Below are 461373 nucleotides of genomic sequence, written 5' to 3' on the forward strand. Positions count from 1 at the left end.
TGTCTGGCTTCCTCGCGGTCGCCGGACACCGTGACGAGCCGTCCCTCGGCCTTCGAAACAATCTTTGAGGTGACCGCGACGACATCGCCGTCGGCGAGTGTCGGGCCGTGCGTCCGGACGGCCGAGGCCACCAGGACGGCGAGATCGTCGCCGGGACGGACCTCGCCGATGCCGGTGAGCGGGAACACGCGCAGCGCCCGTTCCGCGCTGCGCTCAGACACCGGCGAGCTCCAGAGCCGCCCGGACGATCGCCACCGTGGCCTTCAGATCGGTCATCAACAGGGGTGTCGCGGCCACGGTCGCGCCGGGAACGGTCGCGCCGGCGTCGGCGGTGTCGACGAGCCAGCCGTCGAGCAGGCCGTCCGCCGTCCCGTCTCCCGGGCGCGGGGCCGTCCCGTGCCCGGTCGTGGCGGGCGCGGTGGCCGGCTCGGCGGTGCGCCCCCGGCCGCCGTAATGCACGCCTACCGCCTGGGCGGAGGTCTCGACGCCGATGGCGGCCAGGCAGGCGTCCGCCATCCCGCGCACGGCCGCGCCGCCGATGATCGGCGACACCCCGACCACCGGCGCCGCGGTCTCGTGCACGGCCGAGCGGATCCCGGGAACGGCGAGGATGGTGCCGATCGAGACGACCGGATTCGACGGGGGGAGCAGTACGACGTCCGCGTCGGCGATGGCGGCCAGGACGCCGGGCGCGGGCCTGGCCTTTTCCGCGTTTACCGGGATGATCGCCTGTGCCGGCACGGCGGCACGCAGCCGCAGCCACCATTCCTGGAAGTGCACCGCGCGCTGGCCGTCGGCGTCCGAGATCACCACGTGGGTCTCGACCCGCTCGTCCGACATCGGCAGCAGCCGTACCCCCGGCTTCCACCGCTCACACAGCGCCCGGACCACGTCCGAGAGGGAGTAGCCGGCGTCGAGCATCCGGGTGCGCACCAGGTGGGTGGCGAGGTCGCGGTCGCCGAGTCCGAACCAGGCCGGCCCGACGCCGTAGGCGGCGAGTTCCTCGGCCACGACGAACGACTCGCCCTCGCGCCCCCAGCCCCGTTCGGCCGAGATCCCGCCGCCCAGGGTGTACATGACGGTGTCGAGATCGGGGCAGATGCGCAGTCCGTGCAACGTGATGTCGTCGCCGGTGTTGCCGATTACCGTCACGTCGGCCTCCGGCAGCGCCGCGAGCACGCCGCGCAGGAACCGGGCGCCACCGATCCCGCCAGCCAGGGCTGTAACTCTCACACCGACCAATCCTGGCACCGCGCCCCGACGGATGGGGCACCGGTGGGCGGTGGTGGATCTCCCGGCCGGGGTGATAGCGGCCACCGCCGGGCCACGGACGGATTTCTCCGGACCGGGGCGGGCGCGCCGGTCGTGTTCCTGACCGAGCCTCGGTCGGGGTTCCTAACCGAGCCTCGGTCGGGCGAACAACGGCGTCATCCATCCGTGGAACTCCGGCTTCGCCGGTATCGGCGTGTCCGTGCAGAAGGCCGAGAGCAGAAAGTGCACGAGATGGCTGGTCGGCCGGGAGGGTGCAGGGTTGGCGAGCCCGCCCTCGATGGTGGCGACCACCGCGTCCGCCGCGAGCTCCCGATCGGGTTCGGGCACGAAGTCGTGCACCGCGGCGAGCGCGAGCCCGTGCAGCCAGTCGTGCAGCCGCTCGTGGTACTCCATGACCGGCGCGGCGTGCGGGGCGCGTTCGGCGACACAGGGATGCAGCGTGCGGCGCCGCTCGACCGAGTCCAGGGCAAGGAAGAGCTTCGCCGCCGGGTCTCCGGGTAACGCGGCGATCCGGTCGACCTCAACGTCGAGCAGTCGGTTCAGCACCGCCGCGAAGGCGTGGTCCTTCGACCGAAAATACCAGTAGACGGAGCCCGGTTCGATGCCGGCGGAACGGGCGATCTCCGCGATGGACGTCCCGGCGAACCCGCGGGCCAGGAACTGCTCCTCGGCGACGGTGAGCAACGCATCGATCCGTTCCTCGCGGGGAACCTCCTGGCGGTTGCGTGGCACCTGATCAGCGTAACGACTCCCATGGTGGGGCAGGAGAAAATCGATGCCCAGTAGTGGTAGCCCCCGTGCGGTACGCCGGCGCACGCCGGCGCCGTCCCGACGCCGGCATGATCGGAATCGTGTCCCGGTGTCGGTGGGTGCACTCCGGCCGGGCTCGGGTAGCGGGGTCCGGTGGACGTCTCGGGCGGATGTGTCCTGCTCACCGTCTTTCTCTTGATTCCGATTAGAGAGAGCTGTGAGAGTGAATCCCAGCTCTCTACGTTGCTGGAAGGACCGTCATGTCCGATATCAGAACCACCAAGAGCCTCGAAGCCCTGTCTGCCTCCCTTAATCGCGCGCTTGCTGGGGTCCGCGCCCCCCAGGTCGTGGCCGCCCGCCGGGCCCAGATGCGACAGACCACCGGTACGACGCCGGACGGGTCCGACGTCGCCGGCGCCGGCCGGCGAGCCGACCGGACGCAGGCTCTGGTCGAGACGCTGGCCTCGCGCCGGCGGACGAATATGTTGATCGGCACGCTCGACCGGCTGCGCAGACCCGCCACCGGGTGGCGTGCGGCCGGCCGCGTGACCCCCTGACTCCGGGCCGACCGGGTTTCCTCCCGAACCGCTCAGTACCGTTTCGACACCGCATCCCTTCGATCCCGATGGCCACCGACCGGACCGGTTCACCTGCCGGGCGCCGGGGGCGCCGCCGGAGAATCAGAGGAATTCATGATGAGTACGGCGGCGACATCCAGCGGTGCCGAATCCAGCGGTGCCGAATCCAGCGGTGCCGAATCCAGCGGTGCCGAATCCAGTTCCCCACCGTCCCCGTCGGCGCTACGCCGGGCGCTGCGCCGGGCCCGGGACGGCGCCACGCTCGACGTGGTAGAGGCCACCATTCTGCTGGCCGCGCGCGGCGATGACCTCGCGGACCTGTGCCGCTCGGCGGCCGGGGTCCGCGACGCGGGTCTGGCGTCGATCGGGCGGCCGGGTGTCGTCACCTACTCGCCGAAGGTGTTCATCCCGTTGACCCGGTTGTGCCGGGACCGCTGCCACTACTGCACCTTCGCCACCGTGCCGCACCGGTTGCCCGCCCCCTACCTCACGGTGGACGAGGTGCTCGGCATCGCCCGGGCGGGCGCCGCGGCGGGCTGCGCCGAGGCGCTGTTCACGCTTGGTGATCGTCCCGAGGATCGGTGGCCGGCGGCCCGGGAATGGCTCGACGCCCACGGCTACGACTCGACGCTGGGTTACCTGCGTGCCGTCGCGATCGCCGTGCTGGAGGAGACCGGTCTGCTTCCGCACCTCAACCCGGGTGTACTGAGCTGGGTGGAACTCGCCCGGCTCAAGCCGGTGGCCCCGTCGATGGGGATGATGCTGGAGACGACCGCGACCCGCCTGTGGTCGGAGCCGGGCGGGGCGCACTACGGATCACCCGACAAGGACCCGGCCGTCCGCCTGCGGGTCCTCACCGACGCCGGGCGGTTGTCGATCCCGTTCACGACCGGCCTGCTGCTCGGCATCGGGGAGACCCGGACGGAGCGGGCCGAGACGATCTTCGAGCTTCGAGGTCTGGCCCGCCGCTATGGGTCGATCCAGGAGGTGATCGTCCAGAATTTCCGCGCCAAGGACGACACCGCGATGCGCTCCGCGCCCGACGTCGGTGCCGAGGAGTTGGCCGCGGCCGTCGCGGTCACCCGGCTGGTGCTGGGCCCCACGATGCGGGTGCAGGCTCCGCCGAACCTCGTTGACACCGTGGAGTGCGCCCTGCTGCTTTCGGCCGGCATCGACGACTGGGGCGGCGTCTCCCCGGTCACCCCCGACCACGTCAACCCCGAGCGGCCCTGGCCGGACCTGGACGTCCTGGCGGCCGTGACGGCGCAGGCCGGGTTCACGCTGCGGCCCCGGCTCACCGTCTACCCCTCCCATCTCGGTGAACCGTGGATCGACCCGCGCCTGGCCGGACACGTCGGGGCGTTGGCCGGCGTGGACGGCCTGCTCGCCGACGGCGTGCTCCCGGTCGGCCGCCCCTGGCAGGAGCCCGACGGCGGACTCGCTGACACCGGCCGCACCGATCTGCACGCCGCGGTCGACACGGTCGGGCGCCGCAGCGAGAAACGGGCGGACTTCGACACGGTCTACGGTGACTGGGAGTCGCTTCGGGCACAGGTCAGCGCGGCCGGGACGGGGGTTGACGGAGTCGTCGGCACGGGCAGCCGGGCCATCGCGAGCCGGGCCGGCGCGGCTGCCGGTGCCGGTGCCATGCGGCGGATCGACCCCGACATGCTCGCCGCCCTGCGCCACGCCGGGTCCGATCCGGCCGGGATCACCGACGCCGAGGCGCTGACCCTGTTCGGCGCGGACGGCGCCGCCCTGGAGGAGCTCTGCGCGCTCGCGGACGGATTGCGCCGCGACGTCGTGGGCGAGGACGTCACCTACGTCGTCAACCGCAACATCAACTTCACCAATGTCTGCTACACCGGATGCCGGTTCTGCGCGTTCGCGCAACGCCGTGGGGACGCCGACGCCTACACGCTGTCCTTGGACGAGGTGGGCAGCCGGGCGGCGCAGGCCTGGGCGGTCGGCGCGACCGAGGTCTGCGTCCAGGGCGGGATCCATCCCGATCTACCGGGCGCCGCGTACTTCGATCTTGCCCGTGAGATCAAGCGGCAGGCGCCGGGGTTGCATCTGCACGCCTACTCGCCGATGGAGGTTCTCAACGGCGTCACCCGCACCGGCCTGTCGATCGGCGACTGGCTCACCGCGGCCCGTGAGGCCGGCGTCGACACGATCCCCGGCACCGCGGCGGAGATCCTCGACGACGATGTCCGTTGGGTGCTGACGAAGGGCAAGCTGCCCGCGGCGAGCTGGGTCGAGGTGGTGACCACCGCGCACCGGGTCGGCCTGCGCTCCTCGGCCACGATGATGTACGGGCACGTGGACACCCCCGCACACTGGGTGGCCCATCTGCGCCTGCTACGGCGCATCCAGGACTCCACCGGCGGCTTCACCGAGTTCGTGGCCCTCCCCTTCGTCCATCACAGCTCGCCGATCTACCTGGCCGGTGTCGCTCGTCCCGGCCCCACCCGCCAGGAGAACCGGGCTGTGCACGCGATGGCGCGCATTCTGCTGCACGGCTCGATCGACAACATCCAGTGCTCCTGGGTCAAGCTCGGGGTGGAGGGCTGTCGGGCCGTGCTCACCGGTGGGGCGAACGACATCGGCGGCACGCTGATGGAGGAGACGATCAGTCGGATGGCCGGCTCGCAGCACGGCTCGCGGCGCTCCGTGGCCGAACTCGAGGAGGTGGCCGCGGGGGCGGGTCGTCCCGCTCGGCAACGCACCACCACGTATGGCCGGATCCCTGACGAGCGCTTTCGCGCTGCCCGGGGCCGCACCGTCCGGGCCATGCTGCCGGTGGTGTCCTGACACCCGCCAAGTTCTGATCACCAAAAACTACTCTCCGTAGTCGAATAGGCTGGGGTTGCCGGGTCTGGCGGCTGATCGGTATGCGCCTGCGGCGGTTGCCCGAGCTCAGACCTGCCCTTTTAGGGGTTTATGCCCTTTAGATCTGGGCGGGATAATGCCGTTGCCGCGACCCGTCTGATCGCGCAGAGTGACGGAAGGGAGGGTTGCGTGGACCCTCGGCGACAGGCTGTAGTGACTGTGAGCTATGGTCTCATCGCTGGTTGTAGAAGATGTTGCGACGGTGGGGTTGACGCGATCGAGTCTGGAGCGTGTAATTACCGGCGTGTCATTCCCCCCGCTGGCGGGGTTCGTGCGGTAGTGCGTCGCCTGACCGGTGTGGAAACTAGTCACCTGCGCGCCGGCGCCCAGGGGTGGCCGACCGCACCGCGACGGGTCTGGAGGAGTCCACATGGAGCACGCCGACGCGGGCGTCCACACTGTCCTCGCGGACGTCGAGCGTCCCGCTGAGCATGACCCGTTCGCTGATCACCCTGAGCGGGTGCTCACCGAACGGCACACCCGGGCCACATCCGAAACGGTCCCGCGGGCGCGGGTGCCGGCCACGGCCGCTCCCGCCCTCCCCGAGTTGACCGGTCGGTCCGTCGCCGAGGGCACCGACCTCGTCGAGGACATCCAGGACGATTCCGTCGAGGACATCGACGATGTCGACGATGTCGACGAGGCTGACGAGGCTGACGAGGCTGACGAGGCTGACGAGGCTGACGAGGCCGAGACCGAGGACTTGGAGGATCTTGGTGGATCGGCCGGGAGGTCCGCCCTCGCCCAGGTGATCGATCTGGGGATGGGGGACCTTCTCGGCGAGGCGATGGAGTGGCAGGAACGCGCGCTGTGCGCGCAGACCGATCCCGAGGCGTTCTTCCCGGAGAAGGGCGGCTCGACCCGCGAGGCCAAGCGCATCTGCTCGGGCTGTGAGGTCCGGGCCGAGTGCCTGGAGTACGCGCTGGAGAACGACGAGCGGTTCGGGATCTGGGGCGGCATGTCCGAGCGGGAGAGGCGCAAGCAGCGACGCCGAGCGGTCTGATCCCGACCGGTGACCGGCGGTCGGCGCATGACGGGCGATCCGGGCAGGTCACAGGCGGCCACGGTCGCCGCGGTGACCGTGGCCGATGACGCGGGGCCGCCGGTCGTCGCGGTCTGCGTGCTCGGTCGAGGGGGTGGTGGACCCGACGTTGCCGCCCAGGTCCGGGCCGCCCTGCGTGCCCAGACCAGACCGCCGGACCGGGTCGTCGAGGTGCGGCTCGGTGGCGGGGGATGCGTTCCCCGGCAACGCGCGTCTCCCCTGGACGGGGAGGGTCGCCTCCCGTCCGCCGACCATCCCGTCGACCCGGGCACCGACGGCGCGGATGCTCAGGCCGGTGACCCGGTCGCCGAGCCCCTCGTCGTAGAGGTGCCGTCCGCCACACCGTTCGGCGCCGCCGTAGCCGTGGGGCTGGCTCGGCTGGGGAACCCACCGGAGCACGGATTCGTCTGGCTCCTCGACGACACCGCGATCCCCACCCCGGGCGCGTTGCACACCCTGCTGGCCTACGCCCGGCTGGACCGGGGCGCCGCCGTCCTCGGCCCCAAACTGCTCGCCCGCGCTCCGGAATCCGCCCCACCCGCCGAATTCGTCCCACCCGCCGGAGCGGGCGGTTCCGCTGGACCGGCAGGTGCGCGGTCCCGGCCGGTGACGAGACCCCGGGTGGTTGAAGCCGGGGTGAGCGTCGACCGGGCCGGGCGACGGCATCCCGGAATTCGCCCGGACTATGATGATCATGGACAGTGTGACGGGGTACGTGACGTCCTCGCCGTCGCGTGTTCGGGCATGCTCGTGCGGGCGGTGGTCTGGCGACTGCTGGGTGGACTCGACCCCGAGCTCGATGGTGGTCATGACATCGATCTCGGCTGGCGGGTGGCCCGTGCCGGCCTACGGGTCGTCGTCGTCCCGTCGGCCACGGTGACCGTGACCTCGGCCTCAGCCTTTTCCGGGGGGCCGGCCTTCCCCAGGGCATCGGCCGACCGCGCGGGGGTTCTACGGGTCCGGCTGGCGAACACGGCGACGGTGCTGTTTCCGGCGATGGTGGTCGCCCTGCTCGTCGGAACGGTCGTGCGCACCCTCGGCCTGCTCCTGCGCGGCCGACGCCGGGCGGCGCTCGCCGAGCTCACGCTCGCCGGTACCGTGCTGGGGCGGCCATGGCAGCTGCGCCGGATGCGTCGGCGCGCCGCCCGCACGTGGGCGGTGCCGCATCGGGCCGTCCGCCCGTTGTTCCCGGCCCGCCTGCCGTGGCGGCGCGGAGCCGGCGCCGATGATCTCCTTGATCGGGCCGGAGCCGCCGAAGACGTCGCCGACACCACCTTGATGGTCACCGGGCCCAGACCGGATGTGCACCCGCGCCGGCCGGCCTGGCCGCCGACGACCCTGGCGGCCCTGCTGGGTGCCGTCGGGCTCCTGGCCATGCGGGGGATGCCGGCGGACATGCTCGGCGGGGGCCTGCCGCTCCCGGCAGGCAGCCGGAACCTGTGGTCGGCCGTGTGGTCTGGATGGGCGGGGGCGCCCGATGGACCTCTGAGTGGTCCTAGGCCGGCACCCCCTTTCACCGCGCTGCTCGCCGCGGCAGCCACTCTGCTGGGGGGGAGGCCGGCGCCGGCCGCTTGGATCCTGCTGGCGGCCGGCCCGGCGCTCGCGGGCCTGAGCGTCTACCGGGCCCTCGCCCGGCTGGGACCACATCCGATCGCCCGGTTCGGGCTCGCCGCCGGCTACGGGTTGAACCCGGTGATGACCGGGTCGGTCCTCGCCGGCCGCACCGACACCGTGGGCGCGGTGATCGGCCTTCCCCTGGTGCTCGCCGCCGCCGACGCGGTCCTGCGGGACCGGCGGGACGGCTCCGGCTTTGGCGTCGGTGGGGCGCCGGGCCGGCCGGTGTGGACGCTCGCGATCTGTCTGGTCGGGTTCATCGCCTGCGCCCCGTCGACGCTGGCCATCGCCTGGGCGGGCCTGGTCGTCGTCGCGTTCCTGACCGCGCGGTCCAGGCTGCCCGGTATGATCGTCGCTCTGCTCGCGACGATCATACCGGTGCTTCCGGACCTGCGGGTGGATCCCGTCGCTGTCCTCACCGAATCGGCGATCACCCTGGCCCGGTTGCCCCAGTACTCCCTGGCCCTGCTGGCCGGTGCGGACAGCGGACCCAGGGCCGATGTGGCCGGCTTCGTCGGTGGATGTCTGGCCTGCTGGTTGTTCGGCCGCCTCGCGGGCCGGGAGCGGGGCCGCCGGCGGCGCACGGCCGTGCTGGTGGTCCTTCCCGTGACGCTGCTCCTCCTCGTCGGGCCGCTGATCCTTGCCGCCCGCTTCCTGGCCGTGGACGTGGCCCGGCCCGGCGACACCACAGGGGCGAACCCGGCCGGCGTCGAGGGGTCCGCCCTCGCCCACGCGGTCGCGGCCGTGACCCGCGCCGCCGGGCCGGGTGCCCGCGTCCTCGTCCTGCACCAACCGGCCTCGGCCAGAACGATCCGGTACACCCTGGCCTCCGCGTCCGGGCCGACGTTTCCCGAGGCCGGCGCCCGCACCCCGCGGCGGTCCGGCCGGTTCCTCGCCGACATGGTCGCGGACCTCGCCACCAACGGTGGCCGGGCAGCCGGCTGGCTCCCGCTTCTGGGCGTGACATCGGTCGCTGTACCTACGGTCGACTCGGCCTCTCAGCTCGTCGCCCGCCTGGACGCGACGCCGTCCTTGATCCGGGATCGTCCCCGCCCGGGGGCGATCCTCTGGCGCCCCGCCGTTGCGGCCCGTGGTGCGACGGCCTTGGGAGAGCCCGGTGGGGCCGGCGCGCCGCGACCGGACGCATCCGGGTGGGCGGGCGGACCCCTGGCCTGGGTGATGGAGTCCGATCGGGCCGATCGTCGTGAGCCGGTGGCGCGGCACTCCGCTCCCGCGGCGACGAGGCCGACAACCCGCCCGATCGGTACGGCGCCGGGTGTTCCTCCCCTCCTCTCGGCGCCGCTGCCGCCAGCGCCCTCCTCGGTACGTCGGTTGGCCTCCGGCGAGCGGTTGCCCGCCCTCGCAGCCCGGTCCGGCCCGGCACGCTGCCTGGTGCTCGCCGTGCCGGCGGATGCCGGATGGCACGCGTGGCTGGAAGGCCGGCCGCTGGCTCCGTTCCGGGCGTGGGGCTGGGCAGCCGGATTCCAACTGCCGCCCGACGGCGGTCGGCTCCGCATCGACCACGACCGGACTTCACCCCACCGGGCAGTGGTGGGCCAGGCTGCGGCACTCGCCGCGCTCGTCCTGCTGGGAATCCCGGTCATGCTGGGAATCCCGGTCATGCGGTCGCGGCGGATGGCTCCCCCGGCTGCGACGCAGCCGGGGCGGGTCGGGAAGGTCGAACGGCCGTCATACCAGCGGCCGTCGTGTCACGTCGTGGTCGTTTCGCGGACGGTCGTTTCGCGGACGGTGCTGCCGCTGGCGGTCCTCGGACTGCTCGGGCTGACCGGGGCGTTCCTCGCCGGCACCGGCACCGGCACCAGCACCAGCACCAGCACCAGCACCGGTGCCGGGAAGGGACGGATCTGGCCGCTGTCAGGCGCCATGCTGGCCTGCCCGGACCTGACGCTGGTGGCACCCGATCCGGACGGGCCGGGCGGGCGGGCCCGTTCGCTCGGCCTGGACGTGGCCGCCGGCGGTGGACCGACGGGCCGGGTGCGGGTGTCCACGGTGGGGTCCGAGGTTCCAACCAAAGGGCTTGGACTACGGATGGACGCCCGTGGTCGACGTCACCTGGACCTTCCGCGGCCCTCGGAGAGCAGCGCCGTCACCGGCGTGGCGGGCAGCCGCGGATCGATCCTGGTGACCGCCCAGGGTGCGTCCGCCGGGGGACTGTCGGCCACCGTGACGGCCCGGGACAAAGACGGCGTCGGGTCAATGGACGGCGTCGGGCCGATTCAGGCGCGTTGCGAGCCGTCCCGGGCCCGGGTCTGGTTCACCGGACCATCGACCGTGGCCGGTCGGGATCCGGTGGTGATCTGGTCGAATCTGGCAGATGAACCGGCCCTGATCAACGTGCGGGTGCTTTCCGACGGACCGGCGACGTCGCCGCAGGACATCACCGTGCCCCCGGAGCACGCGGTGATCCGGCGACTCGCCTCCCTCGCACCGGAGGCCACCGCGACCGCGCTCGACGTCCAGGTGCGCTCCGGCCGGGTTCTCACCTGGGTCGCGGACCGGCCCAGCGCGGGGCGTACGGACTCGGTGCCGGGGACGGACCGGGCGGGGCGTGCGGATCCGGTGAGCCTTGTCCCGAGCACCTCCGCCCCGGCCCGGCGTCTCCTGCTTGGCGGGGTCGTCGTCCCGGCGGGGTCAGCGTCCTCGACGGCGCACCTGGTGCTCGCCGCACCGTTGCGGGAGGCCACGGTGCGCATCACGGTCCTCACGGGTACGGGTCGGCACACGCCGATCGGCCTGGAGGCCGTCGTCGTGCCCGCCACGGGTGCGATCACCACGCCCGTGCCGCTGCCGGCGGGCGCCGCCTCGGCGGTCCTGGTCGAATCGGCCGATGACGCACCGGTGCTCGCCGGACTGGCCGCACCGTCGGGCCGGGCGGGAGAGCGGTCGACCGGCTCGGCCGGCGGATCCACCTGGGTCGGCGCCACCAGCCTTGATCCTCCGCTCGACCCGCGCGGGCTCGACGCGTACGGCCAGGCGGTCGGCCTCTCCGGGCCGACGGGGCTGGCCGCCGGGGCGGGATCCGCGCCGGACGCGGTCGTCTCCCTCCCACCGGTGCCGCCCGGCGCGACCGGCGTCGTCGTGCTCGCAGCTCCGGCGGGAGCGGTCACGGCGTGGATCGACGGCGAGCTGGTACGGGTACGGCCGGGCACCGTCGCGACTGCCCGCATGCCGATCGGACGGGCCGGTGGACGGCTTGTCGCGGTCGGCGGCCCGCTGGAGGCCACCGCCGTGATCGGCCCTCCCCCCGGTACGCCGGGGGAGGGCCGGGTATCCGGGGATCCGCCCCGTGGGCCTACCCCCTCCGGTTCCTCCGGCTCCACCGGCTCCGCGTCGTCGACCGCCGCGTCGTCGACCGCCGCGTCGTCGACCTTCGGGATGCCCAAGCCCGTGATGCCGCGGAGCATCTCCACCGTCGTTCCGTTGTGGGGGGCGTCGAGGCTCCTCGACGCTCCGGTCTCCATCGAGGATCCCACCGTCCTGTATCAGCGCGGCTAGGCCTGTGTCCGCCGACCTTCGACCTTCGCCTCGTGGCGGGCCGGGCACCGGTCGGCGTCCTCCCAGGACGTGCGGGAGGTTCGTGACGTTTCCGGTCTTCCGGGCCGTCAGCACCCCGCCCTGTCGGTGGCGTCGCCCGTCAGCGGCCGGAAGCGGCGAGAAAGACCCGACCGGTGCCGGTGAGGGTCAACGCGGCGGATCCGGCCAGCAGGGCGGACCGGCCCCCGCGCAACTCCACCGGGGCGACGGTCGTCCCGTCGTCGGCGGTGCCGGTCACCCGGACCGCACCCTCGATGGCCAGCAGCAGCATGGGCCGTCCCACGTCCAGGGCACCCCCGGTGCAGATCGCCTCGGTGAGGGCGAAGTCCCCGACGGGGACATCCCAGCCGCGGAGCAGACCACCGGAGGAGACCGCGAGGGTACGGGGCATGAGGATCGGTGCCGCGCTCGGAGTGGGATCGAGGATGCGTAGGAGCTCGTCGACATCGATGTGCTTGGGGGTGAGCCCGCCGCGCAGCACGTTGTCCGAGGCCGCCATGATCTCGATACCCAGGCCGGAGACGTAGGCGTGGAGCAGCCGCGCGGGCTGGAAGAGCCCCTCCCCGGGGCGCAGGGTGACGTCGTTCAGCAACAGGGCGGCCGCGATCCCGACGTCGCCCGGGTGCGCGGCCGCGAGCAGACCGATCAGATCGGCCGCCCGCGCGACGTCATCGGCTTCGGCGCCGTCCACCGCGGCCCCGTCCGTCGCCGTGTCGTCCGTTTCGGCGCTGGGCGGCCCCGGCGCCGTCGGCGCTGCCGCGCCGTACGGGCCGGCGGCGAGCCGGCGGGCCGTCGCTACGAGGCCGCGAACGAGGTCACGGGCGGGTTCGCGCGGCATGGTCAGCAGGGAGCGGAGCACCTGTGCGGCGCCGCCCGAGGGATCGTCGGCCAGTGGTCGGAAGGCGGCGGTGAGGGCCGGTGAGCCCAGCCGGGCGACGATGGCGAGGGTCCGGCCGGGATCACGCATGCCGGCGAGAGCCCGAAACGGGGACAGCGCGACGATCAGTTCGGGCTTGTGATTCCGGTCACGGTAACGTCGACGTGGATCGCCCAAGCCGAGACCGGCCGCGTCGTCCGCGTCGAAGCCGGCCCGGGCCTGCGCCAGGTCCGGGTGCACCTGCAGCGACAGCGCCTTCTCGGCGGCCAGCACCTTGAGCAGAAACGGCAGCTGACCGACGAGGTCGGTGGCCGGACGGCGGATGCCGTCGTCCTCGGCGAGGGCCGTCGCCACCGGATGGGTGCCGAGCCACAGCTCCGCGACCGGCTCACCGGTCGCGGCCGCCCCGAGCAGGTTCGGAATCGCGGTTGGGGACCCCCAGGCGTACGACTGCGCCTGACCGTGCAGTGGCAGGACCCGGGCGCCGGATGCCGTCGCCCGAGCGGGCTCGTTCCTGGTGGTCACGGTCTCCCTCGTGGTGGGTGTCCTGCGGCCGGCCAGCCACCGCGGCTCGGCTGTTCCTCGCTGTTGCTCGCTATTCCTCGTCGCCCCAGCCGTGGCCCTCCGGGTCGATCACGGCGGGGTCGACCCCCATCATCTCAGCCATCTCGTGGATGATCGCATCGAGGACGAGCTCGGCCAGGTCCTCGCTGTCGACGGCCCGCGCCTCGATCGGGCGGCGGTAGACGACGATGCGTCGCGGGGTTCCCGACCGACCCTTGCCGCCGGCCGGCTGGTAATGGGCGAGCGGGATCTCGTCATCGGTCACCGCCACCGGCGGTACGTCCTCGACGGCGAACTCGACGTCCGCGAGCTCAGTGGACCACCGGTGGTCGAGATGCTCGACGGCGTCCAAGACGAGATCGTCGAAGCGGTCGCCGCGGGTGGCGTAGGCGGGCACGTCCGGCGGAAGGAGAGTGCCCCGGATGCCACGGCCGCGCCGGTCGCGCCGGCGCCGTGGCGGGATCGGCCGGGCGACTGCCGGGAACCGCTCGGGCTCGGTCACCCTGTCAGCGTAGCGTTCAAGGATGGACGGTCGTCCGTCGATCGCGGTGAACTCCGCGCCGCTTCCGGCATCGCTCGGAGTGGTGCGCCGATCCGTGGGCGCGGCAACGACGGTTCCGGTCACATCCCTGCGCTCCATCCCCCATCGCTACCAGCTCGAGGACGGTCCATGATCTCAAAATCGCTCTGGATACGTGCTGAACGAGGGATATTGTATGCGGGCCGCGATGGCATGGTCGACGCCGCGTGACGATTAGTCGTCGCGCCACGCGACACGACCCGAGGTGGTGGCCGTCGTCCGTTCCGGGGGCTACCGTCCGGAACGTGAAGCCTCGGCGCTGCTCCCGCTCGGCCTGTTCCGCAGCCGCGGTCGCCACGCTCACGTACGCCTACGCGGAATCCACGGCGGTATTGGGCCCGCTCTCCCCGTACGTCGAACCACACTCCTACGATCTGTGCGGCACCCACGCGGATCGGCTCACCGTGCCGCTTGGCTGGGCTGTGGTCCGGCTCGAGGCCGAGGCACCCCGTGAGGGGGGTCGTGAGGTGGCCGGGGACGATCTGGAGGCCCTCGCGGACGCCGTGCGTGAGGCGTCCCGGCGGGGAGGGCCGGAGCCCCCGCAGGGTCCGCAGGCCCCACCCCCGGGTGGCCGGCGGGGTCACCTGCGGGCCGTTCCCAGCCCGTCCTGATCCGGAGCGCTCCCACCTCTTGGCCGTCCCGGTCAGGTGGTCGTCCCGATCTTCCGTTTGTCCTGGTACCGGTGGTTCGGCGAGTGGTTCGGCGCGAGTTCGCCCGGACGCGGTTCCAGCGGTGTCGGACCCGGCGGATAAGGTCAACCGAGCCGGTCGCAGTAGTGGCCGCGCGGCCGGGAGGCACCATTCACCCGGTGCCGGGGGACACCAGGGAGAAGGGTTGGAAGGGATGCGTGACCTCTCGCGGATCTTCAAGGCGTACGACGTGCGTGGCGTGGTGCCGGCGGAGTTCGACGCCGACGTCGCCCGAGCCACCGGAGCCGCCTTCGTGCGGCTGCTCGGCGCCCCGCGGATCGTGACCGCGCACGACATGCGGGAGTCGTCGGTCCCGCTCGCCGAGGCCTTCGCGGAAGGGGCGGCCAGCCAGGGCGCGGACGTGATCGCCGCCGGGCTGGGATCCACCGATCTGCTCTACTTCGCCGCCGGTTCGCTGAACATTCCGGGTGCGATGTTCACCGCGTCGCACAACCCGGCGAAGTACAACGGCATGAAGCTCTGCCGGGCCGGCGCGGCACCCATCGGCCAGGAGACCGGGCTCGCCGACATCCGCGCGATGATCGAGGCGGGCATTCCCGCCGGTCCCGGTCGTCGCGGCACCGTGGCTCGGCGGGACCTGCTGGACTCCTACGTGCGTCATCTGCGCACCTTGGTCGACTTGGCGCAGATCCGGCCGCTGACGGTCGCCGTGGACGCGGGCAACGGCATGGGCGGGCTGACCGTCCCGGCCACCTTCACCGGGCTGCCGCTGACAGTGATCCCGCTCTACTTCGAGCTGGACGGCTCCTTCCCGAACCACGAGGCGAACCCGATCGAGCCGGCGAACCTGCGGGACCTGCAGGCCGCCGTCCGCAGCTCCGGAGCCGACATCGGCCTGGCCTTCGACGGCGACGCCGACCGCTGCTTCGTCGTCGACGAGCGGGGGGAGATCGTCTCTCCGTCGACCATCACCGCCCTGGTGGCCGATCGCGAGCTGGCCCGGGAGCCGGGGGGCACGATCATCCACAACGTCATCGTCAGCCGGGCGGTCCCCGAGCTGGTCACCGAGCGCGGGGGGGTCCCGGTCCGGACCCGCGTGGGCCACTCGTTCATCAAGGCCGAGATGGCCCGTACCGGCGCGGTTTTCGGTGGCGAGCATTCCGGTCACTTCTACTTCCGCGACTTCTGGCGAGCGGACTCCGGCATGCTCGCCGCGCTCCATGTGCTCGCCGCGTTGGGCAGCCAGGACCGGCCGCTGTCCGAGCTGCTCGGGGGGTACGCCCGTTACAGCGCGTCCGGTGAGATCAATTCCGAGATCGCGGACGCCGCGGCGGCGATGAACGTGATCGAGAAGGCGTACGCGCCGGACGCTGCCGACGTGGACCACCTGGACGGGTTGACGATCTCCTTCTCGGACGGATCCTGGTTCAACCTCCGCCCGTCCAACACCGAGCCGCTGTTGCGGCTCAATGTGGAGGGGCCCGACGACGCCACGATGCACCGGCTGCGCGACGAGATCCTCGCTCGGATCCGGAGCGGAAGGGAAGCCTGATGAGTCTCGACCCGCTGCTGTTGGAGATCCTTGTCTGCCCGTGCAGCAAGCACGGTGAGCTGCGGCCCGACGAGCTGAGCGGCGCCCCCGTGCTGGTGTGCCTCGCCTGCGACCTGGCGTTCCCGGTGCGGGACGACATCCCGGTGATGCTGCTCGACGAGGCGATCCCGTTCTCCGGCGCGTCGGCGTCGAACTGACGCCGCGGCCTCGACGTGTATCTCGACGAGGCGATCCTCGACGACACCGCCCGGATCGACGCCGGTCACGCCGGCGGTCTCCTGCCGCACATCGCCTCCGCCGCCCGCCAGGTCCGTCGCGGTGCCACCCTCGCCCAGGAGGCCGGGGTCGGTCGCCTCGCCGCCGACGGACGGCCCCGGGCGGTCGTCGTGGTGGGTGTGGGCGGCGCGGCGCTGGCCGCCGAGGTGCTCGCCGCCGTCGCCGGGCCGGCCAGCCCGGTGCCCGTCATCGGTCACCACACCTACGGCCTTCCGGGCTGGGTGGGGGTGGCCGACATCGTCCTCGCGGTGTCGGCGTCCGGTGCCTCCGCGGAGACCTGTTCGGCGGTGGAGGAGGCGAACCGGCGCGGCGCGCGGGTGGCCGTGGTCGCCCCTGCCGACACCCCCCTGGCCTACCTGGCCGGGGTGGCCGGTGCGCCCCTCGTCGTGACTTCGGCGGAGCGGCCCGCTCGTGCCGTCCTGTGGTCGTTGTCGCTGCCACTGATCATCGTCGCCCGGGCCCTGGGTATCGCGCGGGTGGCGGACGAGGCGATCGAGGCGGCCGCCGTCCGCCTCGAGGACGTCGCGACCCGTTGCCGTTCGTCCAGCGAGTCGTTCGTCAATCCGGCGAAGACGCTCGCGCTCGAGCTGGCCGGTACGTTGCCGCTCATCTGGGGAACCTCACCGGTGACGAACGTGGTGGCCGAACGTGCCGTCACCCAGCTCGCGACGAGCGCGAAGTATCCGGCCATCGCCGGGGCGCTGCCGCATCCCGCCCGCCACCAGGTCGCGCTGTTCGACGGTGCCTTCGGGGCGGGTCTCGCGGCGGCTGGCGACCCGGCGCGCGACGACCTCGACGACTTCTTCCGCGACCGCGCCGAGGAGGACGAGTCGATCCGGCTCCGCCTGGTCCTGCTGCGCGATCCCGACGTCGAACGTCCGGATGTCGCCCGGCAGGCCGAGGCGGCGGTGGCGGTGGCGGCCGAGCGAGGCGTCGGCGTCACCGAACTGCGCGCCGACGGCGGCGGGCCGTTGGAACGGCTCGCCTCACTCATCGGCCTGTTCGACTACACGGCCGTTTATCTCGCCTTGGCGCTCGGGGTCGATCCCGTGCAGGTACCCGCCGCCCATGACCTCAGGCGCTGACAGACCTCAGGCGCTGACAGACCGCCGGAAGGCGGGCTAGTGGGCGGCAGGCTGATCCCCTCTGCCGGATCCCGGTTCGGCGCCGTTCTGGGGTTGCTGCGGCTGTCCCTGGTTCTGCCCGCTCTGGTCCGTGCCGGGCTGGCCGAGCGGGGTGCCGCCTCCCTGCGGCTGCCCGCCCGTGCCAGGGAAGATCTGCTGACCCAGGTTCTGCAACAGGTCGCCGAGGCCCTGACCGGGTGCCGGCGCTGGCGGGGTGTTCTGCAGACCTCCCTTGATGCCGCGCGCGACGGTCGGATCGGCACCGGGCAACGGGACTACCGGCTGGTTGGCTAGGGCGGCCCGCATCGACTTGCTCCAGATGATCGCGGGCAGGTCGCCGCCGAAGACACGGGGCCAGGTCCGGCCGTCGGCGACGACGCCCCGCAGCGGGTGGCTCTCCGCTCCCATGGGATCGCCGACGGCTACCGCTGCGGTGATCTGCGGGGTAAAGCCGACATACCAGGCGGCCGAGAACTCGTCGGTGGTGCCGGTCTTGCCCGCCGAGGGGCGGTCGATGGCCGCCTTGGTCCCGGTCCCGTGGAGCGGGACGCCGGCGAGCACGCTGGTCACGGTGTCGGCGACACCCTTGGCGAGTACCTGTTCGCACTGCGGCGGCTGGGCGATGTCGATCGGGTCGTGGCTGGAGTCGACGGCCCCGGTGGCGAAGCGGGGCGTGCAGCGCACCCCGCCGCCGGCGATCGTCGCGTAGGCGTCGGCCATCTGCAACGGGGAAACGTACATGTACTGGCCGCCACCGATGGCGGTGGCCCCGTCGGTGGAGCCGATCTTGTCCGCCTTCGGCGGTGTGACGCCCAGGCGTTTGGCCATCTCCAGGACCGCCGGGATGCCGGTCTTCTCCGCGAGCTGCACGTAGAAGGTGTTCACCGAGTCCCAGGTGCCCTTGGGGATGTCGTAGATGCCGGCCTCGGCGGGATCGGAGTTCGAGAAACCCCTGGGGCAGTCGCCCTCACCGCGGTCCAACGGGAACTTCTTGCTCTCGTAGCAGGCCGGGGAGTAGAAGGCCGTCGAGGTGCCGTAGCCCTGTTCGAGCGCGGCGGCGAGCACGAAGGTCTTGAACGTCGACCCGGGCTGGAAGGTGGCGTTGGTCGGCAGCGGCACCACCGTCTGGTTGGCTGCTGTGTTCGAGCCGTACACCCGGTTCACTGCCATGGCGAGGATGTTGCCGGTACCGGGCTGGATGACGACCTCGGTCGCCGACACCCGGTTGCTCGGCGATATGGTCGAGTTGACGGCGTCCTGCGCCGCCTGCTGCACCAGTGGGTCGAGAGTGGTCCTGATGACCAGGCCGCCCTCGTAGATGCGTCGGTTGCGTTCCTCCAGGGTGGAACCGAGCGCCGGGCTCGCCCGCAGCTGGGAGCGCACGTAGTCGCAGAAGAACGGCGCCGACGACGTCTCGCAGGAGTCCGCGGCTGGCGGCGGGGCTTTCACGACGTTCAGCGGCAGCTGCTTCGCCGCCTCCGCCTGGGTGGTAGAGACATACCCCTCGGCGGCCATCTTGTCCAGCACGGTGTTGCGCCGGGCCAGCGCGGCCTCCGGGTGAGCTGCGGGGTTGTACCGGGACGGACTCTGCACGAGCCCGGCTAGCAGCGCCGCCTGTTCGAGGGTGACCTGGGAGATGGGCACCCCGAAGTAGTGCTCGGCGGCGGTGCCGATCCCGTACGCGCCGTCACCGAAATACGCGATGTTGAGGTAGCGCTCCAGGATTTCGTCCTTGGAGAACCGCTTCTCGATGTCCAGGGCGTACCGGAGTTCCTGGATCTTGCGGTCCAGGGAGTCTCCGGCCACGACCTCTCGCTCCCGCGTGGTGCGGGCGTTCTGCAGCAGCACGTTCTTGACGTACTGCTGAGTCAGCGTCGAACCGCCCTGAGCGACTCCGCCGGCCTCGCTGTTGCGCAGCGCGGCGCGGAAGACGCCCTGTGGGTCGACGCCGCCGTGCTTGTAGAAGCGGGCGTCCTCGATCGAGACGATCGCCTCGCGCATGATCTTCGGGATCTCGTTGCCGGGCACGACGATGCGGTTCTCGGCGCCGCGCAACGTGGCAATCACTGATCCGTCGGCGGCCAGAATCGTCGAACTCTGCGGCAACGGAGGCGTGACGAGCTCGCCGGGCAGCCCGAGGAAGTGGTCCGCGCTTTCCTTGGCGAACAGGCCGACCGCACCGACGAACGGCAGGGACAACAACGCGACGACCAGCCCCAGAACGATCGCCGTCAGCCCCATCTTCTTCAGGACCCGACGCCGGTTCACGGGCGGACGGGGGTTGAGCGGCCTACCCGCTCCACCGGCCCCGGCCGCGCCGGCTGCGGCCGGACCGTCGCCCGTGCCGCCGGGGGAGCGACGCGCGGAAGCGCCGTCGTCCGCATAGGTGACGCCGCTCGCCACGTTGCCCGGCCTGGCGGATCGGGATGGCCTGGCGGATCGGGGCGATGCGGCGGATCGGGGCGATGCGGCGGATCGGGGCGATGCGGCGGATCGGGGCGGGGCGGGGGCACGTTCCGGCGCGACGGCGCGCGACGGGACACCCGGCCGGGCCGGCTTGCTCGGGTCGGCCGGCTTGCTCGCGCGCGGGGGCGGGGTGGCTTGAGATGGAGTGCTCGACTCCCGTCCGACAGACGTCAACGTCACCCCCTCCGTGGACCGGCGCAAGGGCCGGAGTCTTCCTGGGACCTGTCCAGCATGCGTGAGCCGGCACTTGGTCGCTCACCGGCATCACCGCCTCGAACCCGGTGCGACGTGGCAGCGGGTGCGCGCCGGGTTCGAGGCGGTTGGTGCGGACGGTCTGATTCCTAGGTAACGCTAGACGAGCGTTTCACCGGCGGACCAGCCGCCACGTCCGGTGTGTGCGGTACGCCCCACATTGTTTAGCAGACGTTAAGGAAGTGTGGATCTGATGGTGCGTGTCCCGGCTGGTCCGGGCGGGTGCGGCCGGATGATGGGCTGGCTGCCTGCCGGGGACCGGTGAGGGCGGCGGGGGTTACCGGCCCGGCGGGGGTTGCGGGGCCGTGGGGTAGGGGGGTGGCGGGGATTGGTCTTGGGCCGTCGGGTACTGGGCCGTCGGGTACTGGGCCGTCGGGTACTGGGCCGTCGGGTACTGGGCCGTCGGGTACTGGGCCGTCGGGTACTGGGCCGTCGGGTACTGGGCCGTCGGGTACGGGGAGAAGACGGGAGAGGGTATCGATCTCGGCCGGTTCGCCGTCAGCCGATGGTAGGCACGCCGGGTTCGCTCGGCCAACACGGCGGACAGGTAGGCCCAGCCCGGCGTGCCGGGCGGCGGCGGTGGTGTCACGACGGCCCGCACCTGCCGGACCAGCCCGCTGCCGAGGCGTTCGAGGGCTTGCGGGGACAGCTCGTGCGCCCGGCCGAGGAACTGGCGGGCACGCAGGGCCAGAGCATCATCCAACCCGGTGAGGTCGAGGGTGGCGGCCCAGCCGACGAGCTGGGGCGGGACGGACGGCGGCGCTCCGCCAGGGCGCGGCACGCTGGCCTGCAGGACGACCGTGCCGGCGAAGACGTCCCCCAGCCGCTTCGCGTGTTTCGACACCAGCATGCTGATCACCGCGGGCAGGCCCAGTAGCAGTCCGGGACGTTCGACGACCGCCCCGACCAGACCCCGGGCGAACGCGTGCCGGAAGTGGATGGGACCTCCGTCGTCGCGGACGACACGCAGCCCCATGGCCATCTTGCCGAGGGTCCGCCCGCGCGTCAGCGTCTCGCAGGTGACCGGATACCCGAGCACGACGCCGACGTAGACCAGCAGGAATACCGCGGCGATCAGGGCGTCGTTGTCGGGCCGCACGATCAGCAGGGCCGCGGCGCCGACCGCGTAGAGGATGTAGAGCTGGATGAGCAGGTCGAGCAGGCCGGCGATCAGACGGGAGCCCAGCCGAGCCACCCGCAGTTCGATGGTGATCGCTTCACCTGTGACGATCGCCTCACCCGTGAGGACACCCGTGCCGGCGAGACCGGCGGATCCCTTTCCCGTGACGACCTGGTTCATCTGGGCCCCCCGGGACCTCGATGGGTATCCGGACATCACCTTATGGCTTACGCCGCCCGGTTCGATCCTCCTCGCCGGGTGGTGCCGCCGACGGCGGTGAGGACGGTTCGGACGCGTGCGGCTCGAGGTCTGGGAGGATCTCGACGGGCTGGGAGGATGAGACCGCCATGGATCTCGATGCGTACGTCGCCGTGCACCGTCCGGAATGGGTCCGGCTTGGTCGGCTCGTCGACAAGGCCGGCCGGCCGCGGCGGATGGCACCGGACGAGCTCGACGAACTGGTCGAGTTGTACCAGCGCACGGCTACCCACCTCTCGGTCATCCGCAGCCGGTCGTACGACACGACCCTGGTCGACGATCTGACGAACCTGGTGGCGCGAGGCCGGGCGGCGGTGGGCGGCGCACCCGACCCCGGCTGGCATGTCGTCGGCCGTTTCTTCGCGGTGACGTTTCCGGTGGCCGTGTACGAACGCCGATGGTGGGCTGTCGCGACGGCGCTCGGTTCCCTGCTCGTCGCGCTGGCCGTCGGTCTGTGGGTCGTGCACGACGCCGAGGTGCAGGCGAACCTGCGTGCGCCGGACGCGGTCGCGGATCTGTGCCGCCACGACTTCGCGTCCTACTACACCGAGAATCCGGCCTCGTCCTTCGCCAGCCAGGTGTGGACGAACAACGCCTGGGTGGCCGCGCAGGCGGTGGTCTCCGGGGTGCTGCTGGGTCTCCCGACCCTGCTGGTCATGTTGCTGAACGCGCTGAATCTCGGCGTCGTCGGCGGATACATGTCCAGCTGTGGGGAGAGCGGGCAGTTCTTCGGCCTGATCCTCCCGCACGGCCTGCTGGAGCTCACGGTCGTGTTCGTCGCGGGCGGGGTCGGGCTGCGTCTCGGTTGGACGATCATTGCGCCGGGTCCGCGCAGGCGGGTGGAGGCCTTGGCCGCCGAGGGGCGCGCGGCGGTGGCCATCACGATGGGGATGGCGCTCGTGCTGGCCGCCTCCGGGCTGATCGAGGCGTTCGTGACCCCGTCGGGGTTGCCCACGGCGATCCGGATCGGGATCGGCGCGGTAGCGTTCGGCGGCTTCATCGCCTACGTCCGGCTGTATGGCGGCCGGGCGGCCGCGGCCGGAGAGACCGGTGACATCGACACCGGACGCGGCGGCGCCGACCTGCTCCCGGTGGCCTGAGCGCGGGTACACCGACTACCCGGCACCATCTCATGGGTGGCGAGCACCATCGGTTTTCAGAACGGGGGCTCCGGCCGTGGTTGAAAGCCACTGCTCGGTGATCCTCCTGAGCTCGCCGCTGGCGGTCAGTTCCGCCAGCGCGGCGTTGACGTTGCGCACCAGCGGATTACCCTTCTCGAACAGCAGGCCGAACTGCTCGGGCTCGCCGGTCGAGGGAAACTGACCGATGATGACGGAATTCTCGATCTCGGTGGCGGTCAGTTTGAACGCGGTGGGCAGGTCGACGACGATCCCGTCGATCGGGCCGTTCTCCAACGCGGTCTCGGCCTCGTTGGTGTCGTTGAAGACGGCCGGCTGCGCTGCCGGTTTCACCTGCTTGTTGATGGCGGTCAGACTCGTCGTGCCGATCGCGGCGCCGAGCTTGGCGTTCTTCAGCCCGGCGAGAGTCGTCACGTGCGCGATACGTGAGGATCTGAGCGCCACGACGGCCTGCGCGACGTCGTAGTAGCCGCTGCTGAAGTCGACTGCCTGCCGCCGTTCCGGCGTGATCGAGATCTCGTTGATGTCGAAGTCGAAGTTCTTCGCGCCGGGTGCGAACGAACTGTTGAACGGCACGTTCATCCAGTGCACCTGCGCCGCGGTGAAACCGAGTTTCGCGGCGACGGCGTAGGCGACTGCGCTCTCGAATCCCTGGCCGCTCTCCGGTCTGCCGTCGGCGAACCACGGCTCATATGCCGGTGAGCCGGTGGCGATGGTCAGCTGGCCGGGCTTGACCAGGTGAAGGGAGGCCGACCCGGTGGTGCCCGACGAGCCCGGGGTCGAACCACCCGACGACGCGCAGGACGCGAGTGCCAGTACCGCCGCGACCACCAGCGCGAGAGCGGCAGGCCGCCGTGGGCGTTGCATGGAAGACCTCCTGAGATGCCCCACCCTCGCGGATGGGCGCCGGAGCGCGGACTCTCGGGTCGCGCCGGCCTCGGGCCGGGCGGTGGGAGGGGCATGGTGTGCCTCGGCCGGCCAAGAACCGCGGAAACCGGCCTCCTGGACAAGGGCGCGACGCGGTCGGTGCGATGTCCCGTGACGCCGCCTTGGCAGCGGCCATCCCCGGACCATGCTGGTCAGAGTACCGTCTACCGCCACGGAACCATCCGGGGACACCGGCCGGCCCGGCCGGCACCTCGCGAAATCACCTTCGATGATTTCGCTGAGATAGTCGTCTAGAGCCGGCCGAGGGATTTCAAGGTGAGGTAGATGTCGGTGACGGCCGCCGCGTAGCCGCTCGGCGGTGCGTCCACCACCTCGACCCCGCGGCGGCGCAGCGTCTCGGTGAGCTCCCGTCGCCGCAGCAGAGTCTGTTCGGCCGCCGCGGCCGCGTACACCTCACGGACGTCACCTCGGCCGGTCGTCATCTCGTCCACGCGCGGGTCGCGCAGCGCCGCGACCACGACAGTGTGCCGCGCGGCCAGCGTCGGCAGAGCCGGGAGCAGCCCCTCCTCGATCACCGCTGGTACCAGGTCGGTGAACAGGACGACCAGGGACCGCCGCGAAGTCCCGCGCAGCACCGTCGACACGATTCCGCCATGATCGGCCTCGATCAGGGCCGGTTCCAGGATGGCCATCGCGTCGCTCATCCGGGCGAGCAACCCGTGATCGTGCCCGCCTGGCAGGGTGATCCGAGGAACGCTGTCGTGCGCCACGAGACCCACCTGGTCACCCGCGCGTAGCGCCACCGCGGTGAGCAGCAGCGCGGCGTCGAGCGCGTGGTCCAGTCGGGGGGTATCGCCGATTCGCCCGGCCGAGGTCCGACCCGTGTCGAGTACGCAGACGACCCTGCGGTCACGCTCCGGTCGGAAGGTACGGACGACGACGGTCCCGCGCCGGGCGGTACCCCGCCAGTCGATCAGCCGAACGTCGTCGCCGATCACATAGTCCCGCAGGCTGTCGAACTCGCAGCCGGCGCCCGCGCCGCGGATGGCGACCTCGCCCTCGACCTCCCGCAGCCGCGCGAGAGCGGCCGGCAGATGGCGGCGTGACGTGAACGGCGGCAGCACTCGGACCCGCCATGCGCAGTGATGCCGTCCCTGCCGGCCGGCGAGGCCGAGTGGCCCCAGCGAACGGATCGTGATGCGGAACGGCTCCCGGTCGCCGCGCCGGGTCGGATGCAGCGTCGTCTCCAGGAAGCGCCGCTCCCCCGCCGGAACGGTGACCCGGTGCTCCCGCGGCCGGGACCCCGAGGACGGCGGCCAGGCGTCGCGGATGTGGGCACGCACCGTGCGGGTGCCGCCGTTCGTGACGCCGAGCACCAGCGGAACGGGCTGACCCAGCCGCCCGGCGGTCGGTCCGGAGCGGCTGAACTCCAGCGTGCGGACCCCACCCGCCAGGGCGAGGTCGAGGGCGACCAAGCCCACCACCACCAGGTCGACCAGCACGAGGGTCAGGCCCGGGGCGGGGGACAGGACGACGACCAGCGCCCCGAACAGGGCCAGTGCGACGGTACGGCCGGTGATCGCCACCGTTTCCGCCTACCGGGGCACCGGAACGGTGGCGAGTACCTGTTCGAGCACGACATCGGCCGTCACGCCGTCCAGTTCGGCCTCCGGACGGAGGCTGATCCGGTGCCGCAGGGTTGCCCGGGCCAGCGCCTTGACATCGTCGGGGGTCGCATAGCCGCGTCCCGACAGCCACGCCCAGGCCCGGGCCGTCGCCAGCAGCGCGGTGGCGCCGCGGGGGGACACCCCGAGCTGTACCGACGGTGCCGCGCGGGTCGCCCGGGCCAGATCGACGATGTAGGCCAGCACCTCCGGGTGGACTGCGACGGTGAGCACCGCGGCGCGGGCCGCCGCGAGGTCCGCTGGTCCCGCGACCGGGTGGACCCCCGCGGCGGGCAGGTCGGAGGGGTCGAACCCGTCCGCATGGTGGGCGAGGACACGGACCTCGTCGTCGCGGGGCGGCAGTGGCAGCGTCACCTTCACCAGGAAGCGGTCGAGTTGCGCCTCGGGAAGCGGATAGGTGCCCTCGTGTTCGATCGGGTTCTGGGTGGCGAGGACTGCGAAGGGGGCCGGCAGCGGCCGCGGGACGCCCGCCACACTGACCTGACGCTCCTCCATCACCTCCAGCAGGGCGGCCTGCGTCTTCGGCGGAGTCCGGTTGATCTCGTCGGCCAGCAGGAGGTTGGTGAAGACCGGGCCCTCCCGGAAGGTGAACTCGGAACTGCGGTTGTCGTACACCAGCGAGCCGGTGACGTCGCCGGGCATGAGGTCCGGGGTGAACTGCAGGCGCTTGGTGTCCAGTGCCAACGCGGTCGCGAGCGTGCGGACCAGCAGCGTCTTCGCGACGCCGGGCACCCCCTCGAGCAGTGCGTGTCCCCGGCACAGCAGGGCGATGACGAGCCCGCTGACCGCCGCGTCCTGACCGATCACCGCCTTGGCCACCTCACCGCGCAGCGCGATCAGGGACCGGCGGGCCGTCTGCGCGTCCGGTGGTGCCGGCTGCTCTCCCGGACCCGGCGCCGCGGCGGACGACGATGCGGTCGAGGGCGGGGGGGCTGTCGTCGGCGCGTCGATGCGCGGGGATGTCACCGTATGCCTACCTGTCGATCGAGCTCGTCGAGCGCGTGGGCCAGCGCCAGCAGCGCCGCGTCCTGCGTATCGCGTCGAGGGGCGCCGACGCCGGCCCGGGGAACGCCGGCCCGGGGAACGCCCGCCGCGGCGGTCCGCTCGGATCCGCCGTCGCGATACCGTCCGGCCCCGCCGGATGCCGCCCGCTGTCCGTTCTCGGCCGGGTAGCGGCCTGACTGGTACCAGTCCCTGGCCCGCCCGAGGTGACCGGGCGGTCCGGCGGTCTGCGGCGGCATGCCCGAACCGTACAGGAGCGATCCGATCTCCGAGGGTGACCGTCCCGTCTGCTCGCTGGCAGTGGTCACCAGAGCGACGGGATCGGGGCTCAGGGAACCGGCGGGGGTCCAGATCAGGGGCAGGCCCATCCGTTCGGCCAGCCGGACGCGCGTCCCGGCCCGCAGCGCGTCGGCGGTCCTGTCCCGGGCGTGTGCCGCCGCGTACAGTCGCCCGCGTCCCTCGACCGTCTCGGCCGCCCGGACGACCACCGGAAGGGGCTCCGGCACCGGCGGCCCGAGCCGCCGGCCACGCCACAGCGCCAGCAGCGCCAGGACGACGACGATGTGCAGAAAGGTCCACCAGAAGGCGGACGGCAGCAGATCCATCATGCTTTTCGTGCCGACCCCGCCGGCCCCACCCGCGTCGGGTGTGATCCAGGACAGTACGGGTTGCCGGGCGAGCAGGCCGAGGGCCAGCGCCGCGTTCCCCGTGCGGCCGAGGTGTTCGTTGGTGAGGAACCCCGCCGAGCCGAGCAGTACCAGCCGCCCGCCACCGGCGCGTGGTGAGCCCGATCGGGTGGGGGTCAGCACGGCGAGGCGTGCCTCGCCGTGCGGGTCGCCGTAGCACAACGAGACCGCCATGTCGCCGAGACCGGCTCCGTCGCCCTGGCGGGTGAAGGTCTCGTCGGCGCCGATCGAGGTTGTTCCGGCCGTGGTCGCCTCGGGCAGGAGGCACCGTGGATCACTCTGCTCGCCGCTGGGCGCGGAGCCTGCTGTGACCACCCCGACATTTAGGGCACCGAGCACCGTGGCGTCCGGCGCCACGAGGACGACGTCGGCGCCCTGCCAGACCCGTCCGAGCAGGGCGATCAGCTCGTCATGGGTGAGCCGTCCCGGATGGACGACGACCAGCGTCGCCCTACCGCCCGCCCCGGCTGGACCGACCCCGCCGCCCAGACCACCGGGGTTCGGCCCCTGCTGCCGGCCGCCGGAAGGGTTGTCCGTGGCGGAGACGATGATCCCGCGTGCCCGCAGGATCTCGGCTAGGGCCCGGGTTCCTCCGGGCTCGGCGGAGGCCACGTCCAGGTAGGCCTGGCCGTCGGGCCGCCCGGCCAGCGCCGAGACGACCACGTAACAGAGGACCAGGACGCCGAGGACGGCCACCACGAGGATCCCGCGGCGCACCGCTGGAGGCCTGGGACCGCTGCGCAACGCGCTCGGCGACCCCCGCCCGGACCGGCCGCCGGCCGTCCCGCCGCCACCGAGATGGTCGCCGGTGATCGCCGGGGCGCCGGGGATGGTCATGCCGGGACCGCGAGGGTGCCGGTGCCGCCGGTGCCGCCGGTGCCGCCGGTGCCGTCTGTGCCGTCTGTGCCGTCTGCGCCGTCTGCGCCGCGACGCAGCTGGATCAGGGCGCGGTCGGCCTCGACCAGGACCCGGTAGCCGGCCGCGGACCCCGGGCGCCCGCCGTACCAGATCTCGCTGAAGACCTCGACCGCCGCGGCGAGCGCCGCGGCCGGCTCGAACGCCGTGCCGGGTCCATCGCCCGCCGCGCCCGTCGTCGCGCCCGGCCGGTCCGTTCCGCCCCGGGGTTGCCCGCCGTCGGGGGACGGCGCGATTCTCGCCACCTCCTCGACGAGTTCACCGGCCGTACGGCCGGGGCGCGGATCGAGCACGCCCTTCTCCTCCAGCATCCGCACGATGGCCCGTAGCCGGGACCGAACCGCCTCCGCATAGGCTCCGCCGGCGGCGTGGCCGTCAGCCTCGGCACGCAGCTGCGCCGCGGTTGACGAACTGGACAGGTCGTTATCCTCCCGCCTGGTACGCGCGCTGCGGCGCACCGGGCCGAGCCACCACCGCAGCGCCACCGCCACGACGACGAGTACGAGGACGAGCGCGAGGACCCCGAGACCACCCGACCCTCCGCCGAGGCCGTCTCCGCCGGGGAGCAGCCAGTGGACCAGATCCCCGATCCTGTCGTCGATCCACCGGACCGCCCGGCTCCACCAGCTGGGTTCGGAACTTCTGTAGAGGTGCCTGGAAAGTTCCCGCCGAGCCTCCTCCCGAGCTCCGTCCCGAGTGACAGGACCGCCGAGCGTCATCCGGAGGGCCGCAGGCCGGCGGTGCGGGCGCGGGCCGCCTCGGCGAGGGTCACGTCCAGACCCTCGCGTCTGATCCTGAGGTCGACGTAGAGCAGGACGACGGCTCCGGAGACGATCGGCGTGGAGATCGCGGTGGCGAGCAGACTGCCGATCGCCTGGACGATGTAGCCGGTGACGGTGAGATCACCCCTGATCGGGTCGCCGAACACCGACTCGGAGGAGGCCATCACGATGCTGGCGGCGATGGCGAAGATCGCACCGAGGAACCCCGCCACCAGCATGGCGAGCAGCAGAATACCGAACGTCCGCCACCATGATCCACGCACGATCGCGATCGACCGTCGCAGCGCGTCGCGCACGGTGCCGCCCTCGAGGACGTACGCGGGCGTGGCCAGCGCCAGGTAGACCCCGACGACGATCGCCCCGACCAGCAGCGCGATCAGCCCCAGTACCACCGACAGCGCCACGATGACCGTGAGGCCGAGCAGGCCGGGCAGCCGCGGCGCGACCCGTCGGACCGCGTCGATTGTGGTGATTCGGCTTCCCAGGATCGCCTCGCTCACCACGACGCTGAGCACCCCGGAAAGAAAGAGCCCGAGGATGAGATCGAGACCGAGCATCGCGACGGTGATGGCGGCCCTGGCGCCCGGCGACGCGTCCTCGCCGCTGATCGCGACGGTGGTGGACACCGTCTCCACCACCGCCGCGGCCGCCACCGTCACCCCGACGGTCGCGCCGGGATTCGTGCGGATCGTGGCGAACGTGCCGTCCAGGATCTCGCCCAGAGCGAGGGGGCGCAGCGGGATGATGCCCGGTTTCGGGACGGCCGGGCCCCACCGCCACTGTCCCCACGGGCCCTGCGGGGCGCCGGGCGGCGGGGTGCCGGGCGAGGCCCAACCGGGTCCGTCGGCCATCGGTGTGTCTCCACTCGTCGCGGTCGGTGTCGAGGTTCGGTGTCGAGGTTCGATGTGTCGAGGTAAGGATGCCGTGCTTGTGGTGGGCATGCCGCGGCCACTGTGAGGATTCTGTGCTCTCGGCCAGGATGGATGCTGGCGATGCCGGCGGAATTACGCGGTCTGGCCGGGATGTGCTGGCCGGGACGTGCCGGCCGGGACGTGCCGGCCAGACCGGCCCCACCTCGGCTGCGGGGCCGGTGGCCGACCGCGTCGCCCGGGATTGTCCACAGCCGCTTCGCGACTGCCGGGGGCGGTATCCACAGATCACCACTCGGGGCTGGTCGGCCCGCGGCCCGCGGCTGATCCTTCCTGTCATGCCTCGAGCCACGTTGTCCCTGCTCACCAGGAATCTTGCGATTCTCGCTGATCTGATCATGCCGCTTGCCTGCGCCGGATGCGGCGACTGGGGGGCGTCGGCGTGCCCGGCGTGTGTCGCCGAGCTTCGTGGTCCCGTGTTCCTCGCCGCCGCGGGCTCCCTGGCCACCCCGTGGCGGCGAGGGCTGCCGCCGTGCCTGGCCGCCGCCCGCTACGCCGACCGGGTCCGGGCGCTCCTTCTCGCCTACAAGGAGCGTGGCCGGCGCGACCTGGCCGGTCCGCTGGGCGGTGCGCTCGCCCGCGCGGTAGCGCGGGCGGTGTCGTCGGGCGCGGTGGGTGCCACCGACGTGCATCCCGGTCGCTGTCCTCGCGGGCGCGGTGTGGTGCTGGTCCCGGTGCCTTCGAACCGCGCCGCGCGGCGTCGGCGTGGTTTCGACCACCTCGAGCTGCTGTGTTCCGTGGCGGCCGCGGTCCTGCGCCGACGCGGGCACCGGGTCGGAATCGCTCCCGTGCTGCGGCCGGTGCGGCACACGGCGGACCAGGCCGGGCTGGGGGCGGCGGCACGGTTCGTCAACCTCACGGGCGCCTTCGGCCTGGTCGGTCCTGCCCGCACGGCCCGGCTGGTGCGGGCCGCCGACGATCTCTCGGACGGACCTCCCGCGGACCCGCGCATCGTCGTGGTCGACGACGTACTGACGACGGGAGCCACGGCGGGTGAGGCGGTACGGGCCCTACGAGCCGGCGCCCTGCGGGCGAGCGCCGTCGCGGTGGTGGCCGCTTCGGGCCCGACGCGCGGACGGGACCGCTTGCTCGCAATGACGGGGCCGTCGGGGTGAAACTACCAGTACGCACCGCCTGACCAGGCAGTCGGCGCAACGGCCGAGTGGCCCGACGGAGCGGGAGTGACCGCTTGTCGGTCGCAGTGCACTCGTCGTGCGGATACCGGGCCGGCGGACGGAGTAGCGCCGCCGCTGAAGGGAAGGGAGCCGAATGCGGGCAGCCAGCCGCAGAACGTTGGGAAGGTGCGACAACCGTAGATAGGGCGCCCGGGGGATCGTCTCGGCCCCGCGGAGACGGTTCCCTCCGGAAGTTCCGAGACACCGGCGCACGGTCGGCAGCCTTGGCGAGGGCCGTGGGCGTCGGACAGGCGAACAGGAGGTGGATCGCGTGGACATCGTGGTCAAGGGCAGGCACACCGCGGTTCCGGAACGGTTCCGCAATCATGTCCAGGCCAAGCTCGCCAAGTTGGAACGGCTGAATTCCAACATCATCCGGGTGGATGTCGAGCTGTCGAAGGAACGCAACCCCCGGCTGTCCGACGTCTGCGACCGGGTCGAGCTGACCGTGTACTCACGGGGTCCGGTGATCCGGGCCGAGGCCGCCGCGGCCGACTGCTACGCCGCCCTCGACCTGGCCGCCGGCAAACTGGCCGAGCGGCTGCGCCGGGCCGCCGACCGGCGGGTCCGCCACCACGCCAACCACGCTGGAGCCAAGCCGACCGGGATCACCTCGGTTCCGCTCGGCAGTCTCATGCCGTTGGAGGGCACGAAGCCGGCGGCTGCCCTACCGACCGGTGCCGAGGAGGCCGGTGCCGCCGGAAGGAGCGGCAGCGGCGGATCCAGGCCGGTCGTCGCCGCCCCGGCCGACGAATCCACCGCCAGGATCGGTGCGGGCGAGCAGAGCGAGCAGGCTCCGCTGATCGTCCGGGAGAAGACCCACGAGGCGGAGCCGATGTCGCTGGAGGAGGCCCTGTCCAACATGGAACTGGTGGGGCATGATTTCTATCTCTTCCTCGACGTCGATCTTGGCCTCCCCAGCGTCGTCTACCGGCGGGTCGGTTACGACTACGGTGTCATCCGGTTGTCCGGTTCGGCGGCGGCCGGCAGGTCGGGGCCGGCGGGCGCCGATCAGCGGGACGAGCGGCCGTCGCCAACCCGAGGCGCCTTCGTGAGCTCGGCCGCCGCCGTTTAGACGATCTGAAGGCCGCGTCCGCCGGCCGACGTGCGACCATTTGCCTCGGGTGTCGGAGTACACGGCGCACCGCCCCGCGTGGAGGCACGCGGGGCGGTGCGCCGCGGGCAGTGGTCCAGGGAGGTCAGATGACGGTGGAGGAGCAGCGCTCTGAGGAGATGCTGCCGACGCCATCGGAGGCGAACCCCATCCGGGTGCTGATCGTTGACGACCATGCGCTGTTCCGGCGTGGGCTGGAGATGGTGCTGGGGCAGGAGGTTGACATCGAGGTCGTCGGGGAGGCCGCGGACGGTGCCGAGGCGGTGACCATGGCTAAGGAGATGGCGCCGGACATCGTGCTCATGGATGTGCGGATGCCGCGCCGTGGCGGGATCGACGCCACGAGCGCCATCAAGGAGGCTGTCCCGAGCGCCAAGATCGTCATGCTGACCATCAGCGACGAGGAGGCCGACCTCTATGACGCGATTAAGGCGGGGGCCATGGGCTACCTGCTGAAGGAGATCTCTATCGACGAGGTCGCCGCGGACATCCGCGCCGTGTACGGGGGGCAGAGCCTCATCAGCCCGTCCATGGCGTCGAAGCTGCTCAGCGAGTTCGCAGCCATGATTAAGAACAAGGATGACCGTCCGCAGCTCCCTACCCCCCGGCTGACCGACCGGGAGATGGAGGTGCTGCGGCTCGTCGCCAAGGGCATGAACAACCGTGACATCGCCAAGCAGCTCTACATCAGTGAGAACACGGTCAAGAACCACATCCGCAACATCCTGGAGAAGCTCCAGCTGCACTCCAGGATGGAGGCGGTCGTGTACGCGGTCCGGGAGAAGCTGCTCGAGATCACCTGAGGCCCGGTCGGGGGGGCGTCACCGCGGCGCGGGATCGTCCGGTAGGAGCGATCCCACCCAGCAGTCCCTCCGGTTACCGTCGCCCAGCAGCAGGGCCCGGCGCAGGGTGCCCTCCACGGTGAAGCCGGCCTTCTCGGCCACGCGGCGAGACGCGAGGTTGCCCACCGCGGCCCGCCACTCGATCCGGGCCAGCCCCAGAGCTCCGAAACCCCAGCGGGTCAGCGCGGCAACGGCCTGGGAGGTCACTGCCCGCCCGCGCGCCGGCGCCGCGCACCAGTAACCAATCTTCGCGTCGCCGTCGCCGGAGAGATCCGTCAGTCCGACCGAGGCAAGGAGTTGCTCGGTCGTGGCATCCACCACCGCGAACAGCGCCCCGGTCCCGCTGGCCCAGCTCTGCGGCGACTGGCGTGAGACAAAGTCCACCGCGTGTTGGTACAGATACGGCGTCGGGACTCTCGTCCACCGGCTTATCTCCGGGTCCTGGCAGGCCAGGTGTACGGCGTCGGCGTCCCGGGGGTGCCAGGGGCGCAGATGCAGACGGCCCGCCGTGATCTCCGCCGGTTCGAGAGGTGCCATGCTCCAACCTTGCACCGGCCGCCACCGTTGCCGCCGATCCAGGGCACCCATCCGCGCTCCCGGTCGTTGGACAGTGCGGCGTGGCATGGGCGGACCATGCACGCCGTGTTGTCATCCCGTTCTGGTCGTTCCCGTCCGTACGACCCCTGGCCTCGCTCGCCGGCACCCCTTCCCGTCGCCCGCTCCTCACCGGTCCCAGCCGGAGGAACCGCGCGCGGATGGATGTTGTAGGCGGCTGTCGAAGGGCTAGCATCGTGGGGTCGGTGACCTCGCCGACGCGCCTGCCGGAGGAGTTTCGCCCGTGGTACTAGACAAGATCTTGCGTGCCGGCGAGGGCCGGATCCTGCGCAAGCTCAAGGCGATCGCCGAGCAGGTGAACCTGATCGAGGACGACTTCACCGGCCTGTCCGACGGTGAACTGCGAGGCATGACCGACGAGTTCCGCCAGCGGCTCGCGGACGGGAAGGAGACCCTCGACGACCTGCTGCCCGAGGCCTTCGCCGCCGTGCGCGAGGCGGCGCGGCGCACGCTGGGCCAGCGGCATTTCGATGTGCAGATCATGGGGGGCGCGGCCCTTCATCTCGGCAACATCGCCGAGATGAAGACCGGTGAGGGCAAGACGCTGGTCTCGACCCTGCCGACCTACCTCAACGCGCTGGCCGGTAAGGGTGTGCACGTCATCACCGTCAACGACTACCTCGCCCAGCGCGACGCCGAGAACATGGGCCGGGTCCATCGTTTCCTCGGCCTCACCGTGGGGGTGATCCATCCGCAGATGCCGCCGCCGGTCCGGCGGGCCCAGTACGCCTGCGACATCACCTACGGCACCAACAACGAGTTCGGGTTCGACTACCTCCGTGACAACATGGCCTGGAGTTCGGAGGAGCTCGTCCAGCGTGGCCACAACTTCGCGGTCGTCGACGAGGTGGACTCCATCCTCATCGACGAGGCCCGCACGCCGTTGATCATCAGCGGTCCAGCGGATCATCCGACCAGGTGGTACACGGAGTTTGCCCGGATCGCCCCGCTGCTCGAACGCGATGTCGATTACGAGGTCGAAGAGGGCAAGCGGACGGTGGCCATCACCGAGTCCGGGGTTGAGAAGGTCGAGGACCAGCTCGGCATCGAGAACCTCTACGAATCGGTGAATACCCCGCTCGTGGGCTACCTGAACAATTCGCTGAAGGCCAAGGAGCTCTACAAGCGGGACAAGGACTACATCGTTACCGACGGTGAGGTTCTCATCGTCGACGAGTTCACCGGCCGCGTGCTCCACGGTCGTCGCTACAGCGAGGGAATGCACCAGGCGATCGAGGCCAAGGAAAAGGTCGAGATCAAGCAGGAGAACCAGACCCTCGCGACGATCACGCTGCAGAACTACTTCCGGCTCTACGACAAGCTCTCCGGCATGACCGGTACCGCCATGACCGAGGCGGCCGAGTTCCACCAGATCTACTCGCTCGGGGTCGTCCCCATCCCGACGAACAAGCCGATGGTCCGGCTCGACCAGCCGGACGTCGTCTACAAGACCGAGATCGCGAAGTTCGACGCCGTGGTGGAGGACATCGCCGAGCGGCACGAGAAGGGCCAACCGGTCCTGGTCGGCACCACCAGCGTCGAGAAGTCCGAGTACCTCTCGAAGCAGCTTCGCAAGCGTGGTGTGCCGCACGAGGTGCTCAACGCCAAGCACCACGAGCGGGAGGCGGCCATCATCGCCGAGGCGGGCCGCAAGGGCGCCGTCACGGTGGCGACGAACATGGCCGGTCGTGGTACGGACATCATGCTCGGCGGTAACCCGGAGTTCATTGCCCAGGCCGAGCTGCGCCAGCGCGGCCTCTCGCCGATCGAGACCCCCGAGGACTATGAGGCGGCCTGGCAGGAGGCCCTGGAGAAGGCCAGGCAGTCGGTGAAGGCCGAGCACGAGGAGGTCGTCGACGCCGGCGGCCTGTACGTGCTCGGCACCGAGCGGCACGAGTCCCGGCGCATCGACAACCAGCTGCGTGGCCGGGCCGGCCGGCAGGGCGACCGCGGTGAGTCGCGCTTCTACCTCTCCCTCGGTGACGATCTCATGCGGTTGTTCAACGCGGCCGCGGTCGAGGGCATCATGGATCGGCTGAACATCCCCGAGGACGTCCCGATCGAATCGAAGATCGTGACTCGGGCGATCCGGTCGGCCCAGACCCAGGTCGAGGGGCAGAACTTCGAGATCCGCAAGAACGTCCTCAAGTACGACGAGGTCATGAACAAGCAGCGCACCGTGATCTATGAGGAGCGCCGCAAGGTTCTCGGCGGTGCCGATCTCCACGAGCAGGTGCGTCACTTCGTTGACGACACCGTCGAGGGATACGTGCGCGGCGCCACCGCCGACGGGTACCCGGAGGAGTGGGATCTCGACACGCTCTGGACGGCGCTCGGGCAGCTCTACCCGGTCGGTGTGGTGGCACCCGATGTCGATGATCGAGACGGGCTCACTGCCGATCACCTGCTCGAGGACATCCAGGTCGACGCGCAGGAGGCGTACGACCGGCGGGAACTCGACCTCGGCGACGGCCCCGACAGCGAACCGATCATGCGGGAGCTGGAGCGACGGGTCGTCCTCGCGGTCTTGGACCGCAAGTGGCGCGAGCACCTCTACGAGATGGACTACCTGCAGGAGGGCATCGGGCTGCGGGCGATGGGACAGCGGGACCCGCTGGTCGAGTACCAGCGTGAGGGTTTCGACATGTTCCAGACGATGATGGAGGGCATCAAGGAGGAGTCCGTCCGGCTGCTGTTCAACGTCGAGGTCCAGGTTGCGGGGCAGGAGGAGGCCGCCACGTCGGTGGGCGTCGAGCCGGCCGTGTCCGCTGCTCCCGCACCGCCGGCCGCAGCCGCGACCCTGCCCGCTCCGGCGGTGCCGACGATTCCGGACGGCGCCGGTCCCGTCGCGGACGCGCAGCCCGTTCGCCCCGCGGCGGCCCGTCAGACTCCGCCACCCCCTTCACCGGTTCCGTCCGCACCGCTGCCGGTCTTCGTCAAGGGGCTCGAGCCGCGGCGGCCGACCGGTGGCCTGCGCTACACCGCGCCGTCGGTCGACGGTGGATCCGGGCCGGTCACGACGGTGGATGGCAGGTCGGGACTGGGCCGCCCGGCTGGAGACGGTGCGCTCAGCGCCGCCCGCGGCGAGGCCGGCACGGCGCAGCCCGGTGCGGGCACGCGTCCCGCTCGCAATGCGCCCTGCCCGTGTGGGTCGGGCCGCAAGTACAAGCGCTGCCACGGCGACCCGGCGCGCCGCAACACCGAGTGATCCATCTCCGGGACCGGTGGCCGCACTAACCCACCTGCAGGGTCGTCACCCGCCAGCGTCCGCTGGACGACTCCATGCGCAGCGCGAGTGCGGCCACCCGGGCACCTCGGCTGATGACCGCCGAGACCTCGGCGACTCCGGGGCGCGGTTCGCTGACCCGTACGCTGCGGACCTGACCCCGCCTGCGATCCGTGGTCTGGGCGACGATGCGTTCGAGATCGTTCTGCAGGCGGGGCGTCGTCCATCCGGCGAGATGCGAGGCCGGGCGCACCCCGCCGAGCGTCTCGACGATCGCTCTGACGATGACCACCGCCGTTTCCCGGGGCGGTGGGTTCGTCCGGCTCCCGGCGGGGTGTCCCGGCCGCGGACCGGCTACCGGATCGAGACCCGGCACCGCGTGTGACGCCGCTGATCCCATGCCTGTGCCCGTGACCGTGCGCTCGGGCATGGCGAGGTGCCGAGGAGTCCGATCGACCGTCGTGCCACCGGGCTCGGTCTGGCCGTCCGCACCGCCACGGCCGCGTGGCGGCCCGCCGGGTCCCGACGGGCCGCCACGGCGGCGTCCGCCGCCTCCCGGGGCGGTCACGGGCCGGCCTGGACGATCGGCGGTGGTGCGTCCGGCCGGCCGCACCCGGGGTCGGGGCGGCCTTGTCGACGAGCCGGTCGGGGCGCCGGCCGACGAGGAGCCGGCCTCGTCGTCATAGGGCGGTTCGTGGGGGGTGATGGGAAGGCGGCGCATTCCGGGGGCCGGAACTGGACGCCGGGGCAGGGTCAGGGCGTAGGTGGCGGTCACGGCAGGCTCCGGAAGTGGTGGGCGGGGTCAGGGCCCGGGGGGTGGTTTCAGGCGTTGGCCGGGGAAGATCAGATTCGGGTCGTGGCCGATCAGGTCGGAGTTGGCGGCCCACCACCGTGGCCACTCGGCCGCGATCTGCTCCTGCGTCGCGTTCGGGCCGAGATGACGGGCCGCGATGGACCAGAGACTGTCGCCGCGGAGGACGACGATTTCCGCCGCCTCGACGCCGGGAGAGGTCCGGTCGGTACCCGGGAGGCTCATGGGCCTGCCCGTTCCACGAGGGGCCGGCGGCACGATCGGATCCCGGGCCGGTACCGATGCGATCGGAGCCGCCGGTCCGGACGATGTCGGGTTGGACGATGTCGGTCCGGACGATGTCGGGTTGAACGATGTCGGGTTGAACGGTGTCGGAGTGATGGCCGCGCCGGGCGCGGCCGGGCTGCTCGGGGAGGTGGTGGCGGGTCGGTCCAGGTCCGGCCAGCCGGCTGTGGTCGTGCGAGCCGTGGTGAGCCGAGTGAGGGCGCCGGGGTCAGGGGCGGTGTGCACCGGGTTTCCGCCGGCGGCGGAAACCGGGGCTGGGGGCGGCGTTGGCGAGCCGGCCGCCGAGGTGGTCTCGTGCAGGTCCACGACGGGGATCGCCTCACCGAGACCGGGAACCGAGATCGTTGGGGTGGGGCTGGTCGCCGGGACGGCACCGGCACCGGGTTCGGGAGAGGACGTGGAGCCGGCAGGGGAGACGGGGCCGGCAGGGGAGACGGGGCCGGTGGAGGAGACGGGGCCGGTGGAGGAGACGGGGGGTGTCGCGGGGGCGTGACCGGCGGAGGTGCCGGCCGGGGGGCGATCGAGGTCGGGGAAGCCGGCTATCGGGTTCGGGGGATGGCCGACGGTGGTGGGCCGGTCCAGATCGGGCAGTGCGGCGGTGGCGCCCGCACTGACACCGGTCCCCGCAGGTCCGGTGGCCGCGGAGGCCGGGACCGCGGCGATGATCGGCGCCACCCCGGTGACGAGTGTCACTCCGAGGCTGATCTCGAGCATCCGCCGGATCGTGCGGGGAACGATCCGGCGGGCCAGCGCCGCGCTGAGCCGGCCGACTCCGCCGGGGATAGCCGACAGCGCGCCGAGCAGAACCCCCAGGCACAGCCAGAGCAGGCACACCCAGGCGACGCCCCCGATGATCGTGGCCAGCGCCTGCTCGGGCGCGGCGGCGAACCATTCCGGGGCGGCCTCGACGCTCTCCGGCAGGTCGGCCAGCCGGGGGCCGAAAACGATCAATATGATCGCCGTGATTGCGGCCGCGGTCGCGCCGGCGAACCGCGCCAGCGTCTGTCGAGCCGCCCTCGCGATCATTGTGGGTGCTCCTGTCCGCCGGATGCTGTCGAACTCGTTCGTTTGCCTATGTTTGCTTGTGTAAACCCCTGAAATCTCGCTGTCAACCCTGCTTGTGTAGGGAGTGAGGGGCAACTGGGGGAAGTGGGCGAAATCTACCTTTATGGGAAGGGGTATCGATGCGATGGGAGGATCTGTTCGCCGACCTGGAGCTGCAGTGGGAGGCGAACGAGGCCGCCGAGCTCTCCGCCGAGCTCGCGGACCGCAGCCGACGGGAGGCTGCCTACCTGCGGTTGATCGATCGGATGCGACCCGTCGTCGGACACCCGACACGTTGCCGGGTGGTGGGTGGTCAGCGCGCTCCCGAGATCCTGCACGGCACCCTGGCGGCCCTCGGGATGGACTGGTTGCTCATCACCGAGCCCGGCGCGACGGAGGTTCTGGTACCGGTGCGGTCGCTGCTGGCCGTGGAGAACCTGCCGGTGGTCTCGGCCCAGCCGGGTCATGAGGGTCCGCTGGCGGCCAAGCTGGATCTGCGGTACGTCCTGCGCGGGCTCGTCCGGGACCGCTCGGCGTGCACGCTCATGCTGGTGGACGGGGTGACCCTGCACGGGACGCCGGTGCGGGTCGGCTCGGACTTCCTGGAGGTGGCCGAACACGCCGTCGGCGAGTTCGCCCGGCGCGGCCAGATCCGCTCCGGCTGGACCATCCCCCTCGACGCGATCGCCTACGTTCGTCGGATCCACTGACCTCGCCGCGCCTACTGTGCCTAGTCCTCGGGCGGAGCCTCGTTACGGCTCATCGGATTGGCTGCGACGAAGGCCCGGGTCTGTTCATAGGCGCGCTGGATGTACGCCTCCAGCTCGGTGCGCTCCACCCGCCACTGGCCCCTCCCCCCGATCTTGATGGCGGGGAGCTCGCCCGAGCGGACAAGCGCGTAGGTCTGACTGGAGGAGATGTTGAGGATGTCCGCCACATCGCTGAGTTGAAGGAAGCGGTCGTTCATCAAAGTCCTCCTTCTGAGGGCGGATGTCTCTCCTCATGTGTGTATCAGAGATACCACCGCTCATCGCGTCCGGATGCGTGTGCTTGTGGATAAGTGCACGCGGATACCGCCAAAAGCCCGTGCTCGCAGGTACTGGACTGGTCCGCCACCCGCGCCTGCATGGCCCAGATGTCGACGGATCCCGTTCGGTCCGCAGCCGATTCCTCGCTGGTTTGGCTGGGCTCAGGGCCGACGACCGCGTACGCTCTGCGACCGGAAGGTGCGAACATGTACCAATGGTCCGGCTAGGAGAAGAGGGAGGTCTCCCGGTGACCGAGCTCGCCGCGGCACCGGCCCGCCCGGAGGCGTCCCCGCCACCGACATCACCCCCGGCCCGTCGGTTGACCCGCCGACGGTGGCGCGACTCCCGGCTGCTCGTCGGGGTGTTGCTCGTGCTCGTCTCGGTGGTCGTCGGGGCGCGGCTGTTCGCCAGCGCGGACGCGACCCGCCAGTGGGTGGTCGCCAAGGTGGACCTGCCGGCCGGGCACATCATCGTTGCCGGGGATCTCGCCACGGTATCGGCCAGGCTCGACGAGAGGACCTCGGGTCATTACTACCCGGGAAGCCGTCTCGACGACCTGATCGGCGCCACCCTGGCGCGGCCGGTGGACACCGGCGAGCTGGTGAGCGGACCCGACTTCGCCGGCCAGAACACCCAGCCGACGCGGCTGGTGCCGATCATTGTGAAGGCCGGGCGGCTGCCGACCCTCGGACCGGGTGACCATGTGGACGTCTTCGTGTTCCAGAGCGGCGCCGCAGCGCCGAGCACTACCGGGGGCGATCAGCAGGCCGGCCGGAGCACACCGGCCGCGCCCGCGGGTGCGGGGGCCGAGGCGCTGGTCCTGCACGACGTCGAGTTCGTCAGCCTCGAGAAGCTGACCAGCGGGGACCGTTCGCTGACGCTGCGCGTGCCGGTGGACAACGCCATCCAGGCCGTCGCGGCCTCGCAGAGCGAGCGGGTCGACGTCGTGAAGCTTGAGCGCGACTCCCGCGGTGAGGTCGGCTCGACGGGACCGACCACTGTGCCGGGGTACGGCCGGTGAGCCTGCCGATCCTCACCGCTGTCACCGATGCGATGGTCGAGGCCGGCCTGGTCTCGGCCTTCGATCGTCGCGACCTCGGGGTTACGGTGGTGCGCCGCTGCGTCGACCTGCCGGACCTGCTGGCCGCGGCGACCACCGGCGCGGCCCGGGCCGCCCTGCTGTCCGCGGACCTGCGCCGGCTCGACCGGGATGCGCTGACCCGCCTGGCCATGGCGGGCATCGCGGTGGTCGGGCTGACCGCCCCCGGCGACGAGGACGGCGACCGGCGGCTGCGGCAACTCGGCGTGGCCGCGGTCATCCCCTCGGACGCCACCGCGGAGGTCATCGCGGGAGCGGTCGTCGAGGCATCCCGGGCGCTGGCGACGAACGCGGCCGCGCCGGCGACCTGGGCGTCCGGTTCGTACAGCGAACCACTCGTCGGGTTCGGGCCGCTCGCCCCGGCCATCGACGTCACCGACGGTGTGGGGCCGATCGAACCGGGCGACGGCCGGGTGGGCCGGGTGATTGCGGTATGGGGTCCGGCCGGCGCGCCGGGACGCACCACGATCGCGCTGTGCCTGGCCGCCGAACTCGCCGGGCTGGGGACCTCCACCCTGCTGGTGGACGCCGACTCCTACGGCGGCGCGGTCGGGCAGCTCGTCGGCCTGCTCGAGGAGGCCCCCGGTCTGGCCGCGGCGGCCCGGTCGGCCAACCAGGGGCTGCTGGACGTGCCCCGGCTCGCCGTACTGTGCCGGGATCTGGGCGGCGGCCTGCGAGTGCTGCCCGGCATCTCCCGCCCCTCGCGGTGGCCCGAGCTACGCCCGGCATCCGTTGAGACCGTGCTGTCGATGGCCCGGCGTCTGGCGTCCTTCGTCGTCGTGGACTGCGGGTTCTGCCTGGAGACGGACGAGGAACTGTCGTTCGACACCTCCGCGCCCCGGCGTAACGGAGCGACGCTAGCCGTGCTGGGCGCGGCCGACGTCGTGCTGGCGGTGGCGTCCGCCGAACCGGTCGGTCTGGTCCGGTTCGTGCGGGGACTGTCCGACCTGCGGGAGACCGTCCCCGCCGTCGACCCGCTTGTCGTGGTGAACCGGCTGCGCGCCTCGGTTGTGGGCGCGGACCCGGCCCGCGAGGTCAGTCGGGCGATTCTGCGCCACACCGGGACCGAGCCGGTGGCCCTGGTGCCCTACGACCTCGCCGGGCTGGACGCCGCCCAGGTGGCCGGACAGCTCCTGCGTGACATCGCTCCGACCTCCCCGGCCCGGCTGGCGATCAGGGAGCTGGCTGGCCGGCTGCTTGGCCGCCCGGCGGCTCCCCGCCGTCGGCGGGGGAGCCTGCGGCGCCAGGCCCGGTGATCTTGGTGGGCGGGTGGGCCGTCCCGACGTACGAGCCAGAGCCGCATCCCCTGCTGGGCCTGCCGCTGGGCCTGCTGCCGTTCGGCTGATCGCTCGCGCGGTGTCGGCAACTCACGGTTACGCCCTTGGCGTAACCGTGACATAAAGTATTCGCACCATCATTCCGGCGTAGTGGGAGCGGTTACGGCGAGCAATTTAGGGGCATCGCTATGTGGAGGGACTTCGGTCAAGTCGTGAGAGGGATCTTGCTGATAGCTTTCGATCTTATAAGATTTACTACATAGAGTAACTTTCTTAATTCATAGAGTCTGAGATGCGAGAGAAGTCGCACAAGAAAGTCGCGCAACGTAGCATCGTATATGTATCTGTGAGCGGTCTCTTTCGGCAACGTTACGTTAGTGGGAGCATGCCTCGCCAGCGCCACACGAGTCGTACCTTGATCTCCTATGGGCGCGACGAGAGGTACGTGATGCTCGTTCGAGACGGCTGGGGGTGTGTCGGGTGAGCCGAGAGTACGCGAAGGCCGTGGGCGCCCGGTTGCGGGCGATTCGGATACAGCAGGGTCTGTCGCTGCAGGGAGTGGAGCAGAAGTCGCGGGGGCGGTGGAAGACCGCTGCCGTTGGTTCCTATGAGCGCGGTGACCGCATGATCAGCGTGCATCAGCTCTCCGAACTCGCGGGATTCTACGGAGTCCCGGTCTCGGCGCTGTTGCCCAACGAGGATCAGCTGCCGCCGCGGGAGCGTCGCCCACGTACGGTGCTCAACCTGGAGAAGCTGAGCGAGGCTCCGCCGGACTCCTCTGCTCTCGTTCGTCGGTGGGTCGCCCAGATCCAGCGCCAACGGGACGACTACGCCGGCCGCGTGCTGTCCATCCGGGATGGCGACGTGCGTGCGCTCGCCCTGCTCCACGACACGACCCCCCAGGAGTTCGCCGAGCGGCTGCGGACCTGGGGAGTGCTGGAGACCAGTTTCCCCGAAGAGAGTAGCGAGGAGCCGCCGGAGTAGTCCGGTGGACTGCCCGGGCGCTTCGAGCGCCGAGAGCAGCAAGGTACGGTCAACGCGGACCGTGGACTGCTACTGGCCCATCCCCGGCCGTCCCGACGCGGCGGGCACGCCGTTCGTGGGCGGCCCGGCCCAGGTGCGACCGGGCGGCCCACATGGCAGCGAGCATGCCGGGCGGCGGGCATCCCAGCGCGATGCGTCTCCCTTCCCGGTCGCCGCGCCGGGAGGTGGACTATGACCAGGAAACGGGCCCCACGCAGAGGTCTGGTCCTGGGGGCCGGTGGAGTGCTCGGCTCCGCCTGGATGATCGGCGCGATGCGGGCGGTCGAGACCGCGACCGGCCGCGACCTGAGCGGAGCCGACCTGGTGGTCGGCACGTCCGCCGGCTCGGTGGTCGCGGCCCTGCTCGGTCTGGGGATCGGCATCGACGTGATGGCCAATTCCGAGCGGGGGATCTACGAGGCGGGTGATCCCGTTCTTGACTACCGCGACCTCGGTGCCTCCCTACCCCCGCGCCCCCGGATGCGCATGGGCTCACCGAGGCTGCTGACGGCCAGCGCCCGGCACCCCCGGCGGTCCTCGCCGATGGTCACGCTGGCGGCGATGCTTCCACAGGGCCGTGGGAAGATCTCCGCGGTCGGCGATCTGGTGACCGCGGCGATGGACCGCAAGGGCCTCGATCCGACCGAATGGCCGACCAGGCCCGCGCTGCGGGTGGTGGCCATGAACTTCGACACCGGTGAGCGCGTGCTGTTCGGCGTGGCCGATGCGCCTCGGGCGACCTTGTCCGAGGCGGTGATGGCGTCGTGTGCCATTCCCGGCTGGTACGCCCCGGTCACGGTGGACGGCCAGCGGTTCGTCGACGGCGGAACCCGATCGCCCGCATCAGTCGATCTTCTTGCCGACGCGGGCCTCGCGGAGATCCTGGTGCTCGCCCCGGCCTGCTCGTTCCAACTCGACCGACCCCGTGGCACGGTGGCCCGGGTCGAACGCCAGGTCCGCCGGGCCGCCACCCGCCGGCTGATGCGGGAGGTCGAGATGGTGGAGGCGGCGGGCACCCGGGTGACGGTGCTCTGCCCAGGTCCGGAGGACCTCGAGGTCATCGGCGGAAACGTGATGGATCTGACCCGGCGGGCCCAGGTGTTCGAGACGGCGCTGCGTACGACGGGCGAGGCCCTGCATGTCGCCGCCCGTTCCGCCCGTTCCGGCGTGGCCGGGGCCACCGACGACGGGGCCACCGACGACGCCGAGGCGAGGGGGGGCCGGCTCGGGCTCGGCCTGGCTGGCTGACCGGGTTCTCGTGGCTGACTGGGTTCTCGTGGCTGACTGGGTTCTCGTGGCTGACCGGGTCCTCGTGGCCGGCTCGCCCCGGTTGGTTGCACACTGAGCGGGTGCGCATCTATCTCCCGTCCACGCTGGCCGTCGCCCGATCGGTCTGGGAATCCGCGCGCATCCCCCCAGGCACCGGATTCGCGGTCACCCCCGCGACGCGTGAGTGGTACGCCCAGTCGGAGTCCGAGGAGGAGTTGGAGTACGCGGCGCTGCACGACGCCGGCCGGGCGAGCCTGCGACTGCTGGACGCCGACCCGTCCGCGCCGCGCCGGCGCGTGGTCTTCGTGGCCGATGTCGCGGACGGCGAGGTGCGGGTACGCGACGATCTTGAGCGGGGTGCCGTCGAGGTGGACTTCCCGGTGCCGTGGTCGGCCGCGCAGGCCATCCATGTCGACGACGGAGACGACGAGGAGGTCGTCGCGGCGGTCGCGGCGGCGGCGAAGTGCATCGTCGAGGCCGATCTCGGTGGGGATGACGCCGCCTTCACCGTGGACAGCGTCGAGGGCTTCGAACTGCTGTGGTTCGCGCCTCAGGAGCTTCCCGATCTTCTCTGACCCCGGCGGAGACGCGGATGTTGAGTGCGCGGGGGTGACCCCCGCGCGGTGGAGGTCACCCCCGCACGGGGGAGGAGACCACGCACGTTGACGGCTCGTTGGGGCATGCTGTCTGGACTGGTGACCAGCTGGCGTGAAATGTTCCCGACGGGCGGCCCTCGTGGTTGTCTTTCCAGGCTCCTCCCTGGGGTGCTGTTCGTCGTCTGACGTCCGTGAACGGTGATTTCCCACCCAGGGAGATCGACGTGGCCAACGGTTGAACCTCCCCGGGTGCGGCCGATGTCGGGCGTTGCGAATAATGCTGGGGAGCCTTGCGGCGGCGACCGGGTCACCACCTGGATGGCGCCGAGGGGGCTCCACTTTCCACAACCTTCGTACCGAGATGTCACCCCCGCTGGCAGGTGTGATCTCGACCGACCCACCGCGGTAAGGAGGCTGGCAGCCCATGCTGTACCTCGCCGGGCAGATCCTGGCGTACGTGCTGGTGGCGATGCTCATTGGTGCGGCGCTGGCATGGGTCTTCCTGATCGCGCCGCTGCGCCGGCAGGCCCGCAACGCCGACGCCGACGCCGCGCGAAATCGGGCGGGATCGGGGGAGACACCGGCCGGCACCGGACCGGACCTCGACGAATCCCGCCCCGGCGCGGTCCCGTCGGCCGATCGGGCGGCAGCCGCGAACGACGTGAACCGGGTAAACGCCGGGCCGGCGGGCACCGGCGACGCCGACACGGGTGTCCCCGATTCGGGCGCCCGCGGCACGGGCACAGGGCAGGCCGCCGAGCTGATCGCCCGGTTGCGCCGGCAGCGTGACGACGTCGCCCTGGAGAAGGCGGATCTAACTGCCCGGCTCGCTGTCGCCGAACAGCGTGCCGCGGAGTCCGAACGGCGAATCGCCGAGGCGGAGCGCCATGCTGTGATCGCAGGCGCCCGGGTCGAGGAGATCGAAACGGCGCTGCGGGCCCGGGCGTACGCCGTGACACCCGGCGCGGCCCAGGCCCTCCCGGCCGGTTCGGGTGCCGCCGGTTCGGGTGCCGCCGGTTCGGGTGCCGCCGGCCCGGTGCCGGCGGGCTCTCCGGGGGCGGGCGGTGATCCCGTCGGCCCCTCGGCTGCGCAGCTCGCCCATGAGGCCGAGCTGCTGCGCAGACAGCTCGTCGAGGCCGAGGGCCGGGCGGCCAAGTTCTCCTCCCGGCTGGCCATGGCCCGTACGGAGGCGGAGGACGCGCAACGCCAGGTGGCCACCATGACCACCCGGCTGGATCGGCACCAGGCCGAATGGGCGGCCGAACGGCTCAGTCTGCTGGGGCGGATCGCGAAATCCGAGGCGCTTCTGGGCCAGGCCTCCTCCGACGAGGAAGCCGGTGCCGAGCATCCCGAGGCCGCCCCCACTGCCGAGGCCGCCCCCACTGCCGAGGCCGCCCCCACTGCCGAGGCGGTCGGGGTTGCTGCCGCGGGCGGCGTGGTCCCGTCGAACCTCGCGGTCACCCCGAACGACGCGGGGCCGTCGAAGAGCGCGCTGCCCGCGCACGGCCTGGCCCTGTCGCCCGAGCCGAACGTCTCGGGGGCGACGGTCCAGGCGAGCGGCGTTGCCACGAAGAACCGGCCACCGGCCCTGGGCGGACCGCCGTCGAGTGGTCAGGGGAGTGGCGGCGGCGTGAAGAGCACCGGTGGCAGGAGCACCGGTGGAACGAACGGGGCCAGCGGCCAGCCGGGCACGGGTAGCCGGGTCGTGCTGGAACCCGCGCCGCGGTGGAACGGTCTCCTCGATCCCGTGCGGTCGGGCGGCGACAACCTCAAGGAGATTGTCGGCGTGGGCCCGGTGATCGAGGCCCGGCTGCGGGCGTTGGGCATCACAACCTTCAGCCAGCTGGCCGAAATGGGTGATACCGACGTCGAGCGGCTCGCTCACCGGCTGGATGGCTTCGGTGACCGCATCGTCTCCGACGATTGGGTCGGCCAGGCCCAGGATCTGCAGGCCCGGCACTACGGCGGCGTCTACTGACCGGACCGCCCTCCACCCCGCTCGGTCACAGTCCGGAGATGAGTCCCTCGATCTCAGCCTCCAGGATCCGGCGGTCGGTGACGTCGCAGTAGAGCCAGACATGGCCGCGGTAGCCGTCGGCCGCGGTCAGCGGGATGTGGCTACGCTCGAACACCCGTCCGTCGGCGAACATCACCGTCTCCCGGCGTAGCGTCCGCCGTCGGCGGAGCAGGATGTCCAGGCGCGTCGCGAATCCGGATGGATCGTCCACCAGCCCGGGCCGGGGACGCAGCTGCAGCCGGCAGTCCGTTCCGACCAGGTCGACGGGCAGGTCCGCCAGATCGAACAGATCGCAGTACACCTGGTTCACCGCCACCACACGCCCGTCCCGGTCGGCGATGAGCACGGCGGTCGTCAGTTCGGCGAGCAGGGTCGTCAGCCAGCGTTCCCGGTCCCGGCATGCCTCCTCGATCCGTCGGGCCTCGGAGAACAGGCAGCCACAGGTGTGGTTCGAGCCCCTGGCGCGTCCGAAGGGACGCAGGTCGTCGTTCTCGCTGCGATGCAGGGCCACGGCCGCGCGCCACTCCGCTCCAGGCGGGAGCGTCCCGCGGGGAAACCCGACCGTGGGCCGATCCTCGGTGGATTCACGGGATGTCGCCCGGCCTGGCGTCGGTTCGCCGGGAACCGGCCGGCGGGGAAGCGGAACAGACCATTCCCAGCCCCGATCGCCCCGATCGGACTGGTCCGGCAGATCACAGGGGTCCGGTCCGTCGAACGGGTCCGGTCCGTCGAACGGGTCCGGTCCGTCGAACACGCCGAACCTGTCGAGATCGCCCGCGGGCACCCCATCGGCGGCGAGGGCCTGGAGGCCGAGGAGATCATGACCGAGCAGGTGTCCGTCGAGGAGGTCGGGATCGAGAGCTGCGAGTTCGAAAGCCGCCTCGCGACGGTGAAGGCGGTCGAGTTCGGCCTGCTCGTCGTCAAGGTGTTCGAGATCGGCCGCTTCGTGAGGCGCCGGTTCGCGGGAGGCGACGTCGGGTTCGGCTCGTTCCCGGACAGCGACGTCGTCGGTATCGGGCTGGTCCGCGGACGATGGGCCGATCGGGGAGCGACGCCCCTGGACCCGCGGCGAGGACACTGGCACACCCTTCATCGGCACACCCGTCACCGGCCCGGCGGCGTTCTCGAACGCACTGGCCGACGGCACGGTGAGGGTGCCGACGATCCGTCGTCTACCGTCCCCTGCCGAGGTCACCACCGTCTGCATGACCGCGTCGCAGGGTGGTTCGCCCGGTCGGATCAACCGGACCTGGATCGAAAACCCGTCGCCGTGCGTGACGAGGTGCCGCCATCGGCTGCCGACGTTCGCTACGTCGCCGGGATGGACAATGCGTTGCCATCCCCGTCCGACCGCCTCGTCGCGGGTAACGCCGGTCAACTCGGACCACAGCCGGTTCACAAAGAGATACCGGCCTGCCGTATCGGTGGCGAATACCGCGACCGGGCAGTTTTCGACAATCCGCCAGAACATTTTCCAAGCGGTCGTGTCGAACATGTCTGACGATCGGGGATCCCGGGCGCCACTCATCGTGATGCCCCTTTCCCCCCCGGGGGATCGTGCCGGGGATGCGTCGGGGGCAACGCCGCCCTGGTGGCCGAATGAGGTTCTCGCGAGCGGCTGACGACCGCGCTGGTTGTTGGCTGACCGGACACGGAAGGGACCCCCGAGGCAGGCGTTGGTGGGACGCTGGATGAGACCGGCGGGGTGGGGGGGTTCCGCCTGTCGACCCAGCGATGCGATATCGACTACAGGGATGTTCGGGTTAGGGACCGCCGAAAGGCTATCGCCTCGGCGTCGTTTCGAGGGAGAAATCGCGCGGGCGTTTCCGGGGCGGTTGGTGCACCGTCGGTGCAGTCGATATGCGCGCAGAGCGAGGATGAATGTCCGGTCCGCGGCCGCTTTTTGACTGCGGAGAGTAGCAGTCTTGGTGGTCAAGGTGGGACCCTGTACGGGCTGTGGCCTACCTGAGTCCTACCCGCTCCACACCCTCGGTGGGGGTTGTGCGAACGTTGTTGCGTCTGCCCCCGACGTCGGGGGTTGCTTACCAGTGACCTTCTTTCTACGCTTCGTGGCAATTGTTGGGGCGGGAAGAGACGAAAGTCGGAGGAGCAGCGGTTTTCGTGGCGGTGGCACGCGGCAGTTGGCTGGACGCGACATCGTTCGTGGAGGACGAGGTCAGAGAGCTTGTCCGGCGGCGTTCTCTCGATCCCGTGCGGGACCCGGCGCAGGTGCGTCAGCTCGTTCACGAGGTGCTCGCCGACTATGAGGAACGGGCTCTCGTCAGCGACCTTCCCCCGGTCGTCGACCGGGACGTCACCGCCCGGCTGGTCTATGACGCGGTTGCCGGGTTCGGGCCGCTGCAACGCCACCTCGACGACCCGACTGTGGAGGAGGTCTGGATCAACGAGCCGGGCCGGGTATTCGTCGCCCGGGCCGGTCGCAGCGAGCTGACGACGACCATTCTGACCGCCGATCAGGTCCAGGACCTCGTCGAGCGGATGCTGAAGTCCTCGGGCCGGCGGGTGGACCTCTCGACCCCGTTCGTCGACGCCATGCTTCCGGATGGTTCCCGGCTGCACGTGGTCATCCCCGATGTCACCCGGGTGCACTGGTCGATCAACATCCGTAAGTTTGTGCTGTCCGCGTCGAGCCTGGACGAACTGGTCGGTCTTGGGACGATCACGCTGGCAGCGGCCGCCTTTCTGGACGCCGCGGTCGTCGCCGGCCTCAACATCATCGTTGCGGGCGGCACCCAGGCCGGCAAGACGACCATGCTCAACTGTCTCGGCTCGGCCATCCCGGCCCGGGAACGGGTGATCAGCTGCGAGGAGGTGTTCGAGCTGAAGCTGCGGGCCGCCGACTGGGTGGCGATGCAGACCCGGCAGGCCAACCTGGAGGGCAGCGGGGAAATCCGGCTGCGCCGGCTGGTCAAGGAGGCCCTGCGGATGCGCCCGGACCGGCTCCTGGTCGGCGAGGTTCGCCAAGAGGAGGCGCTCGACCTGCTGATCGCGCTCAACTCCGGGCTGCCCGGTATGTGCAGCCTGCACGCGAACTCGGCTCGCGAGGCCGTGACGAAGCTGTGCACCCTGCCCCTGCTCGCCGGCGAGAACGTCAGCCATGCCTTCGTGGTGCCCACCGTCGCCGCCAGCGTGGACCTCGTCGTCCATCTGGAGAAGGACGTCTCGGGCCGGCGCCGCGTCACCGAGGTCGTCGCGCTGCCCGGCCGGACGGAGGGGGATGTCATCGAGATTGCCCAGATCTACCGCTCGCGCGCGGACGGACTGGTCCGCGCCGACGGCTTCCCGCCACATCCCGAACGGTTCGCCCGCGCCGGCTACGACCTGCCCGCCCTGCTGGCCCAGAGCGACCATGATTACCATCATCATCGGCCCGGCGGGGGCTGGCCCGAGATCGCCGCGGAGCGCTGATGGGCATCTTCCTCGGCCTGCTGTTCGGTCTGGGTCTGTTCCTTATCGTCACCAGCGGCCGGCCGCGGTTCCCGGCCTGGTCGGCGACGGCGCGCTGGGAACGGTCGACGAGCGACCTGCTCGCCCAGGCGGGCATCCGCGGCGTGACCCCGCGCCAGTTCGTCATGATTAGCCTGGGTCTGGGCCTGTTGGTCGGCCTGGTCGTCCTGGCATTCACCGAGACCGTGTCGCTGGCCGGCGCCTTCGTCGTGTTTGCGAGTCTGCTGCCCCGAGCTCTCGTGGTCCGTCGGCGGCATGCCCGCAGGCATGATCTGCGGGAGCTGTGGCCGGACGTCGTCGACAACCTGTCCAGCGCGGTGCGGGCCGGGATGTCGCTGCCCGAGGGCCTGGCCGCGGTGGGGGTGCGGGGGCCGGTGCAGCTGCGACCGGCCTTCACCCGGTTCGGCGAGGACTACAGCGCCACCGGGTCGTTCTCGGCCTGCCTGGACCGCCTCGCCGACGAGCTCGCCGATCCGGTGGCCGACCGCATCATCGAGTCGCTGCGGATGGCCCGGGAGGTCGGCGGGACCGACCTCGGCCGGCTGTTGCGCACGCTGTCCACCTTCCTGCGGGAGGACGCCCGCACCCGCGCCGAGCTTGAGACGCGGCAGAGTTGGACGGTGAACGCCGCCCGACTCGCGCTCGCCGCCCCCTGGATCGTGCTGCTCCTGCTGGCCACCCGGGGGCAGAACGTGCGGGCCTACGACAGCCCGACCGGGGTCCTGGTGCTCGTGGTGGGCGGCGCCGTGTCGGCCCTCGCCTACCTGCTCATGAAGCGGATCGGCCGGTTGCCGGAGGAGGGCCGGGTGCTGCGCGGGGGAGCGGCAGCCGGCCGGGGGGCGGGATTGTGACCACGGTCGCCAGCGGTGCGCTGATCGGGTTCCTCGTCGGGCTGGGCCTGGTCATCATCGTTTACCGCTCCCCCCGGGCCCGGCGCATCCACCTCGCTGACCGAATCGATCCCTACCTGCGGGACACCCCCACACCCTCGAGGCTGCTCGACGACCGGCCGCGGGGGGTGCCGCGGCCGGGCCTCGCCGCGGTCGAGGCGCTCGCGCGCCCGTTACTCGCGGACGCCGCCGGTCGACTCGACCGTTTCCTGGGGGGCCGGGCCGCCCTGCAACGCCGGCTGACCCAGGCCGGCGGACGGACCAGCATCGAGGAGTTCCGCGTCCAGCAGGTCATCTGCGCGGCCAGCGGGGCGCTGATCGGCGCCTTCCTGCTGGCGCTGCGCGCGCTGCTCGGCGTCGGCCCGCCGGCCCTGGTCAGTGTCGCCTTGATCGTCGCTGGCACGGCCGGTGGGGTGGTGGCCCGGGACTACTGGCTGTCGCGGGCGATCTCCGAACGCGAGGACCGGATGCTGCTGGAGTTCCCGACGATCGCGGAGCTGCTGGCGCTCGCGGTGACCGCGGGGGAGTCGGCCATCGGGGCGCTGGAGCGGGTCAGCCGGTTGACCCACGGCGAGCTTGGGCGCGAGCTGCGGCTTGCGCTGGCCGACGCCCGCGCCGGGGCCACCCTCGTGCAGGCGTTGGAGGGCATCGCGGCGCGTACGGCGTTGGCGCCCCTAGTGCGGTTCGTCGACGGGATGGCGGTCGCGATCGAACGGGGGACGCCGCTGGCGGACATCCTGCGCGCGCAGGCCGTCGACGCGCGTGAGGCGGGCAAGCGGCAGCTGCTGGAGGCCGGTGGCCGCAAGGAGATCGCGATGATGATCCCGGTCGTGTTCCTCGTCCTGCCGACGACCGTGATTTTTGCCTTCTACCCGGCCCTGGTGAGTTTCACCGTGATCGCGCAGTGAGTGTCCGGGGGCGCGCAGGTGGCCGCCCGCGGGGTGGACGCGTCCGTCCGGCGAGGTCGGATCAGCCAGCCTGAAGGAGGAGACATGGGACGAACAGGGCAGGCCGTGAAAGCGAGATGGCGGGCCTGGCGGTCAGCCGTCGCATCGGGCAGCCGCCATGATCGCGACCGGGGGGACGTCCCCGGCTGGGTCATGATAACCGTCATGACGGCGGCGCTGGTGGTCGCGATCGCCACCCTGGCGACGCCCGCCCTGCAGAACCTGTTCACCTCGGCCATCAACTCGGTGTCGGGTATCGGCGGTGGCGGCTGAGCTCGCGGCCGCCGCGGGGCCGGACGGGATCGACGGCGGCCCCAGGGGAACCGGGCACCGACCGGACGCGGTCGAGGACGGCGTCGAGGACGCCTCGGACGCCTCGGACGCCTCGGACGCGGCTGACGCGGCTGACGGCGGATCGGCCGTCGTCGAGTTCATCCTGGTGGGGACGTTGTTGCTCTTCCTGATCCTGGGGATCATCCAGGTCGGCCTGGTGCTGCACATCCGCAACACGCTCGCGGCGGACGCCGCGGAGGGAGCCAGGCACGCGGCCAACCTCGGCGTACCGGCGAGCGAGGGCGGTCCCTACGCCCAGGCCCTCATCGCGCGGACCATCCCGGGACGGTCCGACGCCGTCTGCACCGGGGCGCAGGTCGATGGGCCGGGTGGCACGCCGCTCGCGGAGGTCACCTGCCGGGTTGCCGTGCCGCTCGTCCTGGTCCCACTGGGCGACGGCATCACGATCACGGTGAAGGGCCATGCGCTCAAGGAACTGCCGTGACGAGGGGTGGCGTGGCGGGAGATCGGGTCGCGCGGGCGATCCTGCACTCCCTGCCGCGGGCGATCATGATGATCAGGACAGGTTGTGTGGCTTTCGTGCGCCGCGTCGGTCGCATAGGCCGCGTTGTCGGGCCCGGACAGGAAGGCCGGGCGACCAGGGCCGACGACGGTTCGGCGATGATCGAATTCGTTGGATTGTCCGTCGTGCTGCTCATCCCGTTCGTCTACCTGTTCCTGTGCGTCTTCGCGGTGCAGCGCGCGGCGTTCGGGGTGACCCAGGCCGCCCGGGAGGCCGGGCGGGCGTTCGCCACCGCGGACAGTGAGACGCAGGGCATGGACCGGGCGCGGCTCGCCGCGCAGCTCGCCCTCGCCGACCAGGGCGTCCCCGGCGCGCCACAGGTCCGGTTCGCTCCCGAGGGCGCCGACTGTGGTGCGGGGGATCCCGGAGACGGCGCGGCAACCCTGGAGCCGGGCGCGTCGTTCGTCGTCTGTGTCCGTACGGTCGTGGCGCTGCCGGGAACCGGCGCCTTGTTCTCCGGCATTACCGATGTCACGGTTAACGGCCAGTTCACCGTAGTGATTGATCAGTTCCGCGCCGACAGGCGGGAAACCCAGCCCTAGCAGGGGTTTCGTACGTTCACGGGGTTACGCGGGATCGCAAGGTTTTACGGGGTCCGGTGGACTTTTTGGCGGCGAAGGACTTGTCCGGCTCGGGGAGCAACTCGGCTCGGCGCGCCAGGTCGGCGAATTTGGGGGAGCAGAGTCCGGTCTGCGGTCCCTGAAGCGTGACTGGCTCCCCAAAACTCGGCCGCCACGCGATGTACACCACGTCCGTGGACTCCACTGATGTCGATCCGCGCGGACACCTGGCCGTTCTTGCTGGGCTGGCTATCGGCGTCTGCCGGCCCACTGCTGTATGAGGGCTGCGGCGGCCTCGTGGTCGATGGTAACTCGGTTGCTGAGTACGGCGTGCGCGGCGGCGAGTTTCCTGACGAGCTTGTCGATGAATGCATGTGTGTCATCGCGGCTGAGGTTTCCTTCGGTGATGATTTTTGTGTAGCGGACGGTGTCGACGATGGCGGACTTCACCCGTTCGTGGGAGAGGTAGGTGTCGAGGTCTGACTGCCATCCCTCGGTGGCCGGACCGTTGACAACGGAGGTCCACCCATGGACGAGTGCGGCTGACTCGTCGGGCTGGTAGCTCATCTTGTGCAGGTGGACCGCAAGATCATAGACCGGATCGCCCCACAGGGCGAGTTCCCAGTCGAGGAAGTAGGCTTGGCCATCCGAGATGATGATGTTCTTGCGGTGGATGTCGGTATGGAGAAGGCGGAAAGGCCGCGGGTGCAGCGTCGTCCATCGACTGTTGATCTCGGTGAGCGCGTCGATGGGGATGCCGAACTCGGCGTACAGATCGCCGAAGTCGGGAAGGAACCGGGAATGCACGCCTGCGGTGACAGCGGACAGGCGGCGGGCGAAGTCGGCGGTCCGCCCGTCCGCCGGCCAGCCTGGCGGCGATTGCGGCAGGCGTTCGCGCGGGACGAGGCCGAGCTGCCCGAAGAGTTCCACGACGTCGCCGATGACGTGGTCGGGGACACGGGTGCCGCGTGGTGCGGTGTTGTCGAGGAGCTGACCGGGAAGGAATTCCACGATCTGATAGCGGGGCTGCATGCGGGCGTAGAGCAGACGGGGCGCGTGGGTCACGGTCCCGCGGATGGCGCGCAGCACGTCCCCTTCCGGCCAGATCATCAGGTCCATGATGTCGCTGCCCGGAATCGGGATACGAACAATCACGTCTCCGGCCGGCGTGTCCATCCGGATGTTGTGATTGTAGAAACCCGACGCGGCATCGGGGCGCCCGACCGCCTGCCGGTACAGTTCGTCGGGCCGCCACGTGTGCCCGTTGAGCAGGTCGGCGACGAAGTCCTCGACGCGGGCGTCAAGATCGGTAAGCGTGCCGAACGGCTGGATTCCTGCCCGTGCCCGGCTCGCGGCGGCGGTCACCTGCCCGTCATCGATGCCGAGGATGGACAGTGCGTGCGCCGAGCAGAGGATGATTGTCGGGTAGACGTCGGCTGCTTCCAGCTCGCGGACGCTCCACTGGAGCGAGGAAACCGCTTCGTCGAGCTGACCCCGGCGAGCATGGACCAGGGCGCGGTAGAACTCGGCGCGGGCTCGACCGGAGCGATACCCGACCCCATCGAGGGCGGCGCACGCGGACCGTAGGGAGGTCTCGGCCTCGTCGAGCTGACCGCATCGGAGCTGCCCGATGGCGAGAGCGGTATACGCCTTGCCGAGCTCGTGATGGGCGCCGATCTCGCGTTGGATCTCGATCGCCTGGCCTGCCTCGACGATGGCCTCGGCAGGGTGGGTATAGGCGAGGAGTTCGGCCCGGTTGGTCTGGATGTTGGCCAACCCGAGAACGCTATCGGCTGCGGCGTAGTGGGCGGCGGCCTCGTCGAGATAGCGGGCGGCGGCGTCGAACTCGAACGCGAACCGGTGGGCGAGGTGACGCATCCGGGCCACGTCTCCGTGAAACTCGGTGTCCTGCCCCGGAGCGGACGCACTCAGGTCGGTGGCGAGTGCTTCCGCGTCTCGGAACCGGCCCTGGGCCATGTGAAGGTCGGCGGCCCACAGGCCCGCGGTCAGCCGGGATGCCCCCGTGGCGTGGTCCCAGACCTGGGTGTAGGCGTCGAGCGCGGCCCGGGTCTCACCGGCGATGCGTCGACCATGTCCGGCGGCCACGGCGAGCCGCGCGCCGACCATTGTGTCGATGGCCAGAGCGGTGACCGGTTCGGGAACCAGCGCCGTGACCGTGGCCGCGTCGCCGAGGCGAATCGCCGCCTCAGCCTGCAGGCACCGCAGCGCTTCGGGCAGGTTGTCGTGGTCGGGTTGGTCGTTGAGCCGGGCGCGCAGGTCCTCGGTGATGCCTTGGGCTGCGCTGTGTCCCCCACGGCGAACCGCGTGGTCGGCATAGCCGAGGATGCTCTCGCCGCTGATCTGCCGACCCCGCAGGGCGTGATACGCGGCCTCCCGCAGGGCGCGGGCGGCATGAGCGCCGCTGTCCTGGCCGGTCGCCTGGTCGGCCCGGTTCTCCCACAGTCCCTGTAGCAGGGCGTGGATGTCGGTGGTAGTGCCCGGAGAAAGCCGTTCCCGCAGGGCTGCGGCCATGAGCTGATGAAACCGCAGCGCGGTGTTCGCCGGGTATACGAATGAATATGCGGTGAGGGATTCCCAGGCGATGCGATGTCCCGGGAGATGGAACGTGGCCGTCAGCATCCGAAAAATATCATAGTCGAAGATTCGCGCCGGGCTCAGGACCTCCAGTGATCGAATCTCTTCCGGGGCGACATGCTGAAGAAAGCGCGCCAAGATCTCCTGCTGGGACACGAGGGCACCGCTGACCCGCCCACCGGTCTGCAGGTGCGTGTCCACCGCCAGGTTCAGATAGAATGGGAGACCTGCGCTGGCGTCCGCAATTGTCTGGCGCTGGAACGGATCGGTGATCCCACCGGTGTCGAGGAGTTCCAGCCGGGCTTCCATGGGCAGGCCGCCGATGTCGCATATCTCGATGAGGCCGTCCCAGTCGGGATCCGTCAGTTCCCACCGCAACGGTTCCCGGCTGGCGATGACCACCAGGCCGCGGTCGAGCTGTGCCACGAGATCACGTAGCCAGGCATCCGCGAGTTGCGCCCGTCCGGTGCGTACCGGGCTCGGCACCAGTGCCTCGTGGCTGTCAAGGATGATCACATACTGTCTGTCCTGGCTGGCAGCCCGAAGGTCTTCAGCGAACAGAAACGTGACGGCGTCGGCGAGCTCACTGTTCGGCAGGTCGTCGAGTGTCGCCAGGGTGGGATCGCGCCGCACCCGCAGGCGGCGGCGTATGTCGCAGCCGCCACGCTCCAACAGCTTGATAAGGCCGCGGGCCGTACCGAAAATCGGAATTCCGGTCATCGTGTCGGCGATATCCGCGAGAATGGAACTCTCGTCGACGAATGCCAGTTCCGAACGGTTCAACCGCAGATGTGGGTGTAGCCGCTGCCACAGCACTGCGTAGGCGATGTCGAAGCGATCGAAGTGTACCCCTTGCGACCCCAGTTCGTTGCGTAGCACCGCCAGCGCGTCTTCCTGCTGGCGCAACGAGTGCACCTGCAGATCGAGTGATGCCGTTCGATACCGGGTTGCCGCCCGGTCCTTCAACTCGCGCAGTAGTCGTGACTTACCTATACCGCCCACGCCGATGGCGTTGAAGACCCGTGGACCGTCACCTAGATGGGTCAGCTCTTCGGCGAAAGCCGCCAGCACCGGTTCGCGGTCCACGAAACGCCGCTGCAGTGCGGCGACCCGATGAAACCGTGGCGCAGGCGCCATGTAAACCTCCGACCATCACAGACCGCGATACCGTCGAGGACGATGCAATCATAGTCGAGCTTGACGACGCACGATGGACCAGCACATCGTGCTGCGGCGCGATCCGATCCTTCCGACCCGCACCCGGGGGGCGAGCCCGGGTGCGGGACCGCGACCACGGTTCCGCACCCGGGTAGGCGTGCGCCGTGGGATCCGGTCGGCTAGTCGTTCTCGAGCGGAATCTCGTCGAGCGGGATGTTCAGGTAGGACGAGGAGCCGTCGGTGGACGAGATCTCGATTTTGCTGTTGGTGACGGTGGCGTCGCCGAAGAACCTGTCCTTGGTGTCCACGACCAGCTGTATCTGGTGGCCCGGCGTGATGCGGTAGTCGGCCGGCTGTAGGTGGATGTCGATCGTTTGCGTCTCTCCCTCGCGGTCGTTGAGCAGGGTGAAGGGCGCGCTGGTGATGATTTTTGCCTTACCGGTACCCGGGTCGACGTCGAACAGGTGCGCCACGAGCGTCGCGCTCTTCGCGGACGGGGTGACCGTGAGATGCGCCGAGACGGTTCCGGTGATCTGACTCGGTGCGGTGAGCGGTTCGGTCGACCACACCGCGGCGTCCTCGCGGGAGATCTCCGAGGTCTCGTACACGATCGGAGCCCCCAGTCTTTCGAGGACGCCGGTCTTTACCAGGGCCGGGGCTATCAGTGCTGGGGTGTCCGTGCCGGCCCGGAAGGTGTGGCTCCACCCGGAGTTGGGCTGAGGCGTCAGTGAGCCGTCCGATGTCCCCGGCAGCGGCGCGTTCAGGTAGTAGCGTCGCGGCGGCAGCGTGTACGAGTCCCAGTCGGCGAGCTTCTTGATCGTGAACAGGTTGTGCATGTACTCGGTGTGCACGTCGCCGTCGTTCTCCACGCCGTTCTCCTCGTCGGCAACGAAGCGGTCCAGCCAGCGGAAGGTCGTCGCTGTCGGACGACTGATGCCGCCGAGAAATCCCTTGATCTCGTCGCCGCCGTGATCTCCGATCAGTACCAGGAGACGTTTGGGACCGATCAATGCGTTGAAGAACTCCACCACCGCGGGTACCGAGAAGATGGTCTCGTGCCAGTAGGTGCCGAGGAAGATGGGGACCCTCCTGGCGTTGAGCTCGTTCAGATAGGTAACCGGTGAACGGACCGCGCTGAACTCCAGCAGCCGTTCGATATTCCGATTCGCCCGGAAGTCGTCGAAGATTTCCCTGACTTCGGCGGAGAGGTTCTCCTCGCCGAACAGCTTGGCGAGCTCCTCGAACGCCAGCAGGTGTCGTGTCTCGTTCTCGTACAGCGATCGGCCCAGATCGGCCCAGGCGCTCTGCGCGCACACGGCCCGCACCCGGTCGTCATGCGCCGCGATGATCAGGCTCTGGCCGGCGCCGTAGGACGACCCCGCGAACCCGATCCGATCCTGATCCGCGCGGTCGGGATAGGTGTTCAGTACCCAGTCGATCACGGCCGAGCCGTCCGCCCGGTCCCGCGGACCGGCGACGTCTATCTTCCCTGTGGAGTCGGCGATCCCACGCTCGCTGTACGCGACCGCCAGATATCCCTTGAGCGCGAAGTTCAGGAGCATCCCCGGATACGACTTCCATCCCGTCGGCGCCAGCGGAGCCGGCATGATGACAACCGGGTGCGGCCCCGGCTTGAGGGGGACCAGCACGCCGGCGTCGAGTTGGACGTCGGCATCGGCTCCGGGGATCCTGGTCGCCGTGAAGGTCCCCGCCCCCCGCAGTTCCCCGAACTTTGCCACGGTCGCCGGCGGGAGATTCTTGAAGTCGCCGCTCTCGAGATTCTCGAGAGCGGCGATCTCCGCGTCGAGCAGTGTTCTGTCATTGGGCGCGAAATCGAACACGTTCGTGGTCTTGGCAGCCGTGGTCACTTGGATGATCCCCTTCTGGGTATGGGAAAAGGAGCCTGCCGGCGAACCTGGCCGACGGACGCGCGATCGTCCGCGGCCGTGACGAGGTGAGATCCGGATATCGGATCCGTGGTGCGGAAGTCTCCCGGTGCACGGGTTCGGAGCCTAGAGGTGTACGCGATCGTCAGGGGTGAGGTGAGTACTTTGTCCGCGCGCCGTACGGCAAGATGGTTTTGACCCGCACGCGGCTGCTGGTTACGAGCGAAGCCCTGCAGCCAGGACAGCGAGAGTACGAACAGCGCCAGCACGCCCACAGCGGCGAGCCACCGCCCGAGGCCCGCGGGCGAGCGGAAGCCGATGGCGAAGGCCACGCCGAACACCAGCGCCGTCGAGACGAGATTGCGAGCACGCTCGCCACGACGTGTCCCACGATCAGTGCGCCGCCGTTGACGTCCATCGAGCGGAACCGGTCGATGACTCCGGTAGTAAGGCGGATCAGTGCCGCATGACCGTATTCTCCCGCAATGGGGCTGCTATTCTTCCACAATAGGGTTGCTAATAGGGTTGCTGGGGCAGTGGGTTTCCGGCCTCGCCTGTTCGGCCTTCCGGCAGGAGCGTCAGCAAGGAGAACGCGTGCCCGTGACCAAACATGTGCCTGTGACCAGCGGCGGGACGGGGTCGGCCGGAGCAACGGGGTCGGCCGGAGCAACGGGGTCGGCCGGAGCAACGGGGTCGGCCGGAGCAACGGGGTCGGCCGGAGTAACGGGGTCGGCCGGAGTAACGGGGTCGACCGGAGTAACGGGGTCGACCGGAACACCGGACGGAGTCGTCCGCCCGGACGGAGTCGTCCGCCCGGACGGAGTCGTCCGCCCGGACGGAGTCGTCCGCCCGGACGGAGTCGTCCGCCCGGACGGGACCAACCGCGCGGACGGCGGGACCATTCTCGTGCTGACGTTGGGGTATCTCATGGTCGCGGCGATGCTGGTGGTCGTTGTGACCGACGTGTCCGCCGTCTACCTCGCTCGTCGGTCGGTGGCCTCGGCCGCCGACGGCGCCGCGCTGGCCGCTGCCCAGCGCATCGACGAGAACGCGATCTACACCACCACCGACGCCTTCGAGCGCCTGCCCCTCGCCGACATCGCCACGACCGTCGATCAGTACCAGCGCCGGGCCGATCCGAGTGGCCGCACGATCCTCACCTCCACCCTCGTCGACGCGACGACGGTGGAGGTGGAGGGCACGCGTGTGGTCGACCTTCCGGTCGTCGGCTCCCTCGGGGTGGGTCCGGTCACGGTACGTGCCGGAGCGCAGGCACAGTCGGTGGTCCGCCAGCCCGCTGCACCATGACGCCGGCCGGCGCCGGAACGCCGAACCGCGCCGGTTGCGTGCGCGTCACCCGTTGGCTTTCCTCCGACCCCTGATGCAACCAGGTCGAGGTGGCGTCCATGAGATCGTCGAGACCGTGGCCGGTGCGGCGCTCGGCCAGATCCGACACGTCCCGGACCAGCCGGGCCACCCATTCGGCCGGCCGCCCGGCGGACAGCGCCACCGCCTGAGCGGCGTGCTGGGCTGCCTCGTCGCGATCCGGGACCTCCCGGGCCAGCGCGGCCCGGGCCTGCGCCATCCGCACCGAGACCACCATGCCCGTCTGGCCGCTGCCGGTGATCAACGTCGAGGCGCGTTCCAGGTGAGGCGTGGCCTCGTCGGCCGCGCCGACGGTGGTCAGGGCCTCGGCGCAGGCCAAGGCCAGATCCGCCGGGGAGTAAGTGTCGAGCGAGAAACCCGGCGAGCCGTGGGCGGTGTCGTCGAGCCGTTCCATCGTCTGCCAGGCTCTGGCGACGGCGTCCCGGACGCCTGCCCGGTCGCCGGTCGCCGCACAGGCGCTGGTGACGACCTTCCCGGCGATGAGGGCCCGGGTGGAGCTGTGCCCCGCGATCCGCGCCGCCGCCCCGGCGATCTGCAAGGACACCGCCGGGCTGTGTGGGCGGACCACCCGGGCGCGCAGGGCCAGGGCGCGGGCGGCGAGTGGCCCGTCCCCGGCCGCCCGGGCGAGCGCCGCGGCCCGGTCGGCCCGCGCAGCGGCGTCGGAGTGTTTGCCGCGGTCGTAGGCGGTGGCAGCAGCCACCGTCGTGACCGCCGCGTGCAGCCGCATCCACTCCAGCGCCGGCCGGCCGCGCAGCCGGTGCTCCCGGGGCACGGTCTGTGTCGTGCGCTCCAGCGAGACCAGGGCGGACGTGGTAGTGATCAGATCAGACGTCTCGTAGGCCCTGACCGTCGCGGTCAGGGCTGCCATGCAGGCTTCGTGCAGGCCGGACGCGTCGCCGCGCAGACTCACGGAGCCCACCGCCGCGAGGCCGGTGGCAACCAGGACAGAGCGTCGGTCTGCGACCTCCGGGACCTCCGACACGATGGGACCCTCCGTGCTCCTGCGGGAATGATCGCGGCCTTCCGCTGGCACGCGACGGGGCGGTGAGTCGCCGCCGCTAACGGCGTGATCCGATCGCTCGGACGACGGATCCGGTTATTCACGGCGGCCTTCCTCCTCTTCCCGTGGTAGTGGTCGGTTTCCCGTGGTAGGGGTCGGTCCTTGAGTCTTCGTCCCGTCCCGGCGACATCGACCGGTGCACACGCGCGCACCGGTCGATGCGTCCGAGCTCTCCGCATCCGGGCTCTCCATGGCCGACACCCATATGGTCGCGGGGCCGCACTGTCCCGACGAAACCCGGCGTTCACGTATTCGTGCGCGAAGCGCCGCCTTCGAAGGTATCGTTTGGGGGCCGCGGACGCGTCGAGTTGTGCGCACTCGGCGATGTGGTACGTGTCTCTTCAGGGATTGGTATCGGTTGTTGTCGGAGGTTGTTGTCGGACGGCTGAACCGCCTGACCGCCCGGGGCCGCCGTAACGATTGTCCGCAGTGCGGGCGTCGGTTGGCCGAAATGCTCGTGGCATCCCGCGAATGTTTCATCCTCGTGTCGTCGAGCCATTGCATGTTTCGCCACGATGATGTTTCCCGGTCGAGGCGTCGTCGGGATGCCGTCGGGATGCCGTCGGGAGGTCGCGGGGATGCCGTCGGGGCTCGGCGCGACGCCGATGCGAACTCGGCCGGCTCCCGTCCGGGCGGACAAGATCCGTTGTGGCGGTGGCCCCGGGCGCCGCCGGTAAGGTGAACAGCATGGCCGTCGACCTGTCCGAGGAGATCAAACAGCTGGATGCCACGTTGACCGGCATCGAGACGGTTCTCGACGTGGAGGGGTTGCGCCGTCGCGCCGAGGATCTGGAGCGTCAGGCCGCGGACCCCGACCTCTGGTCCGATCAGGACCGGGCCCAGGCTGTCACCCGCCGGTTGTCGTCGACGCGCGGGGACATCGCCAGGGTGGAGGGGCTGCGTCGCCGTCTTGACGACATCGCCGCCGCCGCGGACCTCGGCGATGAGGATCTGCTCGCCGAGGCCGCAGCCGATCTTCCCAGGCTGTCCAGTGACATCGCCGGTCTCGAGGTTCGGACCCTGCTGTCCGGCGAGTACGACGAGCGGGACGCGATCGTGCAGCTCTCGGCCGGGGCCGGCGGGGTGGACGCGGCCGACTGGACGGCGATGTTGCTTCGGATGTACCTGCGGTGGGCCGAGCGGCACGGCTACGCCACGGAGGTCTTCGACACCTCCGAGGCCGAGGAGGCGGGTCTGAAGTCGGCAACTTTCCAGGTCAAGGCGCCCTATGCGTACGGGACGCTGCGCAGTGAGCACGGGGTGCACCGGCTCGTCCGGATTTCGCCGTTCGACAACCAGAACCGGCGGCAGACCTCCTTCGCCGGGGTCGAGGTCACCCCGGTCGTCGAGCTGTCCGACCACGTCGACATCGACGACAAGGATCTGCGTATCGATATTTTCCGTTCGTCCGGTCCGGGTGGGCAGGGGGTCAACACCACCGACTCCGCGGTCCGCATCACGCATCTGCCCACGGGCATCGTGGTGACGTGTCAGAACGAGCGCAGCCAGCTCCAGAACAAGGCCGCCGCGATGATCGTGTTGCAGGCGAAGCTCCTGGAGCGGCGGCGGGCCGAGGAGGCGGCGGAGAAACAGCGCATCACCGGCGGGCCACAGGACGTCTCCTTCGGATCGCAGATCCGTAACTATGTCCTCCACCCGTACCAGATGGTGAAGGATCTGCGTACCGACACCGAGACCTCGAACACCAGCGGTGTTCTCGACGGCGAGCTCGATGATTTCATCGACGCGGAGATCCGGTGGCGGCGGTCGGTTGAGAACCAGGCGTGAGAGGGTTCTTCGGAGCTTTTGTCGACGCCTGGGATGTGTCTGGTTCCGGACTGAGCGGGCAAGCCTCGCCGCACCGTCCGGGCGCTCGTGGCCCGGCGAGACGATGAGCGCCCGGCGCCCGGCGCCCGGCGCCCGGCGCTCCGGTTCCGGAGGTTCGGAGTTCCGGAGGTTCGGAGTTCCGGGGGTTCGGGGGTCTGGAGATCCCCCGTTTCCGGGACGGCATCCGAATGTCGCCTGCCTCTCGGGGAACGGACGGTGAAAAGACAAAGATCCGGCCGTGGTGGGAACGTCGGTGTGACGTAGGCCCGGCCGGCGGCTCGGCCCGGCCCGGCGTCGGGGAAGGACTCCACCGGATCTCCTGACGCCATTGGCATGCCGGGTATACACGTGTAGAGTTCCGGGTAGTTCGCGGACCGTTCGATTTTTTAGTTTCGGTGTCTTGATCTGGTCCGCCTACTGCTTCACCCGATGGGATGTACGCCCGTGTCACCTGGTCGTTCACAATTGCGAACCGCTGTCGCGGAGGGAGTGCGGTCTGTGTCCCTGCACACGAATGCACGCATGTATATGTGTGGAAATAACGGTGCAAATCCGGGCAAGATGGCCAGTCTCGCCGGTACGGGAACGCCGTGACCTCCCTGGCGCCTGCGGCGTCCGGCGCCGCAGGCGGCGTGTTCGAGGGTGCGCCCACGATGCCCCTGCCCGTCCTTATGTACCACGGCGTCGGTGATTCGGTGAGTGCGGACTTCCGACGCTGGGAGGTCCCTCCCGGTGCCTTCGCCGAGCAGCTCGAGGCCCTCGTCGAAAGCGGCTACCACCTCACCGGTCTCACTGACGCGCTGGCACATCCCACCCGCCGCCAGGTGGTGATTACCTTTGAGAACGGCTTCGAGGACTTCGTCACCACCGCGGTGCCCGCTCTGCGGGCGATCGGGGCCAGCGCTACCCTGTATGTGCCGACCGCCTTCGTCGGCCGGCGCGCCACCTGGCTGGATGGCTACACCGAGCGCAACCTCCCCCTGTTGGACTGGTCCGACCTCGCCGCGCTCGCCGGGGAGGGCATCGAGCTTGGCTCGCACGGTCACCGTCATCTGGAGCTCGACGTGGTGCCGACCGCTCTGGCGCGGTACGACGTCACCGCCAGCCGGCGGCTGATCGAGGAGAGAACCGGCCGGCGTCCGGACAGCTTCTGCTACCCCTTCGGTTATCACTGTGCGGCGGTGCGCCATGTCGTCGCGGCCGCCGGGTTCGAATCAGCCTGTGAGGTCGGATACCGCATTCATCAACCGACGTTGTCCCGGTTCGCCATCAGCCGATTGATCGTCAATCGGGCCGCTGGGGCGGCCGACATCCTTCGGCTCGTTTCCCAGGGGCATCGCGACGCCCTGCTCAGCGTCCGGCGAGGACTGCAGTCGGGGTGGCGGACATATCGAGCGGCGCGCTGGCGGCTCGGCCGAGGCGCCTGACGACGGGGGCGCGGGAAACTGGAGTCCGGGGCCCGGCGGTTACCGCGTGCTCTCTCACACGACCGCGAGCCGATAGCCCCGCTTGATGACGGTCTCGACCGCGCAGCCGGCCGGTCCCAGCGCGGTGCGTAACCGGGCGACGGTCATCTCGACCGCGTGTTCGTCGGTCAGCCCGGCCGTGCCCGTCCGGCGCAGCAGCTCGGCTCGGGACAGCACCCGGCCGGGACGCTCGGTCAGCGCGTCGAGGACTGCCGCGGTCCTGGGTGCGAGCATCACCGGCTCGCCGTTGACGATCACTGCCCCGCCCTGGACCCGCAGCACGTGCCCCGCGGCCTCGACGGTCCGCACCCGGCGACGCGGGAGCTCGTCGGACAGCGTGCGCACGAGTGCTCCGAGCCGGAACCGGTCCGGGGTCACCGTCGCCACGCCCTGCCGTTCGAGGGGGGCGGCACAGACCGGACCCACGCACGCGGGCAGTACCTCGCCACGCAGCGCGGTCAGCAGTTCGTCGAACTGTCCCATCTCCCGGGCGATCCGTAGCAGGCTCACCACGGCGGGCGCGCTGGTGAAGGTGACCGCGGAGACCCCGCCGGTGACGATGAGCTCGACCATCCGGCGGACCGGCCGCAGATCGTCCGGTGGTTCCCACCGGTACACCGGTATCTCGACGACCTCGGCACCCGCCGCGCGCAGTCCCTCGACCATGTCTGGCAATGGCTCGCCGTGTAGCTGCACCGCGATGCGCAGCCCGGCCAGGTTCTCCGTGAGCAGATGGGCGACGAGCTCGGCGCCGGATTCCGAGCGGGGCGACCAGCACTCGGTCAGCCCCGCGGCCCGGACGGCGCCGGTGACCTTCGGCCCGCGGGTGAACAGCCGGGCGCCGTCCAGCCGGTCGCGCAGCCGCTCGCCGAGCCCCCAGCCCTCGGCGGCCTCCACCCAGCCGCGGAAGCCGATTGCCGTCGTGGCGATCACCGCGTCCAGCGGCCGGGTGAGGCACTCCCGGGTCGCGGCGAGCAGCAGGCTGTCGTCGGCAAGCGGCACTATGCGCAGGGCCGGGGCATGGACCACCCGGGCTCCGCGCCGTTCGAGGAGGTTCGCGAGCTCGTCGCGGCGACGCGCGGCCGTGACCCCGACGGTGAAGCCGAGCAGCGGTGGCAGCGCGGCGCTGACGGCCGGCTCCCTCGATGTCGCCGACGCCGGGAACATCCCGGGTGCGCTGGTGGTTTCGGGCGGGCTGGTGGTTTCGGGCGGGCTGGTGGTTTCGGGCGGGCTGGTGGTTTCGGGCGGGCTGGTGGTTTCGGGTGTTCCGGCGGTCCCGGGTGCGCCGGACCGGTCGCCAGCGTCGGGCCGCCCTGGACTACGGATTGTCACAAGGCTACCTCCTGGGCTGGGGTCCCGCGCCGATCCCCCGGTCACCGCAGGATCGGACACGGCCATGTCCACGCGCTTGCCGGTGTGCAACGCCGGTGTTAACCGGCACCGTTGCGTATTCACGACGTCCGCATCGAGCGTTCGTCGGGCATCTCACATCCCGTCGTGTCGTGGAGTGCATGCCTTGTAGCCGGACCGACCTGACTTCGAGTCAGCGTTGACATCCTGGGTTCGTACGGTTCTGGCCGTAGCGGGTGCCCGTTCGGACCGGCACCCATCGGTTCGGACGTGCGGGTGGTGCGCGGATGTCTTCTCGATCACTGGTGGTCGTCGGCCACGGCATGGTGGGGCATCGGTTGTTGGCGGCGCTGCGGGACCGCGACGTCGAGGGGCGATGGGATGTCACGGTCCTCGCGGAGGAACCTCGGCCCGCCTATGACCGGGTGGGCCTCTCGGCGTACTTCACCGGGGCCACCGCGGAGGACCTCAGCCTCGTCGAGGACGGATTCCTTGAGCACCCCCGGCTGCGAGTGCGTCTCGGTGAACCGGTCGTCGCCGTCGATCGGGCCGCCCGGACGGTGACCACCGGTGCCGGCCGCACCTACCGGTACGACGCGCTGGTGCTTGCGACCGGTTCCTACCCGTTCGTCCCACCGGTACCCGGCCGGGAGGCCACCGGCTGCCACGTCTACCGCACGATCGAGGACCTGGATGCGATCTCCGCCTCGGCGCGCGGCAGCCGGACCGGGACCGGTGTGGTCGTCGGTGGCGGCCTGCTCGGCCTGGAGGCGGCGAACGCGCTGCGTAGCCTGGGGTTGGCCACCCACGTCGTCGAGTTCGCGCCCCGGCTGATGCCGGCCCAGGTCGACGAGGCCGGCGGGCAGACACTGCGAGCCCACATCACCGGGCTCGGGATCGGCGTCCACACCGACACGGCCACCGAGCGGATCGAGGCCGATGCCGACGGGCGGGTCGCCCGAATGGTCTTCGCCCGTCACCCCGAGGGGCTGGCCGGCCTCGACACCGACGTCGTCGTGTTCTCGGCGGGGATCCGCCCGCGGGACGCTCTGGCCCGCGAGTGCGGACTCGACGTCGGGGATCGCGGTGGCATCGTCGTCGACGAGGGCTGCCGCACCAGCGACGAGCACATCTATGCCGTCGGCGAGTGCGCCCTGGCGGCCGGACGGGTGTACGGGCTGGTCGCGCCCGGATACGCGATGGCCGAGGTCGTCGCGGACCGTCTGCTTGGCGGCGACGCGACCTTCACCGGCGCCGACATGTCGACCAAGCTCAAGTTGCTCGGCGTCGATGTCGCGAGCTTCGGGGACGCCTTCGGGACGACTCCCGGTGCGCTGCCTATCACGTTCGCCGACCCGGTGGCCAAGGTCTACAAGAAGCTGGTGCTCTCCGACGACGCGCGTAGCGTCCTCGGTGGCATCCTTGTCGGCGACGCGGGGGAGTACGGAACGCTGCGGGCCATGGTCGGCTCCGCCGGGGTCGTGCCGGACGATCCCGCGCGGCTCATCCTGCCGGCCGGCGACGTCGCCGGGGCCGGCGGCTCCGGGGCCGGGGTGGCGCTCTCCGCCGGGGCGCAGATCTGCTCGTGCAACAACGTCACCCACGGTCAGATCTGCGCCGCGATCAGCGCGAATGGCCTTACCGACGTCGCTGGGATCAAGGGGTGCACCAACGCGGGCACGAGCTGTGGCAGCTGCGTGCCGATGCTCAGGACGATCCTCGGCCAGCAGCTCGCCGCCGCGGGCCTCGAAGTGTCGAAGGCGCTGTGCGAGCACTTCGACGTCAGCCGGGCCGAACTGTTCGAGATCGTCCGGGTGCGGGGGATCACGACGTTCTCGCAGCTGATCGCCGAGCACGGTCGGGGCCGGGGCTGCGAGGTCTGCCGGCCGGTGGTGGCCTCGATTCTTGCCTCCCTCTACAACGGGTACGTCCTAGTCGGCGAGCAGGCCGCCTTGCAGGACACCAACGACCACCTGCTCGCGAACATGCAGAAGGACGGCACGTACTCGGTCGTCCCCCGGCTGCCCGGCGGCGAGGTCACGCCCGAGACGCTCATCCTGATTGGCGAGGTGGCCCGGGACTTCAACCTCTATACGAAGATCACCGGCGGGCAGCGCATCGACCTCTTCGGCGCCCGGGCCGAGCAGCTGCCGAAGATCTGGAAGCGGCTGACCGACGCCGGACTCGAGTCCGGACACGCCTACGGCAAGGCGTTGCGGACGGTGAAGTCCTGCGTCGGGGAGACCTGGTGCCGCTACGGCGTACAGGACTCCACCACGTTGGCCGTCGACCTGGAGCTACGCTACCGCGGCCTGCGATCCCCTCACAAGATCAAAATGGCGGTCTCCGGCTGTGCCCGGGAATGCGCGGAGGCGCGGTCCAAGGACGTCGGGGTGATCGCCACCGAGCAGGGCTGGAACCTGTACCTGGGCGGCAACGGCGGTCATCGGCCCCGGCACGCGGAGCTGTTCGCCTCCGACCTCGACACCGAGACGCTCGTCCGCTACATCGACCGTTTTCTGATGTTCTATGTGCGCACCGCCGATCGCCTCCAGCGCACCGCGCCGTGGGTGGAGAGCCTCGACGGCGGCCTTGGGCATGTCCGCGAGGTCATCGTCGACGACTCGCTGGGCATCTGCGCCGAGCTTGACACGGCCATGGCTTACCACGTCGCGACCTATCAGGACGAGTGGAAGACGACGCTGGCCGATCCGGTCGCACTGCGCCGGTTCGCCTCGTTCGTCAACGCCCCCGAGGGGGCCGACCCCGACGTCATCCACGTCCTCGAACGCGGCCAGCCCCGGCCGGCCCGCCCGGCCGAGCGGGCGGCCCTCATCGCCGGTGCCACGCTACCCGTGGTGGCTGACCGTTTCCTTGCCTATCCAGGCTCCTTGCCTATCCAGAGGGACGAAACGGACACAAAAGCCTCTGGATAGGCAAGTAGGCGCATCACGGACGATTTGGAGGCCGCCATGATCTGGACCGACATCTGTGCCCTGGACGATCTGACTCCCGATCGCGGCGTGGCCGCGCTCGTCAACGGCGCCCAAGTGGCCATCTTCCGGCTGAGCGACGGTCCCGTGCTCGCCGTCGGCAACGCCGACCCGATCGGCCTGGCCAACGTGCTCTCCCGGGGTCTCGTCGGCTCCCGCGGAGACCGGGCCGTGGTCTTCTCGCCGTTGCACAAGCAGGCGTTCGACCTGGCGACGGGGGAGTGCCTCGATGCCGAGGGGGTGCGCATCCCCGTCTACCCGGTGCAGGTGCAGGACGGTCGGGTGCTGGTCGGCCCCGTCGCGGCGGCCCGGCCGGTCAGCTGAGGCGATCAGTCGGGCGATCAGCCGAAACGGTCGGCTACGGTGATCGGCCCCGAACGGGCTGGTCAGGCCGCACACTGGGAGAAAGCCGACGCGGGAGGGGACGAAGATGACCGGTGCGCAGACAGCCCCGGGCGGATGGGTGGCCCTTGTCGGTGGCGGTCCCGGGCGGGCGGATCTGATCACCGTACGCGGTCTACGGCTGCTCCAAGCTGCGGATGTCGTGGTGGTCGACCGGCTGGCTCCCCGTGAACTGCTGGACGAGGTGCGACCCGGTACCGAGATCATCGATGCGGGCAAGGCGCCGCACGGTCACAACCTGACCCAGGACGAGATCAACGCGGTGGTCGTCGATCGGGGACTGCGCGGGTTCGGTGTCGTCCGGCTCAAGGGCGGCGATCCGTTCGTCTTCGGTCGTGGCGGCGAGGAGGCTCTGGCCTGCGCCGCGGCCGGCCTGCCCTGCGAGATCGTCCCCGGGGTGACGAGCGCCGTCGCGGTCCCCGCGCTCGCCGGGATCCCGGTGACCCACCGGGGCATCACCCAGGACGTGGCCGTCGTCAGCGGCCACATCGATCCTTCGCATCCCGGTTCCACTGCCGACTGGGACGCGCTCGCTACCGGTCCGGGCACGGTCGTCGTGCTGATGGGCGTCGGGGCACTCTTTGAGATCAGTCACGAGCTGGTGAAGCGGGGCCGCCGGCCGGAGACTCCGACCGCGGTGATCCACGCTGGCGGGACAGCCGATGAGACGATTATCATCGGGCCCCTGGTGGATATCGCCCAGCTCGCGGCCGAAGCCGCGATCAGTTCTCCCGCGGTCATCGTAATCGGAGATGTGGTTACGCTACGTGATCGACTTGCAGGCGTGATAGGTACCGTCGGGGCGGTCCCAGCGTGGCCGGGCTCAGGAGACGTGACGGGCGGCGAGGACCGCCAGTAGCATCACGATTGCGATCAGTGCGACGATCACCTGCGGTGACATCTGGAAGAAGTTCTGGCGCAGATACTCGCGCGAGGCGCGGCAGGTGGGACACCGGCCTTCGACCACTAGTCCGGCGCAGCGCGCGCAGACGAGATCCTCGCTGCCCATGGCGCCTCCTTCCCACCCGTGACGGATGCCATGATCGGGCGATCGTCGCACTTCCCCGGGATGGGGGACAACACCCGGACGTTCCGGATGGAGCACGACCGCTGGCGACGCGCACGATCGACTTCCACGTTACGCCCGCGCACGGTGGCGTGCCGCTCCGTCAAAGGTCGATCGGGCGGGCGGCGACCCGTCCGGGCTGTTCCCGGAGATTCCGGTCGGGCGTAACCTGCGGTCCCCGACCTTCGTCACGCCCTACCATACGGCTACTGAAAGTCATAGGCGTGTGGGAAGGCGCAATGATTGTTTTGAGTTCCGTGAGCAAGCGGTACCCGAACGGCGACCGGCCGGCGCTGGTCGATGTCACCGCGGAGATCGGTGTCGGTGAGTTCGTCTTCCTCGTGGGTCCGTCCGGATCGGGTAAGACCACATTGCTGCGATTGCTGCTGCGGGAGGAACGAGCGACGTCCGGCCGGGTGCTGGTGGCTGGCCGTGACGTCGCGCGGATCCCGGACCGCGGGGTGCCCCAGTTGCGCCGGCTGGTCGGCTGTGTCTTCCAGGACTTTCGCCTGCTACCGAATCGGACCGTAACGGCGAACATCGCGTTCGCCCTCGACGTGGTCGGCCGTCCTCGGCATGTCGTGCGCAGCGTCGTGCCGGAGGCACTCGACCTGGTCGGCCTCGCGGAGAAGGCGGACCGGTATCCCGACGAACTCTCCGGAGGCGAACAGCAGCGGGTCGCGATCGCCCGGGCGTTCGTTGGCCGTCCACGGATCCTGCTGGCCGACGAGCCGACCGGCAACCTCGATCCGAACACCAGCATCGAGATCGTGAACCTGCTCGACACTGTTCATCAGGCCGGCACCACCGTCGTGATGGCCACCCACAACGCGTCGCTCGTCAACGCGATGCGCCGCCGGGTGCTCGAGCTGAGCGACGGCGCGCTGATCCGGGACGAGGCTCGCGGACGTTACAACCAGGATGATCTGGCGGTGCCGATGATTCCCCGGCCCCGGCCCAGGGTGCCGGCCGACCGGGTCCGCTGATGCGACCGGGTCTGCTGGCGTCGCTGCTGTGGACGGGCCTGCGCCGCAACCTGGCGATGACCTGTGCCATGATCATAACTGTCACGATCTGCCTGGCGTTGCTGGGGTCGGGCCTGCTCCTGCGGGCGCAGGTGCACACCATCGACGACTTCCTGCTCGACCAGATCGAGGTCGTCGTTGATCTCTCCGATGGCATCACCCCGGGCGAGCGGTCTGCCCTCGATGCCGAGATCGCGGCGGATCCACTGGTCGCCGACGTGCGGTACGAAAGCAAACAGCAGGTGTACGACCGTTTCCGCCGGGACTTCCGTGGATCGCCCGACGTCCTCGCCGGTGTCGGACCCGACGACCTGCCCGCGGCGCTACGACTCACGCTTACCGATCCGCGAGCGGCCCGCGACATCGTCGTCACCTACACCGGCCTCGACGGGGTGGAAGCTGTTCGCGACCAGCGCGGCCTGCTTGACCCGTTGTACCGGTTCCTCGACGCCTTCACAGCGGGCGCTTTCGCCCTCGCCGGCGTGCAGGCCCTGGCGTCCTTCGCCCTCATCTACACGATGATCCGGATCTCGGCGCACGCCCGGCGACGGGAGACTTCGATCATGAAGATGGTCGGTGCTTCCAACGGAACAATCCGGGCTCCGTTCGTCTTGGAGATCGCGGCGGTGGGGCTGGTTGGCGGGCTGCTCGCCACGGGCGTGCTTGCGTTGGCGAAGATCTACCTGGTGGACGGCCGGTTCGCGAAGCAGACGATGTTCCCCCTGTTCGGTTGGTCGGCGGTCTGGGAGACCGCGGCCGTCGTGCTGGGGGTCGGTGTGCTCGCCGCCGCCGTGATGGCTTCGGTGGCGCTCCGCCGTCATCTGCGGGTCTGAGGCGTCATCCGTCGCTCGGCCCCGGTTCGCTTCGATTCGAACTGGACATCATCCTCGATGAATACTTCCTTGAGATAATCTTCGGGTGACACCTCATATTGGCGTCCCTCCGGGCTCGTCCAGGTGAAATGTCCAGGCCTGGGCTGGCACACGGACCATCCCTTCTGCGTGGATTGATCGGGAGATGATGTGCCCGGCCGCCCCGGTCTTCTCGTAGCTCCTTGCTTGGCGTCACGCCTAGGCCGCTTTTCACCCGAGTGTTTCAGCCGGTGATGCCTCCGGCATTTTGGCCCGAGGTTCCGCTCGCTCGTCTGGCCACCTCGACGATGCGGCCTGGTATGATCAAGATCGCAGTGAATGGAAGGCTGCTCGCATCCCGGAAAGACACATGTAGGGTTTCGAGTTCGAACATGACGAGCCAGGGCGGCCGAGGGAAAGCGACGCCGGCTGACCTCCAGAACTCGTCCTTCCGGCGGATCCATCAGTATCCGCCGCCATGTGCATCGGGGGTTCTCGGCCATCTCGCGAACGAGTCCGGCCGGTATCGGGCCATAACCGGGAAGTTCCGCCGGCCGTTCCGACATACCCAGCAGACAGGAAGCCGACACGACCACCTGCATCTCGATACTGACACGGTCACGATCCCGCCCCATCAGCAGGTCGTAGAAAACGTCGGCCCGACGCTGCTCGAGCCCGCGACCGTCCTGCGCACCGCCCGCTCTCCTCGCCAGAAGGTCCACTCGTCGAAACGCCGCGAGCATGCGGTCCGCCGGAAGCGAGGCCGAGATGCGGCCCATACCATCCGGCTCGGCCCGCACTGTCACCCGACGCGCCTTCGTCGCCCTGCGGCGACGCTGTTCCGCGCCCTGAGGGTCTACCAGCACCACACGCCGTCGAACGGCGGCCGCGAACGCTGCGTGGCTCGGCCGCCCACCCCGGCGCAGAACCGTCTCCGCCACGTCCGCGGCCTGGTCGTCCGACAGGTTGGCCGTCAGTCGTTCCAGCACGGTCAGCCGCTGGGAATCTAGCTCACCATGTTCCAGAGCAGTCAGCGCTGCCGGCATGCGGCGGACGACGCCGACCGCGAAACCCAACTGTTTGTTTCCCGCCGCTGATGACATTCTCAGCTCGGCGGCCAGTTCGTCTCCCGCGAACTCGTGAAATCCCCTGGCAACCCCGCTCTCATCCTCTTCCGTGGGCGGCCGTAGCTGCGCGAACCTCGCTCTCACGAGCAGCCGTGCCGCCTCCCAGCGCGCGATCTCCCGACCGATCTCCACATCTGCCCGGAGGCATCCGTCCGCGTCGAGTTCAGCTACACGATGACCATAAACCATCGATGAGTCCAGATGACGGGAAAGAGAACCACGGTCGTCGACTCCGGTGTCGCGGGGGCCCAGGGCCTCTGCTTCCTCGCGCGGGCTGGACTCGCCTGAACTGGACTCGCCCGGACTGGACTGTGAGCCGGGCCGAAGCGATGAACCGGGTCTGGTCACTGGATGCATCATGCCGCCTGTCATGGGCGCGTAGAGGGAGCGGTTGGATCTGCCGGCAGGAATCGCCGCCGATCCGCCTGAACACTCTGGTCATCGAACGTGTGTTCGAGTATAGTACTCGCTGGCACCGTTCATCAAGTCCATCGTCATCAAGTCCATCGTCTCGACGGCCGAGCAAGCTCGACAGCCGAGCAAGGAGGTGGAAGGTGCTGAACGCCCAGGTCGCGCCGCCGCGGCGGCTCCTCCGCGGGGCGCGCTGACGGCGCTCGTCGCCCTACGGAGCGCTCGGCGACGTCACCCGGGCCACGTCGGCGACCGACGATGGCGCTCACATGATCGATACCATGGGTGTCCTCGCGGTGGAGCCGGCGTGTCACCGACGCGGGAGGCAGGACGTAGGTTCGGAGAAGATTTCGCGAACGGTGTGGGAAGAGGGACAGGACAGTGCCGAGGGAGACGGGGCGCAGACTGATCGCGCAGAACAAGCGCGCCCGGCATGACTACGACATCCTCGACACCTACGAGGCTGGGCTGGTGCTCCGTGGCACCGAGGTGAAGGCGCTGCGGGCCGGGCGGGCCTCGCTCGTCGACGGGTTCGCCCAGATCAGCGATGGTGAGATCTGGCTGCACAACGTGCACATCCCCGAGTACACCGAGGGGACCTGGACGAACCACGCTCCCCGCCGCAAGCGCAAGATGCTGCTGCACCGGGCGGAGATCGAAAAGCTGGTCGGTAAGACCCAGGAGGGTGGGCTCACGCTGGTCCCGCTCTCGCTCTACTGGAAGGACGGGCGGGCGAAGATCGAAATTGCGCTGGCGCGTGGCCGCAAGTCCTACGACAAACGGCACGCGATCGCGGAGCGGGACGCGGCCCGGGAGATCGGCCGGGCGATGGGCCGCCGAGCCAAGGGGCGCTACCTCTGATAGCCAGCCGTCCATGACACCGTCCGTGGTGCCGCCGATGTTCCTGTCGACGTTTCTGTCGATGTTCCCGTCGTCGTTATTTCGTCGTCGTGCCGCGGATTCGCCGGTTCCGGCAGCATCCGGGTCGCCGTGACCGCCTCCGACGGCGACCGGCTGGCGCAGTTCGAGGCCCTGCTGAGCGCCCAGGGTAAGGCGGTGCTGGCGGCGGCGGTCGCGGCATTTGCCGAGGATGAGCGTGCCGGTGGAGGCGCGGCCCGGGAACTGGCTGTCGGTGCCCGCCTGCGCGCCGAGGGCGTGTCCCCCGCGCTCCTCGCCGCCGCGTTCACTCAGGCGGAGCTGAGGCGGCGCGCGATGGTCAAGTTTGCTCGGGCCGATCGGATGTTCTTCACCCGAGCCGGGTTGGAACAAGCGTCCTCGCAGGCGGCGGCCGAGCATCGGGCCGCGCGGTTCGCCGGTCTGTGCCGGCTCGCCGACCTGTGCACGGGGATCGGCGGGGACGCGTTGGCCCTCGCGCGGGGCCGGGAGATCATGCTCGTCGACCGGGATCCGGTTCATCTGCGGATGGCCGCGCTCAACGTCGCCGTCCACGCGGTCGAGGGCACGACGGTGCTGCCCACGACGGTGCTGCCCACGACCGCGCCGCCCACGGGATCGACCGTGCCGACGGGATGCCTCGAGACGCGCCTGTCCGACGTGCGGGAGGTGGACCTCTCCGGATGCGACGCCGTGTTCGTCGATCCGGCCCGGCGTGCCGGCGACCGTCGGTTGGTGTCGCGGGCGAGCGAGCCGCCGCTGGCCTGGTGCTTCGGGCTTGCCGACAAGGTTGCGGCCGTCGCGGTGAAGGCCGCGCCAGGGCTGGCGACGGAGCTGGTTCCCCCCGGCTGGGAGATCGAGTTCGTGGCCGACGGACGGGATCTCAAGGAGGCCGTACTGTTTTCACCGGCCCTCGCGACCGCCCCGCGTCGCGCCACTGTGCTGCCCGGGCCGGGCGGCTCGGCGTCCCTGCGGGCCAGGGGAGCGCCGGTGAGCCTCACCGGGACCCCGGATCCAGTCGTCCCGGCGGATACAGGTCGGGCGGGTCGGGTGGGTCGGGTGGGTCGGGTCGGCGAGCTAGCCGGTCGGGTAGCGGCTCCGGGCCGGTTCCTCCACGATCCGAGCCCGGCGGTCACTCGGGCGGGCCTGATCGGCGAGCTCGGGCGGCGCCTCGGAGCCTGGCAGATTGATCCGATGATCGCCTTCCTGACCTCCGACGAGGCAGTGACGACCCCCTTCGCCCGCCTGCTGTGCATCGAGGCCGAGCTGCCCTTCGACGTGCGCCGGATCGCGGACCTGTTGCGGTCTCGTGAGATCGGGTCGCTGGACGTCCGGCGACGCGGTCTCGCCGGCGACGTCGAGGAGATCCGTCGCCGGTTGCTACCCCGCCGTCGTGATCTGATTCCCGGTGGACCGGCCGTCACCGTGGTGATGACGAGGCTGCGTGGAGCTCCCTGGGCCTTCGTCTGCACCCCGGTATCGGATGTCGGGGGTATCGGATGTCGGGGCGGTGGCGACCGACTCTCATGACCGACCGACTCTCATGACCGACCGATCCCGGTGGACGCCATCGGGGGCGAAACAGGAGTGACGTTCATGCGTGTTGCCTTCGTCGGACTGGGCACGATGGGATTTCCCATGGCCGGTCACCTGGTTCGGGCCGGGTTCTCCACCACCGCGTTCAATCGCACGGCCGCGACCGCGGCACGCTGGGCCGAGGAACATTCCGGCCGGATCGCGCCGTCGCCCGCCGCCGCGGCGACCGAGGTCGACGTCGTCTGCCTCTGCGTCGGTGCCGATGACGACGTCCGCGAGGTCGTCCTCGGTGCCGACGGGGTGCTGGGAGCGCTTCGGCCCGGTGCGATCATCGTCGATCACACGACGACCTCCGCGGAACTCGCGGAGGAGATCGCGGCGCGCACCGCCGAGGTCGGCGTCGGTTTCGTCGATGCCCCGGTCTCCGGCGGGGAGGCGGGTGCCATGGCCGGCCGGCTGAGCATCATGTGCGGTGGGGATCCTGAGACGATCGAGCGGGCCAGGCCGGTGCTCGCCGCCTACGGCGCGACCATCACGAGGATCGGGCCGGTCGGTAGCGGACAACTCACCAAGATGGTCAATCAGATTCTGGTGGCGGGAGCCGTCGAAGGGGCGGCCGAGGCCATCAACTTTGCTATTGCCGCCGGTCTGGACACCGATCTGGTGCTTTCCGCCGTGGCCGGCGGCGCCGCCAACTCGTGGTACCTGGCGAATCGTGGTCAGACCATGGTGCGCGACGAGTTCGATTTCGGGTTTGCGGTCGACTGGATGCGCAAGGATCTGCGGATCTGCCTTGCCGAGGCGGGCCGGCGTGGTATCCCGCTGCCGATGATCGAGCTGGCTGAGCGGGATCTCGCAGCTGCCCAGGCGGACGGCGAGGGCGGTCTCGACACGACGGTCGTCATCCGGCAGCGGCGCCGTGCGACCAGGCCGGGCGGCGCGGGTGGCGAAGTCTCTCCGGCTTCCTGATCATGGCGCCGCAACGGTGCCGGTCACGGTGGCGATCAGGCAGCCGGCGACGGTACCGGTCGCCAGGACGAGCGGGACGATCCGGCCGAGATGGAGCAGGCACAGGCCCCCGATCAGGGCTCCGGCGAACATGGCGACGGGGCCGGCGAACCGCCGCGTCCGCCGCGCCCCACCGCGGCCCGTTCCTCCGCCGAGCCGGGAGTCGATGATGATCCCGGTCAACGTGCTGGTCAGCACATTCGTCGGGATGTCCGGAACGGCCATCCGCCGAGCCGTCGCGTGCTGCAGGCCCATCGCGAGGGCCAGCGGGAGGATGACGGCATAGGGCCGGGCCCCGGGGATCTCGGGGATCTCGGGTTCCGTACCGAGTCCCTGGGTGACCAGCGTGGCGATCAGCGCGCCGGCCATCAGCCCGGTCTGCGCGGCCATCGCGATGATCAACCACGAGAAGCGGCGACCGCCGATTATGGTCACCGTGCCGATCCGTCCGGCGATGACGGCTCCGGCCAGGAAGCCAGCCAGGGCCAGCGCCGACAGGTCGGCGGACAGGCCCGGGGCCCCGGCCAGCGCAAAGGCCAGCAGGACGACGTTTCCGGTCATGTTGGCCACGAACACCCGGCCGAGTCCGAGAAAACTGACCGCGTCGACGAGACCGCTGAGGATCGCCAACGCCACCAGCAGAGTCGGCAGCCGCCGACGCTGGTCGGGGGACGGTCGCATGGGCACAGTTTCACCGAGCGACGGCCCGTGCGGCGGAAGGCGGGAACTCCCGGCGCCTCTGATTTCGGCGGCTCTGATCTGATCTTCTGATCTGATCAGAGCCGCAACGGACGGACCGGAGCCGCGGCGAGCGCGGGAGTGCTCCGCCAGTCGACCCCGGGAACGTCGATGTAGAGCTCGATCTCGTTGCCATCCGGGTCGAGGATGTACAAGCTGTGGGTGACCGTGTGATCCGACGCGCCGACGACGGTCACATCCGCGTCGTGCAGACGGGCGAGCACCGCGCGCAGCTCGTCGTCGCTGTCGCCAACCTTCAGCCCGAAGTGGTACAATCCCACCCGCCGGCCCTGGGGTATGGCCGCCGCGTCCTCGCCGACCTCGATGAGGAGCAGCTCGTGGTGGGTGCGTCCGGAGGAGAACGCGGCGGCGGGGGCCCGCAGTGGGTTGCCGTCCGCGCCCGCCGGGTCGGGAAAGATCTGCCGCCAGCCGAGTACGTCCCGGTAGAAGGCGCTGGAACGCTCGATGTCCCGGACGTAGAGGACGAGATGTCCCAGTTCCTTGATCTCCACGGTGATCTCCCGAGGCGCTGGTCGTCTGGTAGCCGTTATCCATACAACAACTCCGTACAACGACGTTGCCCGCGACGGCATGCCCACGGGGCCGGGCCGCTGTGACGCGCGGCCGCCACGCCCGCCACAGCCGCCACATCGGAAACCCGTTGGTACGCGGGGTGCCCGACGTGGGAACATGGAGCCGGCGTCCGAGCGTTGGACGCAGTGACGCGCGCGATGGGTCGGGTTGGCAGGAGCGTCTGTTGGCTGGTGCCGGCGTCTGCGTCTGCGTCTGCGGTACACTGAAACGTCGTAACTGATCAGAACTTGGGGGTGACCGGCTTCGACTCCGGACGTCGAGGCAGGGGAAGCGGGCCGAGGATGAGCGGTTATCTCGTTAACGATCCGTTCAGAACAACAGCTGCCAACAAGACGCAGCCCACTACCCCCACTTACGCGCTCGCCGCTTAAGAGGGACTAGGTAGTCGTCAGCCTGGGAGAGCCTCCGGCCCAGAATCTGACGTCGCTAGGAGGATCACCGGCTGACCTGGTCGCGGGGTCGGTCGGGACATCAAACAGCGACTGAGCCTATGTCGGCTTGCCTGCGTGTCCGACGAGGCTGAGAAACAAGTAGCAGGATGCGCCCGGAGAAGCCCTGTGTCGGGGCCGGAGGACGCGGGTTCGATTCCCGCCACCTCCACAAGCCGGCCCGTCGTGGTTGCCGACCTTTGGTCAGCCTCCCGGCGGGCCGCGATGTTTTCCGGGAGGGACCCCCGGACCCCCGTGCGACCGGCATGGATCTGGTGGGCGGCTGTTCGGTGGTGTCCGGGTGGGCCAAGGCCGGGGCCTCCTGGGGCGAGCCTCCGGGAACCCCGCGGGCGCGATCTGTTGGCGGTTCGGCCGCTGGTGCCGGGTGTGCCTCATGCCGCGGCGTTGCTCGGTGAGGGTTCCGAGGTGCTCGGTTTCGATGACGAGGTCTCCCCGGACCACGATTTCGGCCCTCGTGTGCAGTTGTTCGTCCCGCCGGGCTTTGACACCGAGCCGGTCAACGTCACGCTGGAGAGGCTGCCGGCTCGGTTCGAGGGTTTCCCGGTCATCTATCCGGACAGCGACCGACATGACGGCCGGCCGCACCACCAGGTGGAGGTGACGACCACGCGAGCGTTCTTCGTCGATCGACTCGGTGTCGACCCCGCCGACGGGATGGGTCTGGCGGACTGGCTGTTGGCGCCGACGCAGATCCTGGCGAGTCTCACGGGCGGCGTGGTTCTGCATGACCCGCTCGCTCTTCTTACCGCGCGGCGCCGGGCGCTGGCCTGGTATCCCGATGATGTCTGGCGCTATGTCCTGGCGGCCGGCTGGCTGCGGGTCAGCCAGGAGGAGCCGTTCGTCGGCCGCGCCGGCGGCCGGGACGACGATCTTGGCTCGCGCGTGCTTGCGGCCCGGGTGGCCCGTGACCTTGCCCGGATCGGGTTTCTGCTCGAATGCCGGTGGGCCCCGTACAACAAGTGGCTGATGACCGCGTTCGCGCAGCTGGCCCTCGGCGGCCAGGTCGGTCGGTACCTTCACCGTGCGCTGCGCGCGATGCGGTGGCGGGAGCGTGAGGCGGCGCTGTGTGCCGCGGCCAGTCACCTCGCCGACGTCACGAACCGGCTGGGTCTGGCTGAGCCTGTCGACCCTGCGCCGCGCCGCTTTCACACCCGGGACATCCAGATACTCGGCGCTGACCGCCTCACCCGTGCGTTGACCGATGCGATCAGCGATCCGCAGCTGCGAGCCCTCCTCACCGGTTTCGGACATCGACCTGACGGCCTACTCGGCCATCTCCCGGGCGCGTCGGGCCGCCTGGCGGCGTGGCTTATGACGGTCCACGCCGAATGAGCCGGCGGACGGACCGAAAGACGGGTAGCGTATCTCATCGGATACGTTTGGTGTCGTGATGGAGAGGACCGTAGCGGAGGGGGTCGCAGTGGAGGGGGCATGGCGGATTCGCTGACAGGCCGACTGATCGAATCCGCGCGGCTGGAGGCGGGCCTGTCCGGGGCTGAGCTCGCGCGGCGGGCGGGCACGTCACGGCCGACGTTGGCGGCCTATGAGCACGGGGTGAAGTCACCGACGTTGGAGACCGCGACGCGTCTGCTGGCGGCGGCGGGCTTCCGGCTCGACGCGGTGCCGGTGCCCTCGTTCGAGGTCGTGGTGGACGGGCGGGGGCGACCGTTCACCGTGCCGGATCGGCTGCCTCGGCTCCCGATACGGCAGGCGTTGGCACGGGTGCGCCTGCCTGTCCATCTGAACTGGTCCAACCCCGACCGGACCTACGACCTCGCCGACCGCCGACAGCGCCACAGGCTGTACGAGATCGTCCTGCGAGAGGGGACGGCGGATGACATCCTCGCCTACGTCGACGGGGCACTGCTCGCCGACGCCTGGCCGGAGCTCGTCCTTCCCGCCCCGATCCGGCGCGCCTGGGAACGGGTTGCCTTCAGATGATCACATCGTTGCAGCGGGCGGTTGCGCGGATCTTCTTCGGGCTGCCCGAGAGCGCGGGCTTCGCGGTCGCGGGCGGCGCCGCGCTCATCGTGCGTGATCTCGTCGACCGCGAAACCCGCGACGTCGATCTGTTCACCGCCCTCCCGCCCACGGCATCGATCCCCGACACGGCGGCGGCGTTCGAACGCGCAGCGGCTTCGCAGGGCTGGGCCGTTCGGCGGGTCCAGCTCACGGACAGCTTCGCCAGACTTGTCGTCGAGACAGATGGTGAGGTATTGATCGTGGATCTTGGCGTCGACAGCCCGCCGGACGAACCACCCACCCTCACCGAACTCGGCCCGACACTCAGCGCCCACGACCTGGCGGCCCGCAAGACCCTCGCTCTGTTCGGCCGAGCCGAGGCGCGTGATTTCACCGACGTGTACGACCTGGTGAACGTCTTCGCCAAGGAGGAGCTCGTCCACCTCGCCCAGGCCCAGGATGGCGGCTTCGACCTGCGGGTGTTCGCCGACATGATCGGAACCATCGGCCGGTTCACCGACGACGACCTGGGGCTGCCCGGCCCGGCCGCCGACCGGCTACGCCACTTCTTCTCCGCCTGGCGTCAGGAAATCACCGGCGGCTGAGTGACGACCGGTCCCCATCCGGATTCCAGCTCGACCGTGCCCATGATCGCGGTCACCAGACGGACCGCGGTGTCCGGACCCACCAGAGCCACGGAACACATGTTCGGCTCGGTGGATGATGTTGTCGGTCGGAGACTCACTGGGCATCGTCCCTGGTCAGGAGCCGCTTGGCGACTGGGCGGACAGTGATTTCGGGACCCTGCACCAAGATTGAACGGTGGCGGGGTCAAACGGTCGTAGCGACGGCCCTCGCCCAGCGTGGACGTGACCTCCTCATCGAAGCCCTCGTAGTCGTGGATGGCCCATTCCTCGGCCGCCTCGCCGTGCCGCCGGGCTGGTGAGGTCGCCAGGATGCGGGCAACGGCGCCCTCCAGGTCTTCGACATCATGGTCGGCGGCGATCCAGCGGCCGTGTAGCTCGCCGTTGGTGTAGTCGGCGAGGCTGGCCACGTAGACGCGGGGTCCGTCACCATGGGCGTCGTCCCCGTCAGCTTGCTCAGCCAGGGGCACGATCTCGCCGTCCCGCCAGAGGCCTGGTTGCGCCGGCTGGTAGCCGCCGTCTCCGACGACGGGGCACAGCGGTCCGCCGTCCTGGTGCGTCCAGGTGGACTCGTCAAGTCCGACCGAGTGTTCGATGATCTGCTCTTCGCACTCCGGGCAGGCGTAGCCGACCCGTTCGCACCGGTCGTCCTGCTCGTGTCGTTCGAGCTGGACAAGAGCGTCTTCGTAGCGTCGGTACTCCCGGAGGATGGCCTGCCACCGCTGGTCGAGGGCTTCACCGTCCTCCGTCTCCCAGACGTACCGAAAGCCCTGCTCGTCCTGGGAGATGATCGTGCCGCCGCCGGTGCCGTGGTCGACGATCAGGCCGAACCAGCCCAGCTCCTCGGCGCGGCCGATCTCCTCGTCCGGCGGTTCGCCGAACAGTTCGTTCAGTCGGTCTGGATGCAGGAAATGATCTTTCCTGGACGTCTCGTCGGCTTCGGCCAGTTCGGGGGCGACGGCGATCCCGCCGAGCATCCGCGTGCGCTCCCGCGTGGCCTCGATGCGGTCAAGGAGAGCGGCGTGCTCGGCCCAGCCGCTCACCGGACCCTTGTCGGGCCTGGCCTGGCAGTAGGTTCGCAGCGCTTCGACCCACGAGGCGACTTCCGGCGTCTGGGATTCGAGGTCTTCGTACAGCTCGTGGTAGACGGTGTCCTCGATAATGTTGCCGGTGCTGGCCAGGCTGTAGAGGGCGCTGACCTGACCACCGTGCAGCTGTCCGGCGATGTAGCGCGCGGTGCGGTCGTCGATGGGCCGCTCCTCCTGGGCGGCGGCCTCGATGCCTCGGTTGATCAGGCGCTCGTCGTGCGACTGCTCGGCGGGTGGGACGTCTCCCTGGTTGATGATCCTTTCGTGTGATGGTGCGTGTTCCATGGGTGTGGTTCCTGTTTAGTTGACCTTGCTGGTGCAGCAGAAAGCCCGGCCGCCACGAGGGCAGCCGGGCTTCCGCGGCCGGGTCAGGTTGCTGTTGGTGAGGTGCCGCCTCGTCGTACGCCCCGCTCGCGCAGCAGGACCTTCACGGAGGTCGGGCCGATCGAGAACTTCTCCGCGAGCGCTTGGGCGGTCGTGCCCGCCCGGTAGAGATCGATCAGGGACTCGATGTCAGCGGGGGACAGCCGCTCTGTGACCTTGCGCACGGTGGGACGACGCCCGCGGCCGGTGTTGCCCGGCAAGCCGGGCTGAGGGCCTTCGTCGACCTCGTCCAGGACGGTGCAGAGGGTCCGAAGATCGCGGAGGTACCCACAAGAGGGGTTGGAGTATCTCCGGAGGAGGTCCACAAGCTGGCCCGTCGTGGTTGCCGACCTTTGGTCGGCTTCCCGGCGGGCCGCGATGTTTTCCGGGGGGCGACCCCCCGAGCCCCCCGTCCGGCCGGCGTGGAGCTGGCCCGGGGTGGTCAGGTGGTGTAGCCGGGGCGTGGGTCTCCTGGGTGAGCCTCCGGGACCTTGCGGGCGCGATCCGGTGGCAGGGCGGTGGGATCATGGCGTCATCGGCGGTGGTGGCACGGTCTGGGAACTCCATCTGTCCGCGGCGCGCTACGTCCGGAGATCACCAAAGATTGCGATGACGTAGCGGAGCCGACTACGGAGCTGCTGACCCGCTACTGGCGGCTACGCGGCTGCCTGCCGGGCGACGATGGGAACCTGACCCCGGTCACACCGGCGACTTCATCCCGTCCTGCACCTCTGTAGCGATGCCGGTGTCCGCTTCGCCGCAGGCCACCGCCGCATCCTCGCGAGGTATACACTTGAAGTATATTCCTAGCGTACAGTGCCCTCGTGAGTGTTCCTTTGACCCTGCTGGGGCTGTTGGAGCGGGAGCCGAGTCACGGCTATGACCTCAAGCGCGTCTACGACGAGTTCTTCGGCCGAGGCAAGCCACTGCCGTTCGGGCAGGTGTACGCCACGCTCGGCCGGTTGGCGCGCGACGGCAAGGTCATGGTCGGCGAGGCGGAGCCCGGCGACGGGCCCGACCGCAAGCGCTACGTCATCACCGAGGCAGGGGCGACGGAGTTCGAGAGCTGGCTGACCGAGCCGGTGGCGCCCGAACCCTCCCTGCGGACGGTGCTGTTCACCAAGGTCGTGCTGGCGCTGATGCTCGGCCGCGACGCCCAGCAGTACCTCGACGCGCAGCGCGCTGCCCACCTGCGGCGGATGCGCGAGCTGACCGAGCTACGGCGTACCGGCCCGCTCGTCGACGCGTTGCTCGCCGACTACGGACTGTTCCATCTGGAAGCCGATCTGCGCTGGATCGACCTGACCACGGCTCGGCTGGGCGCGATCGCCGAGGTGGTGCGCTCATGACCGTCCTGATCGAGGCCCGCGATCTCGCGCTCACTTTCGGTGAGACCCCTGCCCTGCGTGGCGCCAGCCTGACCGTCGATGCCGGCGAGGTGCTCGCCATCATGGGCCCGAGCGGTTCCGGCAAGTCCACCTTGCTGCACTGTCTGGCCGGCATCCTCACCCCCGACTCGGGGGAGGTGCACTTCAACGGCCGACGAATCGACACCATGAACGAGGCCCGGCGCAGCGAACTGCGCCGGCGTACCTTCGGCTTCGTCTTCCAGTTTGGTCAGCTCGTCCCCGAGCTGACCGCCGAGGAGAACGTCGCTCTGCCATTGCTGTTCGGCGGCACCAGCCGGGCAGGAGCACTCGCCCAGGCCCGGCCCTGGTTCGCCCGGCTCGGCCTGGACGGCATGCAGCGGCGCCGTTCCGGCGAACTGTCGGGAGGCCAGGCGCAGCGCATCGCGCTCGCCCGTGGCCTGGTCGCCCGGCCCCAGGTGCTCTTCGCCGACGAGCCGACCGGCGCACTCGACTCGCTCACCGGCGAACAGGTGATGGAACTGTTGGTGGGTACGGCCCGCGAGCAGGGCACGACCGTCATCCTGGTCACCCACGAGCCCCGGGTCGCCGCCTACGCCGACCGGGAGGCCGTCGTCCGGGACGGCAGGGCCAGCACATTCGCGGCCGAACGGATCGCCCCGTGATCCCCTTCGCGTTCCGCCTCGCCGTCAGTGGCGGCCGCCACGCCCTCGCCCGGCTTGTGATGATCATCGCTGCCGTCGCCATCGGCGTGGGGCTGCTGCTGTCCACGCTCGCCAGCCTGGGCGCCGTCGACCGGTCGAACGCCCGGCAACTCTGGTACAACACCGGCGCTGCCAGCCGGACCGAGACGGCCTCGGTGGACCCTCTGTGGTGGCGGGCCCACCGCGACTTCTACGACGGCAGGTCGCTCATCGAGGTGGACGTCGCAGCCACCGGACCGACCTCACCCGTCCCGCCGGGTCTGCGCAGGCTTCCGGCCCCCGGCGAGTACTACGCCTCGCCGGCGCTTGCCACGCTGCTGCGCGAGACCCCGGCGGCCCAGCTGGGCGACCGCATCCCGGGCCGGATGGTCGGCAGGATCGGTAACGCCGCGCTTGCCTCTCCGGACTCGCTGGTGGCGGTCATCGGCCGCGCCCCGGCCGAGGTCAAGGCCGCGCCCGGGGCACGAGCGGTCACCACCATCGCCGGCACGCTGCCGCCCGCCTGCGACGATGCATGTCTCGGCGAGGGCGTGCGCGGTGACGCCATGACCCTCATCCTCTCGGTGGTGGCCGCCGCGCTGATCTTCCCGGTTCTGATCTTCGTCGGGACTGCGACCCGCCTGTCCGCCGCGACGCGGGAGCAGCGGTACGCCGCGATGCGACTTGTCGGCGCCACTCCCGGGCAGATCTCGTTGATCGCAGCGGTCGAGTCCGCACTGGCAGCCGCCGCTGGCACAGCCGCCGGCTTCGGCCTCTACCTCGCGCTGCGCCCGGTACTCGCCACCGTGCCGTTCACCGGCAGCCGCTTCTTCGCCGAGGATCTGACTCTCACCGCGTCCCAGACTCTGGGGGTCGCCCTGGGTGTCCCGGTGGCAGCGGCGATCGCGGCTCGTATCGCGCTGCGCCGGGTCATCATCTCCCCGCTGGGCGTGACCCGCCGGGTGACCCCACGTCCGCCCCGGGCCTGGCGGCCGGTCCCGTTGCTGGCCGGTCTCGGGGAACTTGCCTTCTTCGTCGATCGCCGCCCGGCGACCACCAACGGTCAGACAGCGGCCTACCTCGGCGGCTTCCTGCTGGTGATGCTGGGCCTGGTGGTCGGGGGGCCGTGGCTCACCATGGCCGCCGCCCGGGTAGTCGCACGGCGTACCAGCCGTCCGGCGACTCTGATCGCGGCGCGCCGGCTCGCGGACGACCCGAAGGCTGGTTTCCGTTCGGTCAGCGGACTGGTCCTGGCCCTGTTCGTCACCACGGCGACGGTCAGTGTCATCGGAACCATCAACCACAACCGCGGGGTGCTCAGCGGTGATCCGCAGACCCGGGTCGCGGTAGTGGACGGTGCGCAGCCCGGTGACCCGCCGATGACAGGCGCCGTGCCGGACCGGCTCCTCGCGGACATCCGGGCAGTCCCGGGCTTCCGGGGCCTCGGCATCGTCCACGCCAACCCCCACAGGATCGGAATGGACCCGGCGGATCCCCGGCCATGGGCGCCCGGCCTGGTGGTCTGCACCGACCTGGTGCAAATCCCGGTCATCGGCCGCTGCCCACCCGGGGTGGGCGTCGCGGCCGTCCCGCTCTTCACGTTCCTCGACGTCCAGTCGAACAACGTCAAGCAGTGGCCCTCCGCCGCGATCTCCCGGGAGCAGGCCGCCACGCTGCCCGTACAGATGCTCTACGTGACCACCGACGGGTCGACGGCGGCCATGGAGCAGACCCGGACCCTGCTGACCAGGACCTACCCGAACTACATGGCCCGGACGGTCAACGACTGGGGCTCCCACCAGCAACAGGAGTTGGCCAGCTGGCGCCAGCTGGCCAACGTGGTGCTGCTGACCACCCTGCCGATCGCGGGCGCCAGCCTCGCCGTCAGCATCGTCGCGGGCCTGTCCGAACGCAGGCGCCCCTTCGCGATCCTGCGGCTCACCGGCGCGCCCCTACGGCTGTTGCAACGAGTCATCGGCCTGGAAAGCGCGCTGCCGCTGCTGGCAGGAGCCGCCCTCGCGATCGGGACAGGCTTCGCGGCGGCGGCCATGTTCCTGAAATCCCAGATGAAATACGATCTGATCTTGCCAGGCGAGGCGTACTACACGCTCGTCGTCCTCGGTCTGGCCGCGGCGCTGGGAATCATCACCTCGACCCTTCCACTGCTCAGGCGGATCACAGGCTCGGAGACCGCGCGTAACAGCTGATGCTTCCCGCCACGCCCCCATCGCGACGGAGCCCAACTGTGGCCTGCCCTGTCTGTCGTCCGGATTCGGTGGATGAGCGACGCCTGGACCGTTCCCGCTTCGGTGGACACCCGGATTAGCTGTCCGATCCGTCGGGAGAGCGAGCGATGGGCGCGACACGCCGCAGATTCACCGAGGAGTACAAGGAGCACGCGGTCGTTGTACTCGGCCGGGTTGTGGACACCGTCCACATCCCCCAGCAGACGCCCGACGACCACCCGGTTCACCTCCGGGAACGCCTCCCAAGACGGCACGCTCGCCGGTGCTTCCTGGCTCTGGGGGGCACGGCAGCCTCTGCGGACACCACATACCTCCTTCGCCCACCTCGGCCCGGGCCTCACACAGTCGCCGCACGACCGTGACCACCGCCAACAGGCCGTCAACCCCTACGACAGGGGTAGCGCCCCGCGTCAGGCCCGCTGCCCCATGCCGGTGCGGACCTCTTCCCACCGGCTCCGCGCGGTGCTTGGCGTGAGCGGGGGTGTGGGCAGGCCCGCGCCCTCGCGCAGGCCGGTGAGGAAGCTGCCGATCGCGGCGCGGGCGTCGTGGCGGGGCGACCAGCCGAGCTCCGTCCGGGCCCGGGTGGTGTCCATGATCGGTAGATGCAGGACGGCGTCGAAGAGCTGCGGGGAGGCGGGCACCAGATGCAGGTGCCAGGCGGTAGCCAGAGCGCCCCGGGCCAGGCCGGCCGGCATCCGGATGATTCTCGCATTGAGGATGTCGGCGAGCAGGGGTACGTCGACCACCGGGTCGGCCGCGATGTTGAAGGCGCCGCGGGCCCCGGTCAGGGCCGCCAACCGGTAGGCGTCCGCGACGTCGGAGGAGTGCACCACCTGGAAGCGTAGCCCCGGCAGATCCGGCAGCACGGGGACCGTCGCGGGGTGCGTGGGCGCCGCTGCCGGCCGTACCACCCGGCCGGGTAGCAACGGCCCGGCGAGCAGGCGCCGTTGCTGGCTGGCGGCCTCCCGCTTGAAGATGAACCCGGGCCGCAGCCGTACCACCCGGATGCCCGGATAGTCACGTTCGAAGGTGTCGAGGACCCGCTCCAGATACGCCTTCTCCCGGGTGTAGGCGGCCTCGGGCCAGCCGTGGGTCGGCCATCCCTCGTCAACGATGCCTTCCCGGGCGGCGGGCGAGTAGGCGCCGACCGACGAGGCATGCACCAGCGCGGGCACGCCGGCTCGGGCAACGGCCTCGAACACGCGGATGGATCCCAGGACGTTGGTCCGCCATGTGGTCAAGGGGTTGTGGGTGGGTTGGAACAACCAGGCCAGGTGGATCACGACGTCGGCGCCCTGGAACAGCGGGGCGAGGTCGTCCGTGACGACATCGGCCTGTGCCCACCGGGTCTTCGGCGCCGTCCATGTCGGGGTGCGGCGGGACACCCCGACCAGGGAGCCGACCTCGGCCGACCGGCCGAGGGCTGCCAGCACGCTCGTGCCGACATTCCCCGTGGCTCCCACCACGACGATCTTCAGGTTGCTCGGGGTCGGCGTCACCTGATCCACCTCATCCACCTCCTGCGGTCGGCCGGGAATCCCCCGTCGGGGGAAGCGGTCTCCCTTCGGAGGAACGGATACCCGCCGACGGGCGTCCAGATGCAGCCCTCAGCTCTCGATGAGTTGCGGTGCGCCGTCCGTCACTCCGAGGCGGCCGCGAGGGAGGCGGCCGCGAGGGAGGCGGCCGCGAGGGAGGCGGCCGCGAGGGAGGCGGCCGGTCTTGCCGCGAGGTCGTCCATCACCGTGGGGGAGACCCATTCGGCGGCCGGCCGGCGCAGGTGGGTGAAGACGGCTGGTCCGCGCTCCGCCTCGGCCCGTTCTCCCGGTCCGTTCCGCGTTGACCGGTCATCTCTGTCACCGACCGCTATCGACACAATTCTTTCTGTCGTATCGTCGTCCGGTCCGCGTTGCGGATATGGATCGGCGGGGTAACCGCACCCGCCCTCCTTGCCGGTTCGTCTTTATTATTTTTACCTTAGTTCCGCGAAACGCTGGCGGGTCGCGTCCCTTCGTGGTCGCCTATCGTTAGTGGTCCACCGCGTCGCCCACCACTCGGCGGCAGGAACATCAATTCCGTTCGTCAGTACTATGTGAAGTGTGTGATAATATGAAGAAGGATCTTGACTTTTCCCTAGTCGACCGGGCTCTGTCGGACCCGGCCGGCGTACCCGGTGACGGTCTGATGCTGCGGTCGGCGATGTCCTCGAAGCCGCCGGCCACCCCACGGCAGCGTCCTGACCACGGCACCGAGGCGAGCTTGAACCGACCTCCGATGGCGCGACCCTACGCTGCGGCGGGTGTCCTGTTCTTCGATGAAGAAGACCGCATACTGCTCGTTGAACCGTCGTACAAGCCGGGCTGGGACATTCCGGGAGGCTTTGTCGAACCGGGGGAATCGCCCTACTCGGCGTGCGTACGGGAGGTCGCCGAGGAGCTCGGTATCGCCCCACCGATCGGTGGTCTGCTCGCGATCGACTGGGCGCCATGTCTTAACGACGGGTGGCTCGACAGCGAGATGCTGGCCTTCGTCTTCGACGGCGGTGTGCTGCCTGCCTCATGGCGGGAGCGCATCCGGCTGGACATGGACGAGATCATCAACTGCGCGTTCGTCTCCGTGGACGAGGTGGGCGGGTTGCTGCCGTCCCCGCACGCGCGACGGGTCCGTGCCGCCGCGGCCCTGCGGGGGGTGCCGCAGCGTAGCGGATATCTGGAGTTCGGTAATCAGATTCCCGAGTCCGTCGGTGGTTCGGTGAGCGTCGCGTCGCTCGGTGAACCGGATGCTCGGGGCGCGGGCGCGGCTCAGGTGCTCGCGGGGCCACCCGCATGTGGTGCGGTGATGATGTCCAGCTTGGCGAACGAGGTGATGGAGGCATGACCGCCGGCGTCTCGGTGAGGATCCGGCGCACCGCCGGTTTGGCGTGACGGTTGCGCACCCACGCCCCCAACCGGGCCCGGGCACAGGGGAACAACGTGCCCAGTACCGTCGCGGTCGCGCTCGTGGTTCCTTCGATGGCGACGAACGTGTCCTCGGCCGGCTCACCATCCTGGCCGATCCCGGCAGGCCAAGCGCCGCGGGGCGCCCGCCGGCCAGGCGGACGCCCCGCGGGCTGTCACTGTTCGGGTGGTCCCGCAGTGTTTCGGGTGGTCCCGTGAAGATCAGCGCATGGGCTCGCCGGTGCGTGAGCTCCGCTCCTCGCGGGCTGCCTGCCCGGGAAGCGGGCGGACCGGCCCCCCGGCCGCGGGACGGCCCGCGACGGCGTCCTCGGGCAGCGGGGTGTGCCGGATCTCCTCCAGATCCTCGGCGGACTCGACGGAGATCCGCGGCAGGACCCGGTCGAGCCAGGCCGGCACCCACCAGTTCGCCGTGCCGAAGATGTGCATCAGCGAGGGCACCAGCACGGTCCGGATGATGAAGGCGTCGATGAGGATCGCCGTCGAGAGCCCGAGGCCCATCAGCTTGATCACTCGTTCGTCACCGAGGATGAACGAGGCGAAGACCAGGATCATGATCGCGCCAGCCGCGGAGATGACCCGGCCGGTCTCGGCCTGGCCGAGCGAGACGGCGATCCGGTTGTCCCGGCGCGCGGTCCACTCCTCGTGCATCCGGCTGACCAGGAACACCTCGTAGTCCATGGACAGGCCGAACAGGATCGCGAAGAGGATCACCGGGATGAACGCCTCGACCGGGCCGCCGCTGATGCTGAACAGCGATGCGCCCCAGCCCCACTGGAACACCGCGACGACCACGCCGAAGGCCGCCCCGACCGCGAGCAGGTTCATCAGCGAGGCGGTCAACGGGACCAGCAGGCTGCGGAACACCGCTACCAGCAGCAGGAAGGCGAGGAGAACCACGATCCCGATGAACAGCGGCAGCTTGCCCGACAGCGTGCTGGAGAAGTCCTCGAAGGTGGCCGTGATGCCGCCGACGTAGATGCCGGTGCCGGCCTGGTTCGCCTGCGGGATCACGTGGTCGCGCAGCTGGTTGAGCAGCTTCGAGGTCGCCTCGGCCTGCGGGCTCGTCGTCGGGTACAGGGTGGCGATCGCCGCCTGCCCGTTTGGGCTCGGCCGCGGGGCCGAGACGGAGGCGACGCCTGGTGTCGCGCGGGCCGCCGCCACCACAGCGCGGAGGCTTGCCGTGTCCTGCGGCGAATGGATCTCGGCGACGATGCTGAACGGACCGTTGAACCCCGGTCCGAAGCCCTCGGCCAGCAGGTCGTAGCCGCGCTTGGTGGTCTTGGCGGTGTCGCCGTTGCCGAGGTCGGACGAGCCGAGCCGCAGCGAGAGGAACGGGATCGCGATGACGGCGATGACCACCGCGCTGACCACCGCGAACAACTGGGGCCGCCCCTCCAGCCGCTTCGCCCAGTGCCACCAGAAGCCCGAGGTGCTTTCGTGCACCGGGCCCTCCTCAGCCAGCCTGCGCCGGTCGCGCCGGTTGAGCACCTTCATGCCGTAGAAGCCGAGCAGGGCCGGCAGCAGGGTGACGGCCGCGGTCATCGTCATCGCCACGGCTACCGCCGCCGAGATCGCCACGCCGTAGAGGAAGCTCACGCCGAGCGCGAACATGCCGAGCAGCGCGATGCAGACGGTCATGCCGGCGAAGAGCACGGCGCGCCCGGAGGTGTTGACCGCGGTGACCGTGGCCTCCTCCGGGCTCTTGCCTGCGCGTAGGCCGATGCGGTGCCGGTTGACGATGAACAGGGCGTAGTCGATGCCGACGCCCAGTCCGATCAAGGTCGCGAGGACCGGGCTGAACTCGGCGATCGTGAGGACGTGGGAGAGCAGGATGATCAGGATGCTGCCGACCCCGAGGGCCATGATGGCGGTGATCAGGGGCAGAGTGACGGCCAGCAACGAGCCGAAGGCGACGAAGAGGATGATCGCCGCGGCGATGATGCCGATCAGCTCGCTGTAGCTTTGCTGCTGCTGCTCGATGATCGAGACGATCTGACCGGTCGCCTCCACCTGCAGGTCGTCGCCGCCGTAGCCTCGAGCGGTGTCGACGAACCGCTGGATGTCGTCCTTGGGCAGCTCGATGCCCTGCAGGTCGAAGTCGACGGTCGCGAAGGCCGTGTGCCCGTCCTTGCTGATCTGGGCGGCGCCCCGCGGCCCGTATGGGCTCGTGATCCCGGTGACGTGCGGGACCTTGGCGAGCTCGCCGAGCATCTCGCTGGCCCGATCGGAGATGGCACGGTTGGTGATACGAGTCTTGTCACTGTGCAGCACGATGGTGGCGCTGTCTCCCGACGCCGCCGGGAAGTCGCGTTGCAGGAGGTCGATGGCCTTCTGCGAATCGGTGCCGGGCAGGGAGAAGGCGTCCTTGTAACTACTTCCGGCCACCTGGCTGATGCCGCCGAGCCCGAGCAGCGCGACGATCCACAGGAACAGGACGAGCCGACGGTGCCGGAAGCACCAGCGGGCGAGCGAGGCCACGGTTTCCCCTCGGGCGTTGGTGATCGGTGGTGTCGCTACCTGCGACGTCATGCTGACGATTTGCTGCTGATTGCTACCGAGAAACTTACCGGTCGTTCAGTAGGTAGAGTTGAGGGTAACATCCGTCGCGGACTCGATCGGGGGGGTGTATGGCCGCCATGACCGAGCCGACATCGCCCGATCCGGCATCGCTCGATCCACGGGGCGATACCAGATCGCGGATCCTCGCCGCCGCCATGAGCCTCTTCAGCGAACAGGGGTATGCCGGCACCTCGGTGCGGGACATCTCCGAGCGGCTGGGAGTGACGAAGGCGGCGCTCTATTACCACTTTCCGTCGAAGGAGTCGATCCTCGACGCTCTGCTGGAGCCCTTCGTGTCCGAGTTGGGTCGACTTGTCGATCTCGTTCGGCAGTCCCCGCCGCCGCCCCCCCGGATCATCATCGAGCGATTCGTCGAGGCGCTGGCGGGCCCCGGTGGCGTGCTGCTCGTCTTCGCCGACGACCCTTCGGTGATTCACCGTAAGATCGGCAAGAGCGACATACTGTCCCTGCAGCAGGCCCTCGTGCACGGGCTCGCGGGGCCGGCTCCCACCCATCTCGGGTTGCTGCGCGCGTACTGCGCGGTCGGATCCCTGCGGGGGGGGATCATCGGGATGGCGATCGAACGTGCCCAGGCCGCCGCCAGGCAGTCCACCAGCGCCGACGAGGAGCGCCGCAGCGGCGCGGGCGAGGCGGTCACCTGCTCCGAGCGCATCCGGGTCCTTGTCTCGCAGGTATCGAGGACATTCACCCCGCTGGTCTCCGCCGCGGAGCAGGGGGAGATCGTGGCTGCCGCCCTCGCCGCTCTCGGTGACGATCCCGCCGACTCCGTCTCCGTCTCCGCCGCTGGTTCCGGCGGCTGCGGCGCGGTGGGTGATGAGGGGCATGAAAGTGACAGGTCTCCCTCCGGTGCTGACCTGACCGGGTCACGGGATGCTCCGGTCGCCGACGCGGGTCCGGTCGCCGACGCGGGTCCGGTCGCCGACGCGGGTCCGGTCGCCGACGCGGGTCCGGTCGAGACATCCTGCCCGGCGCACGAAGAACGTCCCGCGTGCCGGGAGGCCGCGGCGCCTCACCGGTCTCCCGCGCCGGACCTGGCCTCCGTCCGGCTCCACTGACGACTGTATGCGCCGGACCGTGAGCGATCCGGTGCATCACCCCTTCGTATCCACCCACCTTCGCGGTTCATGTGCCTCATCTCACTCTTCAGACGTTCGTAGATGGTGGTCCGTCTATTTGGTCGTGGCAAATGCCGCTTTCGCTCTTGTTTGTCTGGGGCGGTAGGGTGGTCGCGTGTGGAGGATGGATCAGCGTTTGGATGATGAGCCTTCCGCCTGTCCGGCGCACGCCGCGGACGGGTCGACACATCTGCCGCCGGAGGTAGGTCTCGGCGGCTTTGCCTCCGTCGCGGCCGGTGATCCTGTGGTGACCGGATCGGACTGACGGGAGGGTGTTGGCGTCGGAGCAGGCCGACCATGACCCTGACGCCGTGTACCGGCATCGAGTCGGCAAGGTGTCGTCGGCGCGTCCTTCCTCCGGAGGCAATGCGGTTGTAAATAGTCCGCAATACCCAGTCGTCGATGTGGAGCCAGTTCGAAGTCCCCGGAAGAAGGTCTCCGAGAGCAGATTCCGAATCGATCGGACCGCTGTCATATCGGGCGACGCCGGACGGTCGGGATGAGGGAGTGTGATAGGGAGTCCGGAGTCGCGCTAGGCCCCCGCCGTCCGATGTCGCCCATCTGACCATGGACGATCCGGCGACGGGACGGTGGAATGGTGGCAGTCGTGAGCCCGGTGGCGCGGAGTTACCAACGCGCCGCGGATCCGGAGCCCGGCGTTGATGAGATGAGCAGTGGCTGTTCGGATCGGTGCCGCCCGCCAGGGTGGCCGACGCAACGATCCGGCCGGCGAGTTCGTGCCAGCGGACCACACCGAATCACCTTCGGTCGGACCACCTCGCAACGCGGGGCGACGAGTAGGGAAAGTTGTAGGTGACGTGCAACCAGTGCCCGCGGGGGAGAACGGCGTGAGGGGAATGACCGGAAGCGGTGTGTCGTGAGCACCCGGTCTCGCCCCGCTTTCGGTAACGGAGTGTCTACATCTCTCACCGGGCTGGCCCTACGGGCCGGCTCGGTCGTCTCGACCTGGCCGCCCCGGACCGCCGTCATCACGGGAGCATCCAGCGGTATCGGCCGGGAGGCCGCGCTGCTGCTGGCCGCGGACCGATGCCGGTCGCTGCTGGTCGGTCGCAACGGGGCCGCGCTTGACGAGGTGGCCGCGGCGACCGAGGGGCACCGGATCGCGGTCGACCTGTCTAGTCCCGGCTCGGAACTGATGGTCTCCTCCCGGGCGACCGAGCTTCTCGGCGAGGTCGACCTGCTGGTGTGCTCGGCAGGCCTCGGGGCGGCGGGCCCGTTCGAGGTAATGTCCCCGGCCGCGATCGCGGAGCTGGTCACGGTCAACGTGCTGTCGCCGATGATGCTGGTCCGGGCCATGTTGCCGGCCATGCTCGACCGCGGCCAGGGGCGCATCCTGCTGGTGGGCAGCATCGCCGGCGCGCTGGGAGTGCGCGGTGAGGTCGCCTATTCCGCAACCAAGGCCGCTCTGCTCGGTTTCGCCGACGCGTTGCGGTCCGAGGTTGCCGGTCGCGGTGTGACGGTGACCCTGTGTCTACCTGGTGTCGTCGACACACCATTTTTCCACCGCCGTGGCGCGCCCTACGTCCGTCGCTGGCCCCGGCCCATACCGGCCGGGCTTGTCGCGCAGCGCATGCTGGCGGCCACCGGACGCGGCGACGCTGAGATCTGGGTGCCACGCTGGTTACTCGGCGCGGTGCGGGTCCACGGTGCGATCCCGTCGGTCTACCGCAGGCTGGCGGGTGTCTTCGGATGATCCGCGGCGTGGTCTACCCGGCCGCTTCCGGCTCTCCGACCGGCCCTGGGGGTGAGCGACACCGACGATGAGAGTGCCGCGGCCGACGGGCGGCCACCGGCCGCAGGCCGCCCAGGTGGTGCCGCCGGAGCATCATTCCGCCCACGGACCTGTGAGGACCAACCGAAGGGGGCCGGCCAGGCGGAGCTCATCCCGATACCGGCCCAGGGCCGGCCCATCTCCCGTACCGGCCCGCGCTGATCGTGCCCATGACCACCCGGTGCGATCCGCATCCTGATCGCCTCGGCGAGACCCGGGCAGCCACCCCCACCGCGGAGCCTTCCGAAGAGCCTTCCGAACCCGGGCTCTGCGGGTACGTCCGCGCCGGTCGTGGCATCCGGGGATGCGGGATCCGACCCGACCGCGTCCGTAGTGCAGACCGCCATCGAAGGAGAGGCGTATGACAGCCATCGACGCCCGAACCAGCCCATCACGCACGCCTGCCCAGCCGGCCGCGACGGGCCTGGCAACTCCCGCCGAGCAGCTGCTGCGCGCCGCCCCGGCGGAGAACTTCCCGGTCTCGCCGTTCGTTCTGCCCGCGGCGGTTCGTTTCCACTTCAACGCGTTGTACGCCTTCAGCCGGCTCGTCGACAACCTCGGCGACGAGGCGGCCGGCGACCGGCTCGCCCTGCTCGACCGGTTGTCGGCGGACCTCGAGGTGATCTGGACAGGTGGGCAGCCGGAGCTGCCGGTCCTGCGCCTGCTCGCGCGGACCGTGCGGGACTGTGACCTGCCCGCCGAACCGTTCCAGCGCCTCGTCGAGGCCAACCGGCAGGACCAGCGGGTCACCCGTTACGAGACCTTCGACGACCTGGTCCGCTACTGCACGCTCTCGGCCGATCCGATCGGACGGATGGTGCTGGGCGTCTTCGGGCTGGCGACCCCCGACCGGGTCGTGCTGTCGGACCGGGTGTGCACCGCCTTGCAGCTCGCCGAGCACTGGCAGGACGTGGCCGAGGACCTCGCCGCCGGCCGGATCTACCTGCCGCTGGAGGATCTGGACACCTTCGGGGTGACCGAGGCCGATCTGCGGGCTTCCGTCGCGAGTCCGGCCGTGCGCCATCTGATGGCCTTCGAGGTCGCTCGGGCCCGTACGGTGATCGACCAGGGCGCTCCCCTGGTGTCGATGGTGCCCGGGCGGCTGCGGCTGGCCCTGGCCGGTTTCGTGGGCGGGGGCCGGGCGGCGTTGGACGCGATCCGGCGCGCCGACTACGACGTGCTCGGTGGGCCACCGAAGGCGACGAAGCCACGGGTCGCCGAGTTCGCGCTGGCGGCGCTGGCCCGGTCGCTGGCTCCCGGAGCGTCGGCGGTGGCGCACACGGCGGCCGCCGTCGCCACCGCGACCAGCGCGGCCGGGGCCTGGCCGGGTTCCGGTTCCGGTTCCACAGCCCACGGCGGCACCGCCGCGACGAGTACCCAGGCCGGCGTCCCCGCAGCACAGTCCGTTCTTCCGGAGATGGGTGAGGTTCGATGAGTACCGCGGCGCAGTTCCCCGCGGGCCGGCCGACCGTGGCGGAGGCGTATGCCGCCTGCGAGGCCGTGACCAAGGAGGCGGCACGCAACTTCTCCTACGGCATTCGCCTGCTGCCGGCCGAGAAGCGGGGGGCGCTGAGCGCCGTCTACGCGCTCGCCCGCCGCCTCGACGACATCGGCGACGGCGATCTTCCCGAGGAGGCGAAGTTCGCCGGGCTGGCGCAGGTCCGCGCGGAGGTCGAGGAGCTGGGGACGAACAGCTCCGATGATCCGGTCTTCGTCGCCCTCGCCGACGCCGCCCGCCGGTTCCCGATCCCGTTGGAGGCGTTCATCGAACTCGCCGACGGGGTCGAGAGTGACGTGCGCGGCACCACCTACGACACGTTCGACGATCTCGTCGGCTACTGCCGCCTGGTCGCCGGGACGATCGGGCGTCTCTCGCTCGGCATCTTTGGCAGCGAGCGGGCCACCTCCCACCGCGACGCCTCGGGGGTCGCGGACGCCCTCGGGGTCGCACTCCAGCAGACGAACATCCTCCGGGACGTGCGCGAGGACCTGCTCGGCGGCCGGATCTACCTGCCGCGCCAGGAGCTGAAGGCCGCCGGCGTCGAACTCGAGGTGGACGCGACCGGTCGCCTCGGCGGCCCCCCCGACGCGCTCATCGCGTACCTGCGGACGTCGGCGCAGCGAGCGGAGGAGTGGTATGGGCGTGGGCTCGTCCTGCTCGACCTGCTCGACCGGCGCAGCGCGGCCTGTTGTGGGGCGATGGCCGGCATCTACCTGCGGCTCAACCGGCGGATCAAGACCGATCCGTCCGCGGTGCTCGATCGTCGGCTGGCGCTGCCCGGCTGGGAGAAGGCGGTCGTCGCCGCCCGCAGCCTCGCGGGGCGGCCCGAGATGAGGGCGGCATGACCACGGGTGCCGGTGCGGACGTCGCGCCGGCATGGGGGACGCGGCCCGCCGGGCGGACGGACGAACGCCCGCATCTCGCCGTCGTCGGCGGCGGGCTCGCGGGCATGGCCGCGGCGCTGCTGGCCGTGGACAGCGGGGCCCGCGTGACCCTGCTGGAGGCACGTCCCCGCCTCGGCGGGGCGACGACGTCGTTCCGGCGCGGGCAGCTGTGGATCGACACCGGCCAGCACGTGTTCATGCGGTGCTGCACGGCCTACCGTGGGCTGCTGCAGCGACTCGGCGTCGAACACCTGACCACCCTGCAGTCCCGGCTGGACGTGCCGGTGCTGCTCGGCGACTCGTTGACCCGGACCCGGCTGCGCCGGACGAGGGTCCCGCTGCCGGCGCCACTGCACCTGGCCCCGGCGTTGCTGGGGTACCAGGCGCTGCCGATCGCCGAACGGCTGCGGGCCGGGCTCGCGGCGTTTCAGCTCGGGCGGCTCGACCAGCGCTCCCCGGCGGTGGACGAGCAGTCGTTCGGCACCTGGTTGTCCACCCACGGCCAGGGCCCCGCGGCGACGAAGGCGTTGTGGGAACTGCTGACGGTCGCGACGCTGAACGTGCCCGCCGCCGACGCCTCCCTCGGCCTCGCAGCCAAGGTCGTGCGGACCGGTCTGCTGGAGGGCGCCGCCGCCGGGGACCTCGGCTGGGCCGAGGTCCCCCTGTCCCGACTGCACGGCGACGCGGCGATGGAGACGCTCACCGCGGCCGGCGCCGACGTGCGCACCGGGGTGAAGGTCCGGTCCATCACCGCCGCGGGCAGCGGATGGGAACTGGCCGTCACCGCGGGCGGGACCGGTCGCGGCGCGGCGGTGCCCGGCACCGACGACCGCGGCGTGCTGCGGGCGGACGCGGTCGTGCTCGCGGTGCCGCCGCCCGCCGCCGCGTCCCTTCTGCCAGCCGGCGCCGAACCCGAGGCGGCCCGGCTGCGTGAGCTCGGCGACTCGCCGATCATCAACGTGCACATGATCTATCCTCGACCGGTGATCGACGGCCCGTTCCTGGCCGTGGTCGACTCGCCCATTCAATGGATCTTCGATCGCACGGTCTCCTCCGGGCTCGCCGCTGCCGGCCCGCCCGGTGCCCAGTACCTGGCGCTGTCGCAGTCCGCGGCGGAGCCATGGGTCGATCGTCCGGCGAACGAGCTGCGGACCCTGTTCGTCGAGGAGATGGCCCGGCTGTTCCCGGCCGCGCGGGCGGCCGGGCCACTGGAGGTTTTCGTCACTCGGGAACGTACGGCGACCTTCCGGCAGGTGCCCGGTTCGCTCGCGTTGCGTCCGGGCGCGTCGACCGGCCTGACCGGCTTCGCCCTGGCCGGAACCTGGACCGACACCGGATGGCCGGCGACCATGGAGTCGGCCGTGCGTAGCGGACTCACTGCTGTCCGTGAGAACCTGGCCGGTATGGGGGTCGACGTCAACGAGCCACGCGGGCCGGGCCCGCAGGCCCGAAGGACGGACGGACGGCTCCCCGAGCAGGTGGGTGAGTCGGTACCGGTAGGCACTGAATCGGTGAGCGCACCGGGCGGCGGCGCCACGGCCGCGCAGGTGCGGGATCCACAGGATCCACGAGGGGACAACGCGGTTCCCGCCGGATCGGCGGCGGTCGTCCGGCCGCTTCCGTCCGGCCAGCCAAGGCACACATCCACAGGGGGATTCCCGGTATGACCATGACGGTTCCGGATGCGATCGAGCGTGGGCGGACCCTCACCGTGCCTGCCTTGCGCGCCACGGTGGATCGGCTCCACCCACGACTTCGTCACGTCGTCGCCTACCACCGCGGCTGGGTCGACGCCGAGGGCGCGCCACTGTCCGGCGGCGGGGGCAAGCTGGTACGCCCGGCGCTGGCGCTGCTGTCGGCGCAGGCCGCCGGCGCCCCGGCGGAGACCGGGCTGCCGGCAGCGGTCGCCGTCGAGCTGGTGCACGACTTCTCGCTGCTGCACGACGATCTTATGGACGGCGACACCGAGCGCCGCCACCGGCCCACGGCCTGGACGATCTTCGGTGCCGACGGCGCGATCCTCGCCGGGGACGCGCTGCTCGGCCTCGCGACCCAGGTCCTGCTGGAGGTCGAGGGGGAGCCCGGCCGTCGTGCGGCGCTGATCCTGGGCGCGGGCGTCCAGGACCTCGTCCGTGGCCAGGCCGAGGACCTGATGTTCGAGAAACGGTCGGACGTCAGCGTCGCCGAGACGCTGCACATGGAGGACGGCAAGACCGGCGCGCTGCTGGCCTGCTCGGCCTCCCTCGGCGCCGTGCTCGCCGGGGCCGGTGACGACATGGTCAACGCCCTCGCCGAGTACGGCTCCCGGCTCGGCACCGCGTTCCAGCTCATCGACGACCTGCTTGGTATCTGGGGTGATCCCTCGGTGACCGGCAAGCCGGTGTTGTCGGACCTGCGTTCCCGCAAGAAGTCGGTGCCGGTCGTGGTGGCCCTGGAGGCCGGCGGAGCCGCGGCCGAGGAGCTGCGGGCGTTCCTCACCGGCACCGGGGAGTCCACCGAGGCGGAGCTGACGCACATCGCGGACCTGATCGAGCGGGCCGGCGGGCGGGACTGGACCACCGCCGAGGCCGACGGCCAGCTGAAGGCCTGCGAGAACGTGCTCCGCTCGCTGTCGATGCCCGCCGAGATCGAGGCGGAACTGCTGGCCCTCGCGCGCTTCGTGACCGAACGAGACCGCTGAGGAGACGACGGGTGAGTGCAGTCGCCGTTCCCGCCCGGCCCGGCGATCAGCACGTTGATCGTCTTCATGACCATCGCATGTACGACGAGGGGAGTCGTCGATGAGCCTGACCTCGGACCCGTCCCCGGCTGCTCCAAAGGCCGCGAAGAGCTCGAAGCGCGTTAACATTCCCGCGCCCGCCACGCCCGACGCTTACGGGATCTCCCGGTCCTCGCCACCGCTGTCCGGCGGTGGTGTGTCCGGCGGTGGTGTGTCCGGCGGTGGCGCGGCGACCGCCGACGGCACCCCGCCCACGACGCAGACCTCGGTCGATCCGGACCTGGCCGCGGCGATGACCGCGGCCAACCAGGCTCGGGACCACCTCCTCGGGCTGCAGTCCGAGGAGGGCTGGTGGAAGGGCGACCTCGAGACGAACGTCACGATCGACGCCGAACACCTGTTCATGAAGCAGTTCCTCGGCATCCGCACCGAGGAGGAGACCGAGCCGATCGCCCGGTGGGTGCGGTCCCAGCAACTCGCGGACGGCGGCTGGGCCACGTACTACGGCGGACCGGCCGAGCTGTCCACCACGGTCGAGGCGTACATCGCCCTGCGTCTGGCCGGTGACGAGCCCGACGCCCCGCACATGGCGGCGGCGGCCGCGCTCATCCGCTCCCAGGGCGGGGTGGCGGCCGCCCGGGTGTTCACCCGCATCTGGCTGGCGACCTTCGGCGAGTGGTCCTGGGACGACGTGCCCGTCCTGCCGCCGGAACTGATCTTCCTGCCGTCCTGGTTCCCGCTGAACGTCTACGACTTCGGCTGTTGGGCCCGCCAGACGATCGTCGCGTTGACGATCGTCGGGTCGCTCCGGCCCGTGCGCGACCTCGGCTTCAGCATCGACGAGATCAAGGTCGCGGCACCCGTGACGCCGCCGAAGCCGGCCCCGCTGCACAGCTGGGAAGGCGCCTTCGAGCGGTTGGACGCGATCCTGCACCGCTATGAGCGCCGGCCGATCAAGGTGCTGCGCACCCTGGCGCTGCGCCGGGCCACCGAGTGGGTCGTCGCCCGCCAGGAGGCCGACGGGTGCTGGGGGGGCATCCAGCCGCCGTGGATCTACTCCGTCATGGCGCTGCATCTCATGGGATACCCCCTCAACCACCCGGTGATCGCCACGGCGTTCCGGGGAATGGAACGCTACATCATCCGGCGCGAGACCCCGGAGGGGCCGACCGCCCAGATCGAGGCATGCCAGTCGCCGGTCTGGGACACCGCGCTCGCGGTGGTCGCGCTCTCGGACGCCGGCGTCCCCGCCGACCATCCCGCGATGGTGCGGGCCGGCCGCTGGCTGGTCGACGAAGAGGTCAGGGTGGCCGGGGACTGGGCGGTCCGCCGTCCGGCGCTCGCCCCTGGCGGCTGGGCGTTCGAGTTCGACAACGACTTCTACCCGGATACCGACGACACCGCCGAGGTCGTGTTGGCGCTGCGTCGCCTGCTCGGTGGCAGCCATGTCACCCCGGGTGGCACCGTCACCCCGAGTGGCAGCGTCACCCCGGGCGGCACCGCCGAGCTCTCGCCGGCCGCGCGTGACCGCGCCTCCCGCGGCCTCGCGGCGGTCGACCCGCAGCTGGCCGGGGCGATGCGCGCGGCCGCGGCCCGTGGGGTCGACTGGAGCGTCGGCATGCGGTCGTCGGACGGGGCCTGGGGTGCCTTCGACGCCGACAACGTGCGGACGCTGACAGCGAAGATCCCGTTCTGCGACTTCGGCGAGGTTGTCGACCCGCCGTCGGCGGACGTCACCGCCCACATCGTGGAGATGCTGGCCGACCTCGGCCGTTCCGACCACCCGATCACCCGGCGGGCGGTGCAATGGCTGCTGGACAACCAGGAACCGGGCGGCTCCTGGTTCGGCCGGTGGGGGATCAACCACGTCTACGGCACCGGCGCCGTGGTTCCGGCGCTGATCGCCGCCGGCGTTCCCGCCGACCACCCGGCGATCACAGCCGCGGTGCGCTGGCTGCTGGAGCACCAGTCGCCCGACGGTGGATGGGGTGAGGACCCACGCTCCTACGACGATCCGGCCTGGATCGGTCGGGGTGAGCTCACCGCCTCGCAGACCGCCTGGGCCCTGCTCGCGCTGCTGGCTGTCGACCCGCACAGCAAGGCCGTCAAACGGGGAGTGCGCTGGCTGTGCGAGACCCAGCGGCCGGATGGGACCTGGGACGAGCCCCAGTTCACCGGAACCGGTTTCCCCGGTGACTTCTACCTCAACTACCACCTGTACCGGCTGGTCTTCCCGCTGACCGCGCTCGGTCGGTACGTGACCCTCACCGGGGTGGCCACGCCATGAACATCTTCGCATCCGCGGCCGGCGGCGACGGGAACGCCGGGGGCGCAGGGGACGTCGGGGACGGCGCGTCCGCCGGGGACGGCGCGTCCGCCGCCACGACGAGCGCGGCTCAGAGGGCCGTCGCCGCGGCCGCGGGTGCCGGGATCAGGACCGTTCCGGCCTCCCCCACCGAGATCCCGGCGCAGGAGTCGTCGTCGCCGTCCCTGCCGTCGGCCGCGCTCCCGGCGTCGGTCCACCGGCCGGCCGCGGCGGTCGTCCCGGAGCAGGAGCCAACCCCCGTGCGCGGTCGGGCGCGGCTGGTCGTCGCGGCGGCCCTGCGGGTCGAGGCAATGGCCGCCGGTCGGTCGGGCCTCAGCGCGGACACCGTCATCGTGCGCACCGGCATGGGTCCGGAACGGGCGCGCAAGGCCGCCCGGCTGGTGCGCGACACAGGCCCGGACGCCGTCGCCCTCGTCGGTCTCTCCGGGGGACTGGCGGCCGGGATCGAGCCCGGTGACGTCGTCGTGGCCAGCGAGATCCGCAACGCCGACGGCACCGTCGCCGGCCGTTGCGCGGCCGCGCCCCTGCTGGCCGGCGACCTGCGCCGGCTCGGGCTCACCGTGCACGTCGGCCCGATCGTCACCGTGCCGCGGCTCGTCGGCGGCACGGCCCGCGCGGAACTCGCCGCGACCGGGGCCCTTGCCGTCGACATGGAGTCCGCGGAGCTGGCGGCGGGAGTCGGCGACGTGCCGTTCGCCGCCGTCCGCGTCATCGTCGACACGGCGGCGCAGCCGCTGGGACGTATCGACCTGGCCCGCCGCGGAATCCGTGGTCTGCGCACGATGCGTCCGCTCGGGCGCCCCATCGAGGCGTGGGCCGCCGCGGTCGGCCGTCGCCAGGTTCTGCTCGCCGAGCCGCGGGCGTTCTGCGCCGGCGTCGAACGGGCGATCGAGGTCGTCGAGCGCGCCCTGGAGATCTACGGCGCGCCGGTCTACGTCCGTAAGCAGATCGTGCACAACGCCCACGTGGTAGCCGACCTGGCCAGCCGTGGAGCGATCTTCGTCGAGGAGCTCGACGAGGTGCCCGGCGGCTCGACGGTCGTCTTCTCCGCGCACGGAGTGGCCCCGGCCGTCTGGGACCAGGCGGGCGAGCGCGGCCTGTCCGTTATCGACGCCACCTGTCCGCTGGTGGAGAAGGTGCACACCGAGGCCCGCCGGTTCACCGCCCGCGGGGACACCGTGCTGCTCATCGGCCATTCCGGCCACGAGGAGGTGGACGGAACCCTCGGCGAGGCGCCCGGCCGCATCACGCTGGTCGAGTCCTCGGCCGACGTCGGCTCCCTCGACGTTCCCGATCCCGAGCGCGTTACCTACCTCATGCAGACCACGCTGGCCCTGGACGAGGCCGCGGAGGTCGTCGACGCGTTGACGGAGCGGTTCCCGGCGATCGTCGGGCCGGGCTCCACCGATATCTGCTACGCGACCTCGAACCGGCAGAACGCGGTCCGCAAGGTTGCCGAGGAGGCCCAGCTCGTCCTCGTCGTCGGCTCGGCCAACAGCGCGAACTCCGTGCGGCTCGTCGAGGTGAGCAGGCGCGACGGCGTCGAGGCGCATCTGGTCGGGGACGTCGGGGACGTGCATCTGTCCTGGCTTGCCGGCGTGGACACGATCGGCATCTCGGCCGGCGCCTCGGCCCCGCCGTCCCTCGTCAACGAGCTCCTGACCGCGTTGTCGGGTCTCGGCGCGACGGACGTCTCGGTGCGTTCCGTCGGCACCGAGACGCTCGCCTTCCACCTGCCCAAGGAACTGCGCCGACCGGCCCCGGCGCCCGTTCCAGGGCCATAGTGCGCCCGGCTCCCGGGCGGTCCCGAGGTGCGGCCCGGCGAGGGCGAAGCCGGTGGCGTCGCCCGGGCGACACGGTGGGGTTCGGTTCAGCCGGATGCGGCGCCGCGATCGGCCGCGGGCGGCCGGGTCGGTGCGGCGTGCCGCTCACCCCACCGGCGCAGGGCCAGCAGGACCGGTGCCAGGTCCCGGCCGGAGGACGTCAGCCGGTACTCGTGCCGGGACCGGGCGCCCGCCTCCTGGTACGGCTGACGCTCCAGCACCCCCGCGCGCTCCAGCGCCCGCAGCCGCTCGACCAGCACGGCTCGGGGCGCCCCGGTGCCGGCCCGGATGCCCTCGAAGCGGTGGACCCCCAGCGTGATCTCCCGGATGACCAGCAGGGACCAGCGCTCACCCACGACCTCCAGCGTCCGCGCGATCGGACAGGCCCGCGGGCCGTCGGACGATTCCTGCATCGGTGCATCCTATCGATACTGGGTACGTATCCTGAATGCAGCCAGTCTAGGCTGCGGGCATGACCACGACTGAGCCCGAATCCGCGCGGCCCGAATCCGCCTCAGGCCACCCGCACGACCCGGCTGCCTGGGGCGAGCCGCGGAGCAAGACGATCACCTGGCACGACCCGCTGCCGGTCGCCGCGGCGGCGGCGTCGCTGAGCGGGTTGGAGTTCCTGTCCGCGATGCGTGACGGGCGCATTCCGCCGCCCCCGATCTCCCGCCTGTTCGACTTCCGGCCGGTCGAGGTCGCGCCGGGAGACGTTGTCTTCACCTGTCTGCCGGACGAGTCGGCCTACAACCCGATCGGCCTCGTCCACGGTGGCCTGGTCTGCACGATCCTGGACACCGCGACTGCCTGCGCGGTGCACTCCACGCTGGCGGCCGCGGTGGCGTATACCTCCATCGAGATCAAGGTTAATTACCTGCGGCCGGTACGCGTCGTCGTCGGCCGGCCGAGCCGGCTCACCGCGCACGGCTGGGTGACCAGGCCGGGACGGCGGGTGGCTTTCGCTGAGGGAGACGTCCGGGATGACCAGGGCAAGGTCGTGGCCACCGCCAGCAGCACCTGTCTGATCATGGGTGAGACGGCCTGATCCCATGGCCTGATCCCATGGCCTGATTCCGCGGCCTGGCCGGAGACCCGACCCGACGCTCGGCCGGGCCGGATGCGACCACGGGCACGTCGTCGGGCTGCTGGCCCGACATCGTCCGTGGACTGTCCCGAACCCGTGTCCGCGCTGTCCCGGCCTTGTCTTCCCGGTGTCCGCAACTCGGCGGGGTCGGCTAACGGACACCCTTGTGGGGCAGTTCATCGGACGATCCACATGCAGTCTGTACGTACACGCTGTATGGTCAATGCAGAGATCATCGCTCATCCACTGGTGACCTAACGAGAGGGGGCCAGCCGTGGCGGTCGAGTGGCGGTACCAGCTCCGGATTGGGACCTACCTGGCGAAGCAGAAGCTGCTTCGTCGCAAGCACTTCCCGCTCGTACTGGAGCTGGAGCCGCTGTTTGCCTGCAACCTGTCCTGCACTGGATGTGGCAAGATCCAGCATCCGGCGTCCGTGCTCAAGCAGCGGATGAGCGTCGACGACGCCTTGGCCGCGGTGGAGGAATGCGGTGCTCCGGTGGTCGCGATCGCGGGCGGCGAGCCGCTGATGCACCCGCAGATCCACGAGATCGTGAACCAGCTGGTCAAGCGCAAGAAGTTCGTGATCCTCTGCACGAACGGGCTGCTGCTCCAGAAGAAGCTCAAGAACTTCACCCCGTCGCCGTACTTCACCTTCGTCCTGCACATCGACGGTCTGCGTGAGCGGCACGACGCGGTGGTGGAGAAGGAGGGCACGTTCGACGAGTGCGTCCGTGCCTTCCACGCGGCGAAGGCCGCGGGCTTCCGGGTCGGGTCCAACTCGACGTTCTTCAACAACGACAGCCCGCAGGACGTCATCGACATCCTGACGTTCCTCAACGACGACCTCAAGGTCGACCAGATCCAGCTCTCACCCGGCTATGCCTACGAGAAGGCGCCCGACCAGGAGCACTTCCTGGGGGTCCAGGAGACCCGCGAGATGTTCTCGAAGGTCTTCGCGGACGGCCGGCGCAAGAAGTTCCGGCTCAACCACTCGCCGGTCTTCCTGGACTTCCTGGAGGGTAAGAGGGAGCTCAGCTGCACCGCGTGGGGCATCCCGAGCTACTCGCTCTTCGGCTGGCAGAAGCCCTGCTACCTGATGAGTGACGGGTACGTCTCGTCCTACAAGGAGCTCGTCGAGACCACCGACTGGGACGCCTACGGTCGTGGCAAGGACCCGCGGTGCGCGAACTGCATGGCGCACTGCGGCTATGAGACCTCCGCGGTGCTGGCCACCATGGGTTCCCTCAAGGAGTCCATCCGAGCGGCCCGCAGCGTCTGAGCTGGCTCATCGTGGTCTGAGCCGGCTCACGGCGCCACCGTCACCGTCAGGTGACGTCGTCCGGCCGGCAGGTCGCCGCCCCGACCGGGTTCACCCGGTCGGGGCGGTCGTCGTCTGTGCCGCCCCGCCTCGCGTCGGCGGGAGCAGGGCCGGCGGGAGCAGGGTTTCGCTGGCGTTGACGACGCCAGCCGGCCTTAGCCGGCGGTCCCGCGGGAGCCGGCGCCGCCGTCGGCACTGACCGGCGGCTGCTCGGCGAGATCGCCACCGCGGCCGAGCCCGCGCAGCAGCCGGTCGAGCACGGTGCCGACCTCGAGGCGGGCGGTGTCCGGGTCCGCGGCGCCGGCGGTGTAGATGCTCGCCTCCGACAGCAGGGCGGCGACCAGCCTGGTCAGCGGGACCACTGGCAGCGGGTCGATGCGGTCCTCGGCCATCGCGCGCTCCAGCCACTCCGAGAGCAGCCGGTAGCCGTGCTTCTCAACGAGCGCATCCCAGGCGTCGTTGCCCAGCACGGCCGGACCGTCGACGAGGACAATGCGCTGGAAGTCGCTGTCCGCGGTGGAGATGTCGAGCAGGGACTGGAACCCGGACCGGAGCTGCGTCCAGGCGTCGCTGGGAAGCTCCGCGTCCCGGGCAAGTTCACCGGCGACGAGCTGTTCGGCCACCTCCGTCGCGACCTGTTCCATCACGGTGCGAAACAGTGCGGCCTTGTCGCGGAAGTGGTGATAAAGCGCGCCGCGGGTGACCTGCGCGTCGGCGACGATCTCCTCGGTGCCGGTGGAGGCGAACCCCTGTTCGGCGAACCGACGGCGGGCGGCGGAGATCAGGGCCTGACGGGTGTCAGCCGTCTGCTCGGTACGACGGCTTCGTGTCACCCCTTGATTATGGTGTAGCCGAGGCCGTTGTACCCACTACCGTCCCGGCACGAGCGGGCCTGGTCGTGACGAAGCTGCTCCGATGCACCCGCAACCGCCGACGGACGCCGATCCGTGGCTGTTGCCTCGCCCCCTGGTCGCGCCCTCGCCAGCCGTTCGTCGCGCATCGCCGATCACTTTTCGTTTTCAACTGGTTGCAGCCGGGTATCTCCGATCACCCCTGTCGATCATGAGGTTACGGGAGGTGCTCATTGTTGCCGCGGGGCGTGGTGGGCACCATCGTCGATGCTCATGTCGGCTACCCCGCCGCCGGCCGGAGGCCTGGGATTTCATGGTGGCGCGGCAGGAGAGTTTCGGGGGGGAGATCTCCATACCGGCTCGGCCAGACCGGGACGGAAGCCTTGTAACCCCGCATTACCCGGGGCGCCCGCACGCCCTTGAGGGGCCCGTGGCAGTATCACTTTCTGTGACAGTGCTGCTGTGGGTCGCCGTTGCCTCTCTGCTCGCCTGGCTCTACCTGACCGTCGGCCATGGGTTCTTCTGGCGGACCGATCAGCGCCTGCCATCCCGGCAGGCGCCGACCGCTTGGCCCAGTGTGGCGATCGTCGTGCCGGCTCGGGACGAGGCCGACGTGCTTCCCGTGACGCTTCCGACGCTGCTTGCCCAGGACTATCCCGGTCCTGTCCAGCTGATCCTGGTGGACGACGGTTCCACCGACGGGACCACGGAGGTTGCCCGGGACCTGGCGGAACAGGCCGCCACGCGTGGTGAGACCAACGTGACGCCGGCCATGACCACATCCACCGAACCCCCCACTGGCTGGACCGGGAAGCTGTGGGCGCTGCGGCGGGGCATCGAGTGCGCTGGCGACGTCGACTTCCTGCTCCTCACCGACGCGGACATCTCCCACCGCCCGGGATCGCTGACCGCGCTCGTCGAGTCGGCGACCTCCCAGAAGCTGGACATGGTGTCGCAGATGGCCGTGCTACGGGTGCAGACCGGCTGGGAGCGTCTGATCGTCCCGGCCTTCGTGCACTTCTTCGCGATGCTGTACCCGTTCCGGTGGTCGAACCGGCCGGGTTCGCGGGTGGCCGCCGCGGCCGGCGGATGCTCCCTGATCCGCCGGGAGGCCCTTGCGGCGGCCGGTGGACTGGCGGAGGTGCGCGGCGCCGTCATCGACGACGTGGCGATCGCGCGGATCATCAAGCGCTCGGGCGGGCGGACGTGGCTCGGACTCGCCGAGCAGGTCCACAGCCAGCGCCCGTATCCGCGGCTCGCGGATCTGTGGAAGATGGTGTCCCGCAGCGCCTATGCGCAGTTGCGGCACTCCCCGTCGCTGCTGGTCGGGACCGTGTTGGGACTGAGCCTGGTCTTCGTCATCCCAGTGGTCGCGACCATCGTGGGCATCGTGACCGGCGACGTCGCCACGGCTCTCGTCGGTGGGATCGCTTGGTTGATCATGACTGTCACCTATCTGCCGATGACCCGCTACTATTGTCAGCCGCTGCCGCTGGCCCTGCTGCTCCCCGGAGTGGCCGTGCTGTACCTCGCGATGACGGTGGACTCGGCGCGGCTCAAGCGGGCCGGGCGGGGAGCGGCCTGGAAGGGACGTACCTACCAGGATCACGGTGCCCCGGCCGCCGCCCCCGAGTATCCGAACGGCCCGGGTGAACGGCGTGAGGGTTCGGTGGCCGGGCCGCCCGACTCCGGCGGCTCATCGGCCTCCGCCGGCGGCTCATCGGCTTTGCCATCCGCCTCGTCCACGGTGCCCGCAACACCCCTGGTAATGGCGACATCCTCGGCGGTCCCCGCGCCGGCCGTGGCGCCGGCTTCCCCCACGCCTACGTCCATACCGACGCCCACTCCCACGCGGTGGCCCGCATCGTCATCGGCCTCGCCGCCGGTCCGGGGCGGATCGACCGATCAGCCCCGGACCTAGCCGGTGGTCCCGAGCTAGGACGGGGTGCCGTGGCCGAGTCGGTAGAGGGCGGTGGCTAGGAACGCTCCGTCGCGTGAGTGAGTCATCCATCCCGGCCGGGACAGTCGAACAGGACCGGCTGGCGGTCGGCCTCACCATCCGCGACAGGCAGATCGTCGCCCTGCTGGGTCGGCCTCCGGCTTGGACCGCGACAGTAACCGCCGGGCCCGCGCCGGACAGGCGGTCGCGCTGTTCTATCGGCTCTACGGCACCGCACCCGCGCCTGACTGCCCGTCCGAGTCAGACCGTGGCAGGAGCCGGCCCTTGTTCCAGACGACGTCGGAGAGTAACCGCATTCTCGGCAAGGGCGGAGATGAGATAACCCGGACCAGCCAGGGGAAGCAGCGCCACCCCGTCCGCGACGGCCGCTTGCGCGCCGGATTCCGCCCTCTTTGCCGGCACGGACTCCCGCCGGGCTGCCGGAGAGCCCACCGGATCGGGCCCCGCGACGAGGAGCGACCCGAGGGCACGAGCCGAGCCGAGGAGGGCTGGTCCGGTCAGGCCAGGTATCTCGGGACCGAGGACGAGATCCTGGCGCAGCAGGGGGGTCGGTTCGGATGGCGGATCCACCTCCGCATGGGCGTCCATGTCCACCCGCAGGGTGCTACGTATCGATCCGGTCGTCTCCCCGAATCGGCCCAGCACGATCTCCTCGCGCAGCCGTAGCCAGGCCGTGGTCGCCAAGTGCACATCGGTCACCAGGAGATGGTCCGAGCCCCGCGCCGCGACGGTCGGCTCCGGCGCGAAGTCCAGCGCGCCACCCGGGGCCACCCGTGCCGACACGGTGAAGCGGGACGGCCCGGGCCCGTGACCGGGCAGGGCCACCGTCGCGGCCACCGAACGCACCACCAGGCGCACCCCGCTGCCGACGGAGATGTCGAGTCCCAGATCATCACCCGCCAGCGGTCCGGCGGTCGCGTTGACCAGGTGAACCGTCGCGGTCGGCAGCGCGTCCGCGGATAGCGCGGGCACCGTAGACGGGGCCCTGGTCCGACCAGGGGATGCTCCGGTCTGGCGCAGGACGATCGGCACGTCGGAGCGCAACTCGATGAGCCTCGCCGTGCCGTCCGGAGCCGATTCGACCCGGATGACGGCCCGTGCCCGTACGGCCGTGCGGCCCGTTCGGGCGGCCGTGACGAGGGGGCCCTCCGGCCCGGCCGCGACCCCGCCCAGGATGACCCCCCGTCTCATGGCTGCCATGGTGCCAGCCGGGGGCGACGGGATCGGCCGGCGCCCGCGGGTCCACCCGGCGCCGCGCGATCGCGATCGGCCGAGTAGCCGACCATGCGAGTAGCCGACGGGCCGGGTCTGGGACCGATGACGACGAGTCGGCGGGCACCGGTCAGGATGTGAACATCCGTAGCGCCGTGGTGCGGTGCCGTTCGGCCAGGAGATCGAGGCGGATACCGGTGACGGCGGGCAGCAGCCGGGGCGGGCGTCGGGAAGCCTCCGCGCCGGCCAGCGCGATCGCCTCGACCTCGTCGGTGAGCCGGGCGAGCACGGCGGTGACGGCCAAGGGGTCCAGCCCCATCAGGCGGGTCGCGGCGGTCGCGGGTCCGGTGACCGTGGTGTGGGCGGCGACCAGGGCGGCGTCCGAGGGACGCAGGCCCGCGCCCGCGGCGACCATGCCTAGTGCGCACGGGTGGTGCGGTGCACGTGGACCGGGCGGCACGGGCCAGGCGGCCCGGCCCGCTCGCAGCAGCGTGCGCCCCTGAGCCCGGCTCGCGTCGCGTTGGGCGGGGGAGGGCATCCGGGCGTCGAGCTCGGCGTCCAAGGTGGCGATGGTGGTGGGTGTGACGATGGTGACGGGTGTGACGGATGCGGTGGGGACGTGGTCGGCGTGTGGCGCCCGCGTCGCGGGACCCGGCTGCGTGCCGGCCCGGCAGGCTGCGGCCGCGAAGGCCGCGGCGACCAGGCCGGTCGTGGTGAGCCGTCCGACGAGGAAGGCCGCCAGGTCGGACAGGTTCGCCAGACTCCCGTCCGTCACCGCTGCTTCAACACCGCCCGAGTGGGCGTGACCTCCCGTGGGCATCCGGCCGTCCGCGAGGACCAGCAGCGTCGCCCGCCGTCCGGATCGCCCGGTCGGACCAGCCACGTCCTCGGTCCCGCCGTCCCGTGCGGTATCGCCCTCAATCGTCACCGTAGCCGCTCCCGGCGTTAGTCAGTGTCCGAACCGCTGTGGCGTTTACATTCATCGGGCCCGGAAGATTCATCGGGCCCGGAAGCCTCTGGATACGCAGTGACAGCCGTGGTAAGAACCGTCAGAACACTCAGAATCAGAACATTCAGAACAGGAAGTAGCGCTGGGTCATCGGGAGTTCGCTCACCGGATCCGCCTCGATCGCCTCACCGTCCACCGTGACGGTGAACGTGTCGGGGTCCACCCGGATGTCCGGTGTCGCGGTGTTCTCGGGAAGATCCGCCTTGCCGCGGCGGCGCACATCCGCGACCGGCACCACCGGGGTGGCGAGCCCCAGCCGTCCGGGCAGCCCGTCCTCGATCGCCGCCGGGGCAACGAAGATCAACGACGACGCGGCGGCCGGACCACGGGCGGCTCCCCACATCGGCCGGGGCAGCACCGGCTGCGGGGTCGGGATGGAGGCGTTCGCATCGCCCATCGCGGCCCAGGCGATGAACCCGCCCTTGAGGACCAGCGACGGCCGCACCCCGAAGAACGCCGGGTCGTACAGCACCAGGTCGGCGAGCTTGCCGGGCTCCACCGAGCCGATCTCCGCGTCCAGGCCGTGCGCCACCGCCGGGCAGATCGTGTACTTGGCGATGTAGCGTCGGGCCCGGGTGTTGTCGGCCCGATCGTCGCCGGCCAGGGACCCGCGCCGGAGCTTCATCACATGCGCGGTCTGCCAGGTACGCAGGACGACCTCGCCGATCCGGCCCATCGCCTGCGAGTCCGAACCGATCATCGAGATCGCGCCCAGGTCGTGCAGGATGTCCTCGGCGGCGATCGTCGACGGCCGGATCCGGCTCTCGGCGAAGGCCAGGTCCTCGGGCACGCTGGGGTTGAGATGGTGACAGACCATCAGCATGTCGAGGTGCTCGTCGAGGGTGTTGACGGTGTGCGGGCGGGTCGGATTCGTCGATGACGGCAGCACGTTGCCGGCGGCCGCGACCGTGATGATGTCCGGGGCATGCCCGCCGCCGGCCCCCTCGGTGTGGTACGCATGGATCGCCCGGCCGGCGATGGCGGCCAGCGTGTCCTCGACGAAGCCGGCCTCGTTCAGGGTGTCGGAGTGCAGCGCAACCTGGACGCCGGCGGCGTCGGCGACCCGCAGGCAGGCGTCGATTGCGGCCGGCGTCGTCCCCCAGTCCTCGTGCAGCTTGAAGCCGGCCGCCCCGGCGCGCAGCTGTTCCCACATCGACTCGTCGCTGACCGTGTTGCCCTTGCCGAGCAGGACAACGTTGACCGGCCAGTCGTCCAGCGCGGACAGCATCCGCGCCAGGTTCCAGGATCCGGGCGTCACCGTCGTCGCCTTCGTGCCCTCGGCCGGGCCGGTGCCGCCGCCGATCAGCGTGGTGATGCCGGCGCCCAGCGCCTCCGGAACCTGCTGCGGGCAGATCAGATGGACGTGGCAGTCCACCGCGCCGGCGGTGAGGATCTTCCCGTTACCGGCGATGATCTCGGTGCCGGGCCCCATCACCAGCTCGGGATGGACGCCGTCCATTGTGTCCGGGTTGCCGGCCTTACCCAGCGCGACGATCCGGCCATCGCGGATCCCCACGTCGGCCTTGACCACACCCCAGTGGTCGAGAACGACGGCGCCGGTGATGACGAGGTCGGGCGCACCCTCGGCGCGGGTTGCCAGGGACTGCCCCATCGACTCACGGATGACCTTGCCGCCCCCGAAGACGGCCTCGTCACCGGTCCCGGTGCCCGCCGGCCCGCGGCTGCGGTCCTCCGTCACCTCGATGAACAGGTCGGTGTCCGCGAGCCGGATACGGTCGCCGACCGTGGGGCCGTACAGCGCCGCGTAGCGGGAGCGGTCGAGTCGGCTCACGAACCCTCTCCCTGAAAGCCCGATATATCCTCGATCGTCGCGGTGTCCGCAATCCGGGTGCCGCTCGCGGCGTCCAACGGGCCGGCCGATTCCGGCCGCAGGCCCGGCACGACCCGGGCGCCGGCCAGCGGCACCAGTTCGATCTCGCGTTCCACGCCGGGTTCGAAGCGGACCGCGGTGCCGGCGGGCACCGCGAGCCGGTGGCCCCAGGCACTCGCCCGGTCGAAGTCGAGAGCGGGGTTCGCCGCGGCGAAGTGGTAGTGCGAGCCGACCTGCACCGGCCGGTCGCCCATGTTACGGACCAGCACCGTGCGTACCGGGCGTCCGGCGTTGATCTCGACGGGATCGTCGCCGGTCAGGATCTCCCCGGGGATCACGGGATCGGCCGGTGGACGGTGACCAGCTTGGTGCCGTCCGGGAAGGTGGCTTCGACCTGCACCTCGCCGAGCATCTCCGGCACGCCCTCCATGACGTCGTCCCGGGTGAGCACGGTTCGCCCGGCGCTCATCAGGTCCGCGACGCCGCGACCGTCCCGCGCGCCCTCCAGCAGGAACGAGGTGATGATCGCGGTCGCTTCGGGATGGTTCAGCCGCAGCCCACGGGCTCGCCGTTCACGGGCGAGCCCGGCCGCCACATGGATCAGCAGTCGTTCCTGTTCATGGGGGCTCAGCAGCACGAATGCGAAGCCTAGCAGGTCGGGGAATGCCGCCGGCCTGGTTCGGTTCGGCGCGGTCCACGACATGCCGGCGACGCTCCGGCCCCGATGCTCGTCGGACATATCGGGGCGCAATGTGACGGTCAGGTGAACGGCGACGCTCTCGCAACCCAAGAAAAGTTTCGTCCAGGTTTCTGTCCCGACATTGCCGGGGACGCCGCGGGAGCGTGGTTCCGTCAACAGTAAGAATGGAGTTACTGGTAATTCACCCGGGCGCGATGGGACCGATACGCATCCTTTCTAGCGTCCGGGGAACCGCTCTGGCGTCCGGGGAACCGCTCGGGCCGGTCGGACCGACCGGCAGGTGGGGGTACGCCCGGAATGAGGCTGACAGGGGTTCGGTTGCTCACACTGGTCTTCGGGCGGGGCCGCGCCGCGGTCGGCATGATCGCCGGGATCGTCGTGTTCTTCCCGTCCCTGGTCAACATGGTGTTCCACCCGCGTTACCGGCTGGCTCCGGCGCATGGTGGGTAATGACACGTGGCAAACAACAATCACGCCATCGCCGCCCTCCCGGCGGGTGGTGCCGGTCCGCCGACTCCGGGGACACCCGGCTTGTCTTGGAGTAAAGGAAGTAATGGGGGTGATTTCGCCGTTGGTCATACGTGATCCCGTTCCGGGCGTGCCGCCATCGGATGCAGACTCGGTGCTGACCGGCAGACGAGAGGCCGCCATGAACGCCGAACGCTCCAGCCGGGGACCCCGACTGATGACGGTGTCCGGCGGAGCGTCCCAGCCGACCGTCTCCTCTGCCACGCCCCACCGATCGGCGACCCCGGCCCGCACGGCGGCGTCGGGCACGACCTCCACCACCGCTCCCGCGGTCGACCCGCGTGATCCGGCGGCGGCTCCTGGTCCGACCGGGCAGGCACCCGTGGTCGGCGCGGACCTGCTGCGTCCGTCCGAGGCACAGCTCGCTCGACTGCGTCGGGTGGCCGCGGGTGAGGAGGAAGCCGACCTCGTCATACGCGGTGGGCTTGTCGTCGCCGTCCACAGCGGTGCCGTGGCCGCGCGGGACATCCTGATCGTGGGGTGCTACATCGCCGCGGTCACGAAGCCGGGAACGTTGGCGGGTCGGCGCTCGCTCGACGCCGCCGGCAGATTCGTCCTGCCGGCCTATGTCGACGCCGGCCTGCGTGTCGAGGAGACGCTGCTCACTCCGGGGGAACTGGCTCGCCTGATCGTCCCGCGGGGAACCGTCACCCTGGTGACCGACCCGGCCGTCCTGGTCGCGCTGGGCGGTCTGCGCGGTGTGGATCTGGTGACGGGATCCTCGACCCCGTTGCGGGTGCTGGTCCGAGCGGGGCAGGTGCCCGGGAGGCAGGTCCCCGGGACCGGGGCGCCCGCAGCCCCGGTCGTCGAGGTGCCTCCGATACCGCCCGCCTCCGCGCTGACCGCGCTGTCCTCGGTAGGGGCGGCGCCCGTCAAGTCGTCCGCCACGGAGGCCGGCGGTCTGCTGTGGGCGGCCGGCAGCGGGGCCGAGCCGGTCCGGGGCAGGGCCAGATCGGTCGCGGAGCTTGCCACGGTCGGGCATCTCGATCACGACGTGCGACTCGCGGTCGGTCGGGGGATGGGCCAGATCGACGCCATCCGGCGGTTCTCCCTGCTCCCCGCCCGCAGGCACGATCTGGAACCCACCCTGGGGTCAATCGCGCCCACCCGCTTCGCTGATCTCCAGGTCGTCTCCTCCCTGGCCGGAACCGCGCCGCCCGACGTGGTGGTGGCGGGTGGCCGGATCGCCGCGGAATGCGGCCGACCCCTGTTCGACAACCTCGACATCTCGCCCGCCTGGGCCACCAGCCGGACACGACTCCCGGCGAACCTGCACGCCGGCTCCTTCACATCACTCGGCCTGCGACGGTCCCACCGGCAGGATGCCAGTGTGGTCGTGGTGAGCGTCGATCCCCCCCGCGACCCGGGGACGGCGCCGCCCGTCGGTGGACCAGCGCGGGCGTTGCGGATGACCGGGACGGGCCAGGTCTCCGGCCTCTCCCACCCGCGTGGACTCCGTACCGTGCGGGTGGAACCCACCCTGCGGGACGGCTGGGCGGTAGCCGATCCGTCTCGGGACCTTCTCAAGATCGCAATTTTCGGTCGGGACGGCTCCTCGGACGAGATCGACGTCGGGCTGCTCCGCGGGTGCGGGCTGACCCGGGGCGCGCTCGCGGTCACGACGGCGGAGCCGCCGGGGCATCTGATCGTCGTCGGGGCGCGGGACGACGACATGGTGACCGCCGCTCGGGCCCTCGAGGGCATGGGCGGGGGCTACGTGGTGGTCGACCAGGGCTGGGTGCGGGCGGCGTGCGCGCTGCCCCTGCTCGGGGTGATGAGTGACGCACCCTGGGAGGCGGTGCTGGGAGAGCTGGCCGCGGTGGACACGGCCGCAGCCGATCTCGGCTGCCGGCTGCCGTTCCCGCTGCGCACGCTGGCCGGATGGGGCTGCGCCCTCTACACCCGGCCCTGACCTCCACACCCGACCCTGACCGGCGTCGCTGGATCAGCGGGCGCTCCGGGGCCCAGGGCGGGGAGCGTGGTGCACTCACCCGAGGCCACGAAGCGCCAGCCGTGCCGCAGCGCCGGGTCGATAGACGGCGTGACATGTCCACCTCAAACCTGTCGCATCCCTCTCCACAGTTCGCGCCAGCATCGGTAAGGTAACACTGGGTAACGTTGGGGGTGTTGGTCTGGGTCGGTGCGAGTGGAAGCTGGCGATAACACGGGTGAGATAGCGCAGGTGAGGTGATGAACGCTGCCGCCAAGCAAGATCAGAACTACGTCACTGAGCGTCTGTCTTGATGAACATCCACGTAACCTTCCGCCGTTATGGTCGGTTCTTATGCAGCGTTCGTCCGCCTGCCTGACCCCCGGATCGCCGGCTGGCTTCCCGCGTCATCCCCTCCCGCGCTTCCTTCCACTGGTCGGACCATTGGTCGGATCGGGCGGGGGAGGCCGCTGTGACGACTAGCGGTGCGACGGCCGTCATGTTCCGTCCACGTACGGTAGGGGAGGCAGTGGAGATGCTGGCGACCGCCCATGACGCTGGCAGGGCGGTCGATCTGCTGGGCGGCGGCACCGATCTCGTCCCCGCCCTCCGGTCCGGCGAGCGTCGGCCGGGGGCGGTAGTCGCCCTGCGCCGGGTCCTGGAACTGCGGGTCCGCGGCGCCGGGGCGGATTCGCTCACCGTCGGTGCGGGCGTGACTTACACCGACCTCGCGGGCTGGTCACTGTCGCCCGGCCTCGCCCTCGCCGCCCGGGTGGTCGGTTCCGCGCAGATCCGCAACCTCGGCACGGTCGGTGGCGCGCTGGGCTCGGCACGTCCCACCGGTGACCTGCTCACCTTCCTCACCGCCGCGGACGCCGAGATCCTCGTGGCCTCGCCGCGCGGACCCGGCCGGATGACGCTGCCCGCGTTCCTCGCCGACGGGCTCGCCCCCGACGCCCTGGTCACCGCGGTAAGGCTGCCGCGGCCGGCCGGACCGCAGAGCTATCTCAAGATTGGGGGCAGGCAGGCCGCCTACCAGGCGTTGGTGTCGTGCGCCGTCCTCGTCGACCGGATGCGCCATCGACTGGCCTGCGCGATCGGGGGGGTGGGTCGGCTGCCGATCCGGATGACCGTCGCCGAGCGGTTCGCACACGACGCGGTGGACTGGTCCGCAGGGGCCGCGTCCTCGTCGGCGGCCCGCCGGTTCGGTGAGCTGGTAAGCGAGGCGGTCTCGCGGGTCGGGCCGGAGCTCGCGGCGGGTCCGCGGGTCTCCGCCGACTACCGCCGGCATGCTGCCGGCGTGCTGGCCGCCCGGGCGTTCACCCGATGCCTGGATGCCGCGGGGGCGCCGGTGGACCCCCGAGTCGAGCGGGACGTCCGGCCATGACCGCCCGTTTCGCGAGGGAAGTCCCGGCCGGACCGCCGGCCGGACCGCCGGCCGGGTCGTCCTGGCCGGACGACGGCGTCGTCGCGCCATATCACCTCCATGTCGACGGCTTCCTGCACACGGTGGCCGGCGCCTGGATCGGGGACTCCCTGCTCACCGTCCTGCGGGACGTCATCGGGGTGACCTCGGTGAAGGACGCGTGTGAGCAGGGGCGCTGCGGTGCCTGCTCCGTTCTCCTGGACGGCCGGTTGGTGGCGTCCTGCACGGTGCTCGCCGCGGACGCCAACGACGCCCAGGTGAGCACCGTTGCCGGTCTGAGGACGGCGGGACCCGCCAGGGCCGTGCGGGCGGCGTTCCTTGAGGAGGGTGCCGTGCAGTGCGGCTTCTGCACCCCCGGGTTCGTGGTCGCGGTGACGGACCTGCTCACCCGGCGGCCGGATGCGGACGAGGAGGAGATCAGGGAATCGCTGGCCGGCAACATCTGCCGGTGCACGGGTTACGGCCGGATACTCGCTGCCATCAGAACAGTGCAGGCTGAGCGGGGCACCCTACTTTCGGGGGATGCACCTGCTCCGCCCCACCGGGGGGTGGGGCGATGAGTCTGGGGATCGGTCGTCCGGTGCGTCGTCCGGATGGGCCGGACAAGGTGACCGGTAGCTTCTCCTACGTTGGTGATCTGCGTGTTCCGGGGATGGTGCACGCCCGCACCCTGCGATCGCCCCATGCCCGGGCGCGGATCCGGCGCGTCGACGTCGACGCCGCGCGCCGGCTGCCCGGCGTTGTGGGGATGGTGACCGCCGCCGACGTCCCCGGCATGGCCACCTACGGGCTGATCGTCGCCGACCAGCCGGTGTTCGCCGCGACCGAGATTCGGTACGCAGGGGAGCCGGTCGCCGCCGTGGCCGCGGTTGACGTCCGGACCGCGCGCCGGGCGCTCGCCGCGATCGAGGTGGACTACGAGCCGCTGGCACCTTCGACCGACCCCGACCGGGTATGGCAGCCGGATGCCGAGCCGCTGCATCCGGCGGGCAACCTGTACCGCGAGATCGAGCTGCGCCACGGGGATCCCGACGCGCTCGGCCCGGTGGTGGTCGAGGACCAGTACCTCGTCGGGATGCAGGACCAGGCGTTTCTTGCTCCCGAGGCGGCCCTGGCGATGCCGGCCGCCGATGGTGGGGTGGACCTGCGGGTGGCGACCCAGTGGCTGCATTCGGACCGGGAGCAGATCGCGGCCTGCCTCGGTCTCCCGGAGGAGCTCGTCCGTCTCACCCTGGCCGGTGTGGGGGGTGCCTTCGGCGGCCGGGAGGACGTCACCCTTCAGATCCACGGCGCCCTGCTCGCCCGGGCTACGGGGCTTCCGGTGCGGATCGCCTACGACCGGGTTGAGTCCTTCCTGGGCCATCCGCACCGGCATCCGGCCCGGATGTGGTTCCAGCACAGCGCCACCGCCGACGGAAACCTGGTCAGCGTGCGGGCACGGCTGGTGCTGGATGGCGGTGCCTACGCGTCGTCCTCGCCGGCGGTGCTGGCGAACGCGGTCACCCATGCCGCGGGTCCGTACCGGGTCCCGAACGCCCACCTGCACGGAGTCGTCGTGCGGACCAACAACCCCCCGTGCGGCGCCATGCGGGGGTTCGGGGTGCCGCAGGTGACCATCGGTCACGAGGCCCAGATGGACCGGCTGGCCGACGCCCTCGGCATGGATCCGGTGGACCTGCGCGTCCGCAATGCCGTCCGACCGGGGGATGTGCTGCCCACTGGTCAGGTGATGGGCGCACCGCTGCCGGCGCGGGAGGTCATCGAGGCGGTGGCCTCGCGTCCGCTCCCGCCGGCGATGCCGGCGAACGTCGCGGTGACCGCGTTGCCCGGCGGCCGACCGGCCGCGGCCGAACCGAGCCGGGTCCGTCGGGGGGTCGGCTACGCCCTGGCCTACAAGAACCTGCTCTTCTCGGAGGGCATGGACGACTCCTCCGTCGCCCGTGCCCGCCTGGAGCTGGCTGAGGACGGAACGGTACGGGTCCGGCTGCACAGCGCGTGCGCCGAGGTGGGCCAGGGGTTTGTGACGATCGCGGGGCAGATCGCCCGCACCGAGCTCGGCGTCGAACAGGTCGTGTTGGCGCCCGCGGACACCGCGGTCGGCAGTGCCGGATCGACCAGCGCGTCCCGGCAGACCTGGATGAGCGGAGGCGCCGTGCGCGGAGCCTGCGCCGCGGTCGCCGATCGCCTGCTCGCCCGGGTCGCCCGCACCGCGGGGCTGCCCGCGGAGGTCGTCGAGGCACCTCGACGGACGCTGACCGTCAACGCCGGGGAGATCGTCGGGGTGGAGGCCGGGTTGCGGGTTCCGCTCGCCGAGGCGCTGGCCGACGGGCCGATCGAAGCGGAGTACACCTTCCACCACCGGCGTACCTCCGCGCTGGACGCCGACGGACAGGGCGATCCGCACGTGGCCTTCGCCGCCGCGGCGCACCGCGCGGTTGTCGATGTCGATGTCGACCTCGGTCTCGTGCGGGTCGTGTCGATGGCGCTGGCCCAGGACTGCGGTACGGTGCTCAACCCCCTGGCGCTGCGTGGTCAGGTCGAGGGGGGAACTGCCCAGGGGCTGGGCCTCGCCGTCATGGAGGAGCTGGTCACGGTGGACGGGGTGGTGGTCAATCCCACGTTTCACGACTATCTGCTGCCGACCATCGCCGACGTCCCGGACCTCGATTTCGTCGCCGTCACCCATCCGCAGCCGGATGCGCCCTACGGGGTGAAGGGCGTGGGGGAGGCGCCTACCTGTACCGCGACCCCGGCGATCATCGCGGCGATCCGGGTCGCCGTCGGACGGGATCTGCGGCGCGTTCCGGTACGACCCGAGGACCTCGTCACCATCTCTCCGATGACCGCGCCTCCGACGACCGCGCCTCCGACGACGCCGGGACAAGGTGTTCCGGCGGCATGAACGAGCCCACCGCGGACGTTCTGCCGGAGCGGCCACAGGCGCTACGGTCACGGCGAGTCGTGCTGCCCGGGGGCGAGCGTCCGGCAGCCGTGCACGTCGCGGACGGCCGGATCGCCGCGATCACCGCCGCGGACGAGATCCCTCCCGGGACCCTGGTCACGGACCTCGGCGAGCTGGCTCTGCTTCCCGGCGTGGTCGACTCCCACGTGCACATCAACGAACCGGGGCGGACCGAGTGGGAGGGGTTCGCGACCGCGACCCGGGCCGCCGCGGCCGGTGGTGTCACCACGATCATCGACATGCCGCTGAATTCCGTTCCGCCGACGACCTCGCTCGCCGCCCTGGCCGCCAAACGTGCGGTGGCGGCCGGCCAGGTCGCCGTCGACGTCGGCTTCTGGGGCGGCATCATCGGCGCCGACGCCCGCAACCTCGATGATCTGGCCGCCCTGCACGGCGCCGGGGTCTTCGGATTCAAGGCCTTCCTGGCCCCGTCGGGGGTCGAGGAGTTCCCGCACGTCTCGATGGACGTCCTCGGGGCCGCCGCCCGGCGCACCGCCCGGATGGGGGCCCTCACCGTCGTGCACGCCGAGGCGCCCTCCGTTCTCGCCCTGGCACCTCCCACCGTGGGGCGGGCCTTCGCCAGCTGGTTGGCGTCGCGCCCGCCGGCCGCGGAGACCGAGGCCGTGGCCGCGCTGGCGGCGCTGTCCGCCGCCAGCGGTGCCCGCCTGCACGTGCTGCATCTGGCGGCGGCCGATGCCCTCGACGACGTGCTCGCGGCGCGGGACGCGGGGTTGCCGATGACGGTGGAGACGTGCCCGCACTACCTGACCTTCACGGCCGAGGAGGTCCCCGACGGAGCTACCGTCTTCAAGTGCGCACCTCCCATCCGGGACAGCAGGAATCTGGACCGGTTGTGGGACGGGGTGGCCCAGGGCCTGTTCGCCGGGATCGTCACTGATCATTCGCCGTCCACTCCCGCGTTGAAGCAGATCGACGCCGGTGATTTCGCGGCGGCGTGGGGTGGCATCGCGTCTGTCCAGATCGGGCTACCCGCGGTCTGGACTCAGGCCCGGGCGCGGGGGCACACCCTCACCGACGTCGTCGGTTGGATGTGTGCCGGACCGGCCGACCTGGTAGGACTGGCCGGCAAGGGGCGCATCGCGATCGGCGCTGACGCCGATCTGGTGATCTTCGACGCGGATGCGTCGTTCCTGGTGGAGCCCTCGATGCTGCGCCACCGCCACCCGCTCACCCCCTATGCCGGACGCGTGTTGAACGGGGTGGTGCTGGCGACCTATCTGCGGGGGCGGCGAGCGGACGGGGATCGTCCTCCGCGGGGGCGGCTATTAGAGAGGTAGGCATCACCCGGCCGGGCCGCGGGACCGTCCGGCGTACCGGAGCCCTCCCCACGGATGTGATCCGATGCACCCACCGACGCGGACCACTCCCGAGGGAGCAGGCCCGAAGTACGCTTTGCGCCCCGCTAACACGTCGTCCCGTCCTGACCTGATCCGGTCCGCACGGTGGTGACGGGCCGTGCGGCCACCCGACGACACGTGAACAGTCCGGTTTCGTACGGCTGGTTGACCCCGTGAAAGGACCCGATGAGCGACGCGCCCGACCTGACGAATCTTGTCGATCTCGCGGCGGCCCGCTTCGGCGGTACGGTCGTGGCCGTCAACGACGAGTTCTTCGCGTTCGCCGAACGGATGCTGCTGCCCGAACCGCCGATCGTGCGGCCGGGCGTGTTCACCGAACGGGGCCAGTGGACCGACGGTTGGGAGACCCGTCGGCGGCGGGATCTTCCCGGATCCGACTGGGCCATCATCCGGCTGGGCTCACCCGGCATCGCCCACGCGGTGACCGTGGACACCACCCACTTCACCGGCAACGCTCCCGGGGCCGTCGAGGTGCACGGCGCCACCCTGCCCGGGTATCCCTCCGCGGCGGAGGTCGCCGAGGAGTCCGTGGCCTGGGTCCCGCTGGTGCCGCGGACGCCGATCGTGCCGGACGCGGCCAACGTGTTGCCGGTGGCTGACCAGGGCCGGACCCGCATCACCCATCTGCGCCTGACCATCCACCCGGATGGCGGAGTCGCCCGGCTGCGCGTGCATGGCACGGTGGTGCCGGACCCCCGGATGTTCGACCGGGTGACCTCCGATCTCGCCGCCGCCTACCTGGGCGGTGTCGTGGTGGCCGCCAGCGACATGCACTACGGTGACCGCCATAACCTGAACGCCTCGGGTGAGGCCCGGGCGATGGGAGAGGGCTGGGAGACCCGCCGGCGCCGTGGGGACGGCCACGACTGGGCGGTGGTCCGGCTCGCGACGCAGGGCACGATCGTGCGGGCCGAGGTTGACACCCGGCACTTCCGCGGCAACGCGCCCCGGGCGGTGGCCCTCTGGGCGGCGGACAACCCCGACCTTCTCGACCCCGACGACGTCACCGCGATCACCGAGTGGTACCCGATGCTGCCGCGGACCCGGGTGCAGCCGAACACCCGTCACCTTTTCGATCTCGAGGTCCCGATCCAGGCCACCCACGTGCGGGTCGACGCGATACCCGACGGCGGGCTGGCGAGGCTGCGGCTCACCGGCGCTCCGACGCCCGTCGGGCGGGAGGCGCTCGCGATGCGCTGGTTCGACGCGTTGTCCCCGGACGCGGCTCGCGAGGAGCTGCTGGCCTGCTGCGAGTCCGAGGACTGGGCTGCGGCCGTGGCGGCCCGTCGGCCCTTCGGGACCCTCGCGGCCCTGCTGCCGGCAGCCGAGCAGGAATGGTGGAACCTGCCCGCATCGGCCTGGCTGGAGGCGTTCACCGCGCATCCCCGGATCGGGGAGCGCCCGGCCCACACGCCCGCCCCGCCCACCACGGCGAGGGCGACCGTGGTGTCCCTCGACGCCCCCCGACGGGAGCAGGCGGCGATGGACCAGGCGACGGCGGAAGTCAGGGCGGCCTTCGAGCAGGGAAACGCGGCCTACGAGGAGCGCTTCGGCTACATCTTCCTGGTCCGGGCGGCGGGCCGCGACGCGGAGGAGATGCTCGCTCTGCTGCGGGCACGGCTGGACAACGATCCCGCGGACGAGCTGCGCATCGCGGCCGGTCAGCAGGCTGAGATCACGGCCCTGCGCATCAGGCGCCTGATCACCGGCGCCTGATCACCGGCGCCTAGGTCGAACGACCGTGGCACAATACTGTTCATCTTTGCTGCCAGGCGGTGATGAGTTCGGCTGGGCCGTAGGATGCGGCGAGACCGGTGGCCGCAACTCCGCTGCGGCTGATGGCGACCAATGGCAGCGGAAGGTTCGTGAGCGCCGCCCGGTGTTTCCGCAGTGCCGCCAGGTCGTGGTCATCGAACGGTGCGCGTTCCAGCCATGTGACGGAGCCGAGGAAGTACAGCTCCTTGGCGACCGGTTCCCGGTCGGTGCCGACGACGTCGATCTCGACAGTGTTGGAGCGGTTCCAGTAGGCGCCGACAGCCGGGGGTACCGGCGTATCCACCACGGTCGACCAGGAGCGGTGTGGTGCGATGGTCAGCCCGGATGGTGGGATGGTCGAGGCCCGACCCGGGCCGCGGCGACGGAGGACGCGACCGAGGAGGCGTGGTGAGTCTGTCCACCCATGTCCTGGACACGGCCACGGGGCGGCCAGCCGCCGGGCTGCCGCTCCGGTTGGAACGGGCGGTGCGTACCCTTGACGGCACGACCACGGGCTGGATCGCGGTCACCGAGGCCGTCACCGACGACGACGGCCGGGTGGCGGATCTGCCGGCGACCATCCCAGGCCCCTGGCGGCTCGTCTTCGACACCGCGAGCCGCTCGGCGTTCTTTCCCGAGGTGACCATCGCGTTCGTGATCGAGGACCCGGCGGGTCATCATCACGTCCCGCTGCTGCTCGCTCCGTTCGGTTATTCGACCTATCGGGGGAGCTGACCCGCCCTGGATGGCGGGTGTCGTCAACCCGCGGCGACCGGTCTGCCGCCGAAGCGGTTGACCGTCACCCGGTCGAGACCAGCCGCGGTCAGGCTCGCGTCGTCCAGCAGGCCGGCGTCGAGCGCCCGCAGGACGTGCCCGGCGAGCGCGCGGCCGGTGGCCGGCTCGTCGGCGACCGCTCCCGGATGCCGGGCGGTGGCGTACGTGGTGGCGTACGCGGTGGCATAGGAGGAAAGCCGGCCCAGCGCCTCGTCGAGCCCGGCCAGCAGGCAGCCGGCCACCGCCGCGTGCCGGCTCACCAACTGACCCGGATGCAGATCCCAGCCCTGGTAGATGCCCCGGTACCAGGCGCGGCGCACCAGTTCGGCGTGCCGCCGCCAGGCCCGGTGGACACCTCGGCCCGCCGTGTCCTCGACAGTTGCGGTGCCCTCCGTAGTTGCGGTGCCCTCCGTAGTTGCGGTGCCCTCCGTAGTTGCGGTGCCCTCCGTCGCGTCCGTCGGGCTCTCGATCGGCAGCAGGTTCGAGGACCCGTCCGCGACCCGGATTCCGGTGCCGGCGGTGACGAGCTGCATCAGCGTGGTGGCGTACTCCACCGCCGGATGGTCGCTGGCCTGGTGCGCGGCGGTGATGCCGAGAGCCGCCGAGTAGTCGTAGGTGCCGACGTGCAGCCCGACGAGGCGTCCAGGGCCCAGTGCAAGACCGGTCTCGACCAGCGCCGGCAGGGCGAGAACCGCGGCCGGGGTCTCCACCTGCACCTCGAAGGGCACCGGGGCGATGTCGAGGCGTTGCTCTAGTTCGGCGAGCAGATCGGCGAAGACCGCGACCTGCGCGGCGGCGCTCACCTTGGGCAGGGTCAGCACCAACCCGGCGGGTGGGCCGTCGTCGCCGGCCAGCGCCGTGAGGAAGAGGTCCAGGCTGCGCAGTCCCCGGTCCCGGAGGGCCGGGTCCAGCGACTTCATCCGCAGGCCGTAGGACGCGGGCAGGGCGTCCGCCGCCGCGGCGGCGCGCAGGGCGACGGCCGCCGCGACGGCGTCGGCGTCCTCGGTGTCGTCCATCCGGACGCCGTAGCCGTCCTCCAGGTCGATCCGCAGATCCTGCACCGGTTCAACGGTCAGCGCGTGCAGCACGTGTGCGTGGACCGGCTCGGCGATGACCGGGTCCGGGTCGCCCCCGGTGGCGGCGGCGAGCCTGGCCGGGTCGGTGCCGCGGGCGGCCAGGAGCTCCCGGGCTGCCTCCCCCCAGGCCAGCACGATGTCCGGGCGCATCCGGTCGGCGGGCAGGTAGCAGGTGTGCACCGGCTGGCGGGTTCCCGGATCACCGGGATGACGAGCGATGACCGCCGTATCGATCGGTGCGAGCGCGGCGGTCAGACGGGCGACGACATCGGTCGGCAACGTCGGCATGCCCCCAGTGTCGGCCTCACGTACACCGCCGGATACCTCCCCCGGCGGGATGCCCCTGTCCGCTTCTACAGCTGCACGCCCACGCGGACGGCGAAGGCGCGCAGTTCATCCGGCCCGCGGCCGCCCTGGTCCTGGACCGGTCGAGGCCGCCGCCGGTGCGATGCGCACCGATCGGGGGGGTCGATACGCGGCACCGGCGGCGGCTGCTGGGGGGTGACGTCCCGGCGGGTGTCGCCGGAACGCCATCGCCGGGGCCGAACGGGTGACGTCGCCAACCGACCCGGACTGGCCCATTGCTTTGTATCAAACACCTCGCGGAGGTATCCCACCAGGGTCGGTCCCGTCGGCGTTCACCGGGCCCCGGCCGCCCTGGCTCCCGTCGTACCCGCGGCCCGCCCGGCGCCGGGAGCGGTTCCGGCATCAGCGATGCCGGCATCGTCAAAGGCTGCCTGCATGCCGGCGGCGAGCTCGCGGTGGCGGGCGAGCATCGCCGACAGGTCGGGATGCACCGGATGGCCGTCCAGGACGACCGCGCGACCCGCGACCACCGTGTGGCGGGCCGCGACCGGGCCGCAGCGCAGCCACGCCTCGACGGGATCGGACAGCGCCCCGGCGAAGCCGACCCCGTCGAGGGGCCATGCCACCAGATCGCCCACCGCCCCGACGGACAGCTCGCCGATCTTCCCGGCCCGGCCGAGGCAGCCGGCCCCGCCCCGACTGGCGATCTCCAGCGCGTCCCGGGCCGACATCGCCGCGGCGCCGTGCCGCAGCCGCCCGAGCAGCATCGCCGTGCGGGCCTCCAGCCACAGCGACGCCGAGTCCGCCGACGCCGAGCCGTCACAGCCCAGTCCCACCGGTACCCCCGCCGCACGCAGCTCCGCGACCGGGGCGAGCCCACCGCCGAGGATCATGTTGCTGCTCGGGCAGTGCGCGACCCCGGTGCCCCAGGCGCCCAGCCGGGCCACCTCGGCGGGGTTCGGGCGGATGCAGTGCGCCACCCAGGCCCGGTCGCCGCCCCAGCCGACCTCGGCGAACTGGTCGATGGGACGCCGGCCGAACCGCGCGAGGCAGTACTCGTCCTCCTCGGGGTCCTCGGCGAGATGCGTGTGCAGCCGCACGTCGAGCGACTCGGCGAGCTCCGCCGTGGCCCGCATCAGCTCCGGGCTGACCGAGAACGGTGAGCAGGGCGCCAGGGCGATCCGCACCATGGCGCCCGGCGAGGGGTCGTGATGGCGGGCCACCAGCCGGGCCGACTCGGCGAGGATCTCGTCGTCGTCCTGCACCACCGAGTCGGGCGGCAGTCCGCCGTCCTTCACCGACAGCGACATCGATCCGCGGCTGGGATGGAAGCGCATGCCCAGCGCCGTCGCCGCGGCGATCTCGGCGGAGACGAGGTCTCCGCCCCCGCGCGGATGCACATACAGGTGGTCCGTGGTCGTCGTGCAACCGCCGAGGGCGAGCTCGGTGAGCCCGACGTAGGCGGAGACGTGCACGGCCTCCTCGTCCAGCCGGGACCACAGCGGGTACAGGGTCGACAGCCAGGTGAACAGCGTGCCGTTCAGGGCCGGAGCGAACGCGCGGGTGAGGTTCTGGTACATGTGGTGATGCGTGTTCACCAGGCCGGGAGTGATCAGGCAGCCGTCCGCCCGCAACGTGCGCACGGCGGGAGGCGGTGGCTCGTCGGGACCGCCGAGGGCGCTGACCAGGCCGTTCGTCACTGCGATCCACCCGCCGCGGATCTCCCGGCGGTCGGCGTCCACCGTCGCGACCAGTTCGGCGCCGACGACGACCAGGTCGGCGGGAACGGGAACGGCGACGGGACGGGAGACGGCGGGCGTGGCGGACGTGGGCATGGCGGGCATGGCGGACGTCAGCGTGGGGGCCTTCTGCGGATCGGCCATGGCCGCTGATTCTGCGGCCGGCACGTTACGGTCGGGTGAAGCGTCCGTGCCCGGGAGGTCGTGGCGTGCCAGGTGACGTGAGCAGGTGTGCGGGGTCGGCTGGCGGGCCGGTCGGCGTGACGGTCGGCGTGACGGTCGTGGCCACCCCACCAGTCATCATGATCGACGATTCGGGTGATCCCCGGGTCGACGACTACATCTCGTTGACCGACGTCGCGCTGCGCCGTCGGCGGGAGCCGGCCGACGGGCTGTTCATCGCCGAGGGTGAACGAGTGATAACCAGGGCGCTGCGGGCCGGCTACCGGCCGCGCTCGGTCCTGGTCTCGCCGGCGCGCCTGGCGGCCGTGCCCGCGGACCTCGGCGTTGACGTCCCGGTGTACGTCGCGGGACCCGACGTGCTCGCGGCGATCACCGGCTTCGAGGTGCATCGGGGGGCGCTTGCGGCGATGGGCCGCCAGCCGCCCCGCGCCGCCGCCGACCTCCTGGTCGATGCCCGGCGGGTACTGGTGTGTGAGGACATCGTGAGCCACACCAACCTGGGGGCGATTTTCCGTTCGGCCGCGGGACTCGGGATGGACGCGGTGCTCCTGAGCCCGCGCTGCGCCGATCCGCTCTACCGGCGTTCCGTGCGGGTGTCGATGGGGGAGGTGTTCGCCGTCCCCTACGCCCGGCTCGAACCCTGGCCGGAGGCCCTTGGTCTGCTGCGGGATGCCGGGTTCACGCTGCTGGCGCTGACTCCGGCGGCGGACGCCGAGGATCTTGGCTCCTTCGCGGCCGGACTCACCCCCCGCGCCGCGCCCGCGCTTGCACCTGCGCCCGCACCTGCGCCCGCACCTGCGCCGGTGCCGGCGGCGGCCCGGGTCGCGCTGCTGCTGGGCACGGAGGGCGCCGGGCTGTCGGCGGCGGCACAGGCCGCGGCGACGGCCCGGGTCCGGATTCCGATGGCGCACGGGGTCGACTCGCTGAACGTCGCGGCGACCGCCGCCATCGCCTGCTACCTGCTGGGCCGCCGTTGAGCCGCCGGGTTCAGGATGCGAGCCAGCGGCAGCCGGGCAACGGCAGGTTCCGCAGCACCCAGAAGGCGATGATCAGTATCGGAACGGCGGGAAGCAGGCGGGCCGGTACCCGGGGCAACGGGTGGCGCCAGCCGGCCGCCCGCGCCACCGCCACGATCCAGCCGAACACCAGCATCGGGGCGGCGATGACGAAGTAGACGTTGTAGTCGGCCGCGGCCGCGAGGTGTCCGTGCAGGAGCTGGTGCAGGCCGCGGAGGGTGCCGCAACCAGGGCAGTCCAGGGACGTGGCCCACCGGAACGGGCACATAGGGTAGTGGCCCGGCTGGGCGGGGTCGACGAGGTACACCCGGCCGCAGACGCCGACGGCGGCTACACCGAGCACGGCGAAACCCGCCAACCGGGCCCGCGGTGACCAGACCCGGCCCGCGCCGATAATCGTCCCCGGGGTGCCCGGGGTGCCCGGGGTGCCCGGGGTGCCCGGGGTGCCCGGGGTGCCCGGGGTGCCCGGGGTGCGCAGAGCCATGGCCGCGCCGGTCGGTTCCGACGCCGTGGGTGCCGGGTGGTCTGGGTGCGGTGCCGCGACCTCCACCGGAGAAGCGTAACCGGGGCGCGGACCAGTGGGTGGCGGACCGGGGGTGGCGGACCGGGGGTGGCGGACCGTGGGACAGTGGAAGGGCCCGATCGGAGGGACGGATGACGGCACGAAACGGCGATCGTGAGCCGGGTCCGGACGCGCCCGGCTACGCGGGGCTCGCGACCTTCTGCGGACTGCCCTGGCTGCCCGGGACGGAGGCGCTGGCGGCCCGCCGGCCCGACGTTGCCGTCGTCGGTGCTCCGTTCGACATCTCGACGACCCACCGTCCCGGCGCCCGGTTCGGCCCTCGGGCGATGCGGGCCAACGCCTACAACCCCGGCACCTACCATCTCGACCTCGGTATCGAGATCTTCGACTGGCTCGACGTCGTTGACGCTGGCGACGCGCACTGTCCGCATGGGCTCACCGAGGCGTCCCATCGCAACATCCGGGCCAAGGTCGCGCGGATCGCCGGGCTCGGCACGATCCCGCTCGTCATCGGTGGCGACCATTCGATCACCTGGCCGGCCGCAACCGGCGTGGCCGACGCCGTGGGCTGGGGTGAACTCGGTCTGCTGCACTTCGACGCGCATGCCGACACCGCGGACGTCATCGACGGCAACCTCGCCTCGCACGGCACTCCGATGCGACGGCTCATCGAGTCCGGTGCCGTGCGTGGACGCAACTTTGTCCAGGTGGGGCTGCGCGGCTACTGGCCGCCGCCGGACGTTTTCGCCTGGATGCGCGAGCAGGAGATGACCTGGCATCTCATGCACGAGATCTGGGAGCGGGGCAGCCGTGACGTCGTCGTGGACGCGATCGCGCAGGCCACGGACGGGTGCCGGGCCATGTACCTGTCGGTCGACATCGACGTCCTGGATCCGGGGTTCGCGCCGGGCACCGGCACCCCGGAACCCGGGGGGATGACCCCGGCCGACCTGCTGCGGGCGGTCCGTCAGATCGCGCTCGACACGCCGCTTGTGGCCGCCGACATCGTCGAAGTCTCCCCGCCGTACGACCACGCGGAAACGACGGTCAACAGCGCCCATCGCGTCGCCATGGAGGTCTTCGCGGGACTTGCCTACCGCAGGCGGGAAGCCGCCGGTGGCGTTCCGGACCTGCCCGGGTCGGCCCCGGCCTGAGCCGCCCTCCGTGGTAACCGTCCGTGGCAACCGGGAGTCGGTTGGACCGTCGACCGAACCATCGGCGTTTCGTATTCCCGCGAGTGCTTCGTATTCCCGCGAGTACGCAGAGCGCCCTTATTCCAGGTGCAGTGCGCCCTCCTCAGCCGTGCGTGCATCCACGTCCGGCGTGACGATGCTGGGAATGGCGAAGTTCGCGTCGTAATCCTCCGCGAGGGTCGTCGTCCCCTCGCCGTACGCGTCCGCATCGAGAACAGCCCCGGACTCCCGCCGCTCGGCTTCCAGGTAGGGGTCGGCGTCCGGCGTTTCCGCGGCGAGTTGCCGATCGAAGGACGGCCCCGCACGCTCCTCACGCGGTGTGCTCGGATAGCGGACGCCGGCACTCGGTCTGTCGGGCGCGTCCCAACTGTCGTCCAATGGATCTCGGCCGGCATCCGTCGAGCCGAGATCGTCGCTGTCGAGCATCTCCGCGGGTTCCAGGGGAGCATCCTCGCGGTACCACGGCTGTTCGGAGTCGGCTGTGATGGAACCAGGGTCGAACTGCTCGGAACCCGAGGCTGGCTGCGCCATGGCTGTCTCCCTGACCGGCCCACGGACGCGGCGCGGCCTGCTTGGGACATCCCGCAACATTCCGCCCAGCAAAGCGAGTCCGGCCACTGTTGATATCGGTGCGTCCCGGGCCGCTCCCGGCACGCCTCGCCGCATGACCTTCCCGGCGACGGCCGGGCTAAGCCCGCCGCCGTGGTCCTTGCTCGCCGTGGCCCCATGGTTCGACCACCGTCTGGTTCTCGCGGATGATCCTCGTGGACGGCGTGTGCGGATGATCCCGGCGCCGGTCGCGGATCCGGCCGTGGATCCGCGCCACCTTCGCCCGGGCCTTCGTCCGCTTCACCGACCCTGCCGCGTGCGGGACAGCTCCCGCTGCGCCCGGGCGAGGCGCTGCCGGTCGCGGCGTGAACGACGTGGATCAGGCGACCGGGTGGGGGTGTGTGCCGCCGCGGACCGGGCGCCCGCCGAGAGTGGCATTGCGAGTGCCATCGGCAGCGGGACGGACACGGTTACCGCGTGGGGTGACCCCGCTTGTCGGCGAATAGGAGATGGCGTATACCGTCCCGCTTTGTGGCTACTGTTGCTGACCGGATACTCGACCAGCTTGCCAAAGTTCCCGCGGGTTTGGACGACGGCAGGTTGGCGGCGGCGATCGGGGCGAGCCGGGGCACGGTGAACCAGGTCTGCCGGAAGCTCGCGCAGGCGGGGCGGCTGGACCGGGGGCAGGGTCCCGACGGCCTGATTCTCAACCGTCTGACGCTCGCGGCGACCTCGCCGCCCGAGGAGTCGGAATCCGCCGATGTCGTCCCCTCGGCCGATGTCGTCCCCTCAGCGCTCGTCGAGGAGGTCACTTCTCCCGCCGTGGCCGAGCCTGTTCCCGATGCGTCCGCGTCGGTCGAGTTCCCGTCGGCCCAGCCTGTTCCCGACGTCTCCGCGTCGGTTGAACGTGCTTCTGCGGGGTCTGAGCCTGCCGTCGCCGCAGCCGAGGCGGTCACGGCCACAGGCGCCGATGAGCAGGCGGTCGATGGCGAGCCGGTGGACGTGCCCGCCGAGCCGGCCGCCGAGGTCGTCGAGGTCATTGAGGTCGTCGAGCCCGACCCGGTCGCCGAGGCGGGTGCGGCGCCGGCCGTGCCGGCCCCGGGGCGCGCCGAGGATCCGGTCACGGTGATCGGCCAGGCCCTGGCCGCCCTGGACGAGGCGATGTCCGTGTTGGGCAGCACGATCGTCCCGGCCTCACTCGATGCGGTAGGTGGTGCGTCGCATGCCTCTCCGTCGCCGGGCGGTACGGTAACCGAGCTTTCCGGGGAGCAGGGGGCTCCCACGGAGCGCGCCGAGGGCGTCGGGGGTGGCAGCCGGCCGGTAGTCGGTGCGCCCCTGCCCACAGGGACGGCCGCGAGCCGGGAGACCCACGAGCCGGCGAGCGGGGGTACCGCACGCCGGGAAGGCGGGGAAGACGGGGCCGGGGGGAGCACCCCGACTTTGGAGAAGGCACCGGCCGATCGCGCGAGCACCGCACCGGTGCGTCGAAGCTGGTGGCGCCGAATGTTTGTCCGTAACGCCCATTGATGTAACTAGCGGTACATAGTCGGCAGTGGGACCGGCTGTCGTCAGCTGAAGCGTCGACGATGTTGATCGGCAATAACGTTTCGAGCGTCACCGATCTACCAGGGGAGAGCATGTCCATGCGAGCGAGATCGCTCGTCGCCGCCGCCGCCATTGTGCTGTCGTCGCTGGCGCTCGTCGCCTGCGGCAGCCGGGCCAGTAGCAGCGGAACGACCTCGGCCGGCAACAAACCGGCCGGGGTGTCGAACAATACAGCTTCGGATATCGGCGTCACGCCGACCGAGATCAAGATCGGTACAATCGCTGGCCTGAGCAGCGGTTTCGGACCGGACACGTTCTCCGCCTCACTGTACGGGGCGCGGGCCTATTTCAAGGCGCTCAACGCCGCGGGCGGAGTAAACGGGCGCACCGTGAACCTCGTCGAGTGTGACGACAAGGGCAGCGGGGACGGAAATGCGAACTGCGCGCACAAGCTCGTCGACGACGAGAAGGTCTTCGCGCTCGCCGGGGTGACGGCGTTCGACTACACGGGTGCGCAGTACATCAACTCCAAGGGTGTTCCGGATATCGGCGGCCAGCCCGTGTCCGCCGCCTACGATCAGTATCCGCACCTGTACTCGATCTACGGCAGCTATTATCCGCGCACCGGCAGCCGTCCCGGCTACAACGGCACGCTCTACGCGGGGACCGAGATCTACCGCTGGTTCAAGCAGAATCTGAAGACCAACGTCGCCGGGGTTGTGTACTACAACGTCGCCCCGTCGGAGCGGTACGCCAAGTCGATCGCGGACGGCCTGCGCAAGGAGGGCTACACGGTCGTCGAGGAGCAGATCAATCTCGGCGCCCCGAGTTGGGACGCAACGGTCCTCGACCTCAAGCGGCGCGGCGTCCAGATCGTCTTCGACGCGATGGACGACGGCGGTAACGCTCAGCTGTGCAACGCCATCGAGTCCCAGAAACTGCCGATCACGGCGAAGGTGACCCCGCCGCAGGGCTGGGCCAACAACATCCGCCAGGTCTACAGCGCCTCCCCGAACTGCCGGAACACGATCTACTCCACCGGCGGCACCGCCAACTATGCGGACACTCAGATTCCCGCGGTCGCCACGTTCCAGAAGGATCTGCAGGCGGCCGCGCCCGATCGGGTGGCCAAGATGAACCTGTGGATGCTCGAGGGTTACGCCTCGGCCCAGTGGCTGACCGACGCGATCCGCTCCTGCGGCGCCGACGTCACCCGCGCCTGCGTCGAGGCGTACATGAACAGCGGCAAGGACTACGACGGTCACGGCCTGCTCATCCCGACCGGCCGGAACTTCAAGAAGTCGCCTGAACCGCCGTCGCAGGAGGAGAACTGCCTCAACGTCGCCCGTTGGCAGGACTCGGCGAACGGCAACCAGGGTGGCTGGGTGACCCAGGTCAAGGACATGAACACCAACTGCTTCACCGTCCCGGATCTGCCCTACCCGGCCGGCTGATCTCTCGCGGGACCGCCTGCGTGATCCCGGGCCCCGGTCGGGGCAACCCTCCACGGCACCGCGGAGGGAACCTCGACCGGGGCCTTTCACATCGGGGGGCCTTTCACCGAGGCCTTTCGCGGCCCTACGCTCGGAATTCCTCCGGCCCGCCCGCGAAGGACCGCTCGCCCCGGTGCAGGACGTAGACCAGGTCCGCCATCGCCAGGGCCTGCTCGGTGTACTGGTCGGCGAGCACGACGGTGGTGCCCGACGATGCGACCGTCGCAAGCCAGCCGAACAGGTCCGCGGCGACCTTCGGGGATAGTCCGAGCGACAGCTCGTCGACCATCAGGACCGAGGGGCGGGCCAGCAGGGCGCGGGCGAGTGCCAGCATTCGCCGCTCACCGCCCGACATCGATCCGGCCCGCTGCGTCAGCCGCTCCCGCAGCCGGGGGAACGACTCCAGCGCGGGGGTGATGTCGGGGTGCCCGCTGGCCTCCGCGATGATCTGCAGATTGTCCCGGACCGACAGGGTGGCGAAGACGGCCCGTTCGTCCGGCACGAGCATCAGTCCTCGGCGGGCCCGGTCGACGGTGGACACCTTGGTGATGTCCTCGCCGCGCCAGGTCAGACTGCCCGAACGCAGTGGGATCAGCCCGGCCAGCACCCGTAGGGTGGTGCTCTTGCCCGCGCCGTTGACCCCGAGCAGGGCGGTGACCTTGCCGGGGGGGATGGCAAGGTCCAGACCGTGCAGGACCTCCACGGTCCCGTAGCCGGCCCGTGCCCCGGTCAGTTCGAGTTCGGCCGTCGCCGTGGTCACCGTGCCTCCTGCGGCTGCTTCAGGACCGTTTCATCGTGGCGATGGGCAGCCTGGGCCAGGTACACCGACCGCACGGTCGGGTCGTCGCGGACGTGCCCGGGATCGCCGGACGCGACGACCCGACCGCCGACCATGGCGTACACCTGGTCGGCGACGGAGAAGACCAGGTCGACGTCGTGGTCGACGATCAGGATGCCGACCCCGTCGTCGGCGGTCCGGCGCAGCAGCTGCGAGAACCTGGCGGTCTCGTCGTTGTCCAGACCGCTGGCGGGCTCGTCGAGCAGCAGGATGTCCGGCTGGGCGCACAGCGCCCGCGCGAACTCGACCAGCCGCAGGGCACCGGTGGGCAGCGTGCCGGCGATGGTGTCCCGCAGGTCGGACAGGCCGAGGGAGCCGAGGGTTTCCTCGACGAGGCGGCTGACGTGTCCTCGGCCCTTGGACGCCAGGCCCAGCAGGCCGCCGGCATAGTCCCGGTGCCGGTTTTCCGCGCCGACAAGCAGGTTGTCCGCGACCGTGAGGGTGGGGAAGAGCGAGGGAACCTGGAAGGTCTGCACCAGACCACGCCGGGACCGGATGTCCGGCCGCATTTTTGTGATGTCGCTCTTGTCGAGCAGGACCTTGCCCTCGTCGGGCTGCTCGACCCCGGTCAGCAGGCTGAACAGCGTCGACTTCCCGGCACCGTTCGGGCCGATGAGGCCGGTGATCACGCCCTGGGGGGCGACAAGGTCGACGTGGTCGACCGCGGTCAGACCGCCGTAGCGGCGGACCAGGCCAACGGCCTGTAGCACGTGCCGACTCATACCCGACCTCCGTCCCGCAGGGAGGTCGCCGCCGCGGGTCCCGAACCCCCCTGCTCGTGGCCCACGTGACCTGGTGAGGTGGGGTAGACGTCGGCGGGCAGGCCACCGCGCTCGCCGCGGGGCGCGGGGGGCAGCAGCGGTGCGCCGCTCGACCGGGCCGCATACTCCTGCACCAGGGTCAGCAGGCTGGCCCCGAACGGGGTCGGCCGCGGCGAGCCCGGTGGCAGCACGGGCGAGGAGCGGCCCGGAGGCCAGCTCGCGGATGGCCCGGGCTGGGCGGCCCCCAGAGGCGCGCCGATCCCGCCGATCCCGGAGATCCCGGTGACGCCGGTGATGCCAGTGGTCGCTGGCAGGTATCCGACGGCGGAGATGCGCACCGGCACCGGACGCGGTGCCCGATGGTTGGGATCGACGAAGCCGTCCGCGAGGTGGAGGGCGAGCAGCCGCAGCAGACCCCGGACGGCCGAGGCCAGGCCGCCGGGCATCCAGCCGAGGGCGAGGGCGAGGATGCCGATGGCGAGGATCGAGGATCCGGCCGGCGCCAGTACGTCGATCGTGACGATGAACGCCGCGGCGACGATCGCGCCGGCCGCGCTGTCGGCGCCGAAGACGACCACGGCGGTGAACCACAGCAGGCTCTGCAACGGTGCGAAGTCGTCGGCGGAGAACGAGTAGCTGCTGTGCACCAGCAGCGCACCACCCAGCCCGGCGACGACGGAGGAGACGGTGAAGGCCAGCAGCTTGAGGTTGCGGACGTCAACCCCGACCGCCGCCGCACCCTCCGCATGGTCACGCACGGCGAGCAGCGCCCGACCGAGCCGACCGCGATGCAGATTACCCACGAAGAACAGGCCGAGGCCCAGGCAGACCAGTTCAAGGACGTAGAACGCCTCGTCGGGCAGCTCCCAGCCGAAGAACGTCAGCGGGTCGAGGTAGAGGCCGGTCGCGAAGGTGGGCTGTTCGAAGACGAAACGGCTGACCACGGCGCCGACCGCGAAGGTGGTCAGCGCCAGGGTGAGGCCGCGGCGGCGGATCGCTGGGTAGCCGGTGATCAGACCGATCGGGGCGACGAGCAGGGCGCCGATGAACATCGACGCGACGCCCGGCAGCTTCGGCAGTCCGAACAGGTCACCGTTGGCGAGCTTGAGTGACAGCAGCGCCCCGAGGCCCGCGTAGCCGGCCGAGCCCAGGGAGAGCTGGCCGCTGTAGCCGGTGACGATGACCACCGACAGGAAGATGAGGGCGAGCGCCGGGACCATGAACGCCGAACGCAGATCGGACGGGGCGAAGGTGAGCGGTGCGAGCAGCAGCGCGGCACCGCCGAGCTTGCCCAGGAAGTCGCGGCGGGCCTTGGTCTGGCTGGCCGGGCCCGACGGCGGTGCGCCGCGGCTGGAGAAGCTGGCGGTGGTCCCGGAGTCGCCGGTGCCGAGCTCGCGCAGCTTCGGCACCGCGAGCAGCAGGACCAGCAGGGCGACGATGAACAGGTTCGACTGCAGGACGGTGAGGATCTGGCCCGCGTTACCGTCGAGGGTGAACTGCTTGAGTTCGCTCTGCAGGACGGCGATGCCCAGGGCCGTGAGGACGGCCACCGGCATGCTCGACAGCCGGGCCGCCACCACCACCGCAAAGGTCTCCAGCACCAGCAGGGTCAGCCCGTACGGGGTGAGTTGAAAGCGGGGGGCGAGCAGGATGCCGGTGAGGCCGGCGAGCGTCGTCCCCGCCGCCCAGCCAGCCGCGGCGACCTGGTCCGCGGGAACACCGGACAGCTCGGCGAGCTGCCGGTCGTCGACGACCGCGCGGATCTGGCGGCCAAACACCGTGCGGGTGGCGATGACGCCGATGACCGCGCAGAACACCACGACCATCGCGAGCTCGGCCAGCGCGTCGACACCGATCCGGGTGTCACCGAACAGCTTCACCGACGAGTTCGGGAAGATGCTTGGTGCGTCACTACGCGAGCCCAGACCCCAGATGCCCGCCGTCATCCCGAGGGTGAGGACCAGCACACCGAGGCTGGCGACCAGGGATTCGGCCGCCGATGCGCGGCGACGGGCCAGCGGCCGGAAGACCAACCGCTCCAGCAGCAGGCCGATCCCGGGGGACACCACGGCGAGCGCGATGATGGCGGCCAGCCAGATCGGCAGCCCCCACACGACCACCATCTCGCGGAAGACGTACGCCACCAGCGTGGCGATGCCGCCCTGGGCCAGGTTGAGGACCCCGTTGGTGCGGTAGGTGACCAGCAGGCCGATACCGGACAGGGCGGCGATCGCCCCGAGGGAGATCCCCGCCAGTCCCAGGTCGATGCTGGTCACCGGGCACTCCCTGGGAGCCGGTCGTCGCCGTCCGCCGGGTCACATGTGATCACGGAACTGCTCGCCTTCCGCACCGTGGCATCGTTGGAAACGCAGGCTCTGTCAGGCGTGCTGGCCGGGTGTGGTGGCATTCGCGGCGGGTGCCTGGCCGCCCCCGGGGTCCGTCACAGCGAAGCGCGAGTTCTGCTGGTGCGTGGCCGTTGTCTGCTGGTACGAGCCGGTCTGCTGGTACGAGCCCTGGGGGCGGGTGGCCGGCTGACCGGCCTCGGGTGCGGCACCCGCGCCCGCCGCCGCGATGATCAGCGAGTGTAGGTCGTCGACCTGGCCGGCGGTGTGGGCCTGGGCGGCCTGAGCGGCGTCGAAGCGGTCGGCCACCAGCAGCGCACTTCCCACCAGAATGAGTGCTAGGCCCCCAAAACCGCCGGAAACCACGTAGGGTAGTTGGAAAGCGACGTCCGTCTCCTTGGAGACACCCAGGTAGCAGCCGAGCAGAAGTACGCCGCCGGCGGCCATCACCACCCATCCGCGCAGCGCGCGGACCACGTCGACCACCAGGCGCGATGTGGGCCGCGGGTTATCGGTCCCAGCGGTCTGCTCGTCCACTTTCGTCTCCCCCAAGGAGCATGTCGTCGTCGGTCATGCGGCGCGGTCGTGCGGGCGGCGCGGTCGTGCGGCGGAGCCTCCGCGTGGAGCCCGCCCCCGAGATGATCCGGGTCACGACAGGCGTCAGATTAGTGTGCGGAGATGAACAGGTGCTCCGTCGGGTGGCCCACGGCTGTTCCCGGCGAGCTCCGGCGGCACGGGAAGCTCCGTCGCATTAGGTATACGAGGATAAGCCGGCCGATGGAAGGCCTTGCGAAGTATGCCCGTCTGCAACCAGTCTGCTACTCTATGTCGGCTGGCGGCTGGCGGCTGGCGGCTGGCGGCTGGCGGCTGGCTGTCGGGCCAGGGGGAAGGGCCGGGAGGGATGCCAGCCGCAGCCTGCCGCACCGCGGGCCGATGCCTGCCGCATCGCGGGCCACCGCGGGGCCACCGCGGGGCCTCAGGTGATGCTCGGAGCGATCCGCTGGCGTGGCGGCAGGGCGGTGGCCCCGGCCGGTGCCGGCCCCCGGCCCCAGCGCCACGCGTCGGCGACGATGCGGTCGATGCTCGACGCCGGAGAGCTCCAGCCGAGATCGGCGCGGATCCGGGTGCTGTCACCGATCAGCGTCCTCGGTTCGGAGACCGGCGGACAGTGGACGCGGCGGACCGGGCGCCCGGCGACCCGGCCGACCGCGGCGAGCACGTCGGTGACACTCACCCCGACGCCGCTGCCCACGTTGAACACCGCGCAGTGCCCGGGGCGCGCGGCGACCAGCGCCGTCAGGTAGGCCGTCGCCATGTCCACGACGTGGACGTACTCCCGCAGCGCGAGGCCGTCCCCGTTGACCCGGAACACGTCCCGGCACCCGCTCGCCACGGCGATCGCCGCCGGGATGATCCGGCTGCCGTCGCGGTCGATGTGTCCCGCGACGGCACCCGCGACGTTGAAGGAACGTAGGATCACCGCGCCGAGCAGCCCGGTGCCGGCCTGGTGGGACAGCAGCCGCTCGGCGGCGAACTTGGAGGTTCCGTAGGGGTTCGCCGGGTCGGGTGGGCAGGTCTCCGGGATCCGGGCGAGGTCGACGTTGCCGTAGACCGCGCAGGTGGATCCGAAGACGAACGCGGGTGCGACCCCGGTGTGTTCGGCGCCCTCCTCCAGGGCGGCCAGCAGGTTGATGGTGCCGGTCAGGTTTGTCTGGAAGTAGCGCACGGGATCCAGCCGCGACTCCCGCACCCGGGTCAGGGCCGCGAGATGGCACACCCCCTCGAATCCCCGGCTGACCCCCGCCGCGGCCAGCTGGCGGGGATCGAGCAGGTCCGCGGCCACCACCTCGACATCGGGGGCGAACCGCGGCGTGGTCATCGGCTCGCGGACCATCGCCGTAACCTGGTGTCCGGCGGTGGCGAGCATGTCCGTGACCACTCCGCCGATGAAGCCGGCCGCGCCGGTGACAAGGACGCGCATGTCCGGGATCAGGATGCGGCCCGCATGCGCATCCCGAGGAGGGTCTCCCGGTGGCGCCAGGCGAGTTCCAGGCAGGCGGCGGCCGACGGGGCGATGGGCTCGGTGTCGACGAGACGGCGCAGCGCCGAGTGGGTGAACGGGATGCCCTCGGTCACCGACCGGTTCGGACCCGCGGTGACGACCGATCCCTCGGCATTGGTCTGGACCATGCTGCCGAAAAGCCGGTCGAAGGCGTCGGCGTCCACCACGACGACGGTGAGGATCTCGCCGAACAGAGTGAGCGCGTCCAGCCCGATCCCGAAGTACGACACCCGCATGGCGCCGGACCGACGCGCCTGCTCGAACGAACGGAACGGCTCGTCGGTGTCATAGTCGATCGGGCTGGACGAGCTGCCGTCGTGCTCCGGGTTGCCCAGCAGCTCCTCGCTCAGCTCACGCATGATGTTGCGCCACAGGTCGAAGTCGGCCTCATGGTGGAACGGGGTGATGCCCGACGGCTGGAAGACCCCGGCCGGGATGACGTGGTACACCCCGCCCGCGGTCGCGACCGAGCCCGCGCTGCGCCGGTGCAGGAAGAAGCTCGCCTGGCCGCCGCGATCGTGGCGGATCGTGAGCGTGTTGATGGACGGCAGGGCCGCCCGCCGGGTGAAGTCGAACGGATCTCCGATGCGCGCCCGGAAGGGCAGCGCGGGCCAGGACAGTCCGCTGCCGGCCATCGCGGCCGCCGTCTCGTGTGCGACGGTCTCGCAGACGTCGACGGCGTCGAAGTACGTCGTGTGGGCGAAGCTCAGCGACGGATGGTTGTCCGTTGACGGTCCCGCGGTCCCGTCACCGCCGATATCGAGCAGGCGAAAACTGAGCCGGTTCTCGAACAGGGTCGGCCGGTCGAGGTCCCGCATCGCCCGCGTGTAGCGCTGGTAGCGGTTCTGCTGACCGCCTCCACCGAGCAGGGGCCGGCTACCGGCCGTCTCGGGTTCGTCTCCCCTGATCGTGGGGGCCTCGGCGCTATCGTGCCACCCAAGGGTGACATCGTCGATGTCCACCGGGGTGTCCCACACCCAGCCGGGTCGGGCCAGTAGCCCGCTGCCGAGTCGGTCGGTTTCCGGGTAGAGCCGCACCGCCGCGCGGGCGAGGCTGATCCGATGGTGGTTGAGGTGATCGCGGGTGAGCCGCCACGCGCGTTGGCTCGCGGCGGCCTGCTCGGCCGCCGGACTGCGCGGCGCTGTCTCCCGGCGACGGTCCGTCATCGATCCCGGGGCCAGGCCGACGTCCTCGGGGGACAGCGCCAGATTGCGGGCGATGTGACGGAGCGTCGAGATGTCGTGGATAGCCCGCCGGCCGCTCTCCACCTTGGATACGTAGGACTGGTCGAAGCCCAGACGGTCGGCGAGCTGCTGCTGCGTGAGGCCGTGGGCCTGCCGGTACGCGCGTAGGAGTTGGCCCACACCAACGCTGGTGGGAGTAGAACGCGGCGGCGTCCATAGCCAAGTGTGACCGGTCACCCGCAACCCTCTCGTCCGACAATCGTGTTACGCGAAGTGAGCATAACGAGCCGGGCATCTAGGGGTGCAGTGACATAATTCGAACATCTCGTGTGGGTGTAATTTTGCGGCTTCCAGCAACATCCTCGGTGCCATGTGTTATGCGAGGGCGTTCCCGTCGAATGTATGTTCATTGGTTGGGAAGTCCGTCCGCGAGGTCGAGGACGATCACAATGATGATCAGGAGGAGTATCCAGCGGAAGAAGCCGATACGGCTCCAGACCTCGCGCGCGATGCCCCGGCCCGCCCGGCCGCCGAGCACCAGCAGTGCGAACAGCGCCCCGCCGACCGTGACGAGGAAGATCCCGGCATTGCTGTGGTCCACGGTCAAGACGATCGCACGCCGACCCCGGGGATCCCCGGGGATCCCCGGAGAGTGTTTCTGTTCGGGTCGCGACCGAAGGTGACCGACCGTTCTCGCGGTTATCCTCCCCGTGTTCGCCGTCGGGCCGGTCGGGGTTGCGCTGATCGGCCTGGTGCCGATCGTCCTAGCGCTGATCGGCCTAGCGCTGATCAACGTGGTCACGTCGAGGCTCTCTCATGTGCTACTGAAGGTCGATGGAACGTGTAGTGCATGCCGTGTTGGAATCGACGTTCACCCACTGTAAGATCAACGCACCCCGACGGGATGAACTCACTCCCTTTCCTCGCCCGCCAAATCGCCGGTCGGCGCGCATCGGAGCCTGCTCGTCCCTACCGTGTTCCGGATGTCGACGGCACTCCTGACCGATCACTATGAGTTGACCATGTTGCGCGCGGCGCTCCGGTCCGGCGCGGCGGATCGCCGTGTGGTCTTCGAAGTCTTCACCCGATCGTTGCCGCCGGGTCGCCGTTTTGGTGTGTTCGCCGGCACCGGTCGGCTGCTCGATGCGCTGGCGGACTTCCGGTTCGGGCCGCCCGAGCTAGCTGCTCTGCGGGCCGCCGATGTCATCGACGAGGCCACGGCACAGTGGCTGGCGGACTACCACTTCGGCGGCGACATCCATGGCTTCGCCGAGGGCGAGCCGTTCTTCGCCGAGACGCCCGTGCTCGCCGTCGAGGGCACCTTCGCTGAGACCGTGCTGCTCGAGACACTCGTGCTCGCCATCCTCAACCACGACAGCGCGATCGCGGCCGCTGGGGCCCGGATGGTTGGGGCGGCCGGGGACCGGCCCTGTCTCGAGATGGGATCTCGGCGCACCCATGAGGCCGCCGCCGTGGCCGCCGCCCGCGCGGCCTACCTCGTGGGTTTCGCGGCCACGTCGAACCTGGAGGCTGCCCGGACGTACGAGGTCCCCAGCGTCGGTACCAGCGCGCACGCCTTCACACTCGTTCATCCAAGCGAGGCCGAGGCGTTCGCCGCGCAGGTCGCAGCCCTCGGTGTCGGCACGACGCTGCTCGTCGACACGTACGACGTCCCTGCGGGGGTCGCAGCCGCCGTCGCGACGGCGGGCACCGAGCTTGGGGCCGTCCGGATCGACAGCGGGGACCTGGGTCGGGTCGCCGGCGCCGTCCGCGCGCAGCTTGACGGCCTCGGCGCGACCAGAACACGGATCATCGCGACCGGGGATCTGGACGAGCACGCCATAGCCCGGTTGGGCGACGCCCCAGTAGACGGCTACGGTGTCGGCACCAGCCTAGTCACCGGTGCGGGGGCGCCCACCGCGGGGTTCGTCTACAAGCTGGTCGAGGTCGACGGCGAACCCGTGGCGAAGAGGTCGGTCGGCAAGAGCACCCGTGGGGGGCGCAAGCGGGTCGTCCGCCGCCATGACCTCAACGGCCGGGCCGTCGCTGATGTCATCTTTCCGAGCCCGCCGGGCTCGCCGTCGGCCCCGGACCGCTTGTCCGGTCCGTCCGGCCCGGGGGTGGATCCCGCTGGCTCCGGCGACGCGCTCCCCGCGTCGCCGCGACCGCCCGACCCGGCCCGGGACCGGGACCTGTTGCGTCCGCTGGTGAAGGCCGGTGAGCCGGTCGGTGGCCTGACCGGGCCGGCCGGCACCCGGCGCGCCCGCGAGCACCATCGTCTGGCCCTCGCGGCCCTTCCCCCCACCGCTCGGGAGGTGGGCTACGGCCCGCCGTGCCTGCCCGTCGTCCACGCGGAGGGCCGTCCCTGAACCGTCCCGGGCCTCCCTGAGCCGTCCCGGGCCGTCGGGCGGCGTCGCCCACTGAGGTGCCGTTTCCGGCGGGAGGCCGAGGAGGGGCCCGTGTGTGCCGGCGCGGGGATGGCCAGACTGGAGGGGTGGCGCCCGCCTCTCCACCGAACCGGATCCGCGGTCCGTTGGACGGCGAGGGCGGGCGGCATGACGGTGACGCTGTCATGCCGCCCGCCCTCGCCGTCAGCGTGGACGTGGTTCTGCTGACCCTGCGCGCCGGTCGGCTCTGTGTCCTGGTCATCCGCCGGGACGATCCCCCGTTCGGCGGATGCTGGGCGCTGCCCGGTGGTTTCGTCGACCGCGACGAGGATCTCGACGCCTCGGCCCTGCGGCAGCTCGCGGCCGAGACGGGCGTCACGACGACCGGTCACCTCGAGCAGTTGCGGACCTACGGCGGCGCGCACCGCGACCCGCGTGTCCGGGTGGTCAGCGTGGCCTACCTGGCCCTGCTGCCGAATCTCCCGCAGCCGCAGCCACAGCCCGGCCGGGATGGACCGCGGGCCCGCTGGTGGCCGGTGGAGGACCTGGACTCGACCGACGGCCCGACGCTGGCCTTCGACCATCCGCGGATCGTGGGGGACGGCGTGGAGCGGGCCCGGGCCAAGTTGGAGTACACCCCGCTGGCCGCCGCCTTCTGCGAGGAGCAGTTCACCCTGGCCGACTTGCGCCGCGTCTACGAGGCCGCGTGGGGCGTCGCGTTGGATCCGCCGAACTTCCGCCGCAAGGTGCTGTCCACGCCGGGATTCGTCGTACCGCTGGGCCAGCGCACCTCCCCGCGCGGTGGCGGTCGGCCCGCCGAGCTGTATCGGCGTGGCTCGGCGGTCGCGCTGCACCCGCCGCTGCTGCGCCGGTCGGTCTGAGGAGATTCCTCCAGACCGGCCGCGCAGTTGTCGCCTGCCGCGGCCGACGGGTCCGGGTCGGCCGCGGCCAGCCACTCGACGATGCCCGCGACGGCGTCCCGACAGGTGCCGCATCCGGTCGTCGCCCGGGTACCGGTGACGATCGCCGGCAGGTCACGTGCCCCGTCCAACCAGCAGCGGGTGATCCCGCCCTTGGTCACGTTGTTGCACCGGCAGATGGTGACCCGGTCGGGCAGGGTCGCCGGACTGTCGGTGACGGTGACCTCGGTCCGGGTCGGGAACAGCAGGCTGCGCCGGTCGGCCGGCACCGGAGCCTGCCGGTCGAACAGCTGCGTCACGGTCCCCACCGTCGGGTTGTCACCGAGCATGATCGCGCCCACCAGTCGGTCCCCGCGGATCACCAGCTTCTTGAAGGTGCCCCGGGTGACATCGACGAACTGCAGCACCTCGGCGTCCTCGTCGAACTCGTCCACGTCGACCTCGCCCATGGTGGCGAGATCCACTCCCGACGCCTTGAGCCTGGTCACGGGTCGGGCGCCGCTGTAGCGCGCGGCGGGGTCGGCGGCGGTGACAACGTCGGCCACCACCCGGACCTGGTCCCACGCCGGCGCCACCAGCCCCTGCACCGTCCCGTCGTGCTGCGCGCAGTCACCGACCGCGAACACGGCCGGATCGGCGGGGGAGCGCATCTGATCGTCCACCACGATCCCGGCTTCGACCGGCAGGCCGGCCGCCGCGGCGAGGTCGGTCACCGCCACGACGCCGGTCGAGACCACCAGCAGATCGGCGTCGAGCACCTCGTCGCCGGCCAGCTCCACGCCGGCGAGCCGCTCGTCGCCATGGATCCGGACGACCCTGGCCTCGAGCCGGGACCGCACCCCGAGCCCGGCCAGCGTCCGGACCAGCACCTGTCCGGCCCGCCGGTCGAGCTGGCGGTTCATCAGGTGACCCGCAGCGTGCAGGACCGTCGTGTCCAGACCGCGGCGGACCAGGCCGCGGGCCGCCTCCAGGCCGAGTAGGCCGCCGCCGAGTACCACCGCGCGGGTGGCCCGTTCGGACTGGGTGAGGATGTGCCGGCAGTCGTCGAGGGTGCGGAACGCCGCCACTCCGGGTAGCAGCGTCCCATCCGGTCGGGTCAGTCCCTCGATTGGTGGCAGCCACGCCCGGCTCCCGGTGGCGAGGATGAGTACGTCGTAGGCGACGACGCTGCCGTCGTCGGCCGTGACGGTGCGACGCGTACGGTCGATGTGGTGCGCCACCACGCCGGCCCGGACGTCGACCAGGGCGCGCGGGGGCGTGCCGTCACCGCTGTCGCCGGACGCCGCATGGTCGACCAGGGTGATGTCGGCCAGATCCGCCTTTCCTGCCAGGACGTTCGACAGCAGGATGCGGTTGTAGGCGGGATGCGGCTCCTCCCCGAACACGGTGATGATCAGGTTGGGATCTCGGGAACGAAGCTCGCTGATCATCCGGGAGCCCGCCATCCCATGCCCCACGATGACTACGCGGCGCGGCCCGGAGGCCCCTGTGGAGTCCGACGCGGGCGCGGCGTCGTGCATCATGGTTCGGGGTCTTGCGGTCATCACCCTTGGTGCCTTCCGCTCGGTTGGCTGCGGCCCGTCAACATGGCTCGGACGGGTTCGGCAGCCCCGACCGTCGCGGTGGGGACGGACCCGGTGGCATGCCGATCGTCGTCCGGGTTGTCGTCCGGGTCGTCGATCGGCTCGACCGCGACCGCGCACACCTTGAACTCGGGCATCCGGGACGTCGGGTCGAGCGCGTCGTTGGTCAGGGAGTTCGCCCGTCCGGCCCCGGCCCAGTGGAAGGGCAGGAAGACGGTGTCGAATCGGAGGGTGTCGGTCAGCCTCGCCGGCACCTCGCAGGTGCCTCGTCGGCTCGTGACCCGCACCGGCGCCCCCTCAGCGATCCCGAGCCGTTCGGCGAGGTCGGGATGGATCTCGACGAAGGGTTCCGGCGCGGCGTCAACGAGGGGTCCGATCCGGCGGGTCTGCGCACCGCTCTGGTAATGAGCCAGCACCCGCCCGGTGGTCAGGTAGTAGGGGTACTCGGGGTCGATGTCCTCCGCCACCGGACGGTGCTCGACCGGCACGAGCCGGGCCCGTCCGTCCGGGGTGGCGAAGCGATCCAGGAACATCCGGGGGGTGCCCGGGTGCGTCTCGTCCGGGCAGGGCCAGAACACCCCGTCCGATGCGGTGATCCGCTCGTAGCTGATGCCCGCGTAGTCGGCGATCCCTCCGGCGCTGGCCCGGCGCAGCTCGTCGAAGACCGCCCGTGGTTCGCCGGGAAAGCGCTCGGCGTGGCCGAGTCGGGCGGCGAGCGCCGCGATGATCTCCAGGTCGGTGCGTACCCCGGCCGGAGGAGGCCGCAGCCGTTCCCGCCGCAGTACCCGACCCTCCAGGTTGGTCATCGTCCCCTCCTCCTCCGCCCACTGGGCGGTCGGCAGGACGATGTCGGCCATGGCCGCCGTCTCGCTGAGCACGAAGTCGGCGACGACGAGCAGGTCCAAGGCGGCCAGCCGCGAGGTGATCCGACCGGCCCGGGGGGCGGAGACGGCGATGTTGCTGCCGAGGATGAGGAGCGCCCTCGGGCCCTGCGGCGTGCCGAGCGCGTCCAGCATCTCGTAGGCGCTGCGGCCCGGACCGGGGATGGTCGTCGGGTCGACGCCCCAGATCCGACCGATGTGCTCCCGGGCCACCGGATCGATGATCTTGCGATAGCCGGGAAGCTGGTCGGCCTTCTGCCCGTGTTCCCGGCCGCCCTGCCCGTTGCCCTGGCCGGTGAGACAGCCGTAGCCCGACCCGGGGGTGCCGGGCAGCCCCAGTACGAGGGCGAGGTTGATGAGCGCCGTGACGGTGTCGGTGCCCTTGCTGTGTTGTTCGGCACCGCGGGCGCTGAGCACCATCGCCCGTTCGGCCTGGGCGAGCAGGTCCACGGCGGCGTACTGGTCTGCCACCGGCACTCCGGTGATGCGCTCCACCCGTTCGGGCCAGTAGGAGGCGAGTACTGCTCGCAGCTCGGCGAGGCCCGTCGTCCGAGCGGCGAGGAAGTCGCGGTTGGCGTACCCCTCCGTTAGGGCGATGTAGGCCAGCCCGTTGGCCAGGGCCAGGTCAGTTCCCGGGGTGATCTGCAGATGTAGGGCCGCGGCGCGGGCGGTGGCCGTCAGCCGCGGGTCGACGACCACGAGCGCCCCGCCGTTCTCCCGCTGGCGGGTCAGATACTGCATGAACGGGGGCATGGTCTCGGCCGCGTTGCTGCCGACCATGATGACGGCCCCGGCGTGCGCGATGTCCTCCAGTGGGAAGGGCAGGCCCCGGTCCAGCCCGAACGAGCGGATGCCCGCGGCGGCCGCCGACGACATGCAGAACCGGCCGTTGTAGTCGATCGCGGAGCTGCGCAGCGCCACCCGAGCGAACTTGCCTAGGGCGTAGGCCTTCTCGTTGGTCAACCCGCCGCCGCCGAAGACGCCGACCGCGTCCGGGCCGTGTTCGCGCTGGAGGCGGATGATCCCCTCGGTGATGCGGTCGAGTGCCCGTTCCCAGCTCACCGGCTCGAGGGGGGCGTCGCGTCGCGGCCGCATCAGCGGGGTGGTGAGCCGGTCCGCGGCGGTCAGCAGCTCGGCGGAGGTCCACCCCTTCTGGCACATCCGGCCCCGGTTGGTGGGGAACTCGCGGGCGAGCACGGTAACCGGCCCCGGAGACCTTCCACCTGCGGGTTCCGGGCCGTCGTCTTTTCCGGTGCCTTCCTTGGCGGCGCTCTCCGGGGTGGCGCGCAGCATCATTCCGCACTGCAGGGCGCAGTACGGGCAGTGTGTCGCAGCCTCGGCAAGGGGCGCGGCCGGCACCGGCATGGTCGTGGTCACGCACCGAGCGTGCGGCGAGGGGGTGTCTCGGCCGGGTCGGAGCCGTTTCGCGGCGGCAAAGTGGTTCTCATCCTGGCCGGCCCCCCGATGTGCGGCCCCCCGATGTGCGGCTGCGGCCCCGACGATGCCACCCTGCGGCGCTCGGTCGTCTCCCGGCGTTGGGCCGCCTGCTGAGAGGTGATTGCCGGCCACGGCACACGACCCGTCGAGGAGAACTGTCGTGGGAATGGCGTAACAATAGGCAGCGTGTCTGTCGCCGCCGTGTCGCCTCTCGATGTCGAGGAAGTCGACGAGACCCTCGATGACGATCGGCCGTGGGTCACCATTGTCTGGAACGACCCGATCAACCTGATGTCATACGTGACGTATGTCTTCCAGAAGCTCTTCGGCTACAGCAAGCCGAAGGCCACCAAGCTGATGCTCGACGTCCATCACAAGGGGCGGGCTTCGGTGGCCGTCGGCACCAGGGAGGAGATGGAAGCCGACGCCGAGCGCCTGCACGCCTACGGCCTGTGGGCGACGATCGCCCAGGACTGACCCGACCGGTGACCCGAGACCGGTGCCCGACCCGGGGCTCTTTCCGTCGCACCGGTGCCCTGCCGCCCGGAGCAGCCCGTGCGGCATGCCCTGGGTAGGCTGGCTGCGTCCGTGGTCGGACGGTTCAGACGGTCATGTGGGGCGGTCGTCCCGGGCGCACCGTCGCCGGGAGCGTGGGAGTGGGGGAACGGAGGGACGTGGCTGACGGCTTCCGCCGCACGCGTGCCGGGATCGAGCTGCGCCTTCCCCGGCTCGAGGCGGCGTTGCTGATCGAGCTCGTCGGCCAGATCGAGTCCCTGCTCGAACCGCCGCCGGTCGAGGACCCGCTGGAGGCGCTGGTGGGGTTGCGTGACACCGCGCCGCCGCCGCCGGACGATCCGGCGATCGCTCGTCTGCTTCCCGACCCCTACCCGGACGATCCGATGGCCTCCGGGGACTTCCGCCGCCGCCGGACGGACGATCTGCTCGCCCGCAAGCGTGACGCCGCTCGGCGGGTGCTGTCCGCTGTGCCGGCGCCTGGGAGGGCGCTCCTGCTCGATGAGGAGGCCGCTCAGGACTGGCTGACGACGCTGAACGACCTCCGGTTGGTGCTGGGAACCCGCCTCGGTCTCACCGACGACGACTCCACCGCGGAACTCGAACACCTCGACCCGGACGATTCCCGCCGCCCGCTCGTCGCGGTCTACGCGTTCCTGACCGAGCTGCTCGACGATCTGACCCGAGCTCTGGGGTAGTCGCGGGCGAAGGCCGACCCGAACCGCCCCTTCGGCGTCGTACGGTGGGCTCGTGCTGCGAATCGACCGTGCCTGCTATGAGGCGATCGTCGCCCATGCCCGTCGAGATCATCCCGACGAGGCCTGTGGCATCGTCGCCGGCTCCCTGGGGTCGGACCGGCCGAAGCGGTTCATCCCGATGGAGAACGCGGAGCGTTCGCCGACCTTTTACCGCTTCGACCCAATGGAGCAGCTCAAGGTGTGGCGGGAGATGGACGACCGGGACGAGGAGCCCGTCATCATCTACCACTCGCACACCGCAACCGAGGCGTACCCGTCCAGAACCGACGTGTCCCTCGCGGCCGAGCCGGGCGCGCACTACGTACTGGCCTCCACCCGGGAGCCGGACGTGACCGAGTTCCGGTCCTACCGGATCGTCGATGGCGTGGTCACCGAGGAGCCGGTGGAAATCGTCTGAGACGACCTGGTGTTGCAGATGACGCGGCGACGGACGATGACGCGGCGACGGACATGGTCCGGGAAGGGACATGGTCCGGGAAGATGGTGGACACGGTCCGGGAAGATGATGACTGCGGAGCCTTGGCACCCACGACTCGTCCGCTTGTCCGCCTGAGGTAGAACCCGCTGACGTGACACCCCGCCCATCCGGGCGGCGCCACCGCCGAGCCCGGCCGGTGGCACCCGCGAAAGGAGCACCATGGCAGTCCAGGTCCGTGTGCCGACGATCCTGCGTACCTACACGGGAGGTTCGAAGCTGGTCGAGGGCACGGGCGACACGGTCGCCGCGCTCTTCCTCGATCTCGACTCCCGGTACGCCGGGCTGCGGGGCCGGCTGGTGACCGGTGACAACGGTTCCGAGCTGCACCGCTTTGTCAACATCTACGTCAACGACGAGGACGTTCGTTTCCTCGGCGGTCTCGACGCCAAGCTCAGCGACGGCGACGAGGTCACCATCCTTCCCGCCGTCGCCGGCGGCTCCGTCGACGTCGGGGAGTTTCCGGGCAGCGCCGAAGTTCCGGGCAGCGAGGGGCTGGCCGTGCTGTCGCCTGGCATGTCGCCCGGGCGGCACTGACGCGAGCGACGGGTCCCGACTCATGCGCTTCTCCTCCCTGGCCGACTCCGTCGGCCGGACCCCGCTGGTCGGGCTTCCGCGACTGTCGCCGTCGCCGGATGCCCGGCTGTGGGCGAAGCTGGAACAGGACAACCCGACCGGTTCGATCAAGGACCGGGCGGCGCTGTGGATGATCGCCGACGGCGAGAAGCGCGGTCTGCTCACTCCGGGCGCGACCGTGCTCGAACCGACGTCCGGTAATACCGGGATCTCGCTGGCCATGGCCTGCCGTCAGCGGGGCTACCGGCTGATCTGTGTGATGCCGGAGAACACCTCGATCGAGCGCCGTCAGCTCCTGCAGATGTGGGGCGCCGAGATCAGGTTCTCGCCCGCCGCCGGCGGATCGAATGAGGCGGTCGCCGTCGCGAAGCGGCTGGCCGCTGAGAATCCCGACTGGGTGATGCTCTACCAGTACGGCAATCCGGCGAACGCCCAGGCGCACTATGAGACGACCGGGCCGGAGATTCTCGAGGACCTGCCCGAAATCACGCACTTCGTGGCGGGCCTCGGCACGACCGGAACCCTCATGGGAACCGGTCGTTACCTCAAGGAACGGGTGCCGGACATCTCGATCGTCGCGGCCGAACCGCGCTACGGCGAGCTGGTGTACGGGCTGCGCAACATCGACGAGGGGTTCGTTCCCGAACTGTACGACCCGTCGGTGCTCACCTCGCGATACTCGGTCGGTCCGCGGGAGGCGCTGCGCCGTACCCGCGAGCTGGTGCAGGAGGAGGGCATCTTCGCCGGGATCTCCACCGGGGCCATCCTGCACGCGGCGCTTGCGCAGGCCGAGCGGGCGGTCAAGGAGGGCAAGTCGGCCGATATAGTCCTGATCGTCTGTGACGGTGGCTGGAAGTATCTGTCCACCGGCGCCTACGCCGGCACCCTCGAAGAAGCCGAAGCCGCCCTGGAAGGGCAGCTGTGGGCCTAGCCCCGCATGGCGGCTTCGCCGCAATGCGGGGACCCCTGGCCTTGGGCGCCGTTCGGGGTTTCCGTCAGCTCGCCTTCGGCGAGCTTCCTGGGGGAGCCGTCGGGGGTGGTTGGCGGCTTCGCCGCAATGCGGGGACCCCTGGCCTTGGGCGCCGTTCGGGGTTTCCGTCAGCTCGCCTTCGGCGAGCTTCCTGGGGGAGCCGTCGGGGGTGGTTGGCGGCTTCGCCGCAATGCGGGGACCCCGGGGCTTCGCCGCGATGCGGCGGTTCAGTCGGTGGCGGGGGTGGGTGGGGCGGCGAGGACCTCGCCGAGGACCAGGGCCAGTTCGCCGAAGGCTCGGCCGCGGTGGCTGATCGCATCCTTCTCCGCCGCGGACAGTTCGGCGTTCGTCCGGGTCTGACCGTCGGCCAGGAACAGTGGGTCGTAGCCGAAGCCGCCCACGCCGCGAGGTTCGGTCAGCAGGGTGCCACGTAGCTCGCCGTGGGCGACCCGTTCGACGCCGTCCGGGGTGACCAGGGCCGCCGCGCAGACGAAGGCGGCGCCGCGCCGGTCGGCCGGGACGTCGTCAAGCTGCGCGAGCAGCAGGGTGTTGTTGGCGGTGTCCCGTTCGACCCGGGTGCCGTCGCGCCAGCCCGACCATCGAGCCGAGCGCACCCCCGGCATCCCGGCCAGCTCGTCGACGGCGAGCCCGGAGTCGTCGGCGACCGCGGGCAGCCCGGTCTCCGCGACCGCCGCCCGCGCCTTGATCAGAGCGTTCTCGGCGAAGGTCGTCCCGGTCTCGGGCACCTCCTCGCCTGGCGGCAGGCCCACCAGCTCCACGGCCAGGCCGCTGGCCGCCAGGATGCGGCGCAGCTCCGCGAGCTTCGCCTCGTTGCGACTGGCGAGGACCACCTTCGTCGTCCGGGCCGATCCGTGGTGTTCGGCGCTCATCGAGCACCTCCCGGGCGGGGAGGCCCCGCCGGGACCGGGCCGCGCAACGCCTCGGTCTGGATCGCGGTGAGCTGAGCGCATCCACGCACTGCGAGGTCGAGCAGGCTGTCGAGCATCGTCCGGTCGAACGGGGTGCCCTCGGCGGTGCCCTGGACCTCGACGAAACCGTCCGCCCCGGTGCACACCACGTTCATGTCGGTGTCCGCGGTGGAATCCTCGCTGTAGGCCAGGTCGAGCATCGCCTCACCCTTGACCACGCCGACGCTGACCGCACTGACGCTCGTGATGATCGCATCGGGCCGGCCGAGCCAGCGGGCGGCGTCGACCAGCGCGACGTAGGCGCCGGTGATCGCGGCGGTGCGCGTGCCGCCGTCGGCGAGCAGCACGTCGCAGTCGATCGCAATGGTGTTCTCGCCGAGGGCCTTCAGGTCGATGCAGGCACGCAGGCTGCGGCCAATCAGTCGGGAGATCTCATGGGTCCGCCCGGAGATGCGGCCGCGCACGGACTCGCGATCGTTACGGGTGTCGGTGGCCCGTGGAAGCATGGAGTACTCGGCGGTCACCCAGCCCAGGCCGCTGCCCTTGCGCCAGCGCGGGACCCCCGTGGTCACCGAGGCCGCGCACAGCACCCTGGTCCGGCCCGCACTGATCAGCGCGGATCCCTCCGCGTGCTCCTGCCATCCCCGCAGGATCGTCACCTGCCGGAGTTCGTCCGGTCTCCTGCCATCCGCTCGTATCACGTCGCGACACTATCGGCCCAGGGTGACCCGGCCGCGCGCCGAGGTGCGGAGGTGCGGTCCGTCAGAGCTCCCAGAGCTCTCAGAGTTCATAGACGGTGCCGGGGCTCGCGAGGGTCAGCGGGCCGTCGTAGACGCCAGCCGCCTCCTCCTCGGAACGGGCGGCGTTCCCCCACGGGACAAGATGCGTGAGCACGAGCTGACCCACGCCGGCTCGCCGGGCGTGCTCGCCGGCCTCCCGGCCGGTCAGATGCAGGTCAGGGGGGTTGTCCTCCTCATCGAGGAACGACGCCTCGCAGAGGAAGAGATCGCTGTCGGTAGCGAGGCGGACCAGCCGGTCACACGCCCCGGTGTCGCCCGAGTAGGTCAGTACCCGATCGTCGGCGGTGAGGCGGATGCCATAGGCCTCCACCGGATGGGCCACCCGGGTGAGATCGATCCGGAACGGCCCGATGTGCAGGCGGCCGGCGCCGATGGTCCGGAAGTCGTAGATGTCGGCCAGGCTGTCGTCCGGCCATTTCTCGAACGCTCCGCACAGCCGTTCCTGGGTGTTGATCGGGCCGTAGACCGGGAGCTTGGGCGGCATGCCCTCCGGGTGGTACCGCCGCGCGTAGGAGTTGGCCACCAGGTCCAGGCAGTGGTCGCCGTGCAGGTGGCTGAGCAGCACCGCGTCGATCTCACGCAGGTCGCAGTGCCGTTGCAGTTCGCCCATGGACCCGTTGCCCGCGTCGAGGACGAGCCGGAACCCGTCGTCCGACTCGACGAGGTAGGACGAACAGGCCGACGTCGGGCCGGGATACGTGCCTGAACAGCCGAGGATCGTCAGTTTCACCGTGGCACCACCGGGCTCTGCTGGGAGGAGGGTTCCTGGTCCGCCCCGGTTCGGGCGGCCCATGCGGCTGGAGGCGTGACTGTGGCCCGCGCGGCGGGAACGGGCGGGGACACCGCCGCGACGCCGACGAGTTCGGGGCCGAGGAACCTGCGTCCCACCCGGCTGAACAAGGTTGGATCACCCGTGGTGAGGAACCGGTGGGTGGGCGGCGGAAGGTCCGGATCGCGGAAGAGTCCATGCCGGACAAGTACCCGGTAGGTGTCCTTGGCCGTCTCCTCGGCACTACTCACCAGAGTGACGCCCTCTCCCATCACGAGGCCGATGACCCCCGTCAGCAGTGGGTAATGTGTACATCCGAGTATCACCGTGTCCACGTTGGCTTCCTGCAATGGTGCGAGGTACGCCTCGGTCAGACCGAGCAACTGCCGCCCGCAGGTGATACCCCGCTCAACGAAGTCCACGAACGCCGGGCAGGCCGCACCGGTCAACTCCACGCCCGCGGCGGCGGTGAACGCGTCGTCGTAGGCGCGGCTGGCAATCGTCGCCAGCGTGCCGATGACGCCTACCCGCCCGCTGCGGGTCGCCGCGGCCGCTCGGCGGGTCGCCGGCATGATCACTTCGATGACTGGTATGTCGTAACGCTCCCGGGCGTCGCGCAGACAGGCGGCACTTGCCGTGTTGCAGGCGATGACCAGCAGCTTCACGCCCTCGTCCACGAGCCGGTCGAGGGCATCGAGGGCGTAGCGACGCACCTCGGCGATCCGCCGCGGACCGTAGGGTGCCCGAGCGGTGTCCCCGAGATACATCAGGGGCTCATGCGGAAGCTGGTCCAAAATGGCGCGCGCCACAGTCAGACCGCCCACCCCGCTGTCGAACACCCCGATCGGCGCGCCGCTCATGAGCGATCAGACTAAGCCGGAAACCCGATGCTCACCCTGTGGCTGTTGTCACGGAACCATTGTCCGGTCCCGGACAGTCCTCGCGCGTCCGACATAGGACCATCTCGCCTCGCTGAGCTGGGCGCATCGCTGTGCGTCATACCTCGTTGTTTACCCAGGTGAAGGCGTCCGCGTGCCGCGAGGGGCCGAGGTGTGGCCGGCTCGACATCCGGGGATCGTCCCGGTCTGCTGGATCATCCGATGACCTTCGCCTGGTCCGGAACGCGATCTTTCATCGATGTATCGCGGGAAATGCGTGGTCCGTCTGTCGATCGTCCACGAGGAGCCGTGCCCGGGTGGGTATGCCATACGGGTACAGGCACGCCAAACGGAGTGTAGGCTAGAACTGCCTGTAATCGATCAGTGACTACTAGCTATCGAACAGGTATGTTGAGGACGCGGCTGAGGTGTCCGGGTCGTTCCCATCCGTCCCCGATTCGAGGCACCCCAGTCGCATCCTCGATGTCTCCGGGCGTCTTCCGGGCGTCTCCAGCCCGTCTCCAGTCCGCCTCCAGTCCGCCTCCAGTCCGTCTCCAGTCGTCTTCCAGGCCGCCTCCAGGCCGTCCCCGGGGTATCGACGCAACGTGGTTCCCGACGTCTCCCCGCGCTTCTACGATGACGTCACGCGGTGGTCTTGCCATCGTCCGGCCGTGCAGTCATCCAGGGAGATCAGGGGACGTCAGCACGTGACCACGCACGGAGGGTCGCGGTCGGGTGGCTCTTCGAGCAATCAAGATCGTCCCATGGCGTGAGGACGGACGGTGTAAGCGGGATACACGGCACCAAACTGTCCTCTGCCTTGTCGGGTTGACGTCGATCGGGGGCATCGCTGGCCGTACGGCGATAGGAACATGTCCATGGCCCGGCTCCTCGCGGCGATCTCCACGGGCGTCGCCCTCCTGGTGGGAGGGTTGACGGCGCTTGCCGTCATGCTGCCGCCCGAGTACGGCTATCTGGTTCCGATTGTCATTATCCTCGTTGTCGTGGGGGTCAACATCACTGCCTGGCTTGTGATCCCGCGTGTCGTCGGCCCGGCGTCGGCGTCGGCGTCGGCGTCCGTGCACCGCTCGATACCGGAGAATCGTCCGATGGGTGGCTCGTTCGTGTTCGGTCGTGGTGAGTTCGACTGGGCGCGTTCGGACGCATCCGATGCCTCCGTCGAGTCCTCGTCGGACAACTGGTCGTCGAGCTGGGACTACGCCGGCGGGGACGGTCCGGACGGCAGCGACGACGAGAGCGGTTTCGACGACGACCGCTGGTATGGCTCCGCGGTCCGCCGTGGCGCGGGTTTCCCGCCGCCCGCTCTTACCGGAGTATCCATGTCCGGCCTGCTGTCCGCCGACACCGGACAGCATCACCGGGCCACGCAGTCCGGCCCGGTGCCGGCGGAGCCAGAGAAGCACCACGACGACAGCCGCCAGCCGTAGCGATGCCCAGTGGGGACTGACCGGCCAGGGCGGCGTTCCTCCGGCCGGGCACATCCCGTCCGTGCTGTGCTCGGTACGGTCGTTGAGGTCGGTACGGTGCAGCGCGGTGCGGTGGCGGCCCGGCACCGTGGATCAGGCGAGCCCGGCGCGCCGGCGGGCCGTCTCGGTCACCGCGGCCCAGTCCTGGTCGGTCTGGCCATGCGCCAGCGCGTCGACGAAGGCGTCCCGCAGCACGCCGCCGAAGGGCAGCGGAACGTTCCGTTCCAGCCCTGAGGCCAGCGCGAGCTGGACGTCCTTCAACCCGAGCGGGAGACGGAAGTTGACGGGCTCGTAGTCCCGGTTTCCGATCATGCGGCCATAGCCGGTGAAGACCGGGCCGGTAAACAGGTTGTCGGTGAGCACTTCGATGAACGTGGCCGGGTTCATCCCGCCGGCCTCGATGACGGCGCTCGCCTCCGCCATCGCCTCGATGCTGCAGGCGATCAGATAGTTACCCAGGATCTTCACCAGGTTGGCGTGCTCCGGCGCATCGCCGACCGTCCAGGTTCGCCGGCCGAGGACGTCGAACAGGGGCTGAACCTCGGCGATCGTGTCCGGATCGCCGCTGGTCACGATGGTGAGGTTGCCGGCGCGGGCGGCGTCGGTCCGGCCGAAGACGGGAGCCGCGAGGTAGCGCAGCCCGTGCTCGGCGTGCTCACGCCGGGCCTGGATCGCCAGCGCGGTGCTGACGGTGGCCATATTCACATGCAGTGCTCCGGCCGGCGCGGCGGTCAGTACCCGCGGATCGAGCAGGCGGTCGGTGACGGCCTGGTCGTCCGCCAACATGCTGAGGACGATTCCGGTGGCGAACGCCTCGGAGATGCTGGCGGGCACCGCACCGGCGGCGGCCAGCTCGGTGACGGGATCCGGTGAGCGGTTCCAGGCCAGTACGGTGTGGCCGGCGTCGATCAGATTGCGCGCCATGGCGCTGCCCATTCCGCCAAGTCCGATGAAACCGATTTTCATGCGTCACCCTCCTGGCCTGGTCGGCGGACGGTCCGCCGACGCGGGTTTCCTGCCCGGCTGGGCTGGGCCAAGTGGCATCGGCCGCTCCAGCCCAGGGCGGGTGAAGAACGGACCGGCAGGTGCCGGGTCCTCAGGCGCCTGTCATCGTAGGAAGCCCGGTGCCCGAGGTCAGTGTGATGAACTCGATACGCGGGGGACCGGTGAGCAGATCCTGCCGCTCGGCGACGAAATGGTGGATGTGCGGCTGGTTCTCATGATCCTCGAACGCCTCGCGGTCGCGGTAGAGCTCGTAGAAGAGCCGGGCATTGTCGTCGCCGACCACCCGATGGGTAGTGTAGATCAAGGTCCCGGGTTCGTGGGCGGCGATCAGCGGCACCGTCTCGGCCACCAACGCGTCGAACGCGTCCGCCGTGTCCGGGCGTACCTCGAACCGCACCGTCAGACCGAACATGGATCTCCTCCTCAGGGTGTTGCGACAGGGACATGGCGGGGCGCTGTCGCTTCGCGACGTACTGTCACCGTATCCGGGAGATCACTCTAATGGTGGCCTGAGAGCCCGGCCACATCGATGCGGCCTGAGATCGGCCGCCTTGTGTAGTCCGGGACGGGCCATCCGGACCTTGAAGGCAGGAGGCCGATGTACAGCAGATTCTGTCGACCAAAGACGATATGGACGTCATGAACGGTACCCGATGGTATTCCTTCAAGGCTGGATCTGGTGGATGACGGGCATGGTCTCCCGGCCGGCCTAGCGATTCGCGGCCGGCGGGCCACAGCCTGATTTCTTCCATCGACTCGTGGTTCAAATTCGAGACGACTCGTGTTCACCGACCTGTGAATGGAAATCCCTTGACGGCTGGCCGCTGCACCGCACTCCGGCGGGATGTAGGCAAGGTCGGCGCCCTGTTGCTCTGATGATTCAGGAGACTTGCATGGTCTACGTCCAGCCGTATGCTGTCGACTCCGCCGGGCGTGGTCTCTTCGCGGTTCGATACGGCGTCGGACCGACAATGCGGAATCGAGGATGGCGCGGAGTGAAATCTCGTCTCACATGGTCCCGTTCGGCTGCGCTTGTGGCCGCGACAGCCCTGACCGTCGGGCTTGGCTACGGCCTTCCGGCGGTCGCGGATCCGGGTGGCGCGGCAGCCCAGTCGGGTGCGGCGGCCGTCCAGACGGCGAGCTCGGTGCGGGCGGCCACGGTCTCGCGGTGCTCGGGTCCCAACGCCCGTTCGAACAGCGCCAGTACCGCGGCAAACTGGTCTCGGGCACCCGCGGGATCCCCCGCCTCCCCGGTCCAGTGGGCGAGGTTGCGCTGGTCGAGCAACGTGTCCGGATGGTCGGGGCCGAGGACCCGCCGGTGGATCAGGAGCAGGGCGGCGTACTGGTCACGGGCCATCGCGGGGTCTCCCGCCTGACCCACCCAGTAGGCGAAGTTACCCCGGGCGACCAAGGTCGCGGGATGCTCGGGACCCGAGACCCGCTCACGGATCGGCAGTAACTGTGCGTACTGGTCGCGGGCGGCGGCCGGGTCACCCGCCTTGCCGGTCCACCAGGCGAGGTTGGTGCGGACCCACAGCGTGCCGTGATGCTCCGCGCCGGACACCCGCTCATGGACGGTGAGCAGCGCCGAGCACAGGTCGCGCGCGGCCGCGGGATCCCCGGCCTCCCCGATCCAACGGGCGTACTGGTCACGGGATTCGAGAACATCCGGGTGTTCCGGTCCCAGCACCCGTTCCCTGATCGGCAGAAACGCGGCGTAGTGAGCGCACGCGCCCGCCACGTCGCCGGCCTGCCCGGTCCAGAACCCGAGATTCGCCCAGACATACAGGGTCTCCGGATCATCCTCACCCGCGACGCGTCGCCACCGGGGCAGGATGGACAGGCACAGGTCGCGCGCGCCGGGCCAGTCGCCGGCCTGCCCGGTCCAGTCCGCGAGACGGGCCGCGACCAGCAGGGTCTGCCGGTCGTCGGCGCCCAGGGCTCGGTCGCAGACGGGCAGCAACGCCGCGAGCATGTCGCGCGCGCCTCCCGGATCCCCCGCCTCCCCGGTCCAGTTGGCGACGGCGGCACGCGTACGCAGAGCCGCGGGATGCTCGGCGCCCAGCCGTGCCACGGTGTCGTTGTGGACGTCCTCCTGCACGATCTTCGCCGTCCGGTAGTCACCACTGGCGTCGAGATACTCGAGCAGTTTCAGGACGCCGGGACGGTCCGGACGGAACACGATACGTGCGTGGGGGACCAGCATGGCGTAGACAGGCCACGTCCCGGACCGGTGGGGTTCATCCGGCAGTGCGGCCTCCACCAGGGCCACCACCACGCCGCGCAGGACGTCGCGACGTTCCTCGGGCAGCTGACCGGCGATGACTGCCCCGACGAGGCGGTGCAGCTGAATCGTGTTCCCGCTCCGGCGGGCCAGGGAGTAGGCCAGCGCGTCACCGACCACATCGTCGAGGTCGAGCCGGGGATGGGTACCGGCGCACGCCTGCGCCAACGGGCCGTCGAGAAGATCGGGATGGTCATCGAACAGGGCCAACGGGATCGGTTCGGGAGCCAGCAGCGCGCACAGCGTCAGCAGCTGCACGGTGGCCGGGGCGTCGGCCCGCAGCCGTTCCAGAGCCATGGACCAAGCGGTGGCGATGGTGCCGGCATAGAGGGGATCGCCCCCTTTGCCCAGCAGCGTCGTACGCCGGGTACGGAACTTCGCAAGGTAACTGGCCGGATCCGTCCGGGTCGTGGTGAGGTAGCCGGCGGCCTGCGCCAACGCCAGAGGCAGGTCACCCAACTCGGCAGCCAGCGCGTCGGCTACCGCCGCGTTCAGGCCGGGAAGACGGCGGGTCAGGAACGCCACCGCCTCAGCCCGTTCAAACACGTCCACGTCGACCGCAGCGGCGAGTGCCTCCCAGCCCGGATTCCGGGACGTGATCAGCACATGGCCCGGTCCGCTTGGCAGCCAGTCCCGCAAGGCGACGGGATCCTCGGCGTTGTCGAACACCACCAGCCACCCCACCCGACGGCCTAGGGCTGCGAGCACGATGGCCGCGATGTCGGATACCGCTCCATCGGTCGACAGACCCAGCGGGCCCGCGAGCGCGGCGAACTTCTCGCCGACCAGGAGGGTCTGTTCCGCGTCGATCCACCAGACCAATGTGTACTCGGCGGCGTGCCGATGGGCGTACTCGACGGCCAACTGGGTCTTGCCCACCCCGCCCATGCCGTGCAGGGTGGTCACCGCCACCGGCCCCGACCCCAGCTCGGTGCGGATCTGGTCGAGCTGGGACTGGCGGCCGGTGAAATGCCGGTTGCGACTCGGCACGTTCCACACATCGGGCAGCCGCCCGGGGAACGTCGGCTCCATCCCCGTCGCGGTGACCATCGGTTGGGCGGGCCCGCCGGGAAAGACCGGCTCCACCGCCGGCTTACTCCGCTCCCCACGTGCCGCGGCCACCAGCCGCCCGGCCGCGATGTCCCGGTCGAGGCCGAACAGGTCCACGCTGACCAGCTGACCCAGCAGCCCGGGCCGATCACATTCCTCCACTCGGAACACCAGCAGCTTGCGCGCCCGCCCGGACGGGTCGGCGGCCCAGGCGGCCTGCCACTCCGCCTCCGCGAACGCCGAGGACAGGTACGCCGTCGACAGCACCGCGATCGTGCGGGCCGCGACCTGTGCCGCCTGATGCATCTCGGTGACGAAATGACTACCCGCGTTGAAGTCCCAGGTCTGGATCCGCACCCGGTAGCCGGCGTCCTCCAACACCCAGGCGATCCACTCCGCCCATCCCTGATCGGCCCCGGTGTAGGAGACGAAGAAATCCACCCCCGACGATGGCGACCTTGCCGCACCCTGCACCGCGCCGCCGCCTGACGCCGGGACCCTCGTGCCCATAGCCGCACAGCCTGCCACAGTAGCCACGGATCGTCACAACCCAGGCGCGTACCGGACAGCCGAACGGGCTGACACCCGGGGTGTGTAAGAACAACGGTGTAACCCCGATCAAGGAGTGACACCTGATGACGATCACCACAGACGCAGCGGACACTGCTGTGGTGTCCCTGGAGGAGTCGGCCGCTGGACGGCCCCGCGCGTCGAAGGCGAAGGCTGCGCCAGCGGGGATCGATCCCGCGTTGGTCGCGCAGCTGGTGACCCAGGCCCGTGAGCAGGGGGTGCGGCTGTCCGGCGAGGGTGGCCTGCTCCAGCAGCTGACGAAGGTCGTGCTGGAGTCCGCCCTCGAGGGCGAGATCACCGGGCGGCCTCGTGAGTGCCGGCCGTCAGGGCAGCGTCCGGAAGGACGCTTCCGGCAGGTGGTTCTTCGTCGTCGACATCACCGCAGCGGGTGGGCCGCGTCGGCAGGCGAGACGGCGTGGGTTCGCGACCAAGAAGGCGGCACAGGCGGCGCTGACGGGGTTTCTCGGCAAGCTCGCGGCCGGCACGTACGTCGAGCCGTCCCGGCTGACCGTTCGGGAGTTCATCGAGACGCGCTGGCTCCCGGCAGTGGAAGGTGAGCTGCGGCCGTCGACCCTGGCGTCATGCCGGCGGAACCTGCGGCTGCATGTCCTGTCCCGGCTCGGCGGGGTGCGGCTCCAGCTCCTTGACACGGCTACCCTGCAAGCCCTCTAGGCCGAGTTGCTCCGGGCTGGCCGGGCTGACCATGCCCGGGGGCACGGACTGTCGCCGCGGACCGTGCTCTACATCCACACGATCCTTCGGGATGCGCTGAAGACGGCAGTCGAATGGGACCTGATCCCACGCAACCCGGCGGACCGGACCAAGCCGCCGCAGCGGAAGGCCCAGGCCGAGCGGCACACGAAGATCCGCACCTGGACGAACGCCGAACTCCGGACCTTCCTCGACGCCACCCGCGACGAACCGACCTACGCCCAGCGCCTCACCTCGCCACCACCGGCGTGCGGCGAGGTGAGGCGCTGGGGCTCGCCTGGTCGGCGGTGGATCTGGACGCGGGGCGCATCTCGATCCGCCGGACGCTCGTCAACGTCACCACGTCTGACACCGGCCGGGTGCCGGTGTTCAGCGACCCGAAGACCGTACGCGGCACGCGGGTCATCGCCCTGGACACGGCCACCGTAACGGCGCTGCGTGACCTGCGCGAGAGCAAGCTGAAGGAGCTGGCGTTGCTCGGCAGGGAGCCAGAGGCCGATCTTGTCTTCACCCACTGGGACGGCCGGGCCATGCACCCGGAACGGAACTCCCGCGCGTTCCTCCGGCGGGTGAGGCGCCTCGGCCTGCCGGTCATCCGGCTGCACAACCTGCGGCACACCTGGGCAACCCTCGCGCTCGCGAGCAACGTGCATCCCAAGGTCGTCTCCGAGCGGCTGGGGCACGCCAGCATCACGATCACCTGGAGATCTACAGCCACGTTCTGCCCGGCATGCACTCCGATGCCGCGGAAGTCGTCGCCGGGCTCATCCTCGGCACTGGCGGGCAGGCCGACGAGGACCAGGCGGACCGGCCCGACGGCGGTGGCGACGCGACCGACTCGGACGACTCCGATGGCCTGGGTGATGACGATGCGGAACCGGGTGCGCCTGCGTCAGACTGCCCGGCCACCGGCCCGCGGACTCCTCGTCCGTCCACTTCGGTCACGGCCCGGTCGTGACCAATCTGTGACCAAACGGGCCCAAACGATCAGAGGAGGAACGGTGGGCGAGCATCTGACCTGCGAGAACGCTGCCGTTCAACGGGTGCACCTCCTTGGGCGCTACTCGAACACGCCAGAGGTACTGACCGATCTTCAAACCGTCTGGGCCGTCGTAGCTGAAACCCCTGGTCAGGGGGAGACACAGGAGCTTCCGGGCCTCACAGGTTCCGGTCAGGTGCCCCGACGACACGCCATCGTTGACCGCCTCCCGGCCTCGGACATCGAGACCTTGATCAGCCTGTACCTGGCCGGCAGCACCGCTCGCGCCTTGGCGGCCAGGTACTCGATCAGTCTCACGGCGGTCAAGACGCTGCTGCGCAAGCGTGGCATCCGCCGCAACCGGCGATCAGCTGAACCCTCGTGACCGTGTCAGAAGACCGGCCGCCTTCCTGGTGGCCGGGCTTCTTGGTCATACCCATCAAGATTATGTAAGCAGGAACCATACCCATGGAACACGCACCATCTCACGAAAGGATCATCAACCAGGCAGACGTTCTACCCGCCGAGCTGTCGCACGACGAACGCCTGATCAAGCAAGGCATTGAGGCCGCCGCCCAAGAGGAGCGGCCCATCGACGACCGCACCGCGCGCTACATCGCCGGACAGCTGCACGGCGGTCAGGTCAGCGCCCTCTACAGTCTGGCCAGCACCGGCAACATCATCGAGGACACTGTCTACCACGAGCTGTACGAAGACCTCGAATCCCACACGCCGGAGGTCGCCTCCTGGGTCGAAGCGCTTCGGGCCTACTGCCAGGCTCGGCCGGACAAGGGACCAGTGAGAGGCTGGACCGAGCACGCCGCCATCCTGGACCGCATCGACGCCACCCGGGAACGGGCGCGCATGCTCGGCGGGATCGCCATCGCACCGGAACTGGCCGAAGCCAACGAGGCGCCCGGGAAAGATCATGCTCTAAACCCGGACCGGCTGGACGAACTGTTCGGCGAACCGCCGGACGAGGAGGTCGGCCGCGCAGATGAGCTGGGCTGGTTCGGCCTGATCGTCGATCACGGCACCGGCGGCGGCACGATCATCTCCCAGGACGAGCAGGGCTTCCGTTACGTCTGGGAGACGGCCAACGGCGAAGCACTCGACCAGCGGTGGCAGGCCATCCTCCGGGAGTACGGCACCTACGAAGACTCACTTGTTGACCTAGAACGACGTGGCCTGGATGCTCGCCATGAACGGGTCGGCTATGCCTGTCTGGCATGCGAAGAGCCGATCGTTGAGCAGGCAAACGGGCTCGATCGATCCACCTGGACGCACCAAGACGGCGAACCGCTCTGCCCTGTCGTCGATGGCACCGGCTACGAACCGGCCAAGCCGGGTGTCTGGCGGGACGGTGAGGTGGTGCCGCTGGCTGACGAGGCTGACGGCGACGACGCACACTGGCGACGGACCGCGAGTCTATGTGGCCAGCTTGGCTGACTACAGTAACGGCTACCTACACGGCCGCTGGGTCGCCGCCGATCGGGACACCGAAGATCTGCAAGCGGCCGTGGACCGTATCTTGGCAACCTCGCCGGCCCGGCAGCACGGTGAGGCGGCCGAAGAGTGGGCTATCCACGACTACGAGGGCTTCGAGGACGACGTCACGTCCACGCTGGGCGAGTGGCCGTCGCTGCAAGACCTGAGCAAGGTCGCCAAAGGTATCGCGGAACACGGCCTGGCGTTCGGCGCATGGGTGGCGCACCTGGGCCGGGCAGACGATGAGCTGGTGGATCGGTTCGAGGAATTCTACCGCGGTGAGTGGGGCTCGCTCACGGACTATGCCGAGGACTACCTGCAGAACATTGACTTCTACCGGTTCCTTGACGACCTGCCGGAAGACATACGGCACTATGTCAGTGTCGATGTGGAGCAGTACGCCGAGGACATAGCGTGCGATCTGCACGTTGCAGATACGCCGGAAGGTGGAGTGTGGGTGTTCAGCGTATCGTAGCGTGATCGACGGCTAAATTTAGCGCTGTCGACATGTACGTATTCGGAAATCCCGTTGGGGCATGATCGTGGGCGGCGTGACCGTGGGGCACTCCGCTGGGGTCTCGGGGGTCGGGGTCAGCCGGGAGGCTGTTGCCAGGTGGTGAGGTCCTCGGGGCTGGCGGCCCAGGGCAGGAACCGGTCGAGGTCGGCGCCGGTCGGCGGCTTGCCGCCGGCCCGGCCGCAGGCGTCGAGGTAGTTCTCCAGGTAGGTCAGCAGGTTCAGGTTGTGCATCGCGGCGGTCGCGGTGACCGTGAAGATCGTGGCGGCGTGGCGGGCGGTGTCCTCGGTGCGGGAGCCGCCGGCGTTGCGCCGGGTCACGACCGGGCCCCTGATCGCCCTTTCCGCCGGGTTGTTGTCCATGCCGATCATGGGGTAGTCGCGGTGGGCGACCAGCCCGTCCCATTCCCGGTCCAGGGTCGCGAGCGCCTTGCGCGCGGGTTCCTGCAGGCCGGGCGAGGCCGTCTGCTCGCGGCGAACCGTGTCGATCACGGTGATCGCGGTGTCCCAGCCGGCGTACGCGGCGGCGAGCCGCTTCTCGGTGGCCGGCGACGGGGCCGCGGCGGCGGTGTGCCAGGCGGCGGCGAGCTCGCCGTGCGCGGTGTAGAGCGCGCGGATCCGCTCGACCCACTGGCGGGCCCAGATCCCGAGCTGGGCGGGGTTCGCGTCGCCGGCCCGCACGAAGTACCGCCGCGCGTGCGCCCAGCAGTACAGGTTGACCAGGCCATCGGCGCGGCGGCCGGCGGAGACGTACACGGTGTAGAAGTCCGACGACAGCACGAGGCGGCGCGGTCCGCCGTCGGCGTCGTCGGTCAGCTGGCCGCTGTCCGGGTCGAGGCCGACGTGTTCGGCGAGCACCGCCGTCGAGCGGGTCGCGTCCATCACGAAACAGACGCTGTCCGGCCCCAGGAACACCCACAGCCACCAGCGGGCCGGCCCGCCGCCGCCGGTCGGGGTGAACACCCGCCAGGTCGTCTCGTCGGCGTGCAGGTGCCACGACCCCCGCGACCGCCCGACGATCTGCTCGGCGAGTGGGGCGAGCAGGCCCGCGACCTGGGCGCACGCCCCGGTCAGCGTCGCCGGCGAGAGCTGGGCGCCGTGCCGGGCCAACCCGGTGACCAGCGAGTTCTGCGAACGGCCCGCGACATAGCGCTCCACGATCAGCATCGCGAGGAACCGGTGCGTGAACAGGCCCTTCCCGATCGCCTTCGACGGTCCCGGCGCGGTCACCGTCAACGACCCGCCACAGCGGCAGCCCCGCCGATACCGGCGCCGCCTCGACACCCGAACCCGCACCGTCACCAGCCAGTCGAGCTGCTCGACGACATGCTCGCCCCACGGCGTGAACGGCTGCCCACACGACAGGCAGCCATAGCCCCCGCCCTCGAAGTCGCAGTCGACCTCGTCGCGGGACAGATGGTCGTAGCTCCGCCGGCCCGAGCGCGCGCCCGGCCCCCGCCGCCGGCCTGCCGACCCGGCGGCCTCGCCCCGCGCCCCGTCGCCACAACCGTCCCCGCCATCCGGCGAACCCACGGCCGGCGACCCGCCGCACTCCCGTTCCGACGACCGGCCGAACAGCATCCGCCGCAACGTCGCCAGCTCCGCCTGCAACGCCTCGAGCTGGAGACGCAGCTCCACCACCTCGGCCTCACGCGTCGCCTCCCGCGCGACCAGCCCGGCGATGTCCGTCAACAGCTCCGCGACCCGGGCCCGCAGCCAGGCGTTCTCCGCCAGCAGCGCCGCGCCCTCGGCAACCTCACCGCTCGCGGCAGCGCCCGCCCCCGACTCGACAACCGTCACGCACCGCAGCAAACCACCCCGACCGGCAGAACATCACCCACCACGACCATCAGGCCACACCCAGCCCCGAAGGCCGTCACCCCAAAAGATCAACAACGGGACTTCCGAATACGTACGTCGACATAGCGTACTAGAAAGAAACTGCACAGGCTGCTCGTTTAAGCGGGCGAGAGCAAACCGAGATTGATGAGGCGGAACTCCATTGCCTGCCGCGACACGTCAAAGGTTCTTGCAAGATGCTGCACGATAGCCGTGTCCGACCTTAGTCGACCGCTGGTGAGCTGGTCGAGTTGTTCGACTATCCGTTCGTCGGGCATGAGTAGCGCTGCCGCAAAGGCATTCGCCTCACGCTCTTGCCGATCTGTCGCTGTAGACGAGACTGCGTCCCGAAAGTTTACGCGCACGAGCCGGTCAAGAATGAGCCCCTTACCCTCATGCAACAGAAGGTGACCAATCTCGTGCGCGATTGTGAAACGTTGACGAACCGGGGCATTGACGCTGTTGACGCCAATAATAGCTGGCTGGCCATCTTGGCGTAGTAGTAGGCCGGAAATGTCGTCTGCCTCAAAGGGCTGGTAGCGAACCACCGCGCGGAGGGAGGCGGCTATGCGGTCTACCGGGACTGGAATATAATTTGCGTATCCGCAGTCTTTTAGAAGTTCGATCGCTCGGATCTCGCTCGACGTACGACGGATCGGCGGATTCACGACGTGTTTCCGTCATCGGCAACGTGGGCGGACACGTTATCGTCGCCAGGCATCGATGCGATCGAGGCAACCCATTCCCGGTAGGGGCCGGGCGCTTCTGGCGCCGCTGAAGGGGCCGGGCGTCCCGCGATGACCTCTGCGAGGAGTTCTGGCGCTCCAACGTTGAGCTGCTCAGCTAGGCGGACGAACGTCAGCAGTGTGATGCCTTGGGCACCGTGCTCGATGTTCGTGATCGTCGTCCGCGTCAACCCGAGTCGCTCGGCAAGGGCTGCCTGGCTCCATCCCCGCTGGCGGCGGTGCTTGCGCACTGACTGCGCCAGACCGCGCTGCAGTTCCACGTCCTGCACAGGCCGCAGTCTGCCCGGGAAGCGGTGTCGGTGTCAAACTCACTGTCATGTCAGTTTCACTGTCATTTTGTTGTTGCCAGTTGGGTTGACCATCTGGTGCTCCGAGGCTGACGATCGTCAGCGTCGCCTGGTCGGCGACATCGGCTAAGCGGTCGGCAACGCCGCGGACAGGAGAACTCCCATGAGTGGGACAGCAGCAGTCGAGGCCGGGGCTCAGACCAAGACGGTGGAGATCATCGTGAACGGCCGTCGGCGCACAGTGGTCAAAGGGGAGTTGAGCTTTGACGAGGTCGTGGCCCTGGCTTTCGATCCTGTGCCTGCTGGCGACAACGTCGACTTCACGATCACCTTCCGGCGGGGGCACGGCGACAAGCCCGAGGGGACCCTCCGTCCAGGCGGGACCGTCAAGATCAAGGAAGGAATGATCTTTGATGTCACAGCGACTGATCGTTCGTAGCGCGGACCTCGGGCGGCTGCGGGAGGAGGGCTACCACCTTGAGACACGTGGAAATGTGCTGCTCGTCCACGACGTGCCGTACGTCAACCCGAGTCGGGAGGTCCTACGCGGCACCTTGGTCACCGAACTGGAGCTCGCCGGTGACATGACGATCCAGCCGTCGAACCATGTCGCCCAGTTCATCGGCCAGACACCCTCGGACTCGGAAGGCCATCCGCTGTCGAAGCTGATCAACAGCGGTGCGGCGTCGTTGGTCGGCTCGGTTCACGTCAACTTCACGTTCTCGAAGAAGCCGATGGGTGGTGACCAGCGCTACCGGGACTATCACCACAAGGTAACAACCTATGTCGCCCTCCTCTTGATGCACGCCCAGGTGCTCGATCCAACCGTCGCGGCCACGACCTTCCCAGTGATCACGCCGGACGAGGACGACGACTCGCCGTTCGAGTACCTGGACACCGCATCCGTCCGAGCCGGCATCTCGGAGGTGACCAAAAAGCTCCGGCTAGGTCCGATAGCGATCATCGGCCTCGGCGGCACCGGTGCCTATACCCTCGATCTTGTAGCGAAGACGCCGGTCCGAGAGATCCATCTATTCGATGGTGACCGCTACCTCCAGCACAACGCCTTTCGATCGCCCGGGGCGCCGTCGATCGAGGAGCTGGCTACGGTGCCAAAGAAGGTTGACTACTTCGCAGCGCGTTACGCCAAGATGCGAAAGAAAATAGTGCCGCACGGCGACTTCGTCACTGAGGCGAATGTTGACGAGCTGCGCGGAATGACGTTTGTCTTCCTCGCGCTTGATGATGGTCCGGCGCGGAAGCTGATAGTTACTAAGCTAGAAGAGTACGGGATTGATTTCATCGATGTTGGAATCGGTGTCGAGCATGTCGACAACTCGTTGACCGGTTTAGTGCGCACGACTCTGAGCACCGTGGATTCGCGCAAGCATCTTGACGCCGACCACCGGCTGCCGTTCGGGAAAGCGAATGATGCCAACGACTACAACCGCAACATTCAGATTGCCGATCTGAACGCACTCAACGCCGCGCTGGCTGTGATCAAGTGGAAGAAGCTGGCCGGCTTCTACCTGGACCTGGAACGCGAGCACTACAGCGCTTATGCTGTGAACGGCAATACCTTGATCAATGAGGACCTGGGGTGACCAGGCTGGACGCAGTCCGGCATGAGTTCGTGGAGTGTATACCTGAGACCCTGATTCAGGGTGTTGTCTACGTGTCAATAGCCTATGCCACTGTGGCCCATAGTTGCTGCTGTGGATGCGGAAACGTGGCTTACACACCGCTGGCGCCTGGCCGGTGGGCGTTGACTTTCGATGGAAGATCGATCTCTTTGGACCCGTCGATCGGCAACTGGAGTTTCCCATGCCAGTCGCACTACTGGATAGAGCGCAACCGCGTCCACTGGCACGCGGCGTGGACGGCGGAGAAAATCCAGAAAGGCCGAGCGCGGACATTGCAAATGATCAACAAAGACATTGAACGAACCGATGGTGCGAAAAGCGCTACAACCGCAGTCCAAACGAGGTGGCGCGGCTGGTTTGCGCGGCTTCGCCGCCGGTTCAAGTAGGTCGCGCCCTCCTCCAGAAAGCATGCTTGCGGCGTCGATCGACGCCGCGACGGGCCAACGGAGGCGTAAGGTCTCAGATGTGAATAGTTTGGCGTCTGTATCGGTGATTTTTGGATCGCAGTAAACTCTCGCATAGATGCGAGACGGAGAGATGTAGGTGTGCAGTGGGCGAAGAGAAGGACGCCGTCGTTGCAGTCGAGACTGTCCTAGCGGCTGCAACAGTGGGCAGTGTGAAAGTAAGACTCCGAAGCTACTTTTCCTCGCACTACCTATACTCGGCGCAGTTCTTCAGCAGTGAGGCCGGCCGGATCGAGGTGGCAGCGAGAGAAAGAGGCGAATCGCCGCTGTTCGACCCACGCCATCGGGCCTTCGTTATCAGTTCTATTACCGCGTCCTGTGCGTTTCTGGAGGCGATGGTTAACGAGTTGCTGGAGGACATCGCGGACGGTTTCGCAGACGGAGTCTTCAGCGACTATGTTTCACCCCTCCCCGACAACACCAAGCGTGTTATTGCGGTGTTCTGGCGAAAAGAGAAGGCTGGCCGAGTCGAGACGGTACTTGAGAAGTCGGACGTCCTGACGAAGCTCGATATGATTCTGGCCACGGCTGGCTTGCCGCGGATCGACACCAGTCGGCGTCCCTGGCAAGAGGTCGACCTTGTCATCAAGATCCGGAACGCACTGACGCACTACAAACCTCAGTCGCTCGGAGACGATGACGTACATTATCTAACTAAGAAGCTGCAAGGTGGTGATCGATTCCAACTTAACCCGCTTGTGTCGTCGGGAAACCCGTACTTTCCGGACAAGGCGCTTGGGCATGGCTGTGCTGACTGGGCTTGGCGTTCCTGTAAGCAGTTGGCGGACGAGTTTAGTGACGCGCTCGGGATAATGCCGAACTACCGGCGAGCTGTGTTGTCGCCTGAAAGCCTGTCTCCTGATGCCTCGCGACTGTTGCCGTAGTGGTTACGTTAGCCGTCCGGCGAGATAGTGCGGCGCTGATTGAGCGGGCGGGATGGCGCTGGGAGATCATCCTGCGAAGCTTTGTCGGCCTTCGATGTGCAGTCCGCGCATTCTCAGAAGGGCGCGAACTGGCTCCGATCGAGTCAGAAGTGGGCCAACTCCCGGTCCAGGACCCAGCCGAACGCCACCCCGCTCTTCGGGAAGACCCATCCGTCGTAGCGGACGCCGACGGATGGCGAGCTGGTGCCCTTCGGGCCGCGGGTGATCCGTGTTGGCTGTGCTCCAGCGATGAAATCCAGGACGTTGACGTGCCGGATGCCGCAGTCTGCGTAGGTGAAGTCGATGTCGACACCCTTGCAGGGCGCGCCAAAGTCAAGGTAGAGCACGTGCCCGTGCTGCTGGACGAGGACGCGGTAGGTGTAGGCGATTTCGACCTCGTGGTCGGTGCCAGTCTGGGCGTCCAGCGTGACCGTAAAGGACTGGCCGCCGGAGCGCTTGCTCCGGCGGGTCGGCCGCGGCCGACCGTCGACGGTGAAGTCCAGTAGCTCGAAGACTCCGGGAGAGGCAGCGTCCAAGCCGGCGACGGGTTCGAAGTACCACGCCACCGCGTTCGTGGGATCGAGCAGCAGCTCCCGGTACTCGTCCGGGCTGGAGGTGCAAGCGAAACGGCGGGTGGTCTCGGCCAGCTCGGCGCGGTACTCCCGGCGGATCGTGGCCACGAACATGCTGCCGTGACCGGAGACCGGTCCCTTGTCCCACGGCGACAGGCTGACCGAGACGCGCATGTCGTGCCGCCGCTCGGTGGCGGTAGTGACCTGGTGCCGAAGATCGGCGTAGAGGTCGTCGGCCATGGCTTGGTCGCCGAGCTGGATGGCCAAGGTGTTGCGGACCACCCGGTCCAGCGTCTCCGGCGACGCTACGGCGGTCAGAGCGTCCGGCGCGAAGGCGAAACCGTCGATCACGGCATCGCGGATAGCTGGAGCCTCTTCCTTGAGCACCTTGCGAAGGCGTTCGTTGGCCCGTTCGTCGGCGTCGGCCTCGCTGATGTAGTTGAAGGCCACCACAATCAGGCCGCTACCGAAGAGGGTCGAGCCGATCTCGGAGAGCGGCAGCCACATCAGCCACGGGACGGCTGCGGAGAGGTCCGCCTGCCGGCTCGCGATCAGGAAGGCTGCGCCCAACCCCGTGAGGATCACGGCGAGCAAGGTGAGCTTCGTGCGGTAGAGACGTTGGAGCGGCGTCATAGGTTCAAGATCAGTTTATCATGAGTTGATCTTGTCCGCGTATGCAAACGGCACGGCGCTCCTGTCCGCTGGACTCGGAGCGCCGTGCCGCCGCGTGACGTAGGAACTCGGCTCAGCCGCCCGTACCCCCGCCGCCGCCTCCGTCACCACCGCTGCGAAGCGTCATCGGTCTCCACCTCCCTGGGACTCGCGTCATCGACGGCCGGGCCGGCAACTCTGGCGGCCCCGCCAATCCCGGCTGACGCCGGGACGAGACTCAGGCTAGATGCAAAGTCATGGGACGTATATGCATGGGACGTATGCGCTCTGGATGCAGACACGCTAGACGTATGGGCTTGGGGTCGTCATGGCGACCCCACCACTCTCAACGGCTGCGCAGACGTTCGGCGAACGGGTGCGTGCCCAGCGGCACGAGCTGGGCCTGAGCCAGGAGCAACTGGCCGACGAGTGCGGCTTGCACTGGACGTTCGTTGGCCAGGTGGAGCGGGGCCGGCGGAACATCAGCTTGCACAACATCCTCAAGTTGGCTGACGCGCTGAAGATCGATCCTGCGGAGTTGGTGCGTGGGTTGCAGGCGCCATCCAACGAGTAGACCCTCTTCGTGGTGGCGATCACGGCCCGGCGCTGGTCTCGCTTCGGGGTAGCGGCGGTATCTGCTGCAGAACGCCTATCATCTCTGCGGCCAGGCGGGCGTATTCCTGGGCGGAGGCGGTGGTCAATTGCACGAGCTGAGGTGCGTGGACTATCTCGTTCCGAAGGCGCCCAAGACCCTTAATAGCGTCGGCTGCTTCTCGATTGATAGCGCCAGCTTCCTGTAGGAGCTGGACACTGCCGAGGGGTGATCGTCGTCTACCTGACTGAACATTCGTCCGCTCTAGGGCTGCGACGATTTCCCGTTCAACAGCAGTCCATGCCAAAGGTATGGCGGCAGCCGGCGAAACTGCAGCTACCGCGTTGACTTCAGTCACGAGATCGGAAATCTCGTCCCCGACTTCCGGACTTGTGTCAGGTCTGGCCGCCTGCGCCTGCTCGTCAATCTCTGACAGCTCTTGCCGAAAGGCGAGTTCAAGATCCTTGTACTTTAGATTGGACAGCCTCGGCAGCAGCCTGAGAAGGGGTCGACGGACCACCAGCGCGATGACGCAGACAGCCATCGGCCAAGCCAATGACGAGATGACTGCCGCAACGAACTGTAAGGCGCTCACGCCGGTACCCCCGATTCACGCGAGCCCTCTTCCATCGGCGTCGCGCTGCTTGGGAGATCATAGGCGGCCGTGGAGCCCACCCTGCCAGCAGGGCCGTCCAGTGCGGCCGTCTACATACCGTCCGTCATCCACTCGGCCACGGTCCGGATCACGAACGCCTGCCACTCCTGGCTCTGCGGCTGGAGATACCGAGGATCGTCGTGCACGGCGAAGCCGTGCTGGGAGCCTTCGACCTCCACCAGGCGGGTCTTGGCGGCGAACTTTTCCAGGGCTGCGCGCGTCGACTCGATGGGCACCAGCGTGTCCTTCGTGCCGTGTACGAGCAGCGTAGGCGCGACGATCTCCCCGATGGCCTCGTCGGGCCGCAACCAGAAGACCTCGTTGAGCATCGGCCGGCCGTGCTTGAGCGTCGGCGTGAAGGTGATCGCGCCCTGCTCGTCCAGCGTCCGGGCGGCCTCGTCGTCGATGTGGTCGTCGTGCCAGTACGGCCGGCTGTCGATCGTGCGCCACTTGTAGTTGAACTGCGGGTTGAGCAGCACCAGCCGGGACACGTCCTCCGGTCGTTTGGCGGCGTAGTAGCCGCAGATGCCACCGCCGAAGCTCGCGCCGAGCAGGCTGACGTGGTCAACGTCCGTGGCGTCCCGCGCCTCGGCCAGGGCCACCCGGATGTCGTTGAGGATCGACGACAGCGTCAGCTCCTCCTGCCGCCCCTCGCTCTCCCCGTGGCCGCGGAGATCGAAGCGCAGCGATGCCACACCGGCCTCGGCCAGCCCCGCGGCCAGCCGAGTGAAGAAGCCGCCCTCCTCGCGGGTGACGCCGCCACCGTGGACGAGGACCGCGGCGCGTTCGGGAGCCACGTCCGGCGTCGCCAACGTGGCCGTCAGGTGCAACCCGTCCAGCGTGCGGAGCGAGATCACGGTCTCGTGCACGGGCATGGCACTCCTTCTGGCGTTACGGGCGTCGGCCACGGCCATCCTCTGGCGAACGGTCAGCCTTGGCCAGAGCTACAGCCTGGCAGCTATGACCGGAACCGATCACCGGGCGGGAGGTTCCAGTCCAGCGCCCGCAAGCCGTCGGCGACCCGTTGCAGCACGGCCAAATCGTCGAAGACCTCGATGGGCGCCGGTGGGTCGGCGGGCGCTCGCCGGCGAGGTAGTTCGGGAGCAGGCGAAGCGGTCGCCGTAACCATCGTCAAGGCGAAGCTGCACCACACGACCTTGCCGCCGGTGGCCGGACGATAGAAGGCCCAGCGGGTGCTCAAGGTCGACACCAGGAGAAGACCGCGTCCGCCTTCGGCGTCGAGGGCCGGTTCTCGATGGATGGGCGCGGAAGCGTCGGCGTCCCAGACTTCGATGATCAGGTCTGCGTCGGTGCGTGTCACGCGGGTGGCGATGACCGGCACCCGGCCAGCCGAAGCACGGCAGGCGTTCGTCACCAGCTCGGACGCGAGAAGGGTTGCCGTCTCGACCAGGTCCGCCAGGTTCCACGCTTGCAAGACCGCCGCGACATGCCGGCGAGCGAGGCCCGGCGCGGCGTGATCCGCCTCGAACTGCCGCACCATATGCACCGGCACCGCGGCGGCCGTCTCCCGGTCGGCCGCGGCCATCGCGCCGTTCACGTACGCGGACCGATGGAATGGGCGTCCGAGGCTTCCACCACGAGCACCGCGCCGCCAGCGTTGCCGATCTCCACCTCGATGGCCTTGCGGACCTGCGGGGAGGTGGAGAGGTGCTCCGCCGTGACGACCAGGACGCCGCTTCCCGGGGGGCGCTGGAGCCGCGCCAGCAGCTCGGTCAGGCCGGGGCGCATGATGCGGGCCGGCGGCATGTGCCGGTCCACGTACACGTCGGCCAGCTTCAAGCCCTCGGCTACGGCATGGGCTACGAGGAGATCGTGGAAGCGATCTTCTTCGGCTTCATCGTCATCTTCCAGTCGGATGTAACCGAACACGGTGGCGGACATACGTCCCCTCCATCCCGTCGAGGTGGCGACGTCCCGGACCGAGGAGTCGGCTCGACCCAGTCCGGGACGCCTCCGGCAACGGTGACCGCGGAGAGGGAGTGGGGCTATGCACCCGAGGTATGGGCAGCACGCGGACCAGGTGTGCGCGGTTCGGCAGCAGAACGACGACGCTCAGCGAGCGTCGAGAGTTCCCAAGCCCGCCCAGTCCGCCATCCCGGCTGTGATCAAGGACTTGACCTTGGCCTGGCCCTCCACGCGCACGACATCGGTGAAGCATGCGCACTCTGTCAGGGGGCTGTTCCGCGCCACGCACACCACGATGCCCGTCACCTGGAGCCCCCGGGCAGTGGCGATCAAGTTCTCACCGACCGCCGGCAGTGGCAGCCGCTTCACCAGCTCGGCCGCGAACTGCCGCTCGACGGAGGACCGATTTAGTAGCTCAAGCGTCCGGTCGGTGACCTCAACCAGCCCTTCACGGAGTCGGTCTTGCGCCTCCAGGATGGTCCGCGCCAGCTTGGCAAGGGCGCTACACCGGCGTCCTGACCAGTGACGAGTAAGCCGTTGCCACGTCTGGTCACTGACGTACTCGGTCGCGCGGCCGATGATGAGTTCCCGAAGATTGGGATCGGCGATCAGGCTGCCGAATGACTCCGCGGCGGAGCGTACCCGCAGCTCCTCAGCGTTCGGAGGCGGCGGCGCTGAACGGCCTGGCGCTGATGACGTGGTTCTTGGACCCGCTGGTGTGCGTGCCGTGCTGCGACGCGCACTGATCTGAACGAACGACCCCGACGGGTGATGCCGACAGTGCTGGCCGGCCTCCTTGACGGGATTTCTGCAACTCGTGCCGCGCCGGGTAGTCCCCCCGCACCTGAACCGGACCATGCAATGAGCGTCCGATCTGCCGCGCTACGTAAGCAATAGCCGAGTTGGCCATCCATTGTCTAAGCGAAGTAGTGCACCGCGACCTTCGGATTCGGCCCGTATGCGCTGTTGACCTGGAGTCGCCCACGAGGCTCACCCAGGTAGCAGGACGTGCGCTGCCTGTTACGCCAGCATCGCTTCGCGGAACTCTCGCGGCCCCGGCCGCGACCGCCACGGCGTCAAGCTCTGCGCCACGTCCGCCAGGATGGCCGAGGTGCGTCCGGAGTTGGTGGCACGCGCGATCTGCAAGGCATCGAGGGCGACGGAGGCAGCCTCGTCCGGGTGCCCGCTCAGCGCCAGCGCCGCTGCCCGCCGGGCGCTGAACAGCGCGGTGTCCCGCCGCGACAGCGCATCTCTGGCCAGTATGTCGGCGAAGATCCCAGCGGCCTGGTCGGGCACGCCAGCTTCGGTGTAGACCGCCGCATCCCGCAACTGGAGTGTGACGGAACTGAGACGGGACGCGGGAGCCTCGACCTCAGCATCAAGGGTCTGTCGAGCAATATCCAGCTTTCGCTCGATGACCGACAGCGCCCCTCCGTGCGTGGCCAGCGCCAGCGCTTCCTGCTGTACTTGCTCAGCCCGAAGCGCCGGCGGTGCGGTGGGACAGACCCGGCCCGCGGCCTCAGCCAGGTTCAACATGCGGGCCAGCTCGCGGCTGTCGTAGGCCATCTGCGACTTCTTGACCAGTACATACGCCTGCATCGGGACGTCTTGGGCTTCCTGCGCCCACTCCATCGCCCGGTCGTACCAGTAGCTGGCTGAGCCAGGGTCATGGAGGTCTCGATAGAGCCAGCCGGCGAACTCGGCGCCGTCCGCCCCGACCGCCAGCAGCTGACGACGGACGCCTGGTTGCACATCGCGGGCGTGCTGCTGAATGGCCCCAAGGACGCCGAGCACCAGCGGTAAGACGCGCAGCGGTCCCAGCTGACCGTCGTCGGTCTTGCACTGCTCGAACTGTCGGGCGAAGAAGCCGACCACCGAACCGTCCAGGTAGCGGCGGGCGTCCTCCAGGGCGGCGGCCATGTGTTGCAGCTCGTCCAAACCGGCGAACGGCAGCACGCGCACGGCCTGCCGTCCAACGGACGTGGCTTCAATCTTCCTCGTTCTGGAGGCCGCCACGTCGCCAAGCACGGCGTCGAGGCCATGCGCGGAAGCGGCTTCGGCATCGACCGGCAGCATGACCTCCCGGCCGGCCAGCAGAACGGGCAGCAAGACCGAAGGGCGATCGTCGGCGGCTGAGCGGGTCCGCGGCTCGCCGGGCAGGTCGAACCACAGCAACTCGGCCGGGATACCGAGGATCTGGCTGTAGCGGATCAGCTTGGTGAGCTCTTCGGGCGCCCGGCCGTTCTCGATGCGGCTGAGCTGGGCCTGGGTCATGCCGAGCCAGGTGCCGACCAGCTCCTGGGACAACGTTTGGCCGTGGAACGGATGCGTCCGGTAGGCGAAGAGCACCCGGCCCATGTGCCAGGTCGCCAGGGCATCCCTCATCTTGTCGAGCTGCCAGAAGTCCGGCGGCACGGTGGGCGGCCGGGTCTGAGCCTCCAAGTTGGCGCTCTGGCAGGGGCTGCACAGCTTCCGCGGGTTGTCGCCCGCCAGCCGGTGCCCGCAGCGCGAGCAGTGCCGGGGCTCGGTCATCGCTGGACGGCCTCCCGTTCCACGCGCGCGTTCACGACCAAGGTCAACCTACGACGCTAACACCCGCTGTAGCAGGGTCTATGCGCCGCGCGTATGTCGGTCACCTTTTGTCGGCGTGGTGCCAAACGCAGCTCGCGCTGACGCTGGGGACCGTTCCGCCGAAGCGGCGGCACTCCCCGTGCGAAAGGGGTTCGTCCGTGCCCCTCACCTTGGCTGTCTCCGTCTTCGGCCCGCCGGCCGCCGGCAAGACCACGCTCACCGTGGCGCTCGGCGCGCACCCCGGCGGGGCCGTCTTCCGTCTCCGCGAGCACGTGCCGCAGACCATCCTGGCGGCCACGGCGACCAGCGCCGAACGCCTGGGCTGGATCGACGACTTCACCGTGGTGACGGCGCTGCGTGGTTACCTCGACGCCACGGTCCGGGCCGGCGAGGCGCACACGCTGTTCTTCGACAACTTCCCCGGCAACGGCACCCAGGTGCGGCTGTTCCTACTCGCCCTGCGCCAGCACGCGCCGGAGTGTGTGGTTCGCGCCGTGGAGCTGGCGGCCGATACCACCACCTTGTACCGCCGGGCCACCCGGCGGCGGGTGTGTCACAGCTGCGAACGCGATCCGATCCGTGATCCCCGGCTGCCAGCCGAAGCCCGTGCCGACGACGCCCACGCCTGCGCCCGCTGCGGCGGCGTCCTGCACCCCCGCCGGGGCGATGCCCCGCGGCTGCTACGCGCCCGGCTCAACCGCTACCGCCAGACCGCCGATGGCATCCGCGGTGCCTTCCAGGAAGCCGGCGTGCCGGTCTTCCAGCTCAACGCTGCTAGCGGCGCCAGCCAGATCTTCGAGGACATCACCGCCCTACTGACGAGCAGGAGCACTCCGTGACGACCGTCCACCTTGATCCGCCACGCCTGCGGAGGGATGACGACTACGGCCACGCCCGGATGCCGCGCCGGGCCAGCCTGCCCGCCCCCGATCGGATCGAGCGCATCGCCTACGGCCGCTTCCGCAACGTGTACCTGTACATCACCGAGGCGTGCCAGCTCCGGTGCGAGCACTGCTACATGGGCGAACGGCTGGACCGGGCGCTCAAGCTGACCTTGCCGCAGATCCGGGACACCCTCGCCACGTGGCGCCGGATGGGCGGCAGCAAGCTGACCATCCTCGGCGGCGAGCCGACACTGCACCCCAATTACGTGGACGCCATCCGGCTCGGCCGGCAGCTCGGCTACGAGGACGTCATCACGACGACCAACGCCCAGAAGCCGGCGGCCCGCAAGTTCCGCCAGCTCGAACCGGAGGACTTCGCCTACGTCCAGGTCAGCCTCGACGGCGGCAGCGCCGAGACCCACGACCGGGTACGCGGTGCGGACACCTTCGCCACTGCGCTGGAGACGACGGCCGAGCTGACCGGCCGTGGCTTCGACACCCGGATCATCTGCACCGTCAACCAGGCCAACAAGCCCGACGCCCTGAAGTTGCTGGACATCGCCGACGAGATCGGCGTGTCCCTGGTGAAGTTCCACGTCTTCTCGACCATCGGCGTGGGGCACGGCAACGCCGACATGGCCATCGGACCCGCGGAGTGGGTGACGTTTTGCGACGACCTGAACGGAATTGCGCCGGCCTACCGGACGCGGGTCTGGTACCAGCCGACGTATGCCCGCCGCGACCAGATGGCCCGCTACGCCGCCGAGGGCTACCAGGGCTGCATCGGGCGGACGCTGGACCGGATCTCGATCTTTCCCGACGGCAGGTGCTACGTCTGCTCCTACCTGTTCGACACCGACCTGTACTTCGCCCGGATGCAGGACGGGCAGGTGGTGCTCAACCGCGGTGACAACGAGTTCGATCTCTTCACCCGGCCGCTGGTCACGAGCGCCTGTGGCGGCTGCAAGGCATCAGCCTGCCAGGGCGGCTGCCCGGCCGAGGAGATCGTCATGGGCGGCTCGTCCTGCGCTGCCGAGCCGGACATCGTGCCGGTGTGCCGGCTGTGGAAGTCCAGCGCCAAGCCCGAGGACTGAGGAGAAGATTCAGATGGAACATGTCATCGAGCCACTGCGCGGGCTGGACTGGAACGACATCGACGCCGTAGAGCACGCCACCCGCAAGGCGCTCACCCAGTTCGCCGACGACCCGGATCTGATCCGGGTCGCGCTCCTCGAACTACCGAACCGGCCGGAGCTGCTGGCCTTGTGCGAGCACTACGACATCCTGGACAAGATCGTGCTGTACCAGGATGACGCCGGCATCCGGGTGCGGCTGCATGTCTTCCTGCCCGGCTACTTCGACCGGCCGCACAACCACCGCTGGTCGTACGCCAGCCGCATCGTGCGCGGGGAGTACCGGCACTACCTCTTCGGCGACCTCGACGTGGACGCCGAACCGGAGCCGGGCTCCCTGACTGCGCTCCAAGTCCGGCAGGAGCAGATCGGCGACACCTACGCCCTGCACCACAGCATGGTGCACGCCGTAGTGGCCGAGCCATACACGGTGTCCCTGGTCATCCGCGGGCCGGCCGTGAAGGAGCGCTTCCTGGTCATGGACCGGGGGACCGGCGAGCGCTGGTGGCAGTACGGGGCCGAGCAGGAGACGGCCGGCGACGCGGCCCGTAAGCGGATGACCAGGGAACGGCTGGACGAGCTGACGGGGTTGCTGCGGGAGTGGGATCTCTTCTAGCGGACGGCCGCCGGTAGCTGATCCAGCGATTCACCGCACGCCAGCAGTTCCGTGAGATGCGGCAGCGGTTCGTGGTGGGCTCGCGCACACCGGAGCCCACCACTGGCCGAGGCCAGGGCCAAGCTGTCCCGCATCGGCCAGCCGTGGAGCAGGCCGTAGAGCAGCCCACCGGAGAACGCCGCGCCCGCGCAGTGGGTGTGGCGCACCGTGACCGGGACGGCCGGCACGGAAACAGTGACATCCGCCCCCACCGCGCACGCCCCGGCCGCCCCGGCGGTGACTACCACCCACGAAGCTCCGGTCTGGCCCAGCAGGGTGGCGGCTACGGCCGGGGCAGTTTCGTGCGCGTCGTCGTCGACGTTGGTCTGGATGATCAGATCCGGGCAGTCCCGGAGGACGGACGCCACCATCGGTGTGAGGACCGACCCTCCGAGGTTGACCAGCAGTGGCACGCTGGGCGTCCGCGCGGCCTGGATGGCCCGGATCGCGGCCGGTTCGATTACCTTGTAGCAGTCGACGTAGGCGTAGGAGGCCCTGGCCAGCGGTGCAAGGTCGACCGCGGTCAGGGCCTCGGCGACTCCTTGTAGGTACGGGAACCAGGTGCGCGTGCCGTCCTCGTCCGCCACGATCACGATCTGCGGCGTCGCCAGGCCGGGCACCGTCTCGACGGTGGTCAGCACACGGCCCCGGTGGAGCCAGGCTCTGACCTGGTCGCCCGGCGCATCGTCACCGATGTTGTTGCTGATCACGAGCGCTGGGATGTCGAGCGCGGCCAGGACGGCGGCGACCATCGGGCCATCGGCAGCGATGGAGGCTTCAGACCGCTGCACCTCGGCCCCGTGGTTGGCCTGCGGGAAGCGCTCGACGTTCCACAGTGACGCGGCGGCCAGGTAGCTGAAGCAAACCACCGGGCCGGAATCGGTGGCCACGGCTACCAGCCGTAGGTCGAGAAGGGCTGACCGGCGGCGATGTGCTCCAGGGCGGTGCGGCAGTAGGCGATCAGGTGGGTGGGCAGCTCGTCCAGCGGGAACCAGGCCAGCTCGCTGCACTTGTCGGGCTCGCGGTTGTCCGGCTCGCCGTCCCATTTGCGCACGGCGAAGAAGAAGGCCGCCCGGCCGCCGCTCGACGAATTGTGCATGACGTGCGCGAACTCGACGGCTTCCGGCTCGATGGTCACGCCGATTTCTTCCTTGGCCTCGCGGACGAGGGCCGCGATCACCGACTCACCCGCTTCGAGGTGGCCGGACGGGAGGTGGTAGGCGCCGTCTTCGTAGCCGGTGTTCTGGCGGCGGCCGAAGAGCACTTGATCGCCGTCCAGCAGGAGAAGATGGACGTCAGCGGTGAGCTGGTGACGGTGAGAGGCGGTCATGTGCCGGACCGTAGTGAGCTATGTGGAGCATGTCCATACGTTTGAGGTATAGACCTATCCAGCGAGCGCCCTCTGTGGTTGACGGAGAGAAGCCACGCCGTCATTCAGACGTTACTCTGCACTCGTCCCGAGCCAGCAGCTATTCTCGGAGGAGAAAATATGGCGGCACTCCGCCTACCTTCTCCGCAACGGTCATCTTGTCAGGACGGCTGATCAGCGATGCCGCTTCCTGCGCTCTGGATCGTATTTCCTCCGCTCGCCTGTCAGGTACATCTCCGAGAATAGCGCAAGCCAAGGCGGAACATAGTACATCGGCATGCCAGAAACGGCTGACCTCGACAAAATCTTCTGCGAGAGAAAGCGCCCATTCTGCAAGCTGCGCAAACCGAGCGGGCTTTGCAGTGCCGGCATGTACTGCGATTATGACTTTCAACTGAGTGGCCATACAGACCGTAGTTCCGACCTTATAGCCAGAGTCTCTACAACGGCTACCCAGATCGGTGAGCATCCTGTTCGCCTGCTTGTTGTCGACCAGCGCAGTCATCACCGCCCGAGCAAACTCCACCTCAAGAAGAGGCAGAGAACTGCCAGTCTTTGCGAACTTCAGCATCAGGTCCTGATAAAGGGCCAGGAGTTGGTCGATGTTGCCGCCGCTCGGAGCACCACGCAACATCCGTTCCGACTGTATCCGCAGGCCGGTTTGGGTAATACGTCGACTCAAGAACGCATCCACAATGCCGGACTTGCCAAGTTCAAAGACCTCTGATAGAAGTGCATAGATCCGTTCATTTGCAGAATTCAAATCGCCTCGGCGAAGGTCGAGATCCGCAAGGCGACGCCCCGCTTCAAGCGCATACAGGCCGAATTCAGCCTTCTCGCTAGCCAGCAGTTTGTAGAATTCCGAACTCTGCATGTAGCAGGCTTCGGCCTCCTTCCACTCGCATCGTTGAAAATGGAACACGCCAAGGGCATAGCTGTGCTGGGCGGGAGTAAGAGGCATTTCAGTTGCCAAGGGATGGTCGATGTGCCAGCGAGCATCCTCGATCACGTCGGTCGTGTAAGCCTCGGTTAGCGGCCTGAGATCGCTCGATAGAAGCGCCTCGTACACATACGCATCAGGTCGACGCGCACGCACCGTATTGAGAACATCTCCGACCTCATCAAGGATTCCGAGTTCGAGTGCTTCAGTCTCAAGGGCCGTGAAGCGCCGGGACCAGGGTTCAGATAGGACCGACCGGGCGCCATTGACGGCCTCCGCTGACATCTCTTCGCGCTGCCTTCCACGGCGGAGAAAAAGTGCCGGCACTTGGCATAGCGGATCTGTCTCGTCCCCTTGCGAGAAGGCAATGCCAGTTCTGACCGCCGAGCCGCGAGCCGAAATATCGAAGCTCGCGAGCATGTACTCGACTTCTTGCGGCCAGGAGGAAGGAATCGGTGCACCGCCCATCCAAGATGACAAATTAAGTCGATGTGATGCTACTCTATAGGCTTGCACGGCGACGGCAGCCAGTGCGTCGCCTCGGATCGAGGCAACGAGTTCACGTGTCAGACTGTGTATATGGAGGAATGGTAGCGCGTTTGGGTGTACTAGGTTCCAGCGTTCGATGATTCGCAGGCCTTTGCTAAGGATTGCCTCATCTTCGAGATTTAGCTCTTTGCTGATTTGGCCTTCGACCACGTCCGATGGCGGCCACGATAGACGCAGAGCTTCCTGGACAGAGCGCACGGGGTACGCAAGGATCACCAGGTCGAGTGCAAGAAGCACATACTGCGGCTGGCGCTTCAGGGCGTCGACAATCATGCGGTAGATCGCTGTGATCGTCGTATCCTCGTCGTCGCCGTAGCTCTCTAGCACGACCGCTACATTCTCGCGCAGACTTTCAAGGAAGGCTGTGAGATCACCATTGTAAGGAGCGTTTATCAGACAGGCGCATCCGTGCACTATCGCGAGCGGCCTGAAGTCTAGCGCCTCAGCAAGATATTTTTTACCATCCTCCTGCAACCCTTGACTGTGCAGGGAAACTAGCTGAACAGCCTCATCGTTCGCCATATTCATGACTTCGATTGGCGCGATGTTTACCACTTTGCTGTCGAGATTCTTTCGACTGGTAATAATTATCCGTGACCGCACTCCCGGCGGCACGAATCTCTCCAGTTCAGTACGAGAGTCTATGTTGTCGAGTACAACGACCGGTGGCGGTGTTTCACTGGTGACGAGTTTTCTGAAGGTTACAACTAGCTCACTTACGCCGACATCCGAAACCGCAAATCCGTGACGATCAAGCATCTCGCGGAATGAATCTTCGACTGGCCCCTTACCCCCTTCTTGAAAGGGTATGACCGGAATCCAGTCGTGCGCCGCAAACCGAAGGAAACTCCGAGTCAGGTGGAGCGCCAGTGTGGTTTTTCCGGTACCCGCCTCACCGTGAATCAGAACCAGACGCTCTCCAGAGGAAAGCACCTCAGAAAACCTCTTCTCAAGATCCGGTCGCGAAACATATTCCGGATCTTCGGCAAGTACGAAATGCCGATCGGAGATTTCCATCCGCTGCAGGATGGCCGCCAGCCTGTCACGGAGATCTTCAATTGCGCGCTGAACGGTTTTCTCTGATAGGAGGGGCTCGCCGCAACCCGTCCGGATCTCCTGGAACGTTTCGCTGTACGACTTGTTGCTATCTGCAAATATTTCTGCACCGAGCTCACGCCAGGTGAATTTGTCCTGAAGGCGTGCCATGGGAGCAGCCTCAAGCTGAGCGACTGCTTGATCAATAAGGACCCGCAGCGCGCGTCCCGGGTTCTGTGTAAAAAGGCCAGGATCGCGGCTATCGAGGATACGACGCAGCATCGGGATCGCAAGCGGCGGACTTTGGAAGTGCCGCGTGAAAGTGTGTGGGATCGAGCGTCGCGCTACTTCGTTGAGTTCGTCCGCGAGCTGGTCTTTATCTGACTTCACCGACCCATGATGGCCTACATCCGTACCGAAGGCAAACGGCTGTCTACGGCTGACCGATCTGGATGCCGTTGGGAGTCAACCTCGCACCGTCAGGTAGCCGAGAGAAGGACCCCGAGGCTTCCGATTCAAGGTCGGCAGCCTGTTCCGCGTTTCCGCGTTCCCTAATCTCTGCTGCCGCGAACATAGCGGAATCACCGGAAATCCCAGCGCTCGGCGTGCCGCCCACGTAGGCGATGAGTTTTCTCGCGAACGGGTAGTCAAATTCGGCCAGCCCTACGGCGCAATCCACGGCAGTCGTCCGTTGATGACCGTTACCGCTGTTTGCCCAGCGGCAAATAAGTTCTTTTCCACGCGACGGTTCACGCTCCGCAAGTTGAACCACAGCGCCCACCAGAACGGCGGTAAGTCTGTCAGCGGCCGCTTCGCCTTCCGGGCTCATCTCATATCCTGCCCAGCCCAATGCTTCGGCGAGCACCGTAACCTCGGTATCGGTCATGCTATCGAGGTCAAATAGTTGGCGCTCAGAACCCGACTCGCGCTCGGGCAACGGCGCGAAGAATTCGGGCTGTGGTGGCAATTCGGTCATTTCTTTACTGATTTAAACACGGCGGGTTGCTGCGGTCAATGATCTTTCAAATTATGGAGCTTCGAGTTGCCGGACACCCCTTGTCCGGCAACTTGTCCAGTAACCATCTTTCCCGGACATGCGGCTGATCCATAGCTTCCTCTCGTCTGCTGGGAAATGGGTCCCGGCGTCGAGAAAGGGAGTGACATGAGCGGAAGCAGTCTCGTTCCGCGCGGTGGAGGCGGTACACCGATTCCCCGCGAAACAGCCAAGGCCCTGGTGCGGCTCAACGGCGCGGTCGTGCACGAGCAGGCCGTGCTGCGTGCGGTGTCCAGCGTCACCGAGGCGGCGATGTCGGAGGCGGCCTACCTGATGCGGGTGCGCGGTCAGCTGGAGGCGGCTGCGCCGGACGCGAAGGAGGCCCTGGACCTCATCGCGAACACGACCAACATGAACCTCGCCCGCATCGTGCACCGCTTCGGCTCGGAGGTGAGCTGAGTGGCCGCGCTGATCGTGATTCTCGTGGTCCTGGCGGTCATGGGCGCCTGCGGCATCGCGTACGCCTGGAAGACGGCGCGGGAGGCCGGGATGCCCTGGCTTCGTGCCCGTCACATCCAGGACACCGCGCAGGCGGCCATGAACGACATCCGGGAGGAGACGCGGCGTGCGGAGGAGCGCATGCGGCGGGCCGCCTTCTTCCACGCCCGCAACCAGGGTGGCAGGTGGGGTCAGTGATCACGCAGATCACCCTGATCGCCCTCGGCGCAGTTCTGCTCCTCCTGGTGTGCGTCGTGTTCGTCCAGTGCCTCTGGATCAGTCGGCTGGACAGGGAAAACACGATTCGCGTGGCGCAGAAGGAGCTTGAGCGCCGACGGGCACGAGCCTCGGAGACGCCGCGTGACTCTGACGAGCGGAGCCACCCCGATGACTGACCTCATCTTGGTTGTGCTGATCTTCGTGGCCTTCTGGGCGGGCCGGCTCTACCAGTGGGTTCGGGATGCCCGGTCGACCATGGGCACTCCGTCCCGCAAGCGCTCGAAGGGCAAGCAGTGAGCACGCGCCGGCTCCACGACGAGGTGGTGGTCCGCGTGCCGCTGGAGGCGCTGCGGTCGGAGACCATTTCGGTCCTGACCGACTCGTACCAGACCCTCTTCATGAGCTGCTACGGCGAAGAGAAGGCCCGCCGGAAGGCCGCGGCCGTCCGGCTGGGCGAGGCACTGGCCAATGTGGACATCCTGCCGCTGATGGCCGAGAACCACGAGGATTATCGGCCGGCGTAGGCCGGCTCCCTCGCCGATTCCCCATTCACTAATCCCTGTCCCACCTGGCGGCAGGCTGGCGATAGCCATGCCTGCCGCCAGGTGAAAGGAGTTTTCGGTCTGGGGCGACGAAGTCGACAGCGACGTGACGCTGTAGGCGGTACCGCATTTCCAACCGGGAGAGAAAGGACTCTACGTAGATGGATTGGGACTCGCCGGTGGTGAAAGCCATCGTGGCGTTCACCGTGCTCTGCATCGCCCTACGGGTCGCCTACGAGGCAATCCAGCCGCTGGTCATCCCGGGCGCCATCGCGGCGGCCGTGGGAGCCGTGGTGTGGCTCGTGCTGCGGCGCCGATAGACGGCCAGGCGCCGGCAGCGTGTTTTCCACAGTTTCAGCAGGGGTCGTCGTGGGCGTCATCTATTTCTTCCTTGACAATGCGATCTTGTCGCGCGCATAAGGAGAAGTGGGGGGGTGTCGCCCATCATGGCCGGTCGGACTTCCGGATCGTTTGCGGCGCGTATGCCGTTCGCGCGACGCCAACAAGAGGTGCAACTACAAGGAGGTCTATGGTAAAAGGCGACAAGATCCGGGTACGTGGGAAGCCCCGGAAGGACATCGATGTAGAACTATTTATCCAGGCGCTTCTGCTGGCGTGCCGGGATATCGAGGAACAAGAAGGGGACGAGGTACGCACCCCGCCCCCGCCAGCGACCGGCCAGAGTGCCGACGGCCCGGCGATCTAACCGCCGAACCGATTCTCCTGGCGGATGTATTCCTTTCTACTCTTCAGAGGAGCGTCATTACAAGCATGGACAGGACCGAACCCAAAACGGGGTCGGATTCTGTGGGCAGCGCCACGCCGTTCACCGGACGGACGGCTGTGGCGGTGCGGCACGGCATCACGGGCGTGGTCTTCGTCATCGCCGTCCTGGCGTTCGCCTTTGGCTTCGGCAGCGGCTGGTCGCTCGGCCTCCAGTTGGGCGTCCCCGGCTGGACGGCACCCTTGGTGGCCCCGGCCGTCGATCTGTCGGTCATGGCGCTGCTGGCCGCGGTGCAGTATCTGCGGGCCAACGGCGCACCGGGACGATTGGTCGGTCCCCGGCTCCTGCTCGTGCTCTGCGGCCTCATGACCTTCGCCCTCAACACCACCAAGCCGCTGCTGGACGGTGCTTGGGGACGGGCAGCCTTCGACGCTATAGCCCCCGGCCTGCTCATCGGATGGAGCGAGGTCGCGCCGCGCCTCTTGGCGCTGCTACACCAGCCGGCCGTCCCGGACGGTCCATCTCCCGCCGTCCCGGCCATCCGGGACGATGACGGGACGACCGAGGCCGAGGTCCCGGACCGGCCGCGTCCGCAGACGGTCCTGGCTCCCGCCCTTGTGCGCCGGGCGCGCCAGGCCGATGCCGCGCACCGCAAGGCCACCGGGCGGCCGATTACCCGCGATGCCCTGCGCGAGGAGCTACGGATCTCCAATGCCGTAGCCGGACAACTGGTCCGGACCATCCGGGCCGAGCGCCGGAACCAGTAGGCGGACGTTGCGGAATTCGCTACGGATCTACCAGAGGTACAAATACCGGGCGGCCTATTTCGCGCTTGACAGCCCGCTTTTGCGGCGAGCATAAGGAGAAATAGGGTCCGTCGCCACACTGCCGGCCAGCATCAAGGCCGCCCTCGGCAGGTTTGCCGCCCGCGACACCTGAAATCCAACCAGTTAGTAAAGGAAACGTATGACAGGACAAGAAACAGTCCGGGTGCGCCGTGCACCCAGGGCCAGCATTGCTATTGGTTCCGGCGCCCGGATGCCGAACCAGGCGGCCCGGTTCATGGTCGGGACGGCCAGCGGCCGAAGCGAGACGGAGGCCCGCCCGTGATCCCGGCCATCGTCGTGGCGGCCAGCACCCTCTTGGTGCTCGGGACCATCATCGGGATGCGGGCGCTCGACGCCCGGCGCTGGCGGACGTCCCTGGTGGCCTACCGCTTGACCATCCCGTTCGACCTCAAGCCCGACGACGTAGCTCAGTGGCTGGCGCTGGTTGCCGCAGCAACCCAAGCGCCGCGCTGGTCGCTGCTGGTTCTGCCGCCGCTGGGCCTAGAGATCGTGGCCACCCAGCAGGGGATCACGCACTACGTGCTGCTGCCGAAGGCTGCCGAGGCCCGTCTGCTGAACACGATCCGGGCGGGCTTGCCCAGCGCCAGGCTGGAAGCCGCCCCGGAGTTCCTGGACCGCCAGCTGCGTTGCCGGATTGCCGGCGAACTGACCATGACCTCCCGCCGCCGGCCGCTGTCGCGCGATCGAGCCGAGAGCATCACGGCCAGCCACCTGTCGTCGCTTCAGCCGCTGCGTTCGGGCGAGGAAGTACGGGTGCAGTGGGCGCTGACCAGCGCCGGGAACAGCGCTCCGGTGCACAGCGCCTCGGCCCGTGCCGGCGACGGCTGGTGGAGTACCTACCTCGTGGAGGGCACGGTGCCGGCCAATGCCGAAGCTGTACGCGCCCAGCGCACCAAGGAAGCCGATCCGCTGCTGCACGCCGTAGCCCGGGTTGGAGTCGTGGCGGCCGATCACCGGCGGGCCAAGACCTTGCTGGCGCGTACCTGGTCGACGCTGCACGGGCCGAACGCCCCGGGCGTCAGCATGGTGCGCCGCTGGCTGCCGGCCGACATCGTGGCCCGGCGGATGGAACGGCGGGCGCTGCCGTTGACCCGCTGGCCGCTGCTACTCAGCAGTGTCGAACTACCGAGCCTGGTCGGTTTTCTGCTGGGTTCGGTGTCGCTGCCGGGCATGCCGCAGGGCGGTAGCCGCCTCCTGGCTCCGTCACCGGGGATGCCCCGCACCGGCACGATACTGGCGCAGAGCAACTACGGCAGCGAGGCCGTACCCCTGGCGATGCGGACGCCGGACCGGCTGCGCCACCTCTACCTCTTGGGGCCGACCGGCGTCGGGAAGTCCACCCTGATCGACAACGTGGCGCTCCAGGATGCCGCCGCCGGCCTCGCCGTCCTGCTGATCGACCCCAAGGGCGACCTGGTGGACGACTTCCTGGCCCGCGTGCCGGAGGAACGGGCGGACGACGTCGTAGTGCTCGACCCATCGGCCACCGCCCGGCCGGTGGGCTTCAACCTCTTCGGGGGCCTGCGCACGGAGCAGGACAAGGAACTGGCCGTAGACAACGTGGTGCACATCATGGCCGAGCTGTGGCGCAGCTCGTTCGGCCCGCGGACCACGGACGTCTTGCGCAGCTCCCTGTTGACATTGACGCACACCACGGCCGCGGACGGCTCAGCCTTCACCCTGGCCGAGGTCCCAGAATTGCTAATGAATCCGACATTTCGCCGCTCCGTGACCAACCAGCCGAGTGTGCCGGCCGGGGTCCGACCCTTCTGGCACGCCTACGAGGAGATGAGCGACGTCCAGCGCTTGCAGGTCATCGGGCCAGCCATGAACAAGCTGCGGGCCATCCTGACCCGTTCGCCGTTGCGCCTCATGCTGGGGCAGAGCCAGGGCTTCGACCTCACCGAACTGTTCACCAAACGCCGCATCGTGCTGGCCCCGCTGTACAAGGGCGTCATCGGCACCGACACGGCGCAGTTGCTCGGCGCGCTGTTGGTGGCCCTCTTCTGGCAGCGCACCCTGGCACGGGCCGCCGTGCCCGCCGAGCAGCGGCGGCCGGTCATGGTCCACGTAGATGAATTCCAGGATGTCCTGCGGCTGCCACTGGACATCGCCGACATGCTGGCTCAGGCCCGCGGCCTCGGTGTCGGGCTGACGCTGGCGAACCAGCAGCTCGGCCAGCTCTCGGACGCCATCAAGTCGGCGGTACTGGGGACGGTGCGCTCGTCGGTCGTCTTCCAACTCGACTACGACGACGCCCAGAAGATGGCCCAACGGTTCGCGCCCCTGACCCGGGACGACCTCATGGGCCTGAGCGCGTACGAGGTGGCGCTCCGGCTCAACATCAACAACACCACGTATCGGCCGGTGACCGGGAAGACGTTGCCGCTACCGGATGCACTGCGTGACGGCCGGGACTTGGCCGAAGCCAGCCGCCAGCGCTTCGGCACGGCCCGCGAGGACGTCGAAGCGGCTTTGCGCGCCCGTGTCGGCCGCCCGGACGAGACCGGCACCGGCGGGACCATCGGCCGCCGTCGGCGAGGGGGCACAGCATGACCACCCACCCGTTCGCCCCACCGCTCGCCCACCCGATCCCGTCGACCACAGCCCGGCTGTTTCCGCTGTCCTGCCGGCATTCTTATCCTCTTCGTCCAGTGACACATGACCTCCCCTATGGAGGTCACCTATGACCGCCGCCCGCCACTCACCGGCCATGATCGAGCTGCTGGTCGATCAGCTCAGCGACCGGGACCGAGCCATCCTGTACGATGTCGGCAAGGTGCGGGTGCTCAGCGGCGCACAGCTCACCCGACTGCATTTTCATGATCTCACTGCTACATCGCGTGACCGCACCCGGCGCGGAGTACTAGCCCGACTCGCCGGCCATGACCTTGTCGCCCCGCTGGACCGCGCGGTCGGCGGCGCCCGTTCCGGCAGCGCGGGATACGTCTACGCCCTCGGCGTCGCCGGCCAACGGGCCTTGCCGTTGCTCCATGCCGATGCGGTAGGTCTGCCGACGCGGGCGCGGCGACCGTGGACGCCCGGCCAGTCCTTCCTGAAGCACACACTGGCGATCTCCGAGCTGTACGTCCAGCTCGTGGAAGCGGAACGGGCCGGCCGGCTGACGCTGACCCGTTTCGCGGCCGAGGCTGGGGCCTGGTGGCCGGATGGGGCTGGCGGCCTCGTGAAGCCGGACGCCTCGGCCTGCGTGGCGTTCGGTGACGTCGAGGACTCCTGGCTTGTGGAGGTGGACCGGGCCACCGAGTCACCCGAGACGTTGTACCGGAAGCTGCGGCGCTACGTCGACTTCGCCGGTGCCGGTCAGCTCGGGCCGGACGGCGTCACGCCGCGGGTGCTGGTGACCGTCCCGCACGATCGCCGGCTTCAAGTGGTACGGGACATCCTCGCCCGGCTGCCGCCACCGGCTGATCAGCTCCTTGCCGCTGTGCTCTTTGACGAAGCGGTGAAACAAGTGGGGCGGGTACTGCGGGAATGAGCCTGATGATTGTCAACTATTGACAACGATAAGTATTGCAAGCTTGCAACGATAGAGGGATACTGGCAATGTGAAAGGAGGGCCGAGGCGTGAGTGAAGCTGGGCATCGCGAACCGCTGGGACAGCGTATCCGGCGTGCACGTCTTGACCGACAGCTTTCTGGTGTACAGCTCGCCAGGCGTGTCGGTGTTCACCCCTCCAACATCTCCCGCATTGAAAACGGCGACACGACGTCTCCAACGGCTGAGCTGTTGCAGCGCATTGCCCACGCCTTGGAGCTCGACCAGGCTGAACTGCTTGTCTACCTCGGCCTGACCGTACCTCGGGCTATCCCGCCACTGCATGCCTATCTCCGTGCGACCTACCCGGGCCTACCAGACGAAGCTATCCAGGAGGCCGAAGACGCGGTCACCCGGATCGCAGAGAGGTATGAGGCTGGCCCGCGCGAGACGTAGCTATCTATCCCAGCATTGACATGTAAGGCGTACCAAGAAAGGGGGAAGCCTTGAACAAGGACATTCTGACACGAGTCCGGGAGATCATTCCGGTGCGAGCCATCACCCAGGGCGAGGCCCTGATCTTGGCGGAGCGGCAGGCAGCGCTACTGCTCCAGCTCCTCGCCATCCGCGCAGTTCCAGTCGATGTCTTCAAGATCAGCGAACTGCCGAACGTCGAGGTGCAGGTGAAGCCGCGATACGAGATGTCGGCCATCGCTGAGCTACCGGAGACCTCGGAAGTCGGTGGTGTCACGCATATGCGACGCGATGGTCGAACGGTTTTTACCATAAACCGCGAGGACCCCGTGGGCCGGCGGCGTTTTAGTCTGGCGCATGAGGTGAAGCACCTCATCGACGATCCCGCGGTCGAGATCATGTACGCCAAGTTCGGGTACGGGAAGCCCGAGAATCGGGCGCGGCAGATCGAGCGGGTGTGCGATCACTTCGCCGCCTGCTTCCTCATGCCGCGGACGGTGCTCAAACGAGCCTGGGTGAACGGGCTCCAAGACCTCGAAGCCCTCGCGGAGCAATTCAAGGTGTCGATGTCGGCTATGCAGATTCGTCTGAAGTACCTCGGCCTGACGGACGAGGAGGAGCGGCCAGCCTCGGAATACTTCCGGCTGGACGGACCGTCCTTGATCTTCGGGGCTGACTGCCCCGACGTGGCAGCCTAATCGCAGAAAGGAGGAAGAGTGATCAACCAGAGACCACCAGCGATCCGCGGCGAGCAGGCCATCGCCTACTACCGCGTCTCATCTTCCGGGCAGGTCAATACCGACTACGACCCGGAAGGCATCTCGCTGCCGGCTCAGCGGGTGGCCTGTAAGCAGCGCGCCCGAGAGCTGGGCGTCGTCCTGGTGGACGAGTACATCGACCCGGGGAAGAGCGGCAAGACGATTGACCAGCGGCCGGCCTTCCAGGAGATGATCGCCCGCATCAAGGCCGACCGGCACATCAAGCACGTCTTCGTCTACGCCCTGTCGCGGTTCGCGCGGAACCGCTACGACGATGCGATCATGATGATGACGCTCGAACGGCTCGGCGTGCAGCTCCACTCGGCCACCGAGAAGAACCTCGACACCACGCCAGCCGGCCAGGCGATGCACGGCATGATCGCCGTCTTCAACGAGTACCAGGTGCGCGTCAGCGGCGAAGACATCAAGTACAAGATGGGCCAGAAGGCCAAGAAGGGCGGCACGCTCGGCGTGGCGCCCTTGGGCTACCTCAACGTCCGCGAGCAGTTCGAGGGCCGCGAGGTACGCACGGTGGCGCTTGATCCGGAGCGCGCGCCGTTCGTGGTCATGGCCTTCGAGCTGTACGCCACGGGCAAGTTCAACTTCCATACCCTCCGGGACGCCCTGACGGAGGCCGGCTTCAGGACCCGGCCCACGAAGCAGTGGGCGAGTCGCCCGATCTCGATCAACAAGATTGGCGAGATGCTGCGTGACCGCTACTACCTCGGCTACGTCCGCTACGACGGCGAGGAGTACGAGGGGCGGCACGAGCCGCTGATCTCCCAGGAGCTCTTCGACCGGGTACAGCGGGTGCTGTACGCCGAGCGGCGGGCCGGCACGCGGCACCGGACTCATGATCACTACTTGAAGGGTCTGGTCTGGTGTGACCGTTGCCGACGGCGGCTGATCATCATGCCTGGCAAGAGCAAGAGCGGCGTCCGGTACTTCTACTACATCTGCCAGGGCCGGCTCGATCACCAGTGCGACTTGCCATACATGGCCGTCAGCAGGGTCGAACGGGCCATCGAGGACTTCTACGTCAACGTCCGGCTGACGCCCGACTTCCGCGCGACGGTCCAGGCCCACCTCGACGAGATGATGGCCAGCACTTCGGACGCCAGTCGCCGCCTGCGGGCCCGGTACGAACGGCAGCTCAAGGAGCTGGACGTCCGGGAGGACGGTCTGCTGGACCTCGTGGGCGATCCCGACTGGCCCAAAGAGAAGTTGACAGCCAAGATCCGTGCCGTACGCGAGGAGCGCACCCGGCTGGAAGATCGGCTGGCCGAGAGCGACCGGCCGCTGGACACCGGGCACGAGGTGCTGGCCACCGTGCTCCGGCTGCTCGAAGATCCGCAGACACTGTACCGGCGCGCGGGTGTCCGTGCCCGCAAGGTCCTCAACATGGCGATCTTCACCAAGCTGCACGTCGATGTACAAGGCGAGCCGGTGGTGACCTCCGATGACCTCAAGGAGCCGTTCGCGGCCACGGTCTCGGCGCACCGCGCCTGGAGTCTCACCGAAGCCGTGGACGGCGTGCTGGCCGATCGGGAGCGCCAGGTTGCCCCGGCACGACAAAGCGGCGCTCCCCAGGGGGATGACGCCGCTCTCGATGATCTTTCTGACCGTGACCTCTTGATCACTGCTCTTTCGGGCGGGTGTTCAAGTACGGGGGTTCTGGTGCGGGAGGGGGGACTTGAACCCCCACGCCCGAAGGCGGCAGATCCTAAGTCTGCTGCGTCTGCCATTCCGCCACTCCCGCGTCACCTCCAGAGTAGCGATCGCCTCACCTGGGGGGCGCTCCGCCTCCCGCCGGGTTATGCCCCGCATCCTCACCAGGACCGCGGACAACCGCGGACAACAGTGGACAACCGCGGACAACAGTGGGCAGCCGTGGACGACCGTGGGCAGCCGCGGGTAGCCATGGAGGCTGCCCCAGTCCGGCCACGAACCTTCGTAGTGAGCCATTCACGAGGTTTACCGGTATCGGCCGGGTTTGGTGGACGCCAGGGCGGACAGATATCGACAGTCCAGAGGGCTCACGCCGCCGGTCGCCGAGGCTCGTCCCGCGGTCGTCGGGACGACAACCGTGAGAGGGCCGTTGTCGTCAGCCTGACTCGCACGGCTATCCGACCGGCGGCAGGGTTGTTTCGCGCCGGTTTGGCCAGGACGACTGGGAGACGATTCATATGACCCTCACCGAGGTCCCGCGCTCCGCCCCCGCCGATGTTCCGCCCACCGGCGAGGCACCGGCACAGGTCGAGAGCCCGCCGGCCAAGATCAGGGCCAAGATCAGGGCCGAGGCCAACGTCAGGGCCGGGAACGAGACCGGGAACGAGGCCCAACGGCTGGTCGGCCCCGGCCCCCGCCACGCCGCCCAGCGTGCCCTCCTCGAACGGAACCGGGCGTTGAAGCTCATCGACACCGGTCGGGCGACGACCGCGGCCGTCTGCGCGGTCCGTGACACGGGCCTGCGGGTGAACGGCAGGCCGGTCGCCGAGGTTCATCTGCTCATCGAACGCCCCGGCGCGTGGGGCAACGTGTATCCGGTGGTGCGCAGCACGGTCCTTCCCGACCCGGACGTCGACCTGAGCGAGGCGGCGACGGCTTCGTCGGGCCGCCCGCGTCGTATCCCCGTGCTGGTCGATCCGCACCGTCCGGAGAACGTGCTGCTGGGCTGGGATCTGCGGCCGGCGAGCTGACGAAGCCGTCAACGAAGCGGCCGACGAAGCCTGCGGGATGGGTCGGCCAGGCGCCTCAGGGACGGTCCCGGTCAGGCGGCTGCGAGGCCCAGATCGCGCAGCAGCTTGGCGACATGACCGGTCGCGCGGACGTTGTACTGCGCCACCTCGATCGTGCCGTCCGTGCCGATCACGAACGTCGAGCGGATCACGCCGATGGTCTTCTTCCCGTACATTGTCTTCTCGCCGAAGGCGCCGTACGCGGCGAGCACCTTCCGCTCCGGGTCGGAAAGCAGCGGGAACGTCAGGGCTTCCGCGTCGCGGAACTTCACCAGCTTGGCGGGCTTGTCGGGAGAGATCCCGAGCACGTCGATGCCGGCGTTGTCGAGCTGGGCGAGGCTGTCCCGGAAGTCGCAGGCCTGCTTCGTGCACCCCGGGGTCGACGCGGCCGGATAGAAGTAGACGACGACCCGCCGTCCCCGGTAGGACGCCAGGGACACCTCGTTCCCCTCGGAGTCGGGCAGGGTGAAGTCGGGTGCGATGTCGCCGGGGACCAGACGGGCGGCGTTGGCGGTCTCAGTCATGGCCCGAAAAGTAGCCGTGGCCCGCGCGGGACGGCAAACCCCCGGCGGACAGATCCCCAACGTGGCGAGGTTCGGGGGACCTGGGCACGGTCTGTGCACCGTGGACCGTGCCCAGGTCCCCCATCTGCTCAGGCTGCCCTGCTCAGGAGCCCGGTCAGGCTGCCGCGTCGACCGCCGCGCGGAAGCCCTCCGGGGTGAGCTGCTCCCCGGACAGCCGCTTGCCGTTGACGAAGACGGTCGGCGTGCCGGTGACGCCGGCCTTCGATGCGTCCTCGTCAACCTTGGCGACGTACCCGTCGTAGGTCCCCTCGTTGACCGCTTTCCGGTACGCCTGCGAGGTCAGCCCCGCTTTCGCTCCGAGCGTGATGAGCGTGTCGTTGGTGAAGCCGCCGGTGCGCTCCTCGGGCTGGTTCGCGTACAGCACATCGTGCAACTGCCGGAACCTGCCCTCGTTGGCGGCTGCCGCCGCCGCGTTCGCTGCCCGCTTCGACTCCGGCCCGATGAACGACATCATGTGGTAATCGATCTTGATTTTGCCGTCGTCAAGGAGCTTGCCGATGGTCGGCCCGGTTGTCTTCTCCAGCGTCCCGCAGATGGGGCACTGGAAATCCTCGTACAGGTCGACGGTGACCGGCGCGGACGCCTTGCCGACGACGATGCCGTGATCGGTGCCGGTGGCGCTCGCTGGCAGGACCACCGGCTTCGACTCCTCGCGGGAGTTCTGGACGGCGAAGCCAATCACGCCGACCAGGACGAGAACGGCCAGCACCACGCCGGTGATGATGCCGCGCCGCCGTCGCCGTTCCCGCGCTGCCGCCGCGGCCCGCGCCGCCGCGGCCTTGGCCCGTCGCTCCTGTCCGCTGACCGTCTTGCCTCCACTTGCCGGGGGGGTCGCGTCGGGCCTTGCGCCGCCGCCAGGGGCCCTACCGCCGGTCGTCAACGGTGCCTTCTTCGACTTCGCAGCCATCAGCGGTACTCCCGGAAAGATCGTTCACTGGTTGGTCGAGGAGACGGTCCACCGCCAGGTAGCCGCTCGGCCGCCAGGCCAGCAGCCCGGCGGCGGCGAGCAGCAGGCTGTCGCGGATCAGCTCGGAGGTGTAGTGCGTCGGGGCGTCGGCAGTGAGATCACCCCCAGAGGAGAAGCAGCCGCAGTCGATCCGCAGCCCCCGGGTGGCGGCCGACGCGATCGCTGCGATGTAGACGGCGAACATCACCGCGGACACGACGGCGGACAGCCGCACGGCGAGCCCCACGACGAGCAGCATCCCCAAGGCGATCTCCAGGAACGGGACGCCGTACGCGATCGGCTGCACGAGGGCATCGGGCAGGATGCGGAACGCCCGCACGGAGCGCACCATCCCGTCCGGGTCGTTGACCTTCAACAGCCCGGCGACCAGCCAGACCACGCCGAGGCCGAGGCGCAACACTGTGGAGACGGCGCGACTGGCCGGCTGCATGGGGGTGACAAGGCTGTAGGTGATCGGATTCAAGACCGTGCTTCTTCTGATCCGGACCGCTCGGCGGTCAGTTTGGGCAGGTCGTCGATGTATTCCTGGACGCTGGTCCCCGCCAGGTACAGCGCGCGGATCCTGTCATCCCGAGAGAAGACGATGACCTGGGCGCCATGGGTGACCAGAACGGAGCCGTCGGCCTGGACCTCCGGTTTCTCCAGGGGAACGCCCAAGGCCTCGGCCTCGGTACGGATCCGGTCGAACGGGCCGCGGACGCCGATGAAGGTTGCGTTGAACTGTTTAAGCCAACGGCTGAGGACCGCCCCCGTATCCCGATCAGGGTCGGTCGTCACGAAGACGACCGTCACCTGGTCACGCACGTCCGGTTTCACCTCGCCGAGTGCCGACGCGAGGTCCGCCATCGTGGTCGGGCAGACGTCCGGACAGTGGGTGTAGCCGAAGAACAGCATAGTGATCTTCCCCTGCGTGCGTGTGCGCAGGTCGAAGGGACGGCCGTCGGCGTCGGTGAGGTTGAGGGCCGGCTTGGCCAGCCGCCTGGCCGGGACGGTGCCGTGCAGGCTGCCGTCGCCGCCGTTGCCCACATCGACGATCTTCACTCCGGTGTCGGTTCCCGAGCCGGCGCAGGCGGTGAGCAGCGCCATCGAGGAAGCGACCAGGACCGTGGCAATGGTTCCGGCCAGCGCCGGACGGCGCCGCCGGGAGCGCGACGGGGGGAACTGTCCAGGCGGGGAACCGGCGTCGTGACGGGAACCCGTGTCGTGACGAGGATGGTGGACTGGGGACATGACGCTCCAGGGCAGGGCCGGGCAGGACGGATCGGGGCCACGGAAAACGTGTCCGCCTGACTGCGGCAGGTGCTGACGGTGGGAGTCGCCCGGGGCGACTCCCACCCGGGCCAGAGCACCGCTGGCCGTCGCGCACAGCGTTCAGCGTAATGTCCCGCCGGACGGATTCCGGTGTGCGGTTGCTTCCGCCTGTGGCGCCAGCTGCGCGGTGTCTGCGGCGCCAGCTGCGCGGTACGGAGACCGGGACCGGACGGGGCGAGACGCCGCGCGTCAGGGCGCCCGCGTGACGTGTCGCGCCACTGGCGGTTTGGTCTCGCCGGGCGGTGATGTGTCTGGCACGATCGTTGCAGGCCGGTCGCACCCGACGGAGATGTCCGTGGCGTCCATCGACGCCGATCGACGCCAGCCGCGGGAGCGCGTCCGCCATTCGCAACGGACGAGAGGGCGACATCGGTGCCGCAGGACCCGGCCGTGATCCAGCAACAGATCGAAGAGACCCGCGCCGAACTGGCGGAGACGATCGATTCCATCACGGAGATCGTCAGCCCGCGCCGCGTCGCCGAGCGGGCCCAGATGCAGCTGCGGGTGAAGACCGCCGAACTGCGCCACAGGTACGGTCCGGCCCTCGGGATCGGCCCGGGGCCGGCGCTTCCCGAACTGGAGGCCGGCGTCGGAGCCGATGGCGTGGACCGGCGGGGGGATGCGGGCACGCTGACCGGGGGTGCGCTGGACGGCAGGGCGGTGCCCGGCCCCTCTGGCGGCGCCACCGTGGTCCGGGTGGTGCGCTGGGAGCGGGTCGTTCTCGTGGGTGGAGGTGTGCTGCTCCTGGTGGGTGGGATCCGTCATCGCCGTCGTCGCCGGTCGTCCCGGCGCGGGTGAGCGGCCCGCCCGCCCGCCTGGGCCGCTCCCGGGCCGGTCGCGCCGACTCCCTGCCCCCGCTTACAGGTCGCCGGTGCGGCGCAGCCAGGCCAGCATGAGGATCCCCGGCAGCACCGGCAGCCAGAAGCTGATCAGGCGGTAGACGAGGACCGCGGTGAACATGGACGCCGCCGTACCGCCCGCGGCCGCGAGCCCGAAGGCCAGTGCCGGTTCGATCGCGCCGATGCCGCCGGCTGTCGGCGCCGCGCCGGCTACCATCGAGCCGATGAGGTAGACCGCGGCAACGGACAGCAACGTCATGCTGGTGCCGAATGCCCAGACCGTGCAGGCGAGCGCGAGGATCTGGAAGAAGCGTGTCCCTGTTTGGGACAGCAGCAGCAGCAGAGCCCGGCACGGGGAACGGGCGAGGATCTTCAGATGGGTGTCGAAGGCCCGCACCGCCGGCCGGGCCTTCGACCGGATCCGTGGATGGGCCACGGTGCCCGTCACGAGCGCGCAGACCGCCCCACAGCCGAGCACGAACGGCCCCGGCCCGAGCCCCTGGACAGTGGACCGCAGCGGGTTGGCCACGGCAGCCCCGATGCCCGAGTCGCTGAGGGTGCCGGCGACCAGGACGATGCCCCCGAGGTGCGCCACCCCGCCGGCCACCTTGATCGACGTGATGGCCGCCAGGGCCGCGGGACGCGTCATCCCGCGCCGTTCCAGGAAACGCAGATGGATCGCGATGGCCCCGAGACCCGCGGGCACGATCCGGTTCGCCGCCGCTGCCGCGACCTGCAGGCCGGTCACGGTGCGTAGCTCGATCCGCAGGCCGCTGGCCGCCCGCGTGGACAGGCCGTTGGCGAAGTAGAACAGGACCGAGGAGAGCGCGCAGATGACGAGCCAGTGCCAGCGGGGCGTGGGAACGCCGGCCAGCCGTGAGGCCATGTCGCCGCGGAAGCGCACGGCCAGGATGGTGAGGGGCACGGCGAGCACGCCGGCGAGCAGGACGTTGCGCCGCCGGGACCGGGACGATCGAACCGGTCCGAGACGGAGCGCGAGCGGTTCGGCGAAGACGTGGACGTCACCGGCCGGGGATGCGACGAGCTCGCCCCTCGGTGTCGTTGTAGAGCTCGGTTTCGTTGTAGAGCTCGGTGTCGTTGCAGCCACGTCGTCGGAGTTGTCGTCCGGGTGGGCACCGGGGCGTCGTAGTAGCTGCCGGGTCAGCACCACCGGCGGTGGAAGCGGGGGCGCGGGCGCGGCGGCGCTCTCGGCGCTGACAGCGCCGAGCAGGACCGGAGTCTCGATGACTACCCCCGTAGGATCGACAGGCGCGATCACGGTCGTGATGCAGAGGAGACGTACGTCACGGTACGCGGCTTGACGGTATGCGGCTTGGCTGAACAGCAGCTGAAGCAGTCTCATTGCCAACCTGGCCACCGGAAGTCGCGCGACGACGCTTCGGGAGGAATCGGTCGGCGGCCCTGGTCAGGAGCCGCAGACCGCCTCGATCGGATCCTGTTGGCGTGGCAGGTCGAACCAGACCTGCTTGCCTGACCCCCGGGTGTCCGGTACCTCGACGACACCCCACTGCATTGCCAGCGCGGCGACCAGATGCAGGCCCCGGCCCGACTCGTCGTCGTCGTGGGCGGGCTTCAGCACCGGCCACAGCGAGCTTCCGTCGTCGACCGCGATGCGGATCCGGTCGTCGCGCAGGGACAGTGTGAGGCACAGGGCGGCGCGGGCGCCGACGAAGCGCACCGCGTTCGTCACGACCTCACTGACGAGTAGCTGCGCGACCTCGACGGTCTCCGGGCGGCCCCAAGCGGCGAGCAGCTCGGTGACCAGCCGGCGGGCTCGGCTGGCGGCGCGGGGATCGGCGGGCAGGTCGAAGCGTGCGCTGAGAGCTTCGGCCACGCCTCACCTTCCGGGGGGTTGTCAGTCACGGTCGTCGTTCCGGTGCGGGGGTCTGCCGCGTCGCGTTACTGCCACCATGACCGCCCCCCAAACCTGACCCTCTGTGGTCGTCGAGCCGGGCAACGGCCACGCGACGCATCTGGATACCGCGACCGGGACGTCCGGGCGACGCGACGCGCCGAGGACGGCATCGGCGCTTCCCCCGCCGGGGTGCCGGGCCGGGGTGGCAGGCCGTCCCAGCGGGGCGGGTCGGCCTGCCCCGCTGGGACGGCCGGGCGGGTGACCACGTCGGGGATGGCGTCAGATGACGTCGATGCCGTCCAGCACCGACTCGCGGCGAGCCATCCAGGCCCGCGTGACCTCGTCGACCGCGGTCTGGTCGATGCGGGCCGCCGCCGCCGACAGATCGCTGCGGGGGGACGGCACCATGTCCGCATCCGCATCCGCTCGCGCGGCTGTTCGCGGCATGGCAGCCCGACCGGGGTGTGACGAGTTCGGCGGGTCGATCCCAGGTTGCGCGTACCGGCTACCGTAGCCATGCGGTACACCACCGGTTCCGTCCGGGGCGCGCCCGTCGGGCGGGGTCGGGTTCCGATCGAAGGCCGGCCCGGGGTGGTCGGGACGGCCGATGGGCCGTGGGCCGGGCTGGTCCCTCGTCGGCTGCCCACCCGGTTCCGCGCGCCGCTGCGGTGCTCGGGGACGGTCTGCCCAGGCTCTCGCCCCGTTCCCCGCGGGGCGTCCCGGGGACTCGGCCGGGCCCGGCCGTCCGCGGTCGGGCTGTCCGCGGTCGGGCTGTCCGCGGTCGGGCTGTCCGCGGTCGGGCTGTCCGCGGTGTGTGGATCCCGGCTGCATGGATCCCGACCGGGTGGATTCCGGCGGCGTCGGCCCCGGCTGGGGTGATGGCCGGCCCTGGTGGCGTCCGGGCCCCGGCAGCGCGGGACCGGGGTCCGACGGGCCGCCTGGCCCGGTTCCGGTGCCGGTCATCGAGCGCGGCGTCTCGACCCTGGCCGTGGCCATCTCGACCGGACCGGAGATCGAGGGAGCGGGCCGGGATGACGGCACGACGACATCGTCCCGGGCCACCGACGGGTTTACGGCCGGCGGGTAGCCGTCCGCGGCGGACCGGTCCCGGTCCGTGGGGTACCCGCCCGTCGGATACCGGTCCGAGGAGTATCCGTTGGGAGCATGTTGCCGCCCGCCGGGCAGTCGTGGCCGGGCACCGGTTGGCCGCGGAGCACCCCGCTGGGCGGGATGGGCAGCCGGGGGCGGGTAGCCCGAACGGTCGGAGTATCCGCCGGACGGCGGGTGGTCGGAGTCTGCCGGGGACCCCATGGGCAGGTGGGCAGCCGCCCCGGGCATCGGCTCGGGGAACTGTCCAGGAACCGGGACAGGCGGCCTGACCGGTGACTGTGGTGGCGGGGGTGACTGTGGTGGCGGGGGTGACTGTGGTGGCGGGGGTGACTGCGGTGCGGGCGGTCTGGCCGCGGGGCGAGCCGGAGGGAACATCCTGGCCTCGTCAACCGCCCGGCTGTCCGGTGCGGCGCCCGGCGACATGCCGGTGATCGCGATGATCGACGCGCAGGGCCAGAGACGGTCGCAGCTCAGGCAGAGGTCGAACTCATTCGGCTGATGAAGGTCGATGAGGGTGATCAGCGAGTGAATATGCTCGACGATCTTCGGGCCGACCAGGACCGGCCCACGGGCGATGACGTCGAGCTCCGAGCGCAGTCGCCCGTGATACTGCTCGACGTCAGCAAGGCGCGGATCCTCCATCACCGGCAGCATGCACCATAGCGGGCCAGCGGGCACGAAGGGTGTAGCCCGTTCGGGTTCACCGTCACCGCTGACTCACGTTCCGTTTCTGACTCGCGGTGCCAGACGCCGCTGATGGTTCCCTCTCCCTTACGTGCGGTGAGGGCGGGAAGTGGGTTCGCCGGGACGGGCCGCATGGTCATGCCGAGCCGGAGTCCGGACGGCGTGGCCGCGGGGAGGCGCTGATCGCAGATCAGGACCGGTCCGGCCGGACCTCGTCCGTGCGGCGGACCTGCCGCATCAGACCCTCCTGAAGCCTGGCGAACTCCTCGATGTAGGGACTTTCGACCTGCCCGGGGGCACCTCCGGGCTCCTTGCCCGGCGCGGACCGGTCGAACGGCTCGAAACCCGCGAACTGCCCGCCGGCACCCGGCGGCATGCGGTCGGGCTGGCCGTCGAACGCGGGATAGTGCCCACCCCCCGCCGCCTGAGCGCCCCGCTCGGCGGGTCCGTCGTACCCGGGTCCGTAGGAGGACGGCAGGCCGTTGCTGCTCTGCGGGACCGCACGGTCCGCGGCGTTGTCGAACGCCGGGTAGTGGGCACCGTTGGCCGAGGCCGCGCGGTCGGTGGGACCGTCGTAGGCGAACCCCGAGCCGTTGGGACTGCCGGCCCCGGGGCTGATCGAGAGCGGGGCGCCGCGCATGCTGTCGCCGGAGGTGTCCGGCTGCTCCGTGGAGAGGAACCCCTCGGATGCCGGGTAGATGCGGGCCGACAGGCTGACCGACATCGGGTCACTGCCGTAGGTGATGACGTCAACCTGGTCCTCCGCGCTGATGCCGCCGCTGCGGGCGAGATCGACGAAGCGGAACAGATCGGCCCACCGTAGCCCATCGAGGTCGACGCTGATACGCAGTGCCATGATCGTGCCCCATCCCTGAGGTTCGTTACGTGCCGACGGTTACCTGGGCGCCAACGGACGATCGAGGGGTGACCGGCTCGCCCCCGTCAGCGCCAGCCCGGGCGGCGATGGGCGGCAGCTTATACCGCGTTGGGAGACCATTCCCCATCCGGGGAGGTTCGGCTGGCTCTGCTCCGATAAGGCGAAGTGGGGGTATCGCGTTCTTCGTCGCGTCCCGTCACCCGAGGGCATTCCCGGGCGGAACGTTGGCGGGGAATCAGGACGGCCGGGCTGGCCCCTCCGGTGAGGAGGTGTGGGGTGCGTGGATGCCGGCCGGGAGGCGTGGAAAGTCTCGGCCGGCGGACGTGGTCGGTCGATCGGGCGGTCGTGAAATGCCGCCTGGGGTGTCACCGGTGATTGGAAGGCGGGTAGTGTCCGACCCTGTGAACGTTGTGTCCGGCGGTGTCAACGGGGTCGGCGCGGCTGGGGTGGGCACGCAATCGGGTGTCATGCAGTCCGGCGCGCTGCCAATCAGGCTCCTGCACGACCGCGTGCTGGTCGAGCCGCGTGAGGATTCCGTGGACCGGCGGTCGAAGGCGGGCATCGTCATCCCCCCGACCGCGCATATGGGGAAGCGCCTGTCCTGGGCGGACGTCGTCGCGGTGGGGACGGCCGTGCGGACCATCCAGGTTGGCGATCGGGTGTTGTTCGACCCCGAGGACCGGGCCGAGGTGGAGCTGCACTCGACCACCTACGTTCTGCTGCGGGAGCGGGACGTGCACGCCGTCGCGGCGGAGCGGTTGGACGACGGCCTGACGGGTCTGTATCTCTAGATCCGGCCGGTCGGCCCCCAGGCTTGCGTGGCCCTTTCCGACCATCCGATGACGGCGCGGCGTCCAGGTGGTGTACGGTGCCGCATCGATCGAGATGCGGGCGGTCCACCGGAGTCGTGATGTTTGATCATGGCTGTGGCGGGAGTGACACCGCGCCAGCCAGGCGCTGCCTGGCCTGACGCGGTTCCGCCCCGTATCCTTCGCTCGGCTCTGGAGATCCGCGTTCCGGCCGGGACCCTTGGATGTGGTGGAGGCACCCGGAAATGCGGACACAGGGCATCGCGTCACCTCAATCTTTGGGGTCACTGCGTACTGTAACCAGCCGATGTCCTGAGGTGCAGTGTTTCATGGCTCCTCACGCTCGGTCGAACCCAAGACCGATGGGTTGGCATACCCATTGGGTGAACGACGGCAGGGAAAGGAAGGAGACGCATGGCTCGTGACTTCGACGCTCGGCGAAGCACGGATGTCGAGGAGGACGAGCTCCAGGAACAGAGCCTGGAGACGCTCAAGGCGCAGCGCGCCGGTGCGGCGGCGGACCTGGGGGACGACATGGACGCCCTCGAGGCCGAGCTGGACCTTCCGGATGCGGAGGTGCGCGACGAGGAACTGTCGCTGCGGGTACTTCCCCGGCAGGCCGACGAGTTCACCTGCACTCGATGCTTCCTGGTGCAGCACCGCAGCCAGCTCGCAGACGTCCGTCACGTCGTCTGTTCGGACTGCGCGGCCTGAGGGCCGGGTCCCGGGGCGGGGTGTCCCTCGACGGCGGGCGGTGCGGACCGGTTGCCCGGTTGCCCGGTCGTCTGAGTAGGCGTACCACTACCTAGCGCGAGTTTGTCGCTGGGGGTGGTGCGGATGCTCGACGAACAGTCACCGATGTCCGGTTCCGTCCGGTCCCGTCCCGCCGCATTTGAGGGTCGACGGCCCCTCCGCCCGGAGGATGCCGCTCCCCGTCCCGGGGAGGAGGATCCCGCGGACGGTCCCGAAAGCCTGCCGCTGCTCCTGAACCGGTTCGTCCCCCCGCCGGCCCCGCCGGGTCATGTCGATCGACCACGGCTGCTCGACGCACTCGACGCCGCCACCGTCCTGCCCCTCACGGTGGTGCGGGCTCCGGCCGGCTCGGGCAAGACGGTGCTGGTCGCGGCCTGGGCCGCGGCCCGGCGGGGGGAGACGCCGATCGTGTGGGTGCGGGTCGATCCGGCGGTCGTCCCCGGCCCGCGTGGCGGGGGGCCGGGCCTCCCACTGTGGCCGCAGCTGCTGCACGGGCTGGGACGACACGGTCTGCTCCCGGCCGGTGAGGGCTTTGGGAGCCGGTACGGTCCCGCGGCCGACGATCTTTATGATCGGCGTTACCGACGGCTCGCCAACATCCTCGCCGACCTCCCGACGTCCTTCATACTGATCCTCGACGACGTGCATCTGATCACCCGGCGTTCGGACCTCGACGGCCTCGAACTGCTGATCGACGGGGCCGCGGATCGGGCCCGGATCATTCTGATGGGCCGGATGGTGCCCGTGGCGCTGCACCGGCTGCGGGCCGCCGGGTGGATCACCGAGATCGGTCCGGCAGATCTCGCCTTCACCCGGGCGGAGGCCGCCGCGCTCCTGGGCCGGCAGGAGATCACGGGCCGGCAGGAGATCACGGCGTCGCCCGCGACGGTGAGCGGTCTCGTGCACGTCACCGAGGGCTGGGCGGCCGGGCTGCGGCTGGCGGCCGGGGCGCTCGCCGCACGGGAACGACGACCACTGCCGGGGGCGGATGGGCGGTGGGAAGCGGCCGTCGCATCCCCGTCCGGTGGCCTCGGTGACACGGCTGGTTTCTCCGGCGCCGTGGCCGGCCATCCCGCGATCGCCGATTTCCTGCGGGCCGAGGTGCTAGCCGGTAAGCCGTCGCCGGTACGCCGCTTCCTCCTGCGGACCAGTGTCCTGGAGCGCATGACCGGGCCGCTGGCGGACGCCGTCGCGGCCGAGCGGATGGACGCGGGCGTCCTGGCGGCGGCTACCGGCTCGCGTGCCGCGCCGGCACCCACGGTGGGCGCACGGGTGAGCGGGAAGGAAGTTCTGGCGGCACTCGCGCATGCCGACGGCTTCGTGGTCGAGCTCGACCACGACGGCGGATGGTTCCGCTTTCACCGGCTGCTTGCCGCGGTGCTGCGTTCCGCGTTGGCCGCGGACGGCGACGAGGACACCGCTGAGCTCCACTTGCGAGCCGCGATCTGGTTCGCCGCGCACCGTCGGACGACGGACGCGGTACATCACGCCGCGCATGCCGGGGATTGGTGGTACGCGGCCTGCCTGCTCGTCGATGGGACCGAGATGGTGGACGCCCTGCATGGCGGCGTCGCGGGGTTCAGCCCGATCATGACGGGGATGCCGGACTCCCCGGCCTCGTGGTCGCCGGAGTGCGCACTGGTCGCCGCCGTGGGCCGGCTGGGCCGGGGACAGGTGGGGGCGGCCACCAGATACCTGCAGGTGGCCCGGGGGAGCATCGCCGCGGCGGTCGTGTCCCGTCGTCGCGCGCTCGCGGTCCGGGCTGATCTCGTCGACCTGCGCCGGGCGGAGCTCGCCGGGGCGTGCGAGGAGATGCTGAGCATCACCCGCCGGTTGCTACGGTCCCCGGGCAGGCCGGGCGCCGTGCCGCAGCCGGTTGGTCCGGTGGTTGCCGGTGTGACGGGGCGGGCGGAGGCTGCGGGGAAGGGCCGGCCACGACCGCCCGCCGACATGCGGCCGCCGGGAGATCCCCGGTTCCTGCCCGCCGGCCCCGTCGGGGGCGCCGAAGGTCCCGGACGGGAGCCGGGCGGTGTTCGACGTGATCACGTCGGGGGAGACGTGGCCCGCCCCGGCTCCGTCGTCGGTGGGGCCCCGCCGGACCGCCCGGCCGGGATCGTCGCGCGATCGACCGGTGGTGGCGTGGATGGGGGCGTGGATGGTTCCGACAGGATCGCGGCAGCCGTGGCCTGGTGTGCGCGCGGGCGGGCGGAGCTCTGGCTCGGCCGTCCCGACCTGGCGCTGGAGGCGTTGCGGGAGGCGATGACGGCGGCCCGGGATACCGGTCTGCGGACGGTCGAGGCATCGGCGTCCGGGGCGATGGCTCTCGCCTACGTGCTACGGGGTCGGTTGCGGCAGGCCGAGTCCAGCGCGGCAGCGGCGGTCGCCACCGCCGCTGTGATCACTGCCAGCCCGGTCGATCCCACGGCCGTCCCCGCATCCTCGGATGGTCGGACCGACATGCCGGCAGGCCTGGTCGAGGCCCATCTCGCCCATGCGATGGTGGCGGCAGCCCGGGTCGACGACGTGCGTGTCACGCACCATCTCGACCTCGCGCGGATGGCCTTCACCCCGGCGCATCCTCCCTACCTGCTCGATCTGATCGTCGTGCTGGAGGCGAGGGCGCGATGCCGGCGTGGGGAGGCGGACGATGTGCGGGCTGCCCGCCGTCTCCTGGCGTCGCGAGGACGGCCGGCCGGACCGCCGCTGTGTCTGTCGCTGTGGCGCGCCGCCGAGACCGACCTGCTGATCGCCGTCGGGAACGCCCAGGCTGCCCGGCAGCTGCTGGGCCAGCTGGCCGACACCCGCCGGCCGGACCATGCTCTCGCGCTCGCGGCGGCCCGGGCGAACCTCGCGTGCGCTGATCTAGAGGGAGCGGAGCACGCGGTGGCGGCTCTGCTGCGGGCGGACGGTGGCGGAGGCGGTTCGGTGGTGTCGGCATGTGTGGTGGCAGCGGTGGCGGCCGCGCGGCGTGATGACCATGCGCGGGCCACCGACCTGCTGGCGCGTGCCCTCGCGCTCGCCGAGGACGAGGGACTCGCTGGCCCGTTCCTCGAATTCGGCGGCGAACCGTTGGCGATCTTGGATGCCCATCCCGGCCTCTCCGCCGCACATCCGTTCTTCGTGTCGACTTTGCGGGCCATGGCCACGACGGAGTCCGCCGCCGCGGTGAACCCGCGGACGCCGACCGACGGCGGACCGGTCATGGCCGTATCCGGGGCGGGGGTGCCGCCTCTGGGGGTGCCGCCTCTGGGGGCGGCCGGCCTGGAGGTGCCGAACGGGGGGACGCCGAGCGGGGGGATGCCGAGCGGAGAGGTGGCGGTGCCCGCGCCCGCGTGGCCGGCCACCCCACGTCGATCCGTCATGAGCGGGCGAATGGCACGTCCGGCCCTCATGACCCCCGCGGCGCGCTCGGCGCCGCCTGACCGTGACAGGCAGGGGGCCGACGTCCCGCGCGGCCCCTCCGGCCCCTCCGGCCCCTCCGGCCCCTCCGGTCCGGCGGGCTACGGCCTTGGGACGGGAACAAGTCCGATCTCCCTAGGGCAGCCGGGGGCGCGTGAGCGCTCACCCGGTTCCAGGGACGGGCGGGGACCCGGTGCGGGTGGCCGGCTCAGCGACCGGGAACTCGCGGTCCTCAGCTATCTGCCGACGATGTTGACGACCACCGAGATCGCCGCCGAGCTCTTCGTCTCCGTGAACACGGTGAAGACGCACCTGAAGAGCATCTACCGCAAGCTCGACGTGCCACGGCGTCGCGACGCTGTACATCGCGCGCGCGAATTGCGTCTATTGTAAATAGTCATACCGTTTATCGTAAAAATAAATTTTAGGTGGGAGGTCAACGGTCCGGTGGTCGGGGCGCCGCGATCAGGATGACGGTGATTCAGTGAATCGCGGCGGGCACGGGGGTGGGTACCCTCCCCCCGAGCCGGGTCCGTCGTCCACTGCGTCCGCATAGCCGGCATCGGTGCGGTCGCTCTCCGTGTGACCGGGGCCCGTGTGACCGGCATCGAGGTAGCCGGCATCCCTCTGGATCCTGTTGGACCCGGGCTGCGGTGGGCCGTACCGGTATGTGCCGAACGCCGCCGTTCGTTCGATGCGCCGCCCGATCGGGCCGGGACCAGGCCCGATCGGTGTCCGCCCCGCTCCGCGGGTACGTGCGGTGGCCCGTGCCGGTGCCGGCAGGAAGGCGCGGAGCAGGCAGATCATCGATGTCACGATCCCCGTGATCATCAGGATCAGACCCAGAACCTGGAGATCCACTCCGGTGGTGTGCCAGGTGAGCGCGTAGCGCAGGATGGCACCCACCACGACCAGGAAGACCGACCGCCCCAAGGTCATCGCCTTCGTACCTCCGCCTCTCTCCTACCGTGGCTTTGGTCTCCTGCTGTGGCTTCGACCTGTGGCTTCGGCCGGTCGATGATCGGTGCATGGCCACATCGCGCCCCGGCCGCGCTCGATGGTGTCCGCGCTCGATGTGTCGTCGTCGTGGAGCGGCACCATGGGATGGGTGGTCCGTGCGGGGAGCGGAGAACTCCACCCCTCCGGGGCGGGCCGCGGACCGCTGGCGAAACCGTGCACTGCCGCCGTGGATACCCTGCGTGACCAATGTTCATGCTGTCGATGTCGGTCGGGATCCAGGGCTCACCCGCGCCGGAGGACGTTTTCCGGCTTCTTTCGCGGCCGCGATCGAGGCCGGGGGAGCCAATCTCGTACTTGTGAGGTAGCCCCGACGGGCGGTGCCAGCGGGAGGGAAAAATCACCTCGAGCCACTGCCGGGGGGCCGCCGGACGCCGTCATCCCAAACGTTTACGTGCGTTAAGGTCGCGTTTTCCCCGGCTGAGCCGAAGATGCGGGGTGAGTGTGATCGGGGGGGCGTGGGCGACTGCTGGCGTAGCGAGGGAGGTGGGCCCTACGCTTGCCGAACCTGTCCAACTTCGCCGGAAATCAACCTGGCGGCATCGTCCCTAGCGGACGAGGCCTGGCGTCGGTTCTGAGTTCTGACCCCCCCCGGAGGCACGTGTGACCGACCGAGTTTCCCGCCCGCATGATGTTATCGGTGAGGACGCACTACATCGGCCGCGAATTGGCGTGACCGTCGACACATCCGCCGAGGCCGCTGCGGCGGGCCGGGTCGCGAGGCGTGTCTCCGCGAGCTCACCCGCACCGCTGACCCCGCCGCACCGCTCGCCGGCCACCCGGCATTCCGCCGCCACCGGCGCCGGTGCGGGGCGACCGCTGCACCAGCGCTCCGGCCCGCCGGGGAGCGGCGTGCCGATGGGCGGCTCGCCGATGGGCCGCGGCGACGTGCCGAGCGCCACCGGCCGCGCGGTCCCGGCCGGTGGCCCGCCCGTCCGGTCCGCTCCGGTGGCGCGTACCGCGCCGATGCCGCGGGACCTGGCTCTCGGCGCGGCCGAGCTGCGCGGCATCCTGCGCGTGGTGGAGGACTGCGAGCGGGCGTCGTCGCTGGCATCCTTCCGCGAGCTCGCCCTGGACGGCATGGCCCGGCATCTCGGTTACCGGCATTCCGCCTTCTTCCTGGGCTCCTCGCTCGAGACCGCCTTCCAGGACGCCCGGCCCACCGGTCGCGGGCTGGCGCTTCGACTCGCGGGCCCCTACCTGGAGCGTTACCGGGAGCTGGAGGCCCTCAGCAATCCGGACAGCCTGCGTTCGGTCCGCGAGCGGGGGCTCGCCACCCTTGACGATCTCGGCGTCCCGGAACGCCCGGAGGTGCGGATGCGCCTGGAGCGGTTTCTGCGGGCACACGGCATCCACGCGAAGCTGCTCATCCGCCTGTTCGGTCCGTCGAACGTGGGCGCCGTGGTGTCCCTGCTGGATTCTCGGCCGGGCGCGTTCGGACCGCGGGACCGCGCCGTCGGGGCAGTTCTCGGGCGGCATCTCGGTAATCTCCTGCGTTTCTACATCCGGGCGGACCCGGGCCCGTCGGTCGCGGGCAAGCTGTCGGCGCGCGAGCGCGACGTCGTCCGTCTCGTCGCCGAAGGCCGTTCCAACCGCCAGGTCGCCGAGGCGCTGTGCATCAGCATCGACACGGTCAAGCACCATCTCACCCATGCGCTCGTGGCGACGGGGTGCACGAACCGGACCCAGCTGGCGATCGCGTGGCAGCGGGAGACGAGCGCGTTCGCGGCCCCCGGCAACCCGCGGCCCTGAAACTGTGACGTCATAAGGTCATGAGGCCGCTGCCGTGGATGTTCGATCGGTGGGATCCGTGGGATCCGCGGCGGTGCCGATGATCTACGACCTCAGATTCGAGCCGCGAACCCCGGTGCGCCACCGCGCGGGACGCGGTCGCCGGCACCTGATCCTCCGATGACGGCGATCATGATCGACCTCTCCATCGGGGCCGCCGGCATTTCGGCGCGAAGGGATGAGGCGAGAGGCCGGTCCCGATGATCGAGCAGTGGCGGGAACGGACACCCTGCGTGTCCGTTCCCGGTGCCGACGGCCGCGTGCCGATGATCCCACCCGGGTGACAAAGCCGGTCCGTGGTAATCGATCTGGCCTCGCCTGACCGGTCCCGAGGGTCATGTCCTGCACGCCCCGCGACGACTGTCGCTTATTGTGGCTGAAATGTTGCCATTGGCATCCCTATTGAGGTCGTTGCCGGAAAGTTGATCGGATAAGCTTGCGATCGACGGCGCGCTGTGACTAGGTTGGCCGATGTCCCTTCTGGTCCGCATGGGGTCTGAAGGAGTCAGTCTCCGTCCGTCAGCGCCTGACCCGGCCGGCGGCGACCACGATCGATTTTCAGGACGGTGTCCGCCCGTGGTTCCATACCTCCCGGGGCGTCGTCCTCGCATCCGATTTCTCCAGGCCCTGCGCGTGCGGGCGTGTGTTGCCGGAAAGTAGCCACATCTGTTCATCGCCGCATTAGATGATCGATTCTGAAGAGAAACCGCCGCGACCGGCGACCGGGATAGCGACCTGCGTGATACTCATTCGTAACCTCCATCGATGGCCGCAGCGATTGATGACGTCGCCCGGTGCACACCCCTGCGGGCTCTGTGTAATCCCGATCCGCGACATCGTCATCGATGTCCGGCGGTGGGCGAGCCGGCGACTGGATGTCGTCCGAACCTGGTCACGGCGACCGCGCCAGTGGTCCGATGGGCCCACGATCACCGCTGTGGTCCGGCACCGCGCAATGATCCCAACCGAGCCGGCTAGTATTCCGCGCACGTTGGCAATCCCGTGTCGGCTAATCGGATGCGGCCGCCGTGGGACCGGGGGACACCAGTTCCGCGACAGCCTGTTGGGGGTTGGTTCGTTTTTCGCATACTCAGGGCGGATGCGGCTTCCCGGATGTCTGCCGTCCCGACGGCACTGACCAGGAGGTCTGGATGGTGCGGGCGGTCCTGTCGTCCGAAACAAGTCGATCATGCTGGTTCGGTGGGTGAGTTCCATGGCCTCGATGCGCCGCCGCGACGATCGTGCGGCAGCGGACGCGCTGCCGGCCACGGGTCTGCCGGCTGCCCGCCTGCCCTTGAGGTGCCCGCCCACGCGGACCAGCGATTACCCGCCCATCCGGACCAGCGATTGCCCGCCCATGCGGACCAGCACAGCTCCCTCAGCCTCTGCCCCCTCAGCGCCCTGCCTCAGGCGGGGACCGGTCGGGAGGACCAGCCGATGACCACTGCACCCAGCGCGTCACCCGTGGCCTCGCCGGCCAATCCCGCCGACCGCGATCCGCTCGACGCCCGCGAGCTGGTCGTGGTGATCACGCCGTTCGCCGAACCGTCCGCGTCCCTGGTCGCCGCGGTGCAGCGGGCCGGAGGGCTCGGGGTGCTGGATCTCGGGCTGCTGGCCGGACCGGCGCGTGATGCGCTGCGGGACGCCGCGCGGTGGGCGCCGGGCCGGTTCGGGGTGCGGGCTGCCCCCGGCTGCCCCCTCGATCCCGACGAGCTGCCCGCGAGCGTCGGGACCGTCGTACTCGTCGCCCGATCCGGTCCGGATCCCCGATCCGGCCCCGTCGCGTGGGCGGATGCCGGGCCGGGCCCGGGGAGCCGCTGGGACATCGGCGCGCTGACGAGCCGGTGGCGGACGAGCGGGCCGCGTGGAGAGGCGCGGCGCCGGGTCTGGGCGGAGGTCACCTCGGTTGCGCAGGCGCGCGACGCGGTGGCGGCGGGGGTCGAGGGACTGATCGCGCGAGGCAACGAGTCCGGGGGGCCTGTGGGCGACCTCACCACCTTCACCCTCCTGCAACATCTGCTCGCGCAGGCGTTCGTCACCACCGAGGGCGCGCCGCTGCCCGTGTTTGCCGCTGGCGGGATCGGTCCGGCCACCGCGGCGGCCGCGGTGGCCGGCGGCGCGGCCGGTGTGGTCCTGGACTCCCAGCTCGCCCTGGTGCGTGAGATGGAGCTGCCGGCACAGGTCGCGGCGGCGATCCGCGCGATGGACGGCAGCGAGACCACCCTCCTCGCCGGCTACCGGGTGTACACCCGCCCCGATCTGCCCGTCGCCGCCATGACGGGCGCCGCCATGGCCGGCGCTGCCACGGCGATCCCGTTCCGGCTGGGTGCGCGTGATCTGCGTAACCAGTTTCTCCCGGTCGGCCAGGACGGAGCGTTCGCCGCCGATCTCGCCGACCGCCACGTGACCGCGGGCGGTGTCGTACGGGCCGTGCGTCAGGGCATCCGCGAGGGCATCGCTGCCGCCGCCCGTACCCGTCCCCTCGCCCCCGGTGCGCCCTTCGCCGCTGCCCGCGGCCTGCGCCACCCGGTCGCGCAGGGACCGATGACGCGGGTCAGCGACCGGGCGGCGTTCGCTCATGCCGTCGCCGACGAGGGCGGGCTGCCTTTCCTCGCCCTGGCGCTGATGAGCGGCGAGGACAGCCGCGCCCTGCTGGAGGAGACCGCGGACCTGCTCGGGGACGCGCCCTGGGGGGTCGGGGTCCTCGGGTTCGCCCCGGCGCCGCTGCGGGCCGCCCAACTCGCCGCCGTGCATGACGTGCGTCCTGCCTGCGCGATCGTCGCCGGAGGTCGCCCGGCACAGGCGGCCCCGCTGGAGGCCGCCGGCATCGACACGTTCCTGCATGTCCCGTCCCCGGGGCTGCTGAACCGTTTCCTGGCCGACGGCGCGCGCAAGTTCGTCTTCGAGGGGCGTGAATGCGGCGGGCACGTCGGGCCGCGGGCGAGCTTCCCGCTGTGGGAGGCGCAGATCGCCGGCCTGCTGGAGTTCGGCACGACCGATCAGGCCGGTCCGGACTTCTTCGCGGGCCTGCATCTGCTGTTCGCCGGGGGCGTGCATGACGCCCGTTCCGCTGCGATGGTCGCCGCGGCGGCCGGGCCGCTCGCCGAGCGGGGCGCGAGCGTCGGCGTGCTGATGGGCACCGCGTACCTGTTCACCGCCGAGGCCGTCGCGTCCGGGGCGATCCTGCCGGGTTTCCAGCAGGCCGCTCTCGACTGCGAGCGCACCGTGCTGCTCGAGACCTCTCCCGGTCATGCCACCCGGTGCGTGGAGTCCGCGTACGTCCACACCTTTCTGGGCCGTCGCCGTGAGCTGATCGCCGCCGGCAACTCCCGCCAGCAGATGTGGGAGGAGCTCGAGGCGCTCAACCTCGGCCGGCTGCGGGTCGCGAGCAAGGGCCTGCGCCGTGAGGGCAGCGAGGTCGTCACGGTCGATCCCGCGACCCAGGCCCGGGACGGCATGTACATGATCGGACAGGTCGCCGCCCTGCGTTCGCGGCGGACGAGCATCGCCGAGCTGCATGACGAGGTCACCGCGCAGGCCACGGCCGGGCTCGCCGCCCGCTCCGCCGAGCTGCGCTCCGCCGAGCCGCGGCCCGCCGACAGGAGCGCGGCGCCCGGCCGCCCGGCCGCCCGGCCGCTCGACATCGCGATCGTCGGGATGTCCGCGATCTTCCCGGACGCCCCGGACCTGGCCAGCTTCTGGGCGAACATCGTCGCCGGCAACGACGCCATCCGCGAGGTCCCGGCCGATCGCTGGGATGCCGAGGTCTACTACCACCCGGACGCGGTGCTCAGGGACGCTGGCCGCAGGACGCCGTCGAGATGGGGCGGTTTCCTCCCGCAGGTGCCGTTCGACGCGCTGGCCTACGGTATCCCGCCGAAGTCGCTGCGCAGTATCGAGACCAGCCAGCTCCTCGCGCTGGAGGTCGCCGCCCGCGCGCTGCGCGGCGCCGGGTACGACGCGGGCCAGAAGGACGTGGGCCAGAAGACCGCCGGCGAGAGTCGGGCGTTCGACCGCTCCCGCACGTCGGTGGTCTTCGGCACGGAGGCCGGGACGGATCTCTCCGGTGCCTACAGCTTCCGCTCCCTGTGGCCGGCGCTGCTCGGGGACCTGCCGGCCGAGCTGGAGGAGTTCCTGCCGGAGCTGGACGAGGACTCGTTCCCGGGCATGCTCGCGAACGTCATCGCTGGCCGGGTCGCCAACCGGCTGGACCTCGGCGGGGTGAACTTCACCGTGGACGCGGCCTGCGCGTCGTCGCTCGCCGCCCTCGACGCCGCCTGCAAGGAGCTCGTCGCGGGCACCTCGGACATGGTGCTGTGCGGCGGCGTGGACACCCACGCGGGCGCCCACGACTTTCTGCTGTTCTCCTCCGTCCATGCGCTGTCTCCGGGCGGTCGGTGCCGCAGCTTCGACGCGGGCGCCGACGGCACCAGCCTCGGTGAGGGGGTGGCCGTCGTCGTGCTCAAGCGGCTCGCGGACGCCGAACGGGACGGCGACCGGATCCACGCCGTCATCCGGGCCGTCGCCGGTTCCTCCGACGGGCGGGCCCTGGGGCTGACCGCGCCGCGCAAGGCCGGCCAGGTGCTCTCCCTGGAACGGGCCTACGGGCGGGCGGGGATCTCGCCCAGCGAGATCGGTCTGCTGGAGGCGCACGCGACCGGAACGGTCGTGGGGGACCGCACCGAGCTCGCCACCCTCACCGAGGTCTTCACCAACCACGGTGCGACGCCGGGCCAGTGCGCGGTGGGTTCGGTGAAGTCGCAGATCGGGCACACGAAGTGTGCGGCGGGCCTGGCCGGTCTGATCAAAATGGCCAAGGCCGTCGAGACCGGGGTACGGCCGCCGACCCTGCACATCGACACGCCGAACGCCTATTGGGACGCCGAGAGCAGCCCGTTCTACTTTGACGACGTCGCCAAGCCGTGGGTTGCCCCGGCCGAGCGGCGCCACGCCGGCGTGTCGGCCTTCGGATTCGGCGGCACCAACTTCCACGTCGTGCTGTCCGCCTATGACGGCGGGCCCGAGCCCGCCCACGGCCTCGACAGCTGGCCCGCGGAGTTGTTCGTCGTCCGCGGCACCGACCGGGCGGCGGCCACCCGGGCGCTGGACCGGCTGGCCGAGCTGATCGTCGCGAACGACGCGGCCGGACGGCCGTTCCGCCTGCGTGACCTCGCCTCCACCGTCTGCGCGGAACGCGGCGGCCCGGTCCAGCTCGCGTTCGTCGCCGACGACCTCGACGCGCTGCCCACCGCCATCGACCAGGCGCGCACGTTCACGTCGAACCCTCGGGCGGGTCTGTTCGTCCGGGACCAGGACGCGGATCCGGGTGCCACCGCGTTCCTCTTCCCCGGTCAGGGCAGTCAGCGGCCCGGCATGCTCGCCGACCTGTTCATCGCCTTCCCACGGCTGCGGTCCGTGCTGGACCTCGCCCCCCGGTGGGCGGACACGATGTTCCCGCCGGCGGCCTTCTCCCGGGAGCAGAAGGCCGCCCAGGCGGCCGCGATCACCGACACCCGTGCGGCCCAGCCGACGCTGGGGCTCGCCGGGCTTGCCGTCCACGACCTGCTGACCAGCCTCGGGGTGCGCCCGGACCACGTCGCCGGGCACTCCTACGGCGAACTGGTCGCGCTGTGCGCCGCCGGGGCGCTGGACCGGCGGGACCTCATCGGCCTGAGCGAGGCCCGTGCCGCGGCGATCCTGGCAGCCGCTGGCGACGACCCGGGCACGATGGCGGCGGTCTCCGCGTCGGTCGAGCAGGTCCGCGCCGCGCTCGACGGGGCCGTTACGGGTGGGGAGGCCGGACCGGGCCGGGTCGTCGTGGCCAACCACAACGCCCCGCGGCAGAGCGTGATCTCCGGGCCGACGGACGCCGTTGCCGCCGCCGTGGCGGCTCTCGGCCGGGCCGGCATCAGCGCCAAGCCGATCCCGGTCGCGTGCGCCTTCCACAGCCCGGTGGTGACGGAAGCGGCGACGGCGCTGGCCGCCCGGCTCGATGAGGTCGAGGTCGAGGCGCCGACCCTGCCGGTCTGGTCCAACACGACCGCCGGGCCCTACCCCGGCAGCCCGGACGAGGTGCGGGCGACGCTCGCCGGTCAGGTGGCGGCGCCGGTCAGGTTCGTCGAGCAGATCGAGGCGATGTACGCCGCGGGGGTGCGGACCTTCGTCGAGGCCGGGCCCGGCCGCGTCTTGGCGCAACTCGTCGGCAGAATTCTGGCCGGTCGACCGCACCGGGTGGTGGCCACCGACGTCGCCGGCGAGCCGGGGCTGCGCCGGTTGCTGCTGGCCCTCGCCGAGCTCGCCGCCGTCGGTGTCGAGCTCGACCCCTCCGCGCTGTTCACCGGCCGCGACGCCCGGGTGGTCAGCGCGACGGACCTGCCGCGCCGTCCCGGCTGGCTCATCGACGGGGCCTATGTGCGCACGCCCGACGGCCGGTTCCTTCCTGGTGGGCTGCGGCCGCCGACCCGGCTGACGGTGCGGACGACGTCACCCGGGGTCGCCTCCGTGCCCGGGGCCGCATCCGTGCCCGAGATCGTCGGCGTGCGCGGGTTCGTCGAGGACACCGTGGCGCCGGCTCCCCCGTTCGACCGCGCCGGCGTGACCGACCACAGCGAGACGACCGACGACCCTGCGGCGGGGCCCGCCGGACTGGCCGAACTTGGAGGTGACGGACCGGTGGACGCCGTGGTGCTGGAGTTTCTGCGAACCACCCGGGAACTGGTCGCGGCGCAACGTGACGTCGTACTGGGCTACCTGGGCATCGACCCGACCGGCCTGGCCCGGCCCGGCCAGCTCCCCGAGGGGCGGCCGGCGGACCTTGTGCGGCCGCGGCCGGGGGTCGTGTCTGACGACGTGCCGGGCTTCGTGCCGCCGCGGCCGGGGGTCGTGTCTGACGACGTGCCGGGCTTCGTGCCGCCGCGGCCGGGGGTCGTGTCTGACGACGTGCCGGACATGGCTGCCGCGAGTCGGGTGGTGCTGGACCGGGCCGCGGTGTCGGCCGCGGTGGTGGGGGTGATCGGGGAACAGACGGGTTATCCGGTGGAGATGCTGGAGCCCGATCTGGATCTTGAGGCCGACCTGTCGATCGACTCGATCAAGCGGACGGAGATTCTGGGGGAGCTGGCGCAGCGGCTGGGTCTGGTGGATGCCGGGTCGGGGGAGCTGGGCGAGGAGGCCGTCGAGGAGCTGGCGGCGATCAAGACTGTCCGCGGCATCGTCGACTGGCTGACGGACCCGCCGGGTGCGGTGTCCGGGGTGCCCGGTGCGGGGGAGGTGGATCTGGTGGCTGCGGTGGATCGGGTGGCTGCCGCGAGTCGGGTGGTGCTGGACCGGGCCGCGGTGTCGGCCGCGGTGGTGGGGGTGATCGGGGAACAGACGGGTTATCCGGTGGAGATGCTGGAGCCCGATCTGGATCTTGAGGCCGACCTGTCGATCGACTCGATCAAGCGGACGGAGATTCTGGGGGAGCTGGCGCAGCGGCTGGGTCTGGTGGATGCCGGGTCGGGGGAGCTGGGCGAGGAGGTCGTCGAGGAGCTGGCGGCGATCAAGACTGTCCGCGGCATCGTCGACTGGATCGTCGCGTCGGTGGATCCGGATGCCGCCGGCGCGACCGAACCGGCCGAGCCCACCGGGCCCGGTCGGTCCGCCGGAGTCGCGAAGTCCGGGGGGGCCGGCTCGACAGCCGCGATCCCGCTACGGCGGTTCGTTGTCGAACCGGAGATCGTCCCCGTGCCCTCGACCCCGGAGCCGGTCGGACGTGCCGGGTCGCTGGCCGGGGCCCGCTTCCTTCTCGTCGAGGGTGGTCTCGGGGTCGGACTCGAGCTCGCCACGTTGCTGGAGCAGGCGGGTGCCGAGGCCCGCATCCTCGCTGCCGACGACCGGGGCCTGGTCGGTCAGGTTCGAGCCGGCGCCGGCGCGGACGGCCTGGTGTGGATCGCCTCGATCGATCCCGGTGCCGGCGACCACGCCGTTCTTCCTGCCGCGTTCGCGGCACTGCGGGCCGCGGCCCTCGGCGGCAGCCGGCGGATGCTCGTCGCGACCGGGCACGGCGGGCGCTTCGGTCGCCCGTCGCCCCACGGCACCGGAGCGCTCGCCCCGGGCGACGCCGGGGACGAGGGGATCCAGCTGACCCCGGGGATGGGCCTCGCCGGCCTGGTGCGCACGATCGCCTGGGAGGTTCCCGACATCGCGGTCCGCCTCGTCGACGTCGAACCGAAGGACGAACCGCGTCGGATCGCCGAGAGCCTGCTCGTCGAGCTGCTCACCCCCGGCGGGCCGTCCGTGGTGGGTTACCGTGACGGGGTCCGCGCGACCCCGCGGATCCGGCCGGTGGAGCTGGGCGTCGCGGGCGACGTCGGCGACGTGGGTGCGGCGGGCTATGCGGGCGAACTGCCCGCCGAGCTCGGTCCCTCCTCGGTGGTGCTGCTCACCGGTGGCGCGCGGGGTATCACGGCGGCCGTCGCCGTGGAGCTCGCCCGGCGCAGCGGCTGCGCCATCGAGCTGATCGGGCGTACCCCACCGCCCACCGGACCGGAGGATCCGGTGACGGCGGATGCGCTCGACGCCCCGGCGCTGCGCCGCGCGCTTGTCGCCACCGGCGTCCGCCGGCCGGCCGAGATCGAGTCCCAGGTGGCCCGGTTGCTCGCCGAGCGGGAGGTGCGCACCACGCTGGAGGTCCTTGGTCGGCTGGCCTCGTCGGTGCGTTACCACGCGATGGACGTGCGTGACGGCGCCGCCGTTGCCTCGGTCGTGGCCGACGTCTACGCCCGCCACGGTCGCCTCGACGGCGTGGTGCACGGTGCGGGCATCCTGGCGGACCGACTCCTGCGGGACAAGACGCCCGAGTCGTTCGACCAGGTGTACCGAACGAAGATCGACGGTGCCCGGGCGCTGCTGGCGGCGCTGCGGGACGACGTCGGCTTCGTCGCCCTGTTCGGGAGTGTCGCGGGCGTCTTCGGCAACCGCGGCCAGGTCGACTACGCCGCCGCGAACGACGCCCTGGACACGCTCGCCGGTGCCTGTGCGGGCCGCTTCGCCGGCCGGGTGGTCAGCGTCGACTGGGGTCCCTGGGGATCCGCGCGGGACTTCGTGGCACGGGCCGGCGGACCGGCCCCCGCGGTGACCGGGGGCGCGGTGGCCGGTGCGGCCGGTGTGACCGGCGGTGGGATGGTCTCCCCGGAGCTTGCCCGGGAGTACGCGCGCCGTGGCATCGGCCTGATCGATCCCGCCGACGGGGTGGCCGCCCTGCTGCGGGAGCTGGCCGCTCCGGCGGGCACGCCCGCGCAGGTCGTCTACATGTGCGCCTCGGTGGAGTCGTTCGATGCCTGAGCCCGGTGCCGGGCCGGGGGGGCGGTCGGCGTCGGGATCCCGGTCCGCGTCCGGGGGCGGCGCCCCACCCATCGCCCTGGTCGGGATGGCGGCGCTGTTCCCCGGCGCCGGCGACCTCGGCACCTTCTGGGGCAACATCGTCGGGGGTGTCGACGCGATCCGGGAGGTGTCGCCGGAGCGTTTCGACGTTGACGACTACTTCCGCCCCGACCTGTTTCGCCCCGACCCGCCCCGCGGTGACCGTCCCGGCGCCGGACCGGGCGGTGTCGGCAGACCCGGCGGTGTGGGCAGCCCCGGCGGTGCCAGCGACGCCTTCTACTGCCGGCGTGGCGGTTTCGTCGAGGAGTTCGCGTCGTTCGATCCGGCCGCGTTCGGCATCATGCCGCTGGCCGTCGACTGGGCCGAACCCGACCAGCTGCTGTCCCTGCGGCTCGCCGCCGAGGCGATCACGGACGCCGGCGGTCCCGAGCGGTTGGGGGACGCCGAGCGTGTCGGGGTGGTGCTCGGCCGCGGCGGCTACGTCGGTCCCGGGGTCGCCAAGCTCGAACAGCGGGTGCGCACCTCCCGCCAGATTGTCACGACGCTGCGCGAGATCCTGCCCGACCTGCCGGCCGAGGCCGTCGAACGGGTCCGGGAGGCGTTCGTCGCCCAGCTCGGACCGCAGCGCCCCGAGGCGTCCATCGGGCTGGTGCCGAACCTCGCCGCCTCCCGCATCGCCAACCGGCTCGACCTGCGCGGACCCGCCTACACCGTGGACGGGGCCTGCGCGTCATCGCTCATCGCCGTCGACATGGCGATGCGTGACCTCGGGTCCGGCCGGACCGACGCGATGATCGTCGGTGGCGCCCACATCGTGCACGAGGCGTCGTTCTGGAGCGTCTTCACCCTGCTGCGGGCGTTGTCCCCGAGTGAGATCATCCGTCCCTTCGACCGGCGGGCCGACGGCATTCTCATCGGCGAGGGCGTCGGCATGGTCGTCCTCAAGCGGCTTGCCGACGCCGAGCGCGACGGCGATCGGATCTACGCGGTGCTGCGGGGATCGGGCACGTCCAGTGACGGCCGGTCCGCCTCGCTGATGGCCCCGGCCGTCGAAGGCCAGACGCTCGCCGTCCGCCGGGCCTGGGCGGATGCCGGGCTCGACCCGACGGCGCCGGGTGCGATCGGCCTCGTCGAGGCGCACGGCACGGCCACCCCCACCGGCGACGCTGTGGAGCTCGCCACCCTCAGCCGGATCTTTGGCACCGCGTCGGGCGGACCGGCCGGGCCGGGTCGGGCGGACATCGGGATCGGTTCCGTCAAGTCCATGATCGGTCACGCGATGCCGGCCGCGGGCGCGGCCGCTCTGATCAAGACCGCGCTGGCGCTGCACCACCGGGTCCTGCCGCCCACGCTGCACTGCGACGAGCCGCATCCGGCGTTCGTGGGCAGCCGGTTCGCGCCGGTGCGCGCCGTCGTCGAGTGGGACGCCCCGGCCGGCGGCGGTCCCCGCCGAGCGGGGGTCAACGCCTTCGGGTTCGGCGGCATCAACGCCCATCTGGTGCTGGAGGAGGCGCCGGCACCCGCGGCGGTGACGGCGGCCCGTACGTTCGCCGCCCCGGCGGTGACCACGGTGGACCGGGCAGCCGACCCGGACGTCGGTCCGGACGTCGAACCGGTGCTGCTGTTCGCCGGGGCCGACGCGGCTGACCTGCTGGCCCAGCTCGACGTCCCGGACGCGGAACTGCTCGCCCGCGACGACGCCGCGACCCCGCCGACCGGTGGGCCGTGGCGGCTGGCCCTGGTCGCGCCGACCGCCCGTCGGCTGGCGCTCGCCCGCACCGTCGTCGAGCGCGGCACCCCCTGGCGGGGACGCAACGACCTGTGGTTCACCCCGGCAGGGATGTTCGCCCCCGCGCGGGCGGGTGGGGACTCCCCGGCGCAGACCGCTTTCCTGTTCTGCGGCTTGGAGGACAAGTTCACCCCGCGGATCGACGATGTCTGCGAACACTTCGGGCTGACGAAGCCGACCCTCGACGACACCGGGATGCTCGGCCGGCATGGCGTCGCGAGCGTTGAGGTCGGCCGGATCCTCGATGTGGCGCTGCGGCGGCTCGGGATCATCCCGGACCTCGTCGGCGGCCACAGCATCGGCGAGTGGAACGCGATGATCTCCTGCGGGCTGATCACCGACGAGTACACCGACGACTTCCTCGCCGGCTTCGACCCGACAGCCCTGGAGGTGCCGGGGGTCGTCTTCGGCGCGCTCGGCTGCGGCGCGCAGCGCGCGACGGAGGTCATCGCCGGGCTCGACGAGGTCGTCGTCTCCCACGACAACTGCCCGCATCAGTCGATCATCTGTGGGCGGGAGGACAGCGTGCGTACCACGCTGGACCGGCTGCGCCGCGACGGCGTGCTGGGCCAGATCCTGCCGTTCCGGTCAGGGTTCCACTCCCCGTTCCTCGAACCGTACCTGGACCCGATGCGGGCGCGGCTCGCCCGCACCACGTTCGTCGAGGCGAGCGTGCCGATCTGGTCGGCGACCACGGTGGCGCCCTACCCGAGCGACCACGACGCCATCCGCGCGCTCGCTCTTCGACACCTGGTCGAACCGGTACGCTTCCGCCAGCTCGTCGAGCGGCTGCGCGAGCGCGGGGTGCGTGCCTTCATCCAGGTCGGAGTGGGCAGCGTCGCGGGATTCGTCGACGACACCCTGCCCGGCAACGACCATCTCTCGTTGGTCACGAATACCGTGAAGCGTCCCGGGCTGGACCAGCTGCGGCGGGTCGCGGCGGCGATGTGGGCGGAAGGCGCCGCGCCCCGGATGGACCTGCTGCCCTGCCGGTCGCGACCCGCGCCGGCGGTGCCGCCGCTCCCCCGGGCGGCCAACGGACCGCACCGCGTCGGCGCCCCGGTGCGGTTGAGCCTCGGCACCCCCCTGATCCGCCTCGGCGGCGGGGCCGGCGACCTGCTCAACCCGGGCAGTGCCGATCGGACCCACCGGAACCCGCCGGCCTGGGCCGAAGGTGACGTGCCGACGCATCCGGTGATTGCCGAGCTGCGGGCCGCGCTCGCCGAGGCGGACGCGGTGATGTCCACCGTGGTCGACCGCTGGTCGCATGGGGCGACGCCGGCTCGGGTCCCCCCGCCCGGATCGGGGGGCAGGGCGATCCCGGGCGATGCGATCCCGGGCGGCGTGCGGTCGGGCGGCGTGCGGTCGGGCGGCGTGCGCGGTGGTGCTCGGTTCCGCGCCGACGATGCTCCCCGGGGCGGTGGCACGTCCGGCGGTGCCGGCGGAAACGGCGACGCGGGTTCGACGGGCGTCCCTCCTCGCCGCGGCGCGAGCGCGGCCGACGGCGGGGCGGCCGGTCGGGGCACGGGCGCCGATCGGACGTCCGCGGTGGGCTGGGTACCCGTGCCCCGTGACAGTCCCGAACCCGGGCCGCGGATGTTCCGGCGACGGCTGTCGCTGGCGTCGATGCCGCACATCGTCGACCACTGCTTCTACCGTCAGCCGCCGGGCTGGGCGGACATATCCGATCTGTTCCCGGTCGTGCCGATGACCGAGGTCCTCGAGCTCATGATCGGCGAGGCCGCCGCGCTGCTGCCGGGCCGGGTGCCGGTCGGTGTCCGAGACGTCCGGGCGTTGCGCTGGCTCGCGATCGAGCCGGCGGTGGAGGTGTCCATTGCGCTCGCCCCCGCGGGGCCGGACGCGGTGCGGGTGACCGTGGACGGCTACGCCCGCGGCACGGTGCTGTTCGCGGCGGACCACCTGCCGCCGCCCGAGTCAACCGCGATCACCGCCGATCTGTCCGTGGGCCGGACGGGCCCGACGCTGCCCGTCGAGCGGCCCCCGCGGCATCGTGGCAGGGATCTCTACGGGGCCCGGTTCCTCTTCCACGGTCCCGGCTACCAGGGCATCCATCGGATCGAGGCGATCGCCCCGACCGGTATCCGGGGGCGTCTGCGGGTGCCGTCGGCGTCCGGCGCCCTGCTCGACAACGTGGGCCAGCTCTTCGGCTACTGGGCGATGGAGCATCTGTCCGACGACTCCCTCCTGCTCCCGCAGTCCCTGGCCGACGTGCAGTTCCACGGCCCGGCACCGGTGGAGGGCGACCTGGTGGACTGCGTCGTACGGATCCGGCAGGTGGCCGAGCGCACGGTGACCGCGGACATGGAGGTGCGGCGGGCCGACGGACGTGTCTGGGCGGTCATCACCGGGTGGACCGACCGCCGGTTCGCCAACGACGACGTGCTCTGGGCGATGGTGCGTGCACCGGAGTTGAACACGGTGGCCCAGCCCTCCGGTGAGGGCTGGGTGGTCGCCGTGGACCGCTGGCCCGACGCGGCCTCGCGGGAACTGATCGTGCGCCACTACGCCGATGCCGCCGAGCGTGCCCGGCTCGCCGCGCTCAACCCCAGGGCGGCACGCGGCCGGCTGTTGGGACGGATCGCCGCCCAGGACGCAGTCCGGCGATGGCTGTGGGAACGGGGAGCGGGGCCCGTCTGGGGGATCGAGGTCGGGATCCGTAACGACGACGTGGGTGCCCCGGTCATCACCTCCCTGCCGGCGCGGCCGGGTGTCCCAGCGTTCGACCCCCCGGGGGTGTCGCTCGCCCACAAGCCGGAGCTCGCCGTGGCCTTGGTCGCCGCGGACGGGGAGGTTGGCATCGATCTTGAGCGGATCGTGTCCCGCGCCGCCGGGGTCGAGAAGGCGGCCCTGGCGCCCACCGAACTGCGCCTGCTCGACCGGGTCGCCGGCACCGATCCTCACCGGCGGGCCGTGTGGTTCACCCGGCTGTGGGCGGCGAAGGAGGCGGCGGCGAAGGCCGACGGAACGGGCCTCGCTGGCCGTCCACGTCGGTTCGTCGTGGACGGCCCCCATCCCTTCCCGGGGAAGGCCCATTCCCCGGGAAGGGATGGGCTCGCGTCCTCCCCGGTGGGGGGCACCCCGCCCGACCTGGTCCGGGTCACCGTCTACGGGGATGGTCCCGACGGGTCGGTGCCGGAGCGGACCCGGTGGGTGGCGTTGCGTACGGTGGACGCCGCCGGCCGGATTCAGCCGGAACCGACCGGCCCGGCGCCCCGCGAGGGCGGGGTATCGCCGTCGCGGCGTCAGGACGCTGTGGGCGATGACGTCTCCACCGGAAGAGTCGATATCGCTACCGTCAGTTATGTAGTCGCCTGGACCTCCCCCGAGGTCGAGGCGCATGGTCTCCAGAGCCAGAAGGAGTGTTGATGATGTCTGCGCAGAGCACGACGAGGCAGGGTCCTCCCGGCCCGGATCCGGACGACCGCACCGACGCCGTCACGCGGGCCGAGGCCGAGGCCCGGATCCTCGGCGAGGTCACGGAGCTCCTGCGGGAGGTGATCGGGGAGGAGTACGTCGTGGACATGGAGATCACGATGGCCACCTCGTTCAATCAGGATCTCGAGCTGGAGAGCATCGAGTTCGTGGCGCTGGCCGACCGGCTGCGTGGGCGCTACGGCGAGGCGGTGGACTTCGTCGGCCTCCTTGCCGACATGGACGTCGACCAGGTGATCAACATGCGGGTCGGCGAGGTCGTCCACTTCATCGTCGACAGCCTCCCGACGCTGGCGCCGGCGGGATCGGCCTGAAGGCCCGTGGCTGAGATCATCGCGAACGGGATCCGGCTGCACGTGCAGCGACTGGCGCCCAGGGGCGGAGCGTCCACGGACTCGCCGGTCGTCGTGATGGTGCACGGCATGGTGATGGACAACATCTCCAGCTTCTACTTCACGCTGGGCAACTGCCTCGCCGATGCCGGCTGCGACGTCATCTGCTACGACCTGCGCGGCCATGGGCGCAGCGAGCGGACCCGCGGCGGCTACGAGCTGGCGGACTCGATGGCCGATCTGCTCGGGCTGCTCGACGAGCTCGGGGTGGATCGCCCGGTGCACCTGGTGGGTAACAGTTACGGCGCCACGATGGCGCTGGCTTTCGGGCTGGAGTTCACCTCCCGGGTGGCGAGCCTGACGCTGATCGAGCCGCCGTTCCTGATCGAGGGTCTTGGCGAGGAGATGGCCCGATCGCTGACCCAGATCCTCGTCGCGATGACCGACGAGGAGGTCCAGGAGTGGTTGGACAACGGCGCCGGACGCGTGGCCAGCCGCGCCACCCGGGCCGCGCAGCGGCTGCTGCAGGAGACGACGATCGCCACCGACATGCTGGCGACTCCGCCGTTCTCCACCGAGGCGCTGGCCGCGCTGAACGTCCCGGTGCTCGCGGTGTACGGGGAGAACTCCGACATCATCGGGCAGGCTGCGGGCCTGGCCGCGCTGGTGCCCGAGTGCACCCTGATCGTCCTGGAGCACCACACGCACATGGTGCTGCGGGAGGCCGCGCACTACCTGCGGGACCTGCTGCGGTGGTGGTTGTTCCGCCGCCAGACGCCGCCGCCGCCCTACGTGCGCGCGAACGGCCGGCGCTTCGCCACCCCGGACTGGGTGACGCAGCGGGTGCCGCCGCCCGATCTCAACGCCGAGCGCCGGCCGGCCCCGATCTCGGCCGACGCGGCAGTTGCGGCCGGCGAGGGGCGTGAGGGGCGAGGGGCGTGAGAAGAGTCTGATGAGCCGCGTGCTGTTCGTGGTGCCGCCCCTGACCGGGCATGTCAACCCGGCGGTCGGGGTCGCCGCCGAGCTGGCCGCCCGTGGTCACGAGGTGGCGCTCGCCGGGTACGCGGGCGTCATCGGATCGTTGATCCCGCCGGAGCTGGCCCTGCTGGCGTTACCCGAGGCGGGCCTGGGCGAGAAGTGGTCCCGGATCCAGGACGCGTCTCGGGCGCTGCGGGGGCCGGCGTCGCTGAAGTTCCTGTGGGAGGACTTCCTGCTCCCGCTCGGCTCGATGATGGCCCCGGCGATCGACAGGATCATCGACGACTTCCAGCCCGACCTGCTCGTCATCGACCAGCAGGCGGTGGGCGCCGCGCTCGTCGCCCGTCGCCGGGGCCTGCGCTGGGCGACCCTCGCGGCGACCTCCGCCGAGTTCGACAATCCTTACGGGGTGCTCGCGGGCCTGGGGCAGTGGGTCGTCGACCGCCTGCGGGAGTTCCAGACCGGGCACGGAGTGCCGCCCGACGAGGCTGCCATCGGGGACCTGCGCTTCTCCGAGGCGTTGACCCTCGTCTTCTCCGTCCGGGAAATGCTGCACAATCCCGGGATCCCGGACTACGCGGTCTTCGTCGGCAGCGCGGTCGGGAAACGGGCCGGGGCGGGCGAGTTCCCCTGGGACTGGCTCGACCCGGCCCGCCGGGCGGTGCTCGTCTCCCTCGGCACGGTGACCCGGGAGGCCGGCGGTCGGTTTCTGCGGGCGGCGGCCGAGGGGCTGCTCGGCCTGCCCGAGCGGGTACAGGCGATCGTCGTCGCCACACCCGGGCTCGTTGACGACCTCGCCGCCGCGGCGCCCGACGATCTGCTGGTCGCGCCGTTCGTGCCGCAGGTCGCGTTACTTCCGCGGTTGTCGGCGGTGGTGTGCCACGCCGGCAACAACACCGTCTGTGAGTCGCTGTCACACGGGGTTCCGCTGGTGGTCGCCCCGGTTCGCGACGATCAGCCGATCATCGGCGAGCAGGTCGTCCGTAACGGGGCCGGGGTGCGCGTCAAGTTCGGTCGGGCCGGACCCACCGCCGTGCGTTCCGCGGTGACGGCCGTGCTGGACGATCCGTCGTACCGGGCCGCCGCCGCCCGGATGCGGGCCGCCTTCGCCGCGGCCGGCGGGGTGGCCGCCGCCGCCGATCACCTTGAGAAGCTGGCGGTCTGATGCTCGGTCTGGCGGTCCGGTGATCGGTCTCGTGGTCTGATGCTCGAACGGTTCTGACGTCGTGCTGACATGGTTGCCGATCCTGGTGTGTGCCGGTCTGGCGATCAACGGTGTGCGGCTGCGCGGTCGGCTGCGTCGTCTCGACACCCTGCCGGCCTCCGGTCGCCCGGTGGACCCCGCGCATGAGTTCCTCGTCGCGACCGGGGTCCGCCTCTCCGACAGCGGCCGACGGGCGGCCAGTTACCACGCCAGCCGGGACCGGCTCGACGTGCTCGACCTCGTCCCGGCGGACCTGACGGCCGAACGGGCGCTCGACCTCGCCCGGATGGTCGACACCCGCACCTACCGGGCCGACCGCTGCGTGCCCGGCCGCGGCGCCTTCCAGGCGCTGCTGGTCCACTCCGAGATTCTCCAGCGGGCTGGGATCACCCGCCGGGACGGTTTCGACCCGGTGGAGCTCGTCGACATCACCGAGCGGCTGAAGACCTTCGCCTCCGGCTCGACGGATCTGGCGGTGCTGCCGGGGCTGCGTGCCGCCCGGGACGACGCGGCGATGCGTGTCCGCGTCCAGCAGCGGGCCTACCGGTTCACCCGGCAGAACCAGCTCTTCCCGTTCGTACCCCAGATCGCCACCGCGATCGGCTTCCATGTGAACCAGCCGTTCGGCCTCGCGGCCATGGCGCTGTTCTGGTTCCAGCCGTTCTTCGTCTGCGCCGGCCGGGTGCCGCTGTCCCCGCGCGATCTCATTCGTTCTCCCATCGTGCGCATCCTCGGCGGGGTGCTGTTCGTGGTCGACTCCGTGCGGGCCGGCCGGGCGCAGGCCGTGAAGGCGGCTGAGGCGAAGGCCGCCGGGCTTCCTCCGGACCCGGTCAAGCATGCGGCCAGGCAGGAGACCGCCGCCAGCCGCGCCTCCTACTCCCAGGACGTCCAGGCCGGCCTCGACCGGTTCCTGCGCCACGACCGGGCCGACTGCCCCTGGTGCGGATCGGTCGAGCTCGCCACCCGGGTGGAGTCGCCGGACCTGCTCCTGCGCAAGCCCGGTTCCTTCCGGCTGGACGGCTGCGAGCGCTGCGGGCATGTCTTCCTCAACCCGTCGTTGAGCCCGGCCGGGCGTGAGTTCTACGACCGGGACCGCTACGACGGCCTGCGCACCGATGTCGCCGAGCAGGTCCTGGCCGCGATCGCCCGCGAGCGGCGCGAGCAGGCTGCCGCCGTCCGACCGTTCGTGGTGCCACGGACCTGGCTGGACGTGGGGGCCCGGTACGGTCACTTCGCCAACGCGGCCCGAGAGGTGTGGCCGAGGACGGTGTTTGACGGGCTCGACACCTTTCCCGGCCTGGCCAAGGGCCTGGCGCGCGGCTGGATCGACCACGCCCACTACGGCCGTTTCTCCGACGTCGTCGACAGCCTCGCCGGCCGGTACGACGTCATCAGCATGTTCGACTACCTGGAACGCCGCGACGACCCGTCGGCGGAGCTCGACGCCGTCGCGAAGGCGTTGCCGCCTGGCGGGCACGTCGTCTGCGAGCTGGCCAACGCCGACTGCCGGCAGGCCCGCTGGCTCGGCCGGTTCTGGCCCGGCTGGGCGGTCCCCGAGCGCGCCCACTTCATCCCCGCGGAGAACCTGATCGCCGCGCTGGAGGACCGGGGGCTGCGGCCGGTCGCGGTGCGCTTCGCCGCGGCGCGCCGTCCCGGTGGGCTGACCGGCGCCCTGCTGCTCGCCGTGGCCATGATCGCGCCACGCCCCATGCCGTGGCTGCCCCAGCAGGCCGGCCCGGTCGGCGCGGCCGGCCGCGTCCTGGTGATGCTTGTGGCCAGCCCCCTACTGGGACTGGCCCGCCTCCTCGACCGCCTTGCCGGCCGGTACGCGCACGACGCCCGGTACGCCGGCACCTACCTGATGATCGCCCGCAAGGAGCTCTGACCTCGGCGGACCGGTTGACCGGAATGTGCGGCGCGGCACAGGGATACGGGACGCGACGAACGAATGTCCCGCGGAGCTCAGGAGGCCAGCGCCCGCGGAGCGCGCGGCACCGACGCCGACCAGCCGCGGTCACGCAGCGCCCCGCCTACGAGGGAAGCCACCTCGGCCGGGGCGTCCCGCGCCAGGCGTGCCGGCAGACGGATGAGGAGCTGGCCGGTCGGCTCGGCGACGACCGTCGGCCCAGGGACCGTCGCCTGGATCTCCACCCGCACGCGCCACGGCTCGTACCAGACGTCGAGGCGCGCCATCGGCTCGTCCGCGGGCCCGTTGACACTCGGGGTCCCTACCGGCAACCCCCACTGGGCCTCGATGCGACGGTACATGATCTCGGTGAGGCGCGGCGCGTCCCGGCCCAGGTCGTCCAACGTCTCGGTGATCAGCGTCCGGCGGCTGATCGGACCACGCCGGGCCAGCGCGATCCGCAGGCTCGCGACGGTGACGAAACGTTGACGGACAGCGTCAACGAGCAGGCCCTGCGCGTCCGCGCGGGTAGCCGCCCACTCGGCCATGTCGATGACGGACCGGGCGGGGGCCGTCCGCCGGGGCAGGCGGAGGGGATCGATCTCGGTGATGTCGAGCCGAGCGCTGTGCCGCAGAAGCACGCCCGGTGGCGCGGCGATCCGGCGTTCGGTGGGCAGGAGAACCGTCACCGGGCCGGTGCCGTAGCCGTCCAGACCCGCGAGCCCCGCCGCGCAGGCGCCCGCGAGCACCGCGTCCGGGCCGACGGCCTGCAGGGCCCCCCACAGCTCCTGCATCCTCGTCACGGGTGTGGCGGTTGTGATCAGCACGCCGCGGAAGGGTTGCTGCCAGCGACCGTCGTTCAACCGTCGGCGGATCTCGTCGCGGGTGATGCCGGCGTTGATCGCATCGCGTATCGTGATCACGCCGGCCTGCATGGTGGCGATCTCCTGCCAGGAGAGTCGGCCAGGGTTATGGGCCATGAGAAGACGATGACGGTTGTCTGTCTGTTGGGCCAGAACCTTTTTCGGGCTGTGGATAACTTTCGGCTGTCTCCTTCCTGACGGCCGCGTTCCGGACCGGGTCAGCCATGCCCCGGGTGGTGGTCCCCGACGCCGGGAACCCATCCCCGCGCCCCCGGGTGAGTGCTCTGGCCGCCGGGACCGCCGGGACTGCCGGGGCCGCTGGGACGCGCCTTGGGCGGGACGAGCCGGTAGACCTCCTCGTCGGCCGGCGGTTGCTGGCCGATGCCCGGAAACCCGACGGGCGGGGCAGGCTCGATCCGACGCTGTTCCTCCGCGCCGGTCCGCGCAGGGCCGGCCTGGTCCGTACCGGCCTGGATCACGTCGGCTCCGGCGGTTCCGACGTGGTGACCCGCCAGGGGCGTGGCGGCCGCGTCAGGTACGGACCAGCGGTCGGCCGCGGAGACCCCAGGCAGCAGGACGGTGCCCGGATTGCAGTCCCCCGGCACCACCCGTCCCGCCCCATCGACCGGGTTGACCAGCAGGAACGCGGTCGCCGGCAGGGTCTGGACGGTGGTCGGCTCCACGGTGAACTCGTATACCCGCTGGGAGGTCGTGCCGTCGGTTGTCGAGTCGCTCACCGACGAGTTTGTCGTGCGCTGCCAGGTCTGCGATCGCGACGCCGTCACCGACTCCTGCCATCCGGCGTTCTTCGACGTGTTCTGCAACCAGGGCAGCAGCCGGGTGCCGTCGTAGGTCCGGCCGGTTCCGCCGCTGGTGCCGGTCGTCTCCGAGGTGCCGTCCTGGTAACCGACGCTGTCGCTGTCGCCGGCCGTGAAACTGCGCCCCACCTGGGCCGTCACCTGAGACATGACGAAGCGGTAACCACGCCCGATGAATTCCGCCGCGGTCGCGGCGTCCTTACCGTTCCCCAATCGCATGATGATCGTCGAGCCTCCCTGGCTGCCCAGCACCCGTTCGGCGTCGTCGGCGAGCCGTTCGAAGAGCAGCACGAGCCGCACCCCGGCGAGCTCGGCGTGGCGGGTCAGCCCGGTCAGGACCGCTCGGCCGAGATGGTCCGCCCCGGCGACGACCAGCATGTCCCGGCCGGTCGGCCCGCCCCGCTGGCGGCAACGGAGCTGGTGGAGCACGGTCTGGACGAGGAGCCGGTCCGTGAGTTCCTTGCGGTGGGCGGACGAGTCCCGGCTCGACGTGGCGAGAACCCGCAGCCCGGGTACCGGCCACCAGGCCGTCAGTGGACGGGGCGCGCTGTCGACCCTGGCCGTCGGCATCCTGGCCGTCGGCATCCTGGCCGTCGACATATCGGCGGCGGCCGCCAACATATGGGCCTCGACCGTCGCGGCCGGTGCCGTCGCGGCCGGTGCCGTCGCGGCCGTGGCTGGTGGTGGCGGGCTGAGCGCCTCCAGCGAGGAACGCAGGTAGCGCAGCTCGTCGGCGATCCGGTCACCGCGGCCGAACGCGTCCATGTGCGCGGTGAGCTCCCCGGCCTCGGCCGTCGACAGCGACGTGGCCGCGCTGCCGTCGTCGAGACCTTCGAGGACGCGCAGGCCCTCGGCGAGACGGCGAATGCTGAGCCGTTCGTACAGAACGACGGCGACGGTGGTGACCAGGTCCGCGTGCAGGGCGCGTCGGTGCGGATCATCGCCGCTCTCCTGGGACATGCCGAACGCGTCGGCGACGAGCTCGCCGGCCTCCCGCGGCCCGAGGCCGTCGAGGAGCGCCACCTCGTCGAGCTGGCGGGGCAGGTCCCAGGACTCCACCGGCCAGCGCGCCTGGCCGGCGAGGCGTGCCAACCCCCCGCCCACCGCCCGCTCGCTGAGATCGACGAGCAGGATGCCGGTGCCGCCGGTGAGCACCGAGCAGCCCGCGGTGGCCAGCAGGCTCGCCCATCCGTCGCCGGTTCCGCCGAACACGTCGATCCTGGGGGTCGCCGCGGGGGCCGAGACGGGATAGAAGACGGCGGTGGCCTCTCGGCGTCGCAGCTCGGCCCGGTCGTGCGCGTCGACCTCGGTCTGCCAGGACGTCAACGCCTGCAGGTGGCGGGTGTATCCGTCGGCCCGGGCCGACGCGGCCCGGGATCGTGTCCGGCCCAGCCGGTAGTGCAGGATCAGCGGAGGCAGGCACGCGACCACGGCGAGCGCGAGTCCCGCCGGGACGAAGAAGAACCCCCCCTCGCCCGCGAGCAGCATGCCGAACACCACGAAGGCCATCGGCAGGACGAGCCTGGTCAGCAGGGCGCGGACGGCATGGTTTCGCCGGGCCGTGAGCGCGGTCAGATCGGGCGATTCGGGCTCCTGCCAGACCGGTTGACGGTCGGCGAGCGGGCTCGGGGCCGATGGACCGGTGTCGACGAACTCCCAGCCCCAACGCTCCCGTGGAACGAAGAGCCCCTGGATCAGCCGGGCCTCAGTCGTGGTTAGCGTGCCCACCCCCATCGCCGACCCTCCGCCGTCCCACTCGCCTGCTCCCGCGTCGCAGCCCACCGTGCCGCAGCCCCGACGGCCGCAGCCCACCGTGCCGCAGCGACTCCCCGTTCCCGATCATCGTGCACCTGGAAACGATCTCGGCACGCCCGGTGTCAGTACTGGGGCGTTACGTGGCCATTATGGCGCGCGGTGTCCACTCTGTCGCGTTCCGCCGTGCATGTCGGCCCCGCCGTAACGTCCCGACGGTCGACGGGCCCGGGCGCTCAGTCCCGCGCTGTCCCGAACGCGGATGCTGTCCCGAACACGGATGCTGTCCCGAACGCGGATGCTGTCCCGATGGACGGGCCGAGGGCGGTGGCCGCCGCGGTGGACTCCGGTGGGGCGCTCCCCGGTCCGCTCGGCGCGGGGCCGACGAGGTCGGAGATCTGGGTGGCCAGCTCGGCCAGTCCCTTGCCGGTGCATGCCTGGTGGAGCGCGTCCGACAGCGAGGTGGCATCCGCCGCGCCGGTGAGTTCCCGGACCGCCACGGTGAGGCCGCTGACCGCCGGATCACCGATGTTGACCTTCTCCCGGCCCGGAGCGTAGAAGGCACCGTTCTTCAGCCGGGTGAGCTGTTCGCCCACGGTCTCGCCCGGCAGGGTCAGGCCGCGCTCGCGCCAGGCCGCGGTGAGCGGATGCGGGCCCGCGCCGGCCCCCCGCCGGCGCACTGCGTCAACCAGCGCCTGCCGGACGTCCTGCCAGCGGTACATGCCCGCGGTCAGGTGCCGGGAGTCGACGGTGTTCGCCGTGTTCGCCGTGTCCGCCGTGTCTGCCGCGTCCGCCGCCTCTGCCGCGTCCGCCGGGGACGGCGGCAGGCCGAGGAGCCGGCGCAGCGTCGCGAGCAGGGCGGCGGTGAAGTCGTCCGGGTCGACGAAGGGGCGCAGCGCGGCGGCGCGGGCGTCCGTCGCCCGGTCGGCGGCATGGGCGAGCGCGCAGTCGAGGATGCGACCCGGCAACGCGGCGAGGGTGGTCCGCAGGGGTTCCGCCGGAGCGAACGGCGCGATCCCGAGCAGATGGGTGAAGCCCATGACCTGGTGCGCGGCCACCGCCTCGACCCACACCACCAGCAGGGGATCGCGGGCCGCGAGGGCGGACGTCTCCGTCTCCTCCAGGGTGCAGGCGGGGCCGGCGACGCAGGCCGCGCCGCAGCCGAGGCTGCGCCGTCCGGCCAGGGGCACCCGGTCGTAGCGCGCGTAGCGCGCGCTCTCCCGGTCGTCTCCGGCGACCATCCGGGCCAGCACGGGACGGTCCATGCCGTCCGCGCTTACCGCCGCCACCCCCGCCGGCAGCGCGACGACCAGTTCGGACTGATCGTCGCGCAGGTTCATTGTCGCGCCGACGGCTTCTCGGTCGTCGGCGGCCGGGAGCCGGTGCATCACCTTCAGTGCGGTGTTCTTGATAACGTCGGGAAGGATCTTCGCTGGGATCTGCTCCACGACAACGAGCCCCTCGCCGTAGGCGCGGATCTCCGCGAGCAGTGAGGCGAACAGGTCGACGGAGGCCGCGGCCGGGCCGTCGGTGACGTTCTTGAGCAGCCGGTGGGCCTCCTCCAGGACCAGGACGTGGCGCAGTCCGCCCGCGCCCGCGGTGGCGTACCGGACCCGCAGATGCTCCACGACGCGGATCAGGACGGCGCCGAGCAGGAACGCCTTGTCCTGGTCGCTGGTGATGTCCTCCAGCTCGAAGACGACGTTGCGCGCCAGCAGGGCGCCGATATCGATCGGATGCCCGCCCTCGAAGAACCGACCGGGAGAACCCTCTCGCAGGCTACCGATGCGCACGTCGACAAAGCCCCGGACGTCCGCCGTGACCTCCACGCCGTAGCCGATGTTCTCGACCACCCTCGTCGCGGTGCGCTGCAGGTCCCCGAGGGTCGGATATCGCCTGCGCACGTCGACCTTCGGGTCCTCCTCCGGCCCGGTCACCCGGAATCTGGGCCGGTGCGCGGGCTCCGGCCGGTCCAGCACCAGGTTCCATCCCAGGTCCTGGTAACAGACCGTCAGCGCGCGGGCGAGCACCTGGGGGAACGGCTCGTGCGCCTCGAACGCCGCCAGGAACAAGGCCCGGACGAGATCGATGTGGCTCTGCAAGGGAAAGCCGGGCTCGGGTTCCAGCGGGTTCAGTGACGCCGGTGGAGCGTCGAGCCGGCCCGGCCTGATGACGAGCACCTCGGCGAGGCCGGCGAGCCGCCCGGCCATCCGGGCGTACTCGGCCTTGGCCGGCTCCAGGACCAGCCACGGAACGGGCGCCGGAGCACGGGTCAACGACTCCAGCAGCGACCGCACGGTCTGTGACTTCCCGGATCCGGTGGCGCCGCAGACGAAGGCGTGCCGGTTGAGCGTCGCGAGGGAAACCGAGAACGCGCCGGCCGGCATCCAGCCGGCGTCGAGCACGTCGCCGAGCCGAACGGCGCCGGGCGTTCCCCGGGGGTCCGCGGGACCGGACCGGTTCGGACCCTCGGGCGTCACGTCGAAGGCGTGCGGTGTGATCAGGGTGATGCCCGGCAGCTCACGGCCGGGCGGCCGGGCCAGCGCCGCCAGCAGCTCCGCGCTCGCCCGCGGCGAGGACCGCGGTGAGCCGGCCAGCCCGCCGGCTCCGGCTCCGACCCCGGCTCCGACCCCGCCGAGGGCCCCCGCGAACGAGGTGACCGGGCCGGTCGGACGCAACGTGTAGGGCAGCCGGTCGAGATCGCTGGAGCTGCACAGCAGGGCGGCCAGCGAGACCGCGCCGGCCGGGGTCACCCCACCGACCAGGATCTCCACGTCCCACATGCCGCTCGACGCGCCCCGGCCCAGTTCCCGGTAGCGGGCCTCCGCGCGCTCCAAGTCGAGCCGGGCGCCCTGGTCGTTCTCCCGCCGGCGCAGCACGGGGATCGATCGCGCGAGGTCCGCCCGTTCCTCGGCGAGATGCTCGGGGGGCACCGGCCACGCGAGCACAAGCCAGGCGAACGGGCCGACGAGATGCGCGGCGTAGTCGTCGAACGATCCGCGGCGGGTGTCTGGCTGCCGGGCGTCGGTGCCGGGATCGGCGGCCCACAGGGCATCCGGGAGGCCTTCGCACCGCAGCCAGTAGGGGAAGCCGGCGAGCTGGGCGGGTACGGCGTCCGGTGGCAGCGCCACCGCTGTCGATCCCGGGGGGTACAGCAGCGGAACCGCGGTTGCGGCTGGTGTCGACGTGGCTGTTGCGAGCGACGTGGCCGCCGCGGTCGGGTCTGTCGCGGTCGGGTCCGCTGGGAAGAAGGGCCGGCCGCCGGCGAGGAACCGGATGTGCGCCTCACCCGGGCCCCGTAGCCAGGCGACGGCGATTCCCGGCCGGGCTGCTCCCGGCACCGGGTACGGGCCGCCGCGAGTGGACGCACCGGAGGCGGTGGGTTCGTGGCCGGGCCCGAGCGAGGTCAACTGCGCGTGCGCGCCGACGAGGGCGGCGAAGAGCGCGGCCGGTACGGGATCGGGCCGGTCGGGTGTGTCGGGTCGCCGAGGGGCGGTGAGGATGCGGTGGAACCGGAAACCGGCGAGCACGATCGGAGGGGCCTATTCGTGCCGGCCGCGCTGGGAACGGCTGCCGGCCGCCCGTACCACCATGCGGGCTCCTCGTGGTCTTCGTCTCGTCTCTCCGTGAACATACTTCTGATCATCGGTGCCGATGTGGCAATCTATCACCCTCCGCTGGGCATTGGATCCGGATCGTGTCCATCGTTGCTCGAAGTATCCGAATTCCGAGATCGGGGAGGAGTGAAGGTCGAACATGGAGGCATGGACGGCTGTCTTCGATCGTCACGGTCCCGGGCGCATGGACTCCCGTCGCCGTGATCGCGGTCTGCGGGTGTCGTGGGCCGACGCACCGGCGGCTGCCGCGGGATACCTCCCCAGGTCGGGGTACCTCGCCGGGCTGGGCGACCTCGCCAGGCCGGCGTGAATGATACGTATTGTCATCGCCGGTGCATCATGGCCGCAGCCGGATGGCACGGGCGTGGCGGCCGTCGGGGGCGGCAAGGGTCACGGGGGTGGCAAGGGTCACGGGGGTGGCAAGGGTCACGGGGGTGGCAAGGGTCAACAGCGCGTCGCAGCCTCGCCCGTGGCGTCGTCCCGGAAGTCGGAGGCATGGCCGATCATCGCAGGAATCGCCGCCGGACCGAGACGCGTACGAGCCCCCCGCGGGGTCGCTCGGTCGCGGTCGGTGCCGCCGCGGTGGGTGTGACGTTGGTCGTGGGGGCGGCCAGCGCACTTCATCTCAGCAGTCCCGCTTCGGACCCGGACTCCTCGCATGACCTGTCGGTGTCCGTACCGTCCGGGCCGAGAGGCGCAGCCCGGCTCGGACGCACATCCGGGCTCGGTCCCACCTCCGAAGCACGCCCGTCGGGCGTGGGTGGGCCGGTGAGGACGAGCCGGGTGGCCGGTACCGGCGCGGACGGCAGGGCGGGGCCCGCCTCCGACCTCACCGCGATCCCCGGGGTCGGACCGGTGATGATGACGAAGATTCCGCAGGCCGCCCGGCAGGTGATCGTGGTGAGCGGCATCGACCGGAATGCGAACACCAACAACGTGACGCTGTGGGAACGGGCCGATCCCGGCTCCGCCTGGAAGACCTACGGCGCCCCGCTGATCGGCCGCAACGGCGCCGATGGCTGGACGTACGACCATCGGGAGGGCGATCTGCGCAGCCCGATCGGCGTGTTCAGTCTCACCGCCGCCGGTGGCAAGCTCGCCGATCCGGGCACCGGTCTGCCCTACGAGTATCGCCCGTCGTTCTACCGGGCGACGGGTCCGCGGGGCGAGCCGATGCCCGATGCGTTCAACTATGTGGTCGCCATCGACTACAACCGACTGCCCGGGTATCCGCCGTCGGACCCGACCCGTCCGCTGGGCCCGCAGATCGGCGGGGACATCTGGCTGCATGTCGACCACAGATCGCCGACGCGGGGCTGCATCGCGGTGGAACAGGACGCCCTCGTGGCCATTCTCCGTTGGCTGACCCCGATGGCCCATCCCATGATCGTTATGGGAGACGTGGCGGATCTCGGCGCCGACAACGTGCGCCCCTGAGCCCCTTTCCTTGCCTATCCAGAGAGATAAATCGAGCACAAAAGCCTCTGGATAGGCAAGGAAGCCGACGAGGCTCAGCCGGCCGGCTTCTCCGCGTGCCCACCGAACTGCTTGCGCATCGCCGACAACAGCTTGTCGGCGAACAGGCCCTCCCCGCGCGAACTGAACCGCTCGTAGAGGGACGCCGTCAGCACATGGGCGGGAACGCCCTCCTCCACGGCGGCCAGTACCGTCCAACGTCCTTCCCCGGAGTCGGACACCCGGCCGCTGAACTCGGTGAGTCCGGGATCCTCCTGCAGCGCGGCGGCGGTGAGGTCGAGCAGCCAGGAACTGACCACGCTGCCCCGCCGCCACACCTCGGCGATCGCGGTGGTGTCGAGGTCGTACTGGTAGTACTCCGGGTTGCCCAGCGGGGCGGTCTCGGCGTTGTGCTCGGCGGACGTCGTGCCGATGTTCGCCTTGTCGAGCACCGCGAACCCCTCGGCGAAGGCGGCCATCATGCCGTACTCGATGCCGTTGTGCACCATCTTGACGAAGTGACCGGCGCCGTTCGGGCCGCAGTACAGGTATCCCTTCTCGGCCTGGGTGATCTCGCCGGTCCGGCCCGGGGTCCGCGGGATGGTGCCGACGCCGGGTGCGATCGTCTCGAACAGCGGCTCCAGGCGGGCCACGACCCCCGGTTCGCCGCCGATCATCAGACAGAAGCCGCGTTCCAGCCCGAACACGCCCCCGGAGGTGCCGACGTCGACGTAGTGGATGCCCCGCTCGACGAGCGACGCGGCACGCAGGATGTCATCCCGGTAGTAGGAGTTGCCGCCGTCGATGATCACGTCGTCCGGCGCGAAGTGCTCGGCCAGGGCCGAGACGGTCTCACCGGTCAGCCCGGCGGGCACCATGATCCAGGCAGCCCGGGGTGGACGCAGGGCCGCGGCGAACTCGGCGAGGCTCCGTGTCTCCGTGGCGCCCTCCGCAGCCAGGGCCTTAACGGCCTCGGGGTTGACGTCGTAGACCACGCATTCGTGACCACCGCGGATCAGCCGGCGCACCAGGTTGGCACCCATCCGGCCGAGTCCGATCATCCCGAGCTGCATCTTCATCTCTCCGCTGGTTCGTCTCGATGGCCCGCTCCGGCGTGTCGCCGGGACGGGCCCGGCCTGGCGCTCCTGACGCCATTCTCCGTGCTGCATCCGTGCTTCCCCGTCCGTGGTGCACGTGCTTCTCGTCTCCGAGTCGGCGCCCGCGCCGGACCGGACCGGCCACGGACCGTCCGGACCGGGACCCCGAAAGTTCCCGATGATCTTCAGTTGGCGTGGATCGAGCGGCAGATTGTGACGAGCAGCGACGGAGGGCTTGTGAGCGAGCCGGGTAGGGCAGGGGAGGCGGCCATGGATGCCGACGTGGACGTGATCGTGCTCGGCGCCGGGCCCGCGGGCGAGAACGTCGCCGGCCGCTGTGCCGACGCTGGTCTGTCCGTCATCGTCGTCGAACGCGAGCTCGTCGGCGGGGAGTGCAGCTACTGGGGCTGTATCCCGAGCAAAACCCTCCTGCGGCCGGGGGAGGTGCTGGCGGCGGCCCGCCGCGTTCCCGGCGCGGCGTCGGCGGTCACCGGACCCGTCGACGCCGCCGCGGCGTTCGCCCGGCGAGACTGGATGGTGGGCGACTACTCCGATTCCTCCCAGGTGCCCTGGCTGGTCGACAAGGGCGTCGAGTTGGTGCGCGGGACCGGGCGCCTGGCGGGGCCCGCCGGCCGGGTCGCGGTGACGCTGCTGGACGGCACCCGCCGGGTGCTGACCGCGTCCCGAGCCGTGGTCGTGGCCACCGGGACGCGGGCCACTGTTCCACCGATCCCCGGCCTCGCCGACGCCGAACCGTGGGACAACCGGACCGCGACCGGCGCCTGGAAGGTCCCGCACCGCCTCGTGGTGCTCGGCGGCGGCGCCGTGGGGGTGGAACTGGCCCAGGCCTTCCGCCGGCTCGGTAGCGCGGAGGTGACCTTGATCGAGGGGTCACCCCGGCTGCTCGTCCGGGAGGAGGAGTTCGTCGGCGAGCAGTTGCGGGCCGCCTTCGAGGCGGCCGGCATCACGGTGCGGCTCGGAAGCCGGGCGGTCGAGGTCCGCCGGGCCCGGACGGGACCGGATGGCCCGGCCGGGCCGGTGACCGTCACGGTGGAGCCGGTGGATCCGGCGGATCCGGCGGATCCGGGTGAGCCGGTTGAGCGGCGGCCGCGCCGCGATGCCGTGGTCGCCGACGAGATCCTGGTCGCCGTCGGGCGCACCCCGGCGACCGGCGACCTGGGCCTGGAGACCGTGGGCCTGCAACCCGGGCGGTTCATCGAGGTCGACGACCGGCTCCGCGCGGTCGGCGTGGCGGGGGACTGGCTCTACGCGGTCGGCGACGTCTGCGGCCGCGCGCTGCTCACCCACATGGGCAAGTACCAGGCCCGGCTGGCGGCCGACGTCATCACCGGCCGCCGGGACCTCGCCGGCGCTCCCGTGCGCGACCTGGCCGACCCGGCGGCCGTCCCGCGGGTGACCTTCACCGATCCGCAGGTCAGCGCGGTCGGACTGACCGAGCGGGCCGCGCGGGAGGCCGGGATCGCCGTGCGGGCCGTGAGCGTGCCGACCGGATCGGTGGCCGGCGCGTCGGTGCGGGGGGAGGAGATCACGGGCACGTCGAAGATTGTCGTGGACGAGGCCCGCCGGGTGCTCGTGGGAGCGACCTTCACCGGTCCGGACACCCAGGAGATGGTGCACGCGGCCACGATCGCGATCGTCGGAGAGGTGCCGTTGGAGCGGCTGTGGCACGCGGTCCCGTCGTTCCCGACAGTCAGCGAGGTCTGGCTGCGACTGTTGGAGGTATACGGATGACGTCGTTCCGTGGACGTCGTTGCGCGGACCGCGGCACCGAACCGCCTGGGCGGGGCCGCGGATCGGGTTGGCCGAGCCTTCAGGACGGTCCGCCGGTCGCCGCCGGGGCGCGGTGGTCCGTCCGGCCCAGCCGGCGCACGTCGGGCGCGCCGAGCCGGGCCGCGTCGGCGGTCGCGTCGTCGGCTTGCCGCTGCGAGGCCCGTTCGGCCTCCACCCGGGCGAGGTAGTGCGCGACCTCGCGGGCGCGGGTCACCTGGTCCCAGCCGAGCACGGGGGCGATGAGATCGGCCACGTGCTCGGCGGCCTCCACCCCCCGGTCGATGGTCTCGATCGAGACGCGGGTCCGCCGGGTGAGCACGTCCTCCAGGTGCAGCGCCCCCTCGTGGGAGGCCGCGTACACCGCCTCCGCGGCCAGGTAGGTCGATGCCCCGCGCAGCGGCTGGGCGAGATCCGGTCGCGTCTCGATGAGGTCCAGAAGCTCCTCGGTGAGGGTGCCGTAGCGGTGCAGGAGGTGCTCGATCCAGCCGACGTGCAGCCCCGCGCGGCGGGCGAGGGTCTCCCGGGCGTTCCACAGCGCGGGGAACCCGTCCGCGCCGAGCAGCGGGATCTTCTCGGTGCACGACGGCGGCACCGCCCGGTTCATGCCGTGCACGGCCGCGTCGACGGCGTCGGCGGCCATCACCCGGTAGGTCGTGTACTTCCCGCCGGCGACCATCGTCAGCCCGGAGACGGGGCTGACCACGGCATGCTCGCGGGACAGCCGCGAGGTGTCCTCGGACTCCCCGGCGAGCAGCGGGCGCAGCCCGGCGTACACCCCGGTGATGTCCGCCGCCGTGAGCGGCGTGCGCAGCACCCGGTTGACCGTGTCGAGCAGGTAGTCGATGTCGGCGCTGCTGGCCGCCGGATGGGCGAGGTCGAGGCTCCAGTCGGTGTCGGTGGTGCCGATGATCCAGTGGCTGCCCCACGGGATGACGAACAGCACGCTCTTCTCGGTGCGCAGGATCAGGCCGGTGACGCCATGGATGCGGTCGCGGGGCACGACGATGTGCACTCCCTTGGAGGCTCGGACCGACAGCTGGCCACGCCCGCCTACCATCGCCTGGATCTCGTCGGTCCACACCCCGGCGGCGTTGATCGTCTGGCGGGCCCGCAGCTCGATCTCGGCGCCCGACTCGAGGTCACGCACCCGCACGCCGGCGACCCGGTCGCCCTCCCGCAGGAAGCCGGTGACCCGCGCGCTGGTCGCGATGAGCGCCCCGTAGCGAGCAGCGGTCCGCGCGACGAACACGGTGTGCCGCGCGTCGTCGACCTGGCCGTCCCAGTACTGGATCGCGCCGACGAGGGCGTCCGGGCGCAGCGACGGGAACTCCCGCAGCGCCGCCTTGCGGGTCAGGTGCCGGTGATGGGGCATGGTGGCGTCGCCGCCCGGCCCGACGCGGGCCAGCCCCTGCCCGAGGGTGTCGTAGAGCAGCACACCACTGCCGATGTAGGCACGTTCCCAACCGTGGCGGGTCAACGGCAGCAGGAACGGGATGGCCCGGACCAGATGGGGCGCGAGCGTGTCCAGCATGAGGGACCGCTCCCGCAGCGCCTCCCGGACCAGCGGGGCGTTGAGCTGCTCGAGATACCGCAGCCCGCCGTGGATGAGCTTGCTCGACCGGCTGGACGTGCCGGCGGCGAGGTCGCGCGCCTCGACCAGGGCGACGGACAGGCCCCGGGTCACCGCGTCCAGCGCCACCCCCGTACCGGTGACCCCGCCGCCGATCACGGCCACATCCACCGGATCCGCTCCCATCCGGCGCAGTGCCTCGGCGCGGCCGACCTGGTCGAGTCGGGCGGTCGGGGTTCCGTGTCTGGTCGGCGTCATCGCCAGTTGCTTCCTCTCCTGCGAACGTCCTCGCGTCCCGTCGTCGTGATCGCCCGGGACGCTCCGGCGGCTCGCCACCCATCGTGCCGGCTGTCGGTGTCCGGTGTCCGGCGCCCGGGCGCGGGATCGTTGAACGTCCATGAACGTCTGTGAACGTCCGGCCGGGGCGTGGTGGGATGCGAGTGCGACCGTCCCGGGATCCCGCGTAAGGCGACCAGATGGGCGACCAGATGGAGGTCAACACCAGATGGAGGTCAACGCATGGACCTGACCCACCCGCCGGCCGAGGAACGGTTCCGTGCCGAGTTGCGGGCCTGGCTCGCCGAGAACATCCCCGCAGCCTGGACGGAGCCCGGGTTCTGGGCCGGCGTGGGGGAGGCCGAGGGCTTCGACCTGCGGCGGGACTGGGAGCGGCGCAAGGCGCTCGCGGGCTTCGCCGGGATCGACTGGCCGGTGGAGTACGGCGGCCGGGGCGGTACCCCGGGGATGAGGGCCATCTACGACCAGGAGACGCAGCTCGCCCGGGCGCCGCGCTCGGTCAACACGCTGGGCCTGGCCTTCCTCGCGCCGACGGTGATGGCGGTCGGGACGCCCGAGCAGAAGCGCGACATCCTCGGGCCGATGCTGCGCAACGAGGTGATCTGGTGCCAGGGCTTCTCGGAACCCGGCGCGGGCTCCGACCTCGCGGCGCTGCGTACGTCCGGGGTACTCGACGGGGACGAGTACGTGGTCAACGGGCAGAAGGTCTGGACGACGTTCGCGAACCGCGGAGACAAGATCTTCACCCTGGTCCGGACCGAGCCCGGCAGCCGGCGCCATCACGGCATCTCGCTGCTGCTCATCGACATGCACGCTCCCGGGGTGGAGGTCCGGCCGATCCGGCAGATGAGCGGCGTCAGCGAGTTCGGCGAGGTCTTCCTCACCGACGTGCGGGTGGCGGCGTCGGAGTGCCTGGGCGGGATCGGCAACGGCTGGGCGACGGCGATGCTTCTGCTGTCGTTCGAGCGCGGCGCGTCCGGGATCAGCCAGTACACCGGATTCCGGCGCAGCTACGACGAGATCGTCCGGGTCGCCCGGGCGCTCGGGCGCGACACCGACCCGGTGCTGCGCCAGGAGCTGGGCCGGCGCATGGTCGAGCTCGAATGCCTGCGCTACCACTCGATGCACGTCCTCACCCAGGTAGAGCAGGGCCGTGACCTGGGGGCCGAGTCGTCGATCACCAAACTGCAGTGGTCGGAGACGTACCAGGACCTGTTCGAGACCTTTGATGCGCTGCTCGGCGCCGATGTGGCGCTCACCCACCCCACCGCGGACCTCGATCTGACGACGCTGCGGCAGGAGAGCTTCTGGACCCGCTCCGTCACCATCTGGGGTGGATCCTCGCAGGTACAGCGCACGATCGTCGCGGAGCGGGTCCTCGGCCTGCCACGCGGATCATGATTATGGTCGCGATTCGGGCCTGTGCCTGTGCCCGGGCCTGTTCATCTCGCTGATCCCGCCTCGCCCCGCCTCCGGAGGTCCGAGCCCGTGTTCTTCGCCCTCACCGACGAGCAGCGCGCGCTCGCCGCCACCGTCCGGGACTTCCTGGCCGACCGCTTCGATCTGACCGCCGTCCGCGCGGTCTTCACCGATCCCGACGGTGACGGGCACCCCCCCGAGCTGTGGAAGGCGATCGGCGAACAGGGCTGGCTCGCGGTGTGCGTGCCCGCGCGGTTCGACGGTCTCGGGCTCGGGTTGCTCGACGCACAGATCATCGCGCGGGCGTTCGGAGCGGGGGTGATCCCGGGGCCCTGGCTGCCGACCGTGCTCGCGGGCGAGGCGGTGCGGCTCGCCGGCTCGGCGGACCAGGCGGCGGCGGTGCTCGCCCCCCTCGCCGCCGGTGACCTGGTGGCCACCGTGGCGCTGCGGGGCCCGGGCGGGGGATACGACCATACCGGCATCGCGGTCCGCGCGACCGCGGGCGGTCGGCTGGGCGGTGTCGCGTCCGGCGTCGAGTATCTCGAGGTCGCCGGGCTCGTGGTGGTCGCCGCCGTCGGCCCCGCCGGGGTCGGGCTCTATCTGCTCGATCCGCGTGGCCCGGGGGTGACGGTCACCACCCAGCGCGGCTTCGACGGCACCACCCGGCTGGCCTCGCTGTCTCTGGCCGACGCGGCCGCGACCCGGCTGCCGGCCTCCGACGCCGCGGTCGCCGCGGACCTGGTCCGTCGTGGCGCCCTGCTCACGGCCGCGGACCTCGTCGGTGTCGCGCGGGCCGCGCTGACCCGGACCGTCGCCCACGACATCGATCGGGTGCAGTTCGGCCGGCCGGTCGGTTCGTTCCAGGCGCTCGCGCACCATCTCGCCGATCTGCATGTCGCTGTCACGATGGCCGAGCATGCGGTGCTGTACGCGGCGCACGCGCTCGACACTGCCCTGCCCGACGCGGAGCTGGCGCTCGCGGTGGCGAAGAGCAAGGCCAACCAGGCCGCCGGGGACGCCACCGCGGCGATGATCCAGTACCACGGGGGGATCGGCTACACCTGGGAACATGACGCGCACTTCTTTTACAAGCGGGCCAAACGCCAGATTCCTGCTTTTGGTGACACCCCTGCGCATCTGGAGCGCATCGCGGTGCTGACCGTCGACGCATTGCCCTGACCGCCCCCGATCCCGCAGCACTCGCAGCGGTGCTGGTCCTTAGCGCGTCAGCGTATGGTCGAACAGCTGCCGGGCCGGGCCCAGGGCCGCCCGGCGGTCGGCGGGAGCCAGCCCGATGCGCGTCCGGCGATCCAGCAGGTCCGCCGGGTCGAGCGCGCCTTCGTCCCGCACCGCGAACAGCAGCTCCGCGCCGGTGACCGGCGTCCCCTCGGCGACGGGTGCCAGCAGGTCGGGGTCGCCGTCGGCCAGGGCCAGCACCCTCGGTGCCTCCGTCCCGTACCGCTCGACCAGACGGCGCGGCGCGGCCACCGTGGCGAGGACCGATCGAGGTGCCGCACCGACCAGGCCGAGTCGCCGGGTACGGCAGGGGCCGGCGTCGAGGTCGCCCACCGCGACGGCGGCGTCCACCGCGTCTGCGGCCATCCGTCGATAGGTCGTCAGTTTGCCGCCGACCACCGTGACCAGGCCGCCCGGGTCGGTCCGCACCAGGTGCCGTCGGGAGAGATCGGCGGTGCGGGCGGCGCTGGTACGGGTGGCGGCGCTGTGGGGAACGACGGTGTGGTCGGTGCCGGTGTGGTCGGTGCCGGTGTCGAGCAGTGGGCGCAGGCCGGCGAAGGCGCCCAGCCGGTCCGCCGGGTCGATGGGGGTGGCCAGCACGTTCGAGACGATGCCCAGCAGCTGCGCGATCTCGTCCTCGTCGGGCACCGGGACGTCGACGACCTCCTCGACCGGCACGTCGGTCAACCCGACGTAGACGCGGCCGTCGTCCTGGGGCAGCACCAGCGCGAACCGGTTCCGTTCACCCGGCATCGGCAGGGACAGCGCCGCGCGGGTCCCGGCCAGGACGGTGGAGCGCAGCACGAGGTGGGTGCCGCGGCTCGGCCGCAGCCGGATCCCCGGAGCCAGGGCCGGCGCCCACACGCCGGTGGCGTTGACCACCGTCCGCGCACGCAGGGTGATCCGGGTACCGGTGAGGGTGTCCACCGCGGTCGCCTCGATCCCACGACAACCGTGCCGGCTCGGGCCGCGGGGTCCGCCGTCGAGGCCGCCGCCGTCGAGGCCGGTCACCCGCAGCCGGGTCAGGATCCGGGCGCCGAATCCGGCTGCGGTCCGGGCCAGCGCGACTACGAGACGGGCGTCGTCGACGAGCCGGCCGTCCCAGTGCAGCACCCCGCCGCGCAGTCCGGCTTCCCGGAGCGCGGGAGCCACCCCGAGCGTCTCCACGGCGGTCAGCCGGCGTGGGCCGGGCAGGACCGCGCGGGGCGTGCCCGCGCCGCGGCGCAGCAGGTCGCCGAGCCACACCCCGGCCTGGACCAGCGCGGCGTTCGACCGCGGTACTCCCGGGGTCAGCGGGGTGAGCATGGGCAGCGCCCGCACGAGATGGGGCGCGGTGTGCCGCATCAGGATGTCGCGCTCGACGGCGCTCTCCCGCGCCAGCGCCACATCTCCGGTGGCCAGGTAACGCAGCCCGCCGTGAACGAGCTTGGAACTCCATCGGCTCGTGCCGAAGGCGAGATCGTGCGCCTCGGCGAGGACGACGGACAGGCCGCGGGAGGCGGCGTCCAGGGCCACCCCAGCCCCGGTGACCCCACCGCCGATCACCAGCAGGTCCACCGGGCCGCCAGCCGCGACGGCGGCCAGCTCCCGTTCCCGCCGCCCGGCGTTCAACGAGGTCGCCGTGGTCGGCGGGAGCGTCAGAACCGTCATGGTGATCCCCCAATGCTCTCCTTGACCGGTTCCGGCGCGAGGTAGCCGCGCAGGAGCCGGCGCAGTTCGGCGGTCCGGGTCGCCGCGGGGACACCGCAGCCGAGGGCCTCGGCGGACAGGACGAAGGACTGCACGACGAGCAGGACCATGAGGGCCAGCGCCGACGGGTCCTCGGGCCGCACGGCGCCGTTCGCCTCGGCGGTGCGGAACTGGCTCGTCAGCAGGTCCAGGATCATCTGTTGGGTGGCGCCACGTCGCTCGATCAGGTACGGGATCAGCAGCTCGGGATCCGTCTCGATGATCCGCAGATAGAGCGGGTTGGTGCGGAACGCCTCCACCGTCGCGATGATGTGCTCGACGAGATCGTCGACCAGCCCGCCGTCCGGAGGCCCGCCGTCCGGCCCGGCCTGGGCCATGGCCGACGCGGCCGTCACAACCTGGGTCCACTCGCGCGTCATCACATCACCGACCAGCGAGCGCAGGTCCGGCCAGCGTCGATAGAGGGTCATTCGGCTCACTCCGGCGCGGCGCGCTACCTCGGTCAGGGTGGTCCGCCGGACCCCGACCGCCAGCAGGGACGCCTTGGCCGCGTCGAGGACGGCCTCCTCGCCGGCGAGAGCCATCCGGCAGCCCTTCCTCCCGCCCGTCGCCACGGGCGCGGGGAGCGGCGCCGCCGCGCGGGATGTGTCATCGTAGGACGAGACCTTGTGACAATGTGACGTTGGCTGTCACACTGTCTCGTAGGAGATTCTACCGAGGCACCACCGGATCGGACAGGCGGTACGCACGCCGATGACGAGCACCGACGAGGCCCACGAGAAAGCCCGTGAGATCGTCCTGGCCGAATCCGTCTGGTGGGGCTGGGGCCCCGCCGAGGCGCATGACCCACTGCCCGATTCCACCCGCCTGCTGCTGGCTCGGCTCGGCATTCCCGCCCGTCCTCGCCCGCCCGTCCCGCTCGCCGAGGTACGCCTGCCCGCGTCGCGGCTGCCGGATCCGGCCCGGGCCGCGCTCGCGGCGGTCGTTGGGGACGGCGAGGTCCGGGTGGACGATGTCGCGCGCATCCGGCACTGCCGGGGCCGCTCGACGACCGATCTGTTGCGCCTGCGGGCCGGGGACGCCTCCGCCGCGCCCGACGCGGTCATCCGGCCCGCCGATCATGACGAGGTGCTCGGCGTGCTGCGGGTCGCGACCAGAGAGCACCTCGTGGTCGTGCCGTTCGGGGGCGGTACCTCGGTCGTCGGCGGCCTTGCGCCGCCCGAGCGTGGCGACCGTGCCGTCGTCGCCCTCGACCTCGCCCGGCTGGACCGGCTCGGCCGGGTGGATCCCGACTCCGGCACCGCGGAGCTCGGCGCCGGGCTGCGGGGCCCTCGGGCCGAGGCGTTGCTGGCCGAGCACGGTCTCACGCTCGGGCACGTCCCCCAGTCCTGGGAGTACGCCACCATCGGTGGCTACGCGGCGACCAGGTCCAGCGGCCAGGCGTCCGGGGGCTACGGCCGGTTCGACGAACTGGTCGTCGGCCTGCGGGTGGCCACGCCGGTGGGTGGCTGGGAGCTCGGCCGCGCCCCGGCGTCGGCTGCTGGACCGGACCTGCGGGAGCTGCTACTCGGCTCCGAGGGCGCCTTCGGGGTGATCACCCAGGTCGTGGTCAGGGTCCGGCCGCTGCCGGCCCGGCGCGGCTACGAGGCCTGGTCGGTGCCCGACTTCGCGACCGGCACCCGGCTGCTGCGTTCACTCGCCGCCGGCGACCTGCGGCCGACGGTATGCCGGTTGTCCGACGAGACGGAGACCGTCGCGGGGCTCGCGCGGCCGACCCGGTCGGGCGGCGAGCGCGGGGGCGGCGCCGTCGGCTGCTACCTGGTGACCGGCTACGAAGGCGACGATCGCGCGGTGGAACAGCGTTCCGCGGCGGTCGCCGCTGTTCTGCTCGCCGGGGGCGCCAGGCGGCTCGGCGCGGCGGCCGGCCAGGACTGGGAGCAGGGTCGGTTCCGGGCGCCCTACCTGCGCGACGCGCTGCTGGACCAGGGCATCTTCGCCGAGACCCTGGAAACGGCGGGATTCTGGACGGCGCTGCCCGGGCTGTACGCGGCCGTCCGAGACGCGCTTACCACGACGCTGGCCGCCGCCGGCCTGGCACCGGTCGTCATGTGCCACATTTCTCATCTGTACGCCACGGGGGCTTCGCTCTACTTCACCGTCGTCTGCGGCGAGGGCGACGACCCGATCGGGAGCTGGCGGGCGGCCAAGGCCGCGGCCACGGACGCGGTCGTCGCCACGGGCGGCACGATCACCCACCACCACGCGGTCGGAACGGAGCACCGGCCCTGGCTCGACGCCGAGATCGGCGATCTCGGCGTCGAGGTGCTCCGGGCGGTCAAACGGACGCTGGACCCGGCCGGCATCCTCAACCCCGGGGTTCTCGTCGCCTGAGGGCACTACCGGGCGCACCGGGTCGACCCGGGTCGACCCGAGGGGAGCCCGGGTAGACCAAGGGTGTGGAGACCATTGCCGCCTGTGTGGTTGTCCTGCTCTTCCTGCTGATCCCGGCGGTCATCGTCGGTGCGGCCCTGGGCTGGGCCTACCACCGTTGCGCGCCGCTGCGGGCCCGGGCAGCCGTCGAGGCCGCCCGGGAGCAGCGGGCCCACCCCTGAAGACCGGGGGCGCGGCGGCTCGGAGCGGCCGACCGGCTCCGCCCGGCCCGATCAGGCCGGGCGGAGCGTCGATCCCCGGGATGTCCGGACAGCGTCTCCGTCAGGATGAGGCCATGAGCACCGGACCGTGCGAGCCGGCTCCGGGTCACCCCGGCGGGCCGGGCGGTGGCGTCGACCGTGATCGTGACCATGCCGGGGACCGTGCTGGGGACCCGGAGTTCGCCCCGGCGACCCGCGGCCTCGTCGTCGTGGGACCGGGGGCGAGCTTCGGTTCCGACCTGTTGCGCCGGTTCGGCCGGGAGGGGTTCGCCCTGGGGGTCGTCTCCCGGTCTGCCGACACGCTGACCCGGGTGAGGGACGAGCTCGCCGAGGACGGCCTGGCGGTGCACGGCGCCGTCGCCGACGTCACCGACCAGCCGGCCCTCACCACGGCCATCCAGCGGGTGGCGGCCGACGTCGGGGGGCTGACGGTGCTCGTCTACAACGCCAAGCTCAGCATCCGCGGCGGCGCCCTCACGGTGAAGGCCGAGACGATGAACCAGACCCTTGCGGTGAACGTCACGGGCGCGCTCACCGCGGTGCAGGTGGCGGCAGACCTCCTCGTGGACCGGCCGGCCGCGACCATCCTGTTGACCACGGCCGGATCGCGCACCGAGCCGGTGGCCGGCCGGTTCGCGCTGGCGATCGGCAAGGCAGGCCTCGCCGCCCTCGCCGATGCGGTACGGCCGATGCTGGCCGCGCGGGGTGTCCGGCTGCGCACGGTGGTTCTCGACGGCAGGGTGGACGCCGCGGGCCCGCTACGTCCGGGGGTGGTCGCGGACCACTTCTGGCAGGCGTTCGCCGCCCCGCGGGGCGACGTTTTCCGGCTCGCACCGGCCAGACGGGCCACTCCGGTGGCGCAGCTCCCGCTGGAGGTGTGAGCTGGTGGCGGCTGGCGGCTGGCGGCTGGCGGCGGCTGGCGGCTGGCGGATCATGCTCCGGGCGGCGACCGATGGTATCTGGTTTGCCCGGTCTGGTCGGTCAAGTCGGTAATCCGACACCGATGTCGCACGGATAGATCGGACCCGCGGCCGTGCGGAAAGCACGGAGCATGCGACGATCCGGCAGGGCCAGGCACAGGACAACCGCCAGGCGGACATCGACAGGGCGACGGCGTGCTCCGGCGCAGCATGGCAGGAGATGGACCGGTGAACGACGGACGTGACGGTGACGGGCAGCAGCCTACGGACAGCACCCATGGGATGCCTCCGGACGGTGATGGGACGCGGCCCGCGAACCAGAACAGGCCGGCCCGTCCGGGCGCCCCGGTGGGACCACCGCCGCCCGCGGACTCGTTCCGGCCGGCGCGGCCGGTCGCGCCGACCCGGAGGGGCGACCGGCCTGCCGGTTATGAGCCGCCGGCCGGTTATGAGCCGTGGGCCGGCTCCGGCGCTCAGGGTGGCTACGACGGCACCACGGTCCTGGGCGCGACGCCCGGGACCATGGGGATGGGGAACATCACCGCCCGCGAGGGCGGCGGACCCCACGATCGGCTGCCCGGCGCCGTCGGCGGGGGTGGTAAAGGCCCGGAGGGATTCGCCGGGGCGCCAAGCGGCGGCACGCCCGCCGTGCCCGCCAAGCCGCGTCGCCGGCGCCGGAAACTGCTCATCGCGCTGGTCGCCCTGATCGTCCTGTTCGTCGTGGGCGACCGGGTCAGCGTGGTGATAGCCAAGGATCAGATGCGCAAGCAGGTCGAGGCCGGCGTAGCCGAGAACATCAAGCCGGGTGATCCTGTCCCGACGGTCAAGAGCGTGAGCATCGGCGGATTCCCGTTCCTTACCCAGGTCCTGTTCGGAAAGTTCACCAACATCGGAGTAGAGATCGAGGGCATCCCGACGCCGGGCCCGAAGATCTCGTCGGTGAAGGCCAATCTGAAGGGTGTACACGTACCGCTCGGTGATGCCATCACCGACAATGTCGGACAGGTGCCCGTCGATCGCGTGCGGGCCACTGTGGGCATGACCTACAACGACCTCAACGCCTACCTCGCCGGGCAGCAGGTGCAGGTGGAGCCGGTCGACGGAGGAAAGAAGATCGAGGTGACTGGCACCGTCAACGTGCCGGTGCTGGGTACCCAGCAGGTCGGTGGGATCACGACGTTCGAGGTCCGGAACAACATGCTCACCCTGGTGCCGAGCGAGGTGAAGCTCACCGGAGCTGTGAACCTCGGATTCAGCGTCCCCGGAGAACTCCTGCCGTCCATCCCGATCCCGATCTCCGGTCTGCCATTCAACCTCCGCATCGTCGAGGCATCCACGAACGCGACCGGTCTCTCACTCACCGCAACTGCCGAGGACGTGGTGCTCCCGGCGTCCTGAGTCCTGAGTGGCGACCCTGAGCCCTGACATGATTTCCGCCACAGTTGTGCCGGTCCGGAATGCCTCGCGCGCGGTGGTCGAGCCGTACCGACCGCACTCCCCCCGGCCGGGGCCCGGATCGGATCCGGTCGAGGCCGCCTGTGGCCCCTCTCTTCCCGGACTACGTCCTTCCCGGAGTGCGTCGACCTGTCGACGATCGTTCGACGCGCGGCACCTCCCGGCGTTTCATCAGCCGATTTCTGGTGGTCGTCCGTTGGCTGATCGTCCGCTTTCGTGGCGTGCGTCCCGGGTGCCGCCGAGGCCTGCGGTCGCTGGTCGGATCGGCGACAGATGCCACTGTCGGGGACCGTCGGCCGTCATTCTCATAGGGTGCCGGACGGGGGACATGCGTCATCGTCGTCACTTCCGGGGCACGGTCACCGAGCTTTCGCGGCACGGTCACCGAGACGATCTGATCACCCAGGGTGACGCAGCCCGGAAGGTTTCGAGCAGGGCAACCGGTAAATCGACCGATCATGAGGCGGCAGGAACCCGAGAGATGCCCGGAAGTCGACGCGACGGCAACGATCGCCGTTCAGCTGGTGGTAAATCGTCACCCGGGGTGGATCAAGGTCATCCCTCGACGCTACGATCGGGCATCCGGCGTGATCGGGCGGCCCGAGTGGCCGCGCGACGTGGTGACCCGGCACGCCATGGTGGCACCGCAGTACCTGGTAAAACCGCACAACGTAGTGACACCGCACAACGTAGTGACAAGGTGGAGTTCGGCGGGACATCCCGGCCAGCGTCCCGTCGCGAAGGGGGAAACACGTGCAGACGACCTTCCTGAGAGTCGTCACCGAGGCCGGTGCGGCCACCGTGCCGGCCGAGGCGCAGTTCATCGTCGGCCGTGCCCGGACCGCCGACTACGTCATAGCGGACAGCCGGGTCTCCCGTCGCCATCTCCTCCTTGAGCAGACCGGCAGCGGGTGGGTTGTTCGGGACATCAGTTCCAACGGCACCTGGATCGACGGGCAGCGCATGCCCGAGACCGTCCCGGTGCACGGTGAGGTGCGGCTTCGTCTCGGCACTCCGACCGGGCCCGAGGTCGTCATCCATCCCCAGGTGCCGGAAGGCCGCAGGCCGCTGGACGAGCCGGAGTACGACCCCGGTTACGACATGCAGACGATGCTGCCCAATGCCGCCGGTTACTCTCCGCCACGGCCCACGGGCTCCTCGCGAGGTGGGCGCGGGACCTCGCATCAGGGGCCGACCGATCCGTCCCAGCGCGGGCACGACTACGACGACCAGGACCAGGGCGAACGGGTGAGTGGCGTCACCAGCCTCGAGCAGGAGCACGAGCGGCGAACCACCTATCGGCTGCGCCCGGGCACGATGTCGATCGGCCGTGCCCGCGACAATGACATCGTCATTACCGACCTGCTCGCCTCCCGCCGGCACGCCGAGCTCTACATCGGCCGGTCCGGCCTGCAGATCGCCGACCTCGACTCCGCCAACGGCGTGTTCGTCAACGGTCGTCGGATCAACCGGGCGTCCGTCGGCCAGGGCGACGTCATCGCCGTCGGTCACCACGTCTTCCAGCTTGAGGGCGACCAACTCGTCGAGTACATCGACTCCGGTGACGTCAGCTTCGAGGCCGACGCCCTGAACGTCTGGGCCGGTCAGAAGCAGCTCATGCACGACATGACGTTCAAGCTGCCCGGCCGGGCGCTGCTGGGCGTCGTCGGGCCGTCCGGGGCGGGCAAGTCGACGCTGCTCAACGCGCTCACCGGCTTCCGCCCCGCGGACAAGGGCACCGTGCGCTACGCCGGCCGGGACCTCTACTCCGAGTACGACGAACTGCGGCGCCGGATCGGCTACGTGCCGCAGGAGGACCTGCTGCACACCTCGCTCACCGTCCGCAAGGCGCTCGAGTTCGGCGCCGAGCTGCGCTTCCCGCCGGACGTCACGAAGGCGGAGCGGCGCACCCGGGTCGATGAGGTGCTCGCCGAGCTGGGCCTCACCCAGCACGCCAACACCCAGGTCTCCCGGCTGTCCGGCGGCCAGCGCAAGCGGACCTCGGTGGCCTTGGAGCTGCTGACCCGGCCGACCCTGCTCTACCTCGACGAGCCGACCTCCGGCCTCGACCCGGGCATGGACAAGAACGTCATGGAGTCGCTGCGCAAGCTCGCGGACGACGGCCGGACGGTCATCGTGGTCACCCACAGCGTCGCCCAACTCGATCTGTGCGACTACATCCTCGTCCTCGCTCCCGGCGGCTATGTGGCCTACTTCGGTCCGCCGCAGGACGCGCTGCCCTTCTTCGGTAAGCGGGACTACCCGGACGTCTTCCTCACCCTGGAGGCGACGCCCGGGGCCGAGTCGGCAGCCAAGTTCCGCAACTCGCGCTACTACGTGCCCGCCTCGATCACCGCTCCGTCGGCCCGGCCGGCTCCCGAGGAGCTGCCGTCCCTGCGGCAGCAGTCGGTGATCTCGCAGCTCGTGACGCTGAGCCGACGAACAATGGCGGTCGTCGCATCCGACAAGTCATACCTGCGGCTCATCATCGCTTTCCCGTTCCTGCTCGGGCTGATACCCAGGGCCATCGGCGGGAACTTTGATCTCACGGCCGAACAGGCCAAACAGTTCTCGCCGAACTCGGATGCCCCGACAGTTCTTTTGATCATGGTTCTCTGTGCCTGTTTCATGGGCATGGCGAACTCGGTCAGAGAGATCGTCAAGGAACGGGCGATCTATCGAAGAGAGAGAGCCATCGGTCTGTCCCGGACCGCGTATGTCGGTTCGAAGATCCTCGTTCTTATCGTGATCACTGTCGCCCAGGCGATCCCGTTCACGTTGATCGGTCTTGCCGGGCGAACGCCGGACAGGGGCGTCGTGCTCGGGAACGCCCTGCTCGAACTGCTCATCGCCGTGATCGTGGTCTCGCTTGCGTCGGCCATGCTCGGGCTGGTGATCTCGGCGATGGTCGACAACGCGGACAAGACCATGCCGCTCCTGGTGTTGATCACCATGGCCCAGCTCATCTTCAGCGGTGGCATCGTGCCGGTGAAGGGCACGCCCGGTCTGGAGCAGATCAGCTACATCGCGCCGGCCCGCTGGGGCTTCGCGTCGATGGCCTCGGTCGGTGACCTGAACCGCATCACCCTGGCCGGCGTGCTGCGGCCGGACAACCAGAAGCCGGTGAACCCGAAGGTCGTTGACGACCCCTTCTTCGACCACAGCGCTTCGGCGTACCTCACCGACATCGTCGCCGGTCTCGTCGTCGGCGTCTTCCTCGTGATCATCACCTCCCTCCTGATTCGCCGGATGGACCCGAAGACCGTCAAACGCGCCGCCGCCGCACCGGTCAGCGGCCCACCCCGCTAGGCCCCTTGCCTATCCAGAGGTATAAATCAGGCACAAAAGCCTCTGGACAGGCAAGGAAGCCGGGAGCCTCGGGCGTCCGTCCCGGGTTCCCGGGCCGGCCGGCGGGGATTCACACTTCGGCAGGGCCACCCGCGCGGGCTCGGAGAAGTGCCATCCGGACGACTTTCGTCGTCCTCGCCGCTCCCGTCGTGACATCGCGCCAGACGCTGACGAAGTCCCCCTTCGCCGGGCAGCACGACATCGACGGGTTCGTCGGGCCGCCAGCGGGAGAGGGCGGGAAGGCCGTGCAGTCGGGCCGCGGTACGTCCGCAGATCGTCCCTGCCACGATCGACAGCGCCGCTCGGGCAGGGCTCGGGTTTCGTCCCGAACGGGCGGCACGGGCAACGTGCCCCGCACCGGGGAGGTCCAGCCGTGCCTGCGTCTACGAACGTTGATCGCTTGGTCCGACATCCCGAGCTGCCGGGCATGCCGACGGGTGATCATGCCTGCCTGCCTGCCTGCCTGCCTGCCTGCCTGCCTGCCTGCCTGCCTGCCTGCGGGCGAGTGCGACGGCCTTCTCATGGGACTGGGTCACGTCCCCAGCGTCGATCACGGTTCGAGTATCCTGCCGGGCTCGTCCGCGATCTGTGCATAACCGACTCCTCTCGCCGGCTTCCTTGCCTGTCCAGAGGCTTTTGTGCCTGATGTATCCCGCTGGATGGGCAAGGAGCTCAGCCGGCGTTCCAACGGGCGTGGCCGTTGAACCCGCCGGTAGTGGTGAGCTTGCGGTCACCATCGTTCAGATCGTCCGGATTCAGAACGTAGAGCTGCCGGTCATCGGGGTTCGTGGGATTGCGCTGCCCGCTGAAGGCGATGCGACCGTCCGGCGCGTAGGCCGGGTCCTGGTCGTCCCCGCGCACCCGGGTGAGCTGCCGGGCGTCGGTGCCGTCCGAGTTCATCTCGAAGATCTCCAGATCGCCGTTCTTCGCTCGGGTGAAAGCGATCTTTCTGCTGTCCGGGGACCAGACCGGGTCCGAGTCCCCGTTACCCTGATCCTGCGTGATCGGGGTCGGCTGGGCATCCGGTTGGGTCGGGATCACCACGATGAAGCCGCGGTTGCCACCGGTACTGTTCGACCAGTAGGCGATCCGCTCGCCATCCGGCGACCAGGCGGGGTCGGTCGCCTGTGGCTTCGCGTTGAGCCGTCGCACGCTCGAGCCGTCCAGTTTCACCACATACAGGCCGGGGTTCAGCGTTCCGGTCTGATCCGTGGTGGAACGGATGACCAGGAAGCCGCCGTCGGGGGAGAGCGAGGGCCGGGCGTCGTCCGCGATCGTCAGCTTGGCGGCCGGGCCCAAGGTGAACAGCTGTACCGGTTTCCCGGAGCCATCGGCGGCGATCGCCTGCAGCGTATTCGGGCTGCCCTTCTTGAAGTAGACGATCGTCTTGCGATCGCTGCTGATCGCGGGCAGCATCTCCTGGTCCGGACCGGTGACGATCGGCTTGTCGTTCGCGAGCGGCCCGTTGTCCGTGACCTGCCCGGTGAACAGGTCGTAGTTGCCGTTGCGGTTGGACGCGTAGACGAGGGTGTCCTTGCCAAGCGGCTGGGCCGCCCTGGGCAGCGTGAAGGCCGCCGATTGGGCCGATTGGGTCGATGTGGCCGGAGCCCCGGAGACGGTGGCCGGATTGGCCGCGTCGGTCCCGGAGCCGCCGTCACCACCCGCGCTGAGGGCGAATACTCCCGCGAGGATCGCGCCGACGACCACGACACCTCCACCGACGAGCAGCGGGGTGCGGTTCCTGCTCCTGCCCGTGCCGCCCTGCCGGCCGGGGCCATCGGCTCCACCGCCCCCGGGACCCCCGGGACCCCCGGCGCTGGCGGGTAGCCGGGTCGGGGCGTCCTGGTCGACGGTGTAACCGCTGCTGACGGGGGCCGCTGCCGGCGCGGGGAATCCGGCCCCGTGGGGCCCGGTGCTGCCTGTGGCAGGGGTGCCTGTGGCCGGGGCGCCTGGGCCGGGCACCGGCAGCTTCCAGCCCTGCAGGACGTTCGTGACGTCCTGCGGGTTGACGGCGGCGGCGGCGTCCGGGCCGGTGCCCGACGGGTCGCCGAGCAGGCGCAGCATGAGCTGCTGGGCGCTCGGGCGGGTACTCGGGTCCTTGCGCATCGCGTGCCAGACGATCGGGCGCAGCGCCGGGTCGACGTCGTCGAGTTGCGGTTCCTCGTGTAGGGCGCGGTAGAGCAGCACCTGCGCCGAGGCCTCACCGAAGGGGTAGTGCCCGGTGGCGGCGAAGGCGACGAGGCCACCCCATGCCCAGATGTCGACCGCCGAGGTGATCGGCCGGCTCTCGATCTGCTCCGGGGACATGAACGCCGGCGTCCCGAGCTGCTGGAGATCGCCGGTGAGGTTGCTGCCGGCGTCCACTGCCCGGGCGATACCGAAGTCGATCACCCGAGGGCCGAACGGTGAGAGGATGACGTTCGCGGGCTTGAGGTCGCGGTGCACGATCCCGGCGCTGTGGATGGCGGTGAGCGCCGCGGCCACGCCGACCGCGAGTTGTTCGAGGTTGGCATCGGCGAGCGGGCCGTTGCGCTGGACGTACCGGGCGAGGGTCTCGCCCTCGATGAACTCGGTGACCAGGTAGGGCCACTCGGCGTCCGGATCGGCGTCGAGCACCTCGGCGGTGCAGACCCGGGCGACTCGCCGGGCGGTCTCGGCCTCCAGCCGGAACCGGGCTCGGAACTCGGGGTTTCCGACGGCCTCGTTCCGGATCACCTTGATGGCGACGAGCCGGCCCTTCCCGGAGCGGCCCAGATAGACCATGCCCATTCCACCCTGGCCGAGTTTGCCCAGCAGCGTGTACGAGCCGAGCTCGTGGGGGTCGTCCGGGCCAAGGGGGGCGGATCGTGCCGCCACACCCGCATCCGATGACATCATCGACCTGTACCCCCACCCGCCGCGTGCCGACCGCGGCCTCGCCCGGGAACGCCGCGCAGGTCGCGGGCCCGCCGGTGGACGCGCACCGACTCTTGATCCATCATGGAATTTCCCGATCAACCATTACGGTCAACCGCTGGGAAAATCTTAGGCGAGAGTGACCGGGCACCGGGCCGTCGGGGCCCCGATAGCCCCCGCCACCTCGATGTCAATGCAGCGACAGGCATTCGGCACCCGCGTGGCTTCCGTCCTCCGGTCACGTCCTGCCACCTCGTCGGCCGGGGGCCGACCAGGGTACGGTCGGGATCTGACCGGGGCCGACCGGGGCTGGCCAAGGTCCGGGCGGGGGAGTCTCCCGGGAACGCCGCGTCGCGTCCCCGGGAACCCCCCGAGTCACGGCCGAGCCGTCGCGGACCTCGCGGCATCTCCGATTGCCGGTCGGTCCACCGGCGACCCGGTCTGGTCCCGATCAAAGCGGCTGGCGGCCCACGCAACCCCGTATCTGTGCGGCCTTCGCCAAATGTGTCAGGAAGGGACGCTGAACGGCTGAACGTGAACGGCTGAACGTGAACGGCTGACCGCGCACGGCCGGCCATGGGTGGTCAGCCGTGCACGGTCGGTCTCGAACGGAGCCGAACGGTGCTACGCCCGATCATTCGACCCGACGACCTCCAGGACCTCGTCAACGTCCCGGCGGGGAGTGGGGCCGAGCGGTTGCGCACCCGGCTCGGGATAGCCGGCCCGCAGGATCATCTGGACGTGCCCGAGACCGCTGGTGGTGCCGCGGAACTGCTCCCGCATGCCCTCGACGTCGATCGCCTGCGACATCGGCGACGAGGCGAGACCGAGCAAGGTGGCGGTGAGCAGCACACGTTGCATCGCCTGCCCGGCGCGCAGCCGGTCGGCGGTCGTGTCCGTATCGGTGCCGATGATCAGGATGCCGGGCCGTTCCACATCCGTCTCGTCCAGCACGGTCCCCGCCTCGCCGACCACGTCGAGGTCCCGCATCGGAAACTCGGACTGGCGCGGGGCGTCGGTGTGGACGACTGCGCTGCGCGGGATGCCGTCGGCCGACGTGGACCCCGTTCGACTCCACGAGGCCAGTTCCTCCCGGTAGGCCGCGTTGTGCGCCTCGATCCAGTCCGCCCGGGACAGCAGGACGCTGACCTGGACGCGCAGCTCCGGGTCGATCGGCGCGGTAAGCCAGCAGCCCTCCGCCTCGGCCGCGGCACGCAGGCGGCTGATTACCTCGGTCGGCAACGGCTGGTCGTCGAACGGCCGGCGATCGGTGTGCCGCCGCGGGATGGCATCGGCCAACGCCCGCTCGTCGTCCTCGGCAGGCTGATGGCCGATCACCGAGATGGTGGCGAGCGGAGCGGAGCGGAAGTCGTCAACGCCGTCGGGTAGCGGCTCCACCACGGGGACCTCGCCGCGGGCCCGCAGCGCCAGCCGGGCGTTGAACAGCGCCGCTCCGCAGCTCAACAGCATCTGCCGGCCCTCGGGATCGGCGACCTTGAGCTGGCGGGTGCTGTCGGCGAGAAGGGTGAGCCGGCCTGCCTCCAGGCGCCAGCGCCACGGCTGCGTGTTATGGATGGACGGCGCCGCGGCGGATGCGGCGACCACCTCCCGAGCCAGGTCGGGAGTCAGGGGAACCAGCGCGGACCGTGCTGCTTTGGTGGACATCTCAGCCTCCCTTCTCTCAAGTGTCTACCCCCAGCCTGCCCTCCCGACCGGGTAGAGGGCATGTGCCGAGAGGAACAGCCGGGGGTGGACCAACGGCCGGCAGGCGGAAGTCGGGCGTCGGGTAGCGAGGCGTCGGGTAGCGGGCCCGAGACACCGCCGCGGACGTGGTGGGTGGGTACCGCCCCGCCGGGGCGGCATGGCCGGGGCGGAGTGATGGCGGGTATCGCGGGTAGTCCCACTGCATGGCTGGAACCGACACAGAAGCGGTGCTCGCCGAACTGCTCGCCCGGCATGGGCGGACCTACGCCGACGAGATCGGCGCCGACGTGCCGGCTGACACCGCGGAGGCGATGTTCAAGATGATCGTCTTTGCCCTGCTCGCGAGCGCGCGGATCCGCACGTCGATCGCGGTCGCCGCCTGCCGTTCCCTGATGGACGCCGGCTGGACCGACGCCGCCGCCATGGCCGAGGCGACCTGGGAGGACCGTACCCGGGTGCTGAACAGCAGCGGGTACGCGCGCTACGACGAGAGCACCTCTCGGATGTTGGAGGCGGCCTGCCGTTCCCTGATGGACACCTACGACGGTGATGTCCGCCGGCTGCGGGATGCCGCCGAGCACTCCCCGGACCGGGAGCGAGAGCTGCTACAGAAGATAAAGGGGATCGGGCCGGTCGGTGCCGACATCTTCCTGCGCGAGGCGCAGGCCGGATGGGACGAGCTGGTGCCCTACCTCGACGAACGCACCCGGAGAACGGCCGGAGCGCTCGGGCTGCCGACCGACCCGGCGAGGCTCGCCGCGCTGGTTGGCCGGCAGGACTTCCCGCGGCTGGTCGCCGCGCTGGTGCGGGCGCGTCTCGAGCACGACGTCACCGACCTGCGGGAGGCGGCGAGCAGGCCCTGACGCCAGTCCGGTCCCGACCCCAACCGGCGAGGCAGCAGGCAGGCAGGAGTCAGATAGGCAGGCAGGAGTCAGGTAGGAGGACGTGTCGATGACGACGCACGACGACAGGATTCAACGCAAGATCGCGTTTCTGGTGGCGCCGGAGGGCGTCGAGCAGGTCGAACTCACCGAGCCGTGGAAGGCCATCGAGCAGGCCGGCCTGAGTCCGGTGCTGGTGTCGACGGAGGGAGGCAGGGTGCAGGCGTTCCGGCACCTGAACCCCGCGGACACCTTCCCGGTCGACATCACGGTCGCCGAGGCGGATCCCGCGGACTTCGACGCGCTGGTGCTGCCCGGCGGAGTCGCCAATCCGGACGAGCTGCGGTGGCAGCCGGGTGTTGTCGAGTTTGTCCGGTACTTCTTCGACGCCGGCCGCCCGGTGGCGTCGATCTGCCACGCTCCGTGGACCCTGATCGAGGCGGACGTGGTCCGCGGACGGCGGATCACGAGCTGGCCGAGCCTGCGCACCGATCTGCGCAACGCCGGGGCCGAGGTCGTGGACGAGCAGGTCGTCATCTGCCGGTCCGGGCCGAACACGCTGATCAGCAGCCGCAGGCCGGACGATCTGCCGGCCTTCGACAGCGCCCTGGTGGAGCATCTCACCTCGGTGGGCGTCTGATCACCTCGGTGGACGCCCCAGCTCGGGATGCCGTTCACCGTGGATGCGAAGGAACCGCCGGAAACGGCTCCTTCGCCCGGGCTGCTCGCTACCTCGGATCAGGTGGGTCGCTACCCCGCACCAGGTGGATCATTGCGGGGTATCCCGTCGCCGGACATCCGTAACCTGGAACAGCGATGATGCGGCATTCCGGCCGCCGTGCCGGATGGCGCGGGCCGGCTCGCCGGGGTCGCCGTGGTCGTTCGTGGACACGCCGTCGTTGTCGTGGACATGTCATTACCAGGGTGGGGTCACCAGAGCCGGGTCACCGGGCGGGTCGGAAGATCTGCGGGGGAGGGGCTGTTACCCTTCCTGGCTCACCTGACGGCGTTGGCTCGCAGCCCGGGAAGCCGCAATCCAAGAATCCGACCGCGACCGGGAGGGAGAGCCGGTGCCGACCACGCAGGACGTCGAGCGCGCCCGTGAACAGGCGTACCTGGACACGCTGTACATCCGGTTGGACGAGGTCCGCGAGATCACCCGTGGGCAGCTGCGCCGGGTCCTGCTGGAAAGTGGCACGGGCACCCCCCAATCACTCGTGGAACGGGACGTGTTCGCGGCGACCCACGCCGACCGGCTCGCCCGCCTCGACGCCGCCGAAGGGCGGCTGTGTTTCGGCGCGATGGACTACGCCGACGGGCGCCGGACGTACATCGGCCGGATCGGCCTGTCCGACAGCGGGCAGGAACCGATCCTGGTGGACTGGCGGGCCCCGGTGGCCACCGCCTTCTACCGGGCGACGCTGGCCGATCCGCATGGTCTGGTGCGCCGGCGTCATCTGCGGACCAAGGGCCGGGAGGTCACCGGCATCGCCGACGACCCGTTGAGCCTGCCGGTCGACATGGCCACCGGCACCGGTAGCGGCACGGCCACGGGCAAGTCCGGCGGGGTGACGGCGTCCGGCGACACGATGCTGCTCGAGGCGCTGGCAGCGCCCAGGACCGGGCGCATGCACGACATCATCGCCACGCTGCAGGCCGAGCAGGACCGTATCATCCGGGCGCGGGCGAACGGCGTGCTCGTTGTCGACGGCGGACCGGGGACCGGTAAGACCGCGGTGGCGCTGCACCGTGCCGCCTATCTGCTCTACAACGACCGGGCTCGGCTCGACCAGTCCGGCGTGCTGGTCGTGGGGCCGAGTCCGGTGTTCCTGCGCTACATCGACCAGGTGCTGCCCTCCCTCGGGGAGACCGGGGTGATCTTCGCCACGCCGGGACGGCTCTTTCCCGGGGTCGACGCGCACGGCGTCGAGGACGTCGCGACCGCGGCGCTCAAGGGTGATCCGAGGATGGTCGAGGTCATCGCCGCCGCCGTCAGGGACCGGCAGCGGCTGCCGCGGCGAGAGGTGCTCATCCCCTACGACGATCGCATGCTGCGCCTCGGTCGCGACACGGTCGCGCGGGCCCGCACCCGGGCGCGGCGCAGCCGCCGCCCGCACAACTCGGCCCGTCGGATCTTCCTGCGCGAGCTGTTGGCTGAGCTGACCACCCAGGTGGTGAACCAGATCCCGGGCGGGCTGCTCGACGCCGACGAACGTGGCCAGATCACCCGGGACCTGTGGTCGGAGGAGGGGGTCCGTACGGCGCTCGACGGCCTCTGGCCGCTGCTGACCCCCCAGCGGCTCCTCGGGGAGCTCTTCGCCGATCCGGCGGCCCTGGCGCGCGCGGCGGGTAGCCGGCTCACCCCGGCGGAACGATCCCTGCTCGAGGACCGGCGGACGGCCGCGGCGTCCGCCCGGATCCCGGTGCAGCGCGACGGCGCGGGTACGGCGGGTACAGCGGCCGTCGATCGGGCCGATCGGGCGTGGACTCCGGCCGATGTGCCGCTGCTCGACGAGGCCGCCGAGCTGCTCGGCGACCCGGACGAGGAGACCGGCCGCGAGACCGCCCGCCGTGCCGAGCGGGAACGCGAGGAGGAGCGCGAGTACGCCCGGGGCGTGGTGGACATGCTCGGACTCGAGGGGCAGGTCGACGCCGAGGCGCTCGCCGAGCGGTGGAGCGGGCCGCGGGCGCGGCGCAGTGCCGCCGACCATGCCCGCGAGGACCGTACCTGGACCTTCGGTCACCTGATCGTCGACGAGGCCCAGGAGGTCTCGCCGATGTTGTGGCGGCTGCTGTGGCGGCGCTGCCCGGGACGCACGGCGACCCTCGTCGGTGACCTGGCCCAGACCGCCCGGCCGGGCGCGCCGGCGTCCTGGGGGGAGCTGCTGGGGCCCGCGGTCGGCGACCGGTTCACGGTCGAGCGGCTCAGCGTCAACTACCGCACACCTCAGGAGATCATGGATGTCGCCGCCGACGTCCTGCGGGCGCAGGACCCGACGGTCTCCGTTCCCCTCTCGGTGCGTTCGGTGGGCTGTGCCCCGACGGCGGTGCGCGTGGGCGACGTGACGGCCGACGAAGTCTCGGGCCTCGTCGGTCTGCTCGGGACTGGTCTGCTCGAGACTGGTCCGCTGGAGGACAGGCGGACCGTCGCCCAGGCGCATCCCGGGGACCTCGTCGCCGCCGTGGTGTACGCGGCGAGCCGGGCCGCGAGCGAGGTCGGTGACGGGCGGGTCGCCGTGATCTGCCGCCCGCAGGACATCCCGGGGTTGCGCGGCGCCCTCATGGCAGCCCTCCCGGATTTGGCGGTCGCGGCGGACTCCGTCGACCCCGCCAGCGCCGTCGGCAATGCTCTCGACGCGCCGGTGGCGGTGCTGAGCGTGGCGGAGAGCAAGGGTCTCGAGTTCGACGCGGTGGTGCTGGTGGAACCGGCCGCGCTGCTGGCCGGGCCGACCCGGGGGCTTGCCGACCTCTACGTCGCGCTGACCCGGGCCACCCGTTTCCTGACCGTGGTGTATTCCGGCGAGCTTCCGCCGGTGCTGGGCCGGCTTGCCCCGCGGTGACGTGCCCGCCTGCGGACGGGTTCCGGATCCGTCCGCAGGTAACAGCTGGCGGAGCATGATTCTGATTCCTTTGTCAGCCGTTGTTGGCAACCAACTTCTTGATGTTGGTCTCGACGAGTTCGATCTTGGCCAGAATCTCCCCGGCTGTCGCGGTCCAGACGAACGGCTCCGCAGTGGAGTTCCAGTGCTCGATGTAGTCCCGGATCTGTTTGATCAGCACCTTGACCGAGCTGAAGGTGCCCCGCCGGATCGGCTGCTTGGTGATGATACCGAACCAGTTCTCGATCTGATTGATCCACGACGATCCTTTGGGAGTGAAGTGGAACGTGATTCTGGGGTTCTCCTCGAGCCACTTCATCGCGTCGGGCGTCGTGTGCGTGGAGAGATTGTCAAGGATGATGTGGATCTCTTTATCTCTGTGAGGCTCAACGGCTTTCTTGATGAACTCCAGGAAGTCGTCGCCCGTGCGGGTGGGGTAGCATTCACCGAAAACCTTTCCCGTGCCCACATCGAGGGCCGTGAGCAGGTTGGTGGTGCCATGGCGGACATAGTCGTGGGTTCGCTTCTCGGTGGCGACGAAGTGCCAGGAGACCGAGACTCCGATGGTGCGGGTGACGTACTTCCGCCATCTGTCGGGACGACCAGTGCCTCAGGCCCGTCTCCACCGGTGGAGTAGAGCGTGTGAGAGCGAGGACACGGCTGCGGATGTTCGCGGGGATCTGCTCTCGCGGTGCGGCGCGTGAACGGTCAAGGAGCCCGGCGCTTCCCTCGGATCCGTACCGCGAGATCCACAGGTTTACAGTCGGCAGCGAGACGCCGGCAAGTCTGACTATTTCCTCTTGGGTCGATGCTCGGCATGCCACGGAACGATTCGCGCCCGTGTTGCAACGTTCGCAGGAACGTCGCGATCATTGATCATGCCTCGGAGTTCCGCGATCTCTTCCGTCGAGAGTTCCACGCTGCCATTACATTGCAGTGGGTAGCCTATCGTCGATCATTTTCGGCGGCTAACATGTCGCCAGTCCGACCCGGTCTGGGCACGCAGCGCCTCGATCTCCCTGTTCGCCCGCTCCAGCGCGGCCTCGGTCCCGGCCAGCCTCGCCAGCGTCTCGGCGAGCGCCGTGGCCTGTGTAACGACCAGCGCCGCGAGCTCGTCGTACGACGGCGCGGACGGATCTTCGGGCACCATCGGGCGATGTGCGTCGTGCCTTCCGGTTCGCCGCTCGAGGCGCCGCTCATGCCGGTCGGCCTACGCTTGCGGCATGCCAGGCCATCCACCTCGATCCACCACTAGGGGCAGTACTTATGCGTGTCTTATGCGTCTCCTCTCCCTACTGCTCGTGCTGTGCATCGAGGGTGGGCTGACCGAACTGAGGCTGTACTCCGACCTTGTCCACCAGGCCCAGCAGCGAGCGCTTACGATCTCGCGTGCCGTGGCATCCGACCCGCGCGTGGCCCGGGCGGTCATCGCGAGGGACCCCGAGGGGGAGGTGCAGGCCCTCGCCGAACACGACCGGCGACTCACAGAAGCGCAGTTCGTGGTCGTCACCGACAGCCGGGGTATCCGCTGCTCCCATCCCGATCCGAAGAACATCGGCAAACCGGTCAGCACCGACCCCTCGGACGCCCTCCACGGACGGGAGACTGTCAGTTTCGAGTCCGGGAGTCTGGGGCTGTCCGCTCGCGGCAAGGCTCCGCTGCGCGACGCCGACGGTGTGATCGTCGGTGAGGTCAGCACCGGCTTCAGTGCGAAGGATCTGCACCACCAGTTGCTCGCGCAGCTGCCCAGCGTCGCGGAGAATCTGGGCCTGCAACTGGTCGCCGGCACCATCGGTATCGTGATGATCACGCTACATCACCGGGTCGAACTCAAAAAACTTGCCCGCGAAATCGACGTTCTCCGGGGTCTTCTCAGGGACCGGCCGCGCGCCAGTGAAGGGCACCAGACGCCTCCGAGCAGCGATCGACAGCCCGACCAGCCCGCGGCGCCCGACCAGCCCGCGGCGCCCGACCAGCCCGCGGCGCCCGACCAGCCCGCGGCGCCCGACCAGCCCGCGGCGCCCGACCAGCCCGCGGCGCCCGACCAGCCCGCGGCGCGGTCCCCCGCAGGTAGTTCACCCGTGCCAGACCTCCGCCTCGGCAAGTACCGCTCGCGCCAGATTATGGAGGAGATCGTCGCCGTGCTGCGCTCGGCGCCCGAGCCGATCTCGACGGCGCAGATCGCCGACAAGATCGGCCGGGACCGGTCCACGGCCCAGCGGTACCTCAAGGATCTCGAGCGGGACGACTACGTCACCATGATCTTGGACCGCGGGTCCCGCGGGCGTCCCAGGCACCTTTACCAATGGCGCGACAAACCCTCGCCCCCGCCCGCCCGCCCGAACCCCTAATGACCACGGCCGGGTACGCGGACGCGGAGTATCTCTGTCCTCTCCTCTCCCTCGGTCGATGAAGACATGCGGAAGCCCGGCAGGGTCGCGGCCTGTCAAGTCATCAGGCGGCGATTTTGCTTGCGACACGGACGGCGCCTTCAAGGTCAGGGAGAGGCACGCCGAATTCCTCCGCCACCTCGGCGAGTGGTTCGCCGGCGTGGAAGCGGCCCAGGGCGTCTTCGACGCGGGCGCCGCCATGAGTGAAGATCGGCTGACCGAAGCCACGGTGGGGATCGACGATGACGGAGCCGGGCTCGTACCGCGGTAGCCGGATGAGCCGGGGGTAGCCGTCCGAGGCGAACTCCACCAGCCGGAGGTAGGACTCGACGATCTCCCCGAACACCCGCTGCCCGTTGCGCACCACGACCAGTTCCCGGGCTCCGCGTGCTTCGGGCGTGTCGCCCTGGCTCTCAGCGAAGTCGTAGAGAACCTCGGCGCCGTCGGTGTACAGGGCGCGTGAGGCGAGGACGTGCTCGATCCCCAACTGCTCGGACAGGCGGGCCAACGCGGGGCGGATCCGCTGTAGCGGCACCCCAGCGGCTCGGATGGCTGCCAGGATCATCCCCTCGGCAAGCCCGATGAACGGCACGACGGCCGTGCCATGGCGCTGACGGGGCAGCACGGTGACGATCGGCTCACCATGGACCGGGACGCGGCCCGGTGCGTGCCGGGTGTAGCCGTAGGCCCAGGTCGCGAAAGTCGACGTCGGCACGCCCAGGTGCCGGCCCGCCTCGGCGACGCTGTACAGGGGCAGGTCGAAACGGCCGCGATCCTGAATCATCGCGCCTCCTCTCAAGCCTGCTGGATCCGAAGGTCCCTGCCACGCAGCACCATGATCATAGCTCCTTGCAGGCACGACGACGCCGGGGAGGAGGCCACCGCAAGCCGTGCTGCCGCAGTTTCTCCGGGGCCGGATCGGGTCGGCATCGTCAACAAGGGTCCGGCCGGTGCGGTGGTCGGTGTACGGCGTCCAAGCCGTGCGGCATGTGCACCTCGGGTGCGGACCAGGGACCGGTCCGATTGCCCAAAGGCGCTGGTCAGAAGCCTGGATCCTCTGCGAATACGACTGGTACCACCCCCGGATTGCACATGTCTAGGCACCCGCATGACGCGCTGCGACAAGTGGGCTGCCACATGCCATGTTACGACTAGGTTCGGCGGTCTGGCATTGCGCTGTCCACGGGACCCGACGCGGCTGTTGTCGGCCACAAACGATCACGGGACTGGCCGCGCATGGTTAGCGAACCGGGGCTGGTGACGGGCATATGCAGGCGCCGGACAGCGCCGCTCCGCGCTACCCCCGCATCTCATCATTTGCCGTCAACAGACGCCGTATACTTGGAACGAGCGGCGCGGAGGCGTGAATAGAGGACGCTCGCGGCCTTCCTGGAATCAGTGAAGTCGAGTACGGCGTCGAGCCAACGAAAATCGTTCTGGCTCCATGCGGCCACCTCAAGCTGCCGGCGGCTGATCTTGTATTCTGTACCTGGGCGTCGATGGCGGCGCGATGCTGCGTTGATCATATAGTCCTCTAGATGTTGCCCAACATCGCGCATCAACTTTAGATGCGGAACGCTGCGGTCAAACTCGGCGATTGCGTCAGTCAATGCCAGGTCGGACGGAAGCCGTCGAGCGGCGGCGAGTGTCACGGTGCGGATTTTCCAAAGCGTTATGATCAAAAAATCGATATCAGCCCATACACGGAAGAGATAGTCTTCATCCTCGGGCTCGTCTCCCGCTATTCGACGTATCTGAATGTCGATTACATATAGACTGTTGCTTGCAAGCCTCACAGCTCGATTCAAGACTTCGATTTCGGTTGGCTGTTGGGTGTCGTTGTAATACCATTCGCGGATGCGGAGCGTCTCTCTTGATTCGGGCACATCACCTGAGCTGGTGACTTCTGACTCGCTGTCGGTCATCGTTTGATGATAGCTACAGTAGTGTCCTGAATCCTTAGTTCACGTGTAGATCGTATACTGCGGTTATGTCTGGGCCGCGTGCTGTGGAGATCGTGCTGACCGACGAGGAGCTGGAGGCGCTGACTGGCTGGGTCCGGGCGTCCGAAGACGGCGCAGGCGTCGCGGTCGCGGATCGTGCTGGCGTGCGCGGAGAGCGGGACGAACGGGCAGGTCGGGGCGTCGGTGGGGACGATGGCGAAGTGGCGGAACCGGTTCGCCGTCGACCGGTTGGAAGGGCTGACCGACGAGCCGCGGCCGGAGGTCGCTCTCCCGTGCCGCCGGCCCCGGCCGGCCTCGTCGGGGGCGGCAGTGTCTCCGTACGGTGGCCGGCGCACTGCGTCCGAGCCTTGGGTGTGTGCAACGTGGGGACGGACACGGGAGCAGCCTGATCACCAAAACATGCTGGTCAGAGACCTGGATATACGCCAACCCGATTGGGACCGTCCTTGCGGAGGCCCCCGCACCGATCCCAGCGTGCGGAATTACCGCACTGGGCTCCTGCCTCGGGTTCTGGCGTCGAAGCGCACGCTCGGCATCGGGTGGCGTGGGCGGGCGGGTGGTAGCCATCAGTCGGCATGGCGCCCCATGCGCGCCCAGGTCAGTCGCGTGCGCCGGCTTCGTCGGCGAAGCGCCTTGAACCAGTGCCGTGTCGCCTGGATGCGGAAGGACGCGACCGCGTCCGTGTTGCCGCGCACGGCGTAGTAGTTGAGATGCCCAACCACCACACTGCGTAGCCGCTGCCCTTGGAGCGGGACGGGTTGGTGCCGGCGCCGCTTCAGTTCCTCCTTGATCTCTTTGAGCTTCGCCCGCATCCGCCTCTTGCCCGTGACGCGCCTCACCCAGAAGTTCCCCTTCTTGGACGTCGCGCACAGACACGTGAACCCCAGAAAAGTGAACGTCTCCGGCTTCCCGAGACCGTGGGTCTTCCGCTACTGAGTTTTAATCCGCGTTTTAATCCGCGAAGTCGTGTGGAAGCATAATGATCCTTCACCTTATTGCTATCTTTGGGTGGGTGGTGAGGGTTCTGTTCGGGTAGCCGGCTGGTTGAGCGGGAGACCGAGCGTGAGGCGCTGCGGGCTGGGCTCGCGGTGCTGCGGAAGATCGCGTTCGGGCGGTCGCCGGAAAAGGCCGGTGTGGGGTGGGCTGGCGGTCGCGGTCCCGGCAGCGCTGCTCGCCGGTGCGGGCCAGCTCCTCGCCTGCGCAGAATGCGCAAAAAGCTGTCTATTCACAAAACTTGCCGGCTCGTTCGCAGCGTTCACCGCTGTGCGATCTGCGTGCCAGCCCCACGGCGGTGACACGCCGCCGGCGGTTTCTTCCGCTGTGGCCGGCGGCCCCTCACCACCGGCCCCGATCCGCAGAATGCGCAAAAAAGTCATTTATTCACAAAACTTGCCGGCTTGCCGGCCCGTTCGTAACGTTTTTGGAAGGGCGGCAAGTCCTACCGGCCGGAAGAGCTACGACTAGCGCGGACCAGCGCGCACGAGCCCGTTGATGAACGATTCGGAGGCGGCGGGATGACGTCCATAGCCGTGGGCAAGCCGCCGGTGGGCGGTAAGCCAGGCGAGGGTGCGTTCGACCACCCCTCGTCCCGGCAGGGCCCCGGAGGTTTTCCGGCCGGGGTTCTCCCGGGTGGTCTCGACGGTGGTCTTCAGGATGGTCCACGACCCCCGCGGGCCGGGTCCGCCCCGCGACGCGCCCTGGGCCCTGGCGGTCACGCCCTTGTTCTTCCACCGGTCGAAGAAGCCGCAGACCGCCCGCCACGCCGGGAAGCCCGCCGGCAGCGCCCGCCACGCGATCCCGTTGCGGGCCACGTAGCCACGTACCGGATGGCGCCCACGATGCCCCGGCGGCAACACCGCTTCGGCAACCACCCACCCGGCGTCACCAAGACCCGACCGGTACCGGTGTGTACCCACCACGGCCACCCGGGGCGGTCTCAGATGATCAGAGCATCAGTGCTGGTAGAAAGATGATCCACTGATCGGAGGGCTGAGTGCGCGGCGTCGAGTTGACCTTGGAGGAGCGGGAGGCGATCTCCAGGGGCTTGGCCGAGGGACTGTCACACCGGATGATCGCGGCCCGGCTGGACCGAAACCAGTCGGTGATCAGCCGTGAGGTCGCGCGCAACGGCGGCAATGCCGGATACCGCGCCGCGGACGCGCAGAAACGCGCCGACGAGCGGCGGCGGCGACCGAAGGCGTTCAAGCTGGAAACTCACGTCCGGCTGCACGACGCGGTGGCCGAACGGCTGTCGGCCGACTTCTCGCCGGAACAGGTGTCTAATCGGCTGAAGAAGGATTTCCCGGATGATCCGGAGATGCGCGTGTCGCACGAGACGATCTACCAGACGCTCTTCGTTCAGGCGCGTGGCGAACTGAACACGCGGCTGAAGCTCGCGCCGCGGTCGGGCCGGGCGGAGCGCCGGCCGCGGGGGTCGACTCGGCCGAAGCAGGCCAGGATCGCCGGCATGGTCGGCATCTCCGAGCACTCTGCCGAGGCCGCCGACCGCGCGGTACCCGGCCACTGATTTTGCTGGTGGTAGGCTTGTGTGACTCTCTGGGTAGGAGCCGTGGGCTTCTTGCGGGCGAGCGTGGGCGGCCCGGCCGGGCCGCCCAACCCTTCGTAACCGAGGTCGAACAGCACCTCGTGTAGGTCGGCGGTCCACTCCTCTTCCAGGATCGGCGGCGCGCCGGAGGCGCGCAGAGCGGTCGAGTCGTGTTCGCGGCCGGGGGGCACCTCCGAGACCCACAGCGGCCAGCCGTCGTCGGGGGTCGACAGGATTTGGACGTTGCCACCGTGATCGGAGATCTTGCCGGACCACCACAGGTCCACGCCCTCGCTCGGACCAGGCACGCGCAGCCGGTCGGTCTCGATGACCGTGCCATCGACGATCAGATGGCGATAGCCTGCGATCCTGGCCCGCATCAACGCCTCGCGCAGGTCAGGGGCCTGCCAGGCCAGCACGGCGACGCCCTCGTGCAGGTAGCGGTAGCCCACTGAGCGGGATACTCCATGATCGTTGAGGGGCGGGCGGGTCCGCGTGCCGTCACAGAACCAGCGCAGGGCCATCACGGCCTGCTCCAGCGCGGACAGCGTGCGAGTGCCGTTACGGGTACCACGACGCTGACGCTCCGCGACCAACAGTCCGGCCAGGCGGAAGACGGTGTGATCGCCGAAGGGCAGCTCGGCGGTGTATGTGAAACTCATGCGGGACGCGGGGTCCTTCGGTGAAGTGATCTGTGGAAGGACACTTCCTACCGAGACCCCGCGCCGCCTTGTCTCCCGGCCCGACCCCACCCGCCAGACCATCACAGTCCGTTACGGCTACCCAGTGCGACGACCCGTTGCCGGGAAAGGCTCATTGACCGCGTCGTGCAACCGCGTTTTCACCGCCAGCTTGTGCGGCTTAGGTCGTATGGCCTGCGCTTCCGCTCGTTCCTGGGCCTCGACATTGCTGGCCGACGACCGCGCTCAGCGCCAGACGTGGCGCAAGCTGTCCCCACACGGGCAGGCACTCCTCGTGCTCGCGCACCTACGCAACGGCGACACCTACGAGCGACTCGCCGAAGGCTTCGGCGTCAGTGTCGGGACGGTCTACAACTACGTGCGCGAGGCCGTCGATCTGCTGGCCACCCGCGGCCGTAGCCGCCTCGCGGCGGTGTGGACGTTCGCGTGGACGCAGAGCAACTTCCTCATCCTCGACGGAACGGTCGTGCGCACCACCCGTGTCCGGGCACACAACAAGCTGTACTACTCGGGCAAGCACAAGTACCACGGCATCAACCTCCAGGGCCTCACCGACCCCTACGGCAGGATGATCTGGATCTCCGAGGGGCTTCCCGGCAGCGTCCACGACCTCACCGCCGCCCGCATGCACGACATCCTCCACGTGATCGACCGCTCGGAGCTCCACCTCTTCGCCGACAAGGGATATGTCGGCGGCGAAGGAGACCACCTCCTCGTTCCGTACAAGAAGCCACCCGGCGGCGACCTGTCCGATCAGCTAAAGGAGATCAACCGTGCCCACGCCGCCACCCGCGCCAGAGGCGAGCGCGGCTTCGCGATCCTGAAGAACTGGCACATCTTCGACCGCTTCCGCGGCTGTCCCCGCCGTGTCGGGAAGTTCGCCCTCGCCGCATTCATTCTCACCGAGGAAGAGATTTAGGAAAGCTAACTTTGAAAAGGCTCAGTGAGCGGCCGAAGGAGGCCACCGACCGTGCCGTGCCCGGGTTCCGGGAGGGCGATCTCATTGAAGATCCACAGTGGCAGGTCGATCCGGTGCGGCCGGCCCGGCCCGTGGCGAGGATGGTGGGGTGCAGCGGGAGCAGCGTCGCGTGCGGGTCCAACGGTTTCGCCGACAGTTTCGGCGTCCCGGGGATCGGGCCGGGGCCGGAACAGGGGCCGGGGACCGGGCGGAGCTGGTCCAGATGCTGCGGGCGGCGCTCGGGGAGCGACCGACCACGGCCGGATCGATGGTCGCCGGCACCGGTGTAGATCATGATCGAGTGGTCCGGCCCATGGTCGACGCCTCGGCCCGGCGCCGGGCCGAGTACTCCTCCGACGCCTCGAACTACCGGGTGCCGCCCGCGGTTGTGGTGTTCCCCCGGGAGGTCGGGGACATCCTGGCGATCGCGGCAGTTTGCCGGTCCACCGCGACCCCGCTGACCACCCGGGGCGCGGGCACCTCCATCGCGGGCAACGCCGTGGGCCCCGGGGTGGTGATGGATCTCAGCCGCCACCTGCACCGCATCATCTCCCTGGACCCGGCCGCCCGCACCGCGAGCGTGCAGCCCGGGGTCATCCTGGACAGCCTCCAGGAGGCGGCCGGCCGGCACGGGCTGCGATTCGGTCCGGATCCCTCCACCCATGCCCGCTGCACCATCGGCGGCATGATCGGCAACAACGCCTGCGGCGCACGGGCGATCGCCTACGGCCGGACCGCCGACAACATCGTCGATCTCGACGTGCTCGACGGCACGGGACGTCGACTACGGGTCGGCCCGGGTGGCTCCGGGCGATCGGGTGGCTCTGGGTATCCGGCAGTCCCCGGGTATCCGGCAGTCCCCGGGCTCGACGACCTCGTCCGGGCCAACCTGGCGGTCCTGCGCACCGAACTCGGCAGGTTCCCCCGCCAGGTCTCCGGCTACTCGCTGGAGCACCTGCTGCCCGAACGCGGCGGCGACCTGGCGAAGGCCCTGGTGGGCTCCGAGGGCACCTGTGTGGTCGTGCTCGGGGCGACCGTCCGCCTCGTCCCCCGGCCGGCCGCGACCGCGATGGTCGTGCTGGGCTATCCGGACATGCCGGCCGCCGCGGACGCCGTGCCGCTGCTGTTCCCGCACGCTCCGCTGGCGGTGGAGGGCATGGACGCGCGCCTGGTCGACATCGTGCGCCGGCACCGGGGACCGCGGGCCGTACCGGAGCTTCCCGCCGGCACCGGCTGGCTGTTCGTCGAGGTCGGTGGGGCGAGCCCGGCGGAGGCGCTCGCGGCCGGCTGGGCGTTGGCGACCGCCGCGGGCACGAGGGCCACCCGGGTGCTGCCCACCGGCCCGCAGACCCGCGCCCTCTGGCGGATCCGCGAGGACGGCGCGGGTCTCGCCGGGCGGAGCGCGGCGGGGGAACCAGCCTGGCCCGGCTGGGAGGACGCGGCCGTGCCGCCGCAGCGCCTGGGAGCCTACCTGCGTGACTTCGAAGACCTGCTGCGCGCGCACCGGATCGACGGGGTGCCGTACGGACACTTCGGGGACGGCTGCGTGCACATCCGGATTGATCTACCGTTGGCGGAGGCCCCGGGGCGCCTGCGCCCGTTCCTGACCGAGGCCGCCGACCTGGTCGCCTCCTACGGCGGCTCGATATCCGGTGAGCACGGGGACGGCCGGGCCCGCGGTGAGCTGCTGGCCAGGATGTACTCGCCGGCCGCGCTCGGCGTCTTCGCCGGTTTCAAGGCCCTGTTCGACCCGGACGATCTTCTCAACCCGGGTGTGCTGGTCCGGCCGAGGCCGATCGACGCCGACCTGCGCCTGCCGGCGGCTCGCCCGCTGCCCACTATCGGCGGATTCGCCTTCACCGCCGACGCGGGGGAGTTCGGGCGGGCCGTCCACCGCTGCGTCGGGCTGGGCACCTGCCGGGCCGACACGCCGGCGGCCGGCGGCTTCATGTGCCCGTCGTACCTCGCGACGCGCGACGAGAAGGATTCCACCCGCGGCCGGGCCAGGGTGCTGCAGGAGATGGCGAACGGCTCGCTGGTCCGCGGAGGTGCCGGGGGCGCCCGGGCCCCGGAGGTGGCCGAGGTGCTCGACCTGTGCCTGTCGTGCAAGGCGTGCGCGCGCGACTGCGCGGCCGGGGTGGACATGGCGACGTACAAGTCCGAGGTGCTGTTCCGCGCCTACCGGCATCGACTCCGGCCGGTCAGCCATTACGTGCTCGGCTGGTTGCCCCGATGGGCCCGGGTCGCCGGGCGGGCGCCACGCCTGGTCAACGCGGTGCTGGCCGGACCGGCGGTGCGACGGCTGCTGCTGCGGATGGGGGGCATGGACGCGCGCCGCGAGGTGCCGGCCTTCGCCAGGCAACCGTTCAGCCGCTGGTGGCGCGAGCACGGCGGCTCGGACCTGGGAAGCGGCTCGGACCTGGGAAACGGGTACCCGGCCGACGGGTACTTGGCTGACGGGCGGCCGGCTGACGGGCAAGCGGCCGACGGGCGGGCGATCCACCGGCGCGAGGCCCACAGCCGGGAGGTGGTGCTGTGGATCGACACGTTCACGGAGGCGTTCTCCCCCGAAGTCGGCCGGGCCGCCGTGGCAGTTCTGGCGGACGCCGGCTACCGGGTGATCGTGCCGCCGGGCCCCGCGTGCTGTGGTCTCACCTGGATCACCACCGGCCAGCTCGACGGTGCGCGCCACCGGTTGCGAGCGACCGTCGACTGCCTCGCGCCGTACGCCCGGGCCGGGACGCCGATCGTCGGCCTGGAACCGTCTTGCACGGCGGTGCTGCGCGGCGACCTCGTCGAGCTGCTCGCGGGCGACCCCGCAGCCGCGCTGGTCGCCGGTGCGGTGCGTACCCTCGCCGAGCTGCTCGCCGACACCATCGGCTGGACTCCGCCGCGTCTCGACGGGGTGCGCGTCCTTGCCCAGCCGCACTGCCACCAGCACGCGGTCATGGGATTCGCCGCCGACCGCGGCCTGCTGGCGGCGGCCGGCGCGGACGTCGACGTCCTCGCTGGCTGCTGCGGCCTGGCCGGCAACTTCGGTATGGAGGCCGGGCACTACGACGTGTCGATGGCGATCGCTGCCCGTACCCTGGGCCCGGCGATCGCCTCGGCTCCCGCGGGCACCGTGCTGCTCGCCGACGGATTCTCCTGCCGGACCCAGGCCGAACACGTCGCCGCCCGGCGCGGGCGGCATCTCGCCGAGTTGCTCGCCGAGCGTCTCGCCGGGCTCAGATCTCCACAGTGACGTCAGAAGCGAAGTCAGATCTCCACGGTGAAGACCGTCGCCGGCAGGCCGTCGCCGTCGTCGGTGACCGCGGCGGGGCCGGCCGGGTTGCCGGCCAGCTCTCCCCGGGGAACGGCGAGTACGACGACGGGATGGTGACGGGCGAGCTTCGCGATCAGTGGCCGGAGCCGGGCGACCTCCACCCGGGTATGGCCGACCTGCACGACTCCCGTCATCCCGCCATCGAGGCGGACGAATCCGTCGGGAACGTGCGACCCGGTGTGCAGGGCGGCCTCGTTTTCGTGCCGCCACTGTCGCTCGCTGATCCAGGCCAGCACCCGCGACCCGCCCACCCCGGCGTTCTCGATCCGCAGCCGGGCGCGGGCGACCATGGCGTGGCGCACGGCCCCCGCCGCGCTCGTCGCCGCCCCGTCGGATTCCAGCTCCATCGAACTGACCAGCCGGGTGCCCTCGGCGGTGAGCCGTACGAGCCGGCCCTGGCCGGCGAGTACGGGATCGGCGGAGGCGACTCCGGCGTTCTCCCAGCGCTTCACGACGGCGCGGGCCGCGTTCTTGGAGATCGGGTGTTCCGGGCCGAGAATCTCCGAGATGTCCGACTCGAAGGCGGCCCGCATATCGAAGATCCATTCGAGGGCGTGGAGATCCCGTTGGTTGAGGCGAACGTGCCCCCTGTCCGCTCTGCTCTTGCGAGGCTGGTCTGACACCGTGCTCCCTGGGGTTTATGGCTGGGAAGTCTATGGGCGCGGGGTTCTGCGGTCGTGACTGTCGTCAACCCGGCCGGGGTGGTTCCACGTGTTGTCGCGATGTACCGCTCCGTGGGGCCGGGACTTGTGGCCCTATGCGGGGATGTTGATCGGTGATTTCTGAATTATAGGGCCGGACGGTACCGGCCAACCGGGTTGCCCGGAAGTGTCGGAAAGCATGCCGGTGGAGTGCGGTGTGGCACGGCGCACCCGGCTTAGCGGGGAGGCCGTGTCTCGGAGTGTTCCTGGTGGTCACCCGCCCCCGCCGGCTGACGACCTGCGGTAATTTTTCGCCCGGCCTTATGACTGTAGGGCCCGGATCGGGCATGGGGTGCCGGTAGATGGCTCGATCCGAGGCTTCTCTTGTTCCGCTGCCTCTGGGGGAAATTCGTTATGATCACCACAGGAATGTGGCCGCGTGAATGTTGCGCTGTATTGTCCGGAATTCGACGGATCGGGATTATCTCGGCGTTGACTCGCGTTTCGCGGGTCTGTGGCCCCGGGGGGATCCGATGACCTCGACCGATCAGGGGGGCAGGACCGATCAAGCGAGTAGGACCGATCAAGCGAGTAGGACCGAGCAGGGGAGCCGGACCGGGCCGGCGGGCAGACCGGACGACCGCACGGGCCTGCTCCGTCTGCCCGTTCTGCCGCATCCCCGCCACCCGCTGGAGCGTCCCGAGCGGACGGGCGGTTCGGCCGCGGAACCGGTCGGTTCCCGGCTGGACGTCGGGCCACAGGTGTCGGTCGTGATACCCACCCGCAACGAGGCGCGCAACGTCGAACCGCTGCTGCGGCGCCTCGACGAGGCGCTGCACGGCCTGTCCGGAGAAGTAATCTTCGTTGACGACTCCGACGACGGAACGCCCGAGGTCATCGCGCGCGTCCGCCCCTCGGTGCGGTTACCGGTACGGGTGCACCACCGGACCCCGGCCCAGCGGGTCGGCGGGCTGGGGGGCGCGGTCAGCGAGGGCTTCGCGCTCTGTGCCGCGCCCTATGCGGTGATCATCGATGGGGACCTCCAGCATCCGCCGGAGACCATCCCGGCGCTGCTCGGCACCGCCGTGGAACATGCCGCCGATGTGGTGATCGGCAGCCGGTACGTGTCCGGCGGCAGCGCATCGGGGCTCGCTGGAAGCATGCGGCACCTGGTCTCGACGGGGTCGAACCGGTTGTGTCGGTGGGTCTTCCCCCGTCGGCTGCGCGGCGTCTCGGACGTGATGAGCGGCTTCTTCCTGGTACGGGTCGCCGTCGTGGACCGGGCCGGCCTGCGACCGGACGGCTACAAGATCCTGCTGGAGCTGCTCGTCGCGTCCGGACGGCTGCGCGTCCGCGAGATCGGGTACGCCTTCGCCGAGCGGCACGCCGGGACCTCCAACGCCTCGCTGACCGAAGGCGCCCGCTTCGCCCGGCGGCTGTTCGCGTTGCGGGTTCCGAAGCCCGCGCGGTTCGCCCTGGTCGGGGCGTCCGGGACGGTGCCGAACCTGCTTGGCACCGCCGTGCTTCACCACGTCGGCTTGCACTACCTGGTCGCGGCGATCGTCGCGACCCAGATCGCCGTCGGCTGGAACTTCCTCGGCTGCGAGCTCCTGGTCTGGGATCGGGAGACGGGTTCCCGGCTGCGTCGCTATCCGGCGTTCGCGCTCATCAACAATCTCGATCTGGTCATTCGGCTGCCACTGCTCGCGGTGCTGGTCGGGCGATGGCATCTCGGCGTCGGCATCTCGACCCTGATGTCCCTGGCCGCCGCGGTGATCGTCCGATACCTGGTGGTGGATCGGCTGGTGTACCGGCGACGGGCGGTGTCTGAGCGGGCGGTGTCTGAGCGGGCGGTGTCTGAGCGGGCGGTGTCTGAGCGGGCGGTGTCTGAGCGGGCGGTGTCTGAGCGGGCGGTGTCTGAGCGGGCGGTGTCTGAGCGGGCGGTGTCGCCGTCCCACGGAAGGCCGTCGGAGGACGGGGTGTCCGGTGCGGTTTCGTAGCCCACCCGCCGGTGACGGCGTACACCTCGGCGCCGGTGGGGTCCTCATCCGGCTGTTCTGTTCCGGGCATGCGCAGCTCCCCGACAGGCGGATCATGCTTGCCGGCGGCACCTTGGCGTATTCCACGCCGACGACGAACTACAAGGGAATGGCGAGGAGCTAATTCGCCGACACCACGGTCGCCGAGTACGTGGCCGACCTCCCGAAGCTCGTCGCGGCGAACTGACCTTCCATCCAGGCCGGGGACCGGACCCGCCGCGGTGTCGCCCGCCCGCGGTGCTCCGTGCCCACCCCTTTCAGGCAGGTACAGGTGACATCCGATTCTGATTCCGAAGTCCCGCGTGCGCGGGCGCTCCCCCGCGGCGCGCGTCGGCATGCCCATGCGCACCGAGATCCCCGCGTGCCCCGACGCTCACCTCGGCTGTGGATGGTAGCGGCCGCGGGGTGGTGGGCCGCGGGGTGGGGGGCCGCCCTGCACACCACGTCGGCCCTCGTGTTGTCCGCGTTGGTCGGTCTGGACGGGAGCATGTCTTACCTCTTGCCCGGCGCACTCGCGGTCGTCCTGCCTCGGATGTTCGGCCGGGGTGGCCGGGGCCGGCGGATCCCGTGGCTCGCCCGGCTCGCGTGCGAGTCGGGCGGCTGGTACGTCTACATGTTCGCCGGTTCGCCGGACATCAGGCTGGTCTCGTACGGCGGTCCGCGCCTGGGCCAGCCGTTCGCCGTGGTACTGGGCGCGGTGGCGGCGGTGACCGGCGGCCTGGTCCTGTCCGGTCGGCTCCGGGCGCGGACCCGCGGGTCGATCCCCGGCGCCAGCCGCCGGCGGCGCTGGGTGTGGGCGCTGGTCAGCGTGCCCCTCGCGGTGACGCTGGGGGTGCGTGCGGCCGAGCATCACCACGTCGTGCTACTCGCCGCATGGACGATCGTCTCGTTGCTGATGCTGCTGGTCGCCAGCCTGACCCTCGTGCGCGGCCAGTACAGCTGGCAGCGTCCCGAGCGGGTGCATCACGTGGACCTGACCGGCAACCTCGCGCCCCGCAACCGCTTCTCCCTCATCGTCCCCGCCCGCGACGAGCCGGTGCTCGGGCGGACCCTGACCCAGATCCTTGCCGGCGACTACCCCGGCGACCTGGTGGAACTGGTCGTGATGGTGTCGTATGACGAGGTCGACCAGGAGACCCGACGGGTCGCCGAGGAGATCGCCGGCCGGCATTCCAACGTGCGGGTCGTCGCGCCCGAAGGCAGCCGGCGTAGTAAACCCCTGTCCCTGGAGGACGCCCGCCGGCACTGCACCGGCGACCTGGTCGGCGTCGTCGACGCGGAGTCCCTGCTCGCCGGGGGACTCCTGCGTTACGTGAACACGCTGGCCCTGCGCCACGCCGACGTCGGCATCTTTCAGGGCGGCGTGCAGCTCATGAACGCGCGTGCCACGGCGTGGCGGCGCGCCGCGGACCACTCACCGATACGGGCGTTCCTCCACTGGTTGGACGCGGGCACCTCCTGGTGGCGGGCCCGCAACTGCCTCGAATACTACATCTGGTTCATGTCGCGGCTGCGTTTCCAGGCGCGCGCGCGTTTCATCCCACTCGGCGGCAACACGGTGTTCATTCGGCGAACGGTGCTGGAAAGGCTCGGTGGGTGGGACGTCTCCTGCCTCACCGAGGACTGTGACCTCGGGGTGCGGGCTTCGGCCGCCGGAATCCCGACCGCGGTCTTCTACCATCCGGATCTGACGACCCGGGAGGAGACCCCGGAAAGCCTCACGAAACTCATCATCCAGCGCACCCGCTGGATGATGGGGTTCATGCAGGTCCTCTTCAAGGGGGACTGGCGGGCGCTGCCGGGAGCACGTCAGCGCATCATGGCGGTGGAGATGCTCACGATGCCGTTCTTCCAGGCACTCGCCGGCGTCCTGCTGCCGGTGTCGCTGGTCCTCACGTTGTTTCTGGCGGCGCCGACCGGTCTGGTCATCGTCTTCTGGCTTCCGTTCGGTGCGACCGTCATGACGGTTTTCTCCGAGCAGGCGGCGTTCCGCGAGTTCGCCGAGGCGTACGGGCTCGATCTGCGTCGCTGGGACAGCGTGCGGCTCGTGCTCTGCGCCCCGCTGTACCAGCTCGCGCTCTCCGCCGCCGCGGTGCGCGCCACGGCCCGGTTGCTGCGTGGCCGGGTCGAGTGGGAGAAGACCTCCCACTCCGGGGCCCACCACAGCACCGGCTCCGGCCGCTTCGAGCTGGAGGCGGCGTCGTGACCGCACCCGACGCCGCGAACCCGTACCCCCGACCGCTCGGCCCGCAGACCGCCGTGACCTGGATCGCAGCCCGGGCCGGGGAGCTCACCGGCCGACTGGTCGGCTGGGTCGGCGTCCGCCGCCGCAGCCTGCTCCTGCTCGCCGTGCTCCTGACGGTGGTGGCGGTGCTGCACGGTTACAATTTCGACGGCTGGCCGGGCCGCGTCACCGACGACGAGGGCACGTATGCCGCCCAGGCTTATTCGATGCAGTACTGGAACCGGATCGCGCATTACACGTACTGGTATGACCATCCGTTCGGCGGATGGCTGTTGATTGCCATCTACACGAAGATCACTGATGGTTTCAACCGGGCGCCGACGGCGGTCACCGCGGCCCGCGAGCTCATGTTCGGCGTGCATCTGGTGAGCTGCGTGCTGCTGTACCGGTTCGGCCGGCTCCTCGGCCTACGACGGTTCTTCGCCGGCCTGGCCCTGCTCGTCTTCTCGCTTTCACCGCTCGCCCTGTGGTATCAGCGGATGGCGTTCCTCGACAACATCGCCGTGATGTGGCTGCTCGCCGCCCTGGTGTGCGCGGCGTCGCCGCGACGCAGTGTCGCGGCGGCGGCGTTCGCCGGGATCTTCATGGCCTTCGCGTTCTGGTCGAAGGAAACCGTCCTGCTCTTCCTCCCGGGGTTGTACGTACTGCTCCGGCAGAATCGTGATCCTCGTAACTGGCGATTCGTGCGGCGCAACTTCATGGGCTGCCTGATCGGCGTGTGCGGCATCTACATCCTGTATGCGGCCGCGAAGAACGAGCTGTTCGAGGGGCCCGGCCACGTCTCGCTGGAATGGGCGATCAGATGGCAGCTGTTCGACCGGGCCCCGAGCGGCAGCGTGCTCGACACCGGCAGTGACACCTACCATGTCGTGCGGTCCTGGCTCGATCTCGATCCCTACCTGGTCCTCGCCGGTATTGCGGCCGCGGTTCCCCTGCTCGCCCTGCGGCGGCTGCGGGTCGTCGCCGGACTACTGCTGCTGCAGTTTGCCTTCGTCTTCCGCAACGGCTACCTGCCCAACCCCTACGTCACCGCGATGCTCCCGTTCGCCGCGTTGTGCGTGGCAGGGTTGCTCGACGCCGTCCTGCCGAGTGGAGCACGGCCGCGACGCGGTCCGCCGCATCATGCCGGGCCGGGGTCGGGGCCCGGGGCGGGGGTGGGGGCGACCGCGGCCATGATCGTCAATGGCCTGCGCTGCCTCGTGGTCCTGGTGGCCCTGTCCGTGGCCGCCGCGACGGTGATCCCGGACTGGACACCGAAAATTCGCACCGCGCTCACCCAGGACGCGAGTGCCCCGAGCCGGGAGGCGACCCGATGGTTCCTCGCGAACGTTCCCCCGGAGGGCATCGTTATCACCGACGACATCGCCTGGACCGACCTCACGATCGCCGGGCGCCGGCCGCTGCCGGTGTGGTTCTACAAGCTGGACCTCGACCCTCAGGTGCGCGGCCGGTTCCCCCACGGCTGGCGTGATGTCGACTACCTGATGATGGGCAAGCCCCCCGACTCGGTGCTCGCTGAGGTCCCGCTCGTCGCCGAGGCGCTCCGGCACTCGGTGGTCCTCAAGTCGTTCGGCGATGGAGAGATCGAGATTCGCCGGGTCATCGTCCCGGACTGCCGCGGCCGGCCTGACCGGTGCTGAACCCGTGACATCTTCCCCTCCAGCTGACCGGCCGTGGACTGACGACGCGTCCGATGGGCCAGGTCGACGGAAACCCGATCTTCACCATCGACTTCGACTTCGTCGGTCATGAGCTGGTCGTCCAGCGCCTGGACGGCGAGAGGATCTCATTTCCCCTGGTCGCGCAGTCGGTAGCGTCGTTCTACCGCCGCACCTTCGACGCGCTGGCGGCGCTCGGCATCAAGATCCGCCTTGACCATCCGCATCCGTGCCGTCCTCCCGCTCGCGGCCCTCGAGCGCGGCCCGGACCGGCGGGCCGGCGTTCTCGACTTCGACGACAGCGCCTACCGGGCCGGGGCCTACCGGGCCGGGGCCTACCGGGCCGGGGCCTACCGGGCCGGGGCCTACCGGGCGGGTAGGGACATCGAGCGGTTCGCCTGCCCCCACGGCGTCACCGACCCTGTCCTCGCCTCCGGGCACTGACATCGACGGGCCACCCGGCAAGATCGGGGGGTGACCAGGTCCACGTCGGACGGGCGGCGAGGCATCTCATAGGTTCGCCGTATGCACAGCCTCACCCGGGACGAAGCCCTCGCCCGCGCCGGCCTGGTCCGCGTCGATGGCTACGAGATCGAGCTCGACCTGACCGCGGCTCGCACGTCGACGGAGTTCGGCTCGACGACCAGGGTGCGCTTCAGCCTCCGTCCCCCCACGGACGGCTCCCTCGCCACGGACGGCTCGTCGGCGGACGGCGAACCGGCACCGGCGACGTTCGTCGAGCTCAAACCGGTATCCATCCAGCAACTGTGGCTCAACGGCCAGCCGCTGGACCCCTCCGCCGTCGACGGCAACCGGCTCCCCCTCGCGACGCTGCACGCGACGAACGAGCTCGTGGTGACGGCCACGATGAGGTACTCGAACACCGGCGAGGGGCTGCACCGGTTCACCGACCCGGAGGACGGCGAGGTCTACCTGTATGCGCAGACCTTCCTCGACGACGCCCAGCGGATGTTCGCCTGCTTCGACCAGCCCGATCTCAAGGCGCCGGTGCGCCTGAGCGTGGCCGCACCCCCCGACTGGACGGTGCGGGCGAACGGTGCCGGGAAGCAGGCCTCGCCGGGGCGGTGGGAGTTCACCGAGACGGCACCCCTGGCGACCTACTTCGTGACGGTGGTCGCGGGGCCGTACCACCTCGTCGAGGACTTCCACGACGGCATCCCGCTCGGGCTGCTCTGCCGCCGCTCACTCGCGCCGTACCTCGACGCCGACGCGGCGGAGATCTTCGGCGTCACCCGGGCCTGCCTGGACCGCTACCACGAGCTGTTCGCGAGCCGGTACCCGTTCGGGACCTACGATCAGGCGTTCGTGCCCGAGTTCAATGCCGGCGCGATGGAAAACCCGGGGTGCGTGACCTTCCGGGACGAGTTCGTGTTCCGCTCGGCGGTGACCGAGGCCGAACGGGAGCTGCGTGCCGTCGTCATCGCCCACGAGATGGCCCACATGTGGTTCGGTGATCTGGTCACCATGCGCTGGTGGGACGACCTGTGGCTGAACGAGTCGTTCGCCGAGTACATGGGCTATCGGGTGACCGCCGAGGCGACGCGGTTCACCGGGGCGTGGACCAGCTTCGCCGTCGGTCGCAAGAGCTGGGGCTACGCCGCCGACCAGCGGCCGTCGACGCACCCGGTGGCCCCGGCCGACGTCCCCGACACCGCACTCGCCCTGCTGAACTTTGACGGCATCTCCTACGCCAAGGGAGCGTCGGCCCTGCGGCAGCTGGTCGCCTGGGTGGGCGACGGCGCCTTCCTGACCGGGCTGCGGACGTACTTCGCCCAGCACGCCTTCGCCAACGCGTCCCTGGCCGACCTGCTCGCCGCGCTGACCACGGCGAGCGGCCGGGACCTCGCCGGCTGGGCCGAGGTGTGGCTGCGCCACGCACAGGTCAACACGCTGCGCCCCGAGATCACGATCGGCTCCGACGGCCGCCTCGCCCAGGTCGCAGTGGTCCAGACGGCACCGCCGACGCACCCGACGCTGCGTCCGCACCGCATCGGCATCGGCGTCTACGGCCCGGCGGAGCAGACCGAGCCGATGGAGCCGACCAATCCGACGGAGCCGACCAATCCGACGGAGCCGACCGGGCCGATCGTGCTGCTCCGCCGGGTGGAGGTGGACATCGATCCGGCGGCGCCGGGCGGGCGCACCGGGATCGCGTCACTGGTCGGGAGCGAGGCGGGACGCCTGCTGCTGGTCAACGACGGCGACCTGACCTACGCCAAGATCCGTTTCGTCCCGGCCGATCTCGCCGCTTTGCCCACTGTCCTGCCGCGGACGGCCGATCCGCTTGCCAGGGCGATCATCTGGGCGGCCGCGGCCGACGCGACCCGGGACGCCGAATGGCCCGCCGCCGACTATCTGACGCTCGCCGCGGGTGCGCTGCCCCGGGAGACCGAGATCGCCGTCTTCGAGGACGCCCTGCGTTTCGCCCGGGCCACCGTGCTGAACCGCTATCTCGCGCCGTCGGCGCGACCGGCGGCGGCGCAGGCGCTCCACGCCGCCTGCGCGCGGGCCTTCGCGGCCGCAGCACCGGGAGGCGGTCATCAGCTCTCCGCCGCCCGCGGGGTCATCGGGTGTAGCGGACCGGCGCAGGCGGGAACGCTGGCGGCGTGGCTCGCCGGGACGGACGTGCCGGCCGGACTGGTCATCGACCCGGAACTACGCTGGACTCTGCTGCACCGGCTGGTCGTACTCGGGCGGGCCGGGGAGGGGGAGATCGCGGCCGAGAGCCGGCGTGATCGCAGCGCCCGGGCCGCCGAGCATGCGGCGCGGGCCCGCGCCGCCGTTGCCGATCCCGAGGCGAAAGCCCGGGCCTGGCGGATGATCGTGGACGACGACACGATGTCCGCCCGGCTGGTCGCCGCGACGGCCGAGGGTTTCTGGCAGCCCGAGCAGGCGGATCTCACCGACGGGTACGTCTCCCGCTACTTCGAGCAGATGCCGGCGATGGCGGCCCGGCGATCCCCGCACGCCGCCCGGCAGATCGCCACCCACGCCTATCCGCAGTTCGCCGTGTCCGTGGGGACGGTGCGGGAGGCGGACGCCCTGCTGGCCCGCGACCGTCTCGACCCGCTCCTGCGCCGCGTCGTCGTCGACGCGACCGACGAACTCCGCCGAGCGGTGCGGGCCCGTCTCCGCCCCTGACGCCGGGCCCGTCTCCGGCCCTGACGCCGGCCCTGCTCCAACCCACCCGTTATCCGGCCGGCGGCATCGTCATTCCACTGACGATGTCATCTCGCCGACGGCTCTGGACGCGCCCGCGCTCTTTCCGGCATAGTTCGCGCAGCAAGGGTGTCTCAGGGGACGGGGGGCGGTATGGCAGCCGGCACGGACCGGGCCGAACGGCAGACGAGTGCGGGTGCGGCATTAGGCGTTACTTTGTTGGTCGGTGCCGCCGTCGCGGTGTCGACCGGTGTGTACGCGAGGGTTCACGAACCGGCCGGGCGGCCGCTGTTCACCCTCGGTTTCTCTGGCATGCTGCCGATGAAGGCGTGGCTGACGACGGCCGCCGCCGTTCTGCTATTCGTTCAGCTGGCCACGGCACTGTGGATGTGGGGACGGCTGCCCGGCGCGGGCCCGGCGCCGAGCTGGGCCGGTCCGCTGCACCGATGGAGCGGGACGACCGCGTTCGTCCTCACCCTGCCGGTGGCCTTCCACTGCATCTGGGCGCTGGGCTTTGCCAGCGATGGTACCCGGGTGCTTCTCCACAGCCTCCTGGGTTGCGCCTTTTACGGGGCCTACGCGGCAAAGATGATCAGCCTACGGACTAGCGGGTTACCGGGGTGGGTACTGCCCGTCCTCGGCTCGACGGTTCTCGTTTCCCTGGTCGCAATCTGGTTGACGGCTTCACTGTGGTTTTTCACCCGGTCCGGTATTCCGCACGTCTGAACAGGATCCCGAGGAAAAAGTCATGACGCAGGAAGCACCGACGCGGCGCCTCGTGGTCCCCGGCATCGCGGTCACCGTCGCCGCGGGTGCCGTCGGGTATGTCGTCGCCAGCAGCAGCGACGCGGCCGATCCGAAACCACGGCAGGCAACCGCGGGCGGGACCCGCGCGGGTGGCGACGGTTCGGGCGCGGGTAACGGCGGTGGCCAGGCCGGCGGCGCGGCGCCCCTCGCCCGGGTCGACGAGGTGCCTGCCGACGGCGGTCTCATCCTCGGCGACGCCGGCCTGGTGCTCACGAGGAATGCCGCCGGCACGATCCAGGGTTTCTCCACCGTCTGCACCCATCAGGGCTGCTCGGTGAACGCGATCGCGAAGGGCCGCATCCTCTGCCCGTGCCACGGCAGCGCCTTCGACACCCGTACCGGGGAACCCGTCGCGGGGCCGGCGAAACAGCCGCTGCCGCCGGTCGCCGTCACCGTCCGCGACAACGCGATCTTCCCCGCCTGACCCCCGCGCCCCGATCGCCCGGATCTCGGCAGGAGCCGGATCCTCCCAGGAGGAGAAACAGTGGACCCGACAGGGCTGCGGATCACCGTCCCGTCCGGCCAGAGCGTGCTGTCCGCCGACCGCAGTCACGTCGTCGGCCGGGGCCGTGACTGCGATGTCGTCATCGCGGACGGCCGGGTGTCTCGGCGTCACGTCCTGCTGGAGCCCCGCGGCGATGCCGGGTGGCTCGCCCGGGACGTCAGTTCCAACGGCATCTGGGTGGACGGCGCCCGGACCGGCAGCATCGCCCTGAACGACGGCGAGGTGCAGGTGCACCTCGGCGCGGCGAACGGGCCGACGGTCGTCCTGGCCCCGGTCAGTCCCACGCCGCGGCGCCCGCCCGCCGCGCCCGACGACCCGGACGTCGGGAATCTGGCGACCATGCTGGCCGGCCAGGGCGGCCAGGGCCGCATCGATCCCAGCCCCGTCCCGGCGGGGGCGGACTCCGCCCAGGTTCCGGCCCAGCGTCACGCCGGCCACTCGCCCGTGGCGAGCTGGCTGCGCGCTCTGCCCACCCTCGTGTGGCTCGCCGCGGTCGGCTTCACCCTCGGCGCGTTGCTCGCGCTGTCCTGAGCTCCGGCCGGCCCTCCGGCCGGCCAGGCACTCACCCATCGCGGCCAGGCACTCACCCATCGGTCGTGGACCCGGACGGCAAGCCCGTCCAGACCGGTAGGGGTGGCGTGGGGTAGCGGGGACGGCTGGGGTAGCGGGGACGGCTGGGGTAGCGGGGACGGCTGGGGTAGCGGGGACGGCTGGGGTAGCGGGGACGGCAGCGGGGACAGCAGGATGTGGCCACGAGCCGGAGCCGGGCCGCGGGCGGCTGTGGGCCGGATCCGGGCGGGTGGGCCTTGAGCACGACGTCACCGTGGCGCACGATCAGCCGTTCACCGTGGTGCGACAGCACGACGGAAGTCTCCCGGCCGCCCGGTCGGAGCCGGCGGGCGAGATCCGCCATGCCCGTCAGCAGAGCGGCGTGCGGGGCGGCGTCGCCAGTCAGCGTGGTCGTCACGAGGCCGATGCCTTCACCGCGTCGGCTTGCGTAGCCGCCAGATGCATTCGGAGGGCCAGCGGCGCGCCCATGCCTTGTCGCCGCGTTCGGGCTGGGCGGGTGCCGGTTCCTCGCTGTGACTGTCGGATGCCGGCGGTGCCGGGCGGGGTTCCAGAAGATCTTCGATGACGAGGTCGTTGTCCCGGAAGAGCCTGATCCAGGTGCCGTAGGGAAGGTTGGCGCTGACCAGGCCGTCGGCCTCGGCCAGCAAACGCAGCCCGAAGTAGTCGCGGGTCAGGCGACTGCCAGGGGCGTCCCGGCCCGGCGCCACGGTGATCTCGTAGATCGGGCTGACGTGGCTGAAGGCGAGCAGGCCGCCGGGGCGCAGCACGCGTGCGGCTTCCGGCACGGCCCGGAAGGGGTCCGCGAAGGAGAAGGCGCCGTGGTCGGCGAAGACGATGTCGAACGAGTCGTCGGCGAAGGGCACCGCCTCAGCACTCGCCTGGATCAGGGGGAAGGACAGCCCGGTCTCCGCGGCGAGCTGTCTGCTGTGGTGCAGCTGCCGTTCGGAGAGGTCCAAGCCGATCGGTCGGCCCCCCCGCCGGACCAGCGCGCTCGACCACTGGCCGCCCCCGCAGCCCATCTCCAGGATGTCCCGTCCGGTGACCTCACCGAGCACGCCGAGCCGTGATTCCGGAACGGCCCATAGCCCCCAGGAGATGTCGCCGGTGAACACCTGCCGGCGGATCTGCGGGGCGTTCAGTCGCTGGTAGTCGTCAGAGATCTCGTTCCAGCGGGCACGGTTGGTCCGTACGTGGGCAGCATTATTGATCATCCATCCCTCGTCCTTCTCCGGGTGGCCACGGACTGCGCGCCGATCGCGGTGCCGGGACAGGCCACCGCGGCACGACGGCCTGCCTGCCTCGACGAATCAGTCGGTCATCGTATGAGACCAGCAGGAGCACTCCTGCGCTCGCCGTTGGCGAGGCACACGGCCGCTTCGACGAGGTCGCGGTCGTCCAGTCGCTCCCGCCGCTCACCATGGCGCCGGCCCGGGGGTCAAAATGTAGGCAAAGTAGCCGGACGAGTGATGGATGGGATGAGTACGGTGCGCCTGTCTCCCGGATGACGCCCTGGTGGTGGATGCGTCTGGACAGGCTGTGATGGAGCGTGCACCCTTGATCGCGTGGCGAGACAACGAAAAAGATCCAGTCGGTATTTTCGGCCGCCCGACGAGCGGCTCAGCCTAGGCCTGATGACCTGCTCGTCCTGCAACGGCACGCAGTATCAGACGCGCCCGCAGGCGGAATCGGACGAGGACGGTCTTTTCGACGGTGACGCCAACATCAAGTGTCGGGAATGCGGTGGAACCGGAAAGGTTCCCCTGCCATGAAGAAATCGATGCCCGTTCAGGCCGACTTCTTGTACCTGCGGTGTCCGGAACATCGGGGACGGCGTCCCCGCCAGGGGCTGAAGACGATGGCGCGGCCGGGGACACCGTGCCCGCGGTGTCGCATGGTCCGCGCCGCGGACCTCGAACGCGAGGGCTGTCCGGAGCTTCCTGCGGACGAGCCGGATGGCGGAGGGGGGACGCCGCCGTCACGCTGACAGGCGTCCCCCAGGTGATCTTCGATGCCGGGATAGGCCCTCGGCGGTAGGTCAGTCCTGGGGCTGGGCGACGACCACCGCCGTGCGGGTGCCGTCCTTGACCGTCGCGCCCACCCGGACCGTCGCCCCCGGGTGGAGGTCGGAGACCTTCGCGGCGTCCCCGTCGATCCGCAACCGGGTATCGGCGTTGATCACATAGGTGCCGACGTAGCCGTCCTCACTGGTGACCGTCAGGGAGGTGGGGCTCACCGCGGTCACCTTCCCGCGTTGCCCCGCCACTACCTGGAAGCCCTTGCCGGTTTTGACCGTTGCCTCACCGTGTACGCCGCCGCCGGCCCAGATGCCGCCATGGGGACGCAGCCCGTCGTGGGAACGCAGCCGGGCCTCGGCGAGTCGCGGATGGTCGCCCAGGAACGTGTGGTCGGCTGGGGTGGCTGCTGCGCTGGCAGTCCGGTCCGAGGCAGCGGATGCGGCTGTCCCGCCGAACCCGAGCCCGACCCCCAACCCGAGCCCAAGCAGACCCGCTGCGGCGACCCCAGCACCCCATCGTCCGGTCAGGAAGCTGCGCATCTGTGTCGTCCTTCCGCGTCGCGTCACTACGCCGCGAACCGGTCGTCGGCCCTGAGCGGCGGCGATCGGCCGGGCGCCGCGCGCCACGGCGGCACGCGGTCGGAGCCCACGATGCGACAGCGAGATGTGAGCAACATGCGAGCGTGGTGCGAACCACGTGGAAGGCCGGATCCGCGCTACGCGCTAGACCCGGGACGGTTGCCGGCTGTCCTCGCCCTTGCCCTCGCCCTTGGCCTGCGGCTGCATCGGCACGATCGTCCGGGCCCCCGTCCAGGACGGCGCCTCCTGACTCGCGTGCGGGGGCAGGGAGGGCGCGAAGTCCGTTCCGAGGCGTTGGACCGCGACCCGGGCGAAGATCTGCTGCTCGGTGACGGTACGTTCCGACCGGCCCCGGCCGATGAAGCTCACCGTCCAGTGAAGCAGGGTGGTCAGCCGGTGCTTGAACCCGATGATGTAGACGAGGTGCACGGCCAGCCAGACGAGCCAGGCGAAGAAGCCGCTGAACTGCACCTTGCCAATGCTCGCCACCGCGCTGAACCGCGAGATGGTGGCCATGCTGCCCTTGTCATGGTATTCGAACGGCCGGCCCGTCTGCTTGCCGGCGACCCAGGCCTGGATCTCCTTGGCGGCGTGCCGGCCGCCCTGGATCGCGACCTGCGCCACGCCGGGCAGCCGGTTGAGGCTCGCCATGTCCCCGATGACGAACACCTCCGGATGACCCGGCAGGGTCAGGTCGGGCAGCACCTCGATGCGGCCGGCGCGGTCGAGCCCCGCACCGGTCTGCTCGGCGAGCTGTCGGCCCAGCGGGCTCGCGGCAACGCCGGCGGCCCAGACCTTGCAGACCGAGTCGATGCGCCGGCGGGTGCCGTCGCTGTCCTCGACGTCGATGCCGGTCGCGTCGACATTGACGACCTTGGCGCCCAGCTGCACATCGACGCCGATCTTGGTCAGCTTGTCGGCCGCCTTCGCGCCGAGCCGCTCGCCGAACGGCGGCAGGACGGCGGGTGCGGCGTCCAGCAGGATGACTCGGGCCTTGGCGGGGTCGATGCTGCGGAAGTCCCGCCGCAGGGTCCGGCGCGAGAGTTCCGCGATCTGCCCGGCCATCTCCACGCCGGTGGGGCCCGCCCCGACGACGACAAAGGTCAGCAACCGCTCCACGTCCGCGGGATCGGTGGACGCCTCGGCGAGCTCGAACATCCCGAAGATCCGGCCGCGCAGCTCGAGCGCGTCGTCGATGCTCTTCATGCCCGGGGCGTGCGTGGCGAAATGGTCGTTGCCAAAGTACGACTGGCCCGCGCCCGCGGCGACGACGAGGCTGTCGTAGTGGTGCACGGTCGTGCGACCCAGCAACTGGGACGTGACCGTTCTTGCGTTCACGTCGATGGTGGTCACCTCGCCGAGGACGACCTGCGCGTTGTCCTGCCGGCTCAGTACCTCACGGGTGGTCGGGGCGATCTCGCCCTCGGACAGGATACCCGTCGCCACCTGGTAGAGCAGCGGCTGGAACAGATGGTGCGTCGTCTTCGCGACGAGAGTGACCTCGACCGGTGCTTTGCGGAGGGCCTGCGCGGTGAACAGACCTCCGAAGCCAGACCCGATGATCACTACTCGGTGCGGGGAGGTGCTTCGCTCCTCGAGCCGTTCCGGTTCGCCGGCCTGCCCTGTCTGGGCGCTGTCCGTGGTCACGATCCTTCTCCGCTCAGCCTCTTGACTCCGGCGGTGCCCCTTGGCGCCGCGAAGACCATATACCTGATGGTGCCGGCCCCCGGCTACTATTTTCCGCCGTATATCCGAGATGGGATCGTGTTTATCGTCACCTCCTGTCGCCGGATAGCATCGACGGGACATGTGGCATGCAACACAATTCGTGGGCGATTGATGCCTCGTCGAGTGATACGCCCAGTTCGGAGTGCGACCATGGGTGGGCACTGAAGATCGTGTCTGACCGGAAGGCGGCGGCGCAGGGCCGAACGGAAATACGGCGAACCGGCCCCGCGGACGCGGACGACCACCCGGTCCCTGGGCCCCGACGGCGGGGATCGGTCTGGCCAGAGCTATGATCATGTTTTCTTCGTGCGGTGGATTTGACCGAGTGCACTTTCCGGGGGTCCGGTTTAGCGCATCAGTCTATTCGGACACTGCTTTCACCACCTGCACCTTCATTCGGTGCTCGTTCTTTGACGTGACGTTCGCGTCCTGCACGTTCACGGGCAGCGTTCACGGGCAGCGTGTTCGGCGGATGCATCTTCGATCTCATGAAGATGGTCGGCGGGGATTAGTCCTTCGTGGGTCTGCCCCGAGCGGGCCCGGGGAGGATTGCGGACCCGGGGAGAATCTCAGTCCCGCAGCGGATCATGGGCAAAGGCCCGCATCCCCTCGGCGAAGTCGACCCGCGGCCGGTAGCCGAGAAGATCGCCTGCTCGGGCCGAGGAGGCTGCGATATGGCGGACGTCGCCGACCCGGGAGGTGCCGGTCACGACGGGCCTCGGACCGCCGAAGGCACGAGCCAGCGCGTCCGCCATGTCCCCGACGGTGTGGGGATCACCGGAGCCGATGTTGAGGGGAACCAGCCGGCCAGGTGCCTGCGGCTGGCCGGACGCCAGCAGGTTAGCCCGCGCGACGTCGTGGACGTGCACGAAATCCCTCAGCTGCCGGCCGTCCTCGAAGACCCGCGGGGCCCGCCCGTGTTCCAGCGCACTGCGGAAGATCGACGCGACGCCGGCGTAGGGGGTGTCCCGGGGCATCCGCGGACCGTAGACGTTGTGGTAGCGCAGTGCCACGGCGGTTCCGCCGGTTTCCGCCGCCCACGCCGCCGCGAGATGCTCCTGGGCGACCTTGGTCGCCGCGTACGCGTTGCGGGGATCCAGGGGGGCGTCCTCGTGGACCACGATGGGCGCGAGCGGCCGGTGGCACCGTGGGCACGGCGGCTCGAAACGGCCCGCGTCCAGCTCGGCGGCCTGCCGTGGTCCGGGGCGCACTGGTCCGTCCGTCGGGCAGCGGTAACCACCCTCGCCGTAGACCACCATGGAGCTCGCCAGGACCAGTCGCCCCACCCCGGCGCGGGCCATCGCCGCGAGCAGGACCGCGGTGCCGAGATCGTTGTTCGTGGCATACGCCGGAAGGTCGTCCAGATCAACCCCCAGACCCACCATGGCGGCCTGGTGGCATACGACATCGATCCCGCTCAGTGCCTCGGCGACCTGGTCCCGATCGGTCACGTCCCCAACGATCATCTCGGCGGCGTTGTTGACCTGGGGCTTCGTCCGGTGCACCGCCGGAAGCAGGGCGTCGAGGATCCTGACCTCGTCGCCCGCCGCGACCAGCGCGTCAACAACGTGAGAACCGATGAAGCCGGCGCCACCGGTGACGAGAACCCGCATGACGCTGACGCTAACGGTGCCGGGACGCGCCGGATCTTACGAACCACGGAACGTCTCCAGCCCGGCCCGGCCCGTGCCGTCGCAACCCCGGGCGGCGTCCGGACGTCAGGACGTGGGAAGCGCGACGACGAAGCGGCAGCCCTCCCGATGGTTGTGCACGGTGACGTCGCCCCCGTGCGCCTCGACGATGCCACGGACGATCGCGAGGCCGATCCCCGACCGCATCCGTGGCTGGTGCGGATGGTCGTCACCACCGGGGGTCCGGGCCGACTCGCCCCGGAATCCGAGGTCGAACACGCGGGGCAGCTCCTCCTGCGGGATGCCGCCGCACCGGTCCGCCACGGCGAAGACCGCCCGGTCGGCGTCCGCGGTAGCGGTGATCTCCACCGTTCCGTCGTCGGGGGTGTGCCTGATGGCGTTGACGAGGAGATTGGTCAGCACGCGCCCCACCTCGGCCGCGTCGGCGTCAACGTACCCGGCGTGGTCGGCCCGCCCGTTGACGACGACTCCCTTGGCCCGCGCGATCGGGTCCACCGCGGCGATCGCGTCCGAGACGACGTCGGCGACGCGCACCTTCTCCAGACTCAGCCGCAGCGCACCGGCCTGCAGCCGGGCCAGTTCGAACAGGTCGTCGACCATGCCGGTCAGCCGCTCGGCGTCGGCGAGCATCAGCCGGTGGTAGCGGGCCGTCGTCTCGGCGTCCGTGACCAGGCCGTCCTGCAGGGCCTCGGCCGTCGCCCGGATTCCCGCGAGCGGGGTTCTCAGGTCATGACTGATCCAGGCCACCAGCTCGCGGCGACTTGCCTCCAGTGCCCGTTCCCGTTCCCGCGCCTCGACGAGGCGGACATGGGTCGCGTCCAGGGTCGTCGCCAGCGCGCCGAGCTCGGCGGTCGGAACACGGTCGGCGCCGTGATAGCCCGGCTCGCCCAGGGCCGCCGTCGCCCGGGTCAGCGTCCCGATCGCCGCCACGACCGGGCCACCCAGGCGCACCGCGGATGCCGACGCCACCACCGCCGACACGACCACCACGATGAGCACGACCCGCAAGTCATGATCGGAGAGGAACATTGCCTGTGCCGTGCCGGCGACCCCCACCGTCACCGCGACGACCGGTATCACGCTCAATGACGCTGCTGTCGCCCACAATGGCCGCCTCCGGAGCGCCCGCAGCAACGGCAGGCCGGTGAGCGCGGCCGCCGTCGAACAGCCGAGCGCGATCCCCATGACCTCCAGGTCGGCGTTCATCGGGGCCTCGCTCTCGCTCGCAGCCCGCCCGTGGGGTCGTCGTCCCGCCGCACCGCCTCGGGTCTCATCCTCGGTGTCGTCCCTCGTCCGGTGCCGCCACCTGTCCGGTGGGGGTGCTGTCGGGGCGCGGGGTGCTGTCGGGGCGCGGGGTGCTGTCGGGGCGCGGGGTGCTGTCGGGGCGCGGGGTGCCGGGATCGTAGCGGTACCCGACCCCCCACACCGTGACAAGCATCCGGGGCGCGGTCGGATCATCCTCGATCTTCTCCCGCAGTCGACGGATGTGCACGGTGACCGTCGAGGGGTCGCCATAGCTCCATCCCCACACGTGTTCGAGCAGCTCGCCCCGGGTGAAGGCCCGGCCGGGCCGGCGCAGCAGGAAGGCCAGCAGATCGAACTCGCGCACCGTCAGCCCGAGCGGAACCCCGTGCCGGGTGGCGGTCCGCGCGGCCGCGTCGACGACGAGGGTGCCGGCCCGCAGGACGCCGGCTTCCGCGCCCGGCACCGTCTCGTTCGCCCGCCGCAGCACCGACTGCACGCGCAGGGTCAGCTCCCGCGGCGAGAACGGCTTGGTCACGTAGTCGTCGGCGCCGATCTCCAGACCGGTGATGCGATCCGACTCGTCGGCACGTGCGGTCAGCATGATCACTGGTACCGGTCGGTGCGCCCGGAGCCGGCGGAACACCTCGATGCCATCGAGACCGGGCAGCATCAGGTCGAGGACGACGAGGTCCGGTGGGGTTGTCTCGGCCACCCGCAGGGCCGTGGGTCCGTCCGCGGCGCGGTCGACGTCGAAGCCGGCGTTGCGCAGGTAGCGGTCAACCACCTCGGAGACGAGGGCGTCGTCGTCAACGACGAGCACACGGGCCACCCAGCCACGATAGGTAAGGCGACGGCCGTCCCGGCCATGATCGGTTCGGATGTCTCCGCTTCGTAATGCTCCGCTTCGTCGTGCTCGTCGTGCTCGTCGTCGTGTCCGTGCCGAGCCGCCGGACGGGACCCGGGCATTCCTTGTTTCGTAAGGGTTGATCACGCGCGGACGGCACTACAGTCCCGATCATGTTCACGCAACGTAGTGGGATCGGGGCCTCCGTCGACGTCGTCCTGCCCTGCCTGGACGAGGCCGGGGCGTTACCTTGGGTGTTGGACCGGATGCCCGTCGACTATCGGCCGATCGTCGCGGACAACGGATCGCGCGACGGCTCCCGCCAGGTGGCGCTGGAACGCGGGGCGGTCGTCGTTGACGTGCCCGAGCGCGGCTACGGCGCCGCCGTGCACGCCGGGCTGCTCGCTGCGGACGCCGACGTGGTCGGCGTGTGCGACGCGGACGCATCCCTCGACCCCGCCGAGCTTCCCGGTCTCGTCACGCAGTTGCTGGCCGGCCGGGCCGATCTGGTTCTCGGTCGCCGTCGCCCGACCTCGATGCGGGCCTGGCCGCCGCACGCCCGACTCGGGAACGCGGTGGTCGCCGGGCGGCTGCGCCGGCACGGCGTTCCCGTCCATGATCTGGGCCCGATGCGGGTGGCCCGCCGGGAGGACCTGCTCCGACTGCCCGTCGCCGACCGCCGGTTCGGCTATCCGCTGGAACTGCTGCTGCGGGCGGCCCAGGCCGGTTGGCGGATAGTCGAGACCGACGTGGCCTACACCCCTCGGGTCGGGCGCTCCAAGGTGACCGGGACACCGCTCGGCGCCGCCCGGACGGCCCGGGACATGTCCGCCCTGTTGGCGAGCCTCCGGTGAGGCTGCTCGTGATGGCGAAGGAGCCGGTACCTGGGCGGGTCAAGACCCGCCTCACGCCGCCCCTGCGCCCGGACCAGGCGGCGGCCGTCGCGGCGGCCGCGCTCGCGGACACGCTGGCCGCGGTTGAGGAGCTGACTCGCCTGCCCGGGTTCGACGCACTGCGCCCGGTCCTCGTCCTCGACGGCGCGGTCGGCCCATGGCTGGAGACCTCGTTCGCACGAATCCCGGCCGGACGAATCCCGGCCGGACGAACCCCGGGCGGACGAACCCCGGGCGGACGAATCGCGATCGAAGTGATGCCGCAGGTGTCGGGGCCGTTCGACGTCCGGCTCGCCGCCGCCTTCGACGCCGGCACCGAGCCGACCCTGCTCATCGGGATGGACACTCCCCAGGTGACCGCAGCCCTGCTCGCCTCCGCCTGCCACGCGCTGCACGCGACCGACGCGGTGTTCGGTCCCGCCGCGGACGGGGGATGGTGGGCACTCGGCCTGACCACCCCCGACGGCGATCTTCTCCGTGGCGTGCCGACCTCGCGCCCGGACACCGGCGCACGGCAGCGGGCCCGCCTGTCCGAAGCCGGCCTGACGGTCACAACCCTGCCGACGGTGCGTGACGTCGACACCATGGCCGACGCCGACGCGGTCGCCCGGCTCGTGCCCGGTGGACGCTTCGCCGCGGCGCTGCGCGCCACGCACGGGGATCGCATCGCCGCCGGCCGGGCCACCGCGTGTTGACCGGCGTCCCCGACGGCCGGTGGGGACCGACGACCGTCTACGAGGCGGGACTGCGCTCCGCCGGTGGACAGCTGTGGATGCGCCGTCCCGACGGGCGACGCGACCCGCTGCCGGTGAACCGCTGGCGTGGCACCCTGTCCCCGGCGGCGTCGACCCCGCCCACCTGGTCCACCTGGTCCACCGGGGCGCTGTCCCCCGGGGATCTGTCGTTGTTGCGTCACTGCGGCGGCCCGACCCTCGACGTCGGCTGCGGGCCCGGCCGGCTCGCGGCCGCGCTCGCGGCCCGCGGGGTGCCGGCCCTCGGCATCGACGTCGCGCCGTTCGCGGTGCACCTTACCCGGCGGGCCGGTGTGCCGGCACTACGGCGGGACGTGTTCGGCCGGGTGCCTGCCGAGGGACGATGGGTCGCGCTGCTGCTTGCCGACGGAAACATCGGCATCGGCGGCGACCCGACCCGGTTGTTGCGCCGGGCCGGGGAACTCCTCGCCCCCTCCGGCCGGGTGCTCGTCGAACTCGAACCGCCGGGCACCCAGACCGGTCCGATGCGGGTCCGGCTGGAGGACGCGACCGGCCGGGTGTCGCGGCCCTTCTCCTGGTGCCTGGTGGACGGGGACGATCTGACCGGCATCGCGCCGGACGCCGGACTGCTGATCACCCGGACCTGGTGCGACGCCGGTCGGCACTTCGCCGCGCTGCGCCGGCGTCTCCCGACTGGATGATTCCCCGCCGGGCGCGGACCGCCCGACTCACCATGAGGGCCGCCGCGCCGGCCCAGACCACTGCGAGAACGAGCGCGAGGTTGCGTCCGTACGGCAGCGGGTTCACCGTCGGGTTCCCAGGGTCCCCGCCGTAGCCACGCCACAGCGGTAGCGACGACAGGGCGACCGCCGCACTCACCAGCAGTGCGCCCTGTGCGACGGACCGGTAGGGCGGTGGGACCAACCGGGTGAGCAGGAAGCCGACGAGCATCGTCGCGGGCACGAGCAACGCGTCATGGACCAGGACCCCGCCGATCAGCCAGACCACGGTGTTCGGCGGCCGGGTGGCCTGCTGGTGGGTGAGCACGCCGTCGACCCCGTAACCAATCGCGGCCAGCCCGGCCGCCACCGCGACACCGCGCAGCACGACGGCGTTCATACCATCACCACCCGATGTACCCATTTCGTCTGGAGGACCCCGGGCCGGTTCGGCGCGATGAGCCGGGCCGGATAACCGTGATCGAGGTCGAGGTCGGCGCCGTTCACTCCGGTCGCGAGCAGGGTCAACGAGTCCCGGGCGTGCGAGGGGTTGACGTCGCTTGCCCGGTAGCCCCCGCGGGCCTCGAGGGACTCGACCCGGACCGTCGCGTCGGCGGGGATCATGGCGGCGTCCAGTAGATTCCGCAGCCGCGGCCCGTGCCAGGTGGCGTCCGCGGCCCATCCCTCGACGCAGGTGATCGGCAGCTTCGAGCTGTACCGACGCAGCGCGTGCAGCTCCTCGATGGTGTACACCACCCGGCGCGGACCGACCACCTCCAGCCGGTACCCGGGGTCACGGGCGAGGGAGGTGACCCGCGCGGCTCGCGCCGTGCGGTTCACCGGGAGCCCCTGCGGGCCGATGTCGGGCCGCCGCGGCGCGAGCAGGTCCAGCCGGGCCAGGCCCGGAACCGACTGACCGGCGGTCGTCGCCACGATCACCCCGGCGGCGGTCCCCGTCGCGAGGCCGAGGCCGCGCCGCGTCAGACCGCCCGTCCCCGGGGCGGCGCCGGCCATGGTGGTGGTGGCCATGGTGGCGGCGGCCAGGTGCGCGCGCTCATGGCGGCGACGGCCCACATTCGCCCGGATGACGGTGAGCTTCGCGACGATGTGGAGGACCAGCGCGCCGATCGTGATCCAGGCGACCCAGTAATGGGTCACGGTGAAGAAGAAGTGGAACCGGTACCACTGCGCGATGTTCGCGATGCCCGTGCTGAGCTGGAAGATCGCCCCTGCGATCAACGGCACGATCGTCATCCGCTCCACCGCATGGGCGACGGAACGGATCGGGGGCCATTCCCACAACAGCGGATACACCGTCCACAGCTTCGCCAGCAGCAGTGGGACGCTCGCGAGTCCGGTGGTCACGTGCAGGCCCTGGGTCACCCGGTACAGCCAGGCGGGTCGGGAAGGCCATTCCAGCCAGGACGGCGGATGCTGCATGAAATGCGATACCAGCCCGGTCAGAAAGCATGTTCCGAAGGCGATCCCGAGCCAGACTCCGAGGAGAGCCGCCATCCGTGGATCGTGCAGCCGACTGGGGAATGCGTTTTCGCGCAGGGGGCCGCGCCGCAGGACCGGGGGTGGTTCCGGCAGCTTTTCGGTCAGCAGACGAGGTAACCGGCGGGGCAACCAGCGGGGCAACTGTCGCACGAATGCACGGTAGGTCGCCGGGACCACTCGCGACCGAGGACCGGCATTACGGAACGAGGAAGGCCCGGCGCGGTGTTCCCGCGCCGGCGCTGCGCCTGCCAGTCTCGGGACCATGCCCAGAACCCGCGCCGCGCCACGCCTCAGGCCCGCCCTGGCCCTGGTCGGGGCGGGTGTCGGGCTCGCGGGTCTGCTCGCGACGCAGTGCGCCGTCCTTGCGGCGCCGGGATACCTGCCTGGCCGGGCAGGGGTGCTCTACCCCGTCATGCTCTGGTGGGCGCTCGGTGTCGCCACGGCCGCGCTGCTGGTACACGCGGCCCCGCGCCGGTTGGCCGTCGCCATGCTGCTCGGCGGAATCGTCGCCATCCACGCCGTAGCGGCCACCACCGGCCCGCAGCTCTCCGACGACCTGTACCGCTACGCCTGGGACGGTCGGGTCCAGGCCGCCGGGATCGACCCCTACCGGTACGGCCCGCTCGCTCCGGAACTGGCCCGGCTGCGCGATCGCTGGCTGTTCCCGGATCCGGCCGGATGCGCGGCGATCGGGCGCGGCCCGCACTGCATCCGGCTGAACTACCCGCGCGCCCACACCATCTACCCGCCGGTGGCGCAGGCGTACTTCACCGCCGTTCATGTCCTGCCGGGGCCGCCACGCGAACACAAACTCCAGCTCTACGCCTCGCTGATGTCCCTGGCGCTGGTCGGGCTGATGATGCGGATGCTGGTGGCGCGAGGCCGCGATCCGCGCCACGCGGCCTTCTATGCGTTCTCGCCGCTCGCCGGCCTGGAGATCGGTTCCGATGCGCACGTCGACGTCCTCGGGGCCGTGCTGGCGCTCAGCGCTCTGGCGGTCCTCACCGCCCGGTCCCGCCCGCTGCGGACGGGGGTCGCCGGGGCGCTGCTCGGCGGCGCGGTAGCGGTGAAGCTGTACCCGGCGTTGCTGCTGCCCGCGGCGGCCCGGCGCCGGCCCGTCACGCTCGTCGGAGCCGCCGCCGGGGTGGTCGTGCTGTCCTACCTGCCGCACATCCTCGCCGTCGGCACACAGGCGCTGGGCTTCCTCCCGCAGTACCTCGACGTCGAGGGCTACGGGGAGGGCAGCCGCTTTCTCCTGCTCGCCGGGCTGCTGCACCTGGACGGATCCGCAGCGAAGGCGGCAGCGGCCACCCTGCTGGCGGCGGTCACGGTCGCCGTGCTGCGGACCGATCCACAGCGGGTTCCCGTCGAACGGGCCGCGCTGTGGCTGGTCGGTGCCGCGTTCCTTGTCGCGACCCCGGTCCAGCCCTGGTACGGGGTGCTGCTGGCGGCGCTCGCCGTCATCGCCGGGCGGCTGGAATGGCTCGCCGTCGCCGCGGCCGCGCACCCCGTCTACGTCTCGCTGTTCACGGATCTGCCCGGTGACGCGTGGACTTTGCGGGTGTATTCCTACGCCGTCGGTGGTGGCGTCGTGCTCGCCGCGACCGGTCTGCGCCGGTGGACCGGCCGACGGCTGGCGGTCGACGAGCGCGCTGCCGCACCCGCGGCCCGATCCGTCGTCGAACCCCGGCCCGAGTCGTCACCGGGCGCAGGGACTGAAGGGCAGGTGAGGGTGTAATGGCGGGCTCGTTGACGAGGCCGGCGAGTACGAGGCCCTGCTCAGAGCTTGGTCGGCGCGGGTGTGGGACGCTTGGGTTCCCGCCACGCCACGATCAGGGACTGGATTGAGAAGGCCCTTCCCTGAAGACGACGAGCCCTCGGCCCCCGCGCCGTTTACTCTTGGAGTTCGGCGGCTCTGCGCAGGAGTTGCTGGGCGACGTCCCGATGCTCCGCGCCACTGTCCTCGGCGATGACCGCGACCGCCAAGGCCGCGAAGCGCAGCATGCCGACCCGGGGTCCGGGCGGATCCGGTATCTGTCGGACACACACCGCTGATCAACTTACGCTGCATCGCTTTCGGGCAGGCTTGCAGCTCTGCCGAAGGCTTCCTTGATCTCGGCCTCCACCTCCCCGTGGATATCGGAAGCGTTGGTTTCGGTCTCGGGGTAGCAGCGGCGTCTGAAGTCCGCCCAGACCTCGAGATTGTCGGTCGTCACTTTGAAGGACATCCTGCTTTCGTCGCCGCCGACATCCTTGGCCCGCTGGCTCGAGATTGCGAGATTGTCGGTTTTATTGCCAATTGTAAACATTTGCACGATCCAGCCAGGGTCGTACTCGTGGAAGGTGCCGTAGATATCGACCTTCGAGTCCCCGATGAAACGGAGGCGCCAACGTCCACCAGGTCTGGGGTCCCAGAACATGATCCTGACCTGCGTCTCAGGCGGCGAAATCCATTGCACGTACAGCTCAGGATCCGTTCGGATACGGTGCAGCTGCCTTAGGGGGAACGGGAATTCTCGGACAACTACGAATTCTCCCGGGGCCGGGTTAGCTGTCCTTATGATCTCTCCGGTGATATCGTTGTTCTTGGATCTGAGGCGAGAGTTGTAAAATTCCTCGATCCACTGGGCCGCTGGGCCGAGCGCATCCTCTTCGAGACGTACCGGGCTGCGGTGGCCACCTCCAGGGCGGCGGATCAAGCCGGCTTCCTGAAGCACCTTGAGGTGCCTGGAGACCGCCTGGAGGCTTATCCCATACGGCTTGGCGAGCTCACCGACTGTGGCGTCATTTTCGACAAGTCGCTCGACCATGTTACGACGGGTCGCGTCTGCAAGAGCCGCGAAAATTTTGGAATATTCAGTCATAATCGTACCCAATCAACAACATTATCAAAATTTCTCAATCAAGATCAATCGGGCGTCTCGGCCTGCGAATAATACATATTCAGATGTAACTGGCCAGAGGTGCCGCTTGATTGACAGTGACGGATGGTTGCGCGGCGGCGGTGAGGGCTGGGCTGTTTTCGGGCAGCGACGGGCGGCCCGTGGTGAGACGAGCGAGGGCGTCGAGCGCGCCGAGGCCGTTCTTGCGGGCTGTCGAAGATAGCTGTGCAGAGCACAGAAGTGGCGGATCCCAGCGAGCGAGCGCAGACGGCCAGAGATCTTCTGTCTCAGTTTTGACCATGCGAATTATCCGGGCGGCCTCAAGAGGTCGGTGCATCGACAGCTATAGATGTTAGCATATCATCGAGGCAACTGGCGGTGGTTTGTTGTGATGGGCAGTTCGTGATCTGTGATCTACGGGGGTAGGTAGAGGCAGAGCTGGTGTCCGGCGGCGAGCGTGTCGATCAGTTCGCGGGGTGTGGGGCATCGGGGCGGTGTGCCAGGACGGACCGGGTGCGGGCTGTCGCCGGCTGGGCTGGGTGCGGGCGGCTTGGCGGGGGTGTCGTGCCAGCACAGGCTGAACGCGCAGTTCACCAGGGTCCAGTGGCGGGCGATCGCGGTGGCGGAGCGGACCTGGAAGTCGGCCCAGCCCAGTTCGTGTTTGACCTGCTTGTAGTCCGGTTCGACCCAGCCGCGGGCGGCCCGCGGTGAGACGAGCCGCCCTACGACGAGTCCTCGGCCCCCGCGCCGTTTACTCTTGGAGTTCGGCGGCTCTGCGCAGGAGTTGCTGGGGGGTGCGTCTTTTTGAGAGGTTGGTGATTCCGGGTCATTCCGGTCGTGCAGGGTGGAGTCCGAGGTCGGGGATGCTGGCGGGGTCGTAGCGGGCGAGGTGGTGCTCGGTGAGGTAGCGCTGCTTGTAGTAGGTCAGGTAGGTGTTGAGGTCGCCGTTGATGACGACGGCGCGGAGCTTGAGGATGTCCTCGGCGCCGTCGGGGGACCAGCGGGCGCCGGTCAGGCCGAACCGGTCTTCGATGATGTGGCGGCAGGCGCCCTCGATGAGGCCGGTGGCGATCGGCCAGCCGTTGGCGAGGGCTTGGTCGTAGCGCATGTGCTGGTGGTTGTCGGTCAGGTAGGTCACGGCCCGGTCGACGTCGGCGAGGTCCTGGTCGCGGGTGCGCGGGTTGTTCCGCCGCTTCGCGGCGAGCGAGGCGAGGGTGGCGGCGACCGGCTTGGCGCGGCCGTGCAGGAGGCGCAGTAGTTGCCCGTCGCCCCAGTCGCTGACCTCGGTGGGGGTCTTCCCGCGGTTGAGCTGGACGGGCGGCCTTGCGGACGTATTCGGCGGCGTGGATGTAGTCGATGATGACCGGGACGGTCAGGCCGCGGGTGCGCGCGTGCTCGCCGATGGCGGTGATCTGCTGCCTGTTGCCGTCGACGAGGAAGATCCGCTGGTGCAGGTGCAGGGGGTCGCGCCAGTCGGCCTCGTCGAACGCCCGGCCGATCACGGCGGGGATGTCGTCGGTGATCGACGCGGAGACCCACGTGTCGCGCGCGGTGGGTCCGGGGCGTTCAGCGCGGCGGGCGGGTGGGGCGGCGATGTCCTCGGGTTGGCGGACGGCGGGAGTGAAGGTCGTGACGGCGACGATCTCGGCCATCTTCTTGATCCCGGGATGGGTGGCGTCGCTCCTGGCGGTGGTGCGGTGCTCGGGGCGCAGCGCGATGCCCTTGCCGTCGGCCTGCGTCATCAGCACGTCGCCGGCGGCGAGGTCGCCCGCGGTGGCGGCACGCAGGTCGTAGAAGTCGCTGACCCAGCGGGCCAGGTCGTGGGCGAGCTGGGCGAGTTGGGCGCGCCCGATGGTGACCCCGGTCCTCGCGGTGATGACCTGCTGGGCCTGCCCGTAGCCGCTGGTCCCGAGGTGGAAGGCCGCCAGGGCGCGGATCCCCAGCGAGTAGGCGTCGTCGGCGAGCGCCCAGCGGGCGTCGGCCGGGTAGAGGTTCGCCTCGCGCCGGTTGCGGTAGGCGAGCCGGGACGCCCGGACCGGGCCGAAGACGCTGATCACGCCCCGGTCGTGGCTCTTCTCGACGCCGCCGTGGCGGATCCCGGCCGCGGACACCAGGTGGCTGACGCGCTGTTCGCGGGCGGCGTCGAGGGCGAACGTGGTCTCCAGCAGCGTGCGCAGCAGTTCGCGGCCGTCCGTCTCGAGCGTCTTCTCCCGGTCGCCGTGATCCAGGGCGGCGGCGCCGTCGACCGCCCAGCCGATCAGCGAGGAGCACCGCTCGATCGGACCCGCGAGCAGAGCGGCGGTCTCGGGGTCCAGCGGGACCCTGCCGCCGTCCTCACCGACGCGCTCCACCGTCACCGCAACCGCCACCGCAGGGCCTCCGTGACCTGTCTGGGACAAGGGCACCAACGTCGCCCATGATCCCGCGAACTGGACGGCAGTCGACGATCCCGGCGACGAAGTCCCTCCCCGCCGGTGCTTCCCTCGGTCGGTCAACCAGCCGCTGACCAGCGACGATCACACCTGGTAGTGCCTGAAACATCCGTAAAGGTCCGGACTCGCCGATGGCAGGATGTCTTGACTCCAATCAGACACAAATGACGCTTTCAGAAAAGACGCACCCGTTGCTGGGCGACGTCCCGATGCTCCGCGCCACTGTCCTCGGCGATGACCGCGACCGCCAAGGCCGCGAAGCGCAGCATGCCGACCCGGGGTCCGGGCGGATCCGGTATCTGTCGGACACACACCGCTGATCAACTTACGCTATAGGGCTTTTTCGGGCAGGCTTGCAGCTCTGCCGAAGACGGTCTCCAGCGCGGTCTCCAGCGCGGTCTCCAGCGCGGTCAGCGCCTCCTTTTCCCGGACAGCTATTAATTTCTCCGGGTTAGCTACCCCTGTGAGATTTCCGGCGATATCGTCGTCCTTGAATCTGAGGCGAGAGCTGTAAAATTCCTGGATCCATCGGGCCGCTGGGCCGAGCGCATCCTCTTCGAGACGCACCGGGCTGCGGTGGCAACCTCCAGGACGGCGGATCAAGCCGGCTTCCTGAAGCACCTTGAGGTGCCTGGAGACCGCCTGGAGACTTATCTCATACGGCTCGGCAAGCTCACCTACTGTGGCGTCATTTTTGACAAGTCGCTCGACCATGTTGCGACGGGTCGCGTCTGCAAGGGCCGCGAAAATTCTAGAAAATTCATCCATCTATCGCTCATCCTATCGCTTATCCAATTAATAATATTATCCGAATTTCTCAATCAAGATAAATTATCGATGAAGTCCCGGCCCGCGATAATACATAATTCGGATTATTCGGGCGGTCTCAAGGAGTCGATGCGTCAGCATCTATATGTTAGTGGCAGATCATTGAGGGCGGAATCAAGTGGTCATGGCGACGTATAAGAGCGTGTCTCGTGTGGGTGCGCGGGGTGCATCTCTGATCATGGACGTAATGGAGAACAGCCTCGCGGTGCGACTGGTCCCGGACGATCTGTGGGAGCTGGTGGAAGCATTGCTGCCCTCGGTTCGAGACGCGTCGGCAGGGCGGTGGGACCGCACCGATCGGTTGGGACCGCCCCGCTCTGAACGCGTTCGATCTCACGTTCGACGGCCACCGGGCCCCGGCACGCCGTCACCTCACCTCATTTTCGGGGTCAGCGCCCACGGGCTTTGATGCCTCGATGGCCTCGATGACCCGCGGGCGCAATTCGGCGGGGGGGATGACGGCGTCGACGGAGCCGACCTCGACCGCGCGTTGGATAGTGTGCCGGCGGTCGAACTCCGTGGCTATCTCGCGATGCTTCTCCGCGTGGACCGAGACGCGGAGCTCGTCGAGCTCCGCGGTTAGCGCGGTGTGGTCGGCGCCGGTGGCAGCCGCGACGCGGGCCTCCAGGCCGCGCACCCGCGGGTCGGCCGCGGTGCGGGCGTCGACTTCGCGGGCGAATACCACCGCGGCGGCGGGAGCGCCGCCGAGAACCGAGGCGAACGAGCCCTCCAGCGCCAGCACGGTCATGTTCGGGTTCAGCGCCTTCGAGAACACCACGAACGCGCCACCGTGGTACCGCGAGATCACGCAGAATACAATGGGCCCGCGGAAGTTCACGATCGCGCGGCCGATCTCGGCGCCGTACTCCAGCTGCAGCTTGCGCATCGACTCCGGCGAGCCGTCGAAGCCCGACAGGTTCGCCAGCACCACCAGCGGCCGGTTCCCGCTTGCCGCGTTGATCGCCCGTGCGACCTTCTTCGAGGACTGCGGGAACAGCGTGCCCGGAGTATAGATTTCCGGGCCGTCGGTGGGCGGGAAACCGTGCCGCGGCACAGCGCGCGACTCGATGCCGATCAGGCATACCGGTATGCCGCCGAGGTGTACGTCCCACACCACCGCGGTCTCCGCGCTCTCCATGTGCTTCCAGCGTTCCAGCACCGGGTGGTCCTGGTCGGACAGCGCCTCCATCACAGGGCGGATGCCGAAGGGCTTCTTGCGGTCCGGGTTGGCCTCGGCGGAGAAGATCTCACCGACGGAGGTGAAGTCGCTGCCAGCCACCGAGTGAGGGTAGTCGGAGATGTCGCGGTCGACGGGGTCGTTCGTCTCCGCTCGCCGCGGACCATCCTCGCCGGGGGCGACATATGTGTGATTGTAGTATGCCATCAGCATGTCCACGGCGGCGGTCAGGTTCGGCGCCCAATACTGCCCCTGCCCGTTCGGGCCCATCACTCGGTCGTAGCCGCCAATGCCGAAGTTGTCCTCGGCCGACACGCCGCCGGAGACATCCACTGCCTGCTTGCCGGTGAGCACCATCGTCGAGTCCGGGATCATCACCAGGATGCCCTTGGTGTGCATGAGCATCGTCGCCTCGGCGTTCCAGTACGGCTGCGCACCGACGGTGATGCCCGTGACCACGATGTTGATCTCGCCGCCGGCCTGGGTGAACTCGACGATCTGCTTGAGTGCCGCGCCCACCCAGTCCATGTTTTCCGTGCCCGATTCCATGGAGATCCGGGCACCGGAGGACAGCGCGTACCATTCCAGCGGCAACCGCCTCCGCTCGGCCAGGTTCAGTGCGGCGATCACGCGGCGGCACTCCGGCTCTGACAGTGCGCCGAGCGACTTCGTCGGGTCGCTGAGCAGTACGACCCTGGTGACACCCTGCGGGTGCAGCCTGGTCGGGGTGGTGGCCACACCCACGACGATCGCCGCGGTGTTGTGCCCCTTCGGCCGGTCGACCGGCACCAGCGCGCAGTTGTCGTCGAGGTCGTACTCGACGAAGTCGCCGAGCAGGTCGGTCAGTTCATACGGGTGCATCATCTTGCGGTTGCTCGCGCGTAGCACCTTGAGCCGGTAATCGTCGATCGGCTCGACCGGCTCGACCGAAGGCTCGCCAACGGTCAGCTCGGCGCCCGTGGTCTTGAAGGAGACACACACGGCGATCTCAGACAGCTCGCCGGTCTGCGGGCTGCGCTGCTGGGCGATGAACAGGATCTCCTCCAGCTCGGCGTCCGCGGTCATCAGCAGCACACGCTCAGCGATCATCTCCAGCTCGGTGCGGGTGATGTCGCTCGGCGGCCAGACGTAGACCACGATCCGGTTGGTGTTGAAACGCTTGTCCGACGGTCGCCGCGACCGAGCGCGGCGGATCGAGTCGACGCAGGCGGCCACGGCGTCCTCGGCCGCTGGCAACGCGACCAGCTGGCCATCATGATCGTGCTCCCTAAACAGGTCGCGTACCTGGATGAACGCGACAAAGCGGTTATCCGACGGATTCTCCCGCGCCACGCACTGGTAGAGGTAGACATCCTCGTCTGACGACGGCAACCGGGTGAGGTCGAATTTGCTCAGCCGTTCCAGCTGCATCCGCTGCGCGATGCACGGGTGCAGGCCGCGGATCAGCCGTTCCTCGGCCATCCCGGCGTCCGACGGCCGGAACGTGAAGTGGTGGGTCATCGTGCGGCTGCCTCCGGGGTGATGGTGATGGTGAGCCGACGCACCTGGGGCGGCAGCGGGTGCGCGCTGGCGGCCTCGCCCAGCGCGGCCGCCATCACGTCGGAGTCCGCCGGCTGGTTCTCCCAGGACAGGTAGATGTCAGCATCGACGGAGCGCTCGCCGCCTGCCAGCTCCGCAAGCCCACCCAGCGCCGCGTCCAGCGCGTCGAAGCCAACTGCGCAGGAGACGAGCCTGGAGCCCGCGCGCTCGGCCACCCAGAACCGGTAGCCGGCGTACTCGGTGGCGCGGATGTGGGTGAGGTCCTTGTTGCCGTAGTACCGGCGGGTCAGCACTTCCAGTATGACCGTGTTATCCCGGTCGCCGCGCAGCAGCCGCTGGCCCAGCAGCGGCACCAGCGGCTCGGTGCTGCGCACCATCTCGGCGATGCGCTCGGTGCGATCCGGCGCGTCCGGGTAGGCGTCCAGGTGGAGCAGGTGCTCGAAGATACGGATGCGCTCCTGGGCACGGCGCAGCAACTGCTGATGCTGGAACCAGGCGAACATCACGTCGAGCGCGAGGTCGGCAACCACGGGGAAGTGGCCCTTCGTGGCGGCCACCAGCCGCTCCAGCGCCAGACGCACCGGTTTGTGCACGGACTTGTCCGGCGGCGGCTCCCACCGCCACGATTCCAGCAGCGCCGCAACTACCTTGGCGGCCACCTTGGCGGTGGCGGGCTGCCGGGCGAGGAAGATCCGGAACACCGCGGCCTCGAGCTCGGGGGAGCGTTTCAGGTCGGTGACGTCGTAATGCCCGAGCGCCTTGGCCAGTTTGGCCTGGAACGCCTCCGGTAGCCCGGCCCGCTCGACGTCGAGGCTGCGCAGGTAGGTGTGGAAGTGCTCGTGAGGGTTGCGCAGGTGGCCCTCATCGCCGACGTCCATGCGGGCAGGCCGGTTCCGGCTCAGCTCGGCCAGGTCGGCGAATATTTCGATGATCTCTAGCTCCTTGGCCAGCGGCTGGTGGCCCTCCTCGGTGGCCGCCCGACGCGCGGCGAGGTAGTCGTGGAGCACCTGGCGCTCATCGTGCAGGTCGAAGCCCAGCAGCAAAGCGCGCAGATCCTCCAGGCCGCGCGCGGTGCGCTCACGCGCCGGGACCTCCTCGGGCGCGGTCGGCAGGTCCAGCCCGGCCGCCGCGGCGGCCGGGCTGTCCTCGACCTCGGCGCCGGCGATCGGCTCCAGCCGCAGCAGCGGCGCACCCGCCTCTACCTGGCTGCCCACGGAGACGAAGTATTCCCTCACCCGCGCCTTGAACGGCGCCTGCAGCACCGTCTCCATTTTCATGCTCTCCAGCACCAGGATTTGTGCGCCCGCCTCGATCTCGGCGCCAACCTCCAGCGGCGTGGCGATAACCATGGCAGGCATGGGCGAGCGGACGACGTCGCCCTCGTCGCGGCTGACCCGGTGGGTGACGCCGTCCACCTCGATCAGGTGGACGGGCCCGTGGATGTCGGCGAGTAGCCGGTACCGGGCACCGTTGACGACGATCTGCCCGGTGTGCCGATCGAAGCGGTCAATCTTGACGTCAGCGGTGCGGACCTCGGCGCCCGCTTCGAGGCTGACGTGGAACCGGCACGGGCCCCGCCGCGCCACGCGCGCCCGGTAGCCGACGTCGCGCAACTTGAGGTCCAGCGGCCGAGCGCTGTCGTGCTGCACCTGCGGGCGTCCGCCGAACGCCGTCAACAGCAGCCGCTGCCGCTCGACGTGCTCCTTCTCCTCGTACGCGTCGATGGCCGCTGCCACCAGGGCCACGGCGGAGTGCCGGTGCGAGACAAGCCCGTCCCCGACGCGGTCGATCCAGCCGGTGTCCGCGCTGGCGTCGATCAGCTCGGGCCGGTTGAGCAGGTCCAGCAGGAAGCTCTTGTTCGTGACACCACCCTTGATGATCACTTTGGTCTCCTGAATCGCCCGGCGCAGCCGGCCCAGCGCCCCGTCGCGATCGCGGCCGTAGGCGATGATCTTCACGATCATCGAGTCGAAGTCGGCCGGGATGGTGTCGCCCTCGCTGAAGCCAGTGTCGACGCGGATGCCGGGTCCGGCTGGCAGCTCCAGCCGCGTGATGTGGCCCGGGCACGGCATGAAGTCGCGGTCGGGGTCCTCCGCGTTGAGCCGGGCCTCGACGGCGTGTCCGCGCTCGACCGGCCGCACGCCCTGCAGCCGGCCGGCCGAGGCCACGTGTAGTTGGGCCTTGACCAGGTCGAACCCGGTTGTGGCCTCGGTGATCGGGTGCTCGACCTGCAGGCGGGTGTTGACCTCGAGAAACGTGACCTGCTTGTCGCCGGGATGGTAGAGGAACTCGACGGTCGCCGCGCCCCGGTAGCCGACCGCGACGATCAGCCGCTCGGCCGCGGCCTTGAGGTTGGCCGCCTGCTCCGGGCTGAGCACCGGCGAGGCCGACTCCTCGATTACCTTCTGGTTGCGCCGCTGCACCGAGCAGTCACGGACGCCGAGCGCCCACGCGGTGCCCTGGCCGTCGGCAATCACCTGGACCTCGACGTGCCGGGCCCCAGTAATTAGGCGCTCCAGGAACATGACATCGATGCCGAACGCCCGCGCGGCCTCTTGCCTGGTGCGCTCGAAGGCGTTGACAAGCTCGGACTCGTCCCTGATCACACGGATGCCCCGACCGCCGCCGCCCGCGGCCGCCTTGAGCATAAGCGGATAACCGATCTTGGCAGCCGCTGCCAGGGCGGCGTCCAGGCTCTCGACCGGACCGCGGCTCCACGGCGCGACCGGCACGCCGACCTCCTCGGCGATCCGCTTCGCGCCGATCTTGTCGCCGAGCTTACGCATGGCCTCGGAACTAGGCCCGATGAAGGTGACCCCGAGCCTCTCGCAAAGCTCTTCGAACGCCGGGTCCTCCGCGACGAAGCCCCAGCCGACCCACGCGGCGTCGGCCCCAGTCTCCACCAGCGCGCGCTCTAGGACCCTCAGATCGAGATAGGGACGCGCGGCGGCCGGGCCAAGACAGTAGGCCCTGTCGGCCTCGCGCACGAACGTCGCGGTGCGGTCGACGTCGGTGTACAGGGCGACGGTCTCGATCGCTGTCGCGGTCTCGGCGACTATCTCCCGAACGGCTCGGATGAGGCGCATCGCGGCCTCACCACGGTTGACGATGGCGACGCAGCGGAACACGGCTGAGTCCTTCCTGCTCAAGACACATCATTCGGCTGGCGGGTGGCCGGTTCGTCCTCGCGACTGGTGACTGACCGGAATGTGGGGATGGCGCCCGGCCGGTCGCGATGACCGCGCCGGGATCGGCGACTGCTTGATATCGGGCCTACGCCCAGCGCAAGGCGACTCCACCCCACGTCGCGCCGCCGCCGAAAGCCACGATAAGGAGCAGGGAGTCCCGCTGGAGCCGACTGGCCCGTACAGCGTCATCCAGTGTGATCGGCACGGAAGCGGCACCGGTGTTGCCGTACTTGCCGACGGTGAGATGCAACATTCCCGAGGCGAGCCCCAGGTTCTCAGCCAGGTCGGCCAGCATCACGCCGTTCGCCTGATGAGACACGATGAGATCAACGTCGGGCAGCGTTATACCCACAGTCGTGCACAGTTCCGTCACGACTGCTGCCAACTTCTCGGTTGCCAGGCGACGAACCTCCCGGCCGTTCATCATGAAGTAGTGCTGATGTTTCTCGATGCTGAGATGGCTCGGAGGTATTCGACTGCCTCCGCCTGGGATCTGGATCAAGTCCTTGTTGCGCCCGTCCGAGTACAGGGTGCTCGCCAACAGGCCTTGTCCGTCAGGTACCTTGCCGAGGACGACCGCGCCAGCACCGTCTCCGAAAAGAGTCGAGGTGCGGTAGTCGGTGTAGTCAAGAATGCGCGAATAGGTGTCGGCGCCAATAACCAAGGCGGTGGAGTAATCCGGGTCCGCGGCAAGTAGGGAGTCGGCGCACTTCAGCGCGTAGATGAAGCCGGTGCAGACCGCTTGAATATCGAAGGCGAACGCTCGAGTGGCGCCGATGGATGCTTGAACGTGGCATGCGGTGGCGGGCATGGGCTGGTCGGGTGTGGATGTGGCAAGCACGATCAGATCGATGTCCCGGGCCTGCATGCCTGCCGCGGCGAGCGCCTGTCGTGCGGCGTGGGCAGCCAGATCCGAGGTGGCCTCGTGCGGTGCTGCCACACGGCGTTCGCGGATGCCGGTCTTCTCGAAGATCTTGCCACGGTCGAGACCGAGGCGATCTTCCATTTCTTCACTCGTCAAAATTTTTTCTGGGACGTATGACCCGGTTCCCAGAATGGCTGTGTTCACGATTAATCCTTTCAGGGGTCGAGGTTACAGCAGTTCGGCGATATACTCACTGAATTCTGCGATTGTGGGATGCTCCCGGATTGCGGCGAGCGAGATGGAGACCTTGAATATTTGCTGGATTCGTCCGCGGAATTCCACGGCGCGTAGGGAGTTCAGACCGAGTTCCGAAAAGGCGGCACTAGGGCTCAGTCGACGCGCTCGCAAGCTGAGGATCTCACGCAAGATTTCAATGATCATCTTTCTGATGATCTTGAGGCGTTCATCTCTGGTAGCCTGTGAAATCTCGGCGCTGATGTCGGCGTCCGTCCCAGTGTCCGGACGTTGCTCGGTCGGCTCTGTATGCGCTGACCGGGCCGAGTCGGTCGGGGGCGCCAGGTTCCTGAGTAGCTTGATCAGATAGGTGCGTCTGTCCCACGTCGTAGGCGGCACGTCCGCGATGGCTCCATCGCCGTGCCACCGCCGCCAATTCATGTCGAGCCCGGCGCAATGAAGCGCTGCGATGCTCGTTCGTAGGGCTGTGGCCTGATCGTGCCTGTTATCGGTAGTCGGTACAACCGTGGCCTCCGGCGCCCCGGCCGCCTGGAGGGTCAGAATAAGCGGGTGGATTGCCACCGGATGTGGAGAGATCTCCTGGAAAAGCTGGTGTCCGTCGTTGACGATGGCGGTCGTGGCATCCACCGCCCGAACCGGGCAGCGCATGTTCTCACCCCAGTAGGCAGCATCGAATGTGGGTGTCTGCCGCGGATCAGGCAGAACCGTGGTATAGAAACGGATCGTCGGCTGCCTAGGCCGTATATCGCTGAGCTCAGCGGTCAACGCGTCGGCGACTGGATGGATCAGGGGACAGTGCGAGGCGACATCGACATTGATCATATGCGCGGGAACGTCGCGGGATGTCCAGCTTTCGACCAGGCGTTCGACTTCGACTCGAGTACCGCCGATCACGGTGGACCGGGGTGCGGCGAAGAACGCGACAGCCACGTCGGGAAGATGGTCGATCTCTGCCTGGACCGTGGCCGCATCCAGTTCGACGACCGCCATCGCCGCAACGCGGGCTTCGGCGATGGGAACGCACAGCCGAGACCGACGGCAGATGACGCGGATGCCGTCTTCCACGGTCAACGCCTCCGCGATCACGGCGGCGGCGATTTCACCCATGGAGTGTCCTACTACGGCGGCGGGGTGGATGCCGTGGGATTGCAGGGTGCGCGCCAGAGCGACCTGTACCACGAAAATCAAGGGCTGTACCTGGTCGATTCGGGTCACCTCGTCACCGGCCCGCAGCACCTCCTCCGGCGAGAAACCCGACTCGGCGCGAATCAGGGGGTCGAGCGCCGCGATCGTGTCGGCAAACACGGGTTCGGTGGCGAACAGGTCTCGCCCCATACCGGGCCACTGCGAGCCGTGGCCGCTGAACACCCACACCGGTCCCGTTGCGTGCTCGGCGTGGACATAATCGTTGACCATGCCTTCAGGACGGGGGTGTGTCCCGTCGGCATATGCGCGTAGGCGGTTGACGAGATCGTCCCGGGAGCGAGCGACGACCGCCAGTCTCTCGGGGCCGTGCGAGCGGCGTACCGCGAGCGTGTGCGCGATATCTTTCAAGGGTGTCGTCGCGCCGGAGCGGATGAGCCAGTCGGCGAGCCTGATCGCGGAATGCTGCAGCGCAGTTTCTGATCCTTCCGACAGCAGGAACGTGAGAACGGAATCGTCGCTGCTGCTGGACGACCTCGGCGCGACCGGGGAGCTGGAATCCGGCGGTTCCTCCACGATGGCATGCGCGTTGGTCCCGCCCACACCGTAGGAGGACACGGCCGCGAGGCGCGGACCACCGGTGACTGGCCATGGTGTCGTTACGGTCGGAACGAACAACCTGGTGCCGGACGGGTTGATAGCGGGGTTCCACCGTCGGAAATGCAGGGACGCCGGGACCTCACCGTGGTACACCGCCAATATGGCTTTGAGTAGCCCCACCATGCCCGCGGCGGGTTCGGCGTGGCCGAAGTTCGTCTTAGCCGAACCCAATGCACACCGGCCTCGTCCCCGTCCGTAGACGGCGGCCAGCGAACGGAACTCGATCGGGTCGCCAACGATGGTTCCGGTGCCGTGCGCTTCGATCATTCCAATTTCTTCCGGGTCGACATCGGCAATACTCAGGGCGGTACGGAACACCTCTTCCTGAGCTTGCTCGGAAGGAACGGTGAACGGGGACGTCTTCCCGTCATGATTGACCGCCACCCCCCGTAGCACGGCGAGCACGCGGTCCTGGTCACGCATCGCGTCGTCGAGACGTTTAAGTACGAGGACCACGCAGCCCTCGGCCCGAACGTAGCCGTCCGCTCGTTCGTCAAAGCTGAAGCATCGCCCGGTGGGAGATAGCACTCCCAACTCGTTATAGGCCAGGAACGTTCGGGGGCTGAGTAGCAGGTTGACCGCGCCAGTGATCGCGAGGTCACACTCGTCCTGCCGAAGGCTGTTACATGCCAGGTACACGGTGGCCAACCCTGTCGAACACGACGTGTCCACGGTCATGCTGGGACCGCGCAAACCGAAGACGTGCGATATCCGACCGGATGCCGGTCCGGCCTGGTTACCGGGCACAAAGTAGGGGCCCCCGCCGCTCGGGAGCTGATGTGCGTGGAGCATATGGTCCAAGTTGGACATGCCGACGAACACAGCAGTGCTGCTCCCTACCAGGTCATCGGTTGGCAATCCAGCGTGCTCGAACCCCTCCTGCACGACCTCCAGCAACAGCCGATGTTGAGGATCGATCAACTCTGCCTCGGTCGGGTCGATACCGAAGGCCTCTGGATCGAAGGCGCCGACGTCCTCCGACAAAAACCCGCCACGCCACAGCACGTTCCGATCGGTCTCTGCCTGCGATGCTTCCCGCGACGCCTCACTCCATCGCTCTGATGGCACATCGGTGACCGCATCACGACCGTCGCGGAGGAAATCCCACAGCGACGCCGCGGAACCAACGCCGCCAGGAAGGCGGCACCCGATCCCAATCACCGCAACCGCGCTGGAGGTGTTTCCCCCAGCATCCCGCGTCCGTTCACCCGAACCCTTACTCGGATCCGCGCGGATGGTCTGATCCGCCTTCTTGACCGGAGCGTCGTTGGCGGAGTCGTCGGTTGTAGTGACCGTGATGTCACTGTTGGTCAGCTGTTCGACCAGGACGGGCCGGATCGGGTCCGCAAGATCCGGGGAGACCCGGGGCAGTCGATCGTCGCTCTTCCTCTGCTTCGACACGAGGACGCTCCTCAGCGACTCGGTTGAGATGATGAAGGAAGAGTACCCCAATCCGGTCGCTTATCAACCACTTGGTTAATATATATTCCACTTTGGTGTGGTTGTCGGCGGGGCGGACACGCCGGGCCTCGACCGGGCCCACGCAGGAGGAGGTGCCTGGTGTCCCGGTCCGGAGATCTGCGCTCTGATGAGATCTGTGATGAGGCCCCGTCAGATGATCCACAGCCGCCAGCGAAGTCGCGGCCCGTGACTACCCGTGAGGTTGTACGCCTCCAGACTCTCCATGAGGAGGCGGGGGTGAGGTGGAGGCGCTCCGCTCGCGCTCGCCAACATGTCGCTGCGGCTCACACGTACGTTCCTGGGGGCTCCTGCTGCTGTCCTTAACCCACGCGACGATCTGGGCCCGTGAGGTGAAACCGAGCTTGCCGAGAATGCGCTCGACGTGACCTTCCGCCGTGCGCTGGGCGATCACCAGGTAGCTCGCGATCTCCTTGTTGCTCAGACCGCGGGCGACGAGGTCCGCCACCTGACGCTCCCGAGGGGTCAGGGGCACCTCCGGCTCGCCGGCGGGAACGACGGGGTGGGCGACGGGAGTCCCGGTGCCCTGGGTAGCCGCGGCGACGGCCTCGTCCAGGTCGAGTTCCGCGCCCTGCGCTAGGGCGCGTTCGAGCTTCCGTTGATCCAGGACGCGTCGCAGGGACGCCTCGCATCGGTGGTGGAACGAGGCGAGCCCGAAGACGGCGATCGACGCCCCGGTCTCACGCCAGATCCGCCCGGCCGCGCCGAGCAGGACCGCGGACTCGTGGTGCCGACCGGCCGAGGCCATGACCCACGCCTGCTGCTCCAGCGCGACGGCGATGCCGACATGGTCGTGGAACGCGTATTTGAGGGAGATGGCCGCGGCATGGTGCTCCATCGCCTGCTCCAACTCGCCTAGCTGCCAGGCCGCCAGACCGAGGCCGCACAGAGCGAACGAGCGGAAGCAGCATTCGCCGAAGCGCTCGGTCAACGCCACGCATTCCGCGAAGACGGTCGCCGCCGCGTCCTGTTCCTCGCGGATTCCGTGGGCCAGCCCGAGATAGAGCAGTGATTGGGCGAGACCGAGCGGCTCGTCGAGGTCAGTGAACCGGCGGCGGGCGTCCTGACTGCGCTCCACCGCCGCCGACGTGTCCCCGCTGATGGCGGCGAGCCTGCCCTCGACGCAGGCGATGCGTGCGAGCACCCGCTGCTCGTGCAGCCTGGCGGCCAGATCGCGAGCCTCGGCCAGCAGCGACGCCGCCGCGGTGATGTCGCCCTGGAGGGACGCGGCGTGGGCGGCCGATTGCAGACCGATGGCCCGGATCCCGTCCGGCTCCGTGGCCTTGCTCAGCCCCCGATCAAACCAGAAGCGCGCCTCGCTGAGTAGCCCGATGGCGGCCCAGTATTGCCACAAGGCCACCATGATGGACAGAGCGGTCTCCGCCAGGCCCGGTGTGGTGAGGCAGAGGTCCAGCGCAACCCGTAGGTTCGCTTGCTCGTTCCGGATCCGCCGGATCCAGTCCAGTTGGGCCGGGCTGCACCACTGAGCGTCGGCGAGGGCCGCCATCCGGCGGTAGTAGGCGAGATGCCGACGGCGCACGTCCTGTTCCCGACCGGACTCGCGCAGGCGGTCCTGGCCGTACTGGTGAATGGTGTCCAGCATCCGGAACCGGACCATCCCCTCGTCGTCGTCACGGACCAGAATCGACTTGTCAACCAGCCCGCTCAGCACGTCCAGCACGACTGCCGGCGGGTACCTGGCGCCCTCCACCTGCTCAGCCGCCTCCAAGGTGAACCCGTCGGCGAACACCGACAGGCACGCCCACATCTGCTGCTCCTCGGGATTGCACAGGCCGAAGCTCCAGTCGATCAGCGCGCGCAGGGTCTGCTGGCGGCGGGGTCCGGCCCTGTTGCCTCGCGTCAACAGGGCGTAGCGGTTGTCGAGCCGATCGAGGATCTGCTCCAGGGACAGCGTCCGGAGCCGAGCAGCCGCCAGTTCGATCGCCAGCGGGATGCCATCCAGGCGATGGCACAGCGACGCGACGGTCCGCCAGTTGCCCTCGTCGAGGCTGAATTCCCCCAGTACCGCCGCCGCGCGCTCCGCCAGCAGGCTCACCGCCTCGTACTGGATGAGCCCGCCAGCCAACGCGGACTGGTCCGCGCCCGGGGCCGGCACCGGGGGTACTCTCAGCGGGGGCACCTTCAGCACCCGTTCCCCCGCCACCCCGAGCAGGTGGCGGCTGGTTGCGATGACCCGCAGGTCCGGGCCCGCGCGCAGCAGGGTGTTGACGAGCCGGGCACACGTGTCCACGAGGTGCTCGCAGTTGTCGAGCACGAGCAGGATCCTGCGCGGAGCAAGGTGCGCGGCGAGCGTCGCCGCGGTCCATCGCCCGGAGAGGAACTGCAGGTCCATCGCCTCGGCGACCGCGTCGACGACCAGTGACGGGTCGTCGAGGTCGGCCAACTCGGCGATCCAGACACCGTCGGGGAACGCGCGCTGCCGGTCCGCCGCGAGCCGAAGGGCGAGGCGGGTCTTCCCGACCCCCCCGGGCCCGGTCAGCGTGAGCAACCGGGCGCCGGCCAGCAACCGCAATGCCTCTGCCAGCTCCTGTCTGCGACCGACGAAGCTGGTTAGTTCCGCCGGCAGGTTCGACCTTCCACGTCCGGACACACACAACACCGTCCCGCTACCTGTGGGGGGACACAACTTGGTCGGATAAGTGGACAACTGGGACGGACAGGTGGACAACTGGGACAGACAGGTGGGCAGGCGAGCGGACAGGTAGTGAGACAGGTAGTTCTCCCGTCCCCGCACACCGGTCCGTCGCTCAGGCTGCACCCATGCCGAGGACGCAGACTGCACTGCCAGCAGCCTTGGGATGCCGGGGACCGGAGCCGACCGGCTGGAGCGGGTGTAGGCAGCCAGGGCAATGGCACATCCACAGGCCAATCAATTGTAATAGTCGGGTGTTGTACATCCGTGTTCCATGCAATGAGATGACGCCAGAGTTGGGGGAGACCCTGCGAAGCAGGGCAGTTAGGAAGATCGTTAACGTGGCGGCCGGATCTGGTTGCGGAGCTAGCCAACAAAGTCCCTTGGTATCGTCGACACCAGTCCTGTGCGCTTATGACGAAGTAAATTTATGCGAGACTAAGCACGCGAGACCAGATGCGAAAATCCAGCCGGTGGGCGAGGCCGACCGCGTTTCCCGGAAACTTCGACAAAGATCTGATTTGATGACCAACGAGAAAGCGCATTCACCGAAGGGCTTGCCGGTGATTCGGCAGACGACCTCCGAAACTGATGTCGTGGTAGTCGGTGCCGGCATCATAGGCCTGGCGAACGCCCTTCAGCTTGCCAAACGAGGCCTGCGAGTAACGCTGATCGACAACCTTCGCGACAAGAAACACAGCTACAAGGTTGGAGAGTCGTTCCTAGTCTTCACAAGTGCTTTTCTCCGCACTGTGGGCGAGCTGGATGAGTTCATCACCGAGGAATCATTCGCGAAACTCGGTGTATGGTTCTCCCACGGCACGGAGAACAGATCAGACTTCCACGACGCCACCGAGTGGGCCATCAACGCCGACCCGCATCCGCCGCATTATCTCTACGATCTTGCGCCCGACAAGAAGTGGTTCCGCTGCATGTTCCTCGACATGCAGATCGTCCGTCCCGAAGCGGAGGATTCGATGTGTGCGGCCGTCCGACGGCGTGCTGGAATCACTTTCGTCGACACCGCCCGAGTGAGCGACATACAGATCTCCCCGGGAGCGGACTGGCACCAGGTGGAATGGCTGGACGGCACAACCGGGCACAGCAACATCATCCGAACGCGCTGGGTCGTCGACTGTTCTGGACGCAACCGGTTGTTGGCCCGCGGCCGCGGACATGCCGCGGAGCGGCGGGAACTGACTGACGGATTTCAGACGACAGCGGTCTGGGGCCAGTTCGAGGGCGTGACCGACGGCCTGTTCGGTGACGAGTGGACGCATACCTTCCCTAACGGCCGCGATACGCAACGCGACCTGTACACCGTACATTTGTGGGGGGCCGGTTACTGGATCTGGGTCATCCGGCTCTCGAAGGAACGGATCAGCGTCGGCGCGACTTTCGACCAGCGGTCGGCGCCACCCGGCCGAACTCCGCAGGAGCAGTTCTGGAATCTCATCCGGCGGCACCCCGTCCTCGACAAGGTGATCGCACCGGAGTCACTCCTTGAGTTCCGGACCTACCGGAACGTCCAGCACTGGACCGACACGTTCGTCAGCCCGCAGCGCTATGCAATGGTAGGCGACGCGGGCAGCATCATCGACGCCTACTACAGCCAGGGAATCGCGCTGGCGTTGGTGACCAGTTGGCATCTCGCCAACATTGTCCAGGACGACGTCCGCTCCGGGAACCTGGACCGGGCGTATATCGAGCGGGTGAACCGAGCCACTCGCCAGGACTGGCACATGCTGCGCGCGATGGTCCGCGAAAAGTACACTGCCGCGATCGCGGATCCTCGCTTCTTCGTGTTGTCCCACGTGCTTGATATGATGGTGTTCTGGTCGGTGGGCAGCACCCGTTCAGCGCTCACCCGATGGCTCGTCGACACCGAGGGCGACACCACTCGGGAGACCCCGAAGAACCGCCGCGTCCGGCGGCGTCTGCAATCCACGCTATTCTACTCCCGGGCCCCGCTGTGGCGGTGGTTGCCGCCGGAAACCGTGCATTGGATACAGAGCCGGCTACAGGCCAACCTCGCGGCCCGCGCACGGTGGCGGCTGGATCACGGTGTCAAGCTACCAACGGTCCGTAGTGTCCAGAACGTCACCGCGCCGCTGCCTAAGCTGTGGTGGCTGGCGATCGGCGGGGACCGCGGACGAGATATTTCAGCTCATGACCTGGTGGAACCCGCGGAACTACGACCAGAGGGCACCGCGACCTGGTTGGACCGGTTGCCCGTGCCGGCCAACACCCGATTGCGATGGGTGATCCGGCTGCGGCCGTACGCCCTGCTCGCCGGATTCTCCGCTGCCTATCTGTGGGACGGGGCGGACACGGCGATCCGACGCCTGCGCCTGCTTGTACGCCGCCCCAGCGACAGCGCGACGGCCAGCGAACTCGCTAACCACGAGGCCTTGCTAAGGAAGAATGAATGAAAGCCGTTACCACTGGGCGACCGATCGCTTATCTACATTTGGACTCGCCGCACGCGGAGTACCCACAGATCGTTACCGCCCTGGCTGATTACGGTGTCACGGCAGTCGCGGTCCATCTCGACAACGTGCACACCGTCGACTGGACAGCGTTCGACGGCGTGAACCTACGAATGTGCCGCGGCTTCCACGAGCGGCCCGACTTTCTTGACAGGATCCGGAGACTGTATCTGGAGCTGGACGGGAAGATTCCAATTCTGAACTCGATGCGGGTGGCCGTCGGGACGCTCGACAAACGTCGGTACCTGTCAGAGCTCGAACAGGACGGCATCGCGGTGATCCCGACCCGGTGGGTTTCCCGGGGCGAGGACGTGACGATTGACACGCTCATGACCCAGACCGGATGGGACCATGTCGTCATCAAGCCAACCGTCTCGGCCGGCTCCTGGCGCACCTTCCGGGTCTCACGGAGCGGGCCGAGCACCTCAGCAACGCACTTCGTCCGGCACGGCCACGAAGCAACGTCGGCGACGGGCGTGGCACCACGCCGCGACACGGAACCCGAGACACTGCTCCGTGACTTGGTGTCCACCCATCACGTCTGTGTCCAGCCCTTTCTTTCATCGATCCTGGCTCACGGTGAACTCTCCTTCGTCTTCCTAGGCGGAAAGTTGAGCCACGCGGTCCGCAAAAGAGTCGCCCGGGACGGCGGCTGGTGGGCACACGAACGGTTCGGTGGCCGGAATGAAGTGATCCAGCCGACACCAGCCGAGCGTGAGTGGGCGTACTGTGTATATGAAGCACTAGAGAACCGATACGGACCGTTGATCTTCGGCCGGGTTGACGGCTTGCGGGACGAACACCGTGTGCTGCGGCTACTGGAATGTGAGCTCGTCATCCCCCGTCTGCTCCTGACCGAGGGCAACGCCTACGACACGTACGCAAAGACCATCGCGCGGGCGGTTGGCGGCTGACCCGATGACCTACCGAGAAACGCTCGCCGGCCCCGGGGAGTAACGGTTACGCACGCAGCGCATCGGATCTACCGGCGGTTTACCTCATCCTGCCACTCTCGCTCGTGCTCGGCGTCACCGTCGGTTTAGACGTCCGCCTGACCTTCCCAGGAGTAGTGATGGTCAACGCATCCGGTCCGGTAGCCGCGCTGTCGCCCCATGCGCTTCTCGTTTTCCTGCTCCAGATCGCTGTCCTGCTCGGGCTAGCTTATCTCCTCGGGCGGGCGGCAACGCGGCTGGGAATGCCGGCAGTGGTGGGTGAACTCCTCACCGGCGTGATCCTCGGGCCATCTCTGCTTGGCGCGCTCGCGCCTGGCTTCGCCGGCTGGCTGTTGCCCGCACGGGCCGACCAGTTCCATCTCCTCGACGCCGTCGGCCAGCTCGGCGTGATTCTGCTGGTCGGATTCATCGGCATAGAGATGGACATCCAGATGGTGCGGCGCCGGGGTCTGGCCGCCGCCCGGGTCGGCCTCGCCGGGCTGCTGGTTCCGGTGGGCCTCGGCGTCTCGGCGGGTCTACTGCTGCCTGACTCTCTCGTCGCGGACGGCGCCCATCGGCTGGTGTTCGCGGTGTTCCTCGGCGTAGCGCTCGGGGTCAGCGCGATCCCGGTAGCCGCGAAGATCCTCATCGACATGAACCTGTTGGACCGCAACGTCGGCCAGCTCACCCTGGCCGCGGCCGCAGTCGACGACGTGGCCGGGTGGTTCGCACTCTCCATAGTGTCGGCGATGGCGACCACGGGCGTGCGTGGCAGTGACATCGCCGTGCCGGTGGTCAGCGTGCTCGGCACCGTGCTGGCCGCCCTGGTGGTCGGTCCTCCGACGGTCCGACGGGCACTTCGATACGCCAGCACGGCGCGCGACGGCGGTGGCCACATCGTGGTCGTCACCGTACTGATCCTGGCCGCGGCGGCGGCCACGGAGGCACTGAAGCTTGAGGCGATCTTCGGCGCGTTCATCGCCGGCGTCGTCATCGGGTCCAGCCGGGGTTTCGCTCCCGACCGGGTCGCGCCGCTGCGGACGGTGGTGCTCACCGTGCTGGCGCCGATCTTCTTCGCCACCGCCGGGCTACGGGTCGATCTCGGCAAGCTCACCGACCTGTCGGTCCTCGCCGCCGGCCTGGTGGTCCTGCTGCTTGCCGTCGCGGGCAAGTTCGCCGGCGCCTACCTCGGAGCCCGGGCCAGCCGGCTTGGCCACTGGGAGGCCCTCGCGCTCGGCGCCGGGCTGAACGCCCGCGGGGTCATCGGTCTGGTCGTCGCCGGAGTGGGGCTGCGCCTCGGCGTGTTGAACACGGCGGCCTACACGGTGGTGGTCCTCGTGGCACTCATCACCACCATGATAACTCCGCCGATCCTGCACCTCACGATGCGACGGGTGGAGCACACCGCGGACGAGACACTACGGCGACTGGACCCCCCGGCGACACCGAAAGCGCACATTCCGGTGCCCGACGCTAGCGCCGGCATGGACGTCAAATAACCGCATCCTGCAAAAGGCTGTTTCGTAACTCGATCGGGTGTGGTGTAGGTGGGGTCGGGGTGTGCTCGACCCGCGCGACCCGACCGGCTCACTCCCGCTCGTCAGCCCGTCGGGAAGACCACGGACAGGCCAACGACTGCGTGGCAGATGAAGGATTTTGACCCTTCGGAGTCGCCCTGCCCCTACCAGCCCAGGAGTGCGAATCCCCTGGGCCACCCGACCCAAGAAGCTGTTTTGGAATTACCCTGGTCCCATATCCCGACCCGATAAAGCGGGCTGTCGACCGGTTGGCACGCCGAGCGCCGGAGTCCGATCCTCTGGCGCCCAGCATGCGTCCGAGGTTAGAGCAAGATCTAAAATAGGTTCTTAGAATTTTCCTCCGGGAGGGGTTGGGACCGCTGTCTGGGCTATGACCGCAACGTGGCTGGTGGCCCCGGCTGGCGCCGGCCGGGGTGTCGCACTTTGCGGACTCTCGATACTGGCCCGTGGTACGGGTACGGCGCCGCCGTTGTCCTGCTTGGAGTTCTGGCCGCAACCGCTGAGGAACAGAGTCGATGGGATGACGAGGGCGCCAAGCACCGTCACCATGGCTCGACGGCCACGGTGCCTCGGCGTCCGGGGCCATCGGGATTGGAAGGAATGTATGGTGTCCATAATGATTCAGTAGTCTACTGCCCTATGCGCAACTTTTCCACCTACCCGAGAGGCCGGGTTTTCCACCCGTCCGCGAGGTCAAAAAGATCCTGAAGCGTCCTTCCGGTGATCACATCAGTACCTTCGGCGGGTAAACCAGCCCGCCTCTTCCGAACCTTGCTGGTGCCATTGATGATCAGGTGTGAGCTCAATGGAAGTACTTTAAGAGCGTGTCTCACGCGGCGGTTCCCGGTAGATAAACGATCATGGATGTGATGGAGAGCGGCTTGCTCTACGTCCGGTCCCGGACGAGTTGTGGAAGCTGGTTGAACCGTTGCCACTCCGGTTCGAGGCAGGTCCGCAGGGCGTTGAACACCCCCGGCTGCTCGGCGAGGATCGGGCGGCCAGCGTCTGCTCGCCGACGTGGGAGCCGTCGATCGCGGCCCCGAGCGTCGCTCGCGACGCGTAGGTGGTCATGAGCGCGGCGCGCACAAGTAGGTGGGGCGGGTCGTCGGCGGTGCCCGACGGGCCGAACGCGGCCCGGCTCGCCGTCGTGTCCAGGCAGCGGGTCTGGGTGCCATCGTCCCGCACGCCGGCGGGTCACATACCGTTATCAACCTCCATTCTCAAACCCCTTCTGACCGACAATCTCAAACACCTTCTCAGATCTCTGCGAATTCGCGAACGGCCTGGATGAACTGGTTGAACTGGCTACGGTGCACGTCGTGTGATGCGTTGTGCAACTCGACGGTGGTGCAGCAGGCGGGCAGGATGCGGCGTGCGTGCGCCCATTCCTCGTCGGACCACAGTCCGCCCCGCAGCGGGTTGGCGCGGATGAGAAGGGTCCGAACAGTGAGCTGACCTAGGAGCGGGAGTAGCGAGCCCGTACAGGATCCATCGCGCACCAGGCTCTCGACGATGGCAGGGTCGGCGTACCGGAAACCCTCCAGCAGACTGTCCACATCATCGGGGTGCCAGCTGGGATGAACCATGGCGAGGATTTCCCGCAGTTCTATTTCGGGCAGTGCGATGGCCTTGATCAGATCGTTGATCTGTTCGCGCTGCAGCTTTGGTGACATCATCACCGGGGGGTCTTCAAGAACAAGACTCGACACCGTCGGGGGAAGCTGCTCCGACTCGGCACCGGTCGCGGTGACCAGGGCCACGGCGGCTCCCCACGAGTGGCCGACCAGCATCGGCTCCTCGACCCCCAGGGCGGTCAGGAAGGACACCACATCATCAGCGGCCTTGCGTAGGCCGTACGACCCGATGGGTGCTCGAACACTGGCACCATGTCCTCGCAGATCGAGCGCGAACACCTGGTACCTATCCCCCAGCGCGGGGCCGACACGAGACCAGCTTGCAGCCGATCCCGCGTTGGCATGCAGCAACACGACCCGCATTCGTTCATCTCGATCTTCACTCCAGACCCGATAGCTGAATCGGCCGGCAGGCAGATCAATGAATCGTGCGTGCCAGCCAAAATTGGCACGGCCAGCGTGTGCGCCCGTCATGGCAGGCTCTTTTCTTCGTCAGCGGTGGCCGCTATGGTGCTACGGTCGCACCAGCTGGCGATTCCGCGGGCCGGATCCGCTCCCACGTCAGGTACGGAAGCCGGATGCCAGAGCCGTCCCACTTCGCCGGACAACACAGCGTCAACACATTCTCTCTCAACGCGAAATTGCGAACCTGGTTCCCTCCAATCCATTCGGGAACAGACGCCACCTGCACATGATGGATGACTTGATCATCCTCTAGGCAATAGGTTCCGCAGTATCCGATGTAGGGATGGTTCATAGCGATCGATTCGGCGTCGACCTGCGAGCTATTCATGAATTCGGAGACGGATGCGCTTGAGGTGCGACGCTGAGGGTCGCGCAGGTGTGCGGACATGTGGCCGTCGGCCGCGTAGATCACTAGACCGCTCGGTTGGGTGCCCATGGGCATGCTGAGAATTATTCCATTGCGGTCAGTAACGATGAACGAGACAAGCTTCCATGCTCCGACTAGCAAAGGTCCATGCGTATCGAGGTGGTCCGAAAAATCCGAACTGGTTACGCCGCTCATGAAGGCAAACCTCCATTGATGTTGGATTAGCTTAGATTGTTGACTTGCTAGTCCGAGGTCGACAGTTCGGAGGCCACGCCACATCCCCTCCCTTCAGCGTCCGGTGATGGCGGTACAGGAGCCCCTTCCCTGATGCGGGGGTGATCCCCCGCCGATGATCCTCGCGATCCGTAGGAGGTGGAGGCCGCGTGCAACAACACCGCGGTACACGTCCGTCTTGGTGGCGGCAGGGCCGGGGAGGCTGGCGAATTCCGACCTCCGCTATTCCCGCGGAAAATCCAAAATTCATGATCACGTCTCGCGGAAGCGGTTGATCGCTTCCAGATGGCGGGTCCGTATCGCGTTGTCGCGCACGCCGAGGCCCTCCTGCGGCGCGAGGCACAGGACCGCGACCTTGCCCTGGTGCAGGTTGCGGTGCACCTCGTAGACGGCCTGGCCGGTCTCGTCCAGTGGATACACCCGTGACACGGTCGGATGAACCAGCCCCTTGGTGATCAATCGGTTGGCCTCCCAGGCCTCGCGGTAGTTCGCGAAATGCGACCCCACTATCTTTTTCAGATTCATCCAGAGATAGCGGTTGTCGTAGGAGTGGACGAAGCCGCTGGTGGAGGCGCAGGTGACGATCGTTCCGCCGCGGCGGGCCACATAGACCGAGGCGCCGAAGGTCTCCTGTCCGGGATGCTCGAAAACGATGTCCGGATCCTCCCCGCCGGTGAGCTGCCGGATCTTCTTGCCAAAGCGCTGCCATTCCTTCGGGTTCTGGGTGTGCTCATCCGTCCAGAACCGGTAGCCTTCCGACGTCCGGTCGATCACCAGCTCGGCGCCCATCCTGTGGGCAATTTCGGCTTTCTCGGAAGAAGAGACAACGCAGACTGGGATGGCACCGCCGCGCACCGCCAGCTGCGTGGCGTAGGAGCCCAGACCCCCGCTCGCGCCCCAGATCAGCACGATATCTCCCTGCTTCATGTCCGCGCCGTTGCGCGACACCAGCTGACGGTATGCGGTGGAGTTCACCAGGCCCGATGCCGCGGCCTCCTCCCAGCTCAGATGCGCCGGTTTCGGCATGAGCTGGTTCGCCTTGACCAGAGCCAGTTCGGCGAGGCCACCGAAGTTGGTCTCGAAACCCCAGATGCGCTGCTCCGGATCCAGTATCGTGTCGTTGTGGCCCTCCGGCCGTTCCAGCTCGACCGACAGGCAGTGGGCCACCACCTCGTCACCTGGCGACCAGGCGTGTACCCCCGGCCCAGTGCGCAGCACGACACCGGCGAGATCGGACCCTACGACGTGATAAGGCAGGTCGTGTCGCTTGCTGAGCGGGGAGAGACGGCCGTAGCGCTCCAGGAAACCGAACGTCGGCAGGGGTTCGAAGACCGACGTCCACACCGTGTTGTAGTTGATCGAGGACGCCATCACGGCGACCAGCGCCTCACCGGGGCCGATCTCCGGTGTCGCGACCTCGTCCAGGTGCAGTGAACGTCGGGGGTCTTTGTCGCGGGATGCGAGCCCACTGAAAATGTTGACGTCTTCCTTTCGGACGACCACTCCCCGGTAGGTCTCCGGCACCCGGAGGGATGTAAAGGCCTCCTTGGGCGTGTCACCGGCGAGAATAGCTGACCTTATTTCTTTCACGGTCGAACTCTCCTATACGATGCCGACATCGAGCAGATGTTCAGTAGACCCGGAAACCCCGCCCGGTCTTGTACCCCAGACATCCGGACCTGACGAGGTCTTCCAGCAGGAGCGTCGGGGTGTACCCGGGTTCGCGGAACTCCCGGTACAGGGCGCGCTGGATGGCGAGTGTCACGTCCAGGCCGATGACATCGGCGAGTTCGAACGGCCCCATCGGGTGTGCGCAGGCGACCTTCATGGCTGTATCGATCACATCGATATCCACGTAATGGGACTCCAGCATCTTCACCGCGTCATTGAGATATGGGAACAGTAGGGTGTTGACGATGAAGCCGGCGCGGTCGGCACACCGGACCGGGTACTTGCCCGCCGTCCTGGCCACGTCGAAGACAGTCGCGGTCACGTCGTCCGCGGTTACGATGGTCGGCACGATCTCGACCAGGCGCATCTTCTTCGCTGGGTTGAACCAGTGCATACCGACCACATCCTGCGGGCGGGACGTGGCGGTGGCACACTCGATCACTGGCAGCGAGGACGTGGTCGTCGCGAGGACCGCTCCCGGGCGTGCAACCGTGTCGAGTTCAGCGAACAGCGCCCGTTTGACGTCCAAGTCCTCAACGACCGCTTCGATGATGAGGTCACACTCGGCGAGGACGGACAGATCGGTCGAAGCTCGAACCCGTGCCAGTGTCGAAGTACGCTCGTCCGATGAGATCTTTCCCCGTTCGACCGCTTTGTCCAGTGACCGCTCGATCTTCGTCCGGACAGCGGCGATTTTCTTCTCGCTCCGTGCACGGAACACCACCTTGTAGCCATGGTGGGCACAGACCTCGATGATTCCGCTGGCCATGGTGCCGGTGCCGACCACGCCGATCGTGTGCACCGGCCGTCCTGGGACCGCGAAGAAGCCGAGTTGGGGTGGTTCGACCATGTCGACGATCTCGGAGGAGTAAGGGGCGGCATAGGTGTAGAAACCCCGCCCGGTCTTGCGGCCGAGCATGCCGGCGGTCACTAGCTGCTTGAGCAGCGGGGCCGGTGCGTGCAGGTGGTCGCGGGAGGTGTGATAGATCGAGTCGAGAATCTCGTACGCGGAGTCGAGACCGATCAGATCGAGCAGTGCCAATGGGCCCATCGGGTGACCGCAGCCGAACCGCATGGCGGCGTCGATGTCCTCACGGGTGGCGTAGCACGCCTCCAGCATCCGGACAGCGCTGTTAAGGTACCCGAACAGCAGGGCGGTCACGATGAAACCCGCCCGGTCCCCGGCGACCACCGCGGTCTTTCCGACCTTCGCGACGAGCGTCCCGACATCCTCCAGTACAGACGGGTCGGTGACCGCAGTATGGATGATCTCGACCAGGCCCATGACCGGTGCGGGGTTGGACCAGTGGGTCCCGACAACCCGGGAGGGGCGTGAGGTAGCGACGGCCAACGTGATGATTGGCAGGGAGCTGGTGTTCGTCGTAAAGATCGTCTCTGGCGGACACAGCCTGTCCAGCTCGGCGAAGAGCCCGAGCTTCTTCTCGATCCGCTCGGGAATCGCCTCGATGACCAGCTGGCAGTCGGCCACGGCCTCGATCCCGGTTCCGGCCTGGATACGGGCGAGCAGGGCGTCCCGCTCGACCTTGGTCAACTTGCCGCGGCTCATCGCCCGGTCCGTGGAGTGCCGGATCCGATCGAGCCCACGGGCCAGCGTCTCGTCGTTGAGCTCGACGCCGACCACCTCGATGCCGGCGCGCGCCATTACCTCGGCGATGCCGGCGCCCATCGTGCCGAGCCCGACAACTCCGACCTTCGTGCCGTTGAGCTGGATATCCATCAGGTCGCCGGTGGACGATCCGGTGCGCTCGCCCCGGATTCTTCACTATTATCCCCATCAATTGCGCCCTGTCTGGGGCGATGCCCCAATGCTCCGGACGGAAGCCGTCGACAATCCGTGTGGTTATCAGGTCGAACACCTCCGCGTTGAGGCGCACCAGGCTGCGGTGGGCATCCCCGGTGCGGCTGACCAGGCCGGCCTGCTCGAGTACCTCGATGTGCTTGCAGACCGTCTGCACGTCGGCCTTGCACCACTCGGCGAGCTCGCCGACCGTGGCGTCGCCGTCGCTCAGCCGCTCGATCAGGTCACACCAGGGCGGATTCGCAAGAGCCTCGAAGATCTGAAACATGATCCTGACCTTCCCCTGCAACCACGATACATCAGCTGATTCGTTTACGATAGCCCACCGAGTGGCCCATGTCGTCAACTGTACGGATGAATATGGGCGTCCTCGGGGCGACGCGTGAGGCCTGCGGTCACCTATGGTCTGGCGGCGCGGTGGCGAACATGATCATTTTTGATGACGGACGGTCCGCCCGAACCCGCCGTGGTTGGCGCTGGAAGCCAAGGGATGGCAGGACGACCTGCAGCTTCGCGACTGTCGCCAGACGGCGGCGGTTGGCGCTAGGAACGTCTCTCTGTAACGGGCAACTGGCTGAGTGGTTGCGATCTACGTGATCGCTTGTGATCGCTCGAGTCTCGCCTGAGGTGCTCGGAAGTGGTGTGTTCCGCCGGGTGCGTGGTTCGGTGTCGGCCGACTGCGCTGCGACCGGGTCTTCCGCCTGCCCGCCCCGCCCGCCGAAGGCGTCCGGCCGGCCACCCCGCCACGGCCCCGGCAGCCCACCCGGCCACGCCAACCGACGACAAGCGATCATCCAACCGGTCGGGAAGACCACGGACAGGTCAACGACCGCAGGACCTGAAGGACCGACAAGTTAAACGACAAGGTGCGCCACGAACGTGGAAGGGAGTGAATTGTAGGAAGAGCTTCTGACTGCGGTGCTGTGTAGCAGATGAAGGATTTGGCCCTTCGGAGTCGCTCTGCGGAGGGAGGCTCCAAGCCGCCACATGCAGCTACCGCCACATGCAGCTAGGGGGAGGCAGGCATTTCCCTGCCCTACATCCGCGACATATTAGGACACGTCGACCTGTCCACCACTGAAATCTACGCACGGGCCTCGACCGAAGCCAAGCGCAAGGCGCTCGAAGCCGCCTACACCGACATCGTCACCGACGACCTCCCCGAGTGGAACCAGGACCCCGACCTGCTCAACTGGCTCACCTCGCTGTGAGCCCCCGCCGCTGACAGGTTGACAGGTTATGCGCAGCGCTCAAGCCCCGATCGGGTCCTCACCAGGCCCGACAGGCCAGCACTGCGCATAATCCAGCGCTGCTCATTAGGCTCTCCGATCTCACCCGTGCTGGCGAACCTGTTCATGCACTACGCGTTCGACGCGTGGCTGGCCCGGACCTACCCGGGCGTCGCGTTCGAGCGCTACGCCGACGACGCGATCGTGCACTGCGACAGCAGGAGTCGGGCTCGCCACGTGCTGGCCGCGCTCGACGACAGGATGGGACAGGTCGGACTGCGACCGCACCCGACCAAGACCAGGATCGTGTACTGCAAGGACAGCAACCGGCGCGGCTCCCATGAGCACACGTCGTTCACGTTCCTCGGCTACACCTTCCGCGCCCGCAAGGCACGCAGCAGGCACGGGAAGTTCTTCACGAACTTCCTGCCCGCGATCAGCAAGGAAGCCCAGAAGAAGGTCAGCGGGCAGGTCCGCCGATGGCGGCTACACCTGCGGACCGGCCACACCCTCGACGAGCTGGCACGAAAGATCAACCCGATCGTGCGCGGCTGGGCGCAGTACTACGGGGCGTTCTACCGCTCCGCGCTGCTTCCCCTCCTACAGCGCATCAACGCCTACCTGGTGCGTTGGCTCCGCAAGAAGTACAAACGGCTGAGACCGTTCCATAAGGCCCTGGCCTGCTGGCAACGCATCACCCGCCAACGCCCCGGGCTCTTCGCCCACTGGGCATGGACGTCCAACGCCTGGCGATGAGGATGACAAGAGCGGAGTGACGGGAGACTGTCACGCTCCGTTCTGTTGGAGCCCAGGGGTGCAATTCCCCTGGGCCACCCGACCTCAGGAAAGCGCGTTACCCTTCGCCGAGGCAGGGACCATCCATCCGAGGCTTTCGGCCCAGCGGCGGGCACGTTCGGGTTCGCCGGCCACCAGGGGGCCCGGCGGGCCGTCGACGTAGAAGCTCCGTGGACGGTCGAGGAGGGAGAAGCCGAGACGGTGCAGGCACCTTGCCGCACCGGCCGCGGCCGAACCCGCGGGACGGGGGTGACGGACCTTCGTGTCGAACGTGGCCGCTCCGGTGAGCGGCGTCCCCTCGGGCGACCCACTCGGTTGCCTGGGCAGTGCCTCGAGCCACTCCCGGATCCCGATCCCCGGCGACACGACATTGCCCTCGGTCCGCCTGGTGGCGTCGTGCCGGGTCTCGGGCCGACTCATCTCGAACGCATGGGTGGGCCCGCCGACGATGAGGAGCCTGACATCGTCGTTCAGGGCCGGGTCCGCGGTGCCGACCTCTACGAGTCCGACGTCCAACCACGTCGACAGGCCGATCGCGACGGCGTCCGCGATCACCCTGGTGTTGCCGAACATCGATTCATACACGACGAGGGCGCGCATCTCGTCCCACTCCTCACCCGGAACCTCGTACCGGAGCCTCGTACGGTCCCGGCCGAGGGCGACGCCCGAATACCCGCGCTGTCCCGGCCGCCGTCGGTCTGTCGGCTGCCGCCGCGAGCTCCGGTCCTCCCGGTTCTTTCGGTTCTTCCGGTTCTTGCGGCCGTAGGGGTCTCCTCGGCCGTCGCGGGCGTCGACCCTCGATCCAGGTTCCAGACCAGTGTCATCCGTGGACGGCCACGCAGGGCAGGGTAGGACGGTCTGGTCAAACCGGACATTCGGCACGGTCGGCGGCTTCCCCATGGGCCGCCGCCGGAGGTCGGTCCGCGCCGCCGGGAGGCCCGGGCGGGAGGTATGGCGGGCGTGCGGTGAAACGAGCGAACGCGGTGTGGAGGGTGCTGGTCTCCGTAGCGACACCGGCCGGTGTGGTGACGAAGGTAGCGATGGTAGACAATCTCCTCACCGTACGTCGTCTAGCGGGTCGCACAGGAGAATAGATGATCATGGAGGAGTTGCCCGAGTGGGCCGCGGGGATCGATGTCAATCGCCCGAGCGCCGCACGGATGTACGACTACGCGCTCGGCGGATCGCACAATTTCGCGGTGGACCGGGAGGCGACGCGCGCCGCCATCGAGATCCTCCCGGACGCCCTGCTGATCGCCAGATCGAACCGGTTGTTCCTGCACCGGGCGGTGCGCTTCCTCGCTGCCGAGGCCGGGATCACACAGTTTCTGGATCTCGGCTCCGGGGTGCCGACGGTCGGTAACGTCCATGAGATCGCCGAAGGGGTGAATCCGGAGGCCCGGGTCGTCTATGTCGACATCGACCCGGTCGCCGTCATCCACTCCCGGATGCTGCTGGCCGACAATCCGCGGGCCACGGTGCTCCAGGCGGATGTTCGGCAGCCCGCGTCGATCCTCGGCTCCAGCGCGGTGGCCGAGCTGCTCGATCTTTCTCAACCGATCGCCGTGCTCATGGTGACGGTTCTGCATTTCGTCCCCGACAGCGATGACCCGGCTGGCGTCATCGATTCCTTCCGGGAGGCGACGGCGCCGGGCAGCTACCTGGCCATCTCGCATGTGATCGCGGACGAGCGGGCCGTAGGGATCAACCAGGCCGGCAAGGTCTACGACGAGACCCCTACCGGGGTGACCCCGCGTTCCCGTGCGGAGATCGCCGGTCTGCTCCGCGGATACGAGCTCGTTGACCCGGGCCTGGTCTACCTGCCGGCCTGGCGCCCGGACGCGGCGAGCATGGGCGCCGATCCCCTCGCGGACAACCCGGTGCGTTCCACGATACTTGCCGCGGTCGGGCGCCGGTAGCTCGCCGTTCCCGCCTGTTCCTGACTGTTCTTGGTTTTTATGATTTTTCTTGGCTATCTTTACTTTTTTAATTTTTTATTGGTTTTTCTCCGGCTTCCGGCGCTTTTCCGGCCAGCGGCCGAGGTTTTGTCACAGGGCGGGTCAGGCCCAAGGTTTGTCATGGTCCGGCAAGAAATGCGTGCGATGAGGAGTGCGTGCGGTGAGGTCCCTGCCCCAGACAGCCCGCCAGCAGGGCGTCGCGCGCTTCGCCCAGGCCTGGGCCCGAGAGATCCTCGGCGCCAGCTATCCGGCGATCGGCCTGATCGACGTCGAGCAGCGGTTACGGGCGTTGAGCGACCGGCTCGTCGACGCCCTGCTCGCCGAACCGTTCACGGCCGACCCTGCGGCCGCGGTCGGGGCTGCCGTCGTCGAGTACACCTTCGGCGCCGCGGACGCGTTGGCCGGAACCATCGAGATCTGTGGCACCAGACTGCTCACCGACCTACGACTCGGGACGGCCGACGGGTACGGCGCCCGGCTGGCGGCGTTGCAGGGCGGGCTGGCCCAGGGATACGCCCATGCGCTGCGGGAGCGGATCCTCGCCGGGCAGGACTCGATCCATCGCGCGGCTCTGCACGCGAGCGATGCCCGCTTCCGGATGATCTTCACCGGCTCCGCGATCGGAATCCTGATCAATGATGGAGGCGGACGGATCATCGACGCCAACGACGCTTTTCTGCGGATGCTCGGAGTCGGCCCGGGTCAGGTGCAGGGCAGGTCAATCGACGAGTTCGCGCATCCCGAGGACGCGAGGGAGCTCCGGGAGGCCTATGCCGCCCAGCGGACCGCCGGACCGGAGCACATCCGGATGGAGTGGCGGTTCACCGGGATCGGCGGGTCGGTGGTGTGGGCCGAGCTGACCACGTCGTGTCTGCGCGACGACGACGGGCGGTGCCGTGCGCAGCTCTCCATGATCGTGGATGTGACTGACCGGCATCTGTTGCAGAACCAGCTGCGCCGCCAGGCGCGGCACGACCCGCTCACCGGCCTGCCGAACCGGACGGTACTCATCGAACGGGTCCACGAACTGATGGCCACGGGACCGGAACGTTGCATCGGGCTGTGCTTCATCGATCTGGACGGATTCAAGATGGTGAACGACAGCCTCGGCCACGACGTCGGCGACCGGTTGCTCGTCGCCGTCACGGACCGGCTGCGTCGGGTGCTGTCCCCGGAGCAGCTCCTGGTCAGGATGGGTGGTGACGAGTTCGTGATCCTTGTCGCCGACACAGCCGGCACGGCGGACGCCGTCGCCGTCGCCGAGACCGTGCTGGCGGCGCTGGCGAGCCCGCTGCGGGTGGGTGACCACGCGCTGTCCATCGGAGCGAGCATCGGCATCGTCGAACGGCCCGTCGCCGGCGGGGACTACGCCGATCTGCTACGGGCCGCCGACATCACGCTCTACCGGGCGAAGGCGGAGGGGAAGGGTCGCTGGGCCCTGTTCGAGGCGGAGCGAGGCGCCCGGCAGGTGACCCGGCACACTCTGTCGACCATGCTGCCCCGCGCCCTCGAACAGGACCAGTTCGTCGTCGAGTACCAGCCGATCATCGCCCTCGGCGACGGTGCGGGTGCCAGGATGGCCGCCGGGGCGATGGTCGGGGTGGAGGCGCTGGTCCGCTGGCGGCATCCTGGCCTCGGTCTGCTGCCCCCCGATCTGTTTATCGGGATGGCGGAGGAGACCGGGCAGATCGTGCCCCTCGGCCGGCGCGTGCTGGAGCTCGCCTGTCGGCAGGCGCGGCAGTGGCAGGAGTGTCATCCGCACGCCCTGTTCGTCAGCGTCAACCTGGCCGCCCGGCAGACCCGCGAGGCCGGCCTGGTGGAACAGGTCCGACGCATTCTCGACGAGACCGGGCTTTCCCCGGACCTGCTCCAGCTGGAACTTACCGAGAGCGCCTTCATGGGCACGGCCGACGAGCCGCTGCGGGTCCTGCGCGGGCTCGCCGAGATGGGCGTGCGGATCGCTATCGACGACTTCGGCACCGGTTATTCCAACCTCGCCTACCTGCGTCGGCTGCCGGTGCACACGCTCAAGCTCGCCGGACCGTTCGTCGAGGGCTTCCACTCGGCGCGGGACGCCGACCCGGGGGATGAGGAGATCGTGCAGACGCTGGTCACGTTGGCCCACACCCTGCGCCTGACGGTGACCGCCGAGGGCGTCGAGACCCCGATGCAGGCCGAGCGGCTGCGCGCGGCCGCCTGCGACAGCGCGCAGGGCTTTCTCTTCGCGCCGCCGCTGACGGCTGAGGAGATCACCCAGAGGATCCTCACCCGGTCCGCTGGCTCGGACCGAACATCTTCGAGCCCCACGCAGGCAGCGCGGGCGGCATGGGCGCGCTGATCCCGTAGGACGCGCTGACCTCTCCACCCCCAGTGGACCCTCGGCCTGGATGGCCTTGGCTCCTCCGGGCGGGGGCTCCTCCGGGGCGGGGCGCCGGTCGGTGATCTGCGGTCGGCACCCGTCATACGCTGGGAGTTTGGAGTCGGTAGTCCCGGGAATGGGCGGCGTGTCGATGTCTTCGACGCCTCGGTCCTCCCTGTCCTGGAGGCGGGGCGGACGGGGGCCGCGCACCGGCCCTGAGCCCAGACACCATGAGTCCAGAAACCATGAGCCCAGACGAGGACGGGACCGCCCGTCGCCGGGCGGGCCGAGGATCATCCTGAGCGGATCGCCGACCGTCCCGCGCAGATCGTGAATCGTGCCGGGGAGGGTGTGGAGGAGCCCAGGGACCGGGCTGCCGGCCGTTTCACCGGCCGTTTCACCGACCGCGCCACCGGAGGGGCGACGGGCCGGGATCCGGCGGACGCGGTCGAGCGGCTCTTCGGCGGGGCCGGCACCTGGCTGGCGCAGGGGGATCGGCCTTGACCGGGCATCGGCCGTCGAGGGACGCGACACGAGGGAGTAGCGGCCATGAGCACGACGGCCGGGGCTGAGGATCTCACGGCCCTCGCCCGGCGACTCGCGCCCGAGGTCGTCGAGGAGGCCGTTCGAGAGGCCCGCGAACTCGCCCGACATCAGATCGTCGAGTGCCTCGCCCGTGAGATCACCCGGGTGGCGATGGAGGGCATCAGGCCGGCCGTGACCCCGCCTCGGGACCTTCCTCCCGTTCCGGTCTCGCAGTCGGGGTCGGTTCCGGAGTCGGAGTCCGTCTCGGAGTCCGTCTCGGAGTCCGTTCCGGAGTCCGTTCCGGAGTCGACTGTCGCAACTGTGGGCGTGGTCGGGCCTGGCATCCGGCCGTCCTCGCGCGTGTCCCGGACCGACCGCGGTCTTTACGTATACGGCATCATCCCCGCGGCGAGCGACACCGCCGGAATCGATGGGCTGGGCGCCGACACCGAGGTGGACGCGATCGCGCGGGATGACGCCCGTCGGCACACCGGTCGGCCGGGGCGGATGTTCGACTGCGCGTACCTCGTGCCGCGTTCGGAGGAGGATGCGTTCCTCACCACGGCGACCGCGCTGACGCGGGAGCTGGACGCGGCGGGGTGCCCCGCCGAGGCGACGGGTCCCTGGCCGCCCTACTCGTTTGTCCATATCACGCTGGGTGGTTACCAGCATCTGGGCGGCACCTTCGACGGTCACGAGGACTCGCCCGGCGGTGGAGCGCCGGTGGTTGACCGGGTGCGCACCACTGACCGGGTGCGCACCGCCGATCGGGTTCCGGACGCCGATCGGGTCCCGGGTCCTGTCGGAGGACGGCATGGTGCTGTCGGAGGACGGCATGGTGCTGTCGGAGGACGGCATGGTGGCGGCGATGACTGAGCTCGGCGAGGTGCTGGTTCCCCGGGGGGGCCATGCCGGGACGGGGCGCTGTGCGGGGGCAGGGTGCTTCGGTGGGCCGGGGGAGACGGGATCGCCCCGACCCCCCCGGCGTGTCGAGGGCCCGCTCCGCCTCCTCCGCGGACGAAGAACGATGGAAGAAGGCGAGGACAGCGCCATGACCGTCTCCAGCCAGTCCATGAACCGGGCTCCGAAGCCCAGCAGCCTGGCCGATGTCCTCGACGTCGTGCTCGACAGGGGAATCGTCATCGACGCCTACGCGCGGGTCGCGCTGGTCGGCATCGAGGTCCTCACGGCCGACGCCCGGGTCGTCATCGCGACCGTGGACACCTACCTCCGGTTCGCCGAGGCGGTGAACCGGCTGGACCTCGCGCCCAAGGAGCAGGTCCCGGGCCTGCCCGGACTCATGCATGAGGTCACCGACGGCACCGCGAGGCAGAAGTCGAAGGGGGCGCTCGAAGGATTGAAGGATACCGCCGAGGAGGCGGTGGGCTCGCTGCGTGGCGGATCGTCCGAGGAGCACGCCCGGCGGGATCTGCCGGCCGGGCGCAGCGCGCCGGGCGACCGCCGCAGCGGCCGAGAGGGATGATCGCCATGTCTGTCATCATTTATGGCATCACGCGGTCCGGGCATCCGGCGCCGATGCCACCGCCGCCCGGCATCGGACACCCTCCGGGGCAGGTGCACCTGGTGCGGTTCGGGCCGTTGGCGGCGGCGGTCAGCGTCACCGCGGATGTCGGGATTCTGGGCGAGTCCGAGGCCGTGCGTCATCTGGATATCCTGCAGCGACTTCTCGCCGGAGGCCCCGTGCTGCCGCTGCGGTTCGGGACCGTCGCCCCCGACGAGGCTGCCGTATGCCGTGAGGTCCTCGCCCCGCTCGCCGACGAGATGCCCGATCGGCTCGATGCGCTCGAAGGGCTGGTGGAGCTGCATCTCGACGTGGAGGAGGACGAGCGGTCCGCCCTCACCGAGGTACTGCCGGGCAGCCCGTTCGTCGGGGTCACGCCGTCCGCGGATCTCGACGCGCGGATCAGGCTGGGCCAGCAGGTGGCCGACCTGGTCATCGCCCGCCGGCAGCGCCAGGCCGATGCGATCCTCGACCTGCTGCGTCCGCTGGCGCTGTCCGACCGGCCACGGCGCCCGCACGGCGGCGCGGATGACCCGGTGCTCAGCTGGGCGTTTCTGCTGCGCGATGCCGCCGTGGATGCGTTCGACGCCGCCGTCGCCGATCTCCGTCGCGCCTGTCCGTACTTCACGATCGAATACGTCGGCCCACTTCCCGCCATCGACTTCGCCGAGGACCCCACGGGTCCGCCCGGAGCCGGTGACACGGCGGACGCCGACGCCTTCGGGGGGACCGGCAGATGGGGTTGGAGCTCGGACTCCGACATCTGGGAAGGGAATGATCAATGAAGGGCTCCACCAGGGGCGCCGTCACTTTTCATCCGCTCGCTGACGGCCTCACCCGGATCCTGCCGACCATGGAATACTGTCCCAGCGGGTAGTGTCGGCATCATGGTCGCGGGACGCCTGGTCGGGATCTATACCACGCCGATCCGGGGTACCCGGATGCGGGCCCGTGAGGCCGTTCGAATGATCGAGGGTCACGGTCTCGAAGGCGACCGCTACGCCACCGGCACCGGGACCTACTCCGCGCGCGGTGGCGCCGGTCGCGCCGTCACGCTGATCGAGCGTGAGGTCATCGCCGCCGTGGCCGCGGATGCCGGGGTGGCTCTGGCCGAGTGGGAGACCAGGCGAAACCTGGTGACGGAGGGCGTCGCGCTGCTCGACCTCGTCGGGCGGACCTTCCGCATCGACGACGTTGTCCTGCTCGGTGTCCGGCCCTGCCCACCGTGCTCCTACCTCGAACAGCTCACCCGCCCCGGGGTCTGGAGCGCGCTACGCGACCGAGGTGGCCTGCGCGCAGACGTCGTGCGTGGCGGCACCGTCCCGATCGGCGCGACGATCATCATCCCGCACCGGGAGGCCGAGCCCGTCGACGCGGTCGTGCCGGATCACGCGGTCGCGTCGGGTGCGCCCGCCCCGACCGGTGGAGGATAGCGCCACGCATCCGGGTCAGTACCGCCAGGCGGGATCCCGGTGTAACCGGGCTGGTTCTTCAGCAGCCCGACGCGGGCGGCCACGCCGAGACTGTAGACCAGTGCCCGGACGCGGGCGTCGATCTCGTCGCGGATCGACCGGATCTCCTCGAGCGTGCACTCCGCCGGATCATCCAGTTTCCAGGTGAGGTAGCGCGTGTCGGGGTAGCTGGGAACGGCGTCGCCGCATCCCATGTTGATGACGACGATGGAGTCGCGGACCATCTCGTTGGTTAGTCGCTTCGGGGACTCCCGGGACAGGTCGATGCCTACCTCGGCCATGACGGTGACGACTCCCGGGTGGATGGCCGGGGCCGGGGCGGTGCCGGCGGATCGGGCGCGGAACAGGCCACGACCATGTCGGTCGAGCAGGGCGGCGCCTATCTGAGAACGGCCCGCGTTGTGGACGCAGACGAACAGCACTTCGGGCGGACGAGCCACGAACGCTCCTGGTCGGCCGTGCTGGAACGGTGGGATAACGGGTTGCCGGGGTTGCGGCGGAATGTATTTTCTTCGGATCTGGATGCCAGGTCGCGATGTCAGGAACTTGTTTGAATGTTGATGTTTTCGCGGGCTTCCGTTGCAACGGATGTTGGGTATGTCTCGATGGGGTATCGTCGAACACGGTTTCGCCGGGTGCGGCATCGCGGACCGTGATTTCATGGACCGAATATTCGCCGACTACGAGTCTTGCCGGCGCGACCATTGCCGACCGTAAACGCCGCCGGTCATTGTCAACAACATTTTGATAACACTGATGTAATCGTTCGCGTCGGCCGTGGGTTGCCAGTGGCATACTCCCACGGGTGCCACCGGGTGCTCCCCACGGGGGTGACGAAGTCCCGGCGTCGCCCTGATCACTTCTGGTGGGCGAGGCTCTGGCGGCAGCCGGGAAGATCGCTGAGATGCCGAAGCCGGTGGCGGTGATGGTCACCGAGGCGGTCGACCGTGCCTTCGAGGCGACCCTCGCCAACGCCTGACGGCACTCGGGCGACCAGGCAGACCTTCGCCGCGATGGCACTCGTCAGACCGTCCCCGGGGGCTCGGGGCTCGGGGGTAGGGACTCGGGGCATCGGACGGGGTCAGCGCCGCATCAGCAACGAGCCGCCCAGGAGATACGACCCGACCATCTCGAAGTTCGTCGGCGCCAGGGTGATGTGCGCGACCACGGTGTGGATGTCGCGGAAGCAGCGGTCGAGCCGGCCTGCCGCGCCCAGGGCCCTGGTGCCGGCCAGGCCGTGCAGGGTGTCCACGGCCTTCAGGGTGTTTTCGCCGGCGGCGGTGGCGGCGAGCCGGATCAGGGCGCTGAGCTTCTCCCCGCCGATGAGGCGGGCACTCGCGTGGCCGGCCGCATCGTCGAGCAGCAGTTCACCCGCCCTGACCAGGGCCGCGGCGCGGGCGAGGCCGGCCTGAACGGTATGGCTGGACGCCAATGTCTCCGTCCCGCGGGCAGGAACCGCGCTGACCGCCAGCCCCGGGAAGGCGCTCAGCGCGTCCTGGGCGATGCCGAGCGCCGTTGACGCGGTCGTGAACGGGCCGAAGTCGTAGTACGCGATGGGGTAGCCGCGCGAGGGCCGGGCCGCGGGCAGCCGGCGCAGCAGCCCGCCGTCGACGGTGTGCTCCTCGGGGACGAAGAGGTCGTCGACAGTGAAGCTGACGCTCCCGGTGCCGCGCAGCCCTATCGTGAACCAGTCGTCGGTGAAACGGACGGCATCCCGCGGAACGAACATCATCCGGGTTGTGGGCGGGGCCGGGGCCGACGAGTTCGCCTTACTTCCCGCGGCTACCTCGCCGGCCGCGCTGGTTTCGGTGACGAGTGAGGCGCACACCAGCCAGTCGGCGTGGGTGGAGCCGCTGGCGAAGGACCACCGACCGCGTACCCGGTAACCGCCGGGGACGGCCTCGGCGTGGCCCGACGGGTTGATCCCACCGACGACGAGACCATCGCTCTCCCGGAACATCCGGCCGGCCGTCTGCTCCGGGAGGTAGTCCGACATCCGGCCGATGACGCCCTGGACCCCCATCTGCCAGGCGACGGAGGCGTCGATCCGGGCGAGCGCCTGGAGCACCGCGGAACCGGTCCGGACACTCACCCCGCCGCCGCCGAAGGCCGGGGAGACCCACATCCGGTGGATGTTCTGCTCACGCAGGGCGTCGATGACGTCGGGCGGCGTCATTCTCTCCTGTTCGGCCTGTTCACGGTGCTGGACCAGGACTGGGGCGACTTTCTCGACCCGGGCGAGCCAGTGCCTGGTCTCGTCGTCGGGGTGGGCGGGGCCTGGCCAGAACATGTCACGCATCCACTCTGATCAACCGCCTGATCTGCGGAGACATCGTCCGTCCCTTTCTCGTCGAGGGAGGTAAAGGCTGGTCACCGACGGCAAAGCTCCGACTGAAGCCGCATCTACGGATAGATCATAGCAATTTCTACGTAGATACGGATCGCGAAAGCGCTAAGGGGCCGTGAGAGCGGCCCAGATTACCAGGGTTTCCCTGGCTCTGCGGCTCTGCGGCAGGCGGTGCGGGACGCCACGCACAGTTCACTTTTTCGCTTCCGAAACGGGGGCCGACGGCTGCCCGGAACCTGCACTGTGATGGTCGACGTCGGGGGACTGCGGCCATACGGACAGTGACAGGAGGGCCGGGCGAGATGGCAGAGGAACGCATGCCGAACCGACGGGATGTGCTGGCCCGAGCGACGGTGGCGTCCCTGGCGGCCGCCGCCGGCACCGCCGGGGGGGTCCGGCGGCGCGGGCCGCGGTCGCGGACCGGGCCCCGGGCCAGGTGCGGGGTGGCCGGCCCACGTTTACCTCCGGCGTGCAGTCCGGCGATGTCACCGCGGACAGCGCGGTGGTGTGGGCACGGGCCGATCGGCCGGCGGTGCTCGCGGTCGACGTGGCAGCCACCGAGACGTTCACCGCAGCCCGGCGGGTCGGCGTCGTCCGGGTGGACGCGGCGACCGACTTCACCACCTCGGTGCCGGTCCGCGGCCTGCCTGCCGGCGAGGAGGTGTTCTACCGGGTCCGCCTCGCCTCGGCGGATGACCCGGCGCTCGTCGGCGAGACGTCGACCGGCCGGTTCCGGACCGCCCCCGGCCGTGCTGGCGACGTCTCGTTCGTCTGGTCTGGTGACATCTGCGGCCAGGGGTGGGGTATCAACCCCGATCTCGGCGGGATGCGGATCTTCGAGACGATGCGCCGGCTGAACCCGGACTTCGCGATCTGCTCCGGGGACACCGTGTACGCGGACGGGCCGATCCTCCCGACGGTTCCGCTCGCGGACGGCTCGGTGTGGCGCAACCTCGTCGTCCCGGAGAAGTCCAAGGTCGCCGAGACCCTCGCGGAGTACCGCGGCAACTACCGGTACAATCTGCTCGACGCAAACCTGCTCGCGTTCAACCGCGAGGTGCCGTGGGTGTTCCAGTGGGACGACCACGAGACGCTCAACAACTGGTATCCCGGTGAGATTCTCGACGACTCCCGGTACAGCGAGAAACGGGTGGACGTCCTCGCGGCGCGCTCGCGGCAGGCGTTCCTGGAGTACACCCCGTTCATTCCCGGTCGGGCCGACCCGGGCGGGAGGATCTACCGCAGGATCTCCTACGGCCCGCTGCTCGATGTCTTCGTCCTGGACATGCGCTCGTTCAAGAACCCGAATCCCGACGCCCAGGAGGATCCCGCCGGCGTGGCGATACTCGGCCGCCACCAGAGCGAGTGGCTGCTGGCCGGGCTCGCCGCCAGCCGCGCCACCTGGAAGGTGGTCGCCGCCGATCTCCCGCTCGGGCTGCTGGTGCCGGACAACCCGAGCGGCGTGGAGGCGGTGGCGCAGGGCCGGCCGGGTGCCCCGCTGGGGCGCGAGGTGGAAATTGCGGACCTCCTCGCCGGCCTCCGCCGGCACCGGGTCCGCAATGTGGTCTGGGTGACTGCTGACGTCCATTACACGGCGGCACACCACTACCACCCGGACCGGGCTGCCTTCACCGATTTCGACCCGTTCTGGGAGTTCGTCTCCGGGCCGTTGAACGCCGGCACGTTCGGCCCGAACACGCTCGATCCCACCTTCGGCCCCGAGGCTGTTTTCGTGAAGGCCCCTCCGGCGGGTCAGTCCAACCTGCCGCCCTCGGCCGGTCTGCAGTTCTTCGGCCGCGTGCACCTCGATCCCGGTGGCGGGCTCACCGTGGAGCTGCGGGACTCCGGCGGTGCGGTGCTCTGGTCGACCACGCTCGCCGTCGTCTGACCGGTCACCGCCTCCTGACCGGTCACCGCCTCCTGACCGGTCACCGCCCCGGATTGACGGGTCCTGCGCCAACCATGCCGTTTGCGGGCGGGTACCGGTTCGTGAGCGTGGAACCCGGCGAGGAGGCGACGGGCGTGGGTGACATTCTGGTCGGGACGGCTTCCTGGACGGACCCGACGCTGCTGAGGTCCGGATGGTACCCACCGGAGGTCACCAGCGCCGGTGCCGGCCGGTGCGGATCTACGTGGAATTCCGTAACCACTACTCGTTCCTCGCCGACTCGCCCGAGGTCCGCCGGCTGCTGAACAGCTCGTCGCTGATCTCGGAGCAGCTCGTCCAGCAGCTGCACGCGAACGGCGTCGATCCGCTGGAGCTTCCGCAGTTCAGCGTGGTCCGACCCGGTGACCTGAAGCTGCACGCGGACGAGCGGGTCTACTCGGTCTCGCCGTTGGAACTGCGGCTCGCTCAGCAGACCGGCCAGCTCGCGCGGGGGCCCGCCGTGGATGCGGCCAGGCACCTCGCGGACCTGGTGCCGGCCCGCATCGGGCAGGTCCTGAACACCGCCGGGCTCGCTGATCTCCAGCCCAGGCTGGAGAGTTACTTCGGCCCGGCGTTCCTGGCCGATCAGGCGGTGTTCACTCTGGCGGACATCTGCACCCACGTCGGCATCGAATGCTTCGCCGAGGGACGGGTCACGCTGGAGACGTTACTGCTCGCGCCCCTGTTCCGTCCGGCCGGCGCCGGCACGGTGGCGTTGGTGCACACCGTTTTCCAGGAGTATTTCGCCGCGCGCTACCTGCGGACCGCGGCCGGACGGGAGGCCGCGGGCAGCAACGCCGAACCGATTCTGACCGAGCAGGTCCGGGAGTTCCTCGTCCACCTCGGCGCCGAGACGATCCCCGCGCCCCCGCGGACGCTGCCGGCAGCGACGTACCTGGTCGGGCCGAGCCACCGCCTCCTTCTTCGAAAGATCGAGAAGCCGGTGCTGTTCGACGAGTTCCCCGTGACGGTCGGGCAGTACAAGGCGTTCCTCGCCGCGGTCGCCGAGCAGGGCTGCGCGCAGTGGGATCATCCGGACACTCCGCCAGGCCACAGCCACGAACCATGGCAGGAACGCTTGCGCAACCCGGAGTACTTCACCGATCCGGTGTACGATAACTACCCGGCGAACTGCGTCAACTGGTGGAGTGCCTACGCCTTCGCCCGCTTCGAGGGCAAGCGGCTGCCGACCTGCGTCGAGTGGGAGGCCGCCGCCCGGGGCACGGATGGCCGGCTGTTCCCCTGGGGAGACGGCGTCGACCTGGCCGCGGTCAACTGCGCCGACGCGTGGAGCGGCCGGCCGTTGGTGACTTACGAGGTCTGGAAGCAGGAGATCGACGGCGGCCGGTTGCGGGACTGCGCCCCGACCCCGGTGACCGATCATGCGGCGAACCTGTCCCCGTTCGGGGTGCACGGCATGTCCGGCAACGTGTGGGAATGGACCGAGACCGTGTTCGACGGGATCAACTCCGCGGTGATCTGCGGCGGCTCCTACGACAACCCGTACCGGGCGGTGCAGACTTCGTCGAAGGCCCTGTACCTACGTCGGGGCAGCAGTAACGCCGTCGGGTTCCGCTGCGTGCGGGAGGTCGCGTGACCATGACCGGCGAGCCGGACAGCGGGCAGCGGTTCGGCCGGATCGTCGACCGCCAGCCGCTGGGCAGCGGACCCCACCGGGTCACCGCCACCTACCTGGTTCGCGACGACGAGACCGGCGAGATCCACGGCTTCGACTACAGCGACATCGTCACCGAAGGATTCCGCACGATCATCGTCGGGGAGCGTGTGCGTTTCGAGGTCGACCCGTCCACCGGCCGAGCTCACTTCGTGATCAGACTGGACCTTCCGGAGGTCGACGAATTCTACCGGTAGACCAGCCGGGACGGCATTCCTTCGTGGTCGTCTGTCCCGCCTTCCTCACCGGCACCCCGGACTGGCCGGAAGGTCCGCTGCCGTTACGCCACAAGGAAATCGAAGCGACCACCGCCGCACGCAGCACCTATTTCAGCGCCGCCTGCGCACGCATCCTCTACGGCACGCCTGACCGGCCGAGTCGCTGGCAGCGCACCGCACCCACCGGCGAGACGGACAGCCCGATCTTCGGGACGGAGATCCTCCTACCCGACCCGGACCGGCCGGATCGCGCCTTCGTCATCGTCCATGTCCATATCCAGGCCGGCGGGTCCGAGCTCCTCGACGTCCTGCGCGCCGTCGCCGGCCGGCGCGGCAGTGCGACCCCACCCCCCGACCTCGGCTCGGCGCTGCCCACCTGGGCCCGCCTGGCGCCGTCGGCCCGAAGGTTCACAATCGCCTTCCTGACCTTCCCCACCCTTCCCGAAGCCGACCCGCCGCGACCCGTTGACGCCGCCCGAATCGACTCTTGGTCGACCGCGGACACCTGGCTGTGGCATCTCGCATCCCGTACCGCCAACGCCGACTACCCGCCGGATCCCGACCACGCCGACCAGCTCCTCGACGGACGAGTGATTCTCTCCGCAGACTGGCGCGGGCTCGTCACCCGGGACGGCGCCGCCTTTCTCGGTCTACGCCCCGACGACGGCGCCGACGATGCGTTCTTCGGCTTCGCCCAGCTCTACGCCCACACCACCTACCTCGACGCGGTCCTGATCGGCATGATCCAGAACGTGGCCATCACCGAGATGATCGCCGAGGCGGCCCGCGCGTTCGAAGCCCAGGACCTTACCCGTCATCTTGCTCGTCTCGAAGAACGGGCCGCGCGATTCCGCAACATCTACTGGCTCCGGGACGCCAGCGCCCACGGCCCGGCGAACGACATCCTCACCGCCTATCAGGCACAGCACCATCTGCCCGAGCGGTTCGACGCCGTGCTCACCGAGATCGTCGACCTGAACCGGATCGCCCAGACCCAGGAGGGGCAGCAGGTCGGCGCGGCGCTCGGCGTCATCACCGTCGTCGGCCTGCCCTTCGGCGCCGCCTTCGCGGTACTCCAGGTCCTCGGCGTGAACTCGGCGCGAGACCTCCTCATCGGCGTGCTCGCCGCGCTCGCCGGTTCCGGCGCCCTGCTCCTCACCCGGTTCGGCCGGCTCCTGCTCCGTTCTCTCCGGTAACCGGAGTAACGGGCTCCCGAAGCCGAGCGGAACCTCGGCCACGCCCCGGAAAGGGACGCTCCGTCGCCAGCGCACCGGGATGGCGGCGGAGTTTGATACTGCGGCCGCACAGTTGACTGGACGGCCACGGCAGACGCCACAGCAGACATTGAACGGTGCGAAGCCAGTCGAAGTTTTCGACAATCCGCTGGCAGGGCATGTGTCGCCATGACCACTTGATTCCGCCCCAATCTCGCGCGAAGGGGTAGCGCGACAACGGGGAATGACCCGACAGTGGAACCAGCGGAGGAGGTGAGTCCGACGAGCCCGACGAACCGACGCACTCTCATCGGCGGCAGCATGGCAGCAGCCGGCCTGTTCGCCACCGCGGACACCTCGGCGGCGATCTCCGACCGCATCGCCGAATCGGCTGTGGCTCCTCGCACCCTCCGCGAGATCGAACGGGACGTGCACGACATCGCCGCGGCCTATACCGCCACACCCGCGGGCCTGCTGGTGCCCCGGGTCGAAACGGGCTGGCTCGCCGTAGAACGGCTCCTCGACGGCCGGGTCCGCGGCCGGACCCGCACCACCCTGGACACCCGCGCAGGCCAGTACGCGCTCTACCTCGCGTTGACCGCTAACGACCTCGGCCACACCCAGGCAGCCGACACCTACCTCGACCTCGCCGGCCAGCACGCAGACGAGGCCGGGGATCGGCTCCTCGCGGACTGCGTCGCCGTGCTCGACAGTTCGTTCGCGTTCTTCCGTAACCAGCCGCACCGCGCCCAAGCCGTCGCCGCCGAACGGCGCCAGGACGCCCACCCCTACGCCCACCCCTACGCCCGGCCCATGCTCGGCGCCTGCGAGTCCCGCGCCGCGGCCCGTGCGGGCGATCCGGCGGCAGCCCGCCACGCCCTCGACGACATGTGGGCAAACCTGTGGACCGGTGGCCCTCTGCCCGGAACGGTCGCCGTTGACGAGGATCAAGCCCTCGCCCAGAGCGCGGCGATCCTCTCTCAACTCGCCGATCCCGCGAGCGAGGAGCACGCCCGGCGCGCTATCGCGGCCTACGCGGATTCCGGGCGTGCCGGGAACCTCGGGGGGTCATACAACGCCCTCGCACGCAGCTACCTACGCCGACCCGAGCCGGACCCCGAACGGGCCGCCGATGCCGCACGCTCCGCGCTGGCCGCTGTCGGGGAACAGCGAACGAGTTGGGTTGTCGACGTCGCCGGGCAGATGTGGCGGCAGATGGACGCCCGCTGGCCCGCCCTGCCCGCAGTCCACGACCTGGGGGTACTCGTCCAGGCCGCCGAACGGCCCGCACTTCCTCCAACCGCCACCTGAGCCGTATCCGAACATCCGTTCGTACGAGGCGCACAATGGGCGGGTGCGTCTCACCGTCGATCGTGACTCCTTGGCCAGCCTCGTCCCCTGGGCCGCCAGAATCCTCCCCGGCCGGGCAACCACCCAGCTCCAGGTCCTCGCCAGGCTCTTCCTCGAAGCGGGCGAGCATGCGCTGAAGGTCAGCGCCTACGACTACGAGGTGGCAGCCCGCGCCGCCGCGGGGCGGGCGCGGCCCTCACCCTCGACGGCCCGCTTCCCTTCGAGCTCCTGCCCGGTGACGAGCTCGGCCGGGATCTGCTGTCCCGGCGGCGGTTACACGATCTGCGGCACAGCTCGGCCTCGATCCAGCTCGCTGAGGGGGTCGACATCACGCTCGTCTCGAAACGCCACGGGCACAGCTCTACCCGGATCACGGGGGATCTGTACGCCCATCTGTTGCGGTCGACGGGCCGGGCCGCAGCGGAGGCAATCGCGAATGCAGTTCCCCGCGCCCACGTGCCGCCCACAACGATCAAGGAGCATTCCGGGGATAGGGAGAGAAATGCTTAGCTGCAGGTCAGACATCCCATGGTTTTCGTTGTCAAGCGGCGACGTCGAGTGTTGCTTTCTGTGTCCATGCGGTTGCCTCACTGTAGGGGGTGTGGGTCTTGAGGCAGCCGTGCAGGATTCCGACGAGCCGGTTGCCGAGCTGGCGCAGCGCGGCGTGGTGCGACGTGCCGCGCGCGCGGATCGCGTCGTAGTACGACCGGGCGCCCGGGGATGCGCTCAGGGCCGAGAGCGCCTGCTGATGTAGCGCGTCGGCGAGCCGGTTGTTGCGTGCGTAGCGGGCCAGGACCGTCTTCTTCTTCCCGGAGGCGCGGGTGATCGGGCTCGTGCCGGCGTAGTTCTTCCGTGCCTTCGCGTCGGCGTAGCGCGTCGGGTCGTCACCGAACTCGGCGAGCACCCGGGCCGCGAGGACCGGTCCCAGGCCGGGCTGGGACAGCAGGATCTTCGCGTCCGGGTGCTGGTCAAAATGGTCCGCGACCTGCTCCTCGAGCCGGGCGATCTCGCCGTTGAGGGCTGCGAGCAGCCCGGCCTGGGCGCGCACGACCGCGGCGTAGGCGGTGGTCGCCGCCGGCGTGACGGGCAGCTGCTCGGCCCGCAGCGCCGCCCGGATCGCGGCCGCCCTCTCGGGGATCTTCCGCCGGCGGGCGTGCCTGAGCGCGGCGCTGATCTGCGCAACGGTCAGCCTCGCGGCCTCGGCCGGCGACGGCGCCTTCGCGAGAAGCTCCAGCGCGTCAGGGGTATCGAGGTCGTCGAACGCGGCCAGCGCGGCCGGGAAGAACTCCAGGAGCGCCGAGCGCAGCCGCTGGGTCTGGCGGGTCCGGTCCCAGATCAGGTTCTGATGCGCCCGCGCCACGATCTTCACCGCCTCGGCGGTGTCACTGTCCCCAGCGACCGGCCGCAGCTGGTGACGGTCCGTACGGACCATGTCCGCCAGGCTGTGCGCGTCGCCGGCGTCGCTCTTGGCACCCGACGTCGAGTACCGCTCCCGGTACCGCGCCGCCTGCAACGGGTTCACCGCGATCACCTGGTAGCCCGCCGCGACGAGCGCCCGCACCCACGGGCCGCGGTCGGTCTCGATCCCGACCACGACCTGCTCCGGGCCGGCGTCCTCGGCCAGGTGCCGCCCGATCAGCGCGTGCAGCCGGGCGATCCCGGCCACGCCCTCCGGCAGCCGGCCCTTCGCCAGTCGCCGACCCGTCTCGTCCTGCACCTCCACATCGTGGTGGTCCTGCGCCCAGTCGTCACCGACGAACAGCATCCGGGTCTCCCGTCTCTCGGCACCAGGTCCGGCAGCCTCCAGGAGATCCACCACACCCTAATGGTCAAGTGCTCACGCCACGATCAGCGGGCACGACATCCCATCTGTGGTCCGCTCTCCCGACCACCGGCAGGGGCACGGTCTGACCTTAGGACTCGTCCTGCGTCCAGGGGCCTCGAGTGCTCACCTGCTGGCGGCTACCGGAACCGAGCCTGCCTCACGGCTGCCCGGTATGTCCCATTAGGGGCCTGCGTACGGGTGCGCCGCCAGGGACTTGAACCCCGAACCCGCGGATTAAGAGATCATCGGTGGTTCGTCCGCCAACGTCCGTGGACGTCCGCCGGTGCCGGTCGCGGGCTCGCAGTTGTCCGCCAAGTCCGTGACCGTTCGCCGCCGTTCGCGGGCTTGGCTGCCATCCAGGCTGCCAGCCTCTGCGATCTCCACCCTGGCGCAGACGGCGCTGATGCCTCTGATCCGTAGTTAGATCTGAATCTTCCGCCGACGTCCGTGGATGTCCACCGCGTCCGCTGACCTGGTGCGCTCCGTCTGCTGGTGTCCGTCAGCGTCCGCGGCCGTCCGACGGCTTGGCTGTCAACTTGGCTGTCACGTCTGCGACGGCCGTCCGACGACCCACGGCCTAGTGGTCGTCGCTGCAAGTTCGCCGGTTATGCGGCGAGGGCGAGGCCGCTGGCGGTCTTGAGGAGATCGGCGCGGGTGTACTTCCAGTCGAACGGGGCCGCGGTCTGGTTGTAGAGGTCCTGGAAGCCCATGACCCGGTCGCCGAGTGCGTCGAGGTCGGCGAAGTCCCCGCGTTCGATGGCCTTGCGCTGCAGGATCGAGAAGTAGATCTCCACCTGGTTCAACCAGGAGGCGTGGACCGGGAGGTGGACGAGCGTCGCGGTCGGATGGGCCGCGCTCATCCGGCGGATCGAGGTCTGGCCGTTGTGGGAGGAGCCGTTGTCGACGACCCAGAACACCCTGCGTGCCGAGGCGTAGGGCTCGGCCGTCATGACCTGGTCGACGAGCCGGTGAAACGGGGCGATGCCGGTGGTCGGCTCGATCCGGCCGATGACGTGGGCATGGTGGACGTCGTAGGCGGCGAAGTAGGCCAGGGTGCCGCCGCGTTGGTACTCGAACTCGACGCGCGGTCCGTGACGGGCCTGGGCGGGCGCGGTCGGGTGGCAGCGGCGCAGTGCCTGCAGTTGGGACTTCTCATCGGCTGAGATCACATAGTCGTTCTCGCCGAGTGGTGCACCGTCCCAGATCCGAGCGTAGAGATCGAGGACCCGGGAGGCCTTCGCGACGAACGCCGGATCCCTGGGGAAGATCCACGAGCGGTGCTGCCAGGGGCGGATCGCATCCCGGGCCAGCCAGCGTCCGACCGACGACGCTGACACGCCCGCCACGATGCCCTCCCGGGCCGCGTGGCGGGCGAGTTCGGCGTTCGACCAGCGTTCCAGCGGCGCACCGACGTCCGCGGGCCGGGTGCACGCCAACGCCTTGACCTCGGCGACCTGCACCGCGGTGAACCGGGCCGGCCGACCCGAACGGGGCCGGTCCACCAGCCCGGCGAGCCCTTCACGGGCGAACCGGCCCCGCCACTTGCCCACGGTGTCCTCGCAGACACCGAGATCGGTGGCGATCGTCGTGTTGCTCGCACCGTCGGCGGCGGCGAGCACGATCGCCGCGCGCAGCCAGTCACGGCGCGGCACCGTCAACGAACGGGCACGGCCCGCCAGAACGGCACGGACGTCGCAGGTCAGGGTGATCGCGGTGGCACGGCGGGACACCCTCCCGGTCCTACCGGGCCAGCCACGCCCCCAAGGCACACCACGATCAACCCCCGGCCACAATCAGACCGTGGCGGGTATCCCGGAATCGACGAAGATCTCCTTGCGGCAGCGTCTCGTCGCGCATGCCGCCACGAACTGGCCCGGGATCAGCGTGTCCACCCGCTACCGGGGTCGGTTCGCCTACGTCACCGCGACCGATCCCGACGGCGACGACCAGCCCCTGTGCCGGCTCCGCTACGGCGGCTACGCCAACCAGTGGGGCTTCGCGATCTGGCGCGCCAGCCACGACGACTACGCCGACTCCGTCCTGGCCGACGGCTCACCGACCGGCACCGCCGAAGCAGCCCTCGACCTCGCCGCCGGCCTCTACCTACCCGCCACCACCCATCACCGACGAACTAACGGCGGCGACCACTAGTGGCTCGGTACCTCGCTTAGATCGGGCCCGTCGTCTCGCAGCGTTGCCTGGTCCCTGGCTGTCTCAGATCGCGTGAACGGCAAGATCTTGCACTACTGTTGGAAGCAGGATGTGTTCGGCCGCGAGAACTCTCTCGGACAGGCTTTCGACCGTTTCATCCGGCTGGACGGGTAGTTCGTGTTGCGCGATAACGGGCCCCGCGTCGTACTCTGCTGTGACGATGTGGACTGAAGGCCCGGTAATGCGATCGCCGGAGGCCAGGACGGATTCATGTACTGCTCTGCCGTACATACCTTTTCCGCCATGTCTCGGCAGCAGAGACGGATGCACGTTTATGATCTTACCGGCGTAGGATTTCAGCGTGCACGGGCCAATATTTTTCATGTAACCCGCCGTGACGATCAGGCTGATCTTTCTTTCGTTTAGTAGCGTGCATATAGCCGTGTCGAGCTGATCGGGATCGGGATGCGTGACTCCTGACATGTGAGCGGCCGGTATGGCATGGGCTCGGGCATATGCAAGAGCGCCGGACCCTCCGTTGTTGCTCAGGACCAAGGCCAGGCGGAATGCCGCGGCAGGCCGGAGAGAGGATTGGTGCAGTGCCCGTAGATTGGTCCCGGTATGCGACGCAAACACCGCTACGCGGAAATCAGCCATGTACGGCACCCCGGCAGCTCGGCCGTGGCATCGCGTCTAAGGGCACGTCAAGGTAAGTCATGGGAGCCGACACACGCAGATTTTATGTCCACTCCGGCCTGGTTACCCCAGGCCAGGCTCGTCGCTGGCAAGTGAGGGTTGGGCTGTCCGGGGAGCGAAGCGCCCTGGCACTGGTGATGGGGCTGTCGGCTGGCGTGCCCTCTGCTCGTTCTTCGGCTGCCCATCGGCTGCGCGACGAACGTCCGCAGCATCACGTTCCGTGCCTCGGCTGGTTCAGCCCACGCTGGCGACTGGCGGACTTCGTCGAACGTCTCGGATGGTCTACGCGGTGCGGGGTGCGACGGGCCCGGCGAGCACGGCCGCCAGGCCGCGCGCAGCCGGTCGCGCGGCGCGGACCGCACCGCGGCTTGATCTCAAAACGAAGGATTCGGCAAATGCGCGGGCTCGTGCTCGTGGGGACCGGGCCGCCGCTGGCCCTGTCGGTGCCGGTCAACCGGTGAGGTCGGCGTGGTGCCGGACGTCCCACCGGTAGGCGTGGCCGTCTCGGCGGAGTTCGAGGAGGTCGACGCTGCCGACGGGCACGCTGATCGGTGGCCGCCTGCGAAGGTCGGTGAGTCGGCGGATGACCTCGTCGGTGGGCGGGGTGGCGTTGCAGTAGGTGACGCTGATGTGGGGTTTGAAACGGGCGGGCTCGTCGGGCACGGCGTCGGCGCCCAGGACGTCACCGATCGCGGCTCGTAGCTGCTCGCGTAGTTCGGCAACTGGGTGCCATGGGGTGGCGCGGAGGAAGGTTCCGCCGGGGTAAGCGGCGATGGGGCCGGCGGTGAGGGCGAACGGCTCGATGTCGGCGCATCGCTCGTCGGCGGCCTTCCCGATCGCGGCGACGGTCTCGGCGGGCAGCTCGTCGGCGAACGCGACGCCCTGCACGGTCATGTGCAGTCCGTCGACCGGCACGGGGTCGAGGTACTCCAGGTCGGCCAGTGCGCGTTGGAATCCGGCCACGTAGTCGGTGAGGGCCTGGTCCTGGAAGACGAGGTACCAGGTCAGGTAGCGCCGGTCCGGCCGCCATCCGGGGCGCCACCACCAGTGATCGGCCATCCGTTCGGTGCGGCGGAAAGCTTCCCAGTCGTCGGCGTCTACCTGGTCTTCGTGGGTCGGCGGCACGACCGCTCAGGGTAGACGGTGTGACCACCCTGATTGGTCGGCTGGGGGCCTGAACGTCAGGCGGTGGGCAGTCTCCAGGCTTTGACGGCGTCGTTGACCTGGGCGATCTCCGGGACGGTGCGCCACTGGGCGGCGGTGAGCAGGAAGTCCCGGGCCCGGCGGGCGACCACTTCGGATCGCAGATCGGCGCCGACGTCGAGTGCTTCGGCAACGAGTGCTCCGGCGCGGTCGGGCTGGGGGTTGGGACCGGTTAGGTAGGTCATGCTTGCGTCGACCAGGGTGAGGGCGTGGCTGGCGGTGGAGTCGGCGGCGGCGAAGATGGGGATGGCCTGGTCTGTGAACTCGCGGGCCCGGTCGGGGGCTCCGGCGGCGAGGTAGGCGGAGGCGGCGTTGCCGGCGATGCGGGATGCGGTGAACGGGTCGAAGGACAGGAAGTAGCCGACGGGGTCGGTGTCCTCGATGCGGGCGTGGGCGGCCAGGGCGCGGCCGACGGCCTCGTCGACTCCGGCGATGTCGCCGAGCTTGCCCAGGGTGCGGGCTTCGCCGCTGATGGCGAGTCGGATGCTGGCGGGGCCGCCGCGGGCGTAGCGCTGGCCGTCGCGGGCAAGGTCCAGGGCTTCGCGGTACCGGCCGCCGTAGTAGGCGATGAAGCTCTGGGTGCCGCGGACCCACGCGGCGAGATCGCGGTGTCCGGCGGTCTTGGCGAGGCTCATCGCCTCGTTGCAGTAGGCGCGGGCAACGAGTTCGTTGCCGAGGTCGAACGCGAGATAACCGAGCAGGCCGGAGAGCTTCCCGCCGATGGCGTACAGCTCGCGGCGCTGGTCGGGGTGCTGGTGTCCGGACATCAGGTCGGCGACCCACCGGCGCTGCTTCAGGGCGACGGGGTAGACGGTGGCGGCGTCGCTGTTCTCGTAGCGGCGGCCCACGACTTCGATGCTGGTGTCGAGCTGGTGTAGCGCGTCGTCATCGACGTTGGATGCGGCGAACTGCTGCATCCGGCGGGTGACCTCGTCGAGCTCGGCGTCGAGTGCGAACAGCGCTCCGGCTGCGATCACGGTGCGCCGGTCCGGGCTCGTCTCGCTGCCGGCGGTTTCCGTGGTTTCCGAGCTGGCGAGTCCGAGACGGTCTCGGGGGATGCCGAGTCCGTCGGCGAACTTCTCGAAGTTCTCGATGGTGGTGACCTGGCGTTTCCCGCGGACAATCACGCTGATGGACGGCTGCGGGATGCCGGTCATGGCGGCTATCTGCGACTGGGAGGCACCGGTCCACTTCCGGTAGATCGCCAGCACGGTCTGCATGTCCCGTGCGGTGAGGGCCTGGGCCATCTCGGGGCGGTCCCACAGGCCGGTCGGTGCGGTGGGTAGTGGGCGGCGACGGGTCATGGCTGCTCCCATCCACGAAACGGGATGTGTGGCGTGGTGGACCGTGTACCGTCCGCCAGTCTATCCACGCTGAGTATCCATCCACATATCTATTCCGAACTGCCTGGATGCGTGAGCGTACGTCCTGGCTGCGCCCCGTCTCCGCGGCCTGGCTGCGGGACGGGCGCTGGGCGTGGTGACCAGGCAGGAAGGGAGAGATGGCATGACGGACGTGGCTGCACGGCGAACATCGGTGGCAGCGGAACCGGTGTTGTTCGGCGTGGTCCGCTTCGAGGACGACGGTTCCGGCCGGGTGCGGGACACAATGATCACGTTTCGGTCGGCGCAGGAAGCGGAAGCGTTCGCGCTGGATCGCTGCTGGACGCGGTACCAGGTGTGCGCGTTGCGGTTCTTCGTGGAGGAGAAGCCGGCGGAGCTGGGTGACTGGATGGTGCTCGGTGGGCACCTGGATCATCTGGTCACTCGGCGTGCGCGGCGTCTCCGGTGACCGCCCACGACGCCCGGCCGCCGTTGCGTGCGGATGTGGTTCGGGATCGGTCGTTGGCGGCGGTGGTGACGCTGCCGTGGGGTGCCGGCACGTGGGCGGTGGTGATCCAGCCGGGATCGGACCTGGCGGACCTGCACCGGGCCCTGGCGGAGCTTCCGGCAGGGTTGGAGTTCCACTCCGTGCACGGGGCGGGAGACGTCATCCTCGTCTACCAACTGCCCGCCGGGGAGGTCTCCCGGCGGGATCTGCTGCGGCTGACCGGCTCGGCGCTCGACATCCCCACCGGGTTCCCGGACCGGTCGCGGTGGATCACCCGTGAGGAGCAGCAGGCGTACCGGGCGGGGCACGCGGATGCGTTCGGCGCGATCCGCGTCTTCCTGAGCCGCCCCACCGGCGGCCCCCCGGACGGGACAGGTTCAGGCCCGGTCAATCCTCGGGGGTAGACCGGGCCTGAACCGATGAAGGGCCGGATCCGATGGTGACCATGTCATCGGATCCGGCCCTTTCGCATGCCCGGGTGCTACCGGACGCTGTCGCACCGCTCAGCAGGCGGAATGAGCTGGGCGCCGATGGTGGCAAGGCTGCGTTCGATGCGGAGCAGGACCTCCAGGATCTGCTGATCCACCGGCAGGACCGGCAGGGGCACCTCGTCGGGCTCCCTCCCGAGGAGGACGGTCAACAGGTGGTCGTCCGGCCATCCGAGCGCGCGGGAGATGGCGGCGAGCGTGGCGTCCTGGGCGCGGCGGCTGCTGGTGCCCCGTGCCAGTTCCCGTAGGGTCGCGACCGACACCCCGGACGCGGCGGCCAACGCCTGCTGACTCATCCGCCGTTCCCGCATCCGCGCGGTGATCGCGGCACCGACAGCCCGCCCGTCGTCCCCTGCCGTCGTCTCGCGCGCCATCGTGGATCAACACCCCCGGATCGTTTGCTGTTTACCAAACAGTAGTTCGCGTGATGAGCTTCCCGGAAGGCTGCCATGACGGTGGGGCCGTTTTTATAACGAGGCGTTATCCATAGGCGTATAGAAGCTTGGCGAGCGCTCGGCGAGCGGTGCATGGTGGGTGTTGCCCGACGTACCCCGGACCACCCGGGGGCGGGGCTGACCTTCGGAGGTTGACGAATCCATGGCGGTTCCCCGGCGTATTCCCGTGCGCTTCGAGGACGTGTTCCCGGCGGGTGCTTTCGTGCTCGGTGTGGAACCGGCGAACGACTACGAGAAGGTGAAGGCGAACGCTCCCGACCCGCAGGAACGCGACCCGAACACCGGCGAGCGGATCTGGGCGGTGCGGGTGCTGGACCCGGACCCGGCGGCCCGGCAGGCGGAGCTGAAGGTGAAGGTGCCCGGGGAGGTGCAGCCGGTCCTGCCGGAGGTGATGCCGGGCACGCCGTTCCGGCCGGTGCTGTTCGACGGGCTGACGATCACGCCGTGGGTGGACACCAACGGCAAGTACCCGAAGCAGGGCTACGCCATGCGGGCCCTGCGGCTGCGGCAGGTCGGCGCGGTGCGGCGGACGGGGGCGGCGGCATGACCGGCCACGACGCTGACCCATCCGGGTCGTTCACCTCTCTGGCGCTGTACGTCGGGACGAGCTGGTACGCGGTGTGTCACAGCTACCCCCACCGGCCCCCGATCCTGTCCCTCACCGTGGGCCCGACCGCGCTCTCCCTGTCATCCGTCGCTGAGGCGGACCCGGCGGCGCACCTCGCGTTCGCGCGGGCGTTGCGCGACGCGGTGAACACCTACCTCGCCGACTGCGAGCGGATCGCCCTCGCCGCACAGAACGACGCCCCGCCGACGGAAAACGCGGCGTAGCGCCTCCCTCATTTTCCGGAACGTTTCCCTCTCCCCCTTCCCTCTTCCCGTGGTTTCGTGCGCTCGAAAACAGGGTGGTATTGCCATGTCCAGAATCTACGGTGACCAGCGGATGCCGCGGATTCCGTCCCGGCCGGACAAGATGCGGGTGCCGCTGTGGATGCTGCTCCTCGCGGTGGCCGGCAAGGGGCTGGTGCTCGGGGTGCGCTGGTGCTGGCGGCACCGGATCGCCGTTCCCGTCGCGGTCGGCCTGCTGGTGTTCGTCCACCGGTTTGGCCTGCTGGGCCTGGTGGGCCTGCTCGTCGGTCTGCTGCTGGTGGCGGTGGTCTGGCGGCGGGTGCATCCGGTGTCGTTCGGGTGGCTGGCACGGTGGGTGTGGGGACGGGTCCGGCTGGCGTTCGTCTACCGGCGGCGGTGGCGGCCGGCGATGGTGCACACCGACCTGGCGATCCGGGTCCCGACCTCGAACGCCGATCAGGTCACCTTCGACGACTACTACCCCCGGATCCGTTCTATCCGCTCGACGCGAGCGGTGGACGTGCTGCGGGTGGAACTACTTCCCGGGCAGACCCCGGAACAGTGGGCGGAGCAGGCCGAAGCCCTGCGGCACGTGTTCCGGGCCCGGCGCTGTCAGGTCCAGGCAGAACCGCACCGGTTCGTCCGGCTGCACTTCCACCACCGTGACACCCTCGTCCGCCCTGTCACTCCCGGTGACCTCGACGGGCCCCGACCCGGCGACGTGGCCCCGGATCTCGTGGACGATCCCGGTGCCGCGTCGGGCCTGCTGGTGGCGGAGCTGGGCGCGGTCCCGGTCGGCCGCTGTGAGGACGGCTCTCCGTGGACCCTGCCGGTCCGCGGGACGCATGTCCTCGTCGCGGGGGCCACCGGTGCCGGTAAGGGCTCGGTGCTGTGGTCGATCATCCGCGGTCTCGGCCCGGCGGTGCGGGCGGGCCTGGTGAAGCTGTGGGTGTGCGACCCCAAGGGCGGGATGGAACTCGCTTTCGGTGAGCCCTTGTTCGCCCGGTTCGCCACCACGACAGGGGAGATTGCGGATCTCCTCGACCACGCGGTGACGGTCATGCAACGACGCACGGCACGGCTCCGCGGCCGGACCCGGCTGCACACCCCCACCGTCGGCGATCCGCTGATCGTGGTGGTGGTCGACGAAATCGCGTCGTTGACGGCGTACGTCACCGACCGGGACGTGAAGAAGCGGATCGGGGCGGCGCTGCCGCTGCTGCTCTCGCAGGGCCGCGCCCCCGGCGTCGTGGTCCTGGCGGCGGTGCAGGACCCGCGTAAGGAGGTGCTGCCCTTCCGGGACCTGTTCCCGGTCCGGGTCGCACTGCGCATGACCGAAGCCGAACAGCCGGATCTCGTGCTCGGCTCCGGTGCCCGGGACCGTGGGGCACGGGCGGACGAGATCCCGCTGTCGCTGCCCGGCGTCGGCTACGTCCTGGCTGAGGGACAGCCGGAACCGGTCCGGGTCCGCGCGGCCCACATCGACGACACCGAGATCAGCCGCACCGTCTGGGCCTACCGGCCGTCGACGGCAACCGGCGGCGGCTGGACACCCGACCTCGACCCCTACACCGACAGCGGCTCCGCCGACGGTGCCGACCCGGCCGGATGGGATGAGGTCGCATGACCACCCCGGCCGGCGATCCGGATCTGTCCGCTCCGCTGCCTGTGGTGCCGGTGTGCACCACCTGCTCCCACCTGTACGTCGCTCACCGGCGGGGCCGTTGCCATGGCGACACCGGCACCCGGGCCGGCTGTGCCTGCACCCACTTCACCGAACCCGCCCCGCCCATCGCTACCGACCGTTCGGATCTCGACGTCGACGTCTCGGAGGAACTGCCCGCGTGACCCTCCCTCCCCCTCCCGGCCCTGACCCGGCCGGCCCCCACGACCCCACCAACCGTGACGATCGGCCCGGCTCTCGGGCGGCGCGGATGCGGATGCCGCTCGCCCGTGCGGTCGTCGAAGCGGTCGCCGTCGAGAACGGCGTGTGCGTCCGGCCGATGGCGATGCGGCGCACGAACCTCGACACCGGCGAAACCGAGATCATCCCCGTACCCTGCGGCGCCACCCTGGCCAGCAAGTGCCCGACCTGCGCGGAGAAGGCCCGGCGGCTGCGGATGGCGCAGTGCAGGGCAGGGTGGCACCTCGACGACGAACCGCTTCCCGACCCGGACCCGCCGTCCGATGACGCGAAGGTCCTTGCCGGCTTCCGCGCGGATCTCGAAGTCGCCCGGCAGGACGCGGAACGGGACAGTGACCCGGCCGGCGTCGCCGAGATCGACGCGCTGATCGGCCAGGTGGACGAGGAACTCAACGCCCTGGGCGTGCGCGGCAAGACTGCCCCGGACAACCGGGACCGGCCCCGCCGTGCCCGCTCGACCCGCCGGCGGCAGGACGCTGCCGACCTGCCGCGGTTGCCCGTGGAGAAGCGCACGATCGGCCGGACGTATGAGGCGGCGGACGGCACGACCTGGCGGCCGTCGATGTTCCTCACGCTGACCTGCGACACCTACGGGCGGGTGAACTCCGACGGAGCTCCGGTGGACCCAGCGTCGTATGACTACCGGCGGGCGGCCCGCGACGCGATCCACTTCCCGAAGCTGATCGACCGCTTCTGGCAGAACCTCCGCCGTGCGGTCGGCTGGGACGTGCAGTACTTCGCCGCGCTCGAACCGCAACGGCGGCTCGCCCCGCACCTGCACGCGGCCCTCCGCGGAACCGTGCCACGGGCCCTGCTGCGGCAGGTGGCGGCGGCCACGTATCACCAGGTCTGGTGGCCACCGTCTGGCCAGCCCGTCTACCTGGACACGGCACTCCCGACCTGGGCAAGCGAAACGGGCGGATACGTCGATCCGGCTTCCGGCCGGCCGCTGCCCACCTGGGATGAGGCGCTCGACGCCATCGGAGACGAGGACGAACCGTCCCATGTGGTGCGCTTCGGCCCGCAACTGCAAGCGGACGGCTTCACCTCGAACTCGGCGCACACCGGCCGGATGATCGGCTACCTCTGCAAGTACCTGACCAAAAGCCTCGACGCCTGCCACACGGCCACCACCGACCGGCAACGGCGCCACGTCGACCGGCTCGCCGAAGCCCTGCGCTACGAACCCTGCTCACCCACCTGCGCGAACTGGCTCCGCTACGGCGTCCAGCCGAAGAACGCGAAACCGGGCCTCGTCCCGGGACGCTGCCGCGGCAAGGCACACCGACGGGAGACCCTCGGCTTCGGCGGCCGGCGGGTCCTGGTGAGCCGCAAGTGGTCCGGCAAGTCGCTGACCGACCACAAGCATGATCGCGTCGCGTTCATCCGGGAGCAGCTCGAAGCGCTCGGCCACACCGCCACCGGCCCGGCCGCGGCAACCGACACCGACCCGGCTCGCACCGCCTGGACGATGCTCCGGCCCGGCGACCCGGCCGCACCTCGCCGCGAACACCTGCTGTTGCAGGCCGTCGCGCAACGCCACGCCTGGCGCGCACAGCTCGACGCGGCCCGACGCGCCGCACCCGACGAACTTCCGGCAATCGGCCTCGGCCCACCGGGCAGGGCACAAGCCGCCTGATCACCCGTCCTGACCCGTGGGAGAGAACCGTGACCAAGCTTCTCCTGACTCCGGCGGAAGCCGCCGAACTCCTCGGTGTCGGCCGGACCACGATCTACGAACTCATGAACAGCGGCGACATCCCGTCCGTGCGGATCGGACGCGCGCGCCGCATCCCGGCCGCTGACCTGGTCGCCTTCGTCGACCGGCTGCGCGGCGTCGTCGAAGAGGGAAAAGCGGCATGACGCGGGCGCGGTGCCGAGCACCACCCACCCCGACCGATCCGGCTCGCAAGCAAGGCGGTCCCGGCGAGTGCGCCAACACCCGACCGGGACCTGAGACCCCACCCCTGCCTCAGACAGGAACGAAGCCCTGATGAACATCTTCTCTTCCGGCAACTTCGGCGCGTGGCGCACCCCCGGCGGAGACTCCCCGCTCGTCGCGACCCGCACCACCGACAGCGGCGACCACACCCTGACGATCCGGCCCGGCGCGGACGTCGGCGATCTCGCCGTGATCCTGGGTGACCTGCCCGCGGACGCCGTGTTCGCCGAGCACTTCGGAGACGTCGACCTCGTCCTGATCTTCCGCCAGGACCCCGGGCTTTCGGCAGTCGTCCCGGCCAACGCCAACCCCTCGACGGGACCGGCGGCGGCGAGCGTCCCCCGCCCATAGCGGCTGCTCTGCCTGCTCTACCCCTCCATTTTTCTTCCGTCCTCTGGTGGCGCCTGAAGCTGTCGGGGTGTCGGACGGGTCCAGGGTCGGCCGTAGGCCGATCGCGTCAGCGACGCGAAGCGCCCTGGACGCGGCCGGCGCCCCGGCAGACCATTCCTGCGCCAGAGAACGGAAAGCCACCGGCACCGGGCAACGCCACCCGCGGCCCGCGCGCCTCTCCCCGTTCTTTCGGCAAGGAGCCCCTTTCATCATGAACACCGACCACGACGGGCACCCGACGATGAGCCTTCAACAGGCTCTCCGGGAACACCTCGACCGTGCCCGCGCCGGACAGGGTCGGCTCTACCCCCAGCCGGACGGTGAGTCCAAGTTCGCCTGCGACATGGGCGACAGCCGCTACGGCTGCCCGTGGTGCGACACCATCGAATGGCCCGACGGCAACCCGCTGGACGCTGCCTGATGGCCGCGCGCAAGGGCCGGCGCGGCGCCGGTGAGGGCGCGATCTACAAGGACGCTTCCGGCCGCTGGCGAGCGACCGTGGACCTCGGCTGGAAGGACGGGAAGCGACAGCGGAAGTACCTGTCCGGCAAGACCCGCACGGAGGTCGCGGAGAAGCTGCGGGCACTGCGCCGAGAGCAGGAAGACGGCGTCGCCGTGGTCACCGGGGTGAAGCCGCTGACGCTGGACGAGTGGCTCACGTTCTGGCTGGACACGATCGCGGCGAGGAAGGTCCGCCCGTCCACCCTGGCGACCTACCGCGGGTACGTGCGGAACCGGATCGTCCCGGCGCTCGGCGCGGTCCGGCTCGACCGGCTCGCCCCGGAGCACCTCGAAGCGTTCTACCACCGGTGCGAGAAAGAAGGGCTCGCCGCGGCCACGGTGCTCCAGATGCATCGGATCATCTCCCGTGCGCTGAAGGTCGCGCACCGGCGGGGACGGATCGTCCGGAACGTGGCAACGCTGGTCGATCCGCCTTCCGTCGACCGGGACGAGATCCGTCCGCTCACGGCGTCGGACGCGCGGGCCATCCTCGACACGGCGAAGGGCCAGCGCAACGCGGCCCGCTGGTCCGTCGCGCTGGCGCTCGGGCTCCGGCAGGGTGAGGCGCTGGGCCTGCCCTGGGACGCGGTCGACCTGGACGCGGTCCCGGCCACGCTCACGGTGCGCCAAGCCCTGCAACGGCGGGCCTGGGCGCACGGCTGTGCCGACCCGAAGAACTGCACCACTGCCCGTCGGTGCCCCCGTCGTACCGGCGGGGGCCTGGTGATCGTCCGTCCGAAGAGCCGGGCCGGTCGGCGGACGATCGTGATCCCGCCGAACCTGGCGGCCAGCCTGCGGGCCCACCGGGCCGCACAGCGCGCCGAACAGCAGGCGGCCGGCGGCGAGTGGGCCAACGAACACGATCTCGTGTTCGTCCAGCCGAACGGGCGGCCGCTCGACCCCCGGGCTGACCACCGGGCCTGGCAGGACCTGCTGTCACAGGCCGGTGTCCGCGCGGCCCGGCTCCACGACGCCCGGCACACGATGGCGAGTCTGCTGCTCGCGCAGAAGGTTCACCCGCGGGTGGTCATGGAGATCATGGGGCACTCGCAGATCAGCCTGACCCTCGGTACGTACAGCCACGTGGCGCCGGAGCTGTCGACGGACGCGGCGGATCGGATGGGCTCCGCCCTATGGGGAGAAACAACCCCGGCCACGGACGGTGAAGAAGGCCAAAACCAGGAGAACGAGAAAGGCTGACATGGCGCGCGCCCGTGGCCGCCCACTGGCTGCCCACATGGCTGCCAGAAAGAAACGGCGGCCCCGTCCAAATGGACGAAACCGCTGGTAGATACGGGTGCGCCGCCAGGGACTTGAACCCCGAACCCGCGGATTAAGAGTCCGCTGCTCTGCCAATTGAGCTAGCGGCGCGTTGCCTCCGCGTCCCCGCGGCGACATGCAGAACTCTACCAGGCGCTGGAGACGAGTGGCCGGGGGGTGCGGGCGCGGCGCTCGGTACCGGCGGCCACCTTGGAGATCGCCGATGGCGGGGGCTCCGGGGTCCCTGTGTGTCCTCCGGGGTCCCTGCGTGTCCTCCGGGGCTGATCTTGCTCGGGACCTTGCTCGCTCGGGACCTTGCTCGGGACCCGCGGCTTCCTGTGGTCTCGGCTCGGAGCCGTGACGGGCATCAGCGGGGTTCCAGGAATGTTTCGCTGATAGACATGACGTGGCCGACGCCGCGGGCCTGCCGGACGTACGGTCAGGCTGGGACACCGCGGTGAGGCTGGGACGCGGCGGCTTTGGCGTCTCGTCCCAGCCTTCGCGTCCGATCCGGACCGGCGTCACGCGGGTACCGAATCGGACCTGACGACCTGGAGGCCCACCGCGAGCTCCGAAGCATCGTCCGCTGACACGGCCCGTCCCTCGCACGGACCGCCGGATCGGCCGGACCCCAGTCCGCATCCGGCTCTGGCTCCCGTCGAGCGATCGCAGTTGCCCAGCCCACGCCCACGGCCCCAACCAGCCGAGGAGCCTGCCGCGCCCGGGCCGGAGAAAGCCGAGGAGGCCGGGCCGGAGAAACCGGCGGCCGGCTGGCTGCGCAGGATTCTCCGCGAGATCCTCGTGTACCGCCGCAACGCCGCCTTGGCCTTCGGCGCCGCGCTGCTCGGCACGCTCGTCACGGCCGCCGTCCCGTTGGTCGAGCGGCAGGTCATCGACAACGTCGTAGTCACGCACCGCCACTCTCTCGCACCCTACGTCGCCATTCTGCTCGGGGCCGGGGTCGTCGTCTTCGCCGCCGCGTTCGTCCGACGCTACGTCGGTGGTCGGCTCTCCCTCGACGTCCAGTACGACCTGCGCGACGCCGTCTTCAGCGCCATCGAGCGCCTCGACGGGGCCCGGCAGGACCAGCTCCAGACCGGGCAGGTGGTGAGCCGGGCGATCTCGGACGTCACCGTGGTCCAGGGTCTGCTGTCCTACCTGCCGATGATGAGCGGCAACCTGGTGCTCTTCGTCGTGTCCCTTGTGGTGATGGCCTGGCTGTCCCCGCTGCTCACTGTCATCGCGCTCGCGCTGGGGCCGGCGCTGTTCATCGTCGGCTACAGCGCCCGACGCACGGTCTTCCCGGCGACCTGGGCGGCGCAGCAGCAGGCTGGCGAGGTTGCCGGAGCGGTCGAAGAGGCCGTCGCCGGCGTCCGGGTGGTGAAGGGGTTCGGACAGGAGGCCCGCGAGCTGGACCGGCTGGCGGTGGACGCCCGGTGGCTGTTCGCGCTTCGGATGCGTGCGGTGCGCATCACCAGCAGGTTCGGTGCGGCGATGCAGGCCGTTCCCGCGCTCGGCCAGGTCGCGGTGCTGGCGCTCGGCGGCTGGCTGGCGCTGACGGACCGGATCACCCTCGGTACCTTCCTCGCGTTCAGCACCTATCTCGGCGCCCTGATCGGGCCGACGCGGACCCTCGCCGGTCTGCTCACCGTGGGCCAGCAGGCCAAGGCCAGCACGATACGCATCTTCGAGATCATCGATTCGCAGCCGGCGATCACGGACCGGCCGGACGCCGTGCGCCTTGGCCGGATCCGCGGGCTGGTCGACCTGGACAGTGTCACGTTCGGCTACGCTCCGTCTCGCCCCGTGCTGCGGGACGTGAGCCTGCGGATCGAACCGGGGGAGACGGTCGCCCTCGTCGGCACGTCCGGTTCGGGTAAGTCGACGGTCGCGATGCTGCTGCCGCGGTTCTACGACCCCCAGGCCGGGACGGTCCGCCTTGACGGTGTGGACATCCGCACGGTGACACTGTCGTCGCTGCGGGCGCAGATCGGGGTCGTCTTCGAGGACAGTTTCCTGTTCTCCGACACGGTGCGCGCGAACATCGCCTACGGCCGGCCGGGTGCCACGGACGACCAGATCATCGCGGCCGCGCGGGCGGCGCAGGCGGACGTCTTCATCCGCGGCCTGCCCGACGGCTATGACACCGTCGTGGGAGAACAGGGCCTGACCCTCTCCGGCGGCCAGCGCCAGCGCGTCGCGCTCGCCCGCGCGCTACTCACCGATCCCCGCGTCCTGCTCCTCGACGACGCGACCTCGGCCGTGGACGCCCGGATCGAGGCCGAGATCCATGACACGCTTCGGACGATCATGCGTGGCCGCACCACTCTGCTCATCGCGCACCGGCGCTCCACCCTGCGCCTTGCCGACCGGATCGCCGTGCTCGACGCCGGCCGGATCGTCGACGTCGGGACCGAGGCCGAACTGACGGCCCGATGTCCTCTGTTCCGCCATCTGCTCGCCGGCCCCGGCGAGGGCCTTCCCGACCAGCTCTCGTCCCCGTCCCCGTCTCCCGACCCCGGCCTTTCTTGCCTGTCCAGAGGGATAAATCAGACGCAAAAGGCTCTGGATAGGCAAGGAAGTAGGCAAGGGAAAGGAAGTAGGCAAGGGAAAAGAAAGGGAAATGTTCTCCGGGGTGGTGCTACCCGGGGTGGTCTCGGCCGGGGGCTCGGCGGCGGGGGCCCCTTCGGTGACATGCCGGCGACCCCCGACCTGCTCGCCCGGGTCGACGCCCTGCCCCCGGCGCTCGACGAGCCGCGGGTCGACCAGGCTGCGGCGGCCGCCCCCGACCCGGCATTCTCGCTGCACCGGCTGCTGGCCGTGGTCCGCTGGCCGCTCATCCTGGGCCTGCTGCTGGTGGCGGCAGACGCCGTCGCGGGTCTCGCCCTGCCAGCGTTGGTGCGGCATGCCGTCGACGCCGGCGTGAGCGTCGGGGCACGTGACGTCCTGTTCGCCACCGCCGGTGTCGCGCTGGCGGTGGTGCTGGTCAACTGGGCGGTGCAGGTGTGGCAGACCCGTGTCACGGGCCGGATGGGGGAGCGGCTGCTCTACATCCTGCGGGTGAAGACCTTTGCGCAGCTGCAGCGCCTCGGGCTCGACTACTACGAGCGCGAGCTCGCCGGCCGGATCATGACCCGGATGACGACCGACGTCGACGCCCTGTCGACCTTCCTGCAGACCGGCCTGACCACCGCCATCGTCAGCCTGCTGTCCTTCTTCGGCGTCCTGGTGGCGTTGATCGTGCTGGACGCCGAGCTCGCCCTGGTCGTCGTCGCCGTACTGCCGATCCTGATCGTGGTGACGGTGGTGTTCCGGCGTCGCTCCTCCGCCGCCTACACCGAGTCCCGGGAACGGGTCAGCGCCGTCAACGCATCGCTGCAGGAGAACCTGACCGGGCTGCGCATCGCCCAGGCGTTCGGCCGGGAAGCGGTCAACCAGGCGAGGTTCCGCGAGCTCGCGGACAGCTACCGCCGCTCGCGGCTGCGGGCACAACGGATGATCGCTCTCTACTTCCCGTTCGTCGAGTTCCTCTCCCGGATCGCGGGTGCTCTCGTGCTGGGAATCGGCGCCCACCTGGCCGTCGGCGGATCCCTGTCGCCGGGAGCACTACTCGCGTTCCTGCTCTACGTGGACCTCTTCTTCGCGCCGGTGCAGCAACTGTCCCAGGTGTTCGACGGTTATCAGCAGGCCCGGGTCGGTCTGCGCCGGCTTTCCGAGCTGCTGCGGACTCCGACCTCGACGCCGTCGGCCGAGTACCCGCGACCGGTCGGACGGCTGGCCGGCGAGGTGGTCCTGGACGGCGTCCGGTTCGCCTACGTGGGAGGCACTGCCGCGCGGACGGAGAACGCGGGGCCGGCGGGAAACGCGGGGCCGGCGGGAAACGCCGTGAACGGGGTGAGCCTGCGCATCGCCCCGGGGGAGACAGTCGCCCTGGTCGGGGAGACCGGCGCGGGCAAGTCCACGGTGGTGAAGCTGATCGCCCGGTTCTACGACGTGACCGAGGGCGCGGTGCGGGTGGACGGTGTTGACGTGCGCGACTTCGACCTGCCCGCCTACCGGCGACGGCTCGGCGTCGTTCCGCAGGAGCCGTTCTTGTTCTCCGGCACGGTCCGGGACGCCATCGCCTACGCTCGGCCGGATGCCTCCGACGCCGAGGTCGTGGCGGCGGCGCGGGCGGTCGGCGCCCACGCGTTCATCACCCGCCTGGCCGACGGCTACGATCATCTGGTCGGCGAACGCGGCCGGGGACTGTCCGCCGGCCAGCGTCAGCTCCTGGCGCTCGCCCGCGCGGAGCTCGCCGACCCGGACATCCTGCTGTTCGACGAGGCGACCGCGGCGCTCGACCTCGCGACGGAGGCTGCGGTCACGGCAGCCTCGGAGGCGGTGGCCACCCGGCGGACCACGATCATCGTCGCCCATCGGCTCACCACGGCGGCCAGGGCCGACCGGGTGGTCGTGATGGCGGACGGCCGGGTGGTCGAGCAGGGGCCGCACGCCGAGCTGGTGCACGCCGGCGGCCCGTATTCCCGCCTGTGGGCCGCCTTCACCGCGGAGTCGGTCACGCCCGCGGAGTCCGTCACGCCCGTGGATCTCAGCCCGACCGCGGACAGCGGTGCTGACCGGCGAGCGGCTGGCTGACCGGCGAGGGCGACCTCATTCCGTAATGTCATGGTTCGCCCTCAAGTCTGAGGGGATGCCCTCACGGGGCGACGAGCGAGCCCGCCCGCCGCCCCGATCGACCGAGCGGTCACCCGGGGCCGGCGGCGATCAGAGGAGGGGATCATGAAGGCGAACGGTCTGTTGATGGAGATCGCCTGGCCACGGCTGCCCAGCGGAATCGCCACACCAGGTGAACTCGCCGACCGGCTGGACGCCGACCTGCGGGACCGCGCCAGGGTCGCCGCGTTCGACGAGCACGGTCTGTGGGTCCGGGTCCACCAGCCGCACCAGGTCGAGGCGCTCGCTGCCGAACTCGCCTATAAGCTCTCCCAGGTTGGCGCGCCCGATCAGACGTTCCTCTCCTGGCACGACGAGCTGGGTGATCATCGTCGTTCGCTGAGCGGCCGTCGGATCGGGATGCACCGCAAGGTCGCCTGAACATTCCGGCGAATTCTCGACGAGGTCCCGGGAAGCCCGGGAAGCCTAGAAGATGGTGGATCGGCCCGGTCAGCCCTCGGTCAGCCCCCGATCGGTCGGCTGGCGGTCAGCCCGCGGCCGGCTGGAGGGTCTCCCGAGCGATCGCGGTGCCGAAGCGGACGGCGCCAGGGGACGGGACCGGGCAGGCTGTCATCGGCTTCTGGGGCAACGGACAGAAGTGGACCCCGTCGGGGCTGCGGACCGTGACGACCCCGCCGGGCTCGCAGGTCTCGCCCGCGGCACAGGGCATCGTCGAGGTGAACCGGCCGTCCATGGTCAGGACCCGACCCGCGGGGACCACCCGGGTACGTTCGTGCTCCGCGGCGATCTGGCGCCACAGGCGGTCCAACGGGGTCATCCCGGCCTCGTCGACCGTCTGGTCACGCCGTGGCGGCGCATCCACGAGGACGACTTCGATGCCCTGATTCGTCAGCATCGTGACGGCCTTCGTCACGTCCTCCCGGTAGGCCGTCACCAGGTCACGACCCTGCATACAGGGCGTCACCTGGTTGCCGGAGAACACCAGAACCGCGGTGGTCGGCCGCCAACGCCGCGCCTGGTCGCGGATGTCCATGAGCCAGTCGCAGGGAGCCGTGCCACCCCAGGTGCGCACCAGCACGGCGGTCCCGCCGTCCGCGCGGGCCGCCTCGTCGAAGGCGTCACCCGCCTCCCAGGCGAGCGAGTCGCCCCACAACGCCACCCGTGGCCTGTCGTCGGAGGTCCTGTTCACCACCAGGGCACCCCCGACCAGGACGATCGCGACGACGAACAGCCAGCCGATCGGTCCCCGCCGTCCGATCCGCACGGTCCGCCCCTTCCTGCCCCGCCGCGCCGGCCGGTATCACCGGATCCCCGATCACGTCCGACCCTGCCCGGCTGCCCACCACCTCATCGTGCTTCCTGCCCGGCGCTGTTCTGGTGACGGGTGTGCCGTCCCCACGAGCGGACATTACTGAACGTACCGCCCATAGCTGTTCTATCCAGAGACCCGAGTAGCTCCGCTAGCGCGGGCGGTCGTGGCCGAGACGGAGGCTGGGGGCGGGGCATGGCGGTACCCGTGGCGGTGGGCATGGGGGCGCCGGTCGGAAGGCGAGACCGGATCTGTGGGAGAGTTTTTGCCATGACGCGGTCCGTTGCGACGCGCAGGCCCGCCATGGCACGCCGTGCCGCCGCCACGGCGTTGACCCTGGGCGGCGCGGCCGGGCTCACCTACGGCATTCCGTCGCTCACCACACTGCGTCGACTACGGCTGCGGTGGACGCCGGCGCTCGCAGGGCTCGGCGCGCCCGATCACGTCGCGCTCACCTTCGACGATGGTCCGGATCCCGTGTCCACGCCACAGTTTCTCGACGTGCTCGCCGAACTCGACGTGCGGGCGACGTTCTTCGTCCTCGGTGGTCTGCTGGAACGCGCACCGACGTTGGCGCGGGAGATGGCCGCCGCCGGGCACGAGCTGGCCGTGCACGGCTGGGATCATCGCCCGATGCTGTTGCGCGGTCCCCGCTCCACGCACGACCATCTCGCCCGCACCCGGGACCTGGTCGTCGAGATCACCGGTCGCGCGCCGCGGTTCGTCCGGCCGCCGCACGGCATCCTCTCGGCCGGGCTGCTCGTCGCGGCCCGCCGCCTCGACCTCAGCCCCGTCCTGTGGTCGGCATGGGGACGCGACTGGACGGCCGAGGCGACGCCGGGCAGCGTGCTGGGCACCCTCGCCCCCGACCTGTGCGGGGGCGCCACGGTGCTGCTGCACGACTGTGACTGCACATCGGCCCCCGGGGCCTGGCGCAGCGCGCTCGGGGCTCTGCCCGGGATCGCCGCGCGCTGCGACGACGCCGGCCTGCGCCTTGGACCACTCGCCGAGCACGGCCTACCGGCCTGGTCGAATCCTCCTTCTGGCAGGAGCGGCCGGGCAGGTCAGACGGCCGGGTAGAGGGAGTAGCTCGGGAAGTTGCCGACGAGCCGCTCGTCGGCGTCCGTGCCTACGGTGACGGCCCTGGCCAGATGGACACCGCCGACGAAGGCCCCCTTCCAGGAGGCGCCGCGGCCACCGAACGGCTCGTCCCGGTCGCCGCGGGAGCGCGGCTTGTTGACTCCGACCTTGAACGCCTGCAGCTCCCCGGCGAGCCGGCGGGCATGGGACTCGTCGTCGCAGGCCAGTGAGGCAACCAGCGCGCCGTTGGAGGCGTTCATCGCCGCCAGCAGCTCAGCCTCCGAGTCGACGACGACGATGGTGTCGACCGGGCCGAACGGCTCCGCGTGGTGCAGCGCGGACGACGCCGGCGGGCTCAGGATCGCCACCGGCGGCACGTAGGCGGAGGTGTCCTGCCCGGGGATGAACCGGCCGTCCGCGAGGTCTCCGCGGTAGATCGGCACGCCGCCCTTCGTGATCGCCTCGTCGATCTTCGCGGCCAGCTCGGTCGCCTTGTCCGCGGTGATGACCGGGCCGTAGTCCAGCTCGGGCAGCTGGTCGGTGTCGTCGGCGACGGCGAGGGGATGGCCGAACCGGACGCCGGAGACCACCGGCAGGTACATCTGGAGGAACCTGTCGAACAGTTGGCGCTGGACGACGTAGCGGGGGTAGGCGGTGCAGCGCTGCTTGCCGTACTCGAAGCCCTTCTTCAGATGGGCGGCGAGCACGTCCCACTGGGAGAAATCCCAGATACCCCAGGCGTTGAGGCCCTCCTGCTCTAGGAAGTGGCGCTTACCGGTGTCGACCAGGGCAGCGGCGACCTGGCCACCCGCCGACCGGCCGCCCACGAAGGCCAGGCAGCCGATCTCGGGGGCGCGGACCAGCGCCGAGCTCAGCCGGGAACCCGATCCGGAGACCAGCGAGACCGGCAGACCCTCCCGGCGGGCCAGTGCGCTCGCCAGGGTCAGGCAGGCGGCGCCGCCGTCGGTCGGGGTCTTGGCGATGGTGCCGTTGCCGGCGAGGATCTGGACGAGCACGGCATGCATGAGCACGCTCATCGGGTAGTTCCAGCTGGCGATGTTGCTCACCGGACCGGGTAGCGGGGTGCGCCCGGCGATCATGCCGTCGATCTCGTCGATGTACCAGCGCACCCCGTCGAGGGCACGGTCGACGTCGGTGCGCGCCAGTCGCCAGGGCTTGCCGATCTCCCAGACGAGCAGGAGAGCCAGCAGGTCGCGGTGGGCGTCCATGGCGTCAACGGCGGCGCGTACTCGGGCCTTGCGCTCGGGCAGCGCCACGTCGCGCCAGTGCTTGTGGTCGTCGAGAGCGGCCCGGATCGCATCCCGGGCCTCGTCCTGCTCGATCATCGGGGGCCCGGCGATCGGTGTGCCGTCGACGGGGGACAGGCTGTGCAGTGGATTTCCAGTTCGATGCCAGTGCCCGCCCCAGAGATTACGGAGGCGGTCCTCGTCGAACGCCTCGGGGGCAACCTGGCGGCAGGTGGTGAACGCCTCGGACCAGGTGGTACCCGGCTTAATGTGGAGTCGTGGCTGGGAGCTGCTGGATGCTGCGGCCATACCGGTGATATTGACGGTCATCCGCCGATCACGCCAGGCAAAGCGGCCCACTATTTCGAGGATTCTTAGATGACTGTATCAGATTAATAACTCTCGGTAATTTCCTGCATAAACCGTCATGTGGTCACTCATCGCCCCCGCTCGATATCCAATGATCTTGCTGGTGCTGCTGGTGCTGCTGGTGCTGCTGGTGCTGCTGGTGCTGCTGGTGCTGCTGGTGCTGCTGGTGCTGCTGGTGCTGCTGGTGCTGCTGGTGCTGCTGGTGCTGCTGCTGGTGCTGGCTTGCCGCTCTGGTCGCCGGGGTCGTTGCCAGGAGGAAACCGGGCGCGACTCGCCACGCGAACATGGTCCTATGCGGGTGGGTGGCAGCGTCCACCGCGTACTATTTCCGGCATGTCGGATGCGTTTATCGGGCAAGATGGTGGCACCACTTCGGCGCCGTCACGACCTCGGGTGTGTACTTCATCACGTAGAGTGGGATGGTGTCCGAACCGCCTTTCGTTCGCGTCCGGGTTGCCGCCGCTCGGACCATTCGATCCTGATTCCCGGATGTGTGATGACGGCCAGTGTCGTGCCGCCGTCGGCCGCTGAAGCCGACTCCGTCGAGGGCTCCGCGCTGATCCGGGTCCTCGTAGTAGATGATCATGAGTTGTTCCTTCAGGGCCTGCAGACGGTCCTGGAGATCGAGGAGGACATCAGCGTCGTCGGCCGGGCCGGTAACGGTCAAGAGGCTCTGACCTTGGCCTCCGGGACATCGCCGGACATCGTCCTGATGGATGTCCGGATGCCGGGCCGGGACGGGATCGCCGCGGCGGGTGCCATCAAACGTGCTGTTCCGCGCACGCGTATCGTGATGCTCACGGTCTCGGACGAGGAGTCTGACCTGTTCGAGGCGATCAAGGCGGGTGCGGTCGGGTACCTGCTGAAGTCGATTCCGCCGCACGAGGTGGCCGACGCGGTGCGGGCTGTCCACAATGGGCAGAGCCTGATCAGTCCTTCGATGGCATCGAAGTTGATGGTCGAGTTCGCCACGATGGCCCGGGGTACCGAGGACCGTCCTCGGGCGCACGCCCCGCACCTGACCGCGCGAGAACTCGAGGTACTGAAGCTGGTCGCTGAGGGGCGCGCGAACCGCGAGATTGCCCGCAAGCTGTTCATCAGTGAGAACACGGTCAAGAACCACGTTCGTAACATCCTGGACAAACTGCAGCTGCACTCGCGGATGGAGGCCGTGATGTACGCGGTTCGTCAGGGGCTGTTCGACATCGAGTGAGCCCGGCGGGGCCGCACGGTTGCCACGGTGGGCCTCTGTCCGCCAACCCGCGGGGCCTGGTCGGCGGGATATTGCTCTGGGGTGGGTGACGGGACTTGAACCCGCGGCCACCGGGACCACAACCCGGTGCTCTACCAGCTGAGCTACACCCACCAGAACCTGGCTGCCATGCCGAAGGAGGAGACCCGGCCGGACCGGAGATCCTCCGACCGGTGCGAATCCGGGATATTCCGAATCCGGGACGTTCCACCCACGCCGCCTGACCAAGCGAAGCTATCGTACCGGTCCGCGCCACTGGATGGGCAAGGGGGTTACCCCGGTCATGCCCGCCGCGCTCTGCGAGATCACTGCCCGTTCAGGCGGGCGGTGGAAGGTCTCCCGTCCAGCCGCGCGGGTGAACCGGCCGGGTCGTCCGGTTGCGGGTGCTCGGAGCCTCCGGCGGTCAGGGAGGCCAGCGACGCATCGGCCTGGTCGCGGATCTCGGCGGCGATCGCGCGGGCCTGCTCGGTGCCCGGCCCCGGCTGGGGAACGAACACGGCCCGTCGGTAGTAGCGCAGCTCCTCGATGCTCTCCTGGATGTCCGCCAGGGCCCGGTGGCCGCCGCGTTTGACCGGAGCCGCGTAGTAGGCCCGCACGTACCAGCGGCGGGCGAGCTCCTTGATCGACGAAACGTCGATCATGCGGTAGTGCAGGTGAGCGTCCAGCGACGGCAGATAGCGTGCGAGGAAGGTGCGGTCCGTGGCGATCGAGTTGCCGCACAACGGGGCCTTGCGCACCTCGGGAATCCGGGTGCGGACGTAGTCGAGGAGCTGGCGCTCCGCGTCGTCGAGGGACAAGGTGGACGCCCGGACGGCGGCGGTCAGGCCCGAGGCCTCGTGCATCTCGCGGACGACCGGCTCCATGGTCTGCAGCGCCTCCTCCGGCGCCGAGATGACCAGGCCGATGCCCTCGTCGAGGATGTTGAGCTCACTGTCCGTGACCAAGCAGGCCACTTCCAGGAGTAGATCCGACGCGGCGTCCAGGCCGGTCATCTCGCAGTCGATCCACACTAGTCGATCCATCCCGCTGACACTATGGTCTGCGGTCGCCGTCGTCACGTGCACCCTCGGGTTCTCGTCGTATGGCTGAGTGCCCGCTCCGTCGAGATCATCCTATAGTCCCTGCTCCGTTACTGACGGTGAAGCTGATGGAGATCTGAGTGTTCCCGGCTCCGACCAGGATCGCGGTCAGGGTGTACAGCCCGTCCGGGACCTCGGAGGTCTGCCATCCGCCGGGATGCGGCGTGAACAGGTACGGCGGGCCTGGGAGATCCCGCCGGTACGGCCCGGTCGGTCCGTTCAGCACGTACGTCAGGGGGCCGGCGTAGCCCGTCGTTTCCACCCGGATGATGCGGAAGCCGGAGATGGTCTCGCCCTGGTGGATGCCGGCGAAGGTGAACGGTGCGACGGACATCGTCGACGACGGCGTGGGCATGGCGCCCGGGCCGGACCGGGATGGACGACCGTCGGGTGCGGGGGATGCCGCCGGGGTCGGACCGGACCGGGGTTCCTGGCTGTGATAGCCGAACACCAGGATCGGCATCAGGACCAGGGCAGCGAAGAACAGCGCAAGACCGACCCAACCCCGCCTGAGGGCATCCACGCTGACTGCGTCCCTCCGCCATGCCGCCCATGGGTTCGGGTCACTTTAATGGGCGGGAAGGTGATCGACTCCCGCGGCCTGGGACCGACCGGGATCGAAGCGCGCAGTCGGGCCGGGGGAGGGAGGAAGTGGGCCGACGGCGGGTTGACGGGCACGCCGCCCGCCGCGGCGTCGGATCGGTATGGGTTGTCCGGATCGGCATGGGTTGTCCGGATCGGCGCGGGAGGCGCAGCCGCTTGTCGATGCGGCTGCCGAGGGCAGAACGATCTAGCGGGTGCGCCTGCGCCGGCCGGGTGGCCGGTTCGGCGGATGGGCGGGCCCGCGATTGTCCCGCGGTCGCTGGCGCACCCCTTGCCGACTGAGCCCCAGGATGCGCTGCTGTGCGATGCGCTCCTGCCGAAGACAGCGACCACGATCCACGCCCCGACCGTAGCCGCCATCTGCGTCTTCCGCGTCCCTCGTCACATGGTGTTTACCTTGTCCCCGGCGTGTCGCTGGCTCTCGCTCACCCTCCTCCCCGGCCCCTGGGCCGCCCCTGGTCGGCCTTCGGACGGCCGGTGACCCTCAGGGCCGGCGGGTGACCCTCAGGGCCGGCGGGTGACCCTCAGGGCCGGCGGGTGACCCTCAGGGCCGGCGGGTGACCCTCAGGCGGCCAGCGGGGTGGAGGAGCGCCCGCCGTGGCCCGGCCGGTCGGCGCGCCCGGTGGCGAAGGCGGGCTCCAGGGCCAGGTCCAGCACCTCCCGGACGTCGGTCACCAGGTGGACGGTGAGCGCGTCGCGCACCGGCGCCGGGACGTCGTCCAGGTCCGGGCCGTTACGCGCCGGCAGCAGCACCGTGGTGATGCCGGCGCGGTGCGCGGCGAGCAGCTTCTGCTTCACCCCGCCGATCGGCAGCACGCGCCCGGTCAGCGACACCTCGCCGGTCATCGCCACATCCGCCCGGACCGGCCGACCGGACAGCAGCGACGCCAGGGCCGTCGTCATCGTTACCCCGGCGCTCGGCCCGTCCTTCGGCACCGCACCCGCGGGGATGTGCACGTGGACACCGCGGTCGGCCAGATCGCCGACGGGAAGTTCCAGCTCCACCCCGCGCGAGCGCAGGTAGGACAGCGCGATCTGCGCCGACTCCTTCATCACGTCGCCGAGCTGCCCGGTCAGGGTGATCCCGGCCCCGCCGGTCTCCGGGTCGGCCAGCGACGCCTCGACGAACAGGACGTCACCGCCGGCGCCGGTCACCGCCAGGCCCGTCGCCACTCCCGGGAGGGCGGTGCGCTCCGCCGACTCCGGGGTGTGCCGCGGCCGGCCGATGTAGCCGGGCAGGTTCCCGGCATCGATCGTCACCGGCAGGGTGGCCTCGCCGAGCGCCACCCGGGCGACGATCTTGACGGGGTAGAGAAAAGTTGCGATGACCCCAGATGTGGCAGGGGACCCCAGCGAGGCCCGCATGCTCGGGGCTTCGCCGGGGTCCCAAGGGCCAGCCGACGGAGGGTTTGGAGTCAACCCCGCCGGCTGGGGCTCAGATGCACTGACCTCGAACCCGAGATCACGGGATCATCATGGCCATACAGGTCGTGGTCAGGTCAGGCGCCACGTGGCATAGCTACGCGCCAGGGCGGCTCGGTTCTGAGCGGCAAGGCTGTCCGACTGCGCCGCTCGCATGCTCCACAGTCCCGCCACGTGGCAGGCGAAGGCGGTCCGGTCCTCGTCGGTGCCGCCAGCCCAGCAGTCCAGCCCCGCCGCCCACTGCTCGGCCTGCTGGGGGGTATGTCCGGCGCCAATGAGACGGATCACCATGAACGCGGCGTCTACCCAGCCGGCACCCTGCGCCGGCCAGCCCCAGTCGACCACCCAGACACGGTCCTCTCTGATCATGAACTAGTGGGCATGAAGGTCGGTGTGAATCAGCCGGTTCCCGGCCACGGCGTCGACTACAGCGCCCGCGTGGACGGCCGCGGTGGCTACGTCCCAATCGGGGAAAACTCTAGCTGAAAGCGTTTTTAGATCCTCCCACCAACCCGTGTTGCGCCATCGATCGGAAAGCGAGCGCAGACCCTCGCCGGTCCGGCGGGAGATGTCGTTGACGACGTCCCGGACGCGGGGTAGGTCAGGAGAGCCGGGGATGAGGTCCGCTGGTTGGCCGGTCGCATGCTCGAAGCCAACCAGCAGCCAGTCATCGACCTGGCATGCGAACCGTGGACTCGGCGTGATTCCTGCGGCGAGGTGTCCGAACGTGTGCTCGTTACGGAGCCAGCGTGCTCGCCGGCCGCCGCCGTGGACGCCTTTGACGACCAGCCGCTGCTCACCCGCATCCACGACCGCGGCGAGGTCGCAGCCGTCCCCGACGTCCACCGAGTCGGCGGACGTGACGGGTCCGGTCTGCGCCTCAACCGCGTCGCGGACCTGCGTCGGCAGATCATTCCACTTCATGGGAAGTTCGACTCCGCTACTTGGGGACCCGGCTGCCCTTATTTTCGTCGCCGTCCTTGCCGCTTGCCGAGCAGTTGCCCTCGTCGGAGCATGTGGAGCACTTCGCCCACAGTTCGTGGTCGACGGCGTACCCGGCCTGTTGCATCAGGGTGATCGTACGAGCGTGCCTGGCTGCGCTGATGCTGCGGTCGGGTGGCGCGTCGTCGGGCACGTGGTGGATGAAGTGGCCGGCGACCTGCCGGCAGAACAGCTTGTACTCCTTGGTGTGCAGCAGAAAGGTGTGCCAGCCCAGGTCGATGGTGTGGCTGGGCACATGCGGCGTGTCCGGGTCCTCGCCGCACGCGGCGAGGAAGGCCAGAGCCCGGAGGCACCGACCACCATCGGCGCGCGTACCCGTTCGTGTCGCCGTTACCGGGGCATGACCCTTGAGACCCTTGCCGGCCTGACTGGCCTGTCCAAAGTATCGCAGTCGAGCGGGGCGACGGCGGGAAGGCACCCGAGATCATGCGTGGTGTGGATACGTCGGTGCTCGGTTCCGGACGTCGCCGCGCACAGTTCCTCACCGATTTCGGCCGAGGACTTGCCCAGTCGCGCGGCAAGGACAAACAAGCCCTCGCGGTACTCCGCGAAGCGGAACGGCTCGCGCCAGAGCTGGTCCGGACTCACCCGCTCGTGCGGGAGACTGTTGCCGTCATGCTCCAGCGTGCCAGAGCGAACGTCGGAGGACGTGATCTACGCGGACTGGCCTACCGAATGGGCATCGCTTGACATAGCCACGGGCCGGCGGGATGGAGGGGAGTGGTGGACCGTTGGCCACGTGGGAGCACGGGTTGTCGGATTCGTGTCCTGTTTTCGTGTATTCGGGATTTGTGGTCCGGCTGGGCCGGGTCTGATGGGTTCAGGTCGGCGGGGCGGCGTTTCCGAGTGTTCCATCATGCCACATTTCCCCTGGGCCTCACTAGTACCGCCGCTGGGCGTATCCCGCCGGTCAGTAGCCCGCTCTCGAACGACACAGCGCCTGCCCGGTCTGGGTCAGTCCGTGGCGCTGCTGGGCGTATTCCCCCCGCCTGGTGTGATTACCATACGTTGATGGTACCTTCGACATGTTAATGCTCCCGGAAGGTGTGGTTCTGCTCGGGGTCGAGGACCTCCAGCAGCGCCGCCGTCGGGTCCCCCCGGTAGTCGGCGCCCAGCTTGTCGACCTCGTCGAGCAGCACCACCGGATTCATTGAACCCGTCTCGCGGATCGCCCGGACGATGCGGCCGGGCAGCGCGCCGACGTAGGTCCGCCGGTGACCGCGGATCTTCGCCTCGTCCCGCACGCCGCCGAGGGCGACCCGGACGAACGACCGGCCCATGGCCCGGACGATCGACTCGCCGAGTGATGTCTTGCCGACGCCGGCGGACCGGCGAGTGCCAGCACGGCACCGCCGCGCCGGGAGCGCCGCGGGATCCGCCGGCACGGGCGGCTTCGACGGCGGCTCGGATCTCACCATCGGACATGTCGAGAGACACGACCATGCCCGGTAGCACGACGGCGTCGTCAATGGGCAGGACGGGCAGCACCCGGATCTGTGGCATGTGGTCCACCCTGACGTGAGGAAGTTGAGTCACCTACACTGAAGTCCTTTCAGCTTGCCGTTGTTCCCAGGGTTTATCGCTGAGGGTGAACGATTCCCGCTCGTGCCCTGATGATCAAAAAATTCGCGGGAAGGATCGAGGGTGGCCCGTGGTTGCGCGGGTTGGTAGTTGCATCTACAAGTAGAGGCGCCGGGATGAGCTGCTCGAACTGCTCGAACTGCGACCTGAGCCCGCCAGGAGGACGACATGCCTGCCGTCACCGCCGATACCGTCCGTCTGCCGCGGCTGGCTGAGCCCGTGCTCGGCGAGGTCGACCGTCCGGTGCGGAGGATGACCACCGCGCCCACCGGGTTGGAGGGCGAGGGCTTCCCGGTGCGTCGGGCCTTCGCCGGAGCACGGCTCGCCGAGCTGGATCCGTTCATCCACATGGACGAGATGGGCGCCGTCGACTACGGGCCGGGCGAGCCCAAGGGAACCCCGTGGCATCCCCACCGCGGATTCGAGACCGTCACCTACATGATCGACGGAACCTTCCAGCACCAGGACTCGCACGGCGGCGGCGGACTGATCGCAGACGGCGCCACCCAGTGGATGACCGCCGGCGCGGGCATCCTCCACATCGAGACGCCGCCGGAGGAGCTCGTCGTCAGCGGCGGCCTGTTCCACGGTGTCCAGCTCTGGGTGAACCTCCCGGCGAAGGACAAGTTCTCCCCGCCGCGGTACCAGAACCTCGAGGGTGGCCAGGTCTGCCTGGTGTCCTCACCGGACGGCGGTGCCCTGCTGCGGGTCATCGCCGGTGACACCGGGGGCCACCGGGGCCCGGGTGCCACGCATACCCCGATCTCCGTCGTCCACGCGACGCTGACCCCCGGCGCGGCGGTGCACGTGCCGTGGAACCCCGAGTTCAACGCCCTTGCCTACGTCCTCGGTGGCCGGGGGACGGTGGGCCCGGACGCCACGGCGATCCGGGCCGGTCAGCTCGCGGTCTTCGGAACGGGGGATCTGCTCGGTGTCACCGCGGACGACCGGCAGGACGCGTCCTCGCCGAACCTCGAGGTCCTGCTGCTGGGCGGTCGGCCGATCCGGGAACACGTCGAGGTGTACGGCCCGTTCGTCATGAACACCCGGGCCGAACTGCGCCAGGCCGTCGAGGACTATCAGGCCGGCCGGCTCGGGGTCATTCCGGCGAACGCACTTATGCCGCATCGCGCCTGAACCCGACGGCATTCCGGGGTTCGGGGCGGCCGCCCGGCCCGTGCTGTCGGTGGTCCCCGAACCGGACGCCAGGCGGTCAGCCGGTGGGTTCGACCCGGCCGTCCTCGGGCCGGCCCGTCGCCCACCTCTCCTCAATGCGGCCGTACTTCCAGACCAGCAGAGCGGCGGCCCAGGTGGCGACGAACAGGCCGACGACGAAGTAGCCGACGACGTTGAGATCCAGACCCGCGATCCAGCCCCAGAACTCGCCGGTGAGATGTGCCTTCTCGGCGAGGATGCCGAGCAGTTCGACGCTGCCGATGAGGAACGCGATCGCGACGGACAGCCCGGTAATGGTGATGTTGTAGTAGAGCTTGCGGACCGGTTGGGAGAAGGCCCAGGCATAGGCGAAGTTCATGAACGAGCCGTCGATGGTGTCGAGCAGGCTCATGCCGGCGGCGAACAGGATCGGCAGGACGAGGACGGTGTACCAGGGCAGGCCGGCTCCGGCGGCGCCGGCGGCGAGGAGGAGCAGGGCGACCTCGGTGGCGGTGTCGAAGCCGAGACCGAACAGCACGCCGAGCGGGTACATCTGCCAGGGTCGGGTGACCGCCCTGGTGAAGCGGCCGAGGACGCGGTTCATCAGCCCGCGGGAGTTCAGCTGCTCTTCCAGGCCGGCCTCGTCGTACCCGCCGCGGCGCATGTCCCGGAAGACCCTGATGATGCTGAGGAGAATGCCGAGGTTGATCGCGGCGATGGCGTAGAGAAAGCCGCCGGAGACGGCGGTGCCGATCCAGGCGGTGATGTCGTGCAGGGTCGAGCCGTCGGCTTCGATCTGCCCGGCCAGGGAGCGGACGCCCACGCTGAACAGCAGCATCAGGGCGAACACAATCGTGGAGTGGCCGAGGGAGAAGAAGAAGCCGACGGACAGTGGGCGCTGACCGTCGGTCATGAGTTTGCGGGTGGTGTTGTCGATCGCGGCGATGTGGTCGGCGTCGAAGGCGTGGCGCAGGCCGAGGATGTAGGCGGTGACTCCGAGACCGACCCCGAAGACCTGGCCGTCGGCGCCGAAGCGGTAGTGGTGCGGCGCGATGATTGCCGTGAGCGTCACCCAGCCGATCACGTGTAGCCCGACGATGACCGCGGCCATGCCGCCGACACGCGCCCACTCCCGGCGGTCGAGCGCCCCGCGGACCCGGGCGGGAAGACCCCCCCTCGGCATGGTGCCGGCCTGCGCGACCATGGCAGGGCTCCCCTCGCGGTGCACCCGCCGACGTGGACGGGGAAGTTTTTGTGCGGCGGGCAGAGGAACGATAACCAGATCATGGATGCTTCTGCAACTAAGTTGCAGAAGCATCCATGATGCGGAGCTTTGCCGCCGCCGCGAGCCGCGGCCCCGGTCGCTGGGCATCTCCGGTCGCTGGGCATCTCCGCTCGCCCGACCTTCAGTGGCCCGGAGGCTCCTCCCCCGGGCCCGTCCGGGGAGACGGCGGGCCCGGCTGCCCCGCCTCGCGCCGTCGTTGCAGCTGGGCGACGAGCTGGTCGCTCGCCAGTAGCAGCACCGTGAGCCAGGAGATCGTCGCCACCTTCCCGAACGCGGCGACCCAGTCTCCGTCCGTCGGCAGCGCATGCCGGGCCTGCACCTGCAGCACGTACAGGGCGCTGACGCCCAGGCAGACCACCGGGCCGACGCGGGTCAGCAGCCGGCCGCGGGGCACGAGCAGCGCCACGGCCGTCGCCAAGGCGACGATGACCCCCGCTACCGGGGAGACCAGCACCGCCGAGAGCAGACCCATCCCCAACACGGCGAGCACGGTGGTGCGCGGGCCGACACGCCCCGCCCGGACGGACCACGGCTCGGCTGTCGGCAGATCCGGCTCCGGTGCCCGGGACGACCGGGACGACCGGGACGCCCGCGTGGCCACGGTCGCGCGGGCTCGGCGGGTGTAGAAGATCACCAGTGCTAGGGAGAGCAGCACCGTCACCGCGGACAGCGCCAGGGCGAACCACACGATCCGTTGTGGGGTCCAGGTCAGCGTGACGGTGAACCCGGCGGCCGTCGGGGTGATCCGCCAGCCGTTCGCGTAGCCGTCCACCAGCCTGGGGGTGCCCAGGTCGGCGCCGCCCACGGTCGCCTTCCAACCCGGGGAGAGGCTCTCCGCGAGCACCAGCCAGAACGGGGTACCGGGCCGCGCCCCCGTCACGTCGACGGTGAAGGATGTGTCGCCGGCCGATCGGACCGTCACCCGTGGCGTGGCGGCCGACGTCGTTCCGGTGGTGCCCGTCGTTCCGGTGGTGCCCGTCGTTCCGGTGGTGCCCGTCGTTCCGGTGGCGGCCGACGTCGTTCCCGTGGTGCCCGTCGCGGCCGGTGGGGTCCCGGCGGGGGAGACGGCGGAGGCGGCGCCGGTCGCGTTCAGCCACGGGCCGCCGCCGACGTCCGAGGCCAGCAGCAGGCGATCGAGATCGATGCCGGCGAGGGCCCCGTCGGCGGTCCGGATCACGTGCTCCCCCGGGCCGAGGGTGACCGGCTGGCCGCAGGTGGCGACGGTCAACCCGAGCCGGTTGACCGCGTCGGCGGTGCCCCCGGTGACCTGCACCCCCACCGGCTGACCGTCGATGCTCAGCAGGTCGGTCCGGCAGGGCGCGGGGATCTGGGCCGGCAACAGCCCCGTCGCGGTGCTCCCTGCCGTGCCTGCCGTGGGCTGACCGGTGCCCGCCGTGGGCTGACCGGTGCCCGCGGCAGGCACGGTCGCGAGGCCGGGTATCCCGATCTCGGCGAGGCCCACCGGCATCGCCAGCGGCGAGCGACTGATGGGGTCGATGCTGGTGACGGTCCGGGCATCGTCGATGACGAACTTCCACGTGCTGCCGGTGACGGCCGGGAAGGTGAGGGTCACCTCGCGGGTGCCCCCGCGCGCCGAGGTGTCGGTGACCGCAGGCACGGTCACCGCGCCGACCCGCTGGCCGTCGACCTCGATCCCGATGCGGGTCGGGATCGAGTGCCGACCGTCGGCGACGATCGACATCGTCATCGACGAGACCGTCAACGGGGTCGGCGAGGCGACCTGGATCCAGCTGCCTCGCGGGTTGCCGATGCCCGGGCTCCACGCGGTGGCCGGGTTTCCGTCGAAGGCGCTCGACGCCCGCGCGGCGAGCGATCCCGGCAGCCGGCCGGAGGAGGTCACCACCGGGAGGGTGGCCGGGCGGCCCAGCACCTGGTCGACGCGATCGTCGGGGGAGTAGGCGGAGACGCGGGCGGTGCCGGTGAGCGCGAACGTCCGGGCCGTGGGCAGGGAGAACGACCGGCTGATGACCGACTCGGTGTCCTGCTTGAACGGTTCCGACGGGTTGGCCCGGTCCCGGGACACCTCCAGTGCCAGCCGGTGGCCGAGGGAGGCGGCACCGGCGGCGTCGAGGCTGTCACTCGGCATCCGCAGCACCTCCTCGGCCGTCAGCGGTGCCCCGTTCGCTCCGGGGATGGCGACCTCGGCGAACCCGACCGCGGAGACGTTGTCGTAGCTGCGCTGCCGGCCGGTGTTCGTCGCGTCGATGTGGATGCGTAACGTTCGGAAGGCCCGGGTGGGGAAGCGCACGACCTGCCCGGCGGCGGTGCGGGAGGCGTCGGTGAGCGCGACGGTCACCGGGGAGCCGCCGTCGAAGGTCAGCGTCGCCCGGGTGATCCACCGGTTGCGCGGCCCGGTCAGCGGCTGGACGAGGCGGATCTGGTTCGTCGTCGTCGGCTCGGCCAGCGTGGTCTGCCAGGCCTCCCCGGTCGGGTCGGTGAAGGCGCCGACCCGCCACGCGGTGCCCGGGTCGCCGTCGATCGCGCGGACCGGTCGGTCGGACGCCCCGTAGGAGAAGCTGTTCCCGTAGCTGGTGGCGGTCACCTCGGCGATCTTCGCCGGGGATCCCGGGGCGTGCAGGGTGGCTGTGGTCTCGCTGGTGACGTTCTGATCGGGGAACAGCGGCAGCCGGTTGTCGTTCGGGTCCTTCGCCAGCGGCCTGACTCCGGGTTGCTCGACGTAGCCGAAGTTCTCCCGGATGCCCGTCCACCGTTCGGCGCGCCGCCGGTTGGTGTCGGTGACGAGCAGGTCCGCACCGTCGTCGAGGGCTTGGCGCATCGCGGTGGGATCGGTGGCGAGTTCCGGGGCGTAGAGGATCGCCCGCCCGTCGGCGATTGGCTCGGCGAGCAGGCCGGAGGCCGCCGCGTCCACCAGCGCCTCCCCGTTGCCGCTGACGAGCAGGGGCCGCGCGGTGGTGGCGGTGCGCACGATCGGCTGCGCGCCGCTGACCGGGAAGACGGCCAGCGCCGGCGGATCGGGCACCGACGGGTCGGTGCCGAGGGTGACCTCGTCGGTGAACGGGATGCCGGGATCCTCGGCAACCGGCGGTCCGAAGGTCTGTGGTACACCCAGCCCGTCCGGTCTGTTCGAGGTGAACAGGTTCCAGGTGGCCCGGGGGCGCGGGGTCCGGTACCGCTCGTAGGCGAGGTTGCTGCGCAGCACCACGTCGCCTACGCCCATCAACCGGGCGAGGTCCGGCAGGGCGGAGGTCTCGAACACCCCCTCCTGCAGCCGGCGGTCCAGCGAGCGGACCAGGTCGACGCTGCCCGCCTCGCCGTAGGGGATGAGTTCCCGCATGACCAGCGGACGGTCCATCAGCCCCTCGGTGACCGGGTCGAGGGTGCTTCCCCAGCGGTAGTGGGAGAAGTCGGCACCGGGAAGCTCCAGCACCCGGGTGCCGTTGTTCCTGGTGTCCAGGGCGCGCGCGAGTTCGGTCTCGTAGGCGGGGACGTGCTCGGGGCGTTCGAGTAACGGCTCGACGAACTCGCCGCGGAACAGCGGTGACATGTCGAGGGCCAGCAACAGCAGGACCACCCCGGTGGCGAGCGGCGGAACCAGCCGTCGGCGCCGGCCCGACCGGACCGGCCGCCCACCGGGGGCAGCCGTAGCGGTCGGACCGGCCGCCGCGTACCGCTCCCAGAGAGCTGCGAGCCCGCCCGCGAGCAGCACCGACATGCCCAGTGCCACCATGGGGACCGCCCGGGGCAGCGAACGCAGCGCGAGACCGGCCGTCGATCCCTCGGCGAAGTCCTTGAACAGCCGTCCCCAGGGAGAGGGATCGTCGTACGGGTAGACGCCGACGGCGATCGTGGTGCCCAGCAGGATCAGCGCGACGAAGTAGCCGCGCTGGCCCCAGCGGATGGCCGAGGCGCCGATCAGGGCGAGGATGGGTATGGTGAAGCTGACCGCGATCAGCCAGATGCTCTGGGTGTAGTGGGTGGCCGGCCCGATCCACGGACCGAGCGCGTCCTGTCCATAGAAGAACCAGTTGCCCAGGCCCCGCAGCACCTCGGAGGCCTGCGAGCTGCTGGCGACCGTCTCGATCGTCTCGGTGAAGGCGAGGACGTTGAGGCCATAACCGGCCTGGGTGTAGAGCCCCGCGATCCACCACGCCGACGTGACGAGGACGACCAGCACCGCACGGGTGCACATACTCACGGCGGCGCCGAGTCGGACCTCGCGGGTACCCCAGACGGCGAACGGTATCCACAGCAGTGGGGCGAACAGGATGAAGATCAGGCTGGAGGCGTTGATGCTGCCGATCGTCGTGACCACGAGGGCGAAGGCGGCGGGGAAGCGCCATCCGGCGGGACGCCAGCCGGCCCGGCCGGGCTCCGCCTCGCGCAACCCGCGCACGGTGATGCCGATCAGCCAGCCCAGTCCGGCGTAGGGCAGCAGGATCGCCGAGATCCGCGCCTCGTATTCCAGGATGTAGGGCGAGAGCATGTAGCCGAACGCGGCGACGAACGCGAAGCGGTCGGGCCAGCGCAACGAGCGGAGCAAGAACAGCACGCCGGTGCCGGCGCCGAACAGGATGGAGCCCGTCCACAGCCGCTGCGCGACCCAGTCGGGCAGGCCGACGAGATCCAGCAGCCAGTAGAAGGCGCCCTGCGGAAACAGATAGCCGATGTTCTGATGGGTGACGGTGCCCATGCCGATGCCGGGGTCCCACATGGAGACCGCTCGGCGCAGCATCCGGCTCGGATCGAGGTAGAGGTATGCCTTGGTGTCGGCGCCGATCTTTCCCGGTGCCGTCGCCAGCAGCGGCAGATACGCCACGGCGGCCAGCACCAGGGTCGGCCAAGAGGGCGGTCGCCGCCGGCGGATCGCCGCCGAGGCCGGACCGGACTCGGGGCGACCGGACTCGGGGCGACCGGAAGCGGGGCGATCGGACGAGGCCGGACCGGAGGGCGACGTGGTCACGGTCACCGGATCACCGCAGTCACCGGTGCGGCCCAACCAGGTCCGCGGCCCGGGCCGCGCTGGAGCGGCGGCCTTGATGCCGGGCCGCCTCCCGGACTAGCGCCGCGAACGTCGAGCGAGCCGTCTGCGCCCAGGTGAAGGTCGCCGCATGCGCCAGCGCCCCGGCGGACAGGCGGGCGCGCAGATCGTGATCGGTCAGCACGCCGGCCAGTGTCTTGCCCAGGTCGGCCGGATCCTCCACCAACACGCCGGTCTCGCCGTCGACGACCGCGTCGGTGTGTCCGGCGATCTTCGTCGCGACCGACGGCGTGCCGCAGGCGGCGGCCTCGGTGATCGTCATGCCCCAGCCTTCACGGGCCGAGGCCGAGGCCAGCACCCAGGCGCGCCGATACAGCGTCAGCAGGGCGTCGTCGTCGACCCGCCCGACGAGGCGCAGCCAGCCGCCGGCTCCGGCAGCGGAGATCCGCTTCTCCAGCTCCACCCGCTCGTAGCCCTCGCCGACGATGACCGCCTCCATCGTCGGATGTTCGTCGTGGGCGTGGACGAGCCCGTCGATGAGGACGTCGAACCGTTTCACCGGCACCAGACGCCCGACAGCGAGGACGAGGGGATGCGGCGAGCGCTCGCCGGCGGGGGAGAAGGACGGGTCGATACCCGGCGGCACGACCGAGATGTTGCGCGGCGGCAGGCCGAGCAGGTCGATGATCTCGTGCCGGGACGACGGGGACAGCGTCAGGATGCGCGTACGCCGGTACAGCGGTGGTGCGATCTTGAATTCGACGGTCTCGCCGATCCTGGCCAGCTTCGGGGACAGCACCATCCGCCACATCTCGGCATGCACGTGGTGCAGGAACACCACCCGGGGGCAGCGGGCCCAGACCGGAGAGAAGAACGGCATCCCGTTCCAGATCTCGACCAGGCCGTCCCAGGGCCCGCCGCGGCCCAGCGCGCCGGACACCGCCGTGCGCGGGAAGACCGAGTACCGGCCCGCCTTGCGGACCACCGTGTAGCCGTTGCGGTGGACGGATTCCGGATGGCCGGACGCCACGGCCGTGCGCAGGCTCACGTCGATGCCGGCCTGCGCCCACAGCTCCGCGACCTTGTCGGCGTGCAGCTCCGACCCGCCCGACTCGGGGTCGTCGAGGTCACGCCAGGCCAGCATGTGCACGCGGCGCAGCCCCGAAGTCTCGACCAGCTCGGCGAGGGAGGGCCGGTGCGGCGCGGCCTCGATCCCGGGCGCTCCCACCTGCGCGGCCAAGAGGCCCGGCGGGACCGGGACGGCCGGCGGCACGACGAGGCCCGCGGGGGTCGGCGGGATCGTCGCGCCGGGGCCGCGCCGATTGCTCGCGGCGCTCATGCCCGAGCCGTCCGACGGGCGGCGGCGAGCACCGACAGGCCGGTGACGATGGCCAGCACGGCCTGGCAGGCGAGGTCGGCGCGGGCGGTGCTCGTCGGTGATCCGTCCGCCCACAGCATGAGGGGGACGGTCGCGGCGGCGGCCAGCCCCAGGGCCAGCAGTACGCCTCGCTCGCCGAGAGCGAGCAGGTAGTGGGTGAACAGCACGGTAGCTCCGAGACAGGTCATCGCTGCGGCCAAGGGGAGAAGCGCGCCGGAGGCATCGGTGAAGCGAGGGCCGAAGGCCAGGGAGAGAAGTGTGTCGGGTGCGAGGAGAGCGGCGGAGAGCAGCCCCAGCGCGGGGACGAGGAGTATCGCTAGCGTTGCTCCGAGTTGATGGAGGGCGTGCTGTCCGAGATGTCGTCGATCGGCGGCCTCCGGCAGCAGGAAGCCGGCCAGCACGACCGCCGCCAGTACGAGCACCTTGCTGGCCACCGAGACGGCCGCGTAAGAGCCCGACCGGTCGGGGGCGAGCCGGCCCTGCATGAGGACGTCGATGTTCTGCAGGAGGCCGAGCATCGCCAGCGCGACGAGAGCGGTGCCGACCTCGACGGCCAGCCGGGCCGTGGGCGCCGCGGGCGAGCCCGGCTCGGGCGACATTCCCACGACCGCGTCCGGGTGGCGGCGCAGCGTGGACCGCGTGTGGGCGAGGGCGGCCAGCACACCGAGCAGGACGGCGATCGCCGCGCCGGTCTCGTCCAGACCGGCGAGCACCAACCCGATCGTGAACACCGTCTTCACCGCGGCGTCGACGAGCAGGTTGGCGGCCAGCGCCGGATAGAGCCGGCCGCACTGCAGCAACCCCCGGTCGACGCAGAGCAGACACCAGGCGGCACCGGCGGTCACGATCTCGGCGACGCCGCCGGGACCGGGCAGCGACAGTTCGTGGGCCACGAAGCCCCGAGCGGCCACCGCGAGCATGGCGACGACCAGCACGAGCGCGACCCCGACCCGGCGGACCCGGCGGACCCACTGCGCCACCAGGTCCAACTGCCCGCTGTGCTGCCAGGTGGTGATCCGCCGGACCACCCCCACGAGCAGGGCGCTGCCCGGCATGGACACGATGAAGAAGATCGCGATCAGTTGGGCGACCGCGCCGTAGGATCGGGTACTCAGCGCGCGTGCGATGATCAGCGTGACGCCCATGTTGGCGAGGTTGGCGAGCAGGCCGGCCAGCGCCAGCGGGATGGCGCCGCGCACCGCCCCCCGCAGCCGGGTGCCCCGGGTCTGTTTCAGGCGTTTACGCAGCGTCCAGCCGTCGGCCGCGATCGCGGCCGACGCGCCGCCCGGCTGGGCGGTATTGCGCTTCATGCGGAGTCCTCCCCGACGACATACGCAGGGGTACTCCCCGCCCCGCGCAACGGAATGCCCGCGTGGGGCCGGTTCACCCGCGCCGGGGTGGTCGGCCGCCTGGTACGTCCGGGAACGGTGCTCAACGGATTGTCAGTGCCTTGTCGGCCGATTCCGTCTCGGTGGCGACGTCGGCGTCCACCATCATCGCCACCAACTCCTCGAACCCCACCCGCGGCTTCCACCCCAACACCTCCCGCGCCTTCGACGAATCCCCCACCAGCACATCCACCTCAGCCGGCCGGAAAAACCGGGGATCCTGCCGCACGAACCCCGACCAGTCCGAGATCCCCACCCGCCCGAACGCCACATCCAACAACTCCCGGATACTGTGCGTCTCCCCGGTCGCCACCACATAATCGTCCGGCGCGTCCTGCTGCAGCATCCGCCACATCGCCTCCACGTAATCCCCCGCGAAACCCCAGTCCCGCCGCGACTCCAGATTCCCCAACGACAACGAGTCCTGCAACCCCAACGAAATCCGCGCCACCGCCCGCGAGATCTTCCGGGTCACGAACTCGATCCCCCGCCGCGGCGACTCGTGATTAAACAACAACCCCGAACACGCGAACGCCCCGTACGACTCCCGATAATTCACCGTCAGATAGTGACCAAACGTCTTCGCCACCCCGTACGGCGACCGCGGATGAAACGGCGTCGACTCCCGCTGCGGCGTCTCCCGCACCTTCCCGAACATCTCCGACGACGACGCCTGATAGAACCGCACCCCCGACATGTCGTTACCACCCGCGATCCGCAACGCCTCCAGAACCCGCAGCACCCCCATCCCCGTCGTCTCCCCGGTCAGCTCCGCCTGCTTCCACGACAACCCCACGAACGAGATCGCCCCCAGGTTGTACACCTCGTCCGGCTGCGAGATCTCCACCGCCCCGATCAACGACGGAAGATCCGTCAGATCCCCCTCCAACAACACCACCCCCGGCACCAGCCGCTCCACCGTCGCCACCTTCGGGTTCGACTGCCCCCGCACCAACCCGAACACCTCATAACCCTTCGCGGTCAGCAACTCACCCAGATACAACCCGTCCTGACCGGTAATCCCGGTAATCAGCGCGCGAGGCACGTCGAATCCTCCTGTAGACCGCCCGGTACTGGGCGGAAGGTTAGCGTCGGGTAAAGCGGGCGGGTCAGCCGGGTCCCGCTCCCGTGGTCGGCGTGGTCGGCGCGGGTGCGGCGGCCGCTGCTCCCCGGGCGATCCGGAGAAGCTGGGGAATGATCGCGACACCGATCCGTCGGGCACCGCCATTGGAGATGTGCACACCGTCGTCGTCGCGTAGCCGGACACCGTCCAGTTCGTCGACGTACTTGTCACCCGGAGTGAGAATTGACGTGATGTCGATCACGGTGACGCCGGGATGGCGAGCCGCCGCGGCCCGCAGCAGCGCGTTGAACCGCACCACCCGTTCGGCCTTCGTCTCCGGGTAGATGCCGCCGTTCGGCGCCTCGGTCGGCTTGAACACCGGGGTCGTCAGGAGCACCACCTTGGCACCCTTGGCGCCGAGCGTGTCGATGGCGAGGTCGAGTTCCCGGCCGAGGTAGGCGTCGAACCCCGGATCGCCGATGTGCGTCCACCGGCCGTCCCGCATCTGGTCGGTGACCTCCCAGCGACCGACCAGCAGGATCGCGAGCGCGGGGTTGACCTCGTTCACCCGTTGGGCGAACCGTTGCGGCCACTGGTCGCATCCGTCGGTGGTGGGACCGGCGCTGCCGAGGATGCGCCGCTGCATCCCCCGTGCGACGCCACACCCCAGCTTGGAGAAGTCGTGGATCTCCATACCCTGCTGGGCGGCCATCGAGGAGAAGTCGCTGAACCCCAGGGTGAGAGCCACCGAGTCGCCGCCGAGCAGGACCTTGATCGGGGGGTTCCCGCCGGCCTTGACGGCGACGGCCGGTTGTGGGGAGGTCGCCGCCCGCCGCGCCAACGCCTCCAGGTCCGCGGGAGTGCGCACCGACGCCGACGTCCCGGCGGTCGCCAGCAGGATCACCGCGAGCACCCCGCCCAGGGCGGCGGGCACCGTCACCCGCGGGACGGGGAAGCGTACTTTGCCCCGCCGGATCGGGTTCTCCACGAGGTGGAACGAGGCCAGTGTGATCGCCAGCGTGGCGGCGAGGCGGAGCCCCAGCAGGACCACGCCGTTCGTCCCGGTGCGGGTCGCCGTCAGCGTGAGGAAGATCGGCCAGTGCCACAGGTACAGGCCGTACGAGATGCGGCCGACGAAGGTCAGCGGGGCGGTGGCCAGCACCCTCGCCACCGGGCCTCGGGGCGCTTCCACGAGCGAGGCGACCAGCAGCATCACGATGATCGCAACCCCGAGGAAGCCGCCGGCGTAGAGTCCGCGGCTCTCCCCACCCACCGTTGTCCAGAGGAGGATCATCGCAGCCGTGGCGACACAGCCGACGACCGACATGACCGACCGGGCCCGGGCGGAGATCGGGGTCGTCCGCTGGGCCCGCCAGACGGCGAGGGCGGCCCCGACCAGCAGGGCCTGGGCGCGGCTGTCGGTGCCGTAGTAGATCCGGGAGGGGTTCGTCCCGACCACGAGCAGGGCGAGGCCCACCAACGCGGACGCCTCGGCGCCGAGGACCGCGACCGTGAGCGCGAGCGACTGGGCCTTCTGGCGCTGCCGGCGCCAGCGGTCCACGGTCTTCGCGCTGTGCCGCATCAGCAGGTAGACGATCAGCGGCCACAGGACGTAGAACTGCTCCTCAACGGACAGTGACCAGGTGTGCAGCAGAGGTGACGGAGCCGAGAAGTGGTCGAAGTAGCTCTGGTCGGACAGCGCGAAACGCCAGTTTGCGACATAGAGCAGCGTGGAGAGCGCGTCCAGCCGCAGGGTTCCCACGTCGCCGGGGGAGGCGATCCAGCGGGCGTAGGCCGCCACCCCGAGCAGCAGCAGCAGCAGCGCCGGCATCAGGCGGCGGGACCGGCGGATCCAGAAGGCGCGAAGGTCGATGCGCCGGTTGTAGCGGTACTCGGCGATCAGCAGGCCGGTGATGAGGAACCCGGAGAGGACGAAGAAGGTGTCGACGCCGAGCAGGCCGCCGGGCATCCACGAGACGCCGGCGTGATATGCGATGACGGCCGTGACCGCGAGCGCGCGCAGGCCGTCGAGCGCGGGGGAGTGCCCGAGCGGCGCGAGCACGGGTCCGGTGGCGTCGAGATCCTCCTCGACCCGCAGCGGCCCCGTCGCCTCGCGCGTGCCGGTCCGCGGCCGGGTGCCGGCCCGGGCTCTCGCCCCGGGTGCCGTCACCGTCCCGGGAGACCGGTAGGGAGGTCCGGCCGGCGGCCGGGTGGCCCCGGGCGCCGGGCGAGTCCCGCCCAGGCGGGTATTGATCGGGACGGTGTCGGTGGGCTCCGGTCCGGGTGCCACCCGGCGGTGGCGCCCACCGGAGGCGAGCGGGAAGGTGTCGGCGTCGTTGCTGGTCAGCCTCGTTCCCTCCTCGTCGCCGGGGGTTGCGTCGGCTGCGACCTCGCCAGGACATACGACAGGCAAGGCTAATCGCAGCGGCGTGGAAGGACGTACGCGCGGTGTGCTCGCCGCTGTCGCGGCGGACGCGGTGTCGAGCCGTTATCGGGACATTGGTACCTTCCGCGCGTGTCTGAGACCACGGCGGGGCTCCCCCGGATGGTGGCCCCGGCGCCGGCGGTGTCCACGGGCCAACCCACGTCTCGATTCCCCGTGATGTCGGGGTTCTCCGCGATGCTGGGGCGGGCGCGGCCCGTGCGCTGGCACCTGTGGCTGGCCGCGATCGGGCTGCTCGGTCTCGCCGTCCGCCTGTTCTACCTGTTCCACTGGCTGCATCCGGCGGTCGTGGAGGGGGACCCGTACTACTACCACGAGGCGGCGAACCTCTTCGCAGCCGGCCGGGGCTGGCCCGATCCCTACGAACTCGCCCTGTCCGGCCGCTACGTCCCCGACGCCCAGCACCCCCCACTGACCAGCGGGCTGCTGGCCGTGCCATCGGTGCTCGGATTCACCAGCTTCCTGTCCCACCAGCTGTTCTCATGTCTGCTCGGCGTGCTGTCGATCGTGCTTGTCGCCCTCGCCGGGCGGCGGATCGCCGGCCCCGTGACCGGACTGGTGGCGGCCGGGATCGCCGCTGTCTATCCGGGCATGTGGCTCAACGACCCGCTGTTGATGTCGGAGACGACCGGGATCCTCACCTGCGCGTGGATCATCCTTGCCGCCTACCGGTTCCGAGACCGGCGGACAGTCGCCGACGCCGCCTGGCTCGGAGCGGCCCTCGCTGCGGTGATGCTCGCGCGAGCGGAACTGGCGCTGCTCGCCGTGGTGCTGGTGGTGCCACTCGTCGCCACGGCCCGTGAACTCGCCTGGCGGCGCCGGATCGCCCTGGTGGCCGTCGCGGCGGCGGTGAGTGCGCTCACGATCGCGCCCTGGACCATCTACAACCTGTCCCGGTTCAGTGAGCCGGAGTACCTGTCCACCGGGCTCGGCTCCACCCTGGCGGTCACCCACTGCCCGGCCAGCTACTCCGGCCGGTACGTCGGCTGGTGGTCGTTTGACTGCATCCTGGCGTTGCCACCCTCGCCCCAGGAACGCTCCGAACGGGATGTGTTCTACCGCCGGGCCGCGTACGACTACATCAAACACAACGAGCGCAGCCTGCCCCGGGTGGCCGCGGCGCGGCTCGGTCGGACGTGGGGGGTCTACCGGCCCTGGCAGCAGGCCCGGCTGGACACCATCGAGCGGCGCCCCCTGCTCCTCAGCCAGGTCGGGATGGTCACGCTGTGGCCGTTGGAGATCGCGGCGCTCGCCGGGGTCGTGGTGCTGCGCCGCCGCCGGGTCGTGCTGCTGCCACTGCTCGCCGTGCCGATCGCCCTGAGCCTCGCCTCGGTCGCGATCTACGGGACGACCCGGTTCCGGGCCGCCGCGGAGCCCGCGATCGTGCTGCTCGCCGCCGTCGCGATCACGGCCGCCGCGCGGTGGCTCGGGCGTCGTGTAGTGGCTCGGGTGCCGCGGTAGGTTCGCGGACCGGCCGGCCGGGGCCCCTGGGTGCGGATCCGCTGGCGGGCTTCTGTGCGCGGACTGGCTGGCCGGGTAGACCGTCCGGCCGGGTAGAAAGGGTGGGTTCGCTCGGGGTGTCGACGTGGTCGCGCACACCGGACTGGTACGTTGCCTGGGTGCCGGACCTCGCTGATCTCCGGGCGCTCGGTCGGTGAATGGACCCGCCCTTTCCCTCACGGCCGCAGCCGATTCCGGCGCAGCCGCCGGCCCGGCCGGCACCGCTTCCATCCCCGAACCGCGCACTCCCGCGCCGGTCCGTCCACCCAAGGTCGTCTTCGACGGCTTCGACGGCCTGCGCGCGATCGCAGCGGTCCTCGTGGTCGTCGTGCACACCGCGTTTCCCGCTGGTTTCACCACCAGCAGCCGGCTGGGCCCCTACACCGCCCGGGGTGAGATCGGTGTCGCGGTCTTCTTCCTGATCTCGGGGTTCCTGCTCTACCGTCCGTTCGTCGCCGCCCGGTTCGCCGGCATCCGCGGCTCGGACGCCGCCGGCTACCTGGTCCGGCGGTTCATGCGGATCGTCCCGCTGTACTGGGTGGCGCTCGCCGTCACGCTGACCGTGGTCAGCAGCAAGCGGGTCGGCGTGCACGGCTTGGCCGGTCTGCTCCAGACGGCGTTCTTCGTCCAGGGTTATCAGGAGCACTGGGCGATCCAGGGCCTCACCCAGGCCTGGACCCTGGACGTCGAGGCGGCGTTCTACCTGGCGATACCGGTGTACGCGTGGCTGCTGCGGCGGCGGGACCGTCCGCCCGCCGCCCAGTTGCGCGTGGAACTCGCCGCGCTCGCGGTTACGTTCGTCGCCGCCAAGATCGTTCACTACCTGGTGATTCCGTCCACGCAGACCTGGATGAACGGCTGGAACGTCTGGCTGCCGGTCTGGTGGGACCTGTTCGCCATGGGCATGCTGCTCGCCGTGCTCTCGGCCTGGTACTCCCGGCAGGGCAGGTCGCCGCGCTGGGCGGAGCTGCCCGGCTCGGGCACGGTGTGCTGGGGCATCGCCGCGTTCTTCTACTGGGTGTCGAGCAGGCATCTCGGCCTGCCGCTCGTGCCGATCTTCGAAGCCACGCGGAGCCAGGACATGGGCAAGCACCTGGGCTACGGGTTGTTCGGCTTCTTCCTGCTGCTCCCGGCGGTGTTCGGCCACGGCGACCGCGGCTGGGTGCGGCCGCTGCTGGCCAGCCGTCCGCTGGCCTTCCTCGGAGCGATCTCGTACGGCATCTATCTGTGGCACTCGGCCGTCATCGACCTGGTGCTGGAGCACAGCGGCTGGCGGCTGTGGAAGATCCCCTACCCGCCGTTTCTCCTGGTGGTCCTCACCCTGACCGTCGGGGTCTCCACCGTGACGCACTTTTTGATCGAGCGTCCCTGCATCACCCTCTCCCGGGAGTGGGCCCGGCGGGCCGACAGATGGGTGGCGAGGCGCTTCGAAGGGGCGGCGAGGGGCGGGGAGGGTGGCCTCGTGAGCGGGGCCGGCGGATCGCCGGGCGAGGTCGAGGTGATCGGAAAGCCCGTCGATAGCCCGACGGTGCCACTCGCGTCAGGCCTCATGTCACCACGGAACATGACGGACCGGGACGCGCGAGACCCGTCCCCTCCGGTCCGGTCTCTCGATCCCGACCTGCCCGGCGTGCCGGATGGACGGGCGTCGCGCGCCGGGTGGAAGCAGCCCCGGGTCGAGTTCGACGGTCTGGAATGGCTCGGGCCGCAGCCCGCGCCGCAGCCCGGTGGGCCTGGGGCACAGCCGGCCGAGCGCGGGGGGCCCGAGCGCGGGGGGCCCGAGCGCGGGGGGCCCGAGCGCGGGGGGCCCGAGCGCGGGGGATCGGCGAGCCGGCGCTGACCCGAAAATGACCGGGCGTCGGGCGCCGCGAGGCCAGGCCGTCGGCAGGTGTCGGGAATCGGACGCCACGAACTCACCCATTTATCCACTTTTCAACCGATCTGCGCCGTCAGTCCCTGTCGTGTCCCGTCCGCACACGTTCCCACCCGTGTGCCGCGACGATCCGTGGGACGGCGTTGTCCCGCCTACCGCGGTGCCACGCCGCCACCAAAAACTACATATGGACGTCATGTGTCTGCGCAGAGTGAGAGTGATGGCGGACGGCGCACGTCTTGGTACGGGCGCCCGTTGACCACCCTGGACACCCGTCCCTAGACTTGGGGGCGTGCACGAGGGTCTGTGGGTCTCAGACCGAGCGGATCCACTCGAGCGTCGTTATCGTTTCTGACAGTTTCTTCGTTTTTGGCGTTGTTTCTGTCCCTCGGTCCCGGCGGTTCGATCCGGCCCTCGCGCGGACGACCACCCCTAGCCGGAGCCGACCCCTTGACGAGCACCACCGACGTACGACCCGTGGAGACCGTGACCATCTCGCCCAGCCCGACCACACCACAGGTAGCGGTCAACGACATCGGCTCGGCCGAAGACTTCCTTGCGGCCGTCGACAAGACGATCAAGTTCTTCAACGATGGCGACATCGTTGACGGCATCATCGTCAAGGTCGACCGCGACGAGGTGCTGCTCGACATCGGCTACAAGACCGAGGGCGTGATCCCGTCCCGGGAACTGTCGATCAAGCACGACGTCGACCCGCACGAGGTCGTCAGTGTGGGCGACCACGTCGAGGCCCTTGTCCTCCAGAAGGAGGACAAGGAAGGCCGCCTGATCCTGTCCAAGAAGCGTGCGCAGTACGAGCGCGCCTGGGGCACGATCGAGAAGCTCAAGGACGAGGACGGTGTCGTCACCGGCACCGTGATCGAGGTCGTCAAGGGTGGTCTCATCCTCGACATCGGCCTGCGTGGCTTCCTGCCGGCTTCGCTTGTGGAGATGCGCCGGGTCCGCGATCTGCAGCCCTACGTGGGCCGCGAGCTCGAAGCCAAGATTATCGAGCTGGACAAGAACCGCAACAACGTTGTGCTCTCGCGGCGGGCCTGGCTCGAACAGACCCAGAGCGAAGTCCGTTCCGAGTTCCTCGCCCAGCTGGCCAAGGGCCAGATCCGCAAGGGCGTGGTCAGCTCCATCGTCAACTTCGGCGCCTTCGTGGACCTCGGTGGTGTGGACGGCCTCGTGCACGTCTCCGAGCTGTCCTGGAAGCACATCGACCACCCGTCCGAGGTGGTCGAGGTCGGCCAGGAGGTTACCGTCGAGGTCCTCGATGTCGACTTGGACCGCGAGCGGGTCTCGCTGTCGCTGAAGGCGACGCAGGAGGACCCGTGGCGTCAGTTCGCCCGGACCCACGCGATCGGTCAGGTCGTTCCAGGCCGGGTCACGAAGCTGGTGCCGTTCGGTGCGTTCGTCCGGGTGGACGAGGGCATCGAGGGTCTGGTCCACATCTCCGAGCTGGCCGAGCGGCACGTGGAGATCCCCGAGCAGGTCGTGAACGTCGGTGACGAGATCCTGGTGAAGGTCATCGACATCGACCTCGACCGCCGCCGCATCAGCCTGTCGCTCAAGCAGGCGAACGAGGCGACAGGGCTGGCTGTCGACGGCGAGGCGTTCGACCCGAGCCAGTACGGCATGGAAGCCAAGTACGACGAGCAGGGTAACTACGTCTACCCCGAAGGCTTCGACCCCGAGACCGGGGAATGGCTCGAAGGTTACGAGGAGCAGCAGGCGGAATGGGAGCGGCAGTACGCCGAGGCCCAGGCCCGCTTCGAGGCGCACCAGGTCCAGATCCGGGCCGCGCAGGAGGCCGATGCCGCCGCGGCGGCCCCCTCCTCCTACACCTCCCAGTCCGAGCAGCCTTCCTCGGCGATCGATGAAGAGGCGCTGCGTCGGCTGCGTGAGCAGTTCGGTCGGGAGTAGCCGACTCCCGTCACCGACGGTCGGGGCCCGGGGATCTTCTCCCCGGGCCCCGACCGATTTCCGATCCTTTCCCCTGCCCGTCCCAGACCCGGCGGAAGCCCAGTCCCGGGTAGAAGCTCAGCCCGGGCAGAGGGAGGTCCTGGGCCGGATCAGGACGAGGAGCGTGCCACGGCCGGGTCGACGTGATCCGGCCTGAGCAGGATCGGAACGTCGTCGCGGATCTCGTAGCGATGGCCGAGACGCGGGTTGACCAGCCAGCCGTCGACGAGCTCCAGCGGTCCCTTGTCGACCGGGCAGGCGAGGATCTTCAACAGTTCGGGTTCGATGGTCATCTCTGACGTTCCTGTTCGTCGTCTTGGGGGCCGTCGCGGGACCCGTGAGTATCCGTTCCGGATCCCATGAGCATCGCAGACACCCAGGTCGGCCCTGACCGGTCCCGACCGGGGGGCGCCAGCCATCCCGGTGTCGATCCCGGTCGTGAGGCACCGGTTCGCCTCGCTGACGGGTTATGCAACCAACTCGATGACATAAAAACTTCTGGGGGATAGCGTCGAAGTCGCTCGGCGGCCGGAGACCGGCCGCGAAGTCCCAGCTCGCCCTCATCGAGAGTCAGGTGTCCATGACTGTCCATGACTTCACCGTCGATGCCGCGGACGGAACCTCCCGCTCGCTCGGCGACTACGCCGGCCAGACGTTGCTGATTGTCAACGTTGCCAGCAAATGCGGTCTGACGCCGCAGTACGAGGGGCTGGAGTCCCTGTACCGGGATCTGCACGGCCGCGGCCTGGAGATCCTCGGCTTCCCGTGTAACCAGTTCGGCGGGCAGGAGCCGGGCACCGATGCCGAGATCCAGGAGTTCTGCGCCACGAAGTTCGACGTCACCTTCCCGGTCCTGGGGAAGATCGAGGTGAACGGACCCGACGCGGCCCCGCTGTACACCCACCTGCGTTCCGAGGCGCCCGGTGACTTCGGGCCCGATGCCGGTTTCCTCTACGAGCACATCAAGAAGACCCGGCCGGAAGCGATCGGCACCGACGAGATCAAGTGGAACTTCACCAAGTTCCTTGTCGACCCGGACGGAAAAGTGGTCCGCCGGTACGAGCCGACTGTCACCCCCGAGGAGATCCGCAAGGACCTCGAGGCCACCCTGGCCTGATGGTTCTCCCGTGCCCGGCCTGCCGCTATCGCCGGCCGGGCACGCCGAAGCCGACGGTGCCCGCCGGCTTCGCGGCAGGAGTAGGCGAGCGCGGTCAGCGGTCGCCGAACAGCGCCAGATAGCGTTCCGCCGCGTTCGGGTTCAGTACCGGCCTGTACAGCGAGGACTCCACGTTCCCCTCCTCGGCGTTGTTGAAGTACGCCTCGTAGGCCAGGGCGTCGGCGTTCGCGGTGAAGGTCTCGTACATCTTCTGGATGTAGTAGGGGTTGTCGCCACCGCCGCCGGTCGTGCGCACCAGACCCCACTCCGGAACGGCGAACTTCTTGCCGTGGGCGCGGGCGAAGGCGATCACCGTGCACAGACCGGACCGCAGATGACATTGCCGGTCCCAGATCGTCTTACTGACGGACGCGGGGTAGGAGTCGTAGGAGTCGATGCTGACCACGTCGACGTAGTCGTCACCGGGATAGGCATCCCAGATGTCCTGACCGCTTACCGGCAGGTGATCCCGGTGCGCGGTCATGTTCCAGTCGATCCGCACGTGCGGCGCGGTCGACCGGATCGCCAGGACCGTGCGGCGGTAGCAGGTCTTCCAGGTCTCGACGTCGCGTGGATACCACCAGAACCAGTCACCGTTGAACTCCCAGCCGAGCCGGACGAAGGCGTCGCCGCGGCCGAACGTCGTCAGCGTGGTGCCGAACTGCCGCCAGTAGTTGTCGTAGGCGCCAGTCGCGCAGGTGGCCTCGTCGCCGTCTTTGGGAAACATCGGCTGGGCGACCGACAGGCCGCCGGGGAACTTGTCCCGGGTGAAGGCCTGCGTCGGCCAGCCGGCCGAGACCAGGTTGGTCCAGTCCTGCCGATCCGTGAAGACGACGGCCAGGTCCACCTTGCGGCCGGTGAAGACCGACCAGAGGTTGACGTCCGCAGGGTAGTTGCCGTTGGCGCCGGAGACCCAGCGCACGCCGCCGGGCTGGGGCGGCTTGGGTTTGTTCGAGCAGGAGCTGAGCCCGCCGGCGACCAGGCCGATGACCAGCAGGAGGAGCAGCGGCAGCGGGAGCGGATGGGCGGCACGTCTGTTCCTCGTCCGGGCGGCGCGGACGGTGCGGCGGCCGGCAGACCCCCACCCTCGCGGTGCCGGTCGCGGTCTCACGCGACGGAGGGTCTGTGCATGGTGGAGGGTCCGTGCATGGTGGAGGATCGCTGCGTACCCGAAGCCGTGGCAATGGCGCCGAGCAGCGGCGTCTCCACCGGGCCGGGCCGCCGAGCCTGTAGCCAGGCCTGCACGGCCTCGGCCTCGACCGCCCAGTCGTGACCGGGAACGAGCGCCTCACCCAGCTCCATGTGCGTGGCCATGGAGGGCTCCGGCACCAGCATCGTGCGGCGCAGCCGTTCGGGCCGCGCCAAGGCGACGGCGTTGAGTGTCGTGCGCAGCCCGCTCAGCACCACCCGACGAGCGATCCGCGCGGCGGGGGGTGGCGGGGCGAACGCAGGCGGTTCCCCGCTCAGCTCGGCCAGCCGGAAGGGCTGGAAACCCTGCAGAGTGAGACAGGTCGCGCGGTCGAAGGCGCCGCCGACGAACGGGATCGAGCGCAGCAGCAGTTCGTCCTCGAGCAGGGTGCCGACCCGCAGACCGAACGTGCTGGTCGTGGTGGCGGCCCTGGCCCAGGTCACGCCGTCGACCACCGGCGCGTGGGAGTGGCTGCCGCCGTCCCGGTGGATCATTGGCCGGCGGCGGGTGGTGGTTGAGGAGAATCGCAGCGTGCTGTAAAGGGTGAAGTAATCGACTGCGGGGAGCGCGGTCGCTGCCGCGACGAGACTGGAAAGCGATTTTTCCGTGTACAAATAGTCATCTTCGGCGAGCCAGACCAGATCGTCCGGCGACCAGCGCCGGACCCGCGGCATCCGCAGCACGTACCGGTAGGACGCGCGATTGCTGCCGCACTGCACCGACTGCACCTCGCCGGCGGACGTCATCACGGCAAGACGCTCCGCCGGCATAGGGCCGTCATTGACGAAGACGATCCGTACCGGGATGTCGACGTTCTCGACGGCCCGGAGGAGAGAGGCCAACGCAAGCATCTTGCTGTAGAAGGTCGGTCGGTTCTTCGTGTTCTCCGAACCGACCGACCGATAAAGAATACGCAGAATCATCGCAACCCCCCTACCGGCCCTGGCCCGGCAGCGCTCATCGTGGTGGCCTCGACGCCTCGGACACCGCCTCGACGCGGTCGGCCGAACATATTGCACACAGCTCGTACGTTACTGTGAAACATCATTATCATTGATCATTGCCGGTCCCGGTCGGGTGCTCCGGAACTCGGCCCTGTACGGCCGGTCCGGCCGGCTCGCCGGAAAGGGCGATCGCCGTGTCCCGTTCCACCTCCCGTGCGGCCCGGCGGACGAGGATGAACCAGATGGGGACGGTCACCCAGAAGGCAAGTATGTAACCGCAGACCGCGCCGGTGCCGCCGCCGATCTCCAGACCGACGATCGGATAGACGACAAGCTGGGGGGCGAGCACCGCATTCGCGCGGAAGGTGAGCTTGGCCTTGCCGAGCGCGTAGAGCATGCAGGCCGGCCCGACCGTCGCCGCGGGGCCCGCCTGCTGCACGATGGACAGCGCCAGCAGGTCGTGGGTCTGCTCCCAGGTCTGGCCGAGCAGCGAGTGCCCGATGCTCGTCGGCAGGACGAGAAAGATCGTCCCCCAGGCGGCGCCGGCCGCGACGATCACCGCGGACAGGGCGTAGGCGGCGCGGACCCGGGCTGCGGCCGAGAGGTCCTTGCGGCGGGAGAACTCGGGGATGGCCCAGCTCACGATCCCGACCGCGAGAATGGTCGTCGGTCCGAGCAGAGTCTGCACCCCGCGCAGCGCGCCGACCAGGTCGATCGCGCCCAGCGTACCGAGCAGCAGAGTGGATGCCTGCTGGGCGCCTTGGACGGTGAGGTACTCGGCGCTCATGTACCCGTTGACATCGCGGTGTTCGACGACCCACTGGCGCACGAGGCTCGGCGCCGGCTTGAAGCCGGCCTGCGTGACGCCCAGCATGGCGGCGACCGCGGCGGCGCCACCCCAGGCCAGCAGCATCGCCCACGAGGTGGAGACGTCGCGGACGATCAGCGCGTAGATGGCGGCGAACTGGACGATCGCCCAGATCCCGTCGTTGGCGGCGGCGGCGGCCGGGCGACCCTCGGCGAAGAAGACCTGCCGCCAGGCGTCCTGGAGCAGCAGCGTGGGAAAGACCAGTCCCATCGCGACCAGCGAGGCGCCGACCGAGCCGCCCATCGCCGCACCGACGGCAAGCGTCACGACCCCGCAGACCAGCCCGATCACGAGGGCGGTGCCGGTCCCCGCCGCGCCGGCCACCCGAAACACCCGCGGCGGCACGTCGGAGAACTTCATCCCCAGCGGAGCGGTGCCGACAGCCTTCGAGAACCCGATCATCAATGAGAAGATCGCGAAGGCGACGGCGAAGGCCCCGAACTCGGACTTGCTGACGCTGTGGGCGATGACGAAGGACATCACGGCGTTCGTCCCGCTGGAGAGCACCTGGTCGACGAGTGTCCAGATGGCCCGCGAGCGGCTGGAACCCCGGGTCGGTCGCTCGTCATGGTGGCGACCACCGGCCGGACCGCCGTCGTCCAGGATGGTCAGCCCGTAGTCGACCGGTTCCCCACAATCCGGGACTGCCGGTGCCTCGCGCCCCCGGTGGATCTCGCCGCGGCCGATCGGCGGGATGAGCCATTCGCCGGTCGCGGGACCCCACAGGGGGAGTAGCCCCTCGGGGGTCGGCCCGTCCAGTGCCGTCCCGAAGGCTTCCACGGCCGGGATCCGGCGGCCGCGCAGGCCGCGGATGACCTGGGTCCGCTCCCGGTCGAACTGTTCCGGTCGCGGCGACAGGGCGGCGGTGACCTCCGGCACGGGTTCCGTCCGGGGGCGTGGTGACTCGTGCTGCTGGGCCGTGGCCGGCGCGGATGTGTCCGGGCCGGTCACCGGAGCCCACCCGGCCCTCCGCCGGGTGGTACTCGGACGGTGGAGGGATCGCGGAGAGTCCTGATGATCGTCTTTTGCCGGGGGTCGGTGGCCGAACTCATTGATCCACCGCCGTCCGTCCTCTCCGTGCCGCATCGGTCCGACCCCGGCTCCCCGTGCCGGCCGGGCGAGCGACGCCGCCGCTTCCGCGGCGGACGACGATCGAGCCCACCGCGCCGCTTCTGACCAGGGCGCCAGTCGGCCAGGGTGCTAGCAGGATGGTAGCCCGATGGGATCGGAACGCTCGGCTAGGGCCGCTCGGGTGGATCTGGTCCGAGCGGACCCGACAACGGTGGTTGGCCAGAGCGGATCGCGGGGGCATGAAACGGGCGATGAGATCGCGATTCTCCGGCATGTGCCTGCCCCGTAGACGGTTCGCTCGCCTACGTCCGCAATCTTCCGCATCCAGGCTGATGGTCCGTAAGTTTAGCAGTCGGGCCTCGGCCCGATCCCCTTGTTACGTCGGTCACCCCCGGCAGGGCGGTACTCGGTGGCGGATCCAGTGAGGTGGGGTGCGCCATCCGATCCGCTTCCGGGACACCGGCTGCCGGCCGGATCAGGGCATCCCTGATGCCGGTGGCCGCGCTCGCGGAGGCCTGGACAAGGCAGGAGCGGGGCGTGGGCCGCATCATCAATTACCTGGAATAGCCCGCCTTGAATGGCCCGTCGCCCGTCTCATCGGTGGCGAGCAGGTCCTGCAGCTCGGTGACGACCTGCTGGAGCTGGTCGGCGAACGCGTACATCCCGTCCGCGACCGCACGCGGCGTGCTCAGGTAGAGGTTGAACCGGTCCGGCAGCAGCACGTAGGCGATGCCGATGCACTGGCTGCTGGTAGACCCGAAGCCGAAGAACTCGACGTTGGTGGACGGCGCGGAGCTGGTGCTCAGGTAGTCGTCGCGCGCCTTGAGCCAGCCCGGGGCCTCGTAGAGCGCGATCGGCTCGGTCACCCCCAGCCGCTCGCCTTGGCTGCGGGCGATGAACTGCAGCTCCCACAGGTGCTGCTCGGGGGCCCGCCCGGCCTGGCAGTCCTTCGCGCGCCGCACGTGCGCGTCGGCGGCGGCGCGGAACGCGGTCCGGCGGGTGGCGGTGTCGGTGTCCGGGTCGTTGAGTACGGTCACGAACCGCTGGATCTCCGGGGTGACGACCCGCATCGCTTCCGTGCGGCCGCGCCGCCAGTGCCGGGTGGCGATCGATTCGTAGGTGGCGCCGATGTGCCCCTTGGCCCGGCTGTGCGCCAGCTGGTAGGCGAGCTGCACGAATGCGTCCGGTGACGTCTTCAGTGCCTTGGCCCGGTTTTGCCCGAAGTCGGTGAAGGACAACACCGTTGAGGCGGTCGCCGCGGCGAACTCCGCGAACGACGCGCCGGCGGCGGCCACATCCGCCCGCAGGCTGGCGTCGAGGACGAACTCGACGGGCTCGATGACGGGTAGCCCCTGGGGCCGGGCGCCAGAGCTCGCCGAGTGCTCCGCGGGCGAGGTACCCAGCAGGTCGTCGACGAAGCTGAGGATCGTCGTCCCGTCCAGCCCGCAGTGCTCGACGTTGATGCCCGCCCGGCCGTCGGCGAAAACGATCAGTGACACCGCCTTGTCGAACCACCGGTTGGCGCTGTCGCCGTGGAGCAGGTGGTCACACGCGGCCAGGTTGTCCTTGGGGGTGAAGTCTTCCAGGCACAGGGCGAACAGCGCGGTCTCGATCGTGTCGAGCGCGGCCGCGTTGGCGGGGTCCAGAGCGAGCAGCGTCTGGCGGCTCGCGGCCCAGTCAGCCCGGGCCTTGGTGGTGAGCTGGCCGACGGCGGCGTCCGCCGGAATCCGCGACGCGGCGGCCTTCACCACGGCGCGCAGGCCCGCCGCGAGGTCGTCCAGGGTGTACGGGTGACCGTCCGGCCCGACGACGTCCAGCCGGACGATGTTTCCCCGGTGGAAGACGACGATGTGGCGGGCCTGGGACGGCCCGGGCCACTGCTCGCTGTACGGGGTGCGCACGGTGTCCTGGACCGTTCCCGGGATCCGGGTCGTGGAGAACAGGAACGTGTTCTGCGCCATCGACAGCGTCTGGCCGCGCTGGACGATCGGCTCGACCCGCTCATCGTCGAGGCGCAGCTTGTAGTCGACGGCTGCCGCCACGAGCCCGGCGGCCCGCTCCACCTGCGGCTGCTCGGCGGACAGACCCTCGGCGTCCTTGAACAGGAAGATGTAGTTCGCGTTGAGCGCGATGCGGTCGCGCCGGCCGAGGTAGCGGGAGTCCCAGAAGCCGTCCAGCCAGCTGTGTACGCCCTCGGTGGCGTCGTAGCGCTCCAGCGCCGCGTGCAGGGTGGGGCCGGGGCCGCCCGGTGCCTGGAAGGCCGCGACGGCTGCCTCGGTCGTCGCCTGCTCGGCCGGGGTCAGCAGCGGCGCGGACCAGGCAAGGAAACGTTCGCAGCTCTCCGCCAGCGTGGGCAATGGCACCCGGGGCAGCAGATCGTCGTTCGCGAAGGTTCCGGTGGATTGCTGGGAGCTACTGATCGCATTCATGCTGGGCCTCGGGTTGTCTCGGGGAACTCGTCTCGGGGACACGGTCATGGTGAACGCCACAGGCTGCGTTGGGTCCATGGTCGCCGAGATTCCACGGGTGGCGGGCGTTCCATCGGACATTCGGCTCGTACGGTTCATCCGACTCGCATGATGGCCGGGGCGCCCTCGACCTACCGGCCGCGCGGGGGACGCTGCCGGCACCGGTCGCCCGTCAGCCTGGCGGAACCGGCCGGGTGGATGTCGCCGCCGGTCGCCGGCCGGAGGCGGGATGAGCGGTCGAGGGACTGGTCACCCCGCGCGGCCGAGAGATGTGCAGCTGGGCGTACAGCCAGCCCTCGGCCTCCAGCCCCCGTGGATCGACGCCGACGGTGGACAGCGTGTCGAGCACGAGCGACTGCTCCTCGGCGGAGGCGAAGCGCCGCTGCCGGAAAACGCCGTTGACGTGCACGGTCTCATACCCGAGCCCCGCGAGCGTCGCCTCGACCGGTTCGAACGGGAACATCCGCAGCACGAAGTGGGCCATCCACGGCCTGCGCTCACCGGCCGCGCGGGCCACCCGGGCGATGGTCCGCTCGGTGACGTACCCGAGGCAGCCCGTCGAGACGACGATGTCCGTTCCGACGAGCCGCTCCCGTTCGGCGTCGGTCGGGTCCCGGTCCTCCAGGTTGGCGTGCACGGCGTCATCGAGGAACCCAGCCGCGGACGCATAGGAGATGGCCGGCCCCGAGCTGTCCAGACCGAGGAACCGGCTCGTCTCCAGCCCGTCGCGGGACCGGACGAGTTCGCGGTCACGGGCGAGCAGCACGTCCCGGGTCGGCCGGGTTCCGGGCGGTGCGTAGCGCTCGTGCAGGTCGTCAAACGTCACGTCACAGCGGAGCAGCGCGGCGTTGATCCCGTAGGAGCAGCCCACGTCCAAGACCGTCGGCGGTCGTCCCCGGACCATCCGGAATTCCCGGATGAGCTGGCTGAAGTACGGTTTGGCGAGCTGCGGGATACGATAGTCGAGTTTCCGCAGGGTACTGAAGTAGGCGTGCGGGTCGGGCTGCGTGTAGATGTGGTCGAGCGAGATCTTCCCGCTGTCGTCGAACCGCCTCGTCCCGGTGGGGTACGCGGCCTCGGAGGAATTCGTGGTTCCGTCGGAGTCGGTGGTCTCGGCAGAATATCTGCTGTCGTCGGAATACACGCGTCTGGCGCTCCTTGTGACGGGCGGTCGGGGCAGACAGGCCGGTGCTGAAGCAGCTCGCCGACCGAGTTCTGGTCCAGCTAGTCCAGCAGCTGGTCGACGCGGACCGCGCTCTTCTCCGCCGCCAGGTGCCGCGGAAGGACCCGGCCGAAGAGCTGCTTCGTGCGCGCGACACTGCCGACGACCCCGGGGTGCCCGGTGTAGGCGAAGATTGCGGAATGCCGGGCCGTGTCGCCCTCGACCGGGCTCACCCGGTGCATCGAATAGCGGCCCAGGAAAAGCTGGAGATCACCCGGTCGGAGGGCGAGACGCCGGACCAGATGGCCGCCCTCGCCCGCCAGCACGGCCCGCACGTCGGCGAAGTTCTCCGCCTGCGCGGACCTGATGTTCGGGCAGTACTCGAAGTCGCCCCCGGCCCGCGGCGCCTGCGTGAGCAGGCTCACCGCGAATTCGTTCGTGTCGAAGTGCCAGGGGTGCTCCAGCCCGGGGGCGATGATGTTGAGGCACAGCCCGGCCAGCGGGTCGGCGAGTTCGTGGACTCTCGGCAGGTCGAAGCAGCCGGCGATGAAATGCTGGAAGAGCTCGCTGGTGTAGAGGCGGTGGACGGCGAATTCGGTGGGAATCTGGTCGCGGGCGACGAAGGCATTCCCCCGCCGCATCGTGAACCGGCCCGGATGATCGGCCGGCAACGACGGGTCGACCGCGATGTTGTAGGCGTTGACCGTCTCGACCTCGTCATACGCGAGCGGAGCGACGGTGGCGCACTCCTGTGCGACCGCGGTGAATGCGGAGGGCCGGACGAATTCCGGGAGGACACAGCATCCGCGAGTGCGCAGTTCCTCCCGGGCCCACGAGACGACGTCCCGCCAGGCGTGGCTCGAAGGTTCGGTGAGAGGGTAACGAACGGTATTGATCAGCTCGCTGATGGACCAGGTTTCCGTCGCAACCATGTGACTCCTCTCCGCCGCTACGCGGCGGCCCCGGGTCGCCGATGGGAACCGTCCACGACCTCGATGCGATTTGTCACATGGTCGCCCGATGGTCATGATGGCGAAAGTCAGTGTGAGATGTCACACGCCTGTGCTCGCGCGGGACGCGAATCCCGCCCGCCTGCCGCCATTCCAGCAACCCGGCCACGACCTGTCGCGGAGCCACCATCTTCGGGGCGTCCCGCGTCCTCGTCCTGAGCGGCTGTACGTGGGTGCCCGCGGGCCCGGCGGGCGACCGGCCCCGGCCACCGTCGATGCGAACTGGCCGTACCGGCCCCTGTCTGGCCCGGCCGGAAGGTGCCCGGCGCAGGACGCCAACCGTCGGGATCTCAGCCTTCTCGTGTTCACCGGAGATGCGTCCGGCGGGTCCGGTGCAGCGACGTCCGGTAGAGCCATATCTGGTATCGCCATGTCCGGTGCAGCGACGTCCGGTACCGCCACATTCGGTACCGCCACGTCCCGTACCGGCGTGCCCGGGAGCGATCCCGGCCCGACCCCGCCGCAACGGCCGATGCCCGAAGGCTGATCCGATGCCTGGAGCCGGCCGTTCCGGGGAGGGAGTCGGTCATCGTACGAGGTTTCAGGAGCTTACGAGCTTCAGCGCCTGGCGGATCTCGCCGAGACGGTTCCATTGTTCGTTGCTGAGAATCGAGACGGCGGCGTGGAACACGCCGTCCTGTTCCTTCGCGATGTGCCTGCGCAGCAGGCTCATCGCCTCGATGACCCGTGTCGGCCAAGCGGGATCGACCCGGGCGGTGCCGTCGGTCGCCCCGGCGAGCACAGCCTCGATCCGGCGGTGCTCGCTCTGCAGGATCGCGATCTGTTCGGGGAACTCGAGTGCCATCGCGGGGAACAGACCCTTCTCCTCCACCACCGTATGCGGCTGGAGAACCGCCGACATCTGCTCACAGAGTGTCACCATTGCCCCGACATCACCCTGTCGATATGCCTCGTGCGTGTCGGCGATGAGATCGGTGACCTGGTCATGTTCCCCGATCAGGGTCGCGATCGCCGGCAGTGACTGACAGTTGCAGTATTCACGCATAGTACCCACCTTGGGTAGAAGAAGATCAGCGACGACCCCGCGTCCCGCGTGCCCCACCGGCAGCGTCGCCATCCCATCCCCACTCGCACGGCGGCGCTCGTGTCGCGCCGCTCATGGTCATCATCGAATGGCCAGGGCGGCTCCCACACGGCCGATAGTCCTGTCCGGTGCCCTACCAATGGCGGCAGGGCAGCGGTCCGCGAGTCGCCCTTCCCCACGGCCGATCGGAACGAACGGGCAGCATCCGCGCGGTGCCGGCGACAGCGAGCAGCAGCCCCACGACGGCGACGGAGATGGTGTCGGCGGCTGCGACGACCGGTCAGTCCTGACTGTTAGTCCTGACTCTGGTTCAGTCCTGACTGGCGAGATAGCCGATGACCATCGCACCCCACCATCCGGCCTGGGAGAGCAGGTTACTGATTATCGATCGGGCCAGGAGCGCCCGGGACGGAACGGTGGCGGACTGCTCCAGCCGGTGCTGGATCGCCCAGATGTGCAGGCCGTTGAGGGCGATGAGGAGCACCAGTCCGATCTTCACCTGGGTCAGTCGCCTGGACAGGTCCGGATGCAGCAGGATGCCGCTGAGCACGAGCCCCGCCAGACCAGCCCAGATCATCACGTGCAGGCCGCTGGCCACCCGGATGACGTCCGGGAAGCTGCGCCGACCGAACAGCCATGACAGGGCGAAGAAGTCGATGGCGAGGACCGCGCCGAACCCGCCCACGAGCGCGGCGAGATGCACGAACAGGGCGGCGGTGTGCAGGGTCGGGTCGGCGGTGAGGTGGGCGGCGGTCCAGACGGCGGCCGCCCACCCGACGACGAGCGCTGTTCCGGTGGCGAGGAAAACGGCCCATCGTGGCAGAACCCCGCTGGCAGGCGGGGAGGGCTGGGCGATGACCAGGACCGGGACAGGCCGCGGGTCCGCGGGCAGGGAAACGAGCCGCTCGGGGACCTTATCTCCGTGATCATGCATGACTAGTGCCTGAGCGTGACGTTGGTGAAGGTGGCAGTCGTGCCGCTGGCCAACGCCGGCGTGTGGCCTTCCTCGCCGTGCCGGAAGAAGGTCGGTACCCCGATTGTTGCGCGCAACGTGTAGCTGCCGTCCCGCGGGATCGAGAAGTTGTTCGCGTAGTGGAAGAATTCGGCGTAGTAGAAGTTGAGTGTCTTCTCCTCCGCAACCGTGCCCTTGCCGTCGATGACCGCGAGCGTGATTGGTACGTTCGGCACGATCCGGCCCGTGGCCGCCTCCACGGGGATGATCTCAATGTGGTGCGTCTCGTCGGCGGCGGGCTTGCGGAGTATCTGCTGCCCGCCTTTGCCCTCGTACCAGGGTTCCGCGGCCTCGACGATGTAGCCGATTTTCCACGGTCCGCTCTGGACCTCGCCTCCTTCGGACCGGATCTCCTTGGCGAGCGTCGTGTACTGCTTGAACACGCCCTCCGGTACCGCGACGGAGAAGGTGGTCGAGCTGCTTACCGGGTGTCCCGGGGAAGCCGTCGTGGCGTCGGTCGTCGAATCGTCGGAGCAGGCGGTGAGACCGAGCAGCAGGGAGACGGCCAGTACGGGCAAGGCTGTTCGCTGGGGCATACGTCCTCCTCGGGGAAGCCTGATATTAGGTTAGGCTAACCTAAATTGATCAGGTTCCGTCAAGGGAATCACCCTTCCGGTCTATGTAAGCTACTCTCGGTAAGCATTAGCGCCGGGAGGCCTCGGCCTCCCGGCGCACCACGTGCCCTGGCCCGCCGATCGTTGGAAAGGTGGGCGCGGCCACGCCGCCGAACTCAGCAGATGCGGGGGAGCTGCTCGCCGAGCGGCCGGTCGACGATGCGGGTTCCCCCGAACGCGGTGCGCCCGACAACCACGCCCGGATGCTCCGCGGTGACCGTGCCGATGACGGCCGCGTCACGCCCCGCCGGATGCGCCCGCATCGCCGCGAGCGCCGCGTCGGCGTCGGCGTCGGCGACGAACGCGACCAGCTTGCCCTCGTTCGCCACGTGCAGCGGGTCGAGGCCGAGGAACCCGCAGGCCGCCTCGACCGCGGGCGGCACCGGCACGGCGCGCTCGGCGAACTCGATGCCCGTCCCGGACGCGGCGGCGATCTCGCACAGCGCGGTCGCGAGGCCACCTCGGGTCGGGTCGCGCAGCGCGTGGACCCCCGGGGCGGCCGCCAGCACCGCCGCGACCAGCCCGTGCAGCGCCGTCGTGTCGGAGCGGACCTCGCCGCCGAACTCCAGCCCGTCGCGCACGCTCAGCACGGCGACACCGTGCTCGCCGACGGGACCGGAGACGATGACCCGGTCGCCGGGTCTCGCCCGTTCGGGGCGGATGTCCACCTCGGCCGGGACGAGCCCGATGCCGCTGGTGTTCACGTACAGACCGTCGGCCAGCCCGCGCTCGACGACCTTGGTGTCCCCGGTCGCCAGCCGCACCCCCGCCGCGGCGGCGGCCCGGCCCATCGCCTGCGCCACCCGGCCCAGGACCGCGAGCTCCAGGCCCTCCTCGAGGATGAACCCGGCCGAGAGCGCCACCGGCACCGCGCCGGCACAGGCCAGGTCGTTGATGGTGCCGTGGACCGCGAGCTCGCCGATGGAGCCACCGGGGAAGAACAGCGGGCGCACCACGTACGAGTCGGTGGAGAACGCGAGCCGGGCGCCCGCGACATCCAGGACCGCCGAGTCCGCCGGTGCCCGCGCCGTGTCGGTGGTCCCGAACGCGGGCAGGAACAGATGCTCGATCAGCTCGCTCGACAGCACGCCGCCGCCGCCGTGCCCCAGTACCACCTGGTGATGGTCACGCAGCGGAAGTGGGCAGGTCCAACCGGTCGGGTCGACGGGGTCAGCCACGGCTGCCCGCCGGAGTCAGTCGCCGGAACTGGAAGTAGGCGGCGCATGCCCCCTCCGCCGAGACCATCGTCGCGCCGAGCGGGGTGCGTGGCGTGCAGGAGGTTCCGAACGCCGGGCACTGCGGCGGTTTGACCAGGCCCTGCAACACCTCGCCGCTGCGGCATTCGGCCGGTTCGGCCACCGTGAGGCCCTCGACGTCGAAGCGGACCTCGGCGTCGAAGTCCCGGTACGCCGCGGACAGCCGCCAACCCGAGTCCGGGATTGTCCCGATTCCCCGCCAGGCCCGGTCACACACCGTGAAAACCTCGGCGAGGATTTCCCGGGCCGCCGGGTTGCCCGCCGGCCGCACCGCCCGCGGGTAGGCGTTCGCGAGTTCTGCCCGCCCCGCCTCGAGCTGCTCGACGGCGTGGCGCACCCCGTCGAGCAGGTCGAGCGGCTCGAAACCGGTGACGACGATCGGTACCCGGTAGGTCGCCACCAATGGCTCGTACTGGAAGGTGCCCATCACCGTGCACACGTGGCCGGCTGCCAGGAACGCCGCCACCCGGTTCGCCGGCGAGGAGAGGACCGCGGTCATCGCCGGCGGCACCAGCACGTGGCTGACAAGTACGGAGAAGTTGTCGATTCCACGGCGCCGGGCCGTCACCACGGCCATCGCGTTGGCTGGGGCGGTGGTCTCGAAGCCCACTCCGAAGAACACGACCTGGCGGTCCGGGTTCTCCTCGGCGAGGCGGACCGCGTCGAGCGGCGAGTAGACCACCCGGACGTCCCCGCCACGCGCCCGGACCATGAACAGGTCCATGCCGCTGCCGGGGACCCGCAGCATGTCCCCGAACGAGCAGAAGATCACCTCGGGGCGGGCGGCGATCGCCAGCGCCCGGTCGATCGTCTCCAGCGGCGTGACGCACACTGGGCAGCCGGGGCCGTGGATGAACTCGACCTGGTCCGTGAGGAGCTGATCGATTCCGTTGCGGATGATCGAGTGGGTCTGGCCGCCGCAGACCTCCATGATCGCCCAGCGCCGGGTCGCGGTGGCGATGATCGCATCCAGCAGCCGGCGGGCCAACGCCGGGTCGCGGAACTCCGCCAGGTACCTCACCGGCCCGGCCCGGTCATGCCCGGTTCCGCCGCGCGCGATCCCAGCTCCTCCTCGAGCAGCCCCAGGTCCCGGAACATCGCGAGGGTCTCCCGCGCCGCGGCCTCGTCCAGCCTGATCAGCCCGAAGCCGGCATGGATGATCGTGTACTGCCCGACGGTCGCGTCGGGCAGGTAGGCGAGGCACACCGTCTTGGTGACGCCGCCGAAATCGACGATCGCCATCCGCGTACCACGGTCGTCCCAGATCTCGATGATCCGGCCCGGTATCCCCAGACACATGCCTCAGGCTTCCTTCCCGCCGAAGGTCGGCTCCGTCGGGCGGCTCAGCGCCGCGACCGCCGCCTGGCCCAGCGCCAGCCCACCGTCGCCCGGCGGCACCACCCGATGGACGAGTACGTCGAACCCGGCAGTGGCGAGCCGGGCGCGGCAGGCCCGCGTCAGCACTACGTTGGCGAACACCCCGCCGGTCAGACCGACCAGGCGGACTCCGTACCGCCGCCGCGCGAGCCCCGCGACCTCGGCCACCGCGTCCGCGACCGCCAGATGGAACGCGCCGGCCAGCACCGGCACCGCCACTCCCGCCCGCAGACCGGCGACGATCCCCGCGAGCACCCCCACCGGGTCGAGGACGCCGTTCGCCAGGCCGAAGGAGAGCCGGCAGGCACCGGCGCCGCCGAGTCCGGCGCCGCCGAGTCCGGCGCCGCCGAACTCCGCCGCGGCGAGCGCCTCCAGCTCGACGGCGGCCTGCGCCTCGTAGGTGATCCGGTGACGCACCCCGAGCAGTGACGCCACCGCGTCGAACAGGCGGCCCATGCTCGTGCAGGGCACGCAGGCCACGCCCCGGTCCAGCGCGGTGCGCAGGGTGCGCAACTCCGCCACGGAGCAGGCCCGCACCGGCGCCAGGTCCGCGGTCCAGTCCAGGTCGGCGGCGGCCAGATGGGCGAGCGCGACCCGGTACGGATTGCGGACGGCGGCGTCGCCCCCGGGCAGGCCGATCGGACGCAGGTGCGCGACCCGCTCGGCGCGGGCGACGTCCGGGCCTACCAGCAGCACCTCGCCGCCCCAGATCGTGCCGTCGAGCCCGTAGCCGGTGCCGTCGAACGCGACCCCGAGGATGGTGTCGCCGAGCCTGCCGTGCTCGGCGAGTAGGGCGGCCACATGGGCATGGTGGTGCTGGACCAGGTGCGGCAATCGGCCGGCGGACCGTGACCCGTGGGTGGAGGTCTGGTTCGCCCCCGCCGCCGGGTCCCCGGCTGCCGCCTGTTCGGTCCCCGTAGCCGCCGCGCGTTCGGCCCAGGCCCGGGTGACGTATCCCGGATGGAGGTCGGCGGCGAGCGTCTCCGGCGCGACGCCGTACAGATCGGTCAGGTGCGCGGCGGAGCGCTCGAAGGCCCTGAGCGCCGCCAGGCTGCCCATGTCACCCAGATGCTGGGACACGAACGCGCGACGGTCCGTGGTGAGGCAGAACGTGCTCTTGCCCTCGCCGCCCACGGCGAGCACCGACCGGACGGGGCGGCCGAGGTCCACCGGCAGCGGAACGTATCCGCGGGAGCGCCGCACCGGCAGCACCTGCCCGTCGTCTCCGTCGTCCCCGTAGCCGCAGCGCACCACCGAGTCGTCACACGGCAGGAGGATCGGTCGGTCGTGCCGGAGGAACGCATCAGCGAGGCCGGCGAGCCGGTCCCGCGCGTCGTCGTCGGCGAAGCAGATGGGCTCGCCCGAACGGTTGCCACTGGTCATCACCAGCATCCGCGGCGGTCGCGGGCCGCCACCCGGGACCGGCGCGAACAGCAGGTGGTGCACGGGTGTGTACGGCAGCAGCAGCCCCACCAGCGGAGTGCCGGGGGCGACCAGCCGCGACATCCCCGATATCCCTGACATCCCCGCCGCGGGCGAGCGGCGGACGAGCACGATCGGAGCGGCCGGCGATGCCAGCAGCGCCGCCTCCGCCGACGACAGGTCGGCCACCAGGGCGGCCGTCGCCAGGTCGCGCACCATCACCGCGAACGGCTTGTCGGGCCGGTCCTTGCGGGCGCGCAGGCGCGCCAGGGCCGTGTCGCCGGCCGTGTCGCCCGGGTCGTTCTCGGCCGAGCAGGCCAGGTGGTAGCCGCCGACGCCCTTGACCGCGACCACCGCGCCGTCCGCCAGTGCCCGCTGGGCCGCCGCCAGCGCGGCGTCCGTGCCGTGGACCTCCGGTCCGGTGCCGTCCGCGGGGCTGAACCACAGCTTCGGTCCGCAGGACGGGCAGGCGACGGGTTCGGCGTGGAAACGGCGGTCCGCCGGGTCGGCGTACTCCGCCGCGCACCGCGCGCACATCGGGAAGCGGGCCATCGTCGTGGCCGCGCGGTCATACGGCAGCGCGCTGATGATCGTGTACCGCGGGCCGCAGTTGGTGCAGGTGATGAACGGGTGGCGGTGGCGCCGGTCGGTCGGGTCGAACATCTCGCGCAGGCAGTCGGCGCACACCGCGGTGTCCGCGGGTACCAGGGTGCGATCGCCGGGAACGGTCGCGCCGGCCACGATCCGGAACCCGGCGTCGCCGGCGGTCGACCGGGTCACGCTCGTCACCGTGACGCGCTCGATGCGCGCGAGCGGTGGCGCCTGCGGTTCGAGTCGGCGCAGGAACTCGGCCACGGCCACCTCGTCGCCTTCGACCTCGGCGAACACCGAGGTCGAGTCGTTGCCGACGAATCCCGCGAGCCCGAGGGTGCCCGCGAGCCGGTGGACGTAGGGCCGGAAACCGACGCCCTGGACGACGCCCTCCACCACGACCCGGCGCCGGACCCGGCGCCCGGTCCGCCCGGTCCGCCCGGTCCGCCCTCCGGTCATACCCGCCGCCAGATCATGACCCGGTTGTTGCCCGAGTCCGCCACCGCGAGCCGGTCGCCGCGCACCGAGAGGCCGTACGGCCAGCAGAAGGTGTCGGCCTCGACGCGGGTCCACCGGTTCTCCCCGGTCTCGGCGAACGACGGCTGGCCGAGCACACCGGTCGCGGGCGTGGAACTGCGCCGCGGCAGCTCCTCCCACAGCAGGACGCGGTTGTTGGCGGTGTCCGCGACGGCCAGCAGGTGCCCGTAGCTGTCGACGGCGTAGGGGAAGCGCAGGACGTCGGCCCGGCCGGGCGCGTAGGGGAACTCCCCGGAGCATGCGAGATCGGGCTGGCCGAGCACCAGATCGGCGTCGCCGTCGGCGTCGGGATGGGGGGCCCAGCCGAGCAGCCGGTGGTTGCCGGCGTCCGCGACCAGCAGCCGGTCGGCGGTGCCGGCGAGGTCGTGCGGCCACCGGAAGCTCGCCGGACCGGCCGCGCCGCCACGGTTCTCGTCCCGGCGGGTGGGATCGGGCTGCCCCAGCACCAGGTCGGGTAGCCGGCCGGGCGAGGACGGCAGGCCATTCGACCAGCCCAGGATCCGCCGGTTACCGGTGTCGGCGACGTAGAAGCGCCCACCCACCACGGCCACCCCGAAGGGCCAGTAGAAGGTGTCTGGTCCGCACGGGCCGCCCCGGTTCTCGCGGACGGCGTCGGCGTCCGGCTGCCCGAGCACGAGGTCGGGGGCGGTGTCGGTGACCGTCGGGACCTCGTTCCAGACCAGCACCCGGTGGTGCCAGGCATCGGCGACCACGAGCCGGCCATCCGTGACGAGCACGCCGGTCGGCAGGTGCAGGCCGCGTTCGGGCCCGCGCCCCGCGGCCGCCGGCCCTTCGCTCGTCGCGTCGGCCTGGCCGAGCACGACGTCGGCGGGGGCGCCGTCGACGGCCGGCAGACCATGCCAGATCAGCACCCGGTGGTTACCCGAGTCCGCCACCACGAGCAGGTCGTCGCCGAGCCACACCCCGCGCGGCGCGTACAGCCGGGACGCCGACGGCCGCGCCGACGGCAGGGCCAGCCCGCCGGGCGCCGGGGCGCCGATCCACACCGCCGGTTCCCAGCTCCCCGCCCATCCGCCCCGTCCCGCCTGGCCGCCCCGTCCCGCCTGGCCGCCCCGTCCCGCCTGGCCGTCCTGCCCCACCCATCTGGTCGGAGTGCTCGGAGTGGCGTCACCGAGTGTTCCGCTGCCGGGCGTCACGTCGGCTTCGCGGTGAGTCGGCGGGCGATCTCGTCGAGCACCCCGCGCACGGCCAGGACGGCGTCGGGGTCCCCGACCTCCTCGAAGATCGCCCGTGCCTCGTGCAGCACCGCCTGCGCCGGGTCGAAGAGGCCGAGGTGGGCCAGGGCGTTGCCCTGGTTCGCCCGAGCCCGGGCGTAGCCGAGGGGGTCGGCGTCGCGGTCGCGGGCGGCGATGACCTCCTGGTAGCGCGCGACCGCCTCCCGCAGGTTGTCCTCCCGGTGTGCGGACGGCGCGTAGACCAAGGCGTTGGCCAGGTTGAGCTGGGTGCTGGCCCACCGCTCGGGATGAGTCTCGCGGGTGTAGACGGACAGAGCGGTCCGCAGGCCCTGCACAGCCACGCCGACCCGCAGCTGGTCGGACGCCTGCGCCATCGGCATGGTCAGATACGCCGTGGCGAGGTTGACCTGTGCCGCCGCGAACAGCTCCGGGGCGGTGTCGATGCGGACCAGGCGCAGCGCCGAGAGGTAGTGCTCCACCGCGACCTTCAGGCCCGCCGGATCGTCCCCGGCCAGCTCCTGGTAGGCCGAACCGAGGCTCAGGTGCAACTCGGCCCGGCCGACCGTGAGGTCGGTGGCGGCCAGCGCGGCGAGCGCCGCCGTCAGCTCTGCGATGACGGCCGGGCTCGGTCCCTCGACTCCGCGACGCAGGTCCGCCGCGGTGGACCTGAGCTGGGCGGCGAGACCGGGGGAGGGTTCCCGCGCCGCGGCGATGGCCCGCTCCAGCAGCCCCGCTGCCTCGCCCGTCCGGCCGGCGGCCATGGCGTGGGCGGCGTGTGCGGACCACACCATCGCCGCGATCTCGTCGGTCTCCCCGCCGGGCGGCGGAGGTTCGTCCAGCTCGCCCAGGGCGAACCGGACTACGTCCACCAGGATCCCCAGCTCGTCGCCGAGCGCCCGGCGCAGTGCCACCGGGTCTTCGGGGTCCGCGCCCGCTGGTCGCAGCACGAAGCGGTTGTAGCGGTCGACCGGGTCGTCGCCGCGCAGCTGCCCGAGGGCCGCGACGACCTCCCCGCGGTAGGCGAGCTCCAGCGCGGCCAGCTCCGCCGGCCAGGCCACCGGCACCTTCCCGGCCGCCAGTGTCCGGCGCAGGTCGGCCGTGGCCTCGCCGCCCGGCACGAGCAGGAAGCCGGCCGGCAGCGGAAAGACCCCGACGGGCTGCGGGCGCGCGCAGGTCACGCCCGTGCTGATGACGTCGTCCTCACCCATGCGCGTCCTCACCCATGCGTCTGGTCATCTGGACCTGTGCGTCCGGTCATCCATGCGTCCGGTCATCCGTCCGTTCCGCCGGTCCCGGGGGCGAGACCAGAGATGATCATGTCCCGGACCTGTTCCATCGCCCGGCGCACCGCGGGACTGAGATCGGCGCCGGGCTCCACGCCGCCCGCCTCGATGAGGTAGACGACGACGTCGTCCGGGTAGCCGTCGCCGAGCAGCCAGCGCCCGAACGCCAGCGCCTGGTCCCAGCGGAAGGCGTGCGGGTGCGGCGCGTCCAGGGGCAGGTTCTCCAGCTGTGCGCCCGGGACCTCGAACACGGTCCCGGGCTCGGCCCCGGTGCGGCTGGCGTCGACGACCACGACCCGGCGTGCGCCGCGCATCGCGAACGCCGTGTCCATCCCGGCGGTCCCCCCGTCGACCAGGCGCACCCCGGCCGGGACGCCCGTCTCGGCGAGCCGGCGGACCAGGATCGGCCCGACCCCGTCGTCACCGCGCAGCAGGTTGCCGCAGCCGATCACGGCCACCTCGCACCCTGGTGGTTCGAAACCGGGCGGATCGACCTGCACCCGCGGCCCGACCGGGGGCCGCGAGGCGGCACCCGCCTCGCGATCCCCGGTCATAGGTCGGTCCCGGTCATAGGTTGTCGTTGATGACGAACCTGCTGAGCTCCCGGCCGGTCCTGCCGTCGTAGGCGTGGACCGTGCAGACCAGGCACGAGTCGAAGCTGCGGGCCACGTGGCCGAGCTCGATCGGGTTCTCCGGATCCACGATGGGCGTGCCGACGAGGGCCTGCTCGATGGGACCGGGCGCCTCGGAGCCGTCGCGGGGGCCGATGTTCCAGGCGGTCGGGGTGACCACCTGGTAGTTCGCGATCTTGCCGTCCTCGATGACGATCCAGTCCGAGAGCGAGCCGCGGGCCGCCTCCGTGGAACCGAAGCCGCGCCCTTCGGTGTACTCCACCGGCTTGAGGTGAAACGGCTCGCGTAGGTCCAGCTGGTCGAGCCAGGCCCGCGTCCACTGGTAGTACCTGGCGGCCTCGTGCATCCGGGCCAGCAGGCGGACCATCACCGACGGGCCGATGGCCGCCAGGATGTCCCCGAACAACGGGTCGTCGTCCTGGTGGGCACCCGCGCCGGGAGCCGCGGCTGCGACGCGGCGGGCGAGTGGCCCGGCCTCCAACGGCAGGTATCCGTGGTTCGGCACCTCGTACCGGGGTGACTTCGCCCAGCTGTACTTGCCCTGCTCCCGGCCGCGCGCCGGATCGATGGGCCGGGTCTCGCCGTCGAACGGGTGGCGCGCCTCGGTTCCCTCGTAGAACGAGTGGGTGACGTCCTCCCGCACCCGGGCCTGGTCGAACTCGAAGTACCCGCCGCCCGCGTACACCCCGGACCGGCCGATGAGTGCCGCGTTGCGGCCGGAGATGGTCGGCCGGGTGTAGAGGTCGGGGGCGAAGTACGTCCCGGTCGCCAGGTAGTTGCCGACTCCCTGGCCGTAGCGATCCAGGCCGATGTCTAGGCAGTACCGGAGGAAGAAGCCGCAGTCGCTGTCGTGCTGGGCGGGGTTCTCGTCCACCCAGGCGAGCACGTCCTGCCAGGTACGGTTGGCCAGCCAGCGCTCCACCGAGCAGCCGAGCCACTGCTTCTCCAGCCAGTTGACCTTCCAGTGCTCCAGGATGGCGATGGAGCGGGTCACGTCCGACAGCGTCGGCGCGCACATCACCCCGCCGGGCACCATGAAGCTGGAGTGCGGCCACTGCCCGCCGAAGATGGCGTAGACCTCCACCGGCTTGGCCGACAGCACCACCGCCGGGCCGTAGCTGCTGCCGGTGTAGGGCGCGAACCGCCGTACCGCCTCCTCATACAGCGGCGAGGAGGCGTATTTCCGGTTCGTGAGGTCGATGGCGAACAGCGCGTAGAAGCAGCGCGGGATGCTCTGCAACGTCTCGCACGCCTGCGCGATGTTGCGGACCAGCGTCGCGTTGGGCGGCATCTCGGTGCGCCACGCGACGTCCAGCGCGTACGCCGACTTGTACAGGTGGCTGCCCCCGCAGATCCCGCAGATCCGCGGGGTCACGATCAGGCCCGCCTGCGGGTCCTTGCCGCGCAGGATGATCTCAAAACCCCGGAACATCGCCGCCTCGGTCCACGCCGAGGTGACCACCCCGTCGTCGATCGTGACCCGGACGTCGAGGTCGCCCTCGACGCGCCCCAACGGGCTGACGTTGAGATCGACGGTGGCCATTGGAATCCTCTCTTCTCCCCGTCCGTTCCTCGCGGTCTCCGGTCGGAGCACGCGCGGCTACCGGCTACCGGCCGGCTAGACGACGAACATGTCCTCCTTCGACCACTGCGGGGCGACTATCCGGGCAGCTGCCGCGTGTGCCAGGTAGCCGAGGTGGCCGCTGCCCGCCGGCACCTCCCGCGGAATGAGCCCGCCGACCTTCCGGGTCCTGAAGATCGTGCCGGGGGCGAGGTCGAAGAATGGGAACTCCGGCTCCGTGCACCCGATGCACGGCATGCCGGCGCGGGTCTTCGACGACTGGCGGTTCCACAGGATCCGGTTGCACGGGGAGTGGGTCATCGGGCCGCGGCAGCCGAACTCGTAGAACAGGCAGCCCTTGCGGGTCCCGTCCCCGAAAGCCAGGGTCGACTGCTTGTATTCGAAGTACTCCGCCCTGGTGCAGCCGGTCTGGGTGAATGTCGTGAAGAACGTCCGTGGCCGGTGCAGCTCGTCGAGCGCGATGTCGGCGGCCCGGCCGGTGGCCAGCGCCACGATGATCTGCGTGATCCAGTCCGGGTGGGCCGGGCAGCCCGGAATGTTGACGACGGGCAGCCCGGAGCGCGATCGGAAGTCCGGGCCGAGGAAACCGCCGCGTTCACGCTTGTGGAACTGCAGCCCGGTGGAGTCCGTCGGGTTCGGCGCCGTCGCGGGGATCCCGCCCCAGCACGCGCAGTCCCCGATCGCCACCACCACCTGGGCCCGGGCGGCCAGCTCGCGCACCCAGTCCTGCATGGGCCGCTCGGCGAAGACGTCGAAGCCGCCGGTTCCGTTCGGGCCGCGGATCACCGAACCCTCGAAGACGAAGATGTCGACCGGCCGCTCACCCCGCGCGCAGTCGGTGAACAGCTCCCGGGCCTGGGCGCCGTTCTCCAGCCCCAACGACGGGTGCCAGAGCAGTTCCAGCCCGAAGTCGGTGATTAGGTCGACGACGTTGGGCTCGTCGGCGTTCAGGAAGGACATCGTGTTGCCGCTGCACGCCCCGCCCTGGAACCACAGCACGGATGACATCAGTACTCCCTTCGTCGGACGGGCCGTGGTCGGCACCGCGGTCCGCCGCACCGCCCACCTCCACGAGCGGACCGAGCCCTCCGTCGAGGTGATCAGAAGCCGCTGGGCCGGGTGATCGTCGGGTGGCCCGTCGCCTCACGGAGACTTCCGGCAGAGCAGACGCTATGTCCCCCAGCGCCGGACGCCTATCGACAGTGCGCGGAGGCTGCCACCAACGCGCAGTCACCAACGCGCAGTGCGGTTTGGTGAAGCGCACACGACCGGGCGAGAGTGGGGCATGCACCGGCCATCCCAGCCCGCCCTCATCGACGCCCGTGGGGCGAGCGCCGAGGTACGGCCCGGCGAAGTGGTGAGCCGGTGCGATGCCGGCTCGGGCGGGTCACCGGATCAGGCGGGTCGCCGGAGGGTGCCGGGGGAGGACCGGGCGATGCACGAGCTGTCCGTCTGCCGATCGATCGCGGACGTCGTCACCCGGCACGCGGCCGGTCGGCCGGTCACCCGGGTGCACGTCCGGGTGGGTCAGCTGCGCCAGATCGTGCCGGAAACCCTCGCCTACTGCTGGGAGCTGATGAACGCTGGGCCCCCGGAGAACGCTGGGCCCCCGGAGAACGCTGGGCCCCCGGAGAACGGCGCCGATCCCCCCGGCGGGCAGGTGCTGGCCGGGTCCGTGCTGGCCGGGTCCGTGCTGGCCGGGTCCGTGCTGGAGGTCGAGAGCGTGCCGGTCAGTGTGTGCTGCCGGGTGTGCGGGACCCGCGGCGAGTTGGCGGACCGGGCGCTGCGCTGCGGCACCTGCGGCGCGGCCGGCGTCACCATCGTCACCGGCGAGGAGTTCCTCGTCACCTCGTTCGAGGTGGCTTCCGACCCAGTAGTTCCCGACCCGGCGGCTCCCGGCTCGGCAGCTCCCGACACCGTGGAGGCGTGACACGCCGTGGGTCGCTTCCATCCCCACCCGGAAGGGGCGCATCCCCACCCGGAAGGGGCGCCGCACGAGTACTCGGGTCCGCACCCACCGGCCGGGGTGTCCGTCGGGGACCATGCCGGCTATGGCACCGGGCCCGAACGGGTCGAGGTCCTCGAGCGGATCCTCGGGGAGAACGAGCGGGTCGCGCTGGCGAACCGGGCCGCCTTCGACGCCGCCGGCGTCACGGTGGTGAACCTGATGTCCGCTCCCGGCGCCGGTAAGACCACCCTGCTGGTCGGGACGCTGCGCCGTCTCGGCCCGCAGCTGCGGGTCGGGATCATCGAGGGCGACATCGAGACCAGCATCGACGCCGACCGCCTCGACGGGCTCGGCGCGGCGATCGCCCTGATCAACACCGGTAACGGGTTCGGCGGGGAGTGCCACCTGGACGCGCCCATGGTCGCCTCGGCGCTGGGCCAGCTGCCCCTGCGCGACCTCGATCTCGTCGTTATCGAGAACGTCGGCAACCTGGTGTGCCCCGCCGAGTTCGAGGTCGGGGAGGACCTGCGCGCGATGGTGTTTGCCGTCACCGAGGGCGAGGAGAAGCCCCTCAAGTACCCGGTCATGTTCCGCTCGGCCGACCTGGTGCTCGTCAACAAGACGGACCTGCTTCCCCACCTCGACTTCGACCTTGACGCGTTCCGGAAGAACCTCGCCGACGTCAACCCGGACGTGGCTGTGCTGGAGGTCAGCGCCCGTACCGGCCAGGGGGTCGACGCCTGGTGCGCGTGGCTGCGCGCCCTACCCGGACAGCGCCCGGAGCCTACGATCGGCGGGGCCGCGCTCGATGACGACGGGGATCCAGCGCGGGCGGGCGCTCGACGGCGGGCGCCTGGAAGGCGACGGTCTCGACGTCCGTGACCGCGACATCGATGATCTCGACATCAGACAGCCCGAAGTCGGGTGCCTGGAAGAGGCGGATCGTCAGAGGCGGGGGCTCCTGCCGCGGCAGAGAGCGCGGCGGCTCCGACGCGGAGAAGAGGGGGATCGAGGCGGTGGCGATGAGATGTCTCGCTTTCGGGGTGGGGCTGCCGAGTGGAACGAGGGGTAGGACGTCAGGGCGGTGACAGGCTTCTCCGCGGGACCTTCCGCCGCCTACGTGGCGTCTTCGGGTTCCGCGAATCGAAGCCTCACGGCGTCAGAGACGGGACATCTTGCTGAACGGGCTCAGAATGCGTTCCTGCTGGGAACCGAAATCGACGAGGACGGCGACTTCTGCTTCGACCCCGGTTACCTGGCCGAGACCGTACATGTCGTGGGTGACCCGGTCTCCTACGGCGAACCGCTTGCACGGCGGGGTGACCGGGGCCTTGAAGGGGCTGGTGGACAGACGGGGCCTGGGTAGCGCTGACTTGGTCATCGCCTCCAGTATGCGCCTGCCGCACCGGGCGCCGCTGGTCGTCGTTGACGAAGACCAGACGATCACCGCTGCTCTCACCGGCCATGGCGCCCGGACGAGCGAGGTTGCCGACCTGCTGCCCGCGCGTGTCGCCGGGACTCTACCGGCCGCACCCTTGAGCGCCTGGCCTTTATCTACCGAGTGTTATCGAGTGTTACCAGGCGTGTGGGGCGCCGAGGTCGTTGATCAGCTCGGCGAGGACGAGTTCCTCGTCCACTCTGATCGCATGGTGCTCCAGCGCGGGGCGCAGGTCGGGGTCCCAGGCCGCGTCGACCGGCCGGCCAACCAGCTCGCCGCCGGTCACCGTGGTCAGCGCCGCCTGATAGGACCGGGCGTCGAAACGCCATGGCCGCCAGCCGATCCGTTCCCGCAGGCCGTTGGCGATGCGGATGCCGCCCCAGTCGAAGTCGCCATGGTAGGCAAACCGCGCGCCCTGGCCGGCGAGCGCCGCGAGCAGGCTGATGACGGCGGCCGACGGCTGGCCGTTCACGCACACCAGCGGCGGGGTGCGGCCCGCCAGCTCGTCGGCGGCGCTGGCCAGCACGATCGGATTCTCGCACAGGTACACCACTCCGAGGCCCACCCCGAGGTCGCCGCGGTCCTGGCCCGGGCCGACCTGGCGCAGAGTGAGCACGCAGGGCTCCCCCGCCTCGCGACAGATGGCCAGGATCCGGCCGGTCGGGCTGTCCGCCCCGCCCGGCAGACCCAGGCAGAGCACCGTGGACGACAGTTCGTCACGGTGCACCCCGACAGCGGCCCACGCGGCGCGACGGCCCGCGGCCGAGCCGTCACCCGCCGGGTGGGATCCGCCCAGTACCCGGGCCGCCGCCAGGGCCAGCGTCGCCAGCGGCCGGCCGTCGTCGAGCGCGTGCGCGTCACCGGTGCTGGTGGCGGCCAGCCGGCCCAGCGCCACGCCGGGTGAGGGCAACGCGTCGAGCACCCGGAGCAGGTCGGCGGCCAGCGGCCCCGCCGCGTCCGGGGTGCCAGCCAGCCGGCGCAGCAGGCCGGTGCTGTCCAGCCAGGACCGCCAGGGGGTGAGTTCGGGGCGCCGGGCGAGGAGGTCGTCCAGGGGCTGGTGCGCCTGCGCCCAGGCTCGTGACTGCGCCGCGGCCAGCTCCGCCCGCTCCGTGACATCCCCGGTGAGCTGGCGGACGGCGGCGGCGAGTCCGTCCGGCGCGGCGCCGCTGGACCGCAGCACCGCGTCGACCTCGTCCAACGACACGGACAGCGAGGCGCCGGTGCCGGCCCGGCGGCCCAGCAGCCGCTCGACCCCCCGCCGCTGGTCCGCGCTGGCCCGGCCGAGGGTGACCGTCCCGGTGAGCGGCCGGCCCAGCTCGATCCTGCGCCGCACCCGGTCGAGCAGCCACGCCGTGTGCTCACCGCCCAGCAGACGACGCAGCCGTTCCACATCGCGGGCGGCTTCCGTACCGCGGGAGGCCCCGGTCGACGACGCGCTCACTCGAACGGCAGGGGCTCGGTGTTGCCGCTCTGCGCCGGACGGAGCGGCTGGGGCTGGTCGGGTTGGTCGGGCTGGTCGAGTAGCTGGGGCTGGTCGGGTTGGTCGGGCCGCTCGGGCTGGTAGGGCACCGGCCGGTCGACGCGGGTGCGCTCGTGCCCGTCCCACCGCCACGGCGTGACGAGCACGGCATCGATGCCGTCCCGGCGGGACAGCTGCGCGATCGCCAGGCCGGGAACCTGCGGGTAGCAGCCCCACTCGCGCTCGCTGGTCATCACCACATCGAGGTCGAACGCGGCGAGCAGACCCAGGCACTTGGCCCGCGAGTCGTCGTCCACTCCGGCGAACGCCTCGTCCAGGGCGACCAGGCGGGGTGCGTGCCGGTTGCCGGAGGAGTCGTAGAACGACGAGGCAGCTGCGAACAGCGGCACCGACGCCGCGAGCACCCGCTCACCACCGGACGCCGGACCGCTCGCCGGCCGCCACTGACCGTCCTGGAACCGCTGCACAGCGAACTCGTGCCAGTCGCGGTAGTCCAGGGCACGGGTCAACTGCTCGGCCCATCCGCCGGTGGTGTCCGCGCTGTGCTCCCGGTTGATCTCCTCCTGGAGGAACGCGCCGACGGCGGTCCGCTCGGCGGGGCTCCAGGCGTCGGCCGTCTGCCGCAGCAACCGGTCGCGCACCGCGCCGAGCCCCTCGGGGGCGCTGCGCGCGACCCGCCACTGCAACCGCAGCCGCATGCCGGTCGACGTGGGCCGCTGCGCGAGGTCCGTGTTGATCCGGCGAACCTGGCCCTCGGCGTCGCTGATCAGTTCCTGCAGGGCGCCGGCCACCTCGTTCACAAGGTGGTTCTCCAGGATCTCGCGTTCCTTCGCGGACAGCAGCATCGCCCGCTGCCCGGTCTCCGTCTCCAACGCGGCGACCAGGGCCGGGATGTCCTGCTTGCGGCCCTGGAACAGGACGTCGACCACGATCACGCCGTCGGAGACGACCATCCCGACCGAGTGGCCGTGCCGGGACAGCGCGTCGGTGAGAACCTTGTGCTCGGCCGACACCCGCTGCTGCGCCAGCTCCCACCGGCGGTCGGTGTCGTCGACGTCGTCGAGGGCGGCGTTGACCGCCCGGGCGAGCGTGATCGCGGGGTACGGTGCCCAGCCGGCAGCCGGGTCCGGGATCTCCAGGTCCGGGACGGCGACCGCGAGCAGGCCGGTGGCCGCGAACGCCCGGAGCCTCGCGACAGCCGCCTCGCGTTCGGCCGCGGCGGTGGTGATCGCCTCCCGCAACGTCTCACGCCGGCCGTGAGCCCGGCCCCGGGCGTCGAGCGCATCCCGTTCGGCGGCCCGGGCCTGCTTCTCCCGCTGCCCGCACCGGTCGAGTTCGGTGTCGACGGCGGCCAGTTTGCGGAACAGTTCGTCGACGGCGGCGCCGGCCGTCTCGACCAGGACCCGGTGACGTTCGGCGGCCGCGTCGGCCTGCGTCTGCGCCTCGGCGACCGCCTCGGCGGTCTGTTCCTGGCGTTCCAGCGCGAGGGTGAGTTCGTGTTCCGCCTCGGTCGCCGCGCGGCGGGACCGGTCCAGCGATTCCGCCGCCGGCCACAGCGCGGCCAGCTCCGCCCGGTAGTCACCCAGGGCGTCCCGGACGTCGGCCAGCGCGGCCGGCTCCGCGGGCAGGCGCACGTCGCCGGCGAACTCCTCGGCCGCCGCCCGCGCCTCACCCGCGGCCTGCTGCCGGCGGGCCGCGACAGCGGCCGCCTCCTGGTGCTGGGCGTCGATCCGCCGCTTGGCCTTGTGCTCCGTGGCCAGCTGCGCGTGCGCCTCGCGCAGGTCGCCGTCGGAGGGCCGGGCCCCGTGCTCGGCGGCCAGCGAGAGCTGCCGGTCGGCCAGCTCCGCGGCGGCCGCGGCCAGCTCTTCGAGCCGTAGCTCGATCCGGGTCGCATCGGCGCGCAGGTGGTCGAGCCGGACCCGCCTGGCCGCCTCGCGGGCACCCTCACCGATGTAGCCGGCGGTTTCCTTGCGCCAACCGCCGGTCAGGACCCCGTTACCGAACCGGCCGTCCACGGTGACCCAGGTCTCGGTGCCCGAGGTCCTGTTGGCCGTCGTCCCGTTGGCCGTCGTCCCGTTGGCCGCCGGCCCGTGGACCAAGGAGCCGCCGGCCGGGCCGGGCCCGCCGCGCAGGCCGATCGTCGCGAGGACGGCGGCGACCGCGGTGTCGCTCAGCCGGGCCGCGCGTGCGTCGTCGCGGTCGATCGCCGGCGTGAGCACCGCGGCCAGCCCACCCCCCGGCGCCGGCCGCCCGGGCGTGACCAGAACGTCGTCGCTGACGGGGTCGTGCAGCCGCCCGTCCGGGCCGACCCAGGCGTCGAGGATCCCGGCGGCCTCCAGCGCCGCCTCGATTCCGGCCCGGTGCTCGTCGGGCACGCCGTCGACGAAGTCGACGACCTTCCACAGCGGGGCGCCGTCCCGGCCGTCCCGCCCGTGCTCGTCGCGGGTGTGCGGGGCCGGCGGCGAGTCGTGGCCACCGGCCGCCAGCCGCTCGATCTCCTCGGCGAGCCGTTCGAGTTCCCGCCGGGCGGCCGTCTGCTCGCCGTCGAGGACGGCCTGCCGGCGCCCGAGGTCGGCGGTGGCCAGCCGCGCCGCCCCGTCCACCGCGGTGGCGACCGGGTTGGACCCGTCGAGTGTGTCCACCCAGCCGGCCAGGGCCGCCAGCGCGGCGTCCGGGTCGGCCGGCCGCAGGTACGCGCAGCCGGCCAGGTAGGCCGTGCAGGCCACGACGAGGCCCGCCCCGCGCTGGGCGGTCAGGTCCTCGGCCGCCGCGATCCGCTCGGCGGCGGCCTGCTGCTCGGCAGTGATCCGGTCCAGGTCGTCCCGGGCCGCGCGCAGCGCCACGCCGGCGTCGGCCGCCGCGCGCAGCAACCCGTCGAGACGGTTCACGGCGGTGCCCTGCTGCCCGACCAGGGCCTCGGCGGATCGCCGGGCGTCGCGGTACGGCGGTTCCCCGCCGTCCAGCTCGGTGAGTACCGCGGCGTGCCGGCCGGTGACCAGGGCGGCCTCGGCCGCCAGCCCGGCGGCCCGGACCGCGGCGTCGAAGCCCGCCGCGTCGGCCTGGACCGTGCGTTCCGCACCCGTGAGCCGGCGCTTCCGGTCGCCGGCAGCCTCGGCCGCGGCCCGGCTGTCCCGCTCCCGCTGGGCGGCGAACCGGGCGAGCCGCCCGGCATCCTCCTCGGCGCCCCGCAGCGCCGCCGCGTCGCGCATCTCCGGGCTGTCCCGCAGCGCGTCCCGCCGGGCGGTCAGTGTGGCCTTCGCCTCCTCCACCTCGGTGAGCGCCTGCTGCGCGGCCGTCAGGGCCTCGACCGCCGCCTGATGCGCGGCGTCGGCCTCGGCGAGATCCCGCCCGTGCTGCTCGTAGCGGCTGTGCGCCTGCCGCGGCGGCGCGGCGTACCGCTTCGCGGCCACTCGGGCGTACCGGCGGTAATGGGTCAGGAATGCCTGCGCAGCCGTTTCCGCCTCGGCGAGGGCGCGCAGCGTCTCCCGTTCCTCGTCCAGACCCCGGAACGCCTCGGCCACGATGACCACGAGCGCGGGGTCCAGCGGCGGCAACGCCTCGGTGAGCGCCCGGGAGAGCAGCTTCTCGTCGGGCTTCTTGGACAGTTGCGGCTGGCGTAGCTGGATCAGGAGGTTGACCAGGGCCTCGTACCGGTGCCCGCCGAGACCGAACAGCGCTTCGTCCACGGCACGGCGGTAGTCCGACGCGGTGTCGTACACCGCGCCGTGGCCGTCGACGGCTTCTTTCAGTTTGTCCCTGGTCAGTGGCACCCGGGTCGGGCTGACCAGGGACAGCTGCGGACCGATCCGCTGGCGGGTCACGAAGAACCAGTGCCGGACGATGCCGCGCCCGCTGACCGCCTTCAGGCCGGCCCCGATCGTGCGGTACTCGGGGATGCCGTCACCGCCCAGCCGGCCGAACTCCAGCCAGGTGTAGCCGAGCCGCTCGGGATGCGGATGCCGGCCGCCCAGCAGCAGGTTCCATTCCATCCGCTTGTTGCGGTCACCGTCCGGTTCGACCCGGTGCGCGGCCAGCTCGCCGTCCAGCAGGAACGGCAGCGTCAGCGCCAGGACCTTCGACTTGCCGGTACCGTTGTTGCCCCGCAGCAGCAGCCGCCCGTCGTGGAAGTGGAACTCTTCCACGTCGTAGTAGAAGAGGTCGACCAGGCCGGCGCGCAGCGGCTGCCAGCGGTCCTCCCGGGCCGGTACGGGAATCGAGGCCGACGCCGGTGCCGGTGCGGGAATCGAGGCCGGTGCCGGTGTCGCGGGCATGCGGGTCGAGGTGCTCATCGGCGGCTCGTCTTCTTCCTTCTGGCCGGACCGCTTCTGACCGGGCCGGCGCCGCCCGCCCGGCCGTCGTGGATCGTCGGCGCCTCGACGGCGTAGCGCGCGATCGCGGGCCGGGCGAGCACTGCCGGCGGCTCGCCGGCCCGGCCCGGCACGTCCGTGACCAGCCGCAGCGCGCGCAGCTTGTCCAGCGCCATGGCGAGCAGCTCGGCGTCGGCACCCGGTTCGGTGACGCCCCGCCGCCAGTAGGTGGAATGCTCGGCCGCCATCTTCCGAACGTATCCACGCAGCCGGCCGACCGGCACCGGCTCCGCGGGATCCGGCCGGGTGGCGAGATACTCGGCGACTAGCAGGGTCACGTGGCCGTCGGTGCGCTGTTCCGGCATCCGTACGTCGGTGAGCTCGTCGTCGGGGTCGACCATCGCGATTCCCTCCGCGCGCATCTCGGCGATCAGACCGGTGGCGTCCTCGATCCGTCTGGTGATCGCCCGGCGCTGGCTGATCAGGTAGGCGCGCTCGTCCTCGGCGAGCTCGTCGTAATAGACGACGGGATCATCGAGCAGCCGGCGGGTCAACCGGCGGCGAAGCGACCGGTTGCGCAGGTCGTCGGTGTCGGGGACGGGCTCGTGGGTCAGCTCGGCGAGCCGCGCCCCGATGTCGTCGGCGTCGATGGTCGACGGGCCGCGGGTACCGGTCAGCAGCGACGCGAGCACCCTGCGGCGTACGTCGTACAACGCGTCGCCGCTGTCGCGCAGATAGGCGTCCTCCTCGCCGGCGACCCGATCCAGCACGCCGAGCGTGAGCAGCAGCCGGACCACCGCCACGAGGTCGGAACGTTCGTCCCGGCGGCTGAGGGTGAAGGTGACCCCGGTGCGGGCCAGTTCCGGGTCGCTCGCCGCGACCAGCACCCCTTCGGCCAACCGGCCGAGGGTGATCTGGGTGTCCGCCCCCTCCAGCACTGACAGCGCGAGGCACAGCAGGACGTAGCGGCGCCGCCCGAACGGCGCTCGGCCCTTCCCCTCCCGCGCCGGGTGCGTGTCGTCCTGGATGGTCGCCGCCGTCTTGAACAGCCGCGCCGATTCGGCGTCGACGACCAGCCGCCAGCCGGTTTCGGCGGCGAGCCACTCGCGCAGCTCGGACGCGTGCCGGCGGACCAGCCGCAGGACCTCGTCGTCCGCGCCGGCGGTGCGTAGCGGCCCGGCCAGCAGCGCGCGCAGGGCCCTGCGCCGCGCGGCCCGGTTCTCCTCGGCGACCGAGTCCGCCGTCATCCGGACACCCGTCCGGTCTCCAGCAGCTCGAGCCGGTCCGGCCCACCGGCGAGTACGACCGGAGCGAGGCCGTCCATCCGGCCATTCAGATCGTTTTGCCGGTTTCGGTCATTCCTGTCGTTCGAGTCGCTCCAGTCGTTCAGGTCGTTCAGGTCGTTCCAGGCCGCCGGACGCGATGCCGCACCGGCCAGGTCGACGATCTCGACGGTGTGTTCCGGGCCGTCCAGGACGCCATCCTCGGTCTCGATCCGCGCCACCCCCCCGCCGGGGACGAGGGTGAGGCGGATCAGGACCGTGCCGTCGCTGGACGTGGTCTCCACCTCGGTATCGCCCGCCAGCCTGGCGGCGAGCGCGTCCCCGAGCAGGCCGAGGAACAGCCGGAACGCCTGCCGGTCCAGGACGCCGAGCTGGGACAGCAGCACTGGCCCGTCGGTGGCGAGCCGGGCCCGAGCGGACGCGGCCTGCTCCGCCTCCCGCGCGGCCTGCTCGGCGAGCAGCCGCCGCTGCCGCGCGCGGTCCGTGACCCGGTTCGGCGTTCCGCGCCGCTCGTAGGAACCGGTCCGGCGTAGCTGCGGGCTGATCCGCATCGGCGGCGCATCCTGCCACGGCGTGTTCGGTGTCGGCTCGTCCTCCTGCCAGGCGGCGACGGTCTCCTGGCTGACGGTGAGATGCCGGGCCGAGGCCAGGCCGAATGCGGCCCGCCACAGCCGGTGGGCCGCCGCGTCGTCAGGAGCCTCGGCAAACCAGCGAGCGAGCGTGCGGAAGTCCGCCGACCGGTCCGAACGGCCGGTACGGCGCTCGTTGAGTGCGGCGACGGTATCGATGAGCTGGGTGATCGCGGTGATAGCCGCGCCCCGCAACAACCGTGCCTGGGAGGGACGGCGCGAATCCGCCGACACGAACCAGTCGTGCAGGCCGCGCCAGCGGTTGCGCCAGCCGTCCAGGGCCGCGGCGACCGCGGCGTCGTAGGCGGTCCGAATCCGCTCAGCGTCGGTTCGCCCGGCTCCGGTCCGGCCGGAATCGGATGCCCCGGAGCCGGATGCCCCGGAGCCGGATGCCCCGGAGCCGGATGCCCCGGAGCCGGATGCCCCGGAGCCGGATACCTCGGGCACGTCGGGCACGGCGTCGGTCGCCTCCCGACGGGCCGCGAGTAGCAGCAGGCGTTCGACGCCGGCCCCCTCGACCTGACCCAGCAGGGTGGCGATCTCCGCGCCCCGGTTCGCCAGCTCGGCGATGAACCGGTTGATGTAGTCGATGAGCCGTTGCTTGTAGGCGAGGAACGCGTCCACGTCACCGTCCGAGAAGTCGATCACTCGGCGGAGGGACGTCATGAACGCCTGAGCGTTGTCGGCCAGTCCGGTGAACCGCTCCGCCAGCCCCAGCAGCAGCAGGTGTACCTTCGCCGGGTCGAGATCGGCGGCGTCGCCGGCCGTCATCTCCACCAGGGCGCGCAGCTGGGCGGCGATGTCCTCCAGCGCCACCGACTGCAGGGCGCCCCGGCGGCCGATCGCCACCTCGTAGACGGCGATCGCCTCCTCGGCCGCCTGCCCGGCCGGGGTCAGCTGGTACAGGTAGCGCGCCCGGTGGAAGTCCGCCACCGTGGTCACCCGGCCGGTGTCCGGGTCGGCCCGCAGGTTGCCCCACTCAACGAGCTTGTCCAGCGCGGCGACGATCGACTCGGTCTGCCCCGGCCGCCCCAGATCCGCGATCACGTCCTCGGGGCGCATGTGGACGATGAACCGGTCCCGCGCCCGCGCGAACGTCGTCAGCACCTCCCGGTAGACGTCCGCGTTGGGGGCGCTCAGGTGCGCGAACGGCTGCCGGGGCGGCGCATCACCGCCGGCTGCCGGCCCGGTCTGTCCGTCGCTCGTCACACCGCCCAGTATCGCCCACCATGCTACCGCGTGAACGGCGGGTGACCGGCTACCAGTGACACTGCTGGGGAAGACGGGAGTCTGCGGGGTCGTCGGTGGCTGAAGCGACGGCCGAGTCTGGCAGGCCTGGACCAGCACCTCGATGCCTCACCTACTCCGCGAACTGATCGACATGCTCGCCGCCGGACACCGGCTCTGCTTCTACCTACCCAGTAGGTCACAAACCATGAACTATCGATCACGGCAAATCGCCGTCGATTACGTTGGAGATTGCTGCGATTCACGTCATTGGTGAAAGGATTAGAGCCCGATGGCGGGGGTATCTCTGGCTCGCAATCCAGTGGGGAACTTCCCCGAGGAGATGGCGGTGCGACACTGGAGGGGGCGGAAATGGCGCTCAGGAAAAGCCCGAAGTATTTTCTGATGGTTGTGATCGTTGCGCTCGGGACAATTTTGTCTGCGGCTCCTTCGATGGCTTCTCCGCCGAGAAGCGCGCCTGGCGCGGTCCATCGCAGTGATGTACATTGTTATTGGCGCCATATGAGCGGTCACTGGGTCTGGAGGCATGGACACCGGACCTGGATTCCCCCGCGCACGGTCAGGGTCTGTCGCTGAGATTCCAATAAAACAGGCATCGATCGCAGGAATCCCTGCGGTCGGTGAGGAGATCTTTTAGAGACAAGTGTTCCGTCCTTGTGCGCTCGCGCGGGGACGGAACGCCAAGCCTCGGATGCCCGTTACAACGTCCGCCTCGCCCACGACCGAGGATGAAGAACTGTGCGCCGTGTGGGCCACGGCGCGCCAGCGAGCCTGGCCGGTCGTCTCGGTGGACGAGCGGGAGAGCCTACAGGAGACCCTGGAGATTCTCGCGGACAGTGATGCGGTGGCGTCGATCCGTCAGATGCGTGAGGAGATCGCCCGAAAGGTGGGGACGGTCATCAGCCCCAGCCCCAGCCCCAGCCCCAGCGCCGGCTCAGCTTTCGGCGGGGGGGATGTTGGGGTTGAGCCGGAAGCGGTTCTCCGGGTCATAGGTGCGCTTCACTCGCCGCAGCCGCTCGACGTTGCGCCCCCAGGCCCGTGCCCGGTCGGCGTCGTCGAGATCCGCGTCGCCGCCGAAGTTGAGGTAAGTGCCCGATGCGGCCCGAAGCCTGACGGCCTCGCCGTAGGCATTGCGCACCCAGCGGATGTTTGCGTCGTCTTCGGCGGGGTCCAGCCAGTTTCCGTCGATGCTCAGCAGGTACCGAGCGCTGCGGTCACCGAACGCGGTTTCGGTTGTCCCTACACGTGACATGGCCCCTCCCAGGAGAGGCAGGTGCACCATCGTCGTCGGGTGCGGGCGGTCGTGGCTGATGCGCGCCACGAACGTGGTCGCGTCCTCATCGAGTCTGTCCAGGTAGACGGACTTCCAGTAACTCTGGAGCCCACCCTTGGGGAAGAAGGGATCGAGGGAGGATTGCGCTGTCCGGTACGACCGGGCCTGGCTCATATCGGCAAGCGGCGCGCCAAACCCGGAAAGCGCCCGGCACGCTCGCTGACCCTCGTCCGGGGTGCCGGCATACAGGGCGGCCGTGATGAGCACGTCGCGGTTGTGCACGGCGGGCGGGAGCGTCGGTGCATCCGGCAGCGACCACAGGAGGGCACGGCTGGTGACCTCGTCAGGGACGGTGGACGTCCAGTCCTGCCAGCGGGAAAGCACCTCGGTAACGGCATCGACCGGGTGAACGATCATGCTATTCCAGACCATCGGGCCCAACGGATAGGCCTCGAACTCGAAGGACACCACCACACCGAAGTTGCCGCTCCCGCCACGCAACGCCCAGAACAGGTCCTCATGTTCGGTCCCGTCGCACCGTATGATCTTGCCGCTGGCTGTCACGACCTCGGCGGCGCGCAGCGCATCACAGGCCAGACCGTACTTGCGGTGGAGCCAGCCGATTCCGCCACCGAGTGTCAGACCCGCGACGCCCGTGGTCGACACGACCCCGCCAGGTACCGCGAGCCCGTACAGCTGCGTCTCACGGTCGACGTCGCCCCAGGTCGCACCACCCGCCACCCGCACACGTCGCTGATCCGGGTCGACCCAGACACCCCGCATCATCGACAGATCGATCATCAAACTGTCGTCGGCCGTGCAGGTCCCGGCGATGCTGTGGCCGCCGCCGCGGACAGCGACGAGCAGGTCCCGCTTGTAGGCGAGGCTGACGGCGTCGACGACGTCGGCGGTGCCGGTGCATCGGATGATCAGACCGGGTCTGCGGTCGAGCATGGCGTTCTGGACGACCCGGATGTCGTCATACCCCAGGTCGTCCGACGTCAGAACCTGCCCGCGGAAGATCGCGCGAATCTCCTCGACCGTCTCGTCCGAGAGCGTCTGCCGTTCGCCATCCAGCGTGAGTATCTGTGCCGACATCGAGCGATCTCCCCTCCGCGCCTGCCGATGTCTCCGGTGGGCATCGGTCTGCGTTACTCGCTTCTTACAGGGTGACGCCACGGCTGGATCGTCGCTAGCGTGTTCGTCCCGCAGGACGGCAGCCAGTTCGGCGAGTGCGGCCAAGATTGCCACTCCGAACCCGGCCCACCGCCATCCCGTCTCTGCGCCGGACAGCGGCGTGCCTGCGGAATTAGGAAGCTGGCAGGTCCGTCGCTGGCGCCTGGCGTGGCTGCCGGGGGTGCGGGCGCAGCCCGCCCCGGTCCGCCAGCGTGTCGGTGGCCGGGATCCGGGTCCGCGAATCGGACTGTCGGACCGCTCCAGTAGCGTTGGTCGGCTGTCTATCGGGAGGTCAGTCGTGCTGCTGGAAGGACTCAAGCCAGGGCTGCGCGTCGACGGGCTCATCCCCGCCGAGGTCGTCACGGTCATTGCCGCGCAATGGCACGGTTCCGACGCGCTCGAACTGACCTACAAGACCGCCGCCGGCGGCCTCGGCCAGCAGGTCGTGTTCCGCAAGGACCAGGACAAGCTCAGCGTCGCCCAGACCGGCAGCCGCGCCTTCGATGCCAACGCCAGCGACTTCAAACTCGTGGCCGAGGCGCAGCGCATCTCGCTGGCCGGGCTCTTCGACCCGATGCTCGCCGTCGCCACCAGCGACGTGCAGCCCCTCCCGCACCAGATCCGCGCGGTGTACGGCGAGCTGCTCCCGCGTACCCCGCTGCGCTTCCTGCTCGCCGACGACCCCGGCGCCGGCAAGACGATTATGGCTGGCCTCTACCTCAAGGAGCTGCTGCTGCGCGACGACGTGAAGCAGTGCCTCATCGTCGCGCCCGGCGGGCTCGTGGAGCAGTGGCAGGACGAGCTCTTCTTCAAGTTCGGCCTCCGTTTCGATCTGCTGACCAACCAGCTCATGGACTCCCAGGTCAACCTCAACGTCTTCGAGACCAACCCGCTCCTCATCGCACGAATGGATCAGCTCTCCCGCAACGAGCAGCTCCGGGCCCAGCTCAGGGAGACCGAGTGGGACCTGATCGTCGTCGACGAGGCCCACCGCATGGGCGCCCACTACTTCGGCGGCAAGCTGGAGAAGACCAAGCGCTTCCAGCTCGGGGAGCTCCTCGGCGAGATCACCCGCCACCTGCTGCTGATGACCGCGACCCCGCACTCGGGCAAGGAGGAGGACTTCCAGCTCTTCCTCACCCTGCTCGACAGGGACCGGTTCGAGGGCCGGCAGAAGAAGACCACGGACACCAGCGGGATCATGCGCCGCCTGGTCAAGGAGGAGCTGCTTACCTTCGAGGGCAAGAACCTCTTCCCCGAACGTGTCGCCGAGACCGTTCCCTACGAGCTGACCGCGTTGGAGTACGCCCTCTACGCGGACGTCACCCACTACGTCCGCGAGGGGATGAACCGGGCCGACCGGCTCGGCGGCAAGCGCAAGAACACCGTCGGCTTCGCGCTCACCGTTCTCCAGCGGCGACTCGCCTCCAGCCCGGAGGCGATCTACAAGAGCCTCGTCCGCCGTTCCGAGCGCCTGGAGGGCAAACGGCAGGAGATCCTCAACGGCACCTACCGCGAGTCCGAGCCGACCGTCGACCTGGGCGAGATCGACGAGGACGGGTACAACGCCGAGGAGATCGAGGAGCTGGAGGAGGACCTGCTCGACGCTGCCACCGCAGCGCAGACCGTCGAGGAACTCAACGCCGAGCTGATCGAGCTGGCCGAGCTGGTGAAGACCGCCAAGATCGTCCGCGACGCCGGCACCGACCGCAAGTGGACCGAGCTGTCGAACATCCTCCAGGACGAGGTGCTGACCGCCGACGCCAACGGCTGGCCGCGCAAGCTCATCATCTTCACCGAGCACCGCGACACCCTCGACTACCTCCGGGCCAGGATCGGCTCGCTGCTCGGCAAGCCCGACGCGGTCAGGGCGATCCACGGCGGCGTCCGCCGCGGCGAGCGTCGCCAGATCACCGAGGAATTCACCAAGAACCGCGACGTCCAGATCCTCCTGGCGACCAACGCGGCTGGGGAGGGCCTCAACCTCCAGGCTGCCCATCTGATGGTCAACTACGACCTGCCGTGGAATCCCAACCGCATCGAGCAGCGCTTCGGCCGCATCCACCGCATCGGCCAGGACAAGGTCTGCCGACTGTGGAACCTCGTGGCCTCCAACACGCGGGAGGGTGAAGTCTTCACCCGTTTACTGGCCAAGCTCGACCAGATGCGCCAGGATTACGGCGGCAAGGTCTTCGACGTCCTCGGTGAAGCCTTCACCGAGACCCCGCTGCGCGCCCTCCTGCTCGACGCCATCCAGTACGGCGAGCGCCCCGACGTGAAGGCGAAGATGCACGAGGTCATCGACGCCAGCGTCGGCGATGGCCTCAAGGACCTGCTCGACGAGCGGGCGCTCGCCTCAGAGCACCTCGCCGAGGCCGACCTCCAGCGGCTCCGCGCAGCGATGGATGAGGCCCGGGCCAAGAGGCTCCAGCCGCACTACGTCGAGCTGGCGTTCAAGGCGGCCTTCACCCGTCTCGGTGGCCGGATCGCCAGGCGTGAGCGGGGGCGCTACGAGATCGCGAACGTGCCCCAGCACCTCCGCTCGGCCGGCAGGGGACCGATCGCGACGAAGTACGACCGCGCCACCTTCGACCTTGCCCACTGCGATCATGGCTGCAAGGTGGTTCGTTGGTTGATCGAGTTCCGGCCTGTGCATCGGATGTCTTGCTTCCCGTCGGTAATGCTACGAAACGCGCGCGAATACCCACGCACTGTCGGTACCGTACCGGCGCGACACCTAGATCCGAGGAGCGGCAGAGCCAGACGAGGAGGGCCGTCGTGGCGATGAAGGTCAAGGTGGGCAACTATGCCTATCTGTGGGACGGTGCTGAGCCCCTCGTGCCGGGGGACCTTGTACTCCTGCCCGAGAACTGGCTCAGTCCCAAGATCCATGGTCCTGGACCCTTCGAAGGCACCGTGACTGCCGTCGGAAGTGACTATGACGGTCCGATCTCGCGGATCATCGCCAAGATCGGGCACGATCCGGAGTGGAAGCCACCTGCGTCGTACATCCCACCCGCACCGCGTGTGTCCCTCATCCACGAGGGTCGGTATCGAGTGGCCCTGGCCGAGTACGAACGGCAGCGTGACGAGTGGCGCCAGCGCGCAGGCGGGTCCTCCTCTGATCCGGTGACCGTCGAGCGGGCCAGGCTCGTCGCGTGCCCAAAGTGTGGTGCTCCTGAGTCAAGCCCGTGCACAGATGCCACGAAGCCCCGAAAAGCGAACCATCAGGAGCGGGTCCGTCGCTTCCGCGAGTGGATGGAGGAGACCCATCCTTGATTTCCATGGCACGGAGCGCCGTAACTGCCAGTCATCGGCCTGATGAATTTTGCATGATGTGCGAATTCCGAGAATAGCAAGCGGACTCGATGCGGCGGATCCAATTTTTGCCGTCAGCGGCTACTCCTTCGAGAATATGGATCGTGTGTTGGAGGCCGCCGGCGTCCTGGGTGCGGTTGGCCACCGATGCCGCAGTTTCGTCCTCCGTTAATTCATCGGGTGCGGATTCCGTCGTTTTCATCTGGATTTTTTGGCCGTTCATCAGGGCGAGCTGGAACTTCTGTGTCGCGGACCGCTGGTATCCAAGCTCGAAGACCTGTTCCGACTGCGGCTGGCGAAACCCAGGCCTCACCCTGTCGGACCGTATCTTCGCCTGCCAGTCCTGCGGGCTGGTAGGCGACCGCGACCTGAACGCCGCGGTCAACCTGTCCAACCTCGTCGCCGCCAGTACGTCGGAGACAGTAAACGCCCGTGGAGCCGACCGTAAGACCCCGTCCGCGGGGCGGGCGGCTGGGAAACGGGAACCCGGTACGGCTCCGGCCGGTCAGACCGGGAGTGCCTCACCGCAAGGTGAGGCGGCATGAGCGCCGCTATCGGGCGCTCTTATGCAACGGCTGCTGACCGACGGCAAGCGCAAGAGCATGGTCCCGATGGCCGCCCGCCTCGGGGTGGACCCTCAGCAGCTGCAGCAGTTCGTCACCAGCTCGACCTGGGACTACCGCCAGGTCCGGCGGCGGCTGACGGGCTGGGCGGCCGGGTTCTGCGACCCGGTCGCGCTGGTCGTGGACGACACCGGCTTTCCCAAGGACGGGCCGCCTCCCCCGGGGTGGCCCGGATGTACTCCGGCACCCTGGGCAAGGTCGGGAACTGTCAGATCGGGGTGTCCGTGCACGCGGTCACCGACTGGGCGTCAGCCGCGGTGGCCTGGCGGCTGTTCCTCCCGACCTGCTGGGACGACACCACCCTGACCGACCCGACCGAGGTCGCCGCCGCCCGGGCCCGGCGGGAACGGGCCGCGATCCCCGACAAGGCGCGGCACCGGGAGAAATGGCGGCTCGCCCTGGACATGATCGACGAACTGGCCGGCTGGGGCATGCCTGTGCGGCCGGTCGTGGCGGACGCCGGCTACGGCGACGCCGCTGCCTTCCGCCAGGGGCTGACCGACCGGAACATCCCCTACGTGCTGGCGGTGAAGCCGACCGCGACCGCCTACCCGGCCGACGCGGTGCCGGTCACCGCCCCCTACCCGGGAAACAGCCGGCGGCCCACACCCGCCTACCCCGACCCGCCCCGCGATCTGAAATCCCTGGTCATGGCCGCCGGCCGCCGCGCCGGCCGGTCTGTGACCTGGCGTCACGGCACCCACCGGACCCCGGCCAACCCGACCGCGGGGATGCGGTCCCGCTTCCTCGCGCTCCGGGTCCGCCCCGCGGGCCGGAACATCACCCGTAACCCCGACCGGAGCCTGCCCGTCTGCTGGCTGCTCGCCGAATGGCCAGTCGGCCAGCCCGAACCCACCGATTACTGGCTGTCCACCCTGCCCACCGGCATCCCCCTGCGCGATCTTGTCCGTCTCGCGAAGATCCGCTGGCGGATCGAACACGACTACCGCGAGTTGAAAGACGGCCTCGGCCTCGACCACTTCGAGGGCCGAACCTTCGCCGGCTGGCACCGTCACGTCACCCTCGTCAGGGTCGCCCAAGCCCTCTGCACCCAGCTGAGACGAACCCCAAAAGTCCCTGCGCCGGCCTGACCCTCTACGGAGTCCTCCGCACCCTCCAGGCCCTGCTCGCCGTCTGGACCGGCGCCTGCCCCACCTGCCAACGACCCTTCAACCCCACACCCAACGTCACACAACACCTATCCGGAGTCACCTAGCGAAGTCCTACTAGTATCGGCTAACGGACAGCGCGCCTCGCCCCGGGCTGATCCTCCTGGATCTCCGAGTCTGCCGTGAGGGGAAGGGTGCGCCCGGCGCGACGACGCCGGTGATGCGGCGGCCGAGCGGTGCAACTCGCGCAACACTCGCTGGTGGGCGAGGCATGGACCTTATGATCAAGCGCGGCTGGGGTCGACCCAACAAGACTCGAACCCACAGTCGCAGGTCGATGTACTGCAGCCATCGGCCTCGCTGGTTGCAGACCGCCCCATTGGGTAGTCAAGCCGCAGGTTATGGCATATGTCGATCTTCGTTGGCGTCGGTGAGTGCACCCAACCAGCACTAATGCGAACCTAAACCTGCAGGTCAACGGCCCGACCGTTTCCGTCGAGCCCGTCCACGCGAAGATCCGGCGGTCCGGCTACACGGCGATGCGAACGCCAAGAAGATCGGATAGGAACCGGGCGTCGCGACCATGGCGCGAGTCCCGGCGGCGGTATCAGCGGTGATACCGTCGGGTGGTGGCGATGACACTGCGCTTGACGGATGACGAGGCAGAGGCTTTGCGTCTGCGTTCGGAGTTGGAACAGCGGTCGATGCAGGAGATCGCCCGGGAGGCGATCCGGGAGTACATCGAGGCACACAGCCGGGCGGAACTGCTGGATCAGGTGCTGGACGAGGAGCTGCCGCGGTACGCCGAGGCGCTCCGCTGGCTCGGCGAATGATCTACCTGACGCTTCGCGAACTGCTGTACATCGCCGAGCGGGCCATCGGTTCCGATCCGGTGGTCAGGGACCACGGCCTGCTCGAATCCGCTCTCGCGCGCCCGCGGGCGACGGTGTTCGGCCGGGACGCCTATCCCTCTCTTGACGGCAAGGCCGCCGCGCTCCTGCATTCACTGGCTCGCAACCATGCCCTCGTCGACGGGAACAAGCGGCTCGCCCTTGCCGGTCTGATCGCCTTCTACGGTGTCAACGGCCGTCGCCTGACGCTGACCAACGACGAGGCCTACGACCTCGTGATGAGCATCGCGTCCGGTGTCCACGATTCCGTCGAGGACATCACCAAGATCCTTGAAGGGGCGACCCGGAGCCGTCGGTGAGGACCCATGGCCGTCCGGAACTTGTCAAGATTTTTAGGACAAGATTCTTTGTGAACTAGCCTGTGTTCCGTCCCTGTCGTGATCTCGGTCGAGGGATGACTTCTGATCGTTCGGGCACGCCGTCGGCTGGTTCGGCCTGGTCATCCGGCGTGTCATCCGGCCCGCCGGCCAGCACGCCGACGGGCTGTGATGATCAGCGGGGCACCGTAGTGCGCCATGGCCTCCTACAGGGCAGGTGGACAGTCCATCCCGCGCATGCAGGAGCCCGCGCCTAGCGTCCGCGGGGTGTCCCGCCGACCACGTGACGAGATCGTCACTATCGGGGACCTGGAAGACGCCGTAGACATCGATCAGCTCCGCGATCTCCTCGGACGCGGTTCCCGAAGTGGCGAGCGAGTCTCGCGCGAGTACGCCAGCCGCATCGCGAACGCGAAGGGCTTCCCCGACCCGATCTTGGATCATCCCCGGCTACGACTCTGGCATCGGGCCGACGTGGAGGCGTGGCTGGATCGGAACCGCCCCGGGTGGAGGGGTGAGAAATGACGCTCGGACGCGCTGCGTGAGCAAATGTCCGATATGAGCTACCCCGTTGGCGCGTCGAAGCGGGGTACATGCGACCGGAGGAAGCCATGATGTCGATGTGACTGTCACGGTGTTGGAACGTGAGATCTACTCGATGAGCGAGGCCGCTCACCTGCTCGCGGTGAAGCCTGCCCGGCTCCGGTCGTGGATCGACGGCTACACCCGTGGACAGACCCACTACGAGCCGGTGATCCGTCCCGAGCACACCGGCCGCGATCTGGTCACGTGGGGCGAGTTTGTCGAGGCCGGCTACCTGCATGAGTACCGCGTTCGCGGTGTTTCGCTACAGAGGATGCGGCTCGTCGTCCAGCGGCTACGGGAACGCTTCGGCGTGCCGTACCCGCTTGCGCACATGCACCCGTACGTCTTCGGCCGCGACGTGGTCATGGCGGTTCAGGAGGAAGTCGGCCTGGCGACCTCGCTGGAGATGGTCCGCGTCCACGACGGCCAGCTCGTGCTCGCGCCGAAGGCGCAGGACTTCTTTGCCAAGGTCGAGTTCGCTCCCGGCGACGGCAAGGGAGGTGAGGCTCTGCGGCTATACCCGGACCCCACCGGCCGGCAGGTGGTACTCGACCCGCTGCTCGGCTTCGGCGCGCCCGTCGTACGAAACACCCGCACCGCGAACCTGTACGAGCTGTGGGCTGCGGGCGACTCGATCGCAGGGATCGCCGAGGTCTACGAGCTCCCCGATGCTGATGTTGAGGCCGCGGTCCGCTATGAAGCGCGTCTCCGCGAGCAGGAAGAGACCGCAGCCTGAGCATGAACGCCGCCGCCGATCTCCAGGCGCGCTTCTTCGTCAACGAGAACACCCTGCCCCTGGGTAAGGCGCTCGCCGCGGTGCGAACCGACGTCATCCATCCCGGCCACAGACGTTGCCCGATCACGCTGGGGACGAAGGACGTTCGCTGGCTGCCCTACGTCGGCGAGGAAGGCCTGCTGCTGATCACGCGCGACAACATGATCCGGTGTCGCGCCGTCGAGAAGCAGATCTTCCTGGCCAGCGAGGTGAAGGGCCTCTTCTTGACCAAGAGCGGCAGCATGTCCCGGTGGGACATGCTGCGCATGGTCGTCCAGCACTGGGGCAAGATCGAGCCGCTGGTCGAGGAGAAGGGGCCCTTCTTCTACTCGCTGACCCAGGCCGGCGTACGGAAGCTGACGCTCCCGGTCCCGCAGGACCTCAGAGGGCAGGAGGACGAGTCGTGAGGTGAGGCGTTTCCGCTGGTGTCGGCGTGAACTACCGCTCGTCGAAAGAGGACGAAGTCCTCGCATGGATCGCCGGGCATCGGCACCCTCTGGACCCGCCGGCTAGCTGACGCGACGGGGGCTGATCAGCCGGCAGGCATCACCGAGGCCGAGGCGCTCGTGCTCGTTCTGAGCGCGCCGCGACCGGCCGGCGGCGCCGTAGCGGCGGACCATCTGCGTGGTGCTCCACCCCATGTGGTCGGCGAGGGTCTGCTCTCCGCCGCCGGCAAAGAGCCAGGCGTCGGCGAGCGCGTGGCGGAACAGGTGGGGGTGGACGTCGATGCCGGCCTCGCGGCCGCGGCGCCGTACCACCTGGTAGACGCCCGACGGTGTCATCGCGGTGCCTCGGCCGGCCAGCCACAGCGCGGGCAGAGTGGCATGTCGGTGGTGGCCGCGCCGCAGGTACCGGTTCAGGCTGAGCGCGGTCTGAGCGCCGATGGCGATGTGTCGCTGTCGGTCGCCCTTGCCGGTGACGAGCAGGCGCTTGCGGCCGAGGTCGACGTCGGCGACGGTCAGGCCGGCGACCTCGCTTCTACGGCCGCCCGAGTCCGCGAAGACGCGCACGAGCGCCTCGTCACGTCGACTGGTGAAATCCTTGCCCTTGCACACGGCGACGAGGGCGGACAGCTGGTCGAGTACGAGCAGCGGTTTCACCCGCTCGCCGATCTTGGGGGGCTCCATGCGCTCCATCGGCGAGGCGTCGAGCTCCTCCTCGGCGAGCAGCCACAAAAAAACTGCTGGAGCGAGCGGAACGCCTGATTCACCGTCGAGCCGGATCGTCCGTCCGGGCATCGCGGTGTCCGCTCGGTCGCGAAGGAGATCAGGAACTGTTCGACGTGCTGCCGGCTGATCTCGTCTGCCGCGCCCGGCCGGTATGTCGGCATCTGCTCGGCGCCGGCGTCCGCGGCCGCGCGCCGGGCCGCGCGCCGCTCGACGCCAGTCCGCGGCGGTGTCCAGCCGGCAGGCGCCGGCGGCAGTGCCGCGAGCCAGTTGACGAACGCCACGCCGGCCTTGCGCTACGCGGTCCGGGTCTCGACGCTGCGCCCGACGGTCTGCAGGCTCTGGTCCCATCCGTCGAGCAGGAGCCACCAGACGGGATCGACCCCAGAAATGATCTCCACTATGACAAAACGTTACCATCTCGGTCACCGCTGAGCTTGACGGATCAGACTGCAATTACTACGTTGCATGCCTGGTCAGTGCTGCGATGTGCACCCAACCAGCACTAATGCGAACCTAAACCTGCAGGTCAACGGCCCGACCGTGTCTGTCGAACCGGCCCACGCGAAGATCCGTCGAGCCGGCTACGCCGGCAACGCGAATGCCAAGACGACTGATAGAGGTTGATCGCTCCGGTCGCGCGGCACTCGGCGAATCCCGAACCCGACTCGGTTGCGATCACGGCTGCAAGGCGGCTCGTTGGTTGATCGAGTTCCGGTCCGTGCTTCGGATGTCTTGCTTCCCGTCGGTAATGCTACGAAACGCGCGCGAATACCCACGCACTGTCGGTACCGTACCGGCGCGACACCTAGATCCGAGGAGCGGCAGAGCCAGACGAGGAGGGCCGTCGTGGCGATGAAGGTCAAGGTGGGCAACTATGCCTATCTGTGGGACGGTGCTGAGCCCCTCGTGCCGGGGGACCTTGTACTCCTGCCCGAGAACTGGCTCAGTCCCAAGATCCATGGTCCTGGACCCTTCGAAGGCACCGTGACTGCCGTCGGAAGTGACTATGACGGTCCGATCTCGCGGATCATCGCCAAGATCGGGCACGATCCGGAGTGGAAGCCACCTGCGTCGTACATCCCACCCGCACCGCGTGTGTCCCTCATCCACGAGGGTCGGTATCGAGTGGCCCTGGCCGAGTACGAACGGCAGCGTGACGAGTGGCGCCAGCGCGCAGGCGGGTCCTCCTCTGATCCGGTGACCGTCGAGCGGGCCAGGCTCGTCGCGTGCCCAAAGTGTGGTGCTCCTGAGTCAAGCCCGTGCACAGACGCCACGAAGCCCCGAAAAGCGAACCATCAGGAGCGGGTCCGTCGCTTCCGCGAGTGGATGGAGGAGACCCATCCTCGATTTCCATGGCACGGAGCGCCGTAACTGCCAGTCATCGGCCTGATGAATTTTGCATGATGTGCGAATTCCGAGAATAGCAAGCGGACTCGATGCGGCGGATCCAATTTTTGCCGTCAGCGGCTACTCCTTCGAGAATATGGATCGTGTGTTGGAGGCCGCCGGCGTCCTGGGTGCGGTTGGCCACCGATGCCGCAGTTTCGTCCTCCGTTAATTCATCGGGTGCGGCTTCCGTCGTTTTCATCTGGATTTTTTGGCCGTTCATCAGGGCGAGCTGGAACTTCTGTACGTTGCCGGCGCTACGGTCGAGATGAAAGGATGCGATCGCATCGAAGCGGTAGTTCAGTCGCCCCTGGTCGGTGAAGGTGCCCGTTTCGAAGTCCAGAACCGAAAGGAAGTTCCGAACCCCGTCGGCTGTCAGGAGGAATACTGAGATCTCATATTTTTGATACCGCCATGGACCGAGGCGGATCCGGGCACGCTGGCTGGATTCCGCCTGTTTCTCGAGGAAGGCATGAGCGATGACCTCGCTCGCCGCCAGCCGATAGTGGCGTAGTGCACGGTCGAGCAGTAGTTTGCGATCGCAGTCCAGCCAGCGTGCCATTTCCTGGTCGCCCGGCTTGTCTGCGAGCTTGGCCCTCTGCCGCTCGAACCCTGCCGCCCGTGCCGCCAGTACCTGTTCGTACTGCTCGCGCTCGGCCTCATATCGCCGCGGCTCACGCTCCATGTCCAGTCGGGCGCGGACATGGACGGTGCTTCCCACAGCGACGACGAACGCGGTTTCGACGGCGAGGAGAACGTCGGCTGCGAAGGCTGCGGCAAGTATCCACAGGATTCCGCCTCCGAGTATCGCCATCCCACCCTGCCCGGAGGCGCTGAGTCCCGGCACCGCTCGCTGCTCCCGGGTGTAGGAGAGACTGGCCTGGCGCTTCCACAGTTTCCTGATCTCGCCTGCCTCGTGGCGCAGTAGCCACTTCACCCGGCCGGCGTCGACTCTGGACTCCCGGTAGAGACCGATGATCTCTTTGCTGATGCTGTGCCGCGTCCCCTCGGTCTGCCGCATCCAGTCATCTGCGGTGACACCATTGGGGTGGTACTTGGCGACATAGAAGTCGAGATCGTGGCGGACCTCGCTCGCGAAGCCGCCGGAATGCTGTACCGCATCTGGGCTGACCTGGAGGTATTCCAGGCGCCACCCCAAGCCACGTCGAAGTGTAACGAGGCCGACGGCAAAAACGAAGATGCATCCGAGCGGTTCCAATATCCGGCCGGCCGATGTCAGGCGCACAGCTACGTAGGCGGTCCAGGCTGCGAGGAACACCGCCGAGGCCTTGCCGCGTAACCGGGTTCCTTTGGGAAGGTCGGGCGGGTGAGGCTTCCGTGCCCGCGGTCCGATCGGCACGGGTGTGAAAAATTTCCAAACCCGTTCGCGGCGACCGTCGGCCATCTGATTATTGCGGGCCTGGGTGAGTGCACGATCCCACATCTCGTCTTCGAGGGGTCCCTCGATAAACTGTTCCAGATGACGCAGGATCATGGCTTGCTGCGGGTCAGGGAGGTTGTCGAGTTCCTTGAGTGGAACCGTGACACTGATGTTAGCTTCCCAAACCGCATCCAGTAGAAGGATCACCACGCGTAGTCCCTGCGCCCAGTGGTCAGGATCCGGCTCGGGTGACTCTGCATGCAGCTCGCGTAGCCACCTGAATTCCTCGTTCGACAGCTCGTCCCGCGATCGCCCGCTTACCAAGGCCAGCACCCAGTGAAAGAGCATCCGCTTGGATCTCCCGGGACTGACCACTGCCTCGCGCATTAGTTCTCGGGCCTGATCGGCCATCCCGCCATCCAGGTGATGAACTCCGGATTCGAACCTCTCGGCCGGCCCGGCATCGGGAGACATCGTGTAGAGGTAGACGTCGCCGTGGACCACGCCGGCCTGCATGTCGACGTGAGCGGAACCACTGGCCTCATTGGAGAACGAACCTGGCTTGGGCTGAGCGCCCGAGCCAGGCGAAGGGCGCCAGTCGTCGATCACGACACGCCTTGAGCGAGCATGATCACCATGCCGATCTTCGCGGCGAGGTCGGCGACGTCGCCGACCAATCCGCGGACCTTCTTCAGCGCCATCAGCAGGGCGCCGCGAGTAGCGGGTGAATCCGCCTGGAGTGCTTTGTCGGCCTCGCGGAGCTCAGCCTCGGCGGCGGCATAAGTCTCAGCATCGACATCGCCGGCCGTGCGTGCATCGTCCAGACGAGCGCGGAAGCGGAGGAGTGCTGTCGGCAGGTCGACCCGAGCGCGCTCACCGGCGACGCCGATATGCACGTCACCGTGCACGACTCCGGTCTGCGCACCGACCTGCGCGCCTTCCGAAGCGATGATGCGGATGTTCTGGTGCGGTGTCTGCATGATGGGTGTCCTCCCGATCCTGGGTTCCGCGGCATCGACCCGTCCGATGTCCGTTGACAGTTCCTCGGCCAGCGCTGCGGCGAACGCAGCGGCGTTTGCCACAGCGCGCTGCTGCCACAGCTGGCGGTCGGTCAATTCCTTGGTGCCATCGGCGTGGTCACTGATGCCGCGGACTACAACCACTGGCAGCGAGTCGTTCAGCAACCCGGCCTGGCTGGCTCCCGCGCCCTCCATCTCGATGGCGAGCGCGTCGTTGTAACGTTCGTGCAGCAAGCGGGCCAGAGCGGACACGGTGGAGTTCAGCACCACCTCCCCTGCCGCGATCGGCCCGAAGTGCACCTGTGGCAGAGACTCGGCTTCGACCGACGGTCGTGCCCACGACCTCGTCCGATAGAGGTGGCGGGCGATCTGGTCGGCCCGGTGCGACAGCGGCCAGGTGCGTGGTCGCCCCCAGAGCCCTTCGTCATCGTTGGTGGCGCCGTGGAAGGCGTACACATGGGTGGCCACCACGACGTCGCCCAGTGCGATATGGCGATGAAGCGCGCCTGCGACGCCGACAAAGAGCAGCGCCGCCGGCGTGAACTCGGCTATGGCTCGTTCAGCGAGTACCGCGGCCGACTGGTTTCCCACGCCGACATGTGCAAGCGCCACCCGGCACCGGCCGCGGGCCAGCCGGCCTACCTCGAAGCGGGTTCCCTGCGGATGGCGGTGCAGTCGTGCATCCGCCAGATGTTCGCGAACCGCCTGATACTCCAGGTCAAGGGCGGTCAAAACGACGATCGGGTGTGTTTTTCCCATGATTATTTCTCCCCTTCTTGGACAGGGGCACTGTCGGCGCTCGCCGTGTCGACGGGCCGGGTAATCGGCGGCGACAGAACGGCGCTCGGCCCGGCTCTGAACAGGCGGGCGGGTCGTCCGACAGTCGTCCGCTGCTCTCCGCCGGTCGGGACGATGAATCCGTCCACCTTCTGAACCTTTCGATAGAAGTTCCTGGGGTCTAGCCGCATTCCCCAGACGGTTTCGTAGACCGCCTGTAGCTCGCTGATGGTGAAAACGGGGCCGCAGAATGCGGTCGCAAGCGCTGAGTGTTCGAGTTTTGTTCGGGCACGCTCGACACCGTCCGCGATGATCCGACGGTGGTCGAAGCCAAGGGCCAGGTCACCCGATAGCACGCATTCCGTCGGCTGCCAGCATGCAGCCGCGGCGTCCGTTCCCGCGACCGGCTCCGGAAGCCGCGGTGCGACAGCGAGGTAGGCCACCGAGACGACTCGACCCCGTGGGTCCCGCCCGGGTTTGCCATAGACCCCGAGCTGCTCTAGGTACAGGCCCTCGCCCTCCAAGCCCGCCTCCTCGGCAAGCTCCCGCCGCGCCGCCGCGCCGATGCCCTCCTCGGCGTGTGCGAGGAAGCCGCCTGGGAGCGCGAGCGCACCCCGGTGCGGCTCGATCCCGCGCTCGACCAGCAGGACCTGTAGGCGCGTCCCGCGAAGCGTCAGAATCACGAGGTCGACCGCGAGTAGGACGGCCGGCGGCTCCCAAGGATCCTCAATCACACTGCGAGACTAGCTTTTTGTTCGAGTGACAGTAACTACTGTCGGCTAGCGGACAGTGCGCCTCGCCCCGGGCTGATCCTCCTCGCTCTCCGAGATCGCCGTGAGGGAAGCGCGCCCGGCGCGACGACGCCGGTGATACGGCGGCCGAGCGGTACAACTCGCGCAACACCCGCTGGTGGACGAGGCGTGAACTTTATGATCAAGAATGGTTGGGTGCCGACCCAACAAGACTCGAACCCAATGCCGCAGGTCGATGTACTGCAGCCATCGGCCTCGCCGGTTGCGGACCGCCCTGATGGGTAGTCAAGCCGCAGGTCACGGCATGTATCGATCTCCGTAGACATTGATGAGTGCACCCAACCGGCACTAGTGCGAGCCTAAACCTGCAGGTCAACGGCCCGACCGTGTCCATCGAACCCACCCGCGCGAAGATCCGCCGGGCCGGCTACGTCGGCAACACGAACGCCAGGCAGATCGGATAAGGGGATTGGCTGGTGTGACCGTGCGACACCTGAATTTCAAGGAATCGAAATATGGCCCCACTTGATTGGCTACGTTGAGTAGAAGGCGCCACCATGGCGACCTCGGATGGCAGACGCTTGGTGTTCCCATCGCGCGGTTAGAGTACTAGTCAACAAATATCAAAACTATCAAGAATGGCCTTCTCGTTCTCCATGGAAGACGGTTATGTTGCAGATGTAGATCGAATGATTGCGTGCATTATATTAAGGTTACATGATTCCCTGACCCTTTCGGGGGATGTCGGTTTTACGTTTTCCGCCGCATGTGCTAGGTATGGTCCCATGTCGATCCCGCACATCGAGCTCACGGAATCACAGCATCGAATACTGGCTGAACTCATGGTCGCGGACCTGCCATCGCCGGATGGCGAGCTGGCGTCGGTCGAGGCACGTGGCTTGGCCGCCCAGGTCTTGGCCGCCGAGGTGCCCACGCTGAGATGGCTGAAGCTGATCACGGACACCGGTGGGGCGCTGTCGGTGACCATGCTCGGCGCGGCTATCTTCCATCGCGCCCGGCAGGAGGAAGCCGAGGCCCGCCTCGCCGCGGTCGTGTCGTTCGCGGACGTCTTGGAGGCCGCCGCCGGATCCAGGCGGACCTGGCAGCAGGCGCCGCGTGCCCTGCGCCAGCTTGCACAGGGCACGATCTCGCGCGACCAGGCGGTCCGGCTTGTCCTGTCCTGAACCGGACCTCGCCTCGTCGCAGTTCCGCCCGTCAGCGTCGGTCAGGCGTCTCCGTCCACGAACAGCCCGACCGGGTTTTCATACCGCGGCTTCCGTGCGGCGGGACGCACAGGGAGCACTCCCGCAACCGCGAGATCCTGCTGGGTCACCATGGGACCCGCCAGAACCTCGGCCAAAAGATCGCGCTGCGCCGGTGCCAGATCCACGAGGCGGCGTAGGGCCGACAGGAGCTCGACGAGTTCTGCGGCCCACTCACGGGGCCAGCTGTCGACGTGAATATCGTCGAGCGGGCTCGTCTTCTTGCTGTTGGGGGAAAACTTGCGATATCCAAACCATTTCCTAACTACTGGCATCGCGCCGACGTTGAAGGTCAATACCTCCTCTGGAACGTTCCCAAAAGACCCTGCGCCAACATGTAGAGTGTTTGTTGTTGGGTCGTGGTGAAAATTCTCTGGGATCTGTTTCCGGATATTGGTCAAGTATCGGACCTGACGTGGATCCCCGCTCTTGAACCTGACGTCGCGGGTGGGACGACCAGCATCCGGATCTGCACACCTTTCGCCGTAGGTCGAAGCCCACAGGATCTCGGCTCCGATCGACAACGCCTTTCGCCAGCTCTCGAGGTTCCGTGTGACAGGAAGTCGAACGCCGGGCGTGAGCAGTTCTTCCGCGAACTGCTCGGTGAAGGCCGAGTGCCCCGCGACTGCGACTGTATAAGCAGCCAGATCCAAGACGGTAACCTTCTCCAGTCCGAATGCGCTGGCAAGATAGGATAGCAGTCCGCCTGGAACGTTGGCTGAGCCATCCGGTTGCAGTAGCGGCAGAATTCTTCCACCCCGCCCATTAAAATGGTGGGTGTCTGGAAGTAATGCGGTCGCCACAACCGCCGGTCCGCTTTCGATCTCATGCGAGGACTGTTGGTTGAGGAAGATCTGGTCGTCGTGAAGTGAGGCCCACAGGTCTGGTCGGGCGAAATCCAGCACACGGGGGTCGGCAATCAGCCACTGTCGATCGAAGCTGCGGAACCCGACCCGGATCACAGGTGGGGTCAGGCTACTCTCCCGCCCGATAGGCACTCGAGGTCCAGAGTATCCGGGGAGCGGCGACACCGCACGTAGCAGCGTGCGGTCCCGAGTCTCCTTGAAAAGCTCCTCTTTCGCGTCCGGGTCGTCCTCGCGGACCAAACGCGCCCACCTGCGACGCAGGATCTCCGCGCTGGGAGCAGCCACCCAGGAGCGGTTTGCCTTTACTCCAGGACTTCCCCACGGATATATATCGGAAATCTCTGGAAAGTCCTCCCACGCCGATTGCGTAGTCGGCGTGAACGGACGAGATCGCTCGCGATGCGTATCCCTCCAGCCGCCGTCGTCAATCTCCACATGGGCCAGCTGTCTGAACTTCTCCTCGCGTCGGCCCGAGATCGAGCGGTAGTGGATCCGGGTCGAGCCGTCCGGAGAGCTCCCCGCGCGGCGTACGAAGATATAGATACCCAATGGCTGCGCGACTGCTGGAAAGACGCGGGTGGCAACATCCGCGCGCTGTCCCTCGGGAGAGAGGTTGATAACCCATCCTTCGTGACAGGTGCGACGGAGATAGTCGCGCAGGCCACGGCCGCCAGGGCCAGTGGAAAAGCCCGATGGCGTGATGAAACAGACCAATCCATGTTGGTCGGCCTCGTGGGCATCGAAGACCTTCCAAGTCGCCCAGCGCCAAAAGTAGATGTACATGTTCTTCAGTACGTGTTCGTACCGGCCGTTGCCGGGGTGACGGAAAGCGTCGAGCGGAGTCCTATTCTCTCCTGGAATTTTTTTCTCTGCCCATTTTCCGCGTTTCTTCGCCTTGTCGTCATAGGGGGGGTTGCCGATGACAACAGTCACGGGAACATTGCCCTTTACCTGATCGGCTCGCTGTCGGGAAGCCGCCAGTTCCCGATAGCCGAAGAGTGCTTTCTGCGTATCACTGAACGGCGAATCAAGCGTGTCTGTTAGGAAGAGATTGAGTCCCTCTCGCGGCGCTGGGATCTCCTCCGCTCTTAACAGGTCTGAGGTTCGGAGTTCGGCGACCGCGTAGGGACCTATCTGCAGCTCGAAGCCATACAGTCGTTCCGCGAGCTGCGCGACCGCGTCGATTTCCATGCCTTCGCCCCCTCCTTCGGAGGCAGTTTCTGCGACTCTCTCGATGATCGCGTGAAGGAAAGTGCCGGTTCCCATCGCCGGGTCGACGATGCGAACGTCCGGATCGGCGTAACCATGGTCCTTGCCGAGCCGGGTGCGCAGCACATCCTCTGCCAACCGGACCATGTGCTCCACGACCTCTCGCGGCGTGTAGTACGAACCGCTCTGCTGTCGTAGCTGTGCGTCATACCTGGTCAGGAAGTTTTCGTAGAGATGTAGGTAGGCATCCCGGTTGCCGTTCCGGATGGCAGGCCAATCGACACTGGAGATGGTGCGGGTCAGTAGATCGAGCGTCACCGAAAAACGCTCGTTTATATTGTCGGTGAGCAGTCGCAGCGCGCTGCCGATAAGTGCGTGGCCGGCGTTCAGCTTCCGGCCGATATCATGAAATCCGACCTGCAGGAGAGGAATTCCCTCCGTTTGTGCGAGCAGCAGCGCGAAGGTTACCGTCTGGGCGTATCCGTCGGCGAAGGTCCGGCTGTCTGCCTCGGGGAAGAGTAGCGTCCGCCAGTCGTTCTGGAGGCCGGTGAAGGGACGTGCGTGGCCGTCGTTCTCCGGTGCGTCCGACTTCGCTTCGGCGGTGAGCTGCTCCAGGACGGCAGCGCGGAGGAGGCGGCACAACGGTGCGATGTTCTGCACGAGCCTGCCAACGTTCTGGATTGGTGGCGGGCTCCAGACGAGGAACGTCGTGATCAGTGCGTCGAAGGCGGCCGGATCCGGTGGCCGAAGCCGCTCCCTGCTTGTCCGGAGAGTTCCGGTGAAGTGAATGGTCTCTCCTATCTGGATCCCGTCCCGAAAAAGCCGCCATTCGGTGCCGTTGGTGTAAAGTAGATTTGGAAGGTCTCGCAGCCGTTCCCATTGCTCCTTGTTGTGCCCGGTAAAATTCTGAGGGTCTACGGACAGGCCGGGCTTCTTGATTTCTATGTATCCGGTGACCAGGCCACTCAGCCGGACTGCGTAGTCGGGCCGCACTCCGAGTTCGGGAAGCCTCACTTCGTCATGCCAGGTAAGTTCGGACAGCTTGTGATGTCTGCCAACTGCCGCCAGGAGCCCTTCCAGCGGGCTTCGTATCGAGGCTTCCGGGCTGCCACCTCCGGAGAGTTTGGTGCCACACGCCCGACCAAAATCCGATACTGCCTTCAGCAGCCAATGATCCGTTGCCGCGGACATCGCGCCCCCCCAGGGTCATAGAGGCGAGAACGATAACAAATCGGGAAGCCGGTGATCTGCGCTTCTGTGATTCATCAAAATATAGGACGATATGGGTCGATTGGCTGGAACGTCGGAAATTTGCTTCGAAGCTGCGGATCTGGCACTTCAAAGGCGGGGAGCGGAGGCCCTACCGACATCGGGCCAAGCCAGGTGCCGGCCGCCGAGAGGCAGGCCTCGTGGTCAGAGCTGACCTGGGAGTGTGCCGGTGCCGCGTTCTCAAGGCGGTCCGGGATGATCTCGTTATGGAACCCGGTGAGGTTTGGGGCTATCGAGCTCGCAGCGTCGACAGGCTGTAAGTATTCGCAAATCGTGGGGGTTGCTGGTTTGACGGTGGCCGGCGCCTGACAGCGGGGGTCGCTGTGCGTGACGGCGGGTTGGGGTCCGCGTGGTGGCCGGGGTCCCGGCTGCTGATGGCAGAGTGTGCCGGGCTGGTGTGCTGGGTCGCTGGTTGGCGTCGCCGCGCACGGCCGTGTGCGACCGGGGATCTTGTGGTGGGTGGCTGGTTGGCCCGGGTCGACAGGGTGGACAGCGTCGGAAAAAGGCCGCGGCCCTCCCCCCGAAAACCTTTGGCCGGGAACTCGGGGAAGGGCCGCGTCGCGCACGGAGGCGCTGGTTTCCAGGGTAACGGGCACGGCCCTCGAGGCTGTGCGGGGTCCGGACGCGGCCGGCGGGCGGGTGCCCGTGCCGGACGTCGCGGTGGCCGCGTGGCTGTGGCTGTCGGCGCTGCTGGTCGAGGTCGCCCAGCAGCGCCGCGCGCTGGCCGTGGCCTTGGCGGAGCTCGCCGAGTCGCGGGCCCAGGTGGCGCTGCTCCAGCATCTTCTGTTCGGCGAGTCCTCCGAGCGGGCCGCGCCCGGCGCGCCGCCGGACGGGCCGTGCGACCGCGCCTCCCACGGCGGCGGCGCGGCTGGTGACGGCGGCCCTGGTCAGGAAGGCGATGCCGCCGGTGACGGCGGCGCTGGCCAGGGCCGCGGGTCGGCGGGTCGGCGGGCGGGCGGCCCCGGCGGGGACCGGGCGCGCGGGCCGGCCGGCGGAACTACTCCGGCCTGCCCGACGACGACGGCGGCACGTGGGACTTCCCCGAGCGCGGCTACGCGTGCCCGTGCTGCGGGGCGCCGTTCACCGCCAACGGCGAGGACGTCTCCTGGCGGCTCGAGTGGGTCGTGCGGGTCGTACGGCGGACGACCCGACGACGCCGCTACCGGCGGGCCTGCGCCTGCTACGGCCCGGCGACGGTCATGGCGCCGGGCGAACCGCGGGCACTCGGCAAGGGGCTGTGGACGAACCGGTCGCTCGCGCTGCTGCTCGTCGAGCGCTACGGCGCGGGCCGGTCCCTGAACTCGCTGGTGGCGGGCCTGGCCCGGCACGGCGCGGTGCTGGCGGCCCCGACCCTGGTGGGTGCGTGCGCCCAGGCCGGCGTGCTGCTCGCCCCGCTGGTCGAGGCGATCCGCCAACGGTCCCAGGCATCGTGGCACCTGCACGCCGACGAGACGAGCTGGAAGGTGTTCACCCCGAACGGCGGCGGGAAGCCGCAGCGCTGGTGGCTGTGGGTCTCCCTCGGCGAGGACACGGTGTGCTTCGTGATCGACCAGACCCGGGCCAGTTCGGTGCTCACCGGCCACCTCGGCCTCACCGAGCAGGCGGACGGCACGCTCACCGCCCCCGGCGGCGGCGAGCGGGTATTGTCCTCCGACTTCTACGCGGTCTACGTCTCCGTCGGCCGCCGCCGCGCCGGCCTCGTCAACCTCTACCGCGTCGCCCACCTTCGCCGCTACTTCCCGCGGGCGAGGCTGTCGAACCCGGTCCAGCTGGAGTACTGGGAGAAGGCCTGGCTCGACCGGTTCCGCGCGCTCTACACAGCCCACCGGGAACTGGCCACGGCGTGGGCGCGAGCGCGCGACACCCCCGGCCCCGACGCCGACACCCGGCTGGCCGAGGCCTACACCGCCTGGGACGGCGCGATCGAGGCGATCGACACCGCCCGCCGCGAGCAGCAGGCCTCCCCAGGGCTACAGCCCGCGGCGAAGGACGCCCTCGCCACCCTCGAACGCGAGTGGGACGGGGTCGTCGCGCACCGCGACTACCCCATGGTAGATCTTGACAACAACGCCGCGGAGCGCGCCCCGCGCCGCCCGGTCGTGACCCGCAAGAACGCCTACGGCTCCCGCACCGACGACGCCGCGGCCCTCGCCGCCGCCGTCTGGACCGTCCTGGGCACCGCCGAGAAGCACGGACTGAACACGCTGACCTACCTGACCGCCTACCTCGACGCCTGCGGCCGAGCCGGCGGCAAACCCCCACAGGGAACCGACCTCGACCGGTTCCTGCCCTGGCTGGCCAGCCCCGACGACCTCGCCACGTGGAAACAGCCACCCGGCTGACCACCACCCGGCGCGGCGTGACCCACAGTCACGCCGCCCACAACCATGCCCTCACACGACTTCCGAATACTTACCTCGGTAGATGGTGAAAATCCTTTTCGGCAGATCGACTCCTCCAGCGGCCCGCTCGTCTCAGCTTGATTTTTAACCTGTGCGGTGTTGGTGGGCGGTCATGGTGAGGTCCCGTCGGATGGTTTTTCCGACGTCGTGGTGGGGTGCGGGTCTGCGGTTGCGTGAGCCGGGAGGGCGGCCGGGGCCAGCCTTGGTGGGTTTCGGTGCGCTGGCGGGGAGGGGCATGATCGCGCGGATGTTCCGGAATCCTCGTCGGACTCGGGCGGGCGTGAGTCGTCCTGGTGGGGCGGGTTTCTCCCAGGGGCGGCGTAGGTCGCGGGCCAGGGGTCGGGCGAGGCGGAGCTGGGTGTGGACGGTGATGATCAGCCAGGTCCAGCGGTCCGCGGCCTGCGGGGTTCGGATCTTCGGGCGGGTCCAGCCGAGGGTCTGTTTGAACAGTCGGAAGGTGTGTTCCAGGTCGAACCTGCGCAGGAACGCCTGCCAGGCGCGGTCGATGTCGGTGGCGGTGGCGTCAACCGCGGAGGACCACAGCCAGACGGGCCTGGGGTCGCGGTCGCCGGGGAGGTGGTCGACCTGCAGGCGGATGAGGGTCCCTTCGATGATCGGTAGGTCTCCGGGGTGGTCGAGCCAGCAGGTGCGGTGGGTGAGCCGGGGGTGTAGCCGGTTCCAGCTGGTCGCGGTGGCGGTGCCGTAGCGGCTGGTGTTGGTGGTCGTGGTGTGCTGCAGTTCGGGCCAAGTCGCGGGCCTGTCGAGGGCGAACTCGGGGCCGTGCTTGGGCGGACGGCCGTTGGTACCCGGCTGTCTCGGTGGTTTGGCCAGGCGCAGGACACGGTCGGAACGGATCCGGCCGAGC

363 protein-coding genes, 3 tRNA genes, 1 other RNA gene and 16 pseudogenes (2 of these 383 running past the window's edge) are annotated in these 461373 nt (G+C 69.9%); 201 read left to right on the forward strand and 182 right to left on the reverse strand.

Annotated features, from left to right (window positions below):
• From FRANCCI3_RS03725 to FRANCCI3_RS03735, 3 genes are all read right to left on the reverse strand, one after another.
• Nucleotides 1-221, reverse strand: partial view of a coenzyme F420-0:L-glutamate ligase gene (locus tag FRANCCI3_RS03725; protein ID WP_011435194.1) — the beginning only. The gene continues 1108 nt to the left of window position 1, outside the view; the window shows 221 of its 1329 coding nt (coding positions 1-221); it begins with the start codon at nt 219-221; its stop codon lies beyond the left edge, outside the window.
• Nucleotides 214-1233 (reverse strand): 2-phospho-L-lactate transferase, encoded by a 1020-nt coding sequence (gene cofD / locus FRANCCI3_RS03730; protein ID WP_023839904.1) that lies wholly within the window; start codon nt 1231-1233, stop codon nt 214-216. Before cofD ends, FRANCCI3_RS03725 begins: the two co-directional genes overlap by 8 nt.
• Nucleotides 1234-1395: 162 nt before the next feature.
• Nucleotides 1396-2004 carry a TetR/AcrR family transcriptional regulator gene (locus FRANCCI3_RS03735; RefSeq protein WP_035940905.1) on the reverse strand — a complete coding sequence of 203 codons (609 nt, stop codon included), beginning with the start codon at nt 2002-2004 and terminating at the stop codon, nt 1396-1398.
• 278 nt (nt 2005-2282) lie between these two features.
• Here FRANCCI3_RS03735 and FRANCCI3_RS03740 point away from each other — a divergent pair, with 278 nt between their 5' ends.
• From FRANCCI3_RS03740 to FRANCCI3_RS27740, 4 genes are all read left to right on the forward strand, one after another.
• Entirely contained in the window at nt 2283-2579 is a 297-nt protein-coding gene (locus FRANCCI3_RS03740) for a hypothetical protein (protein ID WP_011435197.1), read from the forward strand.
• Between the two features lie 135 nt (nt 2580-2714).
• Nucleotides 2715-5414, forward strand: coding sequence for a bifunctional FO biosynthesis protein CofGH (locus FRANCCI3_RS03745; RefSeq protein WP_011435198.1), 2700 nt, complete (start codon nt 2715-2717; stop codon nt 5412-5414).
• A gap of 448 nt (nt 5415-5862) precedes the next feature.
• Nucleotides 5863-6495, forward strand: a complete 633-nt coding sequence (locus FRANCCI3_RS28915; RefSeq protein WP_011435199.1) for a WhiB family transcriptional regulator — start codon at nt 5863-5865, stop codon at nt 6493-6495.
• 27 nt (nt 6496-6522) lie between these two features.
• Nucleotides 6523-11664, forward strand: coding sequence for a DUF5719 family protein (locus tag FRANCCI3_RS27740; protein WP_011435200.1), 5142 nt, complete (start codon nt 6523-6525; stop codon nt 11662-11664).
• Between the two features lie 139 nt (nt 11665-11803).
• Here the strand turns inward: FRANCCI3_RS27740 and FRANCCI3_RS03765 are convergent, their stop codons facing one another.
• Together FRANCCI3_RS03765 and FRANCCI3_RS28920 are read right to left on the reverse strand one after the other, a co-directional pair.
• Nucleotides 11804-13105, reverse strand: a complete 1302-nt coding sequence (locus FRANCCI3_RS03765) for a type I phosphomannose isomerase catalytic subunit (protein WP_011435201.1) — start codon at nt 13103-13105, stop codon at nt 11804-11806.
• A 70-nt stretch (nt 13106-13175) separates the two neighbouring features.
• Complete coding sequence (locus tag FRANCCI3_RS28920; protein WP_035940918.1) at nt 13176-13568, reverse strand: metallopeptidase family protein; 393 nt, start codon at nt 13566-13568, stop codon at nt 13176-13178.
• Between the two features lie 401 nt (nt 13569-13969).
• On the opposite strand from FRANCCI3_RS28920, the gene FRANCCI3_RS03775 reads away from it, so the two are divergent.
• The 4 genes from FRANCCI3_RS03775 (at nt 13970) to FRANCCI3_RS03790 (ending at nt 17287) form a co-directional block, all read left to right on the forward strand.
• A complete protein-coding gene (locus FRANCCI3_RS03775; protein WP_035908204.1) occupies nt 13970-14335 on the forward strand; it encodes a DUF3499 domain-containing protein in 366 nt (121 codons plus the stop codon).
• Nucleotides 14336-14567: 232 nt separating this feature from the next.
• Nucleotides 14568-15926, forward strand: a complete 1359-nt coding sequence (locus FRANCCI3_RS03780) for a phosphomannomutase/phosphoglucomutase (RefSeq protein WP_011435204.1) — start codon at nt 14568-14570, stop codon at nt 15924-15926.
• Nucleotides 15926-16123 carry a Trm112 family protein gene (locus FRANCCI3_RS03785; protein ID WP_011435205.1) on the forward strand — a complete coding sequence of 66 codons (198 nt, stop codon included), beginning with the start codon at nt 15926-15928 and terminating at the stop codon, nt 16121-16123. Before FRANCCI3_RS03780 ends, FRANCCI3_RS03785 begins: the two co-directional genes overlap by 1 nt.
• A 15-nt stretch (nt 16124-16138) precedes the next feature.
• Nucleotides 16139-17287, forward strand: coding sequence for an SIS domain-containing protein (locus FRANCCI3_RS03790; protein ID WP_011435206.1), 1149 nt, complete (start codon nt 16139-16141; stop codon nt 17285-17287).
• A gap of 36 nt (nt 17288-17323) precedes the next feature.
• Here the strand turns inward: FRANCCI3_RS03790 and FRANCCI3_RS03795 are convergent, their stop codons facing one another.
• Together FRANCCI3_RS03795 and FRANCCI3_RS03800 are read right to left on the reverse strand one after the other, a co-directional pair.
• Nucleotides 17324-19567, reverse strand: coding sequence for a transglycosylase domain-containing protein (locus FRANCCI3_RS03795; RefSeq protein WP_148214902.1), 2244 nt, complete (start codon nt 19565-19567; stop codon nt 17324-17326).
• Between the two features lie 754 nt (nt 19568-20321).
• Nucleotides 20322-21344: an RDD family protein gene (locus FRANCCI3_RS03800; RefSeq protein ID WP_011435208.1), complete on the reverse strand. Its 1023-nt coding sequence runs from the start codon at nt 21342-21344 to the stop codon at nt 20322-20324.
• Nucleotides 21345-21511: 167 nt separating this feature from the next.
• Here FRANCCI3_RS03800 and FRANCCI3_RS03805 point away from each other — a divergent pair, with 167 nt between their 5' ends.
• Nucleotides 21512-22522: a stage II sporulation protein M gene (locus tag FRANCCI3_RS03805; RefSeq protein WP_011435209.1), complete on the forward strand. Its 1011-nt coding sequence runs from the start codon at nt 21512-21514 to the stop codon at nt 22520-22522.
• Nucleotides 22523-22552: 30 nt separating this feature from the next.
• Here FRANCCI3_RS03805 and FRANCCI3_RS03810 read toward each other — a convergent pair whose 3' ends face one another.
• The 6 genes from FRANCCI3_RS03810 to FRANCCI3_RS03835 all read right to left on the reverse strand — a co-directional run bounded on the left by FRANCCI3_RS03810 (nt 22553) and on the right by FRANCCI3_RS03835 (nt 29370).
• Entirely contained in the window at nt 22553-23428 is an 876-nt protein-coding gene (locus tag FRANCCI3_RS03810; protein WP_011435210.1) for an ABC transporter substrate-binding protein, read from the reverse strand.
• A 311-nt stretch (nt 23429-23739) separates the two neighbouring features.
• Nucleotides 23740-25035 carry a DUF58 domain-containing protein gene (locus FRANCCI3_RS03815; RefSeq protein ID WP_011435211.1) on the reverse strand — a complete coding sequence of 432 codons (1296 nt, stop codon included), beginning with the start codon at nt 25033-25035 and terminating at the stop codon, nt 23740-23742.
• Between the two features lie 9 nt (nt 25036-25044).
• On the reverse strand, nt 25045-26100 hold the full coding sequence (locus tag FRANCCI3_RS03820) for an AAA family ATPase (RefSeq protein ID WP_011435212.1): 1056 nt from the start codon (nt 26098-26100) through the stop codon (nt 25045-25047).
• Nucleotides 26097-27659: a DUF4350 domain-containing protein gene (locus tag FRANCCI3_RS03825; protein WP_023839912.1), complete on the reverse strand. Its 1563-nt coding sequence runs from the start codon at nt 27657-27659 to the stop codon at nt 26097-26099. The genes FRANCCI3_RS03820 and FRANCCI3_RS03825 overlap by 4 nt, the downstream gene beginning before the upstream one ends.
• Nucleotides 27656-28456 carry a DUF4129 domain-containing protein gene (locus tag FRANCCI3_RS03830; RefSeq protein WP_011435214.1) on the reverse strand — a complete coding sequence of 267 codons (801 nt, stop codon included), beginning with the start codon at nt 28454-28456 and terminating at the stop codon, nt 27656-27658. Before FRANCCI3_RS03830 ends, FRANCCI3_RS03825 begins: the two co-directional genes overlap by 4 nt.
• A complete protein-coding gene (locus FRANCCI3_RS03835) occupies nt 28453-29370 on the reverse strand; it encodes a hypothetical protein (protein WP_023839914.1) in 918 nt (305 codons plus the stop codon). Before FRANCCI3_RS03835 ends, FRANCCI3_RS03830 begins: the two co-directional genes overlap by 4 nt.
• Before the next feature lie 356 nt (nt 29371-29726).
• On the opposite strand from FRANCCI3_RS03835, the gene FRANCCI3_RS03840 reads away from it, so the two are divergent.
• The 3 genes from FRANCCI3_RS03840 to FRANCCI3_RS03850 all read left to right on the forward strand — a co-directional run bounded on the left by FRANCCI3_RS03840 (nt 29727) and on the right by FRANCCI3_RS03850 (nt 32540).
• A complete protein-coding gene (locus tag FRANCCI3_RS03840; protein ID WP_011435216.1) occupies nt 29727-30563 on the forward strand; it encodes a ComF family protein in 837 nt (278 codons plus the stop codon).
• A gap of 331 nt (nt 30564-30894) precedes the next feature.
• Nucleotides 30895-31698 carry a ribosome hibernation-promoting factor, HPF/YfiA family gene (hpf, locus tag FRANCCI3_RS03845; RefSeq protein WP_011435217.1) on the forward strand — a complete coding sequence of 268 codons (804 nt, stop codon included), beginning with the start codon at nt 30895-30897 and terminating at the stop codon, nt 31696-31698.
• A 128-nt stretch (nt 31699-31826) separates the two neighbouring features.
• A complete protein-coding gene (locus FRANCCI3_RS03850; protein WP_011435218.1) occupies nt 31827-32540 on the forward strand; it encodes a response regulator in 714 nt (237 codons plus the stop codon).
• A gap of 18 nt (nt 32541-32558) precedes the next feature.
• Here FRANCCI3_RS03850 and FRANCCI3_RS03855 read toward each other — a convergent pair whose 3' ends face one another.
• The gene (locus tag FRANCCI3_RS03855) at nt 32559-33116 is read right to left on the reverse strand and encodes a GNAT family N-acetyltransferase (RefSeq protein WP_035940907.1); all 558 of its coding nucleotides are present in this window, start codon (nt 33114-33116) and stop codon (nt 32559-32561) included.
• 301 nt (nt 33117-33417) lie between these two features.
• Between FRANCCI3_RS03855 and secA the strand changes: the two genes are divergently transcribed.
• A complete protein-coding gene (secA, locus tag FRANCCI3_RS03860) occupies nt 33418-36402 on the forward strand; it encodes a preprotein translocase subunit SecA (protein ID WP_011435220.1) in 2985 nt (994 codons plus the stop codon).
• Between the two features lie 25 nt (nt 36403-36427).
• Here secA and FRANCCI3_RS03865 read toward each other — a convergent pair whose 3' ends face one another.
• Both FRANCCI3_RS03865 and FRANCCI3_RS28660 read right to left on the reverse strand, forming a co-directional pair.
• The gene (locus FRANCCI3_RS03865; protein WP_308726848.1) at nt 36428-37141 is read right to left on the reverse strand and encodes an Rv3235 family protein; all 714 of its coding nucleotides are present in this window, start codon (nt 37139-37141) and stop codon (nt 36428-36430) included.
• Nucleotides 37142-37222: 81 nt separating this feature from the next.
• Nucleotides 37223-38542, reverse strand: coding sequence for a LysM peptidoglycan-binding domain-containing protein (locus FRANCCI3_RS28660; protein ID WP_011435222.1), 1320 nt, complete (start codon nt 38540-38542; stop codon nt 37223-37225).
• 158 nt (nt 38543-38700) lie between these two features.
• On the opposite strand from FRANCCI3_RS28660, the gene FRANCCI3_RS03875 reads away from it, so the two are divergent.
• On the forward strand, nt 38701-39270 hold the full coding sequence (locus FRANCCI3_RS03875; protein WP_011435223.1) for a hypothetical protein: 570 nt from the start codon (nt 38701-38703) through the stop codon (nt 39268-39270).
• A 20-nt stretch (nt 39271-39290) separates the two neighbouring features.
• Here FRANCCI3_RS03875 and FRANCCI3_RS03880 read toward each other — a convergent pair whose 3' ends face one another.
• Nucleotides 39291-39527, reverse strand: coding sequence for a helix-turn-helix domain-containing protein (locus FRANCCI3_RS03880; RefSeq protein ID WP_011435224.1), 237 nt, complete (start codon nt 39525-39527; stop codon nt 39291-39293).
• A 308-nt stretch (nt 39528-39835) separates the two neighbouring features.
• On the opposite strand from FRANCCI3_RS03880, the gene FRANCCI3_RS03885 reads away from it, so the two are divergent.
• The 6 genes from FRANCCI3_RS03885 (at nt 39836) to FRANCCI3_RS03910 (ending at nt 46830) form a co-directional block, all read left to right on the forward strand.
• Complete coding sequence (locus FRANCCI3_RS03885) at nt 39836-40609, forward strand: SAF domain-containing protein (RefSeq protein WP_011435225.1); 774 nt, start codon at nt 39836-39838, stop codon at nt 40607-40609.
• The gene (locus FRANCCI3_RS03890) at nt 40606-41943 is read left to right on the forward strand and encodes an AAA family ATPase (protein ID WP_011435226.1); all 1338 of its coding nucleotides are present in this window, start codon (nt 40606-40608) and stop codon (nt 41941-41943) included. The genes FRANCCI3_RS03885 and FRANCCI3_RS03890 overlap by 4 nt, the downstream gene beginning before the upstream one ends.
• Before the next feature lie 501 nt (nt 41944-42444).
• Nucleotides 42445-42948, forward strand: a complete 504-nt coding sequence (locus FRANCCI3_RS03895; RefSeq protein ID WP_011435227.1) for a transcriptional regulator — start codon at nt 42445-42447, stop codon at nt 42946-42948.
• A 231-nt stretch (nt 42949-43179) separates the two neighbouring features.
• Nucleotides 43180-44235: a patatin-like phospholipase family protein gene (locus FRANCCI3_RS03900; RefSeq protein ID WP_011435228.1), complete on the forward strand. Its 1056-nt coding sequence runs from the start codon at nt 43180-43182 to the stop codon at nt 44233-44235.
• 101 nt (nt 44236-44336) lie between these two features.
• The gene (locus tag FRANCCI3_RS03905; RefSeq protein WP_023839918.1) at nt 44337-44831 is read left to right on the forward strand and encodes a DUF6912 family protein; all 495 of its coding nucleotides are present in this window, start codon (nt 44337-44339) and stop codon (nt 44829-44831) included.
• A gap of 445 nt (nt 44832-45276) precedes the next feature.
• Nucleotides 45277-46830, forward strand: a complete 1554-nt coding sequence (locus tag FRANCCI3_RS03910; protein ID WP_011435230.1) for a hypothetical protein — start codon at nt 45277-45279, stop codon at nt 46828-46830.
• Nucleotides 46831-46855: 25 nt separating this feature from the next.
• On the opposite strand, the gene FRANCCI3_RS03915 is transcribed toward FRANCCI3_RS03910, so the two are convergent.
• A complete protein-coding gene (locus tag FRANCCI3_RS03915) occupies nt 46856-48364 on the reverse strand; it encodes a PAS domain-containing protein (protein WP_235608650.1) in 1509 nt (502 codons plus the stop codon).
• A gap of 626 nt (nt 48365-48990) precedes the next feature.
• Between FRANCCI3_RS03915 and FRANCCI3_RS03920 the strand changes: the two genes are divergently transcribed.
• The 6 genes from FRANCCI3_RS03920 to FRANCCI3_RS03945 all read left to right on the forward strand — a co-directional run bounded on the left by FRANCCI3_RS03920 (nt 48991) and on the right by FRANCCI3_RS03945 (nt 53572).
• The gene (locus FRANCCI3_RS03920) at nt 48991-50298 is read left to right on the forward strand and encodes a CpaF family protein (protein WP_011435232.1); all 1308 of its coding nucleotides are present in this window, start codon (nt 48991-48993) and stop codon (nt 50296-50298) included.
• The gene (locus FRANCCI3_RS03925) at nt 50298-51188 is read left to right on the forward strand and encodes a type II secretion system F family protein (protein WP_011435233.1); all 891 of its coding nucleotides are present in this window, start codon (nt 50298-50300) and stop codon (nt 51186-51188) included. The genes FRANCCI3_RS03920 and FRANCCI3_RS03925 overlap by 1 nt, the downstream gene beginning before the upstream one ends.
• Entirely contained in the window at nt 51185-52135 is a 951-nt protein-coding gene (locus FRANCCI3_RS03930) for a type II secretion system F family protein (RefSeq protein ID WP_011435234.1), read from the forward strand. Before FRANCCI3_RS03925 ends, FRANCCI3_RS03930 begins: the two co-directional genes overlap by 4 nt.
• An 84-nt stretch (nt 52136-52219) precedes the next feature.
• Nucleotides 52220-52447 (forward strand): hypothetical protein, encoded by a 228-nt coding sequence (locus FRANCCI3_RS28925; RefSeq protein ID WP_023839919.1) that lies wholly within the window; start codon nt 52220-52222, stop codon nt 52445-52447.
• Nucleotides 52437-52952: a TadE/TadG family type IV pilus assembly protein gene (locus FRANCCI3_RS03940; protein WP_011435236.1), complete on the forward strand. Its 516-nt coding sequence runs from the start codon at nt 52437-52439 to the stop codon at nt 52950-52952. The genes FRANCCI3_RS28925 and FRANCCI3_RS03940 overlap by 11 nt, the downstream gene beginning before the upstream one ends.
• 176 nt (nt 52953-53128) lie before the next feature.
• Entirely contained in the window at nt 53129-53572 is a 444-nt protein-coding gene (locus FRANCCI3_RS03945) for a hypothetical protein (protein WP_035730816.1), read from the forward strand.
• A gap of 267 nt (nt 53573-53839) precedes the next feature.
• Here FRANCCI3_RS03945 and FRANCCI3_RS03950 read toward each other — a convergent pair whose 3' ends face one another.
• From FRANCCI3_RS03950 to FRANCCI3_RS28930, 3 genes and pseudogenes are all read right to left on the reverse strand, one after another.
• Nucleotides 53840-57322 (reverse strand): aminoglycoside phosphotransferase family protein, encoded by a 3483-nt coding sequence (locus tag FRANCCI3_RS03950; protein WP_011435238.1) that lies wholly within the window; start codon nt 57320-57322, stop codon nt 53840-53842.
• 200 nt (nt 57323-57522) lie between these two features.
• Nucleotides 57523-59211, reverse strand: a complete 1689-nt coding sequence (locus FRANCCI3_RS03955; RefSeq protein ID WP_011435239.1) for a CocE/NonD family hydrolase — start codon at nt 59209-59211, stop codon at nt 57523-57525.
• A 251-nt stretch (nt 59212-59462) separates the two neighbouring features.
• Nucleotides 59463-59671 (reverse strand): annotated as a pseudogene (locus FRANCCI3_RS28930) (ABC transporter permease); the annotation flags it as partial.
• 458 nt (nt 59672-60129) lie between these two features.
• On the opposite strand from FRANCCI3_RS28930, the gene FRANCCI3_RS27755 reads away from it, so the two are divergent.
• Nucleotides 60130-60537, forward strand: coding sequence for a pilus assembly protein TadG-related protein (locus FRANCCI3_RS27755; protein WP_049761044.1), 408 nt, complete (start codon nt 60130-60132; stop codon nt 60535-60537).
• Here the strand turns inward: FRANCCI3_RS27755 and FRANCCI3_RS03970 are convergent.
• Entirely contained in the window at nt 60479-61597 is a 1119-nt protein-coding gene (locus FRANCCI3_RS03970) for a hypothetical protein (RefSeq protein ID WP_011435242.1), read from the reverse strand. The genes FRANCCI3_RS27755 and FRANCCI3_RS03970 overlap by 59 nt on opposite strands.
• Nucleotides 61598-62362: 765 nt before the next feature.
• Here FRANCCI3_RS03970 and prfB point away from each other — a divergent pair.
• A complete protein-coding gene (gene prfB / locus FRANCCI3_RS03975) occupies nt 62363-63463 on the forward strand; it encodes a peptide chain release factor 2 (RefSeq protein ID WP_011435244.1) in 1101 nt (366 codons plus the stop codon).
• 629 nt (nt 63464-64092) lie between these two features.
• Nucleotides 64093-64929: a polysaccharide deacetylase family protein gene (locus FRANCCI3_RS03980; protein WP_011435245.1), complete on the forward strand. Its 837-nt coding sequence runs from the start codon at nt 64093-64095 to the stop codon at nt 64927-64929.
• A 54-nt stretch (nt 64930-64983) separates the two neighbouring features.
• On the opposite strand, the gene FRANCCI3_RS03985 is transcribed toward FRANCCI3_RS03980, so the two are convergent.
• Complete coding sequence (locus FRANCCI3_RS03985) at nt 64984-66135, reverse strand: uroporphyrinogen-III synthase (protein ID WP_011435246.1); 1152 nt, start codon at nt 66133-66135, stop codon at nt 64984-64986.
• A gap of 470 nt (nt 66136-66605) precedes the next feature.
• Here FRANCCI3_RS03985 and nirB point away from each other — a divergent pair, with 470 nt between their 5' ends.
• The 3 genes from nirB (at nt 66606) to cobA (ending at nt 70572) form a co-directional block, all read left to right on the forward strand.
• The gene (gene nirB / locus FRANCCI3_RS03990; protein ID WP_011435247.1) at nt 66606-69254 is read left to right on the forward strand and encodes a nitrite reductase large subunit NirB; all 2649 of its coding nucleotides are present in this window, start codon (nt 66606-66608) and stop codon (nt 69252-69254) included.
• 36 nt (nt 69255-69290) lie between these two features.
• The gene (gene nirD / locus FRANCCI3_RS03995; protein ID WP_011435248.1) at nt 69291-69635 is read left to right on the forward strand and encodes a nitrite reductase small subunit NirD; all 345 of its coding nucleotides are present in this window, start codon (nt 69291-69293) and stop codon (nt 69633-69635) included.
• 106 nt (nt 69636-69741) lie between these two features.
• Entirely contained in the window at nt 69742-70572 is an 831-nt protein-coding gene (gene cobA, locus FRANCCI3_RS04000) for a uroporphyrinogen-III C-methyltransferase (protein ID WP_011435249.1), read from the forward strand.
• Here the strand turns inward: cobA and FRANCCI3_RS04005 are convergent.
• Nucleotides 70537-70722, reverse strand: coding sequence for a hypothetical protein (locus FRANCCI3_RS04005; protein WP_023839929.1), 186 nt, complete (start codon nt 70720-70722; stop codon nt 70537-70539). The genes cobA and FRANCCI3_RS04005 overlap by 36 nt on opposite strands.
• A 296-nt stretch (nt 70723-71018) precedes the next feature.
• On the opposite strand from FRANCCI3_RS04005, the gene ftsE reads away from it, so the two are divergent.
• Complete coding sequence (gene ftsE, locus FRANCCI3_RS04010) at nt 71019-71765, forward strand: cell division ATP-binding protein FtsE (protein ID WP_011435251.1); 747 nt, start codon at nt 71019-71021, stop codon at nt 71763-71765.
• Entirely contained in the window at nt 71765-72637 is an 873-nt protein-coding gene (ftsX, locus tag FRANCCI3_RS04015) for a permease-like cell division protein FtsX (protein WP_011435252.1), read from the forward strand. Before ftsE ends, ftsX begins: the two co-directional genes overlap by 1 nt.
• Here the strand turns inward: ftsX and FRANCCI3_RS24055 are convergent.
• Nucleotides 72622-74154, reverse strand: a complete 1533-nt coding sequence (locus tag FRANCCI3_RS24055) for an HNH endonuclease signature motif containing protein (protein WP_011435253.1) — start codon at nt 74152-74154, stop codon at nt 72622-72624. The genes ftsX and FRANCCI3_RS24055 overlap by 16 nt on opposite strands.
• 420 nt (nt 74155-74574) lie before the next feature.
• Here FRANCCI3_RS24055 and smpB point away from each other — a divergent pair, with 420 nt between their 5' ends.
• The 3 genes from smpB to FRANCCI3_RS04035 all read left to right on the forward strand — a co-directional run bounded on the left by smpB (nt 74575) and on the right by FRANCCI3_RS04035 (nt 77592).
• A complete protein-coding gene (gene smpB, locus FRANCCI3_RS04025) occupies nt 74575-75054 on the forward strand; it encodes an SsrA-binding protein SmpB (RefSeq protein WP_011435254.1) in 480 nt (159 codons plus the stop codon).
• A gap of 129 nt (nt 75055-75183) precedes the next feature.
• Complete coding sequence (locus tag FRANCCI3_RS04030) at nt 75184-76617, forward strand: THUMP-like domain-containing protein (RefSeq protein WP_011435255.1); 1434 nt, start codon at nt 75184-75186, stop codon at nt 76615-76617.
• A 66-nt stretch (nt 76618-76683) separates the two neighbouring features.
• The gene (locus tag FRANCCI3_RS04035; protein WP_011435256.1) at nt 76684-77592 is read left to right on the forward strand and encodes an NAD(P)-dependent oxidoreductase; all 909 of its coding nucleotides are present in this window, start codon (nt 76684-76686) and stop codon (nt 77590-77592) included.
• Here the strand turns inward: FRANCCI3_RS04035 and FRANCCI3_RS04040 are convergent, their stop codons facing one another.
• On the reverse strand, nt 77593-78312 hold the full coding sequence (locus FRANCCI3_RS04040) for a YoaK family protein (protein WP_011435257.1): 720 nt from the start codon (nt 78310-78312) through the stop codon (nt 77593-77595).
• Nucleotides 78313-78407: 95 nt separating this feature from the next.
• Nucleotides 78408-78881 carry a VOC family protein gene (locus FRANCCI3_RS04045; RefSeq protein ID WP_023839931.1) on the reverse strand — a complete coding sequence of 158 codons (474 nt, stop codon included), beginning with the start codon at nt 78879-78881 and terminating at the stop codon, nt 78408-78410.
• Nucleotides 78882-79192: 311 nt separating this feature from the next.
• On the opposite strand from FRANCCI3_RS04045, the gene ssrA reads away from it, so the two are divergent.
• The 4 genes from ssrA to FRANCCI3_RS04060 all read left to right on the forward strand — a co-directional run bounded on the left by ssrA (nt 79193) and on the right by FRANCCI3_RS04060 (nt 81979).
• Nucleotides 79193-79566, forward strand: a transfer-messenger RNA (tmRNA) gene (ssrA, locus tag FRANCCI3_RS24060).
• 203 nt (nt 79567-79769) lie between these two features.
• Nucleotides 79770-80744: a DUF4037 domain-containing protein gene (locus FRANCCI3_RS04050; protein WP_235186836.1), complete on the forward strand. Its 975-nt coding sequence runs from the start codon at nt 79770-79772 to the stop codon at nt 80742-80744.
• A 99-nt stretch (nt 80745-80843) separates the two neighbouring features.
• Nucleotides 80844-81353 carry a helix-turn-helix transcriptional regulator gene (locus FRANCCI3_RS04055; RefSeq protein ID WP_011435260.1) on the forward strand — a complete coding sequence of 170 codons (510 nt, stop codon included), beginning with the start codon at nt 80844-80846 and terminating at the stop codon, nt 81351-81353.
• Nucleotides 81350-81979, forward strand: coding sequence for a nucleotidyl transferase AbiEii/AbiGii toxin family protein (locus tag FRANCCI3_RS04060; RefSeq protein ID WP_011435261.1), 630 nt, complete (start codon nt 81350-81352; stop codon nt 81977-81979). The genes FRANCCI3_RS04055 and FRANCCI3_RS04060 overlap by 4 nt, the downstream gene beginning before the upstream one ends.
• On the opposite strand, the gene FRANCCI3_RS23145 is transcribed toward FRANCCI3_RS04060, so the two are convergent.
• The gene (locus tag FRANCCI3_RS23145) at nt 81958-83391 is read right to left on the reverse strand and encodes an antirestriction protein ArdA (protein WP_011435262.1); all 1434 of its coding nucleotides are present in this window, start codon (nt 83389-83391) and stop codon (nt 81958-81960) included. The two genes, FRANCCI3_RS04060 and FRANCCI3_RS23145, sit on opposite strands and share 22 nt — an antisense overlap.
• A gap of 83 nt (nt 83392-83474) precedes the next feature.
• Nucleotides 83475-83654 (reverse strand): helix-turn-helix domain-containing protein, encoded by a 180-nt coding sequence (locus FRANCCI3_RS25905; RefSeq protein ID WP_035732570.1) that lies wholly within the window; start codon nt 83652-83654, stop codon nt 83475-83477.
• 639 nt (nt 83655-84293) lie between these two features.
• Between FRANCCI3_RS25905 and FRANCCI3_RS04075 the strand changes: the two genes are divergently transcribed.
• From FRANCCI3_RS04075 to FRANCCI3_RS04085, 3 genes are read left to right on the forward strand one after another with little or no spacing between them, the layout of a single operon-like run.
• The gene (locus tag FRANCCI3_RS04075; RefSeq protein ID WP_023841185.1) at nt 84294-84818 is read left to right on the forward strand and encodes a PadR family transcriptional regulator; all 525 of its coding nucleotides are present in this window, start codon (nt 84294-84296) and stop codon (nt 84816-84818) included.
• Nucleotides 84815-85501 (forward strand): ABC transporter ATP-binding protein, encoded by a 687-nt coding sequence (locus tag FRANCCI3_RS04080; protein ID WP_011435265.1) that lies wholly within the window; start codon nt 84815-84817, stop codon nt 85499-85501. The genes FRANCCI3_RS04075 and FRANCCI3_RS04080 overlap by 4 nt, the downstream gene beginning before the upstream one ends.
• A complete protein-coding gene (locus tag FRANCCI3_RS04085) occupies nt 85498-87726 on the forward strand; it encodes an FtsX-like permease family protein (RefSeq protein WP_011435266.1) in 2229 nt (742 codons plus the stop codon). The genes FRANCCI3_RS04080 and FRANCCI3_RS04085 overlap by 4 nt, the downstream gene beginning before the upstream one ends.
• Before the next feature lie 449 nt (nt 87727-88175).
• Here FRANCCI3_RS04085 and FRANCCI3_RS04090 read toward each other — a convergent pair whose 3' ends face one another.
• Together FRANCCI3_RS04090 and FRANCCI3_RS04095 are read right to left on the reverse strand one after the other, a co-directional pair.
• Nucleotides 88176-89273 (reverse strand): NAD-dependent epimerase/dehydratase family protein, encoded by a 1098-nt coding sequence (locus tag FRANCCI3_RS04090; RefSeq protein ID WP_011435267.1) that lies wholly within the window; start codon nt 89271-89273, stop codon nt 88176-88178.
• A gap of 131 nt (nt 89274-89404) precedes the next feature.
• Nucleotides 89405-89638 carry a hypothetical protein gene (locus FRANCCI3_RS04095; protein ID WP_035958017.1) on the reverse strand — a complete coding sequence of 78 codons (234 nt, stop codon included), beginning with the start codon at nt 89636-89638 and terminating at the stop codon, nt 89405-89407.
• A 398-nt stretch (nt 89639-90036) separates the two neighbouring features.
• Between FRANCCI3_RS04095 and FRANCCI3_RS04100 the strand changes: the two genes are divergently transcribed.
• The gene (locus FRANCCI3_RS04100; RefSeq protein WP_236701418.1) at nt 90037-90639 is read left to right on the forward strand and encodes an NUDIX domain-containing protein; all 603 of its coding nucleotides are present in this window, start codon (nt 90037-90039) and stop codon (nt 90637-90639) included.
• Between the two features lie 281 nt (nt 90640-90920).
• Here FRANCCI3_RS04100 and FRANCCI3_RS04105 read toward each other — a convergent pair whose 3' ends face one another.
• Nucleotides 90921-93197, reverse strand: a complete 2277-nt coding sequence (locus FRANCCI3_RS04105) for an MMPL family transporter (protein ID WP_011435269.1) — start codon at nt 93195-93197, stop codon at nt 90921-90923.
• A gap of 158 nt (nt 93198-93355) precedes the next feature.
• On the opposite strand from FRANCCI3_RS04105, the gene FRANCCI3_RS23150 reads away from it, so the two are divergent.
• The 8 genes from FRANCCI3_RS23150 (at nt 93356) to ispH (ending at nt 105420) form a co-directional block, all read left to right on the forward strand.
• Nucleotides 93356-94354, forward strand: coding sequence for a TetR/AcrR family transcriptional regulator (locus FRANCCI3_RS23150; protein ID WP_011435270.1), 999 nt, complete (start codon nt 93356-93358; stop codon nt 94352-94354).
• Between the two features lie 994 nt (nt 94355-95348).
• Nucleotides 95349-96128: an SDR family NAD(P)-dependent oxidoreductase gene (locus FRANCCI3_RS04115; RefSeq protein WP_085014068.1), complete on the forward strand. Its 780-nt coding sequence runs from the start codon at nt 95349-95351 to the stop codon at nt 96126-96128.
• A gap of 439 nt (nt 96129-96567) precedes the next feature.
• Nucleotides 96568-97641 (forward strand): squalene synthase HpnC, encoded by a 1074-nt coding sequence (gene hpnC / locus FRANCCI3_RS04120; RefSeq protein ID WP_011435272.1) that lies wholly within the window; start codon nt 96568-96570, stop codon nt 97639-97641.
• Nucleotides 97638-98552: a presqualene diphosphate synthase HpnD gene (gene hpnD / locus FRANCCI3_RS04125; protein ID WP_011435273.1), complete on the forward strand. Its 915-nt coding sequence runs from the start codon at nt 97638-97640 to the stop codon at nt 98550-98552. Before hpnC ends, hpnD begins: the two co-directional genes overlap by 4 nt.
• Nucleotides 98549-100258: a hydroxysqualene dehydroxylase HpnE gene (gene hpnE / locus FRANCCI3_RS04130; RefSeq protein ID WP_011435274.1), complete on the forward strand. Its 1710-nt coding sequence runs from the start codon at nt 98549-98551 to the stop codon at nt 100256-100258. The genes hpnD and hpnE overlap by 4 nt, the downstream gene beginning before the upstream one ends.
• Nucleotides 100255-101271, forward strand: coding sequence for a polyprenyl synthetase family protein (locus tag FRANCCI3_RS04135; RefSeq protein ID WP_011435275.1), 1017 nt, complete (start codon nt 100255-100257; stop codon nt 101269-101271). The genes hpnE and FRANCCI3_RS04135 overlap by 4 nt, the downstream gene beginning before the upstream one ends.
• Before the next feature lie 100 nt (nt 101272-101371).
• Nucleotides 101372-103597 carry a terpene cyclase/mutase family protein gene (locus FRANCCI3_RS04140; protein ID WP_011435276.1) on the forward strand — a complete coding sequence of 742 codons (2226 nt, stop codon included), beginning with the start codon at nt 101372-101374 and terminating at the stop codon, nt 103595-103597.
• On the forward strand, nt 103594-105420 hold the full coding sequence (gene ispH, locus FRANCCI3_RS04145) for a 4-hydroxy-3-methylbut-2-enyl diphosphate reductase (RefSeq protein ID WP_023841192.1): 1827 nt from the start codon (nt 103594-103596) through the stop codon (nt 105418-105420). The genes FRANCCI3_RS04140 and ispH overlap by 4 nt, the downstream gene beginning before the upstream one ends.
• A gap of 86 nt (nt 105421-105506) precedes the next feature.
• Here the strand turns inward: ispH and FRANCCI3_RS04150 are convergent, their stop codons facing one another.
• Complete coding sequence (locus FRANCCI3_RS04150; protein WP_011435278.1) at nt 105507-105872, reverse strand: winged helix-turn-helix transcriptional regulator; 366 nt, start codon at nt 105870-105872, stop codon at nt 105507-105509.
• Between the two features lie 59 nt (nt 105873-105931).
• On the opposite strand from FRANCCI3_RS04150, the gene FRANCCI3_RS04155 reads away from it, so the two are divergent.
• Both FRANCCI3_RS04155 and hpnH read left to right on the forward strand, forming a co-directional pair.
• Nucleotides 105932-106507 (forward strand): PaaI family thioesterase, encoded by a 576-nt coding sequence (locus FRANCCI3_RS04155; RefSeq protein WP_011435279.1) that lies wholly within the window; start codon nt 105932-105934, stop codon nt 106505-106507.
• Between the two features lie 313 nt (nt 106508-106820).
• On the forward strand, nt 106821-107825 hold the full coding sequence (hpnH, locus tag FRANCCI3_RS04160) for an adenosyl-hopene transferase HpnH (protein ID WP_011435280.1): 1005 nt from the start codon (nt 106821-106823) through the stop codon (nt 107823-107825).
• Nucleotides 107826-108019: 194 nt separating this feature from the next.
• Here hpnH and FRANCCI3_RS04165 read toward each other — a convergent pair whose 3' ends face one another.
• Nucleotides 108020-108697 carry a TetR/AcrR family transcriptional regulator gene (locus tag FRANCCI3_RS04165; RefSeq protein ID WP_011435281.1) on the reverse strand — a complete coding sequence of 226 codons (678 nt, stop codon included), beginning with the start codon at nt 108695-108697 and terminating at the stop codon, nt 108020-108022.
• 466 nt (nt 108698-109163) lie between these two features.
• Here FRANCCI3_RS04165 and FRANCCI3_RS04170 point away from each other — a divergent pair, with 466 nt between their 5' ends.
• The gene (locus FRANCCI3_RS04170) at nt 109164-110636 is read left to right on the forward strand and encodes a glycosyltransferase (protein ID WP_235462964.1); all 1473 of its coding nucleotides are present in this window, start codon (nt 109164-109166) and stop codon (nt 110634-110636) included.
• Nucleotides 110637-110915: 279 nt separating this feature from the next.
• Here FRANCCI3_RS04170 and FRANCCI3_RS04175 read toward each other — a convergent pair whose 3' ends face one another.
• From FRANCCI3_RS04175 to FRANCCI3_RS04195, 5 genes are all read right to left on the reverse strand, one after another.
• Nucleotides 110916-111875, reverse strand: coding sequence for an urease accessory protein UreD (locus tag FRANCCI3_RS04175; RefSeq protein WP_011435283.1), 960 nt, complete (start codon nt 111873-111875; stop codon nt 110916-110918).
• 142 nt (nt 111876-112017) lie between these two features.
• Entirely contained in the window at nt 112018-112815 is a 798-nt protein-coding gene (locus tag FRANCCI3_RS04180; protein WP_011435284.1) for an urease accessory protein UreF, read from the reverse strand.
• 145 nt (nt 112816-112960) lie between these two features.
• On the reverse strand, nt 112961-114688 hold the full coding sequence (locus tag FRANCCI3_RS04185; RefSeq protein ID WP_011435285.1) for an urease subunit alpha: 1728 nt from the start codon (nt 114686-114688) through the stop codon (nt 112961-112963).
• Nucleotides 114685-115065, reverse strand: a complete 381-nt coding sequence (locus FRANCCI3_RS04190; RefSeq protein WP_011435286.1) for an urease subunit beta — start codon at nt 115063-115065, stop codon at nt 114685-114687. Before FRANCCI3_RS04190 ends, FRANCCI3_RS04185 begins: the two co-directional genes overlap by 4 nt.
• Nucleotides 115062-115364 carry an urease subunit gamma gene (locus FRANCCI3_RS04195; RefSeq protein WP_035732629.1) on the reverse strand — a complete coding sequence of 101 codons (303 nt, stop codon included), beginning with the start codon at nt 115362-115364 and terminating at the stop codon, nt 115062-115064. Before FRANCCI3_RS04195 ends, FRANCCI3_RS04190 begins: the two co-directional genes overlap by 4 nt.
• A gap of 381 nt (nt 115365-115745) precedes the next feature.
• On the opposite strand from FRANCCI3_RS04195, the gene FRANCCI3_RS25510 reads away from it, so the two are divergent.
• The 7 genes from FRANCCI3_RS25510 to FRANCCI3_RS04225 all read left to right on the forward strand — a co-directional run bounded on the left by FRANCCI3_RS25510 (nt 115746) and on the right by FRANCCI3_RS04225 (nt 125368).
• Nucleotides 115746-115877, forward strand: coding sequence for a hypothetical protein (locus tag FRANCCI3_RS25510; protein WP_308726841.1), 132 nt, complete (start codon nt 115746-115748; stop codon nt 115875-115877).
• Between the two features lie 199 nt (nt 115878-116076).
• Nucleotides 116077-117867, forward strand: a complete 1791-nt coding sequence (locus tag FRANCCI3_RS04200) for an adenine deaminase C-terminal domain-containing protein (protein WP_023841196.1) — start codon at nt 116077-116079, stop codon at nt 117865-117867.
• Nucleotides 117868-118384: 517 nt separating this feature from the next.
• Complete coding sequence (locus tag FRANCCI3_RS04205) at nt 118385-119272, forward strand: FAD binding domain-containing protein (protein WP_049761047.1); 888 nt, start codon at nt 118385-118387, stop codon at nt 119270-119272.
• Nucleotides 119269-119871: a (2Fe-2S)-binding protein gene (locus FRANCCI3_RS04210; protein ID WP_011435290.1), complete on the forward strand. Its 603-nt coding sequence runs from the start codon at nt 119269-119271 to the stop codon at nt 119869-119871. The genes FRANCCI3_RS04205 and FRANCCI3_RS04210 overlap by 4 nt, the downstream gene beginning before the upstream one ends.
• Complete coding sequence (gene pucD, locus FRANCCI3_RS04215; RefSeq protein WP_011435291.1) at nt 119868-122213, forward strand: xanthine dehydrogenase subunit D; 2346 nt, start codon at nt 119868-119870, stop codon at nt 122211-122213. The genes FRANCCI3_RS04210 and pucD overlap by 4 nt, the downstream gene beginning before the upstream one ends.
• On the forward strand, nt 122210-123571 hold the full coding sequence (allB, locus tag FRANCCI3_RS04220; protein WP_011435292.1) for an allantoinase AllB: 1362 nt from the start codon (nt 122210-122212) through the stop codon (nt 123569-123571). The genes pucD and allB overlap by 4 nt, the downstream gene beginning before the upstream one ends.
• Nucleotides 123572-123817: 246 nt before the next feature.
• Nucleotides 123818-125368, forward strand: coding sequence for an allantoicase (locus FRANCCI3_RS04225; RefSeq protein ID WP_011435293.1), 1551 nt, complete (start codon nt 123818-123820; stop codon nt 125366-125368).
• Between the two features lie 40 nt (nt 125369-125408).
• Here the strand turns inward: FRANCCI3_RS04225 and FRANCCI3_RS04230 are convergent.
• Nucleotides 125409-125702 (reverse strand): annotated as a pseudogene (locus FRANCCI3_RS04230) (hypothetical protein); the annotation flags it as partial.
• A 113-nt stretch (nt 125703-125815) separates the two neighbouring features.
• On the opposite strand from FRANCCI3_RS04230, the gene uraH reads away from it, so the two are divergent.
• Nucleotides 125816-126142 (forward strand): hydroxyisourate hydrolase, encoded by a 327-nt coding sequence (gene uraH, locus FRANCCI3_RS04235; protein WP_023841201.1) that lies wholly within the window; start codon nt 125816-125818, stop codon nt 126140-126142.
• A gap of 23 nt (nt 126143-126165) precedes the next feature.
• Here the strand turns inward: uraH and FRANCCI3_RS04240 are convergent, their stop codons facing one another.
• Complete coding sequence (locus FRANCCI3_RS04240; RefSeq protein WP_023841202.1) at nt 126166-127545, reverse strand: DUF6986 family protein; 1380 nt, start codon at nt 127543-127545, stop codon at nt 126166-126168.
• 350 nt (nt 127546-127895) lie between these two features.
• Nucleotides 127896-129407 carry an 8-oxoguanine deaminase gene (locus FRANCCI3_RS04245; protein ID WP_011435298.1) on the reverse strand — a complete coding sequence of 504 codons (1512 nt, stop codon included), beginning with the start codon at nt 129405-129407 and terminating at the stop codon, nt 127896-127898.
• A gap of 197 nt (nt 129408-129604) precedes the next feature.
• On the opposite strand from FRANCCI3_RS04245, the gene FRANCCI3_RS04250 reads away from it, so the two are divergent.
• Nucleotides 129605-130462 carry a TrmH family RNA methyltransferase gene (locus FRANCCI3_RS04250; RefSeq protein ID WP_035732640.1) on the forward strand — a complete coding sequence of 286 codons (858 nt, stop codon included), beginning with the start codon at nt 129605-129607 and terminating at the stop codon, nt 130460-130462.
• 10 nt (nt 130463-130472) lie between these two features.
• Here the strand turns inward: FRANCCI3_RS04250 and FRANCCI3_RS28665 are convergent, their stop codons facing one another.
• A complete protein-coding gene (locus FRANCCI3_RS28665; protein WP_011435300.1) occupies nt 130473-130985 on the reverse strand; it encodes a DUF2752 domain-containing protein in 513 nt (170 codons plus the stop codon).
• A gap of 170 nt (nt 130986-131155) precedes the next feature.
• Here FRANCCI3_RS28665 and speB point away from each other — a divergent pair, with 170 nt between their 5' ends.
• Nucleotides 131156-132178: an agmatinase gene (speB, locus tag FRANCCI3_RS04260; protein WP_011435301.1), complete on the forward strand. Its 1023-nt coding sequence runs from the start codon at nt 131156-131158 to the stop codon at nt 132176-132178.
• Between the two features lie 117 nt (nt 132179-132295).
• Here speB and FRANCCI3_RS04265 read toward each other — a convergent pair whose 3' ends face one another.
• Both FRANCCI3_RS04265 and FRANCCI3_RS28935 read right to left on the reverse strand, forming a co-directional pair.
• Entirely contained in the window at nt 132296-132748 is a 453-nt protein-coding gene (locus FRANCCI3_RS04265; RefSeq protein WP_023841205.1) for a hypothetical protein, read from the reverse strand.
• Between the two features lie 202 nt (nt 132749-132950).
• A pseudogene (locus FRANCCI3_RS28935) lies at nt 132951-133144 on the reverse strand (transposase); the annotation flags it as partial.
• Nucleotides 133145-133297: 153 nt separating this feature from the next.
• On the opposite strand from FRANCCI3_RS28935, the gene FRANCCI3_RS04270 reads away from it, so the two are divergent.
• Entirely contained in the window at nt 133298-134293 is a 996-nt protein-coding gene (locus FRANCCI3_RS04270; RefSeq protein ID WP_023841206.1) for a hypothetical protein, read from the forward strand.
• A gap of 116 nt (nt 134294-134409) precedes the next feature.
• Nucleotides 134410-135765 carry an ABC transporter substrate-binding protein gene (locus FRANCCI3_RS04275; RefSeq protein ID WP_011435305.1) on the forward strand — a complete coding sequence of 452 codons (1356 nt, stop codon included), beginning with the start codon at nt 134410-134412 and terminating at the stop codon, nt 135763-135765.
• Between the two features lie 124 nt (nt 135766-135889).
• Here FRANCCI3_RS04275 and FRANCCI3_RS04280 read toward each other — a convergent pair whose 3' ends face one another.
• The 7 genes from FRANCCI3_RS04280 to FRANCCI3_RS04310 all read right to left on the reverse strand — a co-directional run bounded on the left by FRANCCI3_RS04280 (nt 135890) and on the right by FRANCCI3_RS04310 (nt 143592).
• Nucleotides 135890-136564: an ABC transporter ATP-binding protein gene (locus tag FRANCCI3_RS04280; RefSeq protein WP_011435306.1), complete on the reverse strand. Its 675-nt coding sequence runs from the start codon at nt 136562-136564 to the stop codon at nt 135890-135892.
• The gene (locus tag FRANCCI3_RS04285) at nt 136561-137364 is read right to left on the reverse strand and encodes an ABC transporter ATP-binding protein (protein ID WP_011435307.1); all 804 of its coding nucleotides are present in this window, start codon (nt 137362-137364) and stop codon (nt 136561-136563) included. Before FRANCCI3_RS04285 ends, FRANCCI3_RS04280 begins: the two co-directional genes overlap by 4 nt.
• Nucleotides 137361-139679: an ABC transporter permease gene (locus FRANCCI3_RS04290; protein WP_011435308.1), complete on the reverse strand. Its 2319-nt coding sequence runs from the start codon at nt 139677-139679 to the stop codon at nt 137361-137363. The genes FRANCCI3_RS04285 and FRANCCI3_RS04290 overlap by 4 nt, the downstream gene beginning before the upstream one ends.
• A 102-nt stretch (nt 139680-139781) precedes the next feature.
• Nucleotides 139782-140282 (reverse strand): hypothetical protein, encoded by a 501-nt coding sequence (locus FRANCCI3_RS04295; protein ID WP_011435309.1) that lies wholly within the window; start codon nt 140280-140282, stop codon nt 139782-139784.
• Nucleotides 140283-140721: 439 nt separating this feature from the next.
• Nucleotides 140722-141726, reverse strand: coding sequence for an NAD-dependent epimerase/dehydratase family protein (locus FRANCCI3_RS04300; RefSeq protein WP_011435310.1), 1005 nt, complete (start codon nt 141724-141726; stop codon nt 140722-140724).
• Between the two features lie 8 nt (nt 141727-141734).
• Nucleotides 141735-143228 carry a helix-turn-helix domain-containing protein gene (locus tag FRANCCI3_RS04305; RefSeq protein WP_011435311.1) on the reverse strand — a complete coding sequence of 498 codons (1494 nt, stop codon included), beginning with the start codon at nt 143226-143228 and terminating at the stop codon, nt 141735-141737.
• 169 nt (nt 143229-143397) lie between these two features.
• Entirely contained in the window at nt 143398-143592 is a 195-nt protein-coding gene (locus FRANCCI3_RS04310; RefSeq protein ID WP_035732600.1) for a hypothetical protein, read from the reverse strand.
• 382 nt (nt 143593-143974) lie between these two features.
• On the opposite strand from FRANCCI3_RS04310, the gene FRANCCI3_RS04315 reads away from it, so the two are divergent.
• Nucleotides 143975-145360 carry a nicotinate phosphoribosyltransferase gene (locus tag FRANCCI3_RS04315; RefSeq protein ID WP_011435313.1) on the forward strand — a complete coding sequence of 462 codons (1386 nt, stop codon included), beginning with the start codon at nt 143975-143977 and terminating at the stop codon, nt 145358-145360.
• A gap of 203 nt (nt 145361-145563) precedes the next feature.
• Nucleotides 145564-146259, forward strand: a complete 696-nt coding sequence (locus FRANCCI3_RS04320) for an NUDIX hydrolase (RefSeq protein WP_011435314.1) — start codon at nt 145564-145566, stop codon at nt 146257-146259.
• Nucleotides 146260-146345: 86 nt separating this feature from the next.
• Here FRANCCI3_RS04320 and FRANCCI3_RS04325 read toward each other — a convergent pair.
• Both FRANCCI3_RS04325 and FRANCCI3_RS04330 read right to left on the reverse strand, forming a co-directional pair.
• Nucleotides 146346-147842: pseudogene (locus tag FRANCCI3_RS04325) on the reverse strand (FAD-dependent oxidoreductase); the annotation flags it as partial.
• Nucleotides 147842-150127 carry a molybdopterin oxidoreductase family protein gene (locus FRANCCI3_RS04330; protein ID WP_011435316.1) on the reverse strand — a complete coding sequence of 762 codons (2286 nt, stop codon included), beginning with the start codon at nt 150125-150127 and terminating at the stop codon, nt 147842-147844. The gene FRANCCI3_RS04330 and the pseudogene FRANCCI3_RS04325, both read right to left, overlap by 1 nt.
• 258 nt (nt 150128-150385) lie before the next feature.
• Here FRANCCI3_RS04330 and clpS point away from each other — a divergent pair, with 258 nt between their 5' ends.
• The 5 genes from clpS to FRANCCI3_RS04355 all read left to right on the forward strand — a co-directional run bounded on the left by clpS (nt 150386) and on the right by FRANCCI3_RS04355 (nt 153452).
• Nucleotides 150386-150676, forward strand: a complete 291-nt coding sequence (clpS, locus tag FRANCCI3_RS04335; protein ID WP_023841213.1) for an ATP-dependent Clp protease adapter ClpS — start codon at nt 150386-150388, stop codon at nt 150674-150676.
• 197 nt (nt 150677-150873) lie between these two features.
• Nucleotides 150874-151410, forward strand: coding sequence for a DUF2017 domain-containing protein (locus tag FRANCCI3_RS04340; protein ID WP_232235102.1), 537 nt, complete (start codon nt 150874-150876; stop codon nt 151408-151410).
• Between the two features lie 52 nt (nt 151411-151462).
• Nucleotides 151463-151867 (forward strand): Mov34/MPN/PAD-1 family protein, encoded by a 405-nt coding sequence (locus FRANCCI3_RS04345; protein WP_011435319.1) that lies wholly within the window; start codon nt 151463-151465, stop codon nt 151865-151867.
• 240 nt (nt 151868-152107) lie between these two features.
• Nucleotides 152108-152482: a MoaD/ThiS family protein gene (locus tag FRANCCI3_RS04350; protein WP_011435320.1), complete on the forward strand. Its 375-nt coding sequence runs from the start codon at nt 152108-152110 to the stop codon at nt 152480-152482.
• A 22-nt stretch (nt 152483-152504) separates the two neighbouring features.
• Nucleotides 152505-153452 (forward strand): PLP-dependent cysteine synthase family protein, encoded by a 948-nt coding sequence (locus FRANCCI3_RS04355; RefSeq protein WP_011435321.1) that lies wholly within the window; start codon nt 152505-152507, stop codon nt 153450-153452.
• A gap of 266 nt (nt 153453-153718) precedes the next feature.
• Here FRANCCI3_RS04355 and rdgB read toward each other — a convergent pair whose 3' ends face one another.
• The 4 genes from rdgB to murI form a co-directional block, all read right to left on the reverse strand.
• Complete coding sequence (rdgB, locus tag FRANCCI3_RS04360) at nt 153719-154381, reverse strand: RdgB/HAM1 family non-canonical purine NTP pyrophosphatase (protein ID WP_011435322.1); 663 nt, start codon at nt 154379-154381, stop codon at nt 153719-153721.
• Entirely contained in the window at nt 154378-155121 is a 744-nt protein-coding gene (gene rph, locus FRANCCI3_RS04365) for a ribonuclease PH (RefSeq protein WP_011435323.1), read from the reverse strand. The genes rdgB and rph overlap by 4 nt, the downstream gene beginning before the upstream one ends.
• 79 nt (nt 155122-155200) lie before the next feature.
• Nucleotides 155201-155950, reverse strand: coding sequence for an MBL fold metallo-hydrolase (locus FRANCCI3_RS04370; RefSeq protein WP_023842098.1), 750 nt, complete (start codon nt 155948-155950; stop codon nt 155201-155203).
• Nucleotides 155947-156849: a glutamate racemase gene (murI, locus tag FRANCCI3_RS04375; protein ID WP_011435325.1), complete on the reverse strand. Its 903-nt coding sequence runs from the start codon at nt 156847-156849 to the stop codon at nt 155947-155949. Before murI ends, FRANCCI3_RS04370 begins: the two co-directional genes overlap by 4 nt.
• 896 nt (nt 156850-157745) lie before the next feature.
• Here murI and FRANCCI3_RS27255 point away from each other — a divergent pair.
• Complete coding sequence (locus tag FRANCCI3_RS27255; RefSeq protein WP_011435326.1) at nt 157746-158315, forward strand: hypothetical protein; 570 nt, start codon at nt 157746-157748, stop codon at nt 158313-158315.
• A 132-nt stretch (nt 158316-158447) separates the two neighbouring features.
• Here FRANCCI3_RS27255 and FRANCCI3_RS04385 read toward each other — a convergent pair whose 3' ends face one another.
• The 3 genes from FRANCCI3_RS04385 to fxsT all read right to left on the reverse strand — a co-directional run bounded on the left by FRANCCI3_RS04385 (nt 158448) and on the right by fxsT (nt 163203).
• Nucleotides 158448-159320 carry an NAD(P)-dependent oxidoreductase gene (locus tag FRANCCI3_RS04385; protein WP_011435327.1) on the reverse strand — a complete coding sequence of 291 codons (873 nt, stop codon included), beginning with the start codon at nt 159318-159320 and terminating at the stop codon, nt 158448-158450.
• 130 nt (nt 159321-159450) lie between these two features.
• Nucleotides 159451-159771: a putative quinol monooxygenase gene (locus FRANCCI3_RS04390; RefSeq protein WP_011435328.1), complete on the reverse strand. Its 321-nt coding sequence runs from the start codon at nt 159769-159771 to the stop codon at nt 159451-159453.
• Nucleotides 159772-160425: 654 nt separating this feature from the next.
• Entirely contained in the window at nt 160426-163203 is a 2778-nt protein-coding gene (gene fxsT, locus FRANCCI3_RS23155) for an FxSxx-COOH system tetratricopeptide repeat protein (RefSeq protein WP_023842100.1), read from the reverse strand.
• A gap of 369 nt (nt 163204-163572) precedes the next feature.
• Between fxsT and FRANCCI3_RS04400 the strand changes: the two genes are divergently transcribed.
• From FRANCCI3_RS04400 to FRANCCI3_RS04415, 4 genes are all read left to right on the forward strand, one after another.
• Nucleotides 163573-163935: an Arm DNA-binding domain-containing protein gene (locus tag FRANCCI3_RS04400; RefSeq protein WP_011435330.1), complete on the forward strand. Its 363-nt coding sequence runs from the start codon at nt 163573-163575 to the stop codon at nt 163933-163935.
• 287 nt (nt 163936-164222) lie between these two features.
• Nucleotides 164223-165338 carry a site-specific integrase gene (locus FRANCCI3_RS04405; protein ID WP_023842101.1) on the forward strand — a complete coding sequence of 372 codons (1116 nt, stop codon included), beginning with the start codon at nt 164223-164225 and terminating at the stop codon, nt 165336-165338.
• 83 nt (nt 165339-165421) lie between these two features.
• Nucleotides 165422-166402: a hypothetical protein gene (locus tag FRANCCI3_RS26660; protein WP_011435332.1), complete on the forward strand. Its 981-nt coding sequence runs from the start codon at nt 165422-165424 to the stop codon at nt 166400-166402.
• Complete coding sequence (locus FRANCCI3_RS04415) at nt 166395-166916, forward strand: antirestriction protein ArdA (protein WP_162238917.1); 522 nt, start codon at nt 166395-166397, stop codon at nt 166914-166916. The genes FRANCCI3_RS26660 and FRANCCI3_RS04415 overlap by 8 nt, the downstream gene beginning before the upstream one ends.
• Before the next feature lie 116 nt (nt 166917-167032).
• Here FRANCCI3_RS04415 and FRANCCI3_RS04420 read toward each other — a convergent pair whose 3' ends face one another.
• The 3 genes from FRANCCI3_RS04420 to FRANCCI3_RS23160 all read right to left on the reverse strand — a co-directional run bounded on the left by FRANCCI3_RS04420 (nt 167033) and on the right by FRANCCI3_RS23160 (nt 169808).
• Nucleotides 167033-168754: an IS66 family transposase gene (locus FRANCCI3_RS04420; RefSeq protein ID WP_237704547.1), complete on the reverse strand. Its 1722-nt coding sequence runs from the start codon at nt 168752-168754 to the stop codon at nt 167033-167035.
• Between the two features lie 158 nt (nt 168755-168912).
• The gene (locus FRANCCI3_RS24080) at nt 168913-169461 is read right to left on the reverse strand and encodes an ImmA/IrrE family metallo-endopeptidase (RefSeq protein WP_011435334.1); all 549 of its coding nucleotides are present in this window, start codon (nt 169459-169461) and stop codon (nt 168913-168915) included.
• Nucleotides 169458-169808 carry a helix-turn-helix domain-containing protein gene (locus FRANCCI3_RS23160; protein WP_011435335.1) on the reverse strand — a complete coding sequence of 117 codons (351 nt, stop codon included), beginning with the start codon at nt 169806-169808 and terminating at the stop codon, nt 169458-169460. The genes FRANCCI3_RS24080 and FRANCCI3_RS23160 overlap by 4 nt, the downstream gene beginning before the upstream one ends.
• A 181-nt stretch (nt 169809-169989) precedes the next feature.
• Between FRANCCI3_RS23160 and FRANCCI3_RS04430 the strand changes: the two genes are divergently transcribed.
• From FRANCCI3_RS04430 to FRANCCI3_RS25910, 4 genes are all read left to right on the forward strand, one after another.
• Nucleotides 169990-170265, forward strand: a complete 276-nt coding sequence (locus tag FRANCCI3_RS04430; RefSeq protein ID WP_011435336.1) for a multiubiquitin domain-containing protein — start codon at nt 169990-169992, stop codon at nt 170263-170265.
• A complete protein-coding gene (locus FRANCCI3_RS04435) occupies nt 170240-171430 on the forward strand; it encodes a ThiF family adenylyltransferase (protein ID WP_011435337.1) in 1191 nt (396 codons plus the stop codon). Before FRANCCI3_RS04430 ends, FRANCCI3_RS04435 begins: the two co-directional genes overlap by 26 nt.
• Before the next feature lie 92 nt (nt 171431-171522).
• Complete coding sequence (locus FRANCCI3_RS28940) at nt 171523-171855, forward strand: DUF6527 family protein (RefSeq protein WP_349256632.1); 333 nt, start codon at nt 171523-171525, stop codon at nt 171853-171855.
• A gap of 164 nt (nt 171856-172019) precedes the next feature.
• On the forward strand, nt 172020-172817 hold the full coding sequence (locus tag FRANCCI3_RS25910) for a hypothetical protein (RefSeq protein WP_011435339.1): 798 nt from the start codon (nt 172020-172022) through the stop codon (nt 172815-172817).
• A 143-nt stretch (nt 172818-172960) separates the two neighbouring features.
• Here FRANCCI3_RS25910 and FRANCCI3_RS04440 read toward each other — a convergent pair whose 3' ends face one another.
• Entirely contained in the window at nt 172961-174061 is a 1101-nt protein-coding gene (locus tag FRANCCI3_RS04440) for a hypothetical protein (protein ID WP_011435340.1), read from the reverse strand.
• 346 nt (nt 174062-174407) lie between these two features.
• On the opposite strand from FRANCCI3_RS04440, the gene FRANCCI3_RS04445 reads away from it, so the two are divergent.
• Nucleotides 174408-174653: a helix-turn-helix domain-containing protein gene (locus FRANCCI3_RS04445; RefSeq protein WP_011435341.1), complete on the forward strand. Its 246-nt coding sequence runs from the start codon at nt 174408-174410 to the stop codon at nt 174651-174653.
• A 19-nt stretch (nt 174654-174672) separates the two neighbouring features.
• Here the strand turns inward: FRANCCI3_RS04445 and FRANCCI3_RS25915 are convergent, their stop codons facing one another.
• The 6 genes from FRANCCI3_RS25915 to FRANCCI3_RS04470 form a co-directional block, all read right to left on the reverse strand.
• Nucleotides 174673-175215: a hypothetical protein gene (locus tag FRANCCI3_RS25915; RefSeq protein ID WP_235608899.1), complete on the reverse strand. Its 543-nt coding sequence runs from the start codon at nt 175213-175215 to the stop codon at nt 174673-174675.
• Nucleotides 175216-175376: 161 nt separating this feature from the next.
• Nucleotides 175377-176201, reverse strand: coding sequence for an alpha/beta hydrolase (locus FRANCCI3_RS04450; protein WP_011435343.1), 825 nt, complete (start codon nt 176199-176201; stop codon nt 175377-175379).
• Between the two features lie 83 nt (nt 176202-176284).
• A complete protein-coding gene (locus FRANCCI3_RS04455; protein WP_023841041.1) occupies nt 176285-176884 on the reverse strand; it encodes an ATP-binding protein in 600 nt (199 codons plus the stop codon).
• On the reverse strand, nt 176881-177228 hold the full coding sequence (locus FRANCCI3_RS04460; RefSeq protein WP_011435345.1) for a recombinase family protein: 348 nt from the start codon (nt 177226-177228) through the stop codon (nt 176881-176883). Before FRANCCI3_RS04460 ends, FRANCCI3_RS04455 begins: the two co-directional genes overlap by 4 nt.
• Nucleotides 177229-177399: 171 nt before the next feature.
• The gene (locus FRANCCI3_RS26665; RefSeq protein WP_167534309.1) at nt 177400-177585 is read right to left on the reverse strand and encodes a hypothetical protein; all 186 of its coding nucleotides are present in this window, start codon (nt 177583-177585) and stop codon (nt 177400-177402) included.
• 687 nt (nt 177586-178272) lie between these two features.
• The gene (locus FRANCCI3_RS04470) at nt 178273-179784 is read right to left on the reverse strand and encodes a helix-turn-helix transcriptional regulator (protein WP_011435347.1); all 1512 of its coding nucleotides are present in this window, start codon (nt 179782-179784) and stop codon (nt 178273-178275) included.
• A 197-nt stretch (nt 179785-179981) separates the two neighbouring features.
• On the opposite strand from FRANCCI3_RS04470, the gene FRANCCI3_RS04475 reads away from it, so the two are divergent.
• The 3 genes from FRANCCI3_RS04475 to FRANCCI3_RS04485 are packed head-to-tail and all read left to right on the forward strand — an operon-like array spanning nt 179982 to nt 182456.
• Nucleotides 179982-180662 carry a hypothetical protein gene (locus FRANCCI3_RS04475; RefSeq protein ID WP_035730912.1) on the forward strand — a complete coding sequence of 227 codons (681 nt, stop codon included), beginning with the start codon at nt 179982-179984 and terminating at the stop codon, nt 180660-180662.
• On the forward strand, nt 180659-181801 hold the full coding sequence (locus FRANCCI3_RS04480) for a radical SAM protein (RefSeq protein WP_011435349.1): 1143 nt from the start codon (nt 180659-180661) through the stop codon (nt 181799-181801). Before FRANCCI3_RS04475 ends, FRANCCI3_RS04480 begins: the two co-directional genes overlap by 4 nt.
• A gap of 13 nt (nt 181802-181814) precedes the next feature.
• Entirely contained in the window at nt 181815-182456 is a 642-nt protein-coding gene (locus FRANCCI3_RS04485; RefSeq protein WP_011435350.1) for a hypothetical protein, read from the forward strand.
• Here FRANCCI3_RS04485 and FRANCCI3_RS23165 read toward each other — a convergent pair.
• From FRANCCI3_RS23165 to FRANCCI3_RS25925, 4 genes are all read right to left on the reverse strand, one after another.
• Nucleotides 182453-183385, reverse strand: a complete 933-nt coding sequence (locus FRANCCI3_RS23165) for a PfkB family carbohydrate kinase (protein WP_011435351.1) — start codon at nt 183383-183385, stop codon at nt 182453-182455. The genes FRANCCI3_RS04485 and FRANCCI3_RS23165 overlap by 4 nt on opposite strands.
• A 2-nt stretch (nt 183386-183387) precedes the next feature.
• A complete protein-coding gene (locus tag FRANCCI3_RS04495; RefSeq protein WP_011435352.1) occupies nt 183388-183825 on the reverse strand; it encodes an NUDIX hydrolase in 438 nt (145 codons plus the stop codon).
• A 139-nt stretch (nt 183826-183964) separates the two neighbouring features.
• Nucleotides 183965-186778, reverse strand: coding sequence for an ATP-binding protein (locus tag FRANCCI3_RS25920; RefSeq protein WP_011435353.1), 2814 nt, complete (start codon nt 186776-186778; stop codon nt 183965-183967).
• Between the two features lie 43 nt (nt 186779-186821).
• Nucleotides 186822-187364, reverse strand: a complete 543-nt coding sequence (locus tag FRANCCI3_RS25925) for a hypothetical protein (RefSeq protein ID WP_131728909.1) — start codon at nt 187362-187364, stop codon at nt 186822-186824.
• Nucleotides 187365-187550: 186 nt separating this feature from the next.
• Here FRANCCI3_RS25925 and FRANCCI3_RS04505 point away from each other — a divergent pair, with 186 nt between their 5' ends.
• The 13 genes and pseudogenes from FRANCCI3_RS04505 to FRANCCI3_RS28945 form a co-directional block, all read left to right on the forward strand.
• On the forward strand, nt 187551-187841 hold the full coding sequence (locus FRANCCI3_RS04505; RefSeq protein WP_011435354.1) for a hypothetical protein: 291 nt from the start codon (nt 187551-187553) through the stop codon (nt 187839-187841).
• Entirely contained in the window at nt 187842-188078 is a 237-nt protein-coding gene (locus tag FRANCCI3_RS04510) for a hypothetical protein (RefSeq protein ID WP_011435355.1), read from the forward strand. It begins immediately after the preceding gene.
• Nucleotides 188075-188275, forward strand: coding sequence for a hypothetical protein (locus FRANCCI3_RS04515; RefSeq protein WP_023841038.1), 201 nt, complete (start codon nt 188075-188077; stop codon nt 188273-188275). Before FRANCCI3_RS04510 ends, FRANCCI3_RS04515 begins: the two co-directional genes overlap by 4 nt.
• Entirely contained in the window at nt 188268-188396 is a 129-nt protein-coding gene (locus FRANCCI3_RS28510) for a hypothetical protein (RefSeq protein WP_023841037.1), read from the forward strand. The genes FRANCCI3_RS04515 and FRANCCI3_RS28510 overlap by 8 nt, the downstream gene beginning before the upstream one ends.
• Nucleotides 188393-188623 (forward strand): hypothetical protein, encoded by a 231-nt coding sequence (locus FRANCCI3_RS04520; protein ID WP_011435356.1) that lies wholly within the window; start codon nt 188393-188395, stop codon nt 188621-188623. Before FRANCCI3_RS28510 ends, FRANCCI3_RS04520 begins: the two co-directional genes overlap by 4 nt.
• 179 nt (nt 188624-188802) lie before the next feature.
• Nucleotides 188803-188961, forward strand: coding sequence for a hypothetical protein (locus tag FRANCCI3_RS26670; RefSeq protein WP_023841036.1), 159 nt, complete (start codon nt 188803-188805; stop codon nt 188959-188961).
• A 209-nt stretch (nt 188962-189170) separates the two neighbouring features.
• Nucleotides 189171-189347, forward strand: coding sequence for a hypothetical protein (locus FRANCCI3_RS26675; RefSeq protein ID WP_023841035.1), 177 nt, complete (start codon nt 189171-189173; stop codon nt 189345-189347).
• A gap of 101 nt (nt 189348-189448) precedes the next feature.
• Complete coding sequence (locus tag FRANCCI3_RS04525) at nt 189449-190132, forward strand: hypothetical protein (protein ID WP_011435357.1); 684 nt, start codon at nt 189449-189451, stop codon at nt 190130-190132.
• 339 nt (nt 190133-190471) lie between these two features.
• A complete protein-coding gene (locus FRANCCI3_RS04530; protein ID WP_011435358.1) occupies nt 190472-192769 on the forward strand; it encodes a type IV secretory system conjugative DNA transfer family protein in 2298 nt (765 codons plus the stop codon).
• 130 nt (nt 192770-192899) lie between these two features.
• Entirely contained in the window at nt 192900-193709 is an 810-nt protein-coding gene (locus FRANCCI3_RS04535) for a replication-relaxation family protein (protein ID WP_011435359.1), read from the forward strand.
• A gap of 89 nt (nt 193710-193798) precedes the next feature.
• Nucleotides 193799-194164 carry a helix-turn-helix domain-containing protein gene (locus FRANCCI3_RS24090; protein WP_011435360.1) on the forward strand — a complete coding sequence of 122 codons (366 nt, stop codon included), beginning with the start codon at nt 193799-193801 and terminating at the stop codon, nt 194162-194164.
• 50 nt (nt 194165-194214) lie between these two features.
• Nucleotides 194215-194880 carry an ImmA/IrrE family metallo-endopeptidase gene (locus FRANCCI3_RS04545; protein WP_011435361.1) on the forward strand — a complete coding sequence of 222 codons (666 nt, stop codon included), beginning with the start codon at nt 194215-194217 and terminating at the stop codon, nt 194878-194880.
• Nucleotides 194881-194898: 18 nt separating this feature from the next.
• Nucleotides 194899-195915 (forward strand): annotated as a pseudogene (locus FRANCCI3_RS28945) (recombinase family protein); the annotation flags it as partial.
• Nucleotides 195916-196615: 700 nt separating this feature from the next.
• On the opposite strand, the gene FRANCCI3_RS04555 reads toward FRANCCI3_RS28945, so the two are convergent.
• Nucleotides 196616-196699 (reverse strand) — tRNA-Leu (locus FRANCCI3_RS04555).
• A gap of 427 nt (nt 196700-197126) precedes the next feature.
• On the opposite strand from FRANCCI3_RS04555, the gene FRANCCI3_RS04560 reads away from it, so the two are divergent.
• Entirely contained in the window at nt 197127-197639 is a 513-nt protein-coding gene (locus FRANCCI3_RS04560; protein WP_011435363.1) for a hypothetical protein, read from the forward strand.
• A 71-nt stretch (nt 197640-197710) separates the two neighbouring features.
• Here FRANCCI3_RS04560 and bcp read toward each other — a convergent pair whose 3' ends face one another.
• From bcp to FRANCCI3_RS04580, 4 genes are all read right to left on the reverse strand, one after another.
• The gene (bcp, locus tag FRANCCI3_RS04565; RefSeq protein WP_011435364.1) at nt 197711-198202 is read right to left on the reverse strand and encodes a thioredoxin-dependent thiol peroxidase; all 492 of its coding nucleotides are present in this window, start codon (nt 198200-198202) and stop codon (nt 197711-197713) included.
• A 154-nt stretch (nt 198203-198356) separates the two neighbouring features.
• Nucleotides 198357-199169 carry a DsbA family protein gene (locus FRANCCI3_RS04570; protein ID WP_011435365.1) on the reverse strand — a complete coding sequence of 271 codons (813 nt, stop codon included), beginning with the start codon at nt 199167-199169 and terminating at the stop codon, nt 198357-198359.
• The gene (locus FRANCCI3_RS04575; protein WP_011435366.1) at nt 199126-199692 is read right to left on the reverse strand and encodes a MauE/DoxX family redox-associated membrane protein; all 567 of its coding nucleotides are present in this window, start codon (nt 199690-199692) and stop codon (nt 199126-199128) included. The genes FRANCCI3_RS04570 and FRANCCI3_RS04575 overlap by 44 nt, the downstream gene beginning before the upstream one ends.
• A complete protein-coding gene (locus FRANCCI3_RS04580; protein WP_011435367.1) occupies nt 199689-200459 on the reverse strand; it encodes an SCO family protein in 771 nt (256 codons plus the stop codon). Before FRANCCI3_RS04580 ends, FRANCCI3_RS04575 begins: the two co-directional genes overlap by 4 nt.
• A gap of 453 nt (nt 200460-200912) precedes the next feature.
• Between FRANCCI3_RS04580 and FRANCCI3_RS04585 the strand changes: the two genes are divergently transcribed.
• Nucleotides 200913-201338 carry a DUF3618 domain-containing protein gene (locus FRANCCI3_RS04585; RefSeq protein ID WP_011435368.1) on the forward strand — a complete coding sequence of 142 codons (426 nt, stop codon included), beginning with the start codon at nt 200913-200915 and terminating at the stop codon, nt 201336-201338.
• A 60-nt stretch (nt 201339-201398) separates the two neighbouring features.
• On the opposite strand, the gene FRANCCI3_RS04590 is transcribed toward FRANCCI3_RS04585, so the two are convergent.
• The 3 genes from FRANCCI3_RS04590 to FRANCCI3_RS28515 all read right to left on the reverse strand — a co-directional run bounded on the left by FRANCCI3_RS04590 (nt 201399) and on the right by FRANCCI3_RS28515 (nt 203663).
• Nucleotides 201399-202742, reverse strand: coding sequence for a lysylphosphatidylglycerol synthase transmembrane domain-containing protein (locus FRANCCI3_RS04590; RefSeq protein ID WP_011435369.1), 1344 nt, complete (start codon nt 202740-202742; stop codon nt 201399-201401).
• Between the two features lie 63 nt (nt 202743-202805).
• Nucleotides 202806-203234 (reverse strand): ATP-binding protein, encoded by a 429-nt coding sequence (locus FRANCCI3_RS04595; protein WP_011435370.1) that lies wholly within the window; start codon nt 203232-203234, stop codon nt 202806-202808.
• Nucleotides 203235-203534: 300 nt separating this feature from the next.
• Nucleotides 203535-203663, reverse strand: a complete 129-nt coding sequence (locus tag FRANCCI3_RS28515; protein ID WP_023841030.1) for a hypothetical protein — start codon at nt 203661-203663, stop codon at nt 203535-203537.
• 421 nt (nt 203664-204084) lie between these two features.
• On the opposite strand from FRANCCI3_RS28515, the gene FRANCCI3_RS27775 reads away from it, so the two are divergent.
• The gene (locus tag FRANCCI3_RS27775; protein ID WP_023841029.1) at nt 204085-204342 is read left to right on the forward strand and encodes a hypothetical protein; all 258 of its coding nucleotides are present in this window, start codon (nt 204085-204087) and stop codon (nt 204340-204342) included.
• Between the two features lie 897 nt (nt 204343-205239).
• On the opposite strand, the gene FRANCCI3_RS04605 is transcribed toward FRANCCI3_RS27775, so the two are convergent.
• Nucleotides 205240-205905, reverse strand: a complete 666-nt coding sequence (locus tag FRANCCI3_RS04605) for a hypothetical protein (protein ID WP_011435372.1) — start codon at nt 205903-205905, stop codon at nt 205240-205242.
• A 422-nt stretch (nt 205906-206327) separates the two neighbouring features.
• Here FRANCCI3_RS04605 and FRANCCI3_RS04610 point away from each other — a divergent pair, with 422 nt between their 5' ends.
• The 3 genes from FRANCCI3_RS04610 (at nt 206328) to FRANCCI3_RS27780 (ending at nt 211280) form a co-directional block, all read left to right on the forward strand.
• A complete protein-coding gene (locus FRANCCI3_RS04610; RefSeq protein WP_035908101.1) occupies nt 206328-206717 on the forward strand; it encodes a GroES family chaperonin in 390 nt (129 codons plus the stop codon).
• A 432-nt stretch (nt 206718-207149) separates the two neighbouring features.
• Nucleotides 207150-207449 carry a DUF4193 family protein gene (locus tag FRANCCI3_RS04615; RefSeq protein ID WP_011435374.1) on the forward strand — a complete coding sequence of 100 codons (300 nt, stop codon included), beginning with the start codon at nt 207150-207152 and terminating at the stop codon, nt 207447-207449.
• Between the two features lie 144 nt (nt 207450-207593).
• Nucleotides 207594-211280: a LuxR family transcriptional regulator gene (locus tag FRANCCI3_RS27780; RefSeq protein ID WP_236701454.1), complete on the forward strand. Its 3687-nt coding sequence runs from the start codon at nt 207594-207596 to the stop codon at nt 211278-211280.
• A 72-nt stretch (nt 211281-211352) separates the two neighbouring features.
• Here FRANCCI3_RS27780 and FRANCCI3_RS25270 read toward each other — a convergent pair whose 3' ends face one another.
• A complete protein-coding gene (locus tag FRANCCI3_RS25270; protein ID WP_011435376.1) occupies nt 211353-211826 on the reverse strand; it encodes a hypothetical protein in 474 nt (157 codons plus the stop codon).
• Nucleotides 211827-212576: 750 nt separating this feature from the next.
• Between FRANCCI3_RS25270 and FRANCCI3_RS04630 the strand changes: the two genes are divergently transcribed.
• The 7 genes from FRANCCI3_RS04630 to FRANCCI3_RS04660 all read left to right on the forward strand — a co-directional run bounded on the left by FRANCCI3_RS04630 (nt 212577) and on the right by FRANCCI3_RS04660 (nt 232699).
• Nucleotides 212577-213656, forward strand: a complete 1080-nt coding sequence (locus FRANCCI3_RS04630) for a helix-turn-helix transcriptional regulator (protein ID WP_235462948.1) — start codon at nt 212577-212579, stop codon at nt 213654-213656.
• A gap of 1476 nt (nt 213657-215132) precedes the next feature.
• The gene (locus FRANCCI3_RS04635) at nt 215133-223019 is read left to right on the forward strand and encodes a type I polyketide synthase (protein WP_011435378.1); all 7887 of its coding nucleotides are present in this window, start codon (nt 215133-215135) and stop codon (nt 223017-223019) included.
• Nucleotides 223012-228234: a type I polyketide synthase gene (locus FRANCCI3_RS04640; RefSeq protein ID WP_011435379.1), complete on the forward strand. Its 5223-nt coding sequence runs from the start codon at nt 223012-223014 to the stop codon at nt 228232-228234. Before FRANCCI3_RS04635 ends, FRANCCI3_RS04640 begins: the two co-directional genes overlap by 8 nt.
• A gap of 2 nt (nt 228235-228236) precedes the next feature.
• Nucleotides 228237-228614, forward strand: coding sequence for an acyl carrier protein (locus FRANCCI3_RS04645; RefSeq protein ID WP_235186826.1), 378 nt, complete (start codon nt 228237-228239; stop codon nt 228612-228614).
• Between the two features lie 6 nt (nt 228615-228620).
• Nucleotides 228621-229574, forward strand: coding sequence for an alpha/beta fold hydrolase (locus FRANCCI3_RS04650; RefSeq protein WP_011435381.1), 954 nt, complete (start codon nt 228621-228623; stop codon nt 229572-229574).
• Between the two features lie 10 nt (nt 229575-229584).
• Entirely contained in the window at nt 229585-230775 is a 1191-nt protein-coding gene (locus tag FRANCCI3_RS04655) for a glycosyltransferase (protein WP_011435382.1), read from the forward strand.
• Between the two features lie 61 nt (nt 230776-230836).
• The gene (locus FRANCCI3_RS04660; RefSeq protein ID WP_011435383.1) at nt 230837-232699 is read left to right on the forward strand and encodes a class I SAM-dependent methyltransferase; all 1863 of its coding nucleotides are present in this window, start codon (nt 230837-230839) and stop codon (nt 232697-232699) included.
• Nucleotides 232700-232776: 77 nt separating this feature from the next.
• Here the strand turns inward: FRANCCI3_RS04660 and FRANCCI3_RS04665 are convergent, their stop codons facing one another.
• The 3 genes from FRANCCI3_RS04665 to FRANCCI3_RS04675 all read right to left on the reverse strand — a co-directional run bounded on the left by FRANCCI3_RS04665 (nt 232777) and on the right by FRANCCI3_RS04675 (nt 239683).
• The gene (locus FRANCCI3_RS04665; RefSeq protein WP_108913720.1) at nt 232777-233700 is read right to left on the reverse strand and encodes a type IV toxin-antitoxin system AbiEi family antitoxin domain-containing protein; all 924 of its coding nucleotides are present in this window, start codon (nt 233698-233700) and stop codon (nt 232777-232779) included.
• 101 nt (nt 233701-233801) lie between these two features.
• Nucleotides 233802-236135, reverse strand: coding sequence for a hypothetical protein (locus tag FRANCCI3_RS04670; RefSeq protein ID WP_011435385.1), 2334 nt, complete (start codon nt 236133-236135; stop codon nt 233802-233804).
• A gap of 254 nt (nt 236136-236389) precedes the next feature.
• Nucleotides 236390-239683: an ATP-binding protein gene (locus FRANCCI3_RS04675; RefSeq protein ID WP_011435386.1), complete on the reverse strand. Its 3294-nt coding sequence runs from the start codon at nt 239681-239683 to the stop codon at nt 236390-236392.
• Between the two features lie 226 nt (nt 239684-239909).
• On the opposite strand from FRANCCI3_RS04675, the gene FRANCCI3_RS26685 reads away from it, so the two are divergent.
• Both FRANCCI3_RS26685 and FRANCCI3_RS04680 read left to right on the forward strand, forming a co-directional pair.
• Entirely contained in the window at nt 239910-240080 is a 171-nt protein-coding gene (locus FRANCCI3_RS26685) for a hypothetical protein (protein WP_023841020.1), read from the forward strand.
• Nucleotides 240081-240553: 473 nt separating this feature from the next.
• On the forward strand, nt 240554-241207 hold the full coding sequence (locus tag FRANCCI3_RS04680; protein ID WP_023841019.1) for a L,D-transpeptidase family protein: 654 nt from the start codon (nt 240554-240556) through the stop codon (nt 241205-241207).
• 74 nt (nt 241208-241281) lie between these two features.
• Here FRANCCI3_RS04680 and gnd read toward each other — a convergent pair whose 3' ends face one another.
• Nucleotides 241282-242298, reverse strand: coding sequence for a phosphogluconate dehydrogenase (NAD(+)-dependent, decarboxylating) (gnd, locus tag FRANCCI3_RS04685; protein ID WP_023841018.1), 1017 nt, complete (start codon nt 242296-242298; stop codon nt 241282-241284).
• Between the two features lie 294 nt (nt 242299-242592).
• Here gnd and FRANCCI3_RS04690 point away from each other — a divergent pair, with 294 nt between their 5' ends.
• Entirely contained in the window at nt 242593-244074 is a 1482-nt protein-coding gene (locus FRANCCI3_RS04690; RefSeq protein WP_011435389.1) for a dihydrolipoyl dehydrogenase family protein, read from the forward strand.
• Nucleotides 244075-244153: 79 nt separating this feature from the next.
• On the opposite strand, the gene FRANCCI3_RS04695 is transcribed toward FRANCCI3_RS04690, so the two are convergent.
• A complete protein-coding gene (locus FRANCCI3_RS04695; protein WP_011435390.1) occupies nt 244154-245941 on the reverse strand; it encodes a glycerol-3-phosphate dehydrogenase/oxidase in 1788 nt (595 codons plus the stop codon).
• A 261-nt stretch (nt 245942-246202) separates the two neighbouring features.
• On the opposite strand from FRANCCI3_RS04695, the gene FRANCCI3_RS04700 reads away from it, so the two are divergent.
• Together FRANCCI3_RS04700 and FRANCCI3_RS04705 are read left to right on the forward strand one after the other, a co-directional pair.
• Nucleotides 246203-247381 carry an acyl-CoA dehydrogenase family protein gene (locus FRANCCI3_RS04700; RefSeq protein WP_011435391.1) on the forward strand — a complete coding sequence of 393 codons (1179 nt, stop codon included), beginning with the start codon at nt 246203-246205 and terminating at the stop codon, nt 247379-247381.
• Nucleotides 247382-247468: 87 nt separating this feature from the next.
• Nucleotides 247469-248578, forward strand: a complete 1110-nt coding sequence (locus FRANCCI3_RS04705) for an acyl-CoA dehydrogenase family protein (protein WP_011435392.1) — start codon at nt 247469-247471, stop codon at nt 248576-248578.
• A 39-nt stretch (nt 248579-248617) separates the two neighbouring features.
• Here the strand turns inward: FRANCCI3_RS04705 and FRANCCI3_RS04710 are convergent, their stop codons facing one another.
• Both FRANCCI3_RS04710 and FRANCCI3_RS04715 read right to left on the reverse strand, forming a co-directional pair.
• Nucleotides 248618-250285, reverse strand: coding sequence for a glycerol-3-phosphate dehydrogenase/oxidase (locus FRANCCI3_RS04710; protein WP_011435393.1), 1668 nt, complete (start codon nt 250283-250285; stop codon nt 248618-248620).
• Complete coding sequence (locus tag FRANCCI3_RS04715; protein WP_011435394.1) at nt 250282-250908, reverse strand: TetR/AcrR family transcriptional regulator; 627 nt, start codon at nt 250906-250908, stop codon at nt 250282-250284. The genes FRANCCI3_RS04710 and FRANCCI3_RS04715 overlap by 4 nt, the downstream gene beginning before the upstream one ends.
• Before the next feature lie 169 nt (nt 250909-251077).
• Between FRANCCI3_RS04715 and FRANCCI3_RS04720 the strand changes: the two genes are divergently transcribed.
• The 5 genes from FRANCCI3_RS04720 to FRANCCI3_RS04735 all read left to right on the forward strand — a co-directional run bounded on the left by FRANCCI3_RS04720 (nt 251078) and on the right by FRANCCI3_RS04735 (nt 258659).
• On the forward strand, nt 251078-252715 hold the full coding sequence (locus FRANCCI3_RS04720; protein WP_011435395.1) for an FAD-binding oxidoreductase: 1638 nt from the start codon (nt 251078-251080) through the stop codon (nt 252713-252715).
• A 65-nt stretch (nt 252716-252780) separates the two neighbouring features.
• Nucleotides 252781-252936: a hypothetical protein gene (locus FRANCCI3_RS26690; RefSeq protein ID WP_023841015.1), complete on the forward strand. Its 156-nt coding sequence runs from the start codon at nt 252781-252783 to the stop codon at nt 252934-252936.
• A 113-nt stretch (nt 252937-253049) separates the two neighbouring features.
• A complete protein-coding gene (locus FRANCCI3_RS04725; protein WP_011435396.1) occupies nt 253050-253856 on the forward strand; it encodes an SDR family NAD(P)-dependent oxidoreductase in 807 nt (268 codons plus the stop codon).
• A 267-nt stretch (nt 253857-254123) separates the two neighbouring features.
• Nucleotides 254124-255293 carry an LmeA family phospholipid-binding protein gene (locus FRANCCI3_RS04730; protein WP_011435397.1) on the forward strand — a complete coding sequence of 390 codons (1170 nt, stop codon included), beginning with the start codon at nt 254124-254126 and terminating at the stop codon, nt 255291-255293.
• 810 nt (nt 255294-256103) lie between these two features.
• On the forward strand, nt 256104-258659 hold the full coding sequence (locus FRANCCI3_RS04735; protein WP_011435399.1) for an ATP-binding cassette domain-containing protein: 2556 nt from the start codon (nt 256104-256106) through the stop codon (nt 258657-258659).
• 711 nt (nt 258660-259370) lie between these two features.
• Here FRANCCI3_RS04735 and FRANCCI3_RS04740 read toward each other — a convergent pair.
• Nucleotides 259371-261575 carry a protein kinase domain-containing protein gene (locus tag FRANCCI3_RS04740; RefSeq protein ID WP_011435400.1) on the reverse strand — a complete coding sequence of 735 codons (2205 nt, stop codon included), beginning with the start codon at nt 261573-261575 and terminating at the stop codon, nt 259371-259373.
• 642 nt (nt 261576-262217) lie between these two features.
• Nucleotides 262218-263258, reverse strand: coding sequence for an Acg family FMN-binding oxidoreductase (locus FRANCCI3_RS04745; protein ID WP_011435401.1), 1041 nt, complete (start codon nt 263256-263258; stop codon nt 262218-262220).
• A 242-nt stretch (nt 263259-263500) separates the two neighbouring features.
• Between FRANCCI3_RS04745 and FRANCCI3_RS04750 the strand changes: the two genes are divergently transcribed.
• From FRANCCI3_RS04750 to FRANCCI3_RS04760, 3 genes are all read left to right on the forward strand, one after another.
• Nucleotides 263501-264160, forward strand: a complete 660-nt coding sequence (locus FRANCCI3_RS04750; RefSeq protein WP_011435402.1) for a hypothetical protein — start codon at nt 263501-263503, stop codon at nt 264158-264160.
• Nucleotides 264161-264248: 88 nt separating this feature from the next.
• A complete protein-coding gene (locus FRANCCI3_RS04755; protein ID WP_011435403.1) occupies nt 264249-264818 on the forward strand; it encodes a type 1 glutamine amidotransferase domain-containing protein in 570 nt (189 codons plus the stop codon).
• A 430-nt stretch (nt 264819-265248) separates the two neighbouring features.
• Nucleotides 265249-267738, forward strand: a complete 2490-nt coding sequence (locus FRANCCI3_RS04760; RefSeq protein WP_011435404.1) for a HelD family protein — start codon at nt 265249-265251, stop codon at nt 267736-267738.
• 73 nt (nt 267739-267811) lie between these two features.
• Here the strand turns inward: FRANCCI3_RS04760 and FRANCCI3_RS27395 are convergent, their stop codons facing one another.
• The 3 genes from FRANCCI3_RS27395 to FRANCCI3_RS04770 all read right to left on the reverse strand — a co-directional run bounded on the left by FRANCCI3_RS27395 (nt 267812) and on the right by FRANCCI3_RS04770 (nt 268927).
• Entirely contained in the window at nt 267812-268264 is a 453-nt protein-coding gene (locus FRANCCI3_RS27395; protein WP_201783633.1) for an IS630 family transposase, read from the reverse strand.
• Nucleotides 268221-268601: a helix-turn-helix domain-containing protein gene (locus tag FRANCCI3_RS28950; protein ID WP_198030965.1), complete on the reverse strand. Its 381-nt coding sequence runs from the start codon at nt 268599-268601 to the stop codon at nt 268221-268223. The genes FRANCCI3_RS27395 and FRANCCI3_RS28950 overlap by 44 nt, the downstream gene beginning before the upstream one ends.
• Before the next feature lie 131 nt (nt 268602-268732).
• Nucleotides 268733-268927 (reverse strand): hypothetical protein, encoded by a 195-nt coding sequence (locus tag FRANCCI3_RS04770; protein WP_035958407.1) that lies wholly within the window; start codon nt 268925-268927, stop codon nt 268733-268735.
• Between the two features lie 127 nt (nt 268928-269054).
• Between FRANCCI3_RS04770 and FRANCCI3_RS25950 the strand changes: the two genes are divergently transcribed.
• A complete protein-coding gene (locus tag FRANCCI3_RS25950; RefSeq protein ID WP_049760839.1) occupies nt 269055-270128 on the forward strand; it encodes a helix-turn-helix domain-containing protein in 1074 nt (357 codons plus the stop codon).
• A gap of 103 nt (nt 270129-270231) precedes the next feature.
• Here FRANCCI3_RS25950 and FRANCCI3_RS04780 read toward each other — a convergent pair whose 3' ends face one another.
• On the reverse strand, nt 270232-270951 hold the full coding sequence (locus FRANCCI3_RS04780; RefSeq protein ID WP_011435407.1) for a hypothetical protein: 720 nt from the start codon (nt 270949-270951) through the stop codon (nt 270232-270234).
• Between the two features lie 529 nt (nt 270952-271480).
• Complete coding sequence (locus FRANCCI3_RS25955) at nt 271481-272092, reverse strand: hypothetical protein (protein ID WP_023842243.1); 612 nt, start codon at nt 272090-272092, stop codon at nt 271481-271483.
• Nucleotides 272093-272157: 65 nt separating this feature from the next.
• On the opposite strand from FRANCCI3_RS25955, the pseudogene FRANCCI3_RS28955 reads away from it, so the two are divergent.
• Nucleotides 272158-272389, forward strand: a pseudogene (locus FRANCCI3_RS28955) (IS630 family transposase); the annotation flags it as partial.
• Between the two features lie 308 nt (nt 272390-272697).
• Here the strand turns inward: FRANCCI3_RS28955 and FRANCCI3_RS27405 are convergent.
• Both FRANCCI3_RS27405 and FRANCCI3_RS23185 read right to left on the reverse strand, forming a co-directional pair.
• Entirely contained in the window at nt 272698-272970 is a 273-nt protein-coding gene (locus FRANCCI3_RS27405) for a hypothetical protein (RefSeq protein WP_011435409.1), read from the reverse strand.
• Nucleotides 272971-273591: 621 nt separating this feature from the next.
• The gene (locus tag FRANCCI3_RS23185; RefSeq protein ID WP_023842293.1) at nt 273592-274056 is read right to left on the reverse strand and encodes a transposase; all 465 of its coding nucleotides are present in this window, start codon (nt 274054-274056) and stop codon (nt 273592-273594) included.
• Between the two features lie 68 nt (nt 274057-274124).
• Here FRANCCI3_RS23185 and FRANCCI3_RS04800 point away from each other — a divergent pair, with 68 nt between their 5' ends.
• The gene (locus FRANCCI3_RS04800) at nt 274125-274658 is read left to right on the forward strand and encodes an IS30 family transposase (RefSeq protein ID WP_011435411.1); all 534 of its coding nucleotides are present in this window, start codon (nt 274125-274127) and stop codon (nt 274656-274658) included.
• Between the two features lie 2 nt (nt 274659-274660).
• Here the strand turns inward: FRANCCI3_RS04800 and FRANCCI3_RS28670 are convergent.
• Nucleotides 274661-275338: pseudogene (locus FRANCCI3_RS28670) on the reverse strand (transposase family protein); the annotation flags it as partial.
• A 208-nt stretch (nt 275339-275546) separates the two neighbouring features.
• On the opposite strand from FRANCCI3_RS28670, the gene FRANCCI3_RS04810 reads away from it, so the two are divergent.
• The 3 genes and pseudogenes from FRANCCI3_RS04810 to FRANCCI3_RS04815 all read left to right on the forward strand — a co-directional run bounded on the left by FRANCCI3_RS04810 (nt 275547) and on the right by FRANCCI3_RS04815 (nt 279579).
• A complete protein-coding gene (locus tag FRANCCI3_RS04810; RefSeq protein WP_011435413.1) occupies nt 275547-276296 on the forward strand; it encodes an IS5/IS1182 family transposase in 750 nt (249 codons plus the stop codon).
• Nucleotides 276257-276388, forward strand: a pseudogene (locus tag FRANCCI3_RS28960) (IS30 family transposase); the annotation flags it as partial. The gene FRANCCI3_RS04810 and the pseudogene FRANCCI3_RS28960, both read left to right, overlap by 40 nt.
• 170 nt (nt 276389-276558) lie before the next feature.
• Entirely contained in the window at nt 276559-279579 is a 3021-nt protein-coding gene (locus FRANCCI3_RS04815; protein ID WP_011435414.1) for an FAD-binding and (Fe-S)-binding domain-containing protein, read from the forward strand.
• 14 nt (nt 279580-279593) lie between these two features.
• On the opposite strand, the gene FRANCCI3_RS04820 is transcribed toward FRANCCI3_RS04815, so the two are convergent.
• A complete protein-coding gene (locus tag FRANCCI3_RS04820) occupies nt 279594-280283 on the reverse strand; it encodes a hypothetical protein (RefSeq protein WP_011435415.1) in 690 nt (229 codons plus the stop codon).
• Nucleotides 280284-281062: 779 nt separating this feature from the next.
• Here FRANCCI3_RS04820 and FRANCCI3_RS04825 point away from each other — a divergent pair.
• The 10 genes and pseudogenes from FRANCCI3_RS04825 (at nt 281063) to FRANCCI3_RS04860 (ending at nt 291266) form a co-directional block, all read left to right on the forward strand.
• Nucleotides 281063-282301, forward strand: a complete 1239-nt coding sequence (locus FRANCCI3_RS04825) for a glycosyltransferase (protein WP_237704563.1) — start codon at nt 281063-281065, stop codon at nt 282299-282301.
• Nucleotides 282288-282464, forward strand: coding sequence for a hypothetical protein (locus FRANCCI3_RS26695; protein WP_023841309.1), 177 nt, complete (start codon nt 282288-282290; stop codon nt 282462-282464). The genes FRANCCI3_RS04825 and FRANCCI3_RS26695 overlap by 14 nt, the downstream gene beginning before the upstream one ends.
• Nucleotides 282465-282827: 363 nt before the next feature.
• Complete coding sequence (locus FRANCCI3_RS04830; RefSeq protein ID WP_235463166.1) at nt 282828-284546, forward strand: glycosyltransferase family 2 protein; 1719 nt, start codon at nt 282828-282830, stop codon at nt 284544-284546.
• Nucleotides 284543-286225: a 4-amino-4-deoxy-L-arabinose transferase gene (locus FRANCCI3_RS27260; protein ID WP_011435418.1), complete on the forward strand. Its 1683-nt coding sequence runs from the start codon at nt 284543-284545 to the stop codon at nt 286223-286225. The genes FRANCCI3_RS04830 and FRANCCI3_RS27260 overlap by 4 nt, the downstream gene beginning before the upstream one ends.
• A 53-nt stretch (nt 286226-286278) precedes the next feature.
• Nucleotides 286279-286416, forward strand: a pseudogene (locus FRANCCI3_RS27790) (DUF5996 family protein); the annotation flags it as partial.
• 40 nt (nt 286417-286456) lie between these two features.
• Complete coding sequence (locus tag FRANCCI3_RS25965; RefSeq protein ID WP_041257794.1) at nt 286457-286687, forward strand: hypothetical protein; 231 nt, start codon at nt 286457-286459, stop codon at nt 286685-286687.
• An 81-nt stretch (nt 286688-286768) separates the two neighbouring features.
• Complete coding sequence (gene pepN, locus FRANCCI3_RS04845) at nt 286769-289405, forward strand: aminopeptidase N (RefSeq protein WP_011435420.1); 2637 nt, start codon at nt 286769-286771, stop codon at nt 289403-289405.
• A gap of 171 nt (nt 289406-289576) precedes the next feature.
• On the forward strand, nt 289577-290149 hold the full coding sequence (locus FRANCCI3_RS04850; protein WP_011435421.1) for a DUF6529 family protein: 573 nt from the start codon (nt 289577-289579) through the stop codon (nt 290147-290149).
• A 22-nt stretch (nt 290150-290171) separates the two neighbouring features.
• A complete protein-coding gene (locus tag FRANCCI3_RS04855; RefSeq protein ID WP_011435422.1) occupies nt 290172-290654 on the forward strand; it encodes a Rieske (2Fe-2S) protein in 483 nt (160 codons plus the stop codon).
• Nucleotides 290655-290714: 60 nt separating this feature from the next.
• Entirely contained in the window at nt 290715-291266 is a 552-nt protein-coding gene (locus tag FRANCCI3_RS04860) for an FHA domain-containing protein (RefSeq protein WP_011435423.1), read from the forward strand.
• Between the two features lie 52 nt (nt 291267-291318).
• On the opposite strand, the gene FRANCCI3_RS25970 is transcribed toward FRANCCI3_RS04860, so the two are convergent.
• From FRANCCI3_RS25970 to FRANCCI3_RS04895, 7 genes are all read right to left on the reverse strand, one after another.
• Nucleotides 291319-291702 (reverse strand): hypothetical protein, encoded by a 384-nt coding sequence (locus FRANCCI3_RS25970; protein WP_011435424.1) that lies wholly within the window; start codon nt 291700-291702, stop codon nt 291319-291321.
• Nucleotides 291703-291715: 13 nt separating this feature from the next.
• Nucleotides 291716-292516, reverse strand: coding sequence for a class I SAM-dependent methyltransferase (locus FRANCCI3_RS04870; RefSeq protein WP_011435425.1), 801 nt, complete (start codon nt 292514-292516; stop codon nt 291716-291718).
• Between the two features lie 824 nt (nt 292517-293340).
• A complete protein-coding gene (locus tag FRANCCI3_RS04875; RefSeq protein ID WP_011435426.1) occupies nt 293341-293859 on the reverse strand; it encodes a DUF5666 domain-containing protein in 519 nt (172 codons plus the stop codon).
• A gap of 183 nt (nt 293860-294042) precedes the next feature.
• The gene (locus tag FRANCCI3_RS04880) at nt 294043-295545 is read right to left on the reverse strand and encodes an NAD(P)/FAD-dependent oxidoreductase (RefSeq protein ID WP_011435427.1); all 1503 of its coding nucleotides are present in this window, start codon (nt 295543-295545) and stop codon (nt 294043-294045) included.
• Between the two features lie 650 nt (nt 295546-296195).
• Nucleotides 296196-297239 carry an SDR family NAD(P)-dependent oxidoreductase gene (locus FRANCCI3_RS04885; RefSeq protein WP_011435428.1) on the reverse strand — a complete coding sequence of 348 codons (1044 nt, stop codon included), beginning with the start codon at nt 297237-297239 and terminating at the stop codon, nt 296196-296198.
• A 105-nt stretch (nt 297240-297344) separates the two neighbouring features.
• The gene (locus FRANCCI3_RS04890; RefSeq protein ID WP_011435429.1) at nt 297345-298484 is read right to left on the reverse strand and encodes a sensor histidine kinase; all 1140 of its coding nucleotides are present in this window, start codon (nt 298482-298484) and stop codon (nt 297345-297347) included.
• Between the two features lie 64 nt (nt 298485-298548).
• Nucleotides 298549-299352: a response regulator transcription factor gene (locus FRANCCI3_RS04895; RefSeq protein ID WP_148214905.1), complete on the reverse strand. Its 804-nt coding sequence runs from the start codon at nt 299350-299352 to the stop codon at nt 298549-298551.
• Between the two features lie 188 nt (nt 299353-299540).
• On the opposite strand from FRANCCI3_RS04895, the gene FRANCCI3_RS04900 reads away from it, so the two are divergent.
• From FRANCCI3_RS04900 to FRANCCI3_RS04910, 3 genes are read left to right on the forward strand one after another with little or no spacing between them, the layout of a single operon-like run.
• Nucleotides 299541-300221: a glycosyltransferase family 2 protein gene (locus FRANCCI3_RS04900; RefSeq protein ID WP_011435431.1), complete on the forward strand. Its 681-nt coding sequence runs from the start codon at nt 299541-299543 to the stop codon at nt 300219-300221.
• A gap of 11 nt (nt 300222-300232) precedes the next feature.
• Complete coding sequence (locus FRANCCI3_RS04905) at nt 300233-300955, forward strand: TIGR04282 family arsenosugar biosynthesis glycosyltransferase (protein WP_011435432.1); 723 nt, start codon at nt 300233-300235, stop codon at nt 300953-300955.
• Nucleotides 300949-301674: a methyltransferase domain-containing protein gene (locus tag FRANCCI3_RS04910; RefSeq protein ID WP_011435433.1), complete on the forward strand. Its 726-nt coding sequence runs from the start codon at nt 300949-300951 to the stop codon at nt 301672-301674. The genes FRANCCI3_RS04905 and FRANCCI3_RS04910 overlap by 7 nt, the downstream gene beginning before the upstream one ends.
• Here the strand turns inward: FRANCCI3_RS04910 and FRANCCI3_RS04915 are convergent.
• On the reverse strand, nt 301607-302092 hold the full coding sequence (locus FRANCCI3_RS04915; RefSeq protein ID WP_023841302.1) for a hypothetical protein: 486 nt from the start codon (nt 302090-302092) through the stop codon (nt 301607-301609). The genes FRANCCI3_RS04910 and FRANCCI3_RS04915 overlap by 68 nt on opposite strands.
• Entirely contained in the window at nt 302089-303207 is a 1119-nt protein-coding gene (locus FRANCCI3_RS04920) for a molybdopterin-dependent oxidoreductase (RefSeq protein ID WP_108913784.1), read from the reverse strand. Before FRANCCI3_RS04920 ends, FRANCCI3_RS04915 begins: the two co-directional genes overlap by 4 nt.
• Nucleotides 303208-303454: 247 nt before the next feature.
• Between FRANCCI3_RS04920 and FRANCCI3_RS04925 the strand changes: the two genes are divergently transcribed.
• Complete coding sequence (locus FRANCCI3_RS04925; protein ID WP_011435436.1) at nt 303455-304930, forward strand: glycosyltransferase 87 family protein; 1476 nt, start codon at nt 303455-303457, stop codon at nt 304928-304930.
• Between the two features lie 155 nt (nt 304931-305085).
• On the opposite strand, the gene FRANCCI3_RS27795 is transcribed toward FRANCCI3_RS04925, so the two are convergent.
• The 3 genes from FRANCCI3_RS27795 to FRANCCI3_RS04940 all read right to left on the reverse strand — a co-directional run bounded on the left by FRANCCI3_RS27795 (nt 305086) and on the right by FRANCCI3_RS04940 (nt 307212).
• Nucleotides 305086-305241, reverse strand: coding sequence for a hypothetical protein (locus tag FRANCCI3_RS27795; protein ID WP_160323931.1), 156 nt, complete (start codon nt 305239-305241; stop codon nt 305086-305088).
• An 11-nt stretch (nt 305242-305252) separates the two neighbouring features.
• Complete coding sequence (locus FRANCCI3_RS24125) at nt 305253-306056, reverse strand: ArsR/SmtB family transcription factor (RefSeq protein WP_011435437.1); 804 nt, start codon at nt 306054-306056, stop codon at nt 305253-305255.
• A gap of 844 nt (nt 306057-306900) precedes the next feature.
• Nucleotides 306901-307212, reverse strand: coding sequence for a hypothetical protein (locus FRANCCI3_RS04940; RefSeq protein ID WP_063613394.1), 312 nt, complete (start codon nt 307210-307212; stop codon nt 306901-306903).
• A gap of 205 nt (nt 307213-307417) precedes the next feature.
• Here FRANCCI3_RS04940 and FRANCCI3_RS04945 point away from each other — a divergent pair, with 205 nt between their 5' ends.
• On the forward strand, nt 307418-308494 hold the full coding sequence (locus FRANCCI3_RS04945) for a hypothetical protein (protein WP_139341523.1): 1077 nt from the start codon (nt 307418-307420) through the stop codon (nt 308492-308494).
• A gap of 185 nt (nt 308495-308679) precedes the next feature.
• Here FRANCCI3_RS04945 and FRANCCI3_RS27800 read toward each other — a convergent pair whose 3' ends face one another.
• The 6 genes and pseudogenes from FRANCCI3_RS27800 to FRANCCI3_RS27265 all read right to left on the reverse strand — a co-directional run bounded on the left by FRANCCI3_RS27800 (nt 308680) and on the right by FRANCCI3_RS27265 (nt 322251).
• Nucleotides 308680-308820 (reverse strand): hypothetical protein, encoded by a 141-nt coding sequence (locus tag FRANCCI3_RS27800; protein ID WP_157902460.1) that lies wholly within the window; start codon nt 308818-308820, stop codon nt 308680-308682.
• Nucleotides 308821-308836: 16 nt separating this feature from the next.
• The gene (locus tag FRANCCI3_RS24130; protein ID WP_011435438.1) at nt 308837-309274 is read right to left on the reverse strand and encodes an ArsR/SmtB family transcription factor; all 438 of its coding nucleotides are present in this window, start codon (nt 309272-309274) and stop codon (nt 308837-308839) included.
• A 427-nt stretch (nt 309275-309701) separates the two neighbouring features.
• A pseudogene (locus FRANCCI3_RS28965) lies at nt 309702-315178 on the reverse strand (carboxyl transferase domain-containing protein).
• A 145-nt stretch (nt 315179-315323) separates the two neighbouring features.
• Complete coding sequence (locus FRANCCI3_RS04955) at nt 315324-316307, reverse strand: 3-oxoacyl-ACP synthase III family protein (RefSeq protein ID WP_023841298.1); 984 nt, start codon at nt 316305-316307, stop codon at nt 315324-315326.
• Between the two features lie 24 nt (nt 316308-316331).
• On the reverse strand, nt 316332-319562 hold the full coding sequence (locus tag FRANCCI3_RS04960) for a type I polyketide synthase (protein ID WP_011435442.1): 3231 nt from the start codon (nt 319560-319562) through the stop codon (nt 316332-316334).
• A gap of 250 nt (nt 319563-319812) precedes the next feature.
• Complete coding sequence (locus FRANCCI3_RS27265) at nt 319813-322251, reverse strand: ATP-binding protein (RefSeq protein ID WP_131728921.1); 2439 nt, start codon at nt 322249-322251, stop codon at nt 319813-319815.
• A gap of 515 nt (nt 322252-322766) precedes the next feature.
• Here FRANCCI3_RS27265 and FRANCCI3_RS04970 point away from each other — a divergent pair.
• The 3 genes from FRANCCI3_RS04970 to FRANCCI3_RS04980 all read left to right on the forward strand — a co-directional run bounded on the left by FRANCCI3_RS04970 (nt 322767) and on the right by FRANCCI3_RS04980 (nt 327213).
• Nucleotides 322767-324725 carry an NAD(P)/FAD-dependent oxidoreductase gene (locus FRANCCI3_RS04970; protein ID WP_201783444.1) on the forward strand — a complete coding sequence of 653 codons (1959 nt, stop codon included), beginning with the start codon at nt 322767-322769 and terminating at the stop codon, nt 324723-324725.
• Nucleotides 324722-325696 carry an ATP-grasp domain-containing protein gene (locus FRANCCI3_RS04975; protein ID WP_011435445.1) on the forward strand — a complete coding sequence of 325 codons (975 nt, stop codon included), beginning with the start codon at nt 324722-324724 and terminating at the stop codon, nt 325694-325696. Before FRANCCI3_RS04970 ends, FRANCCI3_RS04975 begins: the two co-directional genes overlap by 4 nt.
• 158 nt (nt 325697-325854) lie before the next feature.
• Nucleotides 325855-327213, forward strand: coding sequence for a cation:proton antiporter (locus FRANCCI3_RS04980; protein WP_011435446.1), 1359 nt, complete (start codon nt 325855-325857; stop codon nt 327211-327213).
• 1295 nt (nt 327214-328508) lie between these two features.
• Here FRANCCI3_RS04980 and FRANCCI3_RS04985 read toward each other — a convergent pair.
• From FRANCCI3_RS04985 to FRANCCI3_RS04995, 4 genes are all read right to left on the reverse strand, one after another.
• The gene (locus FRANCCI3_RS04985) at nt 328509-329360 is read right to left on the reverse strand and encodes an alpha/beta fold hydrolase (RefSeq protein ID WP_082456737.1); all 852 of its coding nucleotides are present in this window, start codon (nt 329358-329360) and stop codon (nt 328509-328511) included.
• A gap of 31 nt (nt 329361-329391) precedes the next feature.
• A complete protein-coding gene (locus tag FRANCCI3_RS24140) occupies nt 329392-329913 on the reverse strand; it encodes a lipocalin-like domain-containing protein (RefSeq protein WP_023841292.1) in 522 nt (173 codons plus the stop codon).
• A 291-nt stretch (nt 329914-330204) separates the two neighbouring features.
• Entirely contained in the window at nt 330205-331542 is a 1338-nt protein-coding gene (gene ccrA / locus FRANCCI3_RS04990) for a crotonyl-CoA carboxylase/reductase (RefSeq protein WP_011435450.1), read from the reverse strand.
• A gap of 40 nt (nt 331543-331582) precedes the next feature.
• Nucleotides 331583-333361, reverse strand: coding sequence for a 3-hydroxyacyl-CoA dehydrogenase family protein (locus FRANCCI3_RS04995; RefSeq protein ID WP_011435451.1), 1779 nt, complete (start codon nt 333359-333361; stop codon nt 331583-331585).
• Nucleotides 333362-333371: 10 nt separating this feature from the next.
• Between FRANCCI3_RS04995 and FRANCCI3_RS27805 the strand changes: the two genes are divergently transcribed.
• Together FRANCCI3_RS27805 and FRANCCI3_RS05005 are read left to right on the forward strand one after the other, a co-directional pair.
• A complete protein-coding gene (locus FRANCCI3_RS27805; protein ID WP_236701484.1) occupies nt 333372-333749 on the forward strand; it encodes a hypothetical protein in 378 nt (125 codons plus the stop codon).
• Nucleotides 333750-334671: 922 nt separating this feature from the next.
• Nucleotides 334672-335427 carry a group II intron maturase-specific domain-containing protein gene (locus FRANCCI3_RS05005; RefSeq protein ID WP_011435452.1) on the forward strand — a complete coding sequence of 252 codons (756 nt, stop codon included), beginning with the start codon at nt 334672-334674 and terminating at the stop codon, nt 335425-335427.
• Between the two features lie 84 nt (nt 335428-335511).
• On the opposite strand, the gene FRANCCI3_RS05010 is transcribed toward FRANCCI3_RS05005, so the two are convergent.
• Entirely contained in the window at nt 335512-336066 is a 555-nt protein-coding gene (locus FRANCCI3_RS05010) for a flavodoxin family protein (protein WP_011435453.1), read from the reverse strand.
• A gap of 500 nt (nt 336067-336566) precedes the next feature.
• Between FRANCCI3_RS05010 and FRANCCI3_RS05015 the strand changes: the two genes are divergently transcribed.
• The 8 genes and pseudogenes from FRANCCI3_RS05015 (at nt 336567) to FRANCCI3_RS05040 (ending at nt 343263) form a co-directional block, all read left to right on the forward strand.
• Nucleotides 336567-337385 carry an SAM-dependent methyltransferase gene (locus FRANCCI3_RS05015; protein ID WP_035730986.1) on the forward strand — a complete coding sequence of 273 codons (819 nt, stop codon included), beginning with the start codon at nt 336567-336569 and terminating at the stop codon, nt 337383-337385.
• Nucleotides 337386-337584: 199 nt separating this feature from the next.
• The gene (locus FRANCCI3_RS05020; protein WP_011435455.1) at nt 337585-339762 is read left to right on the forward strand and encodes a putative bifunctional diguanylate cyclase/phosphodiesterase; all 2178 of its coding nucleotides are present in this window, start codon (nt 337585-337587) and stop codon (nt 339760-339762) included.
• Between the two features lie 372 nt (nt 339763-340134).
• Nucleotides 340135-340287, forward strand: a complete 153-nt coding sequence (locus FRANCCI3_RS26710) for a hypothetical protein (protein WP_157493315.1) — start codon at nt 340135-340137, stop codon at nt 340285-340287.
• A gap of 45 nt (nt 340288-340332) precedes the next feature.
• On the forward strand, nt 340333-341184 hold the full coding sequence (locus FRANCCI3_RS05025; protein ID WP_011435456.1) for a GvpL/GvpF family gas vesicle protein: 852 nt from the start codon (nt 340333-340335) through the stop codon (nt 341182-341184).
• 175 nt (nt 341185-341359) lie between these two features.
• Nucleotides 341360-341791, forward strand: coding sequence for a gas vesicle structural protein GvpA (locus FRANCCI3_RS05030; protein ID WP_011435457.1), 432 nt, complete (start codon nt 341360-341362; stop codon nt 341789-341791).
• Between the two features lie 5 nt (nt 341792-341796).
• A complete protein-coding gene (locus tag FRANCCI3_RS05035; protein ID WP_011435458.1) occupies nt 341797-342615 on the forward strand; it encodes a GvpL/GvpF family gas vesicle protein in 819 nt (272 codons plus the stop codon).
• Nucleotides 342615-342704, forward strand: a pseudogene (locus FRANCCI3_RS28970) (cyclase); the annotation flags it as partial. The gene FRANCCI3_RS05035 and the pseudogene FRANCCI3_RS28970, both read left to right, overlap by 1 nt.
• 13 nt (nt 342705-342717) lie before the next feature.
• On the forward strand, nt 342718-343263 hold the full coding sequence (locus tag FRANCCI3_RS05040; protein ID WP_011435459.1) for an MOSC domain-containing protein: 546 nt from the start codon (nt 342718-342720) through the stop codon (nt 343261-343263).
• Here FRANCCI3_RS05040 and FRANCCI3_RS27815 read toward each other — a convergent pair.
• Both FRANCCI3_RS27815 and FRANCCI3_RS05050 read right to left on the reverse strand, forming a co-directional pair.
• The gene (locus FRANCCI3_RS27815) at nt 343218-343742 is read right to left on the reverse strand and encodes an arsenate reductase ArsC (RefSeq protein ID WP_011435460.1); all 525 of its coding nucleotides are present in this window, start codon (nt 343740-343742) and stop codon (nt 343218-343220) included. The two genes, FRANCCI3_RS05040 and FRANCCI3_RS27815, sit on opposite strands and share 46 nt — an antisense overlap.
• A 641-nt stretch (nt 343743-344383) precedes the next feature.
• Complete coding sequence (locus FRANCCI3_RS05050; RefSeq protein ID WP_023841286.1) at nt 344384-345592, reverse strand: acyl-CoA dehydrogenase family protein; 1209 nt, start codon at nt 345590-345592, stop codon at nt 344384-344386.
• A 493-nt stretch (nt 345593-346085) separates the two neighbouring features.
• On the opposite strand from FRANCCI3_RS05050, the gene FRANCCI3_RS05055 reads away from it, so the two are divergent.
• The 6 genes from FRANCCI3_RS05055 (at nt 346086) to FRANCCI3_RS27825 (ending at nt 352543) form a co-directional block, all read left to right on the forward strand.
• Complete coding sequence (locus FRANCCI3_RS05055; protein WP_011435462.1) at nt 346086-347537, forward strand: alkaline phosphatase D family protein; 1452 nt, start codon at nt 346086-346088, stop codon at nt 347535-347537.
• 232 nt (nt 347538-347769) lie between these two features.
• Nucleotides 347770-349173: a formylglycine-generating enzyme family protein gene (locus FRANCCI3_RS05060; RefSeq protein WP_049760843.1), complete on the forward strand. Its 1404-nt coding sequence runs from the start codon at nt 347770-347772 to the stop codon at nt 349171-349173.
• Nucleotides 349174-349175: 2 nt separating this feature from the next.
• Complete coding sequence (locus FRANCCI3_RS05065) at nt 349176-349448, forward strand: hypothetical protein (RefSeq protein WP_011435464.1); 273 nt, start codon at nt 349176-349178, stop codon at nt 349446-349448.
• A gap of 23 nt (nt 349449-349471) precedes the next feature.
• On the forward strand, nt 349472-350665 hold the full coding sequence (locus tag FRANCCI3_RS05070; RefSeq protein ID WP_011435465.1) for a hypothetical protein: 1194 nt from the start codon (nt 349472-349474) through the stop codon (nt 350663-350665).
• A gap of 273 nt (nt 350666-350938) precedes the next feature.
• Nucleotides 350939-351994, forward strand: a complete 1056-nt coding sequence (locus FRANCCI3_RS05075) for a hypothetical protein (RefSeq protein WP_011435466.1) — start codon at nt 350939-350941, stop codon at nt 351992-351994.
• Nucleotides 351995-352291: 297 nt separating this feature from the next.
• The gene (locus FRANCCI3_RS27825) at nt 352292-352543 is read left to right on the forward strand and encodes a tyrosine-type recombinase/integrase (RefSeq protein ID WP_255353893.1); all 252 of its coding nucleotides are present in this window, start codon (nt 352292-352294) and stop codon (nt 352541-352543) included.
• Nucleotides 352544-352574: 31 nt separating this feature from the next.
• Here FRANCCI3_RS27825 and FRANCCI3_RS05080 read toward each other — a convergent pair whose 3' ends face one another.
• A complete protein-coding gene (locus FRANCCI3_RS05080; RefSeq protein ID WP_011435467.1) occupies nt 352575-353798 on the reverse strand; it encodes an IS110 family transposase in 1224 nt (407 codons plus the stop codon).
• Nucleotides 353799-354463: 665 nt separating this feature from the next.
• Nucleotides 354464-355588, reverse strand: a complete 1125-nt coding sequence (locus FRANCCI3_RS05085; protein WP_035958574.1) for an IS630 family transposase — start codon at nt 355586-355588, stop codon at nt 354464-354466.
• A 70-nt stretch (nt 355589-355658) separates the two neighbouring features.
• Between FRANCCI3_RS05085 and FRANCCI3_RS05090 the strand changes: the two genes are divergently transcribed.
• Entirely contained in the window at nt 355659-356009 is a 351-nt protein-coding gene (locus tag FRANCCI3_RS05090) for a hypothetical protein (protein WP_011435470.1), read from the forward strand.
• A gap of 63 nt (nt 356010-356072) precedes the next feature.
• Here the strand turns inward: FRANCCI3_RS05090 and FRANCCI3_RS24170 are convergent, their stop codons facing one another.
• The 3 genes from FRANCCI3_RS24170 to FRANCCI3_RS05105 form a co-directional block, all read right to left on the reverse strand.
• Entirely contained in the window at nt 356073-356666 is a 594-nt protein-coding gene (locus tag FRANCCI3_RS24170; protein WP_011435471.1) for a phosphoribosylglycinamide formyltransferase, read from the reverse strand.
• A 489-nt stretch (nt 356667-357155) separates the two neighbouring features.
• On the reverse strand, nt 357156-357830 hold the full coding sequence (locus tag FRANCCI3_RS05100) for a 2'-5' RNA ligase family protein (protein WP_011435472.1): 675 nt from the start codon (nt 357828-357830) through the stop codon (nt 357156-357158).
• A gap of 56 nt (nt 357831-357886) precedes the next feature.
• Nucleotides 357887-359212: a helix-turn-helix domain-containing protein gene (locus FRANCCI3_RS05105; protein WP_011435473.1), complete on the reverse strand. Its 1326-nt coding sequence runs from the start codon at nt 359210-359212 to the stop codon at nt 357887-357889.
• 202 nt (nt 359213-359414) lie between these two features.
• Between FRANCCI3_RS05105 and FRANCCI3_RS05110 the strand changes: the two genes are divergently transcribed.
• A complete protein-coding gene (locus tag FRANCCI3_RS05110; protein ID WP_023841813.1) occupies nt 359415-359699 on the forward strand; it encodes a hypothetical protein in 285 nt (94 codons plus the stop codon).
• Nucleotides 359696-360142, forward strand: a complete 447-nt coding sequence (locus tag FRANCCI3_RS05115) for a hypothetical protein (protein WP_108913842.1) — start codon at nt 359696-359698, stop codon at nt 360140-360142. The genes FRANCCI3_RS05110 and FRANCCI3_RS05115 overlap by 4 nt, the downstream gene beginning before the upstream one ends.
• A 77-nt stretch (nt 360143-360219) precedes the next feature.
• Here the strand turns inward: FRANCCI3_RS05115 and FRANCCI3_RS05120 are convergent, their stop codons facing one another.
• Nucleotides 360220-360600, reverse strand: coding sequence for a helix-turn-helix domain-containing protein (locus tag FRANCCI3_RS05120; RefSeq protein WP_011435476.1), 381 nt, complete (start codon nt 360598-360600; stop codon nt 360220-360222).
• A 223-nt stretch (nt 360601-360823) separates the two neighbouring features.
• Here FRANCCI3_RS05120 and FRANCCI3_RS05125 point away from each other — a divergent pair, with 223 nt between their 5' ends.
• The 9 genes from FRANCCI3_RS05125 to FRANCCI3_RS05165 all read left to right on the forward strand — a co-directional run bounded on the left by FRANCCI3_RS05125 (nt 360824) and on the right by FRANCCI3_RS05165 (nt 367487).
• The gene (locus FRANCCI3_RS05125) at nt 360824-361228 is read left to right on the forward strand and encodes a hypothetical protein (protein ID WP_011435477.1); all 405 of its coding nucleotides are present in this window, start codon (nt 360824-360826) and stop codon (nt 361226-361228) included.
• On the forward strand, nt 361225-361512 hold the full coding sequence (locus tag FRANCCI3_RS05130) for a hypothetical protein (RefSeq protein ID WP_011435478.1): 288 nt from the start codon (nt 361225-361227) through the stop codon (nt 361510-361512). The genes FRANCCI3_RS05125 and FRANCCI3_RS05130 overlap by 4 nt, the downstream gene beginning before the upstream one ends.
• An 85-nt stretch (nt 361513-361597) precedes the next feature.
• A complete protein-coding gene (locus FRANCCI3_RS05135; protein WP_011435479.1) occupies nt 361598-363157 on the forward strand; it encodes an FtsK/SpoIIIE domain-containing protein in 1560 nt (519 codons plus the stop codon).
• Nucleotides 363154-363378 carry a hypothetical protein gene (locus FRANCCI3_RS05140; RefSeq protein WP_011435480.1) on the forward strand — a complete coding sequence of 75 codons (225 nt, stop codon included), beginning with the start codon at nt 363154-363156 and terminating at the stop codon, nt 363376-363378. Before FRANCCI3_RS05135 ends, FRANCCI3_RS05140 begins: the two co-directional genes overlap by 4 nt.
• Nucleotides 363375-365093: a replication initiator gene (locus FRANCCI3_RS05145; RefSeq protein WP_011435481.1), complete on the forward strand. Its 1719-nt coding sequence runs from the start codon at nt 363375-363377 to the stop codon at nt 365091-365093. The genes FRANCCI3_RS05140 and FRANCCI3_RS05145 overlap by 4 nt, the downstream gene beginning before the upstream one ends.
• Before the next feature lie 29 nt (nt 365094-365122).
• Complete coding sequence (locus FRANCCI3_RS05150; protein WP_011435482.1) at nt 365123-365317, forward strand: helix-turn-helix domain-containing protein; 195 nt, start codon at nt 365123-365125, stop codon at nt 365315-365317.
• A gap of 130 nt (nt 365318-365447) precedes the next feature.
• Nucleotides 365448-365747, forward strand: coding sequence for a hypothetical protein (locus FRANCCI3_RS05155; RefSeq protein WP_011435483.1), 300 nt, complete (start codon nt 365448-365450; stop codon nt 365745-365747).
• Between the two features lie 250 nt (nt 365748-365997).
• Nucleotides 365998-366207, forward strand: coding sequence for a hypothetical protein (locus tag FRANCCI3_RS05160; RefSeq protein ID WP_023841838.1), 210 nt, complete (start codon nt 365998-366000; stop codon nt 366205-366207).
• A complete protein-coding gene (locus FRANCCI3_RS05165) occupies nt 366207-367487 on the forward strand; it encodes a tyrosine-type recombinase/integrase (RefSeq protein ID WP_023841839.1) in 1281 nt (426 codons plus the stop codon). Before FRANCCI3_RS05160 ends, FRANCCI3_RS05165 begins: the two co-directional genes overlap by 1 nt.
• A gap of 98 nt (nt 367488-367585) precedes the next feature.
• Here FRANCCI3_RS05165 and FRANCCI3_RS05170 read toward each other — a convergent pair.
• Nucleotides 367586-367658, reverse strand: a tRNA-Lys gene (locus FRANCCI3_RS05170).
• A gap of 561 nt (nt 367659-368219) precedes the next feature.
• On the opposite strand from FRANCCI3_RS05170, the gene FRANCCI3_RS05175 reads away from it, so the two are divergent.
• Both FRANCCI3_RS05175 and FRANCCI3_RS05180 read left to right on the forward strand, forming a co-directional pair.
• Nucleotides 368220-372185 (forward strand): ABC transporter ATP-binding protein, encoded by a 3966-nt coding sequence (locus tag FRANCCI3_RS05175; RefSeq protein WP_011435484.1) that lies wholly within the window; start codon nt 368220-368222, stop codon nt 372183-372185.
• A 144-nt stretch (nt 372186-372329) separates the two neighbouring features.
• Complete coding sequence (locus tag FRANCCI3_RS05180) at nt 372330-372644, forward strand: hypothetical protein (protein ID WP_011435485.1); 315 nt, start codon at nt 372330-372332, stop codon at nt 372642-372644.
• A gap of 106 nt (nt 372645-372750) precedes the next feature.
• Here FRANCCI3_RS05180 and FRANCCI3_RS05185 read toward each other — a convergent pair whose 3' ends face one another.
• On the reverse strand, nt 372751-373488 hold the full coding sequence (locus tag FRANCCI3_RS05185; RefSeq protein ID WP_011435486.1) for an SGNH hydrolase domain-containing protein: 738 nt from the start codon (nt 373486-373488) through the stop codon (nt 372751-372753).
• Between the two features lie 315 nt (nt 373489-373803).
• On the opposite strand from FRANCCI3_RS05185, the gene FRANCCI3_RS05190 reads away from it, so the two are divergent.
• A complete protein-coding gene (locus FRANCCI3_RS05190) occupies nt 373804-374613 on the forward strand; it encodes a polysaccharide deacetylase family protein (RefSeq protein ID WP_011435487.1) in 810 nt (269 codons plus the stop codon).
• Here the strand turns inward: FRANCCI3_RS05190 and FRANCCI3_RS05195 are convergent.
• Complete coding sequence (locus FRANCCI3_RS05195) at nt 374598-376169, reverse strand: aldehyde dehydrogenase family protein (protein WP_035941858.1); 1572 nt, start codon at nt 376167-376169, stop codon at nt 374598-374600. The genes FRANCCI3_RS05190 and FRANCCI3_RS05195 overlap by 16 nt on opposite strands.
• A 556-nt stretch (nt 376170-376725) precedes the next feature.
• Between FRANCCI3_RS05195 and FRANCCI3_RS05200 the strand changes: the two genes are divergently transcribed.
• Nucleotides 376726-377442: a response regulator gene (locus FRANCCI3_RS05200; RefSeq protein WP_011435489.1), complete on the forward strand. Its 717-nt coding sequence runs from the start codon at nt 376726-376728 to the stop codon at nt 377440-377442.
• 77 nt (nt 377443-377519) lie between these two features.
• Here the strand turns inward: FRANCCI3_RS05200 and FRANCCI3_RS05205 are convergent.
• The 7 genes and pseudogenes from FRANCCI3_RS05205 to FRANCCI3_RS05235 form a co-directional block, all read right to left on the reverse strand.
• Nucleotides 377520-377595 (reverse strand) — tRNA-His (locus FRANCCI3_RS05205).
• Between the two features lie 191 nt (nt 377596-377786).
• Nucleotides 377787-378503 carry an oligoribonuclease gene (gene orn, locus FRANCCI3_RS05210; protein WP_173645827.1) on the reverse strand — a complete coding sequence of 239 codons (717 nt, stop codon included), beginning with the start codon at nt 378501-378503 and terminating at the stop codon, nt 377787-377789.
• Nucleotides 378504-378588: 85 nt separating this feature from the next.
• Nucleotides 378589-379083: a hypothetical protein gene (locus tag FRANCCI3_RS05215; RefSeq protein ID WP_011435491.1), complete on the reverse strand. Its 495-nt coding sequence runs from the start codon at nt 379081-379083 to the stop codon at nt 378589-378591.
• Between the two features lie 644 nt (nt 379084-379727).
• Nucleotides 379728-380465, reverse strand: a pseudogene (locus FRANCCI3_RS05225) (S16 family serine protease); the annotation flags it as partial.
• A 192-nt stretch (nt 380466-380657) separates the two neighbouring features.
• Nucleotides 380658-380954: a hypothetical protein gene (locus FRANCCI3_RS23195; RefSeq protein ID WP_011435493.1), complete on the reverse strand. Its 297-nt coding sequence runs from the start codon at nt 380952-380954 to the stop codon at nt 380658-380660.
• A 3-nt stretch (nt 380955-380957) separates the two neighbouring features.
• The gene (locus FRANCCI3_RS23200) at nt 380958-381509 is read right to left on the reverse strand and encodes a hypothetical protein (RefSeq protein ID WP_011435494.1); all 552 of its coding nucleotides are present in this window, start codon (nt 381507-381509) and stop codon (nt 380958-380960) included.
• 16 nt (nt 381510-381525) lie between these two features.
• A complete protein-coding gene (locus FRANCCI3_RS05235) occupies nt 381526-381822 on the reverse strand; it encodes a hypothetical protein (RefSeq protein ID WP_023842106.1) in 297 nt (98 codons plus the stop codon).
• 200 nt (nt 381823-382022) lie between these two features.
• Between FRANCCI3_RS05235 and FRANCCI3_RS26000 the strand changes: the two genes are divergently transcribed.
• The gene (locus tag FRANCCI3_RS26000; protein ID WP_035913270.1) at nt 382023-382277 is read left to right on the forward strand and encodes a hypothetical protein; all 255 of its coding nucleotides are present in this window, start codon (nt 382023-382025) and stop codon (nt 382275-382277) included.
• Between the two features lie 341 nt (nt 382278-382618).
• Here the strand turns inward: FRANCCI3_RS26000 and FRANCCI3_RS05245 are convergent.
• A pseudogene (locus FRANCCI3_RS05245) lies at nt 382619-382947 on the reverse strand (AAA family ATPase); the annotation flags it as partial.
• Nucleotides 382948-383336: 389 nt separating this feature from the next.
• Between FRANCCI3_RS05245 and FRANCCI3_RS05250 the strand changes: the two are divergent.
• Entirely contained in the window at nt 383337-384305 is a 969-nt protein-coding gene (locus FRANCCI3_RS05250; protein WP_011435498.1) for a pirin family protein, read from the forward strand.
• A 76-nt stretch (nt 384306-384381) separates the two neighbouring features.
• Here the strand turns inward: FRANCCI3_RS05250 and FRANCCI3_RS05255 are convergent, their stop codons facing one another.
• The 6 genes from FRANCCI3_RS05255 to FRANCCI3_RS05280 all read right to left on the reverse strand — a co-directional run bounded on the left by FRANCCI3_RS05255 (nt 384382) and on the right by FRANCCI3_RS05280 (nt 396810).
• Complete coding sequence (locus FRANCCI3_RS05255) at nt 384382-385527, reverse strand: HoxN/HupN/NixA family nickel/cobalt transporter (RefSeq protein WP_023842108.1); 1146 nt, start codon at nt 385525-385527, stop codon at nt 384382-384384.
• Between the two features lie 202 nt (nt 385528-385729).
• On the reverse strand, nt 385730-390556 hold the full coding sequence (locus FRANCCI3_RS05260) for an alpha-(1->3)-arabinofuranosyltransferase domain-containing protein (RefSeq protein WP_011435500.1): 4827 nt from the start codon (nt 390554-390556) through the stop codon (nt 385730-385732).
• Between the two features lie 13 nt (nt 390557-390569).
• Nucleotides 390570-391907: a glycosyltransferase family 4 protein gene (locus tag FRANCCI3_RS05265; protein WP_011435501.1), complete on the reverse strand. Its 1338-nt coding sequence runs from the start codon at nt 391905-391907 to the stop codon at nt 390570-390572.
• Nucleotides 391904-393256, reverse strand: coding sequence for a hypothetical protein (locus tag FRANCCI3_RS05270; protein WP_011435502.1), 1353 nt, complete (start codon nt 393254-393256; stop codon nt 391904-391906). The genes FRANCCI3_RS05265 and FRANCCI3_RS05270 overlap by 4 nt, the downstream gene beginning before the upstream one ends.
• A 121-nt stretch (nt 393257-393377) precedes the next feature.
• Nucleotides 393378-394379: a GDP-mannose 4,6-dehydratase gene (locus FRANCCI3_RS05275; protein ID WP_011435503.1), complete on the reverse strand. Its 1002-nt coding sequence runs from the start codon at nt 394377-394379 to the stop codon at nt 393378-393380.
• A gap of 64 nt (nt 394380-394443) precedes the next feature.
• Complete coding sequence (locus tag FRANCCI3_RS05280) at nt 394444-396810, reverse strand: acyltransferase family protein (protein WP_023841594.1); 2367 nt, start codon at nt 396808-396810, stop codon at nt 394444-394446.
• 189 nt (nt 396811-396999) lie between these two features.
• On the opposite strand from FRANCCI3_RS05280, the gene FRANCCI3_RS05285 reads away from it, so the two are divergent.
• The 3 genes from FRANCCI3_RS05285 (at nt 397000) to rpsA (ending at nt 402142) form a co-directional block, all read left to right on the forward strand.
• The gene (locus tag FRANCCI3_RS05285) at nt 397000-398301 is read left to right on the forward strand and encodes a glycosyltransferase family 39 protein (RefSeq protein WP_023841593.1); all 1302 of its coding nucleotides are present in this window, start codon (nt 397000-397002) and stop codon (nt 398299-398301) included.
• Nucleotides 398302-398494: 193 nt separating this feature from the next.
• Nucleotides 398495-400180, forward strand: coding sequence for an acyltransferase family protein (locus tag FRANCCI3_RS05290; RefSeq protein WP_011435506.1), 1686 nt, complete (start codon nt 398495-398497; stop codon nt 400178-400180).
• 483 nt (nt 400181-400663) lie between these two features.
• A complete protein-coding gene (gene rpsA, locus FRANCCI3_RS05295; protein WP_011435507.1) occupies nt 400664-402142 on the forward strand; it encodes a 30S ribosomal protein S1 in 1479 nt (492 codons plus the stop codon).
• 149 nt (nt 402143-402291) lie between these two features.
• Here the strand turns inward: rpsA and FRANCCI3_RS05300 are convergent, their stop codons facing one another.
• Nucleotides 402292-402474 (reverse strand): Trm112 family protein, encoded by a 183-nt coding sequence (locus tag FRANCCI3_RS05300; protein ID WP_011435508.1) that lies wholly within the window; start codon nt 402472-402474, stop codon nt 402292-402294.
• Between the two features lie 287 nt (nt 402475-402761).
• On the opposite strand from FRANCCI3_RS05300, the gene FRANCCI3_RS05305 reads away from it, so the two are divergent.
• The gene (locus FRANCCI3_RS05305; RefSeq protein ID WP_011435509.1) at nt 402762-403298 is read left to right on the forward strand and encodes a glutathione peroxidase; all 537 of its coding nucleotides are present in this window, start codon (nt 402762-402764) and stop codon (nt 403296-403298) included.
• Between the two features lie 94 nt (nt 403299-403392).
• Here FRANCCI3_RS05305 and FRANCCI3_RS05310 read toward each other — a convergent pair whose 3' ends face one another.
• The 18 genes from FRANCCI3_RS05310 to FRANCCI3_RS05395 all read right to left on the reverse strand — a co-directional run bounded on the left by FRANCCI3_RS05310 (nt 403393) and on the right by FRANCCI3_RS05395 (nt 425604).
• Nucleotides 403393-404448: a glycoside hydrolase family 26 protein gene (locus tag FRANCCI3_RS05310; protein WP_011435510.1), complete on the reverse strand. Its 1056-nt coding sequence runs from the start codon at nt 404446-404448 to the stop codon at nt 403393-403395.
• Nucleotides 404445-405449 carry a hypothetical protein gene (locus FRANCCI3_RS05315; RefSeq protein ID WP_011435511.1) on the reverse strand — a complete coding sequence of 335 codons (1005 nt, stop codon included), beginning with the start codon at nt 405447-405449 and terminating at the stop codon, nt 404445-404447. The genes FRANCCI3_RS05310 and FRANCCI3_RS05315 overlap by 4 nt, the downstream gene beginning before the upstream one ends.
• A 127-nt stretch (nt 405450-405576) precedes the next feature.
• Nucleotides 405577-407217 carry a hypothetical protein gene (locus tag FRANCCI3_RS05320; RefSeq protein WP_023841591.1) on the reverse strand — a complete coding sequence of 547 codons (1641 nt, stop codon included), beginning with the start codon at nt 407215-407217 and terminating at the stop codon, nt 405577-405579.
• Between the two features lie 746 nt (nt 407218-407963).
• Nucleotides 407964-409838, reverse strand: a complete 1875-nt coding sequence (locus tag FRANCCI3_RS05325; RefSeq protein WP_011435513.1) for a choline/carnitine O-acyltransferase — start codon at nt 409836-409838, stop codon at nt 407964-407966.
• Between the two features lie 211 nt (nt 409839-410049).
• On the reverse strand, nt 410050-411021 hold the full coding sequence (locus FRANCCI3_RS05330; RefSeq protein WP_011435514.1) for a hypothetical protein: 972 nt from the start codon (nt 411019-411021) through the stop codon (nt 410050-410052).
• An 80-nt stretch (nt 411022-411101) separates the two neighbouring features.
• Nucleotides 411102-411971: a HalD/BesD family halogenase gene (locus FRANCCI3_RS05335; RefSeq protein WP_011435515.1), complete on the reverse strand. Its 870-nt coding sequence runs from the start codon at nt 411969-411971 to the stop codon at nt 411102-411104.
• A gap of 619 nt (nt 411972-412590) precedes the next feature.
• Nucleotides 412591-413127: a hemerythrin domain-containing protein gene (locus tag FRANCCI3_RS05340; RefSeq protein WP_235463195.1), complete on the reverse strand. Its 537-nt coding sequence runs from the start codon at nt 413125-413127 to the stop codon at nt 412591-412593.
• A gap of 277 nt (nt 413128-413404) precedes the next feature.
• Nucleotides 413405-414028, reverse strand: a complete 624-nt coding sequence (locus FRANCCI3_RS05345) for a hypothetical protein (protein ID WP_011435517.1) — start codon at nt 414026-414028, stop codon at nt 413405-413407.
• A 2-nt stretch (nt 414029-414030) separates the two neighbouring features.
• Nucleotides 414031-414642 carry a hypothetical protein gene (locus tag FRANCCI3_RS05350; protein ID WP_011435518.1) on the reverse strand — a complete coding sequence of 204 codons (612 nt, stop codon included), beginning with the start codon at nt 414640-414642 and terminating at the stop codon, nt 414031-414033.
• A gap of 194 nt (nt 414643-414836) precedes the next feature.
• Complete coding sequence (gene hypE, locus FRANCCI3_RS05355) at nt 414837-415898, reverse strand: hydrogenase expression/formation protein HypE (RefSeq protein ID WP_011435519.1); 1062 nt, start codon at nt 415896-415898, stop codon at nt 414837-414839.
• Nucleotides 415891-416997 carry a hydrogenase formation protein HypD gene (gene hypD / locus FRANCCI3_RS05360; RefSeq protein ID WP_011435520.1) on the reverse strand — a complete coding sequence of 369 codons (1107 nt, stop codon included), beginning with the start codon at nt 416995-416997 and terminating at the stop codon, nt 415891-415893. The genes hypE and hypD overlap by 8 nt, the downstream gene beginning before the upstream one ends.
• Nucleotides 416994-417275 (reverse strand): HypC/HybG/HupF family hydrogenase formation chaperone, encoded by a 282-nt coding sequence (locus tag FRANCCI3_RS05365; protein ID WP_011435521.1) that lies wholly within the window; start codon nt 417273-417275, stop codon nt 416994-416996. Before FRANCCI3_RS05365 ends, hypD begins: the two co-directional genes overlap by 4 nt.
• 3 nt (nt 417276-417278) lie before the next feature.
• Nucleotides 417279-419825: a carbamoyltransferase HypF gene (gene hypF / locus FRANCCI3_RS05370; protein ID WP_011435522.1), complete on the reverse strand. Its 2547-nt coding sequence runs from the start codon at nt 419823-419825 to the stop codon at nt 417279-417281.
• Nucleotides 419822-420910 (reverse strand): NHL repeat-containing protein, encoded by a 1089-nt coding sequence (locus FRANCCI3_RS05375; RefSeq protein ID WP_011435523.1) that lies wholly within the window; start codon nt 420908-420910, stop codon nt 419822-419824. The genes hypF and FRANCCI3_RS05375 overlap by 4 nt, the downstream gene beginning before the upstream one ends.
• Nucleotides 420911-421056: 146 nt before the next feature.
• A complete protein-coding gene (locus FRANCCI3_RS05380) occupies nt 421057-422307 on the reverse strand; it encodes a hypothetical protein (RefSeq protein ID WP_011435524.1) in 1251 nt (416 codons plus the stop codon).
• Nucleotides 422308-422369: 62 nt separating this feature from the next.
• Nucleotides 422370-422936 carry a hydrogenase maturation protease gene (locus FRANCCI3_RS05385; RefSeq protein ID WP_011435525.1) on the reverse strand — a complete coding sequence of 189 codons (567 nt, stop codon included), beginning with the start codon at nt 422934-422936 and terminating at the stop codon, nt 422370-422372.
• Between the two features lie 13 nt (nt 422937-422949).
• Nucleotides 422950-424557, reverse strand: coding sequence for a nickel-dependent hydrogenase large subunit (locus tag FRANCCI3_RS05390; protein ID WP_011435526.1), 1608 nt, complete (start codon nt 424555-424557; stop codon nt 422950-422952).
• Between the two features lie 75 nt (nt 424558-424632).
• Nucleotides 424633-425604, reverse strand: coding sequence for a hydrogenase (locus FRANCCI3_RS05395; RefSeq protein ID WP_011435527.1), 972 nt, complete (start codon nt 425602-425604; stop codon nt 424633-424635).
• A gap of 427 nt (nt 425605-426031) precedes the next feature.
• On the opposite strand from FRANCCI3_RS05395, the gene FRANCCI3_RS05400 reads away from it, so the two are divergent.
• Complete coding sequence (locus tag FRANCCI3_RS05400; RefSeq protein WP_023841586.1) at nt 426032-426526, forward strand: hydrogenase maturation nickel metallochaperone HypA; 495 nt, start codon at nt 426032-426034, stop codon at nt 426524-426526.
• Nucleotides 426527-426532: 6 nt separating this feature from the next.
• A complete protein-coding gene (gene hypB, locus FRANCCI3_RS05405) occupies nt 426533-427426 on the forward strand; it encodes a hydrogenase nickel incorporation protein HypB (protein WP_011435529.1) in 894 nt (297 codons plus the stop codon).
• A 277-nt stretch (nt 427427-427703) separates the two neighbouring features.
• On the opposite strand, the gene FRANCCI3_RS05410 is transcribed toward hypB, so the two are convergent.
• The 6 genes from FRANCCI3_RS05410 to FRANCCI3_RS05435 all read right to left on the reverse strand — a co-directional run bounded on the left by FRANCCI3_RS05410 (nt 427704) and on the right by FRANCCI3_RS05435 (nt 439300).
• The gene (locus FRANCCI3_RS05410; RefSeq protein ID WP_035733742.1) at nt 427704-427925 is read right to left on the reverse strand and encodes a hypothetical protein; all 222 of its coding nucleotides are present in this window, start codon (nt 427923-427925) and stop codon (nt 427704-427706) included.
• A 193-nt stretch (nt 427926-428118) separates the two neighbouring features.
• Nucleotides 428119-429423 (reverse strand): TIGR02679 family protein, encoded by a 1305-nt coding sequence (locus tag FRANCCI3_RS05415; RefSeq protein WP_011435531.1) that lies wholly within the window; start codon nt 429421-429423, stop codon nt 428119-428121.
• Entirely contained in the window at nt 429420-433751 is a 4332-nt protein-coding gene (locus FRANCCI3_RS05420; RefSeq protein WP_011435532.1) for a TIGR02680 family protein, read from the reverse strand. The genes FRANCCI3_RS05415 and FRANCCI3_RS05420 overlap by 4 nt, the downstream gene beginning before the upstream one ends.
• The gene (locus FRANCCI3_RS05425; RefSeq protein WP_011435533.1) at nt 433748-435016 is read right to left on the reverse strand and encodes a TIGR02678 family protein; all 1269 of its coding nucleotides are present in this window, start codon (nt 435014-435016) and stop codon (nt 433748-433750) included. The genes FRANCCI3_RS05420 and FRANCCI3_RS05425 overlap by 4 nt, the downstream gene beginning before the upstream one ends.
• Nucleotides 435013-436890 (reverse strand): TIGR02677 family protein, encoded by a 1878-nt coding sequence (locus FRANCCI3_RS05430; protein ID WP_085949863.1) that lies wholly within the window; start codon nt 436888-436890, stop codon nt 435013-435015. Before FRANCCI3_RS05430 ends, FRANCCI3_RS05425 begins: the two co-directional genes overlap by 4 nt.
• Nucleotides 436891-437863: 973 nt before the next feature.
• Nucleotides 437864-439300, reverse strand: coding sequence for an FAD-binding oxidoreductase (locus FRANCCI3_RS05435; protein ID WP_011435535.1), 1437 nt, complete (start codon nt 439298-439300; stop codon nt 437864-437866).
• A gap of 376 nt (nt 439301-439676) precedes the next feature.
• On the opposite strand from FRANCCI3_RS05435, the pseudogene FRANCCI3_RS05440 reads away from it, so the two are divergent.
• From FRANCCI3_RS05440 to FRANCCI3_RS05475, 8 genes and pseudogenes are all read left to right on the forward strand, one after another.
• Nucleotides 439677-441986 (forward strand): annotated as a pseudogene (locus FRANCCI3_RS05440) (DEAD/DEAH box helicase); the annotation flags it as partial.
• 176 nt (nt 441987-442162) lie between these two features.
• Nucleotides 442163-442657 (forward strand): zinc finger domain-containing protein, encoded by a 495-nt coding sequence (locus FRANCCI3_RS05445; protein WP_011435537.1) that lies wholly within the window; start codon nt 442163-442165, stop codon nt 442655-442657.
• A gap of 284 nt (nt 442658-442941) precedes the next feature.
• Nucleotides 442942-443241, forward strand: a pseudogene (locus tag FRANCCI3_RS24185) (zinc ribbon domain-containing protein); the annotation flags it as partial.
• 21 nt (nt 443242-443262) lie between these two features.
• A pseudogene (locus tag FRANCCI3_RS05450) lies at nt 443263-444410 on the forward strand (IS701 family transposase); the annotation flags it as partial.
• Between the two features lie 653 nt (nt 444411-445063).
• Nucleotides 445064-445261, forward strand: coding sequence for a ribbon-helix-helix protein, CopG family (locus FRANCCI3_RS05455; protein ID WP_011435539.1), 198 nt, complete (start codon nt 445064-445066; stop codon nt 445259-445261).
• Entirely contained in the window at nt 445258-445638 is a 381-nt protein-coding gene (locus FRANCCI3_RS05460; protein ID WP_011435540.1) for a type II toxin-antitoxin system death-on-curing family toxin, read from the forward strand. Before FRANCCI3_RS05455 ends, FRANCCI3_RS05460 begins: the two co-directional genes overlap by 4 nt.
• 640 nt (nt 445639-446278) lie before the next feature.
• On the forward strand, nt 446279-446977 hold the full coding sequence (locus FRANCCI3_RS05470; RefSeq protein ID WP_023841598.1) for a DUF433 domain-containing protein: 699 nt from the start codon (nt 446279-446281) through the stop codon (nt 446975-446977).
• Nucleotides 446978-446979: 2 nt separating this feature from the next.
• Entirely contained in the window at nt 446980-447423 is a 444-nt protein-coding gene (locus tag FRANCCI3_RS05475; protein WP_011435543.1) for a hypothetical protein, read from the forward strand.
• Nucleotides 447424-447525: 102 nt separating this feature from the next.
• Here the strand turns inward: FRANCCI3_RS05475 and FRANCCI3_RS05480 are convergent, their stop codons facing one another.
• The 4 genes from FRANCCI3_RS05480 to FRANCCI3_RS05500 all read right to left on the reverse strand — a co-directional run bounded on the left by FRANCCI3_RS05480 (nt 447526) and on the right by FRANCCI3_RS05500 (nt 453482).
• Nucleotides 447526-448254 carry a tyrosine-type recombinase/integrase gene (locus FRANCCI3_RS05480; protein ID WP_011435544.1) on the reverse strand — a complete coding sequence of 243 codons (729 nt, stop codon included), beginning with the start codon at nt 448252-448254 and terminating at the stop codon, nt 447526-447528.
• Between the two features lie 1309 nt (nt 448255-449563).
• Complete coding sequence (locus tag FRANCCI3_RS05490) at nt 449564-451561, reverse strand: hypothetical protein (protein WP_011435546.1); 1998 nt, start codon at nt 451559-451561, stop codon at nt 449564-449566.
• Nucleotides 451558-452730, reverse strand: a complete 1173-nt coding sequence (locus tag FRANCCI3_RS05495; RefSeq protein WP_011435547.1) for a 5'-methylthioadenosine/S-adenosylhomocysteine nucleosidase — start codon at nt 452728-452730, stop codon at nt 451558-451560. Before FRANCCI3_RS05495 ends, FRANCCI3_RS05490 begins: the two co-directional genes overlap by 4 nt.
• 2 nt (nt 452731-452732) lie before the next feature.
• Nucleotides 452733-453482: an NUDIX hydrolase gene (locus FRANCCI3_RS05500; RefSeq protein WP_011435548.1), complete on the reverse strand. Its 750-nt coding sequence runs from the start codon at nt 453480-453482 to the stop codon at nt 452733-452735.
• 803 nt (nt 453483-454285) lie between these two features.
• On the opposite strand from FRANCCI3_RS05500, the gene FRANCCI3_RS05505 reads away from it, so the two are divergent.
• Nucleotides 454286-454684: a hypothetical protein gene (locus FRANCCI3_RS05505; protein ID WP_011435549.1), complete on the forward strand. Its 399-nt coding sequence runs from the start codon at nt 454286-454288 to the stop codon at nt 454682-454684.
• 41 nt (nt 454685-454725) lie between these two features.
• Here FRANCCI3_RS05505 and FRANCCI3_RS05510 read toward each other — a convergent pair whose 3' ends face one another.
• Nucleotides 454726-458028 (reverse strand): type ISP restriction/modification enzyme, encoded by a 3303-nt coding sequence (locus FRANCCI3_RS05510; protein WP_011435550.1) that lies wholly within the window; start codon nt 458026-458028, stop codon nt 454726-454728.
• Nucleotides 458029-459113: 1085 nt separating this feature from the next.
• Here FRANCCI3_RS05510 and FRANCCI3_RS05515 point away from each other — a divergent pair.
• A complete protein-coding gene (locus FRANCCI3_RS05515) occupies nt 459114-460448 on the forward strand; it encodes an IS66 family transposase (RefSeq protein ID WP_134351940.1) in 1335 nt (444 codons plus the stop codon).
• Nucleotides 460449-460592: 144 nt separating this feature from the next.
• On the opposite strand, the gene FRANCCI3_RS05520 is transcribed toward FRANCCI3_RS05515, so the two are convergent.
• On the reverse strand, nt 460593-461373 hold the 3' portion of the coding sequence (locus tag FRANCCI3_RS05520) for an NF041680 family putative transposase (protein ID WP_011435553.1). 659 nt of this gene lie beyond the right edge of the window; 781 of the gene's 1440 nt are visible here — the last part of the coding sequence; its start codon lies off the right edge, out of view; its stop codon occupies nt 460593-460595.

The organism is Frankia casuarinae, from assembly GCF_000013345.1.
Lineage (GTDB): Bacteria > Actinomycetota > Actinomycetes > Frankiales > Frankiaceae > Frankia > Frankia casuarinae.

Excerpts from the sequence above, each read along its gene's own strand:
- FRANCCI3_RS03740 (WP_011435197.1), top strand. The coding sequence starts at position 2,283 with ATGTCCGATATCAGAACCACCAAGAGCCTCGAAGCCCTGTCTGCCTCC.
- FRANCCI3_RS03745 (WP_011435198.1), top strand. The coding sequence starts at position 2,715 with ATGATGAGTACGGCGGCGACATCCAGCGGTGCCGAATCCAGCGGTGCC.
- FRANCCI3_RS28915 (WP_011435199.1), top strand. The coding sequence starts at position 5,863 with ATGGAGCACGCCGACGCGGGCGTCCACACTGTCCTCGCGGACGTCGAG.
- FRANCCI3_RS27740 (WP_011435200.1), top strand. The coding sequence starts at position 6,523 with ATGACGGGCGATCCGGGCAGGTCACAGGCGGCCACGGTCGCCGCGGTG.
- FRANCCI3_RS03780 (WP_011435204.1), top strand. The coding sequence starts at position 14,568 with ATGCGTGACCTCTCGCGGATCTTCAAGGCGTACGACGTGCGTGGCGTG.
- FRANCCI3_RS03785 (WP_011435205.1), top strand. The coding sequence starts at position 15,926 with ATGAGTCTCGACCCGCTGCTGTTGGAGATCCTTGTCTGCCCGTGCAGC.
- FRANCCI3_RS03795 (WP_148214902.1), bottom strand. The coding sequence starts at position 19,567 with ATGGGGCTGACGGCGATCGTTCTGGGGCTGGTCGTCGCGTTGTTGTCC.
- FRANCCI3_RS03800 (WP_011435208.1), bottom strand. The coding sequence starts at position 21,344 with ATGAACCAGGTCGTCACGGGAAAGGGATCCGCCGGTCTCGCCGGCACG.
- FRANCCI3_RS03805 (WP_011435209.1), top strand. The coding sequence starts at position 21,512 with ATGGATCTCGATGCGTACGTCGCCGTGCACCGTCCGGAATGGGTCCGG.
- FRANCCI3_RS03810 (WP_011435210.1), bottom strand. The coding sequence starts at position 23,428 with ATGCAACGCCCACGGCGGCCTGCCGCTCTCGCGCTGGTGGTCGCGGCG.
- FRANCCI3_RS03825 (WP_023839912.1), bottom strand. The coding sequence starts at position 27,659 with ATGACCATCCCCGGCGCCCCGGCGATCACCGGCGACCATCTCGGTGGC.
- FRANCCI3_RS03830 (WP_011435214.1), bottom strand. The coding sequence starts at position 28,456 with ATGACGCTCGGCGGTCCTGTCACTCGGGACGGAGCTCGGGAGGAGGCT.
- FRANCCI3_RS03835 (WP_023839914.1), bottom strand. The coding sequence starts at position 29,370 with ATGGCCGACGGACCCGGTTGGGCCTCGCCCGGCACCCCGCCGCCCGGC.
- FRANCCI3_RS03840 (WP_011435216.1), top strand. The coding sequence starts at position 29,727 with ATGCCTCGAGCCACGTTGTCCCTGCTCACCAGGAATCTTGCGATTCTC.
- FRANCCI3_RS03850 (WP_011435218.1), top strand. The coding sequence starts at position 31,827 with ATGACGGTGGAGGAGCAGCGCTCTGAGGAGATGCTGCCGACGCCATCG.
- FRANCCI3_RS03855 (WP_035940907.1), bottom strand. The coding sequence starts at position 33,116 with ATGGCACCTCTCGAACCGGCGGAGATCACGGCGGGCCGTCTGCATCTG.
- FRANCCI3_RS03865 (WP_308726848.1), bottom strand. The coding sequence starts at position 37,141 with ATGCGCCGCCTTCCCATCACCCCCCACGAACCGCCCTATGACGACGAG.
- FRANCCI3_RS28660 (WP_011435222.1), bottom strand. The coding sequence starts at position 38,542 with ATGATCGCGAGGGCGGCTCGACAGACGCTGGCGCGGTTCGCCGGCGCG.
- FRANCCI3_RS03875 (WP_011435223.1), top strand. The coding sequence starts at position 38,701 with ATGCGATGGGAGGATCTGTTCGCCGACCTGGAGCTGCAGTGGGAGGCG.
- FRANCCI3_RS03880 (WP_011435224.1), bottom strand. The coding sequence starts at position 39,527 with ATGAACGACCGCTTCCTTCAACTCAGCGATGTGGCGGACATCCTCAAC.
- FRANCCI3_RS03900 (WP_011435228.1), top strand. The coding sequence starts at position 43,180 with ATGACCAGGAAACGGGCCCCACGCAGAGGTCTGGTCCTGGGGGCCGGT.
- FRANCCI3_RS03910 (WP_011435230.1), top strand. The coding sequence starts at position 45,277 with ATGCTGTACCTCGCCGGGCAGATCCTGGCGTACGTGCTGGTGGCGATG.
- FRANCCI3_RS03915 (WP_235608650.1), bottom strand. The coding sequence starts at position 48,364 with ATGTTCGACACGACCGCTTGGAAAATGTTCTGGCGGATTGTCGAAAAC.
- FRANCCI3_RS03925 (WP_011435233.1), top strand. The coding sequence starts at position 50,298 with ATGGGCATCTTCCTCGGCCTGCTGTTCGGTCTGGGTCTGTTCCTTATC.
- FRANCCI3_RS28925 (WP_023839919.1), top strand. The coding sequence starts at position 52,220 with ATGGGACGAACAGGGCAGGCCGTGAAAGCGAGATGGCGGGCCTGGCGG.
- FRANCCI3_RS03945 (WP_035730816.1), top strand. The coding sequence starts at position 53,129 with ATGATCGAATTCGTTGGATTGTCCGTCGTGCTGCTCATCCCGTTCGTC.
- FRANCCI3_RS03950 (WP_011435238.1), bottom strand. The coding sequence starts at position 57,322 with ATGGCGCCTGCGCCACGGTTTCATCGGGTCGCCGCACTGCAGCGGCGT.
- prfB (WP_011435244.1), top strand. The coding sequence starts at position 62,363 with ATGGCCGTCGACCTGTCCGAGGAGATCAAACAGCTGGATGCCACGTTG.
- FRANCCI3_RS03985 (WP_011435246.1), bottom strand. The coding sequence starts at position 66,135 with ATGTTCCCGGCGTCGGCGACATCGAGGGAGCCGGCCGTCAGCGCCGCG.
- nirB (WP_011435247.1), top strand. The coding sequence starts at position 66,606 with ATGTCTTCTCGATCACTGGTGGTCGTCGGCCACGGCATGGTGGGGCAT.
- nirD (WP_011435248.1), top strand. The coding sequence starts at position 69,291 with ATGATCTGGACCGACATCTGTGCCCTGGACGATCTGACTCCCGATCGC.
- cobA (WP_011435249.1), top strand. The coding sequence starts at position 69,742 with ATGACCGGTGCGCAGACAGCCCCGGGCGGATGGGTGGCCCTTGTCGGT.
- FRANCCI3_RS04005 (WP_023839929.1), bottom strand. The coding sequence starts at position 70,722 with ATGGGCAGCGAGGATCTCGTCTGCGCGCGCTGCGCCGGACTAGTGGTC.
- ftsE (WP_011435251.1), top strand. The coding sequence starts at position 71,019 with ATGATTGTTTTGAGTTCCGTGAGCAAGCGGTACCCGAACGGCGACCGG.
- ftsX (WP_011435252.1), top strand. The coding sequence starts at position 71,765 with ATGCGACCGGGTCTGCTGGCGTCGCTGCTGTGGACGGGCCTGCGCCGC.
- FRANCCI3_RS24055 (WP_011435253.1), bottom strand. The coding sequence starts at position 74,154 with ATGACAGGCGGCATGATGCATCCAGTGACCAGACCCGGTTCATCGCTT.
- FRANCCI3_RS04035 (WP_011435256.1), top strand. The coding sequence starts at position 76,684 with ATGCGTGTTGCCTTCGTCGGACTGGGCACGATGGGATTTCCCATGGCC.
- FRANCCI3_RS04040 (WP_011435257.1), bottom strand. The coding sequence starts at position 78,312 with ATGCGACCGTCCCCCGACCAGCGTCGGCGGCTGCCGACTCTGCTGGTG.
- FRANCCI3_RS04055 (WP_011435260.1), top strand. The coding sequence starts at position 80,844 with ATGGCGGATTCGCTGACAGGCCGACTGATCGAATCCGCGCGGCTGGAG.
- FRANCCI3_RS04060 (WP_011435261.1), top strand. The coding sequence starts at position 81,350 with ATGATCACATCGTTGCAGCGGGCGGTTGCGCGGATCTTCTTCGGGCTG.
- FRANCCI3_RS23145 (WP_011435262.1), bottom strand. The coding sequence starts at position 83,391 with ATGGAACACGCACCATCACACGAAAGGATCATCAACCAGGGAGACGTC.
- FRANCCI3_RS04080 (WP_011435265.1), top strand. The coding sequence starts at position 84,815 with ATGACCGTCCTGATCGAGGCCCGCGATCTCGCGCTCACTTTCGGTGAG.
- FRANCCI3_RS04100 (WP_236701418.1), top strand. The coding sequence starts at position 90,037 with ATGGCGCGACCCTACGCTGCGGCGGGTGTCCTGTTCTTCGATGAAGAA.
- FRANCCI3_RS23150 (WP_011435270.1), top strand. The coding sequence starts at position 93,356 with ATGACCGAGCCGACATCGCCCGATCCGGCATCGCTCGATCCACGGGGC.
- hpnC (WP_011435272.1), top strand. The coding sequence starts at position 96,568 with ATGACAGCCATCGACGCCCGAACCAGCCCATCACGCACGCCTGCCCAG.
- hpnD (WP_011435273.1), top strand. The coding sequence starts at position 97,638 with ATGAGTACCGCGGCGCAGTTCCCCGCGGGCCGGCCGACCGTGGCGGAG.
- hpnE (WP_011435274.1), top strand. The coding sequence starts at position 98,549 with ATGACCACGGGTGCCGGTGCGGACGTCGCGCCGGCATGGGGGACGCGG.
- FRANCCI3_RS04135 (WP_011435275.1), top strand. The coding sequence starts at position 100,255 with ATGACCATGACGGTTCCGGATGCGATCGAGCGTGGGCGGACCCTCACC.
- FRANCCI3_RS04140 (WP_011435276.1), top strand. The coding sequence starts at position 101,372 with ATGAGCCTGACCTCGGACCCGTCCCCGGCTGCTCCAAAGGCCGCGAAG.
- ispH (WP_023841192.1), top strand. The coding sequence starts at position 103,594 with ATGAACATCTTCGCATCCGCGGCCGGCGGCGACGGGAACGCCGGGGGC.
- FRANCCI3_RS04150 (WP_011435278.1), bottom strand. The coding sequence starts at position 105,872 with ATGCAGGAATCGTCCGACGGCCCGCGGGCCTGTCCGATCGCGCGGACG.
- FRANCCI3_RS04155 (WP_011435279.1), top strand. The coding sequence starts at position 105,932 with ATGACCACGACTGAGCCCGAATCCGCGCGGCCCGAATCCGCCTCAGGC.
- FRANCCI3_RS04175 (WP_011435283.1), bottom strand. The coding sequence starts at position 111,875 with ATGGCAGCCATGAGACGGGGGGTCATCCTGGGCGGGGTCGCGGCCGGG.
- FRANCCI3_RS04200 (WP_023841196.1), top strand. The coding sequence starts at position 116,077 with ATGAACGCCGAACGCTCCAGCCGGGGACCCCGACTGATGACGGTGTCC.
- FRANCCI3_RS04205 (WP_049761047.1), top strand. The coding sequence starts at position 118,385 with ATGTTCCGTCCACGTACGGTAGGGGAGGCAGTGGAGATGCTGGCGACC.
- FRANCCI3_RS04210 (WP_011435290.1), top strand. The coding sequence starts at position 119,269 with ATGACCGCCCGTTTCGCGAGGGAAGTCCCGGCCGGACCGCCGGCCGGA.
- pucD (WP_011435291.1), top strand. The coding sequence starts at position 119,868 with ATGAGTCTGGGGATCGGTCGTCCGGTGCGTCGTCCGGATGGGCCGGAC.
- allB (WP_011435292.1), top strand. The coding sequence starts at position 122,210 with ATGAACGAGCCCACCGCGGACGTTCTGCCGGAGCGGCCACAGGCGCTA.
- FRANCCI3_RS04225 (WP_011435293.1), top strand. The coding sequence starts at position 123,818 with ATGAGCGACGCGCCCGACCTGACGAATCTTGTCGATCTCGCGGCGGCC.
- FRANCCI3_RS04240 (WP_023841202.1), bottom strand. The coding sequence starts at position 127,545 with ATGCCGACGTTGCCGACCGATGTCGTCGCCCGTCTGACCGCCGCGCTC.
- FRANCCI3_RS04245 (WP_011435298.1), bottom strand. The coding sequence starts at position 129,407 with ATGCCCGCCATGCCCACGTCCGCCACGCCCGCCGTCTCCCGTCCCGTC.
- FRANCCI3_RS04250 (WP_035732640.1), top strand. The coding sequence starts at position 129,605 with ATGATCGACGATTCGGGTGATCCCCGGGTCGACGACTACATCTCGTTG.
- FRANCCI3_RS28665 (WP_011435300.1), bottom strand. The coding sequence starts at position 130,985 with ATGGCTCTGCGCACCCCGGGCACCCCGGGCACCCCGGGCACCCCGGGC.
- speB (WP_011435301.1), top strand. The coding sequence starts at position 131,156 with ATGACGGCACGAAACGGCGATCGTGAGCCGGGTCCGGACGCGCCCGGC.
- FRANCCI3_RS04265 (WP_023841205.1), bottom strand. The coding sequence starts at position 132,748 with ATGGCGCAGCCAGCCTCGGGTTCCGAGCAGTTCGACCCTGGTTCCATC.
- FRANCCI3_RS04275 (WP_011435305.1), top strand. The coding sequence starts at position 134,410 with ATGCGAGCGAGATCGCTCGTCGCCGCCGCCGCCATTGTGCTGTCGTCG.
- FRANCCI3_RS04285 (WP_011435307.1), bottom strand. The coding sequence starts at position 137,364 with ATGAGTCGGCACGTGCTACAGGCCGTTGGCCTGGTCCGCCGCTACGGC.
- FRANCCI3_RS04300 (WP_011435310.1), bottom strand. The coding sequence starts at position 141,726 with ATGCGCGTCCTTGTCACCGGCGCGGCCGGCTTCATCGGCGGAGTGGTC.
- FRANCCI3_RS04315 (WP_011435313.1), top strand. The coding sequence starts at position 143,975 with ATGTCGACGGCACTCCTGACCGATCACTATGAGTTGACCATGTTGCGC.
- FRANCCI3_RS04320 (WP_011435314.1), top strand. The coding sequence starts at position 145,564 with ATGCCGCCCGCCCTCGCCGTCAGCGTGGACGTGGTTCTGCTGACCCTG.
- FRANCCI3_RS04330 (WP_011435316.1), bottom strand. The coding sequence starts at position 150,127 with ATGCCGGTGCCGGCCGCGCCCCTTGCCGAGGCTGCGACACACTGCCCG.
- FRANCCI3_RS04350 (WP_011435320.1), top strand. The coding sequence starts at position 152,108 with ATGGCAGTCCAGGTCCGTGTGCCGACGATCCTGCGTACCTACACGGGA.
- FRANCCI3_RS04355 (WP_011435321.1), top strand. The coding sequence starts at position 152,505 with ATGCGCTTCTCCTCCCTGGCCGACTCCGTCGGCCGGACCCCGCTGGTC.
- rdgB (WP_011435322.1), bottom strand. The coding sequence starts at position 154,381 with ATGAGCGCCGAACACCACGGATCGGCCCGGACGACGAAGGTGGTCCTC.
- murI (WP_011435325.1), bottom strand. The coding sequence starts at position 156,849 with ATGAGCGGCGCGCCGATCGGGGTGTTCGACAGCGGGGTGGGCGGTCTG.
- FRANCCI3_RS27255 (WP_011435326.1), top strand. The coding sequence starts at position 157,746 with ATGGCCCGGCTCCTCGCGGCGATCTCCACGGGCGTCGCCCTCCTGGTG.
- FRANCCI3_RS04385 (WP_011435327.1), bottom strand. The coding sequence starts at position 159,320 with ATGAAAATCGGTTTCATCGGACTTGGCGGAATGGGCAGCGCCATGGCG.
- FRANCCI3_RS04390 (WP_011435328.1), bottom strand. The coding sequence starts at position 159,771 with ATGTTCGGTCTGACGGTGCGGTTCGAGGTACGCCCGGACACGGCGGAC.
- fxsT (WP_023842100.1), bottom strand. The coding sequence starts at position 163,203 with ATGGGCACGAGGGTCCCGGCGTCAGGCGGCGGCGCGGTGCAGGGTGCG.
- FRANCCI3_RS26660 (WP_011435332.1), top strand. The coding sequence starts at position 165,422 with ATGGAACACGCACCATCTCACGAAAGGATCATCAACCAGGCAGACGTT.
- FRANCCI3_RS04430 (WP_011435336.1), top strand. The coding sequence starts at position 169,990 with ATGAGTGGGACAGCAGCAGTCGAGGCCGGGGCTCAGACCAAGACGGTG.
- FRANCCI3_RS04435 (WP_011435337.1), top strand. The coding sequence starts at position 170,240 with ATGTCACAGCGACTGATCGTTCGTAGCGCGGACCTCGGGCGGCTGCGG.
- FRANCCI3_RS04440 (WP_011435340.1), bottom strand. The coding sequence starts at position 174,061 with ATGACGCCGCTCCAACGTCTCTACCGCACGAAGCTCACCTTGCTCGCC.
- FRANCCI3_RS04445 (WP_011435341.1), top strand. The coding sequence starts at position 174,408 with ATGGCGACCCCACCACTCTCAACGGCTGCGCAGACGTTCGGCGAACGG.
- FRANCCI3_RS25915 (WP_235608899.1), bottom strand. The coding sequence starts at position 175,215 with ATGGCTGTCTGCGTCATCGCGCTGGTGGTCCGTCGACCCCTTCTCAGG.
- FRANCCI3_RS04450 (WP_011435343.1), bottom strand. The coding sequence starts at position 176,201 with ATGCCCGTGCACGAGACCGTGATCTCGCTCCGCACGCTGGACGGGTTG.
- FRANCCI3_RS04460 (WP_011435345.1), bottom strand. The coding sequence starts at position 177,228 with ATGTCCGCCACCGTGTTCGGTTACATCCGACTGGAAGATGACGATGAA.
- FRANCCI3_RS04470 (WP_011435347.1), bottom strand. The coding sequence starts at position 179,784 with ATGACCGAGCCCCGGCACTGCTCGCGCTGCGGGCACCGGCTGGCGGGC.
- FRANCCI3_RS04485 (WP_011435350.1), top strand. The coding sequence starts at position 181,815 with ATGGAACATGTCATCGAGCCACTGCGCGGGCTGGACTGGAACGACATC.
- FRANCCI3_RS04495 (WP_011435352.1), bottom strand. The coding sequence starts at position 183,825 with ATGACCGCCTCTCACCGTCACCAGCTCACCGCTGACGTCCATCTTCTC.
- FRANCCI3_RS25925 (WP_131728909.1), bottom strand. The coding sequence starts at position 187,364 with ATGACCGAATTGCCACCACAGCCCGAATTCTTCGCGCCGTTGCCCGAG.
- FRANCCI3_RS04505 (WP_011435354.1), top strand. The coding sequence starts at position 187,551 with ATGAGCGGAAGCAGTCTCGTTCCGCGCGGTGGAGGCGGTACACCGATT.
- FRANCCI3_RS28510 (WP_023841037.1), top strand. The coding sequence starts at position 188,268 with ATGACTGACCTCATCTTGGTTGTGCTGATCTTCGTGGCCTTCTGGGCG.
- FRANCCI3_RS26670 (WP_023841036.1), top strand. The coding sequence starts at position 188,803 with ATGGATTGGGACTCGCCGGTGGTGAAAGCCATCGTGGCGTTCACCGTG.
- FRANCCI3_RS26675 (WP_023841035.1), top strand. The coding sequence starts at position 189,171 with ATGGTAAAAGGCGACAAGATCCGGGTACGTGGGAAGCCCCGGAAGGAC.
- FRANCCI3_RS04535 (WP_011435359.1), top strand. The coding sequence starts at position 192,900 with ATGACCGCCGCCCGCCACTCACCGGCCATGATCGAGCTGCTGGTCGAT.
- FRANCCI3_RS04560 (WP_011435363.1), top strand. The coding sequence starts at position 197,127 with ATGACCCTCACCGAGGTCCCGCGCTCCGCCCCCGCCGATGTTCCGCCC.
- bcp (WP_011435364.1), bottom strand. The coding sequence starts at position 198,202 with ATGACTGAGACCGCCAACGCCGCCCGTCTGGTCCCCGGCGACATCGCA.
- FRANCCI3_RS04570 (WP_011435365.1), bottom strand. The coding sequence starts at position 199,169 with ATGGCTGCGAAGTCGAAGAAGGCACCGTTGACGACCGGCGGTAGGGCC.
- FRANCCI3_RS04580 (WP_011435367.1), bottom strand. The coding sequence starts at position 200,459 with ATGTCCCCAGTCCACCATCCTCGTCACGACACGGGTTCCCGTCACGAC.
- FRANCCI3_RS04590 (WP_011435369.1), bottom strand. The coding sequence starts at position 202,742 with ATGAGACTGCTTCAGCTGCTGTTCAGCCAAGCCGCATACCGTCAAGCC.
- FRANCCI3_RS28515 (WP_023841030.1), bottom strand. The coding sequence starts at position 203,663 with ATGGTGCCGTCCCCCCGCAGCGATCTGTCGGCGGCGGCGGCCCGCATC.
- FRANCCI3_RS27775 (WP_023841029.1), top strand. The coding sequence starts at position 204,085 with ATGGATCCCGACCGGGTGGATTCCGGCGGCGTCGGCCCCGGCTGGGGT.
- FRANCCI3_RS04605 (WP_011435372.1), bottom strand. The coding sequence starts at position 205,905 with ATGGCACTGCGTATCAGCGTCGACCTCGATGGGCTACGGTGGGCCGAT.
- FRANCCI3_RS04615 (WP_011435374.1), top strand. The coding sequence starts at position 207,150 with ATGGCTCGTGACTTCGACGCTCGGCGAAGCACGGATGTCGAGGAGGAC.
- FRANCCI3_RS27780 (WP_236701454.1), top strand. The coding sequence starts at position 207,594 with ATGTCCGGTTCCGTCCGGTCCCGTCCCGCCGCATTTGAGGGTCGACGG.
- FRANCCI3_RS25270 (WP_011435376.1), bottom strand. The coding sequence starts at position 211,826 with ATGACCTTGGGGCGGTCGGTCTTCCTGGTCGTGGTGGGTGCCATCCTG.
- FRANCCI3_RS04635 (WP_011435378.1), top strand. The coding sequence starts at position 215,133 with ATGACCACTGCACCCAGCGCGTCACCCGTGGCCTCGCCGGCCAATCCC.
- FRANCCI3_RS04640 (WP_011435379.1), top strand. The coding sequence starts at position 223,012 with ATGCCTGAGCCCGGTGCCGGGCCGGGGGGGCGGTCGGCGTCGGGATCC.
- FRANCCI3_RS04645 (WP_235186826.1), top strand. The coding sequence starts at position 228,237 with ATGTCTGCGCAGAGCACGACGAGGCAGGGTCCTCCCGGCCCGGATCCG.
- FRANCCI3_RS04655 (WP_011435382.1), top strand. The coding sequence starts at position 229,585 with ATGAGCCGCGTGCTGTTCGTGGTGCCGCCCCTGACCGGGCATGTCAAC.
- FRANCCI3_RS04665 (WP_108913720.1), bottom strand. The coding sequence starts at position 233,700 with ATGGCCCATAACCCTGGCCGACTCTCCTGGCAGGAGATCGCCACCATG.
- FRANCCI3_RS04670 (WP_011435385.1), bottom strand. The coding sequence starts at position 236,135 with ATGGGGGTGGGCACGCTAACCACGACTGAGGCCCGGCTGATCCAGGGG.
- FRANCCI3_RS26685 (WP_023841020.1), top strand. The coding sequence starts at position 239,910 with ATGGAGGCATGGACGGCTGTCTTCGATCGTCACGGTCCCGGGCGCATG.
- gnd (WP_023841018.1), bottom strand. The coding sequence starts at position 242,298 with ATGCAGCTCGGGATGATCGGACTCGGCCGGATGGGTGCCAACCTGGTG.
- FRANCCI3_RS04690 (WP_011435389.1), top strand. The coding sequence starts at position 242,593 with ATGGATGCCGACGTGGACGTGATCGTGCTCGGCGCCGGGCCCGCGGGC.
- FRANCCI3_RS04695 (WP_011435390.1), bottom strand. The coding sequence starts at position 245,941 with ATGACGCCGACCAGACACGGAACCCCGACCGCCCGACTCGACCAGGTC.
- FRANCCI3_RS04700 (WP_011435391.1), top strand. The coding sequence starts at position 246,203 with ATGGACCTGACCCACCCGCCGGCCGAGGAACGGTTCCGTGCCGAGTTG.
- FRANCCI3_RS04710 (WP_011435393.1), bottom strand. The coding sequence starts at position 250,285 with ATGACGGTTCTGACGCTCCCGCCGACCACGGCGACCTCGTTGAACGCC.
- FRANCCI3_RS04715 (WP_011435394.1), bottom strand. The coding sequence starts at position 250,908 with ATGGCTCTCGCCGGCGAGGAGGCCGTCCTCGACGCGGCCAAGGCGTCC.
- FRANCCI3_RS04720 (WP_011435395.1), top strand. The coding sequence starts at position 251,078 with ATGACGAGCACCGACGAGGCCCACGAGAAAGCCCGTGAGATCGTCCTG.
- FRANCCI3_RS04725 (WP_011435396.1), top strand. The coding sequence starts at position 253,050 with ATGAGCACCGGACCGTGCGAGCCGGCTCCGGGTCACCCCGGCGGGCCG.
- FRANCCI3_RS04740 (WP_011435400.1), bottom strand. The coding sequence starts at position 261,575 with ATGATGTCATCGGATGCGGGTGTGGCGGCACGATCCGCCCCCCTTGGC.
- FRANCCI3_RS04745 (WP_011435401.1), bottom strand. The coding sequence starts at position 263,258 with ATGTCCACCAAAGCAGCACGGTCCGCGCTGGTTCCCCTGACTCCCGAC.
- FRANCCI3_RS04750 (WP_011435402.1), top strand. The coding sequence starts at position 263,501 with ATGGCTGGAACCGACACAGAAGCGGTGCTCGCCGAACTGCTCGCCCGG.
- FRANCCI3_RS04755 (WP_011435403.1), top strand. The coding sequence starts at position 264,249 with ATGACGACGCACGACGACAGGATTCAACGCAAGATCGCGTTTCTGGTG.
- FRANCCI3_RS04770 (WP_035958407.1), bottom strand. The coding sequence starts at position 268,927 with ATGGTGCCCGAAGATCCGTCCGCGCCGTCGTACGACGAGCTCGCGGCG.
- FRANCCI3_RS25950 (WP_049760839.1), top strand. The coding sequence starts at position 269,055 with ATGCGTCTCCTCTCCCTACTGCTCGTGCTGTGCATCGAGGGTGGGCTG.
- FRANCCI3_RS04780 (WP_011435407.1), bottom strand. The coding sequence starts at position 270,951 with ATGATTCAGGATCGCGGCCGTTTCGACCTGCCCCTGTACAGCGTCGCC.
- FRANCCI3_RS25955 (WP_023842243.1), bottom strand. The coding sequence starts at position 272,092 with ATGACCGACAGCGAGTCAGAAGTCACCAGCTCAGGTGATGTGCCCGAA.
- FRANCCI3_RS04810 (WP_011435413.1), top strand. The coding sequence starts at position 275,547 with ATGGCCTGCGCTTCCGCTCGTTCCTGGGCCTCGACATTGCTGGCCGAC.
- FRANCCI3_RS04815 (WP_011435414.1), top strand. The coding sequence starts at position 276,559 with ATGCTGCGGGCGGCGCTCGGGGAGCGACCGACCACGGCCGGATCGATG.
- FRANCCI3_RS04830 (WP_235463166.1), top strand. The coding sequence starts at position 282,828 with ATGTCTTACCTCTTGCCCGGCGCACTCGCGGTCGTCCTGCCTCGGATG.
- pepN (WP_011435420.1), top strand. The coding sequence starts at position 286,769 with ATGCACAGCCTCACCCGGGACGAAGCCCTCGCCCGCGCCGGCCTGGTC.
- FRANCCI3_RS04850 (WP_011435421.1), top strand. The coding sequence starts at position 289,577 with ATGGCAGCCGGCACGGACCGGGCCGAACGGCAGACGAGTGCGGGTGCG.
- FRANCCI3_RS04855 (WP_011435422.1), top strand. The coding sequence starts at position 290,172 with ATGACGCAGGAAGCACCGACGCGGCGCCTCGTGGTCCCCGGCATCGCG.
- FRANCCI3_RS04870 (WP_011435425.1), bottom strand. The coding sequence starts at position 292,516 with ATGATCAATAATGCTGCCCACGTACGGACCAACCGTGCCCGCTGGAAC.
- FRANCCI3_RS04875 (WP_011435426.1), bottom strand. The coding sequence starts at position 293,859 with ATGCGCAGCTTCCTGACCGGACGATGGGGTGCTGGGGTCGCCGCAGCG.
- FRANCCI3_RS04885 (WP_011435428.1), bottom strand. The coding sequence starts at position 297,239 with ATGCGGGTTCTCGTCACCGGTGGCGCCGGCTTCATCGGTTCTCACGTT.
- FRANCCI3_RS04890 (WP_011435429.1), bottom strand. The coding sequence starts at position 298,484 with ATGAACGCCGACCTGGAGGTCATGGGGATCGCGCTCGGCTGTTCGACG.
- FRANCCI3_RS04900 (WP_011435431.1), top strand. The coding sequence starts at position 299,541 with ATGTTCACGCAACGTAGTGGGATCGGGGCCTCCGTCGACGTCGTCCTG.
- FRANCCI3_RS04905 (WP_011435432.1), top strand. The coding sequence starts at position 300,233 with ATGGCGAAGGAGCCGGTACCTGGGCGGGTCAAGACCCGCCTCACGCCG.
- FRANCCI3_RS04915 (WP_023841302.1), bottom strand. The coding sequence starts at position 302,092 with ATGAACGCCGTCGTGCTGCGCGGTGTCGCGGTGGCGGCCGGGCTGGCC.
- FRANCCI3_RS04920 (WP_108913784.1), bottom strand. The coding sequence starts at position 303,207 with ATGGCGGCTCTCCTCGGAGTCTGGCTCGGGATCGCCTTCGGAACATGC.
- FRANCCI3_RS04925 (WP_011435436.1), top strand. The coding sequence starts at position 303,455 with ATGCCCAGAACCCGCGCCGCGCCACGCCTCAGGCCCGCCCTGGCCCTG.
- FRANCCI3_RS24125 (WP_011435437.1), bottom strand. The coding sequence starts at position 306,056 with ATGACTGAATATTCCAAAATTTTCGCGGCTCTTGCAGACGCGACCCGT.
- FRANCCI3_RS24130 (WP_011435438.1), bottom strand. The coding sequence starts at position 309,274 with ATGGATGAATTTTCTAGAATTTTCGCGGCCCTTGCAGACGCGACCCGT.
- FRANCCI3_RS04975 (WP_011435445.1), top strand. The coding sequence starts at position 324,722 with ATGAAAGCCGTTACCACTGGGCGACCGATCGCTTATCTACATTTGGAC.
- FRANCCI3_RS04980 (WP_011435446.1), top strand. The coding sequence starts at position 325,855 with ATGGTCAACGCATCCGGTCCGGTAGCCGCGCTGTCGCCCCATGCGCTT.
- FRANCCI3_RS04985 (WP_082456737.1), bottom strand. The coding sequence starts at position 329,360 with ATGACGGGCGCACACGCTGGCCGTGCCAATTTTGGCTGGCACGCACGA.
- FRANCCI3_RS24140 (WP_023841292.1), bottom strand. The coding sequence starts at position 329,913 with ATGAGCGGCGTAACCAGTTCGGATTTTTCGGACCACCTCGATACGCAT.
- FRANCCI3_RS04995 (WP_011435451.1), bottom strand. The coding sequence starts at position 333,361 with ATGGATATCCAGCTCAACGGCACGAAGGTCGGAGTTGTCGGGCTCGGC.
- FRANCCI3_RS05010 (WP_011435453.1), bottom strand. The coding sequence starts at position 336,066 with ATGCGCGCCCTCGTCGTGTATGAATCGATGTTCGGCAACACCAGGGTG.
- FRANCCI3_RS05015 (WP_035730986.1), top strand. The coding sequence starts at position 336,567 with ATGGAGGAGTTGCCCGAGTGGGCCGCGGGGATCGATGTCAATCGCCCG.
- FRANCCI3_RS05025 (WP_011435456.1), top strand. The coding sequence starts at position 340,333 with ATGAGCACGACGGCCGGGGCTGAGGATCTCACGGCCCTCGCCCGGCGA.
- FRANCCI3_RS05030 (WP_011435457.1), top strand. The coding sequence starts at position 341,360 with ATGACCGTCTCCAGCCAGTCCATGAACCGGGCTCCGAAGCCCAGCAGC.
- FRANCCI3_RS05035 (WP_011435458.1), top strand. The coding sequence starts at position 341,797 with ATGTCTGTCATCATTTATGGCATCACGCGGTCCGGGCATCCGGCGCCG.
- FRANCCI3_RS05040 (WP_011435459.1), top strand. The coding sequence starts at position 342,718 with ATGGTCGCGGGACGCCTGGTCGGGATCTATACCACGCCGATCCGGGGT.
- FRANCCI3_RS05050 (WP_023841286.1), bottom strand. The coding sequence starts at position 345,592 with ATGTTCTGGCCAGGCCCCGCCCACCCCGACGACGAGACCAGGCACTGG.
- FRANCCI3_RS05065 (WP_011435464.1), top strand. The coding sequence starts at position 349,176 with ATGACCGGCGAGCCGGACAGCGGGCAGCGGTTCGGCCGGATCGTCGAC.
- FRANCCI3_RS05080 (WP_011435467.1), bottom strand. The coding sequence starts at position 353,798 with ATGCTGTTCGTCGGTGACGACTGGGCGCAGGACCACCACGATGTGGAG.
- FRANCCI3_RS24170 (WP_011435471.1), bottom strand. The coding sequence starts at position 356,666 with ATGGCTGATTTCCGCGTAGCGGTGTTTGCGTCGCATACCGGGACCAAT.
- FRANCCI3_RS05105 (WP_011435473.1), bottom strand. The coding sequence starts at position 359,212 with ATGACCCGTCGCCGCCCACTACCCACCGCACCGACCGGCCTGTGGGAC.
- FRANCCI3_RS05110 (WP_023841813.1), top strand. The coding sequence starts at position 359,415 with ATGACGGACGTGGCTGCACGGCGAACATCGGTGGCAGCGGAACCGGTG.
- FRANCCI3_RS05120 (WP_011435476.1), bottom strand. The coding sequence starts at position 360,600 with ATGGCGCGCGAGACGACGGCAGGGGACGACGGGCGGGCTGTCGGTGCC.
- FRANCCI3_RS05125 (WP_011435477.1), top strand. The coding sequence starts at position 360,824 with ATGGCGGTTCCCCGGCGTATTCCCGTGCGCTTCGAGGACGTGTTCCCG.
- FRANCCI3_RS05130 (WP_011435478.1), top strand. The coding sequence starts at position 361,225 with ATGACCGGCCACGACGCTGACCCATCCGGGTCGTTCACCTCTCTGGCG.
- FRANCCI3_RS05135 (WP_011435479.1), top strand. The coding sequence starts at position 361,598 with ATGTCCAGAATCTACGGTGACCAGCGGATGCCGCGGATTCCGTCCCGG.
- FRANCCI3_RS05140 (WP_011435480.1), top strand. The coding sequence starts at position 363,154 with ATGACCACCCCGGCCGGCGATCCGGATCTGTCCGCTCCGCTGCCTGTG.
- FRANCCI3_RS05155 (WP_011435483.1), top strand. The coding sequence starts at position 365,448 with ATGAACATCTTCTCTTCCGGCAACTTCGGCGCGTGGCGCACCCCCGGC.
- FRANCCI3_RS05160 (WP_023841838.1), top strand. The coding sequence starts at position 365,998 with ATGAACACCGACCACGACGGGCACCCGACGATGAGCCTTCAACAGGCT.
- FRANCCI3_RS05165 (WP_023841839.1), top strand. The coding sequence starts at position 366,207 with ATGGCCGCGCGCAAGGGCCGGCGCGGCGCCGGTGAGGGCGCGATCTAC.
- FRANCCI3_RS05180 (WP_011435485.1), top strand. The coding sequence starts at position 372,330 with ATGAAGGCGAACGGTCTGTTGATGGAGATCGCCTGGCCACGGCTGCCC.
- FRANCCI3_RS05190 (WP_011435487.1), top strand. The coding sequence starts at position 373,804 with ATGACGCGGTCCGTTGCGACGCGCAGGCCCGCCATGGCACGCCGTGCC.
- FRANCCI3_RS05195 (WP_035941858.1), bottom strand. The coding sequence starts at position 376,169 with ATGGCCGCAGCATCCAGCAGCTCCCAGCCACGACTCCACATTAAGCCG.
- FRANCCI3_RS05200 (WP_011435489.1), top strand. The coding sequence starts at position 376,726 with ATGACGGCCAGTGTCGTGCCGCCGTCGGCCGCTGAAGCCGACTCCGTC.
- orn (WP_173645827.1), bottom strand. The coding sequence starts at position 378,503 with ATGGATCGACTAGTGTGGATCGACTGCGAGATGACCGGCCTGGACGCC.
- FRANCCI3_RS23195 (WP_011435493.1), bottom strand. The coding sequence starts at position 380,954 with ATGATCAGAGAGGACCGTGTCTGGGTGGTCGACTGGGGCTGGCCGGCG.
- FRANCCI3_RS23200 (WP_011435494.1), bottom strand. The coding sequence starts at position 381,509 with ATGAAGTGGAATGATCTGCCGACGCAGGTCCGCGACGCGGTTGAGGCG.
- FRANCCI3_RS05250 (WP_011435498.1), top strand. The coding sequence starts at position 383,337 with ATGCCTGCCGTCACCGCCGATACCGTCCGTCTGCCGCGGCTGGCTGAG.
- FRANCCI3_RS05255 (WP_023842108.1), bottom strand. The coding sequence starts at position 385,527 with ATGGTCGCGCAGGCCGGCACCATGCCGAGGGGGGGTCTTCCCGCCCGG.
- FRANCCI3_RS05265 (WP_011435501.1), bottom strand. The coding sequence starts at position 391,907 with ATGAGCGCCGCGAGCAATCGGCGCGGCCCCGGCGCGACGATCCCGCCG.
- FRANCCI3_RS05270 (WP_011435502.1), bottom strand. The coding sequence starts at position 393,256 with ATGAAGCGCAATACCGCCCAGCCGGGCGGCGCGTCGGCCGCGATCGCG.
- FRANCCI3_RS05285 (WP_023841593.1), top strand. The coding sequence starts at position 397,000 with ATGTCGGGGTTCTCCGCGATGCTGGGGCGGGCGCGGCCCGTGCGCTGG.
- FRANCCI3_RS05300 (WP_011435508.1), bottom strand. The coding sequence starts at position 402,474 with ATGACCATCGAACCCGAACTGTTGAAGATCCTCGCCTGCCCGGTCGAC.
- FRANCCI3_RS05305 (WP_011435509.1), top strand. The coding sequence starts at position 402,762 with ATGACTGTCCATGACTTCACCGTCGATGCCGCGGACGGAACCTCCCGC.
- FRANCCI3_RS05315 (WP_011435511.1), bottom strand. The coding sequence starts at position 405,449 with ATGATTCTGCGTATTCTTTATCGGTCGGTCGGTTCGGAGAACACGAAG.
- FRANCCI3_RS05325 (WP_011435513.1), bottom strand. The coding sequence starts at position 409,838 with ATGAATGCGATCAGTAGCTCCCAGCAATCCACCGGAACCTTCGCGAAC.
- FRANCCI3_RS05335 (WP_011435515.1), bottom strand. The coding sequence starts at position 411,971 with ATGGTTGCGACGGAAACCTGGTCCATCAGCGAGCTGATCAATACCGTT.
- FRANCCI3_RS05340 (WP_235463195.1), bottom strand. The coding sequence starts at position 413,127 with ATGGCGACGCTGCCGGTGGGGCACGCGGGACGCGGGGTCGTCGCTGAT.
- FRANCCI3_RS05345 (WP_011435517.1), bottom strand. The coding sequence starts at position 414,028 with ATGCATGATCACGGAGATAAGGTCCCCGAGCGGCTCGTTTCCCTGCCC.
- FRANCCI3_RS05350 (WP_011435518.1), bottom strand. The coding sequence starts at position 414,642 with ATGCCCCAGCGAACAGCCTTGCCCGTACTGGCCGTCTCCCTGCTGCTC.
- FRANCCI3_RS05365 (WP_011435521.1), bottom strand. The coding sequence starts at position 417,275 with ATGTGTCTGGGGATACCGGGCCGGATCATCGAGATCTGGGACGACCGT.
- hypF (WP_011435522.1), bottom strand. The coding sequence starts at position 419,825 with ATGACCGGAGGGCGGACCGGGCGGACCGGGCGGACCGGGCGCCGGGTC.
- FRANCCI3_RS05380 (WP_011435524.1), bottom strand. The coding sequence starts at position 422,307 with ATGGGTGAGGACGACGTCATCAGCACGGGCGTGACCTGCGCGCGCCCG.
- FRANCCI3_RS05385 (WP_011435525.1), bottom strand. The coding sequence starts at position 422,936 with ATGACCGGGGATCGCGAGGCGGGTGCCGCCTCGCGGCCCCCGGTCGGG.
- FRANCCI3_RS05390 (WP_011435526.1), bottom strand. The coding sequence starts at position 424,557 with ATGGCCACCGTCGATCTCAACGTCAGCCCGTTGGGGCGCGTCGAGGGC.
- FRANCCI3_RS05395 (WP_011435527.1), bottom strand. The coding sequence starts at position 425,604 with ATGTCATCCGTGCTGTGGTTCCAGGGCGGGGCGTGCAGCGGCAACACG.
- FRANCCI3_RS05400 (WP_023841586.1), top strand. The coding sequence starts at position 426,032 with ATGCACGAGCTGTCCGTCTGCCGATCGATCGCGGACGTCGTCACCCGG.
- FRANCCI3_RS05410 (WP_035733742.1), bottom strand. The coding sequence starts at position 427,925 with ATGACCAAGTCAGCGCTACCCAGGCCCCGTCTGTCCACCAGCCCCTTC.
- FRANCCI3_RS05420 (WP_011435532.1), bottom strand. The coding sequence starts at position 433,751 with ATGAGCACCTCGACCCGCATGCCCGCGACACCGGCACCGGCCTCGATT.
- FRANCCI3_RS05425 (WP_011435533.1), bottom strand. The coding sequence starts at position 435,016 with ATGACGGCGGACTCGGTCGCCGAGGAGAACCGGGCCGCGCGGCGCAGG.
- FRANCCI3_RS05435 (WP_011435535.1), bottom strand. The coding sequence starts at position 439,300 with ATGTCGGCACAGATACTCACGCTGGATGGCGAACGGCAGACGCTCTCG.
- FRANCCI3_RS05445 (WP_011435537.1), top strand. The coding sequence starts at position 442,163 with ATGAAGGTCAAGGTGGGCAACTATGCCTATCTGTGGGACGGTGCTGAG.
- FRANCCI3_RS05455 (WP_011435539.1), top strand. The coding sequence starts at position 445,064 with ATGACACTGCGCTTGACGGATGACGAGGCAGAGGCTTTGCGTCTGCGT.
- FRANCCI3_RS05460 (WP_011435540.1), top strand. The coding sequence starts at position 445,258 with ATGATCTACCTGACGCTTCGCGAACTGCTGTACATCGCCGAGCGGGCC.
- FRANCCI3_RS05475 (WP_011435543.1), top strand. The coding sequence starts at position 446,980 with ATGAACGCCGCCGCCGATCTCCAGGCGCGCTTCTTCGTCAACGAGAAC.
- FRANCCI3_RS05480 (WP_011435544.1), bottom strand. The coding sequence starts at position 448,254 with ATGCCCGGACGGACGATCCGGCTCGACGGTGAATCAGGCGTTCCGCTC.
- FRANCCI3_RS05495 (WP_011435547.1), bottom strand. The coding sequence starts at position 452,730 with ATGGGAAAAACACACCCGATCGTCGTTTTGACCGCCCTTGACCTGGAG.
- FRANCCI3_RS05505 (WP_011435549.1), top strand. The coding sequence starts at position 454,286 with ATGTCGATCCCGCACATCGAGCTCACGGAATCACAGCATCGAATACTG.
- FRANCCI3_RS05510 (WP_011435550.1), bottom strand. The coding sequence starts at position 458,028 with ATGTCCGCGGCAACGGATCATTGGCTGCTGAAGGCAGTATCGGATTTT.